Source organism: Methylovirgula sp. 4M-Z18, from assembly GCF_037890675.1.
Taxonomy (GTDB): domain Bacteria; phylum Pseudomonadota; class Alphaproteobacteria; order Rhizobiales; family Beijerinckiaceae; genus 4M-Z18.
The window spans coordinates 344,293-805,665 of record NZ_CP149574.1 but is presented as its reverse complement, the minus strand read 5'-3'; the positions used below and the strand labels follow the sequence as shown (position 1 = coordinate 805,665).

Below are 461,373 nucleotides of genomic sequence, written 5' to 3'. Positions count from 1 at the left end.
GCGCCCTCGAGCGAAGCGCCAAGCTGCGCCGTTGCCTGCAAATCGGTGAGTGCCGCCTCGGCTTCGGCCCTCTTGTGAGCAGCTTCTTCAAGGCTCACCGATAGGCGTGCATGCGCCTCCTCGAGCGCCGCGACCCGCTGGGCGACCTGCGCCCGCTGCCGCTCCGCCGCTCCGACCTTTTCGCGCGCCTCTTCAGTGACGCGCGTGCTGGTGCGGGCGGCGTTGCGCGCGTCGCTTTCGAGCTGCGCGGCGTTGCGCAAGGCGACTTGCGCCCGTTCAGCCTGCGCCCGCTGGGTTTCAGCGGCTTCGCGCGCCAGTTCCAGTTCGATCTGCAAATCGCCGAGCCGGTTCTTCTCCGCCAAACGGCGGGCGGCGGGCGTCGGCGCCTCGGCGGCGGCGATGAAGCCGTCCCAGCGCCACAGGTCGCCTTCCTTGGAGACGAGCCGCTGGCCGGGCTTGAGCAGCTTTTGCAACTGCGCACCCTCGGCACGCAGCACGACGCCGATTTGCGCGAGGCGACGCGCCAGAGCGGGCGGCGCTGTCACCAGAGTCGCGAGTGACGAAACGCCTTGCGGCAGAGCCGGATCTTCGCCCGCATGATCGAGCAAGGACCAATGGGCCGGCGCCGAGGGATTGCTGGAGGCATCGAGATCGTCGCCCAAGGCGGCGCCGAGCGCTGCCTCATAGCCTTTGGCGACGCTGATTTCTTCGACCACCGGCGGCCAGAGATCGCTCGCCGCCGTATTGAGCAGCTTTTCGAGGGTGCGGACCTCGGTTTCGAGCCGCTGGGCGGCGCGCTCCGCCTCACCAAGCGGGCCACGCGTCGCGGCTTCCTCGTCGCGGGCCGCCGCATGGCGCTCTTCCGCGATCAATGCCTGTTCTTCGGCTTGGCCTTGCGCCTCGCGCGCCATTTCGAGCGCTTCGAGCAGATGAGCGACTTCATCGTCGCTCGCAGCTTGCGCCTTGAGAGCACTCAGCTCCTGCGCGACCTTGGCAACTTCGCTCTCGAAACGCGCCAGGCGGACCGCTTCATCGTTCAGCGAGCGTTCGAGCGCCGTGCGGCGGGCATTGATGTCCGAATATTGCGCCTGTGCCTCGGCGAGTGCCGCTTCCGTCTCGACGAGCGCGGCCTCGGCCTCTTCGAGGCGCTCCTTGGCCATCAGCTCGGATTCGGCGTTTTCCTGCTGCTCTTCCTGCAGGGCCTGATCTTCCTCGTCGAGTCGCGTCAACACGCCCGACGCATCCTCGATCAGCGAGCGCTCGCGCGCGAGATCCTGCTGCAATTGCACGATGCGGCGCTGTAACTCCGCCACCCGCTCCTTGGCCCGGCGCTCTTCCGCGTCGAGCGTTTCGCGGGCGAGAACGAGACGCTGCAGGGCGGCGCCGGCCTTCGCCTCGGTGTCGCGCAATCCGGGCAGCGCATGGGCGGCCAAGGCTTGCAGGCGCGCGGCTTCGGCCTGATGCTGCGTGCGTTCGGCGACTTCGCGCGTATCGGCCTCCAGCTTGCGCTCGGCTTCGAACAGGCCCGCCGCGGCGTCGCGGTGCGAGAGGTAATACAACAGTGCCTGGTTGCGGCGGATGTCGGCGGCGAGCGTCTTGTAGCGCGTCGCCTGACGGGCCTGGCGCTTCAGGCTGTCCACCTGCGAATCGATCTGCTTCAACACGTCATCGAGGCGAGTGAGGTTTTCTTCCGCCCCCTTGAGCCGCAGCTCGGCCTCGTGCCGGCGCGAATGCAGGCCGGCCACGCCCGCCGCCTCTTCCAGGATGCGGCGGCGCGCCTGCGGCTTGGCATTGATCAATTCGCCGATCTGCCCCTGGCGCACCATGGCCGGCGAGCGCGCGCCGGTGGAGGCGTCCGCAAACAGCAATTGCACGTCGCGAGCGCGCACTTCCTTGCCGTTCACCCGGTAGACCGAGCCCGCTTCGCGCTCGATGCGGCGGGTGACTTCGAGGATTTCGGAATCGTTGAAGGCGGCGGGCGCCGTGCGGTCCGCATTGTCGAGGACGAGGCCCACTTCCGCCGTGTTGCGCATCGGCCGGTTGCCCGAACCGGAGAAGATCACGTCGTCCATGCCGGAGGCGCGCATGTTCTTGTAGGAATTTTCGCCCATGACCCAGCGCATGGCTTCGACGAGATTCGACTTGCCGCACCCATTCGGGCCGACCACGCCCGTCAGGCCCGGCTCGATATGAAAATCGGTGGCATCGCAAAAGGATTTGAAGCCAACGAGACGCAGCTTGTTGAACTTCATGCTTTCACTCCTGTCCTCGATGGCCGGGTGGCTTGCGCCCGCAAGACCGGATTCGCTTCTGCCACGGCACATGGCTGGGCACTGCACGTCGCCTCATTTCGTGCGACCTTGCCCAAACGCGAACTCAAATCGGTCAACCGGGAACGCCCCGCAATCGTCATCTGCTGCAATCAACCCTCGTCGGCCGAAACGCCGGCCGTATGATCCGTCATAAAAGTGACAGCGCCGTCACGCACCCTGTCGCAACGTTAAGAAATAGATGATTCTTGCTGCAAAACCCAACGATTTAGCGCCACAGGGGCGTTTCCCCTGTGGATCATTGGCTTTGCGCGGAGCGCAGATGCGGCTTATTTCGGCAAGAGCGGGTCGATGACTTTCGAGAATTCGTCGATCGACGTCTCGCCGCTGACGCGCTTGCCGTTGACGAAGAAGGTCGGCGTCGAATCCACCTGGAACTTGTTCGAGGCCATGTCCTGGCCGGCCTTCAGCTTGGCATAAAGATCCTTGTTCTTGAGGCAGCTATCGAAGGAATCCTGGGTGAAGCCGGCGACCTTGACGACATCGAGCAGCCCGACGAGCGGTTTCGGATTGGCGGTCCATTCGTCGAGGCGGGACCAGATGACGCCGGCAAGCGCCTCGCGCTTGTCGGCGCCGGCGCAACGGATCAGCAATGCGGCGGCCGCGGCATAGGGGTCGAGCGGAAATTCGCGCAGGATGAACTTCGCCTTGCCGGTATCGATATATTTGGCCTTCAGCGCGGGAAACACGCCGGCATAGAAGCGCGCGCAATGCGGGCAGGTCATCGACGCGTACTCGACGATCGTGACCGGCGCATTGCCGTCCCCGAGAACGACATCCGGCAACGGCTGATCGACCATCAATTGTTCGATCGGAACATCAGACTTGTCGTCGGCGTGGGCCATGGAAGGGACGACGGCGGCGAGCGCGGTGGCGCCGACCGTTTCCAAGAACAACCTGCGGGTGGGGGTCAAAAAACGCAGCATAGAGCGAATCCCAATAGAAGCGAAAGGCACTCGGGCCCGTCAACACAACGGGCCCTGGGTGGCGCTCGTGATGCTCAATGCTTCAAGACACCGCGCGCAATCCCCCATGCCGACGCTTTTAATCCGCCAGAGGATTGTGGCAAGACAAGGATGGCGCTTCACCAAGAAGTGATCGCGCTTTTGCGGCGCCGGTGTGGATCGGCCATAAAAAAAAGCGCCGGAAAAACCGGCGCTCTTTTTGTCGATCACGAAGAGCCGTTCAGCTTGCGAGGCGAAGCTTCAGCTCGCGGATGCCATTGTTGATCAAATCGTCGCCAGTCGCGCCGGCGACATTGGCTTTCAGCACCGATTCGGCGGCCTTGGTGGCAGCGTCTGCCGCCGCGGCGCGCACTTCGGCGGCGGCTTGCGCCTCGGCCTGGGCGATCTTGGCTTCCGCCTGCTTGGTGCGGCGCGCCACATATTCCGTGAGCCGATCGTGGCTTTCCTGGGCCAGGGCTTCCGCCTCGGCTTTGGCCTGGGCCACGATCGCGGCGGCCTCGGACTCGGCCGATTTCGCCTTGGCCTGGAAGCTCTTCAGCAAGGCCTCGGCTTCGTCGCGCAGGCGCTTGGCCTCGGCCAGCTCCGTGGTCACCTGGACGGCGCGATTATCGAGAGCCCCGGCAATCATCTTGTGGAATCCCACGTAGGCGAGAATGCATACGAAGATGATGAAGCCGAAGGCGACATAAAATTCTGCGTCGAACAAAGTCGCATCCCTCCTTTAGCCGTGTGCCGCAGCGACCGCCTGGGCGATCTGCGACTGATCCACGGGTTTGCCAGTCAAGTGCTGCACAATGGCTGCGGCCGCGTCGTGGGCGATCTCGCCGACATGGCTCATCGCATTCGCCTTCGTCGCCGCGATCTGCGCTTCGGCGGCAGCCAGCTTGCCGTTCAAATCGTCTTCCAGTTCGTGACGCTTCGCATTGGTCTCGTCAGCGAGCTTGGCGTGGGTGTCCTGCGCCAAAGCCTGGGCATTGCCCTTGGCCACAGCCAGTGCCTTGTCATAGGCTTCGCCTGCGGCCTTGGCCTGCGCATCCATCTGCACGGCGTCGTCGATATCCTTCGAAATACGCGCCTTGCGGTCGGCCAGAATGCCGCCCACGCGCGGCAGCGCGATTTTCGACATGAGCCAATAGAGGATGCCGAAAACGATAATCAGCCAGATAATCTGGTGCGACCATTGCGTCGTGTCGAACGGCGGAAAATCCGCATCTGCCGTCACATGGCCCGGAGCCTCGGTCGCAGCCTGTGTGGGGGCGGGAGTATCGGCTTGCGCCAGTAGAATTTTCGTCGCCATCTGGGCTTTTCCGGTTTCTAAACGTAAAGGCGCGCCGGAGACCAAGCGCCGGCGCGCCGCATAGTAAGTTTATTTCAACCCTTGAGGTAGAGCAGGATCGCGATCAAGAACGCGAAAATGCCGAGACCTTCGGCGAGCGCCGCACCGATGATCGCATTGGTGAACTGCGAAGCTGCGGCAGACGGATTGCGCAGCGCGCCAGACACGAAATTACCGAAAATCAGGCCGACACCGATCGCGGCCGCGCCCGAACCGATAGCTGCGAGACCTGCGCCGATGTAGTTAAAATGATCCATTATAAGCTCCTAGAGATATGTGGCCGCTTTTGTTGTTCGGATATTTATCAGTGGCCGGGGTGAATCGCGTCGTTCAGATAGACGCAAGTGAGAACCGCGAAGACGAACGCCTGCAGCACCGCCACAAGCAGTTCCAACGCGAACATCGCAATCGTTGCCGCCATCGGCAGCGGTGACAAAATCGCCCAGGCGCCGCCGCTAAACAGCAGCACGATGAAGCCGCCGAACACCTGCAGGGTAATGTGGCCTGCGAGCATGTTGGCGAAGAGACGCACGGAGAGCGAAATGGGGCGCGACAGGAACGAGATGATTTCGATCGGCACCAATATGACGAGGATCAACGCCGGCACGCCGGAGGGCACGAACAGCTTCAGCCAATGCAGACCGTGTTTAAAAAGACCGTAGGCGATCACCAGGCAGATGATGAAAATCGCTAGTGAGAAGGTGACGATGATCTGGCTCGTCACGGTGAACGTATAAGGGATGAGGCCGATCAGGTTCGAGAACAGCACGAACATGAAGACCGAAAAGACGAAGGGAAAGAATTTCATCCCATCCGTACCGGCGGTCTGCCGTACCATATTGGCGGTGAATTCATAGGCCATTTCCGCGGCCGCCTGGCCGCGTCCGGGCACGAGCGCCTTAGCCGACGTCGCGGCCACCATCAGCAGCGTTATGAGCGCCAGAACGATGATCATGAACAACGATGCTTTGCTGAAGGATGCGTCGACGCCCAGCGGATGCAGCTCCAAAAAATGCGGAATGCTAAACTGCTCGATGGGGTTCAGATGAGGAGCTTCGGTCGCCAAGATCAAACCTTCACAATTGCGGCGTGACGCCTATCAACTTCAAGCCTCTTCGAACGAAGAAGCGCCCGATCACGAATTGCCTTTTTGCTGTGCAACGGCAATCCGATAAATATTCCAGAACCCCGACAGCATGCCCAACATCGAGAAGACGATGAGCATGAATGGCCATGTTCCCAGCCAGCTGTCGAAGACCCAGCCTAGAAACACGCCCACCAGGATCCCTGCGACGAACTCGGCGAGCACCCGGAACGCCATGTTCAGCGCCCGCCCTGATTCCCCGCTTTTCAAGGGTCCGCCGGCCTCCGCCTCTTCCTGGCTTTGGCGCTGCTGTTCGAGCGCATTTGACAAATTTGCCAGCCGCGCACGTAAGGCCGCGTCCTCCCGCTCGGTATCCTCTGACTTTCCCATCCCTCACCTTCCGGCTCTCAACGCTAGCGGAGAATGCCAAAACGCGCGGCATATGAAGCTTTTGGACACCGATAGGCCGCGTCGATCATTCCCGCACCTGCGTGGGAGAACCCAGCCCGACCCCATTTGAACCGGGCGCACCATAGACAGCGGGTCCAATCAAGTCAAGAATATGGCAAAAAGTCTTATGTATTTGATTTACATGATATATTAGCGATTTTCCAGCTTCCCCGGCACGGGTCCTGACGAGATTCTGACTTTCTCGTCGGTTTTTCGGCGCCTTGCGGCAAAATTTCGCAGCGCCGGACCACGGCATTTGCCCGGATTTTCCGTTGGTTCCGTGCCATCCCCCGACCGCAAGAGGCTGCGGTCGGGACGATGCAAGCCCGCCTATTCCGCCGCGTCGGCGATGGGCCGGAGCGGTGTCCATTTCAGAATCGGCTGGCGCGCGGCGCGCGTCTCATCCAGCCGCCGGCGTGGGGCGAAATGCGGCGCGTTGGTGAAGCGCTCAACCTCGCCGTTGCGCGCGCCGAAGGCAAGATCACGCAGGGTCGCGATGAACAGGTCGAGCGACGCTTTCGATTCGGATTCGGTCGGCTCGATCAGCATCGCGCCATGCACCACAAGCGGGAAATACATGGTCATCGGGTGATAGCCTTCGTCGATCATCGCTTTCGCGAAATCGAGCGTCGTCACCCCCGTATCCTTCAGCCAGGAATCGTCGAACAGGGCCTCGTGCATGCACGGCCGATTGCCGAACGGCAGCGACATGAGATCGGCAAGGCTGGCGCGGATGTAATTGGCGTTCAGCACCGCGTCTTCGGAGGCCTGCTTCAACCCGTCCGACCCGTGCGAGAGCATATAAGCGAGCGCCCGAACGAACATACCCATCTGGCCGTGGAACGCCGTCATGCGGCCGAGGCTCGCTTCGCCCTCGGCATGCTCGACCAACCGCAGCCACGCACCCTCGCGCAGGACGAAGGGCACGGGCGCATAGGGCGCAAGCCGGTTGGAGAGAACGACCGGCCCCGCGCCCGGACCGCCGCCGCCATGCGGCGTCGAGAAGGTCTTGTGCAGGTTGATATGCATCGCATCGATACCGAGATCGCCGGGCCGCACCTTGCCGACGATCGCGGTGAAATTCGCGCCGTCGCAGTAGAAATAGGCGCCGGCCTCGTGCACGAGGCGCGCGATCTCGACAATGTCCTTCTCGAACAGGCCACAGGTGTTCGGATTGGTGAGCATGATTGCCGCGACATCCGGTCCGAGTGCCGCCTGAACATCGCCCGGATGCACCGTCCCGTCCTCTTGCGCGGGAATGGCACGGACCTGGAAGCCGATGAGGGCGGCCGTCGCGGGATTGGTGCCATGGGCCGATTCCGGCACCAGCACCACGTTGCGCGTCTCGCCTTCGCCCTTGGCGGCGATCGCCGCCTTGATCGCCATCATGCCGCACAATTCGCCATGCGCGCCGGCCTTCGGCGACATAGCGACCGCCGGCATGTTGGTGAGCGTCATCAGCCAATGGGCAAGATCGGCGATGAGGCCGAGCGCGCCCTGCACGGTGGATTGCGGCTGCAGCGGGTGGACGTCGGCAAAACCCGGCAGGCGCGCGAGCCGCTCGTTGAGCCGCGGATTGTGCTTCATCGTGCAGGAGCCGAGCGGATAGATGCCTGAGTCGATCGCGTAATTCTTCTGACTGAGCCGCACGTAATGGCGCATCGTCTCCGGCTCGGAGAGGCCGGGCAGACCGATCTCGCTGGTGCGCTCCAAGCCGCCGAGCGCGGATTGAAAGGCCGGCGGCTCGTCGACATCGACGCCGGTCACATCAAGACGGCCGGTTTCGAAGATCAGCGCCTCTTCGAGCTGCAACGCATGGTTGCCGGTAAAGGTCTCGTGGCCTGCCGCGGAAGCGGCGCCGGCGCGGGTCGGACGTCCTTGCGTATTCAACATCAGAGCGATCCTTTCAGCGCCGAGACGAAGGCCATGCGGTCTTCATCCGAATTCACTTCCGTATTGGCGACGATGATGAGATCGTCATAGCCAGATTGCGGCGCCAGTCGGCTGAACGGCACGCCGCCGAGCACGTCGCGCGCCGCCATCTTCTCGATGACGGTCGCGGCATTACCCTTCACCCGCAAGGTGAATTCGTTGAAATAGGTTTTGTTGACGAGCTCGACGCCAGGAATGTCACGCACCATCTCGGCCAATGCGACGGCATGGGCGTGATTGAGTTTGGCGAGCCGCCGCAAGCCGGTTTGCCCGAGCAAGGTCATGTGAATCGTGAAGGCGAGACAGCACAGGCCCGAATTGGTGCAGATGTTCGATGTCGCCTTGTCGCGGCGGATATGCTGCTCGCGCGTCGACAGCGTCAGCACGAAACCGCGCCGGCCGTCCGCGTCCACGGTTTCGCCGCACAGACGTCCCGGCATTTGCCGCACGTATTTCGCGCGCGTCGCGAACAGGCCGACATAAGGCCCGCCGAAACTCAACGCATTGCCGATCGATTGCCCTTCGCCGACCGCAATATCCGCGCCCATTTCGCCCGGCGGCTTGATGAGACCGAGCGAAATAACTTCCGTGAAGACCGCGATGAGCAATGCGCCTTTGGCGTGCGCGGCATCGGCGATTTTCGACAGATCGCGCAAATTGCCGAAAACGTCCGGCGTCTGGACGACGACGCAGCTCGTCGCATCGTCGATCTTGGCGATGATGTCCTCATCGGCATGAACGTCGGCCGGCATCGAGACCACCGCATCGCCGGCCATGTGCGACACGGTGCGCACCACATCGCCATATTGCGGATGCAAGCCGCCCGACAGAATCGCCTTGCGGCGCTTGGTGATGCGATGCGCCATCAGCACGGCTTCCGCCGTGCCGGTGGACCCGTCATACATCGAGGCATTGGCCACATCCATCGCCGTCAAGGCGGCGACCTGGGTTTGAAATTCGAACAGGCTTTGCAGCGTGCCTTGCGAAATTTCCGGTTGATACGGCGTATAGGCGGTCAGAAATTCCGAGCGTTGAATCAAATGATCGACGGTCGCCGGAATGTGATGCTTGTAGGCGCCGCATCCGACGAAGAAGGAAGACGTCGAGGCGGGAATATTGCGGTTGCTCAATTTCGTGAGCGCGCGCTCCACCTCGAGTTCGGTTTTCCGGCGCGGCAGGTCGAGCGGCGCCTTGAGCAGAAGGTCGTTGGGAATATCGGCAAAAAGCGCGTCGATATGCACGGCGCCGACTTTCGTCAGCATGTCGCCACGTTCGACGTCGGTCAAAGGAAGATAGCGCATCGCTTGAACTGTGCTCCGGAATTTTAATCGCCGCGGTCGCCGCGCGGCTTACAAGGTTTTCAGAAAGTCCTGATACGCCGCCTCATCCAGCAAATCGTCGAGTTCCGCGGGAGTGCTCAATTTGACCTTCATGAACCAGCCCTTGCCGGCGGGATCTTCGTTCACCGTCGCGGGCGTTGCTTCCAACTCGCTGTTGACTTCGACCACCGTGCCGGAGACAGGCGAAAACACTTCGCTTGCCGCCTTCACGCTTTCGACGACGGCGGCTTCACCGCCTTTCGCCAGCGTCTTGCCGACGCTCGGCAATTCGACGAACACCACGTCGCCCAGTGCATTCTGCGCATAGTCGGTGATGCCGATCGTGCCGACGTCGCCGTCGACACGGATATATTCATGATCTTTGCTGTAGCGGATGGTCATGTGATGTCCCCTTTTCCTTAGCCCCGATAATAATTCTGCGGCACGAACGGCATTTTGACGATGGACGCTTTCAACGGTTTGCCGCGCACTATGACATGCACCGGCGTTCCGACCGGCGCATATTTCGCTTCGACATAGCCCATCGCGACCGGCGCATTGAGGCTCGGACCGAAGCCGCCGGACGTGATCTTGCCGATCAGCACGCCGTCGAGCGTCGTAATATCGCAGCCCTCGCGCGCCGGCGCTTTGCCGTCGGGCAGAATGCCGACGCGCAGGCGCGACGGGCCGTGGGCCAATTGCAGGCGCACGCGCTCGTCGCCTGGAAAACCGCCCTCGGCGCGGCGGCGCTTGGAAATCGACCACATCAAGGCCGCTTCGACCGGCGTCGTGGTCGTGTCGATGTCGTGGCCATAAAGGCAAAGACCGGATTCGAGCCGCAGCGAATCGCGCGCGCCGAGCCCGATCGGCTTGACCTCGGCTTCGCGCAAAAGCGTTTGGGTAAAATCAGCCGCATGCGCGTCTGGCACCGAAATCTCATAACCGTCTTCGCCGGTATAGCCGGAGCGTGACACATGGAAGCTCACGCCGTCCCGCTCGACGATGTATAGCGACATGAACGGCATGGTCTCGACACCCGGCAGATGCCGCTCCAGCACCGCGGCAGCTTTGGGCCCTTGCAGCGCAATCAGCGCGTGATGTTCGAGCACTCTGAGCGTGAGATGCGGCAGGCGCGAGCGAATATGGGCAAAATCCGCGTCCTTACAGGCTGCGTTGACGACGAGATAAAGCTGCTCGGCGCCGTCCGCCGCATCGGCCAGCCGGGTGACCATCAGATCGTCGAGAATCCCGCCGTCCTCGTTCAAGAATTGCGTGTAGCGGATGCGCCCCGGCGCCAGCGCGGCAAGATCGCCCGGCACCAGCGATTCGAGCCCTCTGACCGCATCGGGCCCTGACAGAATCGCCTGACCCATATGCGATACGTCGAACAGCCCGGCCTGCGCCCGCGTATGCAGATGCTCCTGCAAAATGCCGGACGGGTATTGGATCGGCATATCATAGCCGGCGAAAGCGGCCATGCGCGCACCGAGCTTCACATGCAAATCATGCAAAGGCGTTTGCTTGAGCGGGGTGTCGGATGAGGAATGCGGGTCAGTCATGACGGGCCTGGCCAAAGAGATAGCGTAACCTCCAGACGTGAGCCTGGCGCGACGCCCCCTCTGTCACGGGACCTGAGAGATTTCCCGCCCGGCGTTACGCCGGATCGGTTACCCCCGTCGGTGGATGCAGAACTCTCGAATCCTCAAGAATTCCGCCTCGCTTTCCAGAGTGTCATCCCTCTTGCGGTCCTGATGCCTGAGCGTTTCCGGGGCGGTTGCGCCTTCGGCGCCGGTGATGAACCGGACTCTCCCGCAGAGGGTGGATCTGACAATCGGAGCATTACTCCGCGTCATAGATATGGTCAATGGCGGCATCGAAAAAAGTAATGATCTTCCACCGATACCGCCGGGACTGCCCTATTGTGCCGCTGCAGCCGCGTGGCGGCGGCGGCGCGGTTTCGCCGGCGCGCCGCTGTCCGTGCCCTTGCTGTCAAAGCCGACGACGATCGTGTAATCCTGATCCGCATCAGTGCGGGTGAAAGGCACTTCCATCACATCGGAGACCAGCGAGAACGTGCCGACCGTGTCACCGGCGGGCACGGTCGCCGAGACGCGGAACAGTTTGCTCGCCGCGGCCGTATTATCCGCGTCCTTGCGCACCGCAATGCGAATCGGCGCCGAGAATGTTCCGGGCGAACCGGCCGGTCCCAAGAGGACCTTGCCTTCGACGCCGACCGTGATCTGGATCTTGCCGTTGACCACCTTGCATTCGCGCGCCAAGTCGCCCAGCGAATATTGATAGCGGACCGATTCGCCCGACCCGCCGACGCGCAAGGCGCTCGCGCCGTCGAGAACCTGCACGAACGGGCAATAGACTTCCGGCTCGTCCTCCTTGGCTTTCGGCGGCGGCGGCACGGGCGGGGCCGAGGGGCGGTTGAAGGCAACAAGGCTGGCAGGGTCGAACTTGCTGCTGCCGCTGCCGCAGCCGGCGAGCGACAAAGTCAGGAATGCAACACCAAGTACACGCATCCCCGGCATAAACGCCTCCATCGGAAAGTCCCTAAAAATGCCCTGCGTCATGAAAATCCTCCACACGGCTCACAGCCATTTTGATCCCGTCAGACTGAAACAAAGCCGTCCGGCCTATTGCGGCGGCAGCGTCGGTGCCGGAGTTGGCGCCGGTGCCGGCGGTTTTGCGCCTGCCGCGTTCGGGTCGGCGCCCTGTGGCGCGCTGGAAACGTCGGGCAGGCTGTCGTAACCGTCCTTGAAACCGGACAGCGCGACCGGAATGCCGATCCCCTCCTCCGGCGTGTCGAAAATCGAGAAGACGGCGCTTTGGCCGTTTCTCAGCTGCTGCAGCAATTTGTCGTCGATGCCGACTTCCGCATAGCAGCCGTTCGGCAGGCAGCGGCCGAAGCCGGTCTTGCCGATATTGGCGCCGTCGATATTCAGGTTGAGGCCGCGCGGCAGGAACACGCCCAGCGGCGCGACGACCCGCAGGATCGAGCCCTTGCCGTCCGCCACCTTGACGATGATGATCTGCAAATTGACGTTCGGCTTGTCTTCCGCCGCAATGCTCTGCACCAGGCCGCATTGCTCCTGAACCGCGCCCGGCGGCGTGTCGCAACGCATTTCCCAATCGCCGAACTTGTTCTTCAGGACGCCTTGAGACTGCGCCAAGGCTTGGCCGGTGCCCAAAATCGCCAAAGCGAGCACCGCTCCGGCCAGCAGCCGCCAGAACCCCGCCGGCCATGTGCCGGTTTGTGGCTGAATCCTGCTAACGCGCATCCGAATCATTCCCGTTCCTCATCCACATCCGCGTCATATCATGCGCGCGACATGTCATTATAATATCCACGAATCAAACCCAAGGGCCGATGCGGTGTAAAAGCCGTCCGTTCCGTAGCAAATGACCTTTGCCTGTCAAGCGCCGGCGTGAAATGGTGCCTGCGCAGCTCGCAACGTTTGCAGCGCCGAACAAAGGAGGATAGTTTCGCGCCCATTTGCCGCATCGGGCAAAAAGTTCGACGGCATTGCGCTTGCAGCGGGACTGTGGTTTGAAACGGGGTTGAGATGGCGTTTTTCCGCCTTTGGATTGGCTTGGGCTGGGGCCTCGTCCCGTGGGGCCGATCCGAGGCGGAATGCAATATTCTCACGAAAGCGGCCAGAATGAGGCCCTTTTGCGAGGAAAATTCAAGTGTCCGCCAGATTGATAAAGCGGATCTGGCCGAGAGGAGCGACGACGTTCATGAGGTTTAATATGCGGGGAATCGGGCCGGCGGCGGCCGCTCTATTAACGTTCTTCACCTCCACTTGGGCCCGTGCGGAGGACGCCGTGCTCGGCGCCCCGGTTCCGGGCCAGATCGGCATGCCCGAGCCGGCGAGCACCGTGGCTCAGGACATCGATAGTTTCCACACCTTGCTGTTGTGGATCATCATTCCGATTTCGCTGTTTGTTCTCGCCCTCCTCCTCATCATCGTTTTTCGCTTTAACGAGAAGGCCAATCCCGTTCCCTCCAGGACGACACACAATACCCTGCTCGAAGTGGCCTGGACGATCATTCCGGTTCTCATCCTGGTGATCATCGCGATCCCCTCGTTCCGGCTCCTGACCAAGGAATTGGTTGCCCCCAAGGCCGACATCACCCTCAAGGCGACCGGCAAGCAATGGTACTGGACCTACGAATATCCCAAGGACCAGGCGGGCGGCTTCAGCTACGATTCGAACTATAAGAAGCAAGCGGACCTCAACGACTTCGAGAAGGAGCACCAGCTCTACCTGCTCGCCGTCGACAACGAACTCGTCGTGCCGGTGCATAAAAACATCGTGATGACGATCACGTCCGACCCGACCGGCGTCATCCATTCCTTCGCGGTGCGCGAACTCGGGGTGCGCGTCGACGCCGTTCCCGGCCGCGCAAACCAGACTTGGTTCAATGCCGACAAGGAAGGCGTCTACTACGGGCAATGCTCGAAACTATGCGGCAAGGACCATGCCTTCATGCCGATCGCCATCCGCGTCCTGAGCCAAGAGAAATATGACGCCTGGTTGCAGGATGCGAAGAAGAAATTTGCGAGCAACGGCGGCGCCTCCGCCCTTGCAAGCGCGCAATAAGCCGGTCCGTCTGGATCGTTTCAAGTTCGAGGATTTACACGTATGGCAACCTCAACCACCCACGATGCTGCGGACCACGGCCACCCGACCGGCTGGAAACGCTATCTTTATTCCACCAATCACAAAGACATCGGCACGCTCTACCTGATCTTCGCGATTTGCGCCGGCGTCATCGGCGGTGCGATGTCGATCGCGATCCGCGCCGAATTGCAGGATCCCGGCATCCAGGTCTTCCCGATCATCGCCAAATATCTCGAAGGCGCCGGCGACAACAATCTCGACGCCGCCAAGCATCTTTATAACGTCTTCATCACCGGCCATGGCCTGATCATGATCTTCTTCATGGTGATGCCGGCGATGATCGGCGGGTTCGGCAATTGGTTCGTTCCGATCATGATCGGCGCGCCGGACATGGCCTTCCCGCGCATGAACAACATTTCCTTCTGGCTGTTGCCCGCATCCTTCGGCCTGCTGGTGATCTCGATGTTCGTGCCGGGCGGCGAGGGCTTCAACGGCGCCGGCACCGGCTGGGTCATCTATCCGCCTTTGTCGAGCTCGACGGGCCATGACGGGCCGGCGATGGATTTCGCCATTCTGTCGCTGCACATCGCGGGCGCGTCCTCGATCCTCGGCGCGATCAATTTCATCACCACCATCTTCAACATGCGCGCGCCGGGCATGACCCTGCATAAGATGCCGCTGTTCGCGTGGTCGGTGCTGATCACCGCCTTCCTGCTCGTGCTCTCGCTCCCGGTTCTTGCCGGCGCGATCACCATGCTGCTGACGGACCGCAACTTCGACACCTGCTTCTTCCGTCCCGATTGCGGCGGCGACCCGATCCTGTTCCAGCACCTGTTCTGGTTCTTCGGCCATCCGGAAGTGTACATTCTGATCCTGCCCGGCTTCGGCATCATCAGCCACATCATATCGACCTTCTCGAAGAAGCCGGTGTTCGGCTATCTCGGCATGGCTTATGCGATGGTCGCTATCGGTTTCGTCGGCTTCGTCGTGTGGGCGCACCACATGTATACGGTCGGCCTGTCGCTCAACACGCAGCGCTATTTCGTCTTCGCGACGATGGTGATTGCGGTGCCGACCGGCGTGAAGATCTTCTCATGGATCGCCACCATGTGGGGCGGCTCGATCTCGTTCCGCGCGCCGATGGTCTGGGCCGTCGGCTTCATCTTCCTGTTCACCGTCGGCGGCGTGACCGGCGTCGTGCTCGCCAATGCCGGCGTCGACCGCAGCTTGCACGAAACCTATTATGTGGTCGCGCACTTCCACTACGTGCTGTCGCTCGGTGCGGTCTTCGCGATTTTCGCGGCCTGGTACTATTGGTTCCCGAAGATGACGGGTTACATGTACAATGAGACCCTGGCCAAACTGCATTTCTGGATCATGTTCGTCGGCGTGAACCTGACGTTCTTCCCGCAGCATTTCCTCGGCCTCGCCGGCATGCCGCGCCGCTACATCGACTATCCGGAAGCTTTCGCGTTCTGGAACAAATGGTCGTCGTTCGGCTCCTACATCGCCGGTATCGGCGTGCTCGTGTTCCTCTACACGGTGCTCGAAGCCTTCTCGAAGAAGCGTGTTGCTGGCGACAATCCGTGGGGCGTCGGCGCGACGACCCTGGAGTGGACGCTGTCCTCGCCTCCGCCCTTCCATCAGTTCTCGACCCTGCCGCGCATCACCGGCTCGGACGGGCACTAAAGACCACGGCGGCCGGTTTCCGACCGGCCGCCGGACTCATCCGTTGGACGACCTTCAAGAGGCCGTCTTGCCGATGAGCCCGGCGCTTGAAGCCACGATGTTGAACGTCCCGATGTGGATTGGAATGTAGTAATGAGTTTGACCGCAGGTCATGACGGCGCGACTGACATGAATGCAGTCTCCAACGCCACCCCATCCGATTATTTCGCGCTGCTGAAACCTCGGGTGATGTCGCTCGTCGTCTTCACGGCGCTGACCGGCCTGATCATCGCGCCCGGCGGCATCAATCCCGTGCTCGGCTTCACCGCCCTGCTTGCCATCGCCATCGGCGCCGGCGCGTCCGGCGCGCTCAACATGTGGTATGACGCCGACATCGACGCGGTGATGCGGCGGACCCAGAAGCGACCGATTCCGTCCGGCAAAGTCACCAGCGGCGAGGCTTTGGCGTTCGGCCTGGTGCTCGCCGCCTTCTCGGTCGCGACCCTCGGGCTTGCTACCAATTGGCTCGCCGCCGGGCTGCTCGCCTTCACCATCTTCTTCTACGCCGTGATCTACACGATGTGGCTCAAGCGCTCGACGCCGCAAAACATCGTCATCGGCGGTGCGGCGGGCGCCTTCCCGCCGATGATCGCCTATAGCGCCGTGACCGGCACGATCACCCTCGACAGCCTCATTCTGTTCCTCATCATCTTCGTCTGGACGCCGCCACATTTCTGGGCTCTCGCCCTGGTCAAGCAGGGTGATTACGCCAATGCCGGCGTGCCGATGATGCCGAATGTGAAGGGCCCCGACCACACCCGGCTCGAAATCTTGGTTTATACGATCGTCCTCGCGCCGATCGGCTGCCTGCCGTTCTTGTTGAGCTTTGGCGGCATCACCTATCTTGCCGTCTCCGCGCTCGGCGGACTGACGATGCTTTGGCTCGCGGCAAAAGTCTTTCGCATCCGCGAGGGCGCGATGGCCAATAAACAGGCCATGCGGCTGTTCGGCTTCTCGATCCTTTATCTGTTCGCGCTTTTCGCCACTTTGCTCGGCGAACATCTCGTCGTGCGCATGCAAGTGCTTTGGAGTTAGCGCATGCTCGGCTTTCTGATCCCGCTCGTTCTGCTGGTCTGGGCCTTTGCCGTCGCGAAGGGCCTGAACGTTCTTTTCGCGCTCATCGGCTTTGCCTTGAGCGTCGCGCTGCTCGCCTATTTCGCGAAGACCAAGACGCCCGCGATCCAAGGGCTGACGCCGGCGCAGATGCGCGGCCGCGTTCAGCGCAATTGGGCCTTGGGCCTGTGCGTTTTAGCGTTTTTCGTGTTGTTCTATTGCGTGACGATCGTGCGCGTCGCGCATGCCCCGCATTTCGACCCCGCACAGCAGACCGATTCCTATGGCGAATAACAAAACCAATGCGCGCACCGCCTGGACCATCGCCGCGGTGGTCGCCGCGATGATCGGCCTCTCCTATGCCGCCGTGCCGCTCTATGCCGCCTTCTGCAAGGCGACAGGCTATGGCGGCGTCTTGCGCACGGCGGACACCGAATCCGCGACCCTGGGGCAGCGCATCATCAATGTCCACTTCGATACCAATGTCAGCGGCGACCTACCCTGGTCCTTCGAGCCGGAAGTCGATTCGATCAATGTGCGCACCGGCCAGACGGCCACCGTTTTCTTCAAGGTGAAGAACCTTTCGAACCAGCAGACCGCGGCAGTCGCTTCCTACAATGTCTCGGAACAGGTGAGCCCATGGTTCTACAAGATCTCCTGCTTTTGCACGTCGGAACAGCACCTGGGGCCGGGCGAATCGGCGGATCTACCGGTGGTCTTCTACCTCGATCCGGCGCTTGAAAAGGACGAGGCGATGAAGGGCGTCGAGACGGTCACATTGTCCTACACTTTCTATTCGTCGAAGCAGGATCCGCAACCCGTTGCGGATGCGGCGAAAAACAAACCGAAGCTATGATGTCGCAGTTGACCCCCGTCATGAGACATGTGAAATGGCTTCAATGGGCTGGAATTTGTTGAGGGAAACGACCGATGGCTGACAGTCACGCCAAACCGAACCACGACTATCATCTCGTTGATCCAAGTCCCTGGCCGCTGGTCGGTTCGGTCAGTGCGTTCATGCTGGCGATCGGCGCCGTCATGTGGATGAAGAGCCTGACCCTGGGCGGCCTGAAAATGGGCCCCTTTATTTTCGGCTTTGCCCTCATCGCCGTGCTCTACACGATGTTCGCCTGGTGGAGCGACGTGATCAGGGAGGCCGAGCGTGAAGGCCACCATACCCGCGTCGTGCAGATCAGCCATCGCTACGGCATGATCATGTTCATCGCGTCGGAAGTGATGTTCTTCGTGGCGTGGTTCTGGGCCTATTTCAACTCGAGCCTCTTCCCCAACGAAGTGATCGAATATGCCCGCACGGAATTTACCGGCGGCATCTGGCCGCCGAAGGGCATCGAGGCGCTCGACCCGATGCATCTGCCGCTCTTCAATACGCTGCTGCTGCTCACCTCCGGCACGACCGTCACCTGGGCCCATCACGCGCTGCTGCACAATGACCGGTCGAGCCTGAAGACCGGCCTGTTGCTCACCGTCCTGCTCGGCGCCATGTTCACCAGCGTGCAGGCGTGGGAATATTATCATGCGCCTTTCGCGTTCAAGGGCTCGATCTACGGTGCGAATTTCTTCATGCCGACCGGCTTCCACGGCGCGCATGTGATCATCGGCACGCTCTTCCTGATCGTCTGCCTGATTCGCGCCTATGCCGGCCATTTCAAGCCGGACCAGCATCTCGGCTTTGAATTTGCCGCCTGGTACTGGCATTTCGTCGACGTCGTCTGGCTGTTCCTGTTCTCCTGCATCTATGTGTGGGGCTCCTGGGGCGGCGTGATCCATCACGAATGACGCGTCCCGCACGGGCATTTCTGGAATCCCGGCCTTGTCGATAAGGCCGGGATTTTTATTTTCCCGTCCCCCGAGCGACTGCCTATAATACCAACGGTCACGAAGAGTGACCGTTGGTTCCTTTCTTCATTTTTCGCCTTTCCAAGGCGAGAGCGAAAAATGAAGAGCTGTCCAAAGGTCGCTGCTCGCGACCTTTGGTATAATGCCTTGAAATCTCAGCCCGAGACACGCCCATGTATGACGACGAATATCCGCCCCAGTCCCCCTATTCCACCGGCCTCGCCGGCCGTTGTCCGCGGTGCGGCCAGGGCAAGATGTTCAAGGGCTTTCTGGATGTAGCGCCGTCCTGCCAATCCTGCGGGCTCGATTATTCCTTTGCCGACGCGGGCGACGGGCCGGCCGTTTTCGTGACCCTTTTCGCGGGCTTCATCGTGCTTGGCCTCGCGCTCTGGACCGAGCTGACTTTTGCGCCGCCGATCTGGGTCCATCTGATGATCTTCCTGCCGCTGACCCTCGTCGTCTGCCTCGGCATTCTGCGGCCGCTCAAAGGCCTACTCATCGCCCTGCAATACAAGAACAAGGCTGAACAGGGCCGGCTGGAAAAGCATTGACTGCCACCACGCCGTCGCGCCGGCTGCTCGGGCCGGCCATTGCCACCCTTCTCGCCTTCATCCTGCTATGCGGCCTCGGCGTGTGGCAGTTGCAGCGGCTGGCCTGGAAGGAAGGCCTCCTGGCACAAATCCACGAACGGATCGCGGCGCCGCCCGTGCCGCTGCCGGATGAAGCTCAATGGCCGGGGCTTACGCCCAACGAATACGCCTATCGGCATGTCACGCTCACCGGCACGTTCGACTACGCGCAGGAAGCCCTGGTCTTCCGGCCTTTCCATGATGAGACCGGCTATCTGGTCCTGACGCCCCTGACGCTCGCCTCGGGCGCGCAGATCATCGTCAACCGCGGTTTCGTGCGCGAGGACCTGCGCGACCCGGCCAAGCGCTCGGCTGGGCAAATCCCCGGCGAGGTCACGCTCAGCGGCCTGATGCGCGAGCCGGAAAGCCGCAATCCTTTCACCCCTGCCGACGATCCGGCCAAAGGCCTCTGGTACACGCGCGATTCGATCGCGATCGCCCAGCATTTCGGCTTACAGCGCGCAGCCCCGTTCAGCATCGACGCCGATGCGACGCCGGTGCCGGGCGGCTGGCCGAAGGGCGGCACGACAGTGATCGACATTCCGAACAACCACCTGTCCTACGCCTTCACTTGGTTCGGCCTCGCCGCGGCGCTGCTCGGCGTCTTTGCGGTCTTCGCCTGGCGACGTCCCAAAGCGTGAGATGAGGCCATGCCGATTCAAGCGGTCCCAGTGACGAAATTTTATGCTACAGCCTGCCGCCATCGGTTTGCAGGACTTTGAGGATTTGCACGATGCGCTATGTTTCGACCCGCGGTTACGCGCCTGAGCTGAATTTCACCGAGGCTTTGCTGACCGGCCTGGCGCGCGACGGCGGCCTCTATCTGCCGCAGACCTATCCGCAGATTTCGGCCGACGAAATCGCCGGCTTTGCCGGCAAGCCCTACGCCCAAGTGGCGGAGGCCGTCATCAGCCGGTTCACCGGCGACACGATTGCCCCTGCCGACCTCTCGGCCATGATCGTATCTGCCTATGCGACCTTCCGGCACGATGCGGTGACGCCGCTGACCCAGATCGGCGACAATCTCTTCGTGGTCGAACTGTTCCATGGCCCGACCCTTGCCTTCAAGGATGTCGCGATGCAATTGCTCGGCCGGCTGATGGACCGCGCGCTGAAGGCGGCCGGCAAGCGGGCGACCATCGTCGGCGCCACCTCGGGCGACACCGGCGCGGCCGCCATCGAAGCCTTCCGCGGCCTCGATATGGTCGACGTGTTCATACTCTATCCGCATGGCCGCGTCTCCGACGTGCAGCGCCGCCAGATGACCACGGTCAGCGATGCCAATGTCCATACGATCGCCCTCGAAGGCACGTTCGACGACGCGCAGGCGATCGTGAAGGGCCTGTTCAACAACCATCGCTTCCGCGACGAATTCGGTCTGTCCGGCGTTAATTCGATCAATTGGGCCCGTATTGTCGCGCAAATCGTCTATTACTTCACCAGCGCTGTCGCGCTGGGCGCCCCGCATCGCAAGGTGTCCTTCACCGTCCCGACCGGCAATTTCGGCGATATTCTCGCGGGCTATGTCGCCAAGCGCATGGGCCTGCCGATCGAACGTCTCGGCATCGCCACCAATACCAACGACATTCTGGCGCGCACGCTTGCGACCGGCACCTATGACGTGCGCGGCGTCAAGCCGACGCAATCGCCCTCCATGGACATTCAAGTGTCATCGAATTTCGAGCGGGTGCTGTTCGAAGCCTATGGCCGCAACGCTTCCGCCATCAGCGGTGCGATGGGCAGCCTTGCACAATCGGGCAGCTTTACCATCGCTCCGGATGCGCTCGCGGCCATTCGCAGCGACTTCGACGCGGGCGCCACGCACGAAGCCGAAACGGCGGCCGAAATCGCCGCAACCTACCGCAATTCGGGCTATCTGCTCGATCCGCACACGGCCGTCGGCGTGCAAGTGGCACGGCAGCGGGTCAAGGATCACCCCGCGATTCCGATGTTGGTGCTCGGCACCGCCCACCCGGCGAAATTCCCCGATGCGGTCGGGCGCGCCAGCGGGGTCCGCCCCGCCCTGCCGGCGCATCTTGCAGATTTGTTACAAAGAAGCGAAAGTATGACCGTGCTGCCCAATGACCAGCGCGAAATCGAAGCCTTCATCCGTAGCCGCTCGCGCGCCGCGGCGATGAGCGCCGGAGCAAAAGTATGAGCCTGTATGAGTGTTGAAATAACGACGCTTCCCTCCGGTCTTCGCGTCGTCACAGATAAGATGTCCCATGTGGAAACCACCTCTCTCGGGGTGTGGATCGGAGCGGGATCAAGGCACGAACGGCCACAGGAACATGGGCTCTCGCATCTGCTGGAGCACATGGCTTTCAAAGGGACCAAGAAACGTTCGGCCCGGGACATTGCGGAGGAAATCGAGACGGCGGGTGGCGATATCAACGCCGCAACGTCGGTCGAGCAGACGTCCTATTACGCGCGCGTACTCGCGGAGGACACCGACCTTGCCATCGACATCCTGAGCGACATCCTCACCAATTCGGTCTTCGATCCGACCGAACTGGCGCGGGAGAAAAGCGTGATCTTGCAGGAGATCGGTGCGGCGGCCGATACGCCGGACGATCTCGTGTTCGACATGTTCACCGCGACCGCCTATCCCGACCAGTCGATCGGCCGGCCCATTCTCGGCACGCCCGAGCGGGTGTCGTCCTTCGACCCGACAGCAATCCGGGACTATCTCGGCTCACATTACCACTCCGAATCCATGACCGTCGCCGCGGCCGGTGCGGTCGATCACAAGGCGCTTGTCGCCGAGATCGGTGAGCGCTTCGGCCATCTGCCTGAGCCGATGCGGCTGCAAAAGGAGCCCGCCAAATATGTCGGGGGCGAGAACAAGCTGAAGAAGCGGCTTGAGCAGGCGCATATCATCATCGGCTTCGAAGGCGTTTCCTTCAATGATCCGCGCAATTACGCCGCGCATATTTTCGCCAATGTCGCTGGCGGTGGCATGTCATCGCGCCTATTTCAAGATGTGCGGGAAAAGCGCGGCCTCGCCTATTCGATCTATGCGTTCCACTGGGCCTTTTCCGACACCGGCCTGTTCGGCCTTTACGCCGGAACCAGCGCCGGCGATGTCACCGAATTGATGCCGGTTGCGCTCGATTGCCTGGCCGATGCGGCCGCGGATTTGTCGGAGGTGGAAGTGCAACGGGCCAAGGCGCAGATGAAGGTCTCGCTGCTCACCGCGCTCGAATCCTCGACGGCGCGGGCCGAGCAGATCGCCCGGCAGATGTTGTCCTACGGCCGCGTCCTGACGCGGCAGGAGGTGATCGACCGGATCGACGCGATCACGGTCGACGACATTCGCGCCGCGGGGCAAGAAATACTCAAGACGGCACCGACCGTTTGCGCCATTGGGCCAGTTGCCAAGGTTTGGACTCCAGATAAAGTTGCAGCACGGCTCTCTGGCGTATGAGGGATGGCTCGTGGCGCTCTTCCGACTCAATTTCGCGGCTGACCCAAAGGCCTGGATTCGCGGCAAATCGGTCTATTTGCGCCATGCGGAAATGGAAGATTTCCTGCCGTGGGCCCGGCTGCGCGCCGAAAGCCGCGAATTTCTAACCCCCTGGGAACCGATCTGGCCGGCCGATGACCTGACCCGCGCGGCCTTTCGCCGCCGTCTCAAACGGCATCGGGAAGAGATCGCGCGCGATGAATCCTACCCTTTCCTGATTTTCCGGCAGAGCGACCGGGTCCTGCTCGGCGGCCTGACCCTCGGCCAGGTCCGGCGCGGCGTCGCGCAAACGGCGACCCTCGGCTATTGGATGGGCGCGCCTTACGCCAACCGCGGCTATATGTCCGACGCGGTGCGCGCGATCCTTGCCCACGCTTTTGGTGTCATGGGGTTGCGGCGGGTCGAAGCGGCCTGCCTCATGCACAATGAGGCCTCAAGGCGGCTGCTGGAACGGATCGGCTTCCAGCGTGAGGGCGTGGCGCGCGCCTATCTGCAGATCAACGGCCGCTGGCAAGACCATGTCCTTTACGCCATTTTGGACAGCGATGTGCCTCTGGGCAGTGGACATCACCGCGGCTGATCGTCCACGGAAGCCTCTGGAATTTACGTTATCTGGGCAAAAAGCCGGGCAAAATCCTGTTGCGCCTTGCCCGCACAGCCGCAAATGACTACCAATCACACTTCCGACATGAATGAGGTTCACCGGATGGAAATGCGGGGCCGGCGGGTCGATGCCGCATATTTCCGTCCTCAGCATTTAGAGTATCGTGCGTCCGATTCGTCTCTTTCTCCTGCTTCTAGGTCTCTGGCTTGCCGGCTCTTTTTCCGCTTTGGCGGCCGAGGCCGTGCGCGTGACCCCGGATTCGACGGCTATCGACCTCAGCGCCGCGCTTGATCACTACTCGGGGCAAGGCGACAAGATTCAGATCGCGACCGCGCCCGGACCGGACGGCATTGTGCGCAGGATCGAAGTCTCCGCCCGAGAGCCGGGGACCCAACCCTCCTGGGTGGTCTTTGCGCTTGCCAATGAGACCGATAAGCCGATCAAGCGCCTGATCGTGGCCCTGCATTACCGGCTCGCCGGCTCCGGCGTCATCTGGCCGGATCTCGGCTCGACCCGCATCCAGGCGATCACCGCCAGCCAGGGGTCGGCGCTGGAGCGCCAGGACAGCCCCGATTCCGATGTTTTTGCGGTCACGATTGAGCCCGGCACGACCGTGACCTATGTCGCCGAGTTGCAAACCGCCTATCTGCCGCAAATCTACCTCTGGGACCCGGACGCCTATAAGGACAAGGTGACGAGCCTGACCCTTTACGAGGGGATCATCATCGGTATTGCCGGCCTGATGGCGCTTTTCCTCACCATCGTCTTCGTGGTGCGCGGCGCGGCGATCTTCCCGGCGGCGGCCGCTCTCGCCTGGGCCGTGCTGGTTTATGTCTGTATCGATTTCGGCTTCTGGCACAAGATTTTCGACATCGACGTGAACGGCACCCGCATCTGGCGCGCCGGTGCCGAAGCGGTACTGGGCGCCACGCTGATCGTGTTCCTGTTCGCCTATCTCAATCTCAACCGCTGGCACGTGCGCTATTCCTATGTCGCCGGCCTGTGGCTCACCATGATCGCCGCCCTGATCGGCCTCGCGGTATACGATCCGGAGGTCGCGTCCGGCATCGCGCGCATCTCGATCGCCTCGATCACCGGGGTCGGCTTCATCCTCATCGTCTACCTATCGACCCATGGCTACGACCGGGCCGTGATGCTGATCCCAACCTGGCTGCTCCTCGTCGTCTGGGTGATCGCGGCGGCGATCACCGTGACCGGCGGTTTCACGGTCGATTTCGTCGCGCCGGCGCTGATCGGCGGCCTCGTCCTGATCGTGATGCTGATCGGCTTCACCGTCATGCAGAACGCTTTTGCCGGCGGCGGGGTCGGCCACGGCACCGTTTCGGATGCCGAGCGCAAGGCCCTCGCGCTCACCGGCTCGGGCGACATCATTTTCGACTGGGACGTTCCGGCCGACCATATTTTCGTCAGCCCTGAGGTGGAAACGCAACTGGGCCTGAAGCGCGGCGGCTTGGAGGGCCCGGCCTCCGCCTGGTTCGATGTGCTGCACCCGTTCGATCGCGACCGGTATCGCGCCTCGCTCGACATGCTGCTGCAACAGGCGCGCGGCCGCATCGCCCATGATTTCCGCCTGCGCTCCACCGACGGCCATTATTTCTGGTATCAGCTCAAAGCGCGCCCGGTGATCGGAGCGGACGGCGATGTGCTGCGGGTGGTCGGCACACTGTCCGACGTCACCAATGCGAAAGCCGCCGAGGAGCGGCTGTTACGCGATGCGGTCTACGACAATCTGACCGGCCTGCCGAATCGCGAGCTGTTCCTCGACCGCATCGATGGCGCGCTGGCCCAGGCCCGCGCCGACAGCCAATACCGGCCGACGATGATCACGGTCGATGTGGACCGATTCAAGCAGATCAACGACGCGGTCGGCACGCCGGCGGGCGATTCGATTCTGCTCACTCTGGCGCGGCGTCTCTCGCGACTGCTCAAGCAGCAGGACACGCTGGCCCGGATCGACGGCGACCAATATGCGATCATCCTGGTCAGCGAAACCCAGACCGAGCAGATCATCGCGCTGGCCGATACGATTCGCCGCGCCATGAGCACGCCGGTGACCTTCGCCGAACAGGAAATTTCGCTCACCGCCTCGATCGGCCTGTCGCTGTATGACCCGCAATTGCATCCCAAGCGCGACGATATGCTGAAGGACGCAGAACTCGCCCTCGCCCATGCGAAGCGGCTCGGCGGCAATCGCATCGAAGTGTTCCGCCCGACCATGCGGGCGCAGCGCTCCGACCGGCTGTCGCTGGAAGTGGATTTGCGCCGGGCGCTCGAACATGGCGAGATGCAGGTCTATTTCCAGCCGGTGGTGCGGCTCGAAGATCGCACGGTCGCCGGATTCGAGGCTCTGCTGCGCTGGAACCATCCGCGCCTCGGCCTTATCGGCCCCGATGAATTCATCGCCATGGCAGAGGAAACCGACGTCATTTTCGATCTGAATGCCTTCGTGCTGGACCGGACGGCGAAGGAATTGCGCATCTGGCAGGAAGCGCTCGAAGTCAATCCGCCGATTTTCGCCAGCATTCATATTTCCTCGCAGCAATTGCTGCGACACGATCTCCTGAACGACATCAAGGCGGTGCTGTCGCGCACCTCCGTCCTGCCCGGGACTTTGAAGCTGGAGATGACCGAAGGCCTGGTGATGGAAAACCCGGAATTCGCCGCGCAAATCCTGGAGCGCATCCGCAATCTGGGCGCCGGCCTGTCGCTCGACGATTTCGGCACCGGCTATCTCTCACTGACTTATCTGCAGCGCCTGCCCTTCGATACGATCAAGATCGACCAATCCTTTGTCCATCAGACCGGCAAGGGCACGCGGCCGACGATCCTGCGCTCGATCATCGCCCTCGCCCATGATCTTGGCATGGACGTGGTGGCCGAAGGGGCGGAGACCGAAAGCGACGTGATCGAGCTTTACCAGCTCGGCTGCGAATATGCGCAAGGCTACGCCTTCGGCCAGCCCATGACGGTCAACGAAGCGCGGCGGCTCGTCGGCGCGGGCGTGGAGCAGGCGGCGTAGAGAGACTTAAGCGTGGCCGGCATCGCTCGACAGCATGGCCGGCTCGATGCCGAGTTGCTGCAGGACGCGGTCGTATTTGGAGCCGAGGTCGGCGTCGAAGACGAATTGCGGATCCGCCTCGCAATAGAGCCAGCCATTGTTTTGAATTTCGGCTTCCAGCTGGCCGGGCACCCACGACGCGTAGCCAAGGGCGAGCACGGCCTTGTCGGGGCCCTCGCCATGGGCGATGGCGCGCAAAATATCGAGCGTCGCCGTGAGCGATACGGCCTCGTCGATCGGCAATGTCGCCTCGCCGACCGAATATTCGGCCGAGTGCAGCACGAAGCCGCGATTGGGCTCGACCGGCCCCCCCTTCAGAACCGGCATCTGCTCGGCTTTTGCCGGCAGGCGGATGGCGTCCGGATCGGAGACGATATCGAGTTGCACCAGGAGTTGGGAAAAGGTCACCTTGCGTGCCGGTTGATTGATCACGATCCCCATCGCGCCCTCATCCGAATGGGCGCACATGTAGATCACGGAACGCGCGAAGCGAGCATCCTGCATGCCGGGCATGGCCAGCAGCATCTGTCCGTCGAGGAAACCTTGGGGCGCGCGTGAGTCGCGCTTCAGTCGTAAGGTCATGGGGGGATTTTAGGATAGTCGGCATGACTTTCGCAAGAAGCTCGCGGCAATGTTATTGGTGCGTGTGCAAGGCACGCGTTAAAGAAGTGATATGAAAAGACTTTTGATAGGCCTCACCGCGCTCGCCACATTTTCGTCACTCGTCCACGGCGCCGAACTGCCAAGCACCCCGTGGATCCGCACCGATAAATCGGCGATGCGGCTGCAAGCACAAGGCATGCAGAACAATTCCTATATTGTCGGCGTCGAGATCCAGCTTACCGGCAATGCGATCACCTATTGGGGCGATCCCGGCGAAGCCGGCGTGCCGCCGATCTTTGCCTTTGGCGGATCGGACAATGTCGGCAAGACCGAGGTGCTCTATCCTTTTCCGCAACGGATGGATGAGGGTGGCGCCCTCGCCTTCGGCTATCGCGACCATGTGACATTTCCCGTTCGCGTGACGCCATCCGATCCGGCCAAGCCCGTACAGCTCAAATTGCAGCTCGATTACGCCGTCTGCGACCAGATTTGCATGCCCGCCCATGGCGACGGCGCACTCACCCTCTCGCCGCAAGAAAAGATGGGCGAATGGAGCGCGCCGGCGGACGTGCCGAAGCTGCTGCCGGACGGCGCAGCGAGCGCTTATGTGGTCACGCCCACACACGGCAGCCCAAAGCCGGTATGGACCTTCACGCTCAAGGACAAATCCTGGCTTGCCGATCCGCATGCCGATCTTTTCGTCGAAGCGCCCGATGGCTGGTATTTCGACACAACGAAAAAACCCGAGGGGGACGGCTTTACCCTCACCCTGGCGGAAAAGCCGAAAGACGCCGCATGGCCGACGACGATCACCGCAACCTTCGGCACGCCGCAGCGATCCTGGGAAGCAAGGCTTCGTCTCGACGAACCGGCAAAAGCGCCTTAGGGTCCCTCCTTGATTATGGCGATTCAACCCTAGATCACTCAACATTGCCGGGCCGCAACGGTTCGACAACGTCTCTCTTTTACGGAGCACATGATGACCATCCAGATTGGCGACAAATTGCCCGACGCGACCTTTACCGTCATGACGGTCGACGGCCCCGCGCCGCGCACGACGGACGAAATTTTCCGCGGCAAGAAAGTGGTGCTCTTCGCCGTGCCGGGCGCTTTCACGCCGACCTGCAGCAACAACCACCTGCCGGGCTATCTCAACAATCTCGCCGCCATCGCCGGCAAGGGCGTCGATACGGTCGCGGTGACGGGCGTGAACGATGTCTTTGTCATGAATGCCTGGGCGAAATCTTCGGGGGGCGACGGCAAGATCGATTTTCTTGCCGACGGCAGCGCGCTGTTCGCCAAGGCGCTCGGTCTCACCGTCGATCTGACCGAACGCGGCCTTGGCCTGCGCTCTGCCCGCTATTCGATGCTGGTCGACGATGGCGTGGTGACGAAACTCTTCGTCGAAGACGTGCCGTCGAAAGCGGAATCCTCGGGCGCGGAAAATCTTTTGAAGAATTTGTAAGAGCTAAGCTCTTGATGTACGACCTGCAGCACGACTGAAAGCTCGGCTGCAGGTCACAACTTCCAAGAAGGCCTCGCTGTCATCCCCGGCTTGACCCGGGATCCGGCAGCCGCGCAGCAAACGATTCATCGTTGACGCTGCGCCGCAGGCCTTTCTCGCAAGCGCTCACGTGTGGCCCTGGATCCCGGGTCAAGCCCGGGATGACAGTCGTTGGCGTCACATGGCCCGAGATAAAGACCATCGGCGTCACTCGCGCTTGAACAGCTTGTCGAGATCGTATGTTTCGCCTTCAGTCACATCCTTCACATCGTCGATCAGCCACTTGCCGCTCTCGTTCACGAGCATGTAGGTCACTTCCTCCGGCTTATCGAAATTGAGGAAATTCGCGACGACGATGGCGTTCTTCTCGTCGCCGGAGACCTGCTTCACTGCGACGTTCTTGATTTCGTAGTCCTGCCCGTTGACGAAATAATCGAAATCCTGCACCGGTGCGCAAATCTCTTCGCAGCCTGCCAAGCTTTTGTGCAATTGCTTGCGTCGCCTTGCGGAGTAGATTTTCTCGTCGGTTCCCGAAATCGGCTTGGCGTTCTTGCCGATATGGCTCTTGTAGATCGCCTCGATCGTCGAGACCGGCGTCGATGCCGCATAGGCGGTGCTTGCCATGAACACCGCAAGCAAAGTGAAACTGATCCCCCTCATTTTTCCCCCTCCCTTCACAAATACGGCTCCCTGCCGATCCGTACCAATTCGTCGGCGCGCTCATTGAGCTCGGTGCCGGCGTGGCCCTTCACCCAATGCCATTTGACACTATGCCGCTGCGCCGCTTCGTCGAGGCGTTGCCACAGGTCGACATTCTTCACCGGTTTGTTGTCGGCGGTGCGCCAGCCCTTGCGCTTCCAGTTGAACATCCACGACGTGATCCCGTTCTTCACATATTGCGAATCGGTGTGCAGATCGACGTCGCACGAGCGCTTCAATGCTTCGAGCGCCGAAATCGCCGCCAGCAATTCCATCCGGTTGTTCGTCGTCTCCTTTTCGCCCCCGTGCATTTCGCGCTTGTGCCCATCCCAGAGCAGAATCGCACCCCAGCCGCCGGGGCCGGGATTGGGCGCACAGCCGCCATCCGTCCAAATCTCGACGCGTTTACGCTCGCCGCTCATCGCAGCAACCCGTATTCGCGCGCGCTTTTCACTTTCTGATGGAAACGCAATTTGCGCATATATTCGATCGGATCCTTCGGTTTTACAAGGGCACCGGGCGGCACGTTGAGCCAATCGACAAGGCGGGTCAGCGTGAAGCGCAACGCGCTGCCACGGGCCAGAATCGGCAAGGCGGCGACTTCGGCATCGTCGAGCTTGCGCACGGCCTCATAGCCGTCGAGCATCGCCAGGCCTTTGGTGATGTTGTAGCTGCCGTCCGCCTCGAAACACCAGGCGTTGAGGCAGATCGCGAGATCGTAGGCGAGCGCGTCGTTGCAGGCGAAATAGAAATCGATCAGGCCGGACAGCTTGTCGCGCAAGAAAAACACATTGTCGTTGAAGAGATCGGCATGAATGACCCCCGCCGGCAAATTTTGCGGCCACGCCTGCTGCAGGAAGGCAAGCTCCTCCGCCAGCGCCACGGCGAGGCCCGGCAGCACTTCGTCGGCGCGGGCCTCGGCGGCGTGGAACAGCGGCAGCCAGCCTTGCACCGACAGGGCATTCGCGCGGCGGATGGGAAAGTCCGCGCCCGCGAGATGCAATTGCGCGAGCGCGCCGCCGACCGCCCGGCAATGATGTACGCCCGGATTGCGAATCCACAGGCCTTCGAGAAAGGTGACGATCACCGCGGGGCGATCCATCAGACGCCCGAGCGCGACGCCCTGCTTGTTCTTCACCGGCTGCGGGCAATTGAGGCCACGCGCGGCGAGATGCTCCATCAGGCCCAGAAAGAACGGCAGATCCTGCTCATTCACGCGCTTTTCATAAAGCGTCAGAATGAATGAGCCGCGCTCGGTGTGCAGCAGATAGTTGGAGTTCTCGACCCCTTCGGCAATGCCTTTCAGCGACAAGACCGCGCCCAGATCGTAGAGATCGAGAAACGCAGCCAATTCCTTTTCGGGCACTTCGGTGTAAACGGCCATGACACGTCGCGGGTTGAGGAAAGATGCCCCGGTGTTAGCGATAGGCCGCTAAGGCGTCAAATCGATGAAATCGATGCGCCAACCACAATATGACGCACTACCGGCCTACGCGGCGCCGCTCACCCTGAGGTCGCGCGGCAGCGGGAAGAAGACGCTCTCGTCGGCGGTCGAAACCGTCTCGACCTCGATCGTGTAATGGGCGTCGAAGGCGTCGATGATTTCCTCGACCAGCACTTCGGGCGCCGAGGCGCCCGCCGTGATCCCGAGCGATTGCAAGCCCTGGAACAGCGACCAGTCGATGTCCTCGGCGCGCAGGATCAGCCGTGAAATGGCGCATCCGGCTCGCTCGGCGACCTCTTTGAGCCGCTGCGAATTGGAGGAATTGGGCGAGCCGACGACGATCATCGCATCGACCTCCGGCGCGACCCGCTTCACCGCCTCCTGACGGTTGGTGGTCGCGTAGCAGATGTCCTCCTTATGTGGCCCGACGATGGTCGGGAAGCGGGCGGCGAGCGCTGCGACCAAATCCTTCGTATCGTCAACCGACAGGGTCGTCTGCGTCACATAGGCAAGGTTGTCCGGCTCGCGGGGCGCCAGGCGTTCGACGTCGGCCAAAGTTTCGACCAGCAGGACGGCGCCGTCCGGCAATTGCCCCATCGTGCCGACGACTTCCGGATGCCGGGCATGGCCGACCAACACGACAGTCCGGCCGCGCCGATGGTGCAGCTCCGCCTCGCGATGCACTTTGGTGACGAGCGGGCAAGTCGCGTCGATAGCGAAGAAACGCCGCACCGCCGCGGCCGCGGGCACCGATTTCGGCACGCCATGCGCCGAGAAGATCACCGGCGCATCGGTCGGCGGAATCTCTTCCAGTTCGTCGACGAAGACTGCGCCTTTCTTGCGGAGCGACTCGACCACATATTTGTTGTGCACGATCTCGTGCCGCACATAGACCGGCGGACCGTACAGGCTCAGCGCTTTCTCCACCGCATCGATCGCACGTATCACGCCGGCGCAAAAGCCGCGCGGCGCGCACAACAGGATCCGCAAGGGAGGTTTGGCCATTTCGTCGTTCCGGATTAAAATCGACTGGGTTGTGGGGTTGCCGCAAGCGACTGTCAAGCGCCCCATTAGGACACCCAGGATCGGCTATGCGCATTCGGTTCGTACTTTTCGATCTCGACGACGTTTTGGGTCATTTCGATCAGCCGCGCTTTCGCCAGAGCCTAGGCGATTTAACCGGCCGCACCCTGAGCCAAGTCAATGCCGCGCTCTATGATTCTGGCTTCGACCACGAGGCCGATCTTGGCCAATTCGGTGCGGCCGACCAGCTTGCCGGTATCGCGGCCCGCTTGGGGCGGGACATTGCCGAGACCGACTGGGTCGAGGCAAGGCGCGCCGCGCTGACGCCCTGGCCGCCGATGCTGGAGCTTGCCTGGGCGACCAAAAAGGAGGTCGGGATCGGCATCTTCTCCAATAACAGCCTGCTGTTCCGCCGGAATCTCGCCGCCATCTATCCGGAACTGACGGTCCTGTTCGGCGACAACATTCTCGTTTCTGCGGATGTCCGCGCCTGCAAGCCGGCGGCTGAGGCTTTTCTGGCGGCGCTGCGGCGCGTCGATGCGGAGCCGTCCACCACGCTTTTCATCGACGATCACGCCGAAAACGTTACCGGCGCCGAAAAGGCAGGGCTGCACGGCCATGTTTTCATGGATGCCCCCCATTTATGGCAGCGACTTCATGCGGAAGGCGTGCTATAGACCGCCGCCTTATTCTTGGGTTCCGTGAAGGCCTGCAAAAGATCAGCTTGCTGCCTGCATGAGGGATTTCACCGATCATGACTGACGCCGCCGCGCCTGGCCGTCAACCGTATGCCGTTTTCACCGAAGGCAAGATCATCCGCCACGTCGCCGTCATGACGGCGACCGGCTCGATCGGCCTCATGGCGATTTTCGCGGTCGACCTTCTGTCCCTCTGGTATCTGTCGCATCTCGACCATCACGACACGATCATCGCCGGTGTGGGCTTTGCCTATCAGGTGTTGTTCTTCACGACCTCGATCGGCATCGGCCTGACCATTGCGGTGACCGCCACCTGCGCCAAAACCATCGGCGCAGGGCGGCGCGCGGATGCACGGCGCCTGGCGGCCTCTGGCCTCACCCATATGGTGCTGATCTCCACCCTCGTCGTCGTCGCCATCCTGCCCTTTCGCGAGCCCATCCTCACGTTGCTCGGCGCCCGCGATGAGACCTTGGCCATTGCCAAGAATTTCCTCGCGATCACGCTGCCGGCCAATGTCATCATGGCCGTCGGCATGGGCCTTTCGGGCGTGCTCCGGGCGGTGGGCGATGCGCGGCGTGCCATGTATGTGACGCTCGCGGGCGGCCTCGTGACCGTTTTCACCGATCCGCTTTTCATTTTCGTCTTCGGCTTCGGCGTTTACGGCGCGGCTATCGCCACCGTGATCTCGCGCTGCGTCTTCGTGTGCATCGGAACGTGGGGGGTGATCCGCATCCACAACATGTTGGCGCGCCCCAACCTCCGCGCGCTCATCGCCGACTGGCCAATCATCATGGCGATCGCCGTGCCAGCCGTCCTCACCAATCTGGCGACTCCGGTCGCCAATGCTTTCATCACCCGCACGATGGCGCATTTCGGCGAAGAGGCGATCGCGGCGACAGCAATCATCGACCGCCTGGTGCCGGTCGCTTTCGGCGTCGTCTTCGCTCTGTCCGGCGCGGTCGGCTCGATCCTGGGGCAAAATCTCGGCGCCAAGCTGATCAAGCGGGTCAAGCGGACCTTGACCGACAGCCTACTCCTCTGCGGCATCTATGTGATCTTGACCTGGGCCTTGCTCGCGCTTTTTGCCAAGCAGATCCCGGGTGTGTTCTATGCTAAGGGCCTCACTGCCCATTATGTCGAATTCTTTTGCACCTGGGGCGTCTCGGCCTGGTTTTTCGTCAGCGGCCTGTTCGTTGCCAATGCCTGTTTCAACAATCTCGGTTTTCCCGTCCTGTCGACTGTGTTTAACTGGACCCGCGCCACATTGGGCACCATTCCTTTCGTCTGGATCGGAACGGCCTATTATGGCGTGGAAGGCGGTCAGATTGGCATCGCGATAGGCGCCGCAATTTTTGGCACCCTCTCCATTCTGACCTCATATTTTGTGGTGGATCGGCTCGCGGCAAAACAGCAAGCCGTGTAAATTTGGCCAGTTGCGGCGCCGACCTGTCGCATTGCCGTGATCAAAGGCGCGTAGGCGGGTAGGTTGCGGGTTTGGGTCGGGATCCCGGCAAATTGGAGCGAACCTATGATTAATCTTAATGATATTGTGCAATCGGCGGCGGGCGGCAATGGCGCGGCGGCTCTGGGTCAGCAGTTTGGCCTCTCGTCCGACCAGACTCAATCGGTTCTCAACTCCCTGATGCCCAGCATCAGCGCGGGCCTGCAAAATCAGGCCTCGACGACGGGCGGCTTGGGCGACTTGCTCAACTCGATCACCCATCCGACCAGCCAGGCGAACTACAACGATCCCGGCGCGGCGCCCGGCGCCTCCGGCGACCTGCTCAATGGCATGTTCGGGCCGGCCTTGGGCAACGTGATCCAGCACGTCTCGCAAGAGACGGGGGTCAGCCCAGACGTGCTGCAGCAGATGCTGCCGGTTGTGGTATCGACCGTTGTCGGCGGCCTGTCCGCGCACATGACCAATCAAGGCTTTGGCGGCGTGCTCGGCCAGCTCGCCAATGCCGCCACCCAATCGGGCGGTCTGGGACAGATTCTGGCGAACGGCGCGGCAAGCCAGCAAAGCGGCGGCGGTTTGGGCGGCATTCTCGGCGGGCTGCTTGGCGGCCTATTCGGCGGCGGCCAGCAACAGGCGCCGGCCGGCGGCGCACAAGGTGCGACCGTCCAGGCCGGTCTCGATACGCTCAATCAGATCATCGCCAGCCACGGCGTCGAGATGTCCCCGTCCCAGCAACAGGCCCTCCAGGGAGCCTTGGGCAATATCGTGGGCAATTTCCTGCGCTAAAGCATTTTCCAGAAAAGTTGTTCGACTTTTCGACTAAGAACCAGCGGTCCGCGCAGCGAAAATACGACAAAACAAATACTTAGAGAATTTTCCGATTCTGAAAGAACGGAAAATGCTTTAAGAAAATTGATGATATGAAAAAGGCGGCCTCAGGGGGACTGAGGCCGCCAAGTGAGCCGGTGCCGCAAAGGGGATAGGGCCTCGGCTAAACTCGAGAGACGGCCAACCATTGCTGGCCGTCGATTAATCGACGTTGTTCAATTCTCCGCGGCGCAGCGCGGCAGCGGCTTGAAGCGCTTCGCGTGCTTGTGCCCGGTAGGCTGCCCGCGATTCGGACGCGCGCCGGGCAAGAACATCGGAGGCGTCGCGGAACAGGGGCTCGGAGAGAGCCGACGCCACATCGCCGCGATTCAATCCGATATCGCGCAACATCGTATCGTCGAACGTATAAAGATTGGCGATCGTGCGGCGGTGGCGCCACGCGCGCGCTGCGGCGACGATTTTCTGCCAGACGCTGCGCTTCGTGGCCGGGCGCGCTACCGGCGTCATGCCGGAAAGGCTGGCGGTGTCGGTCTTGAGCGTAGAAGTCATCATGGCAATCGTCCTTTTCTTCCTCCAAATTCGGCAGGGGCAAGTCTGTCGGCACCGCAACCGTGCGCTGCTAGCATGTTTTCTCGCATCTCCGATCATAATTCCAACGAATGTTTTTCATGCGATCTATTCAAATGAATGATGATATGCGATCCTCTCGCAATCTGGGTCGCAGGAGAGTGAAAATGGCGGTTCTGTTGGATGTGGATCAGTTGAAGGCGTTGATCGCCATCGCCGACACCGGCTCGTTCACCCGCGCCGCCGAAATCGTGCACAAGACCCAGTCGGCGATTTCCATGCAGATGAAGCGGCTCGAAGAGCGGATCGGCCGGCCGATTTTCGAACGGGACGGGCGCTCCTCGAAGCTCACCGACGACGGCGAGAGATTGCTGGACTACGCGCGGCGGATCGTCCGGCTGAATTTGGAGGCGCTCGCGAGCTTCACCGAAGCCGACCTTGCCGGACGGGTGCGCCTCGGTCTCCCGGACGATTATGCCGACCGCTACCTGCCGGAAATCCTCGCCCGCTTTTCCGCCTCGAATCCACGTGTCGAAGTCGCGGTCATCTGCGAGCCGACGCCGATGCTGGCGGAGCGGATCGCGACCGGCGATCTCGACCTTGCCATCATCACCCATGTGGAAGCGCTCGGCGGTGCCGCGATCATCCGGCGCGAGCGGCTCCTATGGGTGACGTCAGCCCGCCACGCCGTGCACGAGTCAACGCCGCTGCCGCTGGCGGTCGGCCGCCCGACCTGCAATTGGCGCCAGGCGGCGGCCCTCGGCCTCGAAGGCCTTGGCCGGCCGTTCCGCGTGCTCTATTCGAGCTGGAACTCGAACGCAGTCGGCGCGGCGGTGCTTGCCGGTCTTGCCGTGTCGGTGCTGCCGGAAAGCGCCGTGCGCCCGGGCATGCGGATTCTCGGCCCTTCCGACGGTTTTCCGGCCCTGCCTTCGGTCAAGATCGGCCTGATGCGCAATCGCCACGACCCGTCGGTCCTAGCGGACGCGCTCGCCACCCACATCATAGCCAGCCTCGACAATCTCTCCGGCTCCGAGATCGAGCGGATCGACGGAATCGCCGCCGAATGATTCGCCCGGCCGTGCGATCGCCGTTCGGCGCTTTGCATCCCGTGCAAGGGACGATTGACCATCCGTAAATCCGCCGAGATCAGCGGATATGTTGGGGCACGCGTCGAAGCCGTGCGAAATTCGCGCCGCTTCTCTTACCTTGGACGAAAGAGCCGACCCAATCGACGGAGAACGATGCAAACTTTTTTGAAACGTCTTTGAATTCAATAGCTTCAGTACAATTCATCGAATTGCCATATTGCGGCCAGAATTGGGGCCAACATTCGCCGCCCCGATTGCAATTAAGAAATAAAAATAATAGCTGCGGTCTCACGTAAACTAAAAGGAGGCGCCATATGAGCAACTCTGGACTCCCTCCGATCCTCACGTCGGTAGAAACATCTTCACTATATTCATTTGGGATTGAGGAGGAATATTTTGTTACGCGCCTAGACACACGCGATACTTGCCAACAATTACCACGCTCGTTCGTGGAATCGTGCCGCAAAGAGCTTGGAGAAGTCTTCGAACGCGAAATGCTGCAGGCGCAGGTCGAAATCGCGACGCCGCCCAGCATCGATATGGCCGAAGCGCGTCAGGCGCTCGCCTCCTATCGCGGCACGCTTGGCCGGATCGCCGCCGATCATGATCTCGGCGTCTTGGCAGCCGGAACCCATCCGCTCGCCGCCTGGTCGCGGCAAAGGGCGACCGAGGCGCGCCGCTACGGACAGATCATGCATGATTTGCAGATGCTCGGCTCGCGCAACATGGTCTGCGGCATGCATGTCCATGTCTCGTTGCCGGATCCCGACCGGCGCGTGAACATCATGACGCGGCTCACGCCGTTCCTGCCCCTGTTGCTGGCGCTCTCGACATCCTCGCCGTTCTGGCAGGGCCGGCGCACGGGCCTCATGGGCTATCGCCTCGCCTCCTACGATGAATTGCCGCGCACGGGCCTGCCGGAATTGTTCCTGTCGGCCAAGGACTATCAGCACTACATCGACGTGATGACGGCCGCGCATGCGATTAACGATGCGACCTATGTCTGGTGGGCGGTCCGCCCCTCGGCCAAATATCCGACGCTGGAGTTGCGCATCGCCGATTCGTGCACCCGCGTCGACGACGCCATCGCCATCGCCGCCCTGTACCGCGCTCTCATCCGCAAACTCGACCGCGAACCGCAGATCAATGCCGACCTGACCGCCGCCTCGCGGGCGATCGCGCTCGAAAACAAGTGGCGCGCGCAGCGCTACGGCATTCACGGCTCCTTTGTCGACGAGAAGCAGCGCAAGGCGGTCACGATCAAACAGGCGCTCGACGACCTGCTGGAATTGGTCGGGGAAGACGCCGAGGCCCTGGGCTGCCTGAACGAGGCCCAGTCCGCCCGCGATATCCTGCATCGCGGCACGTCGGCGTGCCAGCAATTGGCGATCTACAGCGAGGCGCGCGGGCGCGGCAAGGAAGCGCGGACGGCGCTCGAACCCGTGGTCGATTGGCTGATGGCCACAACCATGGGCCGGCCGCTCACACCGACCGTGCCGGCGCTGGCCGAGGCTTTTCTGTAGGCGCGCGCAGGCGCTCCGGCCAAAAGGAGCGCCTGCGCAGGAATGACGGGCGGCGGAAATCCTGAGCCGATTTCCGCCTGCCGACGTGTTTTGTCCATTCCCACGCGCCCAAATCGATCATTATAAAATTGCCGTTGGCTGCCCGGAATTTGAGCCGTTCCATGGCCATTGCCTTTCTGTAAAATTCTTCTAAATCATGCGCCTGTCGCTTTGGTCTGCCAAAGCTGAACGGGTCCGGATTAGATTCTCCTCTTGAAGGCATCCAATGGCGCGCGATATTTCCGACTCCACCCCGATCACGTCGCGCGACGAACTGGTCGCCTGGTTCGAAAAGGGAAACAAAGGCAACGGGTCGTTGCGGGTCGGCACCGAACACGAGAAATTCGTGTTCCATAAGAACACCCTCGCGCCCGTCTGCTACGAGGGCGATGCCGGCATCCGCGCCTTGCTTGAAGGCATGCAGAAGCGCACCGGATGGGAGCCGATCGAGGACCAGGGCCATTTGATCGGTCTGTTCGATTCTGTTGGCGGCGGAGCGATTTCGCTGGAGCCGGGCGGACAATTCGAACTCTCCGGCGCGCCGCTCGAAACCGTGCACCAGACCCATGCGGAAACCGAACGCCATTTGAATGACGTTCGGGCCATCGGCGATGCGCTCGGATTGGGCTTCCTCGGTCTTGGCCATTCGCCGCTCTGGAGCCTGAAAGACACGCCGGTCATGCCGAAAAGCCGCTATCGGATCATGGCGAATTACATGCCGAAAGTCGGCACGCGCGGTCTCGATATGATGTTCCGCACGTGTACGGTGCAGGCCAATCTCGACTTCACCGACGAAGCCGACATGGTGCAGAAATTGCGCGTCTCCTTGGCGCTGCAGCCGGTGATTACCGCCCTATTCGCCAATTCGCCCTTCACCGAAAACAAGCTGAACGGCTATTTGTCGATGCGCTCCGAGATCTGGCGCGATACGGACAATGCGCGCGCGGGGATGATGCCGTTTGCTTTCGAGTCGGGCATGGGTTTTGAGCGCTATGTCGATTATGCCCTCGACGTGCCGATGTATTTCGTCAAACGGGGCGATATTTATCACGATGTGGCGGGCGCGAGTTTCCGCGACCTGCTCGCCGGGAAATTGACGGCTCTGCCGGGCGAGTGCGCGACGCTCTCCGATTGGGCCAATCATCTCTCGACAATTTTTCCCGAGGTGCGCCTGAAGCGCTATCTCGAAATGCGCGGCGCCGATTGCGGCATGCCGCCATTCATCGATGCTCTGCCGGCACTCTGCGTCGGCCTACTCTACGATCATCAGGCGCTCGATGCGGCTTGGGATCTGGTAAAGGCCTGGAGCGCGGAGGAACGCCAGCGCTTGCGCGATGACGTCCCGCGCCTGGCGCTGAACGCAAAAATCCAAGGCCGCGCGGTGCGGGAGATCGCCGGCCAAGTGCTCGAACTTGCGGAACACGGCCTCAAACGGCGCGGCCATCTCGACGCAAGCGGCCGTAATGAGGCGATCTATCTCGCGCCGCTCCACCGCATCGTCGAGCGCGGCCGGACCTCGGCGGAAGACCTAATCGACGCGTATCAGGGCCCGTGGCGCGGCTCGGTCGCGCCCGTCTTCACGAGCAACTATCTTTAGGACCTGTGAGTAGAAATCGACGGGCGCTTAGCGGTTGTCGGACGACATTGCGCCGCTGAACTGATCGGCCCGCAGGCGCAAATAGCTGCGCGCCGTCCCGAGGCCCGTCGGCGTCCGCACATCCATGGTGATGGATCCTTGGGTCAAGGTGCCCGTATGCCCGCCGCGCGCGCCACCGGTCGATAGAATGGCGCCGGTCGTCGCGGGTGCCGGCGGCGCGACGTCGGCTGGACGAGAGAAATGCCCCTTGAAACCGGTCGAATTCCAGCTGTATTCGGCCCGGACATAGCCGCTGACCTTCACGCAGGTCGTCGTGCCCTCGACGGGGACGAAGCCGGGACCGTAGCCCGCGCACTGACTCGTCCTCACCGCCGCAGCACCGCCGCGATTGGGCAGCGGCTCGCCGGCGAAAGCGCCGGCGGCGGGCAAAATGAGCAAGAGACAAGCGAGACGCTTCACGTAAGCCCCTGGAAGACTCGGCGCACCCGATTCGATGTGCCCTTCGAACGTTAATTAATTGTAATGATGGCGAAACCGTGATGGTTTCAACTTAGTCCAACTTTATGCAGACATATTTCCTGTGTGCGACATTTTGGAGTCACCCTGCCCCCTTAGCGCCAATCCCCCAAGCAGGCCTGAACAAGCGCCAGCGCTGCGACCGCCGCCGTGTCCGCACGCAGGATGCGGGGCCCCAAAGACAGGCGCAACACATTGGAAAGGAGCAGGAATTGCGCGCGCTCCTCCGGATCGAACCCACCTTCGGGACCGATCACGAGGGAGAGCGGCGGCACGGATCCCCCGCGGCGTAACGTCTCGAGCGCGGCGAGCGGACCGCCGGGCGCCGCGTCCTCGTCGCAAAAGATCAACGTGCGATTCTTCTGCGGCCATTCGTCCAAAACCTGCCGCAGCGGCACCTCGGCATGGACTTTCGGGAGAGACAGCACGCCGCATTGTTCCGCTGCCTCGATCACATTGGCCCGCATTCGCTCCAGATTGACCCGGGAGGCTTGCGTGCGCCGGGTGATGACCGGACGAATCGCGCAAACTCCCATTTCGACCGCCTTCTGCACCATGTAATCGAGCCGCGCGTGTTTGAGCGGCGCGAACAGCAGTTCGATATCGGCGGGCCGGTCCTGGCCGCGCGTTTTCTCCGTCGCGATGAGCCGCGCCGCCTTTTTCGAGGCGATGCTGAGCTGGGCGCGCCATTCGCCGTCTCGGCCGTTGAAAACCAGCACGCCAGCGGCCTCCGGCAACCGCAGGACATTGAGAAGATAATTCGCCTGGTCCTTATTCAGGGCAATTTCGGCCCCGGCATGCAGAGGCGCATCGAGAAATAGCCGGTGCGAGGTGAAATCGTAGCGGGACAAGCGGCCTCCAATGGACCTAAGGTCAAAACTCTACGGTGTAGTGACCATTTAACCTAGATAGTTAAAGGCTTATGCACGATGGCACGGCTTTGAGAAGGGACTGCGCGGGAACAATTGCAGGCTTTCCGGGCCTCTCCCGCCATGAAGCCGCCGTTTTCCGGCCATATGAAGCCGGCGTAATGATCTGCTTGCAGGCGGCTATGCGTCCTTGCTAATGAGGGACCGGGAAAATCAGGAAGGGTTGTTTGAGATGCGCACTGGTCTGAAATTTGGCGCGAAAACGTCGTCGCGTTGCATCCGGATCGGCGCATTGGGCGTTCTGGCGGTTTTGCCGTTCCTCGCCTCGCCCGTCTCCGCGCAAAGCTGCGGCGAAGATTGGCAGAAGCTGGTGCAGCGCCGCACGGCGGCCATGGCGTCTCTGAATTCCATGAAGAAAGATGAGCATGGCAAGCTCGACGCCGAAGTTGCCTGCCCGAGAATCCGCAATTTGGCGGCGGTCGATGGTGAAATCGTCGCCTATGTCGACAAGAACAAGGATTGGTGCAACATCCCAGACGCAATCGTCGCGCAGACGAAGCAAGCTGCGGCCGGCGATGCCGGCATGGCCTCCAAGGCCTGCAGCGTAGCGGCGCAGGAGCGCAAGGCCAAGCAGCAGCAGGCCCAGGGCGGCGGTGGCGGCGAGGCGGCGCCTGCGGCACCTAAGCTTCCGTCCGGCCCGCTCTAATCGCGATGTCCGCCTCGGCCCAATTGCCGGACGCCGCCCGCGGCAATCTTTTCACACGGCTCGCACCGCCCGCATTTTTGCCCTTCGTGCAATTGGCCCGGCTTGACCGGCCGATCGGATGGTGGCTGGTGCTGCTGCCGTGCTGGTGGTCATCGAGCCTCGCAGCCGTCGCCTCGCATGCGAGCCCCAATCTTCTGCACATTTTGTTGTTCCTGATCGGTGCCATGTCGATGCGGGGTGCCGGATCGACCTACAATGATCTTGTCGACCGCGATCTCGATGCGAAGGTCGAGCGCACCAAGGGCCGCCCGCTGCCATCGGGCCGCGCCAGCGTCAAAGCCGCCATCTTGTTCCTGGGCGCGCAAGCATTCATTGGCTTTCTAGTGGTGATCAGTTTCAATACGTTCACCATCCTGCTCAGTTTTGCCTCGCTGCTGATCGTCGCGATCTACCCGTTCATGAAGCGGGTCACCTCGTGGCCGCAGGCGGTGCTCGGCCTTGCTTTCGCCTGGGGCGGCCTCGTCGGCTGGTCGGCGTTTACCGGCAGCCTCGCCTGGCCCGCCGTGCTGATCTATGCCGCCGCGAATTTCTGGACCATGGGCTATGACACGATCTATGCCCTGCAGGACGCGCGCGACGACGCTATAGCCGGCATCAAATCGACCGCGCGATTTTTCGGCAGCAATGTCCGCAGCGGCGTCGCGCTGCTTTACACTGCTGCGGTGATCCTGACGGCGCTCGCAGCAGTTTTGGCCCATGCCGGGCTCCTCGCATGGCTGGGCGTCGCCGGCTTTGCCGCCCATCTTGCCTGGCAGGTCCGGTCGATCGAGATTGGCAATGTGACCTTGTCGCTGCGGCTCTTCCGGTCCAACCGCGATGCGGGGCTTATCCTTTTCGCCGGATTTTTTCTGCAAGCGCTTATTGGCGCCTGACGTCCCAGACGGCTCCTTGCAGGGCTGGCGCAATGCTTCTAAAGCGGAGGGGATAGAGGCGCCCATCCGTTGACGATCATGACATCCTCCATTCCCGATCCGGCCGCAGCGCGCGATATATTGGTGCGGGCGGTGGAAGCGGCCGGTCCGCTGGCTTTGCGCTATTTCCGCGAAGGGGAATCCACCTCGGCGAAGGTCGCCCATAAGCACGGCAATTCGCCGGTGACGGAAGCCGACCATCTCGTCGATGAGGCCCTTGCGAAGGCGCTGCGGCCAGCCTTTCCGGAAGCCGGATGGCTGTCGGAGGAAAGCGCCGACGACGAAACCCGCCTCGACAAGGACCTGACGCTGATCGTCGATCCGATCGACGGCACCAGGGGCTTCATGACGGGCGATTCCTGCTGGACCATCTGTGCCGCCCTGGTGCATCGAGGCCGCCCCATCGCCGGTGTCGTCTACGCCCCGGCGCGGGACGAGACCTTTGCCGCGGCTCTCGGTCACGGCGCGGTGCTCAATGGCCGGACGCTCCGCCTTGACGCCTGGCAACCCGAAGCTGGCCTGCGGATTGCCGGCCCGCGCAGCGCGATTTTCGATTTCGAGCGGCTCGGATACACGATCGAGCGCCGCTCCTATGTTCCGTCCCTGGCCTATCGGATCGCGCTGGTGGCGGCAGACCGCGCAGACGCGGCCGTCGCCACCAAAAATTCGCACGATTGGGATATTGCGGCGATCGATCTGATCGTCGCGGAAGCGGGCGGCAGGCTCACGGATCTCGCCGGGGAACCGCCGCGCTACAATTGTCCCGTACCGCGCCATCCGCCCCTGATCGCCAGCAAGGCGAACCTGCATGGGATTTTGCTCGAAGCCCTGCCGCCCGTCGCCTGAAACGCTTGCGCTGCACCATGACCTCCCCTTACAAGAGGCCACTTTGGCAATGAGAGAGATTGACCGATGAGCGAATCGAAGCAGTTGTTGCATCTCGTCCTTGGCGGCGAATTGGAAGATTTGAACAGCACCACCTTCAAAGACCTGTCCAAGGTCGACCTCGTGGGCGTCTATCCCAATTTCGCGCAGGCCCAGGCGGCGTGGAAAGCCAAAGCGCAGGGCTCGGTCGACAATGCACAGATGCGCTATTTCGTGGTCCATCTGCACCGCCTGCTCGATCCTGAGGCAACGGCCGACTGACCGGAAAATATGCTGAAAAAACTGTCGCGCGCGCGCCCCGTGCAAGAACTCGCCGGCTATATGGCGGCCGGCTACCTGCGGTTCGTGAAAAATACGACCGATTTTGTTCGCGTGCCGGAAGGTCTCGAGACCATTCTGCTCGACCATTGGCCGCCGATCATCGCCATGTGGCATGGCCAGCACATCATGATGTCCTTCGGCCGCCCGCCCGGCCGGCCGGCGAGCGCCTTGATCTCGCGGCATGACGATGCGGAGATCAACGCCATTGCGCTGCGCCATCTCGATGTCGAAGCCATTCGCGGATCGGGATCGGAGGGCGTTGCCGGCAAGATGCAGCGGCGCGGCGGCGTGCAGGCGTTGCGCGCCATGATCCAGGCACTACAAAGCGGCCGGATGGTCGTGCTGACCGCCGATGTTCCGAAAATCGCCCGCATCGCCGGCGACGGCATCGTCACGCTCGCCAAATTGTCGGGCCGTCCGATCTTTCCCGCAGCGGTCGTGAAGAACCGCCGTTTCGACTTCCAGTCGTGGGACCGTGCCAGCTTTCCCAAACCCTTCGGCAAAGGCGCCATCGTTCTCGGCGCGCCGATTTTCGTGGCGGCGGACGCCGACAGATCCACGCTCGAATCGGCGCGGCTGGCGGTGCAGGCGGGTCTCGATGACGTTCACAAACGCGCCTATGATCTGGTCGGCGATCGCGACCCGGGCGCCGATTTGCGCAAGAGCTCATGATCAAGAAACACCCGCTCCTCACCCTCTACCGCGGCGCGACGCGCGCGCTGAGCCCCTTTGCCGGCGCGTTTCTGACCTGGCGCCTGGCCAAGGGCAAAGAAGACCGTGCGCGGCTGAAGGAGCGGCGCGGCTTTGCCTCGGCTCCGCGCCCCGCCGGGAACCTCGCCTGGTTGCACGGCGCGAGCGTGGGCGAAAGCATTTCGCTGCTGCCGCTGGTCGATCAATTGCTGGCGCGCAACTTTTTCGTGCTGGTCACAACGGGCACCGTCACATCCGCCGAAATCCTCACGCAGCGCCTGCCGGCGCGATGCCTGCACCAGTTCCTGCCTTTGGACGCACCGGCGTTCGTCCGGCGTTTTCTTGACCATTGGCGGCCCGATCTCGCGCTTGTCGCAGAATCCGAACTCTGGCCGAACCTGGTCTACGAGACGAACGAGCGGCATATCCCGCTCGTGCTCGTCAATGCACGCATGTCCGAGCGGTCGCTGAAACGTTGGCAAAGATTGCCGAAACTGATCGGCGCGCTGCTGAGCCGGATCGACCTGATTTTAACGCAGACCCAGGACGAGGCTGCGCGTTACATGCGGCTCGGTGCGCCGCGGGTTCTCGTCTCCGGCAATATGAAATACGATGTGCCGCCGCCAACCGCCGATCCGGCGAAACTCGCGGAGCTCACGGCGGCCATCGGCGACCGGCCGGTCTGGACCGCCGCGGTGACGCGGGAAGGCGAAGAGGAGATTTGCGGCGATGCGCATCTGCGCCTGCGCGAGCGCTTTCCGGAACTTCTCACCATCATCGTGCCGCGCCATTCCAATCGCGGCGGCGAGATCAATGCGCAATTGACGAAACTCGGCCTTAATGTCGCGGCGCGCTCGAAGAATGAGACCATTACGCCGCGAACCCACGTGTATCTCGCCGATACGATGGGCGAATTGGGGCTGTTCTACCGCTGCAGCAATCTCGTCCTGATGGGCCGCACCTTCACCGGTTTCGGCTCCAATCCGATCGAACCGGCCAAGCTCGGCTGCGCCATTCTGCACGGTCCGGAATACAGCAATTTCAAAGAAGTTTATGAAACCCTCGACGCCGAACATGGCGGCCTGATGGTCGAAGATGCGGAGGAACTCGCCATTGCGCTGGCGGCCTTCCTGACCGACGCGTCGAAATTGCGCGGCACGGCGCGCATCGCCAAAGAGGTGGTGCAGCATCAAGGCGGCGCGACGAGCCGTATCATGCACGCGATCGAGCCCTATCTGATGCAGATGTCGATGGAGTTGCATCAGTGAAACAAGCGCCGGATTTCTGGTGGCAAAGCGAAACGGGGCCCCTCGCCCGCACGCTGACGCCGCTGGGAAAAGTCTACGGCGCGATCACGGCACGACGCATGGCGAAACCGGGTTGGCGCGCGCGCGTGCCGGTGATCTGCATCGGCAATTTCGTCGCCGGTGGTGCCGGCAAGACCCCAACGGCCATCGCCTTGGCGCACCTGCTGCAGCAGATGGGCGAGCGCGTCGTATTTCTCTCGCGCGGCCATGGCGGCGCGCGGCGATCAAACCCGCTCATCGTCGACCCATCGAAACATAGCGCGCGCGACGTCGGCGACGAACCGCTGCTGCTGGCACGTGTCGCGCCGGTCGTCGTCACGCCCGACCGGGTCGCTGGAGCGCACTTAGCGGAGGCGCAGGGCGCAAGTGTCATCGTCATGGACGACGGGATGCAAAACCCGTCCTTGACCAAGACGCTGACGTTCGCCGTGGTCGATGGCGCTTCGGGCGTTGGCAATGGCCTATGCATTCCGGCCGGGCCGCTGCGCGCGCCGCTCGATGCGCAAATGCGCTATGCCGATGCGCTGATCATGATCGGCGAGTTGCGCGGCGCAAGGCCCTTGGCGCAAGCCGCGCAGACGCAAGACAAACCGGTGCTGCGCGGCCGTCTCATGCCCAATGCGGGAGTTGCAGAGCGACTCGATGGCGCGCGGGTGATCGCCTTTGCCGGCATCGGCCGGCCGGAGAAATTCTTCGACACGGTCAGCGCGTGCGGCGCAACCGTGCTCGCCACCCGCGCATTCGCCGATCATCACGCTTTTTCCGCCATCGATCGCGTGCGGCTCGAGCGGCAGGCGGAACAGCAAAAGGCCCTGCTCGTTACGACCGAAAAGGATGCGGTGCGGCTGCCAAAGGATTTTCCCGCGCTCGCGCTGCCGGTCGAATTGGAGTTCTTGGATAAAGGCGCGGTTAAGGCGCTTTTGAATAAGGTCAAAGGACGTTAGCCGAGGCCTTCACCGTCATTGCGAGCGAAGCGAAGCAATCCATCCACGCACCACAATAATTTGTCGCAGTCGCGGCCGTTGCGCTTGCGATTTCGCGAGGGAATCGATCACTGTCGTCGGTTGGGAGATGGATCGCTTCGCTTACGCTCGCAATGACGGCGAAAGACTCTCATGCCTGCTCCAATCGCGCGCCAAGACCGCGTTTGATCTCGTCCTTAATTGGCTCGGAAGCTTTCAGGATCTCTTTCGTCTTGAAGAAATCCAGCGCGCGAATGCCATTGAGTTGCGGGCAAACCAGCAGGTCGGGCTGATGCACTTTCAGCTTCTGCGCCAGGATCGCCGTCTGCATGATGTTGACCGCGCCGATGGTCGCTTCGAGCGCGCCGGGGATGCCACGCCCGCCCTCGAGCAAGCCGCCGCTGACGTCGCAGGCGATCGAAAACATACTGCGCGGCAAGTGGTCATACGGTAGCGGATTGACGCAGCCGCCATCGACCAACGTCAGACCCATCGCGTGCACCGGCTTCAAGAGACCCGGAATCGCCATGGACGCGGCAACGGCCGGTGCCAGCAATCCGTCCTTAAACACCGCTTCCTTGCGGCCGAAAAAATCCGTCGCCACGGCGACGAACGGAATGCGCAGATCCTCGAAACGATCCGGCACGATTTCGGGCCAGAACAGATCGAGCAGCACTTCGGCATCGACCAGCATCGGATTGTTCAGCCCCTGCCGGAACATGTCGCGCATCGTGCCAACGCGCGCGCGCAGCACCCGCGCCATGACATCCGCACGGTCGCGCATGGTTGTCGCGACATGATGACGAATGTCGTGGCCCGACATGCCTGCCGCATAAGCCGCCCCCACAATCGCGCCCATCGACGTGCCGGCGATGATGTCCGGCCTCAAGCCCAACTCGTCGAGCGCCTCGATCACGAGAATATGTGCCAAACCTCTCGCCCCGCCGCCCCCCAGCGCCAGAGCGATGCGAGTGGGGCCCTTGCGTTCCGGTTTTGCGTGCCGCACAGGAACTTTGCTCATGCGCGCTCCTTCGAGTTAGGACCTGAACCTAAAGCTTCAATTTAAACCCCGCATGCGATTTCTCGAAGCCGAGCTTCTCGTAAAAGCGATGCGCGTCGGCGCGGCTGCCGTGCGACGTCAATTGCAGGATGGCGGCGCCGGCATGCCGAGCGCGCTGCATGGCATCCTGCATCATTTTCGAGCCAAGGCCGGCGCCGCGCAGAGGCGCGGCAATGCGCACCGCTTCCACCGTCGCACGCACCATGCCCTGAATGGCAAGGCCTTGCATGATATTGAGCTGATAGGTTCCGACGATCTCGCCATCTTGCTCCGCCACGATGAGCTGCGCGTCCGGATTGCGCGCGATATTGGCGAAGGCCGCATAATAGGTTTGCGGCAAGGGCTGCCGATTGTCCTCGCGCTGGCGGCCAAGCGCGTCGTCCGCATAAAGCGCCACAATGGCAGGCACATCCTCGCGCTGCGCGGCGCGATAGTTGATCGTCATAGCAGAAAGTCCTTCATGGCGGCGAGCGTCGCCGCGGCGTTTTCTTCGGCGAGGAAATGGCCGGAATCGAGCGTGACGCCCGTCGCCTCTGGCGCGAAGGTTCTGCGCCATGTCGCGAGCGGCGCGCCGGCAAGATACGAATTGCCGCAGATCACATGAACCGGACACGAAATCGTTTTGCCCTGCTTCATGTCTTCTTCGTCCTGGGCGCGATCCTGGTTCGCACCGGCGCGGTAATCCTCGCAATAGGCATGGATGCGCAAGGGATCGGTGAAGCTTTGGCGATAGGCGGCAAGGGCGCGCGAATCGTAGATCCCCAAGTCGTGCGCCTTGCTCCACTTTATCAGCTTGTCGTCGCCATAGGCACGCGGATCGCGGGCGATGTCCTGTTCCGGCTGCGGTTCGGGCCGCGCCAGCCACGGCCAATGCGGCGCATCGTCGCCGCCGTCTTCACGCTGTTCCCACACGATGAAGGTCGGTTCAATATCGAGCAGCGCCAGCTTTTCGACGCAGCCCGGATGATCGAGCGCCAGCCGATAGGCGACGCGGGCACCGCGGTCATGGCCGGCGACACGAAAGCGCACGTGGCCGAGCGCGGCCATCACCGCCACGACGTCTTCGCCCATCGCGCGCTTCGTATAGGCTTCGCCCCCGTGTGAGCGCGGCACCGCCGACCAGCCGTAACCGCGCAGATCCATCGCCACAACGGTGAAATGCTCGGCAAGCTGCGCCGCAACGCGATGCCACATCACATGGGTTTGCGGAAACCCGTGCAAGAGGACGAGCGGCGGACCCGAGCCGCCGGACCGGGCAAAGATCTTGCCGGCTTCCGTATCGATCCAATGGGAGGCAAAGCCTGGAAACAGATCGTGCGTGTCCGACATGAAACCTCCTAAAGAAGAGCTAGGATATGGCGCGCCAGCCGATGTCCCTACGACAGAAACCGCCGGGCCAGTCGATGCGATCGACAGCGCGATAGGCTTTGGCCTGCGCCTCGGCGGCATTCTGGCCGAGCGCCGTGACATTGAGAACGCGGCCGCCATTGGCGATCAGCTTACCATCCTCGAGTTTGGTGCCGGCATGAAAGATCACCACATCGGGCTCGGCAGCGGCCTGCTCCACGCCCTTGATCTGCGTCCCCTTTTTCGGCGTGCCGGGATAATTCTCCGCCGCCATCACGACGGTCAGCGCCGTCTGCGGCTTAAGATGCACCGGCGCTTCCGGCAAATCGCCCTTGGCGCTCGCCAGCAGCAGCGCCAACAGGTCGTCCTGCAGCCTGAGCGTCATCACCTGGCATTCGGGGTCGCCGAAGCGCACGTTATATTCGATGAGTTTCGGCCCATCGCGGCCGATCATCAGGCCGGCAAATAAAATGCCGCGGAACGGCGTGCCGCGCGCCTTCATGCCGGCAACGGTCGGCTCGATGATCTCGCGCATGACGCGCGCGCTCATCGCTTCGGACATGATGGGGGCGGGCGAATAGGCGCCCATGCCGCCGGTGTTGGGGCCCGTGTCGCCGTCGCCCACGCGCTTGTGGTCCTGCGCCGAGGCGAGCGCGAGCGCCCGAGTTCCGTCGCACAGGGCGAAGAAGGACACTTCCTCGCCGTCGAGAAAATCTTCGATCACCACTTCCGCTCCAGCGGCCCCGAAGGCGCCGGCGAAGATCATCTCGATCGCCTCGACGGCCTCAGAGACAGTGGCGGCGACCACGACGCCCTTGCCGGCCGCAAGCCCGTCCGCCTTTACCACGATCGGCGCGCCTTTCCGCCGCACGAAACCGAGCGCACCCGCCTTATCGGAAAAGCGCTGATAATCGGCGGTCGGGATGTGAAAGTCGCGGCACAGATCCTTGGTAAAGCCCTTCGACCCTTCGAGCTGCGCGGCCGCCTTGTCGGGGCCAAAGGCCAGGATGTTGTTTTGCCGCAAGCTGTCGACGATGCCATCGACCAGCGGCGCCTCGGGCCCGACCACGACGAAATCGATCTTCATCACATGGCAGAAGGCAACGACGGCGGCATGGTCCGCGACATCGAGCACGACATTTTCGCCAAGCGGTGCGGTGCCGGGATTGCCGGGCGCGATAAACAGCCGGGTCAGCAGAGGGCTTTTCGACAGGGCCAGTGCCAAAGCATGTTCGCGGCCGCCGGACCCAAGAAGCAGAATGTGCATACGATCAAAATCCAATTCACCTGCGCGTGTTTAACCCCGCAATCATAGTTCGTTCAAGTCTCGTCATTGGCAGCAGCCGCAGTTCGGAGATGCCGGCGCAATCGCCGGTCACATCGAATTTATCCTCCAGCAGCAGCCGGTCGCCCTGCCAGACCTGGAACGTCCAGGTTCCGCGCAGCACTTCCCAATCGTAATCGAATTTATAGACATCCACCCGCGCCGTGCCGATGGTGCCGGCAAAGGTCGTGATCGCCTTGGCGATGGGCTGATCCACGGCGGGGTCGTTGAGCGGGCGCGGCGGAATCACGACCGTCTGCATCGGAACCAGCGCTCCGGTGGGCGCGCCGATCAACTGGAATTCATGACCGAACGTCGAGCCGAGGCACGCCGGGACCTGTACGGCGTCGGTGACGAATTTCATGTCTTTGACGGTCACCGAAAACCCCAGCCTGGTATGCACTTCGGGCTTGGTTTCGTCGCGCACCGTCAGAAAGATCCCGTGCCGGAGGAGCTTGACGCCATCGAGATGGGCGGCCTCGGCATGAGCGGCCGTCGCTATCATCGATGCGATCACGGTCGCCAGCGCGAGCCCCCGCATGCGCAGCCCCCTCAAACAATAACTCACGTCAATTATCTGAGCGCCGCGCTGCGCAGCCAAGTCGGCAATTCGGGTGACCAGGAAACATTGTTGCAGTTCAGCGTCACGTTGAACTTTTCTTCCAGGATCTCCTGCTCGCCGTACCAAAGCTGAAACGTCCAGATGCCGGGCACCAGTTCCCACGCATAATCGAACGTATAGGCGCTGAACCCCTGGCCGCCGATCAGGCCGGTGGAGTCGCTCGTGACGGTGTGAATCGGCTTTGCCACTTGCGGATCGTGCATGTCCTGTGGCGGAATCGTCACGCTATGCAATGGCAGCGAGGTGCCGATCGGCTTGCCGATCACCGCATATTGAAAGCCGAAGGTCATGCCGAGACAGGCCGGAACATTTGTCGTGCTTTCGGTAAGGTGAAAATCGGCGACAGGCTCGGTAAAACCATGTTCGCTATGGGTTTCGACGATGCCTGGCGCACGGCTGATCTTGTAAATGCCGCGGGCGATGGTCAGCGTGCTGATTTGCGGCCAATCCTCCGCGCGCGCCGCTCCCGATGCCAGACACAGGCCGAGTAGAACAGGCAAAATATACTTCATATCTGATCCCGTTCGGACAATGGTTCTGTGACGAAATTATCGTGACCAGCGGCGCGCGGCCGAATCATCCGCCTCCGTCGCGGCGACCCAGCCCGGTGACGATCCGTCGGGCCGATGTTCCTTCTTCCAGAACGGCGCCTTGGTCTTCAAATAATCCATCAGGAAATCGGCCGCCGCGAAGGCCGCCGCGCGATGCGCCGACGCCGTCACCACGAGCACGATCTGTTCACCAGGGGCGATCTTGCCGAACCGATGAACGATGGTCACGCCTTGCAGCGGCCAGCGCGCCTCGGCTTCCCCCGCAAGCCGCGTGAGTTCCACCTCGGCCATGCCCGGATAGTGCTCGAGTTCAAGGGCCTGCAAGGTGCCGCCCTCGTCGCGGCACAGGCCCGTGAACGTGACCACGGCGCCAATATCCTTGCGTCCCCGGGTCAGCGCCGCGGTTTCCGCTCCCGCATCGAAATCCTCACGCTGAATGCGGACATTCGCCATGCCGCGCTCACCCTCCCGTCATCGGCGGAAACAGGGCGATCTCGCGAGCGCCGGCGATGGGCGCATCGTGCTTGACATGCGCCTGGTCCATGGCGACCCGGATGATCTTCGGATTTTCGAAGGCATAGGCATATTCGTCGCCCCGGCCCGCCAGCCAATGGATGAAATCGCCGGCGGTCTTGACCTCGTCCGGCGGCACGATGATCTCGTCGGCCTTGCCGACCCGCTCGCGCACCCAGGCGAAATACAAAACCTTCATCCTATTCATCCACCACGTGTTTGAACCCGGCCTTCATATAGTCCCAACCCGTATAGAGCGTCAGCAGTGCCGCGACCCAGAGCAGCGTCAGGCCGATGGCGATCGTGCCCGGCAAAATCGTCTCGCCCGCCCGGCCGGCGATCAGGAAGCCGAGCGCGATCAATTGCATCGTCGTCTTCCATTTGGCCACTTTTGTGACCGGAACGGAGACGCGCAATTCGGCGAGGTATTCGCGCAAGCCCGAGACCAGGATCTCGCGGCACAAAATGACGATCGCCGCCCAAACCGAAAAGCCGGTGATGGTCTGGTTGTAGACCAGAACGAGCAGGCAGGCGGCGACAAGCAGCTTGTCGGCGATCGGATCGAGCATACGGCCGAGCGACGATTGCTGCGCCCAGGCGCGGGCGAGATATCCGTCGAAGAAATCTGTGATGCCCGCCAGGGTAAAGAGCGCCAACGCAACCCATCGCATCCAGAGCGTCTCCGGCCAGAACAGGCAGGCGGCGACGATCGGCACGGCAACGACCCGGCCGTAGGTGAGGATGTTCGGCAGGTTCCAATACCCGCTCTTGGTCGGCGACGAGGATGAGGACATAGGATGAGGGAACATGTTCCTGTTACAACGTCAATGACCGGAAAGCCGCAGCGGCGAAAATTTCGCATTTTCGCCGCTGCGAATTGTGCCAGAAAAACAATTACCTAAAGCGTTACGGCAAATTCGCGACCGCAAGGCGACAAATTTGCGCTGGGAGCGCGACACCGCGACCCGATATGCACGGCTTTGCCTGTCAAATCTGGGGCTGACTCAATGCCGCAGCAGACTCGGCTCGCCCGTCATGAAGCCGTCGCAGATGCTGGCCTATTTGGGCCGAATGACCGTGATCGCTTCCGTCTCACCCACTTCGGCGCCGGCCGCCGCCGTGCGCGCCGGCAAGAACCCTCTCGTGCTGGCGCTGCTGCTCGGGCCGTCGCTGATCTTTCTGGCTGCATTTGCCTATTGGCCGGTGCTGCTGGTGCTGGTGCAATCCTTCAGTCTCAGCCAATTGGGCGAACATGGCTTTGGCCTTGGCAATTATGCCCGCCTCCTGAGCGATCAGCACTTCGGCATCGCGATCCTGAACAACATCATCTATGCCGTCGGAACGATCGTTCCCAGCCTGGTGCTGGCCCTCGCCTTTGCCCTCGCCCTGCAAAACAACAAGAAGGTGACGGCGGTGCTGCGCACGCTGATCGTCATGCCGCTGTTCATTCCGCTCGTCGCCGCCGCTGCGCTGTTCAGCTTCATATATCTGCCGGGCGGCGGCCTCATCGACTTCTATCTTGCGAAACTCGGGATCGGCCAAACCAATTGGCTCGGCAGCCCGAGCACCGCCCTGCCGGCGGTCATCGTCGTCACCATCTGGAAGAACACCGGCTATTACATGCTGTTCTTCCTCGCCGGCCTCGCCGCCATTCCGACCGATCTCCTCGATGCAGCCAAGATGGACGGCGCCACCGCGCTTGGGCGCCTGCGGCATATCATTCTGCCGCTTCTCGGCCCGACCTTCGCCTTCGTGCTGCCGATCGCACTCCTCAACGCGCTGACCCAGATCGATCACGTCGTCACCATGTGGCCGGGCGGCCCCAGCGACGATGCCAACCTGCTGCTCTACTACATCTACCAGCAGGCGGTGCAGAACAACGACAGCGGTCTTGGTGCCGCCGCAACCGTCGTCGGTGTTGGGGGCCTGCTTGCGCTGACAACCCTGGCGCGCCAGGCCCTCGACCGGAGCATCCATTATGAAAGCTGACGGACGGTTTCTCGGCCTGCTCCTGGCCGGAGCCGGCGCGCTTTTGTGGGCCATTCCGTTCCTGTGGATGCTGATCGCGGCCTTCCGCCCCGGCGTGCCCATAGACATCGCCTCGCTGACGCCGACAGGCCCCTTCAGCTTCGAGAATTTCACCGATGCCTGGGCCAGTGGGCCCTTCATCACCTGGTATCTCAACACGCTCATCATGTGCGGCGGCATTCTCGTCGTCCAGATCATCACGGTGTCGGCAGCGGGCTATGCGTTCGCGCGGCTCGAATTTCGCGGCAAGGAACTTTTGTTCGCGGCCTTTCTTGCGCAATTGTTGCTCATTCCGTCGCTGCTGCTCGTCCCCAATCTCACGACGCTGAGCAAGCTCGGCCTCTACGACACGATGCCCGGCGTGATGGCGCCCTATTTCGCCTCGGCCTTTGGCGTCTTTCTGATGCGCCAGACGTTCCGCACCATCCCACGCGACTATGAGGAGGCGGCGATGATGGACGGCGCCGGCCTCTTCACGGTGATCTTCCGGATTTTGCTGCCGCTCGCGCAGCCCGCCATGACCGCCTTCGCCATCGTCTCGGTGACGTCCCACTGGAACGAATTCCTGTGGCCGCTCGTGGTCCTCACCTCGCCGCGCCAGCAGGTCCTGACCGTTGGGCTCGCGTCCTTCGCCTCCGGCACGGAGGCCGGTTCGTCCTGGGGCACTCTGGCGGCCGGCACCCTGCTCGTCGCCGGCCCGCTTTTGCTCTTGTTCCTGATTTTCCAACGCCGCTTCGTCGCCAGCTTCGTGTTCAGCGGCATCAAATAGGAGATATTCATGCAGGTTACGCGCCGCGAACTCATGGCCTTTGCCGCGACGGCCGCTTTGGTCACGCAGGCCAAGGCCGACAGCGCCACGGAGATCGACTTTTTCTTTCCGGTGCCGGTGCAAGGCGCCCTCGCCACGCAAATGCAGAAGCTGATCGCGCGTTTCAACAGCGAGCATCCCAACATCAATGTCACCGCCGCCTATACCGGCAGCTATGACGACACCAATTTGAAGACGCGCACCGCGATCAAATCGGGCAAGCCGCCGGCACTGGCGCTGATGTCTGCCAATTTCGTGCGCGAATATGCGATCAATGGCGAAGCGGAACCGTTCGACGACCTGATCGCCGCGCAGAACACTACGACGGATGCCTATTTCGACCGGTTCTGGTCGCCGCTGAAGCCAAATGCGGTGATCGACGCCCATGTCTACGGCCTGCCGTTCCAGAATTCGACGCCGCTGCTCTACTACAACACCGACGCGTTCAAGGACGCCGGCCTCGACCCCGATCATCCGCCGGCCGATTGGAGCGAATGGCTCGACGCGGCGAAAAAGCTGACGAAGCCGGACGGTTCGCGCGTAGGCCTGATGTTCCCTGGCACGTATGATTATTGCGGCTGGCTGACGTCGGGCCTGACCATGGCCAATGGCGGCGAATATTATAATCACTCCTACGGCGGCGAGGTCTTCTACAATTGCCCGTCGACCATCGGTGCGTTGAGCTTCCTCGACGCGTTGGTGAACGGCGCGAAAGCCATGCCCGCGGGTGTCTCGGACACCAACGCTTGCACCACGGCGTTTTTCGCCGGCAAGGTCGGCATGATCGTGCTCTCGACCGGCTCGCTCAGCTTCATCCGCAACAACATGAAACTGCCTTACAAAGTGGCGTTTCTGCCCAAAGGCCTACGGCATGCCGCTCCGATCGGCGGCGGCAGCCTGATCATGCCCAAGGGCAACAGCCCGGAGCGCCGGCAAGCCGCCTGGACCTTGGCGCAATGGCTGACCTCGCCGGAAGTCAGCGGCGAATGGAGCCGCTTCACCGGCTATTTCGCCCCCAACAAGCAGGCCTACGATCTGCCCGACATGCAGAGCTTCCTGAAAGACCATCCGGACGCCAAAGTCGCGCTCGATCAGCTCGCTTATGCCGTGCCGTGGTTCGACACGTTCAATGTCGTCGCCGTGCGCAAGGCCATGGAAGATCAGATCCAGGCGATTTTGAACGGCAAGGTGAAACCGGCGGACGCTGCCGCCAAGGCCCAGGCCGCCGCGGACGAATTGCTGCGCCCCTATGTCACGCAAACCGCTCTGCGCCCGTGGAGCTGATCGCACATGATCATCGTACAGCTTTCGGACTTGCATGTGCGCCCCTATGGCAAGCCCTGCAACCGCGTGAACGAATCGAACATGCTGACGGAGCGGGCTTTCCGCGCCGTCGCTCGGATGCAGCCTAAGCCGGATGCGATTCTCATCACTGGCGATCTCACTGATTGCGGTTTGGTTGAGGAATATGCAGAGCTGCAAAAACTGCTCGCGCATTATTTCGACGGTAAAGTCTTTGTCATTCCGGGCAATCATGACCGGCGCGAGAATTTCATCGCGGCGCTGAAGCCGCCGGTCGCGCCCACGGGCTTCGTCGATTATGCAGTCGATCTTGGCCCGGTGCGGCTTGTGATGCTCGACACGCTCCTGCCGGGCAAAAGCGCCGGGGAATTGCGGCCGGAACAATTGCAATGGCTCGACGAGACGCTGGCGCAAGCGCCGGCGACGCCGACCATGATCGCGATGCACCATCCGCCGTTCCTCGCCTCGATCCTGCACATGGACAAGATCACGCTGCAGAATGCGGATGCGTTTCGCGATGTGATCGCGCGCCATGCGCAAGTGGATCGCATCATCTGCGGCCACTATCATCGCCAGATCACGGCGCGGGTCGGCAATGCGCTCGCCACCATCGCGCCGTCGACCGGCGTGCAGGTCGCGTTCGATCTGCATCCGCAGGCAGCCTCGGCCTTCGTGAAGGAGCCCGGGCAATATGTCGTGCATGTGTGGACGCCGGAAAGTGGGTTCGTGTCGCACACGGTCTATGTCGAAGACTTCGAGGGGCCCTATCCGTTCGTGCTCGACGCCGAATATCCCGGCGAGAGCTGACACGCGGGACAGGGCTGGACACGGGCGACATTTTGTCCGTGAATGATTCATGGCCAGCGCGCCGGGCTACAGGCTTGGCACACATCAATGGCCGTGAAAGGCGAGGCGCGACATGCAGAACCGGAGACGATTGCTCACCCAAGGCGCGTTGGCTGCAGGCGCTCTCATCGCGCCAACACTTGTATCGGCGCAAGAGAAAGCCGATGGCAAAGCGGTCGCCGAACGCTTTGCCGCAAGCCTCAACGCGCATGACATAAATGCCTTCGGCGCGCTCTTCGCCGACACTTACGTCAATCACCAGACCAGTGCCGCCGCGCCGGTTCCGAAAGAGAAGACTGCGAAAGAAGCGACGGTCGCGTATTTTGCGGCGCGCCTCGCCGGGATCCCGAACCTTGCCGTAACGATCGAGGTGCTGGTCGCCAATGGCGATTCGGTCGCAGCCAGTTTCGTCTACACGGGCAAGCACGAGGGACCCTATTTCGGCGTCGCACCGACGGGTCGCGAGCTTAAGTTCACCTCCTGCGATATTTTCCGCGTCGCCAACGGCCAGATCGTGGAACATTGGGGCATGGGCGACATCGCCGGGATCCTTGCGCAATTGAAGGCGTGAGTAACAGATAAGCGCGCGCGGCGTCATTGCGAGGAGAGCGAAAACGACGCGCAAACCCTTCTCCCATAGGGAGAAGGTGGCGCGAAGCGACGGATGAGGGGACACGGAATCATCGCAGGCTACGTTCTTGCCGAGGCCAATCTCGCAAGAGTATCCCCTCATCCGTCATGCTTCGCATGCCACCTTCTCCCTATGGGAGAAGGGTTTCGCGCGGCATTGCCCTACAAACCTGTATCACCCGCTCGTCTCATGGAAGAAATCGTAGACGAGCTTGGCGGTCGCTTTGTTCACGCCGCTCGTGCGCTCCAAATCCTCCAGCGACGCGCGCGCCACCGCCTTCGCCGTGCCGAAAGCAAGCAGCAAAGCGCGCTTACGCGCCGGACCTATCCCTGCGATCTCGTCGAGCGGGCTCTTGGTGAATTCGCGCTTGCGCTTGGCGCGGTGCGTGCCGATGGCGAAGCGGTGCGCCTCGTCGCGCAGACGCTGGACGAAATAGAGCGCCGGATCGCGCGGCGGCAATTTGAACGGCTCGCGTCCGGGCACAAAAAAGGTCTCGCGGCCCGCATCGCGATCGGGCCCCTTGGCGATGCCGACCATGGGAACATCGGTCACGCCGAGCTCCTCGAGCACCGCGCGCGCCGCCTCGAGCTGGCCCTTGCCGCCGTCGATCAGAACGAGATCGGGGCGTGCTGGAAACGCATCGGGATCGGCGCCCGGCTTCTCGACCGGAACATACGAGTCGGTTGCAATGTCATAGTCCGGCCGCTCGCCATTGACCTCCTGCACCTCTTCGCTTTTTTCCTTGAGCAGGCGCGCAAACCGCCGTTTCAACACCTCGCGCATCATTCCGAAATCGTCGCCGGGCGTCAGGTCCGGCGTCTTGATATTGAACGTGCGGTAATGCTGCTTCATGAAGCCCGAGGCGCCGGCCACGACCATGGCCCCGACCGCATTGGTGCCCATGATATGCGAGTTGTCGTAGATCTCGACGCGCCGGATCGGTTCCGGCAAGCCGAAGGCCGCCGCCAGCGCGGCCAGCAATTTCTCCTGGCTCGCCGTATCGGCCAATTTGCGCGACAGAGCCTCGCGCGCATTCTGATTGGCGTGGTCGAGCAGGTCCTTCTTCTCGCCCCGCTGCGGTACGGCGATCTCGATCCGATAGCCGGCGCGCGCGGACAAGGCTTCTTCCAAAAGTTCCTGGCTCTCGATCTTGTGGCTGAGCAGCACGAGGCGCGCCGCGGGCTTGTCGGCATAAAACTGCGCGACGAAGGAATCGAGCACTTCGGCCGGCGTCAGATTCTTGTCGGCGCGCGGAAAGTAAGCGCGGTTGCCCCAATTCTGGAAGGCGCGGAAAAACACGATCTCGATGCAGAATTGGCCCGCCTGTTCGGACAGACCGAACACGTCCGCCTCTTCCACGCTGCGCGGATTGATGCCCTGCGTGCCCTGGATGGTCGACAGCGCGGAAATACGGTCACGCAATTGCGCGGCCTTTTCGAATTCGAGATTCTCCGCCGCCTGCAGCATGTCGTTCGCGAGGCGCTCGCGCACGGCGATGCTTTTGCCGGAGAGAAAATCGCGCGTCTCCTTCACGAGTTCGGCATAGTTTTCTGAGCTGATTTCGCCGGTGCAAGGCCCGGCACAACGCTTGATTTGATAGAGCAGGCACGGCCGCGTGCGATTGTCGAAATAGGAATCGGTGCACGTGCGCAGCAGGAAGGCGCGCTCCAGCACATGCAAGGTGCGGTTGACCGCGCCGGCGTTGGCGAAGGGGCCGAAATAATCGCCCTTGCGGCCGCGCGCGCCGCGATGCTTGGTGAGCTGCGGGCTCGCATGATCGCCGGTCAAGAGAATATAGGGAAAGCTCTTGTCGTCGCGCAGGAGCACGTTGAAGCGCGGCTTCAATTGCTTGATGTAATTGGCTTCGAGCAGCAGCGCCTCGGTCTCGGTTTCCGTCACCGCAAACACCATGGAGCAGGTCGCCGCGATCATCCTTGCGATGCGGTCGACATGGCCGGTGAGCCGCGTGTAGCTCGCCACCCGGTTTTTCAGCGATTTCGCCTTGCCGACATAAAGCACCTCGCCGTCCGCGCCGATCATGCGATAGACGCCGGGCGCATTGGGCAAAGTCTTCCAATGTTTGCGGATGACCGCCACCCCGCGCCGCACCGATTCCGGCGCGGCGGCGGCTTCGTCATGCAGTTCGAGATCGATGCCCGAGGCGGATTCGGAGAGGTCGTCCTCATCCTCCAGGAGCTGCAGCGGGGGCGAATCTTTGGGGTCGGTCATAGTGCTTTATATAGGCGATGGATGGTCGAGGTCCCAAGAGCGTGGGATGTCAGAATCTGACAGCTGCCGTTGCGGCGACAGCGGGCGTCCCGATGGACTGGTCCGGCGATTCTTACCCCTCATCCTATTGATATAAATGAATTATTCTCTCTATTAGTTTGTTCCCAAAAAATTTTCATTTTGCAGTTGTTGCTCCCCTTTCTTTGACGCGCGGCAACACCCTCCCGTTTCGGACCTGAACCAAGTCCGAGCGGGCCTATTACGATAATCAAAAACGACTTCAGAATTTAGAACATAAAGAGAACATTGTCAACGATACGCTGAGGGCGAGCTGCCGCTGGCGCGACAAGCACTTGAACGGACCGCGGCCATCCTGGCCGCAAAGCAGCGCTCACTGAGCAGCCGGAATGGCCACGGTCCACTCACTATCCTCCTATCGGCACCTATGCCTTCCGCCTTTTTCCGACCGCAGCCGTCTTGCTAACTGCCAGCGCCTTCGGGTCGTCGCCCACCAGCAACTGCAGCGAGACGCCGCCGGTCGGAATTTTGCCGTCCTTGCGCTGGGCGATGCGCACGATCGTACTCTTTTTCAGGTGCGCCGGCGCAACGAACGACAGGGTGAGTTTGCGCAACTCCTGCGCGTCGACGCTGAAACTGACGGTCGTGCGCTGAGTCTTGAGTTCCCAGCTCCGCGACACGGATGCGGCCGCGGCCCGCTCCATCGTGGCGTGAGCCGCCACCATTTCCTTTTTATTTTTGCCATGGCAGGTGCACTTGCCATCCTGGTTTTTCTCGCGACATTGGCACGGGCAATAGGATCGCCACACCGTTCCTTTCGTCGTAACGATCTCTCCGGCCACGCAATTGCCGACCCGAACCATGACACGGCATTCACCGGTGAACACCAATTCGCCCGGCGCGCAGCAATCGTCGTGATCGCCGTCGCCGCCACCCAATCCGTGTCCGGGCAGCGAGATCGGGTCCATGCGCAAGGTCATCGGCACTTCGGCGAGCTCGTGCCCCTTGTCGACCGTGATGTCGATGGTGCGATGTTTTGCATCCCATACGCTGCCGGCAATGAACGGCAAATGCACATGCATCGACTCGCCCGCAGGCATATGGACATAGGTCAGATTGCGCTGGCAGACATTGTTGTTGCCGTAGACGAAGGAGCCGTGCGGACACATATCGGCGGGATCGGCCGGAATGTCGCCGCCGTTGGTGCCACCGGCCGAATCGTCGTTACCGCTGCGGATCTCGCCGAGCAGACACGGGTGCCAGGTTCCTTCAATCGGGATTTGTCCGGCTGGCCAAGTGATGGGTCCGAAGATCACCGTCTCGCCATTCGCGACCGCGAGCGGCGCGCTCTCGCCAAGATAAAGATGATTGCTTGCGAGCGCAGCAGTCGACCAATCGTCCGGATACCAATCTTGCGGATACCAGAACTCCGAGCCCGGCAATCCGAGCAAGGAGGGGAAATTGCCGACCGTGACGGCAAAGGTCGCGGCAGACGTGTCGTTCGGCCCATTGTTGGTGGCGCGGCCATAGACATAGTGGGTTGTCACGCCGTTGCGCAGCAAGCCTTGATCGACGAAATTCACATCGCCGTCCGGTTGATGGCGCACGACCATATCGGGCGATTCCCAAAATACCGCGCCCGGCGATGGCACGCTGCCGGTATCTCCCGGCCCATCGCGGGTGTAAAGATCGGCCGGATAGATCGAGACGCGCGCGATGAACATCTCCTGGATGCCGCTTCGCGTATCCGTCCAGAAGGGGAAGAACCCCAGCGTGCTGGCCGCGAATCCGTAATAGTCGCCAATGAACGTGACACCCGGAATCGCATCTGCATTGGGCGCGTCGAATGCCGGATTCCAACTGCGGTCCGACACGGTGACACGACTGGCGAATGTCACGCCGCCGTCGGTGGAAGCCGCCATCTCGACCACGATCTGATCACTCTGAAACTCGCCATCGGGCATCGGGCCGAATTCATAGAATGTGATCCCGACTTCGCCCGTCGGCGTCGTGGCAAGCTGCGGATGAAAATCCTGCATGTTTGCGGGCGAAGCCTGGGCACCGGTAAACATGGGCTGGCCGGACGATGGGCCATCCCAGGTCGTGCCGCCGTCAGGAGAAAATCGGTAATAGATGCGCGATATCTGCTCTCGCATATCCGCCCAGGCAACCGTGACACCCGTACCGCTCGTCGTGACGCAGGCGTAGGTGATCACGCGGAACGTGCCGCCAGGAAAGACCGGCCACCCGCCGATGGTCGACAGGGCGCCCATCAGGTTGGTGATGCCGCTGGCCACGGTGATCGGCGCCGAGAATGTCGCGCCACCGTCGGAAGACGTGACGAGCTTGATCGAACTGCCGCCTTCGGGCGCCCAGACAATCAGCAATGTGCCATCCGCCATCACGGTCAGTTCCGGCGAGAAAGAATCGGATGTGCCGGGAATCGCCGAACCTGCCGGTTGATCGACGCCGCCTATGCGCGTGCCCTTCCAGGTTGTTCCGTGGTCTGTCGTCCGGGCAAACAACATCCCGCCGGCGCCATCCCATGCCGCATAGACATTGCCGGAATTCGGCCCGCCGGTCGTGTCGGCCCAACAGGCCTGCTTATCGTCGACCGTGCTCTGATGGATGAGTTGGGGTGCGCCCCAGGTGCGGCCGCCATCTGTCGACTTGTAGATGCTGATGCCGATCGTTTGTCCGTGATTGGGGCCGCTTTCTCCCTGCCAGGGCAATGCAACGATGTAGACGTTGCCGACGTCATCGAAAATCACCGCAGGATCGGTGGTGCTGGGATAAGTTCTGCCGTCGGTGTCCACCAACGGCAACACGGTCTCGGTCCACGTTTGGCCGCCATCGAATGTCGCATAGGCAGCGAGCGAAAAGGCGTAATTCACGATATCGGTGAACCGCTTCGACGAGCCGACCATGTTGTACGGATCAAGCGGATTCACAGCGAGGTCGGATTCGCTGCGGGCGTTTTGCGGATTGCTGTCGCAGCTCACGCGTCGGTTGAACCGCGGACCATGGATGACAATTGTCATGGGAGCCTCCCTGTTGCAAAGAGTGTCAACTTCAGGCTCATAGGATCGGCTGACCTGCTTCTTCAGCAGCCCGCATCAGTCAACGGGAACGACCCACGTGGCGCAAACACATCGACCGAGCATGAAGTACGGTACCGCCTGCAACGCACGCGTCGCCGCGGCACATCATTGAGTCATGATGCGGAATCGGATTTTCCTGGTGGCGTTTATTTAGATCTGCGTCGAAGAGATCAGTTTCCTCATCTGGACGCAGGTACGGACGCACGCAGACTCAATCGTCCCGTGCGAAGATAGTTGACGGCGAAGGCGCCTATCAGGGCGCAAAAGGCCACCTCCAAAATATCGGCGCAGACAAAGAGCCAGCTTTGTTGATATTCGCCGCTCACGAATGTCGCGGTGCCCCCCGCAAGGGCAATCATCAACAAACGCAACCAGAGTGGGCGAAACCAGCGCAAATCAAAAGTGGACAGCGCGCCGATTGCGGCGCCGACGCCAATGGGGAAGAGCTCGTCCATGTGCAAGATCTCCTTCGGTTGCGCGTCGGGTACGAGAACCCGACGCGACGCAAGCATCCCCGAGCCAATCTTTTATCATTCGGTCAGTGTGGCATAGTGCTACACCGAAGGGCCTCTTTTTAAAGCCGCCAATTGTGCCTAGTTCCTTTGGCCAGGACGCTTCGCCCACAGGCGCGCCCCATCGCGACCGCGGGTGAGATCGCGGACGAATGGCTTTTTGCCAATCGTCCATCATTGTTCTTCACTCCGCCTTGCCCACACCACCGCCTGTGGGCGTCACGATGATGATCGCGTCGCCCGGCGCCATCGTGGTCTGGTCGCAGCCTTGCAGTTCCTCGATCTTGCCACCCTTACGCCGCGCGTAATTGTGGCCGAGTTCGCCGGACTCACCGCCATCCAGCCCGAAGGTCGGCACACGGCGGTGGCCGGAGAGGATCGCCAGGTCCATCGCTTCCAGGAAGCGCACCGTGCGCTTCGTGCCATCGCCCGCCTGGAACTCGCCCTTGCCCCCCGAGCCGCGCCGGATGTGGAAATCCTCCAGCACCACGGGGAAGCGGAATTCGAGAATTTCCGGATCGGTCAGGCGCGAATTGGTCATGTGGGTGTGCACGCCCGAGGCTCCGCTGAAACCATGGCCCGCCGGCGCGCCGGAACAGAGCGTCTCGTAATATTGGTGCTTCTTGTTGCCCCAGGTGAGATTGTTCATCGTGCCCTGGGCCGAGCCGAGGCCGCGCAGCGCGCCGAACAACGTGTCGGTCACCGCTTGGCTCGTTTCCACATTGCCCGCGACTACCGCCGCCGGATATTCGGGCGAGAGCATCGAGCCTTTCGGAATGACGATGTCGAGATTGCGCAGACAGCCCGCATTCATCGGAATGTCGTCGTCCACCATCACGCGGAACACATACAACACCGCCGCGCGCGCGACCGGTTCGGGCGCGTTGAAATTGGTCGGCTGCTGTGGGCTCGTGCCAGTGAAATCGATTGTCGCGCGCCGCGCCTTGCGATCGACCGTGATCTTCACGCGGATGAAGGTGCCCTGATCCATCTCATATTCGAAGGAGGAATCGCTCAGGCGGTCGATGACACGCGCAACGCTCTCGGCCGCATTATCCTGCACATGCGCCATATAGGCTTTCACCACCGGCAGCGTGAAGTGCACCACCATTTTGGCGAGTTCCTGCACGCCCTTCTCATTGGCTGCGATCTGTGCTTTGAGATCATTGACATTCTGCAGCGGATTGCGCGCGGGATAAGGCGCGCCTTCGAGCAGCGCATAGAGTTCCTTCTCGCGGAACTTGCCGCCATCGACGAGTTTGAAATTGTCGATATAGACGCCTTCCTCGATGATATTGGTGGCGCGCGGACTCATCGAGCCCGGCGAGACGCCGCCGACATCGGCGTGGTGGCCGCGCGAGGCGACCCAGAACAGGATCTTCTTGCCGTTGTCATCAAACACCGGCGTGCAGACGGTGATGTCGGGCAGATGCGTGCCGCCGTTGTACGGCGCGTTCAGCGCATAGACGTCGCCTGGTTTCAGCTTGCCCTTGTTGAGGCGTGCAATCGTCTCGACCGAGCGGTCCATCGAACCCAAATGCACCGGCATATGCGGTGCATTGGCGACAAGCCGGCCGTCGGCGTCGAACACGGCGCAGGAGAAATCGAGCCGCTCCTTGATGTTCACCGAATAGGCGGTGTTCTGCAAAGTCACGCCCATCTGCTCGGCAATCGACATGAAGAGATTGTTGAAGATCTCGAGCAACACCGGATCGGCCTTGGTGCCGATCGCCGTGCGCTTTGGCAAGGCAACGACGCGCTGCAGCACAATGTGATTCTTCACCGTCAATTCAGCCTGCCAGCCCGGCTCGATCACAATCGTCTGGTGCGGTTCGATCAGGAGCGCCGGGCCCTTCACCTTGTGGCCGAGGTTCAACTGATCGCGCGTATAGACATTGGCCTCATGCCATGCGCCGCCGGAGAAAAACTGCGTGCTGCGCGCGGGCTTGGGCAGGCGCGTTCTGCCTTTCGTCTTGGCGCGCTCGACGAAGCGAGCGCCGCCGCCGACTGCTTCGACCGAGACTGCCTCGATCACGAGATGCTTGGAACGGTCCATGAAACCGAAGCGTGCCTTATGCGCTTTCTCGAAGGCCTTTTTCATCGCCTCGAGCGAACCGGCCTTCACGACGATCGGCGTGTCCGTGCCGGCATAGCGGATATGAGCGCTCACATGCAGCGTCACGTCGGATTTCGCGACGCCCTGGCTTGCGACTTCCTTGAGCGTCTCGGCGCTGAGCCTTTTACCCACGCGCGCAATGCTTTTCAGCGCCTTGTCGCCGAATGCCTCTTCGAGCCCTTGGCTGCGCGTCGCACGAATATCGGCAAGGCCCATGCCGTAGGCCGACAGCAGCGACGAGAACGGATGAACCAGCACGGTCTTCATGCTGAGCGCGTCGGCGACGAGACAGGCATGCTGGCCGCCCGCGCCGCCGAAGCAATTGAGCGCATAGCGCGTGACGTCATAGCCGCGCGCGACCGAGATTTTCTTGATCGCTTCGGCCATATTGGCGACGGCGATCTGAATGAACCCGTCAGCCGCAGCCTCCGGCTTGCGGCCGTCGCCGACTTCGCGCGCCATGGCCATGAAGGCCTCGCGCACATGATCGACATCGAGCGGTTCGTTCTGCTCCGGGCCGAAGATTTTCGGGAAGAAATCGGGCAGCAGTTTGCCGGTCATCACATTGGCGTCGGTCACCGCCAGCGGCCCGCCGCGACGATAGCATTTCGGGCCCGGATTGGCGCCGGCCGAATCCGGGCCGACGCGGAAACGCGAGCCGTCGTAGTGCAGGATCGAGCCCCCGCCCGCCGCCACCGTATGAATCAGCATCATCGGCGCGCGCATACGCACGCCCGCAACCTCGGTTTCAAAGGCGCGCTCGAATTCGCCGTCGTAATGCGCGACATCGGTCGAGGTGCCACCCATGTCGAAGCCGATGATGCGCTTGAAGCCCGCGCTCTCGCCGGTCGCGCTCATCGCGACGACGCCGCCGGCCGGACCGGAGAGAATGGCGTCCTTGCCCGCGAACAGATTGGCCGCGGTGAGGCCGCCCGACGACATCATGAACATCAGCCGCGCGCCCGTGCGTTCGACATCGAGTTCGCGCGCCACCTGGTTGACATAGCGCGACAGGATCGGCGTGAGATAGGCGTCCACAACGGTCGTGTCGCCGCGCCCGACGAGCTTGATCAGCGGCGACACCTCGTGGCTGACGGAGACTTGGGCGAAACCCATCTCGCGCGCCAGCGCCGCAACACGCTTTTCGTGCTCGGGGAAGCGGTAGGCGTGCATGAAGACGATGGCGACGGCATCGAAGCCAGCCTTGCGGGCCGCTTTGAGGTCGCGCGTCACCTTCTTCAAATCCGGCTCTTTTTCCACTTTGCCATCGGCCAGGACGCGCTCATCCACCTCGACCACGTCAGCATAGAGTTGCTCCGGCTTGATGATATTCTTGGCGAAGATCTTCGGCCGCGCCTGATAGCCGATCTCCAGAGCGTCGCGGAACCCCTTGGTGGTGACGAGCAAGGTCTTCTCGCCCTTGCGCTCCAGCAGTGCATTGGTCGCGACCGTCGTGCCCATCTTGACGGCGCCGATCCACCCCGCCGGGATGGCCTCGCCCTTGGCAAGACTGAGCAGATCGCGAATGCCCTGCACCGCCGCGTCGCTATAGGCGCCGGGGTTTTCGGAGAGCAATTTATGGGCATGCAGGCCGCCGTGCGGATCGCGGCCGACGATATCCGTGAACGTGCCGCCGCGGTCGATCCAGAAATCCCAGGTCCCGGCTTTTTTCGGCTTTTTGGCGGTGGCTGCTTTGCTCACGAATGCGATCTCCCCGATTGATCTAAGGTATGCACACCTCTTCCGTCATTGCGAGGAGCGAAGCGACGAAGCAATCCATCCACCCCCTGGAGAATTGTGTCGCAGTTTAAGCAGTTGCGACCAAGAACATAAGTTGGGGGATGGATTGCTTCGCTTCGCTCGCAATGACGGAGATGTAGATACCGTAACCTGACTGATGAGGCGAATATCGACATTTTATCGATAATTTGTCAATGTATCGGCGACAATATTGCGATAAAATTCTTTCTGCGCTAGCGTGAACGGACCGTGGCCCTCCAGGCCGCAGGCGGGCTGCGAGCCCGCGGTCCACTCATCCCCGCTAGGCCGATGGAAGCGCCCCATGACGACCCCTGGCAAGCCCCGCCCCAAACCCTCCGTCCTGCCCGGATTCGGCGGCGATGATGCGCCGCCGCAGCCGCGCGGCTTCGGCCCGATCGTCGCCTCCGCCCATCTTGCCTCGGGCGCGAGCCCCGCTCTCTCCGAGCTCGAATTCGGCCTGATGCTCGCGAGCCATGCGTTCCACCGCTGGATGGTGCGCGGCATGGCGGCGGCGGGGCTCCCCGACCTCTCGCCGCTCGACGTCATGGTGCTGCATACGGTCAATCATCGCGGCCGGGCCAAGAAGCTCGCCGACATCTGCCTCGTGCTCAACATCGAGGACACCCATCTCGTCAATTATGCGCTGAAAAAGCTCGAGCGCCTCGGTTTGGTGAAGAGTCAGAAGGCGGGTAAGGAAAAGGCGGTCACGATCAGCCCGAAAGGCGAGCAAGCCTGCCTGAAATACCGCGAGATCCGCGAGGCTTTGCTCGTCAAGGCGGTGCAATCGGTCGGGCTCAACGAGGCCGCGATCAGCCAAGTCGCCGCGATGTTACGCGGCCTCTCCGGCCATTATGACCAGGCGGCCCGCGCGGCGGCGAGCTTGTAGCGGTCTGGCCCGAATGTAACTTGACCGGCGCGGCATGGCGCGGCATCGTCGCGCCTGATCGATTTGCCTCTCAAGGTTTGCACCATGATCCGCCGCCTCTTGCTGCTCGCACTCGTCCTTCCCGGGCTGGTTGCCGCCTCTACGAGTGGGGTATCGGCGCGGCCGATCCTGCCGGCCGAGAAACGCTTCCTGCCCTATACCGGCGATGTGCCGGCCTGCGACGAAGGCGGCATCCTAAGCACGATCCAATCGCGCTTCAGCCAGAAGGAAAGCTACTACTGGAATTCGTCGCTGACCTTGCAGAGCTTCGACCGGATCAAGCAGCTCGGCTTTCGTTCCGACGGCGCCGATTACATCCCGCGCCGCTATTGCGCCGCTCGTGTGCTGGCGAGCGACAACAAATACCGGCAGGTCGTGTATCAGATCGGCGAGGATCTCGGCATGATTGGCTGGGGTCCCGGCGTCACCTGGTGTGTCGAAGGGCTCGACCGCGATCTTTCCTACGGCCTGCATTGCCGCACTTTGCGGCCCCATTCGGACGTGCATTAGGGTCGAAACTCAATCATGGAAGGTGTCTGGATGAGGTCAAAAATGGTCAAATGCGAGGAGCATTGCGCGGCCGGTACGTCCGTACCGGCAAGCATTGCGACGTGGCAGATGACCATTTTTCACCTCACCGGAGGCGCGGCGAAATTGACCGACTGCGGCGTCGATGGTCCTAGCGGGACGGACGTCCCGCGTCAGCCCATCTCCTGGCATTCGGTCAATTTGGCCGCGTCCAGACACCATCCATGATTAAGTTTCGACCCTAAGGCGGGCAAGGGGCGCATGAACTACCGTCACGCGTTCCACGCCGGCAATTTTGCCGACGTGTTCAAACATGCGCTGCTCGCGCGCATCGTGAGCTATCTCATCAAGAAGGACGCGCCGATCTTCTATCTCGATACCCACGCGGGGATCGGCCTCTATGATCTTTCCGGAGAGGAGGCGACGCGCACCGGCGAATGGCGCGACGGCATTGCCCGGCTCGCGACGCCTGGGCCGGAGGCGATCAACGCGCTGCTGCAGCCCTATCTCGATGCGGTCGGCCCGCTCGATACGGACGGCATGCCCGCGCTCTACCCCGGTTCGCCGGCGCTGGTCCAGGCGTTGCTGCGGCCCCAGGACCGCGCCACGCTGTGCGACCTGCATCCCGTCGACGCGAAGCTGCTGGCGGAGAGCATCGGGCGCGACAAGCGCATGAAAGTGATCGAGATCGACGGCTACACGGCGCTCAACGCCTATGTACCGCCCAAAGAACGGCGCGGCCTCGTGCTGATCGATCCGCCTTTCGAAGAGCCGAACGAATTCACGCGGCTGGTCGAGGCCGTGACCCACGCCCATCGCAAATGGGCCACCGGAGTTTATGCGCTGTGGTATCCGCTCAAGGATATGGAGCAGACCGGCAAATTCGCGCGTAAGCTCGCCGCGACAGGCGTGCGCAAGATCCTGCAGCTCGAAATCGAGATCGCGCCGCCGCAGCGGGATGCGTCGGCGCTGTACGGCACCGGCATGATGGTGATCAATCCGCCCTATCAACTCGAAGCCGAAGCGAACGTGCTTTTGCCCTGGCTCGCCAAGCGCCTCGCCCGCGACAACCACCATCAGGCACGCGTCGATTGGCTCGTGCCCGAATGATAAAAACATGGAGACTATGATGTTACTCTTACGCTCGTCGCCCGCCTCCCCCTTCGGCCGCAAGGTGAAGATCGCCGCGGCCCTGCTCGGTCTCCTCGACCGGATCGAGGTCGTCGCGACGGACACGCTCGATCCCAGCGATTCCATCCGCCTGCAAAATCCACTCGGCAAGATTCCCTGCCTGCTGACGGACGACGGCACGGCGCTCTACGACAGCCGGGTGATCGTCGAATATCTCGATTCTCTCAGCAGTGGCCGCAAGCTCATTCCGGCCGAGCCAAAAGCGCGCTTTGCCACGCTCACCTGCCAGGCGCTCGCCGACGGCATCGCCGATGCGGCGCTGCTGCTCGTCTATGAAAAGCGCTTCCGTCCGCCGGAAAAGCACGAAACCACCTGGACGGAGCATCAGCACGGCAAGATCGAGCGGGGCCTGGCGGCCCTCGAGGCCGCGCCTCCGACCGGCGAGATCGATATCGGCCATGTCGCCGTCGCGTGCGTGCTGGGCTATCTCGACCTGCGCTTTGCCGGCGCATGGCGGGCGACCCACCCCAAACTGGAGCAATGGCTCGCCGAATTCGCGCAAGCCGTGCCGATGTTCGAAAAAACGCGGTTCGTGCCGACCTGACCGACACAGCCTCGGTCCGGCGTCCTCACAGATTTGTAATTGGCCTTTGGCCCGGCACATGGCTATCGGTGGTCTATGTTGGACATGACCGCCGAATATGCCGCCGCTCAAAAACCCGCAAAACGCCCGCGCGATTTGCGGCTCGACCTGTTCCGCGGCCTGGCGATGCTCATCATCTTCATCGCGCATGTGCCGGACAATGCGTGGGACCGCTGGATTCCGGCGCGTTTCGGCTTTTCCTCCGCGGCGGAACTATTCGTCTTCTGCTCGGGCCTCGCCTCGTCTCTGGCCTTCGGTTCGGTGTTCGTGCGGCGCGGCTGGTTCATGGGCGCAGCACGCATCGCTTATCGCATGTGGCAAGTCTACTGGGCGCATATCGGCCTGTTCTTCGCCTTGGCGGTGATCTCGATCATGGCGAGCAAGCTGCCGGGTGCGCGCGATTACGTGACCGCGCTCGAAATCGGGCCGCTGATTCAAAGGCCGGCCGGCGCCTTGCCACAGGTCATGACCCTCACCTTCCTGCCGGACCTTTTGAACATCCTGCCGATGTATCTGGTGCTGCTCGCGCTCGTGCCTGTGGTGATGGCGCTGGCGCGCCTCGCGCGCTGGCTACCGCTGGCCCTGTCCTTCTGTCTATGGCTGATCGTGCAGGTCACCCATATCGATCTTCCCAACCATGTGGAGCAGGGGTGGGTCTGGTTCTTCAATCCCTTCGCCTGGCAGATGCTGTTCTTCACCGGCTTTGCCTTCGGCATGGGTTTTCTGCCGCGACCGACATGGAACGTGCCCGTGCTGTTCTGGTCCTGCGTCATCTTTCTGCTGCTCGCCGTGCCGGTCAATTTCTGGGCCTTCACCGAGAATGTCCCTGCTCTCCAAACCCTGCGCGATTGGATCGTTCCCGACGCCGGCGTTGCGACGAGCGAATTGAGCCCGCTGCGCTACCTGCATTTTCTCGCCTCCGCCTATGTCGCACTCAGCCTCGCCGATCGCTATCCGCGGATCCTGCACAATCGCGTCGTGCCGTGGATCGCGATGGTCGGCCAGCAATCGCTCGCCACCTTCATGGCCTCGCTCTCCCTCGCCTGGATCATGGGCATGATGCTCGACGTCTTCGGCCGCAACCTGCTCACCGATGCCATCGCCAATATCACCGGGCTCGCGGCGGTGTTCGCCATCGCCTATCTGGTGCGGTGGTTCAAGCGCAAGCCGTGGGAAGGCGGGCGACGGCACGGGCACGCCTGATAGTCCGATCTGTGCTCGCGCTGCGAGCGGCGCCCATTGCAGGATTTCGTCCCTCACCACAAGCGTTGGCTATCCGACGCGTCCAGCGATTTCGGCGTCGCCGGAACGCGCCGCTTGGCCGGTGCGGCGTCGGGCAACGGTCTGGGCGATGTCCCGCCATCGCGCGACACGACGTTCGCATGCGTCGGTGTCTGTGCCTGCGAGGGCGTTTGCCCATCCGGTCCGTGCGCCATCGGCAGCGCGGCGTGTGCAGGGGGGATGGTGCTGTCGTGGGGCGGCGCATGATAGACGGCGGGCGGCGCATGATAGACGTCATGCGGCGCATAACGGACGACAATTGGATCATGGCCGAAATTTGCGACCCATTCCGAGGCATCGGTCGAATCGGTCGCCAGCAACGTATCGAACAATTCCGCGCGGCTCATCCAGTGCATCGATGCATTGGGCGTCTTCAACATCAGCGGCACCACCCCGTCGTCGACCCCCATTTGCCTGAAATAGGTGGCAAGCTCCTGGTATTGGGCCACTGAAGTCTGTGCCTCCGGCCCGTCGGTCCACTGGGTCTGGCCGGTGGCATCGCGCGACACCTCCACGCTGTGCCCGTCAGGACCTTGCCGGTAGTGTATCAGGTAACGGATTATCTGATGCACGCCGACGAAGGCGGACCGACCGGCATCGCGCTTCACGCCGCCGGCGAAGACTAAAGGACACGCGGAAGCACAATATGCCGTGCCCGACGAAACGGCACCGCGATAGCCGGCAAAACCCGGTCGCTTTGCACAGGTTGCATCACTTGGTCCGCAGTCGGAAAAGCGCGTCAGGCCGACGGCAATATCAAGCCCGCGCCGCCGAATCATGCGACCGATCTCAAGCGCTGCATGCACCTCCCCGCCCGGCGATTGAATGACAATCGGCAACCTGGCGTTGCCCATCGCCTGGAAGACGCGGGCGAACTCGCCCGGCGTGTCCGTCGTGATCATGCCCTGAGCAGAAATCCAATGGGCGCACCCGGCACAGCCCGGATCGTCACCGGTCACGATCACGACGCGCATCGGGTCCTTCGCGCTCTGCTGCTGCGCGCTCGCGCCGCCGCAACAAAGCATGAAAACCAAGGAAACAAGGAAATTTACGACAACAGCCCGAGCCATCATGCTCGAACTATCGTCAAGCAACACACAAAATTCAAGCGCCTTTGTGTGCGGCAGGGACCTAGCGAAATCGTCTTTTTGGCTTACGCCTGCACGCGGTTGCCGGCCGGGTCGAAGGCTGGTGCGCCAGGCCTCGCAACGGCGGTATTCGGCATCGCTTACCTGGTGCGGTGGTTCAAGCGCAAGCCAGGGGAAGGCGGCGGACTACGCGGGCATGCTTGATCGCCCGATCCGCGCTTGAACCGCGAGCGGCGTCAATCGCAGGATTTCATCCCTCACCACAAGCGTTGGCTATCCGACCCGTCCAGCGATTTCGACGTCGCCGGAACGAGGCGACTCTTGGCCGACGCGGCGGGCGACGGTTTGGGCGATGTCCCACCATCGCGCAACGCGACATTTGCATGCGTCGGCGTGGGCGCCTGCGTGGGTGCCGGCTCGCCGCACGCCTCTTTGAGCAGCCCCGGCATGGAGGAGAAAATCTGCGCATTGGTCACGAGACTGAGCCTCGTCTCATTCGGGGCGCGACCGCTTTCAAACTCGATGCGAACCATCCCGTCCTGCGCCAGATCGCAAAATTCACTCTTGGGAATCGACACCGTGAGCGGATCCGAGGGCATCTGCCGTGTCGCTACGGACGCAACCTCTACTTGCCCTTTCGGCATCGTAACGGACACATCGAGCGGCGGCCGTTCGAACGGACGGCCATTGCTTGTCGGCATGGCCGCCAGACGAATGGCACCGTCGTTCCGGCGATAGGTAAAATCCAGACTCAGCAGAACCGGCCCATCCGATCCCTGCCCCATCGGCAGCGTGGCATGTGCAAGGGTGACGGTGCGGTAATCGGGCGACGCATGATAGGCGGCAAGTTGGTCGCGGCCGAGACGGGCAATCAATTGCGCGGCATCGGTTCGATCGGTTGCCATCGACGTGTCGAACAATTCCGCACTGGTCATCCAGTGAATCGATGTATTGGGGGTCGCCAAGACCAGCGGCAACACCCCATCGCCGATCCCCATTTGCTTGAGATAGGCGGCAACGTCCCGGTATTGGGCCGCCGATGTCTCTGCCTCCGGCTCGTCGGTCCACCGGGTCTGGCCGATGGTCTGACGCGACACTTCCACGCGGTGCCCGTCAGGATATTTCAGGAAATGCACCATGTAACGCGTTAAAACGTGGGTCTGTCGCCGGATCGTCTGATGCACGCCAATGCGGGCCAACACACCGACATAGCGCTTCACACCGCCGGCGAAGAGAAAACTGCACGCGGAAGCACAATACGCGGGGCCTGACGAAACGATACCGTGATAGCCGGCAAAGCCCGATCGTTTTGCACAGCTTGCGTCACTTGGTTCGCAGCCGAAAAAGCGTGTCTGGCCGACGGCAATCTCGAGCCCGCGCTGCCGAATCATTCGGCCGATCTCGAGCCCTGCTTGCTCCGCCCCGCCCCGCGATTGAATGACAATCGGCAGCTTGTCCTTGCCCATCGCCTTGAAGGCGCGGGCAAACTCTCCCGGCGTCTCCAAGGTGATCGTGCCCTGGGCAGAAATCCAACGCGCGCAATGGCCGGCACAGTCAGGATCATCGTCGGTCACGATCACGACGCGCATCGGGTCATCGGCGCTCTGCTCCTGCGCCCACGCGCCGCCGAGACAGAGTGTGAAAGCCAACAAAACAAGGAATTTGAGCGCAACAGCCCGAGCCACCATGCCCAAACTATCGTCAAGCGAAACACAAATTTCAAGCGCCTTTGTGTGCGGCAGGGGCCCTGGCGAAATCGTCTTTTAGGCTTACTCCTGCGGCTGCCGGCTTGGTCTAAGGCCGATGCACCAAACCCGAGGGCGGCGCGGCGACGCTCAGTACAAAGCCCCGTCGTTGCGCGACGCGACATTCGCCTGCGCGGGCGTAAAATCTCCACACGCCTCCTCGAGCAGCCCCGGCATGGACGAGAAGGTCCGCACATCCGCCGCGAGACTGAGCCGCGTGTCGTTCGGGGTGTGACCGCTTTCGAAGGCGACACGGATCCTGCCGTCGCGTGCCAGATCGCAAAATTCGCGTTTGCGGATCGAAACCGTGAGCGGCTCCGACACGCTATTCCGGCTCGCTTCGGAAGCAACCTCCAATTGGCCTTTCGGCATGGCGACGAACACATTCGCCGGCGAACTTTCGACAAGCTTACCGTTGCTCGTCGGCGTCGCGGTCAGGCTGACGACGCCATCATTGTGACGATAAGCGAAATCCAGGCTCAACAGGATCGGCCCATCCGCCCCCTGCCCCATCCGCAGCAGCGCATGCGCATAGGTGAGCGTGCGGTAATCGGGCGAAGCGTGGTAGGTGGCCAGCGCGTCGTTGCCGATGCTGGCAATCCATTGACGGGCATCGGTCGAGTCGGTCGCCATCGATGCGTCGAACAATTCGGCGCGAGTCATCCAGTGGATCGACGTATTGGGCGTCGCCAGCATCATCGGCACAAGGCCGTTGCCGATCCCCATTTGGGTGAGATAGACGGAAACGTTACTGTATTGCGCCGGCGAGGTTTCCGCTTTCGGCCCCTCGGTCCAACTGGTCTGATCGACGATGTCGCGTGACGCCACCACGCGGTGCCCGTTGGCATATTTCAACACGTGCAGCATGTAATGGGTCGTCACATGCGTAAGCTCTTGCGACATCTGATGCACGCCAATGAAGTCGTGCATACCGACATGACGCTGAACGCCGCCGGCGAAGAGAAAGCCGCAAGCCGAAGCGCACACCGCGCTGGCCGACGAAATTGTTCCGCGGAAGCCGGCAAAGCCCGGCTCCTTCACACAATCCTTGTCGCGCGGTTCGCAACCGAAAAAGCTCGTCTGGCCGACCGCGATCTCAAGCCCGTGCGCGCGGATCATCCGGCCGATCTCGAGCGCCGCCGGCACGACGCCGCCCGACGAATGAATCACGATCGGCAGCTTGTCCTTGCCCATCGCCTGGAGCACGCGGGCGAAATCGGCCGGCGTCGTCTCGGTGATGTTGCCCTGCGCCGAAATCCAGCGCGGACAGTGGCCGGTACAATTCGGATCGTCGCCGCTCACGATGACGACGCGCATCGGGTCCTTATCGCCCAGCAACGGCTGCGCGCTCGCGCTGCCGAGACAGAGCGTGAGAGCCAAGAAAACAAGGAGTTTTAGTATGATCGTCCGGGCAGCCATGCCCAAATAATCGTGCCGGAATTAACCATGTTCAAGGGCCTTCGTACCACACAAGGCACCCCTTTTAGGATTAGGGGTCAAAACGCCATCACGGACGGTGTTTTGACCCCAGAGTATTTTGTGTTTTTTCTCAGGATCGCAAAATGGTTCTACATCTTTGTTTTATCGCATTTTCGCTGCGCGGGCCGTTGGTTCTTGACCGAAAAGTCGCGCAACTTTGCTGGAAAGTACGCTAAGCGCGCATGCGGCTGCCTGTCGGATCGAAGGCTGGCGCGTCGAGCTTCACAGCAGCCCGGCGCTCGCCCAGAATCTCGATTTCGAAGCCGGACGAAACGCTTGCGAGCTCCTTCGGAATATAGCCGAGCGCCAAGGATTTTCCGACCGAATGGCCATAGCCGCCAGACGTGACCCAGCCGACCACTTTGCCGTCGTGCCAGACGGGCTCGTCGCCGATCGCATCGGCATCGAGCGCGGCGACATCGAAGGTGACGAGCCGCAAGGCGCCGCCCGCCTCCTTCTCCTTCACCGCGGCGGAGCGGCCGACGAAATCATTCTTCTTCAGATCGACGAACCGGCCGAGACCGGCTTCATACGGCCCATAGATCGGGCGGTATTCGCGCGCCCAGGTGCCGAAGCTCTTTTCCAGCCGCAGCGCATTGAGCGCCCGCCCGCCGATAGGACGGATGTTGAATTCGGCCCCGGCGTCGGTGAGCGCGTTGTACAACGCGCGGGTGTAATCGGAGGTCACCCAGATCTCGTAGCCGAGATCGCCGGTGAAGCTGACGCGGCCGACGAAGGCCGGCATCAGGCCGACGTTCATTTTGCGGAATGTCATGAACGGGAAGGCTTTGGTGGAAAGATCCTCGCCCACCAGCTTCTGCAGCACGGCACGGGAGTTCGGCCCCGCGACCGAGAAGCCGTTGTATTCCATCGCGCAGGGTCGGATCGTCACGCCGCTCTCCGGCAGGTGCTTCTCGAACCAGCGCATATAATAGACTTCCGCCGCATAGGTGCAGACGAGGAAGAACTTGTCGGCGGCGTGACGGCCGACCGTGAAGTCGCCGATCAGCTTGCCTTGCTCGTTCAGCATGGGGGTGAGCACCATGCGGCCGACATCGGGAATCTTGTTGGCCATGACATGGCTTAAGAAATCCGCAGCGCGCGGGCCGGTGACTTCCATCTTGCCGTAATTGGCGATTTCCAAGAGGCCGACACTCTCGCGCACGGCGCGGCATTCGGCGCCGACATGCTCATGCGCCTCGGAGCGCTTGAAGGTGAACTCTTCTTCTGCCGGCGTGCCCTTCGGCGCGAACCACAAAGCGTGTTCGAGCCCGCAATAATCGCCGAACACGGCATTCTCGGCTTTGAGCTCGCCATAGACCGGCGTCGTGCGCAGCGGGCGCGCGGCCGGCAGTTCCTCGTTGGGGAAGCGGATGCGGAAGCGGCGGGAATAATTCTCGCGCACCTTGACGTTGGTATAGGCCAGCGTCGCCCAATCGCCGTAGCGCGCGACATCCATGCCCCAGACGTCGAAACCCGGATCGCCCTGCACCATCCAGTTGGAGAGCGCGAGGCCGACGCCGCCGCCCTGGCTGAAGCCGGCCATGACGCCGCAGGCCACCCAGAAATTCTTGAGGCCCTTGACCGGACCGATCAGCGGGTTGCCGTCGGGGGCGAAGGTGAAGGGGCCGTTGATGATCTTCTTGATGCCCGCCGTCTCGATGGCGGGGAAGTGCTTGAAGCCGACTTCCAGTTCCGGCGCGATGCGCTCCAGATCGTCGGGCAACAGGTTCTGGCCGAAGTCCCACGGCGTCTCTTTCGGCGACCACGGCACGCCGTTCTTCTCATAGGTGCCCATCAGCATGCCGCCGCGTTCCTGGCGCATGTAGATCTCGCCCTCGAAATCGATGAGGTGCAATTGCTCTTTCTGGCCGACAAGCTGGGGCATATCGTCGGTGATCAGATATTGGTGTTCCATCGCCAGGATCGGCAATTCGATGCCGACCATGCGGCCGATCTCGCGCGCCCACAGGCCGCCGCAATTCACCACATGCTCGGCGCGCACCGTGCCCTTTTCGGTGACGACATCCCAGGAGCCGTCGAGGTGCTGCAGCAAATCGGTGACGCGGCATTGGCGCACGATCTCGGCGCCGCCGATCTGCGCCGACTTGGCATAAGCGTGGGTGACGCCGTAAGGGTCGACATGGCCCTCGATCGGGTCATACATCGCGCCGATGAAATGTTTTTCGTCCATCAGCGGCGCGAGCTTCTTGGCCTCGGCCATGGAGATGATTTCAAGGTCCATGCCGAGATAGCGGCCGCGCGCCTTGGCCATTTTCAGCCAATCCATGCGCTCCTGCGTCCCGGCGAGCATGATGCCGCCGGTGATGTGCACGCCGCAGGACTGGCCGGAGATTTGCTCGATCTCCTTGTAGAGCTGGATCGTATATTGCTGCAATTTTGCGACATTCGGGTCGCCGTTCACGGTGTGCATGCCGCCCGCCGCATGCCAGGTGGACCCGGCGGTGAGTTCGGCCCGCTCGATCAGCATCACATCCTTCCACCCCGCCTTGGTGAGATGGTAAAGCACGGAAGCACCGACAACACCGCCACCAATCACAACAACCTGGGCGTGGCTTTTCATGGAATTTCATCTCCGGAATGGGGCGCGGGTGGGCGCCTGAAAGGTGGCGATGATTTTTAGCGGGTTCGCAGCGGCATGCCTTAATTATTTTCGTATGGAGGTATCTAAAGGAGGAAGGGGCGCTGGTGTTGGCTGAGAAAATCGGATTGCAGAAATTCTGCATCGGCTCGAGCGGATGAAACCCTTCGACCGTGGCGGTTCGGACGAATTTTGTGGGGACAACGCGATTGAATAGACTTGTCTCTGCTTGACCAAGCCAATCAGATGTTGCTATCTTGTTCTTGTTGGCTCTAGTAGGATTCGCGGCAGGCGGTCATACCGTCGGGACCGTGGGCACCTTCTACGGCGGGGCGGAGGCGAAAGTCGAAACCTCGATTGCGCGGCAAGGACCGAAAGGAACCACTGCGGAGTTCAGCACTCACCTGTCCGCGAAAGTATCGATAGCCGTAACCTTTACCAATCGGGGTATCTGTCAGGCGGCTACTAGCATTATTTTCACGGGGAGGCGGGCGCGACGCGTGCGAAGATTTGGCTTTACGAGGCACCCAAAAAGGCTACCGTTCGGAAGGATAAATCTACCATGCTGAACATATGCAAAAACGTGCCAACTTGGCATTGACTGATCTGGCGGGGCGGCAAGCAATTCCGCTTCTCTTGATTGGGCTAACTCTAGTAGGTTTCGCGGCAGGCGGTCATACCGTCGGGACCGTGGGCACCTTCTACGGCGGGGCGGAGGCGAAAGTCGAAACCTCGATTGCGCGGCAAGGACCGAAAGGAACCACTGCGGAGTTCAGCACTCAGCGTCGGGCGGGTTGGGCTCACTGACAGAACCCCAAAGACGTGAAGCAAGATTTATTAAAGAAAGTTCGATCAACAAAAAACTTGGAAAGTGCATGGCGCACAATCCAGGAAAATGGACGTTCTTCTAAGTCTCACGAAGTTCGCGCGGAGATTTCAAGATTTCAGGAAGACTCCTCATCTAAATTGAGGTCACTGAGTTATCGACTCGCGCGCGGAAAGTTCTCCTTTCCTGCCGCTAAAGGTGTCCCCATACCTAAGCTTGATGGTAAGGGGCACAAAACTGGCAAAGTGCGTCCTATCGTCTTGGCGCCAGTGGAAAGTCGTATTGTCCAGCGGGCAATTCTAAATGTTCTTATTGATGTTCCCGCTTTGAAGCCGTTCGTTAAAACTAAATATAGCTTCGGCGGTATCCGATCAGAAAAGCAGAAGAGGACAACTGAGGGTCAGAAGATAGTGCGAGGCGAGCGTATATCTGCGGTCCCCGCCGCTATCAAGGCTGTGCTCGACGCTATAGAAGGCGGCACTCGCTTTGTCGTATGTGGCGATATCCAGTCGTTCTTTACGAGAATTTCGAAACCAATGGTCACGGAGATCATTGCGAAAGCAACTAATGATTCTGAATTTACTAATTTCTTTTCCGAGGCCATTCGCGTTGAACTGGAGAATCTTGAGGAGCTTCGAAAGCACCAAGCAGACTGGCCGATCGAAGATATTGGAGTTGCGCAGGGAAATTCGCTATCTCCGCTTCTCGGGAACATCGTGCTCGCAGAATTCGATCAAAAAATGAACGAAGGTGATTGTCGCTGCATCCGATACATCGACGATATCGTTATCCTGGCTCCAACGATGAAAGCAGCGAATGCGCGGCTAGCAAGAGCCGAAAAACTTCTCGCCGAACTTGGTATGACCTTGTCGCCAGAAAAAACTTTGAAAGGCGGCATATCAGTTCGTGACGGGTTTGATTTCTTAGGCATCAATTTCTGCCCCGGTGCTATTCGACCGAGTCAGAAAGCACAAAAGAAATTTCTCACATCCATCGATACGTTGCTTAAGAACGGCAAAAAATCCTTCAACTTGATGAAAGGGGGCAAGCATTCAGTACGTCCTGAGACGTTGCTCGGTACACTGAAAAAACTTGACGCCATGATCGACGGTTGGGGCAAACATTATTGGTTCTGCAACGACGATCAAATTTGGAGAAATATCGACGCAAAAATAAGCGAAATGATCGGTCAATTCCTAGGACTATATCGAGACGTAAGGGAGAGAAGTGCCCCAGAGCTGCAAATGGGACTGCTCGGCATCTCGGAACTCATCAGGATAGAACGCGAACCCTTTTCATATCCTAGCGTTTGATTCTGGTCTCAAAGCAATCGATAGCACGCCGCTCGCCTAGTCACTCCTACCCTTCCGCCAGTAATTCGTACGACCGCACCCGCCTATCCTAGTCAAAAATCACGCCAGAGATCCCGCACGCCCCTCCCCAAAAGCCCCTACGGCGGGCTGTCGTAGAGCGGCTTGCCTTTGTCCACGATATGCACCGACAGATATTTGAGCGTCTTGTCGCCCACGACCTTGAAGGCGCCGTGCGGCATGTCGCGGTGGTTGATGTCCGTCGTGCCGGTCGGGAAAGGTACTTGCTTGCCGTCGGGCAGCTCGATCATCGCGCCTTCGAGGACATAGAACGATTCTTCGCCGTGATGGATGTGGCGCATCGACGATTGGCCCGGCTGGATTTCGTTGATGCTGGTGATGGCCTCCATGTTCGTGCCGGTGAGGTCGGTGCGGGTCAATTCTTTTCGGTATGGCGAATCCTGCGCGAAGGCCGCAACGGCGACGATCGAGGCCAACAGGACGCCCAAAAACCATCTCATGGAAAGCCCCTTATTGCATTATACCATGTGCCTGAGCCGAGACCTACGATTCTTCATCATCGCCAGTGAAACGAAGAAACCCTTCGGGACGTCGGTAGATTGAATATGGTAATGAGAAGAAGTAATAAATTACCGCTGAACGGTTTCGGAGTTTCTGGAGCGTGAAAAACATTCAAATCATAGATGGCGCACTCAATTGCACCTTCAGTATTTTTCAAGCTACCGATGAGGAATTCTACCTCGTATTTCCTGAGCCCCGTCAAGAGATTCAATACGTCGAGGATTTAACCGCGCTTGCGGTTCACGATGCATTGCGGCGGATTTGGCAACGTCCAATTCGAAAGCGGGACGCCATGGGGATTCATGGAACCTTATTTTACAAGCTTGAGCGCTACAAAAAATATTACCATGAAAAGAGAGAAGATGGGATAGAGCCCAGCGCTATAACAGTAACGCAGAGAAAGCTATTTGGTATCGATTGGTAAAGTGGCCGGGAGAGAGAAGCGTGATCTGCTTAGCTTCTGCTCGCCTAGTTGTGAGTTGAATTGCTTTGCTCGCGATGATCGTTGATTATATCTCAAAAACCATACCCTTCTATATTTAAGCGCCCCACATTTCCGCCAGTAGCTCATACGACCTGACCCGCGCGTCCTGATCGAAAATCGCGCCCGCGATGATCAGTTCGTCCGCCTTCGTCTCCTCCACAAACCGCGTCAGCCCCGCGCGCACCGTCTCGCGTGAACCCACGAAAGCGCAGGCCAGCATGCGCGAGGCCTGCGCCTTCTCGGCCGGCGTCCAATAGGTTTCGATATCGTCGATCGGCGGCGAGAGCAGGCCGCGCGTGCCGCGCACCATATTGGTGAAGGCCTGTTGCTGCGAGGTGAAGAGCCGGCGCGCCTCGGCGTCGGTGTCCGCGACGATGACATTGGCGGCCACCATGGCATAGGGCTTTGCAAGCTGCTCGGACGGCTGGAAACGCTCGCGATAGACCTGCAGTGCCGGCATCAGCGCATCCGGCGCGAAATGCGAGGCGAAGGCGTAGGGCAGGCCGAAATGGGCGGCGAGCTGCGAGCCGAACAGGCTCGAGCCCAGGATCCACAACGGCACCTTGAGGCCGCGGCCCGGCACCGCGCGGATCTTCTGGCCCGGCTCGTCGGGCGCGAGCAGCGCCTGCAACTCGAGCACGTCCTGGGGAAATTGGTCGGCGGCGGCGGGATCGCGCCGCAGCGCGCGCAAGGTGAGCTGGTCGGTGCCGGGCGCGCGGCCAAGGCCAAGGTCGATGCGGCCGGGATAAAGCTCCTCGAGCGTGCCGAACTGCTCGGCGATGATCAGCGGCGCGTGATTGGGCAGCATGATGCCGCCCGCCCCGACGCGGATCGTCTTGGTTTGCCCCGCCACATGGCCGATGACCACCGAGGTCGCGGCGCTGGCGATGCCGGTCATGTTGTGATGCTCGGCGAGCCAGAAGCGGTTGTAGCCGAGCCGCTCGGCGGCCTGGGCGAGGCGCACGGAATTGCGGAAAGCATCGGCCGGCGTGGCGCCGAGCACGACGGGCGCGAGATCGAGAACGGAAAGGGGTGGCATTAAGAAGTCCCGGAATGACGAAATCGACCATCATTTAGGGACATGAGCAAGAAAGGCGAGGGATCGGACCGCGGGCGCAAGACCCGCAGTCCTGGTTTCGTCATTTCGGCCACGGGCCGGTCAAATCCTCGGACACGGCCCACAGGCGCGTGGCCAAGTCCTTGTCCTGCGCCCGTGCGCCGATTTTTGCCGTGCCGACCGGCCCTTTCAGCTCGAACATCTGCTGCGGGCCGTAATAGCCGCCGGGTTTGGCCTGCAGCGCGGTCGCGGCGAACAAAGTCGGCAAAGCGCCCGCGGCCGCCGATTGCGACAGGAGCGGCCCAAGCCACAGCATGGCGCGCTCCTGCAGCGATGCGCTGCTGCGCCCCAGGCGCGGACCGCTGGTCTGCAGGCCGGTGCGCGCATAGCCCGGATGGGCGGCATTGCTCATCAGGCCCCAGCCATGGGCATCGCTGCGGCGCTGCAGTCCGAAGGCGAAGAGGATCATCGCGAGTTTCGATTGGGCATAGGCGCGCCACGGATCATAGCGCTTTTGCCATTGCAGATCGTCGAAATGAATATCGGCGAGGAGGCGGTGCGCGGCGCTGCTGACATTGACGACGCGCGTACGGTTCCCTTTGCGCAGCAGGGGCAAGAGGCGTTTCGTCAGCACGAAATGGCCGAGATAATTGGTGCCGAATTGCAGTTCGAAACCATTCTTCGTTTCGAAGCGCGTCGGCGGCGCCATCACCCCCGCATTGTTGACGAGAAGATCGACCGCGCCCTGCTCCCCCGCAAGCCGGTCGGCAAAGGATTCGACGGAGGCCAGATCGGCAAGATCGAGATCCGCGTAACGAATCTTGGCGCTGGGGCTCACCGCGCGGATATTCGCCAGCGCTGCCGCGCCCTTGGCCGCATCGCGGCCGGTCAGCAGCACATCGGCGCCCTTTTTCGCGAGGGCGAGCGCGGTCTCGTAACCGATCCCGCCCGTCGCGCCGGTGATGACGGCCTTGCGGCCGTCTTGCGGCGAAATGTCCGCCAACGTCCAGCCGCTCATGCCTGCCGCGCCTCGAGCAGGCTGCGCAGATGCGACAGGTCGGAACCGTCGAAATCGGTCGAGACGCTCACAGCCTCCCATTCCGCCGCCGCTTTCTCGCGCGCGGCGTCGGCGGCTGCGTAGACATGGACCGCATCGCTGCCGAGCAGCAGGTGTGCAGGCAGCGTGTCGCGGTTGGAAAGATCGACGATCACTTTGCCGATCTTGGCCGGATCGCCGAGTTCCTGGCCGACATAGCCTTGCAGCAGAGCGGAAATCGCACCCACGCTCGGCTCGTATTCGGGCATAAGCGGCTTGGTCGCGCCGCGCGCGGTGAAGCCCCAATCGGTGCGCATGCCGCCGGGCTCGACCGCGATCACCTTCACGCCGAAGGGCGCGACCTCCTGCGCCAGCACCTCGGTGAGGCCGCCGACCGCCCATTTGGCCGATTGATAGGCGCTCAGACCCGCCGTCCCGACGCGGCCGCCAACCGACGAAATGTTGATGATATGGCCGGCACGCTGAGCGCGCATGACGGGCAGCGCGGCGCGGATGAGATGGACGACGCCGTAGAAATTGGTGTCGATCTGCGCTTTGAAATCGGCCGCGTCAGTCTGTTCGAACGGCGCGACATGGCCGAAGCCGGCATTGTTGACGAGCACGTCCAGACGGCCGAAGGTTTTCACTGTGAAGTCGACAGCGCCCTGCGCCGCAGCGGCATCCGTGACGTCGAGCGCGAAGGGGTGCAAGCGGCCGGGATGGCTCTTTGCAAGATCGGCGAGGCGCTCGGGATCGCGTGCTGTCGCAACAACATTGTTGCCGGCGGCGAGCGCCGCTTCGACGATGGAACGGCCGAGGCCGCGGGCGCTGCCGGTTACCAACCAGATTTTCGACATGATCAACTCCTTGATTTCTTGCTTCAGATTATGAGCGTGTAATCACTCATTATTATGACACTAAGATAGGGCCAAAGGCCCCTGCTCTACCCCGCAACTCCATTCCACAGCGCCTTGAAGCCGGCGCTTTTGTAATGCTCTTTCTTCTTCGGCTCGCGCGCGATGAATTCGAGCGTGGTCTCGGCCAGCGCATCGAAGATCGCGCCCGCGAAAGCTCCGGCCGCATCGATCGCGACCAACCCTTCGGAGGCACATTGATCGAGCATGGCGCTCACCTCGTGGAAGGCGGCGGCGCCGATCTTGCGAGTTTCCGCCGTGACGCGATCCGACACGGTGAGCTGGCGCATTGCCCTGCGCTTCAGCGGATATTTGGCGCCCCAGTCGATCACGCAGCCCCACACATGCCGCGCCCGCTCAACGACGCTCGCCTCGGCCGGATAGGCTTTCAGCATCGCATCGGCAAGATCCGCCTTGATGGCGAGATAAAGCTGGTTGAGCAACTCGTCCTTGGTGGCGAAATATTTGAACAACGTGCCTTCCGCCAGCCCCGCGCTTTGCGCGATCTTCGCCGTCGGCGCGCCGACGCCCTGCGTGGCGACGAGTTCTGTCGCGGCGGCAAGGATCGCTTCGCGCTTTTGTTCGCTTAAGGGGCGGGCCAAAGGTTTGCTCTATTTGAGTGAGTGCATACTCATTTATAGGGGCGAGAGAAGAAAGTCAAGGGGCGCGATTCTCTGCGCGGAGCGTTGCATGGCGCGCCATCGTACACTTGCATTGATGCCGGCATTTGATGGTATCGTTCCGGGACCCTCGGCATAAAACCGGATCTCGCGTGGAACCCTGGATCAGCTTCTTTCAGACGACGGCCAGCGTGGTCGCGACGCTCACTGGTTTCATCGTCGTCGCCATTTCGATCAACCATCAGCGGATCATCAACACGCCGCGCTTGCCTGGCCGCGCGGCCGAGACATTGATTCCGCTCGCCGGCGCCCTTGTGATTGCGATCGCAGCACTCATTCCCAACCAGTCACGTGCCGCCTACGGCTGCGAGGTGACGGTGATGGGCCTTGTGATCGGACTCCTGTGCGGATTTTCCCAGGTAAGATCCACAAAGCGAGCGCACAATGCGAAGATTGGCCGACTCTCCGGTCCTTCGCTCGTTTGGATTCATCTGATAATGAATCACCTGCAAAGTTTGCCATTCATTGTCGCGGGCCTGCTGCTGCTACTCGGGCTCACAAGCGGATTTTACTGGATAGCCGCCGCCATGCTGCTCACGCTGGTGATCGCGGTGATCAACACCTGGGTTTTGCTGATCGAAATCTTGCGCTGACAAACGGGCGCGCGAAAACGCGCCCGTGTGCAAAACGCCTAGCGGAAGCCGCCGCTCGCGATGATCTTTTCGCCGGTTAGCCAGCGCGAATCATCGGACGCCAGGAAGACGGCAACGGCGGCAATGTCGTCCGGCTGGCCGATACGGCCGAGCGGCGTTTGCGCGATGGCCCCATTGGCAAAATCCGAACCGACAACGCCGGCCGCGTGCGTCCCTTCGGTTTCGACGAAACCGGGATTGATGCTGTTGACGCGAATCTGCTTCGGTCCAAGCTCACGCGCGAGCACGCCCGTAATCGAATCCACAGCGCCTTTGGTGCCGCTGTAAACCGCGCTTGCCGGCGGCGTGAGGCGGCTGGCAACTGAACTGATGTTAATGATGCTGCCGCCGTCGGAGCCGATATGATTGGCCGCGGCCTGGCTCACCAAGAGCAGGCCAAGAACATTGGTATTGAATTGCCGGTGGAATTGCTCTTCCGTGATCGCCTCAAGCGGCGCAAATTCATAAACGCCCGAATTGTTGACGAGAATGTCGAGACGGCCATAATTTTTGACGGCAGTGTCGATAAGCCCCTGCGCTTCAGCAGCTTTCGATACGTCTCCCTGCACCGCGACGGCCTTGCCGCCCGCCTTGACGATCTCGCCAACCACCTTGTCGGCACCCGCCTTGCTGGTCGCGTAATTGACGACGACCGACGCGCCTTCAGCAGCAAGCGCGCGGGCGATGGCCGCACCGATGCCTTTGGATGCGCCCGTGACGACAGCCACCTTATTTTTCAACTTGGACATTCTGTTCTCCATGACGAACGGCGCCGGGAGTGCGGCCACCTAACTTCAATAGTTCAGGAAATATGAACCATTGAAGCAAAAGCAAGCCGTGCTATATCGATTTCATGAGGTCGCTGTTTCACCCGGCCGCAGAGGACATCACGGTCGAAGGCATTCTGCATGCCCTCGCCGATCCTGTGCGCGCGCAGATTTACGCCGGGATCGCGTCGTCCGATTCCTCGCTGAGCTGTTCCAATTTCTTGCGCGTCAACGAGCGGAACATTCCGAAATCGACGCTCTCCCAGCATTTCCGTATTTTGCGCGAAGCGGGTTTGATCCGCTCGGAACGGGTGGGCGTGGAGATGCAGAACGCGTCGCGATGTGCGGATATCAACGAGCGTTTTCCGGGGCTGCTCGGCGCGATTTTGGCGGCACACAAGGTGCAGATGACGGGCATGCCGGGAAAGAAGAAGTAAAGGATGAGGCGCGATTCCTTCTCTTTATGGGAGCGCGCCGCATCATTCCAGCAAACCCTACACGTCCGCCGAGGTCGGCTCCCCTTCGCGCAGCTCGGCAAAACGGTTGATCAGCCAGGAGCGGAAGAACACCACGGCTTCGTTGTTCAGCAGTTCCGGATGGACGGTAAGATAGTAGCCGTAGCCATCCGCTACCGACGCCTCGAACGGCCGCACCAATTTGCCGGAGGCGATCTCGTCGGGGAACAGCATCGGATCGACGAGCGCGATACCTTCGCCCGAGAGCGCATATTGCACCGCGAGCCGCGCCGTGTCGAACACGACGCCGCGGTCAGCCGCGAGGTCGGTGCGGCCGATGGTGCGCATGAAGAGCTCCCACACGTAATGGCGCGGCCGCTGTTCGATGATCACATGCAAAAGGTCGTGCTTGGCGACGAAAGCGCCGATGTCGGAGAGATCGGCGCCCTCCACGAGTTTGGGGCTGCACAGGATCGTCGGCCGCTCCATCCACAGAAGGTCGTGAATGGAATCGCTCACGCTCGGCTCGGAAAAGATGATGCCGATGTCCCATTCGTTGTCGGTGTTGGCGCGCGAGGGTTTGGAGCCGATCTCCAGATCGATCTCCGGATGCTCCAGGCGGAAGTCCTTCAGGATCGGGATCGCGAGCTGGTGGGCGAAAGTCGGCGACAGATGCACTTTCAGCACGCTTTTCGGCTGGCCGCGCTCCTTGATGATCTCCGACAAAGCCGTGTCGATACGGTCGAAGCTCTTGGTGACGACGGGCAGCAGATGCCGGCCCGCCTCGGTCAGCACCAATTGCTGCGGCCGGCGCTCGAATAAGGTGACGCCGAGGAATTTTTCCAGCACGATCACATGCCGGCTGACCGCACTTTGCGCGACGGTCAGGCTGTTGGCGGCGGCGGTGAAGGAAAGATGCTGGCCGGCGGCCTCAAAAGCCCGAAGCGCATTCAACGGCAGCCATTTGCGATGCATCCCTTTACCTCATAAGCGTTTTCTTGAGCATATCCTCGTCCAACTCATAGCCCATCCCGGGCTTCGAGCCTAGATCAATCACGCCCTTTGCATTCACCCGCAGCGGTTCCGCCATCATGTAATCGCGGCGGTCGAGGTTCCATTCCGGCGGATCGTAGGGGAATTCGAGCCAGGGCGCGTCGGCGATGCCGGCGGTCAGGTGGGCGTTGGCGACGACGCCGATGCCGTTGGTCCAGGTGTGCGGCGTGAAGACGAGATTATGCTCCTGCGCCATATAGCCGACCTTGCGCAGGCCGGTGACGCCGCCGACCAGCGCCGCATCCGGCTGTAGCACGTCGAGACAGCCCTCGGTGATGAGGTCGCGGAATTCGTAAAGTTCGCGGGTCATCTCGCCGCCGGCGATGCGGATGTCGACCATCTCGCGCAACTTGCGCATGCCGGCGCGGTCGCCGCGATGCAGCGGCTCTTCCATCCAGTAGACGCCAAGCCGCTCCAATTCGCGCGCGACCTTCACCGCATCCTTCAGCGACCAGGGCGAATAGGCGTCCCACGACATGCGCCAACCCTGATTGCAATCGACCATCAATTCGAGCTTGTGGCCGACGCGGTGGCGCACCGTCTCCAGCGCTTTGATGTCATGCCGCCAATCGCCGCGATGGAAGCGGATCTTCAGGGCAGGAAAACCTTCCGCGAGATAGCGCTCGGCCGCATCGGCCAATTGCTCCGGCTGGCGCAAAGTGCCGGACGACGCATAGGCCTGGACCGTGCCGCTCAAGCCGCCAAGCAGCTTCCAGCACGGCTGGCCGGTGATCTTGCCCGCAAGATCCCACAGCGCGATATCGAGCGGCCAGCAGCGGCCCCAATGAAAATTGATGTTGTTGAGGATGCGCCAATGCCGCTCGATCGCGAGCGCGTCCTGCCCGACGAACAGATGCTCATGGCCCTCGAAGCCCAGCATCATGTCGCCCGAGCCGATTCCGGTAATGCCGGCATCGGTATGCACGCGCACGATCGCCGCATCCCAGAATTTGCGCGGCTGGGTGTCCCAGCTCGCGTTGAACGGCGGATCGAAATGGAAGCGGTGCCGCGTGATTTCGATGTTGGTGATCGTCACCTTGGCGGCGTGTGCGACGAGCGCCGGCTTTTCCTGCATCGCGTCCATGTCTCCTCCCTTTAATTATAGGCTGTCCAGATGACCTTGCTGTCCATGTATTTCTCGACCGCATGCACCGAGCGGTCGCGGCCGAAGCCCGATTGCTTGAAGCCGCCGAAGGGCGTCGCCAGATTCGAGCGGTCGAACGTGTTCACCCAGACCGTGCCGGCCTTGATGCCGGACGACAGGCGATGCGCCGCATTCATGTTGCTGGTCCACACGGCCGCGCCGAGGCCGTAGATCGTATCGTTGGCAAGCCTGATCGCTTCTTCTTCCGTGTCGAACGGCACGACCACAACGACCGGCCCGAAGATCTCCTCTTGCGCGACGCGCATCGAATTCTTGCACTCGTCGAGAATGGTCGGCTCGACATAGAAGCCGCCCGTCTCCTGCAGCACGCGATGGCCACCACTCGCAACGACCGCGCCTTCCGACTCGCCGATGTCGATATATCCCAGCACGCGCTCCATATGCTGCTGCTCGATCAGCGCACCCATCTGCGAGGCTGGATTGAGCGAATAGCCGATCGGGATCTGCACCTTCGCGACGTCGGCGATTTTCGCCACCAATTCCTTCTGCACGGAACGATGGACGAGCACGCGCGACCCGGCATGGCAGGTCTCGCCCTGATTGTAGAAAATGCCCCAGGCAATGCCCTCCGCCGCGCTCTGCAGATTGGCGTCGGCCATCACCACCTGCGGGCTCTTGCCGCCGCACTCGAGCGAGACGCGCTTCATGTTGCTTTCGCCCGAATAGCGCAGCATCAACTTGCCAACTTCGGTCGAGCCGGTGAAAGTCACCATGTCGACATCCATATGCAGCCCGAGCGGCTTGCCGGCGCTGGTGCCAAGGCCGGTGACGACATTGAACACGCCGTCGGGAATGCCCGCTTCCTTGGCGAGCCGCGCAAGCACGAGCGAGGCGAGCGAGGATTGCTCGGCCGGCTTCAGGATCACCGAATTGCCGGCAACGAGCGCCGGCCCGATCTTCCAGGCGGCGATGATGAGCGGATAGTTCCACGGTACGATGGCGGCGACAACGCCGAGCGGCTCGTGGCGGATTACCGCCTGATCCATCGGGCCGGTGGGCGCGACTTCGTCATAGAGCTTATCGGCAAGTTCCGCGTAATATTGAATGCAGTCGGCGCAATTGGGCACGTCGACGGCAAGCGCATTGCCGATCACCTTGCCGACATCGAGCGATTCCAGCAGCGCGATTTCGTCGATGTTCTCGCGGATGAGCGCCGCGAATTTCAGCAGGATCTTCTTCTTCTCGACCGGAGCAAGATGGCGCCACCGGCCATCCTCGAAAGCCTTGCGCGCCGCAGCGACCGCGCGGTCGATATCGGCGGGGCCGCAATTGGCGATTTTGGCGAGCAGCGTGCCATCGATCGGCGAAATGCGGTCAAAGGTCTCGCCGGAAAGCGCCGGCACATAGGCGCCATCGATGAAGGCGCGCGATTCGATCGTAAGCGCCTTGGCACGCTCTTGCCAGGCTTGCTGGGTGGTGGGGCGGTCGAGCATGGAAGTGACCTTTGGTTGGTTGTCGTTAAAGTTAGATCTTGCCGCGCGCTTCCTTCTCCCGCACAGCGGGAGAAGGGTTCGCGCGGCACTATTCCTATTACACCTGCGTCAGCACGGCCTCCGCCAGCATCTGCAGATCAGCCTCACTCGCGGCGCGCTTGTTCGAGCTCAGCATCGCCGCATTCTCGGGCCGCGCCATTTGTCCGGCCAGGGTCCGTGGCGAAACGTCGGCGAATTGTTGCGAGATGTCGATCTTGATGCCGCTGGCGCGCAGCAGCTTTTCATAAGCGCCAGCGAAATCCTGCGCCGTCGAGGGCACACCCATGGCAGCGGCGCAGGCGGCATAGGCGCCATCATCATCGGCGATGTTCCAGGGCATGGAGGCGAGCATCGCGACACCCACCGCATGGCCGTGATGGATGGCTTTCAGCGACCCCAAGGCATGGCCGATATTATGAGCGATCGCCGTGCCGCAATTGTCGATGGCGATACCGCCGTAGGCGGCGGCGCGCTGCAGCGCCTCGCGCGCAGCAATGTCCTTGGGGTTCTCCAACGCCTTGAGCAAATTATGCGCCACGAGCCGGATCGCCTCGTGCGCATAGAGATTGTTGCCGGCATTGGCATATTTGTTGGTCGCGGCCTCGACCGCATGCACCAGAGCATCGATGCCGGTCGCCGCCGTCACATGCGGCGGCAGGGAGACGGTGAGCTCAGGATCGAGAATGACCGCATCCGCCTTGATCTCATCGCCCCACAGCCACACTTTCGCATGGTCGGCGCGGGTCAGGATCGAGGTGCGCGTGGTCTCCGACCCGGTGCCGGACGTGGTCGGTATACAAATTTTCTTCAAGGTCCCCGCCGGGAAGGGGTTTTCGCAGAGCTGATAATGCTGTGCGCCGTGAGGGCCGACCGCAATCGCCGCGACCGCCTTGCCCAAATCGAGCGCCGACCCGCCGCCGAGACACACGACCAGATTGGCCTTGGCCTTGCGCGCGAGTTCCGCCGCCTTGTCGGCCTCCGCGATCTTGGGATCGGGGGTGAATTCGGTGAAAACGCTCAAGGCAATGCCGGCCTTGGCGATAATCCCGGCCACATCGTCGATCATGCCGGTGGATTTCAGGCCCGAATCGGCGACGAGCAGCACATGACCGGCCTTGCCGGCATAAAGTTCGGCGAGGCCGCCAAGCCCCTGCCGAGCACCCGGCCCCGCGGAAATGGCGGGGATGCGGGCGAGAGAATAGGTGGACATCGGTTCTTTTTAACTTTCACGAAGACCAAACGTGCCACCATGCTCCATCGCAATGCGCCGCGTGGAAACTATGTTTTGCCGGTGGCGGTATCGAAAAATTGGGTGGCCTTGGGGCCGCGGGCGTCTCGCCCGCACCTCGAAATGCGGCGTCGGGCCGTGGCGAATTCCGCCGTTATTGCTGACAGCGCAAAGGACCGCGACCGTCCCGGTCGCATAACGATCTTTCGTGGTGTGGCCTCATGCGACCGGGACGGTCGCGGTCCTTTAGGCCGCCGCCTTCTGATAGTCCTTCACATCGGCAAAGACGATCTTCGGCCAGCGCTCCTGCTCGTAGCGCAAATTGAACGCCGAGGTCGCCATGAAGACCGGGGCGCCGTCGAGGTCGCTGGCGAGCGCGGTCGGATAGGCGCGCAGGAATTTTTCAAGCTCCGTCTTGTCGTCGCAGGTCACCCAGCGGCACACTTCGAAGCGCGGCGTCTCGAAGCTCACCGGCAATTGATATTCGGCCTGCAGCCGCTCGGCCAGCACGTCCAATTGCAGCGCGCCGACGACGCCGACGATGGCGCTGGAGCCGTCGTTGGGTAGAAACACCTGCACCACGCCCTCTTCCGCCATCTGCTGCAGGCTCTCGCGCAGCTTCTTCGCCTTCATCGCGTCGCTGACGCGCACGCGGCGCAGGATTTCCGGCGCGAAGCTCGGCACGCCGCGGAACACCAGCTCTTCGCCCTCGGTGAGCGTGTCGCCGATCCGCAACGTGCCGTGGTTCGGGATGCCGACCACGTCGCCGGCGAAGGCCTCCTCGGCGAGCGAGCGGTCCTGCGCGAAGAAGAATTGCGGCGCGTTCAGCCCGATCGTCTTGCCGGTGCGCGAGAGCCTCACCCGCATGCCACGCGTGAGCTTGCCCGAGCACACGCGCATGAAGGCGATGCGGTCGCGGTGGTTCGGGTCCATATTGGCCTGGATCTTGAAGACGAAGCCCGACATTTTCGGATCGTCGGGCTTCACCAGCCGTTGCGCCGCTTCCTGCCCGCGCGGGCTCGGTGCAAAGGCCGCCAAAGCGTCGATGAGATCGCGCACGCCAAAAGTTTTCAGCGCCGAGCCGAAATAGACCGGCGTCAGGTGGCCCTCGAGAAAGGCGGCCTTGTCAAAGGGTTTGCAAGCCTCCGCCGCGAGGAACAATTCTTCCGCGAAAGCCTCGCGCTCATGTTCCGGCAGCAGGCCGGCGATCGCCGGATCGTCCGAACCCGAAACCGGCACCAATTCGTCGCTATCGATCTTGCGCACCACTTTGGAATTGATGTCATAGGTGCCGGCAAAGCTTTTGCCGCTGCCGATCGGCCAGGTCATGGGCGTCGTGTCGAGCGCCAGGGTCTTTTCGATTTCGTCGAGCAGGTCGAACGGATCGCGCGACTCGCGGTCGAGCTTGTTGATGAAGGTGACGATCGGGATGTCGCGCAGGCGGCAGACCTCGAACAATTTCCGCGTGCGCGCCTCGATGCCCTTGGCGGCATCGATCACCATGACGGCGGAGTCGACCGCCGTCAGCGTGCGATAGGTGTCCTCGGAAAAGTCCTCGTGGCCCGGCGTGTCCAGGAGGTTGAAGACGCAGTCGCCATATTCGAAGGTCATGACCGAGGTGACGACCGAAATGCCGCGCTCGCGCTCGATGCCCATCCAGTCGGAGCGGGTATTGCGCCGGTTCGCCTTGGCCTTCACCTCACCGGCAAGCTGAATCGCGCCGCCGAACAGCAGCAGCTTTTCGGTGAGCGTGGTTTTACCGGCGTCCGGGTGCGAAATGATCGCGAAGGTGCGGCGGCGGCTGACGGGGCTTTCGGCTTTCTGGGACATGGGGCGGTTTAGTGGGGAGGGTGCGGCGGTTTGTCAAGCCGTTCCTCAAGCCCCCGCCGGCCGGCGGAACCGCTCTCGTGGGATCTCCGCCACCGCCGTGATCTCTGTCATCAGATCGGGATGAGAGGCGACGCACATCAACTTTGGCATTGGTGGCGGCGCTACGCGTTTTGCATTACGCGTCGAGTTCCCGCCTGCAACGACCTTAGCGGCACAACTGTAGCCACCTGTTGCAACAGTGCCGTGTCGTCAGCGGCGAGTTCCCGCTCATATACCGCGAATTTTTGAGATTGTTCGTTCTCTGTGTCGGAAAATGAGACAAACTTCGCGCTAATGGAGGCGTGATGCGCTGAAACGCCATTAATTAGCAAGTCGTAACCATCTACTCCGCGAACAGCAAAATCAAAGTGTCGATCACCTCCGCTTTTGCCTCTAATGGCAAAATTACGGGCAATTCGCTCCGATGCGACGGTCGAAGATAGTATTCTGTCAATCTTCTCGACTAGCGCTTCCTCTACGACAGCTGAAGCTTTTGCGGCGGCGGCGATCGCGACACGTGATGAAGCGTTGGCAACGCTCAAAATCGCAGGCGCCAACCACTCGATAGACACATCTCGAGAAATCAAAGAATCATCGGTGTGATGTAGTTGAAACCGTTTGGCTTCGACATCAATAAGTCTCGACACCAACAAGTGATCGCGTCCGTGTGCCCAGGCCGACCTATAAGCTCCTCCGCCATCATGAACGCGGTAATCATCCCCCATTTTTACAACGTAAACGTAGACGGTTTCGAATGAAGGATAGAGGCAATGCGTCGCTATGCGAGCTCCATCCAGAGTGTTCTCGCACTTCACGTATAGTTCCAAGGTCGCCCGTATCGAATCGCAAGACATAGCTACACCAGCTCTCTTGGAGGGCCAAACGCTCGTTGATCCGGAGTTAATATCAAATTAACTTCGTCCGCTAGCCATGGAAATGCCTGATCAAAGCGATGAATTCGTGGTGGCAAGGGAACTCGACAAGGCAACTCCCATTCTTGATCTAGCAAAACGTAGTCCCTATTATGAGACCAGGAATGAAAATGAGAACCACAAACACTCGGCGGCAGTCCAAAACTACTGGCAAATGTAGGATTCCAATGACAAATCGTGTCGGCCACAAAATCAAGTCGCCCCAGGCAATTGCCGCGGAAAATAAGTGATATTGTAAATGGCTTATCAGACGCAGGCGAAACCCTAATTCTTAATTGCCCTGTCTCCACGATCCCAAGGCTATTGGCTATGGGCCAAACAGCCTCCCAAAAATTCCCTTTCTTACGCGCTTGCTTCGGCCCAAATTCGGGCGGCGCCCCGGAAAGCGATTTAGCGTCGGCAAGAAACTCATCTGCCAACCCAACCTCAGCCTTCCGAATCGACCCAGCCATTTCGAAACGGTAATATCGCCACCCGTATTCGGCAAACCCTCTCCTTCAGTCCATTCGAGCAAAGCACAAATTTCACCTGCCCGACTAAGAACATAACAAGAACAATATACTCTTTCTCCGTCCAATCGCAAGTGACATTTCAGCAATAAAATAGGGCCGCAGAAAAAAGCTCATCCACCTCAACACTCAATAAAACTCACCGCCAACCCACCCAGCGACGTTTCCTTATACTTGTCGTGCATATCCGCCCCGGTCTGCCGCATCGTGGCAATCACTTTGTCCAAGCTCACGAAATGCTTGCCGTCGCCGTGCATGGCGAGGGAGGCGGCGTTGATTGCCTTGATCGCGCCGAAGGCGTTGCGCTCGATGCAGGGGATTTGCACCAGGCCGCCGATCGGGTCGCAGGTCATGCCGAGGTGGTGTTCCATGCCGATTTCGGCGGCGTTTTCGATCACCTCGTTGCTGCCGCCAAGCGCCGCGGCGAGGCCCGCCGCCGCCATCGAGGACGCGACACCCACCTCGCCCTGGCAGCCGACTTCGGCGCCCGAAATCGAGGCATTCATCTTGAACAGCGCGCCGACGGCCGTGGCGGTGAGCAGAAAGACCTCCATGCCCTGCGGGGTCGCGCCGGGGCAGAAGTCGCGGTAATAGCGCAGCACCGCCGGCACGACGCCGGCTGCGCCATTGGTCGGGGCGGTGACGACGCGGCCGCCGGCCGCATTCTCCTCGTTCACCGCGATGGCGAAGATGCTGACGCGGTCGTTCATCTCGTTCGGCATGCGCATGTTCTTGCGGCTGTGATCGGCCACCCGGTGCGACAAAGATTTCGCCCGGCGCTTCACATGGAGCCCGCCCGGCAATTCGCCTTCGGTCGCAAGGCCGCGGTCGATGCAGGCCATCATCGTGGCGGAAACGCGGGCGAGATGCTGCTCCACTTCGGCCTTGGGGCGCAGGGCCTCCTCATTGGCGCGCACCATTTCGGCGATGGTCAGCCCGTGCGTGCGGCCCATGTCGAGCAATTGCGCGGAATTTTTGTAAGGATAGGGAACGCTCTCACCGCTTCCCGCTATTTGATCTTCCGCGCCCTCGCGCACGACGAAGCCACCGCCGACCGAACACCAACGCTCTTCCACAAGCACGCGGCCCTCCGCGTCCTTCGCCACGAAGGATAGAGTGTTGGGGTGGCGCGGCGGAATGTCGATCGTGTTGAAGACGATATCGGTCGCCGGATCGAAATGAATGTCACGTAAGGACGCGAGGCGCAGCGTCTTGTTCTCGATCGCCTGCGCGACCATCGCATCGGCGGCATCGGGGTCGACAGTCGCGGGATCCTCGCCCGCAAGGCCGAGCACCACCGCTTTGTCGGTGCCATGGCCCTTGCCGGTCCAGGCCAGCGAGCCATAGAGCGTCGCCACCACCTGCGCGACATGCGACAGATGGCCGGCCGGCACGAGCGCATCGGCAAAGGCCTTGGCCGCCTTCATCGGCCCGACCGTATGCGAGGAGGACGGGCCGATGCCGACTTTGAAGAGTTCGAAGACGCTGATCATGCGAGCACCTGCACTGCACTCCCTTCTCCCCGTCTACGGGGAGAAGGGACTTGCATTCTACACCGCCGTCAACCCGAACGCAGCCTCTTGCAGCAGGCCGCTGACATAGGGGGCGAAGGAACGCCAGACTTCCATGTGGAACGTCTTGGCCTCCTTACGCCACAGCACGACCTCGGCCTTGGCGAAAATGGTGCGCGTGCACATGCCGACAGGAAACGCTTCGTCGTCGAGATTGAGCGGGCAAGCGGCATTGATCAATTGCGCGGCGCGGTTGCCGGAAATCTCCAGCGCCGTCTGGCGATGCGAGACATCGACGAGACTGTGCGGGATCGTGGCCAAGGCGGATGCGATGCCTTGCTTGATCTCTTCGCCTTCGCCTGCCGGCGCCAGCAGCAGCCATTCGTCCGGGCCGAGCCACAGCGTCGCGCGGTTCCCGGTGGTGGCGGTGCGGCACACGTCGTGCAGCACATAGACGCCGAAGACGGTGCCGCACGCGGCGGCGGCTTCGGCCGAGCCACGGAAGACGAAGCGGCTTAGCGGCGGCACGGTGGTCACGGTCGGGCCGCCGCGCACGGCGACGAGCGGATCAGCCCCGAGGGGCGGAATGCGTTGCAGCGCAGTCTCAACCATCGAGGCGCTTTCCTTCCTTATCAAAGAAAATCGGATCGGTGAGCGTCACGGCAATCGCACCGCCCGGCATCGGCACATGCAAGGTCTCGCCCATGCGCGCGCGACCGTTGGCGACGACAGCGAGCGCGATCGAGCGCTGCAACGTCTCGCTCCAATAGGACGAGGTCACATGGCCGAGCGCGGACGTGCCCGTCGGCGGATTGGCCTCGGCCGTGATCTGCGCGCCCTCTTCCAACACGACATTCGGATTGCTGGTGAAGAGGCCGACCATCTGCTTGCGGTTCTTGGCGACCAGATCGGAACGCATCATGCCGCGCTTGCCGACGAAATCGGGCTTGGTCTTGCCGACCGCCCAGGCGAGACCGACATCGTCGCAGACCATCGTGCCGTCGGTTTCCTGGCCAACGATGATATAGCCTTTTTCCGCGCGCAGCACGTGCATGGTTTCGGTGCCATAGGCGACAGCGTCGTATTTCTGCGCCTCGGCCCAGATCAGCTCCCAAACCTTGCGGCCATAATCGGCCGGGACGTTCACCTCAAAGCCAAGTTCGCCGGTGAAGCTGACCCGGAACAAGCGCGTCGGCACGCCCTTGATATGGCCTTCGCGCACCGACATATGCGGCATCGCGGCAACATCGATATCGTCGATCAAAGGTTCGACAATCTTCCGCGCGCTTGGCCCCTGCACCGCGATCACCGCCCATTGTTCGGTCGTCGAGGTAAGCCAGACCTTCAGCTCGGGAAATTCGGTCTGCAGGTAGTCTTCCATATGGTGCAACACGCGCGGCGCACCGCCCGTCGTGGTCGTGACATGGAAACGGTCGGGCGCGATGCGGCCGATCACGCCGTCGTCCATCACAAAACCCGCTTCATTCAGCATCACGCCATAGCGGCAGCGGCCGGGCTCGAGCTTGCTCCAGGCGTTGGTATAGAGGCGGTTCATGAATTCGGCGGCGTCGGGACCGACGACCTCGATCTTGCCAAGCGTCGACGCATCGAACACGCCCGCCGACTGGCGCACGATGCGGCACTCGCGCTTGACCGCCGCATGCATGTCCTCGCCATTCTTCGGGAAATAATAGGCGCGCTTCCAAATGCCGACATCTTCGAACGCGGCACCCTGTTCCGCCGCCCAATCGTGGATCGGCGTGCGCCGCACGGGATCGAACAGATCGCCGCGCGACAGGCCCGCGAACGTGCCGAAGGTGGTCGGCGTATAGGGTTGGCGGAAGGTGGTGAGGCCGACTTTCGGCACCGGCGTCTGCAACGCGTCGGCGGCGATCGCGAGCGCGTTCAAATTCGACGTCTTGCCCTGATCGGTCGCCATGCCGGTCGTGGTGAAGCGCTTGATGTGCTCGATCGAGCGCATGCCTTCGCGCGTCGCCAGGCGAATGTCCTTCGCCGTCACGTCGTTCTGGAAATCGACGAACGCCTTTGCCTTATAGGGGTTCTGATCATGCGGCGTCGCGCCGCTGAAACCGGCGCTGAGCGCGACATCGCCCTCCGCATGGAAGCTCTTGTCGCCGCGCGACGCATAACCGGCTGCAACCGCCGCCTCGACGCCGGCGGCGTAGCCTTCGTTTAGCGTGCCCGCCAGGGTGAACGTGCCTTTGCACGCACCTGCGGAACGCTCGGCTTGCGCCGACTTGCCGGGCACGAAGCTCTTCGTTTGCTCGTCATAGGCGAGCTTGCCGCGCGACTGCGAGAAGAGATGCACGGACGGCGTCCAACCGGCCGACATCAGGAGGCAGTCACAGGCGACCGTCTCGGTGGTTGCGGCAACACCCGTCACATCCGGGCGACCCAGCTTGACCGCGCTGATGCGCAAACGCCCTTCGGTGCCGGTGACGCAGGCGCCAAGTTCCACGCGAATGCCCGCATCGCGCGCGGGTTGCGTCATCGCACCGCCCTCGGGGCGCAGATCGGCGATCAGCGGCACGCCGGCACCGGCGGCCTTCAGTTCGATCGCGGCGCGATAGGCGTCGTCGGTCGCGGTGAACAGCACAATCTGCTTGCCGGGCAGCACGCCATAACGGTTGAGATAGGTGCGCGCCGCATCGGCCAGCATGATGCCGGGGCGGTCATTGTCCGGGAAGACCAGCGGCCGCTCGATCGCGCCGGTGGCGAGCACGACCTGTTTCGCCCGCACCTGCCACATGCGCTCGCGCGGGCTGGCTTCGCTTGGGCTTTGCAAGTGATCGGTGATGCGCTCGACGAGGCCGACGAAATTCTGCGCGTAATAGCCAAACGCCGTGGTGCGCGGCAGCAGCCGGATCCGGTCGTGCATGGCGATCGAGAGCAGCACGTCGAGCGCCCACTCGCGAGCAACACGGCCCTCGATCGTCGCTGTCGTCTCCGTGAGAAGCGAGCCGCCGATTTCCGCCTGCTCGTCGCAGAGGATGACTTTCGCGCCATTCTCCGCTGCCGCCAGCGCCGCCATCAACCCGGCCGGGCCACCGCCGATGACCAGAACGTCGCAATGTTCGTAGCGGTTAGCATAGCGGTCGGGATCCGCGTCGCTCGGCGCCTTGCCGAGACCGGCGGAGTGCCGGATGACCGGCTCGAAAATCTTGTTCCAGGCCCAGGCTTTCGGCAAGAAGCGCGGTCCCATGAAGGTCTTGTAGTAGAAGCCGGCCGCGAACAGCGGCGAGAGGAAATTGTTGATCTCGCTCACATCGAAGGCAAGCGACGGCCAGCGGTTCTGGCTCGCAGCGCTGAGGCCTTCGTAGAGTTCGACCTGCGTCATGCGCAAGTTCGGCGCAGACCGGCCGCCGCCGCGGCTCACATCGGCGAGCGCATTCGGCTCATCCGAGCCGGCGCCGACGATCCCGCGCGGACGATGGTATTTGAAGGAGCGGCCAGTCAGATGCACGCCATTGGCGAGCAGGGCCGAGGCGAGCGTGTCGCCTTTGAACCCCTGATAGGATTGGCCGTCGAAGGTGAAGCTAATGGGCTTCGCGCGGTCGATACGGCCGCCGGAGGCGGTGCGCAGATTCTGGCTCATGCGGCACCCCGCTGAAGCGCATCCAAATCAGGCGCTTGTTCACCGCTCTTGTAGGTGGCGAGGATCTTGTCGCTTACCGTGTCGCGCACGCAATTGAAGAACCGGCCGCAGCCCGAAATGTGCCGCCAGCGCTCGGTGTAAATCCCCTTCGGATTGTCGCGGAAGTAAAGAAATTCCGAGAATTGCTGGTCGGTGAGGTCCGCCGCATTCGCGCCCGGGCGCACGACATGCGCCTGGCCGCCGTAGCGGAATTCGAGTTCGGGCCGGGGGCCACAGATGGGACAGGGAATGAGCAGCATCACAATCTCTTTAGTGTGCGACAGCGGCGGCCGCGGCCTCGTCGATGAGGCGGCCGGTGGAAAAGCGCTCCAAGGTAAAGGGCGCGTTGATCGGATGCGGTTCGCCGGTGGCGACCTGATGGGCGAACACGTGGGCAGACCCCGGTGTCGCCTTGAAGCCGCCCGTACCCCAGCCGCAATTGACGTAGAGGCCCGGCACCGGTGTCTTGCCGATGATCGGCGAGCGGTCCGGCGTGACGTCGACGATGCCGCCCCAATTGCGCAGCATGCGCATGCGCCGCACGTTGGGGAACAATTCGCAAATCGCGTCGAGCGTGTGGGTGGCGATGTGCAACCCGCCGGTCTGCGAATAGGACGTATAGGCATCCGTGCCGGCGCCGATAACCAATTCGCCCTTGTCCGATTGCGACATATAGGCGTGGATCGTGTTCGACATCACGACGCAAGGCATGATCGGCTTGATCGGCTCGGACACGAGCGCCTGCAGCGGATAGGATTCGAGCGGCATGCGCACGCCCGCCATATTCATCAGCACCGACGTATGGCCGGCCGCGACCACGCCGATCTTCTTGGTCTTGATCGGGCCGCGCGTCGTCTGCACGCCGGTCACGGCGCCGTCGGGTGAGCGATCGATACCAGTCACTTCGCAGTTCTGGATGATGTCGACGCCCAAATTCGAAGCGCCGCGCGCATAGCCCCATGCCACAGCATCGTGCCGCGCCGTGCCGCCGCGGCGCTGCAGCGCGGCGCCGAGAATCGGATAGCGCATATTGTCCGAAATATTCAGGATCGGGCAATAATCCTTGGCCTGCTGCGGGGTCAGCCATTCGTTGTCGATGCCCGCCAGCCGGTTGGCGTGAACATGGCGCTTGAACACCTGCACGTCGTGCACGTTATGCGCCAGCATCATCACGCCGCGCGACGAATACATGACGTTGTAATTGAGCTCCTGCGACAGATTTTCCCAAAGCTTCACAGCGTGCTCGTACATCGCCTCCGATTCTTCCCAAAGATAATTGGAGCGGATGATCGTCGTGTTGCGCCCGGTATTGCCGCCGCCGAGCCAGCCCTTTTCCAGCACCGCAATGTTGCGCATGCCGTGTTCCTTGGCCATGTAATAGGCGGTCCCAAGGCCGTGGCCGCCGGCGCCAATGATGATCGCATCATAAGCGGCCTTCGGCTCGGGGAAGCGCCATTGCTCCGGCCAGCCCTGGTGGCCGCCAAAGCTCTGCTGCAGGAGGTTCAGGAAGGAGAAACGCAAATCAAGCTCCGAAATCGCGGCATTTTGAACACCTATCCGCCAGGACGATCTCTGGTTCAAGGCTAAAACGCTATGCAAGATGCGACATTTGCATGTCTCGCGGGGCCTCTGTCGGATCAGGAACATTTTCCGCTTGGGAGGATCGTATAGAATAGCTTATCCAAGCAGCGTGTTCGCCTTCAATTCACGATCCTAGGTCCGGCCCCTATGATTCCACGCCTGAAAGTCTGCTGCATATCTTCGCCAGAGGAACTCCGGCTTGCCGTTGCGGCGGGGGCGGATGCACTCGGCTTTGTCGGCGATATGCCGTCCGGCTCTGGCGTGATCGGGGACGAGCTGTCGCGCGCGTTGGTGCGCCTCGTGCCGCCGCCCGTCGCTAGCGTGCTGCTGACCGCCTATGAGCGAGCCGAGGATATCGCCCGGCATGTGCAGGATGTCGGCGCCAATACGGTGCAGATCGTCAACCATATCGACAAAAACGAATATCGCGCCTTGCGCGAGGCGATCCCGACCGCCCGCCTCATCCAGGTCATCCATGTCGAAGACGACCATGCGCTGGACCTCGCCCGCGAATATGCCGAAGTGGCCCATGCCCTGCTGCTCGATTCGGGACGCCCGAGCGCGGCCGTCCCCGAACTTGGCGGAACCGGGCGCACGCATGATTGGTGCATCAGCGCCAGGATCGTGCAACAGATTGATATTCCTATATTCCTGGCCGGCGGTATCACGCCGGCGAATGTCCGCGAAGCCATTGCGCAAGTGCGGCCCTATGGGATCGATCTGTGCTCGGGCGTCCGCACCTGCTGGCACCTCGATCCGGAAAAACTCGCCGCCCTCACCCACGCCATGTGGACGTGATCGCCGGAGTTAACCGCTCGGACGTGACCCGCCTTTGCCGATGACGGCGCGCCTGTTACAAATTGCGCCCGATCAACAGGAATCACGGTGTGGCGGACCCGCTGACCCCCGATCTTTGCATTATCGGCGCCGGCGCCGCCGGCACGACCCTGGCGATGGGCGCCGCGGCAGCGGGCCAATCGGTGGTGCTGATCGAAAAGGCGACGCCAGGCGGCGCCCATCTGCATGGCAGCCGCATCGCCGCCCAGGCCTTCCGGGCCGCCGCCATGGCGGCGCAGAGCCAGCGCGCCAGCGCCAGCCTTGGCCTCAAATCGCGTGAGCCGCCGATCGATTTTGCCGCGATTCGCGCCAATGCGGCGCGGGCGGCCGATAATGTCGCACGCAATGTCGCAGAACAGCGGCTGCGGGCGTTGGGCATTACCTTGATCAATGCCACCGCGCGCTTCACCCGGAAAAACCAGGTTGTGGCCGGCAATGTCACCGTCGCGGCGCGCCGGTTCGTGATCGCGACCGGCTCCAAGCCGGAGGCGCGTCCGATTCCCGGGCTCGAACTCATCCACGCCCTCAACGCCGACACGATCTTCGACCTGCCGGCCCTGCCCCCACGCCTCGTGATCATCGGCGCGACGGCACGCGGGGTCGAACTCGCGCAGATTTTCCGCCGGCTCGGCTCGGATGTCACCGTGCTCGACTCGGGTGCGGCCCTTGCCGATGTGGACGAGGAGCTGCGCGAGCCGATTCTGGCGGCGCTGCGTCGAGAGGGCGTGCGGCTGACCGAGAACGCGCCGCAGATGCAGATCGAGCCGCGCCAGGGCACCAGTTTCACCGTCGCGCTCGGCGAGGACGGGACGGTCAAGACCTATGTCAACGGCTCGCATCTGTGCGTGACCGGTCACCAGGCGCAGATGGACAGCCTTTGCCTTGACGACGGGCGCGTGGCTTGGACGAGATCCGGCGTCGTCGTCAATCGCCATTTGCGCAGCGTGAGCAATTCTCACGTCTATGCCATCGGCTCGGTCGCGGCCATTGACGGACAGGCCGCCGAACCCTCCACCCACCTTGCCGAGCACCAGGCCGATCTCCTGCTGCTCAGCTTGCTTTTGCGCCGGCCGGCGCGCGCCAAGGCGCACCACATTCCCCGCGTGATCGCCACCGAGCCGGAATTGTGCACGGTCGGATGGCGCGAGCACGAGATCAAGACGCGGCACCGGCATTGCCAAGTCTGGCGCTGGCCCTTCGGCCAGAACGAAGCGGCGTCCATCGGCCGGCATTCCGCCGGCCATATCCGGGTGATCACAGCGCTGGACGGCAAGATCCTGAGCGCCAGCGTCGTCGGGCCAGAGGCGCGCGAATTGATCGCGCCTTGGGTTCTGGCGATGAATCAAGGTATCATCATCGACGATCTCGCGCGGCTCACCACGCCGGCGCCGAGCCTGTTCGATGTTTCGCGTCAGGTCGCGCGGATCGCATTCGCCACGCGGCTGCGGTCGCCCTGGCGCAGCCTTCTGCACCGCTTGCGCGGCGCTTTTAAATAGATTTCGTGCCCGTATGAACGGCCAAGATAATCCGCCTCTGCAGCCCACCCCGAGACGCTGGCGTTTCGGCCTGACCAGCCGCGTCGTCGTGCTGATCGTGCTGTTCGTCATAGCGATCGACGTCGCGATCTATCTGCCGATTCTCGCCAATTTCCGCACCAATTACCTGAAGGACCGCCTCGCTGCCGGACTGACCGCCGCGCTCGTGTTTGAAGCGGCGCCGCGCAACATGATCCCGGAATCACTGGCGCAGGAAATCCTCGCCAGCGTCGGCGCGCGCACGATCGTGATGAAAATGCACGGCACCCACCGCCTGCTTGCTGTGTCCGACATGCCCGAGTCGATCGACGAAACCTACGACACCCGCAACGCCATGCCCTGGGAATCGATGATGGCGGCGTGCCGCGCCCTGCTCGCGCCGAAGGGCCGGCTGCTCAATGTGATCGGCGATGCGCCAATGGGCGGCGATTCGATCGAGATCGTCCTGCCGGAGACGCCTCTCAAGGCCGCGATGCGACGCTATTCGATCGACCTTCTCTTGATCTCGCTCGTGATGTCGGCCTTTCTCGTCTGTCTGGCCGTCTTCGCGCTCAATTGGATGGTGCTGCGCCCGGTGCGGCACTTAACCTCCAATCTCATGGATTTCGGCGAGAATCCCGAGGATGTGACCCGCATCATCAGCCCTTCGGGCTCGACACACGAGATCGGCCGCGCGGAACAGGCGCTGGCGACCATGCAGGGGCAACTGGTCCGCGAATTGGCGCAAAAGAAGCACCTCGCCGCGCTCGGCCTCGCGGTGGCCAAAATCAACCACGACCTGCGCAACATGCTGGCCTCGGCGCAATTGCTCTCGGACCGGCTCGCCAGCCTGCAGGATCCCGCCGTCAAGCGCCTGGCGCCGAAACTGATCAGCACGCTCGACCGCGCCATCGCCTTTTGCACCTCGACGCTCGCCTACGGCCGCGCAGTGGAACGGCCGCCGCAATTGCGCCGCCTCGTGCTCCAACCCGTGGTCCATGATGCGATCGAGACGATGAATGCCGGCCACGCGGGGGCGGGCCCGGTGCAATTTGCCAACGAGGTGCCGGCGGATTTTGAGATCACGGCCGATTCGGAGCACATGTTCCGGGTCCTGCTCAATCTGATGCGCAACGGCAGCGAAGCGATTCTGAATGCCGGAATTGCCGATGGGCGGATGACCGTGCGCGCCGCGCACACCAACAGCCACGCCATCATCGAGGTCGCCGACAATGGCCCGGGCGTGCCGAAAGAGAAGAAAGATCAATTGTTTGAAGCCTTTCGCGGCTCCTCCCGACCCGGCGGCACCGGCCTTGGCCTCGCCATCGCCGCCGATCTCATCCGCGCCCAAGGCGGAACGATCGCACTCCTGGACGACAGCCCCGGCGCCACCTTCCGCATCACCCTGCCGAACGGCGCCAAAAAGGCCCGCGGACACGCGAATAATTCCGCCACGTCAAAAACTTAGCATATGGCCCAAGATTTTTTTCGTTTCGCACTTGCCAAAAAACCTTCAACCGATTACACGAACGTCCTCGCTCGGCACCACCGAGCGGCACGCGCCCGTAGCTCAGCTGGATAGAGCATCAGACTACGAATCTGAGGGTCAGAGGTTCGAATCCTTTCGGGCGCGCCATTTTTCTCAATAAAATCAATGTATTTTTTGCCTGCTCTCGCAGGCCTTTCGGCTGATGAGCGGCTTTTTGTTGATTTCCACCGAGAAGTGACCTGGCATTAGGGGATATTTCCATCGAGAAGTGACCCATGTTTGAACCTTGCCCCGCGTGTCTTCAGCGGGGGCTATGGAGTGATCGACATGGCGACGTTGAGCGAATTATGCTCGAAGTGATTGCGGGGGCACACAACCACCGATACCAACATGCGCTGGAAGCGGCGATTTAAAAGCCCCGACCGAGGTCAGGCAACATGGGATCAGTCCCTGACGGGCTGATACTGCGGCGCGTCCGGCCCAGGCGCGGCTCGAAGCTGAGATCGTCATCGTGGGTCATGGGCAATGTAGGGCGCTTTTGTCCTGTCCTTCCGTTCTGGCTCCAGAGGCGCGTCACACCGATTGCGGAGCCAGACACCTCCGACAATTTCCCCGTCAGGCAACTGCAGGCATGCGCAACAAGCGCGACCAACGAATCAATGACCTGAATTGTCACCAAAGCTTAGAACGATGAGGAGATCCTTCGCGTCAATTTGATCTCCTGCCCTGACGAGTATTTCCGACAGAGTGGCGTCTCTATCCGCGTGCAGTGCCATTTCCATCTTCATCGCCTCGATTGACAGGAGAACGTCCCCGGCTTTAATCGCCTGACCTGGCGATACTGCGATCGTTGAAACGACGCCCGGCATTGGCGCGCCGACATGTGCGCTGTTATTTGGTTCCGCCTTGCGGCGAACGCTACTTCCGGCGCTCCGACTGCGGTCTGGTACCCTAATGGAACGCGGTTGGCCGTTCAGTTCGAAGAATACCTTCACCATGCCCTTCTCGTCGGTTTCTCCTCGCGCCTGATGGATGATGACGAGCGTTTTGCCCTTCTCGATATCGGCATGGAGTTCCTCGCCCTGCGCCATGCCGAAGAAATAAGCGGGTGTCGGCAGCACGCTGACTGGCCCGTAGGTCTCGGCTGCAAGCGCATAGTCCGTGAAGACTTTTGGGTACATCAAGTAGGACGCAAACTCGAAATCGTCGATCTTTCGTTCGAGCTTGTCTTCGATGCTCTTGCGTTCGGCATCGAAGTCGGCGGATTCGAGCAGCGAACCGGGACGGACAGTATAGGGCTTGTCGCCTTTGAGCGCTTTCTTCTGTAATTCTTGAGGCCATCCGCCTGGCGGCTGGCCAAGATCTCCTCTGAGCATTGAGACAACCGATTCCGGGAAGGCGATGTCCTTTTCCGGGTTCTCGACATCGGCCACCGTCAAATCCTGCGAGACCATCATCAGCGCCATATCGCCGACCACCTTGGACGATGGCGTGACCTTGATGATATCACCAAACATCTGGTTCGCATCGGCATAAGCCTGCGCCACTTCGTGCCAACGAGGTTCGAGGCCGAGAGAACGTGCCTGCTCTTTGAGATTGGTGAACTGGCCGCCTGGCATCTCGTGCAGATAGACCTCAGAGGTAGGCCCTTTGAGATCGCTTTCGAACGCCGCGTATTGGTGGCGCACTGACTCCCAATAATATGAGATGCGGCGAATCCACTCCGGATCGAGACGAGGATCGCGATCCGAACCGTTTAAGGCCTCGACGATCGAGCCGAGGCAGGGCTGCGAGGTATTGCCGGAAAATGAATCCATGGCGGCGTCGACGACGTCAACACCGGCTTCGACGGCCGCCAGAACCGTCGCTGCGGCAACCCCGGACGTGTCGTGCGTATGGAAATGAATGGGTAAATCGGTGGCCTCGCGCAGCACCTTGAAGAGCACTCGGGCTGCCCCCGGCTTCAACAAACCTGCCATATCTTTCACGGCAATCATGTGAGCGCCGGCCTTTTGCAGCTCGCCCGCCAGAGCCGCATAATACTTCAGGTCATATTTCGGACGGGCAGCATTCAAGATGTCGCCCGTATAGCAGATGGCCGCCTCGCAAATCTTGTTCTCCTCGGCGATCGCGTCCATTGCAACGCGCATGTTGTCGATCCAGTTCAAACAATCGAATACGCGGAACACGTCTATCCCGCCCCTGGCCGCCTGCCGCACGAAATATTTGACGACATTATCGGGATAGTTCTTGTAGCCCACGCCATTGGCACCGCGCAGCAGCATCTGCAAAAGCACGTTTGGTACCGCCTCGCGGATACGTGCCAAGCGGTCCCACGGATCTTCGGTCAGAAAGCGCATCGAGACATCGAAGGTTGCGCCACCCCAGCATTCCAGCGAGAAGAGGTTTGGCATCGCACGCGCATAAGCACCTGCGATACGGATGATGTCATACGTGCGCATGCGCGTCGCGAGCAACGACTGGTGGCCGTCGCGCATGGTCGTATCGGTGATGAGCACTTCTGGTTGCGCGCGCACCCATTCGGCAAATTTTATCGGTCCGAACTCGTCGAGCCGTTGCTTGGTCCCAGGCCTGATGTCGCGATCGATAAACGGCACGACCGGACTTGCAATCATCTGCGAAGGGCGTGCGCGTCCTTTGACCTCAGGATGGCCATTCACCGTCACATCGGCAAGATAGGTCAGAAGCTTCGTCGCACGGTCCCGTCGCTTCACCTGCAGAAACAGCTCGGGCGTCGAGTCTATGAAGCGCGTCGTATAGCTATTGGTGCGAAAGCTTGGGTGGCCAATGATCGCTTCAAGGAAGGTCAGGTTGGTCGCAACCCCGCGGATACGGAATTCGCGGAGCGCGCGGAGCATGCGATGAATCGCTTCATCTCGATCCGGCGCCCAGGCCGTCACTTTTTCCAGAAGCGGGTCATAGTAGCGCGTGATGACCGCTCCGGAATAGGCCGTACCGCCGTCGAGGCGAATGCCGAAGCCCGTGGCGCCGCGATAGGCTGTGATACGGCCGTAATCGGGAATGAAGTTCTGTTCCGGATCTTCGGTGGTGATGCGACACTGTAATGCATGGCCATTGAGACGAATATTCTCCTGCGCCGGAACACCGGATTCCGGCATGCCGATAGCAAGACCGTCCAGAATCTTGATTTGCGCCTTGACAATATCGATGCCAGTGATGACCTCGGTGACAGTGTGCTCGACCTGGATGCGCGGATTGACCTCGATGAAGTAGAACTTGCCCGTATCCGCATCCATCAGATACTCGACGGTGCCGGCGCCAATGTAGTTTGTCGCTTTTGCAATTTTTATCGAGTAAGCAGCGATCTCCGCGCGTTCCGCGGCACTCAGATATGGGGCGGGCGCCCGCTCAATGACCTTCTGATTGCGTCTTTGAATCGAGCAGTCGCGTTCGAACAGGTGAACGACATTGCCATACGCATCGCCCAAGATCTGGCTTTCCACATGGCGGGCGCGCTCGACCAGCTTTTCGAGATAGACCTCGTCCTTACCAAACGCAGCCATGGCTTCGCGCCTGGCTTCCGTCACCTCACGCGCCAGGTCTTTCGGATCGCGAATGGCACGCATGCCGCGTCCGCCGCCGCCCCAAGATGCCTTGAGCATCACGGGATATCCGACTTCCCCGGCCATTCTCTCGACTTCCGCAATGTCGTCAGGCAGCGGATCGGTCGCCGGCACGACTGGCACGCCAAGCGCTATGGCAAGGTTGCGCGCCGTAACCTTATTGCCAAGTTGGCGCATGGTTTTCGACGCTGGGCCGATAAAAGTAATGCCGGCCGCATCGCAGGCATCGACGAATTCCGGGCTCTCCGAAAGCAGGCCGTAACCGGGGTGAATGGCATCTGCCCCGGAGAGCCTGGCCACACGGATGATTTCGTCGATCGACAGATAACTTTCTATGGGACCCAGGTTGCGCGCCAGATGCGGGCCGCGGCCGACTTGATAGCTCTCGTCTGCCTTAAAGCGATGCAGCGCGAGCTTGTCCTCCTCAGCCCAGATCGCAACCGTTTTCAGACCCAATTCATTAGCTGCGCGGAAGACGCGAATGGCGATTTCAGAGCGATTGGCGACAAGGATCTTGGAGATAGGCACGTCGGTTCTCTCTTGTCAGCATGACACAGGGGCCATCTCTACTCTCGGCCATATCCACGGCAACGGCAATCCTGACACCCTCGGGCTTCACGCGGCTTTGCCCATGACGGACAAGACTTCGGCCACTGTCTCGCCAAAGGAAGATGGCGTCGGTACAATGGTCACCCCGGCACCTTTCAAAATCTCGACCTTTTCCTGAGCCGATTCCCCGAAAGCAGAGATGATCGCTCCGGCATGGCCCATTCTGCGGCCTTTCGGCGCGGAGAGGCCGGCGATATAGGCGATCAGAGGCTTCTTCATGTTGTCGCGTGCCCAAAGCGCGGCTTCCGCCTCCTGCGGGCCGCCGATCTCGCCGATCATCAGCACCGCGTCAGTGTTCGGATCCTTTTCGAAGAGTTCCAGCATGTCCTTGAACGATGAGCCGTTGACCGGGTCGCCGCCGATGCCGACCGAGGTCGAAACGCCAATGCCTCGCGCCTTCATCTGGCTCGCTGCCTCGTACCCGAGCGTGCCTGAGCGACCGACGATACCGATACGGCCCGGCAGGTAGATCGAACCCGGCATAATACCCATCAATGCCTCGCCCGGGGTAATCACGCCTGCGCAGTTCGGCCCGATCAGGGTCATGCGGTCGTCAAAGCGGTAGCGCCGCATATATCGCTTGACCCTGATCATGTCCTGGGACGGAATGCCGTCAGTGATGCAGACGCAGAGCCGAATGCCGGCGTCCGCAGCTTCCATGATCGAATCGGCGGCGAAGGGGGGCGGCACGAAGACGATCGAAGCATCGGCTCCGGTCTCTCGCACCGCGCCCTTGACCGTATTGAAGATCGGCACGCCGAGGTGGGTGTGGCCGCCCTTGCCGGGCGTGACGCCACCCACGACATATGTTCCGTAGCGTTTCATGTCCTCGGCGTGGAAGCTACCGATCTTGCCGGTGAAACCCTGCACAATGACGCTGGTGTACCTGTCGAGTAGAATGGACATATCGTAAGCCTCCCTCAATCCGCCTTGTTGGCAGTATGGGCGCGCCACGCGCCAACGGCCTTTTCGGCAGCTTCAGCCAACGTTTCCGCAATGATGATGTTCTCGCCGCACTCGGCGAGGATGCGTCGCCCCTCTTCCATGTTGGTGCCGGAAAGGCGCACGACGAGCGGAACAGGTACGCCGACTTCGCGCAGCGCTTTGACGACGCCCTCGGCCACCCAGTCGCAACGGTTGATGCCGGCGAAGATGTTGACGAGGATCGTCTCGACATTCTTGTCGCGCAATACGGCACGGAAGCTCTTCGCCACGCGCTCCGGCGATGCGCCGCCACCGATATCGAGGAAGTTGGCGGGCTCGCCGCCGGCGATCTTGATCATGTCCATGGTCGCCATCGCGAGGCCGGCGCCATTGATGATGCAGCCAATATTGCCCTCGAGGCCGACATAGGAGAGGCCGCGGTCCGACGCGAATGTCTCGCGCGGATCTTCCTGGCTCTTGTCGCGCATTTCGGAAATATGCGGACGCCGAAAAAGGGCGTTCTCGTCGAAGCTCATCTTTGCGTCGAGCGCCACAAGGTCGCCCTGTCGGGTGACGACCAGCGGATTGATCTCCAGCATCGAAGCGTCATAGTCGACAAAGGCATTGTAGCAGCCAAGGATCGCTTTGGTGGCGCGGCCGATCAAGGCGTTGTCGATACCGAGGCCAAAGGCAATCTCGCGCGCCTGGAAGTCCTGCATGCCGACCCCAGGATCCACGGTCGCACGGATGATTGAGTCCGGCTCGGCCTCAGCGATCTCTTCAATCTCCATGCCCCCCGAGGACGATGCGACGATCATGATGCGTTCGGACTTCCGGTCGAGCACGAAACCAAGATAGATCTCGCGCTCGATATCCATCGCTTCTTCGACGTAAAGGCGGCTGACCAATTTGCCCTGCTGCCCGGTCTGATGCGTCACGAGCCTTTGGCCGAGCATACCGTCTGCAGCCGCGACGATCTCATGGTCGGAACGGCAGAGCTTGACCCCACCGGCCTTGCCGCGCGCGCCGGAATGGATTTGAGCCTTGACCACCCACCGTTCGCCGCCGATCTCGCTCGCGCGATAGGCTGCCTGCTCGGGGCTATAGGCGAGACCGCCGCGCGGAATTTGAATGTGGTAGCGAGAGAGGAGTTCTTTGGCTTGATATTCGTGAATGTCCATCGGCATTGTCCCTTCAACGCTGATCAGCCGTCATGGCCTCGTAGGTCGCGAGCACGTTGCGCGCCATGCGCTCGGACGCGGCATCGATCATTTTGCCGTCCAGCGAGGCGGCGCCCTTCCCCTGGCTCTCTGCGACCTTCAGCGCGTCGATGATGCGGCGCGCGCGATCGACTTCCTTGTCCGTTGGCGAAAAGATCTCGTTGGCAAGCGCGATCTGGCTCGGATGGATGGCCCATTTGCCCTCGATACCGAGTGCGGCGGCCCGACGGGCTGCAGCTTTGTAACCCTCCGGATCGGAGAAGTCGCCGAAAGGCCCGTCAATAGCGCGCAGGCCGTATGCCCGGCAGGCCACCGTCATACGCGATAGGCCAAAGTGCCATTGGTCCCCGGGATAATCCGGATTGAGCCCGCCGATGTTGACCGTACGGGCCTTGAGACTTGCGGCATAATCGGCGACACCGAAATGCAACGCTTCCAGCCGGCCGCCGAATGAAGCTATGGCCTCGACATTGGCCATGCCGAGCGCGGTCTCGATGAGCGCCTCGAGGCCGACGCGCGTTTGGTACCCCTTTGCAATCTCAATTTGGTTGACCATCGCTTCAACCATATAGAGATCTGCCGGCACACCGACCTTCGGAACCAGCAGCGTGTCGATGCGATCGCCCGCCTGTTCCATCAAGTCGACGACGTCGCGATACATGTAATGGGTGTCGAGGCCATTGATGCGAACAGAGATCGTCTTGCCCCGATTGCGCCAGTCGATTTGATTGAGCGCCACGATAATGTTGGCTCTTGCCCGTTCTTTGTCCGGCGGCGCGACGGCATCCTCGATGTCGAGGAAGATATAGTCGGCATCCGAATTGGCGGCCTTCTCAATCATATCGGGATTGGAGCCCGGCACAGCGAGTTCGCTGCGCTGCAAGCGGAGTTTACGGAGATGGTTGATCGTGTGGCTCATATGGTGCCTCGGAATCCCGTCCGCTCAAGCGGCCTTGGTGGTTGCGATGGTGGCGGCTGAACGGAACTGCTCGATGGCGGCGCCGACACCGGAGCCAGGCTCGATCGCCACGCCGCAATCAAGCAGCGTGAGCTCAACCGCTGAGAGGGCCCCCAACACCATGACCTCATTCAGGGCGCCAAGATGACCTATGCGGAAGACCTTACCGGCGACTTTGCTGAGTCCGGTGCCAAGCGAAGTATTGTAAGCGCGATAGGCATGTTGGATCACCTTGGCCGCGTCGGTGCCTTCGGGAACGCGGATCGCCGAAACCGTGTCCGACTGCCATTTCGGCTCGGTCGCGCAGAGTTTGAGTCGCCAGGCGCGGATTGCGGCGCGCACGCCGTTCGCGAGGCGATGGTGGCGCGCAAATATGTTTTCCAAACCTTCCTCGAACATCAGGTCGAGCGAAGCGCGCAACCCGCGCAGGAGCTGCGTCGGCGGCGTATAGGGAAAGTAGCCGGTGTCGTTGGCCTTGATCATGTCCTCGAATGCGAAATAACAGCGCATATGGCGGGCGGACTTGGATGCGGCCAATGCCTTCTGACTGACGGAGAGGAATCCGAGGCCGGCCGGCAGCATGAAGCCTTTTTGGGAGCCAGATACCGCGCAATCGACACCCCATTCGTCCTGGCGGAAATCAATCGAACCGATCGAAGACACGCCGTCGACGAAGAGCAGCGCCGGATGTCTGCAGGCATCCAACGCCGCGCGCACGGCCGCAACATCCGACGTGACCCCGGTCGCCGTCTCGTTGTGCGTTACGAAGACCGCTTTGATCTTGTGCGCCGTGTCGGCGGCGAGTTGTTCAGCATAGAGTTCGACCGGAACACCGGTGCCCCAGTCCACGTCGATGCAATGCACGTCGAAGCCGAGGCGCTCGGCCATGTCGACCCATAGGTGCGAGAACTGGCCAAACCGGCTCATGAGCACGCGATCACCAGGCGAAAGAACATTGGTCATGGCCGCCTCCCACGCCCCGGTACCGGACGAGGGGTAGATGAAGACGCGGCCGGCCTCGTTTTTGAACACTTTCTTGACGTCTGCGAATAAAGGAAGAATCAGGTCCGGATATCGTGGTGAACGCATGTCTTCCATCGGCAGATTCATCGCCTGGCGAACCTGTTCGGGAATATTGGTGGGACCGGGAATGAAGAGATGGGTATGGCCTGGCACGGTTCCTCCAAGGGCAGTCAGCGTTATGGACGGCATGTTATTGCGTGCTCACAGTGTCCTGCGCGCAATATCCGCACAACACTCGCTCAGGTAGAAAAGGATGCTGATCGGATAGTGAGATGGCAGCCGAGGGATCGGCGGCTGGAGAAAGACGGGTAGGTTCAAAGCTACCCGTTCGGGCGGGCTCAGTCCGCCTTTCGTCGGCATTCTCTTACGTAAAGTGCCACAGCCATTGCACGGTTGCGCACTTCGAGCTTATCGTAAAGATTCTTAAGGTGATATTTTACGGTGTTCGCCGATATGCCGGTGCGGCTGGCAATCTGCGCGTTCGACCAACCGTTGGCGAGCATTCCAAGCAACTCCCTTTCGCGCGCGGTGAGCCGCTGAAAAGGCGTGTCGGAGATTTTAGAGAGGACAGTATAAGGAATGCATATTCGGCCTTGTACAACCGCCGTCAGGGTTGCGAAGAGAATTTCCGGATCCTCGAACTGATAGCAGAGCCCATTAACGCCAAGCCGGATTGTTTCGTTAACTATGGTAGGATTGGTGGTATCGGCAAACAGAACGATCTTTGGATCGAGGCCGAGCCGACCGATTTCTGCCAATACATCTGGAGCCTCCGCGTCTAGCAATTGCCAGCCGAGCAGAACGCAGTCAGCCTCTATGACCCTAAGCTTCTCACATAGCTCCGCTGACGACCGTGCTGTGTCCACAATCGAAAATCTGGTCGTTTCAGAAAACAGGTTGCGAAGGGCCGCAATAACGAGGGGATTGCGCTCGGCTACGAGAACGCGCACCCTACCCTCCCCCGACACGGATAAACCCATGCGCCGCTCCTCCCAGACGTCGACATAGAAAGCGAGACTAACGCTGACCCGACGCTTATGCGTTACGGCAGAACGACGAATCCTGTCTTGGATGGGGAAAAATTCGAATATGCTGGCTTAGGCTCCGGACCTATTAAATTAGGATGAGATATGATTCACAGTGCCCGGATAGGGAGACTGTGATGGGTGATTTGTTTCTGCTGAGTGAGCGCCAGATGGCGCGCATATCGCCGTGTTTTCCGTTGGAGCCGACTTGGCGTGTTCGATCGGATTTTCGCCAGCCTTGCGGCGGAAGGGCCGAAGCCAGAGCGCATCATGATCGGTTCCACCCATCCGAAGGCGCACCGAACGGCCGTGAGCCTGCTAAAAAAGGGGTTCTTTCCCGCTGCATCGGCCGCACGAAAGGCGGATTGAACTCCAAGCTCCACGTCGTCTGCAACGACATTGGCAAACCGCTCGTCATGTTGCTCACAGACGGTCAGATGAGCGACCATAAGGGCGCTCGTATGATGCTCGACGCCCTGCCGCTCGCCTCCGCACTGATTGCAGACCCAGGCTACGACTCCAACTGGTTCCGCGCCGCGCTGAAAGCCAAAGGCGTGGAAGTCTGCATTCCGCCGACCAGAAGCCGCAAGCAGCCGCTTGCCTACGACAAAGGCCTGTATCGCTCCCGTCACAAGATCGAAAATCTGTTCGCCAAGCTCAAGGATTGGCGACGCATCGCGACTCGCTACAACCGATGCCCTCACACTTTCTTTTCGGCGATCTGCATCGCGGCAGCCGCAGCCTTCTATCTCAATCAATGAGTCCTGACCTTAGCGGTGCAGAAATCGAAGGAGAACTATGGCGTAAACGAATTGCCCGCTTTCATCGTTTGATGTGAGCGGCCTGAGAGATAGGTGACAGAACCTACCTAGCTGTTTAGTCTCGGCATTTGATGGATCGGATCGAGGGAGAATCGTTCGGGCTGTGGGGCCCAAATCTTGCCAATGAACTCGTAACGCGTGAGGCCTTTGCGAGTCTTCAGGCGTCGGCCGAAGTTGTAGACCGATACGAAGTCGGCGAGATGCTGGCGGACTATGATGCGCTCTTCGATCCGATCCGGCAGGCGCGGCAGGCCAAAAGCGGCAAGCAACTTGGCGATCCCGACAGGCTCGCGGCAGCCGTTCTGGGCTTAGTCGAGTCCGACAACCGTCCACCGTAGCTCCTGCTCGGCAGCGACGCCCTCGGACTTGTGTCGGACAGGGTCGAGCGCCTTAAGCATGAGATCGAAGCATGGAAGTCCGTTACGATCTCGACCGATGGTTGACAGCGTTGGCGTGGCAAACAATTCAAGCTTGGGTCACGCCCGGCCCCAATAATATCATGGTGATGGCTTCGTCGGCGCTCCCCATCGACGGTCGATCATCGGTGTTGAACGCCGTTGCCGCATTATCCGCCCACCCACATCATTCGTCGGACATCTTCGCCGGCGAGGCGAATGCCGCGAGCCTGCCTTGCCTGCGCAAATGGATGGTTTGGGCTGTCAAGCCGACAATGAGAATGACGAGGAGACTTGCTTGAGAGCCGAGGAGAAGCGGCGAGTTCAGATCGGTAACTAAGGGATGGCCGTCTGGAACACGGCGCAGGATTTCGGTAACGGTCGGCAACATCAGCAGAAACGCCGTCAGGCTAAGGAAGATTGTTTCGAGGTACTTGCCTGCCCGCCCAAAGCTCGAAATACGATCGATGCCGTACCCGGCGAGCAGCAGCAAGATCGTTACCGCGCCAATCCCGTAGCTCACCGACTGATGCGCGACAAGGAACACCGTGGCCGCACCAATCAGCATCGAGACGAAGTAGACGGCGCCGGGCCTTGACCGAGGCACTATCCGCCCGTGGCGGACAAACATATAGATGGCTAGTGGAATGGCGGGGAGGCTGCCGAGCGTATGCACCCAGCCGAGCGGTGAAATTCCAAACATATCAGTCTTTTCCTTTCGACTAGTAGGTAGATACTCTGGACGAATATCGCGGGGCGATCATGACCTCGGTTAGTTGAGATTTGGCACCGTACCTGGAGCGAGCCGCTTGAAGAGCGGGCCTGTTACGACGCCGAATATTTTCGGATCGCCATAGGCCCGCGCCGAAAGCATCGCACCGTGAACCGTCGCCATGAACGCTTCGGCCTCGGCATGAGGGGTACCCGTCAGTTGAAGTTGGCTGCGCCGCGCGCCGCGCTCCAGCACGGATGTCAGCCACGCCGAAAGGGAGCGGAAATGCGCCCGGACCTCCATGCCAACCTCTTCGGGCAAGACGGGGAGCTGGGTTGCCAACAAAGCGCAGACACAAAACGGAGCGCTGGCATCCGCGATGCAGGCCTCCCAATACCCAGCATAGAACCGAAGTTGCTCGAGCGGATCGAATACCTGAAGTTCGAGATTCGCCATCCCCGTTTCAGCTTCTTCCCGATATCGCGCAACCAGCGTTCGGACCAGATCGACCTTGCTGGGGAAATGGTGATGGATGCTCGCCTTGCGAATCCCGACCACATCCGCGATGTCGGCATAGCTGAAGCCATTGTAGCCCCCCGCGACGATCAGAGAACGCGCGCAAGCCAGGATGTCATCAGAGGTAGTAGACAAATTGCTCATGCCTATGCCTACCTTCTGATAGGAAGGCCGTCAAGCCCCTTTGCAACGCGAGCGACAAACAGGAAGAGCAGCAGTGTGGAATTAGATAGCTATGGCGCAGACGGAGTTCCCATCTCCACTGTTCTTAGCCCGCCCCGACGATCAACGGGGCAGTGGATCGCAAAACGCCGCTACGGTCTCGCCATAGGTGCGCAGGCGGCCAGACCAGCTTAGCCTGCACTTCGGGGGCTTTCGGTTCGTGAGCGGCATTTGGTTCGCGCGAAATTGCGCTGGTATGTTGTGGCATGAACCACAATGATCGGGTGAAGTTGTAACCGCGCCACCGTCAGCGCCGCTATGAAGCGCCCGGATATCGTCGCTGCCCGACGATCGCGTTCGAGGTGGCAGATGACACCGTGAATATCCTCGGTATCTTTTATGGCGGTCAGGACTGCGAGCCTGCCTTGCGGGACGACAAGGAATAGCGCGCCTGCATCCCGTCTCCGGCCGGCCCTGCGACCGCTGTAAAGCCGCCTCCGTGCGATCGTCAATGGTGTATTGTCATGCCGAGTTCCTTCGCCTGTTGGATGAGCTTGGGGATGTCGGGTGGCGTGTCGGAGGGCGGGGGAAAGTCGCGGGCACCTCTGGGCATGGGTTGGCCCATGCTCGCAAAGAACGCTGCATGGATCTTGCCGGGCACATTGAAGACGAACATCCGCCCTGAACCTTCGCCGATATTCTTCACTGCATGGATAGCCCCGTTTGGAATAGGCACCACATCACCGGGCCGCGCGATGCGCTCCTCCCCCTCGATCATGAAGGCATACGTGCCCTCCAAAATGCAGAAGACTTCATTGTCGCCTGGGTGGCTGTTGGGCGGTATGGCGGCGCCCGCAGCGCTGGTCACCTCTACGAGGCAATAACCCATCTCGCCACGTGCATGAAACCGGATGAGGTTGCCGAACAGGTGATAGGTGTCAGTCTCGCTCATAGTCGCCCCCTTGCAGGACAAGATGCTTTATGAGATATTTATCTCATGAAGAGACAAAATAATCAAGATGAATCTGCAATGACCTCCCACCGCGAACGCCTGGGACAGAAACTGCGCACCCACCGAGACCTGCTGGCGGCCGCACGCGTCCTGATCGACAGAGGAGCCGACGTCACTCTGGGCGCGGTGGCGGACGAAGCCGGCATCTCACGCGCCACCGCCTATCGCTATTTTTCCGATCCAGCCGCTCTCGCTCTTCTAGCCGTCTTGGACGGCATGGTGGCTGTGCCGGAAAACGTCATCCCAGAAGGTGCATCGGCGCGTGAGCGCGTGCATGCAGTGCGCCGTTATTGGCTTTCCTTCTACCGTAATTATGAGAACCGCCTGCGTGTCTTCGCCGCACGGTCCATGGAGCCGGGACCGGAAGCTGCTCCTCGCTACCCGCGTGTGGCGCGCCGCCTGCCCATGTACATTGAGGCGCTGGCACCTGCCCGCGCGGAACTCGGCGAGAAGGGATTGGAGGAACTCACGCTGGCGCTCGCCGCCGCCTTTGGCTTCGAGACCTATGTCACGATGAAAGATATTCTCCGGCTTGACGAGAGACGGATCGAGACGCTGTCGGAGACGATCGTGGACGCGATTTTGGAGAAGTACCGGATCGCGTGACTGGCTCCGTACGTGAAGCGTTGGTGCACGGATCGTTTCCGGTTTTGTGTTGGGGATAAGCGGTTCCGGCGTCGAGTAGCGCTCTCATGCCTTAGAATGATCGCGCGACGCGCCGAGATCCATTAACGCGGCGGTTGGCCTACCCCATTTCGGCGCCTTTTCTCTTTGACACACGCTTCAAGACCCATATCGACACGCGCAATCATTCCCGGCGGATCAAAGCCCGTCTCACGGTCGCGGCCGCTGAATCTGCCTTGGGAAAGCCGGCGGCTGCCAGCGCCTCGAAGGTCTGTTCGGCTTCGTCGAAGCGGTTCAGATGATAATAGGACCAGCCGCGCAGCATCCGCAGATCGGGCTGTTCGGGGACGAGGTGGGCGCGCTTGTCGAGGTCGCTCAGAGCCTGCGCGTAATGCCCCGCCTCGTATTCGGCATTGGCCCTTTGCGTCAGGACGGCGACGTTCAGTTCCTTGGCACGGGGGGCCGTTTGCGGCGCCTCGGTCGTGGCTGACGCCGCTTGCGACGTCAATCCCATCCGCAGATCGGCGAGCGAGAGGCCGTAGGCAGCCTCGGGGCGATCCTTGGCGGATCCGGCGGTGGCAACGTGCCGGAAAACCTCCGCGGCCTGCGCATCGCGATGCAGGTTCATGAGGCACCACCCGCCGGCGAGATCGCTCCCGCACGAATCGCCCGGCCTCGCCGCCAGGCGCTCGCGTGCCGGCGCAGCGCTGGCGGGCGCTGGCCGGTGGCCGGACTTCGTGACCAGAGACGTTGGCGCGGGTGAAGCGGCTTTCGAGGCGGCGTCCGCGACGACAAGCGCGCGAATCCGTGCTGAGCGCTCACCCCATTCCTTCTCCAAGGCCGCGAACGTATCGCGCCGTTGCAAGATCTGGCTGACGATGGCGAGGCCGAAGGCTGAAGGCTCGTCGTCAGGCTTCCACTTCAGCGCCGCCATGAACCAGCGCGCCGCCGTATCCTCCTGATGGAAGGCGTGCGAATACCAACCGAATTGCTGTGCGGCCGCGGCATCCCGCTCCGCCGCGACCATTCGCACCATGCGCGCCAGGACATCCGGCGCCAGCACGGGTCTCGGCTCGAGGGCCAATACGTTGGCGACCGCCGCCGCATAGGACTTGCGGGTGTTCTCGCTCGCGTCGCGCCATGGTGCCAGGATTGCTTCGGCTTCGGTGGGTTTTTTCTGCGCCAGCAGTGCCAGGGCGATGCCTTCGGCGGGTTCAGCGGCATTCTTGCGTTCAAACGAGACGCGATACCAATGTTCCGCGGGCACCGGATCGCCATGCCGCAGGAGATAGCCGCCCAAGGTCAAAGCGTCGCTGGCGGATTGGTTCGCCGCGGCAACGTTTTCGAACAGCTCAAGATCGGCGGCCGAAGCCGTCTTGCTCGGATCACTGTCGCCGGCAGCCACGGCATTGCGCGCAAGCCTCTCGTGTATCGCGCGGAACTCATCGCCGCTCTCGCCGGTATGGCCAAGGGCGAGAAGCGGTTCAACGTCGTTTCGCGACAGGAGAGAGGAGGCTTTCTCCATCGTCGAGAAACGATCATGCGCATCGGTACATGTCGTCAGGATATAGCGGTAGACATCGGCCGCACGCCCCGTGCGGTCGGTCGCGGCGAAGCTTTCGGCAAGACGCCAAAGCACGTCCGCATCCCCGCAGGTGAGCAGGCTCGGCGTGGCGACCGCCAAACTGATCACCGTCTCATATTGCTTCGTGTCGGAGGCGTTCAACAGCCGCTCGCGTGACTCGGCGACCAAGAGCCGTTGCAGCAGGTCCTGGGGCGGCGTCCATCCGGGTTCGGCGGCCTGACGGGCGGCGATCTCCGCACGCGTCGCGGCGAATTCGCCCTGCGAATAGAGCAGCCACATATGATCGAGCTTGGCGTCGCCTGCCGGCGGAGCCTTGGCCGGATCCGCGGGCGGCACCCAGTCGGGATAAAGCGAGCGGAGGCGGCTGATCTCTGTCGCAAGGCGGCGCGTATCGCCCTGACGGGCGAAATAGCGCAGGGCAGTCTCATCGACCACGGGCTTGCCAGACGTCTGCGGCGCCGGCTGTGCCGTCGACGGACCTAAGGGCGACGGAGCGGCCGCCGGAGGCTCGGTCCCGGACGGCGCGGCACTTTCGCCAGCGGCGGGCGATCCGGCCTGGGTGACATGTAGCTCATCTGCGACGTGAGCCGGCTGATCGGCCGAGCTGCCGGTGATTTGCGCCTCTACCCGCGCGGGAACGGCTTTGCCGAAACTGTCGCCAGGGCGAACCATCGATCCGCTCGCCCCGCCGAGCGCGATGATGCAGACCATTCGGGCTATGGTGACGGCCGATCTCTTCATAAGCACCCCGGATAGTGCTGGGCGAGCGCGGAGGCTGCGAGCAGATAGAGAGTGGCGGGGTAATATTGCCGCGGCTCTGGATCGCGCAACTCCGGCGGAATCGGACTGTGGTCAAGCGCGCATTTGACGCTCGCCGCGATCATCCGATAGCCCGGTTCGATCAGCGGCTCCAATGCGTTGGCATCCGCAAAGCGGACAATGGCGGGAATCCCGCCCGCCTTGGCCCAGGATTGCGCGAAAGGTTCGAGCAATGTCCTGTCCGTGATATTCGCGCGTAGCAGATAGAGCGGAATGCGGATCGCGTCATAGCTGAAGCGCGGCTCAAAGCCAGCAGCGGGAGCCGGCTCGGCGGTTTTCAGGGAAATCCAGTCCGCCGGCAGTTGATCGGGACTGAACCGCGCGCGCCGGATGAGGTCTTGCCCTTGGCGCGAGAGCCCCTCCCAATCTGTCTTCGGATCCAGTTGCGCCAGGACCGGCATGGCCTCGAACACCCAGTAGGACAGATTGACGACCGGGCCGTCGATTCGGTCCTTCGCGCCGAACCCCTGGCTGCCCGGCATGAGAACCGGATAGCCATCGTCACGCCGGACCAAATTCTGGCCAATGCTGACGGCAATCGTTCGCGCGGCATCGTGCCAAACCGGAACCCGCCACAGCTCGGATGCCAGCGCGAGCGAATAGGCGATCAAGATGTCGCCGTCAGCCGCGTCGTTGATGTCGGTGACATGGGGTTTGCGGTCGGGCTCCCAGCGCCACGCAGCCAGACCGTCATCGCGGATCAAGAGCTCGTTCTGCGTGAAGGTCCAGATGCGCACGAAGGTCTCGCGATCCTCGGCCAGCACCGCAAGCAACATGCCATAGCCCTGGCCTTCGCTGTGGCTGATACTGTTATTGACGTTGTCTACGACTCGGCCGTTGATCGCGACGAAGCGATCGCGCCAAGGCCCCCATTGCTGCATACTCAGCGTGCCGGGCCGCGCAGGCTCGCCAAATGGCGCGGCGCAAACGGGCGCGGCGGCCATGACGGTTGCCAGGGCGGCCGCCAAGACTTTCGGGCTGCGCAGGGTACGGCGCTTTTTCATCCCGTCCCCCTGCGGCCAATGCGCGCCAGCAACAAAGCCGTCGCCAGACCAAGCAGCATGCAAGCGGTCAGGAGCAGCAGCGAGAAGGCAAGGATGTTCTCCGACAGCCAGTTCGCGGCGATCAAACGCAGATTGCCGAGCGTCAGCGGCTGGGTTGGCAGGAAGAAGAAGGTCGTGATCGGCACCGTCTGGATATCCGATGTCCTGGGGTTGAAGGCCGCCGCCTGGCCGTTCAGGCGAAACCACTGCCCTTCGGATGTTATGGCCTCGGCTCCAAGCCGCACGAGTTCATTGGTCGGCGCCGAAAGTAGCGTCCACGCCCTGTCGCCGCTGACACTCGGTCCCTGGGCAAGGACGACGAGACTGTCTCGCGGCAGTTGATAGGGCTCCGGGCGCGCAGGCAGGAGGCGCAGGCTTATGCCTGAAAATTCGAAGGTGCGCTGAAGCCAATCCTCGAACGAACTGATGTCGCCGCGCCAGCCTCCAACCTGGTTCGACGCCGTCTCACGCCCTTGGCCGGAACTCTCCTGCGTATCGGCGGCATTGCCGGTGTTTGCGACCGCGTTCGCCGGCGCGGCCATCTTGCCCGGTGCCGGCTGTCTCAACGAGGATTGCTCCGGCGCAAGCCAGTTGCTCCCCATCCGTGCATCGAGATCGAGTTGATTGGACACCGTTTCCGAGATCTGCGACGCCGGCGCAATGAAGATGGCATTGCGCGCCGGCAAGGCAGAGGACGGCACGTCGATGTCGATGGGGATCAGCCGTCCGGCGGCCACCGCCATCCGCCCCAACAGAGTCGCTGCGGCGGACACGAGGTCAGAATTGAAGTCTGGAAGGACGAGGGCGACCGGTTCGCTCGAAACATTATAGGGAAAGGCGGTACCCTGCAGAGCCGCGAGATTCGGCAGCCGCGCGATATGCGCAAAATCGGGGATGACGAATTCACTGGTGTCGAACAGCGCAAAATGATTCCCGCTTTTGACGGGGCCGGCGGCGCACTCTACGTCGGCGGCGGTATGGAGTTCGGCCACGAACGTGATGCGGTTCGGCCCCGGTTGGAAATGCGTCATTGGGAGGCGCACCGGCAAATGCTGCAAAGCCCCGCCGCCCGCAGCGCTCAGCGGTGTCGTTGCCGCCAGATTGCCATTCACGAAAATATCGATGTGACTGTTCGGCAGCACGTCGGCTTTGTACGCTGCATCCAGGAGCAGCTTGGCTTCGCCCGACGCGCTCGAATAAAAATCCGAGGGCAAGGCGATTTGAAACTCCGTCTTGAACCGGCGGCCGGAAAATTCCTGAGTGGGGACGCCGAGAGTTGCCAATGTCACACGGCTGGCGCCCAGCAACAGCAGAGGATTGGGCGCGAACCAACGGCTCGTGTCGAGGGCTTCGCGCCACTGACCTTGCGGCCGGTCCACCATCGCACCGATCGCATCGACGGCCTGGCCGACCTCCTGGTCGGTGGGGCCTGAAATGATCAGCGTCGAAGGGCCGAGAACCGGATCGTCGACAAAAGTCGCGACAGGTTGCGAGAACGCCTGCGCCGGCAGCCGGGCCAGCAGCGGTTTGAGGTCGTCCGCCGAACCGATGACCGCGATCACGCTGTCCCGATCGGCAGGCGTGTCGGCCTTCTCCGCTACGGTGATGGCCTGGCTCGGCATGCCGATCAGGATGGCCGCGGCCTGGGCGAAACGCAGGGTCGGGACGATCAAGGTGTGTTTGGCCAGGGCGGGAACGACGATCCGCAGATGGGTGGTTCCCTTGTCATCCGGGCTGATCGCCGAAAGGTCTTCAATCCCAAGGAGGCGCCCGGCATTTGGCGCGCGGAACTGGAGCCGCGTCGCCGCCCCTTCAATTTCCGTGCGCATCTCATAGGTTGAGCCGATCGTACAGTCGGTGCGGTGGCGCTGCTCCGCTTCCAGACGGAAGCGATTCGGCCCCGGATTGAGAACGCCCTGCGGCACAGGGATCGCGACTTGGGTGAGCGTACCGGGCGCGGTGATCGGCGTGTCGAATATCCGGCGGTCGTTGACGACGACGCGCAGACGTGACGCCTCCGGTGCCACGGCGAGCGTCGCGCGGTAGCCGAGATTGAAGGTCGTCGCGGTTTCGGCCTGTGCCTTGGTCAGCACCACGTCCCACGCCCGGGCGTCGATCTCACCTTCGAGCGCGAGTTGGCCTTGCGGCAAGATCGGTCTGCCGCTGCCCGCGTCTGCAGCAGTCTGCGAGTTGTCGGATTGGGCGGCAGGCTCGCTCGGCTCCGGTGTGATGGCGGGCGCCGACGAAACCGGCTTGGAACTGCGCTCCGGCGACATGTCGAATGGCGTCGTCTCTGCGGCATACGGTGCCTGCGACAATGTCAGCAGACAGGCCGCGACGAGGCCGGCGGAGCTGGTCAGGCGCCTCATGAGCGCTCTCTCGGGGTTGGCCGTGAGAATCGAGACGCCAAAGTGCGGCGGAGCCGGAACGAGCGCATCAGATAGATGAGCCCACGCACCGTCTGTCTGAACGCAAGCGCGTAGAACCAGATCGTTCCGCGCAGGATGCCCGGATTACGGCGCCGGCCCTGTTGAAACGCCGTCCAGCGACGCGCATCCGCAAAGAGCAGATCGGCCACCAGCCGGTAGTGCTTCGTTTCCGAAACAAGGTAGCGCACGCCGACGCTCGTCTTCCCGTTTTGCGTTGCGATATGCCGCACGACCGCGGGCAAAATCGGCTCGACGCCGAGATCCGACGACGGCGTGAAGCGCACCGCAACTTTGCTGTCGCGCGCAAGGCCGTCGATCGCACCGGCAAATTGCACCATGGCGCCGCCGGCGGACATGTTCGCGAGCACCCCCGGCTTGAGGGCGCCGCCGGCGATAAATTCGCAACGCTGCTCGGTGGCGATGCGCTGGTTTACCTGCTTATTGCCGCGTTCCGCCACCACGCCCAGCGCGCAACCGGCAAGCAGCATGTTGAGGACGTTCCAGAGCCCGACGACCAATGTCACATCAGCTTTGTAGGGCTCCGCGACCAGTCGATACGCGGTCATCACCACACCGGCGAGCAGCAGCACGAAAAAGGCGAAGATCGGTATGGCGATTTCGGAGAGACGGCTGCGAGTGAGGGTTTCGTCTTTTGCGGTGACGCGGAAGGTCGGTTTGTTCGGATGCAGAATCACGGACACCAGCGCCGGCAAAAGATAGAGCGTCTGGGCATATTCATAGAGTTCCGATACCCAGGGCCAGCGATAGGAACCATAGAGATAGTTCTGCATCATCAGGTTCACGATCATGTAGGACAAAGTATAGGATAGAAACTCTGCGCCCGACGCCGTGAAGATCTCCAGATTGAAGAAGAGGTAGAACAGCGGCGCGATCAGGAACACGAATCGCGCGAACGGAAAGAACCAGAACAGGATACTCGACATATAGCAGAGGCGCTGCGGGATCGAGAGGCCGCGCTTCATGAAGGGACGTTGGAACAGCAGGATCTGGATCATGCCCTGCGCCCAACGCGACCGCTGGGCGATGAAGCTGGCGAAGCTCGCCGGCTGCAGCCCGGCGATCAGCGGCTTGTCGACATAGACCGAATGCCAATTGCGCGCGTGCAGTTCGAGGGCCGTTTCGCAATCCTCGGTAATGCTGCGCCCCCTGAAGCCGCCCGTTTGTGCAAGCGCGGCGCGACGCAGAGCCGCCGCCGACCCGCAGAAGAACGAAGCGTTCCATTTGTCGAGACCGCGCTGGACGATACCGTAGAACATCTCGTTCTCGGACGGCATGTACAAGTATGTCCGCAGGTTGCGCTCGATCGGATCCGGGTTGATGAAGAAGTGCGGCGTCTGGACCAGGAAGACACACGGATCAGTGGGGAAGAAACCGACCGTTTCTTGCAGGAAATCGCGTGCCGGCGCATGGTCGGCATCGAAGACGACGACGATTTCCCCATTGGAATGGGCAAGTCCGTTATTGAGGTTGCCGGCCTTGGCGTGTTCGTTGCGGGCGCGCGTGAGATAGCGCACTCCAAGATCGTCGCACAATTCGCGCAATTCCTCGTGGCGCCGCCGCGCTTCGGCCGCAATGTCAATGCGGTCGCTGTTGCGCTTTTCGTCGGTACCGCCGTCATCGAGCAAAAATACGGTAAGCTTGTCCGGCGGATAGTGCATGGACTTGGCCGCGGCGAGCGTGCGGGCAATCAGGTCCTTGGGCTCGTTGTAGCTCGGCACGAAAACGTCGACCGTCGGCAGATCCTCATCCTTGAGCCGCGGGGCCCTGCGCGAGCGCATAGGTGTCGCCACCACGAAGAGCGACAGCGCGAGCGTCACCACGCAGTACATTTCGGCGACATAGAGCAGCAGCCCTGCGATGAAATTCTCGGGCTGGTTGATCGGCGGTATCGTGCTCGTGGTGCGCCAATAAACATAGCGCAGCACGATCGACGTGCCGAGTGCCAGGGCGATCAGGCGCCACGTGCCTCGCAGTTTGAACCCCTTGAGCACCGCCATGACGATCACGATGCTGGTGCCGGCGATCAGATGCGTCTGCTGGCTGATCGGCAGCGAGACGAGCAACAGGACAATCAGCGAGGCGCACGCCCAAACAGCTATGGTGACGACCTTACTCAAGGCTGCGCTCCTGGTTGCGACGGTGCGACGGGGATGCCTGCGGGCGCACCCACATCAGGCGGCGGCGGCACGATAGGCCCGCTGGCGGGCGGCGGCGGCGCAACGGGTGCGGCCGCCGGCCGGGCGGGCGCGGCCACATGGCGAGGCGCGCGGCGCGGTTTCGATGGAGCAGGCTTGGCTTCGATCTTTGTTTGAATCAATGACGGCCTGAACGACGCCCCCGGCGTGCCGAGGCCAGGGGAAAGATATGGCGGCTCGGCGGCCCAATTGCCTCCCGAAGGGGACACTTTGATTTGCAGACGCATCATCGGCGCCACGAGCGCTGCCTCGCTGGCGTCCGTTTGGCAATAGCGCAAGCGGATCGACATGGCGACCCGGCGATTGAACAGAGAAATGTCCCGGTCCGGCGTCGCGATACGTTGCCACGCGTAAATGCAGGCATCGCCTTCCGCGGATTTGCCCGTCACATAGCCAAACGGCCCATACGTGTTCTGCACGTCCGCCTGGGACCGCTGCAGGGGCACGCCGGGCAAGGCGTCGGCGAACTCGGCAATGACATCGGTGTCGCTCAAGGGGCGATCGGTGAGGATCGTTTCCGGGCTGACGCTGTCGCTGCTGGTGCCATAGACGTCGACGCGCAGCGTATTCTCTCCCGGCGTCTTGCCCGCTGTCGAAAGAATGATGTCCTGTCGGGTCGCGTTCGCGTAGCTCTTTTGCAACACCAGGAGAACGGGCGGCGAGCCGGGACCGAGCGACGCAAGAGCGAGGTTGGGCGGTACGGTGCCGACGGTACTGGCTGGCACGACCAAGGGTGCCGGCGCACAGCCGCAAAGGCCCGTGAAAGCAACGAATACAAGCGCTAGAATGGGTTGCCGCCTGTGTGACTGGGCAGGCTGGCCGAATTCCGTCAAAAGATCGTCATATCCGGAGGCTGGCGCATTGCCAGCACATCCGAACCGCACAGTCGAACACTCCCCAGCCAAGTGAGCTCCTGATAAGAAATATGAGCGGCGACCAAAATCCTTTGGTCGAGACAATTCTGAGTCGTCATCGGATGATCTTATTAAACGGAAACTATGGCTGTAAAGTTAAAGATCATGCGTCGAAAATAATTGGCGATGCCGGCGATTTAAACTTGTGCCAAGCTCAAGACCTATTCACTTTGATTGAGGCGTGATTGAAGGTCTCAGGCTCGGGAAACGTCAATGAGCGATTGCTTCTGTCAAGCGAGCGCCGAATGGCGCGCATGTCGCCATATTTTCCGGCGCAATCGGGTGCATTCTAGACAATCGCCACCGCATGACAGCGTTTTGACAGGTAGATCGGTTATTTTTACTGCAGCTAGGTGGAGGGAGCCGTTCAGCGTCAGCCGACGCGCAGGCACGAAGCGACCTCTCGCCACCGAACGATAAAGGCAAATGCGGGGACCCGAATGGGCGCCGCTCGGCGCCGACATGACCGCTTCGTCCCTGAGATGAGAGGGATCGCAGACGGGGGCTCGGGCAACAGAGGGAGGAGAAGCCGATGGCAGAGGGAGCGCCTGCGCTTGGTGGGGTAACGTTTGAGGGGGTGAGCAAAAGGTTCGTGTCGCCGGTGGGCGAGACCATGACCGCCTTGCGCGATGTGACCCTCGAGATCCGGCCGGGCCAATTCTGCGCCATCGTCGGGCCGACGGGTTGCGGCAAGTCGACCACCTTGACCATGGCGGCGGGGCTCGAGCGTCCGAGCGAGGGGCGCGTCAGCGTCTCCGGCCAGCCGGTCAACGGCATCACCAAGGGCACGAGCTTCATGTTCCAGCAGGACGCGCTGCTGCCCTGGCGCTCGGTTGTCGCCAATGTCGCCCTCGGGCCGATCTTCAACAAAGTGCCGCTCAAGGACGCGCTCGCCATGGCGCGCGATTGGATGCGCACCGTCGGCCTCGCCGGCTTCGAGAACCATTATCCGCACCAGCTCTCGGGCGGCATGCGCAAGCGCGCGAGCCTCGCCGCGGCGCTCATCAACAAGCCCACGATGCTGCTGATGGACGAGCCCTTCTCGGCGCTCGACGTGCAGACCCGCGCCATCATGTCGAACGAATTATTGTCGCTGTGGGAAAAGACCCGGCCGTCCGTGCTGTTCGTCACCCACGACCTCGAGGAAGCGATCGGCCTTGCCGACAAGGTGGTGGTGATCACCGCCGGTCCCGGCACGGTCAAGGCGGTGTTCGACATCGATCTGCCGCGCCCGCGCGGCCCGCTGCAGGAAATCCGGTTCACGCCGCGCTTTCTCGAATTGCACCATCAGATCTGGGAGGCCTTGCGCGACGAGGTGCAGCGCACCTATGCCCGCCAATCGGCTCCCGCCGCCGCAGGGAAGGCAAAGCCATGAGCGAGATCACCTCATCCGCACCCGCCGCGAAAAGCCCGGCGCAAAGCCGGCGCCAGAAGGTGCTGATCGGCCAGGTGGCCGTGTTCGTGCTCTGGATGGCGACCTGGCAGATCCTCTCCTATTTCGAAGTGATCGATCCGTTCATTTCCGCCTCGCCGAGCAGCGTCGTGGTGCGCCTCGTCGATTGGCTTATCAACGGCACGGCGCTCGGCTCGTTCTGGTACCAGGTGCTGGTGACCCTGTGGGAGGCGGCGGTCGGCTTCGTGCTCGGGGTCGTCGGCGGCGTGTTCTTCGGCATTCTGCTCGGCCAGATCGACTATCTCGCCGACGTGTTCAACCCCTACATCAAGTTCTTCAACGCGGTGCCGCGCATCGTGCTCGGCTCGATCTTCGTCATGTGGCTCGGTCTCGGCCTGCCGGCCAAGGCGCTGCTGGCGGCGGTGCTGGTGTTCTTCGTGGTGTTCTTCAACGCCTTCCAGGGGGCGCGCAGCGTCGATCCGAACCTCGTCAACAACATCCGCATCCTGGGCGGCTCGCGGCTCGATGTGGTGCGCAATGTCGTGCTGCCGTCGGCGCTGACCTGGATCATCGCCAGCCTGCATGTGGCGCTCGGCCTTGCCATCGTCGGCGCCATCGTCGGCGAGATCCTGGGGGCGCAGCATGGCCTCGGACTGCTGATCAAGTTCTCGCAGAACAATTTCGACTCGCCGGGCGTCTATGGCTGCATGTTCGTGATCGGCGCCATCGTGCTGAGCGTCGAGGCGATCATGGCGCGGGTCGAGAAGCGGCTGCTGGCCTGGCAGAAGCCGAAATCCTCGAACGCCGCGCAGGACGCTTGAGAGGCAGAAGAGTTTTTATCCCGCCGCGGCATCCAAGAAGCCGCCGCGGCTCAGGTTCAATGTGGAGGAACGAGAAAGATGAAACAGGATTTTCGCAATTGGCTGTTCGGCGCCGCGGCCGTGGCCGCGCTTGGCACCGGCCTGATGGGCGCGGCGCAGGCCGCGGACCTCAAAGTGTCGATGATGGTCGGCGGCATCGATAAGCAGATCTATCTGCCCTATCAGCTGGCGCAGAACCTCGGCTTCTTCAAGAAGCACGGCATCGAGATGGAACTGTCGACGGAGAACGACGCGGTCGGCGCGGAAGACGCGATGATCTCGGGCCAGGTCGACATGGCCGGCGCCTGGTACAATCACACGATCGACTTCCAGCTGAAGGGCAAGAAGGTCGTCGACATCATCCAATTGTCGGGCGCGCCGGGCGAGCGGGAAATGTGCGCCAAGGATTCGAACGTCAAGACGCCGGCGGATTGGAAGGGCAAGACGGTGGGCGTGACCGACATCGGCTCGGGCACCGACGCGCTGACCCTCTATCTCGCCGCGCGCAGCGACGTGACCTCGGACCAGTTCAGCCGGCTCGGGGTCGGCGCCGGGGCGACGCTGATCGCCGGCCTGCAGCACGGCCAGATCGTCTGCGGCATGACCACGCAGCCGACCGTGACGGCGATCGAGAAGAAGGGCATCGGCTATTCGGCCTTCGACCTTGCCACCACCGAGGGCACGAAGAAATGGCTCGGCGGCACCTGGCCGACCGCCTCGATCATCGTGCGCGCCGATTGGGTGGAAAAGCATCCCGAAGAGACCCAGCGGGTGGTGACCGCCATGGTCGAGACGATGCACTGGATCGCGACCCACAGCGCCGCCGACATTGCCGACAACATGCCGAAGGACTTCGTCAGCAACCAGCTCATCACCAAGCAGGATTACATCGACGCGCTGACCAAGGACAAGGACCAGTTCCTGCCCGACGGCATGATGCCGGAGGACGGCCCCAAGACCGTGCTCGACGTGCTCACCAAGGCCGGCAAGATCAAGGGCGAGGTCGATCTTTCCAAGACCTATACAAACGACTACGTCATCAAGGCCAATAAGGAATTGGGCTTTACCAAGTAAGTCGCTTTAAGCCCTTCTCCCGCAGCTTCGCCGCGGGAGAAGGGGGCATGCAATCAGAACGGCCTGCAGAGCGAGCGCTTAAGCTTTCGCTTTGAGCAAAAAATACTCGGATCAACGTGCGCGAGCGCGCAGTCGCCAATGACACCGCCGCCTGACTCATCGTCTCGTGGCCGAGCGGTTGCTCACTTTAACTTTCGTCGGGCAATCGACAAGTCCCCTGTTTTCGCTGTCTCGCACGGACGAGCCTGTTGTGGTCGATAAGGGAGGATGAGATGCAGATCACCGGCATGTATTACGGCTCGCAACTTTTGCGGCATGTTGATTTTCCGACCTCCGAGGTGCTGGGGCCCGATGCCTCCGAAGAGGATATTCAGCGCCTGATCGACCGCCACAAATTGATCTTCATCAAGCCTCTGTTCAAGGGCGGCGTCGGCAAGAAGGGCAAATCGGGCCTGATCGGCAAGGCCACCGATCTCAAGACGGCGCTGCGGGAAAAGGAGCGTCTATATTTCGCCGAGCACCGCCACGGCCATGCGTTCGCGAAAGCGAACGGCGTGACATTCGAGGGCGGCGTACCGGCCGAACACGAGATCTATTTCTCGATTTCGGATTCGACGGTCTATCGCGCGCCCACGATGACGCTGACGCATCGAGGTGGCGTGGACATCGAGGAGCTCGACAAAAAGGACGTCGCGCATATTCCCTTCGACGCGATGAGCGGTCTGAAAGCCTTCGTCGTCGCCAATGCCTTGAGCGACATCGGGGCGCCAAAGGAAGTGATCTCGCCGCTCGTTCAGCATTTGCCGAAATTATGGGAACTCGTTCACCATTACGGCATGACGACGCTTGAGCTCAACCCGATCCGCATGCGCCCCGGCAAGGACGGGCGCCTCACGCCGGTTGCCTGCGATTTCAAATGCGGCTTCGATCGCGACGACCCGCGCTCGCAGCGCCTCAATCTGCCCGATCATTTATTCACCGCCGATACATCCGAATTCGAACGCGAGGTCAATCAGCTTCGCACCCATCAAGGCCAATCCGACGTTTTCGTCATCAACGAAAAGGGCACGATTCTCGCGCCCACCTTCGGCGGCGGCGCAAATTCGCTGGTGACAGAAGTTCTTGGCGAAGCGGCCATCATCTCGTCCGACTTCGGCGGCAACCCGCCCTACGAGAAAATGAAATCCGTTGCCCGCATTTGCCTCAAGCACTGGCTCAAGCAGGCCAACGTCTTTTTCATCATCGGCGGCAAGTCGAACAATACGGATATCTACGAGACGTTCCGCGCCATGGGCGATGCGTTGCGCGAACATTTCAGCCAGTACGGGCCGACACCGGTTTATGTCGTCGTCGGCCGCGGTGGCCCCAATCTCGTCCGGGGCATGGGCGCTCTGGCCGAGACCTGCGACAGCCTCGGCCTGCCCTATCGCTTCTTCGGCTTCGACAGCGCCATTTCCGAAGTCGTCAACTATGCCAAAAAAATCGACGAATGGATGAAGGCGGGTGGCCGCGCCGAAATCGCCGCGCGCCTTGGCCTGAAAGCGGATGCTTGAACGAGGGGGGGAAGCAACATGGCAAAGAATGGCATTGAAGGGCTACCGTACTATCTCGGCGTCCGGTCGCTCGACACCATCGCTTCACGCGACGACAGAGTCTGCGTCCTCAATATTTTAGGCGGCGAGTCGCGGCAGGTCACGCCGACGAGCCACGCCTTTTCCGGTGGCAATGTCGTGTTCGGCACCTCGCCAGGGCGACGCGGGCAAGTCCTCGAAACGGCGGCGGGCGACATCCCCGTCTTCAACAACGTGCGCGAAGGCCTCGACGCGGGTCTGACATTCGATACCGGCGTCGTCTATCTGCCGCCCTCGGGCGTACGCGACGGCGTTGCCGAACTCGCGCGCGTCAATCCCGACCTCAAAAAGATCGTGATCATCACGGAGAAAATTGCCGTGCATGACGCACGCGAAATCCGCGCGATCGGCCAGGCCTATGGCATCGACATCTTTGGCGGCAATTGTCTTGGCATGGCGGACAGTTGGAACCAGGCCCGCATTGGCGGCGCCCTTGGCGGCGATCATCCGGCAGAAGTCTTGCTCAAGGGTTCGGTGGCGATCTTTTCGAATTCCGGCGGCTTCAGCACGACCATCGCCCAATATCTTGCCACCGAAGGCTGGGGAACGACGACCATCGTGTCGTCCGGCAAGGATGTCTACATTCACTATGCCGCGCGCGATTTTTCTTACGCTTTGAAAAACGATCCGCGCAGCAAGGCGACGGTCCTCTACGTCGAGCCGGGCGGCTATTACGAGCAGAATATCGAGTTCGACAAGCCGGCCGTCGTCTGCGTGGTCGGGCGGTGGAAGTCGAAGCTCACGCGCGCGGTCGGCCACGCGGGCGCGATGGCAGGCGCGGGCGATTCCGCCGAGGACAAGGAACGCTGGTTCATCGATTCCTTCGGCGTGAAGGGTCTCTTCACGCCGGATGCGCCGCACGTCTCTGCCAAAGGCGCGGTCGTCACCAATATCGCCCATATTCCGAGCGCATTGACCGCAGTCATGCGGCTCAATGGCATTGCACCGGATTTCGCCGCACGCGGCAATCTTGGGCTCAAACCCTGGATCGCCAATGATCAAGGGATCAAGCTGCCGGACGCGATTGCATTGCCGGTGGTCACCGCCTTGGCGCCCTATGACGAGCAGATCAAGGCGGTCGGGTTACAAATCGGCGCCGTTATCCCGCGGCAGAATATGAAGGACAAATCCGGCGCCTCGATCATGGATGCGAAGACGCAGGTGACGAGCGTCCATGGTCATTCCGTCCTCGATCTTGCGATGCAGCCGCTAGAAGCGAATTTCGCCTTGCCGTTGGTGCACGAGATCGCCAGCGAAAACGATCGCGCCATGCTGGACATTGCCGTTGCCGCCGAGATCAATCTCGTCGGCGACGCGGCCCTTAACGCCGCTGAAGCGGCGCGCGAAGCAGGAAACTCGCCCAACACGGTCATGACCGCGGCCGTCTCGATCATCGGCCCCAAGCGCGTGGAGCGGACGCTGGCCTGCACCAAGGCGCTGATCGATCTATTTGCGCATTCGGGCCTGAAGGACGGGCGCGACGAGGCCTTCGATTGGTCCGGCATCGAACTCAGCGACGCGCAGCGCGCTCTTTTTGTGGCGAGCGCCGCGGAGGCGGACGATCCCAGGCCCGCGGCGATGCTGCGTGCCGTGCACGCACGTGGCGGCAAATCCTTGTTCCTGAAATTTTTGGAGGGGCTCGGAGCGCGATTGTCCCGTGATGCCATCCTGGCGGCGATCGCAACTACCATTGCCTGGGGGCCGCTGACGCGCAAACGCATTTCGCGGCTGACCGCCGAGACGCTGCCGTGGTATTTGCGCCTGTACGGTGTGATGATCGGCGCTTCGATCCCGGCCAAGCATCACCAGCGCGGCAGTCTGTGCGGCATTTCACGCGACGAACGGTTCGGGGAATGGTCGATGGCGCAATTCCTCTATCTTGCGCTCACCGGGCAGAAGCCCACACCCGAACAGGTGCAACCTTTGCAGGTGCTGGTTGGCCTTCTCATCTCCAACGGCCCGGGCTCCATCACCTCGCAAGGCGCGAAGGGCGCCGTGTCGGCCGATGGACCGCAGACTCCCGCACGCGTTCAGATCAACAAAGCCATGATCGGATGCCTGAGCCACAGCGGTTACAGTCATGGCGGCAACGGCTTCGAGGGCATGGCGTTCCTGCTCGAACAATTCGGCGGCAGCGATCTGAAAGATCCGACCGACCCCAATCACGGTCTCAATCTTAAAGCTATGGCGCTCGCCTTTGCGGAAGGCTACAAGCTCGACAAGGTTGCGAGCAAGGAATCGGGAGCGGGCGAGCCGCGCGCCTTGCCGGGCGTTCACCATCCGATTTTCAGGGGCAAGCCGGTCAACTACGACCCGCGCGAGCGCTTCATCGCGGATTTCATGGAAAAGCGCGGCGTCTACAATATCTTCCACGCCTATTACCGCGAACTCGTACAGGCCCTCTACGACGTTGGCGCCACGCGCTATGTCTTCTGCGTTAACGTGGATGCGATTATCGCCGCGCTGCTTCTGGCGCTTCTGTGGAAAGACTACAAGGCCGGCCGGTTGCAGGAGAAGGATCTCGAGACGGCGGCCTTCAATGTCTTCATCTATGGCCGGATGATCGGCGCGGCGGCCGAAATCGACGACCATCTCAACCGAGGTCGCAACATGGACACGCGCACGCCGCAAGAGCGCTGCGAGTTTGTCGTCTAAACGGCGGGCCAAGTCGCGATCGCTCGATGTCGGATTAGAGGCGCGCCGAGCGGTCGCCACATCGGTCATGCGTAGTGACGCGCTGCAGGCCTCTCTCGCAATCGCTCGCGTGTGGCCCTGGATCCCGGGTCAAGCCGGGATGACGTCGCTGCGGCCGATCTGCATCTACCACATGAGTTGCGTCGCGCCCGGAGACCTCGTTTGCGCTTGAGCCGCCATGCGCACCGACGCATTGCCGGCCCCATAGAAATCATAAGCCCCCTTACGCTGCACGATCTCAAAGAAGAATCGCTCGTCGAATGGCGTCGTGAAGAGTTGCAAGAACTCCCCTTCGCCGTCGCGGTCGTACAGAATGCCAAACTCGTGCAGCGCGTCGACAAAATCTTCCGCCAAACCGTAACGCGCGATCAAATCGTCGTAATAGTTCCGTGGGATCGCAAGAAGCGGCACCGCATTGGCACGCAGCTCCTTCGCCGTCGCAAAAATATCGTCCGTCGCGAATGCGATGTGATGGACGCCAGCACCGGAATAACTCTGCACCGAGCGCGCCGTGCCCGTGCTTTTCTTTTGCGAGATATTGAGCGGAATGCGTACGGTACGCTCCGCGTTGGAGACGGCCTTGCTGCGCACGAGCCCGTGCGGATCGGCCAAGATGACCGCACTCTCCGGCTCCAATCCGAGCGCCGCACGAAAGAACAAAACCCGCGAATCGAGCTGACCTTCCGGCAAGGCTTCGGCAATATGATCGACGCGACGAAGCATGTTCGACACATGGGCCGTCGCGTTCAACTCGAAATCCGATTGCAGGGCCGCAAGGTGGCTCTCGCCCTCGGGAACGAAATAAATGAGATCGCCGTCATCCGTGATCAGGGCGGGGAACACGTGTTCGTGCGGACCGATGCGACCGTCGAAGCGCCGGCACATGAAGGCTTCTGCACGGCCGAGCGCCGCCAAAGTGTCATCGGCCGTAAATGCCAATGCGCATACCGAGACGCCGTGCATCAGATAATAGGCATGGGCGAAGGAATTCTGCGTGGCGTTGAGAATGAGGCAGATGTCACCCTGTAGATAGAGGCTGACGGCCTTGCTGCGATGTTTGCCGGCACAGACGAAGCCGAGTTTCTCGAGTAAGCTCGCGAGCCGGCCGCTGCTCTCGGCGTCGACTGCGAATTCGACAAAGGCAATGCCCGTCAGGTTCGGCGGCGCCGGCGGATCGAAAAGCTCGACGCGGCGGCGATGTGGTCGCCCCGGCGGTAGATGCGGCGCCGAACCGGGCTCGTAACTATATCGGACCCGCTCTTCGAGCCAGCGAAGCGACCGCATCGCGTCCTCGGCCGTCTGGCGCGGCGGCGCGGCGCGCAAATCGTCGTTGAAAATCTCCAACGAGATCGTGCCGACATATCCCGCATCCAACGTCGCCCGCAGGAATCCGGCCACATCCAGATCCCCCTGCCCAGGTAGATTGCGGTAATGGCGCGACAGCGTCAGCGCGCTCATCCCGAGACGCGGCGCATCGGCGAGTTGCACGAAGAAGATCTTGTCGCCGCGCAGATCGCGGATACCCGACCAATCGTCGGGCAAGGCGAGCGTATGAAAGCTGTCGAGGATAATGCCGAGATGCGGATGATCGGCCATTTGCACGATTCGATAGGCGCGATCGTAGGTTCGAATATGCGCACCCCATGAAAGCGCCTCGAAGCCGATCCGCAAATTGCGCTTCGCCGCCCGTTCGGCGAGTTCGTACAATTGCGCCGCGGCGCGCTCGTCATCGTCCGCCGTGTTCGGCCCAACATGCGAGCACACCAGCATCAGGGGTGCCCCGAGAATTCCCATGAGGTCGAACTTGCGCTCTGCGCGGTCGAGATTGCGCTTGTGATCCGCATCCGAGACGCCTTCGAAATCGCGAAAGGGCTGGAACAGATCGATCGTCAGGCCCATGTCCGCCGCCTGCCGAGCAACCGCGCGCGGCGCGCCGTTGTAGAACAATAAGTCGTTCTCGAAGATTTCCACCCCGTCGAAATGCGCAGCGGCAATCGCCTCCAGCTTATCCGGGAGAGTGCCGCTGAGAGAGACCGTGGCGATGGAGCGGCGCATAATCTTCTTCCCCTTTTTGTGACGGCAGCAGTTTCAACTGTTTTTATAGCAGCCCGCATGGAGCGCGGCGAAGATTTGATCGTTTATATACCGGAGCCTCAAACGCGCTCAATAATGGATGTGCGCGAGGTCACGCAGGACTTCCGCCGTCGTCGTCGGGAAGCCGAAAAATTCGAGATAGGCCGGAATTTGTTCGAACAGCATGTCGATACCGACCTGCACTTTGCAGCCGCGCGCGACAGCTTGGGCGAGGAACGGCGTCATTTCCTGCTTCATCACCACCTCGCCGACAAACGTGTGGGGTGACAGCCGCACCATATCGACGGGCATCGGATCGCCTGGCTTCATGCCGAGCGGCGTCGCATTGACCAAAACGTCATAGCCCGCCGGATCGTTCGTCTGCACGTCGAGTTCGAGTTGCGGGTAGTGCCGATGCAACCGCTCGCCGAGCCCCTGTGCGGAAGCGGCATTGACGTCATAAAGACCGAGCCGCGCGACGCGTGCCGCCGCCAAGGAGGCGGCAATCGCCGAACCGACACCGCCGGAGCCGATCACGAGCGCGCTGGCGCCCGCCAATGTGACGCCTTTCCGCGACAGGCCGCGGGTGAAGCCTTCGCCGTCGAACATATCGCCGACGAGGCGCCCGCTCGGATCTTTACGCACCGCGTTGCAAGCCCCCGCCACCTTTGCCGTGGTCGAGATTTCATCGAGGAATGACAGGACGTGAACCTTGTGCGGCATCGTGATCAATGCGCCGTGAATATTCGAGAAGCGAAAAATCGCCGGGAACGAGACCTCGAAATCTTCCGGCTTCACGCCCATCGGCACGACCACGGCGTTCTGCTTGATGTGCTCGAAATAAGGATTGTAGATCATCGGCGCTTTAAACGATCCGGTCGGATAACCGATATGCGCGATTAAGCTCGTGTTGCCATCGATGTCTTGAGTCATACGTTTCCCCAATCCTTCACTAGGCCGGCCGGTAAAAGGCAGCCTATCTACTCCGTCATGCCAACCCGAGAATTTCGCGCGCTTCGCTTGGCGTCGCAGGGCGCCGGCCATGGGTGGCGCAGCGTGCGACCGCAATCTGGACCAATTCCGCATTGCTGGCCGCCAGGCGCGTTTTATCGACCCGGATATTGTCTTCGAGACCCGTGCGGATAGATTGCGCCCCGCGCGCCAACGCCCAATCCATCACGACATTCTGGTAGACGCCGATGCCTGCCGCCGTCCACGTGGCATGCGGGATCACCCGCTGCAATTCGTTATACATGATGTCGAGCAATGGCTCTTCCGCCGGCATGGCGTTTTTCACGCCGAGCACGAATTGCACATGCGGACGCTCATCCAGGAAGCCTTGTTCGATCAGCCGCCGCGCGCCGTGAATATGCGACAGATCGAAAATCTCGATTTCGGGGCGGATGGACCGCTCATGCATCTGCTTGGCGAGATCGGCCACGAAAGCGGTGGAATTCTCATACACGATGGTCGGGAAATTCACCGATCCCGTGGAGAGCGACGCCATGTCCGGCTTCAAGTAAAGGGCGCTTCCGCGCTGCGACGGATCGCGGCCCCGCCCGCCCGTCGAAAATTGAACGATCATGCCGGGGCAATGTTTGCGCACGCCCTCTTGGACCTGCGCAAAACGCTCTGGATCGGAGGACGAACTCTCATCGTCGTTGCGCACGTGAATATGCACGAGCGTTGCCCCGGCTTCGAAGGCCTGATGCGTGGATTCGATTTGCTCCGGCGGGGTGATCGGAACGGCCGGATTGTCTTTTTTGCGCGGCACGGAACCGGTGATTGCAACGGCAATAACAATGGGTTTCATCAGATCCTCCCTTGGCCATTTTCGTTTGCTTGGCTTCTTCGATTATCCATCATCTAAATGATATTAAAAATGGTAATTTGTTATTTGTGCATGCCCATTCAGATATAAAACTGATATATTGTTACGCGAGCCTCTTGCTTTCATTCACCACGGCCCGCAAGGCTTGACGGATCGACTCGACCCCAAGATTTGGCGCCATGTCCGCGCGCAAAGTCAGGCCAACCGGCCCTGCCCCCACGTCCAGATCGATATCCAGCGCCCCCACGCCGCCGGAATCCAGATCATCGGCCACAACCCCCTGTGAGATGATCCATACGGCGTCGGAAATCTTCACATAGGCGCGCCCGAATGTCGGCGAGGTGGTCTCGATCACGTCCGGCAAATCGGCGACGCCCCGGCTCATCAACAGCGTATCAACCATCGGGCGAATGATCGACCCCCGCTCTGGCAACAAGACGGTGTAATGGCAAATGGCCTCCAGCTCGATCCGGCCCGCGCCCAGCAACGGATGTCCGTCACGCACGACGACGACAATCTGCTCGGAATAGAGATGCTCGAACGCAAGATCGCGCATCAACGTGACATCCGAAAAGCGGCCGACCACCAGATCGAGCTGCCGCTGTTTGAGCATTTGCAGCAAGATGTCGTTCGATGCCGTCGCAAGATAGACGGTCGCCGCGAGGCCCGCTTCTTTCGCGCGTTTGATCGCGCGCGGCATCAGGCTCGCCGCAACCGTCGGCAAAATGCCAACCGCGATCCGCAAACCGTCCCCCGCCTTGGCTTTCGCAAGGCTCTCGACGCCTTGACGCAGCGCAACCAGGCTCGCCGTGCCGTGCCGCCGAAACAATTCGCCCGCCGCCGTCAGAACGACGCCACGCCGGCTCCGCTCCAACAGCGTGACGCCTAAGGCCTCCTCGAGTTCGGATATGGTTTTGGATACGGCTGGCTGGGTCGTATTCAGCGCTTCCGCCGCACGGACAAAGCTGCGAAGCTCTGCGACTTTCAGGAAGCACATCACCTGACGGTATTTGATACGATCGGCATTCATCAGCATATCCATAACTAATACCATATGTTTTTATAATAAAATACGATTATCAATCAATAAAAAAGCATATAAGCTGGATATCAATTGGCAACAATATGCCAGCGTCGGGAGGAAACATGAACGCGCCCAGCGAATTTTATACCCGCGACCGAACCCGCCATCCGCCGGCCTATACGCCCGGCTACAAGACCAGCATTTTGCGCTCTCCACGCCAAGCGCTGCTGTCCTTGCAAAACAGCCTATCCGAAGTGACCGGACCTGCGTTCGGCCATAGTGATCTCGGTCCGCTCGACAACGACCTTCTCAAAAACTACCTGCACGGCGGCGAACCGATCGGCGAACGCATCGTCGTGCACGGGCGGGTCCTCGATGAAAATGCCCGCCCGGTTCCCAATGTTCTGATCGAATTCTGGCAGGCCAATGCGGGCGGCCGGTATCGCCACAAGAACGACCATTACCTCGCGCCGATCGACCCGAACTTCGGCGGCTGCGGCCGCACGCTGAGCGGCGCAGACGGATCCTATCACCTGCGGACAATCCGGCCTGGCCCCTACCCCTGGCGCAACGGCGGCAACTCCTGGCGCCCAGCCCATATTCATTTCTCGGTCTTCGGCAGCGGCTTTGCCCAGCGGCTCATCACACAGATGTATTTCGAGGGCGATCCGCTTATTCCGATTTGTCCTATCGTCCGCACGATCCCGGACCCGGACGCCGTGCAGCAATTGATTGCGCCACTCGATCTCAACGCGTCGATCCCGCTCGACTCGCTGGCCTACCGCTTCGATATCGTCTTGCGCGGCCGGCGCTCGACCCTCTTCGAAAACCGTTTGGAAGGGAACTGACCGATGATGACGCTGCTTCCCTATCTCAAAGAAACCGTCTCGCAGACCGCAGGTCCCTATGTCCATATCGGCCTGGTGCCGCACCAGGCGGGCTTCGACATTTTCGAGAAGAACTTCTCCAACATCCTGGCAACTCCGGACGCCAAAGGCGAAAAAATCGTCCTCGAAGGCCGAGTCATCGATGGCCAGGGCGCCCCGGTCTATGACGCCCTGCTGGAAATCTGGCAGGCCGATGCCGAGGGCAACTATGTTCAACCGCCGCAGGATGGATTCGCGGCCGGCGCCTTCCGCGGCTGGGGACGCGTGGGAACCGATTTCGCCACCGGCCTTTATCGCTTCGAAACGGTCAAGCCGGGATCCGTCATGGGCCGCAGCAGCCGATTGATGGCACCGCATATCAACATCTGGATCGTCGCCCGCGGCATCAACATCGGCCTTCACACCCGCGCCTATTTTTCCGACGAGTCCGAGCGCAACGCTGCCGATCCTGTTCTCAAACTCATCGAACACGCTGAGCGTCGCAAGACATTGATCGCAGCGCGCGAAGAGCGCGACGCACAAGTGGTTTACCGCTTCGATATCCGCCTTCAGGGCGAGGACGAAACGGTATTCTTCGACATGTAGGCAGGGAAAAACTTTCGAGGGAACGCAATGGCTTTAGCGCCGCGAGCGGGAGCCAACATGTCGGGGGCGGTCATGCGCACACAAGTCGCCATTATCGGGGCCGGACCTGCAGGCCTTTTGCTCGGCCAATTGCTGCATCGCGCCAATATCGATGCAGTTATTGTCGAGCGAAAATCGGCCAATTATGTCCTCAGCCGTATCCGCGCCGGTGTCTTGGAACAAGGCACGGTCAATCTGCTGCACGAGGCCGGCGTTGCGGATCGTTTGCGCAGCGAAGGCATCGTCCATGAGGGCGCGGAGATCGAGAGCGTGGGCGCGCGTCATCGAATCGATTTCAAGGGCCTGACAGGCAAGACGGTGACGATCTATGGTCAAACGGAAGTCACCGCCGACCTCATGACGGCGCGTGAAGCGTCCGATGCGCCAACGATCTATGAAGCCGACGAGGTGCGGCTGCATGACATCGACTCGCGCTTCCCCCGCGTCTCGTATGTCAAGGATGGTGTTCGGGCAGAAATCGCCTGCGACTTCATTGCCGGCTGCGACGGCTTTCACGGCGTTTGCCGTCAAAGCATTCCGGCGGACGCGTGGCAGGCGCATGAACGGATTTATCCGTTCGGTTGGCTCGGCCTTCTCGTCGAGAAGCCGCCGATCGATAAGGAGCTGGTCTATATCAATCATCTGCGCGGCTTCGCCCTGTGTTCGATGCGCTCATCGCACCGCAGCCGTTATTATCTGCAATGCACGCTTGCCGAACGGGTCGAGGAATGGCCTGATGAGCGGTTCTGGCGCGAATTGTCTGCCCGGCTCGACCCAGCGCTCGCCACGCGATTGCAAATCGGATCTTCGATCGAGAAGAGTATCGCACCGCTGCGCAGCTTCGTTGCCGAACCCTTGCGCTATGGCAATCTGTTCCTCGCGGGAGACGCGGCCCACATCGTGCCGCCGACCGGCGCCAAGGGGCTGAATCTGGCTGCAAGCGATGTGTTCTACCTCTGGCAGGCGCTGCGCGAGCATTATCGGACCGGGTCCAACACGGCACTCGATCAATATTCTTCACGTGCCCTCGCGCGCGTCTGGAAAGCCGAGCGGTTCTCCTGGTGGATGACCCATCTGCTGCATCGCTTTCCAGGTGCGACGAGTTTCGAGCAGAAAATCCAGGAAGCCGAACTCAGCTATCTGTTTCAATCCGAAGCTGCCCAAAAGGTGCTTGCCGAAAACTATGTTGGTTTGCCGTACTGAGAACCTGCGTCGTCAGAATGCAGCCCGGGGAGGAGTATTTATGACCGCAGATGCCATAAACATCCGCACCATACTCAATGAAAGCCGGTTCACGGCATTTCACTGGCTGGTCTTCGGGATGTGCTTTTTTATTGTTCTGCTGGACGGATTTGACACGTCGGCCATCGGCTATGTGGCGCCAGCGCTTGTCAGCGAATGGGGGATTGCCCGGCCTGACCTTGCGCCCGTCCTGAGCGCTGCCTTGTTCGGCCTCGCCTTCGGTGCGCTCGCAGCGGGGCCTTTGGCCGACAGCTTCGGACGCAAACGCATCATGATTGGCGCGGTGTTGATCTTCGCCCTCGCCTCCTTCGCCTCGGCCCGCGCGGGCGACGTGAATGCGCTGACCATCTGGCGCTTCGTCACCGGTGTCGGGCTCGGCGCCGCCATGCCCAATGCCGTGACAATGATGAGCGAATATTGCCCCGATCGGCTCCGCGCCCTCATTACCAATGCGATGTTCTGCGGCTTTCCGCTCGGAGCGTCGCTCGGCGGCTTTGTGGCAGCTTGGATGATTCCGCAATGGGGCTGGCGCTCGGTCTTGCTGCTCGGCGGCACGGCACCTTTCCTGCTGTGTCTCATCCTGATTTGGAAAATGCCGGAATCGATCCGCTATCTTGTCGCCCGCGAGGGTGACCCAGACAAGATCACGGCCATTTTACGGCGCTTCGCGCCGGCCGGCGCTCGGGCAAAGGCATTCTTTTTGGACGAGCCGGGCCGTGTCGCCAAGGCCGGTCCCGCGCTGATCGTTTCCAAGCCGTATCTGGTCGGCTCGCTGATGCTGTGGATCGCCTATTTCATGGGTCTGGTGATCTTCTACGCGCTCATCAACTGGATGCCCGTTTTGCTCAAGGACGCAGGGCTCGACCCGCGGACGGCAACCCTCATCGCAGCGCTTTTCCCGCTCGGCGGCATTGGGGCGATCGCCTCCGGCTGGTTGATGGATCATTACAACGCCAACAAGGTCCTCGCGGTGTTTTACCTGCTCACCGCAGCAGCAGTCTATGCCATCGGACAAGCCGCCGGCAGTTCGGGACTGCTCGCCTTCATCGTGTTCCTTGGCGGCGCCCTGATGAATACGGCGCAATCGTCGCTGCCGGCGCTCGCCGCGCAATTCTATCCCACCGCGGGCCGAGCGACCGGTGTCGCCTTCATGCTGGGCGTCGGTCGTTTCGGCGGGATCGCGGGCTCTTTTCTGGTCGCCGAACTGACCCGCCGTCAGGTCGATTTCAGCGGCATTTTCGCGATCGTCGCCATTGCGGGGGTCATCGCGACAATCGCTCTGATCGTCAAATATTTTGCCCACCCCGAGGCGCCGGCCGGCGCCGGATCCGATGTGCTGATGTCCCATTGATGCGCGGCGCTTCCCGGGCGAACGGTTGAGGAGGAGAACGAGTGACTTTCGCATCTGTCGATACCGCATTGACCGGGCCGCTGTTCGCGACCGCACGGATGCGCGCGATCTTTTCCGACGAAGCGCAAATCGCGACGATGCTCGAGGCGGAGACGGCGCTCGCAACCGCTCAAGCCGCAATCGGATTGGCTCCGCCAGCGCTGGCCGATCGCCTGCGGCAACTCAAGTCAAACGATTTCGATCTTGTCGAACTCGGCGCGCAGACGGCGCTGGCCGGTGTGCCGGTCATCCCTTTTGTGAAAGCCGTACAGGCCCGCCTGCCGACCGAACTCGAACCTTTTTTCCATCAAGGATCGACCACGCAAGATATCGTCGACACCGCCCTGGTCCTGCGCGCGACGAAGGGCCTCGATGAATTGCGAAGCGATCTGCAGGGATGTTTGCGCGGATTGCTTCATCTGACCGAAGCCCATCGCGCAACACCCTGCGTCGGGCGCACGTACGGACAGCACGCCAGCCCCATCACATTCGGCGCGAAGGTCGGTGTTTGGGCGTCGGGGATCACCGATGTCGCTGCGAGACTGAATGAAACCCGCCGCCGGATTGCCATCGCGTCTCTCGACGGGCCTGTGGGCACCTTCGCAGCTATGGGTGACAAAGCCGAAGAGGTTCGGCGGCATTTCGCCGAAGCGCTCGGATTAGACGTCTTTCCCACCGCCTGGCATGCGGTGCGCACGCGCATTGCCGAAACGGGTTTCTGGCTTGCCGAACTGATCGGCAGTCTGGCCAAGATGGCGCGCGACATCGGCCTGCTCTGTTCGACGGAAGTCGGGGAAGTGGCGGAACCCTTCGTCAAAGGGCGCGGCGGCTCATCCTCCATGCCGCACAAACGCAATCCGGTGTCCTGCACCATCATTCTCGCCGCGCATGCCGCGGCACCGGGGCACGTTTCGACCCTGCTCAACGCCATGGCCGTGGACCACGAGCGGCCGATCGGCCTGTGGCACGGCGAATGGCATGCGCTGCCGCAACTGTTCGCCCTCGCCTCCGGCGCATTGCACGAGGCGCGCAATTTGAGCGAGGGGCTTGTGGTGAATGCCGAGCGGATGCGCGCCAATATCGACGCGACGGCCGGCATGCTCTTCTCCGACAGTCTTGCCGAACATTTGGCCCAAGCCCTTGGACGCGGCGCGGCGCATGCCATCGTCGAGCGGGCCGCGCAGATCACGCGCACGAGCGGACGCCACCTGAAGGACGTCGGGATCGATATTGCGGAGGTTTCGAGCGCGGAGCTGCAACAGGTATGGCGCGCGGCTTTCGATCTGACGCCGGCCATCACGGCGGGTGTCGCGGTCGCCGACCGTGCCGTCGCCCTTATCGCCGCCGCTTTGTCGCATATTTCTGAATCGGAGTTATGAGATGCCCTTCCTCGAAATCAAAGGCAACCGGTTTCGCTACGAATTGACCGGCCCGGAAGGCGCCCCGGTGATCGCCTTTTCCAACTCGATGGGTACGACCCTTGAAATGTGGTCGGAGCAGGTTCCCGCGCTGAGCAAGACATTTCGCGTCTTGTGCTACGACACCCGCGGTCACGGCCAGTCGCAAACGATCCCAGGACCAGCCACGATCGACGATCTTGCCGAGGATCTGGCGCAGATCCTCACCGCACTTGAAATCGACCAAGCCCATATCGCCGGCCTTTCTCTCGGCGGCATGACGGCACAGGTCTTCGCCGTCAATTATCCGCAGCGCACGCTCAGCCTGACGTTGATGGCGACCTCCGCCTATCTGCAAGCGAACTACGACGAGCGCGCTCGCCTCGTCTTGGAAAAGGGCATGGAGCCCATTGCCAAACCGGTCATCGAACGTTGGTTCACACCCGGCTTCCACCGTAATCATGTGGACGTTGTGACCGACGTGCTCGCGCACTTACGCCAGATCGACCCGGCCGGATATGCCAGCGCGTGCCAAGTCATCGCCCAGATGGATCTGCGACCTCGCATATCGGCCATTACGGCGCCCACGCTCATCGTCGCTGGCGCCGACGATCAGGCCACACCCGTTGAGATGATGGTCGACATTCAACGACGCATTGCGGGCGCCGAATTGATCGTCCTTTCGCCGGCGGCGCATCTTCTCGCCCTCGAGCAGCCCGCGGCGCTCAACCGGCACCTTTTAAGCTTTCTCGAGCGACACCAACAAATTCAGGAGCCGGACGACCAGCGCTTTGCGGTAGGGCTCGCCACGCGCAAGTCTGTTCTCGGCGACGAGCACGTCGAGCGCTCGTTTCGCGAGGCCAGCGCGTTCACCAAGCCGTGGCAGGAATTCATTACGCGAACGGCATGGAACGATATCTGGAGCGATCCGACATTGCCTCGGAAAACTCGTTCGCTCGTGACGCTCGCCATGATGGTCGCACTCGGGCGAGAAGAAGAATTCGCCCTGCACATCAAGCCGGCGCTCAAAAACGGCGTCAGCATGGAAGAATTGCGCGCGCTGCTGTTGCAGGCGGCGATTTATGCCGGCGTTCCCGCAGCAAACGGCGCCTTTAAAATCGCCAATAAAATACTCAGCGATACCGCTTCAGACATCTGAGGCGGCAAACAACCTCATAACATGACATAGAGGGGAGGAAGATGAAATGACGAGCATCACAACTGATCAAGCACACGCTCGAGAACAATCAAAAAAAGCAGCTGCCAGCGGTTGGATAGGCTCGGCACTCGAATATTATGATTTCTTCATCTACGCGACAGCCGCCTCCCTCATCTTTCCGCAGATCTTTTTCCCGTCGAGCGATCCGTCTGTGGCCATCGTCGCATCGCTCGCGACCTATGGCGTGGGTTATGTTGCGCGGCCCATCGGCGCCTTCGTGCTCGGGCATTTCGGCGACACGCACGGCCGTAAGCAAGTTCTGCTTTTATGCATGTTTATGATGGGGTTTTCGACCATGGCGGTCGGGATCTTGCCGACCTATCAGCAGGTCGGCATTCTGGCCCCGGCGCTGCTCGTGATCCTGCGTCTCATTCAGGGCTTTGCCGTTGCCGGCGAGATTTCCGGCGCAAGCTCAATGATTCTTGAACACGCGCCGTTCGGCCGCCGTGGTCTTTACGGCAGCTTCACACTGCAAGGCGTGCAAGCGGGGCAAATCCTCGCCGCCGCCGTCTTCCTGCCGCTGGCGCATTTCATGTCGGACGAGAGCTTTAACGCCTGGGGCTGGCGTATCCCGTTTCTGTTGAGCGCACTCGTCGTCCTCGCCGGCTACATCATCCGGCGCGACGTCGAGGAAACGCCGACCTTCGTGAAAGAAGCCGCGGAAGGCCAGGCGCCCAAAGCTCCGGTCATGGAAGCTTTCAAATATTGCTGGGACGACATGCTGCGCGTCGTCTGCATGGCGCTCATGAACGTGATCGCAGTCGTGGCGACGATCTTCGGCGCGGCCTATGCGGTCCAGCCGGCCTACGGCATCGGATTCCACAAGGATATCTATCTTTGGATCCCGGTGCTCGGCAACATTCTGGCAGTGCTGGTCATTCCTTTCGTCGGTAACCTGTCGGACAAAATCGGCCGGCGCCCGCCCATTATCGTTGGCGCGCTTCTGTCCGGGCTCCTGTCGTTCGTCTATCTGTATGCGATCAGCATCCATAGCGCACCACTTGCCATTGTAATGTCCCTCCTCATGTGGGGACTGATCTATCAAGGGTACAACGCTGTCTATCCGAGCTACTATCCCGAGTTGTTTCCGACAACGGCGCGCGTTTCCGCGATGGCGATCGGCCAGAATGTCGGCACGACGATCACGGCCCTCCTTCCGGCTTTGTTTGCAACCGTTGCCGCCCCCGGCACGGCGAATATTCCACTGATTGTGGGAACGCTCACGCTTGCGATTACCGCGATCTCGGCCGGCGCCGCAGTGACGGCACGAGAAACCTACCGCCAGCGCCTCAAGGACCTCGGCGATCGTAACGCGCAACCGATCGAGAAGGCGGAATATGACCGGTTGCGGTACGAGTCCATCCTCGGACGTTATGCGGAGCGGTGAATGCGGAAGCGCCGCATAGATCCGGTTCGCGCTCATATGGTCGTTGACCATTACATCCTGGCGGCCTCGTCGCACATCCATGCGACGACTGTCTCACGTGCGGAAGATTTCCGATGACGGGGCCAGACGAGATAAAAGTCGGACGGTCCGCGCAACGATCCGTCGAGGATTTGGATCAGTCGTCCTTCCGCCATATCGCGCGCGACAAAGCCGCGGTTGGCGAGAACAACACCTTGCCCCGCGATCGCAGCCTCGATCGCGTGGGAGGTGTGGCTGAAGCTTATACTTTTGAAGGCGGCTCCATCGCTTTGGCCCAGGTGCCGTTCGATGAACTCGTGCCAGAAATTATGCGCGTCGTGCAGAAGCGTGTAGTTCGCGAATTCCCTCGATGTCTTCGGAAGCGTCCGGTCGACGAGCAGCGACGGACTGCACACGGCAATGATCTCCTGCTCGAATAAAATCTCTGCCGCCAGCCCTGGTCCGAACGGCGGCCGGCCGTACCGAACGGCGAGGTCAACGCCATCAACCTGAAAATTGGAAACACGATCCGTCGCGAGGATGTGGAGGTCGAGGCCAGGATGGCGGGTCGTAAAATCCGGCAGGCGCGGAATCAGCCACTTCGACGCGAAGGTTGGCGTGGTGCTGATCGTGAGCTTGACCGGCTGCGGCTTGAGATCGCGAGTCGCCTGCGCGATAAGTTCGAAGGCGCGCCGGATGTCGGCAATATAGCTGCGGCCTTCGCCAGTGAGCGCGAGGGTTCGCGGACGCCTCTCGAAAAGCGTCACGCCAAGCTCGGCCTCCAACCCACGGACCTGCTGCGCCACGGCACCCTGCGTCACGCCGAGTTCCTCGGCAGCAAGTCTGAAATTCAGGTGACGTGCCGAGACCTCGAAGGCTTTCAAGCCATTCAAGGAGGGAAGTTTTCCGATCACATGATTCATGCGATAGTTTTCCTACTGGAAAATGAAAGGGAAACTGTTTCGCAATCACGCCGCAATGATGCTATTTCATTAGCACAATCCGACAATCGACGCCACCGAATGCGAGAAGGAATCGAAGCATGACAGTAGAAAAAGTCGCCATCATTACTGCGGGCGGCAGCGGTATGGGGGCGGAAAGCGCCCGGCGGCTGGCTGCGGATGGTTTCAAGGTAGCCATTCTGTCGTCGTCGGGTAAGGGTGAGGCCCTTGCTCAGGAATTGGGTGGCATTGGCGTGACCGGCTCCAACCAGTCCAACGACGATCTCAAGCGTCTTGTGAACGCGACGATGGCGAAGTGGGGACGGGTCGACGTCCTGGTCAACAGCGCCGGTCATGGTCCTCGCGCGCCGGTCCTCGACATCACGGATGAGCAATGGCACGCCGGGCTCGATGTCTACCTGATGAACGTCATCCGCCCGGTGCGGCTCGTTACTCCGATCATGCAGAAGCAGAAGTCCGGTGCGATCATCAATATCTCAACGGCCTGGGCCTTCGAACCGTCCCCGATGTTTCCGACCTCCGCCGTGTTTCGCGCCGGGCTTGCCGCCTATACGAAGATTTTCGCGGACACCTACGCCGCCGACAATATTCGCATGAACAATGTGCTGCCCGGATGGATCGACAGCCTGCCAGCGACCGAGGAGCGCCGCGATAGCGTGCCCATGAAGCGCTACGGCACCAGCGCAGAGATCGCGGCCACCATCGCCTTCCTCGCTTCGGAAGGCGCGGGCTACATCACGGGCCAGAACCTCAAGGTCGATGGCGGACTGACCCGTTCGGTATGAGTCCCTAAACACACCTTCGCGACCAATAGCACAGGATCGAAGTCGGCAGCGCGGGGTGAGTTGAGGCCGCGAATGTCCAACCGCCATTTGCCCCAATGAAAAGCTTCGGCCCCGATTTCGATCGGGGCCGAAGCTTTTCATTGGGCGAGCGCGGCCGCCAAATGCGGCGGAGCGCTCAGAAGATGTGACGGAACAGCGCGTACAGAACGCCCGACAGCAGCATCGCCGCAGGCAGGGTCAGCACCCAGGCCAACCCGATATTGCGCAAGGTCGACCATTGCATGCCCGAACCATTGGCGGCCATCGTGCCGGCGATGCCGGAGGAGAGCACGTGCGTGGTCGAAACCGGCAGGCCAAGTCCGTCGGCGGCGCCAATCGTTGCGGCAGCGACGAGCTCGGCGGCCGCGCCCTGGCCATAGGTCAGGTGAGTCTTGCCGATCTTCTCGCCGACCGTCACCACAATGCGCTTCCAGCCGATCATGGTCCCGAGGCCGAGGGCGATTGCGACGCAGATCTTGACCCACGCGGGGATGAACTTGGTCGAAGCGTCAAGCTGGCTCTTGAACTTCGCCAGACCGGCTTGCTCCTCGGGCTTCAACTGGGCGCCTTGGTCCTTCGAGAGCACGCGGATCGCCTCCGAGACGAGATACATATCGTTGCGGACGTTCTGGACCTTGTCGAGCGGCGTCTTGGTGAGCGCGCCGTAAGTCTGCACGTCCCCGGCGATGCCACTCACCAGCTTGGCGAGCGCAGGATAGGTATTGTCCGAGACTTGATGCGCGTGGATGTAGGCCGTGACGAGCGGACGCGGATCGCCATCGACGGGCTGTCCGCCGCTGTGCGCCTGGATGATTTTCGAAGCGGAGTCGGCCGCTGCGACGAAAGCCGGCGTGTTCGATTGCGGCACGGCGCGGTTCAGCGCGTAAGCGGTGGGAACGACGCCGATCAAGATCAGCATGATCAGGCCCATGCCCTTCTGGCCGTCGTTGGAACCGTGGAAGAACGAAACCAACGTGCAAGTCAGGGTGAGCAGACCACGGATCCACAGCGGAGGCGGAGCGTCCGAAGTCGGCGACTTATAGAGCTCAGGCTTGCGGACGAGGAACTTCATGACCACGAGCAACGCCGCCGAAAGGGCGAAGCCGAACAGCGGGGAGAGCAGCAAGGCTTGGCCGATCTTGTAGACCTGGTCCCAGTCGACGCCGGAGGTCCCGTCCTGACCGCGCATCAAAGCGTTGGCAACGCCGACGCCGACGATCGAGCCGATCAGCGTGTGCGAACTGGAGGCCGGCAGACCGTACCACCAGGTGCCGAGATTCCAGATGATTGCGGAAATCAGCAGCGCGAACACCATGGCGAAGCCGGCGCTCGACCCAACCTGCAGAATGAGTTCGACGGGCAGCAGCGAGAGAACGCCGAACGCGACGGCGCCGGTCGACCACAGGACGCCGGCGAGATTCCAGCAGCCCGACCAGATCACGGCGACCTGCGGCGGCAGCGAATGGGTGTAAATGACCGTTGCGACCGCGTTGGCGGTGTCATGGAAGCCGTTGACGAATTCGAACCCGAGCGCGATCAGCAGGGCCAGGCCCAGCAACATGAACGGCACGATAGTCGTCGGGCCGCCGCCGGCATCGGACAGGTCGTTGTAGATTGAATAGGCCATGAAGAAGAGGCCACCTGCCACGACGGCGAGGAAGCCAAGCAAAAACCGAATATCCATAGGCTTGTCGAGCGCTGCCCGCGCGGCAGGCACCTCGGGACTGGCGGCTACATTTGCTGCGGTCGTCATGTCATGATCTCCAGGCCGTGAAGCTCCCGTTCCGCTACCAATCCGCCATCACAGAATTGTGACCTTTTGCACGTTTCCGGCGTCGCACTGGTCTCCTGCCTGTCGGTCCCAGACCATGACGGCCCAGACAAGCGCAGGCACGGATGTCATAGCTCCGTCATGGGCTGCCGGAATGATGCCGGCAGATAAATTGTCGATAAGGCATAGAGGAGCAGCAAATGGATGAGTCCGAGACCGTCGAACAGGAAACCCTGCGCATGCGGATCGACGCCGACCTGCAGGATGCTGTCGACGAGGAATTGGAGCTTGAGCTCGATGACAGTCGGTTAGACTCGATTATTGGCTCCGAGCTCAATCTTGAGCCGCAAAAGACCATGGACCGCCAGCTGTATTTCAAGGAATTGCTTAGGCTGCAGGGCGAGTTGGTCAAACTCCAGGATTGGGTCCAGCACGACAAGCTTAAAGTGGTCGTGCTCTTCGAGGGTCGTGACTCGGCCGGCAAAGGCGGGGTCATCAAAAGGATCACGCAACGCCTCAACCCCCGGGTCTGCCGCATCGCGGCGCTCCCGGCCCCGAGCGAGCGGGAGCGCTCGCAATGGTATTTCCAACGCTATGTCTCCCATTTGCCGGCCGGCGGCGAGATCGTGCTTTTCGACCGTTCCTGGTACAATCGCGCCGGCGTCGAGCGGGTCATGGGATTCTGCACCGAAGAGGAGTGCGAGGAATTTTACCGCTCCGTGCCCGATTTCGAGCGGATGCTCGTGCGCTCGGGCATCATTCTGATCAAATACTGGTTCTCAATCACGGACGAGGAACAGCAGTTCCGCTTCATGATGCGGATTCACGACCCGCTCAAACAGTGGAAGCTGAGTCCGATGGATGTGCAGTCGCGCAGCCGCTGGGAAGACTATACCAGGGCCAAGGAAGCGATGCTGTCGCGCACCCATATTCCCGAAGCGCCATGGTGGGTCGTCGAGGCCGTCGACAAGAAGAAAGCGCGGCTCAACTGCATTTCGCACCTGCTCACCCAGATTCCGTATCAGGCCGTCCATCACGAGCCTGTCGCGCTGCCCGATCGCGTGTATCACCCCGACTATCATCGCAACCCAATTCCGCCGGAGATGTTCGTCCCGGCGCGGTACGGCTGACCACCGAGGCAGGACGGTTGGCTGCAATATGACATGGCGCCACGACGGCGAGCGCGGCCGATAGCCGGCCGCGCGGGCGCAAGCAATTTTGGGCTGTGCGCGCAAACGCCAGCCGCAGCTTAGGCATCTGCTCGCCAATCGCGTCTATGAACTGCAATAGACCTGCACGCTGCTACTTTCGCATTGCGCGCGTCACGCGTTCCTCGCAATTGCCGAAACTAGGTAGATGCGGACGGAATGTGTGTACTGTACCTTTTGGGTCATACGCGTTTTCAATGATGGGCAGTGTCCGAGAGGCGCGGTAGAGTGAGCGCCGATACGGACTGACCGGTGCGCCAAGGCGGCTTGGCCTTGGCTGGAAAAAGCAATGAGGGGCGGACGATGCGATGGAAGGGGATCGGACTTCTGGTGGCAATGGTTTTTGCCACGCCCGTGGCGCGGGCGGATGACGCCAGCCATCTTGCTTTGGCGCGCGACCTCGTCGCCGCCATGCACAGCGCCGACCAGATGCGCCAAGCGCTGCCGGCGATGACCAAGCAGGTGCGCCCCGTACTGTTCGCGCAGGCGGGTGGCGACGATAAGAGCATCGACGATTTTCTCGCGCGCTACAACAGTGGCGCCGAGGTGCAGATCAGTGAGATCACGGACAAGATCGCCCAAGTCTATGCCCAGAATTTCTCCGATGCCGACCTGAAGGCGATCGCGACTTTCTACAAGAGTCCGGCCGGCATCGATTTCATCGCCAAACAAAGCACGATCACCCAGGCCGCCCAAGCGATAGGCCTGCAATGGGGTCAGGGTTACGTGCGCGACGCAGTGGCGCAATACAAGAAAGAGCGCGGCGTGAATTGACACGCCGCGACCACCCGCCAGCCCATCTTCCACCGCAGCGATGAGGTGACCGAAGGCCAAACGCAGTCTCCTGCCGCTGCCAGAGGATGGAGGCGCGGGCGATCCCTCTCCTGTCCCAGTCGGCTCCGAAGGCCTATCAAAGATGCGGAGCGATCTGCCCGTCTCGACACAAATCTCCATCTCATCGCAAACATAATACCCAGCTGAGACCCCCCACGCGCCTCGCCGACTGGCCATAAACAGCCTTTCTAAGGGGCTCGATTGGTTTTATTTTGCAGCCATTACAGTTTTTTAATTTTGCCTGTCACTTAATGGCAACGCCGACACGAAAATTACACAAACACAACACGCGTTGCTTGTGCCTCGAAAACGTTTGGGCCTTTATGGACGGAATAGACAGAGGATGCCGCAATGCCCCCTGTCTGGGGAGGGGACAATGAAAAGATTTTGTTTACCTATTTTTTGCGGAACGATTTTGTCGTTGTCGGCCCAGGCGGCATTCGCCGCCAGTGATCCCGCGACGGCGAGCTTCACCGTCACGATCACAATACTGAAACAATGCACCGTCACGACCCCCGCCAACATCGTTTTGCCGTCGTCTGGCGCGATCGACGCGATAGGCGCCACAATTTCCGGCACCACCACCTTCAATGTCACCTGCTCCAACGGTACAGGCTACACCATCAGCTTCGCGGGGCAGGACGACCTTGCAGGCACGCCATCGACCCATCAGATGAAGGGCGCCGCGACGGGCAATACCGACGTGGTGCAATACAATTTATTCGATACCACCACTGGCGCCACCAACACGACAGCGCTGAGCACGACGAGCGTCATCACCGGCACAGGCACCGGTGCCGCCCAGTCGAAAACCCTGCAGGCCAAGGTGATCAATTATACGACACCAGTCACACCTGACACTTATACCGACACCGTCACCATGTCGGTCACGTATTGATGGCAGGAACGGCCTCAACCCTTCGCGGCGTCCTAGCAGCTACCCTCGCGATCGCTTTGGTCCTCTCGTCGGCGGCGCGTGCCGGCGCACTGAGCGTTTTGCCGATCCTGATCGAGGGCGATAGCCGCACGACGCTCACGCTCAAGAACCAGGATAGCCGCCCGCTCAACATCCAGATCCGCGTCTTCAAATGGACCCAGGTCGATGGCGAGGACAGACTGGAACCCACCGACGAAGTCGTGGTTTCGCCCCCGATCGTCGCGGTAGCACCCAATCAGGATTATGTCGTGCGCCTGCAGCGCATGTCGTCCGAGCCTCCGGCTCAGGAAGAAGCTTACCGCGTCGTCGTCGATCAACTTCCCAATCCGAACCGGCAGCGCAACGGCACGGTCGAGGTGGTGCTGCGGTTTCTGGTGCCGGCATTCTTCGGCTCGCCCGACGAATCGCAACCACGCCTGCGCTGGGCGCTGGAGACGCGCGGTGGCCGTCGCGTCCTGGTTGCGGAAAATTCCGGCGACAGACGCGTCCAGCTCACCAATCTCGCACTCAAGAAAGGCAATCGCGTCGTCAGCGTCCAAAAGGGACTGGCGGGCTACGTCCTCGGGCATTCCGAGAAGGTCTGGCCAGTGCCCGCGAACGTCGCTGGAGGAGCAGGCACATCGGTCATCTCGATGAGCGATCGAGGCGCGATCAATGCGGCATTACCACCATAGGCGCACGCACGAAATCGTATTGTGCCTCTTGGTGACTTTTTCCGTCACGGCAAATCCTGCGCGAGCCCAGCTTTTGCCACCGATATCCGCCGATCAGGCTGCCGCGCCAGCGGATATGACCTTGCATCTCGAAGTTTCGATCAACGGCGCCTCGACGCAACTCGTAGAGCCCTTCGTGCTCACGCCGGACAAGCATCTGCAGATCGCCCAAGGGGATCTTGAAGATATCGGCCTCAAACCGCCAGCGGGCGGCGACGCCCATTCGCTCGTCGATTTGGCGAGCCTCCACAATGTGACCTATCGCTATGACGAACCGCACCAGATAATAGACTTCAGCGTGACGGATGCCGACCGCCTGCCGCGCCAATATGATGCCCGCGGTAATATCGAGCGCTCACCTCCCGCGCAGTCGGGCTGGGGCACCGTCCTCAACTACCGCCTCTTCGCCACGAGCACGAATCAGATCGGACAATTTCCCAGCTTTCAGGGCGTGAACGCCACGCTCGACGCGCGCGCGTTCAGCCCTTACGGGACTCTGTCGCAGACCGCCATCGTCGGCAGCTCGGTCACGTCGCGGACGTCCAATCTGCGTCTTGATTCGACTTACGAATATGCCAGCCAGGATCTGATGATGACCGGGCGAGCTGGTGATTTCATCTCCGGCGGTCTCAACTGGACACGCCCGATACGGCTCGGCGGCCTACAGTTGCAACGCGACTTCAGCCTGCGCTCCGACCTGGTGACCCAGCCTTTGCCGTCGATCGGCGGCAGCGCCGCAGTCCCCTCCACGGTCGACGTCTTCGTCAACAACGTCAAGACTTACTCGCAACAGGTCTCCGCTGGTCCGTACAATATCTCCAACCTACCGATCATCGCCAGCAACGGCATGGCGAGCGTCGTCGTAACTGATGCGTCCGGCTATCAGACGACGACGAGCGTTCCCATGTTCAACGCGCCCAACATGCTCAAGCCGGGCTTTATCGACTTCGCTCTCGACAGCGGTTTTGCCCGCCGCAACTATGGAATATTGTCCGACGATTATGACCGGCATCCGGTTGGAATGGCGACCGGGCGATACGGTGTCACGGACTGGCTGACGGCGGAGGCCCACACCGAAGGCGGAGCCGGTCTCGCCAATGGCGGCCTCGGCGCGGTGACGCGGCTCGGCCGTTTTGGCACATTGTCCCTCGGCGCGGCCGCCAGCCATTACAGCGCTCAGACCGGCGGCCAGGTTTACGCCGAATACAACCTCCAATTCAGCCACTTCACGTTCGATCTCGCGAGCCAGCGCGTCTTCGGGCGCTACAACGATTTGGCCGCGGTTACCGCCCCGCTGGAGTTGCCTGGGTTTAACGGCCTGCCTTTCGTCACTGCGACCGACCCGCGGCCACCGCGCGAGCTCGACCGCATTTCCGTCAGCACCGACCTTGGATTCGATCCTACCACGGTCGGCGTCAGCTTCATCAATCTTGTCCAGGCGGACAAGACCCGCTCACGCATCGTTACCGCTTCTTTGACACGCCAGCTTCCCAAGAATGTCTCGTTCTTCGCGACCGGATACGCCAATCTGTCGAAGAGCCACGACATGGGGCTTTACGCCGGCCTGTCTTTCCAGCTTGGGGACACGGTTCATGCCAATATCGGCGGCTCACTCACCAATGGCGGCAACCAGACATCGGTCGACATCGGCAATGCGCTTGGTCATGAGGACGATAGCTGGTCGTGGCGGCTGCGCGACAACGAGGGTGCGAACCCGGTTCGCATCGCGGATGCCGGCTACCGCTCGAGTTATGGCACGGTTTCGCTCGAGGCCAGCCAGCAGGGCAAATCGTTCAACGGCCAGGGGACGATCGAGGGATCGGCCGGCTATGTCGTCAACGGCGGCCCATTCGTCAGCAACACGATTCAGGACGGCTTCGCCGTGGTGAACACGGGCGTGCCTGGAGTGCCGGTCTATCAGGACAACCGGTACGTCGGCAAAACCAACGTCCTGGGCCAATATGTCTTGCCGGACCTTCCCTCCTATCAGAACAATCACGTCGGCATCGACCCGCTTGCCCTGCCGATGAACGCGGATGCCAGCACAACACGACAGGCTGTCTCGACGGCACGGCGGAGCGGCGTCGCACTCACCTTCGGCATCGACCACAAAGTCGACGGCGCCATCGTCATCTTCCGCGATGCAGCGGGAGTCAACTTGCTCGCCGGCAGCAAAGGGCAGCTCCAAGGGACTGACGAAAGCTTCGTGGTCGGCTACGACGGCCAAGCCTATGTCAAGCATCTCAAGGCCGAGAATACCGTCTCCATCGACCTCGGCGACCACGATTGCACCGCCACTTTCGGCTATCAGCCGCGATCCGACCGTCAACCCCTGATTGGACCCGTCACATGTCAATGATGCGGACACTCCGGCTCTGCCTGCTCTCCCTTCTTGCCTTCGCCGGAATGTTCCTGGCGCCGAGACCCACGCACGCACTGACCCTCGCCTGTAATGTCACGGTGACGCAGGAGAATTTCGGCACGGTCGACGTGCTGCCGGGCGCCGCCATCAACACCAACGCGTCGCTTACCGTCGACTGCGGCATCACCGCCTTGCAGGCCAATATCTACATGTGCATCACCTTTCCGGCCTATTCGATGCAGGGCTCGGGCGGCTCGGTGGCCTGGCAACTCGACGATCCGACCACGCCCTCGAACGTCTGGTCCAGCACCACGCCGATCGTGGTTCCCGCCGTGGCATTGAGCTTGGACCAGAAGGTGACCATCAATCTCCCAGCCACCATGTTCGGGGGGCAAAGCAGCGTTCCTTCCGGCACTTATACCCAATCACTGACAGGCTCGGCCACCTGGTCGACCACCAGTTGCACGTCCCATGATATCCTCAGCAGCGGCACGACAACCGCCAACGTATCCGCCCAGGTGATCGTGCAGAAGTCCTGCAACATCAGTGCGACCAATTTGAATTTCGGTTCCGTCGGCGATTTGACCACCGTCCACACCGGACAGTCCAGCCTCAGCGTCCAATGTACGAAAAGCACAGGCTATACGATCGGGCTGAACGGCGGCAATTCCGGCGCGACCGACCCGACGGCCCGCTCCATGACCGCCGGTTCGAACAGTATACGCTATGGGCTCTATCAGCAGTCCGGCGGCAGCACGCCATGGGGCAACACGTCGAGCAACTGGCTTTCCGGCACCGGGACGGCCGCGACCCAGACCATCCCGGTCTACGGCGTCGTGCCGATCCAAACGACGCCGCCACCCAACACCTACCAGGACACGATCATCGCGACCGTCACCTATTGAACCGATTGCCCAAGACGGTTCCAAGCGCATTGACACGAAGAATGCCCGATCACCATCGCACAAAACTCGCATCAATCGTCATCGTCTTTGGCTACCGGCCCGCCGCCGTTGCGGTTGTTGGAAATGATCTCCCGCTTGCCGACATGGTTCGCTGGGCCGACGAGGCCTTCCTTCTCCATGCGCTCGACAAGCGACGCTGCGCGATTGTATCCGATGCCCAGGCGGCGTTGGATATAGGATGTCGAACACTTCTTATCACGCAGGATGACCTTCACGGCCCGCTCGTAGAGGTCGTCCCCCTCATCAGCGGCAATCGCGCCTTTGTCGAAGACCGCCGCATCCTCTTCCTCGGCTTCCTCTTCGTCGCCTGATGTGACCGTATCGAGATATTCCGGGCGACCCTGCTGCTTCAGATGCGCGACGACCTTTTCGACTTCCGCATCCGAGACGAACGGGCCGTGGACGCGAGAAATGCGGCCACCGCCGGCCATGTGCAGCATATCGCCCTGGCCGAGCAATTGTTCGGCGCCCTGCTCGCCAAGAATGGTGCGGCTGTCGATCTTCGACGTCACCTGGAACGAAATGCGCGTCGGGAAATTCGCTTTGATCGTGCCGGTGATGACATCGACGGAGGGACGCTGGGTCGCCATGATGAGATGGATGCCGGCAGCGCGCGCCATTTGCGCCAGACGCTGGATTGCGCCTTCGATCTCCTTGCCGGCGACCATCATCAGGTCTGCCATCTCGTCGACGATCACGACGATATAAGGCATCGCCGCCAGGTCCATTTCCTGGCTTTGCTCGATCGGCGCGCCCGTGCTCTTGTCGAACCCAGTCTGGACCATCACGTGGATCGTCTCGCCCTTTTCGCGCGCGACCGCGACACGGCTGTTGTATCCGTCGATATTGCGCACCCCGAGGCGCGACATCTTCCGGTAGCGATCCTCCATCTCGCGCACCGCCCATTTCAGCGCCATCACGGCCTTCTTCGGGTCGGTCACGACGGGCGTCAGCAAGTGCGGGATGCCGTCATAAACGGACAGTTCCAGCATCTTCGGGTCCACCATGATCAAACGGCATTGCTCCGGCGTCATGCGGTAGAGCAGCGACAGGATCATCGTGTTGATGGCAACGGACTTGCCCGAGCCGGTGGTGCCGGCGACTAGCAGATGAGGCATCTTGGCGAGCTCCGCGATGACCGGCTCGCCGCCAATGGTTTTGCCGAGGCCGAGTGCCAGCTTGTAACCGCTTCGTTCGAAATCGGGCGATTCGATCATCTCGCGGAAATAGACCGTCTCGCGGACGTTGTTCGGCAGTTCGATGCCGATGACATTGCGGCCTGGAACAACGGCGACGCGGGCCGAGAGCGCGGACATCGAACGGGCGATATCGTCCGCGAGATTGATGACGCGCGAAGATTTCACCCCGGGGGCCGGTTCGAATTCGTAGAGCGTCACCACCGGGCCGGGCCGGACGTGGATGATCTCGCCCTTGACGCCGAAATCCTCCAGCACGCTTTCCAGCAGACCGGCGTTCTGCTCCAACGTTTCCTGCGTCATGATCACGGCGGACCGGACGACGGGCTCTTGCAGCAGGTCGCGTGGCGGAAACTCGTATTCCGCAGAGCCAGCAGCGGCAGCGGGCCACCCCTCGACCGGCGGCAAGGCAGGGTGCCTGCGCGGCACGATGGTGATCGGCTCGGCGCTCACATAGCGGGGCGCCGCTTCAACGGCAGGAGCAGCCGTTTCCGTTTCTGTGACTGGTTCGAATACCGGCTGCGTCGGAATATTCGCAAACATCGGCTCCGCTTCCGGAATGGCAGCGGAAGGAATTTCAGCCGCCGCCTCGGCGTCCGCGGCAAAGACATCTGCCGGGCCGGTTTGCGGAACCGTTGGCTCGAATTCGGCAGCAGCACCCGGCTCCATTTCCATCGGCGCGTCTGGGGCGACGGGCTCCGCTGTCACGGGCATCTCGATCGGCGCCGTCTCGGCGACATGATCGTCCTGAACCAAGGCGGTTGTAACGGCAGCGGGCGGCACCTCGGCCACTTGCGGCGCATTCATCGCCGGTGCGGGCCGGCGGCATTCGACAACCCGATATTTCGCGACGATCGCTTCAGCCTCGACGTCGATCTCGGGAATGACCAGCGACTGAACCGGCGCGCCCTTGATCGCGGACACGAACTCGCCCTCGAAAGGCATCGCATCCCAGAAGGCGAAGTCGGACAGATGGGTAAAGCGCGATTCAGATGCGCGTGCGGCAACGGAGCCCGGCACATGTGAAGAAGCCTCCAAAATAGTCGAGGGAGGTGCTGCATTTTCGACGGCCAATTCCGCTCCGGGCGCGGCGGCCGAAACAGGCGGTTCCGTCGCCGGAGTTTCGCTGCCTTGCACGTCGGACTCCGTCCCGGTCGATGGCCGCTCCACGGGCAACGATTCGGCAGACGGTCGGCGGCCAACGATGTCTACTTCCCGCGTACGGGTAAAACGGACATTCGGGCCCATCAAAAAAGCCTTCTGCCAGCCCGGCGAAGTCACATTCTCCGCCGATGGCGGCGCAACCGGCTTGGGCTGCAAATTGGTTATCGGCCGCACGGCAGGAGCGGTCCGCATTTCCTCGGCGCGGCAGTCCTCATTGGCGAGTTGATTCGCGTCAGAATTTCCATCGGACTGGAAGTCTGTTGCCGCATTCAAATATGTCGTTTGGGAAAGACGCATAATATCCGCAACCCGGTTATTGATTTTGCCAAGGGCTTCACAATCCGAATAGGGCAAGGACGGTTAAAAAGTTCCTTCGCGCTATCACAGGCACCCGTTTGCGCCGACTTTTCCCCAAGGCGGCGGACAATTTCCCGATATGCGGTGCAAATGAAGTCAGGCTTTGCCGGCGTCAGAACCGAATCGGGCCTGGCGGTTGCGCAGAATCAGGATCGACACGAGCGCACAGCCGATCACGAGGAACGACACCGTCGTCGTCACCGTGCCAAGCGCGTAAATCTCCGGCGTCGTGACGGTCGTGGTAAGCGCCTGCAGTTCCATCGGCAATGTATTGTGTTCGCCGATCGCCTGGCTGGAGCGCGCGATCTCGTCCCAGGACAAAGTGAAGCCAAAGAGCCCGATGCCGATGACGGATGGGAGAATGATCGGCAAAATCACGTGCGCGAAGGTTTGCCACGGCGTCGCGCCCAAATCCCGCGCCGCCTCTTCGAGTCGGGAATCGAAACGGTTGAAAATCGCGAACATGACCAGCAGTCCGAAGGGTAGCGTCCACGTGAGATGCGCGCCAAGCCCCGAAGTAAATAGGCCCATCGTGGTCGAGAGGCCATCGCTGACCCAGGCGGGGGCGTAGTTCTTGACCGCGTCGTCGATCAGCCGGAACTGCAGCGCGATCCCCAGCGAGGTGACGATCGAGGGCACGATCAAGCTCGCGACCGTGACGTAAAACAGCAATCCGTCCCCAAAAAACCGCTTGCGATAGGCGAGGCCCGCAAGAACCGACAAGATCACTGTAAGAATCATGACGACGACGCCGAGCTCCAGCGAGCGCTGGAAGGCAGAATTGATGTCGACGATGCCGCCGCCGGCCCAAAGCTTTTCGAACCAGTGCAACGAGACGCCGTTCATGGGAAACGTCATGCCACCGTTCGGACCTTGGAACGACAGAATGAAGATCGTGATCGTCGGCCCGTACAGGAACAACACGAACAATCCGAAGAACAGCGCCAGCCAATAGAAGGATGCGGGGCGTCCGTCACGCATGATCAAAGCTCCTTGCGCATGTCGACGATGCGCGTCAACGCCGCAATGATCAGAAGCGTGCAGCCGAGCAAGATGACGGCATTGGCCGCGGCCGGCGGGAATTGCAGCGCATTGAGACGCGTTTCGATGATCTTGCCCGCCGAGGCGATCTGCTCGCCGCCCATGACGCCAACAGTGATGAAATCGCCCATGACGATTGTGATGACAAAGATCGAGCCGATCACGATGCCGGGTTTGGCGAGCGGAACGACCACATTCCACAATGTCTGCCAGCCGGTGGCGCCGGCGTCATATGCCGCCTCCAGCAAATTGCGATCGATCCGCATCATGGAATTGAAGATCGGCACGACCATGAAAAACGTGAACAGATGCACGAAGGCCAGAATGACGGAGAATTCGGAATAGAGAAACCATTCGACCGGCGCATGTGTGATGCCCATCGATTGTAGCGTCGTATTCAACAGCCCGTTGCGGCCCAGCAATGGAATCCACGAGATCATTCGAATGACGTTCGATGTCCAGAACGGAATGGTGCAGATGAGAAAGAGGGTCATCTGCATGGTTGTCGAACGGATGTGAAAGGCGACGAAATAGGCGACGGTAAAGCCGATGACGAGCGTCAAAAGCCAGACAATGAAGCAGAATTTAACCGTGGACACATAGGTTTTCAGAATGGTGCACAAGTTCGGGAGCTGATCGTAACAGCCTTCGAATGTTTCCGTATAAGAACGGAACGTGAAGTGCGGCAGGATCGCGTAATCGTTATAGTCCCAGAAACTGACGAGAACGACCAAGGCCAGCGGCACAATGAAAAAAAGAAGAAAGACCAGCGCGAAAGGCAGCGCCTGAAGTCGCGCGGGGACGCCGGAGGTGCGAAAGGTTGAAAACATACTGGCTGCTTCTGCATCCTTAAGAAATGGCTTCCGGTTTGAACCGGAAGCCGAGACGAATGCCACGCGCGACGCGCGCAGCCCTCCGCTTACGCGGCGATGAATTCATTCCATTTGCGGACCATGTAATCGTTCTCGTCCATGATCGAGTTCCAGCACGCCACACTACCCATGCGATCGTCGTATGATCCACCGTCGCGCACGGCCCCAGCCTTTTCGAGCAACGAACCATCCGGCGCATGAATGTCCTTTTCCGCCGGCTTGCCTTCCATCCAATAGGCCCATTCATAGGGCTCCATATTGGCTTTGGCGGTGGAAAGGACGGCGGAATAATAGCCCTGACGATTCAGATAGGCGCCGGCCCAGCCGGACAAGAACCAATTGACGAATTCGTAGGCCCATTCCTGCTTCTTGCCGGTCACACCTTTCGACATGCAGAAGCCCGACGCCCAGGAGCGATAACCTTCCTTGAGCGGCTGGAAGACGCACGGAATGCCCTTCGTGCGCACCGCCGTCACGGCCGGCGACCACATCGACTGAATAACGGTCTCGCCCGAAGCCATGAGATTCACGCTCTCGTTGAAATCCTTCCAGAAGGCGCGGAATTGGCCGGACTTTTTCGCCTCGGTCATCACACCCATGGTGAGGTCGATTTCCTGGCGCGTCATATTGCCCTTGTCCGGATATTTGTATTTGCCCATGGCTTCGATCACCATCGCGGCATCCATGATACCGATCGACGGGATGTTGAGAATCGCTGCCTTGCCCTTGAACTCGGGGTTCAACAATTCGGCCCAAGAATCGATCGGACGCTTGATCAAATCCGGGCGGATGCCCAGCGTGTCGGCATTGTAGACGGTCGGAATCAGCGTCACCCATTCGGTGACCTCTTTGGCGAAGGTCGTGGAGTTGGCGCCTTCCAGGAACATCACCTTTTTCGGCGCCGTTCCTTGATCGCCGATCTTTTTGCCGTTCGGCAATTCGCCCTTGGTGAACACGGGCGTGATGTTGTCGAATTCCTTGATCTTCTTGGCATCGAGGCCAAGAATATTTCCCGACGGCACCAGTTTCTTGAGGCTGAAATATTCGGTGTCGAGCACGTCGAAGGAATTCGGCTGGGTGATGACACGCTTCGTCACGTCATCCGTCGTCGCCGAAATATATTCGATCGTGATGCCCGTATCTTCTTTGACCTTCTTCGTAATGTCGTCCGATTGATTGACCGCGGTGCCCAGATAGCGCAGCACTTTGGGCTCTTGCGACCACACCGCCGGAAAGCCGGTAATAGCGCCGGAGCCCGCGGCAACACCGGCGAGCGCCGTCGCACTCTTCAGCAGTTTGCGGCGGGAAATTCCCCTCTTCTCATTTTTGGTCATCATACTCTCCTATCAAGCGGCTCTAAACGATGAACGTCCGCCGGATTCCAGCTGACGGCGACATGGTCGCCAGGTTGAAACGGTGTGGCGTAAAAGGCTTGCTCGCCGACAAGGGCGGTCAGCTCGGGCAGATTCGGTGCGGCGAGCACGACATGAAAATGCGTGCCCTGATATTCCATGCTCCGAATCGTCGCCGTCAGCTCGGAATTTGAGCCAAGCGTGATAGGCCGCAGCGTCGTAAGATCGGTCCGCACGGCGATCGGCCCGGAATCGCTCGGCAAGATATTGTGCCCACCCATGAATTTGGCGACGAATTCCGTCTTGGGCGCGTTGAAGACCTCACGCGGTGGCCCAAACTGCTCGATCTTGCCGCCGTTCATGACGACGATCAGATCGGCAAGAGCCATCGCCTCATCTTGACCATGCGTCACATGCACGAAACTGATGCCGAGCTCCTTTTGCAGCCGGCGCAATTCCGCGCGCATCTTGACACGCAGGAAAGGATCGAGCGCGGATAGCGGCTCATCGAGCAGCAGGATCTGCGGCTCGGTGATGAGCGCGCGCGCAAGGGCGACGCGCTGCTGCTGTCCCCCCGAGAGCTGGGCCGGGCGGCGCTCCGCATATTGCGCCATGTTGACGAGCGTCAAGAGCTCAAGCGCCTTGGCCCGCCGAACTTTCTTGTCGACACCACGCATTTTCAATGAGAAGGCCACATTGTCGAGGCAAGAAAGATGCGGGAACAAAGCGTAGCTTTGAAACATCATAGCGGTGCCGCGCTTGGCCGGCGGCAGATCCGTGACATTGACATTGTCGATGATGATATCGCCCGAGGTGACGGCCTCGTGGCCGGCCAACATCCGCAGCGTGGTCGTCTTGCCGCAACCGGAGGGGCCGAGCAGACAGCAATAGGTTGCCGCCGGAATCTTCAAATCGATGCAGTCGACCGCAACAGTGCCCCCGTAAGATTTGCTGACTGCCGCATATTCGACTTGGCCCCGTGCCTTGACGCTCGACTCTTTTAATGCCGTCACTCCGCCACTCCCACCATACTCCGGACTACCCAATGCAGGGTACGTGCCAAGTGGCGAATGGCGGCATAGCCACGTGTATTGGCGATACAACTTTGGCGGGAGCAACCGGCATTGATTTAAAAACTTAAATACGTTGCCGCGTTGGGACCGTGCGGTGGAACGACGAGGCAACGAACTGTTGGTGCAAAGACAGCACCTGTGGTCAATGTCGCGTCATATGCCCCTTAATTGGGCGAAAGCCAGCCCGATAGCGGGCTCAGAGTGAGGCCGCCGCTTCCCGACAAGCCAGGGAGGCATGCGGCGATCGACGGCGTTGCGAAATCAGGCGAGCGGGGCGCATAGTAACAAAAAAGATTTGCTGTCCGAGAATGAAAGGGAGGCTTCATGGCAAAGGGCACCGACGCCGCACCGGTCCAACGGCCGCTCGAGCTCGATCCCAAGCGCGCGGGCCGCCTTGATCGGCCGCCCTATGGCGTCATCGACATCGGCTCCAATTCGATCCGTCTCGTCGTGTACGATCAACTCGGCCGCGCGCCTTTGCCGCGTTTTAACGAGAAATCCCTTTGCCGCCTTGGCGAGGGGCTGGCACAGACGGGCATGATCGCCGCCGACGGCTTCCGCCGCACCGTCGAAGCCGTACGGCGATTCCGGGCGATCGCCGACGCAATGGGCGTTGCACGGCTCGATGCGACGGCGACGGAGGCCATTCGCCGGGCCGGCAATGGCAAGGACCTGGTCAAGGCCATCAGCCAGGATGCCGGCGTCGACGTTCGTATCCTTTCGGGCGCCGAAGAGGCCCGATTTGCCACTCTCGGGGTCATCTCGGGCTTTTTTCGCCCCGTCGGCGTCGTCGGCGACATGGGCGGCGGCAGCCTTGAAGTCGCGGAGGCGCATGACGATCAGGTCGGAGATGAATGGGTCAGCCTGCCGCTCGGTGCTTTGCCGGTCGAGGCCATCATGAAAAAAGGGGAGGACTCCAAGCGCCAGATCGATGCTCTTTTGACGAAAGGCCTGCCGTTGTCCTTCGTCAGGCCGACCTTTTTTGCCGTTGGCGGCGGCTGGCGTGCCTTTGCCAAGGCCCATATGATCGCGATGGGCGCTCCGGTCCAGGTCGTGCATGGGTATCGCATCACGACGGCGGAAGCCCGCAGCTTCGCGAAAACGATTTTGCGGCTCGCCCCTGGCAAGATGGGCGAACTGGCCGGCGTCTCGCGCCGGCGCTCTCGGACCTTGCCTGCCGCGGCCTTGATGCTCGACCGCGTGCTCAAGCACCTTGCCCCGCAGCATGTGGTCTTTTCCGCGCTCGGTCTGCGCGAAGGCTGGCTTTATTCGCAGCTCGCCCCTCAGGAGCGCTATCTCGATCCGCTGGTCGAAGGCGCCCAACTGATCGGCTTACCGGTGGCGCGCGTGCCGGATTTCGCTCCGGCTCTGGTCGACTGGACGGCGGATCTGGTCAAAGAGGAGAGGCCCGCCTATACGCGCCTGCGGATTGCCGTATGTGCGCTTTCGGATATTGGTTGGCGCGATCATCCCGATCTCAGGGCCGAGGAAAGTTTTCGTCGTACCTTGCAATTCCCTCTCATCGGGCTCGAACATTGGGAGCGCGCCTTCCTCGCCATTGCCCTTCATGCGCGCTATGCGGGACGGCTCGATGCGCCTTATCTTTCGGCGGGGCTGAAACTTCTCTCCGAAACGGACCGCCGCCGCGCCGAAATACTCGGCCGTGCCATTCTCCTGGCCTACCGTCTTTCTGGCGGCATACCCTCGGTGCTGGCCAACTCGCGTTTGAAAATCGGCTCCACGCGCTTGCGTCTGGAAGTTGCCAAATCTGCACGCGTTCCCGACAGCGAGGCGGTCAGCGAGCGCCTGACCCTGCTCGCCGCCGCCGCCGGCACCAAGTTTTTCGAGATCACCGAACTTGCGGAAACATGATGAATGGGGTCGGCACCGCTACGTCCTGATGAAGCCCGATCGGGGGGCGTAATCTGAATCTCAACGTGAACGTCGTCGTCAAAAATATTCGCACCGAGATCCCGCACATGATCGAACGCGGCACGGGCGACATCATTGTCACGAGTTCCGTGCTGGGCCATACGGCGGTTCCGTGGGAAACCGTCTAGAACAGACGTTTCCGCCCTTGCTCCGCCGCTTGCAAGCTCGCGTCGGACAGCGCCCAATCTTTGCCGGACCAGCATTAACCTTAATCAGCAATATGTCGGATGACGCGCGGAATGAAGCGCCCGACGCACACAAGCGCGCCGAATACTCACCCTCGGCGACCGGCACTTGGTGGGATCTTGTGTCCCCCGGAGCGATCCAATCGACAATCAGCCGCGAACGGCACGGCGCTTGCGAGGACTGGAGCCGAACGACCCTCACGCGAGCGTTGATCGGCGGCTTTCAATGCCCCCCCAAACGCCTATCATCGAGCAGCTATGAGTTGATCAGTAAAGCGCAGATCGAAAGCTTATGAAACGCCTGACACTTTAAACAAAACTGAATAATTCATATTTCTGCAATAAAGGAAAAGTAATAGTCGTTTCAGACTTCAATCAATGCTTCACGTTAAAACCTGCCCCTTTATTCATTGCCGTGTCTTCATCATCGTCCAGAGACAGATAATTGGCCTCGACCCAATCTTTTAAAATATTACGGATCAGTTGTTCTTTGGAAAGCCCAAATTCCATCGCCATTTCCGCAAGCGGAAAGTCGACGTCGGCGTCCAAGACGATCGTGCTAGCGTTACGGATCCGCGTCGCGGCGGTCCGCAGCAATGCGGCAACTTCCTGATCTAAAGTGGAACCAACCTGCTGCGAAGCGGTCTCTAAAGCGTCAATAAACGAAATACGGGTCATGCTGCAGTCTTCCTAATTGACTATCAATGAACCAAAACGCCCAAACTTGTCGATAGCAAACTTGGACGCCGCTTCACCAATGCAGGGCCACCGCCTGTCGTGAGTCGCTATCTAGCCAAATATTGTCGCCCCTGCACAGTCCCCCATTAGCACTAATCCCGAGGGATAAGTGCACCTTCGTCTCGCAATGTGCTAATTCACACCAGATACGCAGCTTTCAAAGCCGTGACAGTTTGCCAAATATATATGACAGCGATCATCATAACGCAGCAAAGGCTACGTGGAAACCAGCTCATCGGCTCTGTGCCGGCCAAAGAATCGGGGCCCCGCCATTCTCTGCGCTCAAAATATCGTCCCAAATGCTGCCGAATTGCATAAACATTTGCGCACCATACTGGCGCGTTGATCAACCTTGTTCTAACATTTGTAGTGAGCCGATTAGTATCCACAAAGATTTCTGCGATACTCATCAGAGCGCCCCATTGATTGGCTTGCACGGAGAAATAGAATGAGACAGGCACTTTTGGACGGTCAAAGCCTGATAACGCCGGCATTGTTCACGGAATCGCTTTATCAAACGAAGACCGCCTTTGACGGCGACCAATTGGAAAGTGCCGTATTTTCAATGTCTAAGACGTTGGACCAGGCAAATCTGGAATTTTCACGAGGCGGTAACCCGAGCGCGATTATCGATACGACGGCGCGCGAGCTTCATCTTCTCCGTAATCGCGTCGACACAAGTGTGTGGCAAGCGCTCCTCCCGATCGCGCAGGAACATCCGGTCGCCGAATATTTCTTGCAAGACCCCTTCACGCGGTGGTCTTTCACAAAGCCGCGGGGTTATTCGGGCGATGCAGGCCTGCTAGATTTCATTTACGGCCATTCCGATGTTGCCAACGAGATCAACAACGCCTCCCCGATCGGTCGCGCCCTCTATGATTACACGAAGGACGCGTCGTCGTCGGTCGCGGTTCGGGAACGGCGCGATCTGCTGACGAAGCATGTCGACGCTGTCGCCGCCGCCCGCGGAAAAGAGACGGAGATCCTGACCATTGCAGCCGGGCATTTGCGTGAAGCCAATCGCTCGCAGGCCCTGCAAGAAGACGGAATTTCCCGTTGGGTGGCGCTCGATCAAGATCCGGACAGCGTCGAATCGATCCGGCGGGATTTCGCGGGCACCCGCATCCAGGCCGTCGAGGGCTCGGTCCGCGGCCTGTTGACCAAAGCCAATACGCTCGGCACCTTCGACTTCATCTATGCAGCGGGCCTCTATGACTATCTGTCCCGCAAGGTGGCGATCAAGCTCACGCAGTGCTGCCTGAACATGCTGAAACCAAATGGCGTTTTCCTCTTTGCCAATTTCGCGCAAGAGATCGGCGTCGACGGATACATGGAAACGTTCATGAACTGGCCGCTCCTGTTGCGCTCTGAAGAGGACATGAGCGACATCGTCAGCGCCAGCATCGGTTCGAATACCATGAACTCGACAATATTTTTCGGAGAGAACCGGAATGTTGTCTACGCAACGATACAAAAGATCGGCTAACGCAACGATCTGGAACCACTTTTGTGACGGCGTCCCCGAAAGGGACGTCCAGAACATCGGCAACTGTGTGGCTCGTACTGTGTCGGGCCGCGAGCGGCTCGTGGCCGCGGCGGTAGCCTGCGGTCAGAACGGCGCCAGCTCAACATTCGGCCAACCACGGCAATAGCACGCAACCGGTCAGACCGGGCGTAAAGGATTGGACTATTATACAAACTTTGATAACTGGTGACGCAGCGAAGCTTGCATCGTTGCAAGCAAGAATTCAGGTGTGGACGCACCTGTTTCACTCATGTGCGCGTCATGGCCGGTCTCTTAGGGCAACATCAAGATGAGTCGCGGGGACGCCCGAAACAACGTTGCTCAAGACGACGCCGGCATTTCCGACCAGCAGTTTTCTTCGTCCGACCTTCGCGGGCTTTATCGAAACGAACGCGAGAATTTTCAAATCAACGCCGTCAGAAGCGGTCTATGGCTCGCCGTTTTCGCATATATACTATTTTCGATTACAGATATCATTCTGATCCCGGATGTTTCCGCGCATACGATCGCCGTGCGGTTCGCGATTGGAATATTCGTATTGATTCTATTCGAATTCGCCGTCTTGCGGAGCAAGAATAGGGATGTACTGGATTCGATATGCGCCATTGCCGTTGTTGCCGGATACGCTCTCTGGCTCATTTTTGCGGCTCAAACCGCGTATACCGAGAATTTCTCTTACTATATGGTCTTCGGCTCTATATTCATGATGGGAGCAAATCTGTTCTTCGCTTTTCGATTTGAAATATCAATCGTCTCATCAGCATTAATACTTAATTGCTTTTTTGTTTCTCTCTTCACCCTGCACTACTCTTGGTCATATATTATATGCCTCGGCACGTTCTATATATCTTGCTTTGTATTCACGTCGTATTTGAACTGGAATTTGAATCTTGAGCGCTATAACGTTTTCCTGAATGCTTTGGAGGCTAAAAAGCAACAGGCGGAGGCCACCGAGCGCGGCCAAGCATTACTGCGTCTGTCGCGAACGGATCCGCTAACAAATTTGAATAATCGTCGAGCGATGGACGATATATTGCATAAATACTGGTCCGATTGGGTCGAGCACGGTAAGAGCTTTTCCCTCGTCCTGATCGATATCGATCATTTTAAAAAGTTCAACGATCACTACGGCCATTTACGCGGGGATTATTGCCTGACCCTCGTTGCCGCAGCGCTTGGAAATGTCGTGCACCAATATGGCGGATCGATCGGACGCCATGGCGGCGAAGAATTCATCGCTTTGGCCCCTGTGCAGCATAGCGAGCAGATCGCTGCTTTCGGGGAAGCCATTCGCCGGACGGTGGAAGATCTCGCCCTTCCCCACCAAGGCCGCCGCGATCGCACATCGGTCGTCACGGCGAGCGTCGGCGTCTCGACCCCCCGCCCCGGCACGGACGTGAAACTGGAAAAAATCCTCACCGAAGCTGACCGTGCCCTGTATCTTGCCAAGGCGAGCGGCAGAAATAGCGTAAAATATTTCAACATCAGCGATATCGAAGAGAGCGACCTGAACGATCGGGTCGCCAAACTGCTCAAAGAGGCCATCGAGCGCAACCTCGTGTCGATTGCCTTCCAACCCATTCTGAACGTTCGATCGGGCACGGTCGATACAGCAGAGGCGCTCATGCGGCTCCGCATGCCGGACGGCACGGAAGTACCGCCCCGCTTTTTCGTCCCGATTGCCGAAGAGACAGGCATCATTCTCGAACTGCAATATTGGATGATAAGGACCGTCTGCAGGAAGGTCCTATCGCAGTACGAGTTCCTCAGCGTGAGTATCAACATATCACACATGGAACTCAAGACGCCTGGATTCGTGGATTCTGTCGCCACCATTCTCGATGAAGCCGCAATCCGGCCGGACCGGTTGATCTTCGAAATTACGGAGCGGCTGGATTTGGAGCGCGATTCGGAGATTCTTGCCCACGTCCAGGACCTGAAACGATTGGGCATCCGCATCTGGCTCGACGATTTTGGCACGGGATATGCCGGCCTTTCTTGGCTGCGTCTGGTCGACTTCGATACGGTGAAAATCGACCAAACCTTCCTTCGCGACTGTAAAACGCCGAAGGGACGAACGATGCTTGGCGATATTAGTCGGCTCGTGCGCAATTGCGGTCCCAAAATCCTCGTCGAGGGCGTGGAAACGGCCGGGCAGATGGCCGTCCTGCACGAACTCGGGATCGACCAAGCTCAAGGCTTTTATATCGGCATTCCGAGACCGGTGGATCAGCTATTTTCGACAGATTCGGCATTGCAGATCCTGCAGGACGAGGCTTAGACGCCCTAGCGACGCGAGTCGTCGTTCTGGTCGCTTGTTCCAAGCGGAAAAGCGGCTTTCCCGAGACTCAGATCCCCATCCCGCGGCGCCTCACCGGCGGCCTCTCGGCTCTCGCCTGCAGTTTTGGACGGGCCGCTACAACTTGGGACAGTGGGCTAATGACCGGGACAGCGCCAAGCCTTACCACATTGCTATCAGCAAAGTTTGCAATCGACGGGCGCGGTCAAGGCTATGTCTTTTCAAACACCTACCCCCATCCCCCAATTTCCTGCGGCCTCACCCCTTTCCGCTCAAGGCGGCGTGTGGGAGCCTGGCAGGCTCCGGGCTCCTATCCGCTCCCAGTGGACCGAAACCAGCAAGACCCCGCTGGTGGTCATTTCGGACAGCCGGATATTCGCAACGTGCTTCACGCGTTGCCTGCAATTGGCCGCTCCAGAATTTGATGTGCTGTCTTACCGCGACATCGGGGAGTGGCTGGCGAGCGAAGAGGCTTGCGACGGCATCGCGCTGCTTTGTGCGGTCGGCGACAAGGCGACCGAGGCCGCCATTCGCCAGATCCCGCAATGTTCGGAGGGCGCACGTGTCATCATCGTCTCGGATCTGGATAGCTCCGCACTGATGATGTCGGCGCTGACGTTCGGGGCCAAAGGTTTTGTCACGATGAATACCAACCTCGATCTCGCCTTGGGGGCGATCAAGTTGGTTAACCTCGGAGGCAGCTTCATTCCGACCTGCAGCTTCGTTCAACAGCGCCACGAAACGAAGGCCCCTTCACCCGCAACCAAAGCATCGACTGACGAGTCCGAGTACTTCACCGAGCGGCAACTCGACGTGCTGAAGCTGACGCGCCAAGGCGATCCCAATAAGATTATCGCGCATAAGTTGAACCTAAGCCAGGCGACCGTGAAGGTTCATCTGCGCAACATGATGCGCAAAGTGAAAGCGCGCAACAGAATCGAGCTCATTCTCAAGAGCGACGAACTTCGCGGGCTAACCGCGAACGGAGCAAGCTCGGGTGCCGCGACGAAAAGCAAGGCCGCCGTTGGCGCGCGTCGTGGTGGGGCCGATCGCGCTCCTACCGGCCCAACTCTTTCAGCCACGCATCAAAGGAGGGAGCCTCTGCGATCTTCGGCTTTTCGGGCAAAAGAGCGCTGGTCATAAGTTGCCTCGCCTGAGTCGGGCTGTATCCGAACTCGCGGCTGAAGGCACGGCTGAAGTCGGCGGATGAATTGAACCCGAACGCATCAGCAATGGTTGAGACATGCCTGCGGTCACGCGGGTCGCTGAGCGCGGCGTGCGTGGCCAAAAGACGCTGCTTCTGAATATAGCGAACCACACCGCCGCTGGGCGCAAACAGCTTGTACAGATGCGTCCGCGAAAGGCCCAATTCCTTGCACAGCATTTCCGGCGTGATCTGTGTGGACAAGAGCTTCTCGCTGACGAATTTGCGGGCGCGTTCCATGACGGCGAGCGAGCCGGCCCGAATCCCGTCCGTACCCTTGCCTTCCGGGGACGACAGGCAGGCGATGATCATATCCCTGGTCGCTCCTATGACGCGCGGCAGTTCCTCCTCGGTAAAATCGTTCAATCGCGCTTCGATCGCCCCGATATAGACGGCCAGAACGTTGGCGAGGTTACTGGACAAGACGCGATTGTTGTTGATGTCGAGCAGCCAGACACTGTCGCCAAACAGGCTTCGGGGCATGTAGATCGTGAGAAATTCGGAATCGAGCATGCGGCCGCGATAGGGGCGCCCCAAGGATCGTATCTCGATCGTTCCGGGCTTGCATTCGGCGACCTTGCCGCCGACCTCCGTCCATGAGCGTCCGCTCCGCCGCAGCGTGATCGCCCAATGGTCAAGCGGGCTGGCGCGGAGTCTGGCTTCGGTTCGTTGATAGCGGTAGGCCGACGCGCGCTGTTGCACGAGCAGCATGTGACGGAAGTTCCAGGCCGTGTGTCTCGCGACGAAGCCCCCATCCTCGGAAACATCGTCGGGCAATTGCACGTCCATTAAGGAAGAGACATAGTTTTTCCAGCCACCAAACTGACTCTCCGACGGCAAATCCTGCGTCGTAAAAGACAAAGGTTTCAGTGCCGGAGGCGCGCGCAGTTTCGCCGCGTCCTCGGTATCCTGCACCCGCGGCCAGCGACGACGCTCCTGCCGCGCCCGGGCGGCTGTTGCGTCGTCGGTATCCCCATTGCCTATTGCAGAGGATTCGTCACCCATATTGAGTCTCCAATACCACTATACGTTGCCTCAACACCGCTTTCTAGCCTGACGCATTCACAATACGGTCACCTGGACTCGTCGTATGTAATATATCGTGTTGACATCTACTGGCTTTGTATCAGCCATGCATTGCCGGAATGAAAATAATGCCTGGAACTCATGCCGTACGATGCCGAGTCAAAAGCGACAATTCTGGACAAAACTGGCTCTGTTAAGAAGCACACAAACCGAGTCCGCCGCTGTGACAAAACGCACAACCAGTTTGACCGGTCAGCGGCGGGATGCCGCAATTTGGAGGAGTGCCGTTGCCCGGCACGACGAAAACGCTTGATTACGCGCCGCGGTGAATCGGATCGACCCAGAGCACGGTCTCGGGTTTTTCGACGGGCTCGATATCGAGATTGATCGCAATCGCCTCGCCGTCCGAGCGGACAAGGACGCATTCCAGAACGTCATCGGGGCTGGCATTGATTTCCTGATGCGGCACGTAGGGTGGCACGAAAATAAAATCGCCGGGACCTGCTTCGGCCACGAACTGCAGTGTCTCGCCCCAGCGCATGCGCGCCCGCCCCTTGACGACATAGATCACACTCTCGAGATGGCCGTGGTGATGGGCGCCCGTCTTGGCGTTCGGGTGAATCGTCACCGTCCCGGCCCAAAGCTTCTGCGCACCCACACGGGCGAAATTGATGGCCGCCTTTCGGTCCATGCCGGTGGTTGAAGGAACGTTGGGATCGAGTTGGTTGCCGGGGATGACGCGAACGCCGTCGTGTTTCCAGCGATCCGTGTCAGCCGGATCGGAATCGTGATGATGCGTATGGCCGTGATCTGCACTCATCAAACGTCTTTCCCCCTATCGTCACCACGACCTAGCCATGCCCAGCGATATTGTGCAAGGCCACCTCGATTGCAACACCTGCACGCAACAATGCGTCGTCCCCGCCACGCGGCAGCGACAAAAGCACTGAGGTCGGCAATCCGGCCGCATTGACGCCGGACGGCAATGCGAGCCCAGGCATGTCGAGCAAACTACCCGGCATCGTCAACGCGAGCGTCGCCAGGTTGATGCGGGCGAACAGCGCATCATCGCCTTCGAGCGGCGCCAATTCCGGCGCGCCATGCGCGACGGTTGGCGTCACCAGGATCGCCCCTTGCAGATCGTCCGCGATGGCATGCGCAAGCTGCTCTCTCGCCTTGAGAATGGCCACGCGTGTCTCGTCGCCGATCGCAGCAGCGGACTGCAGGCGCGCGCGGATACGGCGATCGACCGAATCCGCCTCGGGACCGGCCACGATCCTTCCCAAATGCGAGGCCGCCTCGATGGCGCCGAGCCAACCCTGTTCTTTGATGACGCCAAGCGCCTGACGAAACGCGAAAATCTTCGTGACTCTGACCCGCGCGCCAACACGCTCGAGCCCGTGCATCATCTCGATCAGGTTGTCGCGAACCGCCGGCTCGACGTCCGCCCCATGCAAGGTTTCCTCGTCAACGGCCAAATCGATCTGCGACAGCGGCTGCGACGGTGGCAGCCTTATCGTGCGGCCGCGCATGGCGGCGTCGAGCAGGACGCAATCGACGACGGTCGGGGCAATGGGGCCAAGACTGTCGAGCGTCAGCGCCAATGGGAAGACGCCGCTGCGGTCGTAGCGCAGCGAAGAGCTTTTGAAGCCGACAAGGCCATTGAAGGCCGCAGGAATCCGGATCGATCCTGCCGTATCGGTGCCGAGCGCGACCGGGACAATCCCCCTTTGCACGGCAATCGCCGATCCGGCCGACGAGCCGCCGGGCGCGTATAATGTCTCCTTGCCGAAATCGGCAGTCGGCGTCCCGAAATGCGGATTGAGCCCCAGCCCGGAAAAGGCGAATTCGCTCAAATTGGTTTTGCCGATGACGATCATGCCCTCGCGGCGCAGCGCCGCGACCACGGGAGCATCGGTCTTCGCCGGCGGATTGCCGCTCCGGATCCGGGCGCCGGCGGTCGTGACCATGCCCGCAACGTCGATATTATCCTTGATCGCAATGGGAATCCCATCAAGTGGACCAAGCGGCCGCCCTTCGGCGCGGCGCGCCGCAGCGGCCGCGGCTTCCCGCAATGCACTTTCTTCACGCAGCGCAATGAAAATCGCCTGGCTGGCGGCAGCCTTCGCCAGCGCCCGGCGCACCGCCGATACCGGACCGTCCGCGCCGCTGGCAAATTCAGCAGCCATGGCGGACAAGCTTGGACCTGTGGGGGTTTTACTCATGCGACATCACCGAAATTTGCGTAGCCGCCACTCAAGATGGGTTGCCTATCTCATGCGTCCGTGTCGACAAGGATCTTGTCGATAATCGACGCGAGCGTTTCCGCAGGATGGGCGCCGGAAAGCGCGTAGCGCCCTGCGAAAATAAAGAATGGCACACCGGTCACGCCGATCCGTGCGGCCTCGGCGATCTCGGTGACGACGCTCGCGCGATCATCTTCGCCGGCAAGTCGTGCCGCCACGGCTGCCGCGTCGAGCCCGGCCGCCTCCGCCGCTGCGCACAACACGTTACGGTCGCCAACATCGCTTCCCTCGACGAAATAGAGATTGAACAGCCGCTCGACGATGGCCTCTTGCGCACCGGATTGGGCCGCCCAACGGATCAAACGATGCGCGTCGAGCGTATTGGGCGAGCGCGTGATCCCGTCGAAGTGAAAGTCGATCCCGAGCGCCCCGCCAAGCTCGATGAGGCGCGCGTGCACCTCTTGCAGGCGATCGAGATTGCCAAATTTGGCAAGCATATACTCGCGCCGGTCGAGGCCACCGGGCGGAATCGTCGGATCGAGTTGGTAAGGACGCCAGCGCACCGTCACAGCAACGTCAGGGCGCAGCGCAAGCGCCCGCGCGAGCTGCCTTTTGCCGACGAAGCACCAAGGGCAAACCACATCGGAAACAACATCGACGGTGAGGGAAGGTTGGGACATGGCGCCATCGTTACGAAACTTGCGAGCAACCGTAAAGCGCTTTGCGCGGGAGAGCGAGGGGCGCGGACGCTGACCAGCAATGCCAAAGTCCTGCTGATCGATGCAATCTACTCCGCCCTCGCCCCGCTCATTCGCATCGACATGCGAACCTCTCACCGCAATCGTGCAAAGCGGGTAAGCGACGGCGCATGTCGTCCCTTTGACATGCCGCAAACAGGTAGGCGGCAACGTCCCGATCGGCTATGGTTCGTCCATGACGACACATGATCACGACCACGGCTCCAGCCTGTCCGAAATGGACCTGCGGGTGCGCGCCCTCGAAACGATTCTGGTTGAAAAAGGATATGTGGAGGCGGCAGCCCTCGACCACATCGTCGAAACATTCGAAACCGTGGTCGGTCCGCACACCGGCGCGCAGGTAGTTGCGAAAGCATGGAGCGATCCGGCCTTCCGCCAAAACCTGCTGGACGATGCCACGGCGGCGATTGCGGGTCTCATGCCGGCGGAACGCGTCGGCCACCATCTCGTCGCAGTCGAAAATACGCCGGACCGCCACAACCTGGTGGTCTGTACTTTGTGCTCTTGTTATCCTTGGGACATGCTCGGCCTGCCGCCGGTCTGGTACAAATCGGCGGCCTATCGCTCGCGCGCGGTGAAGGAGCCGCGCGCCGTGCTCGCCGACTTCGGCGTCACTTTGCCCGCGAGCACCGAGATCCGCGTCTGGGATTCGACGGCCGAAACGCGCTTCCTCGTCCTGCCGATGCGCCCCGCCGGCACCGATGGCTGGACCGAGGATCGGCTTGCGGCACTGGTGACGCGCGACAGCATGATCGGCACCGGACTGGCGATGGCCCCGAGCGAGGTTCAAGGCTGATGGATGGCATCCACGACATGGGCGGCATGGACGGCTTCGGCAAAGTCGAGCCGGAGCCGGACGAACCCGTCTTCCACGCCGATTGGGAAGGCCGCGTGCTGGCCATGAACCGTGCGATGGGCGCCGTCGGCGTCTGGAACATCGATATAGCCCGCTATGGCATCGAGCGGCTGCCGCCGGATGTCTATCTCACGAGCTCCTATTACCGGAAATGGTTCCTTCGCCTGGAGATGCTGCTCGTCGAACATGGGCTCGTCGGCGACGACGAAATTGCCGCCGGTCGTGCGCTGCATGCAGGCAAGGCGCTGGCACGCAATTATACCTTGGCCGACGCCCGGCGTGGCCAGCAGCGCGGCGCCTTCGGGCGGCCGGCCCAAGCTGCGGCGCGCTTCAAACCCGGCGACCGCGTCCGCGCCCGCAACATCCATCCGAAGACCCACACACGCCTCCCGCGCTATGTCCGCGGCCATGTTGGCGTGGTTGAGCGCCTGCACGGCGCGCATGTCTTTCCGGATTCGGTCGTGCTCGGCCAAGGTGAAGACCCGCAATGGCTTTACACGGTCTGCTTCGATGCACGCGATCTCTGGGGCGCGGATGCGGACCCGACGGTGAAAGTTTCGGTCGAAGCCTTCGAGCCCTATCTGGAGCCTGCCTGAAATGACAAAGGTCGAGCCCCTGACCCCGTACCAAGCCACCGACGCGATTCCCAGCATTCCGCGCGCGGGCAACGAGCCGGTGTTTCACGCGCCCTGGGAAGCGCATGCTTTCGCGATGGCGCTTGCCCTCAACGCGCGCGGCGTTTTTGCCTGGAGCGAATGGGCGGAGACGCTCGGCGACGAGATCCGCAAGGCGCAGGCGGCCGGAGACCCGGACAGCGGCGACACTTATTATCGTCATTGGCTGGCGACCCTCGAGCGGATCGTCGCGGAAAAAGGCATCGCGACGCGCGAGGCGCTCGCCCAGCATCGCGCGGCCTGGGAGCGTGCGGCCGATCGCACACCGCACGGCACGCCTATCGAACTCAGCACGGAAGATTTTCACGGGTAGATCGGCGTGGCCATCGGCGCGCAGACGGCCGGAGCCTCAGGCAAAATCCAGGATCAGCGCGCAATGGTCCGATACTTCGGGCGTTTTGACGACCTCGAAGTGCTGAACGGTAACGTTGGGCGTCACCAGCATGTAATCGGCAAAGCGCGGCGTCTTGCGATAATGGGACGTGCGTGTATCCGTATAGCCGCGCGATGTGACGAGATCGGTGAGGCCGAGACCGCGCAACGCTTCGAATGTCTGGCTTGACGGCAAGACGTTGAAATCGCCGCAGACCACCAGCCTTTCGCCCGCACGGTGCAATCTACCGATGAGGCGAATCAAGGCTTCGGCTTGCACGCGGCGCGCCGGTGTATCGTCCTTGCCGGCCGGATCGCGCAATCCATGCAGATGCACAATTGTGACCGCAAAGCCGCCCGCATAATTGTAGAGACGTACCGCATGGCCATTGCGCGCTCGCGGATGCGTTCCCCAGCCGTCGGGGGAAAAATCGCCGTGCACGAAATCATGCGCCTGGCCGATGACCGGATAGGTCTTGCGGATGAGGGTCGCCAATCCCCATTCGGACGGAAAGCGCCGCTCACCATCGAACAAATCCCCACGCGCCGCAGGCAGGAAGAAGGCCTGGTGATCCGGCAGCACGGCCGCCACCTCGGCGAAGAGATTGGCGCGCTGCAAGAGCTCGGCGCTGTGGTCCTTGTAGATCAGCCACTCTGCGTCCGCCGACGGCGTCGAGATCATCTCCTGCAGGCACAACACATCAGCGTTCGCGGCGGCGAGATAGGGGATGAGCGGCGCATGCAGCCGTCCGCCCCACGTGTTCAACGATAAAACGCGCATATGACCTTCCCGGCAGGAGACCCTTTCCCTTGCGCCGCAGATAGCCTATGAGCCCCGTAAATTCCATCTCCTGGCTCGCAACCCACCCATGATCCGTCTCGAAAACATATCCAAGCAAAACGGCAACCAGATTCTCTTCATCGAGGCCTCCGCAGCGCTTTTGAAGGGTGAGAAATCCGGTCTCGTCGGCCCGAACGGCGCCGGCAAGACGACTTTGTTTCGCATGATCACCGGCCAGGACCTGCCGGACGAAGGCCAGGTCGCGGTCGATCGCGGGGTCAGCATCGGCTATTTCAGCCAGGATGTCGGCGAAATGGCCGGCCGCAGCGCCGTGGCGGAAGTCATGGACGGCGCGGGACCGGTCAGCGCCGTCGCCGCCGAATTGAAGGCGCTCGAAGCCGCGATGGCCGATCCCGAGCAGGCCGACGACATGGACGATATCATCGTCCGGTACGGCGAAGTGCAGGCGCGATTCGAGGAGCTCGACGGCTATGCGCTGGAAGGCCGGGCGCGGGAGGTGCTGGCGGGCCTGAGCTTCTCCGACGAGATGATGAACGGCGATGTCGGTGGATTGTCGGGCGGCTGGAAAATGCGCGTCGCGCTCGCCCGCATCCTGCTGCAGCGGCCCGACGTGATGCTGCTCGACGAGCCGAGCAACCATCTCGATCTTGAAAGCCTGATCTGGCTCGAGGGATTCCTGAAAGGTTACGATGGCGCCCTACTCATGACGTCGCACGACCGCGAATTCATGAACCGGATCGTCGGCAAGATCGTCGAGATCGATGGCGGCAGCTTGACCAGCTATTCCGGCAATTATGAGTTTTACGAACAGCAGCGCGCGCTCGCCGACAAGCAGCAGCAGGCGCAGTTCGAGCGCCAACAGGCGATGCTGGCGAAGGAAATCAAGTTCATCGAGCGCTTCAAGGCGCGCGCCTCCCATGCGGCGCAAGTGCAGAGCCGCGTGAAGAAACTGGAGAAAATCGACCGCGTCGAGCCGCCGAAGCGCCGTCAGACCATCATATTCGATTTCCCGCCCGCGCCGCGCTCGGGCGAAGATGTGTTGAGCCTCAAGAATGTTCACAAAGGATACGGCGCGCGCCGCATTTACGAGGGCTTCGATTTCCAGGTGCGGCGCAAGGAGCGCTGGTGCGTGATGGGCGTGAACGGCGCCGGCAAATCGACGCTGCTGAAACTTGCCGCCGGCGCGACCATGCCGGATGACGGCTCAGTCGCCCAAGGCGGCAGCATCAAGATGGGCTATTTCGCCCAGCACGCAATGGAGCTGCTCGATGGCGATCGCACAGTCTTCCAATCCTTGGAAGGTTCCTTCCCGCAAGCAGGACAAGGCTCGCTGCGTGCGCTTGCGGGGTGTTTCGGCTTTTCCGGCGACGATGTCGAAAAGAAATGCCGCGTGCTGTCGGGCGGCGAAAAGGCGCGGCTCGTGATGGCGAAAATGCTCTACGACCCGCCGAACTTCCTCGTGCTCGACGAGCCGACCAACCATCTCGACATGGCGACGAAGGAAATGCTGATTACCGCGCTGTCGCAATATGAAGGCGCGATGCTCTTCGTCTCGCACGACCGGCGTTTTCTCGCGGCGCTATCCAATCGTGTGCTCGAACTGACACCCGAGGGCATTCATCAATATGGTGGCGGCTATACGGAATATGTGGCGCGCACCGGGCAGGAAGCGCCCGGCCTGCACGGCTGACGCCAACGCTGTTGCGTCGTCACGCCACGGCGCGCTGATCTTCCAGGATCATTCCCGCCGCTCTCTCCGCCACCATCATCACGGTCGCGTTGGTGTTGCCAGAGATGATCGACGGAAAGACGGATGCATCGACGACCCGCAGCCCTTGCAGGCCATGCACGCGCAGGCGCGCGTCGACCACGGCGGTCTTGGTATCCGCGCCCATCCGGCAGGTGCCGCACGGATGATAGACGGTGCCCGAGCGTTTGCGGACATCGGCGATGAGATCGTCATCGCTCGCGACCTCCGGCCCGGGCGCAAGCTCCTTGTCGATCACGTCGCGCAAGGGCGCTTGCTGCGCCAAGACGCGGAGGAATTTCACGCCTTCCAGCATATCCTGCACGTCGTGATCGGTGGAAAACGCATTGGCATTGATCTGCGGCGGTTTGAACGGATCGCTCGATACGGCCAGGATCGATCCGCGGCTGGTCGGCTTGCAATTGGAAAGGCCGATGCTGAAGCCGGGAAACGCATCCGGCGTCAGCAGCGGCCGCGTCCCCTTCTTGGCTTCGAACGTGCTGATGGCCTGGAAATACAGCTGGATATTAGCGCGGTCGAGGTCCGGACGCGTCTTCAAAAAGCCGCCACCCTGGTTGAGACTGACGCTCAACGGACCCTTGCCGCGCAACATGAAATTCAATCCGGCGATCAGCTTGCCCGTGAGCGAACGCAATTGCTCGTTCACTGTCGGCACGCGCGAGCGGAAGGTGTAATTGATCCCCAAGTGATCCTGCAGATACTGGCCGACCGCTGCGAGTTCATGCTGAACGGCGATGCCGATCTGTTGCAGATGCGCACCCGCGCCGATGCCCGAGACTTGTAGCAATTGCGGCGCATTCACCGCGCCCGCCGCCACCAAAACCTCGCGCCGCGCCTGCAACGTCATCACCTTGCTGCCGCGTTGGACGACCACGCCGCTCGCCCGTTTGCCCTGCAGCACAAGCTTCACCGCTTGCGTGCGCGTAAACACTGCGACATTCTTGCGCCGCATCGCCGGGCGCAGAAAGGCGCGTGCGGCGGACATGCGCCAGCCGTTGCGCGCCATCGTCAATTGATAGATGCCCATACCTTCCTGGTGGGCGCCGTTGAAATCGTTGTTGAACGGCAGGCCGGCCAGCACTCCGGCCTCGATGAATTTTTTGGCGAGCGGATGCATGCGGTCCGCGACATCGACAATATGCATGGGTCCGCCGACGCCGCGCCAGGCATCTGCGCCGGCCGCATTGTCCTCGATCGATTTGAACGCCGGCAGGCAATCCGCATAGGACCACCCCGGATTGCCTTCCGCGGCCCAATCGTCGTAGTCGCGCGCATCGCCACGAATCCAGACCATCGCATTGATCGAACTCGAACCGCCGAGAATCTTGCCGCGCGGCCAATAATCCGTTTGTCCGGCAAGGCCCGGGTCGGGTTCGGCGCGATAGGCCCAATTGACGGAAGGATTGTAGAAGGTCTTGCCGTAGCCCAGCGGCATTTGCACGAAGAAGCGCTTGTCCGTACCGCCCGCTTCGACAATTGCGACGGTGTATCGGCCATCGGCGGAAAGCCGATCGGCCAAAACGCACCCAGCCGAACCTGCACCGACAATCACAAAGTCGAATATCAAATCGGACATTTTAGAGCTCTGAAGGAAAACCGGGCGCGCGCAGATCGGTCCGCAAGGCATCTTCGAGCAATTTGACCACTTGCGTCGAATTGGCATCGCCGCCGTAAGCGGCGCGCGCGCGAATGAAGGTTTGAAAGGTCTGCGCTGCAAGATCGAGCGGCACGCCATACTCGCGGCCGAACCCCATGGCAAAACCAAGGTCTTTGACTGCGAGGTCCATGGTGAAATGAACGTTGTAGCTGCCGTTCAGAATGAGCTGCCCTTCGGTCTCGTGCACGAAGCTCGTGCCGGAACTGGCCTTGATCACGTGGAATGCCTGCGCCAGATCGAGATCGGCCTTTTTGGCCAGCATCAGCGCTTCGCCGGCAGCCACCAGATGCACGAAGGCGAGCATGTTGGTGATGACCTTGATCACCGCCGCCTTGCCCAAAGGGCCGACGTGGAAAATCTCCCCGCCCATGGCTTGCAGCGCCGGGCGATGACGCTCATACAGCGCCGTGTCGCCCCCGACGATGATCGTGATGTCGCCCGCCGCCGCGCGATGCACCCCGCCGGTGACGGGCGCCTCCAGCATATGTACGCCTTTGGCCGCAGCGAGAGCAGCCATCTTCTCAACCTCGGCCTGGTTGTTGGTGCTCATTTCGATCCATGTGCCGCCCGGCGCCAGACCGGCAAGGATCCCACGCTCCCCCGTCAGAACCTTTAAAGATGCTGCAGGCGACGGCAGACAGGTGATCACGGCATCGACCGCCGCAGCCACGTCCTGCGGATCTGCGGCCCATCGCGCGCCATTCGCAAGCAATGGCTCGGCCACCTCGACACGCAAATCGGTGACGGTTACATCGAAACCGCCACGCACCAGGCTTGCCGCAAGATGCGCACCAAGGTGGCCTAGTCCGATGAAGCCGTATCTCACACCGATTCCCTCTATTGGTGTTCAAATGAGCACGAATACGCGCTGAATCAAACGCCGAAAATCGATGAGGCCAATGCATTTTTGAGAGATCTGCCGAGATCCACGCCCCGTGCGTCCGGCCGCGCCACCGCCTCCGGGTCACTCGGAGGGAACATGGATCGGATCGAGCGCGCCGGTGTCGTCGAGATCCACGTCTTCGCGCGAACGCCGGTGTGGCGAAAAGTATGTCCGCAGCCTATCGAGATAGATGTAAACGACGGGAGTCGTGAACAGCGTCAACGCCTGGCTGACGATCAGGCCACCGACCATGCAATAGCCGAGCGGCTGGCGAATTTCCGAACCCGTTCCCGTCCCCAGCATGAGCGGCAGGCCACCGAGCAGGGCTGCCATGGTAGTCATCATGATCGGCCGGAAGCGCAGCAGCGCCGCACGGCGGATCGCGGCCTCCGGAGTCAAACCATCGTCGCGCTCGGCAACAATCGCAAAGTCCACCATCATGATGCCGTTCTTCTTGACGATGCCGATCAGCAACACGATGCCGATGAGCGCAATCAGGCTGAAATCGAAGCCAAACATCATCAGCATCGCCAACGCGCCGACGCCGGCGGAAGGCAACGTCGAGAGAATGGTGAGCGGATGAATGAAACTCTCGTAGAGAATGCCGAGAATGAGATAGACAACGAACAGCGCCGCCAGGATCAGCATCGGCACGGTGCTCAGCGATTGCTGAAAGGCCTGTGCGGTGCCCTGGAACGTCCCGATCAAAGTCGTCGGCGCTTGCATCTGGTTCATCGCATTTTGGATCGCGGTCGTTGCCTGTCCAAGCGCCGCGTTGGCCGCGAGATTGAAGCTGATGGTCACCGCCGGAAACTGGCCTTGATGGCTGATCGACAGCGGCTTGACCGGTACGGTCGTCCAGTTACAGAACGCGGAAAGTGGCACCATTTGGCCGTTTGGCGCACGCACATAGAGCTTTTGCAGCGTCGCCACGTCGCCCTGAATCGCCGTCGGCGTTTCGAGAATGACGTGATAGCTGTTCAGCTGGGTGAAATATTGCGCCACCTGTCTTTGCCCGAACGCGTCATAAAGCGTGTCGTCGATCATTTGCGGCGTCAGACCGAAGCGTGAGGCTTGATCGCGATCAATCGTCAGAGTGAGGGTTGTGCCGGCCGTCTGCTGATCGGTGGCGACATCGCGAAGTTCCGGCAGACCTTTGAGTTTGGCGAGCACTTTGGGCGCCCAGGCGTTCAGCTCATCGAGATCGGCATCCTGCATGGTAAATTCAAATTGCGTGCGGGTCGGACGGCCACCCAGCCGCACGTCCTGCGCCGCTTGCAAGAACGCGCGCGCGCCTCGGATTTTGTCCAGTTCTGGTCGCAACCGCGCAATAATTTGCTGGGCGCTGGCACTGCGATCGTCACGCGGTTTCAGCGTAATAAAAAGGTTGCCCGCGTTCGACGCGCGACCGTTGCCGCCAATGACCGACGCGACAGTCGCCACATCGGGGTCTTTCAGCACGACATCGCTCAACTGTTGCTGCAGTCGGCTCATCTCCTGGAAAGAAACGTCTTGGCCCGCTTCCGTAACGCCGACCATGAACCCCGTGTCCTGCTGCGGAAAAAAGCCCTTGGGGATCAGAACGAATAAATAGCCCGATAAAGCAACCGTTCCGAGAAATACGCATAATGTGATGAAACGATGCCTCAAGCAGACATCGAGCATGTGCTCATAGCCACGCAGCAGGGCGTCGAAGCCGCGCTCGCTGACCTGATACAATTTGCCGTGATGGACCTGGGCATGCTCCTTCAGGAAGCGCGACGACATCATTGGGACCAGCGTGATCGACACAACCAGCGAGACAAGAATGGTCATCGCCAGCGTGACCGAAAATTCACGGAACAAGCGTCCGATGATGCCGCCCATCAGCAGCAAGGGGATGAGCACCGCAACGAGCGACAGCGAAATCGAGAAAATGGTAAAGCCGATTTCGCTGGCGCCTTTGATAGCGGCCTGCATGGGCTTCATGCCTTCTTCAATATGGCGCGAAATGTTCTCCAGCATCACAATAGCGTCGTCGACCACAAAACCGACGGCGATGGTGAGCGACATCAGCGAAAGATTGTCGAGACTATAACCAGCGCCCCACATGAGCGCGCAGGCCCCGAGCAGGGCGAGTGGCACGGTCACGCTCGGAATGATCGTTGCCCAGAGCGAGCGCAGAAAGACAAAGATCACCAGAACGACGAGAAAGATCGACAGCGCGAGCGTAAATTGCACGTCTTTCACCGAAGCGCGAATGGTCTGCGTGCGGTCCGATAAGGTCGAAATATGGATGGCGGGAGGCAATGCAGCGACAAGGTGCGGCAATGTTTCCTTGATTCGATCCACCGTATTGATGACGTTGGCGCCAGGTTGCTTGAAGATAATGAGGAAAACGCCCCGTTTACCGCTCGCCCATGCCGCCTGGCGCGCATCCTCAGGGCCGCTTACCGCCTGCCCGATATCGCTCACCCGCAGCGGCGCACCATTGCGATAAGCGATAATAGCGTCGTTCCAGTCCTTGGCGGCCATGATTTGATCGTTGGCGTAGATCGTATAACCGCGATTTGGCCCGTCGAGCGACCCTTTCGGACTGTTGGTCGTGAGTGTAACGATCTGCTGGCGGACATCCTCAAGCGCGAGATTCTTGGTCACGAGCTTGGCGGGATCGACCTGAATACGCACCGCCGGCTTTTGCTGGCCGGCGATGAAAACTTGTCCGACACCCGACAATTGGCTGATTTGCTGCGCTAGCTTGACATCGACCTGATCGTTCACCTCCGTGAGCGGCAACGTGTCGGATGTGGCAGACAGCAGGAAGATCGGCGAATCGGCGGGATTGACTTTCCGATAGGTCGGCGGACTTGGCAAATTCTGTGGCAACTGTCCGCTCGCCGCATTAATCGCTGCCTGAATATCGTTGGCCGCACCGTCAATATTGCGATCGAGATCGAACTGCACCGTCACCTGGCTCGATCCGTAGATACTGGCGGAGGTGATCTGCGATACGCCGGGCACCTGGGCGAACTGGCGCTCCAGCGGCTGTGCCACGGTCGCAGCCATGGTCTCAGGGCTTGCACCGGGCAACGAGGTGGACACCTGAATTGTTGGAAAGTCGACCTGCGGCAATGGCGCCACGGGCAATTGCGGATAGGCCACGAGGCCAACGGTAAACAACCCGACCATCAAAAGCGTCGTCGCGACGGGTTGTTTAATGAAAGGAGCCGAAAGGTTCATATCCGCGGATACCCGATTTATCCAAATCTAGTTCAAGGGGCGAAACTGCCCCGCCCAGAAGACCTGCGTCCCGCAATCACTGCGAAGAACTATCCGCGACTTCCTGGTTCGAAACCAAAGTGCCCCGCTGCAGGCGGTATTGCCCGGCCGTCACGACACTTTGCCCTTCGGCAATGCCTTTCGTGACGACGGTCGCACCGCCTTCGCTCTGGCCGATTTCGATCGGCTGCACCTGCGCCTTGCTCTGGTCATCGACGACGAAGGCGAAGAGCCCATTGGGGCCGTGTTGAATCGTACCGTCCGGCACGGTCACGACGCCTTGCAAGGTTTTCGCCAACAGGCGCGTCGTCACCGACAGGCCCGGCCATAAAGCGTCGTCCTTGTTGTCGAACGTCGCGCGGACATGGATGCTGCCGGTCGCCACATCGACCTGATTGTCGACGAGGGTCAGGACACCTTCCGCAAGCTTCTTCTTGCCGTCGGCGGTATAGGCTTCCACCAGCGGCTCGCCTTCGCGCATGGCCGCATTGATATCGCCCAAATAGCGCTCCGGCTCGGTGAACACGACGGTGATCGGCTGCATTTGCTGAATCACGACGATGCCGGACTGCCCCGCCGCGCTGACCATGTTGCCTTCATCCACCAGCGTGAAGCCCGTCTTGCCGGTCAGCGGCGCGCGGATCGTCGTGTAATCGAGCTGGGTTTGCGCCGCATCGATCGCTGCCTGGTCGGCCGCAATCTGCGCGGTCAGCTGATTGACCGTCGACTTTTGCGTATCGAGCTGCTGGCCCGAGGCAAACTGACCTAATTTTTGATAGCGGACGAGATCGAGCTGGGCATTGGCCAGATTGGCTTGGTCCTGCGACTTCTTAGCCGTCGCCTGTTCTAACGCGGCCTGGAACGGACGCGGATCGATCTGCGCCAAAAGATCGCCCTTGTTGACGAATTGCCCTTCCTTATAGGCGATCTTGTGAATTTCCCCGTCGACGCGGCTGCGCACGGTCACGGTGGTCAGTGCCTGAACGGTGCCGAGACCCGGCAAAAACACGCGGACATCGGATTTCGCGGCTTTGGCAATCGTCACCGGAACGGCCGGCGGCGGCGCGGCGGCGGCGCGCGCGGCGGCTTCCTGCGCCTGCCGCTGCGTTTCCATGTGCTGCCAATAGGCGTAGCCGCCGACTCCCGCAGCGAGGATCACAGTGGCGAGGAAAAGCTTCGAACCTGATTTCTTCGGCTTCACCCTGGAAGTCGTACTATCCATTCTCACGTCGCCTTAGATTTATTTATTGCCGTCGCCGCGGGCCCGCTGAATGCCGGCTTTGCGAAATGCAAGGTCCCGCTTCTCCGCCGGCGGCCGCCGTGCAGAACCTCTACTCGCCGCCATTATAGCAATCCCGCAGGATCATTACACTTGAATCGCCTCTCCGAAACGTGAACCGGAGATGAAATTTTGTTAAGTTTGACACACAAAAAAACCGTGTGCGACGGCGAGGCGATATCGTTATTGCCTTGAATTCAAGGCGGAATCGGCACGCAATCAGGTACGCGCAGGCCGTGCGTCGGCGGCAAGGCGGCGCATCTGGTCGAGAAGACGTGATGGCGAGCGCGCATCCCGCTCGGCCACGATCTGCGCGCTCATGCGGCGGAACAAAGCGTCGTCGCCGATCAGCATGGCGATCGCCTCGGCGAGACTTTCGGCACTCACATTTTTGGCGACAAGGCCGTTGCGGCCCGCCTCGATCTGCTCAGGCAGTCCGCCGACCGGCGTCACGATGGCGGGGATGCCGGCGCCATGGGCAAGCATCACCGATCCGGATTGGCTCGCCTCGGTATGCGAGAGGATCATCACGTCCTGCCGCGCCAGAATGCCGGCAATGTCCTGCTCCTGCACCCAGCCGCGGTGCCACACGACGCCGAGGCCAGCGAGGCGCTCCGCATCCGCACCCATGTCGCCCTCGCCAAAGATCGACATGTCGAAAGCGATGCCGCGCGCCTGCAAGATCTGCAAGGCATCCAGCATCATCGTCAGCCCTTTATACGCGCGCACCCGCCCCAGAAAGACGAGGCGCGGCGGATGGTGCAGCGAGGTCCGCGGCGCGACCGGTTGCGACACATCGTCGATCAACGGCAAGAAGGATTGCACGATGCGGTCCGGCGCGATGCGATGTTCCTGCGTCAACAGCGCCGTCACCGCGCGCGAGAGCGAAATGATGGCGTCGGCCCGGCGCAGATCGCGCCGCAACCAAGCGTCGATGAAGCCGGTCAGGTCCCCCGGATGGCGCTGCGCATCATGGCAGACAAGATAAAGCCGAGCGCCGGTCGCTTTGATCGCCTTGGCTACAAAGGGCGACCAGACATGCGGGATGAGCACGATGACATGATCGATGCGATGCCGGCGGATGAAATCGACCAGCTCGCGGCGGATCTTGCCAAGTCGTGCGAGGCCGAGAACCGCCTCGCGGGCGGAGGAAAACAGCTTCTGCCAAAGGATCGGAAGCGGTAATTGCGCGAAGGTCGCGCGCAATTCGTTGTCCTGCGCGAGGGCAAAGAACACGTTCGGGACCTTGTCGTGGACGGCGGCACGGGCGATGTCGAGCGCCATGCGGTTCACGCCGCCGCGGCGCCCCCAATAGAGGAACAGAATGCGCGGTCCGTCCGTTGAGACCGCCATGGGCCGCGCGCCATCGTGCAAAATCGCCTCGTTCATGCGCGGTTTGTACCGGATAAACCCGGCGCCACCAAGACCGCCGCTTACGTCAATTCGCTTGCGCCCGCCGTCCCGATCGGGCAAGTCGGCACGTGATGATTTTCGCTGTCGCCTGGATGTTCCGCTCCGATGAGCCGTAAATTGCTGCACCGTGCCTGGCAGATGCTTCCGCATGGGTTCCGGCGGCGGCTGTTCGAGGAAATCTCCCTGGCAACTGCTCCGAAACTGGGCGCTGCACCGCTGCGGCCGCAACCACCGTTCATCGTCGCGGGATATCTCACCGCCCCGACTGGTCTCGGCCAATCGGCGCGTCTCGCGATCCAGGCCCTCGAAGCGGCGCAAATCCCGGTTTTCGGTATCGACCTGTCGGCCACCTTTCGGCAATCGCAGGCGGTCACCGACTTTCGCTATGTGCCCGACCGAGGCGAAGCCGGCACGCTTGTGCTGTTCGTCAACCCGCCGGTCTCGAGCGCGGCTTTGCGCGCGATCGGGGCGGCCCGTCTGCACAATCTCTACCGGATCGGCGATTGGATCTGGGAACTGGAGCAAACGCCGGAGAGCTGGCGCCGGCACGCGCCGTTCTTTCACGAACTCGCCTCGTCGAGCCGCTTTTCGGTCGATGCGATCGCCCGTTCGACCGGGTGCCCCACACGTTTCCTGCCCCTGCCCGTCGCCATCGAGCCGCTGCCCCTCGCCCAGCCGATCAACGGGGCAAGGCCGCGGATCTGCTTCATCGGCGACATGGTCGCAGCCAGCCACCGCAAGAATTTATCGGGCCTCCTCGCCGCGCTGAACGATGTCGCGCAGGCGGGCCGAGCCTTCGACCTGCGCCTGATCATCCGCGGCGGATCGCGCGATGATGCGCGTCTCGCACCACTGCTCAAAACGCTTGAGGGGCGCGGCTGTGGCGTGGCGCTGCACGGCCAATCACTCGCGCGCACCGAGCAATTGGCGCTGCTGGCGCAAAGCGACCTCTATGTCTCGCTTCACCATTCGGAAGGCTTCGGCCTCACCGTTGCCGAAGCTATGCTGATGGGCCTGCCCTGTGTGTCGACCGATTGGTCCGCGACGGCGGAATTCCTCGATGACAGCAATGGCTATCCGGTGCGCTGCGAATTGGTGCCGTCGCCCAAAACCATCGACGACGACCGCCAATTGCTCTGGGCCGAACCGGATCGGGCGCACGCGGCCCAGCAGATCACGGCCGCCCTCGCCGATCCGGCGGAGGCCCGTCGTCGCGGTGCCAAGGCCCGGGTGGATTTGACCCGCATGTTTTCGGCGAAGGCCTTCGCAGACGCTTTAACAAATTGATTTTACTTTAAAATTCGCTCTATTAGTTTGTTTTCAAAAAAATTTGCAACGACCCCTCTTTCCGGCGACGTGAAAGCCATATTTATGATTTGTTCTATCATGAAAATTGCGAAAAATGAAGCCCGAAAGATCATGAAAGATAATGAACTTGGGCAAGCTCAAGTTCATTTGGCCGGACGACGGGCGGGCCATGGATTTAAGCTGATATCTCCGTAATTCCAAGACAAGGCCCGACAAAGCGTATAGGACACAGCCTTCGCGTGCCCCGCGCCCCTTCCCACTCAGGCTTTTCCTTTGACCTTCACCACCATTCCCTCCCTCGCCCGCGCCCTCGATGAGCGCAATTATGCCGAGCCCACGCCGGTGCAGAGCGCCGTGTTGGCGCCCGAGGCTTTGGAGCGGGACTTGTTGGTGTCCGCTCAGACCGGCTCAGGCAAGACCGTGGCCTATGGCTTGAGCATGGCCCCGACCCTGCTCGGCGCGGCCGAAACCTTCGGCCCGGCGACCAAGCCGCAGGCCCTCGTGATTGCGCCGACGCGCGAACTGGCGCTGCAGGTCGCGCGGGAATTGGGCTGGCTCTACCAATATGCCCGCACCCGCATCGCCACCTGCGTTGGCGGCATGGATGCGCGGCGCGAGCGGCGCAATCTGGAAGACGGCGCGCATATCGTGGTCGGCACGCCGGGGCGGTTGCGCGATCATATGGAGCGCGGCGCGCTGGACCTCTCGGAATTGAAAGCCGTGGTGCTCGACGAAGCCGACGAGATGCTCGATCTCGGTTTTCGCGAGGATCTCGAATTCATCCTCAAGGCCGCGCCCGCAACCAAGCGCAGCCTCTTGTTTTCCGCGACGATGCCGAAAGCCATTGCAACGCTGGCGAAAGACTATCAACGCAACGCCCAGCGCATCGAGGTGACGGGCGGCAAAAGCGGTCATGCCGACATCGAATACCGCGCCATTCGCGTCGCACCGCACGAGCATGAACATGTGGTGGTCAACTTGCTGCGCATGTTGGAAGCCCCTACCGCCATGGTGTTTTGCAACACGCGCGAGGCGGTGCGCCATCTGCACGCGATTTTGCAGGAGCGCGGTTTTTCCGCCGTCGTGCTGTCGGGCGAACTCAGCCAGCATGAGCGCAATCAGGCCATGCTCGCGCTGCGCTCAAACCGCGCCCGTGTCTGCGTCGCCACCGATGTGGCGGCACGCGGCATCGATCTACCCAATGTCGGCATCGTTATCCATGCCGAACTGCCGCATGATGTCGAGACCATGCAGCACCGCTCGGGCCGCACCGGACGCGCGGGCCGCAAAGGCGTGAGCGCCGTGCTGGTGCCGATGTCGCGGCGGCGCCGCGCCGAACGGCTGTTCGTCGATGCAAAATTACAACCGCTGTGGGGCGCGCCGCCGAGCGCCGAAGAGATTCGCGCCAAGGATCAGGAACGGCTGCTCGACGATCCCGTCTTGAACGAGGCCAATAGCGAGGAGGATCTCGCCCTCGCCCGCCTGCTGCTGGCGCAAAAGTCGCCCGAGGAAGTCGCGGCGGCGCTGGCGCGGCTCTACCGCGCGCAACTCCCGGCCTATGAGGACGTCACCGACCCTGGCTATGCCCAATCGACGCGCGAACGTCCCGCACGGGACCGCGACGCCGGACCGGCGGGCGTCGGCAAGAAAGGCTTTGGCGGCGACAGCACGTGGTTCCGCCTCGATATCGGCCGCACCCGTAATGCAGACCCAAAATGGCTGCTGCCGATGCTGTGCAAGCGCGGCCAGATCACCCGCCAGGACATCGGCTCGATCAAGATTTTCGATCACGAGACATTGTTCGAAATCGCGACGCCCGCAGCCGAACGCTTCCTCGCCAATTCCCGCCGCCCCTCGCCCGACAATATCCGCATCCATCCGGCCGACGCAGCCCGCACGCATGATAAGCCGCCGAAGCGGGAGAAGTATAAGGGTGGGAAGAAGGACCTCCCAGAAGGGAAGGTTAAAAAGAAGAAGGGAAAATATCCGAAGGGCGTGTGAGAATTACATCGTCACGAGCAGCGCGGCCAAACTGCAAGGGGGAAATCAAGATATTTGCACCCGACCGGCAGATATAACTTCAGAATGTTGATTTCGAGGGCCGGACGAAGATGTTCGTCTTGCTATTCCAGATACGGCGTCAGCACATCTTCGATCCATTTCATGAATGCGCGGACCCGGCGCGACAAATTGCTCCGATGTGCTACGACGAGGGACACGGCGAGCGCCCGGCGACGAAAATCGGGTATGATCTCCACAAGCGCTCCACTCTCTAAGTATCGGCCAATCCCCAAGAGCGGCGCCTGAATCAGGCCAAGGCCGGCGAGGGCAGCGGCTTCGTAGGTCTGTGCGCTGTTGACGTGTAGCGCACCTGGCAACTGAAGCGTCGCGTAGCCGTCGCCGTCCGGATATTCCCATCCATAGGGTCTTGCGCCCAGTATCGTCGAAAAATGAATTGCCCGATGTTCCTGACGCTGGAGATCTTCTAGCGATCGAGGGACGCCGTAGCGCGCCAGATAGGCGGGGCTGGCAGCGTTGACCATGCGCAACAGGCCCAATGGGCGGGCGATCAGCGTCTCGTCCCTTATGGGTCCAAGCCGCAAGACACAATCGAACCCCTCTTGAACCAGATCGACTTGCCGATCCGTACTCGACAGCTCCAGCTCCAACTCGGGGTGAACCGCCATGAAATCCGGTAAGGCCGGCACGATCGTTGTCCGTGCCACCTCGGTCGGAAGATCGACGCGTAGACGCCCGCGAAGTGCCACGCGATCGCTTGCGAACATCGAGTGCAGATCGTCAACGTCCGCGAGGAGATCGCGGGCACGTGCGCGAAAGACCCGTCCGTCTTCCGTCAACTGCACGCTACGCGTCGTCCGGTGCAGAAGCCTGACGCCGACATCTTCTTCCAGCTTCCGGACCGCCGTTGAGGCCCTTCCCTTCTGAATGCCCAGGCTGTCGGCTGCGCGGGTGAAGCTCCCCATTTCCGCTACCGTTACGAAAATGAGGATGGGTTCGAGATTCTGCATTTTCGTGCCCCGATATTGTTCACCGCAGAGAGAACAGTGAGTTCATTTTCTCGGTGTTTATCACATCTGAGAGACACAGTAAGCTCCGGATATGGGATTCCCCCATCGGAGAATGACAAGTGTCCGAAACTATGAATCTGCATCAAGTGCCTGAAACTATGGCCTTGCATCGCAGCCTGTGGGCCGGCCGGATAATCAGCGCGTTTGTCTTTATCGCTCTGGTGGCAGACGGCATTATTCAGCTTTTCGCTCCGGCACAGATCGCGAGCATGTTGCAGGAAACCGGGTTCGCGATGGACCTGACCCGTGTCGTGGGTCCGATCATACTCGCCTGTGCCATCCTTTACGCCATCCCGGCCACCGCCGTCCTCGGCGCGATCCTCGTGACGGGCTTTTTGGGAGGTGCCATCTGCGCCCATGTCCGCATTGGTGAGTTGGGGTCGCCGCCGGAAATCGTTTCCCTGCTTCTAGGCGCGATGACATGGGGCGGCCTCTACGCGCGCGATCCCCGTATTCGGGCCATTCTGCCGCTCATCCGTTGAACCAACTCGGGCAGTCCCCTGTCCCTCAATATCAGGAGAAAACACATGTTTTTAGTAATGGGAATCACAGGAAAAGTCGGCGGCGCAACGGCAGAACATCTGTTGGCGCACGGCAAGGAAGTACGCGCGCTGGTCCGCAATCGCGAGAAGGCGTCAAGCTGGGCAAACCAGGGGGTGGAACTGGTTGACGGCGATTGGAATGATTCAGCAGCCATCGCGCAAGCGCTCAAAGGCGTCGAAGGCGCGTTTGTCATGTTGCCCGCTGTCTGGGCGCCCTCACCCGATTACAAAGAAGCAAAGGGCGTGATTGCGAACTATGTCGAGGCGCTCACCAAGGCAGCGCCGCCGCGAGTGGTTGCGCTTTCGTCGATGGGTGCGAACAGGACCAGCGGACTCGGGATGGTCACGGCCTTGTCGCTTCTGGAGCAAGGTTTTCGCGACCTGACATCCCCAATCGCATTTGTGCGCGCAGGCGGATTCTTCGAGAATTTCCTTTACGGCTTGCAGGTCGCCCAAGGTGGAACGCTACCGGTCTACTACAATCCGACAAACCGGAAATCGACCATGGTCGCGACGAATGACATCGGCGCGGAGGTCGCAACCCTTTTGCGCGGGCCAGCCTGGTCGGGGCAGCGCTTGGTCGAGCTTGGTTCGATGGTCAGCGCGGATGAAGTCGCCGAGCAATTGGGTGACGTCTTGACGCTTGACGTGAAGGCCTTTGCAGTCCCGCGTGCAGGGTGGGCGGAAGCGTTCGAGCGGTTCGGCATCCCGAAGGGCCACACCGGACCTGCCGAAGAAATGTTTGAGGCCGTGAACGCAGGATGGATGGACCTCGGAGCCGAGCATACGGAGCACGTCGCGGGTACGACGTCCGCACGCGATGTATTCGAGGCCGCACAGAACGCCGCCAAAGCGTAAGTCCGAGACGGATCAGGCATGAGCCGGAGACTGCCCGCTTGTGCGTCGGAGGCGTCGCAGGAAGCGTTCAACAGTTCAAAGCAACGCGAAGCACCTCCCCTCCCGCCTGACCTCCTGAAGCTCCGGGCGGATTTAGGAGTTTCTGTTTCATGATGCATGCATCCGGTGATGCGAAATTCAAAATTTGTGCAACGTCCTGAATGAGAATTGTGGTGACACGAACTTAGATCCCCAATCAGTCCCGAAAACGCCGTCTCGCGGCGATTACCGCGAGACGGCGTGGAATACCGGGAGCGATGATACGTCCAATGCGGGCCATTATGAATTGGCGGGTGGAATAAGGGGATTTAAGTTCGTGTCACCGTAATTCATGACCCTGACTGTCCTGCACAAGGCCAACCTTATGATCCAGACATTTGTTTCCCATCTGGAATGCTCGTTGACAGGAAAGCGCTATCCCGCAGGGGAGATCCATGGCCTGTCAGAGGCCGGACGTCCGCTGCTTGTGCGCTACGATCTCAAAACAATGGCAGCACAGGTCTCAAGAGAGTCCATCGCGGCCTCGCAAACCCCGGGGCTTTGGCGCTACGCGAGCCTTTTACCTGTTACCAAGGCCGAAAATCGCATTTCCCTTGGAGAAGTGGTCACGCCCCTGATCCCGCTCGAGCGGACCATTGCACAACTTGGCGCAAAACCAGGCAAGGTCCTTGTCAAGGATGAGGGCCGCCTGCCGACCGGGTCCTTCAAGGCGAGAGGCCTGTGCCTCGCCGTGTCCATGGCAAAAGAATTCGGGATCAAGCATCTGGCCATCCCCACCAATGGCAATGCCGGGGCGGCCATGGCGGCCTATGCCCGCCGCGCGGGGCAGCGGGCGACCGTTCTCTGTCCGGCGGATACACCGGACATCAACGTCCGTGAAATTCAGCAGCAGGGCGGCGCGACCTATCTGGTCAATGGCCTCATCAATGATTGCGGCGCGATTGTCGGACGGGGCAAGGAAAAAGTCGGCTGGTTCGATGTGTCGACTCTGAAAGAGCCCTATCGCATTGAAGGCAAAAAGACGATGGGTCTTGAGCTGGCCGAACAATTTGGCTGGCGCCTGCCGGATGTGATCTTTTATCCAACCGGAGGCGGTACGGGTTTGATCGGCATGTGGAAGGCATTTCACGAATTGCAGGAACTCGGCTGGATCAGCGGACCCTTGCCACGCATGGTGGCAGTGCAGGCCGATGGCTGCGCGCCGATTGTACGGGCGTGGGAACGAGGCGAGGAGCATGCACCGCTGTGGGAGAATGCCCATACCGTTGCATCGGGGATCCGGGTTCCGGTCGCCGTCGGTGATTTTCTGATCATCCGGGCGGTGCGGGAATCAAACGGGTTTTGCATGGCGATTGCGGATGACGACATCATGGCGATGCGCAATTTCATTGCCCGGGAAGAAGGGCTTCTGCTCTGCCCAGAGGGTGCCGCAACAGTCGCCGCCTATCAAAAGGCGCTTCAGGACGGATTGGTTAGGGCCGATGAAACCGCGGTTCTTTTCAATTGCGCCAGCGGATTGAAATATCCGATGGACAGTGTCAATGCGCGCATCGACAAAGACAAACCCATCGATTTTGCACAATTCTGATGCGGCTGCAAAATTACCCAGAATTACGGTGACGGTGCATCTAATTTAAAATTGCACTATTGCGCACCTCGACAATTCTCGACGGCTGTCCAGGCCTATAGAAAATTAAGTGCACTTTCACCGTAACTCTATCCGTCATTCAAAATGACGCTTAAAGCATGCCTGCAGCCTTGGCGACAAAGAGGCCGATCAGGCCGCCAACGATGGGCGCAAAGACCGGAATCCAGCCGTAGGCCCAATCAGAGCCTCCCTTGCCAGGGATCGGCAAAATTGCATGGGCCAAGCGCGGAGCGAGATCGCGGGCGGGGTTGATCGCATAGCCGGTTGGACCACCGAGCGAAAGGCCGATGCCCCAGACGAGCATCGCGACGATATACGGGCCGAAATAGCCCGGCGTGCCAACGCTTTTCGCGCCGATCGCCGCAACCACGAAGAGCAGGGCAAACGTGCCGATGATTTCGCAGATGATGTTGGCGCCGGTGTTGCGGATCGCCGGACCGGTGCAAAACACGGCGAGTTTCAAGCCCGGATCGCTGGTCTCCTCCCAGTGCGGCAGATAGGCGAGCCAGACGAGGACGGCGCCGATGAACGCGCCGATGAATTGCGCCGGAATGTACGTGGCAACGTGGCTCCAGTCGCCAGTCACGGCCGCAAAGGCAATCGTCACCGCCGGATTCAGATGGCCCGATCCACCGGCAGCGGCCGCGACCAATACGCCACAAAGCACCGCAAAGGCCCAGCCCGCGGTGATCACGATCCAACCAGAATTTTGCCCTTTAGACTTGCTCAGCAGAACCTGCGCAACCACGCCGTCGCCGAACAAGACGAGTGTCATCGTTCCCAGAAGTTCCCCAATGAATCCGCTTCCCATGGTCGTTTTCCTCTTATGCGGCGGCTGCACGCGTGCGAGCGCCTGCCTTGTTGATGATGTAAATCACACGGTCGAATGGCTGGTTGGCCGCGCCACTCCGGAACACGAGAGTTCGACAGCGAAGGCATCGGAATGCCGACGAGAGACGAACGCCGCGTCCCGGCGATATGCGGCCAACGGTTTGCGCTGGTTAAGCGGCGAGATGCTCGAAAATCCGCGCCACGGCTTCGGCGCCAGGATCGATATGGCCATCAAGTTGCTTCGCGCTAATGTAGGCGGCACGGCCCGCTTTCGCCCGAGACAATGTTGCCGTGAAATTCGCGCCGGCACGTGCGGCTGCTGCAGCCGATGTCACGCTTTCGTCGAGCGCGTCGAGTGCTGGCGCCAAAGCATCCACCATCGTTCGGTCGCCGATCCCGGCCCCGCCGATCTCCTGCATCCGGGCGAGCCCAGCTCTGAAGGCTTCACGCATCGGTAATCCGCTCGACGCGCCATCTCCGGCTGCCGCGAAGAAAATCGCGAGGAGCACACCAGATGATCCGCCCATCGTTTGGCTTAGCTCCTGACCGATGGCGCGCAGCAACTGCGTGTGATCCGACAAGGGCAGTCGATCGATCGCCTTCGTTAAGGCGCGGGCCGCCCCAGCCAGGGTCGAACCGGTATCGCCGTCGCCGCACTTCGCATCGAGGGCATTCAGTTCCCGCTCCGAAGTTGTCAGAACGTTACAGCAGCCGATGAGGAATTCTCGCGTCGGTGAGTGGTTGGACGGGATCGGCGTGATCGGCATCACGCCGTCCGGCAGGGAGCTCAGGATGACCGGTCGCACCTCCGAGACCCCGGGCCAGGTGGAAATCGGCACAGGGGCCTTCAAGAGTTCCAGTTCCATCCCATCCGCAGGATAGACGGAGATCGAAAAGCCCTGCATGTCGAGCGAGGTCATCAAAGGCGCCGGGCCAATCACATGCATGATGTTGCGGCCAACAGGCGAATGAATCAGATCATGAACGAGGATGGACATTTCCAACTCGGACGTCCCCCCGAGATTGTTTACCAAGGCGACATGCGGTCCTTCGCCCATGACAGCGGCAAGTCGCGCGACCATGGACGCGACGGAGGAACGAGCGCCCGCAAAGTCGACTTGCTCCGCGCCGGCCTCGCCGTGAATGCCAAGACCGAGTTCAGCCTTGCCTTCCGGTATGCGGTGTTCTTTTGGAGCCCCCGGAACCCTGCAAGTGTCCAGCGACATGCCGATGGAGCGGGTAGCTGCAATGACGCGCTTGGCGGCAGCGGTGACGGTCTCAAGGTCGGCGCCTTTTTCGGCAAGAGCACCGGCGATCTTATGGACAAACAAAGTGCCGGCAATGCCCCGTGCTTGCAGTTGATCGGGAAGCGCGATGTCGTCGTCGACGATGACCATACTGACGTTGAGCCCATAGGCACGCGCGCGCTCGGCAGCAAGGCCGAAGTTGAGACGGTCTCCCGTGTAGTTCTTGACGACCAACAAACATCCGGCCGGGCCAGTCACCGCCAAAATGCCCGCCAGAACGGCATCGACACTCGGCGAGGCAAAAACGTCGCCACAAACGGCGGCGGTCAGCATTCCTTTGCCGACGAAACCGACGTGGGCTGGCTCATGGCCGGATCCGCCGCCCGACACAATCGCCACTTTTGATTTATCCCAGTCGTTCCGGACCACGACACGGATATGCGGATAGCCATCGAGACGCGCAAGATTGCCGCCGGATGTCATTAGTACGCCGTCGATCGCCTCGGTTACGGCGTCTTCTCTCTTGTTGATGAACTGTGCCATATCCCCCTCCTCAAGCTAGTTGCAGGCGCGCCAGGCGGATATCGACACTGAGGAAACGCCCTCCATCGGATTTCCGATCACGCCGGAGCGGGGCAATTCCTTTTCGGCGATCTTATTCGCGCTGGCCAATAGAGCGCGGACGTCGCCCAACCACTTGAAGTGGCGATCTTTCATAGCTGAATCTCCTCCCGTTACTTCCGATTTCGATCAGAAGGTTCAAAACGCCCATTGAGGGCTATTGACGCGGCGTAACATCTCCCGAGCGGAACTGTTCCTTCCGCACCATTTTTGTGGCTTTGCACCCAAAACTCGGGCCGCCACTTCGCAAAGAGTACTGAGGTGCGCACATCAAATCAAGCTATTTTTGTTATATTCTCTCCGAAACGGCAAATTTTGATGTTCGAGCCTCAATCTAGGCGATTTTTGACGTGCGCGCTTCAATTGTTGCCTTTCGATGGTTTTTGTCAGAGGGTCCGCGCGAGAAACCGAAGGAAGAGATTCGACTAAATGCGGCCAACCACAAAAGACCTGGCAGAAGTCGCGGGTGTGAGCCTGGCAACCGTCGATCGCGTGCTGAACGGACGACCGAATGTGAGCGAGAAGGCTGCTCGCCGAGTTTTCGAGGCCATCGATCGCATAGGGTTCGTCCGGAATCCGGCGGCGGTCGCGCTTGCGCGCAATAAGACCTATCGCTTCAATTTCGTTCTGCCCGAACACGGCGATCTTTATCTGCAACAACTCGTTAAGCAGATCGGCGACAGCAGGGAGGAAGTCCGTACGGATTCGACGACGGTGAATATTGTCCAAATCTCCATGGCCGATCCGCATGTCGTCGCAAAATATCTGGCCGCCCTCGATGCGGATTCGGTCGATGGCATTGCCGTCATGGCGCCGGAATCGCCGCAGGTGCGTGACGCGCTCGTGCGTCTTGTCGGACGCGGCGTAAAGGTCGTGCAGTTCCTATCCGGTCAGGAAAAGCTGGAGAACGCCGATTATGTCGGCGTCGATAATTTTGCGGCCGGCGCGACTGCTGGAAAGATTATCGGCCGGTTTGTCGGCGAGAAGCGAGGCAAGATCATGGTCATCGCAGAGACCATGATGGCGCTCGATAGCATTCAGAGGCGTCATGGTTTTGACAGCATCATCAATACTCAGTTTCCGAATTTGCAAAGTCTGCCATCGATAGAAACTTACGCGGATGAAGAGCATGCCGATCTCATCATTCACCGGAGCTTGCAACACAACCCCGATATCGTATCGGTCTATCTGCTGAGTTCGGAAGCCAGGGTTCCCCTCGCAGCGCTGTCGAAATGGCCCGAGGCCCACCGCCTGACTGTGGTCGCCCACGAGCGTACGCCCTTCACCGAGCAGGCACTGATGGATGATCGTCTCGATGCGGTCATCGCTCAGGACCCGCGCGATGCTGTCCGAAGTGCTTTGCGCATCATGCGCGCACGCGTCGACCAGAGAGAACTTTTCGCGTTGCAGGAAAGGATGCGCATTGAGGTGCTGCTCAAAGAGAATCTAGGGGGCGTATAAGTCTGTGGCTCAGCTGCCGGGAAAGTCCCGCATCCATTCCGCAAATTACGCGAATTACGGTGACAGTGCATTTAATCTAAATTGCATTGCCACGCATCCCTACAATTCTTGGCTTCGGTCGGGGCCTATAGCGAATTAAGTGCGCTTCATCGCAATTTTAATTCGGAGCTGCGCCGTTTGCGAGCTGAAAGCGCGCGGTCCCAGCCGTTCGCCCGGTCGAATCATCTCACCCGCTATTCCGCAACCCCGCCGAAATGCCGTTGATCGTGAGCTGAATACCGGTCAGCACCTTCTCGTCATGCTCGTGCTGGCGATAAAGCTGCATCAGTTCGACCTGGATGTGATTGAGCGGGTCGAGATAGGGGAAGCGGTTGCGGATGGAGCGGGCGAGCAGCGGGTTCGATTCCAGAAGCTTGCTCTGCCCCATGATCGCATTCAGCGCCTCGACCGAGCGATGCCATTCGGCGCTGATGCGGCCGAAGATTTCGTTGCGCAGTTCTACGTCCGTCACCAGCGCCGCATAGCGCGAGGCAATCGCCAGGCTGCTCTTTGCCATCACCATGTCCATGTTGGACAATTGGGTGCGGAAGAACGGCCATTCGCGATACATCGCCTGCAGCAGGCTCAAACCGTAGTCCGGCCGCTCCTCGAGCCAGGCCTTGATCGCCGAACCGAAGCCATACCAGCCCGGCAGCATCAGGCGGCATTGGGCCCAGGAGAAGACCCAGGGGATAGCGCGCAGAGCCTCGATCTGTGTCGTCTTCTTGCGCGACGCCGGACGGCTGCCGATGTTGAGCGTCGCAATTTCGGTGATCACCGTCGACGACCAGAAATAGGATTCAAAACCTTCCGTCTCGTAGACCAGGCCGCGATAGGCCTTGAACGCCTTCTCCGACAGGAACTCCATCGCGCCGAGGAATTCCTCGCGCGGGGCGGGACGCTCCGGCTGCAGCAAAGAGGCTTCCAAGGTCGCCGCCGCGAGGATTTCCAGATTGCGGCGGCCGACGTCGGCGTTCGAATATTTACTGGAAATGATCTCGCCCTGTTCGGTGATGCGGATCTGTCCCTGCACCGCTCCGCCCGGCTGGGCGAGAATGGCGTTGTAGCTGGGGCCGCCGCCGCGGCCGACCGAGCCACCGCGGCCATGGAACAGGCGCATCCGCACGCCATGCTTGCGGAATACGTCGATCAGGCCGATCTCGGCCTTGTACAGCTCCCAGCCTGACGTGACGAAGCCGCCGTCCTTGTTGCTGTCCGAATAGCCGAGCATCACCTCCTGCACGCCGCCAAGACTGGTGACGTAGCTCTTGTATTCGGGAATGGAAAAGAGGCTGTCCATCACGCCGGTGCAATTGCGCAAATCCTCGATCGTCTCGAAGAGCGGCACCATGTTGATGGCGGACGTGCCCTCGGCCGTCACGAGCCCCGCTTCCTTCAACAGCAAGGCGAGTTCGAGCAGATCGGAGACGCTCTCGGCTTTCGAAATGATCGCAGTGGCGATGACCTTTTCGCCATGCAGCGCCCGCACTTCCGCTGCCGCGCGGAACACGTCGAGTTCGGATTGCGTTTCCTCGGAATAGGTGATGAAAGGCGAAATGAGCGGCCGGGCCGAGCGCAATTCCTGCAAGAGGCGTTTGACGCGGCCGGCTTCGTCCAGCTTCAGATATTGCGTGCCAGGCGCGACTTCCTCGAGAAGTTCGGCCACGACGCGTTCATGGACATCCGAATTCTGTCGCAGATCCAAGGTCGCAAGATGGAAGCCGAAACACTTGGCGGCCCGGCGCAACACGCGCAGACGGCCGAGCGAGATGATTTTCGAACCATGCGTCTGCAGCGACTGTTGAATGACATCGAGATCGGCCAGAAACTCGCTGACATCCGCGTAAGGCGGCGCGACGCCGACGGGATCACGCGGGGTCTCATATTTGTCGCGCTGCGCGGCCGTCGCCGCAAGGCGCGCGTAAATGCCGGAAATCGCGAGACGGTAAGGCTCTTCGCGCCGATGAATCGAGCGATCGGGCGAGCGCCCGGCCAGCGCCATCAGTTCGGGCGAAGCCTCGACGATGCGGCTCGAAATCGACAATTCGCCGCCCAGCTTGTGCAATTGTTCGAGATAGAATTTCAATGCGTGGACGCTTTGCATCCGCGCCGCCTCGCGCAAAACATCCGCCGTCACGAACGGGTTGCCGTCGCGGTCACCGCCGATCCAGGAACCCAATCGGAAGAACGAAGCGATCTCCTGCTCGCTCTGCTGCGGGTCGCGCGCGCTCAGCATGTCTTCGAGCACGCCGTAAAGCGCCGGCAATTGCCGCAGGAATGTGTAATCGTAATAGGACAGACCATTCGCCACTTCGTCGAGCACCGTCAGCTTGGTGCGGCGCAGGAGATTGGTCTGCCACAGGATGAGAATAGCGCGGCGCAGCTTGTCCTGCGTCTCGGTCGCCTCGTCCGGCGTCATGCGAATGCGCTCGCGGTGGTCGAGGAGATCGGCAACCGCCTGCTCGCGGGTGAGCGTGCTTTTGCGCCGCACCTCGGTCGGATGGGCGGTAAGCACGGGGCTCACTAGCGCATTGTTGAAGAAATCGCGCAAGGTCGCGGCCGAAATGCCGGCCTCATCGGCGCGGTGCAAGCCTTTGGCCAGGGTACCGTCGCGCGGCGCCGACCCTTGCAGATCATGGGCGCGGGTGCGGCGGATGTGGTGCTGATCTTCGGCGATATTGGCGAGATGCGAGAAATAGCTGAAGGCCCGGGTGATCTGCACCGTCTGGGCCGAGGTGAGGCGATCGAGGATCGCCTCAAGTTCTTCCTTCGCCTGGGTATCGTTGGCGCGATGGAAGCGGACCGACAGGGTGCGGATCTGTTCGACGAGGTTGAAAATATCCTCGCCCTCCTGTTCCCGCACCGTATCGCCGAGCATCCGGCCCAGGAGCCGGATGTCTTCCTTCAAGGGCGAATCCTTATCGGTTTCAGACTGAATCGCAGCACCGTTCGTTTCGTCAGCCTGAACGCGATTGGACATTACAACACCTTTACTCTCGGGATTTTCGTCTTAACCACTTTGAGCTTGTTAGCAAGCGGCAGGCCAAAGGGCTCAGCCTCGATCTCGAAAACGTCGCCCGGCTGGGTCGAAATGCCGTCGGAGAAGGATAGGGTCGCCGTGCCGAAATAATGGACATGCACGTCGCCCGGGCGGCGGAACAGCTCATATTTGAAGTGATGCGCCTCCAGATTGGCGATTGTATGGGACATGTTCTGCTCGCCGGAAATGAAAGGCTTTTCCCAGATCACCTCGCGGCCGCGGCGGATGCGCGACGTTCCCTTGATGTCGAGCGGCAGGTCGCCGACCAGCGCCTCGGGACCGATAGAAGACACGCGCAATTTGGAATGGGCGAGAAAGAGATAGTTCTGCCGCTCGGTCACGTGGTCGGAGAATTCGTTGCCGAGCGCGAAGCCGACGCGGGCCGGCGTGCCATCCTTGCCGACCACATAGAGACCAGCGATTTCAGGCTCTTCGCCGCCGTCGAGGGCGAAGCTGGGAGAGAGCAGCGGATGGCCGGGCGGCGTGATGGTCGAGCCGTCGCCCTTATAAAACCATTCGGGCTGCACCCCGACTTGACCCTTGGCCGGCTTGCCGCCTTCGAGGCCCATTTTGAACATTTTCATCGAATCGGTCAGTTTGGAGGCATCTGACAAATCTTTGTGCATTTTGTCGCGCCCTTCGGCAGAGCCGAGGTGGGTGAGCCCGGTGCCGGTGACGAGAAGATGCGCCGGATCGGCATGGTCGATCGGCGGCAGCACCCGGCCTTCCTTCAAGGCGGCCTTCAAATCGACCGGCGCGCCGATGCCGCGCGCGGCAATGCGCTTGCGGATCGGTTCGCCGAGTTCGAGCGCCTCCATCGCCAAGGCGTAAGTCGTGCGGATGCCTTTGACGAGCCGCGTCTCGCCTCGCGCGGTCACCACCAGCGCCCGTTTTCCTTTGTCGTCGATGATCTGCGCCAGACGCATGGTCGTTCCTTTTCTACTCCCGAGAGTTTCCGTACTTGCAAGCGGGCAAGCCTGCTTGCGGCAAATTCAATGCGCGACTCAGGCTCATCCAAGTTGCGCATCTTGAGATGTAGCGCCCCGCGCAAACGCGAGGCGCCATGCAATTAAATTGAAACCGGATTAGCTATCACATCGTCGCGCCGATTTGCCAAGGCACGAATTCCGCGTCGCCGTAGCCAAGCGCCTCGGATTTCGAATGTTCGCCGGACGCGACGCGGAGCACTTTGTCGAAAATCTCCTGGCCCTTTTCGGCAATGCTGATGCCATCGAGCACGTCGCCGCAATTGATGTCCATGTCATCGGTCATGCGGCGATAGGTGTCGTTGTTCGTCGCAAGCTTGATCGACGGCGTCGGCTTGCAGCCATAGGCCGAACCGCGTCCTGTCGTGAAGGCGAGGACATTGGCGCCGCCCGCCACTTGGCCGGTTGCCGAAACCGGATCGTAACCGGGCGTATCCATGAAGACGAAGCCCTTGGCGGTCACCGGCTCGGCATAATGATAGACGCCCTGCAACGTGGTCGTCCCGCCCTTGGCCGCCGCGCCCAGCGATTTTTCCAAAATCGTCGTCAAACCACCGGCCTTGTTGCCCGGCGAGGGATTATTGTTCATCTCCATTTTGTTGCGGCTGGTGTAATCTTCCCACCAGTGAATCATGTCGACGAGTTTCTCGCCGATTTCCCGCGTCGCCGCGCGCCGAGTCAGAAGGTGCTCCGCCCCATAGATTTCCGGCGTCTCCGACAGGATCGCGGTGCCGCCGTGGCGCACGAGAATGTCGACGGCGGCGCCGAGCGACGGATTGGCCGTGATGCCGGAATAGCCATCGGAGCCGCCGCATTGCAATGCCAGCATCAATTCGGATGCTGGGACCGTTTCGCGCTTCGCCTGATTGGCGATCGGCAGCATGGCCTTCAGCGCCTCGACGCCGGCGAGAACCGTCTTCTTCGTGCCGCCCGTCTCCTGGATCGTCATACTGCGGAAAGTGTCGGATTCCTGAATGCCATAGGCATCTTTCCAGCGTGCGATCTGAAAACCTTCGCACCCCAAACCAACCATCACGACCCCGGCGACATTCGGATTGCCGGCATAGCCCCATTGCGTGCGCTTCAGCGTTTCGTAGCCCTCGCCCTTCACGTCGAGCGCGCAGCCGCCGCCATGGACGAGCGGAATGACGCCATCAATATTGGGATAATCGCGTAGGATGCCGGAGCGCTCGATCTCCTGCGCCATGAAGCGCGCAACCGAGGCCGAGCAATTCACGCTGGTGAGAATCGCCACATAATTGCGCGTGCCGACCTTGCCGTTGGCGCGGCGAAAACCTTCGAAGGTCGCCTGCTGCTCCACGGGCAGAACGACCTCGTTATGCGCATCCTCGGCAAACCGGTAATCGCGCGCGAATGCATGCATTTCGACATTCTGCTCATGCACCCACTGGCCCGGCGCGATGTCGCTGCTGGCAAAGCCGATGATCTGGCCGAACTTGAGCACCGGCTCGCCTTTGGCGATCGGCGTAGTCGCCATTTTGTGGCCTTTAGGTACGCGCGCCGCGGCTTTCACTCCCGCCACATCGGCACCGGTGTCGATGACATCGACCGCAATGACGACGTTGTCGGCAGGACTGAGACGGATTATGCGGGGGGACATATTAACTCCAACACTCTTCAGGTCGAGAACAGGCTCGGCCTTTGTTTGACATAGGATTCGAACATCACGGCCGTCTGGCTGAGGTGGTCGCGCATGGCCGCCATAGCTTTGTCGGCGTCGCCCGCGTTGAGTGCATCGACGATGGCGCGATGCTCGGCATAGGTGACGGGCATCCGGCCGGGCAGAGGCAGCAGCAGACGGCGCACGCGTTCGAGATGCGATCGCAACCCTTCCAGGATCTCGCTCGAATGCAGCAGATTGAGACCGCCGATGATGATGCGGTGAAACTCGACATCGAGGGCGTAAAAGCCGGAATAATCCTGCGCCTCGACGGCGGCGACCTGATAACGCAGGTTGCGCTCGAGCTTCTCGAGCGCTTCATGCGTCAGACGCCGCGCCGCCTCGCCAGCGATTTCCGCCTCGAGCGCGCGACGGATCAGCAGCAATTCACGCACATCGTCTGCGGAAATTTTGGCGACGAAGGAACCGTGCTGCGGTTCGATCACCACCAGGCGCTCGTAAGCGAGGCGATTGATCGCCGTGGTGACGGGAAAACGCGACATGCCCAGCCGACTGCATAATTCCACTTTGTCAATCGCCATGCCCGGCTCGAAAGTGCCGGATAGAATCGCCTCCTTGATCTCGTCGTAAACCTGATCGGCTTTGGACGCTCGGCGGCTCTCCTCGCCGGATGGGGGGCGATTGGCACGCGCGCGTGAGGGTATGGCCATGGGTCGCTCTTCGATTTGACGCGCTGATCACTGAGCGGCTTGCCATGGGAGCCGAACAGCGACTAGCATGCTAGAGGCTAGACAGCGCACCCCTGTCCGTCAATACTTCTGTCCGAAATCACGCCCTCTTCCGAGGCGAATGCCCCGGTTTTTTTGCATGGAATCCGTCAATATGCCGCAAATCACCCTCGATCTTGGCCAAACCCTGCCGAAAGACGGCTTGGCCGGAGCCCTTGCCGGACGTGTCTGGCGCCCCGACCGGGAGGGACCGAGCGTCGCCGCCATCCGGGAGGATGGCGTTTTCGACATTTCGGCCGCCTTCCCGACGATGCGCGACCTGTGCGAGGCGCCCGCCCCGGCGGAGGCGTTGCGGCGGGCGGACGGCGAGCGCATCGGTGCTTTGGCCGACATTCTCGCCAATACGCCACCCGACGCACGCGATTCCAGCCGCCCCTGGCTGCTTGCGCCGATCGACCTGCAGGCGATCAAGGCGGCCGGCGTCACCTTCGCTGTCTCGATGCTGGAGCGGGTGATCGAGGAGCGGGCGCGCGGCGATTATCACGCCGCCGCGGCGCTGCGGCAGGAGATCAATGCGCTCATCGGCGACGACCTCTCGCAACTCAAACCCGGCTCGCCGCAGGCGCAGCATCTCAAGGATCTGCTGATCGCCAAGGGCGCCTGGTCGCAATATCTCGAAGTCGGCATCGGGCCGGATGCCGAGATCTTCACCAAGAGCCAGCCGATGTCGGCGGTCGGCACGGGCATGGATGCGGGCATCCATCCGATTTCGACCTGGAACAATCCGGAACCGGAGATCGTGCTGGTCGTCACCTCAACAGGCCGGATCGTCGGCGCCAGCCTCGGCAATGACGTGAATTTGCGCGATGTCGAGGGCCGCTCGGCGCTGCTGCTCGGCAAGGCGAAGGACAATAACGCCTCCTGCGCCGTTGGGCCGTTCCTGCGGTTCTTCGACGCCAGTTTCTCGCTCGACGACGTGCGCAGCGCTTACGTGCACCTGAGCGTCGACGGGCCCGAAGGCTTCCATCTCGAAGGCGGCAGTTCGATCGCCAAGATCAGCCGCGACCCCGCCGATCTCGCCAGGCAGATGATCGGCCCGCACCACCAATATCCCGATGGCGCCGTGCTGTTCCTCGGCACGATGTTCGCGCCGATCCAGGACCGCGACACGCCCGGCAAAGGTTTCACACATAAGACGGGCGACATTGTCACCGTTTCGACGGACAAGCTTGGCATGTTGGTCAATCGCATGAACCATTCGACCGAATGTCCGCCCTGGACCTTCGGCGTCTCCCACCTCTTCCGCAACCTCGCACAACGTAAGCTTATCTAGGAAATGTCCATGTCCGATCTCAAACAGAATTTCATCGCCGGCGAATGGGTCGCGGGCGCCGGCGTCACCCGCAACGTCAATCCTTCCAACACCGATGACGTGATCGCGGAATATACGCAGGCCGACGCCACCCAGGCCCAGCAGGCCATCGCCGCCGCCAAGGCCGCCGCACCGAAATGGGCACGCTCGACGCCGCAAGAGCGTTACGACGCGCTGAAGAAAATCTCGGACGAAATTCTCGCACGCAAGGAAGAACTCGGCCGCCTCTTGTCGCGCGAAGAAGGCAAGACCTTGCCGGAGGGCATCGGCGAAGTGACCCGGGCGGGGCAGATCTTCGCCTTCTTCGCCGGCGAGGCCTTGCGCCTGAGGGGCGACAAACTGCCGAGCGTGCGGCCGAACATCGATGTCGAAATCACCCGCGAGCCGGTGGGCGTCGTCGGCATCATCACGCCGTGGAATTTCCCCATCGCCATTCCCGCCTGGAAGATCGCGCCGGCCCTGTGCTATGGCAATGCCGTCGTGTTCAAGCCCGCCGATCTCGTGCCCGGCTCGGCGCATGCGCTGTCCGACATCATCGCGCGCTCCGGCCTGCCGAAGGGCGTGTTCAACCTGGTGATGGGGCGCGGCTCGGTCGTGGGCGAGACGTTTCTCACCCATCGCGATGTCAATGCCATCACCTTCACCGGCTCGGTCGCGACGGGGCGCAAAGTGGCGGCGGCCTGCGTCGGCCGCATGGCGAAATTCCAGCTCGAAATGGGCGGCAAGAATCCGCTCGTCGTGCTCGACGATGCGGATCTGAAAGTCGCAGTCGAATGCGCGGCGAACGGCGGCTTCTTTTCGACCGGCCAGCGCTGCACGGCCTCGTCCCGCCTGATCGTCACGAGCGGCATTCACGACGCGTTCGTGGCCGCTCTGACCGAACGGCTCAAAGGTCTCGTGGTGGACGATGCCTGCAAGGCCGGAACGCAGATGGGCCCCGTGGTCGATCAGAGCCAGCTCGATCAAGACCTGTCCTATATCAAGATCGGCCAGGACGAAGGCGCGACCTTGGCCACCGGCGGCGAGCTCGTGAAACGCGACACGCCCGGCTTCTACCTGACCCCTGCCCTCTTCGTGAACAGCACGAATGACATGCGCATCGCCCGCGAGGAAATCTTCGGCCCGGTGGCCAATGTCATCCGCGCCAAGGATTATGACGAGGCGCTGGCGCTGGCCAACGACACGGAGTTCGGTCTCGCCACCGGCATCTGCACCACGAGCCTCAAATATGCCTCGCATTTCAAGCGCAATGCGGAGGCCGGCATGGTGATGGTCAACCTGCCGACCGCGGGCGTGGATTATCACGTGCCGTTTGGCGGCACGAAGGGGTCGAGCTACGGTTCGCGCGAACAGGGCACCTATGCGGCCGAGTTCTACACGACCGTGAAGACCGCCTACACGCTCCCGTGAGATCGTAGGATTCTAACGATGCGGCGCGGACCCTTCTCCCCGCTCACAAACCGGGTTTACCCGGTTTGTGCATTCCTGATGCTGAACTCGGCAACAGCCGAGTTCAGTTCGGGGAGAAGGGTCCGCGCTTTAATCCTGCCCCAAGCTTCGGCTGAAAATGCCGCTGAGCGAGCCGGAAAAACTGGCGTTCAGCGGCAGATTATGATTGGGGGCGCTGTAAAGCGCGACGACGAGGTCGCGGCGTTCCTGCTCGGCCAGAATGAGCGCGACGCGGGCGACCCGCTTCTTGATCGCGGTCAACGTGCCGCTGATGATTTGCCCGCCGGGTAGCGCCAGATCGATCGAAGCGTCTTTAGCCACCTTCACATCGCGGGGCAAACGGATCCGCGCCTCGACGGTCGAGAGATGCTCCAGCACGCCGGTCGCCGTGCGCCCGTCTGCACGGATGCGGATCGGCTGATTGGTCTCGAACAATTCCTCGCGATGGGCGCGCGGCCGCTCGAAGCAAACGAGACAGGCGACCGCGGAGAGAATGGCCGAGCAACCGGCCCAGACAAGATTGAGCAGATCGACCGGCGAGAGTTCGGACGGCGCGGCGGGCCCGAAGAGGCTCCAGAAGATCGCCCCCAGCGAGATCGCCAGGAAACCACCGAAAGTCCACAGCAGGTCCCATCGCACGATGATGCGCGACCGGTCACCGCCCTTGTCGGTCACTTTGAACGGCCGCCCGAAAGGACGGTAACAACAAGTGATGAGCGTCCAGGTCACGGCCACCGCCGACATCATATGGGTCACTTCCATCATCAGCGGCAATGTGCGCCGCCGCGTGATCCACATGCCATGCGCATAAAAGACGATGAGCGCCGGAATCGCATAACGTAGGAACGCTTCGTAATCGACGTCGAACGCCGGAATATCGAAGAACCAATAAACGGCAGGCGCGAGCAGCATGAACAGCATGAAGGGTTTGCACAACCAACTCAGCACGCCGTGAAAGAACTGCACGCGCTGCATGAAGGTGTAACCGGAGACGATCATCGGCGATGTCTTGAGCAGCGCCACCTGAATCGTACCAAGGCACCAGCGCGCGCGCTGGGTGATATATTCCGGCAACCCCTCCGCCGCGAGACCGACGCTCAACGACTCGTTCAGCCAGCGCGTTACATAACCGTGCCGCAGCAGCGTATAGGAGAGGTTGAGATCTTCCGAGACGGCCTCATACGGAAAGCCGCCGATTTCATTCACGCGGTCGCGCCGCACAACGAAACTCGTGCCGACACAGAAGGCCGAATCCCACGCGTCTTTCGCCGGCTGGAAAATATCGAAGAACACGCGCTGATCGTCGATCCAGCTTTTGCTCGCGCCCAGATTGTGCTGCACCGGATCGGCATTGAAATAAAGCTGCGGCGTCTGCACGAGACCAACGCGCGGATCGCGAAACAGGCCGACGGTGCGACGCAGGAAATTCGCATGCGGCGCGAAATCGGCATCGAGCACCAGGATCAACGGTGAGGCATCCGGCCCTTCCGTCACGCGCAGGCCATTGTTAAGATTGCCGGCCTTCGCCCATTCGTTCTTCGGACGGGTGATATAGAAGACGCCAACGTCAGCACAATAATCCTTGAGCCAGCCGCGGCGCGTATCGTCGAGCACGAAGATGCGTTTGGCCGGATAGTCCATCGCGCGCGCCAGCAGGATCGATTTTTCGAGCACGTCGATCGGCTCGTTATAGGTGCAGATGAAGATGTCGACGGCCGGCCATGCGCCCGACGCGGTCAATTTCGCTTCTTCCCGGTCGGCCAGTGCGGAATGATCGGACGTGCGCAGCAGAACGACGATCGAGAGAAGCGTATAGACGATCGATATGAGCTCAAAACCGAAATAGCTATATTGCCACAGGGTCGTCGCCGACCAATCCGGCGGCAGCAGCGTCTGCGTCCAGCGCCAGCACACATAGGCAACGATCAACGCGGCCGTGAAGCCGCCGAACAGCGCGCGATCCAGAAACCGGCGGGGGTCGAGCAGCAACATCATGAAGGCGGCAAGACCAAGCATGCCGAGATCGAAAAGCAGGATGGAGAGCGTATCGCCCGACGCCTCGAACATCAGTGCACCCTTTCTCCGATAAAAGGATTCCAGCCCAGCGCCGCTAATGCGCCCCAGGCCGTTGCGCCCAAATGCGGGCGATGGAAATAAAAGAAATCCGCGCCGTTCTGCGCCTCGACTTTCAGGCCTGTCGGCACTTCGCCGTCGCTCGTCGCGTAAAGAAACCCGTCGGGCGCAATGCTGTTTGCGATATCGTGTAGGAGTTCGTTGGCATGATCCATCTCGCCGATTGCCTGCAGCGCCAGGGCGGTTTGCGCCGAACCTTCGGTCCAGGCGTGTTCCCCCAAGCCTGCGAAGGTCATGCCGCTCGGCCGGCGCAGATGATCGAAAGCGAAGAGGACCGCGCGCTTGTATGAATCCGCCGCATCGGGAATCGCGAGCACCGACCAGACTTGCACATCGAGCGCGTAACGATCATGCGGCGGATCGGTCCCGTCAGGATTGGTGCCGATCAGAAAATAACCCGGCCCCGCGAGAAAACGCGACGCCACGAACTGCGACGCCTTGGCCTGCATCTCTAGCACGTTCGGTGCGTTGCCGCGTTTGACGAGCCAATGGGCCGCCGCCGCCACATCGAGATTGTGCTCGGTCGATTTCCACGTCTGTGCAATTTGCGCGCCGTCAAAGCCTGATTGGCCGCCCGTGAAGCCCGCAGGCCCCAGCCCGACCGCGGCATGCGCGTCAATCCAGCTCAACAATTGCTGTGCGCCATCGCCGTAGCGGCGATCGCCGCTGGCCTTTTCGACATTGAGCAGCGCCAGCGCCGCCCAGGCGAGATTGCCGGTGGCAGAACCGTCCTGATACGCATCTTCCGCCCAATGATTGCCGTTCGGATCCCACCAACCAGGCGGATCGGCCGTGGCACCACCCAAGGCACCGGCGCGATAGGCATTGCGCACGCGATGATCGGGGAACGTCCGATCGCGCGCCATCGCGATCAACAGCGCATCGGCGATCCGCTTGGCGCGCGCCACATCGCCGCAGCCCACAAGGGCGATGGCCGCAACGGCGTTGTCATAGACGAAGGCCGATGTCGCGAGCCACGGTGGCAATTGCGTTTCCTGCGGGCCGAGATGATAGCTCAACACGAAGACCGGCGCGTCGCGCGGCGCGCCCGGTGCCGCCGCATCGACGGCGCTGGCCAAGGCATGGCACAGCCGCCCCGCCAAATCCGGCTGAACCGGTGCGGCACGAGCCGCACCGGTCAACAGAAATGAAGACAGAAGCGCCAGGCGCAACATGCGAAGTTTCCGACGCGCCATCGGGCCGATCAAAGCTTTTGCCATCAATGGGCCGATGCCGCGGCGGTGCGGTTGCCCCACGGATCGACGAGCGCATTGGCCACGTCAGCTGCGGCCGCGTGCAAGCCGTTCGAAAGCCCCGCGACCCAATTGTTCGCGCGCGACACGCTGACCCAGCGGCCGATGTCGCATTGGCCGCCGGTATTGGCGGTGGACGCGCGCACGATCGGCGCGTCTGGACGCACGATCACATAAAGCTCACGTCGCTCGGTTTGCGGAAACGGCAAGGCGAAATTCTGGTCGGTCTTCTCGCTCGTCTTGGGCAGAATTTCCGTCACCGTTCCTGGCACGTTGCCGTCGGGGCCGGCATCGATGCTCACACGCGAGCCGACCGCCAGATTCGAGCCCTGGCGATAGGAGAAGATCGCCACGACGAACGCTGCGTTGCAATCGGTGAGGCGCGCCAGCTCATCGCCCACCATCAAATGCCGGCCGACCGACGCATCGAGCGACAACACTTCGCCATGAGCCGGCGCGGCAATGGTTGCCTCCTTCAGCTGTGTGAGGCGATTCGATTCGGTGTCATATTGCTGGCGCAGCGAATCGACCGTGGCGCTCGCTTGCACCCGCTCGATTTCGAGCCGCTGGCGGTCGATCTCGACGTCGTGGCGCTTTTGAATGAGCGCGGTGAGATCATGCGCGTCGTCGCCGACAAAAACGCCCTTTTTCGCGCTTTCGAGCTCCGACTGCTTCTGCTGCAACTTGGTGGCGATGCTCTGCTTTTGATATTCGGCGGCATGCATCTGCTGCACGACGGGGCCTAGCGTCGTCGGCGCGAAGATCTTCTTCGCCACCAACCCCTCTTGGCGTGTGACGAGCCCCTGGCGTTCATTCAACCCCGCCTGCGCGGCGCCAACCTGGTCCTGCAGATCGGCCACCGCATTGGCGTCGCGCGTGACCAAGATTTGCGTCGCGCGGTCGATGTCGCTCTTGAGCTGCGCCAGATAACCGTCGTCGGTCGCCTGGCGTGCGAGGATGGCACGAAGATCATGTTCGGCATCGTTCAAATGCCCCTCCAGCATGATCAATGTGGAGCGGTCGATGGTGGCATTGCCGATTTCGGCAATCGGCGCGTCCGGCTTCACCGGCGTGCCGGCGGCCATATGCAGGGCGGTGACCTCGCCCGCGATCGGTGCCGTGACCAATGTGACCGGTGCGTCGATGATCGCCCGATCCGACTGATCCGTCAGAATCTGGGGAAAGAGCGAGGTGAAGCCAAGAAGGCACAGCGCCGTTGCAACGGTCAGCATCATGCCGCGCTTGAGAGCGACCAACGAGCCTTGGGTCGACTTTTTCGAGCCGATCTTCTGGCCGAGCGGCACGCCGCCCGCACCAATCGCCTCACGCGGAAAATTCACTTGAGTCATTCAGAATCCCTAACTCCACACGGTGGTTTCGGGCGTTTCCTCATCATTTTGTGATACCGCGCAGGCATTCTTGATCGTGCGGGATCGTATTTAGACGGCTATGCCCGCAAAGCAAAAATCAATAAAAGCATAAAGATTTTGCATATTGCGCCGTCACGGTAAGTATATTTGATCCGTGTGTGCACAAACTTATCGAAGAATGCGCCGAAAATTTGACGCACGTCTGGCAGCCCTGCGGGAGCTGTAAAGGAAATATTATCCGATTTACCGATATTATGTGTGTATATATTTATTCTTCTGGCAAAACAGGCAATTAAGTTACACACAAAATCATTTATTACATAGTGACAAAATGGTCTTCTGCGACACATTCAGGCCGCCTATGCGGCACTGCACAATTCGTCTGCATCGTGTTGGCGGGAGCTTGCTGTTGGGGGCCTACGTCGGACTGTGCGCTTTTCTCTCGCAAGCGCGGGTACGGCGCGTCTACAAGCCCAGCTTGCCGAGTTTGCGGTCAAAAAAATGCGCAACTCATGCAGGCGCGAGTTGCCGATTGCTTATCGGCCGATTCGTTTATAGGGGAAGCAAATCTGTCGCCTCGGCTGAAGCGGGGCCGGCCATTCGCGGAGTGGATGAACTATGCAACGTCTCAAAAATAAAGTCGCAATCGTGACCGGCGCCGCGGGCGGCATTGGCCTCGCCTGCGCGCAGCGATTCGCCGCCGACGGTGCGAAAGTCGTGATTTCGGACATCAATACCGCGCAGGGCAAGGCTGCGGCCGAGGCGCTCACCCAAACCGGAGCGGAAGCGATTTTCGTCGAAACCGACGTGACGCAGCGCGAATCGATCGACGATTTGATCGCGCAGAGCGTGAAGGCGTTCGGGCAGGTCGACATCATGCTCAACAATGCCGGCATCGCCGTGTCCGTGCCCTTCCTGGAGACGAGTGATGAGCTGTTCGACAAGGTGATGGCGACCAATCTGAAATCGGCCTTCATGGGCGGTCAGGCGGCGGCCAAGCAGATGGTGAAACAGGGCCATGGCGGCGTGATCATCAACATGTCGTCGGTCAATGCGCTGCTGGCAATCCAGGGCATGGTCGGCTACGCCTGCTCGAAAGGCGCGATGAATCAGCTGACCCGCGTCATGGCGATCGAGCTTGCGCCGCGTAACATCCGCGTCTGCGCCATCGGCCCCGGCACGATCATGACAGAACTGGCGAAAAACGCGGTCATGGGCAATGACGAGGCCCGGCGCAAGATTCTGTCGCGCACGCCGATCGGCCGCGCCGGCGAACCGTCGGAAATCGCCTCGGTCGCCTCGTTCCTGGCCTCGGACGACGCATCCTACATGACCGGCCAGATCGTCTATCCGGACGGCGGCCGCATGGCGCTCAACTATACGGTGCCGGTTGCGGATTGACCGCAACCTGCGTAAAGGGGGCGAACTTTGATTGATCCCAGTTTCCTAAGGAGCCCCCGATGCGTCCCTCCAACCGCGCCCCTGACGAATTGCGCAAGGTTTCGATCGAGCGCAATGTCGCGCGCTATGCGGAAGGCTCGTGCCTGATCAAATTCGGCGAGACCCATGTGCTGTGCACGGCCTCGCTCGAGGACAAGCCGCCGCAATGGCTGCGCGGCCAAGGCAAGGGCTGGGTGACGGCGGAATATGCCATGCTGCCACGCGCCACGGCGACGCGGACACGACGCGAATCGACGACCGGCAAGCAATCGGGCCGGACCCAGGAGATCCAGCGCCTGATCGGCCGCTCGCTGCGCTCGGTGGTCGATCTGGCCATGCTCGGCGAACGGCAGATCACGGTCGATTGCGACGTGTTGCAGGCGGATGGCGGCACGCGCACGGCCTCGATCACCGGCGGCTTCATCGCACTACATGATTGTCTGAAGTGGATGGTGGGCCGCAGCATTCTGAAGCACAATCCGGTCAAGGATCATGTCGCCGCCATCTCGTGCGGCGTCTTCAAGAAAACGCCCGTGCTCGATCTCGATTATGCGGAAGATTCGGTTGCCGAGACGGATGCCAATTTCGTCATGACCGGCGCCGGCGGCATTGTCGAAGTGCAGGGCACAGCGGAAGGCGCGCCGTTCAGCCAGGACGAGTTGCTCGCCATGATGGACCTCGCGCGCAAGGGGATCGCGGATTTGATCGCGATGCAAAAGGCGGCGATTGCGGGCTAACCCCATTCACTTCTGACACACCGGACAATAAAACGTGCTGCGGCCCGATTGCGTGACACGCTTGATCGTGCCCTTGCACCGCGGCGTCGGGCAAGGCTCGCCCTCGCGGTCGTAGACGCGGAAATGGTGCTGGAAATAGCCGAGCGATCCGTCCGCCTGGCGATGATCGCGCAGCGACGAGCCGCCCGCTTCGATCGCCTCGTTCAGCACGTCGCGGATGACTTCGGCCAAAAGATCGGCGCTTTTTGTCGGGCCGCCCTTTGCTTTCGCCAAGCTGCCCGCCGCGCGCGTCGGCGACAGATGCGCGCGATGCAGCGCCTCGCACACATAGATATTGCCGAGGCCAGCGATCAGTTTCTGGTCGAGCAGCGCCGCTTTCAACGGCGTCGTCTTGCCCGCGAAGAGGTCGGCCAAGGCAGCGCCGTCGAAGGAATTGCCGAGCGGCTCGAGCCCCATCTCCTCGAACGCCTTGTACTGGGTCAAGCCGGCCCGCGGCGCTAGGTCCATGAAGCCGAACCGGCGCGGATCGTTGTAAGTGATGGTCGCGCCATTCGAGAGATGGAACACGACATGGTCATGCGCGGCGAGCTTCGAGCGGTCGTGGTGAAACACGCCGGGCATGGTTTCGTCGTCATAAGCGATCCGGAACGAACCGGACATGCCAAGATGCATGATCAACACGTCGCCGGAGCTCAGATCGGCTAGCAGATATTTCGCGCGGCGCGCCAGCGACTGCACCGTCTGCCCCGCAAGTCGCCCAACAAAATCTTGCGGGAACGGGAAGCGCAGATCGGCGCGCCGCTGCTCGACATTCGTGATGCGCGCGCCCTCCATATGCGGCGCAAGGCCGCGGCGAACCGTTTCGACTTCGGGCAATTCAGGCACGCGCCATTCCTTTTCCAATCCTGATCGGGCCTAACATAATCAGGGACCGGCACGACAGGTAGGGGCAGGAATGGAACGCTCCATTCCTTCATTTCACTTTTAAACGAAATGCTCTATGGTCCGGCCCGATTTTGGAGAACCCTATGGTCCGGCCCCAGTCCCCTGACGAAGAGACGCATTTCGGCTTTGCCAATGTGCCCCTCGCTGACAAGCAGGGCCTCGTCAACGACGTCTTCCACAAGGTCGCGGACCGGTACGACCTGATGAACGACCTGATGTCCGGCGGCCTGCACCGCGCCTGGAAGGATGTGCTCGTCGGCATGCTGAAACCGTCGCGCAACCGGCCGTTTCAGCATTTGGACGTGGCGGGCGGCACTGGCGATGTCGCGTTCCGGGTCGCCGAGGCGGGCGGCGCGCATACCCATGTGACGGTGCTCGACATCAACGGCAACATGCTGAATGTCGGCAGGTCGCGGGCGGAAAAGCGCGGCCTGGACAGCCAGCTCGATTTTGTCGAGGCGAATGCGGAAGAGCTGCCGTTCCCGGACCGGCATTTCGACGGCTATACGATCGCCTTCGGCATCCGCAACGTGCCGCGCGTCGACAGGGCTTTGGCGGAAGCGCATCGCGTGCTCAAACGCGGCGGGCGCTTTCTGTGCCTGGAATTTTCCGAAGTGACCGTGCCGGTGCTCGACAAGCTCTACGACGCCTGGTCCTTTTCGGCCATTCCACCCATCGGCAAAGTGGTGACCGGCGATGGTGCGCCCTATCGCTATCTGGTCGAATCGATCCGCAAATTCCCCCGTGCCGAAGCGTTCAAGGACATGATCGCCACCGCGGGTTTCGAGCGCGCGAGCTACACCCGCCTCACCGGCGGCATTGTCGCGATCCACTCGGGGTGGAAGCTTTGAGGATGGAATGTAAGGCTGCGTTTGACGCCTTTTTCCCGCGCATGTCGGTGCGCGCTAGGAGGGAAAGGCGCGCCGCATGCTAGGCGCCCTTGGTCACTGCTTCCGCCTGGCGCGAGCCGGCTTCGTGCTGGCGCGCGAGGGCGTGTTCACCTCGGTCGATCCGCAGCTGCTGCCGCCCGAAGCGCGCGTGCCGCTCTATTTGGCCAAGCTGATTTCGAAGCGGGGTAGCCGTGCGCAAGGCATTGCCGCGGCCATCACGCGGTTGGGGCCGTCCTACGTCAAGCTCGGCCAGTTCCTGGCGACGAGAGCCGACATCGTCGGGCCTGCCGTCGTGCTGCAGCTCGAGGCGCTGCAGGACCGTGTCGCGCCTTTCCCGCGCGAGGCAGCGATCGCGCAGATCGAAACCTCGTTCGGCCAGAAGCTCGACGAACTCTTCGTCTCCTTCAGCGAACCGATTGCCGCCGCCTCCATTGCCCAGGTGCATCGGGCGGTCGTGCGCGACGATTCGGGGGTGGAGCAGCCGGTCGCGGTCAAAGTGCTGCGCCCCGGCATCGAGCGCCGGCTCCGCCGCGATCTATCCGACATGTATTTCGCCGCCCGATTCGCCGAGCGGCATTCTCGCGATGCCGAGCGGTTGAAACCCGTCGAAGTCGTCGACACGTTGGCGCGCTCGGTGAAGATGGAAATGGATTTCCGGCTGGAAGCTGCCGCCGCATCCGAATTTGCCGAGAATACGATAAGTGATCCGGGCTTTCGCGTGCCGAAAGTCGATTGGATCCGCACCGCCAAGGACGTGCTGACCCTGGAATGGGCCGACGGCATCTCGCTGTCCGATCTCGATGCGCTGAGCAAGGCCGGGTTCGACCTGCCCGCGATCGGCCGCAATGTCATTCAAAGTTTCTTGCGGCACGCGGTGCGCGACGGCTTTTTCCACGCCGACATGCACCAGGGCAATCTGATGATCGATTCTTCCGGCCATCTGATCGCGGTCGATTTCGGCATCATGGGCCGCCTCGGGCTGAAAGAACGGCGCTTCCTGGCTGAAATCCTCTACGGCTTCATCACCCGCGATTATCGCCGCGTCGCGGAGGTGCATTTCGAGGCGGGCTATGTGCCGCACGTTCACCGGGTCGAAGATTTCGCGCAGGCCATCCGCGCGATCGGCGAGCCGATCCACTCGCGCACCGCCGATCAGATTTCCATGGCCAAGCTGCTGACACTGCTGTTCGAAATCACCGGCCTGTTCGACATGAGGACGCGCACCGAACTGGTGTTGCTGCAAAAGACCATGGTGGTCGTGGAGGGCGTCGCGCGCACCCTCGATCCGAAACTCGACATGTGGCGCACCGCCGATCCCGTCGTGCGCGGCTGGATTGAGCAAAATCTCGGACCGCTGGGCAAGCTCGCCGACGCGGGCCAAGGCCTGGCCACCATGGCACGGGTCGCGGCCGGCCTGCCGGATTTGCTGATCCGCGGCGAGCGGATTTTGTCGCAGCTCGAAGACAATGCGGCGGAAGGCTTCACTTTGGCCGAAGACTCCGTCGAAGCGATCCGCAGCGCCGAAGCGAAAGGCGCGCGGCTCGGCCACTGGGCGCTATGGGCGATCTTCGCTGCGCTGGTGTGGATGATCTGGCGGTGGCATTAGCGGGGCCGCCGCTTGCGACACCTAGCAACCTCCTGCTTGATCTTGACGAACCAACGCACTATTAATTCCGATTATAGATCGTAAATAGGATTGATCTACGGTTAAGGCGCTGTTTTATGGCCAGTCTCACGTCGCGGCGCATTTTGTTAATCATTGGCGGAGGCATTGCGGCCTATAAGGCGCTCGATCTCATTCGGCGGCTGCGCGAGCGCGGCGCGAGTGTGCGTGTCGTGATGACCGCCGGCGCCAAACAATTCGTCACGCCGCTCGCCGCCGCAAGCCTTTCCGGCAACAAGGTGCAGGACGACCTGTTTTCGCTGACCGACGAGGCGGAAATGGGCCATATCGAGCTCTCGCGCGATGCCGATCTCATCGTGATCGCCCCCGCGACCGCCGATTTGTTGGCGAAAATGGCGAATGGCCTGGCCAATGAATTGGCCTCCACCCTGCTGATCGCCACCGACACACGCGTTTTGGCCGCGCCGGCGATGAATGTGCGCATGTGGCTGCATCCCGCCACTCAGCGCAATCTCGAGACCCTGCGCGGCGACGGCATCGTCTTCGTCGGCCCGAACGACGGCGATATGGCCTGCGGCGAATTTGGGCCGGGCCGCATGGCCGAGCCGCTCGAAATCGTGGCGGCGGCGGAAGCGGCCTTGCAAAGCTCCACAAAAATTCCGCTCGGACATCCGGGTTCCGGCCCCCTGCACGGCAAAAAGGTGCTGATCACCGCCGGACCGACCCACGAACCCATCGATCCGGTGCGCTACATTGCCAATCGTTCGTCGGGCAAACAGGGCTATGCGCTGGCAGTTGCGGCGCGCGATGCGGGCGCTGACGTAACCCTGGTCTCGGGTCCGGTCGACCTGCCGGCGCCGCCCGGCGTGCGCCGGGTGCCGGTCGAGACGGCGCGCGACATGCTTGCCGCGGTCGAGCAGGCGCTGCCGGCCGATATTTTCATTGCCGCGGCGGCGGTGGCCGATTGGCGGGTCGCCGCGCCGGCCGAGCAAAAGCTCAAAAAGCAGGGCGACGCGGCGCCGTCTCTGAACATGGTGCAAAATCCCGATATCCTCGCCGCGATCGCCCGCCGCGCGAGTGGCCGGCCGAAATTGGTCGTCGGCTTTGCCGCCGAGACTGAGCATGTGCTCGACCACGCCAAGGCGAAACTCGCGAAAAAGGGCTGCGATATCATCATCGCCAATGACGTCAGCCCCAGCACCGGCGTGATGGGGGGCGATGGCAACAGCGTGCATATCGTCACGCAGACGGGCGTCGTTTCCTGGCCGCTCTTGGACAAGGCGGAAGTCGCCCGGCGCCTGATCGCCTATTTTGTGGAGAAACAGGCATGAGTTTGGAAGTGCAGGTCCATTACCTGCCGCATGGTCTCAATCTGCCTTTGCCAAGCTATCAGACACCGGATTCCGCCGGTGTCGATCTGATGGCTGCCGTCCCCGCCGACGACACGCTGGTGCTGCTGCCCGGCCGTCGCCGGCTGGTGCCGACCGGTCTTTGTATCGCCTTGCCCAAGGGCTATGAGGGCCAGGTGCGCCCGCGCTCGGGCCTCGCCCTCAAAAACGGCGTCACCGTGCTCAACGCGCCCGGCACGATCGACGCGGATTACCGCGGCGAAATCGGCGTCGTGCTGATCAACCACGGCGAAGAGCCGTTCGAAATCACCCGCGGCATGCGCATCGCCCAACTCGTGATCGCCCCGGTCAGCCAAGCGACGTTGATCCGGGTCGACAATCTGAACGAAACCGGCCGCGGGGCGGGCGGCTATGGGTCTACCGGTTCGAAATAGGAGGCAGTCGCGATGATCTTACTTTCCCGCCGCAGCTTGCTCGCCGTAGCCGCCGTCGTCGACGTTGCGCTGCACGCGCGACCGATGCCGGTCGCCGCCAAAGCGCTCGCCGCCCGCCACGACCTGCCGCCACGCCATCTCGAAACCCTGCTGCAGAACTTGGTGCGCGCCAATGTGCTCAAGGGGGTGCGCGGTCCGCGCGGCGGATATGAATTGGCGCGCGAGCGCCGCCGCATCAGTGCCGGCGAAATCGTCCGGGCGGCGATGAACGAGCATAATGAAGATTCAGCGACCCCGACGCCGCGCTCGCGACTCGTGAACGAGGTGATCGCGCCGGCGGTGCAACGGGCGAGCAACGCGTTCCTGGCGGAACTCGACGCCATTTCGGTCGATGACCTGTGCCGCAATGCCGAACAGCTCGCCGTCTTTAACGAAGGGGTCGGACACGGAGATTTCACAATTTAAAATTGGATTAAATTAATTTATCGACAAAATTTGTAGAATTAGTTAGTTTTCATTCTCGAGAACTCTATCTGCAGGAGACGCACATGACTGAGAGGAAGCCTGGACGCGGTCGGATCTTCGACTCGATTACCGACACGATCGGCGACACGCCGCTGGTGCGTCTGCGCCGGATCGAGAAAGAGAAGGGCGTGAAGGCTCAGCTTCTTGCCAAGCTGGAATTTTTCAATCCGATCTCCAGCGTGAAGGACCGCATCGGCGTCAGCATGATCGACGCCTTGGAAAAGGCTGGCAAGATCACCCCGGGCAACGGCGTTCTGGTCGAGCCGACCTCCGGCAATACCGGCATTGCCCTCGCCTTCGTCGCCGCGGCGCGCGGTTACAAGCTGATTCTGGTGATGCCGGAATCGATGTCGGTGGAGCGTCGCAAGATGCTCGCTTTGCTCGGCGCCGAACTGGTGCTGACGCCGGCGGCACAAGGCATGAAAGGCGCGATCGCCAAGGCCAATGAGATCGTGGCGGCGACGCCGGGCGCGATGATTCCGCAGCAATTCGAAAATCCCGCCAATCCGGCGATCCACCGCGCCACGACGGCGGAGGAAATCTGGAACGACACCAACGGCGAAGTCGACATTTTCGTCTCCGGCGTCGGCACCGGTGGCACGATCACCGGCGTTGGCCAGGTGCTGAAGCCGCGCCGCCCCACCCTGAAGGTCGTGGCCGTGGAGCCGGAAGATTCGCCCGTGCTGTCGGGCGGCCAACCGGGACCTCACAAGATTCAGGGCATCGGCGCCGGTTTCATCCCCGCCATTCTCGACCGCTCGGTGATCGACGAAGTGATCACGGTCGGTAATCAGACCGCTTTCGACACGGCCCGCCTGCTCGCCAAGATGGAAGGGATTCCGACTGGAATTTCCTCCGGCGCAGCGGTCGCCGCGGCGCTGGAAATCGCGGCCCGGCCGGAATCGGAAGGCAAGAAGATCGTGATCATCATCCCCTCCTTTGCCGAGCGTTATTTGTCGACGGCTCTGTTCGAAGGGTTGTGATATTCGGCGCCTGGAATGGACCGCGGTCCGTTCCAGGCGCGCACAACGCGGGCGGCTACGACTTCGCCCGCTGCTTCTTTTGAATGATCGCCCAAGCGTCTTCGGCCGTGTCGACAAAATCGATCAGATCCAAATCCTTCGCCGCAATAACGCCTTCCTCGACCAGCGCATCGAAATTGATGATTTTGCGCCAATAGGCTTCCTCGAAAAAAATGATCGGCACGGGCGGCATCTTGCCCGTCTGCACCAGGGTCAGGATCTCGAAACTTTCGTCGAACGTGCCGAAGCCGCCGGGAAAGACGACAAGCGCATTGGCGCGCATGGCGAGATGCATCTTGCGCATCGAGAAATAATGGAACTGGAACGTCAGTTCCGGCGTCGTGTAAGCATTGGGCTGCTGCTCGTGCGGCAGCGTGATGTTGAAGCCGATGGTCGGCGCGCCGGCGTCGTGCGCGCCGCGATTGGCCGCCTCCATGATGCCGGGGCCGCCGCCAGTGGCGATCACATTGTCGCGAATGCCGCTCTTCGGGCTGAGTGCGCCATCTTGTTCCGAAATGATACGGGCGAGCCGGCGCGCCTCGGCATAGCGGCGCTGGTCTTTCGGCGGCCCGTCCTCGCGTACGCGGGCCGAGCCGAACACCACGACGGTCGACCGCACGCCCCAATTGCGCAACGTCTGTTCGGCCTTCTCATATTCCATTTGGAAACGCAGCCCGCGCTGCGCGTCGCCTAAGATGAAATCCTGATCGAGAGCGGGCACGCGATAGGTGGCCGAGGCCATCTGAGCAGTAGGAAGCGGCTTGGTATCGGTCATGGTCTTGCAATCTCGAAACGCGAATGAATAAACCCACGGGCTTTGGCGCCAATCGGCGTAGAATTCCCAATGTCACATAAGTGTACAGCTAGCCACTGGCTTCGTTCAATCGCCCCTATTCGCCCTTGAAATCCGGCTCGCGCTTCTCCTTGAACGCCGCCTGGCCTTCGCGATAATCCGCACTGCGAAAACACGCTTCGACCAAGCGATCGGCATTGGCAAAATTGCGGTTCGCCTCCAGCGTCACGCATTCGTTGAGGGCGGCTTTCATGGCCCGCAGCGTCAGCGGCGCGTTTTGTGCGATCGCCTGCAGCGCTTTGGCGGCTTCCGCGTCGAAAGAGCCGGCCGGCCACAGGCGTTGCACCGCGCCGAGCCGCAAGGCTTCGGCGCTGTCGATGGCACGCGCGGTCAGCAGCAATTCGCTCGCGGCCCCAAGTCCAAGCTTGCGCACCATCACGTCCACATTGGCCGACGCGTAACCGAGGCCGAGCCGCGCCGCCGGGATGCGAAAGCGCGCATCCTCCCGCGCATAGCGCAAATCGCAGCAGAGGCTCAAGGCAAAGCCGCCGCCGAAGCACACACCGCGGATCAGCGCGATCGTCGGTTTGCCCGCATGGAGCACGGCGTGAAAGGCGGCGGAAACGGCTTCCTCATAGACGAGCACAGCGGCCTCGCCGGAGCGTTGATCGGCGAACTGGCCGATATCCGCGCCGGCGCTGAAGGCCTTTTCGCCCTCGCCGGTCATAACGATGGCGCGCACAAGCGGGTCCGCTTCCGCCCGCGCGATCGCGTCCGGCACTTGCTGCCACATCGCGAGGCTCAAAGCATTGAGTTTCGCAGGCTGGAACAGGGTGGCCCAGGCGAGGCCATTGACGTGGTTCGACCGGATCTGTCCGTGCGGCACGGATCAGGCCACCGGCGCGATATGCTTCCGCCGTTCCAGAACCTCGTCAAGCCATTCGGGCCGCATTTCCGGCACGGACGACAGCAGCAGTTCGGTATAGGGATGGTAGGGCGGCGCGAAGACTTTTTCGGTGTCGCCATAAGCGACCAGTTCGCCCTTGCGCATCACCGCCACCTTATTGGCAATGCGCCTCACCGTGCCGAGATCGTGCGTGATGAACAGATAGGCGAGGCCAAGCTTCTCCTGCAGCGATTTGAGGAGCTTCAGGATTTCTTCGCCAACCAACTGGTCGAGCGCCGAGGTCACCTCGTCACAGATGATCAGATCCGGTTCGGCGGCAAGGGCGCGGGCGATCGACACGCGCTGCTTCTGGCCACCGGAGAGCTGCGGCGGATAGCGATCGATGAAATGTTCCGGCAGATCGATCTGCCGCAGCAATTCGAGCACCCGCTTGCGCACGTCCGCATCCGACCGATTGAAATAGAACTTGACCGGTCGGCCGATGATCTCGAGCAGAGTCTGACGCGGATTGAGCGCCACATCCGCCATTTGATAGATCATCTGCACGCGGCGCAGCAGGTCCTTGTTGCGGTCGGCAAGGCGGCGCGGGATCGACTTGCCGGCGAAACGGATATCGCCGGATTCGCGCGGCAGCAAGCCGACGATGACACGTGCCATGGTGGATTTGCCCGAACCCGACTCGCCGACGATGGCGACGGTGTCGCCGCGCCGCGCGCTGAGGCTGACATTCTGCACCACTTTCACGAAGCCGGAATAGCTTGCCGTCACATTGTCGACGACTAGAATCGGCTCTCCCTCATCGCTGATCTTGGTGACAAACTCATTGCTGTGCACGCGCTCGGAGACGAGACGCTGGGTGTACTCCTGCTGCGGATTTTGCAGGATCTGCCGCGCGTCGCCGCATTCCACCATCTTGCCGTGCCGCAACACCATGATGCGATCGGCGATCTGCGCGACCACCGCCAGATCGTGGGTGATATACAGCGCCGCCGTGCCATGCTCGTGGATCAGCTTCTTGAAGGACGCAAGAACTTCAACCTGGGTCGTCACGTCGAGCGCCGTGGTCGGCTCGTCGAACACGATGAGCTTCGGCTTCGAAATCATCGCCATGGCCGCCATGGCGCGCTGCAACTGGCCGCCCGAGACTTGGTGCGGATAGCGATCGCCGATCTTATCCGGGTTCGGCAATTCGAGCGCGCGGAACAGCGCAATCGCCTCCTGCCTCGCCTGATCCATGCTCATCAGACCCTCTAGCACAGGCACTTCGCAGACCTGATCGTAGAGTGTCATGGCCGGATTGAACGAGGCCGCGGCGCTTTGCGCAATATAGGCGACGCCATGGCCGCGCATGTCGCGCCTCTCTTCGAGCGACATCTTGCGGATGTCCTTGCCGTCGAAGTTGAGCACACCGCCCGTGATCGTCCCACCGCGCGTATAGCCGAGCGAGGACAGGCCGATCGTCGACTTGCCCGCGCCCGACTCGCCGATGAGGCCGAGCACCTCACCCCGTTTGAGCGTCAGGCTGACGTCATCCACCAAAACCGGACCGGGTGCACCGTCGTTGAAGACCTGGATTCGGAGCTTGTCGAAATTGAGCAATTCGCTGCCGAAACGATTGTCGCTCATGCGCCCTCTCCATGACCCTTCGAGTGGATCGCCAGCATCCAGTCGACAACGAAATTGACGCCGATCGACAGAATTGCGATGGCCGCGGCCGGATAGAGCGGCGCCGTGCCGCCAAGCGTGATCACATCTTTAAGATCCTTCACGAGACCGCCCCAGTCGGCCTGCGGCGGCTGAATGCCAAGGCCGAGGAAGCTCAAGGCGGCGACCGTCAAGAAGGTGAAACAAAACCGCAAGCCGAATTCCGCGACCAACGGCGGCACCGCATTGGGCAGGATTTCGCGCCGGATGATCCACCAGAGGCCCTCGCCGCGCAGACGCGCCGATTCCACGAATTCCATCACCGTGATGTTCATGGCGACCGCGCGGGCCAACCGGAACACTTTCGTCGAATCGAGAATGGCGATGGTAAGGATCAGCACCGGCATGCCGGTGCCGAGCGCCGAAATCACGATGAAGGCGGCGATCAGAGTCGGGATCGAGAGCAGAAGATCGACGAAACGCGACATGGCCATGTCGACCCAGCGGTTCGAGACCGCGGCTGTGAAGCCCGCGGTGATCCCGATGAAAAACGACAGGAGGGTCGCGGCGATCGAAATGCCGATCGAGAGGCGTGCGCCGTAGATGATGCGACTTAAGAGATCACGGCCGATCTGATCGGTGCCGAGCCAATGGGCCCAGCTCGGGTCGGCATAGGCGCCCGCCGCATCGTCGGGATCGAGCGGGCTATAGGGCGCGATCAAGGGCGCGAACACCGCCATAATGACGTTGAGTGCGATGATGACGAGGCCGATTTGCGCCGTTAAGGTCAGTCTGTAACCGAAGAGCTTCACGCTTTTTCTCCCCCAACAACCTTTTAGCGTGGATGACGCAATCTCGGATTGGTCATGATGGCGAGAACGTCGGCGATCATATTCAGCATAATATAAGCTGCCGCAAAGATCAGGCCGCACCCTTGCACCATCGGCATGTCGCGCTTCGACACCGAGTCGACCATGAATTGGCCGAGGCCGGGGTAGACGAACACAACTTCCGCGAGCACCACGCCGGTGATGAGATAGGCGAGATTGATCGCAATGACGCTGATGATCGGCGCAAGCGCGTTCGGCAGCGCGTGCTGCACGACGATTCGCCACTTCGGAATGCCCTTCAGGATCGCCATTTCGATATAGGGACTGGCCATGATGGCGAGCACCGAAGCGCGTGTCATGCGCATCATATGCGCAACGACGACGAGCACGAGCGTCGACATCGGCAGGATCGTGTAGAGAATGCGCTCGAAGAACGGCATTTCCGGCGTCACGTTCGAAATCGGCGAGAACCAGCCAAGCTGCATCGCGAAGATCGTGATGAGAATATAGCCCATGAAATATTCGGGCACCGAAATCGTCATCAGGGTGACGACGTTGACGAGGCGGTCATAAACGCTGCCTTGCTTGATGGCCGCCGTCAGGCCGAGAACGACCGACAGCGGCACCGACACGATGGCTGCCGCGAGCGCCAGAAACATCGTGTTCTTCAGGCGCGGAATGATTTCGTCCAGCACCGGCTGGCCGCTGGCAAGCGACGTCCCGAAATCGGCGTGAAAGGCGACACCGCTGGCCCAATTCCAGAACCGCACGTAGGCCGGCAGGTCCAGATGGAGCTGATGACGCAACGCCGCGAGATTCTCGGGCGTTGCGTTGTTTGCCAAGATCGCCGACGCCAAGTCGCCGGGCAGAATTTCCGTGCCGGCGAAAATCAGCACGGAAAAAGCCGCAAGGGTTACCACCGCCAACCCAAGGCGTTGCGCGATCAGTTTTCCCATGATCTTACGCCTTCACCCAAGCCTGCTCGCAGACATAGCCGTTGTTCATATCGAAGCCGCTGGTCGGTGCGAGACCGCCAATCTTCTTCGACCCGGCTTGCAGCCAGTCCTTGAATACGGGGATGAGGGCACCGCCTTCGTCGGAGAGCATCGCCTGCATCTCCCAGATGTAGCTCTTGCGCTTGGCTTCGTCGGTTTCGGCCTTGGCGTCGCGGAGAAGCTTTTCGAACTTCTCGTTGTTCCAATGGGTTTCGTTCCAGGCCGCCTTGGCCTGATAGGCCGTGTCGAGCATCTGCGTTGCTGCCGCGCGGCCGCCCCAATAACTTGCGACGAATGCGCCTTTCAACCACACATTGCTCCAGAAGCCGTCAGCCGACTCCTTCTTCACGTCCATCGGAATGCCGCTCTTCTGGCAGCTCGACTGCAGCAGCGTCGCCATGTCGACGGCACCGTTGAAGGCGGCGTCCGAAACCTGCAGCACGATCTTCGGATCGGTGAGGCCGGCTTTCTTGAAGTAGAAAGTGGCCTTGTCCGGATCGTGCTTGCGGACCGCGAGTTCGGTGTTGAAATACGGGTCGGTCTTCGGGATCGGGTGATCGTTGCCGATCTGGCCGTAGCCCTGGAACAACGCCTTCATGATCTGCTCGCGATCCATCGCATATTTCATGGCGAGGCGAAGATCGGCATTGGTATAGGGTGCCTGATCGACCGTCATCGCCATCACGGTGTGCCAGCCACCCGGCGCGCGCACGAGATCGAGCTTGCTGCTCTTTTGCAGCAGCCCGACAGCCTTCGGATCGACCCGGTTGATGGCGTCGACCTGACCCGAAATCACCGCGTTCAGACGGGCGGCGCCGTCATTGATCACCGTGATCTCGATCGAATCGGCATGTCCGCGATCTTTCTTCCAATAGTCGCCATTGGCCTTTTTCAAGAGCACACGGACGCCGGGTTCGAACTTCTCGATCGTATAAGCGCCGGTGCCGATCGGATTGGCCCAATCCGTGAAGCCGTTCGGCACGACTTTCATGTGATAGTCGGTCAGGTTGTAGGTGAAGTCCGCGTCGGCGCTTTCGAGCAGAATCGAAATCTGATTGTCGGTGAGCTTCTTGATGTCCTTCACATTCTTGATGGCTGCCGCGCCGCCGGATTTGGATTCGCCACGATGGAGGTTGAGTGAATAGATGACGTCGTCCGCCGTCATCGCCTTGCCGTTGTGGAACTTCACGTCCTTGCGCAGGTTGAAAATCCACTCTTGCGCGCCGGGCTTGGCTTCCCAGCTTTCGGCGAGTTCGGGCTTCGTCTTCCCGTCGTGACCCCACTCGACGATCGAATTGAAAATCGCCGGCGATGTATCGATCATGACCGAGTCATTGTAGCTCGTTACGTCCACGCTGTCGGTCGTACTGCCGCCACCGAGGCCGAGCTTCAGCGTGCCGCCGCTTTTCGGTGTCTCTTCCGCATGGGCGTCGACCTCGGCAACCATGGTCGCAATGGTCGCTGCCGACGCGCCCAAGGCGGCCGAACGGCCCATAAATTCGCGCCGCGAAAGACGCCCCAATTTGTGTTGATTTTTCAGATATTCGAGCTCGCTCATACTTCCCCTCCAACGTACGCGCATTCCCTAAAAACCTGGGATCAGTTCAGCATACGACACATATCGAACCCGCAAAGCGGAAAATTCGCACTTTCCGTAAAGCGGCCGTTTTAAGGCGATATCCTCGCCCGGATCGTGGCGCCCTCTCCCCAAAGCGCGACGGTCCATCAGAGTGACGTAAGATTTTCATAATACGATGCACAATTTCGCGATATGAGCATCTAAAAAATCGCGGATTGGTTGCGCTGAGGCAAAATAAATTGGCGAGGAACGAAAATTTGCGTCGCATCCTCGAAAGAGGCGGAAAATCGCCCCAACCCATGCCTTATTTGGATAAAATAGCGCAAATTTCAGCGGCGCTAGTCGCGCGCGCCGACCGGCCCGAAATGCGGCATGAGGTGGAGTTCCTTGCCCTCATAAGGGTGGCTCGCCGCCACGTCTTCGTCCAGTTCCACGCCGAGCCCCGGCTCGTTCGAAGGGATGACATAGCCGTCCTGCCAGAGAATCGGCTTTTTGAGAATTTTCGCGTGAAATCCGCTCCAGGTCTCGATGCTCTCCAAGATCAGAAAATTCGGGCTGCAGGCCCCGAGCTGAATATTGGCCGCGCCTTCGACCGGGCCGCAATAGAGGTGTGGCGCAACTTGCGCGTAATGCGCCTCCGCCATGGACGCGATCTTTTTGGCCTCCAACAGCCCGCCGACGCGGCCGATCGCCATTTGCAGGATCGATGCGGCTTTGAGCTCGAGCACCCGGGCGAACTCGTATTTGGTGGTCAGGCGTTCGCCAGTTGCGATCGGGATTGTCGTCTGCGCCGCGACGCGCGCCATCTGCTCGGGCATTTCCGGCGGCACCGGCTCTTCGAACCACAAGGGATCGTAAGGCTCGATCCGCCGCGCGAGACGGATCGCACCCGATGTCGTGAACTGGCCGTGCGTCCCGAACAAAAGGTCGCATTTATCGCCGACCGCAGCGCGGATCGCCTTGCAAAAGGCTTCGCTCAGGTCGAGCCGGGCGAGCGAAGGCTGGCGCGGATCGAGCGTCGAATAAGGTCCGGCCGGATCGAACTTGAGGGCCGTGAAGCCCATGGCGACATATTCCAGCGCGCGTTCGGCCGCCGCATCCGGATCGCGATAAACGGCCGGATCGGCATAGGCGTCGCCCTCGTCGGAACGCGGATAAAGATAGGTATAGGAGCGCAAACGCTCATGCACCTTGCCGCCGAGCAGCGCATAGACCGGCTTGCCGACCGCCTTGCCGACAATGTCCCACAAGGCGAGTTCGATGCCGGAGAGAACGCCCATCAGCGAAATGTCGGGCCGCATCGAATAGCCACGCCCATAGACGTTGCGCCACAAAAGCTCGATCTGGAACGGATCGGCGCCAAGCACATGATGCTCGAAAACATCCTTGATCATGGCGACCATCGCCTGCGGACCGAAGCTTGCGGCATAGACTTCGCCGACGCCCTCGATGCCATTGTCGGTGATCAGTTTGACGAAGATGAAATACCGCCCGCCGGCCCGCGGCGGCGGATTGCCGACGACGAATGTTTTGAGATCCTGAATCTTCATTTGCCGTCCGCCCTCGCCCTGCCCCGACCGCCGCGCAATGCTGCGCAGAAAAAACGAAACTTGACCCCAGTGCCGCAAGCGTTTGTCATGCGCCTCCAGCGTCGCCCTTTCGAGTCTCCCGTGATCATCTGCAAAGCTATCGCCGCGCGCCGTGCGCGGTCAAACCGTTTGTCTGCATTGTCTGCCGCATGAGTGCCACCCGAGCCATGGATTGGCGCACGCCGCTGGCAGTGACGATGTTCATCCAGACCATCCTGTCGCTGCTCAGCCGCGTAATCCCCACGATCGCCCCGACTTTGCTGCCGCAGGCCGGGCTCGACCCGTCGCTGGTTGGCCTGTTCGACGCGATGAACACGATCGGCGCCATGATCTTCCTGGTCGCCGGAACGCCGCTCATCCGCCATTCCGGCAATATCCGCACCCTGCAGATCGGGTTGCTGCTCGGCGTCGCCGGCCTCGGTCTGCTGGTCTTTCCGTTCTGGCTGCCGATCGCCCTGATGAACCTGTTGTGCGGCTGCGGCTACGGTACGTCGGCGCCGGCGGGCAGCGACCTCCTCTTGCGCTATTCGCCCGCCCATCGCCGCACCCTGATCTTCTCGATCAAGCAGGCGGCGGTGCCGCTCGCCGGGATCGTCGCCGGCGTCGCCCTGCCCTTTTTCGTCGCGCACACGGGATTGCCGGGGACGATCGCGATTTTGATGCTGGTGACCTTGGCGAGCGCCCTGCTCGTCCAGCCGGTGCGCGACAAGCTCGACCGGGACCGTGACCCGCGCCAGCCGCTCGGGTTCAATATCTTCTTGTCGGCCGGCAACCTCTCAGCGCCCTTCCGCTGCGTCGCGCGCAGCCCGCGCCTTGTGCAGATGAGCTTCGTCGCCTTCTGCAATTCGGTCGGACAGGGCGTCATATACGCCTATCTGATCACCTATCTGGTCGCCTCGCTGCATTTCGATCTACAGGTCGCGGGCACGATCTTCGCCGTCCTGCAGGTCAGCGGCGTCGTGGGCCGCGTTCTGCTCGGATGGCTCGCCGACCGGTTCAACGCCAGCATGGCGATTTTGCGTGCCTCCAGCCTGACCTCGGCGCTGGCGGTGGCGGCTTTCGCCTTCTCGTCCGCCGCCTGGCCGCCGGCAGCCTTCATCCTGCTCGCGAGCATCAGCGGGCTCGCCTGCGCCTCCTGGGCCGGCATCTGCCTGGCCGAGGCGGCGCGAGCGGCCCTGCCCGGCGAAGTGAGCGAGGCGACATCCGGCGTCACGCTTGTCTATTACATCGGCTTCGTCATCGGCCCCGTTCTGTTCGCCGGCCTCTTGGGCCTGAGCGACTCATATCGCCTCGGCCTGCTGATCACCGCCGCCCTGACCGCCTGCGGCGCCCTTCGCCTGGCCGTTCGGCCGAGGCAAGGAGGCTGAATCTGTAAGACTTTTTGCCTAAAAGTTGCGAATTGCCACCCAACTCCCTATTATTTATCCTATGGAAGTGCGCCGATCAGAAAACCCTAAGGCTATGTCGAGACCTGAAATCGTGACGAGACCCGCAATGCGCCCCACCGGGCATGACAATATGCACGGTTGCCCGGTGCATGAATTGCGCGCCAAGCTGCGCCAGTCAGGCCTGCGCCCGACTCGGCAGCGGGTCGCGCTCGGCTGGCTGCTGTTCGGGAAGGGCGACCGGCACATTACCGCCGAGCGCCTGTTCGAGGAAGCAAGCGGCGCCCGTGTACCGATCTCGCTGGCAACGGTCTACAACACCCTGCATCAATTCACCGAAGCGGGGCTGCTGCGCGAAATCGCCGTGGATGGGTCGAAGACCTACTTCGACACCAATGTCTCCGATCACCATCACTTCCTGATGGAAGAGTCGAATGCGCTGGTCGACATTCCGGGCGCCGGCATCGCCGTCGCGCAATTGCCGGATGTCCCCGAGGGGATGGAAATCGCCCGCGTCGACGTGATCGTCAGGCTGCGCAAGAAGAGCTGATTCGGCTCAAGGCGAGCGATCTAGTCGACCACTTCGTTCGGGTAGACACCCCAGAGATTCTGCTGCCGGATATAGCCATCGTAGCTTTCGCCGCCGGCCCCCTGGCCGAAAACGCGGCACCAGGTCCCGTCGCATTTCTTGATATTGCCGATCACGCCGCTTTGCAGTTGCGCCGCCAGCGAGGCATTGTCGGACGCCTTGCTGTAGAGGGGAATGTTTTCGCCCTTTTTCCACGGGGCGACGAGCGCCGTGCGGCGGCCGGACAGAAGCGAATTGAGGACCCAGCCCTCCGAGCCTTCCGAATCGCGGATCTTGCGCCACGTCTCGAATTCGGCGGTGATTTCGACCGGCAGACCGGCCCGCTGGAAGATCCAGGTCGCGCGATGATCTTTCGACGGACCCTCGCGCAGATTGACCTGGCTGGAGCGCAGGCTGGCGTAACGCGGCAGCGGCAGGCCTGTGACGGTGCCGACCTGTTCGGCACGGGCCCCGATCGCTCCGTAGGGCAGGACCGACATGGCAACAAGGCCAGAGACCAACAGGCGCAGGACCGGCCGACGTCCCATCCCACGCGCTTTGTCCGCCGCGCACCCCCGCAAAGAATCCATATTTACCGCCTCGTCCTGTCTCGATCGACCGTATTTTGCCTTTGCCGGACCATCTGCTACAGAGGCCAGACTGGCCGGCGCCAAGGTCGACTTGTTCTGGCCCCAATGTCCCGAGGGACAGTTAACGCTAGATGAAAAGACTTTCGAACTTGTATCATTTGCCGCATCAGGCACAATTAATAGTTAGTTAGAATGGATGATGAGTTCGAACGGGATGTGAGGGGTGGAACCGCGATGACCAAGAAGAGACCTCTTGTCGTTGTGACGCGTAAATTGCCGGATCTGATCGAGACCCGCATGCGCGAATTGTTTGATACGCGGCTGAATGATGACGACCGGCCCATGTCCCAATCCGATCTCGCCGAAGCGATGCGGGTGGCCGACGTGCTGGTACCGACCGTCACCGACCGAATCGATTCGGGCCTCATCGCGCAGGCCGGCGAGCAGATGAAGCTGATCGCCAATTTCGGCAACGGCGTCGACAATGTGGACGTCACGTCTGCGCTGCGGCGCGGCATCACTGTGACGAACACGCCTGGCGTTCTGACCGAAGACACCGCCGATATGACCATGGCCCTGATCATGGCGGTGGCCCGCCGCATCACGGAGGGCGCGCGCGTCGTGACGGACGGCGATTGGGCCGGCTGGTCGCCGACCTGGATGCTCGGCCGTCGCATCACCGGCAAGCGGCTCGGCATCGTCGGCATGGGTCGCATCGGCACGGCCCTCGCGCGCCGCGCCAAGGCTTTCGGTCTATCGATCCATTACCACAACCGCCGCCGCGTCGACCCCGCGACCGAGGAGCAACTCGAGGCGACCTATTGGGATTCGCTCGATCAGATGCTGGCGCGCATGGACATCGTCTCGGTCAATTGCCCGCACACGCCGGCAACCTATCACCTGCTCTCCGCCCGGCGGCTCAAATATCTGCGCCCCACCGCGATCATCGTGAATACGGCGCGCGGCGAAATCATCGACGAAAACGCCCTGACGCGCATGCTGGAAGCCGGCGAAATCGCCGGCGCCGGCCTCGACGTTTTCGAGCATGAGCCGGCTGTCTCGCCGAAACTGCTGAAACTGGCGAAAGCCGGCCGCGTGACCTTGCTGCCGCATATGGGCTCGGCCACGGTCGAAGGCCGTATCGACATGGGCGAGAAGGTCATCGTGAACATCAAGACCTTCATGGACGGCCACCGTCCGCCGGACCGCGTGCTGCCGAGCATGCTGTAAGACCAAAGGACCGTGACCCTCCCGGTCGCGGTCCGGTCAGCCCTCTTATCACCAGCGTGAACTGCCGCCGACCGGATCGACAATCCCCCACGGGCAGCCGGGATCGGTCGGATCGGCATTGGCGAGAAGGCTTGAGAGCGATGGATTGTCGCCGACGAGACCTTGCAGGTTCATGTCCACCTCAGTGATCACGCGGCGATTGCCGAACCGGCGGCAGGACACATGCACCCGGTCGCCCGCGCCCGGACCGAAGGCCTGATCGAAGGCGGCGCGGATATCGCTCGTCTGAACCTGCTTACCGATATTGTCGGCGAACAGCTTTTGCACCGGCGAAGTGTTGAGCTGGCCGATGAGCGCCACTTCCCGGGCGAAATAGGCATCCGCCGATTTTTCGAAGAAGCACGACCCGTGTTCTGCCCATTCGTGCCGCTCCAGATAAGATTGGGTGCCTGGCATCGCCTGCTGCAACGCCTGGCGTGTGGCGGGCGACAGGTCCGGTTCGCGTAATTGATCCCATTGGTGGTTCTTGTCAGCCTGGACATCCTGCTGCGGCACGCCGCAATAGGCGTTGCCGCGCGGCTGCGGCCATAGGCCATGCAAGGTGAAATGGGTCGCGTCATAGCGGGAAGGCGATTGCGTCTGGCATTCGGCCTTGCCCGGCAGGCCTTCACAGAAAGCGGCCTGCCAGGATACTGCGAAGACGTAAGCGGCATTGGCGCCGGCATTGCGGGCGGCTGGAGGCGTTGCGGGCGCGGCAGGGGCGCCCGGCGCCGATGTGTCGCTCGCCTCATTGACCGTACCGCAATCCACCGCCACCCAGCGCTGCACGGGCTGTGCGCCATCGATATCGATGCGGTAATAGGTGGGGTTGGGCTTATTGCCCGCATGCAGGACATAGTGCTGCCCGGACGCGACGGCGACATTGCCGGGGTTGGTCTGATTGCGGATCGATTGAAAGGCCGGGCAGGAACGGTTCGCCGTGAATGCGCCGCTCATCGGCTCTTCGGCGCGGGCGGCCAACGGGGACGCAACACACAGAAGCGCCAGAACAGAAACCAAATGCCGCATTATCGCCCCCCTCAAAATTCATTGCCCGGCACGGAGTTCGCCGCCAAATAAAGCGGATCTATCCATGGTTTGACGAATACTGGCAAGCACTCCGGATCGATCGTTTTCTGCCCGACAGGCGCACAAGTTGCCCCGCACGTCCGTCAAATATGCACATAAGGTATTGAATAATATGATATATTCTCGCTATCAGTTCGTTCCCAAAAACCGTTCACATGCCTACCAATCGGCCCCCGCAGGTCGCGCCGCCATGCACGTATAAGCACGCGAATTTCGACAACCGACTGCGAATACGTCAGGTGCTTGGCCGCGTTTTGCGCCGCGAGCGCGAGCTTGTTCGTCATGCTCCCGACCTCGGCGCTGTCACTGTCGAGGCCGCCGAAGCTCAGCGACCAGCAAAGCGCGTCGCGCGCGTTGATCTGCGACGCCAACCCATATTCGATGGCTTTGAAATTGAAGTGGACGGCTGGCTTTTCCGGCCTTGGAAAAGACCGATGCGCTGCTCACATCTGCTCCATCGCGCGATCCATCTCGTCCTTGAACGTATCCCACCCGGCATGCGCGCCCTCCGCCTGGCAACTGTCTTTCGTGCGTCGGTTTTCCAGATGGTGCATTTGTAATTCCTTGCCAAAACAAATGTTCACTATATGTTCTTATTGCAAATTTGTCAATTTTTTTTGCCACTTCGGGAGTGGATCAGTTTGAATTTCCGCTTGGGGGCGGGTTGCTACCCATCGGCTTATCGGCACCAGGCGGTCAGAAGAGAGCCTCCATCCCATCGCAAAAATCCCCGCAAAATATCACTTTTGCACCTGACTTTTGCGACGATGAAGATTCGGCGATTTCAACGCTCGGTTCACCTGCGCCGAAAGTCAGGGGATCTGCGACAGCTAGGCAGCTTCGCGCCTGGTTTGCACTGACTCATTCCAATGGATATTGGATATGGATTATGAAGGGGGAAGTATGAGCACATATAATCTCGGTAAGCTCGAAAGGATCGAGCTTCGTGATATCTGGATGAGTGAATCATCTCATTTCACGCCGTGGCTAGCGCGCGAAGAAAACCTTTCCACACTTGGCGAAGCGCTCGGGCTTGAGCTCGAATTAGAAGCGCTAGAAAGAGCGGTAGGGCCGTTTCGTGCCGACATACTATGTAAGGACATCGGCACCAATGCTTGGGTGCTAATTGAGAATCAGCTTGAGCGCACTGACCATTCTCATCTTGGGCAATTGTTGACTTATGCCTCTGGCCTAGAGGCCGTAACGATCGTTTGGATTGCCGCCCGATTTACCGAAGAACACCGCTCCACACTCATTGGTTGAACCGCATCACCGACGAAACCTTCCGGTTCTTTGGAGTGGAGGTAGAGCTTTGGAGAATAGGCCAATCGCCGGCCGCACCCCGCTTCAACATTGTGTCCAAGCCTAACAACTGGAACAAACTCGTCACGCAGGCCGCACGAGCAATCGACGAGGCTGAGCCTACCAGCACCAAGGCGCTACAATTGGATTACTGGAGTGCATTGGGCAGCGTCCTGATGGCGAAGGGTGGTCCACTGGCGAGAGAACGCAAGCCGCAACCACAATCCTGGATGTCCTATCCAATCGGGCGCAGCCGATTTATGGTCAGCGCTGTGATGGTGCGAGCGAAACGACAGGTGCGTGCGGAGCTTTATATCTCCAATGCTGACGCCAAAGCATTTTTCCATCTGCTCCATAAACAGAAATCGGAAATCGAGGCGGAACTCGGCTATGCTCTTGATTGGGACGAACTGCCCGAGGGGAGGGACACGCGGATATCGACGCCGCTCAACGAGACTAATCCGGAGGATCGAGCGGATTGGCCTCGCCAGCACGATTGGCTGGCCGCGCGACTGAACGAGTTGTACCGTGTGTTCGTGAACCGGGTTAAGGGACTTGATGCGAACGCCTGGCAACCTGAAGACGCGCCTGAAGCTCGAGGGCCGGTTGTTTAGGCTGCTTGATAGCGGACTTGCGCTCTTGTTGCAAATCTCCCGATTAAAATTACATTTTTGCGCCTGTTTTTTGCAACGACCATTTTAGGCCTGTCCTTCACTAGACGTATCGTGACGACGGTTGGCCGACATTATGGCCTTCGCCTGACAGCGGGAGCACGAGCCTCACGCGGACATCGCCCGTGCGATCTGCACTGCCTCGCGTCCGATCTCGCGCAGCTGGCCACTTGATGCCGGCACGTAACCGCAAAAGAACAGGCCCTCGTATTGTGTCGCCCTGCCCGACAGGAGTGGCGCGCCGGCGGCATCGAGCACATCGCCATGATCGGGGAGCAGAGCGCTGAGATCGGCCCGGTAGCCAGTTGCAAAAATGATCGCATCGAACGTTTCGTGCGTGCCGTCCTCGAAAACGACCTCCGCACCGTCAATCCGTGACAGGCCGAGCCTCACGGCGATCCTGCCCTGTTTGATCCGGTTGATCGTCCCTACGTCGATCAGCGGGATCTTACGGTCTTGGGCGATCTGCGTCATTGGCCCCTTCGACGATCGACGTAGGCCGTATTTCGTCAGATCGCCGTTTTTCATGCGCTGGATCGGCGCATTGATCGCATCGACAAGGGCAAGTGGAAACGGTCGTTGCAGGATTGCCCAGATTTGTATCGGCAAGCCGAAAAGGTCGCGCGGCACGACATTGACCGGGCTGCGCACCGACACCGCGACGTCGACCCCGGCATCGGCCAGATCAAGCGCGATCTCACCGCCGGAATTCCCGAAGCCGACGACAAGAACTTTTTGCCCGCGAAAGCCATTTGCATTCGCATAATCCCGTGAATGCAGCATGCGCCCAGCGAAATGTTTGACGCCCTGAATATCAGGATGGACGGGCGTCTTCGCGAAGCCTGTCGCAAAGACCACGTTGGTTGCCGCGAACGCGCCTTGATCCGTCTCAACGGTCCAGTTCGCGACGCGCAGAACGCGTGTCACATTCGTTCCGAAACGCGGCGCGATCCGATGATGCGCTGCATAGGCTTCGAAATAGGCGACGACCTCGTCGCGAGATGGATAGGCCGGATAATGTGAGGGCATTGGCAGGCCGGGCAGGCCCGAATGCCGCCGGTGCGTATGAAGGTGGAGGCGATCATAGTGGCGGCGCCAAGACGATGCGACCACGTCGGCCTTCTCCAGTACGATCGCGGAGAAGCCGGCTGATTGCAGCGCAGCGGCGCAGGCGAGCCCCGCCGGCCCCGCCCCGATGACAATCGCCCTGCCCTCCTGCATCGGCCGTCCCTCGCCCTCGATACTGCTTGATTGCTTCGCCGCACTCGCGCTCAACTCGGGCCTGCCCGAGCCGAGTATTCAAAAATATTGCGAACCCGCGCAAGTGCGGTTCGCAATGACGGCAAAAGTCACGATAAAATAGCTCGACCGATTGCTCCGCGCGCTAGTCATGGTCTGATTCATACGCGCAAGTTTCAAGGAAAAAGATGTTTCGCATTGGCTTCACCTCTCCTTCTGGCCCGCCGGATGTTTCCGGCCTCGCCGCTCAAATGGACAAGCTCGACAAGCTCGGTCTCGACAGCGTGGAATTGCCCTTCTACTGGCTCGATCTGCTGGCGGGCGCCAAACGCCGGCCGCTGGCCTGCCGCCGGCTGCTGGAAGCGTGCCGCAACCGTCCGTATGGCTTTTCCACCCATCTGCCCCTGTCGATCAATTTCGGCGACGCGTCGGAGCGCTTGCCGCTCCATTTCGATGTCTTTCGCGCCAGCCTCGATCTGGCAGCGGAAGCCGGCGCCGTGCATGCGGTGATTCACACAGCGATTTTCCGTCCCGCAACCGGCGTCAGCGTTGCGGACGGCCACGCCCGCCAACGGGACTATCTTGCGCGATGCGGGGACGAGGCCAGGGCGCGTCAGATGGTCGTCTGCGTCGAAAATCTGTTTCTTTGGAGCGATTTGACCGCAACGGCCTCGATGGGCGAACTCGCCGGCGAGCTTGCGGCGGTGAACCACCCGCAGGTGCGCGCCACATTCGATGTCAGCCACGGCTATATTCACGCGACCCAGCTTGGCGCAAATTTCCTCGAGGAAGCCGCGGCTCTCGCCCCCTTTGCCGACCACGTGCATATGCACGATTCCTTCGGCAGGCCGGACCGCGACGAGTATTATTATTCCGAGTCCGAACGGCTCGCATTTGGCGCGGGCGACCTCCATCTGACCGTTGGTCGTGGCTCGATTCCCTGGGCGGATCTGGCGAAAAAATGCCGGTTTCCGCGCCAGGCCCTGTTCAATATCGAGCTCAACGACCGCTATTTTGCCGACGAGGCACCGGAATGTGTCGACGCCGTCCGGAGCGTTATGACCAAGGCGCAGAGCACCCCTTGAATCCACCCTCGCGCCTCGCCATATTCGGCCTGCGGGGTTCCGCCGGAATGCCATTCTGGGTTCCGAACTATCCGAGGCGCCTGAGAGGGCTTCGTCATGTCGCGCATGCCAGTGTTCAATTCGCCGTTTCTGATCGGCTTTGATGATATCGAGCGGGCCTTGGACCAAGTTGCCAAGGCGACCAGCGACGGATATCCGCCCTACAATATCGAGCGCCTCACCCGAACCGAAGATCAGCCCGAGCGCCTGCGCATCACGCTGGCGGTGGCCGGTTTCACGCAGGATCAATTGGAGATCACGGTCGAGGAGCGCCAGCTCGTCATCCGCGGACGCCAGCAGGACGACAAGACCCGGCAGTTCCTGCATCGCGGCATTGCGGCACGGCAGTTTCAGCGCGCGTTCCTGCTGGCCGAAGGCATGCAGGTTTTGGGTGCCGATCTCGTCAACGGCCTTCTTTCGGTGGACCTCGTGCGGCCGGAGCCGCAGCGGATCATCAAGAAGATCGACATCGCGGTGCGTGACTAAGTCAGCACCGTCACAGCGGGCTCATGAGGAGCCGCGAAGGAGTATACAATGATCAACAAAGTTTCCCCCATGACGCAAGAGCAGCTGGCTCAGCTTGGCGGCGGCGCTGTTGCCTATGTGAAGGCGATGAAATCCGAAGATCTCACCCGCCTCTTCCCGCAAGCTCCCGCGATTCGGCCCGGCGTGCAATTGTTCGCCCTGCTCTCGGCCGACGGCACGCCGATCCTGGTGACGGATTCCAAGGATGCCGCCATCGCCAATGCCTGGGAACATGAACTGCAGACGGTGAGCGTGCATTGATGCCGCTGTGTGCCCCTCTCCCGCTCCGCGGGAGAGGGAATCAATTTTTTTTCCAAAAATCGAGCAGTCCCTTCGGCTCAATGCGGAACTCCTCGGCATCGATCGGCGTGAGCTGATCCACGTTGAACAGCGAGACTACCGTTTCATAGCCCTGCGGATCCGTGATGATCCATTGTTTCAAGGCGAAGGTCGACGGATCGAACAGCAATTTGATCCGGTAGGTTCCGGTGCCGGTAATCGTGTCTTCGACCGTGACGGCCGCATTTTTCGCCGTGCTCTCTACCTTCACCACTTTGAAATCGCGACCCAGATCGACGTGATCGGCGAGGATGAATTTGAGCGGCGTCTGACTGATGAACAATTTGTCCGGCTGCTGCTTCACCTTGAGGTCGTACATCGCCAAGGTCGTGCCGTCGGCGACGATCGATTGTTTCGACGGCGGCTGGTATTCAAAGCGCAGACGGCCCGGCCGCTGCAGGAGAAGCCTGCCCTCGAGCCGGTCGCCGCCAGCCCCGAGTTGGGTGAAATCCGCCGTCAGCGTCGTGATCGAATTGAGGCTTTCATTGGCCTTGTCGATGATGTCGTTCGCCGACACGGGCGCGGCCGGCGCGGGCTTCGCCGCTGGCGGCTTCGCCTGCTGCGCCGGCTTTTGTGGGATGAGCTTGAGGGGCGCGTTTTGCTGCGCCAAGGCTGCACCGCTCAATGCGCAGAGGCTCAACAGGGATAAGATAACGAGGGCGCGTCGGAACATCGGCCAGATCAGTCTTGAAACATCCAAAGTCATTTAGAGCGTTAGCCACTCGATGTGGCAAGACTGGGACGAAATCTCACTCGTCGGCGCCCAAATCGAACGCGCCGCGGTCAATGCCGCCTCCGACGAGGATCTCGCGCTTGCCGGCATGATTGGCCGGGCCGACGACGCCTTCCTGCTCCATGCGCTCGACGAGCGAGGCGGCCTTGTTGTAGCCGATCGAGAGACGGCGCTGGACGTAGCTGGTCGAGCACTTCTTGTCGCGCAGCACGATGGCGACGGCGCGGTCGTAAAGATCGCCGGATTCCTCCGCATCCATCGACCCGGGCGCCGGCGCGGCGCCGTCCTCGCCCAGCTCGTCGTCGGCGGTGATCGCGTCGAGATAATCGGGCTGGCCTTGGGTTTTGAGATGCGCGACGATCTTTTCGACTTCCTGATCCGAGACGAACGGCCCGTGCACGCGCGAGATGCGCCCGCCGCCGGCCATGTAGAGCATGTCGCCCTGCCCCAGGAGCTGCTCTGCCCCCTGCTCGCCCAGAATCGTGCGGCTATCGATCTTCGACGTGACCTGGAAGGAAATGCGGGTCGGGAAATTCGCCTTGATCGTTCCCGTCACCACGTCCACCGACGGACGCTGGGTCGCCATGATGAGATGGATGCCGGCGGCGCGCGCCATTTGCGCGAGACGCTGGATCGTCCCTTCGACCTCCTTGCCGACCTGGATCATCATGTCGGCCATTTCGTCGACGATCACGACGATATAGGGCAGGACGGAGAGATCCATCTCCTCGTGTTCGTAGATCGCCTCGCCCGTTTCGCGATCGAATCCGGTCTGCACCGTGCGGGTGATGACCTCGCCCTTGGCTTTGGCCTCCGCGACGCGCTGATTGAAATTGTCGATGTTGCGCACACCGACCTTGGCCATCTTCTTGTAGCGATCCTCCATCTCGCGCACGGCCCATTTCAGGGCCACGACGGCTTTCTTCACGTCGGTCACGACCGGGGTGAGAAGATGCGGAATGCCCTCGTAGACAGAGAGTTCCAGCATTTTCGGATCGACCATGATCAGCCGGCATTCTTCCGGCTTCAGACGGTAGAGCAGCGACAGGATCATCGTGTTGATGGCGACCGATTTGCCCGAACCCGTCGTACCGGCGACCAGGAGATGCGGCATTTTGGCGAGATCGACGATCACCGGTTCGCCGCCGATCGTCTTGCCAAGCGCGATCGCCAGTTTGTGCTTGCTCTTCTCGAAATCCTCAGATGCCAGAAGTTCGCGCAAATAGACGGTCTCGCGCTTGGCGTTCGGCAATTCGATGCCGATGGCATTGCGCCCCGACACGACCGCGACACGCGCCGAGATCGCGCTCATCGAGCGGGCGATGTCGTCGGCAAGACCGATCACGCGCGAGGATTTGATGCCCGGCGCCGGCTCGAGTTCATAGAGCGTCACGACGGGGCCGGGGCGAACCTGGATAATCTCGCCCCGGACGCTGAAATCGTCGAGCACACCTTCCAGCAGCCGCGCATTCTGCTCCAGCGCATCTTCCGAAATCGTCGTGACATTCAACTTCTTCGGCTCGCTCAGCATGTGCAGCGGCGGCAGTTGATATTCGCCGCGATCGAGGAACGATGGCTGCGCCTCGCGGACCACGCGTTTGCCGGCCTTGAGGCTCGGCTGCGCCGGCGTCACGCGCTGCGAGGGCGGCGGATCGAAATCGCCCTGCAGCATCGGCGTCGCTGCCGGCGCGTAGGCTTGCGCCGGCTGGCGCTGGGCAGGCTGCGCCATAGAGGGAACCGGCTGGGGCGCGAAAGCCTGATCGCCGGCATAGGCGTTCGGGTCGAAATAAGCGGGCGCCAGCGGATCCGGCACCGATGCGACGGGCGCGAGCGGCTGAGGCGCGGTTGCGCGCGACGCAAACCCAGGTTCGCGGCGGCCGGCAAAATCGACCGGACCGGCAAAGCCCTGATTCTCATCCTCCGGCGCGTCGAGCCCGCGTGTATAGAGCCAGGGCGCGCGATCCGGCCGCGCCTCGGACTTCGGACGGTTTTTCCAGGCGCGGATCTGGCGGGCCAAAGCAGCCTTGGTCATCAAGGCGGCATGAATGAGCGCACCGGCGGAAATCAACCCAAGGCCCGGCTCGCCTTCCGCATCATCCTCCTCATGCGTCACCTGCCGCGCCGATTTTTTCGGCGCCGGCATCGGCATGTCGTCGAAATCGTCATCCGGGCTCGGCGCCATCTGGCCGACCCGCGCGGCGGCCGAGAGGGCCAGAATCGCGATGGCCGCCAACGCGATGGCTGTCAGGGCCATCATCAGGCCGGACCCGCCGGCAATCTTGCGCGGCAGCGCGAGAATCGCATCGCCCACGACGCCGCCAAGGCCGGTCGGCAACGGCCAACGGTCCGTGACCGGCAGGAGCGAGGCAAAACCGGCGGCAGCGGCGCAGCCGATGAGCCAGCATACGAGCCGCACGCGCAGGTTGGGCAAGCGGCGATAGCTCATCAAAATCCAGCCCCAGAACGCCATCGGGGTGATCAGGGCCACCGAGGACAGGCCGACAAGCTGAGTGACAATATCGGCGACGATCGCGCCCGGATGGCCGAGCAGGTTACGGACCGGCCGGTCGACGGCGTGATTGAAGCTTGGATCATGCGCCGACCAGGTCACGAGCGCGACCGCCAGGGCACCGGTGAGGACGAGCAGGCCGACGCCAAAAAATTCCGAGAAACGGCGGCGCAGGAAATCGCGCAGGGCCTCCGGCAGATAATCAAGGGTCGAAAAATGTTGAACGCGCATGCCCCACCTGTCGCGCCCAACGGCGCCGATCGCTCGCAACCCCCCGAAGCCGGCGGTACGGAATGTCTCAGGGTCAAGCTAGGGAGTCAGAGTTAATAGCGGTTTAAGACCGGCCCAAATTGGCGCCGGCCGGACCCGCGAGATCCGCGGCGCGGCGCTTCAACAGATCGGAGATCGCCGCCGCTGCCCGCCGCACGCGTGGATTTTGTGCCAAATCATTGTGAAAAATCAGATAAATATCCTCGCGGAAGGGCGCATCCCGCCCGCCGACGCACGTCAGATCCGGGTCGCTCTCGCCGATCCAGCAGGGCAACAGGGCGGCGGCACCGCCCTGCCGCACCGCTTCGAGGCGTAGGTGCAATTCGTCGATCTGGGCAAGCGGCCTTTTGGTCCCCATCACCGCGCGTAGCCAGGCCGCGCGCTGCGAGCGCTCCGGTTCCTGGCCGACGGCAAAAAAGGCGAGGCGACGGACGTCGTCTTCGCCTCCGCGCCAACGTTCCTGCGCGAGATAGGATTTCGCGGCATAGAGCGCGCTGGTCATCTGGCTAACCCGCTTGACCCGCAGGTCGCCTTCCGCCGGCGGGCGGCGCAAGCGCAAGGCGATATCCGCCTCCCGCCGCGCCAGATTGAGAATCTGGCGGCTGGCGGAAAGTTCGATTCCGACCGGCGCGCAGGCCGCGTGGAGTTCGAGGAGATGTCGCGCGAGGAAGAGCGCGACGGACGCCGTCGTCGTAACCACCACCGGCCCCTGATCGAACGCATCCCGCACCCCGATCAGCCGGTTGAGCGCATCCGCCCGTTCGCGCATCGCCGCGGCCTCGGGCAGGAGCGCCTCGCCGAGCGGGAGCAGCCGCAACGTCCCCGGCAGGCGCTCGAACAAGGGCGCGCCGATCTGCTGTTCGAGCGCTTCCAGTCGGCGGCTGACCGTGGCGGCGCTGATTTTGAGCTTGACGGCGGCCTCGCGCAGGCTGCGTGCCTCCGCGATCGTCAAAAACAGCTGAAACCCGTCCCATGGAATGTGCCGCATCATCTGCCGCCGAAAAATCGCTCACTTCAATTGAAAGCGCGGCGCTGCCGGGGTCAAGCTCTTCAGCCTGTTGCCATTGACCGTGACGCCGGCAGTGCCGAAAGCGACATGCCACACGAGCGTGCCGTCGCCTTGCGTCTGCGCATAGCCTTTCACGAAAATCAGGCCGAGCATGATTTGCTGCGCGAGATGATCCTGCGGCCCCGCGCTCATCGCCTTGAGCAGGTCTGCGACGCCTTTTGCCTTCACGACGAGCGCGCCATCCGGCGGACCGGCGGTGACATTCAATGTCCCTTCGATTTCCACATCGAGCAAGGATGATTTGAGATGGCTCGGACCGAGGACCAATTGCAAATGGCCTCCCGGTACGAGCGCTTTCCAGACCTGCGTCTGTGCATCGGGAGAAAGGACCGGCTGCGCCGCAAAATTCGCCGCATTCAAAGCCACGTCCATCGCTTTCGGCGCATCATAACCGGATAGAGTCGCGTCGAGGCTCACCTCTTTCGGCACAAGATTGCCGACCCAGGCCGGCAACGAAGCTTTCGACAAAGAGGCGTCGTGCAGCGCGAGCTGCGCATGCACCGTACCGTCGCGGATGATGCCGTCGGCAGCAATATCGAGATCGGCTTTTGCCGCAACGAGCGTGCCGTAAGGCGTCGCGATTTTCACATCCTGCCACGCGCTCGCACGATCGGCATGCGCGAAGACCGGCGAAGCCTTACGAATCAATTCTTTCAGTTCGTCCTGATGCGCCGCGATCGTCTCGCGGCTAGGGTGCGCGACGAGCCACGTCCAGATATCGAGCAGCTTTTGCGCCTGCAGCCCAGTCGTTTTCCTCGTCCCGCCGCACTTTGCCGCATCGATCGTGATTCCGATCGGTGACGGCTCGCCGGCAGCAAGTGCAATCATCCCGTGCTGATGCACGGGACCGCTCTGGTACTGCTCGATACTGGTGACAACGCCGGGCGCTTCTGCCGTTGCCGTCTGCCGGAACTCCACTTGGGCAGCCTCGGTGTGCGTCTGCTGTGTCGCGCCGGCGGAAGCATCCTCGATCACCTTGCCCGCGGTGCCCTGCGACTCGCGAAGCCATGGCAAAGCAGCGTCCAGAATATACGTCGCGTGCAGGGATTCGACATGTAGGTCGGCGCTCTCCAGCGGCGTGCGCCAATGCAGGTCGGGCATCTGGTCGATCGTTTCGAGAAGCGAGCCATCGGCCTGGCGCTTGACCGTCCAGGTCATCGGCGCGGCGTCGAGCGAGAATCCATAAACGTTGAACGGTGCAAACAGCTTTTTGAGATCGAGCTGCGCCCGGTATGCGTCACCATCCGGCGTGAGAGCAATGACGTCGGGCTTACCGAGATAGGTTTCGTAAGCCGCTTGCAGCTTCTGTGCGTCTTCGGCAGAGGTCTGAGCCCGCAGCGGTGCGGCGCCGCAGGCCAGGATCATTGTCGCGGCCAGGATTTTGGATTTGCGCTTCACGATCGACTCTCTCCGCCACGGCCCGTGCATCTTATGGAGGAGAAGCCATTCGAAGGCGACAGAAAAAAGGCGCTCCCCGATAAGAGAGCGCCTTGAGTTAAGTCGGGAGGGAAGGAAGCGGGCAAGCCCGCCTCCCATAAGATCAATAGTTGTAAGCGCGTTCGCCGTGATCCGAGACGTCGAGGCCTTCGCGCTCCGCATCCGGAGCCGGACGCAGGCCGATGGTGAAGTCGACGATGTAGTACAGGATCGCCGAACCGACGCCGGACCAGATGAGGGTCGAGCCGACCGCCTTAAATTGTGCGATCAACTGCGTCACCATGTCGTACGGAGCCGTCATGTCTTTCAGGTTGGTGTAGTCGGTGAGGCCGACGCCGCCGAGCGCGGTGTTGACCAGGATACCGGTCATGATCGCGCCGGTGATGCCGCCGATGCAGTGCACGCCGAACACGTCGAGCGCGTCGTCATAGCCGATCCAATTCTTCACGAAAGCGACGAAGAAGAAGCAGATCGGGCTGACCATCAGACCGAGCACGATCGAACCCATCGGACCGGCAAAGCCCGAAGCCGGCGTCACCGCGACGAGACCCGCAACTGCGCCCGACACCATGCCGAGCAGCGAGGGCTTGCCCTTGACGATCCATTCGACGAACAGCCAGGAGAGCGCCGCCGCAGCGGTTGCGACCATCGTGTTGACGAAAGCGAGTGCCGTCGTGCCATTGGCCTCGAGGTTCGAGCCGGCATTGAAGCCGAACCAACCAACCCAGAGGAGCGAAGCGCCGATCATCGTCATGGTGAGCGAATGGGGCGGCATAGCCTCTTTCGGATAGCCGACACGCTTGCCGATGATCAAGCAACCGACCATACCAGCGATACCAGCGTTGATATGCACGACGGTGCCGCCGGCAAAATCCAGCGCTCCGGCAGCCGCCAGCCAACCGGCGCTGTTGTTGAGCGCGTCGATCTTGTCCTGAGCGACCTTCTTGGCGGCGTCGGTGGTCGCAGCAGCAAGTTCCTTAGCTGCAGCCGTGAGCAGATTCGCATCGGCCGAAGCCCAGACCCAATGGGCGATCGGGAAGTAGATGAACGTCACCCACAGGAACATGAACAGCAGCATCGCCGAGAATTTGATGCGCTCGGCGAAGGAGCCGATGATCAGCGCCGGAGTAATCATGGCGAAGGTCATCTGGAACACCATATAGGCGAGTTCCGGAATGACGTGGCCCGGCGTGAAGGTCGAGAAGGTCGCGTTTGCGTCGACGCCCTTCAGGAAGACCTTGCCGAAGCCGCCGAGATAGGCTGCCGGGATTCCGAACAAACCGGTGCCAGGACCGGTATCGCCAAGCGACATCGAATAGCCATAGACGGCCCACAGCACGCCGACGAGCGACACGATGGCGAAGACTTGGGTCAGAATCGACAGCATGTTCTTGGTGCGCACCAGGCCGCCGTAGAAGAGGGCGAGGCCGGGGATCGACATCATCAGCACGAGCGCGCTGGAGGTGAGCATCCAAGCGGTATCGCCCGGATTCGGCACGAGTGCGGGCGCGGCAGGCGCTGCAGCGGCGGCTGCCGGCGCGGCGTCCTGGGCATAGGCCACAGCCGTCATGGCGGTCAGCGCCAAGGCCGTTAGCAACCCGCCTTTCAGTGAAAGCAACTTCATGAGTGAACTCCTTGTGAAATCCTTGATGGCGCTTACAGGGCGTCGGCGTCTTTTTCGCCGGTGCGGATGCGGATCGCCTGTTCGAGCGGGGTGACGAAAATTTTGCCGTCGCCGATCTGGCCGGTGCGGGCGGTGGCGCTAATCGCCTCGACCACCTGATCGACCAGGGACGCCGCCACCGCGACTTCGATTTTCAATTTCGGCAAGAAGCTCACGGCATATTCGGCGCCGCGATAGATTTCGGTATGCCCCTTTTGCCGTCCGTACCCCTTTACCTCGGTCACGGTCAGGCCGTGAACGCCGATGGCGGTCAGCGCGTCGCGGACCTCCTCGAGTTTGAACGGCTTAATGATCGCCATCACGATTTTCATGTCGTTTGGTCCCTTAAAGCTCTGGCTCTCGCACCGCTGGATTGCGGCCGGACGAGCCGGTTTGGAACTGCTGAACCCATCACCGCGAACGGCACGCGCCAGCCCCCTCGGAACTTCCTAACAAGTGCCGTGCCAAACGCCGTCGAAATGGGAAAATCTGGGATTCCGCGGCGACTCGGCCGGGATTTTGCTGCGTCGCAGCGAGTATGATTAAAATTTAGGCAAATGCTGAAATCGTTTTCAAAAATAAATGCCTAATATTTGAGCAGAGCAGAGTCCTGTCTACCCCTTTCACGTTAGGCCTGCCCCGATTTGAGGCGGCACGCAACCGCCATCAGGCTTTGGCGTCGCGCGGCCGGATCAAGCCTTCTTGTGCCACCGATGCCACCAAGGCCCCGTCACGCGCGTAAATCAGGCCGCGGGTCAGGCCGCGCGCGCCGCCGGTCCAGGGACTGTCCTGGCTGTACAGGAGCCATTCGTCGGCCCGGAAGGGGCGATGAAACCAGAGCGCATGGTCAAGACTCGCCACCTGCAGGGTCGGATCGAAGACCGTTCGGCCATGGGTGACCATGGCGGCATCGAGCAAGGTCATGTCCGACAGGTAAGCGAGCACCGCCCGATGCACGGCCGGATCGTCCGGCAAAGGGCCGGAGGCTTTCATCCAGATATTCTGAGCCGGTTCCGTCGGCTTGCGGTTGAGGTAGCGCATCCAATCGACGGGGCGCAGCTCGATCGGCCGTTCACGCTTGAAATAAGAGCGCACCGCCGGCGGCATTTGCGCCCCGAATTTCTCGAAAACGTCCCGATCGCTCAGCAAAGTCTCGGGATCGGGCACGTCCGGCATGGCAAATTGATGCGACAGACCCTCTTCCTCGATCTGGAAGGAGGCCGACAGCGAAAAAATCGCCCGTCCGCGCTGAATCGCGACGCAGCGGCGGGTGGCGAAGCTCGTGCCGTCGCGAATCCGGTCGACCTCGTAGACAATCGGAATGCTCGGATCGCCCGGCAGGATGAAATAGCCGTGCAGCGAATGCGGCGCGCGGCCCTCGACCGTCCGCGCCGCCGCGACCAGGGCCTGGGAAATCACGAGGCCGCCGAAAACGCGCTGCCAGCCGACCTGCGGGCTGGAGCCGCGGAAAATATTTTGCTCGATCCGTTCGAGATCGAGGATGGCAAGAAGGTCGGCGACGGCCTGGCTCATGCGGGCGGAATCCTGTTCATATGTAAACATACCTGCCGCCCGCAGACCCCGCCGTCAAGTCTCGCCTCAACCAATCAGCACGAACACGCGCAGGCGGTGGCCGTCCGGATCGGCCGCCGTGAACGTATAGCCGAAATCCATCAGTTCGGGCTCCTGCAGAATCGGCAGGCCGCGCTTTTTCCACTCGGCATATGTCGCATCGACCGCGGCCCGGTCCTCGACCGTCAGGGCAAGCTCGACAGCGCCGCCCCGCGCGCCGGCGGCGGCCGGCTCGACCGTGTGGCGCGACCACAGACCGAGCTTCAAGCCCGGCTTGATGACGAACAGCGCAAATGTCGGAGAGAGCTCAACAGGTTGCTGGCCGAGCAGGTCGCCATAAAAGGCGGCGCTCGCCGCTGGATTGTCGACATAGAGCAAAACATAGCTAAGGTCTGGCATGGTGATCTCCGTTCGTCGGAACCAGACCCGGTATAATCCCGGCAAATGTCATGAGATGTCAGGAGCCTCGCTGGCGCAGCGGCCGATGTTGGCTCGGAGCATTTTCCAGAAAAGTTGCACGAGTTTTCGATTAAGAAAATGCGACAAAACAAAGAAGTAGAGCATTTTGCGATTCTGAAAGAACGCAAAATGCTCTAGAAGCGAACCTGACAACGAGATGAGGCGAACCATGCCTGAGATGCACGATATTCTGATTTCCGGCGGCGGCATGGCGGGCTTGAGCCTCGCCGCGGTGCTGAAACGGAATTTCGGCGCTGCGCTCTCGGTGCTGGTCTGCGATCCGGGCGTCAATGCGCCGCGCAAATATAGCGGGCGCGCCTCCGCCATCGCGGCCGGCCCGCGGCGGATGCTGCAGGACCTTGGCGTCTGGCAGACGATCGAACATCGCGCGCAGCCGATCATGGACATGATCGTCACCGACTCGCGCACCGAGGATCCGGTACGGCCGGTCTATCTCAATTTCGGCGGCGAACTGACGCCCGGCGAGCCCTTCGCGCACATGATCTACAATGACGACCTCGTTGCTGCCCTGAGCGAGGCCTGCGCCGCGCTTGGCGTCGAGACGAATGCCCGGGCCTGTGTCGCCTATGAAGCGCGTGGTGCTTTCGCCTGTGTCCGCGACGCGGCCGGAACGGAGGCCAAAGCGCGTCTCGTCGTGGCAGCCGATGGCGCCCGCTCGAAATTGCGCGACGCCGCCGCCATCACGACGATCGGCTGGGACCACCACCAATCCGGTATCGTCGCGACGATCCGCCATGAGCGCGACCATGAGGGCCGGGCGGAAGAACATTTTCTCCCCGCCGGTCCCTTCGCGATCCTGCCCTTGAAGGACGAAGCGGGCCGCGGCCTCTTATCTTCCATCGTGTGGACGGAAAGCAGCGCCGATGCCGACGCTCTGGTCCGCCTCGACAAAGCGGGCTTTCATGGCGAACTCGAACAGCGGTTCGGCCTGCGGCTCGGTGAGATTGAAGTGATCGACCAACCCCGCGCGTGGCCGCTGGAATCGAAAATGGCGCGCAAGTTCATCGCCAAGCGTCTCGCCCTGATCGGCGATGCGGCACATGTCGTCCATCCGCTCGCCGGGCAAGGCATCAATCTCGGGTTGCGCGATGTCGCGATTCTGGCGGAAGCGATTGCGGCACAGGTGCATCTCGGCCTCGACCCGGGCGACGAAGCGGTGCTGCAAACCTATCAGCAGGCCCGCCGCTTCGACACGCTGGTCAACGGCATGACCATGGATGCGTTGAATCGCCTGTTCTCTAACGACATCGCGCCGCTGCGGCTCGTGCGCGATCTCGGCCTCGGCCTCGTCGACCGCATGCCGCCGCTGAAAGATTTTTTCATCAAGGAAGCGGCGGGCCTCACGGGGGCCGCGCCGAAGCTCTTTCAAGGCGAGATGATTTAAAGAGACGTCATTCCGTCATTGCGAGGAGCAAAGCGACGACGCAATCCATCTCCCTCCCGTGAAGGTGTTTCAGCTATCAGGCCGCTGCGAGGAGCGAAAAGCAATTCAGGTTGGGAGATGGATTGCTTCGCTTCGCTCGCAATGACGGGGTACTACCCCGCAAATACCACCGTCTTGCGGCCGTTCATCAGCACGCGATCTTCCAGGTGGTGGGCAATGGCGCGCGAGAGCACGCGCCGCTCGATGTCGCGGCCCTTGCGCACGAGATCGTCGGGCGTGTCGCGGTGGCTGATGCGCTCGACGTCTTGTTCGATGATCGGACCTTCATCGAGATCGCCGGTCACATAATGCGCCGTCGCGCCGATCAGCTTCACGCCGCGCGTATGCGCCTGGGTATAGGGACTTGCGCCCTTGAAACCCGGCAGGAACGAGTGGTGGATGTTGATGCACCGGCCATTGAGCTTGGCCGAAAAACCGTCGGACAGAATTTGCATGTAGCGGGCCAGCACGATCAGATCGCTTTTGGTCGACTGGATGAGATCCCAGATCTGCGCTTCCTGCTCCATCTTGGTCTGCTTGGTGATGGGCAGGTGATGGTAGGGCAGCCCCATCGTGTCGAGCTGCGGGTGCTGCTCGCGCGGATAGTTCGAAACGATGGCGGTGATATCCATCGGCAGCTCGCCGAGGCGCCAGCGGTACAGAATATCGACGAGGCAATGGTCGAATTTCGAAACGAGGATCATCACCCGTTTCTTCTGCGCGCGCGGACGCATCGTCCATTTCATTTTCAGCTCATCGGCGATGGCGCCGAAATCGCCCTTCACCTGCTTCAGGTTGTCGTCGCCCACCGCGTTGAAGACGACCCGCATGAAGAAGGAATCCGTCTCCGGGTCGTCGAATTGCTGGGCGTCCTGAATGTTGCAGCCATGCTGGAACAAATGGGTCGAAACCGCGGAGACGATGCCGGGGCGGTTCGGGCAGGAGAGCGTCAAAATATTCTGTTCAGTTGACATGAACCTTCTCGCGGTTGCGACGTGTGGAACTTGAGGCCTGTGTGAAATTAACCCCGGGCCGGATCGACGCGATATCCAAATTCCGACGCAGATTCGGCTAACCAGTGCACAATAGAGCCGGCAAAGGACCGGGCGAAGGAGATTTCGTAGGTTGGCGCGTCGTCGATCTGGGCGATTTGCACGCCAATGCCGCCGATCGGGGTCTGGGCCACATCGCCGGTTTGAAAGGCGCGCGGATGCAGGTCGAGCATCACGCCCTTGGCCAGCACGTCCCGCACCCGGGGGCCGGAAAGCTGGACCATACCCCGCGCGTCACTCTGCTCGCTCAGCGCCGCGACGCCGCTCAGGAATCCAAGATGCCCCTCGATCCGGCCGGCGGGCATATCAGCGATGGCGACGAGCCATTGGCCCGGCCCAGTCCAACTGATGCTGACCGCGCCATCGGTGACGAACTTGCCCGCCTGCGGCAGATCCAGTCCCAGTTTCTCGCGCACCAGCGCGGCCACGTCCGGCTCCCTGCCCTTGAAGGCAAGGACGCTCGCGAGCGAGACGCCGGTAATTTCCACCGCAATGAGGCCCGGTTCGGCGGCCGCTTTACCGAACGTTCCAGGGCGCAGTTCCAGGGCCAGCGCCGAGCGCTCCTTGACCATCTCAGACACGCAGCAAAGTTCCTTCTGGATCGAGGAAGTGGGGTGAGCAGATCTCGACCAGCACGTCGCGGCCGCGGATCGGGTCATGCGCCAACACGATTTCGCCGTAACGCTCGGTGCCGCGCGCGATGAGGCCGAGCGCGATCCACTGGCCGAGCGACGGCGAATAGCCGGCCGATGTCACATGGCCCTGGTCGTTCTCCGGCGCCGTGGCGGCGGTGCGTGGAAAGAGATGCGCCCCGGCGCTGGCCGTCTGCAGCTTATCGACCGGCTTCAGGCCCACGAACACCTGGCGATTTTGCGTGAGGCCGGTCCGCCCCGCGAGTGCGCGGCCGATGAAATCCTTCTTCTTCGACATCATCTTGCCGAGGCCGAGGTCCGCCGCCGTCGTGCGGCCATCGAGTTCGCCGCCGCCGAGATGCCCCTTCTCGATCCGCATCGCGACCAGCGCTTCGATGCCATAGGGCGTGATGCCATAGGCTTTGCCCGCCGCCATGATTGCGCGGATCAGTGCATCGCCATAACGCGCAGGCATGCCGATCTCATAGGCCATTTCGCCTGAGAACGAGATGCGATAGACGCGCGCCGGCAGGCCGCCGAGCGCCGTCATTTCCCCGCAGGCCATATAGGGGAAAGCTTCGTTGGACAGGTCGTGCTCAGCATCGACGACGCCGCGCAGCACATCGCGCGCATGCGGACCGGCGATCGAGAATTGCGCCCATTGCTCAGTGGCCGAAACGAAGTGCACATCGAGCTCCGGCCACAAAGCTTGATGGCAGAAATCCATGTGCTGGAAGACCTTCACCGCATTGTTGGTGGTGGTCGTCATGAAATAGCGGTTCTGGCCAAAGCGCGCGGTCGTGCCGTCGTCCATGACGAACCCGTCTTCACGCAGCATTAAGCCATAACGCACCTTGCCGATCCCGAGCGTCGAGAATTGGTTGGTGTAGAGCCGGTCGAGAAACACGCCGGCATCAGGCCCCTGAATATCGATCTTGCCGAGCGTCGACACGTCGCACACGCCGACACGCTCGCGCACGCCCTTGGTCTCGCGGATACAGGCGTCGAGCCAGCTCTTGTCGCCGGCTTGCGGAAAATATTGCGCGCGCATCCATAAGCCCGCCTCGACGAAGACCGCGCCGAGTTCCGTCGCCCATCGATGCGAAGGCGTCAAACGCGTGGGCTTGTAGTGCATGCCATGATGGCCGCCGGCCAGCGCCCCCGCCGCGACCGGCGTATAGGGAGAGCGAAAACGGGTCGTGCCAGTCTCCGGAATCGATTTTTGCGTCAGTTCGGCCATGATCGCGAGGCCGTTGACATTGGCGGTCTTGCCCTGATCGGTCGCCATGCCGAGCGTCGTATAACGCTTCAAATGCTCGACGGCGCGAAAGCCCTCGCGCTTGGCGATTTCGACGTCCTTGTCGGTCACGTCGTTCTGATAGTCGATGAAGCTTTTGCCCTTCGATCCTTTCACCCGCCACACCGGCGTGATCGCCGTCGATTCCGCGTCGACCGCCGGAATGACCACCGTCTTGGCCGCAAATCCGGCGGCGCTGGCGGCGTCCTGGCCGAGGCGCAGGCCATCGGCGAAACAAGCGGCAAGCGCGAAATCGCCCATGGCGGCACCGGCGACGCTCAAACCGGTCGGCAAGCTCCCCGGCACGAAGGCCGCGAGCGCATCGTTCCAAGTCGGCTTGCCGCCGAGATGGGAGGTGAGATGCACGCTCGGGCTCCAACCGCCGGACATGGCGAGGAAGTCACAAGCGATGCTGGTTGTCTGGCCATCGGCGCCGAGCACCTCGACGCCTTGCACGCGCTGGCCGCCTGTCGCCCGGGTCACGGCGCCCTGCACGAAACGCGCACCGGCCTTTTCCGCCGCGAGACGGCCCTGCACCATATCGACACGCGGGTCGATGACGGCGGCAACGTCGACGCCGGCTGCGTGCAAATCGCCAACGGTGCGCAGGGCATCGTCGTTGTTCGCGAAGACAGCGGCGACGCGACCCGGCTTGACGGCATAGCGGTTCAGATAGGTTCGTGCCGCACCCGCCAGCATGACGCCGGGGCGGTCATTGTCGCCGAATACCAGTGGCCGCTCGATCGCGCCCGCCGCCAGGACGGCTCGTTTGGCAACGATGCGCCAGGAGCGCTGCCGCACCTCATGCTCCGGCGGCGCGAGGACATGATCGTTGACCCGCTCGATCGCGCCATAGGTGCCGTGATCGTACACGCCGAAGACGCAGGTGCGTTTGAAAATCCGCACATCCGGCATCGCGGCGAGTTCCGCTTCCACTGTACGCACCCAGTCGAACGCCGGCTTGCCGTCGATGGTCCGGGTCTCGGACAGGAGACGGCCGCCAAGCGCGAAATCCTCTTCGCACAGAATGACGCGGGCGCCGGTGCGCGCGGCGGCAAGCGCCGCCATGAGGCCGGCGGGTCCCGCGCCGATCACCAGCACGTCGCAAAAGGCATGGGCCTTTTCATATTGGTCGGGATCTGGCGCTTCCGGCGGCTTGCCGAGACCGGCGGCGCGACGGATCAGCGGCTCGTAAACCTTCTCCCAGAAGGAGGCCGGCCACATGAAGGTCTTATAGTAGAAGCCCGCGCCGAGGAACGGCGAGAGTAGCGAATTGACCGACAGAAGATCATAGCGCAGCGACGGCCAGCGGTTCTGGCTCTGTGCCACAAGGCCGTCGAACAATTCGGCGACGGTCGCACGCGTATTGGGTTCGCGCCGCGCGCCTTCGCGCAATTCGACGAGCGCATTGGGCTCTTCCGGCCCCGCCGACAGAATGCCACGCGGACGGTGGTATTTGAACGAGCGGCCGACGAGCGACACGCCATTGGCAAGGAGGGCGGAGGCCAGCGTATCGCCGGCAAAACCCTGATAGGACTGGCCGTCGAAGGTGAAATTCAGCGTTTGATTGCGGTCGATCAAACCGCCCTGCGGGAGACGGAAAACCTGAGACATGCGTCTGTCCCTTACGAAAACGAGAGCGCCATCCCTTCTCCCACAGGGAGAAGGTGGCACGCGAAGCGTGACGGATGAGGGGACACCCTCGCGAGATTGGCCTCGGCAAGAATGCAGCTAAAGATGAAGCTGGGTCCCCTCATCCGTCGCTTCGCGCCACCTTCTCCCTCTGGGAGAAGGATTCGCGCGGCGTGGTTTGTCGCTTTTCTCATGCCGCTTCCACCTTCAAAATCTCATGCGTCGTCACGTTGCGGGTGACGACGAGAAGGGCGCGGCATGCTGCCGAATGCAGCCAATATTCGCGATGTTCGCCGGGGCTGTTCTTGCGCAGGTACACATAATTCATCCAGTCTTCGAGCACGTCGCCGTCGAGCGGCGCATCGAGTGCTGTATTCGGACGCGCCACATCGGCATCACCGAAATAGGTGAATTCCTGATGGCTGCGCGCGCCGCAATGAGGACAAGTGATCCGCATGGATTTGGGCCTAACCTATTGAGCGTAAGCGAAGGCGCCGACGCCGCGTTCGTCTATGAGGTCGCCGGTGGCGAAGCGGTCGAGGCGATATTTCGCAACGAGCGGATGCGGCTCGTCATTGGCGATCGTATGGGCGAAACACCAACCCGAACCCGGCGTCGCCTTGAAGCCGCCGATGCACCAGCCACCGTTGAGATAGAGGCCACCGATCGGTGTCTTGCCGATGATGGGAGAACCGTCCATCGACATATCCATCACGCCGCCCCAGGAGCGCAGGACCCGCACCCGCGACATGGCCGGAATCATCGACACGCCTTCTTCGAGCACATCCTCGACGATCGGCAGATTGCCGCGCTGGGCATAGGAATTGTAGCCCTCGATATCGGCACCGAACACGAGGCCGCCTTTGTCCGACTGGCTGATGTAGAAATGGCCGGCGCCGAAGGTCACGACATTGGGAATGAACGGCTTCAGCCCCTCGGAAACAAATGCCTGCAGCGCATGGCTTTCGATCGGCAATTTAAGCCCGGCGAGCGCGGCGACACGACCCGAATTGCCGGCCGTGGCCAGCGCGACCTTTTTCGCCTTGATGAAGCCCCTGACCGTATCGACGCCGACGACCTTGCCCTCCTCGACGCGAATGCCGGTGACTTCGCAATTCTGAATGATATCGACGCCGCGCTGGTCCGCGGCGCGGGCAAAGCCCCAGGCGACCGCATCGTGCCGCGCGGTGCCGCCCCGGCGCTGCAGCAAACCGCCCTGAATGGGGAAGCGCAAATGGTTGAAATTGAGGAACGGCAGCATCGGCTTGATCTGATCAACGGTCAGATATTCGCCGTCGACGCCGTTGATGCGCATCGTGTTGCCGCGCCGGATCGCCGCATCTCGCTGCGAGTCCGAATGCACGAGATTCAGGACACCGCGCTGGCTCATCATTGCGTTGTAGTTGAGATCCTGCTCCAGCCCTTCCCAGAGTTTGAGCGACCATTCGTAGAACGGCGTATTGCCCTGCAAACCGTAGTTGGAGCGCACGATCGTGGTGTTGCGGCCGATATTGCCGGAGCCGAGCCAGCCCTTTTCCAGCACCGCAATATTGGTCAGCCCGTGATTCTTGGCGAGATAATAGGCGGTCGCCAGACCATGGCCGCCGCCGCCGACGATCACACAGTCATATTCCGCCTTGGGAGCTGGGTCGCGCCACGCGGGAGTCCAGCCGGTCTGACCCTTAAAGGCCTGACTGAGCACGGAAAATATCGAATAATGCAAAATAGCCCTCGCCGCTCACGCTCTATTCGCGTGATGATAGGGCCCAAAGGGTGTCAGGCTCAAGCGGCCCCGCTATCTAATATTTTGTCCCATCGGTCGAGGTTTTCGCATGGCTGCGGCGCCATGGACGCCGCGCCGCAGCGATGCGATGATGCCTCAACGCAGCAACGAACGAGCCATTGCATGAAAATCTCCCTCATCCAGATGAACTCCGGCAACGACAAGACCGCCAATCTGGCCCAGGCCAAGACCCTCATCGAAAAGGCGGTACAGGAAGAGCGGCCCGATTGGATCTGCCTGCCTGAAGTGTTCGATTTTCTCGGCGGCTCGCGCGAGGAGAAATTCGCCGCCGCCGAAGTGCTGCCCGGCGGTCCCGCCTACAGCCTGATGCAGAAACTTGCGAAAACGCACGGCGTATTCATTCACGCCGGCTCGATCCTGGAAAAGATTCCGGGCGAGAGCCGGATCAGCAACACGACCGTCGTGTTCAACCGGAACGGAGAGGACATCGCGCGTTATCGCAAGATCCACATGTTCGATGTCACGACGCCGGACGGCCAGGAATATAAGGAAAGTACCACGATCAAACCCGGCGACGCGGTCGTGACCTATGAGTGCGAAGGCGTCACCGTAGGCTGCTCCATTTGCTACGACATCCGCTTTCCGGCCCTGTTCCAGGCCCTCGCGCGCAAAGGCGCCGACATGATCGCCCTGCCCGCCGCATTCACCATGCAGACGGGCAAGGACCATTGGGAAGTGTTGGCCCGCGCCCGTGCGATCGAAACCGAAACCTATTTCTGCGCCGCGGCGCAAACGGGCCAATTCATGCAGGGCAATGAAGTGCGCCAAACCTATGGTCATTCCTTGATCGCCGATCCGTGGGGCCTGGTGGTGGCGCGTGCATCAGACGGCACGGGTGTCGTTTCCGGCCGCATCGATCTCGATCGCGTGCGCAAGGTGCGCGCAATGATCCCGGTGGCGCAGCATCAAGTGGAATTTGCTTGAATCTCGGGCCGCGGGCTCCTGGCGCTTTGCAGCGCCGCGCGCTCGATGGCGACATAATCCTTGAGTTCGGTAAAGAAAGCGGGAAACGCATCGCTGATGTCCGCCGGCAAATCGTGCAGGTTCGGTGCCGCTGCCAGCAATTTCGAACCGTAACGCCAGCGGCGCGCGAGACGCTCAACGGACCGCGCGACGCCCTCCATATCCCGACAGGAATGCAGGAAACGGCCGTTGACCATTGCGCCGATGCTGTCGCGTAATCCGTGCGGCAAAAGCGCCCGATGCCGCAACAGCAAGTCATAGGTTTCGTCCACGAATTCCTCGAACGGCGTATGCGCAAGCAACGGCCAATGCCGGATCAAAAGGTGATCCCAATAGATGTCGAGCAGGATCGGCGCGAAGCGGCGCTGCGGTTCGGGAAACAGGCGTTTTGTCGCGCGCGGAAAGGTATGACCGTCGGTCCAACTGTCGATGCGCCGGTGCAGGATGATTTCGATCTCGATGTCGCGGGCATAAAGCCCCGTTACGTCGCCTTTAAGAAAATCGCCGATCAATGCGCCGAGGCGCGCGGGGCCTTGCGGATTGGCGAGCACGAAATGCGCGAGATAATTCATTTTCGAAAGGCTTCAACCGTCATCAACGAAACATGACGTTATTTATCATGATGCGCTGACACCTCATACATGGCCGGCAAGACCATTCAAGACCGTATCGGCAAGACGCCGGCCAAATGTCAGGTCAAGCGGTTCGTCCAGCAAGAGGCGGTACCAAACTGCTCCATAAAGCGCGATGACCGCCGCTTCGAGATCGGCATCGGGTGGGATTTCACCTCTTTCCAAGCCGCTTAGCAGCACAAGCGTGAGCGCGCTGCGTCGCGGTTCGATGAAACGTGTCTTGAATGCCTGCCGAAACTCGCCGTGGCGCTGCGCCGAGGCCATGAGGCTGCGCACGGCCGGCCCAGACTCTTCGAGCGCCGCAAAGGTCCGGTCGAGGAATTCGGCCAATTGAACGCGGACGGAGGCGTCCCGCTGCGCCGGCTGATCGACTGACGCGCGCGCATGATCGAGGAACGCGTCCAGCACGAGATCGGCCTTGCTCGGCCAGCGGCGATAGATCGTTTGTTTGCTGACGCCGGCTTGGGCCGCGATCATGGCCGTGGTGACGCCTTCATACCCATGCTCCCGCACCAGGGCGCGGGCGGCCTGCAAGATTGTACCGCCCACCGCCTCGTCGCGCGGCCGGCCGACCGCCTTCGCATCGTGATTCTCCTGATTCATGCCCTACGCCTATTGCGGAACTCAGAGTTCCCTATTATATAGGAACCGATAGTTCCCTAATCGGCAAACTCGTCGATTTGGCTGTTCGTTTCAAGGAGAATTTCCATGGTGAGCGTCGCTTCGAGTTCCGCTGTTCCTGCCGAATCGAAAGCCTGGAGACTGGCAAAGCCCGGCGGAGCACTCGAATTCCTCTCCGTGCCGACACCGCAGGTACGCGCAGGCACCGTTTTGGTGCGCATGCTGGCGAGCCCACTGCTGAGCTATCTTGGCGATTATGCCGCCGGCAAGCTGCCCTATTGGTATCCCGGTCATCCGTTCACGCCAGGGACGAACGGCATCGGCATCGTCGTCGCGACCGGCGAGGATGTCTATCAATTGACGGTCGGCCAGCGCGTCGCGGTCCATCCGCATCTCGTTGCCAATGAGATGGTCGACGAGCCGACCCAGGCCTTGATCGGCCTGACCGGCATCAGCGCTGATTCCGGCGCCATGATCGACACATGGGCGGACGGAACCTTACGCGAATATGTGCTGATGCCGGCTTCGACCGTCGCTCCACTCGATGGGCTGGAGGCCTTTTCCGCCGAACGGTTGGCGACGCTCGGAAAGTTTGCAGTGCCGCTCGGCGGCCTCTTGCGCGGCCGGCTCGCCCAGGGCGAAACGCTGGTGGTGAATGGCGCGACCGGCTATTTCGGCTCAGCCGCCGTGCTGCTCGGCTTGGCGCTCGGGGCCGAACGGGTGATCGCCGCCGGTCGCTCCAAAGCCGGCCTCGATGCGCTCGCCAGGATCGGCGGTACCCGCGTGCAGGGTGTGGTACTCAGCGGCGACATCGAGGCGGATCGCGCCGCGATCCGCAGCGCCGCGGGACCCCGTGGCCCGCATATGGCCTTCGACCAGGTCGGCCGGGCGACCGACGCGAGTTCGACGCTCGCCGCGTTGCGCGCGGTGCGGCGCGGCGGGCGCATGGTCCTGATGGGCAGCATGTCGGCGCCGCTGCCGATTTCCTATGGCGAATTCATGCAGAACGATTGGGAACTGATCGGCAACTTCATGTATCGGCCCGCGGCCTTCAACGTGCTGAAGTCGTTGATCCGCTCAAACCTGCTCGATCTCGACGCTGTCACCATCCGCAGCTTTGCCCTGCCGGACTTGCGGCAAGCCATCGATGCAGCAGCCAGGATGAGCGGATTGGACTGCACGGTCGTCATGATGGAGCAGTAACCACACTCCTTAAGCGACCCGATAAGCGATTACGGCCGGCCCGTGCCGGTCGCCAGCCCCATCGCCACTGCCGTCGGCCCCGAAACGCGATACACAACATTCGGCGGGGCCTTGGTGACCAGATCCGCTGCCGCCGGAGAGCCGAATTCATAATAATAGTCAATCAGATAGGATGTTCCGGCTCCACTGTAGCGGTTGCTGTCGAGGCTCGTCGTCGACGATCCCGAATGGTAGCCGAGGCCGGTGAAACCGCGTATCGGCATCGGCCCTTCCGTCAATCGGTCGGCATTGAGATAGAGGCGGGTCGTGCCGCTCGCGAAAAGGACGGTGCAGGCGCTGAGGCATCGCGCGCGCGCCGCATCGACGACCGTCGTCAGGTGTTGCTCACGGATGAGCCGTCCCATTTCGCCCGCGGTCGCGATGAAACCACCGGGGCTGTTGAGGTAGATGACGCGCGTCGGAGCGCTCGCCAGGGCATCGCGCAAGGCGATGTCATCCCCGCTGAAAATCGGGCCGCTCAACATGAGCGTCGTGCCGCTGCGCGAAATGTCGAGCGCCTGTCCCGACTTGCCAAGAAACAATGCTCCAACCGCAATGATGGCGGCACCCAGAACGGTTCTCGTCCGCATGAAGATCCCCCACCGCAATATACATTCGCCTGAAAAGAAACTCGGTTCCCACAAACTTCAACAGCAGCATTGGAAACAGTTCGCGCAAAGCCCGTCAAGCAGGCGCCGACGCACGCCGGTGTTTGCGAAATCAGACATGCTCTGCGGTGGAACACTCGAGGTTCACTTCGCCTCGCCCTGCGGCTTCAGAAACTGATTGAGCAAGTCCATCGGCAGCGGAAACACCACAGTCGAGGAGCGCTCGCCGGCGATATCGTGCAAGGCCTCGAAATAACGCAGCTGCATGGCTTGCGGCTCCGCCGCCAGCATCCGGCCGGCCTCCACGAGCTTCGCTGCCGCCTGCTGTTCGCCATCCGCGTTGATCACCTTCGCGCGCCGCAGCCGTTCGGCCTCGGCCTGCTTGGCGATGGCCCGAACCATGCTCTCGTTGAGGTCGACATGCTTGATCTCGACATTGGAAACTTTGATGCCCCAGGCATCGGTGCGCTGATCAAGGATCTCCTGGATGTCATTGTTGAGCTTGTCGCGCTCGGCCAGCATCTCGTCGAGCTCATGTTTGCCGAGCACCGAGCGCAGCGTCGTCTGCGCCAGTTGGTTGGTGGCGGCCATGTAGTCCTCGACCTGGATGATGGCCCGCTCGGCATCGACGATGCGGAAATAGAGCACCGCATTCACCTTCACCGAGACGTTGTCGCGCGAGATCACATCCTGCGGCGGCACATCCTGAACGACCACGCGCAGGTCGACCCGCACCATCTGCTGGACGTAGGGGACGAGAATGATGAGCCCGGGACCTTTGACCCCCGTGAAGCGGCCAAGCGTGAAGATGACGCCGCGTTGATATTCCCGGAGGATGCGAACGGCCGCGGACAGGAACATGACCACGACGAGCGCTAGGACGAGATAGACCACGTAAGCGACGACCATTATCTTGCTCCATCATCGGAGCATGTCGCCCAAAGCCTCCCCTCGGACTTGACCCAAGGTGTGCAGCGGTTCCGGGACAACAACATGCTCAAAACAAAGACTCAACTTCGGCGGCGCAACATCAGCACGAGATCCCTGACATCCGTCACCTCGACGCTGTCCCCCGGTGCAAAAGTTTCGTCGGCCCTCGCCCGCCAGCGCTCGCCCAAAGCCAGCACATGGCCCTCACCGCCCTGCCAGTCGAGGACCTCGGCCGGCAGGCCGTACATGGCCTCTCTGCCGACACGCGGTAGGTTCCGGCGCGCCGCCCAGAGATAGCTGCCCGAGAACAGCGCGAGCCCGAACGTCAGCGCCGCAACGGTGCCGACGACGGCCCACGACACGGTGAAGCCGGGGCTCGCGCCCTTGAGGAGCATGGTCGCGCCCAGAAGAAAGGCGGCGACACCTCCCAATCCGAGCACCAGGGTCGGATTGAAGGCCTCGTAGACGAGGAAGCCGACACCGAGCAGCATCAGGGCAAGTCCGGTATAGTTGATCGGCAGGAGATTGAGGGCGTAGAGCCCGAGCACGAGGCAGATGGTGCCGACGACACCTGGCGCCACGGCACCGGGGCTCATGAATTCGAAGAAGATGCCATAGACGCCGGCCAGCATCAGGATGACGGCGATGTTCGGATCGGTGATGATGCCGAGAAGCCGGATGAACCAGTTGGGCTTCAGCGTCTCGACCGGCAGTCCTTTCGTTGCCAGCACCTCTGTCTTGCCGGCCACCTCGACCGTGCGGCCATCGGCCAGTTGCAAGAGCTCGGTCGTGTCGCGCGCGACGAAGTCGATGACGTGCTGCTGCAGTGCCGCATTGGCCGACAGGCTTGAGGCCTCACGAACGGCCTTTTCGGCCCAGTCGCCGTTGCGCCCGCGCAGTTCCGCCAGCGAGCGGATCAGCGCAACCGCGTCATTGGTGACCTTGTGCATCATCGTGTCACCGGTCGCCGGCGCGTTTACATCCTTCTGGCCGCTCTTGTCCTGATCGCCGCCCGGAGGCGACGGCAGCCCGCCGATCTCCACCGGCGTCGCCGCGCCCAGATTCGTGCCCGGCGCCATCGCCGCCACATGGGTGGCATAAAGGATGTAGGTTCCGGCGCTGGCGGCATGGCCGCCCGCCGGCGCGACATAGCCGATGACGGGGACCGGAGAGGTCAGGATGTCGCCGATCATCTCGCGCGTCGATGTGACCAGTCCGCCGGGCGTGTTGAGCTGAAGGATGACGACCTCGACATCTCGCTTGGCCGCGACGGCCAACGCGTCCTTGAGCTGCCTGGCGCTGGCTGGGCCGATGGCGCCGTCGATCTCGACGCGCAACGCCACGCTTTCCTTCGCCGCCGGGCTTGCGGAAGAGAAGGAGACAAACGCGGCGGCAACGAATGCTGCGGCGAGAACGGCCATCCGCGCGAGCTTCATGCGCGAAACTCCATAGAGAAGATATGGGTTGGATTTCGGCGAAGTCCATACGGGCCGGTGGCACCAGCAGCGGCAGCTTCGACCAGCCAGGGATGGCGGCTGACTGGGTTTGGTCCGGGCAACGGGCATCAACCAATCGTATGAGCCGACTTACGACGCGATCCGTGCGATTAATAACAGATTATTAAGCTGGGAAATGTAACCTCAACTCTTGAACGTCAGCGCTGGAAGATGTGCGAGGCCGATTGGCTCTCCGCTCGGAAGCGGCGCAAGAACGGCCTGTTGTGCAATGGGGCCGCATTGGCGAGCGTGTTTGGGCGGGTGTGAGTTGGCCGCTGTCGGATTCTCGCTGGGGAACTGTGCGCATGAAAAAACTCTGTCACGATACCGCCGTCGTTTTTGCGGCATTGGTGCTCCAACTCGGCTTGGCCGGTTTGATCTTCGGCGCGCCCATGACGCTGTTCATTTTGCACGGCGGCCCGCCCCAAGAAATTGTTGCCGCTCGGTAATTTCGCCCTTCTCGCGGGTGTTATCGGCGCCATCGTGCTTGCGTGCACACTCAAGCGCCGACCAGGCTGATCAAGCCGATGGCCTCGTGATGCCGTCCCCACCTAATTTGCCACCACGACCAGAGCGCGGATGCGGCCGCTCACGGCGCCGGCCCCGAACCGTTTCGCGATGGCCTCCGCGACATGCCGTGTCGCGTCCTCCGGCAAGCCGCCGCGCGCCTCGATCTCGCCGCGCAGCGGCGTGCCCTGGCAATAGGCCTCGGCCGGCGCATAGGGGGATGGCGCGGCACTGATCGCATCCAGCGGCGTGATCGCGACCCGGTGGAAACCTGCCGCCCGCAGGTCGGCGCGGATGGCGTCCGGATCGTGATAACCGTGCGGCGTCCGCGCCAAAAAGCGCGGCGGGTCGTCCGGGAAAAGCATGGCGAGCGCCTTTGTCACCTCCTGCGCGAATGCGTTGTCCTCGATACGGTCCCACACATTGAACAGGAAGCGCCCACCGGGTTTCATTACACGTTTGGCCTGCCGATAGGCCGCAACCCTGTCGGGGAAGAACATGGCGCCGAACTGGCACAGCACGGCGTCGAACCGCGCATCCTCGAAGGGCAAGGCGCCGGCATCGGCCTGCTGCCAGACGATCCGCGGATCGCCCGCCAATCGCTTGGCTGCATGGTCGAGCATGGGCTGATTGAGATCGGTGGCCACCACGCGCGTTTCCGCCGGCAATTGCGCGGCAAGGGCCCGGGTCACGACCCCCGTGCCCGCCGCGACTTCGAGCACGGACCGAGGTGCGAGCGCTGCCGTCCGTGCCGCCAGATCCTGCGCATAGGGCTCGAAGATCAGCGGCACCATCAGCCGGTCATAGATTTCGGGAATGGAGCCGGTGAACGATTGATCGTTGCTCGACATGGCATGTCTCCGCCAGCCTTGGCATCCGGCCGGCGCGATCGGCGTTGAATGCCAAGCCCCGCCGATCTTTGGCCGCGGGCTGACGCGGGTCAAGGTCAATTTCCGAACGGGCGAGCAGCGGGAAACGTGGTTCAGTCGGGCCCTGGGTGAGGGTTTCGGCAAGCGAGTGCCGGTCAGCCAGATGCCTGGCTTGCGGGCTTTTTCATGCGGGCGCGTCCATCATTGAAACTTGCGTTTTTTGAAAGCCGCCACGTCCTGCGGCGTCAGCCTGAACCATTCGCCGTTGGCCCGGCGATCATCGAAGCGACGATGCCAGTAAGCTTCGATGCCGGGTGGATCGTCGGTTCGGATCGTATGGAACAGTTCGGCCTTATCGGGCAAGGCGATGCTGATTTGCTTGAAGCGTCGTTCGGCGTCGTCGCTACGACCGATCTTATAGAAGTCGCCGGACTTAATTAGATACACGAAGCCCTTGACCGGCTTCGATGAAGGTTGCCGCTCCAATACGTCGTCGCTTTGTTCCGGCAGCATAGCGGCAACGTCGGCATAGACCGGATTGTTGACTACGTGCTTGGCAAGCGCCGCGATCAAATCGGCCTTCTTACCGAAGTGAGACTTGAGCACGTTCGGGTGAGGGATCTCTGGGTTGGTCCGCCGCAAAACCTGCATATCCGCCTCGGTCGGCAGACGGCCAAAGTGGCGCAACGCGGCAATCACTCCCGATATAAGCTCATCGGCTTCCACGCGCTCGTTCAGCTTGTTCGGCTCAAACCCCGCATCCCGCAATACGTCGCTCCAACGCGACCAATACAGCCCTCGCCACTGGCGTTCGCCAATTCCTGTTTCTCGCCCAAAGAGCTTTTGCCCCGGAGCCTGCCCGCCATTCGCCGAAGCAAGCCGTCGAATCTCTTGAAGAATGAAATCCCGCATTCTCACAACATAGACGGCCTTCCTATCGGACGGAACAGCAATCCGGCCGTTCATGTCCGCGTGACCGCTGCCGCCGCGGGAGCCGCTGAGCGGTTTCAAGCAAACGCTTAGTCCCTACCGCGCGCCGGATCACAATTGAGGTTCATGGAACCGATTTTCGACAGTCACCCCGATGACATCAATCCACAATCGGAGCTTATGGAGCGCTTGGCAAAAGCCTCTGTCACTCCACCTCTGTTTCGCCGTCGGTTATTTTTTTGGCTGGGCCAAGCACCACAACGCGCCCGTCAACCGGCACACGCTGATACAGGTCAATCACATCCTGGACAATCATGCGGATACATCCGGAGGAGGCGTTGTGGCCGATGCTGTAAGGCTCATTGGTGCCGTGAATACGATAGAGCGTATCCTTGCCATTCTGCCAAAGGTACATGGCTCGCCCAGTGATAGGGTTATCGGGACCCCCTTTCATGCCCATGCCGCTTTGCAACTCAGCGAGCTCTGGCTTCAGGTCGGGCCTCCGCTCAATCATTTCCTCAGGAGGGTACCAATCCGGCCATTCCCGTTTGAAATGTACCTCGGCCGTTCCAGACCAGCCGAAACCTTCTTTGCCAACGCTCACGCCGTATCGAATGGCGCGCCCCTTGCCGAGAACATAGTAAAGATAATGCGCTTTCGGATCGACAATAACGGTGCCAGACGGTTCATCGGTCGGATAGTCAACCTCACGGCGCAGATAGGCGGCACCGATGCGCTTGATATTCACGGCCGGCACAATGAAGTTGCCGCTCGTCATCTGCCCATACATCGCCGCGTAATCGTAGCCGCCATCGGCGCTCAGAGGTTGGGCAGGCTGTTTGATCGGATCGGTCGGGCGTCCCTCGACTGGCGGCGCCGCAGGGGATTGGGCTGGGGCTGGGGTTTCCGTTTCGAGTTGCCTCGATGCTGTCAAAGCCGGTTCTGGGTCAACCTTCTCCGCGGCACAACTCGCGAGGCCCGACCCGAGCCCGATCAATAACATACCTGTGAGCAGGGGACGAATCGAGCGACAAGACATTTCGCACCCAGCCGAGGATGACGACGATTCGCTACCTATATCGCGGATTTACATGTGCGGCTGTGCCGTAGCTGCAACATCCTGAAACTCTTTATAATCTCCAGAGCGTGTAGGGGGAGCTTGAGAGCGCGGTATCGTGTGGAGTGAAGCGCTGCGGTCGAAATAGAAAGAAATCAGAACGCGATTTGTGAACGAAATTGTAGGCCGCTCGGCAACGCAAAGCGAAAACGCGAACAATCCCAATATATTAGAATGGCTCAACGGCGAGCCGGGAGCGATGAAGATGGGAACTAGGTCTACGCCATGGCCACTTAAGATACTCCATGGCTCTCTCTCGTGAGTGAGCGGCTCTGTCGGGTCGGAATCGACGGAATTGGATCAGGATTCGGCCAGCCTCCAGAAGGTGGCAAAGGTCGGCCGAGAGACGAAACAGGACGCCGCGATGCGCGGCACGGGCGGGTTTGACCAGAGCGCATGGAGCTGTTTTCCACTACCTGGGAAGTAGTTGGCGAGCCTCCACACCTCGCCTCTAATCCTTGCAGCTCGGACGAGGTTCGTTCGTGCAGGCATCAGCGAGGAACGAAGATGACGTCCTATCCAATCCGTACTATTGCCTCGGCTCCAGAAGAATCGAAACCCGTGCTCGAACAGTTGCAGCAGACATTCGGCCTGATCCCGAACATCGCCGGCGCCATAGCCAACTCGCCGGAACTGATCAAGGCTTTCATTGGATTGTTCCAGCAGGTCCACGCCGGGACCTTCACCGAGGCGGAGATCCAGACCCTGCTGCTGACCAACGCGGTCACCAACTCCAGCACTTGGCCGGTCGCCTTCCATACTATGCTGGCGCTCAAAGAAGGTCTGGCGCCGGCCGACATCGAGGCGATCCGCGCGGGCCGTCTGCCGGTCGACAAGCGCCACGCTGCGCTGTCGACCCTGGCGCGCAAGCTGATCGAGACGCGCGGCCACGTGAGCGAGCGGGATCTGACAGCCTTCTTGGAGGCTGGCTTCAAGCGAGAGCAGACGTTGGAGATCTTGGCGGTTATCGCAGCCTCCACCATCACCAACTACGTAGGCACTGTGGCCGAGCCGCCGCTCGAGGACTTTTTGCACCAGCACGCCTGGCAGGCGTGACCATTCGCGACCGTCCGCACCGCCGATCCATAGTGCGGTGCGGACGGCGCCCGATAGGATAGCCTTGTTCTGCATTTGAGAGGGAGCCGTGATGCCGTCGCGAAATTCTGCTATTGCGCCGCAAGGCGGCGAACTGGGCGCCCTGCTGCGCCATTGGCGCGACGTGCGCGGGAAGAGCCAGTTCAACCTGTCCCTCGACACTGGCGTCTCGCAGCGGCATCTCAGCTTCATTGAAATCGGACGCAGCGTGCCAAGCCGCCAGATGCTGATCGACATAGCGACCGCGCTCGATATGCCCCTGCGCGACCGCAACACGCTGCTGCTCGCCGGCGGCTATGCGCCAATCTATCCGGACGGCGCCTGGGACGGGCCGGAGATGCGTAGCATCACCAAAGCCCTGGAGCGCATCCTGCGCCAGCACGAGCCGTTCCCGGCCCTCGTCATGGACCGTTATTGGAACGTGCTTATGACCAACGGGGCGGCGCCGCGCTTCTTCGGCCGCTTCATTGATCTGTCGGCACGCGAGCGCCCGCGCAACATGCTGCACCTGATGTTCGACCCGGATGGCATGCGCCCGTTCGTCGCTGATTGGCCAGCTGTGGCCGAAAGCCTGATCCAGCGCGTCTATCGGGAGACGGTCGGGCGCGTGGTTGACGACAAGATCAAAGAACTGCTGGCGGCTTTGCTCGCCTATCCTGACGTCGAGGCGCGCTGGACCCGACCCAAGGCGATGAGCGTCCAGTCCGTGACGCCGGTCATCCCGATGGGTTTCGTCAAGGACGGCAAGCTGCTCAACTACTTCTCGATGGTCACAACCGTCGGCACGCCGCAGACTGTCGCGGCCCAGGAACTGCGCATCGAATGCATGTTCCCCGCGGACGAGGCAACCGAGCAATTCCATGTCGCGCTGGTCGGCGACGATTTAAAGGGAGCGGCCCACCACTGACGCGCTTTCGATATCGCTGCGGACGCGACGCTGCCGAAGGTGCCGGTCGGCATGAGGCACAGCAAACGCCGCAGCCACCAGTGCTATGGGGAGACTTTATGGCGGAGGGAGCGTCCGCCGTATTATTGTATCCGATGATCTCAAGCTGGCTCAAGGTATCCCATTAATATGCGCATTTTCAGTTATTTATGAATAAACCTGTCCCAACGCATCTCTCGACGCATCAATAAATCACAGATAGAGACTAGGGCCGCAACTAGGGCCGACGATTTGGCGAAACGGTCGGCGCACAAATCGGGGCTATTTCGGATTTCGGTTTCGAGCTGGAGGGCGCGGACAGCGCGGATGACCCGGCCGCTACCCGCTTCACGGGCAAGGTCGGAGTTTTTCTCATAGGCCGCCTCGGCATCGCGCCAGCCATAGGGCCGCACCGCTTCGAAGGCTTTGCGGGACTCGCTGACCTCGCGCAGCTGCTCCCGGCTCGGCTTGTTGCCCGTATCATCGGCGCTGAAGACGGCATCCACCGCGCGGAAGGTGATGCCGCGCCGCTCGGCATAGGTCTGGGCCGGATCGGCTTGGCCCAATTCGACCAGATCGGGCGCATTGCGCATCGCGCCCATCACTCCGTTGAACTGGTCGAGACCATCGCTGTGCCGATGCGCGAACCTCGCCATATCGCGGCGCGTGAAGGTCGATTGCTGCTGCGTGACCGCGTCGAGTGCGAGGGAAGGATCAACGATGATCCGTTCGCCATTGCCGCGCGCGATCTCGCGATGCATCTCGGCACGGTCGGCTTCGATCCCTTCAGCCTCGATGTGCTGCGCGGGCGCGCCGATCTGGCTTTGTGGCTCGAGCACAATGCCCTGCGCTTCGAAGCTGCGATGGTCGATGCGCGCATCGATGTCGAGTTCGGCCATGCGCTCCTTGGCGAGTTCCGCCCAGCGTTCGCGCCAGCGCTCGACCATTTCCGTGCGGTTCCAGTCCCGTACCTTTGGGCCGAAGCCGTTTGCGTCGACCGCGCGCATGGTCAGCATGACATGGGCATGGGGTTTGGGCATGCCGTCTTCGCCAACATCCCAATGCCCATTGAGATCGGCAATCATGCCCAGACCTACGAACTCCGACTGTGCGAAGTCGCAGGCAAGCTGCGCATCCTTCCTGACCTCGAACGCCTCGACGTCATTCCACAGCCGCTCGCGGTCGCTCCATCGCTCCCGCGCGTGTTCCGGCAACAAGACTTCGGAATGGACGACGCCGCGCTTGGCGGGAAAGTCCTGCGCGCGTTCGAGCCGTTCGTCCCGCAGGCGCGAGGCCGAGCGATACGCGGCGGACGCGACCGCGCTCTGGCCGGTCTTGCGGCTAATGACCTTGACGTGCAGACGATAGATCGCCATTGCGATGAGAGCATTTGCACAGCGAAGCGCACGTCGGAACGACGTATAAGCGCGCCCTCCCTCGAAAAATTCTCGGGCGGGACCGTGCCGTCCCAATCGGTCCTGGCAACCTTACAGCGTTGTACAGGGTGCTCGGCTATCATCGCGCCGTCAACACGTGACGGAGATGACGATGCGGAAGCCACGGGACTTTGATGCGGAACTGAAAGCGCTTCAGGACAAGGCGCGCGACCTCAGGAGCCGCAAGGTGCAGCAGCTCGGCGAACTGGCCATCGCCGCCGCGGCCGATACGCTCAGCACCGACGAACGGGCGGGTGCGCTGATCGTGCTGGCCGAGACAAAAGACACCGCAAAGAAGGAGGCATGGGCGAAACGCGGGGCCGCATTCTTTCAAAACCGTGCGCGGCGAACTGCACCGACGCCTGACCGCGACACGGGCGGCGCTGCGCCGCAACCAGGCCACGTGCAATCGGCATCAGGCGGCGCGGGCGCGGCGTGACATGCGCGCGTGGCAGGTCGAGCGCCGCGAGCGCACACGGCACCTGATCGAACTGGGCGGCCTCGTCGTCAAGGCCGGGATCGTGGACCTGACGGGCGATGATCGCGCCATGATCTACGGCGCGCCGCTTTGGATGGCTGGCAAGCTCCAGAGCGACCGAACAGGCCCGCGTGCTCTGGGCCGAAAAGGGAAAGCAGGCGTTCGGAAATCACTGAAAGCCCGTCACGCAGCATGATTTGCACGCCAGCTCGACCAGGCAAATGCGATGGCATCGCATAGCTACATATCTGATGACTGGATTCCCTGGCCGGCCAAAACAATGGGTACTTCACGGTGTAGGTTCAGGGCGGTTGTTTGGCCTTCCGTCATTGCTCAAGCTCTCCGGAGCTTTGCATTGAAAGCCTTTTCTCACGTCTTCCAGCGCAATGCCTGCTTGCCAGCCGCGAAACCGCCGACGCGCGCTCTATGTCACACCTGATGCAATTGGGACGAATAGTTACGTATTGAGATTTCCACGCAACGACAATGCGGCGGAAGGGTGTCAAGGTACGTCCGCTCCTGTCGTTCGGCGCTTTGTCGATTGGGTCATTTGTTTAACTGATATTCTGGGGATCAAATCAAGAATGAATGCAATGTTGTCGAATATAGCCTGCGACGCCGGCGACCGCGGTCTTCGCGGCAGGCGGGTGGAGATTCGAATCGGATTCGCCACGGAGCCCGTTGTTAATCTGCTCAGCCAAGCACCTGGCGAGTTCTATGGCGAATGTCTCGCGCGGGTAATGGTGGGGGACGGCGCCTGTCTCACGGGCGGAGATTTCGTCAGTCGCCTCGAAGCTAGCGCCAGTATTGCGTCCTTGGACCTCGCTATCCTCGACTTGGTGCTCGATGCTCTCCAGGATGATCGCGGCGCGGTCCTCGGCTGCAACATATCGCCAAATACTCTGGCGGACAGGGCGGCATGGGACAAGTTTGTGCGGTCCATTGCCCATAGGCCCGAGCTGGCGAAGCGGCTGATACTTGAGATCACCGAAAGTAGCCCCCTGAATGAAATCCTCTTTGCCGACAAACGGCTTGCCGAGGTCCAATCGCTTGGCTGCAGGATCGCGATTGACGACTTCGGGGCGCGTTACGCTATGAGCCATAGTCTTTACGGCCTGAATGTCGAATGGGACATTATCAAGATCGACCGGAGTTGCTTTGGCGATCTGCGCGAAAGACCCTCTGGTTGCCAAGGGCTGCGCTCTGTCATTTCACTCGCGAGCTGCCTGGCCCCGACCGTTGTGGTCGAGGGTATCGAGACCAAGCAACATCTTGCCGCGGCGCGCGATTGCGGAGCTCGATATGGACAAGGCTGGTTGTTTGAGGCGCCGGTGCGCGAGTGCTGGAAGCCGGCAGGGGATGATGTCGGAGGTCGACTCGCCGCTGCTCTGATCGGCGACGGTGCGATCCTGTACCAGCCAGCGCGTTCCGTTGCATCTCGATCGATGTCAGGTGCAAAGAGTGATGAGATCTTCTTTCCACGTGTCGGCGACATTCGGAAGCGGATCGGTGCTCTGATCTCGCGGGGATTGGCGGGGGGCCGATCTTGAAGAGTCTTTCCTCCCTTCCATCCAGGGCTATTCGCTTGCGCTAAGAGGGTGTTTGGAAATTAAGGATTGCGGTGTTCCTTGCCTTTCGCTGAGAGGTCCGCAAGAAGCACTGGCGCGCGGCCATTTTCAGCGCCGCTTGCGTTTTCCACGTATCCCTCCCGCGAGGACCGTCTGGCGTTGAGCGCGAGGCGCGGGGTAGATCTCGCAAGAGTGGCTCGATGATCGTGTCCACTTAACCGAGAAGCGGACACTAACGTTGATGTCGGTTGACGAAGAGCCGGATCCGACGCCAGTGAGACGCAAGCGGCGGTCTTGGGCGCCTGAAGATATCCGCCACCGCGACACCATCATTGCCTTGCTTCAGGATAAACGCCCTCTGGGCGTCCGAAAACTTCGAGGCCTTCATCGTCTTCCGCTCCTTTCCCAGCCAGGAAAAACAGGCAGAAAACTCTAGCGAAAAACGATCCAATTTGAAGGGCTCAGATCAACGCCTTAGGTGGTTATAGCGCAGATCGAGGGCGTTCTAGGAGGCAAGGTCAGTTGCAGTCTTGCCACACATTGCCGAAAAGGTTTTCGCCGAATTTACGCGTGGGCTTTCTTCCCAACGCTTCCAGGGTGCTTCCACGGAGGGGTTTGGGGCGGGATGTTCTGAGAATCAAAAAGCCCTTGAAACTTGTTAAGTTTCAAGGGCTTGATCTTTGGTTGCGGGGGCAGGATTTGAACCTGCGGCCTTCAGGTTATGAGCCTCATTTCGACGTGTCCTTTCGCGCAACCGCAATCGAGCACGGCGGCCAATATGTCGGCGCTGATTTGGCAAATGGTGCCGAAGCTGAATTGGGCCGTATTTTATTTCCAGCGTGGAACCTAAGAACTAGTCGTCGGTCCGTTCTGGGGCAAGCGTACTTGCGCGCGTATCCCCCCGGGGGGCGACGTCTGCGGCTCCGCCGTCGCGGGGCACTCGGTCCTGGCGGAAGATGTCCACGCCTTTCCGGGCCGCATCCTCGGCATCATCGATCGCGATAGCCCAGTCGTGCGGCGTTTCGACCGCGACGATCAGGCCGGCACCGCGAGCTTGGGGGAAAGCTATGTGGCCGCGCCACATATGGCAGTGCGATTGAGCGTCGCCGGCGGCGTTTGGGCGTATTCTGTTGCCGTTAGGACAACCGTAGGCCATCCATCGTAAAAGCATGGCACCGGCCGGGATCGATCTCGAGTGGGACGCTTCCTGTCGGTGGCGTCTGACCAGCATAGCGTACGGTCAAGCGCCCAGTGGCTTGGCTTGGCGCGTGTAGGTAAGTGGCGCCGCCGATATATTCGCTGAATGCCACCGGCATCGTGAGATGTGCAACGCCGCTGGAGCCAACGCGCAAATCGTCGGGCCTAATGCCGATCTCGATATCGTCGCCAGCCTTGAGCGAGCCGCTGTCCCGCACAGGCAAGGCGATCTCCGCAGGCTCCAGCCCCGGGATCGCGACAACGATCGCTCCGGGGCGCAGCGCCGTCACGCGGCCGGTCAGAAAATTCATACGCGGCGAGCCGATGAAATTGGCCACAAAGCGGTTCGCCGGCCGCTCATAAAGTTCGGAAGGCATGCCGACTTGTTCGATCCGGCCATCGTGCAGCACGACGATTTGGTCGGCGAGCGTCATCGCCTCGATCTGATCATGCGTGACATAAATCATGCTGGTGCGCAGACGCCGGTGCAATTCTGCCAGTTCGAACCGCATTTCGACGCGCAATTCCGCGTCGAGATTGGAGAGCGGCTCGTCGAACAAAAACAGCGACGGCTCGCGGACGATCGCGCGCCCGATCGCGACGCGTTGCCGCTGACCGCCCGACAGCTCTTTCGGGCGGCGCTCGAGGAGCCGGGTAATCTGCAGGATCTCCGCCGCTTTGGCGACACGTACCACGCGCTCATCTTTCGACACGCCGGACATGCGCAGCGCGAAACCCATATTGTCGGCCACCGACATATGCGGATAGAGCGCATAGGATTGAAACACCATCGCCAGTTTGCGTCCTGCCGGCGGAACACCGCGCATGTCGCGCCCATCAAACCGGATCGTGCCTTCGCTCGGCATTTCCAGCCCGCAAATCAAACGCAGCAAGGTCGATTTGCCGCAACCCGACGGTCCGACAAAAACCGTGAAGGCGCCGTCGGGGATGTCGAGGTCGATGCCGCGGATGGCCTCGAACGCGCCGAAGCGCTTGAAGACGCCGGAGAGTTCAACGTGCGACATGCCGGCTCCCGAAAAAAGAACGCGCGGGTTGATGGTTCATGATAGTCGCACCGTCAGGCTATGGATACCGGTGACACCCTCGGCATCGCGCGCATAGTAAACCACGAAGAGCTCGCCATTCGCACGGCGGGCCAGGGTCGGATAGCCAAGATCCTTCGTTGGCAGATCGTCGATCAGCGTGAGCGGCGGACCCCAGCTATGGCCGTCGTCGTCCGAGAGATGCAGGACGATGCCGAAGGGCGCGGCGCGCCGTCCAGCAGCGCAGGCGATGACGCCGCTGGGCAGCGCCAGGAGATGGGCGGGGTAAGCCTCGATGCCAGTTGGCACCGGCGCCGACCAGTTCGCGCCATGATCATCGGACGCGATACTGTGCAGAACACGGCTGACATTGTCGCGCAGGATGACAAGAACACGGCCCGACGGGAGGAGAAGGCCCGCCGGTTCCTCGAACGCATGACCAGCGCCTTTGGCGATAAGCTGCGGCTTGCTCCAACGCGCGCCGCGGTCTGATGAGCGCACGGTGAACACGGTGCGGTAATGCGGCACATCCGAGAGGGGAAGCAAAATATCCCCGTCCGGCAATTCAATCGCGCCCCGCATGCCATAGCCGCCACTGAATGGCGCGATGTCGATGCGGGCGGTGTGGCAAAAGCTGCGCCCGCCGTCATCCGAACAATGGACCGCGCACACGCCGCCGCCGCGCGCCGAAGAGCAGGCCTGGTGCGCTGCTTCGCCGCCGGCGGCGAAGACATCGAGTTCCGGCGACACAACAAGATCGCGCATCAGAGCGTCCGGCATGACGAGATCGTGCCGCTCGATGGCGCGCGCAAGCGGCAGCGGCAGCCATTCGAACCGCCATTGGTTCAGCAGGATCCGGCCATCGCGCAGCGCCGTCAGGCCCGCGCATTCGACACCGCTCCAATCGTAATCCGGCACCACGGCCGGCGCGCTCCAGCTCCTGCCCTCGTCGCTGGAGCGCATCAGCACGTTGCGGTATTCGGGGTCTTGCGGCGGATGCAGCGTGATTGACCGGCGCGGCGCACGGTTGAAGACGAGCAAGAATGTTCCGTCCGCCGCGACGGCCAGATGCGGATGCGCGCAATAGGCAAAGGTCTCGCAATGGAGCGCGCGGCGCTCGCTCACATGAACCTTCGTCGTGGCGCGGCGCGTCAGCATTGCGCGGTCCCTAAACCTTGAAGCGCGTGCACAGCACATATTGCAGCGGTTTCGCGTCGTCGCTCCACTCGTGATAGGCGCACACGATGGAGCCGTCCGCGACCTGAGCGACGCTGGGATAGCCGATGTGCTGATAGATGCCCGGATGATGCCAGTCCACGCCGCCACCCTCGATCTTCCCTGACTGCGGTGACATGCGGCTCGATCCGGGCGTGTCGGTGGCGGTCGCGCCGGGCACGCCGCCTTCGCGGATGACGAATTCGTTCTTCACGTCCCAGGTGACGCCGTCCTCCGAAATCATGCCGCGCACGCCATAGGGCGGGCGTCTATAGCCGTAGACCATCAGGTAACGACCATCCTGCAGGGCGATCATTTCGGCTGGATAACCCCAGATATTGGTCCATTTCGGCGGCGTCCAGGAAAAGCCATCGTCGTCCGAAATTGTCATTACCATGTTCTTGGCATCGCTGCTCGGCTGCGTATGCGTGCGCATGAAACACACGAGACGGCCGTCCTTGAGGCGCAGCAATGCAGGCTCTTCATAGTCAATGATGCTGGCCGGGTCATAGGCGAGCGTCGAGAAATATTCCCAATTGTCGCCGCCATCATCCGAGCGCATCAGCGCCGAGCGTGTGGTCTCGCCCTCGCCTTCTTCCTCATAACCGCGGATGCGGCCGTAAAGGCCCATGAGCAGCGACCCATTGGGTAGCAGCCACGAACCAAGGCGGCAGCCGCCATGTTTGAGCGGACGGACATTGACCGGGATCGGCTTCGTCCAAGTGGCGCCGCCGTCGGACGATTTGATCACATAGGTGCCGAGCCAGCCTTGCAGCTTGTAGGTCCATGTCCAGTCGCCCCACTCCGGCGTGACCGGATGCGACGACCATGACGGCTGCTCGGGCCGCACGCCGCGTTTGAAAAATCCGGTGATCGTGAGATTGACGAGCAAGGTGCCGTCGTCGAGCTCGCAAATGCCGCAATCCCAATTGCCTTCAGTGGCGCTCCAGGGCAGCACGACATGCGGCGTGCTCCAGCTTTTGCCGCCATCGGTTGAGCGGGTCATCAGCGTCTGCCCGCTATCGTGATGGAAGGGAAAGCGCTCTTCGTTGAATACGGCGAGGAGATCACCATTGCGCAGCGTGCGCATGGCGATCTGATTCACGCAATGCGCGGGATGGCGAAAGATGTCGTGATGTTCGATAATCTTGATGCTGCTCATGTTGTTTTGCTCACAAATCCTGTTGAAAGGTTGAGTTAGAGGCGAATGCCGATGTTCTTGATGCGCAGATAATTCATGAGGCCGGGCAAACCGCGCTCGCGGCCAACACCGCTGTTCTTGACGCCACCGGTGGGCGCCTGCTGGCCGCCGAGGAACCAGCCGTTGATCCACACCGATCCAGCCTCAATGTCTTGCGCGAGACGCAAAGCGCGGCCGATGTCACGGGTGTAGACGCCTGCGACAAGGCCATAGCCGAGGCCATTGGCGAGCGCTGTCGCTTCGACCTCGGTTGTGAAGGACAGCGCGATTGCGACGGGGCCGAAAATTTCTTCGCGCGCCACGATATGCGCCGGTTCCACTTTGTCGAGAATGGTGGGGGCGACGAAATAGCCCTGCGGCAAATCTGGCGGCCGGCCGCCGCCGAGCCGCACACGCGCACCCTCGCGGCGCCCATGATCGAGATAGCCGGTCACGCGCTGATATTGTTCCGCCGACACCAGCGGCCCAAGATCGCGATCGTCCAACCCCGGGCCGATCGTCAGCCGGCCGGCGGCTTGCGTCAGCCGGTCGAGAAATTCGTCATGAATGTCTCGATGCAGCAGAAGCCGCGACGACGACGAACAGACTTGTCCCGAATTGCCGAAAGCGCCATCGACGATGTCGGCTACCGCGCGTTCGAGATCGGCATCGGGAAACACGATCAACGGATTCTTGCCGCCGAGTTCGAGCACCGCCGGCTTCAGTCCGCGCGCCGCGTTCTGATAGACCAGCCTGCCGGTTTCGACCGAGCCGGTGAAGGTGACGCCCGCGACGTCGCTGTGGCTGACGAGTGCGGCGCCCGCCTCCTCGCCGTAACCCGTGACCACATTGACGACACCGGGCGGAATGCCGGCCTCATCGCAGCATTGCGCGAAGAGAAGCGCGCTCAGGGGCGATTGTTCGGCTGGCTTGATCACGGCGGTGCAACCTGCGGCCAGCGCCGGCGCCACGGAGCGCGCGAGCATGCCGAGCGGGTAATTCCAGGGCACGATATGGGCCGTCACGCCGATGGGTTCGAGGAGGGTAAAATCGATCACCTCGCGCCCCAGCGGAATGGTCGAGCCCTCGAGCTTGTCGGCGGCACCGGCATTGTAGCGCAGCGTCGCCACGACCCCATCGACATCTCCAAGCGATTCTTTCAACGGTTTGCCGACGTCGAGCGTTTCGATGCGCGCGAGTTCCTGCTTGCGCGCGACAAGGACGTCGGCGAGCATATAGAGCAGGCGCCCGCGCTGAGCCGGCGTGATCCGCAGCCAGTCTCCACGCACGGCGCGTTTGGCGGCGGTGACCGCGCGGTCGATGTCGGCGGTGTCGCCGCGTGCTACCCGGCCGAGGACACGCTCCGTACTGGGGTCGATGGTCGCGAACGTCGCTGACGAAGCGCTTGGCTCGAATGTTCCATTGATGAACAGCGAGCGCGACGGATCGAGGCCAAGTGCCGTGTCGGGAGAGAGTACGTTCACTGTTTGAGACTTCCTTGCGAAATGCCCTGGATGAAATAGCGCTGCAGAAAGAAGAACAGCAGCAGGCTCGGAACGCTCAAGATCGTCACGGCCGCCATGGCGACGGAAAATCCCTCGAGCTGCGTGTGCGTGCCGACCACCGGCGTGAAGGCGGCAATGCCGACGGGCAGCGTCTTCATCGATTCATCGAATGTGACCAGTAGCGGCCAAAGGAAATTGTTCCAGTTGAGCGTGAACAGGATGACCGTTGCCGCGATGGCCGGAGCGCGGGCGAGCGGCAATGCGATGAGGAAAAACAGGCGCAGCGGCCCAGCGCCGTCGACGCGGGCCGCCTCTTCGATCTCTTTTGGAAAGGAGAGGAAAAATTGCCGGAAAATATATACGCTGAAAACATTGCCGATGGTCGGCAGGATGAGCGCCTGATAGCTCGAGGCCCAACCGAGTTTGATCACGCCAAGCAGCATCGGGATGATCGACACTTCGGTCGGGATCATCAGCGATGCGAGGAAGATTGCGAAGAGCGCATCGCGGCCCGGAAATCTTAAGCGCGCCAAAGCATAACCGGCCATCGCGCCGAACAGCACGGACAATGCCGTAGAGGTCACGGCCTGGATGATGCTGTTCAGGCCCCAGCGCACGATCGGATAATCGAAAACCTTGATGTAATTGTTCAGTGTGACGCGGTGCGGCAACCATTCGATGTCCTGCGTCATGACGTCGGACGGATATTTCAACGATGTCGAAACCATCCAGACGAACGGCGCAAACCACGCAAAAGCGACCGCCATGCCGATGAGCCATATCGGCAAGTCGATCGCCGTCATGCGCCGTTCGTCGAGCCAGTTGCGCAAGCGATTTGGCAAGAAGTTCATCACGCGCGCTCCGAGAGAATGAAGCGCTGCAGCAACGTCAGCATCAGAATGCCGATGAACAGCAGCATGGCGATCGCGGAGGCATAGCCAAAGAGATTGCGAACGATGGCGACCTGATAGACATAGTAGATGGGCGATTGCGACGACACGCCGGGACCGCCGTTGGTCATGACATAGACTTGGCTGAAGATGCGCAATGTCGAAATCAGCTGCAGCGTCACCACCATAGATAAAACCGGCCGCAGATGCGGGAGAATGATGAAGCGCAAGCGCGCCCAAGGCCCCGCGCCATCCACCAGCGCAGCCTCGGTCAGGTCGGACGGAATATCCTGCAAGGCAGCGAGAAACAGTACGAAGGCGAGGCCAAGGTCCCACCACACCGAAGCGATGCTGACCCCGACAAGCGACCATTGCGTCGAGGTGAGCCAGGGAATCGCGCCGACGCCGAAAAAACTAAAATAATGATTGACCAGGCCATATTGCGTATCGAGCAGCCACACCCATACCAGCCCGATCACCGTTGCCGAGACCACATTCGGCGCGAAGAAAAGCGCGCGCGCCAAGCCGGACAGCGGATAGCCACGATTGACGAATAGCGCGAAGACAAGCCCGAGCACCGTCACGCTCGGCACGATCAGCAGCCCATACAGCAGCACATTCTCGAAACCCACCCAGACCCACCTATCGTTGAAGGCCTGGGTGAAATTGTCGAGACCGACCCAGCGCGGGCTTCCGATGATGCTCCAGCGCGTGAAGCCGACATAGATGCCAAAAAAGACCGGCAGGATGTTGAACAGAAAGAAGGGAACCGAGAAGAAGGCGACGAAGAGATAGCCGACAAAGTCGACGCGCCTGTCGTCGTCGATCCTGTGCCCCCAGCGCGGCGGCATTTTAGCGGGGAGTGTTGCGGAACTCATCGGCGGATTCCAAACGGTTCTGTGACGCGCCCGGCACGGATGCGCCGGGCGGTTTGTCCGCATATGGATGAAGCTTCGCGTTCCGACGCCAGATTCCAAGCGCTGAAAGCATCGCCGGCATTGGGACGCTCGGTTTCAACCTTCGTCGAGACCACGTTGCCATTGCTGTTGGATCTGCTCCATTGCCTGATCAATCGTGGTCTGTCCGGCCCACACGCCGTCGAGCGTCTTGGCCAGGAAATTGCCGCCCGAATAGATCGTGAAATCAGGACCGGCCACGACCGGGATCTCGCCTTCGGTCGCAAAAGCCATGCCATCGACAAAGGCACCGCGCACCGCCCACGGCGCGCCGGCGGTCTTATAGTCGGGACGGCCAAGGATCGATTTACGCGGCGAGGCGCCGCGCCCGACCGTCGTCCACAGGAAGCTGTTGTCCGACAGCCATTTAACGGCCTGCATCGTGGCGTCAAGACGGCCCTTGTCCGCTTGAGCGTAAAGTTCGAGCCCGCCCATTTCGCTGTAGGTGCGCAGCGTGCTGCCAACCTTCGGGAAGAGCGACGTCTGGAAATTGAGCTTCTGGCCGATATAGCCGTTCAGAGTCCACGGCCCGGTCCAGAAAATACCGCCTTGGCCGGTCCCGAATGCCTTGTAGCGATCGGTGACGTCGCGGGTCGAGACCTTGTGCTTGTCGAACAGGTCGAGCACCCATTGCATCGCCTGTTTGCCGGCCTCTGGGTTAACGCAGGCGGTTTTCAAATCGTCGCTGGCGCGGCGGAAACCCATTTGCGCGGCGATGATGCCCCAGGTCACTGTCGTTTGCACGCCGGCGCCGGTCATCATGATGCCCGAACGCGTCACCTTGCCACCTTCGCGCTTGGTCATTGCCATCGCCCAGTCGAGCAGCATTCGCCCATCCTGCGGCGGATTCGTCGGATCAAGGCCGGCCTCCTTGGCGATGTCAAGATTGATTTCGGGCTGCAGGCTCATCAGATCCATGGGGATCATGAACAGCTTGTTATCGTATTTGGGATAGCGCGATGCCTTGAGCGAGGCGTCGGAAAAATCGCTCAGGTCGAGGTCGGCCTTTTTGGCAAGATCGTCCAGCGGCACAGTCACTTCGTCGCGCGCCATGCCAGCGCCCTTGCCGGCCGTCCCCCAGCCGAAATCCGGCGCCTTGCCCGTTGCCGCGGCCGCGAGAACCTTCGTGATATATTGCTCTTCCGGCACAAGTTCCATGCGTATCTTGACGCCCTTGTCCTTATGCGCATCGTTGAACGCATCGATCATTTTCGCCCACACTTCGCCATCCGAGGCGGCGAGCCAGCTCCAATGCACGATTTCCACCGGGCCAGCCGCGAGCGCCGGCCGCGCGGCGATAAACGGGGTGCTGGCCGCGAAAGCGGCGGCGCTGGTACCGGCGAGGAATTCGCGGCGATTGACGCCGCGCAAGAGCTGTTTCGACAAATCCGATGTGATTTTCATTTGGTCCCCTCCCGGCTTTGCACTGATGCTCGGCCCGCTCTATTGAACCCTTGCGCAGTCGTGCCGTGCCCAGCTACGCAAGAGCGGCTTGGACCGCGATCGGCCTGCGACAAAACCATCCCTCCCACGGAAATCGCTTTCCGTGCCACTGCTGATTTTCTTTCGTTTTAATCGCCGCTGACATGAGAGAACGCGATGACCGTATCGCCGCTCACGACCGCACTCTGGACGCTATAGTGAACCTGTTTACCCGCGCGAGTTGACTGAAATAGCCTTGCTGTTTGCATAAATAGACAGCGCGCGCGGTCCCCGGGAAACGCCGGTTTTAAAGATCCCGGCCCACCCGTTCCGCTCTCATTTTAAACCGGTGGCTCGTCTTGTGGGTGCTTCTTTGCAGGGGGCGCGCTGATCGAGAGGCGCCGGACCTCGGGCCGGTACGTCTGACTCTGTCCGCGCCGCAGGGTTTCGCGAAATTGCCGCGGCGACATGCCGAACTGCGCCTGAAAGGCGCGCGAAAACACCGACGGATAGGAAAAGCCGCAGGCCGTCGCGACATCCTTGATGCTGAACTCCTCGTAAAACAACATGTTGCGCGAGGCCTGCAACCGGATGCGCAGATAAAGGCGCATCGGCGTCTCCTCAAAACTACGGAGGCATTCGCGCAGCACGGTCTTGTGCGACACTTTGAGCCGCTCAGCGATCTCCTGCAAAGATAGCGGAAAGTCGAGATGCCGGTCCATCACGGCGAGAATGCGATCCGCCAGATTGAGCTTCGCGAGCTTGGGTCTGTCGTCCGTGCGCTGCGGCGCCGTCGCGGGGCGCGGCACATGCACGAGTGCGTTCGCCACTTCATTGGCCAGGGCGGGGGATTTCAGTCGGCCGATCAGATCGAGCATCATATCAAGGGTGGCCACACCGCCGGCGCAGGTCACGCGCTGATCTTCGGCGAGGTAAATTTGACCGCTCACAGCGACCTGCGGAAAGTGTTCCTTGAACGAGGGCACCGCCTCCCAATGCAACACGACCTGGTGATCGTCAACGAGCCCGGATTGCGCCAGCGCGAACGAGCCGGTATCCACTGCCCCAACTGTCGCCCCGAAGCGTGTGGCGGCGCGCAATTGATTGAGCAGCTTGGGCGAATTGCGCTGAACCGGCAGATTGCCCTCGAACACAAGGTAATAGTCGGCTGGCGGCATGGTTTGCAGGCTGTCATCGGCTGACATCCACATGCCGTTGCTGGCGCGCACAGGTTGGCCGTCCTCGGAAACGAAGCACCAACGAAACAATTCCCGTCCGCTGTTTTGATTGGCGATTCGCAGCGCCTCGCTCGCCAGGATAAGCGCGTTGAGCGGAAATTCCGGCTGCATGATGAGATTGAAGGTGGGGGCGCGCGCATCGGCTGCGGCGGTTCTGCGCCCCGTCGGATCATTGCCGCTGGCCATGGGACTGATCCTCGCTCCGCCATGCTGCGATGCGTTTGTCCAGAAAAGTCTATTAACAGTCTATAAAAGTCAACTCTTTCACGCCAATCGGTGAACTATAACAACACGCCATCGCTGAGATGATGGCCAGGCCACCGAATTGGTGGTCGTGATGCGACCAGCCAACGGAACAGTGTGGCAGATGGGGCACGGACGCAACCACGTCCGCGGGCGCTGTTGCTTTGCCCGGTGGCGCATGCCGAAGAGAAAGACCATCGCCGTGCAGACCGACGTTTTGAAGAAAAAGCTCGAAGGTTGCTACGTGACGATCCCGACGCCGTTTCGCGATTCGGACGGCTGGCCGATCAATGAAGACGCCCTGCGGCGCTACGCGCGTTTTCTCATCGAGGGGGGCCTCAACGCCGAGAGCGCGGTGTTTCTGACCGGCGGCGCGGCCGGCGATTTCTCCACGATGAGTTTTGACGAACGCGTGCGCGTCGCGGAAATCGTCATCAACGAGGTTGCCGGACGGGTGCCGGTGGCGATGGGCGCGCAGACGACGAGTACGCTGGAACTCGTGCGCCTCGCCAAGGCGGCGGAGCGGCTCGGCGCGACTTTCATCCAAGTGTCCTGCCCGTTCTATTTCAGCCATACCGAGGGCGATTTCGAGGAATTCGTTCGCGCCGCCGCAACCGCAGCGCCCAATATCGGCATCATCGTCTACAACACGTTCTGGACCACGACGAATATCTCTTTCGCAATGGTCGAGCGCCTCGCCGAGATCCCCAATGTTGTCGGCCTCAAATGGGCGACCCCGCGGACCGACGCGATGGAATTCGAAAGCGTCACCGCACGCTTTTCCAAGCGCTTCACCATCATCGACAATAACCTCTTCTTCGCCTTCAGCCCGATGCCGGCCCTGGGCGCACGCGCGTTCGAAGTGCATCTGTGCAATTTTTGGCCGCAATGGGGGCTTAAATTGGTGAGCGCAATCGGCGCCGGAGATTATCCGGAAGTGGCGCGCATGTTGGTCGACGAGGCAATGCCGTTTTACAAATTGTGGGTCGAAATCGAACGCGACTTCACCAGCGGCGACGGCTATCTCGACAAGTTGTGCATGGAGTTGGTTGGCCTTCCGTCCAGCCGCTGCCGACCGCCGACGCGCGACATCCGACAGCGCTACCGGGCGCCAACCTTGGCGATGCTCCGCGCCATCGGCACGCCGAATTTGAACGAGGCATGAGCGCGAGATGAAGGACGATGCGGCGAACATGGTGATCCTCGCACCAAACGACAATGTCGGCATCGCATTGCGCGACATTGCGTGCGGGAGCCTTGCCCGCACCGTGAGCGGCGTGGCGATGGTCGCGCAGGAAGCCATCGCGCAGGGGCATAAGATGGCGCTCGGCGATATTGCCCAAGGCGCGCTCATCCTGCGGTTCGACGTGCCCGTCGCGATTGCGACAATGCCTATCGCGCAAGGACATCTGGTGCATGTCCACAATGTCGCGAGCCGATATCTCACCAACAGCGAGGACCATTATGAATAGCCTCGTGCATACTTTCGAAGGCGCAAGCGCCATGCGCGGCTTCCCTCGCGCCGACGGCCGCAAGGGGATTCGCAACTATCTTGCGGTCGCCTATCTCGTAGAATGCGCCCATCATGTCGCCCGCAAGATCGCGACGCCCTACGACGAGGACGGCGTGCAGCTTATCGGCTTTCCGGGCTGCTATCCGAGCGCCTATGCCGACCGTGTTTTGACAGATCTGTGCACCCATCCCAATGTCGGCGCGGTGCTGTTGCTATCGCTCGGCTGCGAAGAGTTCCAACGCAAGAAGCTCAAAGCGGCGATCGAAGCCTCCGGCAGACCGGTCGAGTTGCTCACAATCCAGCAATGCGGCGGCACGGCCGCGACGATCCAGCGCGGCCGCGCGTGGATCGAGGCGCAGCTCGAAGAGCTCAAGGTGGCACCTTCCGAGCCGATCACCTTTGCCGATCTCGTCATTGGCACGAAATGCGGAGGCTCCGATGGTCTCAGCGGCGTCACGATCAACCCCGCGGTCGGCCGCGCCGTCGATCTCCTGATCGATGGCGGAGCGACCGTCATGTTCGAAGAAACGTGCGAGCTCATCGGCTGCGAGGCGCATATGGCGAGCCGGGCCGTGACACCGGAACTCGGCGCCGCACTGCGCGCCGCCGTCCATAAGGCTGACCGTTATTACAGCGAGCTTGGCCATGGCAGTTTTGGCGGCGGCAACATCAAATACGGCCTCTCGACTTTGGAAGAAAAATCCCTCGGCGCCTACGCCAAAAGCGGCTCGCGGCCGATCAGCGGCTTGATCAAGCCCGGCGTGCAACCGCCCCATCCGGGGCTCTATCTGATGGATACGGTGAACGACGGGCCGGTCCGCTACGGCATCCCCAACATCAACGACACGCAAACCATCACCGAAATGGTGGCGAGCGGCTGCCATCTCATCCTCTTTACCACCGGCGCCGGATCGGTCGTGGGGCAGGCCTTGTCACCGGTCATCAAGGGTGTTTCGAACAGCCGCGTCTTTGAGCGCCTTGAAGGCGACATGGACATCAATGGCGGCACGATCGCCGACGGGATCGAGACCATCGAGGACGTTGGCCGCCATCTCGTCGAGGCGGTGATCGCGGCCGCGAGCGGCACGCCCACCAAATCCGAAGCCCTCGGGCACCAGGAGTTCGTGCTGTCCTACAAAACCTACGAACCGCTTGGCCCGGGCTGCTTACCGGGCTGAAACGTCTTAAGCGTCATGGGCTCCGCGCGCGGATAAGCCGGACTGCGCGACATCCGCAAAGAGAATTGTCATGGACATGCGCTACGATTCCACAGCTCTCATCGATTTTGCCGCCGCCGCGCTGGCGGCGGCCGGGCTCGAGGTTGAACCGGCGGGCGCGGTCGCGCGGGGCTTGGTCGAGGCCGATCTGCTCGGCCATTCCACCCACGGTTTGGCGCTTCTTGCAGACTATATCGAGGAACTCGACAACGGCACGATGGAGAAGACCGGCCGGCCGGCGGTCATCGCCGATCATGCCGCCGCTGCCTTGTGGGACGGGCACCGTCTGCCAGGCGTGTGGACGACCGCGCTTGCGGTCGATGATGCGGTCAAGCGTGCCGGCACATTCGGCATCGGCGCCATCACCGTGCGCCGCAGCCATCATATCGCCTGTCTTGCGGCATTTCTCGAGGCGCCGGCGCGGCGCGGCCATATGGTTTTGATCTTCTCGTCCGATCCGAGCGACGCCCATGTCGCACCCTTCGGCGGCCTGAACTCGGTGATGACGCCCAATCCGATCGCGGCGGGTATTCCGACAGAGGGCGATCCGATCCTCATCGATGTCTCGACGTCGATCACGACCGCCGCGATGTGCGGCCGCACCGCGGCCGCCGGAGGCCGCTTGCCAGGACGCTGGGTCATGGACCGCGACGGCGCCGCGACGGACGATCCGGCAGTGGTCAAACAAGGCGGTTCGATCCTGCCGATCGGGGGCCTCGACCATGGTCATAAGGGCTATGGCTTGTCCCTTCTGGTCGAGGCCTTGACGCAAGGGCTCGGCGCATATGGTCGCGCCGATGGGCCAACCCAATGGGGCGCCGGCGTGCTGGTTCTCGCCCTGAGCCCCGCGCTGTTTGGCGGGCTCGACGCCTTTACCCGTCAGACCGGCTGGCTGGGTTCGGCATGCCGCGCCGCGCGCGTCCGCCCCGGCGATGCACCGGTGCGGCTGCCGGGCGAGGCGGCGCTCGCACGCAAACGTGAGGCCATTGCTCGGGGCGTGCGGCTGCATGCCGGCATCGCAGGCGACCTTGAACGCCTTGCCGGCCGTTTCGGACTTCCTATGCCCGCCAGCCCTTCCCATCCGGCATCTTCACGTGCCTCGGAGTCCGCATCATGAGCGCATCCGCATCCGACTATCACACCATTGCCGGCCGCTTGGCCTTTCCCTCCCTGGCTTTCATTGATGGTGGATGGCAGGCGGCGGCATCGCGCCGCGTTTATGAAAATATCAACCCTGCCACCGGCGCTGTCATCGGCACGGTCGCGCATTGTGACGCCGCAGATGTCGACCGCGCGGTCGCCGCGGCACGCGCTTCTTTTGAGGCGGGGGCTTGGTCGCGCGCTGCGCCGGAGGTGCGCAAGGCGGTGCTCTTGCGCCTTGCCGATCTCGTCCGGGCTCACGCCGAGGAGCTTGCCGTCATGGAAAGCCTCGACAGCGGCAAGACCGTCAAGGATTGCCTGAATGAGATCGGCCATGAAGTGCCGACTTTTTTCCAATGGTATGCGGAACTCGCGGACAAGAGCTTCGGCAAAGTGGCACCGACGGGCGAAAAGACCGTGGCCATGATCGTGAAAGAGCCGGTCGGCGTCGTCGGGCTGGTGCTGCCGTGGAACTTTCCGATGCTGATGGCGGCGTGGAAACTCGCGCCGGCGCTCGCAGTAGGCTGCTCGGCGGTGCTGAAGCCGGCCGAGCAGACGCCGCTCACCGCGCTTCGCCTTGCCGAACTCGCCATGGAGGCCGGCCTGCCGGCGGGCGTGCTCAATGTGGTTCCTGGCTTTGGCGAGACGGCGGGCCAGGCGATCGGCCGGCATGACGACATCGATGTCGTGTCCTTCACCGGCTCGACCGAAGTCGGCGCCTATTTCCTGAAATATGCCAGCGAAAGCAATCTCAAACCGGTTGGGCTGGAGATGGGCGGCAAGAGCCCGATGATCGTGCTTGACGATGCAGACATCGACGATGCGCTCATTGCCAGCGCAATCAATGCCGCATTCTGGAATGGCGGCCAGAACTGCTCGGCCAATATGCGGCAAATCGTTGACCGCAAGGTGAAGGACAATTTCCTGCAGCAGGTTCTCGACAAAACCCGCGCACTGAAGGTGGGCGATCCGCTCGACCCGGCAACCGATATTGGCTCGATGGTCAGTGCCGAGCACCGGACGCGAGTCCTCTCGTATATCGAGGCCGGCCGGCAAGAAGGGGCGCGCCTGCTGGCTGGCGGAGGTATCAGCGCGGGCCTGCCGGGATTCTTTGTCGATCCGACGGTATTCGATGAGGTTGCGCCGGCCATGCGGATAGCGCGCGAGGAAATCTTCGGCCCGGTCCTCGGCGTCATCGGCGTCAACGGGCTGGAGGAAGCGCTGCAAATCGCCCGGGACACCGATTACGGCCTCCATGCAACGGTCTTCACCAGCAATATCGACAAAGCTCTCCATCTTGCAAAACGCCTGCCGTGCGGCACAGTGGCGATCAATGGCTTCACGGAAGGCAATGTGACGACGCCGTTCGGCGGCTTTAAGCGCTCGGGCTCCCTGGCGCGCGACAACGGAACCGAAGCTGTCGACCAATATCTGCAGACCAAAACCATATGGATGTCGCTGCGTTGATAGAGCGTCTTCCAGCCGCTGCCACCGATATCGGGCAGCTGCCGCGCACTATGGGCGACGGCGATCGGTTGCGTCGCAGATTTTATAAATGATCGTTGGTTGCGGGGGCAGGATTTGAACCTGCGGCCTTCGGGTTATGAGCCTGAGAGGCGATACCCGGAAATTTATAACCTCATCCTGAACAAGGATGACAGGCTCGAAGAGATGCGCGAAATGCAGCGTTTCTTGGCCGAAGAGAATGCCGATCGACTGTCGGACTTACAGGCGCGCCGGCGCGTGTCAAAGGAAGAACGCTTCTTCGATTATTGCGCAGCGATGCGCCCGCGGCTGAAACAATCGCGCGTTGGTGCGGTTCGAATTGCAGAGATTAAGATTTGAGCCAATCATTGGCAGCGGATGACAGCGGCGGCCGGCCGCGGTGTGAAGTACCTGAAAGCTCGGTGGAGGGAACTGACGCGCCGCGTTGTGGCTCATACCCAAATAGGGCGGCCGAATTTTGCCGGCCTAGCTGTTACCCTGCAGCCCTTGGCCCCGTCATCGCGCGTCGCGATCGATCGATAAGTAAGACGCGGCGCGCTCCAGGAAATCTTCTCGACGGCAAATCAGCCGCAGGCCGCAACTAAGTCAAAGCGCAAGCTTGTGAAAATGCTCCCGCATGGTTGGCGGACAACTTCCTATGATCATCGGGACTTCTGGTTTGGCACCATGGATGCACTGGTCCCTGTCCTCAGGAAGTTCGAGAAAAGGCTGGACCCCCTTCAGCCTTTTCTTATTTTTTGGCGCCCACTCGAAATGAATCGGCGGAACAGCGAAAAGCTGGGAAAGCGCAGCAAGTTAACCGCATTAACCAACAATTCCATCCTATGTCGGCCGATGTGATCGCGTAGACCCTCGATATGGAAGCGGCGATAATCTTGGGCCTCAAATTTCTCGCCGTCTATCTTTCACCGTCGTTTGATCGTGTTTCAAAACGGGTTGGCAAAGTAAGTGCTACGTGTTTGCTGCGTCACTGATCGTTGACTTTGTCTCACTAGCTGTGACGGCGGGTATTACTGAGTTTGTGGTTATGTTACCTGCCATTTTTTGTGACGGTGTGGCAGGAAATTGCGGAGCGGGTCTTATGGCACCCTTGCCGCTTGGCCTTTTCGTCGCGCAGCTGACCTGGATGTAAGCACGTTTCCTTGTTTGAAAATGGCGCGAAAGATTGCAGATGACTAGGGCCAAGTCTAGGGTCGAAAATTCGGCCATTATGATTTTTTCAGCAATATCAATCAATTATCCAGAAAAAATGGCGGAGGGAGCGGGATTCGAACCCGCGATACAGTTTCCCGTATACACACTTTCCAGGCGTGCGCCTTCAACCACTCGGCCACCCCTCCGTCGCGCACCGCACCGGCACGCCGGGGCGCCATCGCGACGCCCACCCCGGGCGCAATATAGGATGATGCCGCCAAGAGCAAGGATTGCGACGTATTTTCTGTGCGCAATCCTTTAAAGTTCCGCGAATGCGGGCCGGCGCCCGCTACGACTGGCTCTGGAAACCGGCCTGCAGCAGGCGAATGACTACGTCCATGGCCTCGCCGTCGCCGCCGAGGCGCGCGCCGCGGACCGGCTGGGCGCCGAGCTGGTCGAGACCGACGGCGAGGCGGATGTAGCGATCATCGGGGCAGGTGTCGTGCAGCGGGTCGAATCCGACCCAGCCGAGCCCGTCGACGTAGGATTCCGCCCAGGCATAGGCCCGTGGCTGGGCCGGTTGATCCGGATCGAAGCGGTAGCCGCTGACATAGCGGGCGGGAATGCCGAGGTGCCGCGCGGCGGCAATGAAGACATGCGCCGCGTCGGGAACGACCGCCTTGCGCGCGGCAAAAGCAGCCGTGGCACCCTGTGCCTGGGCGCGGAAATCGGCATCGGGCGCCAAGAGGCCATGCAGCCCGTGCAGCAGCGCGTGCAATTTGTCGAGCGTGTTGGTTTCCTGCGCCGTCGCCTCGACCGCGTATTGCCGCAGCGCCTCGTCGGAGGCGGTCAGGCCCGCCTCGCGCAGGAAGAGATCGGGCGGGAAACGCTCGAGCGAGCCACGGACCACGCCGGCAGTGTCGAAGGTCTCGACCTCGCCGCCGACATGGATAATCAGTTCCTCGAAAGGCCCCAGCGCCGTGAACGTGTGGGTGATGTTGCCGAAGGCGTCTTCGGCCTGCTGCAACCGGCAATCGACGCTGACGTCGATGCGCCAATTGACCACGTGCTGGCCGTCGTGATTGCGCGGCGTCATGCGCAGCATCTGCACCACGGATTTCGCAGGCACCGCATAGCGGTAGATGGTCGCGTGCTTGATCTGAATCCGCATCGACCAGCCCTAACCCAGGAATTGTTCGGCGACCAATACGCCGAGCTTGCTGTTGTCGTCGACGAAGTTGGTGATGAATTCGTGCAGGCCCTCGGTGAAAATCCCATCGATATTGGTATTTTCCAGCCGCGCGAACATGCTGCGCGCGTGGCGTTGCGAGGGGCCCTGGCGGCCATAGGATTTGCCGATCGCGTCGAGGTAGCGCACGATGTTCTCGTAGCATGAGATCAGCGAGCGCGGCATTTCGGGGCGCAGGATCAGGAGATCGGCGATCAGCCAGGGCTTGATGCTCTCGCGGTAAATCCAATGATAGGCGGTCAGCGCCGAAACGGTGCGCAGAATCGCCGTCCACTGGAAATAATCGAGCGAGCCGCCGATCGATTCCGTCGCCGGCAACAGGACGTGATATTTCACGTCGAGGATGCGCGCCGTATTGTCCGCCCGCTCGACATAGAGGCCGAGGCGCGAGAACCAATAGGCGTCATTCCGGAGCAGGGTGCGATAGGCGGAGCCGTCGAATTGCAGCGACGTCTGTTTCATGAAATCGAGGAAGCGGCTCAGTTCCTCGCGGTCGGCGTGCCCTTTGCTGTTGCGGGTGAAATCGAAATTCTTCAATTCCAACCAGGCGCCGTTGATCGCCTCCCACATTTCCGAGCTGAGCGCCGTGCGCACCGCGCGCGCATTCGTCCGCGCCATTTCGATGCAATTGCGGATCGATGACGGGTTGTCGGCCGAAAACGCCAGAAACTCGACGACATTGGCCTCGTTGATCTCGCCGTAGTGCTCATGGAACGCTTCCGCCGCGCCCGAGGAGATCAGCGTGCTCTCCCATTCGGAATCGGCGCCGCCATAGGCTTTCGGCAATGTCGCGAGGCGCTGCGCTGCCTGCACGATGCGCGCAAGATAGTCCGCCCGCTCCATGTAGCGGGCGAGCCAGAAGAGATTGTCTGCGGTGCGCGCCAGCATCGTGTTCTTCGGCAACGGGCGGCGTTGGGGGATTTTTACACTGTCCATGTTCATCTTCAAGCGCCGCCCTGCATGTCGTCAATAACCCATGTGTCCTTGGTGCCGCCGCCCTGGCTCGAATTGACCACCAGCGACCCCTCCTTCATCGCGACGCGCGTCAGGCCTCCCGGCACCACGCGCACGCCGTCCGAACCCGACAGGACGAAGGGCCGCAGATCGACATGCCGCGGGCTGATGCCGGTCTCGAACGAGGACGGGCAGGTGGAGAGCGACAAAGTCGGCTGGGCGATGAAATTCGCCGGATCGTGCTTGAGTTTCTGCGTGAAGATCTCGATCTGCGCCTTGGTGGCGTGCGGCCCGACCAGCATGCCGTAGCCGCCCGACCCGTTCACTTCCTTGACGACGAGTTCGTCGAGGTGCTCGAGCACATATTTGAGCGCGTCGGGTTCGCGGCAGCGCCAGGTCGGCACGTTCTTCAAAATCGGCTCTTCGTTGAGATAGAATTTGATGACGTCCGGCATGTACGTGTAAATCGCCTTGTCATCCGCGACGCCCGTGCCGATTGCGTTCGCGAGCGTCACATTGCCTGCTTGATAGGCAGAAAGAATGCCGGGCACGCCGAGCGCCGAATCCGGCCTGAAGGCCAACGGATCGAGAAAATCGTCGTCGATGCGGCGGTAGATGACATCCACCCGTTTCGGGCCTTCGGTCGTGCGCATGTAGACCACATCGTCGCGCACGAAAAGGTCGCGGCCCTCGACCAGTTCGATGCCGAGCTTGTCGGCGAGGAAGGAATGTTCGTAATAGGCCGAATTATATTGGCCCGGCGTGAGGAGCACCGCGACCGGATCGGCGCTGGCGGAACGCGGCGCCACCGAGCGCAAGGTGGCGAGCAATTGGTCGGGATAATCCTCGACCGGCGCGACGCGATGGCCGGAAAACAGGTCCGGAAACAGCCGCATCATCACTTCGCGGTTTTCCAACATGTAGGAGACGCCGGACGGCGTGCGCGCATTGTCCTCCAGCACGTAGAAATCGTGATCGTCGACACGCACGATGTCGATGCCGGCAATGTGGCAATAGATGTTGTGCGGCACGTTGCGCCCCGCCATTTCCGGGCGGAAATGCGGGTTTCGATACACGAGATCGTCCGGAATGATACCGGCGCGCAGAATGTCGCGGTTGTGGTAGAGATCGGTGAGGAACATGTTCAGCGCTTTGACGCGCTGCACCAGGCCCTTTTCGAGCCGCGACCATTCGGCACGGGTCATGATGCGCGGCAGAATGTCGAAGGGGATCAGGCGCTCGGTCGCGTCCTTCTCGCCATAGACCGCGAAGGTGATGCCGATACGGCGGAACAGCAGTTCCGCCTGCGAGCGGCGGGACGACAGGATCTCGGGAGATTCGGTAGCGAGCCAACTGGCTAGTTTTTTATAAGCGTCTCGGAGATTGCCGTCTAATCCATTCATTTCATCGAAATACTGAACGTTCGCTGCCACGCTGAACCATCCCCTTTGTCAGAAAGCCCACACACGGTGAGCTTTCGCCTCCTGCTCCAGCCTAATAGCAACTTTCGCGCCATGACAAGGTTGGGGCAAGAGGGAATGAAGGGAACGTGCGCTCTTGGGTAAACGAATAGACTCCGGTCAGCCTATTCGTACCCCTGCAGCGGTAGAGATCGATCCGCTCCTAGCTGCGCAACGCCCGCATGTGGCCGATCAGCCCGGCGGTGGACGAATCCAGTGCCGCCGTCGAAGCCGCGCCATCGGCGACGATCGGTGCGAGGCGAGACGCGAGTTCCTTGCCGAGTTCGACGCCCCATTGGTCGAACGGGTTGATGTCCCAGATCGCCGCCTGGACGAAAATCTTGTGCTCGTAAAAGGCGATCAGGCGGCCAAGCATGCGCGGATCGAGCTTTTTGTAGAGGAAGGTGCTCGTCGGGCGATTGCCGGGGAAGACTTTGTGCGGCGCAAGCGCCGCAATGGCATCGGCCGCCATGCCTTGCTTGGTCAGAATGGCCTCGACCTCGGCCTTGGTGCGGCCGCGCATCAGGGCTTCACCTTGGGCGAACACATTGGCGATCAGCAGATCATGATGATGCTGGTCGGCATCGGTCGGTTCGGCGGCGGCAAGAAAATCGATCGGCACCACTTCCGTGCCCTGGTGCAAGAGCTGGAAGAACGCATGCTGGCCATTGGTGCCCGGCTCGCCCCAGATAACCGGGCCGGTGCTCTCATGCACCGGCGAGCCGTCGCGATGCACAGATTTGCCGTTCGATTCCATGTCGAGCTGCTGCAGGTAGGCGGAGAACCGGGACATGCGCTGGTCGTAAGGGATCACGGCCTGAGTCGCGAAGCCCCAGACGTTGCGATACCAGGCGCCGATCAGGCCCATCAGCATGGGGATGTTCTGCGCCACCGGCGCCTCGCGGAAATGGGTGTCGACCTCATAGGCGCCGCGCAGGAAATGTTCGAAATTCTCCGGCCCGATGGCGATGACGATCGGCAGGCCGATCGACGACCACAGGGAATAGCGTCCGCCAACCCAATCCCAGAAGCCGAAGACGCGCGATGCATCGATGCCGAATTTCGCGACGAGAGCCAGATTGGTAGAGACCGCGGCGAAATGATCCCCCGCCGCCGCTTCGCCGAGCGCATTGACGATCCAGGCGCGCGCCGTATGGGCGTTCGTCATCGTCTCCAAGGTGGTGAAGGTTTTGGAGGCGACGATGAACAAGGTGCTTGCGGGATCGAGCCCTTTCAGCGTGTCGGCAATGTCGGCGCCGTCGACGTTCGATACGAAATGCGAGCGGATGCGCGGATGGGCGTAGGGCGAGAGAGCTTTCGTCGCCATGGCGGGGCCAAGATCGGAGCCGCCGATGCCGATATTGACCACATCGGTGAAGAGCTTGCCGGTGGCGCCTTTCAGCACACCGTCGCGAATCTTTGTTGCGAAATCCGCAACACGCGCCCGCACTTCGAGCACGTCGGGCATCACATCCTGGCCGTCGACGAGAACCGGCTTGCCGGAAAAGTTGCGCAACGCCGTGTGCAGGGCGGCGCGGTCCTCGGTCGTGTTGAAATGTTGGCCTGCGAACATGGCATCGCGCTTCGCCTCGATCTGGGCGGCTTTCGCGAGGTCTTGCAGGAGCGCCAATGTCTGCGCTGTCACCCGCTGCTTGGAATAATCGAAGCAAAGGTCGTCGAGACGTGCATGGAATTGCGCGAAGCGCTGCGGATTTTCGGCAAAGAGCTGAACCAGGGGCGTCTTTTCAACCTCGGCCTTATGGGCTCGGAGCGCCGCGAGGGCTTGGGCAACGGCTGACTGGGACATGAAGGACACCTGCGTTGAGAAAAAGAGCAACAGGGTTAGAGCATAGAGCGTGTCCGATGAAAAGGCGGCCAGAAACCGCAGCCCGCCCGGACTTAGCGATCACATGACGGTCCTGCGCTTGCATTGCGGCGCAAATCGCGGCAAGCGTGGGCCGCATTCGAACAGGATCATCATGGCCCCGCCCCTTCTCGCGCTTCAGGACGTCACTCTTACCCTCGGCGGCAAGCCGTTGCTGGAAGGCGTGGAATTTTCCGTCGCGCCGGGCGAGAAGATTTGCCTCGTGGGCCGCAACGGGTCGGGCAAGTCGACCCTGCTGAAAATCGCCGCCGGCGAAATCGAGAGCGACGGCGGCACCCGCTTCTTGCAGCCTGGCGCCACCGTGCGCTATTTGCCGCAGGAACCCGACCTTTCCGGCTTCGCAACCACCCTCGCCTATGCGCAAGCCGGCCTGACCGACGGGCACGATCACTATCGCGTTCCCTATCTCCTCGAACAATTGGGATTGAGCGGCCACGAAGATCCGGCCCGCCTGTCGGGTGGCGAAGCACGCCGCGCCGCGCTCGTGCGCGTGCTGGCGCCGGAGCCCGACATTCTGCTGCTCGACGAGCCGACCAACCATCTCGACCTCCCGGCGATCGAATGGCTCGAAGCCGAACTCGCATCGCTGCGCTCGGCCCTGGTGCTGATCAGCCATGACCGGCGTTTCTTGAGCGACCTGACCCGCGCCACGATCTGGCTCGACCGCGGCGCGACCCGGCGCCTGGACAAAGGCTTTGGCGCCTTCGAGGCCTGGCGCGACGACGTGCTCGAACAGGAAGAGATCGCGCGGCACAAGCTCGACCGCAAGATCGTCAACGAAGAGCATTGGGTGCGCTACGGCGTCACTGCGCGGCGCAAGCGCAATGTCGGCCGCCTCGAGCGTCTCGCCAAACTGCGCCAGGATGTGCGCGACCAGCGCCGAGTCACCGGCGACGTCAAGATGACCGTGACGGAAGGCAAAACGTCCGGCGCTCTGGTGGTCGATGCGGAAAAAATCGCCAAAGCCTATGGCGCGCGTCCGATCGTCAAGGATTTCTCGACCCGCGTCATGCGCGGCGACCGTGTCGGCGTGATCGGCCCGAACGGCGCTGGCAAGACCACATTGATCCGCCTGCTCACCGGCGACTTGGCGCCCGACAGCGGCCAAATTCGCCTCGGCGCCAATTTGCAGCTTGCGACCCTCGACCAGCGCCGCGCCAGCCTCGCACCCGACACAACCTTAAAGGACGCGCTCACCGGCGGGGGCAGCGACAATGTGATTTTGAACGGCCAGCCGAAACATGTCATCGGCTATATGCGCGATTTTCTGTTTACGCCGGAACAGGCGCGCACGCCGGTCGGGAAACTCTCGGGCGGCGAGCGCGGTCGCCTGACCCTCGCCCGCGCCCTCAGCCTGCCGTCGAATTTCCTCGTGCTCGACGAACCGACCAACGATCTCGATCTCGAAACCCTCGATCTGTTGCAGGAAATGATCGGCGATTATTCCGGCACGGTGCTGGTCGTCAGCCACGATCGCGATTTTCTCGATCGGGTTGCGACCTCGGTGATCGTGTCTGAAGGCGATGGCCGCTGGACCGAATATGCCGGCGGCTATTCCGACATGGTGGCGCAGCGGGGCTATGGCGTTCAGCCGGTGCAGGCCTTGACGCCGCAGCGCGAGACCGCGTCCGCGGCGCAGCTTGAGAAGCCGCAGCCGCAGAGTTCAGTAAAACGCAAGCTGTCCTTCAAGGAAAAGCACGCACTCGAAACTTTGCCCGCGAAAATGGACAAGCTGCGCGCCTTGAAAGCGGCCTTGCAAACCAAGCTCGACGACCCGGCGCTTTACAGCCGCGATCCCGCCGCCTTCGACAAGGCGACCCAAGCTTTCGTTGCGGCGGAAGCCGAGCTTGCAAAATGCGAAGACGAATGGCTCGAGCTCGAATTGCTGCGCGAGGAGATTGAAGGGTAGGAATGGACCGCCGCCTTCCAGGCTGCGGCCCGTTCAGCTCAATATTCCCACTCGGTTCCAACACCGACCGAGGTGCTGCCATCGGCGCCGGCCCCGCCCTGCAGTTTGATGTGTTTCGTCACATCCATCTTCACGCTCACGCCGCTGTCGGATGGCTTGACGCCGGTCGTCACGCCCACGCTAATGTTGCGGCTGATATAGCGCGATGCGCCGACCGCCGGCGCGCCGCTGTTACCCGTCTGCACATCGAGTGAATCGACGCCAAGCGCCTTGCGGGTTCGTTCGAACACGCCGGGCCCGCCATTGCCGGTGAATTCGGCGAGCGCGCTGGCGAGCTGCAGCGCCTGAACCGGCGAAAGACCGCCCGATGCCTTTTCGAACAGAATGCGCGACAGGATTTCGTCCTGCGGCAGTTCGGGGCTCGACGAGAAACTGAAGGACGGCTGATCGGCCTCGCCGGTGACATTGATCTGGGCGGTGATGTCGGAGGTCTTGGTCTCCGCGACAAAATCAAGCTCCGGAATGAGCCCGCCCGCGAAGGTCAGTTTGCCGCGCGTGAAATCGAGCCGCTGGCCCAGAACATTCAGAACGCCGCGCCGCATTTCGAAGCCGCCCACCGCCGAAAGATTGGCGAGACGCCCGGTCAATTTGAGATCACCGCCGAGTTCCGCATCGATGCCGCGACCGCGCACGAAAATATGGCTCGGCGCATTCACGTCGATCGAGATGTCCGCGTCGAACGGCGGCTGCGCCTTGCCGTGCTTGGCCTCTCGCCGCTTAATCGCCAAGCGCTGCGCCGCCGATCCGGTCGCGCCGATATGCTTCGTGTCCGGCAACGGGCCGAGACCGATCGGCAGACGCTCCGGCACGGTCACATCGAGCGAGAGAATATCGACGCGCCCCGAAATTTTCGGGCTTTGCGCCAACGCGCCGGAAAGCTGCAGATTCAGATTGGCAACGGCTGTCGCCAGATCGTTCGACACGAGTTGCGCATGCTGTCCGTGAATATTGATCTGTCCCGGGAAGCCGGCGTCCGGCGCGAGCTTGACCTGGCCGTCGATCGAGAGCGTGCCGTTGTTCTTCGTCGCGGCGCTGATCTTCTCGATGCGGATCGTGTCGCCGGTTGCACTGATCTTCGCATCGATATTGCTGAGCGCGATACCGTTGGTCGGATCGTTGAACGCGCCGCCGCTCATCACTGCAGAGCCTGACACTTTCGGCGCGGCAATGGTGCCCGTCACATTCGCATCGATCGTCAGCTTGCCGGAAACATTCTGACCATTCACCGAAAGTTTTCTATTGGCGACCGCCGCATCGAGCGTGCCCTTCACGCGCAGATCGAAGGAACCCGTCGCCGCGAGCGGCGCTCGGCCATTGATGGCGATCGTGCCTGCCGCACCGGCATTGATCTTCGCATCGACGCTCGTATTATCGCCACTCAAACGGCCGGAGCCCGCAATGTCGAGCGCCGGCAGACCATTTTGCTTGAGTTGCGGCGCCGAGAAATTCGCAAGATGAATGCGCCAGTCTCCGGCAAGTGCAGCCGGGGCGCCGCCAATGCGCGCATCGCCGTCGAGCGTGCCGGAGAGGCCAAGATTCGGCGCGGCAATATCGGCGACCGACATCGGCACGGCCTTGATCGCGACATTGAGGTTGAGCCTATTGCCCGCTTGCCCCTCGACCGTGATGCGCCCGCCATCCGCACCGATGGAGAGGCCCTTGATATCGACACCCTGATCGATCAGCGTGAACGTCGCCGGCCCGGTGAGCGCAATCTGTTTGCCGCCACGCTTGGCCGAAAAGGCTTGCAAATCAAGGCGTTTCTGCGCTCCGACCGACAACCGGCCACGTCCGTTCAAATCAAATCCGAGCGCCGCCGCGCTGAGCGAGAAATCGGACCCGCTGTTGGCGCTCTTCGACTCGAACCGGACTTTTGAAATCGTGTTGGTGCCGACGCTGGCGGCATCGACCTCCAATGTGCCATCGACCAGCGGATTGCGATAGGCATCCGAGACATGCAGATTGGCATTGAGCTTGTTCAGGCTCATCGTCGCGGCGCGAATGCTAGAGCCGGTCGCGACCAGCGCGACGGCTTGGCCATCGGCACCGCCCTGCAGCGTCACATCTGCATTGAAACTACCGCTCAGCTCTTGCAGCGCCAGCGCCGAGAGATCGTCAAGATCGCCGGCCGCGAGAACCAAATGGCCATTGGCCAAGTTCTGCGCGGACAGATCAATGCCGCCCTTGATCGACACCGAGCCAATGGCAATGTCGCTGTTGGCCAGTCGCCACCCACCGTCAGGCAGTCGCGACAGGTTGAAGCCGCCTTGCGCGGGACGCCTGTCGACCTGCCCCTCGACGGCGACTTGTGCCTGCAGCGCACCGGTCAAATCCTTCGCCGTGCCGTTCAGCGCGAGATGCGGGATCGTGCGGCCGGACGCGGCGACATTGTTGAGAATGATATGTCCATCGGCATCCGGCTTATCGAGCGTGCCGGTCAGATTTCCCTCGATCGCCGCCGCGCCAGTCAGGCGCGCATCGGCATATTTCAGATCGGGAATGTTGATTTGGCCTTTCAGATTGGCCGCTTTCCGGCTCGCAACGCCGTCGAGCACCACGCTGACATGGGTCCCGTTGATCTGAAGATTATCGAAGCCAAAACCGCCATCTGGAATTTGCTTCACCGCGCCACTGAGAGCGACATGGCCGGCTGTCAGACCGTCGAGTGGGACAATGCCGGTACCGAATTTGTTGAGATCGCCCGAAAGCGCCGCATTGATCTGCTGATCCTGCGGTGAGCCCGAGACATTGACATGCAGATTGGCATTGCCTTCGAGTTTCACGCCGCTGAGCGCGGCAAATCTTTTGAGATCCGCAAGCGTGAGATCGGCTTGCCCCGCAATGGTTTTGGGACCAAGTTGCCCCGCATAATTGAAAGCGAATGTCTGCCCTTCGGCATGAACGGTCGGATAATTGCCCTGCCCGTCGAGCCCGCTCGTGCCACGCACCGTGAGCGCGAAGCCGTCGCCGACGGCGCTCGCCAGCGCCGGATCGCTCAAGCGCACGTCTTGCGCCTGCGCATCGACGCTCAACGCGAGTTGCGTTTGCGTGTCGTTAAGCGCACCGTTTGGCGCAACCGCGACATTGCCCTCGAAATTGCCGATACGGCCGGCGGGGAGTTGCGCATCCACCAGCTTGACCGCAAGCGCGAGATTGGGCTGCGTCAACGTGCCCTTAGCCAGGAGATCGACATTGAACGTGCCGACGCTGACGTTCTGGACGCGCGCCGTGCCGTCGGCTTGCGGCACCGCACGGATCGAGACTTTCATATCCAGGGATTTGTCCGCACCGACATGGCCGCCGATGTCGAGCCGCGCCAGCTTGGCGACGAGCGCGACATTGTCGAGCGAAACGGAATTGTCGTCGCCGATGCCAACCGTCCCTGTCATTTGCGTCGTGCCGGAAAAGATCGGCGCGACGGGACCCGGCACCAGGCCCTCGATCCGCGCATTCAAATTCAGCCCGAGCTGCCGCCCCGCCCCTTGCCGCTGCATTTGCAACGCGCCGTCGGCGCCGATGTCCGGACCGGCATTGAATTGCAATTTGGAATTGAAATTGTCGAGCGGCCCGTTGCCTTCGACGTCGAGGTCGACCGGCGGCAGACCGGGCAGATTGGCGACGCGCGCGATCAGCCCGCTGGCAGGTTCGTCGGCCTTGAGCTGCAGGTTGAGGTTTTTCGTCTTCGGCACATAGGCCAGTGACAAATCGATCGCCCCCGGCGCGTCGAGACGGCGGGTGTGAAAATCGAGATTGAGCCCTTCGGATGGATCTCCCAAGCTTGCTTTGCCATCGGCGCTAAGTTTCGCTGCAGTGCCCAGGATCGGTTCGCCAAGACTCAATTCGTGCAGAGCGAATTTCTGGATTTCGACCTTCACCGGCAACTCGGGCAGCAACGGCCCGCTATTGTCGGCACTCGGGGGCGGCGCCTCGCCGGACGGGACCGGTTTGCGGCTGATCTCGAGCTTGCCGATTTCGAGCGTGTTGACCTCGAGGCGGCGGCTGAACAAAGCGGTACGCGTCCAGATGAGGCGCGCCTGATCGAGCCGCAGCCAGACCCCGTCCTTATCGGCGATCGTAATGTCGTGAATGGTCGCATCGGACGATAACGCGCCATCCACCGAGCCGACGCTGACCTGCATGCCGGGCGACGACAAAGCCTTGGAAATGAGATCGGCCAGAATCCCCTTGTCTTCCGCATGGCCGACATGGGCATAGATGATCAACGCCAGAGCGCTCAAGCCGCAGGCAATGAATGACAATATGCGAAGCCAGGCGCGCATCAGAAGGACTGTCCTATCCCGATATAGACGGCGACCGGCTTGCTCCCGGGCGCGGATTTCAAAGGCGTGGCAACATCCAGACGGATCGGGCCGATGGACGTATAGTAGCGCAAGCCGAGACCAACCGCATAATAGACCGGCTCCTTGAAATCGGGATAGGACGACGAGAAGGCCCCGCCCGCGTCGAAAAACGGTACGATGCCGATCGTGTCGGTGATCTTGATGCGGGCCTCGACGGAAGACTCGAACAGCGAGCGGCCGCCGATCGGCGTGTCGGCGAATTCGGGGCTGAGCGAGCGGTATTTATAGCCCCGCACCGATCCGGCGCCACCGGCGAAGAAGCGCCGGTCATCCGGTATCTGGCCAATATCCGCGCCAACGAGCGATCCGGCCGCGACACGTCCCGCCAGGATGTACCGCGCCTCATCGTCGAACGCATAATAGGTCGAGGCCTGCGCCTTGCTTTGTAAAAGGTTGATGCTCGACCCCAAGGCTTGAAGATAGGGTGCGGTCGAGACCGACACTTTGACGCCTCTCGTGGGATCGAGCAGATTGTCGGTCGTATCGTAATTGGCCGACACGGGCACGCCGACGAGCTTGTAATCGAGCTTGCCTAAAATATCGTGCGATTGCCCCTGTTCGTACTCGCCCGCCGCCTGCACCCAAAACTTATCGCTGAAGCGATGGCGGATACCGGCGGTCACGTCGCCGTAGTGCGTGTCGTAATAATCGGTCACTTCCTTGGCGAGCGTCAGACTGGAGACGAAATCGTTGCGCGTGCCCCAGAGCGCAGGCTTCATGAACGTGACGGCGAACTTGCCGGTCAGATTGTTAGGATCGTTCCACTTTTCGCCGCTTTTCACCGTATAGCCACCGCCCAGATCGAAGCGCAGCGTTTCGCCGCCACCGAACAGATTGCGATGTTCCCAATAGGTTGCGACCGCCGGGCCATCGATGGTCGAATATTGCGCCGAGGCGCCGACCGCATGCTGCTTGCGCTCGGTCACATCGACGAAGATTGGCAGATTGCCGTCCTTGTCGAGCGCGTCGCCGTCGCGCACTTTCACCGAGCCCACGGCTTTGATTTGCGCGATCGACTTGCGCGTATCCGCGAGCCGCGTCGGCGAATAATCCTCGCCGCGGGTGAGGTAGATGAAGGACTTCACGACGCCCGGATCGAGATCCTTGGTGCCCGTGACGGTGACCTCGCCGATGCCCGCATGCGGCCCGGGATCGACGACAAGCGCGATGTCCATGGTTTGCGTGGTGTGATTGACCACGGGCCGTAAGGTCACGACCTTGGCGAGCGGATGGGATTGGCCGCGCATGTAGTCGATGATCTGCGCCTGCGCGCTGCGGATCTCATTAGCGCTTGCGGGGGCGCCGCGCGACAGATTGTCGATGCGCTTCGGCAGCAGATCCGGGGCGACCGGCGCATTGGTGTGCGAATCGTAAATTTTCACATCGCCCAGTTTGAACAGCGGGCCGGGATCGACGACGAACGTCACCGGCACGAGGGCGGCGTTACGCATGGTTTCGGCGACTTTGGCCGCCCGGTCGCTGCCTTTGTCGTCGAGGGCCACCGCCACATTGGCGATCTCGACATGCACATTTGCATTGTAATAGCCGGCGCCCCACATGGCGTCGAGCAGGCGCGGCAGGTCCTGCGTCGCCCGGCGGATCAGCGAATCGCCGTCGAGCGGGGGCTCCTGCCGCAATTTGTAGGTGTTGGAGGCGTCCTGCAGTGCCTGGTTGGTCGTGCCCGAACAATCCTGGCAGGTGAAGGTGACTTGATACGGCAAGGATTGGGCGTTGATGGCGGGAGGCTTCTCGCTCGGCCAGAGGCCAAAAAAGTCAAAAGCATCGGCCCGCCCGACCCCACTGAACAAGGCCGAGCCTGACAATAGGATGCGCAAGGTCAAAGGGACAAAACGCTTTTTGTACAACGCAAACTTCACGAGACCACTTTGCCGAATTTTTCATCCTTTGGGAAGGATCCCAGCCAAATGCGACTTTCCAGTAAATACAGCGATGAATAAATTCCAATGTATCGGCCCGCCCCGCATCGAACAAATATAATCTATTCGATCTATGCACTTCGGCCGTCTGCGCTTGGAGGTGCATAGCTCGCGAGCCCGCAATCCAACCTTGGAATGCTTCGACCTATACTCACCCTATTCAAAATCAGGCAAAGATTTCATGGATTTGGCTTGCGCGTGCCATAGGGCGGACGCGGAATTGCCATATGCGCGGCTTTCAGCGCGACGGACCAGCGGTCGCGCAATTCGTGAAAATAGCCGTCGGTATTGTCGATCCGCGTATCGACTTCGAGTTCTTCAGTATCGCGCCGCAATACCGCGATATCGATCGGCAACCCGACGCCAAGATTCGACCGCATGGTCGAATCCATTGAAATCAATCCGATTTTCAGCGCGTCGTACAAGTCGGATTTATAGTTAACGGCGCGGTCGAGAATCGGCTTGCCGTATTTGTGCTCGCCGATTTGCAGGAACGGCGCGTCCGGCGCGCATTCGATGAAATTGCCGGCGGCATAGATGTTGAACAGTCGCAACCGCCGGCCCTTGTGTTGGCCACCGAACAGAAACGACACTTCGAAACGCAGATTGGCCTGCTCCAGCGCCTCGCCATCTTGATCCCGCACTTTGCGCACCGCGCGGCCGATCAATTGCGCCGCCTTGAACATGCTGTCGACGCCGATCAATGTCTCGAGTTCATGGGTGTCCGGATTCTCGATGCCCTCGGTCACCGCATTGATCACTGCTTGCGTGATCGAGAGATTGCCCGCGGTCGCGATCATCATCACATATTCGCCAGGCTGCTGGAAAATATGCAATTTGCGGAAGGTCGAGACGTTATCGAGGCCCGCATTGGTGCGGGTATCCGCGATCATCACCAAGCCATCCTCGACTAAGAGACCACAGCAATACGTCATCGCACCCCGCCCCCCGGGTAAATTAAGCGCGCGATATAAAGCAATCCGCGCCCGGCGCGCAACGCCCGTCGCACGAAGATTTGGGAGCGATGCACACCTGCTTTGCACTGGCCATGGGTTTCGTGGCAAATGAGCACCATGTGTGCTGATTCCGCCACGTTCGCGCCGGTCTCGAAGTCAGTCGCCGCGCCAGCCGTGCGGCGGCTGATCTTGGCCGACTTCCGCTCCTATCAGTCGCTCGATCTCAAGATCTCGGGCCATGTGGTGGTGCTGACCGGCGAGAATGGTGCCGGAAAAACCAATCTTCTCGAGGCCATTTCGTTGTTTTCGCCGGGCCGCGGCCTCCGGCGCGCCGATTTTGCCGATTGCTGCCGCGAATCCGGCCCCGGCGGCTTTTCGATCTCGCTGGAGCTTGCCGATGCGCTCGGCAGCCTGCAGCTCGGCACCGGCGTCGATCCGCCCGAGGAGGGCGCACCGCGCAGCCGCAAATGCCGCATCGACCGGGCGCCGGTCTCCTCCGCCACCGCCTTTGCCGAGCGGCTGCGGATCGTCTGGCTGACCCCCGCCATGGACAGCCTGTTCACGGGCCCGGCCGGCGACCGGCGACGGTTTCTCGACCGCCTAGTGCTCGCCGTCGACGCCGCCCATGGCGCGCGGGTCAACGGACTCGAACGGGCGCTGCGCAATCGCAACCGGCTCTTGGAAGACGGCATCTCCAACACCTATTGGCTCGACGCGACCGAGCGCGAGGCGGCGGAACTCGCCGTTGCGGTCGCCGCCGCGCGATACGAGACGATCGACCGCCTCACAGGCCTGATCGCCGCAAGCCGCGACGACGCGTCCCCCTTCCCATGGGCGCAAATCGCCCTGTCCGGTGAGGTCGAGACATTGACGGCGCAATATCCGGCCGTCGCCGCCGAGGAACATTACCGGGCGATCCTGCGCCAGAACCGCGCGCGCGATGCGGCGGCTGGCCGGACCCTGATCGGCCCGCATGTGAGCGACCTTCTCGTGCGGCACGGCCCCAAAAACACGGATGCGGCGCGCTCGTCGACCGGCGAGCAAAAGGCGCTGCTCGTCGGCCTGGTGCTCGCCCATGCCCGGCTGGTCGCGGCGATGAGCGACATTGCGCCGCTGATCCTGCTCGACGAGATCGCCGCCCATTTCGATCCCCTGCGCCGCGCGGCGCTCTATGCCGCGCTCGGTGACATCGGCGGCCAAGTCTGGCTCACCGGCGCTGATCCCGCCGCCTTCGCCGATTTGGCCGGCCGCGCCGAAATGCTGCAGGTGGCGGGCGGCACGGTGCGGCCGTTGGGCTGAACGACGGCCACACACACAAATATTGACGAAAATCGAAAGCGCAGCGACAATCAGGCCGCGATTGTCTGGGGGGCGGCGAGAGCGGGAATTTTCAGACCTCTTGGTCAATTGATTTTGGAATCGGCAAGCTTGGCTTCCATAATATTCTCCACATTTGTTGGTGTTGGCGCGTCCGGCTTTTGGGCGCGACAGATCCGGCTTTGCCTCTCACGGCGCTTGCAGGGAGTAGATGCATAATTTGGACTCTCTCAACTCATCCTCGTCATCGCGCAGCTTTGGAAGCGACGACGCCAATATGTTCGAACTTGCACCGGTTTCGCTCTGGCTCGAAGATTATACTGAGCTGAAAGCACTGTTCGACGGGTGGCGACGCGCCGGCATTGCTGATTTGCGCGCTTATCTGGGCGAAGATTTCGATCGTGTCAGGCTGTGCGCCAGCAAGTTGAAGGTCGTCAAGGTCAACGCCAAGACCTTGGCGCTTTACGAGGTCGCCAATCTGGACGAACTCGTCGCCAATCTCGGCCGTATCTTTCGCGACGACATGCTGCTGACCCATCTCGAAGAGCTCGTCCAACTCTGGGACGGCAAGACGCTGTTCGCCAGCGATACGGTCAATTACACCATGTCGGGCCGCCGTCTCGACATTCAGCTCAAGGGCTCGATCCTGCCCGGACACGAAGAGAGCTGGAGCCGCGTCCTCGTCGCCATTGACGATGTGACCGACCGCGAGACGGCACGGCGCAAACTCAGTGTCAGCGAAGATTACGCCCACGGTCTGCTGCAGCATTCTCCGGTCTCGCTTTGGGTCGAGGATTTCAGCCGGGTCAAGCAATTGATCGACGAGGTACGCGAGCGCGGCATCATCGATTTTCGCGTCTTCACCGATGTTCATCCCGAATTCGTGCAGCGCTGCATGAGCGAAATCCGGGTGATCGACGTCAACCGTCGCACGCTCGAACTGTTCGGCGCACCGAGCAAGCAAGTGCTGCTGCAACGGCTCGGCGACATCTTTCGCGACGGCATGGCACAACCCTTTCGCGAGCAATTGATCGATTTATGGGACGGCAAGCTGTTCCAGCAGCGCGAGGTGGTCAATTACGCGCTCGACGGCACGGAGCTGTATTTCCTGATGCAATTTTCCGTACTGCCCGGCCGCGAACACAATTGGTCGCTGGTGCAGGTCGCGTTGACCGACATCACCGCGCGGAAAAAGGCGGAGGCCTATCTCGAATTCCTCGGCAAGCACGATGTTTTGACCAAGCTTTATAATCGCTCCTTCTATGTCGACGAGATCAATCGCCTTGAGCGCAAAGGCCCCTGGCCGGTGACAATCATCATCGCCGATCTCAACGGTTTGAAGAGCTCCAACGATCACCATGGCCATGGCGTCGGCGACGAATTGCTGCGCCGCGCCGGCGAGGTTCTCGCGCAAGTCGTCGAGAAGTCCGGCTGCGCCGCGCGCATCGGCGGCGACGAATTCGCCATTATCATGCCCGGCGCGGACGAGCACGCCGGCGAAGCGATGATGAACGACGTGCATCGCCTGGCCGAACTGAACAACCAGTTCCACGGCGCAACGCCGCTCTCCTTCTCGATGGGCGCTGCGACGAGTCGCCGCGGCGAGCGACTCGACGCGGTCGCCCGCCGCGCCGATGCCGAAATGTATGACGCCAAGCGCCGATACTATGAGGAGAGATATCGCGGTTGATGCGCCGGCGCGGAGGCCGAGCGAGAGACAGCTAATCGCCGGACGGCTTGCTGCGCCGCAATTGTTTCACGCCCGAGCGTTTCGCCTTGCCGTCCAATCGGCGCAGCTTCGAGGCGTAAGTCGGCTTGGTCGGCCGCCGCGGCTTTGGCGCGACGGAAGCTTCCTCGATCATCGCGGCAAGGCGCTGCATCACATCGACCTTATTGCGCTCCTGACTGCGATGCGCGTCGGCGGTCAGGACGATGACGCCGTCCAAGGTCAAGCGCCGCCCGGCGATACGGGTGAGACGCGCCTTGACCGCGTCGCTCAACGAGGGACTCCGCGCCAAATCGAAACGCAATTGCACCGCCGTCGCGAGCTTGTTCACATTCTGCCCGCCGGGACCGGAGGCGCGAATGAAGCTCAAGGCCACCTCGTCATCTTCGAGACTGATATGGTCGGTGATGCGGATCATAACCTTTCATACAGGTAACCGCCCGATCCTGTCTAAAGCATTTTGCGATTCTTTCAGAAGCGCAAAATTGCTCTACTTGTTTGTTATGTCGCATTTTCTTAACCGAAAAGTCGCGCAACTTTTCTGGAAAATGCTCTAATCGCGATATTTGTCGTGGCAGGAAGAACAATTGTCCATCACCGGCGCATAGGCTGCCTTGAACTTAGCAGCGCTGTCGAGTTGGCCGAGGGCGGCCTTCGCATCGCTCTGGAAAGCGGTGAACCGCCTTTTGAGATCCTCGGATTCGGCACTCGTCGAGAGATGCGATTTGATGTCGTCAGAATCGGCAATATAGGCCTGCAACAATTTGCGCACTGTTGCCGCGTCATAAGGTTCGCTACCGCTCACCATGGCCTTAGCAGCATTGGTCGGACTGCGCCACGCCTTCATGATCCCCTTGAAACCGGCGGCATAGGCGACCGATATCGTCAGCAGCAACACCAAACCAACACTCATTCCGCGCTTCATCGACTCATGTCTCCCAAAGTGGGCTGCAGTTTTTCCGCCTCTCATGGTCAAAAATATGGCGGACATCGGGCAAAATGCAGGGCAATCGAGATGGAAGACACGAGCCAGGCGCACCGCTCTTGACGAGCGTATTCCGGCTCGCACGGAGCGTCGCGGAGGTCAAAACCATGTGGAAAACGCCGGCGCCGCAACCCGCGCGCCAGCAACGGGCGAGACTACGGCCCGCGCCGGCCTGTCGTAGCTAGGTGCGTTGGCCCGTCAATTCTTGCCGAAGGTCTCGTCGAAAGAATAACCGGCGCCGCGTACGGTACGGATCGGATCCCGCTCCTTGCCGCGCGACAAGACCTTGCGCAGCCGGCCGACATGGACGTCCACGGTGCGCTCGTCGATATCGATCGCCATCCCCCAGACGCCGTCGAGCAATTGCGCGCGCGAGAACACCCGGCCCGGCTTCTCCATCAGATATTCCAGGAGGCGAAATTCGGTCGGGCCCAGATGCACGTCCCGCGAGCCGCGGCGCACGCGGCGCATATCGCGGTCGAGCTGCAAATCCCCCGCGGCTAGCAGGCTCGCCACCCGCTCGGGCCGCGAGCGGCGCAAGAGCGAGCGCACCCGCGCCATAAGTTCGGGCACCGAGAACGGCTTGACCACGTAATCATCGGCGCCGATGGAGAGGCCGCGGACCCGTTCACCCTCTTCGCCGCGCGCCGTCAGCATGATCACCGGCAGCGTCTTCGTGACATCGCGCGCACGCAGGCGACGGCAGATTTCCAAGCCCGAAATACCCGGCAACATCCAGTCGAGAATGACCAGGTCCGGCGGCGCCTCGATGAGGCGCAACTCGGCCTCGTCGCCGCGCTCGACATGTTCGACCGCAAAGCCTTCCGCTTCGAGATTGTAGCTGAGCAGCAGCGCGAGCGGCGCTTCGTCCTCGACCACGAGCACCCGCGGCGCGGCGCTGGCGGGTCCCGATTTCGCGTTTTCGATGCGAATGTCGTTCATATTGTCTCAGTCCTATCCAGCCTGAAGCGGTGCGTTCGGGGTGCCCTTCGGGCGGTCCATCGGCAAAGTATCGCCGGTCACCAGATAAAAGACGGTCTCGGCAATATTGGTGCAATGGTCGCCGATGCGCTCGATGTTCTTCGAGCAGAACAGAAGATGCGTGCACAAGGTGATGTTGCGCGGATCTTCCATCATGAAGGTGAGAAGATCGCGGAAGATCGAGTTTTCCAGAGCGTCGATTTCGGCATCGCGCTCCCACACGGCGCGGGCTGCGACCGTGTCACGTGCGGCATAGGCGTCGAGCACGTCCTTGAGCAATATCGCGGCAAGTTCGGCCATGTGACGCAGACCGACCAGCGCGCCCGGCATGCGGATGCCATTGTCGTTGGCGATCTTCATCGTGCGCTTGGCAATGTTCTTGGCGAGATCGCCAATGCGCTCCAGATCGCCGGAGACGCGAATCGCGGCGACGATGGCCCGCAAATCGACGGCCATCGGCTGGCGGCGCGCGATGATGGAGACAGCGCTCTCCTCAATCTGTCGTTGCAGCAGATCGAGCCGCGGATCGGTTTCGACCACCCGCTGCGCCAAGGTCACATTCAACTCGGTCAGCGCGTCAACCGCGTCCGACAGCATTTTTTCGGCAATGCCGCCCATCTCGGCGATCTGGCGGCCGAGCGTCTCCAGTTCGGAATCGAAAGACTTGACGATATGTTCGTTCATGGAAGGCTCCAACTCAGCCGAAGCGGCCGGTGATGTAGTCTTGCGTGCGCTTCTGGCGCGGCGCCGTAAAGATCTGGTCGGTGTCGCCGAACTCGACGAGTTCGCCCAAATACATGAAGGCGGTCTTCGTCGAGACGCGCGCCGCCTGCTGCATCGAATGGGTGACGATGGCGATCGTATAGGTCTCGCGCAATTCGTCGATCAGCTCCTCGACCTTCGAGGTCGAGATCGGATCGAGCGCCGAGCACGGTTCGTCGAAGAGAATGACATCCGGCTTGATCGCGACCGTGCGCGCAATGCACAGACGCTGTTGCTGACCGCCTGACAACGACAGACCGCTGGCGTGCAGCTTGTTCTTCACCTCTTCCCACAGGGCTGCGCCGCGCAACGCGTTCTCGACGCGCCCGTCCATCTCGCTCTTGGGCAGCTTCTCGTAGAGGCGGATGCCGAAGGCGATATTGTCGTAGATCGACATCGGGAAAGGTGTCGGCTTCTGGAACACCATGCCGACGCGGGCGCGCAGCAGGTTGAGATCCATGCCGGGGCTCAGGATATTCTCGCCATCCAGCAGCAGCTCGCCGTCGGCGCGCTGATTGGGATAAAGATCGTACATCCGGTTGAAGATGCGCAATAGAGTCGACTTGCCGCAGCCGGACGGACCGATCAGCGCCGTCACCTTGTTGGTGCCGAGTTCCAGGTTGACGTCCTTGAGCGCCTTGTTCGCCCCGTAATAGAAGCTCAGATTGCGGGCGATGACCTTGGCATTGGAGGCCTGTGTCGCAGCATTCGGCATTTGGCTGAGATCGTTCATGAGATTACCTCTTAGCGCCAACAGTGCGCGCAATAATGTTGAGCGCGAGCACGGTCAAAGTGATGAGAAGGGCGCCGGCCCAGGCGAGATGCTGCCAATTGGTCGACGGCGAACCGACGAAAGCGGTGATCGTCGTCGGCAGGTTCGGCATGGCGCCGTTGAACACGTTGATGTTCCAGAAATTGTTGTTCTGGGCGGTGAACAGCAGCGGCGCGGTTTCGCCGGCAATGCGCGCCAGCGCCAGAAGCAGGCCGGTGATGATGCCGGAACGGGCCGCGCGGTAGGTGATCGCGCGCGTCACATGTGCGCGCGGCATGCCCATGGCGGACGCGGCCTCGCGCAACTGATTGGGCACCAGCAGCAACATGTTTTCAGTCGTCCGGATAACGACGGGAATGACGATGATGGCCAGCGCTATCGCACCGGCGAGGCCGGACGCTCCGCCCATCGGCACGACCACGAAGCTGTAGACGAACAGGCCGATGATGATCGACGGCGCGCTGAGCAGAATATCGTTGATGAAGCGCACCACCGAGGTCAGCCGCGTGTAGCGGCCGTATTCCACCATATAGGTCCCGGCAAGCAACCCGATCGGCGCGCCGACCACGATGCCGACAACCGTCATGATGATCGAACCGACGATCGGATTGAGCAGACCGCCTTGGGTGTCGGCAGCAGGGGTCATCTGCGTGAAGGTCGCAATGCCGAGGCTCGAGAAGCCGTTCCAAAACAGCATCAGCAAAATCGCCGCAAGGAACGTCAGACCGAACACCATGGCAGCGAGGCACAGACCGAGGATGATGCGATTCTTGCGCTTGCGCGCAGCATAACCGGCGGGCTCCATGTCAAGCTCCCAATTTGCGCTCGCCGCGGGCCAGCATGTAGCGCGCCGCGGTCAAGACGAAGAATACGAGGACGAACAGGATGAGGCCGGAATAGAGCAGCGCCGACTGGTGCAGGCCGTCGCTCTCGGCAAATTCGTTGGCAATCAACGAGGAGATCGTCACGCCGGCGCTGAAGATCGAGCCGGTGACTTTGGATTCGTTGCCGACGATGAAGGTGACGGCCATGGTTTCGCCAAGCGCGCGGCCAAGCGCCAGCATCACGCCACCGATCAAGCCGACACGCGTATAGGGAATGACCACGTTGCGCATCACCTCCCACGTCGTGCAGCCGATGCCGTAGGCGGCTTCCTTGAGCACCGGAGGCACGGTCGCGAAGACGTCGCACGAGACGGCAGTGATGAAGGGCAGGATCATGATGGCGAGCACAAAACCGGCATTGAAAAGGTTCTGGTTGGAGATCGGCTCGGCAAAAACGACGTTCAGCAACGGGATATGTGAAAAGACCGCGACGATCGAGGGCTCAACAGAGGTCGCCAGGAATGGCGCCAGATAGAACATGCCCCACATGCCGTAGATGATCGAAGGGATGCCGGCGAGCAACTCGATGGCCGTGCTGATCGGGCGGCGAAGCCATAAGGGGCACAATTCGGTCAGGAACACGGCGATGCCCAGCCCCACCGGCACGGCGATCAGCATGGCAATCACCGACGTGACCATCGTCCCATAGAGCGGCGCCAGAACCCCCATCACCGGATGCGGCTTGGCATGCACCGCCCAGCGCGTCGTCTCGAAGAAGCCGACGCCGAAGGCCACCATAGCCGGCCAAGCGGCAATGATCAGCGATAGGATGATGCCGCCCATCACGAGCAACACGAGCACCGACGCACCGAACGTCAGGCTGTGAAAGAGCGCATCGGCCGACTTGAAATCGTTCAACGTCCGTGTTCGGTCTTCGGTTTGCGCTGCACGCGCGACGCTCGAGTTCACAACCATGTCAGACACGTATCGCTCCTGAAGCAGATCTCTGTAGGAGAGCTATGGCCCTCATTCGTGCTTCGTCAAAGTTCCGAGCTGCGACGCTCCGCGGCAAGCCGCGGAGCGTCGCGCAAAGATTATTTATTCTTGATGTCGCTCGCCCAGGTCTTGCGGACCATGTCGGTCACACCCGCCGGCATCGGAATGTAATTCAGATCGGAGGCCGCGGCGTTGCCGTTCTTATAGGCCCAGTCGAAGAACTTCACGACTTCGCCCGAAGCCGCCTTGTCGGACGGATCGGCATAGACGACCACGAAAGTCGCCGCGGTGATCGGCCAGGAAGCATCGCCCGGCTGGTCGGTCAGGATCTGATAATAGCCCGGCGCATGCGCCCAGTCGGCATTGGCGGCAGCAGCCTGCAGCGCATCGACCGTCGGCGAGACATGCTTGCCGGCCTTGTTGATCATGTCGACATAGGTCATGTTGTTCTGCTTGATGTAAGCGGTCTCGACATAACCGATGGAATTCTTGGTCTGGCCAACGGTGCCGGCGACGCCGTCATTGCCCTTGGCGCCAACGCCGACCGGCCATTCGACCGACGCGTCCGAGCCGACCTTATCGGCCCAATCCTGGCTGACCTTGGAGAGATAATCAGTGAAGTTGAACGTCGTGCCCGAACCGTCGGCGCGGCGGACGACCTGAATGTCGGCGCTCGGCAGGGTGAGGCTGGGGTTCAGCTTCTTGATCGCCGCATCGTCCCACTTCTTCACGTTGCCCATATAGATATTGGCGAGGGTCGGACCGTCGAGCACGAGCTGGCCGGGCTTCACACCGTCGATGTTCACCACAGCGGCGATGCCGCCCATCACCATCGGCCATTGCACGAAACCGTTCTTCTTCAGGTCTTCGACCTTCATCGGAATGTCCGTGCCGGCGAATACGATGGTCTTGGACTGGAGCTGCTTGATGCCGGCCCCGGAGCCAATGCCTTGATAGTTCACCGCGTCGCCCGTCTCCTTCTTAAAGGAATCCGCCCATTTGGTGTAGATCGGGAAGGCGAAGGTGGAGCCTGCGCCGGCGATGTCAGCGGCAAAAGACGGGAGCGGAGAAAAAGCGATCGCAGCAGCAACGAGAGCTGCGCGGCTAATGGTCTTCAGCATTGAATGCCTCATATACGTACCGGCCAGGATCGGCCTTGCCAACAGCCTTGGCACCATCGTGCCAAGCGGGCCGCCGCACTCTTTAAAGCGGCGATACATCGTCATTACAACATTTAAATTGACGAATTATGACATATCAAAATACTGATATTTATATCTATTTTCTAAGAGGCAACTTAATTGTGAAAGTAGCGCCCCGCCCCAGTTCGGACTCGATAAAAAGCCGCCCGCGGTGGCGTGCGGCGATGTGCTTGACGAGGGCCAATCCAAGGCCGGTGCCGCCTTTGGAGCGGCTCGCGTTGGTGTCGACACGGTAAAAACGCTCGGTCAGGCGCGGCAAATGTTCAGGCGCGATGCCGGGTCCGTCATCGTGGACTTTCAGCACGGCATCGGTCGCGGTCGTGGTGACGGTGATGTCGACATTGACCTCCGTCTCGCCATTGCTGCTGTATTTGATCGCGTTCTCGATCAAATTTTCCGCAACCCGGGACAATTCGTCGCGGTCCCCCGCGACCAGCACCGGCTCGGACGACGGCAGATTGAGCTTCACCAGATTTTCCGCCGCGAGCGGCGACAGCGCCTCGGCGATATGGCGCACGACCAGGTTCAGATCGACGACATCCGTGGGGCGCTGATGCAGATTCTGTTCGACCCGCGACAGCGACAATAAATCGTCGATCAACCGCGCCATGCGGCGTGCCTGCTGGTACATGATCCCGAGGAATTTGTCGCGCACCCTGGCGTCATCACGCGCTGCGCCCCGCAGGGTTTCGACAAAGCCGAGCAGCGAGGCAAGGGGCGTGCGCAATTCGTGGCTGGCATTGGCGATGAAATCGACCCGCATGCGCTCCAAGCTGCGCGCCTCGGTGAGATCGCGAATGCTCAGGACAATGGCTTCGTCGCTGACTTTGGCGACCCGCACGTGAAACAGCCGCTCGATCGGCACGCGCTCATGCCAGGAAACCGTCTCGGCCACGCCGCTAGCGCGCACCCGGCGGAAGGCATCGAGAATATCGGGCGAGCGCAGGGCGAGCTCCAATGCCTCCCCGCGCCGCAAGGCCGGCAGCAGGCGCAGTGCCGGCTGATTGAGGGTGAGGACACGCATGTCCGGCGAAAGCACCAGAACCGGTTCCGGCAAAGCCTCGATCAGCGCGCTCCAGCCCCGCAAATCCATCAGCCTCGACGCTCCCTCAATGACCGCTCGATGCAGCCAAGTTGGCCGAATGCGAGACGATGGAACTTAGCGTAATGGTTGTCGGGACGAACTTCCCAGCGGCGCAATGCGCGTTGCATATGACCATTCTCGACCTCGTCCAGACGCCATCCACCATTGACGTTCGATCCTAATCTTCTTCCTTCGATCGCAAAATCGCCTCGCGCAACGACCGCCAGCGTCGCCCGATCTCGTTGGCGCCGAGCAGCGCGAGGGCGAGAATGAAGGGCGCCACGAAATAGAACATCCGGAACAGGATGAGCGAGGCAAGCAGCCGCTCATTGCCGACATTCGGAACGGCTTGCAGCATCGTCGCCTCGAACACGCCGATCCCGCCCGGCGCGTGGCTGGCGATGCCAAGGAGGCAGGCAAAAGCGTAGATGGCGACGAAGGTGAGGAAATCGAGCCCATGTCCTTGCGGCAAAAGCACGTAAAGCACCGAGGCGCTGGCGCAGATATCGACAACGCCCAGGGCCATTTGCGCAAGCGTGACGCCAGGGCCAGGCAATTCCAATGAAAAGCCCTGCACGCGGATGCGCCGCCGCCCGAGCGACACCCAAACCAAATAACCCACGATGAAGGCCACGATCGCAAGGCCGATCGCCGCGTTGATGAAAACCTTCAGATCGTTGATTTCCGAGAGCGCCTGCGCGCGGAACACCAGGCCGCAGCCGATCGCGAGCCCCAAGCCGAGCCAGAATGTGACACCGGCAATCACCGTCAGGCTCGCGACTTTGGCCGCCGATACGCCCTCGCGCGAATAGATCCAATATCGCACCGTTCCGCCGGTGACGACCTGAAAGCCGAGCATGAAAGAAATGGCATAGCTCGTGAACGAGGCGAAAGCGGCGATATAATAGGGCACGCGGATGCGCAGCTGGCGCAGCGCCAGCACGTCATAGCCCGTCAGTGCGATATAGGAGAATATGGTCGCGGCGCAGGCCAATGCCAATTGGTCGGCGCTTGTTGCCGCGATGTCGCCGCGCAATTCGGCAAGCTTGCTGGCGGTGAGGATATGGGCCAGGATCCAGATCGAGACCGCAAACAACAGCGCGCTCGCCGCGCCGCCCACGAGCCGCCAGCGGCGGCGTGCGCCTGGCGCCAATTGTCCGGAGATAGCACGGCGTACGCGCCCGTTCGTCTCCCCCACTGTTTCGTCCGTCAAGCTCGAATCCTGTTACACAATTTCTGCCCTTATGCGTACGGATTGTGACCCCGGCAAGACGGCCCGGCGCCGTTCTGTCCCGCGTGGGCGGCATGGTTGCGCCGGTCACCGCTCAACTGCGGGCCCTAAAGAGCGGCGCGCCAATCAGCGATCAGGCCTTCAAGCGGGTGAAAAGTGAAATGCACCTGATGGCTGCCGCCCGGCACGTGGACCGCGCGGAACATCACATTCGCGCGGAGAATCTCGGCCGCCGTCCCGTCCACATCGGCCTGCCACCAAGGGTGCCAGATGTCGTTCAAAACGACCCAACCGCCCTCGGGCGAGGTGACATTCACCACGATATCGGTGTTGGCATAGGATGCGAGCGTCACAGTTCCAGGCGCCGTCGGCTTGTCGCCTGGCGGCGGATTGCCGGACTTTTCCAGCAGGACCGTGTGCCTGTAATCGACATCGGGCCATTTGCCGCTGTGCAGCATTTCGTCGAAATTCGCCGGCTCGACCTGGTTGGCGAACAGCACGCGCGGCAATGCACTCGGATTCTCGTAAATATAAGCGTCCCTGGTGCGCGCGACGGGCGCCCACTCGCCAGGCTGCAGGGTTTTGTCGATCTGCTCGATCGGCACGCCCGTGACGATATAACGTAGCCCTAAAAGATCGGACAGCGTGCCGCGGTACGAGGGCCAGAGCGGCGAGAATTGGCGCTGATCGGGCAGCGCAATGTGATCGCCGGCATTGGTGACATCGGTGAAGAGTTTCAGCCGCACCGGGTTGTAGCCAAGATCCTCGTCGAGGTCGTGGACGAGGGACGCATTAGGCCAATGGAAATCGACGGCCGCAAGTTCCATCCGGTCGCGCCGGTCCGGCCCGGCATTTTCCGTAAGATGCTGCTTCAGCCAGGCGATGGTGTCGTTCCGGCTGTCCGGCCTGAGGACATCATATTGCACCGACGGCAGCGCGGTCGACTCGTTCGGCCCATTGTTGATGCGAAGATCGAAGGTCATCAGCACGCCGATCAGCGCGAGCGCCAGCCAGGAATGCTCCAACCCCAATTGCAGCAGCAGGACGAGCACGATACAGGCGATGAACACGCAAATCAGCGCCTGCATCATCGACCATTGCGCGTTAAGCGCCATGCGCATCGCATCCGCGCTTTGCGAAGATCCGTGCAGAAGATGCACGTCGACGAAATGTTCCGCCTTCCAGAACAGCAGCGCGATCACGACGAGGCCCGGAACGATGCCGAACCAATGCAGGCCGCTGCGCTCGGCCGTCAAAATCCGATGCAGGCAAAAGCCCGCGAGAATCGCCGCCAGCGCCCCGAGCGGAAACGTCGCATCGGCCGTGCGCCGATAGAGGTCGACGCCCGGCAAATGATACATGAACGCAAAAACCGGCGTATAGCGACCAAGCGCATAGAGCAGGATCAGCACGAAGCCGACGGTGAAGAAGCGAATGCCGCGCCAGGCCAAGGCGCCGCCGAACAGGCCGACGCAAAACAACAGCACAGCCGGCAGCGCACCGATGTACACGTCGCTCATGTTGCGGGCGAGATAGAGATCCTTCTGCCATATGGGGCTCGGCGGCCCCCAGAAATATTTCAGCGGGCCATCGGTGCCGTAAAGATTGGCGATCAGCCCGGTGAGCAGAGAGGCCGGATGCAGCGAGCCCTTTTCGGCGCTCGCCAAATCTATGATCGGCCGGTTGGAATCCTGCGCCAGCGACAAGGTCCAGAGCAGTGGCAAGGTGATGACGCCAACGCCGCCGATCAGCCCGGCGACGAGCGGTCTGAGGCTCAGCAGAAAATGACGCCAAAAGCCCTGCGCCGCAACGAGAAACCAGACAGCGTAACCCGTCAGCAGATAGACGCAGAGCAGCGCAATCTGATCGCGGCCCAGCACCATGAATCCGGCGGTGATCCCGGCGAGGAGGCCATAGACGAAGGATCGCCGCTCCAGCGCCCGCGCCAGCAGCCATAGAGTGATCGGGAACCAGGACAGGCTGACCACTTCGCCGACATGCTGAATGCGCCAAGCGGCGGAGGCACCGAAGGCGAAACTGAAGGCGGCGACAAGCGCACCGGCCGGGTGCCACTGGCGATCGCGGAAAAACAAGATCAGCGCCACGCCGCCAAGCGCGAGCATGCCAAATGTAGTCAGGTCGATGGCGCGAAAGGAGGGCGCCGCGTCGAAAAAGGCCAGCAGAAAGAACGGCGGCGAGAAAATCCCCGATTGCGGATCGGCGATTTGCGGATGGCCGGCGAAGACATTCGGCGTCCAGAACGGACTTTGGCCGGTGTGCAGTGCGCGTGCCAGGAACACCAGTTGCGGCTCGAACTGCGCTTTGGCGTCCCACGGAATGGTGACGGCGCCCGACGCCCAGGGCCACACAAGCACCGCGCCGCCGAGCAGAAACAGGACAATCGCCCCAAGCCACATCAGCGGCGGCCAGTGAGGACCCTGCGCCGCGTCGTCACCACCATCAAATTGCGTCATTCCGTCGCCTTGGCCCGGACGACGAGTTCGTCGAGGTCGATGAAATGCCCGGCTTTGTCCCGTTTGGTCGCCAGATAATGGATATTTTGGTCGGTCTGGCGGCCAAGGATGCGCTCGGCCGACACGACATCCAATCCGGCCGATGCGAGCGCGGCGATCTTGATCGGGTTGTTCGTCATCACCTTGACGCGGGTGATGCCGAGCAGTTGCAGCATGCGCGCGGCGAAATCGAAGCCGCGCTGATCATGATCGAAGCCGAGCACCTCATCCGCGTCATAGGTGTCGAACCCTTGCGCCTGCAATTTGTAGGCGCGGATCTTGTTGGCGATGCCGTTGCCGCGGCCTTCCTGGTCGAGATAGAGGAGCACGCCGCCCTCGTGTTCGGCCATGTATTGCACGGTGCCGCGCAACTGGTCGCCGCAATCGCATTTGAGCGAGCCGAAGAGATCGCCGGTCAAGCAGGCCGAATGCAGCCGCACGGTGACGGGCTGCGCAAAATTCGGTTTGCCAACGATGATCGCGACCTGATCGCGCATGCCTTCGCCACCGCGGAAGATGACGAATTCCGTCTCGGTCGCACCGTCGAGCGGGACCGGCGCACGGCTGACGATGGCAAGATGCGCAGCCGATTCGCGGCGATAATGCCGGACCGCATCGGCCTCGACCTGCAACCAATCCGCGTTCCGGACCGCGTCGTGCGACACCTCCATCGTCACGATGGTCGGCAGGATCAGGGCAAGCCGGGCGAGTTCGAGCCCGGCCGCCTCCAGCGGCGTGATGGCGCTCACCGGCGCATCGATCTTGGCTTCGAGCTGGAGCGCGAGACGCTCGACCCGTTTGACGTCGAGAACCGGCAAGGCCACGGCGCCCGCCGCGTCGCGCTCGGTCAAGCCGAGCCGGCGCAGGCGAGGCGCAGGCAGAATGAGGCGCACGGCGACGCTTTCCGGTAGCGTGGCTGCCATCTCGGCATCGAGCGCTTCGACACCAGCGACCAACAGATGCTCGCCCTGATCGACGAGAACGACCGGGCGGCCCGCGCGGATTTCCGCCAAAGCCCGCTCGACAGCCGCACTCGTCTGCAGCGAGAGCTGTTCATTCAAGCCATTCTCAACCAGCACTTAAGCCTCGCTCACTCTGCCCCTGTCGGGGGTCTTTCGTTTTCTCACCGCGACAGCCCCGCCCCTCCCGTAACCGGCAGACGGTGTACGGAAATGTAAAGTATCATTCAGGCGGATGCCACACCCATCCTGCAGTTCCCGCACTAGATAGGATAAAATAACGATCATCGCCACTTGGCTTGTAAGTTTAGGCGAAAACTTCTTTATGAATGCCATGAACAAGCCATAAACAATACGCGAGCGCCGGACGAAATGCGGTTTCGTGTGCGTGAAGAAGGCTTTAGCCCTCCGATCACAATCTCGTCAGGAGAAATATAACATATTGATAGCAATCATATTTTTACTATAGTCGGGAAACGTTCGGCGCATTTCCGAAGGATCTCCCATGTCCCCGCGCGATGCTTCACGCCCCGCGACCTATTCGAAAGCGCAAAAACTGCTGCATTGGCTGATCGGCGTCCTCGTGATTTGCATGATCATTGCCGGGCTCGTGATGAACCATATCGGTGAAGGGCCGTTGCAGAACACGCTTTACGACCTGCACCGCTCGACCGGCATGGTCTTGTTACTGCTCATTGTGTTGCGCATCGTGGTCCGGCAGCAATTGGGAACGCCTGCCCCGCCGCCAGATCTGCCGGCATGGGACCGGATCACGTCGGTGGCCACCCATCATCTCCTCTATGTGTTCATGTTTGCCATGCCACTACTCGGCTGGGCGGCCATGTCGGCCTATGGCGACGGCTGGACGGTCTTCGGCCTATTTCAGCCGCCGCCGATCGCCCCGAAGGACGAGGCCCTGTCCGATATCCTGTTCCGTATTCACGAAATCGCCGGCATCACCTTCGCCTGCCTGATCGGCGTTCACGTGCTGGGCGTCCTCTACCATGCGATCTTCAAGCGCGACGGGCTCTTGGGGCGGATGCTGCCGGATCACGAATAGGCGAAGAGATCCTTGTGGCCGACGACGCTCGCCCGAGTATGGGCGCGAGCGGCCTGCCAAGCGTCGATATCGGACACCGGCAGCAGACCGGTTTCGCGGACGGCCTGCGCGGTCCCGGCCGCGAGCGCGGCGATCAGGGTGGCATCCTCGGCCCCTGCCAGCCTCCAGGGACTATCGCCTTCGATCAGCCTATACCCGGCATCGCGGAGCGCGGCGGCCAGAATTTCGTGCGCCTTCGGCCCCGCGGCGGGACCAAATCCTTTGTTGCCGGCCTGATGCGCGTGAAAAGCCGACAGAACCGCCGCATCGGCGGGGTGCGGTGGCCGCCATTGTTCCGTCCCGTCATAGGTCAGCACCGCATAGAGGGGTAGATTCCACGCTTTCAGCGCCGCGACGAAGTCCCGAATCCATGATGCCGAAACGAGATCGAAAAACGCCGCGGCCGTAACGATGTCGGGCTTCAGATCGAGAAGGCGTGCCGCATCGGTCGCGAGATCGATGCAATGGGTTTGCACCGACATCGCCGTCCCGGCGCCACAAATGGCATCACGCGCCCCCCGCAAGAGAGAAGCGTCGTGATCGGCGAGGCTCCAGGATTGGGCCGCCGGCAGGTGCGGCGAGAGCGCGCGAAAATTCGAGCCGAGGCCGCAGCCGATGTCCAGAATGCGCACCGTATCGTGATCGGCAAAATGGGCGGTAACGGCGTTCAGCACGTTGGCGTTGCGGGCGCGGCGATCGGCAGGTTCGCGCAAGCGCAGCCAATCGGGATCAAAGCCGCTCACCGGGCGGCCTGCCGCACCACATCGGCGATGAGGCTGGCCGTATCGTCCCAGCGCGGCAGCTTTTGCGCTTCGGCCCAGGCTGCGTCCGCCAGCGACAGGCGCAACATGGAATCGCTCAAGATTTTGCTGAGGGCCCGCGCCAAAGCCGGCGCGTCGCCGGGCGGAACTTTCAAGGCGGCGCTGTCCGGCGCGGTCTCACTGAGTGCACCGCCGGTGGTCGTGACGATCGGCAGACCGCGCGCCAGCGCCTCGGTCAATGCCATGCCATAGCCTTCGTAAAGCGAGGGCACGACGAAGACGTGGGCGGCCTCGTAGCGCTGCGCGAGTTCCTGCGCACTGAGCGAGCCGAAAAACGAAATGCGGTCTTGCAAGCCTGCTTGCGCGATCTGCGCGCGCAGATCGACCAGAGTCTGCGGCGAGAAATCCGCACTGCCGACGATGGTCAAATGCCAATTCGCCTGCGGCACGGCTTGTAGCGCGCGCACGAGAACGTCATAGCCCTTGCGCGGAATGAGCGATCCGACCGCAAGAAGTTGCACACAAGCGGGCGAGGCTTCAACACTCAACGGCGCACGCTGCGCCGGTTCGACGCCGGGGACCGCGACGCTGATTTTCTGCTGCGGCACCGCATAGTCTTTGACTAGGATCGAAGCGGTGATCGGGCTCGTCACGACGACCGCATGCGCAAGCGATAGAGCGGCACGTTCGCTGGCGCGCAGGGCACTCTGCTGCGCCTCGGTCAATCCGGTCTCGAGCGCGAGCGGATGGTGGACGAGCGCAACGATCGGCCGCGCAACCGCATGGATCAACGTCTCCGGCAAGGCGCTATAGGCCAAGGCGTCGATCAGCAACACCTCGTCCGCCGCAGCATCGGCAAGGCATGCCGCCGTCGCCGCCAGATCCGCATTGGTCGGGTGCGGAAAGCTTGCGGGCAATTGCATGTGGCGCACTCGCACGCCGTGGCTGGGAAGCCGCTGCAGCACATGCCGATCGTAGCCATAACCGCCGGTCGGCGTTGCAAGATCGCCGGGGATAGCGAAGACGCACGCGCTCATAGGGCACCCTCGTACCAGGCACGTGCCACATGCGATTCATGCAGCGAGACTTTGATCCGCGAAATGCCCTCGCCGCCCGGCCCGAGCGCGCCGTTGCGCGCGGCTGCCGCCATCGTATCGAAGATATGTTTGCACAGGAATTCGGTCGTCGTCAGCTGCCCGGCGAATTGTGGCAATGTATCGAGATTCTGATAATTCAACGGCGCCAGCGTTTTCTTCAACGCCTCATGCGCGCGGCCGATATCCACCACCACATTGTCCACCGTTAGTGTCTCGCGGAAAAAAGCCACATCGACGACGAAAGTCGCGCCATGCAGATTCTGCGCCGGGCCGAAGAGATCACCTTTGAAGGAATGGGCGATCATGATGTGGTCGCGCACTTCGACGGCAAACATATGTGTCCTTTCAGAGTATTATTGGCCGCGTCAATAGCGCACAAGCGACGTCAGGCCTACCGCCTGCGGCGATAAAATCTGTGTGATCTGCTCGGGCACATCGTCGAAGGCCACCTCGTCGGGCAGCAGGATGTCGAGCCGCGCATCGCGGAGCAAATCGATGGCCTTGGCGAGCCTGCGGCTATGGCTCCATCGGGCGCGGTGGCCGGCCGCGACGTGGCCAACCTGCGACGAGATCAGCCGCAGCCGTTTGGAATGGAAGGCTTGGCCGAAGGGCGCGCTCACTTCGGCATCGCCATACCAGCTCATTTCCACGATATTGGCCTCCTGCCCGGCCAGATGCAGCGCCGTGTGCAGCCCTTGCGCCGTCGCGCTGGTGTGAAACACCACATCGCTGTTTTCGCATGAGGCCGGAATGTGGGACGGCGAAATATAGGCCGCACCGAAAGCCTCCGCTTCGCGCCGCCGGTCGAGCACGTCGAACAAGGTGACTTCGGCGCCCGGCAGTTGCGCGGCAAGGAACGTGAGCAGCAAGCCGACCACCCCGCCCCCGATGACGGCGATCCGATCGCCCGGCCCCGCGCCCGAATCCCACAGGGCGTTGAGTGCCGTTTCCATATTGGCGGCAAGGGCCGCGCGGCGCGGCGGAATGTCATCGGGGATCGGGATGAGGGCGCTGACCGGCGCCACGAAGCGATCCTGATGCGGGTGCAGCGCGAAGACATTTAGGCCGAGCCATTCGCGTGGCCCTTCGGCAACGCGGCCGACCACGCTGTAGCCGTATTTGACCGGGAAGGGAAAATCGCCTTCCTGCATCGGCGCGCGCATGCGCTCGTGTTCGGACGCCGGCACGCGGCCCTCGAACACGAGCCGTTCGGTGCCGCGGCTGAGCGAAGACCAGAGGGTCTCGACCAAAGCCTCGCCGGGGCCAATGGTGGGCAGGCTGGCGGCGCGCAACTCCACCTTGCGGCGCCCCACGTACCACAAGGCCCGGGCCGGTCGGCCGGATATGTCCTGATCGAGGCTCAAGCGTCTCTCCCTTCGCTTGACCTGACCTATACATCATTGGGCCGTGGCGTAAATCCGCGCCGCGTTAGCCGCTCGTCCCGTCGAGGACGGCTTTGGCCTGCGCCTGGTCCAGATCGCCCTCCCAGGCGGCGATCACCACGGTCGCCACGCAATTGCCAATGAGATTGCCAACCGCCCGGGCCATGCCGATGAACCAATCGACCGACAAGACGAGCACAAGGCCGATCGCCGGAATCGACGGGACCGCGGCCAAGGTCGCCATCAGGATGACGATGGCTGAGCCCGGCACGCCATGTGCGCCCTTCGACGTCAGCAGCGACACGAAGAGGACGTAAAGCAGATCCCCCGTGGACAGGGACGTGTTGGTCGCCTGGGCGATGAACACGACGGCCAGCGTCAGATAGATCGAGAACGCATCGAGATTGAACGAATAGCCGGTCGGCACGACGAGGCCGACGACCGATTTCTTGCAGCCCATCGCTTCGAGCTTGCGCATCACCTGCGGCAGAACCGCATCGGAGGATGCCGTGGCGAGCACGATCATCAGCTCTTCGCGCAGATAGGCGAGAAACTTCAGAATATTGACCTTGGCGAAGGCCATGACCGCGCCGAGCACGATCAGCACGAACAGCACGACGGTGGCATAGAACAGCAAGACCAGCGACAGCAATTGCTTGAGCGGCCCGATACCGTATTGCCCGACCGTATAAGCGACCGCGCCGAAGACGCCCAGGGGCGCGACCCAGACGATCAGGCTCATGCACTTGAACAGAATGCCCGCGCCCGCATCGACGAAGGAGGTCACGAGCGCGCCCTTCTCGCCGCCGCACAGGGCGACGCTAATGCCAAAAAGAACGGCAAAGAACAGTACCTGCAGCACATCGTTGCGCGCAAAAGCATCAAACGCCGTGGTCGGAATGATGTTCATCAGAAAAGCGCCGACGCCCGCACCCTGCAACTTATGGGCATTGTCGGCATAGGTCGCGATCGCCTTGGGATCGAGCGTCGCCGTGTCGATATTCATGCCTTTGCCGGGGCCGAACATGAAGGCGAGTGCCAGGCCAAGCGCCAGCGCGATCGTTGTCATCACTTCGAAATAGATGAGCGCCTTACAGCCCACCCGGCCGACCTTGCGCAAATCCCCCGCTCCGGCGATGCCATGGACAACGACGCAGAACACGATCGGCGCGACCAGCATGGAAATGAGACGCAGGAAGACGTCGCTGAGGATTTTCGACTGCACCGCAAAAGCCGGAGCCGTCACCCCCGCCACAATGCCGAGCGCCGTAGCGACCAGCACCCACAAGAAGAGCGATTTGTAAAACGGCTTGCGTGTGGCTGTGGGCTGAACGGCGATATCGGTCATATATTAAGTCTCCCGTTTCCGACCCTCGCGCCGGACGACCGAATCGTCAAGCAAGCGGCGTTCCATCTGGTGGAAAAGGCGCGGCGGGCCTAACTTTCGCGTTTGCGCGCAGACAGGCTATAACGCGCCGTCGTCATTTGCCGTTCCGCATGAGCCCGCTGACTTATTCCGCCCCCTATCTCACCCCCGCCGGTCTGCAGGACCGGACCATGCTGACGCGCCGGCGCTTGCTGGTGACAGGCTTGATCCTCGCGACATATTTTACCCTCGCGTGGATGCTGGCCGATGTGCTGGGGCAGCATGGTTGGAGCATCATCGATCTCGTGATGTTTGCCTCCTTCCTCGTTGCCGCGCCCTGGAGTGTGATCGGCCTGTGGAACGCGGTGATCGGCTTTTGCCTGCTGCATCTGTGCCGCGACGGCATGGCGCAGGTCGCACCCTTCGCTAAAGCGGCGCAAAGCGCGGGCGAAATCCACGACCGCACCGCCATTCTGCTCACCTTGCGCCACGAAGATCCGGCGCGCGCTTTTCAGCGCATCCACATCGTCAAGGAGAGTTTGGACGCGACCGGCTTTGGCGCCTTCTTCAGCTACTTCATCCTGTCCGACAGCGACGATCCCGAGATTGCGCAAGCGGAGGAGCGCGCCTTCGCGGACTGGAGCCGCGCACACCCAGAAGACGCTGACCGCCTGATCTATCGCCGCCGCACCAATAATGAGGGGTTTAAAGCGGGAAACCTACAGGATTTCTGCACGCGCTGGGGTCAGGATTTCACCTTCATGCTGCCGCTCGACGCCGACAGCCTGATGGACGGAAAAACGATCATGGCGCTGGTGCGCATGGGCGCCGCCCACCCCAAAATCGGCATTCTACAAAGCCTGGTGGTCGGCACGCCGACAGATTCCGCCTTCGCGCGCATCTTCCAATTCGGCATGCGGCACGGCATGCGCACCTATACGATGGGCAACGCCTGGTGGGCCGGCGATTGCGGGCCGTTCTGGGGGCACAATGCGCTGGTGCGCATCGCCCCCTTCCTGGCGCATTGCACCCTGCCGCAGGTGCGTGGGCGCGCGATCCTCAGCCACGATCAGATCGAAGCCGTGCTGATGCGCCGCGCCGGCTTCGAAGTGCGTGTCTGGCCGCAGGAAAGCGGCTCCTACGAGGACAATCCGCCCACCCTGCTCGAATTCACCCGGCGCGACCTGCGCTGGTGCCAGGGCAATCTGCAATATCTGCACCTGCTCGGCTTGCCCGGCCTGCAGCCGATGAGCCGGTTTCAGCTGGTCTGGGCGATCATGATGTTCCTTGGATTGCCGGGCTGGACCTTGCTGATCGCGCTCGCCAGCATCAAACCGCTGGACGGCAAGGATTATGCGGACTTTCATGGGGGCGAGGCGCTCGCGCTCTACCTCGCCTTCCTCTTCATGTATCTCGCACCGAAGCTCGCCGGCTTTCTTGATGTCGCGATGAGCAGGCGCAGCCTGCGCCGCTATGGCGGCCTGCCGCGTTTCGTGCTCGGTGCCTGCCTTGAAGTGGCCTTTTCCTTTCTCATCGGTGCCGCGACCACCTTGCGCACCAGCCTCTTCATGATCGGGCTGCTGTTCGGCCGCACGGTCACGTGGAACGGCCAGGCGCGAGACGCCTATCACCTGTCCTGGAGCGACGCATGGCGCGGCTTATGGCCGCAACAAGCCTTTGGCGTGCTCATCTTTGCAGCGCTCTTCACCCTGACGCCGTCCCTGCTGTGGTGGAGCCTGCCACTGACCTTGGGCTATTTGGTCGCGGTGCCGTTCGCCGTCCTGACCGGATCGGCGCGATTCGGTGCGTGGTTGCAGGATCGTCAACTCTGTGCAATTCCGGAGGAATTCGACCCGCCGCCGGAGATCGCGGCCCTCACCATACCGATCACACAGAAGGAAGAGATATGAAGCCGATTGTCGCCTTGCTTGCCCTTGCCTGTCTCGCTTTGCCCGCAAAGGCCGAAACGGTCGAGGACCGGCATGCCAGCGAACTCGCGGTGAAAGTCGAGAATCATTCGACGCCTGAACTCTGCGCCGAACGCGACAATGTCGATCTCGAATTCTCGTCTCCCGTGGTGCGCAAATTGGAGATCCAGGCGGTGCATCCGGCCTATATCGGCACGATCATCAGCGACCGCGCCGCCGCCGATTTCACCTCGTGCCACATGGAGAGCGACCCGAAATTCGCTGCCGACGCGAAGGCCGTGACACTGTGGCAGACTCCGGATTTCTGGCTCACCGGCTATACCTATCCCTCGTTCTGGCGCCCGGCCAAAGTGCCGTTCAAGGTTGGCGATAGGACAGAAAACGGCCTGCATCTGATCCAGCTTTGGATGCGCTACCGCGACCGGGCTGAGGAAGTGCTGGTCGTCTACCCGCCGGATGGCTATTGGCGCGCGCGTCCCCTGCCCTTCGGCGACCTGCGCTGGACTGCTTATGGCTCGTCCTTCCTGGTCGGCCCGGTCGAAACCCAGGAGCGGCCGCTGGTCGACCTGAAGGACATTTCGTTTGATCCTGCGACCAAGACGTTCACGCTGAATTTCGTGCGCGGCGGTTCGGCCAAGCTGCAAGTGTCGAAAATCGACGACGAGCGCATCGTCCTCGACGTCTCCTACGACGGTAATCTGCCAAAGGATCTGCCCTTCGCCACTATGCGCTCGATGTATACGACCGAGACCAATGCGGATGTCGCGAAAGTCGCCTGGCGCGTGAAGGACGGCAAGGGCTGGGGCGAATCGCCGATCATGACCTACTCCGGCGGCGACAATGTCACCGAGCTTTGGGCCGGGCGCACGGCGCCGTCGCGGCACAATACCAGCGCGCCCGATATGGTGTTCGGCCGGTTCGAGAAGTGAATCGGTTTACTGCCATCGATGTGATCCGCGGCCTGTGCCTGTTGGCGATGGCCGCGTATCATTTCACCTGGGATGCCGGCTATCTCGGGCTGTTTTATAGCGATCCCGCCAACACGCATTTGGGCAAATGGATCGCCCATTCCATCGCCTGGAGCTTTCTGACCCTTGTCGGCATCTCGCTGGTTTTGGCGCATCGCAACGGCATCCGATGGCCGGCCTTCGGCCGCCGTCTCCTGATCTTGCTGGTAGCGGCAGCGGCCGTCTCGGCCGGCACCTATGCCGTCTTCGGCAACGAATTCGTCTTCTTCGGCATCCTTCATTGCATCGCGCTCGCCAGCGTTCTGGGGCTCGCATTTCTGCCGCTGCCGGCCCTGGCCTCGCTTGCCGCTGCGCTCGCCGTCTTTCTCGCCGCCAGATACGGCATGCTGCCCGCTTTCGACCATCCAGCCTGGTATTGGCTCGGTCTGAATGTCACCCAGCCCTATACCGCCGACTATCAGCCGCTCATCCCCAATTTCGGCTTCGTGCTCATCGGCATCGTGCTCGGTAAGGGGTTGCTGCACGCGGCGCCCGCCTGGGCCACGATGCCGGCGCGCGTCGCTCCGGCCCGCGCCTTGAGCTTTCTTGGGCGGCATTCGCTCATCTTTTATTTGGCTCACCAGCCGGTTATTTTCGGCCTGTCGTATTTGGCCGCGATGATCTTTTACCCTTATTGAGGTGCCGCCGATGTCCGCATTTTCCCTCCGCATGCTGCTTGCCGCGATCTGCGTCACGGTTCCCTTGGCGGCGCAGGCGCAAAGCTCGAAGCTCGATGCGATCCTGGCGCGCGGCACCCTGAAGGTCGGCACCACGGGCGATTACAAGCCCTTTTCCTCGTTCGACAAAGCCTCCGGCCAATTCACCGGTTTCGATATCGATCTTGCTGAAAATCTGGGCAAGGCGCTCGGCGTCAAGGTCGAATATGTCCAGACCTCCTGGCCCAATATGATGAAGGATTTCGAGGCCGGTGATTTCGACGTCGCCATGGGCGGCGTTTCGGTCACGCTGGAGCGCGCCAAGAAGGGCTACTTCTCCGTCCCCTATATGCGAGAGGGCAAAACGCCGATCGCCCGCTGCGCCGACAAGGACAAATTCCAGACCTTGAGCGATATCGACAAGCCGGATGTGCATGTCGTCGTCAATCCGGGCGGCACCAATGAGAAATTCGCCCGCGCCAATCTGAAAGCGGCTCAGATTGAGGTCCATAGCGACAATACGACGATCTTCGACGAAATCGTGCAGGGCCACGCGGACCTGATGATCACGGACGCATCCGAAACCCGTTATCAGCAGAAATTGCACCCCGAATTGTGCAGCATCCACCCCGATCATCCGTTCGACTTCGCGGAAAAGGCGATCTGGCTGCAACGGGACGAGGATTTGAAGCAATTCGTCGATCAGTGGCTGCATCTGATCGAAGAGAACGGCACTTATCGGTCGATTTCGGACAAATGGCTGTGATGCGATAGGCCAAAACCAAGCGCGCGGTCCGATCGGGTCGTACCGCTGTCTTAACCCTCTCATGCAACGCAAAAAGCCCGGCGTGAGGCCGGGCTTCACAAATCACTGGACTTGCCGGATCTTACTTCGCGATCGTCTTGACTTGGGCTGCGAGGCGCGAAACCTTGCGCGAAGCCGTGTTCTTGTGAACGATGCCGTTCTGCGCAGCGCGCATGATCACAGGCTCAGCGGTGTTGAGAGCGGTCTTGGCAGCCTCGGCGTCGCCGGAAGCGATCGCTTCTTCGACCTTGCGGATGAAGGTGCGCATGTTGCTGCGGCGCGAACGGTTGACCGCGGTACGAGCTTCAATCTTACGGACGGCCTTCTTGGCCGAAGTGGTATTCGCCATAAATCCAAATCCCTCAAGGGAAGGGCCTTAACCCCTCGCAAGATCGCGGACGGTACGGCCAAAAAAACACGTGACCGGCGGGTCGGCCAGTCGAGGTGCGTCTTATAGACATGAGTCCCGGCATGCGTCAACGCTCCAGTGCCGGGAATCTTGAAAAGAATCCGACATTTCCCAAGGTTCCCCAGCCAATGCCACCTGCGCCTTACCCACCTGCCGCACCCATTCGCAGTGCGCATGACTGCTGCGCCAATTTGCCGGCGAGTTACAGTGATCCAATCGGCGTCCTCATACGTAAATGAACCATAACAGGAGGCATTTATGGCTCAGGTTCATGGTTTAAGACGGCAATTCGTTCGCGCTGCAATGGCAGCGCCGTTCCTGGAAAGGGACGAAGAACAGATTTTAGCGCAAAAATGGCGGGAAAATAAGGATGAAGCGGCGCTGCATCGGCTGGCCCATGCGCATATGCGCCTGGTGATCGCGATGGCCGCCAAATTCCGGCACTACGGACTGCCCATGTCCGATCTCATTCAAGAGGGTCATATCGGTCTCCTGGAAGCGGCCGCAAGGTTCGAAACCGACCGGGAGGTGCGCTTCTCTACTTATGCGACCTGGTGGATTCGGGCGGCAATTCAGGATTACGTGCTGCGCAATTGGTCGATCGTTCGCGGTGGCACGAGCTCGAATCAAAAGGCGCTGTTCTTCAACCTGCGCCGCCTGCGCGCCAAACTGGCGCAAAGCAACGGCGAGGAAACCAATAGCCAATCCTTCGCCTCCATCGCCGAAGCGCTCGGCGTGTCGCAAAGCGATGTGGAATTGATGGATATGCGCCTGTCGGGCGGCGATATGTCGTTGAACGCGCCGGCAATCGACAGCGACTCGAATTCGGCCGAACGCGGCGATTTCCTCGTCGACGACCACGCGTTGCCCGATCAGGTGGTCGAGGAGCAGATCGATGGCGAGCGGCGAACCGATTGGTTGCGGCAGGCCCTGTCCGTCCTGACCGATCGCGAACTCAAGATCATGAAGGCGCGGCGCCTGTCGGATGAGGCGGCAACCCTAGAATCCCTCGGCGAACGGCTCGGCATTTCGAAGGAGCGCGTGCGCCAGCTCGAAAACCGCGCCCTGGAAAAATTGCGTCGGGTTCTGACCGAGCGCTTCCCGAATGCGGCAGGCCTAGCATAAGCGCCGGCCCATCGGACGAATCAATAAAAGCCCGGCCTCGCAGCCGGGTTTTTCTTTTGCACTCAACGAAAAAACCCAGCCTGGCGGACCAAGCTGGGTTTCTTTCTAACCGGCGAAACCGGGTAGGATCTTAGAACTTGTACTCGAGAGCCGCACGAACGGTGTGCTCTTTGTAGGTCGACTTGATGCGGCGGGTGGCGCCGAAATCATAGGTTTCCTTGCCGTAATCGTCGTAGATATATTCGACGCGGCCGAGGATGTTGCGGGTGATCGCATATTCAGCACCGGCGCCAGCGTTCCAGCCAACCAGGTCCTTGGACTTGTTGCCGTGGAATGCAGGGGTCGTCAGCGTGACCTTGTTGTCGGCGAACGACACACCGCCTGCACCGTAGAGCAGGATGTCGGGGGTGATAGCGTAGCCGATGCGACCGCGCACACGACCGACCCAGCTCTGCTCGTGCTTCACGGTACGGTTGTTGAACTTGCTGCTCTTGTTGTTGCCGTCGTAACCGAAATCAGCTTCGGGGCCGACCACGATCTGGCCGAACTGGAAGTTGTAGCCAGCGAGGCCGCCGCCGGTGAAGCCGGTCGAGTTCGTCTTGTGGGAGCCGATCGCAGCGGTGTTACCGGTGAGCTTGTCCTGGCCGAAACCCGCGCCCGCGTAAATGCCGACATAAGGACCAGCCCAGGTGAAGACCGGTGCCGGCGGAACGTAAACGACCGGGGGCTTCTTGCTGGGAAGATCGGCTGCCAGGGCCGACGCAGCGCACAGGGCCGAAGCCGTAACGCCGAGAATGAGGATCTTTTTCATAAATGTACTCCTGTACGATAAAAAAACCAGAGCGACGTGTGCGCCGCGATGACCCCCATATAGAACGAGCGATGCAGAAAGTCTGTTGCAGCGTAATCACAGTGCAATGCCAGAATGTGGCAACAAATTGTCAAGCATGGAATTTGTATTCAACCACAAATATAACTCACCTCATTTGTGGTCTACGCAAATCTAAAGCCGTTATAGTTGCAATTAAATGTGATACTGGTGTTACAATTCAAATTTAGGTTAGTTTATTTTCAGTTAAACGCTACGCTTCACCAAATTCGGTCTGCTCGCTGCCGCAAAGACGCCGCAAAGCTTCACACAAACACTCGCAGCTGTCGTCTTTCTGACAGGAGAATACGGCAACCACACAGTCCTATCCGCCGTCCTGTGGCCCAAGATCACCCCGTGAGAAGGTTTCCAAATTGACCGCTTCACAGAAGTATGATTAATTTTTCGTAATGAAAAAAAGAAGAAAGAAAAATTCCTAGGGGAATCAATGGTCAACAAATATCTTTACCTCTATACGGGCGGCGAAAAGCTGCATCAGGACCAGTCCTGCAAGGAGGCCGTCAAGGAGTGGTGCGCCTATTTTGGCAAAATCCACAGCGCGATCGTGGATCATGGAGCGCCGTTCGGCGCCGAAGAGCGTCGCGTCGGCCAAGCCAATACGAGCCGGGCGACCGGCTATTCGATCGTTCACGCCAATAGCTTGAACGAAGCGATTGCCCTGACCGAAGGCCACCCGCATATCGCGCGCGGCGGCGGCATCGAAGTGTTCGAACTCGTTGACCTTTCGGGCATGTAGGGCGTTTCGGGCTCCAAAGCCGCGAAATTTTTTCGAAGATGCCGATCAGATTGGCCCCGGTCATGGAACGGGCCAGACTGCGGCATCTATTGCCGCCTTGCCGCTTTTGCCGCAAACCGGTCTTTGCGATCCGGCACGATTTCTTAAGTCTCGACAATCCCCGTCGTATCGCCCGAACCGACCGAATCGGCACGGCCATGCGGCAAAGCGAGATATTCCTCCGAGCGCATTTCGATCAGGCGCGAGGCTGTGCGCTCGAATTCGAACACTTCAAACCCCTGTTCCGCTTCGTACAGCGCAATTGGCTCCGCCGCGGCGGAGGCGATCAATTTGACGTGCTGGTCGTAGAGCGCGTCAATGAAGGTGATGAAGCGCTTGGCCGCATTGCGATTCTCGAACCGTATCAACGGAATGTCGTCGACGATGATCGTATGATAGCGCTGCGCTAGAGCAAGATAGTCTTGCGGTCCCAGCGGCTTTTCGCACAGATCGTGAAACGGCCAGCGCGCGACCCCATCCTGCGCCTGCGGCACGTTCAGAATGCGCCCCAGCAATTCGATTGGCTCCGGCACGCCCTGCGCCACACCGGTGAGCAGCAGAAAGCTCTTGTCGAGCGCCGCCTTGGCGGCGGCATCGGCTGGCACCAGCCACACCCGCGCGCGCTTCAGTTTTTCGAGACGGAAATCGGTGCGCGCCTCGAGTTTGATCACGTCCATCCGCTCCTGCAGCAACTGCAGAAACGGCAGGAACAGCGCCCGGTTGAGCCCATCCTTGTAGAGATCGCCCGGCTCGACGTTCGAGGTCGCGACCACCACCACCCCGCGCTCGAAGAGGGCGGTGAACAGTCGGCCCAGAATCATGGCGTCCGCAATGTCGCGGACCGCGAATTCGTCGAAGCAGAGGAGCCATGCCTGCTCCGCCAATGCGTCGGCCACATGCGGGACCGGATCGCCGCCTTTGACCTCGCCACGCTTCTCCTTTTGCCGCCAATCATGCACGCGCGCATGCACGTCGGCCATGAACGCATGGAAATGCACCCGCCGTTTGCGCACCACGGACACGTGCCGGAAGAACAGATCCATCAGCATGGTCTTGCCGCGGCCAACCGAACCCCAGATATAGAGTCCGCGCGGCGCTCCGGCGCCATTTGGCTTTTTTGCCCCGAACAACCAGCCGAGTGCGCTGGACTTCTTGGCCAGACGATAGCCGTCGAGCGCGTTGCTCAGAGCGTCGAGCTGCTTGAGCGCCGCCTGTTGCGCCGGATCGGCTTCCAGCCGGCTCCGGCCGATAAGATCTTGATAATGTTGTAGAAGTGAGATGGGCAAAGGGGACAGAACGCAAAAAATGAGCAGGTTTTCCGGACCATAGGGGAGCCGGTCACAAAAGCCAAGATCCTACGCGCGGCCATTCAGGTCTTGACATTTTGCTGCACTGCACAATATCTACCGGGTCGATCGCCATGGGAGGGAAACCAAGGGACAAACCTTGAGAGGCCCATAACATGCAAATGAATACGACCCCGATCATCCTGTTTCGCCGCCTCTGGCGCAGCGATCTGACCGCCTTTCGCGAACATCTGCTGCGCCTGGACCCGCGCTCGCGCCATGACCGCTTTGCGATGGGCGTCGGCAAGGACTTCCTCGACCATTATGCGCAGGACTGTTTTGCCGGCGACAACATCATTTATGGCTGTTTTGTCGACGGTGTCCTGCGCGGCGCCGGCGAATTGCACCGAATCCAGGAAGCTGCGGGCGAAGCCGAGGCGGCTTTCAGCGTGGAAGACGAATGGCGCCACAACGAGATTGGCACCAAGCTGTTCAGCCACGTCATCCGCGCGGCCCGCAACCGGCGCATCCAGAAGATCCGCTTCTCCTGCCTTGCCCACAATATGGCGATGCGGAAACTGGCGCACAAATTCTCGGCTGAAATCGAATTCGGCGCCGGAGATTGCGTCGGCCAGTTGGTGCCGCGCCCCGCAACCGCGCTGTCGCTGTGTAAAGAAGCGATGATCGATACGGTCAGCCTGGGCGTCGCGATGCTCGACACCCATCCTCAGGCCCTCGAAACATCGGATGCGACCAACTAGATTCGCTTAACCGTGTGTTTGGGCAGCGCGGGCGGCCGATTGGCCGTTCGCTCGCTCCCCGAGCTTCGAAACTTCTCCGCGAGGAATTTAACGAAAGTGTCCGTTGCCGGCTGGCGAGCTTGCACCGCTTTTGCCAAAACGACATCAAATGCCGGAAGATCAGGCAAACCCTCGTCAGACGACACGGGCCGGAGGCCGGCGGGTAGCACCGGCAAAGTTGAAACCGTGACGGCACTACCCGAGAGGACGGCGATGTCTTGGCCGGCAACGGTCGTGACCGTCGGCGCCAAGCGATATGCTCTTCCAGCGGCCTCGAGCGCACGTATCGCATATGCACGCCAGACGCATTGGGGCAACCAAGAGGGACGCCACGGACACTCTTGGGGTCCCAGCGAGACGGTCAACGGGCTGCGCTGATGTGGTCTCCTTCTGTCGGCAGTGATCCACCTCAGTTTCACCCGCCAGAGCTTCGTCACTGGCCAACCGGGAGGCACCATACCGCCATCGCAAACCATGATGTCGAGCTTATTTTCAAGGAGCAATGGCAACAACTGGCATGAGAGTCCGCTGACAACCTCAACACGGATGTGGCGATGCAACTTGGCGAATTCCGCCAGGGCCGAGGTCAAATAGATCTTGGAATAATCCTCCCATGCCCCCATGCGGACTTCGGCACATCGTGGGCGGGGCGTCAGGCCTTCCATAATCTCATCATCAAGGGCCAACAACTTGCGGCCCTTATCTACCAGGATTCTCCCGGCCTCAGTCAGTTGAACAGCTCCGCCGTTGCGGCGATGGACAAGTTCGCAGCCGCACGACATCTCAAGACGCTTGAGCTGAAGAGAAACGGCTCCCTGGGTTCGCCCAATGCATGCGGCCGCACGCGTGAAACTTCCCTGATCCGCGATCAGGACCAGTGTGCGCAGCAGCTTGAGATCTAAGGTCGGCTGAGAGGGCATGCATTATTATCGCTTATGCCTTCATTAAATGAAATCGTTTTCCTAAACGGATCTTTTCCCAGCATAGTAGGGAAACAGCATTTTAATGCGCCAAGAATGCGAGGGAGGGCTGCATGACCACGACCGAACCCGCCACACCTGGACGGACAGGCGGCTGCCAGTGCGGTGCCATTCGCTACCGCCTTGACGCAGCTCCGAATGGCGCTGTCATCTGCCATTGTCGCATGTGCCAGAAAGCGAGCGGTGGGCCGTTTACGGCCTTTTGCGGCGTCCCAACGCCTGACTTCGTCGTTACGCGCGGTGCACTGTCAATATTCCGGAGTTCGGAGATCGCCGAGCGCGGCTTCTGTGCAACTTGTGGAACGCCACTAACCTATCGCCTGCTCGCTGGAAAGCGCGTCGGCGTCTCGATCGGGAGCCTCGACGATCCGAATACCGTCGTCCCTGAAGAACAGCTCGGCGCCGAGTCCCGCGTCGTCTGGCTCGCCGCCGCCCTAGCTGCACCGGAGGCGTCATTATCCGAATGGCTAAAGAGCAGGCAGATCACTTCGGTCGGCAGTCGCCAGCATCCTGATCACCAGACCCACGCCTGATATCTAACCGAAGCCGACAGAGCATCGGAATGTGATTTAGAGCGCGTTGGAATGCGGTTGCTTGGCGCGGCCTAAACCTGCCGCGCCAGCATCATATTCTTGATCTCGGCAATCGCCTTCGCCGGGTTCAGCCCCTTGGGGCAGGCCTTGGCGCAATTCATGATCGTGTGGCAGCGGTAGAGGCGGAAAGGATCCTCGAGATCGTCGAGGCGCTCGCCGGTTGCCTCATCGCGCGAATCGATCAGCCAACGATAGGCCTGCAGCAGGGCGGAAGGCCCAAGGTAACGGTCGCCGTTCCACCAATAGCTCGGGCACGAGGTCGAGCAGCAGGCGCAGAGGATGCACTCGTACAATCCGTCGAGCTTTTCGCGATCCTGCGGCGACTGGCGCCATTCCTTTTCCGGGGCCGGCGTCGTGGTGTGCAGCCAAGGCTCGATCGAGGCGTGCTGCGCATAAAACTGCGTGAGATCAGGCACCAGGTCCTTCACCACCGGCAGATGCGGCAGCGGATAGATTTTGATCACGCCCTTCACCTCGTCCATGCCGGTCGTGCAGGCGAGCGTGTTGGTGCCGTCAATGTTCATCGCGCATGAGCCGCAAATGCCCTCGCGGCAGGACCGGCGGAAGGTGAGCGTGGGATCGATCTTCGATTTGATCCAGATGATGCCGTCGAGAATCATCGGCCCGCAATCGTGCCGGTCGACGAAATAGGTGTCGATGCGCGGGTTCTGCCCGTCATCCGGATTCCAGCGGTAGATGCGGAATTCCTTCAGTTCCGTCGCGCCCTCGGGCTTCGGCCAAACCTTGCCCGGCATCACGCGGGAGTTTTTCGGGAGTGCAAGTTCAACCATATAAACGCGCCTTCAATTGCATCGCCTGATCGTCAAGGACGGAGACCGTTAAGTTCTGCGAACCGCGGCAAGTGCACTCAGTACACCCGCTCCTTCGGCTCGATATAGCTCACCTCGTTGGTCATCGTATAAGAATGCACCGGCCGGTAATCGATGCTCACGGTCTGTGCGTCATTGTCGATGCTGGCCAGCGTGTGCTTCATCCAGTTCTGGTCGTCGCGCTTCGAAAAATCCTCGCGGGCATGGGCCCCGCGCGATTCGGTGCGGTTGGCCGCGCCCTCCATCGTCACCACCGCCTGGATGATGAGATTGTCGAATTCCAGCGTCTCCACGAGATCGGAGTTCCAGATTAAGGAACGATCCGTCACTTTCACATCCGATTTCGCGCGCCACACGTCGTGGATGAGCTTCTTGCCCTCTTCCAGAGTCTCGCCGGTGCGGTAGACCGCGCAATTGTTCTGCATCACCTTTTGCATGCGCAGGCGCAGCTCGGCGGTGGGCGTGCCACCCTTGGCGTTGCGGAAGTGATCGAGGCGCGAGAGCGCGAGATCGGCCGAATCCGCCGGCAAATCCACCTGCTTTTCGCCTGGGCTGACGATTTCGGCGGCGCGGTGGCCCGCGGCGCGGCCGAACACCACGAGATCGATCAGCGAATTGGAGCCGAGCCGGTTGGCGCCGTGCACCGACACGCAGGCCGCCTCGCCGATCGCCATCAGGCCCGGCACCACCACGTCCGGATTGCCGTCGTGTTTCTTCACGACCTCGCCATAGAAATTCGTCTGGATGCCGCCCATGTTGTAATGCACCGTGGGGAGCACCGGGATCGGCTCCTTGGTCACATCCACCCCGGCAAAAATCTTCGCGCTTTCCGAAATGCCGGGCAGACGCTGATGCAGGATCTTGGGGTCAAGATGGTCGAGATGCAGGAAGATGTGATCCTTGCTCTTGCCGACCCCGCGGCCTTCGCGGATTTCCATCGTCATCGCGCGCGACACCATGTCGCGCGGGGCAAGGTCTTTCACGGACGGTGCATAACGCTCCATGAAGCGCTCGCCCTCCGAATTGGTCAAATATCCGCCCTCGCCGCGCGCGCCTTCGGTGATCAGGCAGCCCGCGCCGTAAATGCCGGTCGGGTGGAATTGCACGAATTCCATGTCCTGCAGCGGCAAGCCGGCGCGCAGCACCATCGCATTGCCGTCACCCGTGCAGGTATGGGCCGAAGTGGCCGAGAAAAAGGCCCGGCCGTAACCGCCGGTCGCCAGAATGGTCAGGTTGGCGCGGAAACGATGGATCGTGCCGTCATCCAACTTCAGGCAAACCACGCCGCAGCAGCGGCCTTCCGCGTCCATGATGAGATCGATGGCGAAATATTCGATGAAGAACTCGGTCGAATGTTTCAGCGCCTGGCCATAGAGCGTGTGCAACATCGCGTGGCCGGTACGGTCTGCCGCAGCGCAGGTGCGCTGTGCCGGCGGGCCGTGGCCGAAATCGGTCGTCATGCCGCCGAAGGGACGCTGGTAGATCTTGCCGTCCTCGGTACGCGAAAACGGCACGCCCCAATGTTCGAGTTCATAGACCGCCGCGGGCGCGTTGCGACACAGATACTCGATCGAATCCTGATCACCGAGCCAGTCCGATCCCTTCACGGTATCGTACATGTGCCATTTCCAATTGTCCGGCCCCATATTGGCGAGCGAGGCGGCAACACCGCCCTGGGCCGCGACCGTGTGCGAGCGGGTCGGAAACACTTTGGAAATGCAGGCCGTGCGCAAACCCGCCTGCGAGCAGCCGACGGTGGCGCGCAGGCCCGCCCCGCCCGCGCCGACAACCACGACGTCGAACGTGTGATCGGTAATCGGATAGGCCTTGCCATTCTGCGCAGGGGCAGCGGATGATTGCGTCATTGTCATGCCCTAAATCTTTAAAAGTTGATCTTCAGAACGGCATAAACGCAGGACAGACCCACGAACGCCGAAAAGCAAATGTTCGCGATCAGCGCCCATTCGCGCAAATGCGTGCCGTGCACATAATCTTCGATGATCACCTGCATTCCGATCATCATGTGATAGACACCCGTCAGGATGAACAGTAACAGCAGGATCGCCGGCAGCGGGCTGGAGAGTTCCGTGCGCACTGCATTGTAGTCCTTACCCACCAGTGACAGCATGATGATGACAAAGGCGATGGCCAGCACCAGGAGCGCCACCGAGGTCACCCGCATCGCCCACAGATGTTTCGTGCCCGATTTGGCGGAACCAAGATAATTCACGCGCGAGCGTTCGGTCCGCATGGAAGATTTGAGCGCCATGATTACCCCCTCGCCCAAGCGATGATCCAGACGAGCACGGTCAACACCACGCCGCCGACCAATGTCGCCATCGCCAGAAATTCGCGTTCTTTCGGTTCGAAACCGCGGCCCGCATCCCAGATGATGTGGCGCACGCCGCCAAGAAGGTGGTGGAACAGAGCCCAGGTGAAACCGAACAGAATAAGTTCGCCGACGATGGAGGACAAAAACCACGTGGCGGAGGCGAAAGCGGCCGAGTCGATCGACAGAGCGATCAGCCACCAGGCGAGCAGCAATGTGCCGACATAGAGCGCAGCGCCGGTGATGCGATGCACGATCGACATGATCATCGTCAGCATCGGCTTGTAAATTTGAAGATGGGGGGATAGGGGGCGCCGGTCCGCCAATTTGGCCGGATTGAGGTCTACCTCAGCCATGAATTGCCTCACGGGAATCTAGAAACTGTCTAAGGTTCCCTAAAGTAAACTTTGCGCCTACGCAACGCCAGCATAGCGGGTAGGCCTTACTTTCCGGGCGCCCTCACGCCATGTAGAGCTATCGCGCGCCAAATCCATGTAACGTATCGGGAGCCTAACCCGCGCGTGTGGCATTGCGCCGCGCCCGCATGATCGCCGTGATCAGCGCCGCTTGCCCCGCGGTCGCGGTATCGACGATTTCGGCATATTCCTTGTGGAGATGGGCGAGCGAGAGGGCGTGCACGTCCTCCGCCGGCCAGATCCGGCCGCTCAAATCCGTGACATCGCAGGCCCAGCAAGCATCCGCCACCAGATAGACCTGAAAGCCCAGGTTGCCGGCGTGACGGACCGTCGCCTCGACTGAATTTTGCGTCAGAACGCCGGCAATCACCAGATGGGTCACCCCATCATCCTCCAGGAGCGCCTCGAGGTCCGTGCCCACGAAGGCGCTGTTTGCCTCTTTGCCGATCACCCGTTCGCCCGGATGCGGCGCAACCTCGGGCTTGAACGCGTGGCCCGGCTGGCCGGGGCGGTACGGCGAGGCATTTTCCGTCGAATCGTGCCGGATGTGGATGACCGGCAGGGCGGCGCGTCGCCAGGCCTCTATCAGCCAAGCCAAATGGCCTTCGGCCTGCGGGTTGTTGCGAGGCCCCCATTTGGGATCGTCGATGGCGTTTTGCACATCAACGATCAGGAGAGGCGTGGTCGAGGGTAAGCGCATGGAGGCTACTTCGGCAGCAGGACCCAATAATCAAGATCGAGCACAGCGGCGGGGTGATATTCCTCGGTCGCCGCTTTGAGCGGAAATTGCGTGCAGGGCTTGTCCTTGGCAGCGATCGTGCGCAGGCGCAGGGCGCCGACGTCGTCGCGGTCCGGCAATTCGGCGGTCTCGAGCACTTCGCTCCAGGCGAAGATTGTCGCGTCGGCGAAGACCGGCGCCACATGGCGGCCGCCATTGATCGCCGCCACGTGAAAGGCATTGGCGAGACCGTTGAACGACAAGGCCCGCGCCAGCGAAATGATGTGCCCGCCGTAAACCAAGCGGCGGCCGAAGCGGGCCTGGCCCTCGGTGAGCTGGTTGAAATGCACGCGCGCCGTATTCTGATAGAGGCGCGTCGCGATCATATGCTCGGCTTCCTCGATGGTCATGCCGTCGACATGGTCGATTTTTTCGCCTTTTTCATAATCCCCCCAGCGATAGGGCGAACCGGCGCGCGCAAAATCGTAGGCGCGTGTGTCGATGATCGGACACGCCGTGCCAAGCTGAGTCACCGGCACGACCTTCGGCAGATTTGGGATGTGCTCGGCGCTCGCCTCGGCGTCCATGTCGCGTTTGCGCACCATGACGTAGCGGAAATAATCGAGCACTTGCTCGTTGTTCTGGTTGAACCCCTTGCTGTGCACGTAGACGACGCCGGTCTGGTGGTTGGAATTTTCCTTCAGCCCCACCACTTCCGAGACGGCATGCAACGTGTCGCCCGGATAGACCGGTTTGAGGAAGCGGCAGCCGGCATAGCCAAGATTGGCGACGGCATTGAGCGAAATGTCCGGAACGGTTTTGCCGAACACGATATGAAAGACGAGGAAATCGTCGATGGGGCTACGGGGATAGCCGATCTTTTGCGCGAATGTGTCCGCCGATTGCACCGCGAAACGGGTGCCGTAGAGGGAGGAATAGAGCGCGACATCGCCGACCGTCACCGTGCGCGGCGTGGCGTGATAGATCTGGACGCCGAGACGGAAGTCTTCGAAATAATTCCCAGGATTGGCCTTGAGTGTCATGAATCGCCCCCATGTCGGCGCCATTCTGACCAGGAGAACCTGAAAATCCACTCAAACTTTCGCCGCGAGCTCCGTAATACGGGAGACGAGGCTGGACGGATCGCCCTTCAACTCGAGAATCTTCACGCGCCCCGTCGCGCCGCTGCGCAGATCGATGCGCGATTCAGGGATTTGCAGCGCCTTGGCCATCAGCCGAATCAGCGCCGCATTGGCCTTGCCGGCTTCGGGAATTGCCCGCACGCGCACCTTCAACACGACCGTGCCGTCGGCAAGCGTGACAATATCCTCGATCTCATCGCGGGCCGCTTTGGGCGTGAGCCGCACACTCAAAAGTACCGCGTCATCGCGCTGCGACCAAGGCACCCCGGCCATGGAAGTCAGTAGGCGAGATGAATGATGATCCGCTCGATCAGCCAGACGACGAAAAGCAGGACGACGGGCGAAAAATCGACATTTCCGGTCGCCGGCATGCGCTTGCGGATGTGTTGCAGCAGCGGCTCGGTCAATGCGCCAAGCGCGGCCATGACGCTCCGCACGATGTCGTTCTGCCCATCCACGATGCGGAAACTGACGAGCCACAACAGCACGACATAAATGAGCACGACGAGCGAATAAACGTGGAGAAGATCCAAAATCAGACCGATCACGACACACCCCCGGTAAATTGGTCAAAGACGGAGCCGCTCTTATGGCGCTCACATACCGATGTAATGACAGGTGCGCCGGGCCGCAAGGCTTAGTGTCAAATCACCCCAGCGGGGCGGTCAGGCCCTTGCGCGCCGCAGCCAAAATCTCGTCAGACAAAGCGCGATCCGATACGGTCCGGGCGAGAATCACGGCGCCGACCAGTCCCGCCATGCGTGTCAGCGCCTGCTGGCGCCGCGCCTCGTCGGTGTCTTCCGGCCCGACTTTGGCCAGCGCGTCGGCAAATCCTTTCAACGCCCTGGTGAAGCTCTCGGTCAGCGCCGGATTGTTCTGGCGTGGCACTTCCGCCGCAAGGCTGGTGAGCGCGCAGGCCTGGCTCGGATCGTCGCGGCTTGCGGGCGCTAGATAGCGGGTCACGATGTCGCGCAGCGCCTGCTCGGGCTTCGCCTCCACCTCCTCGTGCCAGCGTACGACGCATTCCTGCAGCGTGCGGTCGCAGGCCTGGGCGGCAAGGTCGTCCTTGGACTCGAATTGGCGGTAGAAACCGCCATGGGTAAGGCCGGCCGAGGCCATCACATCCGCCACGCCGACACCGTCGAACCCGTGCTCGCGGAACAATTGTCCAGCAAGATCGATCACCCGGCTCTTGTTCTGAGCCGCCTGTTCCCGGCTGACCCGCATCGCCCGTCTCCAAAAAATTTCACGCGAGCTTTTTATATGATACTTGACATCTATAATCAATGATGATGATAATGATGACCATCATCTAAATGTTTTCAACGCCTCAATCTGCCGGGGTTGTCGTTTTGGGCGAGATGGTTTTTGGCCGTCACGCCGCTCCGTCTTCTGAAGTTTCAACCGACGAAAGACTCTTGTTCATGCTCTCCACTCCGCTCGCGGCCGCGCTGCGGCGCCGCGATGTTCATTACGGCTGGGTCGTTGCCGCCGTGACCTTCCTCACCATGCTGGCGACTGCAGGGGCCGTCGGCGCACCGGGCGTGTTCATCGGCCCGCTGCAAAAGGAATTCGGCTGGGAAAATTCGCAAATTTCCTCGGCCTTGGCGATCCGCCTGGTACTGTTCGGCCTGATGGGGCCATTCGCCGCCGCCTTCATGAACCGATTCGGCCTGCGCCGCGTCGCTCTGACGGCGCTCACTATCATCTGCACGGGCATGCTCGTGTCGCTCTATATGACGCAGATCTGGCAGCTCATCCTGCTGTGGGGCGTTGTTGTGGGCATCGGCACCGGCCTCACGGCCATCGTGCTCGGCGCGACGGTCGCGACGCGCTGGTTCACGGCCCGGCGCGGTCTGGTGATGGGCATGCTGTCGGCGAGCACGGCGACCGGACAGCTCGTGTTCCTACCCATGCTGGCGAGCGTCACCGAGCATTATGGCTGGCGCGCGGCCCTTAGCATCATCTGTGCCATGATGATCGCAGTGATCGGCGCGGTTGCGTTGCTCATGCGCGATCGTCCGTCCGACCTCGGCTTGCCTGCCTATGGCGAGACGAACGTCACGGACACGCCGCACGCCGCGGGCGGTTTCGGCGCCCTGCTGCTGACCCCGTTGACGACATTGCGCGATGCCGCGAAGACCTGGACCTTCTGGGTGCTGTTCCTGACGTTTTTTGTGTGCGGCGCCAGTACCAACGGCCTCGTGCAGATGCATTTCGTCTCGCTGTGCGGCGACTTCGGCCTCGCTGCGACCGCGGCCGCCGGCATGCTGGCCATGATGGGCATTTTCGACTTCATGGGCACGATCGGCTCGGGCTGGCTTTCCGACCGCTACGACAGCCGCTGGCTCCTGTTCATGTATTACGGCCTGCGCGGCCTGTCGCTGATCTTCCTGCCCTACACGCATTTCTCGTTCTATGGCCTGTCGATCTTCGCGGTGTTCTACGGCCTCGACTGGGTCGCAACCGTGCCGCCGACGGTGAAGCTCACATCGCAATATTTCGGCCGCGAGCGCACCAATCTCGTGTTCGGCTGGATCTTCACCGGCCATCAATTGGGCGCGGCCTGCGCGGCTTATGGCGCAGGCCTCACGCGCACGGTGTATGAGACCTACCTGCCGGCGTTTTTCGCCTCGGGCCTCCTGTGCATCTTCGCGGCCGCAATCGTCCTCACCATCGGCCGGCTGCGCCGCGCGCCGGTCCAAGCGCCGCAAACACAAACGGCCCCTGCGCCAGCGTAATGTTGCGTCAGGGCCTGCGCTACAGACGAATTCGCTGTGCAGGAACCTTGACCCTTTCGCGCTTCGCTCGTAGCCTCCCTTCAGTTGCAACCCCGCGTGGGCCAAACTGAAGGGAGAGTCAGATGCTTCGTTTTTGTGCGATTTTAGTTATTTCTTGTTTTGCCACTGCCGCTTTGGCGGACGACAGCTGCTCGGTGCAGGCGATGAACAAAAAGCTCGCCGGTGCGGCGAAAACCAGCTTCGTGACCAAATGCACCAAGGACGCCACCGCCGCCTGCGACGCGCAAGCCGCAGCCAAGAAACTCGCCGGCGCGGCCAAGACCAGTTTCACGAAAAAATGCGTGTCCGACGCAGTTGGCCAATAAACTCAACGCAGCCAGAACCAGTGTCCCCCGCTCCAGGCCCCCTGGGGCGGTTTTTTTTATATATGCCGATCCCAAGCCGCTTTATACGCGACAAGCCCAGGAAGCTCGGCCGGAATGATACGATGCACATCAGGTGCCGCATGGGCGGCGGACCAATCTCTTAGCAGCGCCGCGCCATGGCTTGTCCCGGTCGCGTCGTTTGAGACGAAGACGGATTGGCCCGGCCGCAGCGCCGCAAGGATCGCCGCATAGACGTGATTGGCGGCGAGGGCTCCCTCGACGATGAGGTCGCCCTTGGCACCGATCATCCGCAAACACGCATCGCTCATCAGGGCGAGATAAAGCGCCGCAAGCGCCGCCGGCGCGCCCGGCATGGAGGGCAATGCGCCGATCACCTGGCCTTGCGCTTTGGGAAACGGGCCGCAGGGGCCGGAGAAACTCGGCAACGCGAAAACCTCGGCGGCCATGATCGCTTCGACGTCACGCATCGTTGCGGGGGCCGACGCCGCAGGAACCAGCATCTCATGATCGCGCCCGCCCATGAACCGCGCACAGATCGTCGCCTTGCCGTTCACATCCACATTGGCGAGAACATCGCGCGACTCATCGAGCACCTCCGGCTCGGCGCCGACGCCGAAGATGATCACCCATGTCCCGGTCGAGATCACCGTAAACGGCGCGGCGCGGCTGACGAGATGCGGCACGAGCGAGGCGTTCGAATCGTGAATGCCGCAGATGATCTGACATTGCGGGGAAAGGCCTGTGGCCTGGGCGATCTCGGGTTTCACCGGACCGAGCACCGCATAGGCCGGTCGCAGCGGCGGGAACAAGGCACGCCAACTCTCGCGATCGACGAGGCTCGAATAATCGCGCGCGAGCGGGCGCCACAGATCGGTGTGCGCGCCGAGCGACGTGACCTCGGCCGCCGCGATCCCGCTGAGCCGCCAAGACCAATATTGCGGATAGGTGAGGATCCATTTGGTACGGGCAAAGTCGCCCGGGAACTTGCGGCTTTGCCAATAGATTTGCCGGCCCAAATTCAGTCCGCCTGGCGAGACCGGCGACAGGGTTTCGGCAAACGGCGCGCGAACGGCCGCGTAACCGAAATTCTCCTCGAACGGCGCCGGATATTCATAATCGAGCACGGGCAGAACCAAGCCGGCCTCGTTCACCAAGGCGCCCGAAGCGCCATGGGTCGTGGTGACGATCGTATCGATCGGCGCCGTTCGCGCGGCATCGCGCAGCGCCGCGACGACGAAGCTCCAGATCGCCTCGATGTCGAAATGCGGATAGGGCGGGCCCGGCAGAACGCTATTCGGCCGGCGCCGCTCGAACAGCGTTGCGCCAGCGGCGTCGAGCACCACGAGCTTGACATTGGTCTTGCCGATATCGAGCACTGCCGTCGTCATTTTAGGCTCGACGCTCACGGCAGATGGAACATGTCTTGCAGCGGCTCAGCCACGGGCGAACCGTCTGGGTTGGCGCGCATGATGTCCTTCATATGATCCCACCAGCGCCGCATCACCGGGTGCTGCGCCATCGCGTCCATCGTATGGTCGCCCCTGCGCTCCAGATAGCCGAAAAGATGCAGAGTCTTCGGATCGAGGAAGATCGAATAGTTGGAAATACCGGAGTCGCGCAGCAAAGATGCAAGCTCGGGCCAGAGCGCGTCATGCCGACGCCGATATTCCGCCTCACAGCCCGGGTTGAGATACATCACGAAGGCAAAGCGTTCCATCCCATCCATCTTTTTCATTGGCACTCCAGGATGATGGCCGTCTGCGCCAGCGTCTTGTCGAGCGTCGATTTCAGACGCTCGGCCCTCTTGCCTATGCCGCGGATGACGACTGGGCCGAAACCGGAACGATGTTGACCTGCACCCCGGCCGCGCGTAGCGCCTCGACGGTGCGTTGATCGATGTCATCGTCGGTGATCAATGTATGGATGCGCTGCAGCGGACATAGAATGAGGCCGCCCCGGCTGTTGAACTTCGAACTGTCAGCGAGGACGACGAGACGCTCGGCACGCTCGAGCATGCGCTGCTCGGCGCGGATCAGAAGCGGATCGTTCTCCATCACCCCGATCGGCGAGACGCCATGCGCGCTCATGAACATGAGCGACGCGTAATGGTGGCGCAAAAGGTCGTCCTCGTAGGGGCTCAAGATGATGTTCTGCTCGCGGTAAATCTGGCCGCCCGGAATCAGAATGCGGTTGCGGCTGGTGCGCATCAGCATATCGGCGAGCGAGAAGGAATTGGTGATGATCTGCATCCGCTTCTCGGCCAGAAACTCCACCATTTCGTAGGTCGTCGTGCCGCCGTTGATGATGATGGAATCGCCGTCGGAACACATGGCGGCGGCGGCGGCGGCAATGGCGCGCTTCTTGTCGAGATTCATCGCGTAGCTGACATCGAACGCCCGCGCCGCAAGCGCCGGTGGCTCGTCATTGGCGATCGCCTCGGCGCCGCCATGCACCCGGCGCAGCAGGCCTTGCTCGGCCAGTTTGGCAACGTCGCGCCGGGCGGTCGCGGGCGAACTCTGTGTCACTTCCGCAATTTCGGCGACCGTCGCCACCGTCTGTTGCGCCAATGTCTTCAGGATGACTTGCCAACGCTGCCGTTCGTGCATGTGCTTTCTCCTCACGCCGGAGCGCAGCCGTTTGCAAAATAGCTACGCAAGTAAAGCATTGTGCGAAGTTGAGCGATCTTGATCATGGGGTCAATGCAAAATCGCTTGCTGCGCTGCAGCAAAGTTGCTGCGCTGCAATATTTTGACTACTTTTGATTGACCTTGAGCGATTAGCGATTTAGCGTGCCGGCCAATCCGCAACCCCGACCCGCCCAACGGATTTGCCATGACCCCTCCCCTCGCCGCCCAATTGCCCAACCTGTGGGACGATCGACACGCCCAAAAGCTCGATGAGCCGGGCCTGCTGCTGTATCGCTCCAACCTGCTCGGAGCCGACAAACGGATCACCAATTTCGGCGGCGGCAACACGTCGGCAAAGGTGATCATGCAAGATCCCCTGACCGGGGAAGACGTGCAGGTGCTGTGGGTGAAAGGCTCAGGCGGCGACATCGGCTCGATGAAGCTCGACGGCTTTGCGACCCTCTACCTGCAGAAGCTCGAACACCTGAAAACCCTCTATCGCGGCATTGCCCATGAGGACGCGATGGTGGACCTGCTGCCCCATTGCACCTTCAATCTCAACAGCCGCGCCGCATCGATCGATACGCCCCTGCATGGGTTCGTGCCCTATAAGCATGTCGATCACGTCCATGCCGACGCCGTCATCGCCATCGCCGCCTCCGCCAATGCCGAAACGCTCGTCAAGGAAATCTACGGCGAGGAAATAGGCTTCCTGCCCTGGCAGCGGCCCGGTTTCGATCTCGGCCTGAAGCTTGGCGAAATGGCGACCAGAAATCCCCATTACGTCGGCGTCGTGCTCGGCGGTCACGGCCTCTTCACCTGGGGCGATACGGCGAAGGCCTGTTATGAGGAGACGCTGCGCATCATTCAAAAGGCCGCCGATTGGCTCGCCAAGACGAACACGGCACCGGCCTTCGGCGGCGCAGCCGTAACGACACTCGATCAGGCCGACCGGCAGAACGTCGCCCGGCAATTGATGCCGCTCATTCGTGGCCGCATTTCGAAGGACGAGCGTAAGATCGGCCATTTCACCGACACACCCGAAGTGCTCGAATTCGTCAATTCGAAGCGCCTGCGCGAACTTGCGGCGCTCGGCACGTCGTGCCCCGACCACTTCCTGCGCACCAAGATCCGCCCCCTGGTGCTTGATTTCGATCCGGCCAAGGGCGTCGAGCCGACGATCGCCGGATTGGACGCGGCGATTGCAACCTATGCCGCCGATTACGCCGCTTATTACGAGCGCTGCAGGCACCCGAACAGCCCGGCGATGCGCGACCCCAATGCGGTGATCTATCTCATCCCCGGCGTTGGCATGCTGTCCTTCGCCAAGGACAAGGCGACAGCGCGCATTGCCGGCGAATTCTATGTGAATGCGATCAATGTGATGCGCGGCGCGGCCGGCGTCGACACCTATGTCGGCCTCTCCGAACAGGAAGCCTTCAACATCGAATATTGGCTGTTGGAAGAAGCCAAATTGCAGCGCATGCCCAAGCCCAAGAGCCTCGCCGGGCGCGTCGCTTTCGTGACCGGCGGCGCGGGCGGCATCGGATCGGCGATCATCGAGCGTTACTTGCGCGAAGGCGCCTGCGCGGTTCTGGCCGACATCGACGTGAAGGCGCTGGATGAGACGGTGGCGGCATTGGCCAAGACATACGGCAATGATGTCGTGCGCGGCGTTGTCGTGGACGTGACCAACGAGGCCGCCGTGACCGCGAGCATGGATGCGGCAGCAATCGCTTTCGGCGGTATCGACATCCTCGTCTCCAACGCCGGCATCGCCTCGGCCTCGCCGGTTGAGGATACGAGCTTGGCCTTGTGGCAGAAGAACATCGACATTCTCGCCACCGGCTATTTCCTCATCGCGCGCGAAGGTTTTCGCCTGATGAAGGCACAGAAGGTCGGCGGCGCCATCGTGTTCATCGCCTCGAAAAACGGCCTTGCCGCATCGGCTGGGGCCGCCGCCTATTGCACGGCGAAAGCGGCGGAAATTCACCTTGCCCGCTGCCTCGCGCTGGAAGGAGCGCCACTCGGCATCCGCGTCAATGTGGTCAATCCCGACGCGGTGCTGCGCGGCTCGAAAATCTGGCAAGGCGAGTGGCGGCAGCAGCGCGCCGCCTCGAACAAGGTCAGCGAGGACGACCTCGAAGACGTGTATCGCCAACGCAGCCTGCTGAAACTCAGCGTCTATCCGGAAGACATTGCCGAAGCTGCCTATTTCCTTGCGAGCGACATGTCGGCGAAGTCGACCGGCAATATTATCAATGTCGATGCGGGCAACGTTCAGTCCTTCACGCGATAAGACTATGAGACTAAGGGAAACGCCATGGCGCAATCGTTCAGGATCGGCGACGATTTTGTCGCGGAACAAAATCGCAAAGGCGCTGCGGCGCTGGAGGAAGATTATGCCGCGCTCGGCCGGCAATTCGCGCGGCGCGGCATCGACATCGAGGCACTGACCCGTGAGGTCGGCGCGTTCGCCGTCGCCGTACCGACCTGGGGCGTCGGCACCGGAGGCACGCGTTTCGCCCGTTTTCCCGGCACCGGCGAGCCGCGCGGCATCGCCGACAAGCTCGAGGATTGCGCGACCATCCAGCAACTCACCCGCGCAACGCCGAGCGTCTCGCCGCATTTTCCCTGGGATAGGGTCGAAGACATGAGCGCATTGCGCGAGCAGGCGGCGCAATTGGGCCTCTCCTTCGACGCGGTCAATTCCAACACGTTTCAGGATCAGAAGGACCAGAAACTTTCCTACAAATTCGGTTCGCTCAGTCACACCGACAAAGCGGTGCGCGAGCAGGCCGTCGCGCATAATGTCGAGTGTATCCGCATCGGCGAGGCGCTGGGCTCCAAGGCCCTGACGGTCTGGATCGCGGACGGCGCCAATTTCGCGGGGCAGTCGAATTTGACTCGCGCCTTCGACAATTATCTTGCCTCCATGCAGGAGATTTATGCCGCGCTGCCGGGCGACTGGCAGGTGTTCATCGAGCACAAATTCTACGAGCCGGCCTTCTATGCGACGGTGATCGCCGATTGGGGTTCAAGCCTGATGGCGGCGCAGATCTTGGGCGACAAGGCCAAATGCCTTGTCGATCTTGGCCATCACGCACCCAACGTGAATATCGAAATGATCGTCGCGCGCCTGGTACGCGCCGGCAAGCTCGCGGGCTTTCATTTCAACGACTCGAAATATGGCGACGACGATCTGGATTCGGGTTCGGTCGATCCGTTTCGGTTGTTCCTTGTCTTCAATGAATTGGTGGATGCGAAACAGCGCGGCGCAGCTGGCTTCGCGCCGGCCTATATGATCGACCAATCGCACAATGTCACCGATCCGATCGAAAGCCTGATGGGCAGCGCCATCGAATTGCAGCGCGCCTATGCGCAAACACTGATCGTCGACCGGGCGATGTTAGGCGAGTTGCAAGAGGCGAATGATGCGCTTGGCGCGCATCGGGTATTGAAACAGGCCTACAATACCGACGTCTCGCCTGTTCTCGCCATGGCACGCCTGCGGGCGGGCGGCGCCATCGATCCGATCGGCGTGTATCGCGCCGCCGACTATCGCGCGCATAAAGCGAAAGAGCGGCCAGTGAGCGGTATCGCGGCGGCGGGGATCGTTTGATCCATGGCATGTTCCCTTCTCCCAAGGCTCCGCCGCGGGAGAAGGGTTCGCTCGGCACTCACCCCTTCTTCGGCTCGACATGCCCGCCGAAGCCTTTGCGCATCGCCGACAGCATCTTCTCGGTAAACGTGTGCTCCTGGCGTGAGCGGAAGCGGGCATAAAGCGACGCGGTCAGCACTTCTGCCGCAACCGATTCGTCGATCGCCGCCTGCACCGTCCAGCGCCCTTCGCCGGAATCTTCCACATAACCGGAATAGCTCGACAGATCGTTGTCGTCCGCAAGACCCTGCGCCGCAAGATCGAGCAGCCAGGATGAAATCACGCTGCCGCGCCGCCACACTTCGGCGATGTCGGTCATGTTCAAATCGAACCGGTGATCTTCGGGAATAGCGGCGCTGTTGGCGTTCTTCATGATGTCGAAGCCCTCGGCGAGGGACTGCATCATGCCGTATTCGATGCCATTGTGAATCATCTTGACGAAATGGCCCGAGCCGCTCGGCCCGCAATGCAGGTAGCCCTGCTCGGGGCGCGGATCGCGACCGTCGCGATGGGCCGTCGGCAGGGCATTGCCCTTGCCGGGAGCCAGCGAAACGAAAATCGGATCGAGGCGGTCGACCACATCCTTGTCGCCGCCGATCATCAGGCAATAGCCGCGCTCCAGGCCCCACACACCGCCGCTGGTGCCAATATCGACATATTGCAAATTCTTCGTCCGCAATTCTTTGGCGCGGCGTACGTCGTCTTTCCACATCGTATTGCCGCCATCGAGGATGGCGTCACCCGGAGACAGGACGGTGCTGAGCTGATCAATGGTCTTTTCGGTGATCTCGCCCGCCGGCAGCATCACCCACACATGGCGCGGCGCCGCGAGCTTGGCAGCAAGATCGGCAAGATCGCTCGCCGGTGTCGCCCCTTCCGCCGCCAAGGCTTTGACGGCACCGGGATTGGCGTCATAGACGACACAAGTATGACCGTGCTTCATCAGGCGGCGCACCAAATTGCCGCCCATACGGCCCAGACCAATCATACCAATCTGCATGGGAAATCTCCGATCGCAGGTAAAGCTGGCACGGAAGGTCGAGGACCCGCGCGGTAAAGTCAATGCCAGAAACGGAGGATGCCCCACAGATCAGTGGGCCCCCCCGCGCGTCGTCGCGACGGCTTGCTGGAGAAGCGCGTGCAAAGTCGCCGGATCTTCGGGAAAATCCGCGTCCACCCACATGCCTTGCGCCTTCTGCAGCGCCTCGCCGACGGCACGGCCGCTCAACCCCTGCGCCATGACATCGGCCCCGCCGAAGGGCACGGTCCGGCTCGTCAGATGCGCCAGATAATCGCGGGCCCGAGCCCAGTCCTCCACCGGCCCTGTACTTTCGGCAAACGCAAGATCGAAGCCGTCCAGCACAGCCTGCCGGCCATGCGCGAAATGCAAACGGCGTAGTGCGGTTGGCGAAGGCGGTCGCTCCGCGCCATGCAGCTTGGCCAAAACGTCCGCGGCAAAAGCCAGTCGTTGCGTCTCTGCATTGGAGAGGCGCAAGACATGACGCAAGCGCTCGGCATCTTCACGCACCTGCACAGCCAAAGCGCCGAGACGCAGCAGCGCGTCGGCGTCGCCACGCGCGATCAGCCAGGCGACCCGCAGGGGCTGCGCGATGCCCGCTAAAATCAGATTGAGGAATCCCGCCTTATTGCATTCGCGCAGCACCGGCAAGCATCTGTCAGTGGCAAGAAGCTTCAAGAGCTCGACGCGAATGCGCTCTTTCGATAATTGCGCGAGGCCATGACGCGCGGCGATGGCTGCATCAAAGCCGGCGCGGTCGAGCGGGCCCTCGCCATAGGTCGCGTGAAAGCGAAAGAAGCGGAGGATACGCAGATAATCTTCGCGAATACGAGTCAGCGCATCGCCGATGAAACGCACGCGCCGCGCCTGCAAATCGTCAAGGCCGCCGGTATAATCGAAGATTTCGCCATCGGCATTGCAGGACAGAGCGTTGATCGTGAAATCGCGCCGCAAGGCGTCCCGCACGAAATCGCGTCCGAAGGCCACGACCGCATGCCGGCCGTCAGTGGCGACATCTTCGCGCAAGGTCGTCACTTCGAAGGAGTGCCCCTCGACCATCACGGTCACGGTGCCATGCTCGATGCCGGTCGGAATGGGCCGCAGGCCGGCCGCCGCAACGCGCTGCATGACGCGCTCGGGCCGTTCCGTCGTGGCTAAGTCCACATCCCCCGGAGGCAGGTCCAAAAGGGCATTGCGCACCGCGCCGCCGACGACGCGCGCCTCTTCGCCATTCTGGTTCAAAACGGCGAGCAGCCGCCGCAACGGCTCGTCATTCAAAAAAGATGCGGTGATGCGCATCAATGTTCGTCCATATGGCCCGGCACGAGGCGGCCGTTTTCGACATGAGCGGGATGATAAAGTCCCTGGCGATGGCTCGCCAGGAAGCCGATGGCGACCATGCCGGCGATCACCAAAGCGAGCCCGCAGCAGGTGAGCCAAGCAAGCCGGCCGACCGTCCAATGCTCCATCGCCAGGGGATAGATCTCGCGCAAATTCAGCCAGGCGAAATAGGCGGCGAACGGCGCGAGAAACAGCACGGAGACTTCGAGAAACGCGCGTCCCATCAGAGATAAAGCCTCTCATAGAGATTGCGAATGATACCAGCCGTCACGCCCCAGATGTAATGATGCTCATAGGGAATAGCGTAGAAATGCCGCAGCATACCCTTCCATTCGCGCGACAGGCGCTGGTGGCGCTGCGGATTCATCAGAAAATCGAGCGGTGCTTCGAAGACCGAATCCACCTCCTGCGTGTTGAGGCGCAAATCCGCCTGCGGTGCGACCAAGGCGACGAGCGGCACGATCCGGAAGCCCGTGGTCGTCAGATAGGTCTCGAGATAGCCGAGCGGCGTGATTGCACCGCCCGCGAGGCCGATTTCCTCGAACGCTTCGCGCAGAGCCGCAATCCGTGGCGTTTCACCGGGATCGATCTTGCCGCCCGGGAAGGCGACTTGGCCGGAATGATCGCGCAACTGGCTGGAGCGGTGCGTCAAGAGCACGCCCGGCCCGGTTGCGCGCGCCACGATGGGAATGAGCACCGCCGCCGGCTTGGCGTCGGCAGCATGGCTCTCCAGCGGCGAAATGATGCCAGGGCTAACCGTGTGATCTCCGCGTTCGGGCATGAAACCCGGATCGAGCGCGCGCTCCTGCGGTTCAGTCAGCAGCCGCATTTTGACGCGGGCGAGGAAATCCGGCCAAAAGCCGAGCTCAAGCTCCGTGGTGGCGCTCATGCCGATACTCCGATCTCGTCGGCCGGGACCATGGGGAAGAAGGAGCCGGCGGATGCCACGCCGAACATCCGCGTCCCGTCGATCTCGCGCACCTCGCCTAAGTCTACGAGATCGTAAAACAGCGCCCGCTTCACCAAGGCCCAAAGATCGGCGCGCACCCGAAAATAGGGCTTCAGCCCCGCCGACGCGCCTAGCTCGAATCGCAGCGGATGGGCGGCGTCGATCATGGTCCAATCGTCGACATTGGTGCGAAAATGCAAAGTTTGCCCCTTCTCACCCTGTTCGACCCGCATTTCGACCCCCAGGAACGGGGCGTCGTCCACAACAATTCCGACCCGCTCGACCGGCGTCACGAGCACGTAACGTTCCGGATCTTTGCGCAAAATCGTCGAAAACAGGCGTACCAGCGCCGGCCGGCCAATCGGCGTCTTCTGGTAGAACCAGGTGCCGTCGGCGGCGATCCGCATGTCGATATTGCCGCAATCTGGCGGATTCCACAGATGCACTGGCGGCAAACCATGCTTTCCTGTCACAGTCGCGGCCCGAAGCAACGTGTCAAAATGCTGCATCGATCCGGGCGGGTTTAATCCGTTTGCCGGCATGTCCGCCATAATCTCGCACCTTTCGTCCCTGACTCTGCTGCTCGACATTCAAGCTGGTGACTCTAATCTAGTCGCATGAATTTGAAACAAAAGCCTTAGGCGGTAATAGGAGAACTTATGAACGCCGATCCCAAAACCGCCATGAATCTGGAAACCGCCGCCGCCAAACAGGCCGAACTCACCCTGGAGCGGGTCGGGCAGGCGAAAAAAGCCATCGCGAGCGTGATTTTCGGCCAGGACAAAGTGGTCGAAGAGGCGCTCGTAACCCTGCTGGCCGGTGGCCATGGCATTCTGGTCGGCCTGCCGGGCCTCGCGAAAACCAAGCTCGTCGAGACGCTCGGACTGGTGCTCGGCCTCGACACGCGGCGCGTCCAATTCACGCCCGACCTGATGCCCGCCGATATCCTGGGCTCCGAAATCCTCGATGAAGTGCCGGGTGGCCGCCGCTCGTTCCGCTTCCAGAAAGGCCCGATCTTCGCGCAATTGCTGATGGCGGACGAAATCAACCGCGCCAGCCCGCGCACCCAGTCGGCCTTGCTGCAGGCGATGCAGGAATATCACGTGACGGTCGCCGGCGAGAGCCATGACTTGCCTAAGCCGTTCCATGTGCTCGCCACGCAAAACCCGCTCGAGCAGGAAGGCACCTATCCCCTCCCCGAGGCCCAGCTCGACCGCTTCTTGATGCAGATCGACGTCGGCTATCCCGATCGGGCGGCCGAGCGCCGCATCCTCATCGAGACCACCGGCGAAGCCAATGTGAAGCCGGAAGCGGTGATGAGCGCCGAAGACCTGATGAGCGCGCAGCGCCTGGTGCGCCGCCTGCCGGTCGGCGAGAAAGTGGTGGACGCGATTCTCGACCTCGTGCGCAATGCCCGCCCCGGCGAGGGCGACCCCAATATCACCAAGCATATTGCCTGGGGCCCCGGCCCGCGTGCCGCGCAGGCTTTGATGTTGGCCTCGCGCGCCCGCGCGCTGATCGGCGGCCGCCTGTCGCCGTCGCTCGACGACATTGCGGCGCTGGCCGAGCCCGTCCTGAAACACCGCATGGCGCTGACCTTCACCGCGCGCGCGGCCGACGGGCAAACGATTGTAGGACTCTTGGGCAAGCTCGTCGAAAGACTGGGTTAACATATGACTGGTGCCCGCCTTCTGGCACGCTCCGACGCCGCGCTGCAGCAGCGGCATCAACACGACGCGCTTGATCTGGCGGGGCGCCTGCCTGGCTTGTTGCTCGAAGCCAAGCAGATCGCCGCCAGCGTCGTGCATGGCGTGCACGGCCGCCGCCGCGCCGGCATGGGCGAGAATTTCTGGCAGTTCCGGCCTTTTGTCTCCGGCGAACCGGCGCAAAATATCGATTGGCGGCGCTCGGCCAAGGACGACCGTGTCTACATTCGCGAGCGCGAGTGGGAGGCGGCCCAGAGCGTCTGGATCTGGATGGACATGTCGCCGTCCATGGCCTTCGTCTCGAAAACGGCATTGGCCCCGAAAATCGACCGCGCGCTGGTCCTCGGGCTTGCTCTTGCCGACCTCCTGGTGCGCGGCGGCGAGCGCGTGGGCATTCCCGGCCTGATCCGGCCGATCGCGCATCAGCAGATTGTCGAGCGCCTGGCGCAGGCTTTGATCATCGACGCGAAATCCAAAACCGCCCCCGACGAGTTGCCGCCGGGTGAAGCGCTGGCGTCACTCTCCCAAGCGGTTCTGTTCAGCGATTTTCTCTCCCTGCCGCAAGAGATCGCCCGCCGCATCGAGGCCATGGCGATCCGCGGCGCGCAAGGCCATCTCGTCGCCATTACCGATCCGGTGGAGGAAACCTTTCCCTTCAGCGGCCACACCGAGTTCAGCGACGTCGATTCCCCCGCCCGCCTGCGTGCCGGTCGGGCCGAGGATTTTCGCGAGGATTACAGAATGCGCCTTGCCACCCATCGCGACGCGCTGCGCGAGGCCGCCCAGAAACACGGCTGGAGCTTCACCGTGCATCACACCGATCGGCCCGCTTCGGAGGCCTTGCTGCGCATCGCGATGCGGCTTGGCGCCAAACCTGTCGTGGGGACTTAAAAGCGATGCTCGGGCTCCCCCTCGCTTTCACCGTGCCGGCCGTTCTGCTGTGCCTCCTTGGCCTGCCGGTCCTCTACTATCTCCTGCGCATCACGCCGCCGCGGCCGGAACAAGTGCCCTTTCCGCCGCTGAAGCTCATTCTCGACCTCAAGCCTAAGGACGAGACGCCGGTCCGCACGACGTGGTGGCTCCTCTTGCTCCGCCTCGCGCTGGCGGCCCTGCTCATCCTGGCGATGGCCGGACCGATCTGGAACCCGCGCCACATCCTCACGCCCGGCAGGGGTCCGTTGCTGGTGCTGCTGGACGACGGCTGGCCGGCCGCGCCCGATTGGGCGACACGGATGACGACCGCGAGCGACCAGATCGGCGCGGCGGGCGCCGAGAACCGCTTGACCGCTCTGGCATTGACCTCGGACGGCGCCCGCGACATTGCTCCCGACGACAGCGCGAAACTGGTCGAACAATTGCGCGCCCGCAAACCGCAGCCCTTCGTGCCCGACCGCATGGCGACGCTCGGCGCCGTGCAGAAGTTCTTAAGCGCGCATTCGGACGCCAATATCGTCTGGATTTGCGACGATCTCGACGTCGGCGGCGGCCGCGCTTTTGCAGCCGCTCTTGCCGCAGCGTCGCCGCATGTCACGGTGCTGACCGGCAGGCACGCCGATCTTGCCATCGCGTCGACCGAAAATGCCGCAGCGGGCCTGACCGCGCATCTCCTGCGCCGCGACACCGGCGGCGTGCAGAGCGGCAAACTCGTAGCGCTCGATTTGAAGGGCCTGTCGCTGGGCGAAGCGCCGTTCGATTTCGGCACGGCAACGGAGACGCAAGCGCATTTCGACCTGCCGATCGAATTGCGCAACGAGGTGAGCCGCGTCGCGATTCGTGACGAGCATTCCGCCGGCGCAGTCTCCTTGCTGGACTCGCGCTCCAAGCGCCGCCGGGTCGGCATCGTCACCGGCACGTCGGCCGACGAGGCGCAGCCGCTCTTGAACCCGGCCTATTATCTCACCAAGGCCCTCTCGCCCTTTGCCGAAGTGCGCCAGGCGCATGGCGACGAAGACCCGATCATTTCATTGCTCGACGAAAATGTCTCGGTGCTCGTGCTCGCCGACGTCGGCGTGACCTCGCAGGCGGCGCATGACCGGCTCGTGAAATTCATCGAGGACGGCGGCATTCTGTTGCGCTTCGCCGGGTCAAGGCTCGCCGCCGCCGATGACGATCTCATTCCCGTCACTTTGCGGCGCGGCGGTCGCATCCTCGGCGGCTCGCTCTCGTGGGACAAGCCCAAGCAATTGCAGACCTTCGACAAGGACAGCCCGTTCTTCGGCCTGCCCGTGCCCGCCGATGTCACCGTGTCGCGGCAGGTTCTCGCCGAGCCGGAGCCCGGCCTTGTCGGCAAGACCTGGGCGGCGCTGAGCGACGGCACGCCGCTGGTGACGGAAGTCAGCCGCGGCAAGGGCGTCATCGCCCTTGTCCATGTCACCGCCGACACGGGCTGGTCCAACCTGCCGCTCTCCGGCCTGTTCGTCGACATGCTGCGGCGGATCGTCGATCTTGCCGGCACGACTGCCGTCGCGCCGGATGATCCGGCCAAAGCCACCGCCGCGGGCGTCCAGAAGGACACGGGCGCCTTGGCGCCGCATCTCATCCTCGACGGGTTCGGCGTGTTGGGCGCGCCGCCGGTCACGGCACAATCGATTCATGCCAATGACACGAACGTCGCCTCGCTCGATCATCCCCCGGGCTTTTACGGCCCGACCGCGGCGCTGATCGCCGTCAACCCGCTGCAACCGAACGACACGTTGAAACCGCTCGATCTGTCCAATCTGTCCCTGACGCGCAATTCCTTCGAGGAGGATCATCCGATCGATGCGAAGCCCTGGCTCCTGTTGGTCGCCGCGCTTCTCGCCTTGGCCGACGCCTTGGCCTCGTTCTGGTTGTCGGGCGCCTTCCGTGGTCGTCTGCGGACGGCCGCCTCCGCCCTGGCACTGATCGCGATTCTCGCGCTGCCGCAGGCCTTTCCGCACCCGGCCCAAGCGCAGACACAGGCGCAGACGGCGCCGGGACAACAGAATCTGCCCGCCGTTCCGCCGCGCGACATGGACGCTGCATTGCAGACCCGCCTCGCCTATGTGGTGACGGGTGATCCGCAGGTCGACGAAATCAGCCGCCAGGGGCTCACCACTCTGTCCTGGGTGTTGCAACAACGCACGTCGATCACGCCCGGCGATCCGATGAGCGTCGATCCGGCGCACGACGATCTCGCCTTCTATCCAATCATCTATTGGCCCATCGTCGCCGGCCGGCCGCAGCCGTCGCAGGAGGCCATCACCCATATCGCCGACTATATGAAGCGCGGCGGCACGGTGATTTTCGACACGCGCGACGCGCTGACCGCGCGGCGTGACGGGCCGCCGACGCCGGAAGCCCTGTGGCTACGGCAATTGCTGAGCGGCGTGGACGTGCCGGAATTGGAGCCCGTGCCAAAGAACCATGTGGCGACGCGCACCTTCTATCTCATCGACAGTTTCGTCGGCCGCTACTCCAACGGCGAAACCTGGCTCGAAGCCTTGCCGCCCGAGACGCCGGATGAAGCCAACAGGCCCGCCCGCGCGGGCGATTCCGTCTCGCCGATCCTCATCACCCAGAATGATTTGGCCAGCGCCTGGGCCATCGACCGCATGGGCCAGCCGCTCGTGCCGTTGACCCCTGGCGCCCCTGCGATGCAACGGGAAATGGCGCTGCGCGGCGGTGTCAATCTGGTAATGTATGCGCTCACCGGCAATTACAAGGCCGATCAGGTGCATGCGAAGGCGTTGATTGAGAGGCTTGCCCGCTAATGACAAGCTTCCACCTCTCTTTCGCGCCCCTCCTTCCGTGGGCCTTCGTCATCGCGCTTGGCGTTGCGGCCGTCGTCATCATCGCGCTCGGCATCTGGACGCGGCGGCGCGGCACGTGGTGGCGGGCGCTTGGCCTGATCGCCATCCTTTTTTCGCTCGCCGAGCCGCGCCTCGTCCGCGAGGATCGCAAACCGCTCAAGGACATCGTGCCCGTGGTGCTGGATGTCAGCGGCAGCCAGACGATCGGCGAGCGCACCGCGCAGACCAACGCGGCCCGCGCCGCGCTGGAACGCGCCTTCGCTAATCTGCCGAATGTCGAGCCGCGCTTCATCACCGGCGGCGAGGATTCGGGCGGCAACGAAGGCACCAAGCTCTTCGCCGCCTTGAAAGATGGCATCGCCGACGTGCCGCCGGACCGGATCGGCGCCGCCATTCTCGTGACCGACGGCATCGTGCACGACATTCCGAAAAATGCCGATGCGCTCGGCTTCAAGGCGCCGATCCATGCGCTGATCACCGGACACGAGGGCGAGCGCGACCGGCGCATCGAACTGATCGAAGGTCCGCGCTTCGGCATTGTGGGACAGGATCAAACGATCGTCGTGCGCGTGATCGAAGCCGGCACCAACAGCCAATCCCCCGTCGACGTGGACGTGCGGCGCGATGGCGAAAAGCTCTTTACCCGCTCCGCGATGCCGGGAGAGGTTTTGCGCATTCCCGTGCACATCGACCATGCGGGACAGAACGTCTTCGAACTCGAAGTCGCGAGCCTGCCTGACGAGCTCACCACGCTCAACAACAAGGTGGTCGTGACGATCGACGGCATTCGCGACAAGTTGCGCGTGCTGCTCGTATCGGGTGAACCGCATGAGGGCGAACGCGCGTGGCGCAATCTGCTGCGCGCCGACGCCAATATCGATCTCGTCCATTTCACGATTCTGCGCTCACCCGAGAGCGCCAACAACGTGCCGCAAAATCAGCTCGCGCTGATCGCCTTCCCGACGCAGGAATTGTTCGAGCGGGATATCGAGCATTTCGATCTCATTATCTTCGACCGCTATTCTAATCAAAGCCTGATCCTGCCGCCGCAATATCTGCAGAACATCGCCGATTACGTGCAGAACGGCGGGGCTTTGCTGATGTCAGTCGGTCCGGAATTTGCGAGCCCGCAAGGACTTGCCAACTCGCCGATGAGCGTCATTCTGCCGGGCCACCCGGACGGCCAAGTGCTCACGCAGGAATTCCGCCCAGCGGTGAGCGATGACGGCCCCAAACATCCGGTCACGCGCGATCTGCCCGGCTCTGAGTCCTCGCCGCCGCAATGGGGCGAGTGGTTTCGGCAGATCGGCGTCGGCGACGTGCGCGGCAATGTGTTGATGTCGGGGGTCGACGGCAAACCCTTGCTCGTGCTCTCGCACGAAGGCAAAGGCCGCGTCGCCTTGATGCTGTCGGACCAGATGTGGCTGTGGGCGCGCGAATATCAGGGCGGCGGCCCGCATCTCGAACTGATGCGGCGCATCTCGCATTGGCTGATGAAGGAACCGGAGCTCGAGGAGGAAGCCTTGCGCGCCGCCGTACAGGGCCGCAACATTTTCATCGAGCGCCAGAGCCTGAAGGATGGCGTGGGCACAGTGAAAATCACGGCGCCTTCAGGCAAGGAGGACAGCCTTGCATTGAGCGCTGCTAGCCCCGGCCTTTGGAAAGCGCAATATGCCGCGGCCGAACTCGGCCTCTATAAAATCAGCGACGGCGAGCACAATGTGCTCGCCAATGTCGGAGCCGACAATCCGCTCGAATTCCAGGACGTGATTTCCAACACGCAGATGCTAAAATCCCTGGTCGAGGAGACGCGCGGCACGATCCGCCGCATCGACGACGGCCACGGCGGCATCGCCATGCCGCGCCTGATCATACAGGATGAGGCCTCGACCTTCGGTGGCAGCGATTATATCGGCGTGCACCACACCGGTGCGAGCGTGATCGCCGGCGTCGCCGTGACGCCGCTGGCGCTCGGCTGGAACGGCATTCTCGTGCTGCTGGGCCTGATTCTGGCCGCTTGGCTCTTCGAGAGCGGCCGCGCCGCGCGCGACCCGTAACGTCGATCGGTCTCGAAAATGTGATGAGCCAGGCGCAGACATGACTGGCTGCGCCGGTGCGCTGGATTAAGCTCGCATCCAGGGCTCGCGCCATCATCAATACCGCGCGCCAGTAAGGGGCGAATATCTCTCCTTTGAGGGAGGCAGCCATGAAACGGCATCGCAATCCGATCAGAGCCATAGGGGTTGGGATAGGACTTGCCAGCGTCCTCATCCTTGCCGGGTGCAATAGCCCCATGTCGTTCGCCGGCGGGCAAGGTGCCGGCGCCTCCGCCGCATCAGCGAGCGGTAACGGCGGATCCGTCTCCGCAAGTGGCGGTGGAGGCATGGGCGGTGGCGGCGGCTCCAGCGGCAGCAGCCATTATTAGCTGACGCCGCGGAAGGCCCGGCGACGCCCGGTTCAAGCGGGAACGGTGGCGCCGCTCGCGACCATGCCGCGGACATCGGCAAAGGCGCCGTCCACGAGCTCGCAATAGAGCAAGCGAGCGGGATCGACCGGCCCGGGCAGCGTGATCTGTCCGAACGGCACGGGCGTGAAGCCCATGCGCGCATAATAGGGCGCGTCGCCGACAAGAATGACCAGTCTGTGTCCCGCGGCCCGCGCCGCATCGAGCGAGCGGTTGACGAGCGCAAGGCCGATGCCTTGGGATTGAAATGCCGGATCGACGGTGAGCGGTCCGAGCAACAGCGCCGGCGTGCCACCGCAGGTGATCGGCGTCATCCGGTTTGCTCCGACGAGCAACGAACTCACGAGCGCGACAAAAGACAAATCCAGATCGGGCGGCACGCCCTCGCGCAGCCGATAGGCGGTGCGCGCGAAGCGGCCGGGGCCGAAAGCCCGTTCGTTCAATTTCTCGATGGCGGCAGCATCGCCCGGCTTTTCGGGCATGATCACAAGCGGCAGACTGGTCATGAAAGACTCTGATAAGGAAAACCAAAGGACGCGTGCAAAACCCGAGAGCGCGGAAAGCGGCCCGGCAGGGTTTAGGAAATTCGTCGTCGCAGGTTCAGAGTCATGGCGCGGGGCTTTAGCGGAAATTTTGGGGAAGTGCAAATTTTAATCGTTGCGGCTTATTCACCACAACCGCTCCGCCTTCGCCCCATCCAGCACTTCCGCCAAGCGTCGCAAGGTCGCCTTCGTCGTGCCTTGCGGCAGCGCGTTGCGCGCGAAGAAGCCCGCTTCCACGATCTCGGCGTCGGCGCGGCGCGGCGCGGTTTGGCGGAAATGATGCACTACATAGAGCGCGACATGATCGCGCTTCGACGTTTGCCGGTTGTAATAGACGTTGTGCAACTTGGCCGGCCCGGTGAGCTCGATATTGCCTTCCTCCCGCAGCTCTTTGGCGAGCGCGTCGGTCAAGGACTCACCGATCTCGACGCCGCCGCCGGGGAAGTGCCAACCGGGCACATAGGAATGGCGCACCAGGAAGACGCGGCCCTCGGCGTCGAGCACCACGGCGCGCACGCCCAGCGTCATGCCGCGGCTGAACCGGAAAACGAGATGCATGGCCCACGTCAAAAGCCGAACGCGCAACAGTTTCGGCTCATTCATGCGCTCGTCTCCGCCGCGTGCGCCATCTCTTGCAATTGCAAGACGGTGCGCCAATTGCGCGCTGTGCCCTGGCCCAAGAGCTTGCCCATCTTGGCGCCGAGTTTCGAGCGGCCGATGCCGTCCGGCGCGAAGAAATAAAACACGTTGCCGTGCAGCGCATAGGCTTCGCGCCCGACTTTCAAGGCGTCGAACCCGGCACGGTCGAGTTTGGCGGGCGCCGCAGCGAGGAAGACGAGATGCAGCGCCTTCGGGTCTTCGTTGTCCATCGGAAACGGATTGGCTTTGATCGCGGCATCGAGATCGGCCGTGCGCAGCATCAACACCGCCGGGCGGAAACCATGCGCCTTCTCGACCGCCGCACCGATCCGCTTCGACCAGGCGGCTGCATCGCCTGTGCCCCGAAACACCACATTGCCGCTCTGAATATAGGTTGTCACGTCGCGGCCACCGAGGTCCGTGACGAGCACCGCAAGCGCCTTCATCGGCAGCAGATTGTTGCCGCCGACATTGATGCCGCGAAAGAGGGCGATCCATGTGTCCATGGGACCGGCCTATCATATCCGGCCGCAGTGCAGCAATGCGGGGTGGAAAGCCACATCTCCCATGCAGGCAATACCCTTGCCAAGTCCGCCCCGGGCCTTTAGCACTTTCCGGCTGAATTTGCCCGATTAAAGGAACCATTTGATGACCACCTACAAGCTGCTCTTGCTCCCCGGCGACGGCATTGGCCCCGAAGTGATGAACGAAGTGCAGAAGGTGGCCGACCTACTCGGGCAGGCCGGGGTAGCGAAATTCGAGACCGAGACAGGGCTCGTCGGCGGCAGCGCCTATGACGCCCATGGCAAGGCGATTTCGGAGGCCGATATGGGCCTCGCCATGGCGGCCGACGCGGTGCTGTTCGGCGCGGTCGGCGGCCCGAAATGGGCGGACGTGCCTTACGATGTGCGCCCCGAAGCCGGCCTGCTGCGCCTGCGCAAGGACATGCAGCTTTTCGCCAATCTGCGCCCCGCCATCTGCTATCCGGCCCTCGCGGATGCGTCGTCGCTGAAGCGCGAGGTGATCGAAGGGCTCGACATCATGATCGTGCGCGAGCTCACCGGCGGCGTCTATTTCGGCGAGCCGAAGGAGATCATCGATCTCGGCAACGGCCAGAAGCGCGGCATCGACACCCAGATTTACGACACCTATGAGATCGAGCGCATCGGTCGCGTCGCCTTCGAACTCGCGCGCAAGCGCAACAACAAGGTCACCTCGTCCGAAAAGCACAATGTGATGAAATCCGGCGTGTTGTGGCGCGAGGTCATCACCGCCCTGCACAAGCGCGATTACGCCGACGTGACGCTCGAACATCAGCTTGCCGACGCGCTCGGCATGCAGCTCGTGCGTTGGCCCAAGCAGTTCGACGTGATCGTTACCGACAATCTGTTCGGCGACATGCTGTCGGACGTCGCCGCCATGCTCACTGGCTCGCTCGGCATGCTGCCCTCCGCCTCGCTTGGCGAGGCCGATGCCAAGACCGGCGCGCGCAAGGCGCTGTATGAGCCGGTGCACGGCTCGGCACCCGACATTGCCGGCAAGGGCATCGCCAATCCGATCGCCATGATCGGAAGCTTAGCCATGTGCCTGCGCTATTCGTTCGGATTGGGCGACGCCGCCGACAAGATCGAAAAGGCCATCGCCAACGTGCTTGCCCACGGCCTGCGCACGGCGGACATCCGCGGCGATGCGCGCAGCATCATCTCGACGGAGCAAATGGGCGAGGCGATCCGCGAGGAATTACAGAAACTGGTGGCGTAAGAACGGAGCGCGGCCTTCGAGGCCGCATTCGCATCGCCCTATAAAAAACAAACCGGGCAGGCCCGGTTTGTTGGCGACCTGGAAGGCCACGATCCGTTCAAGGTCCGATTAGAACGTGAACAGCGGCCGCGGCTCGCCCGGATTGTTCAGCGGTGTCGGCAGGTTGTGATCGGACCGCCCATTGTTGTCGAAGGACTTGATGCCGTCGTTGACGCCATCTTTCGAATTGATTGTGTAGGACGGCAGGCTATCGGGCGAGACCACATTGCTCGGCCGCAGGATCGTGCCGTCCTCTTCAATCTTAGTGGCCGGCGCGGCCTGGCGATGGTGATGCACCACGTGCTTCTTCAGCGTGGCGGCGTTTGCGTGAAGCGTCAACGCGAGACCGGTGGCCAGCGCGAGGGTCACGATCGTCGAATGGCGCATTGCTCTGGCTCCTTTGCCGGTACTGTTACTGGCATTCATTCTAGTGCGAATCGGGAAGCAAACTAGCGCTAAAAAGCCACATAGCTAAATGTTAATTTACCGGACGACCCGATGCCGCCACCTTCCCGCGCGGCGTTCGGGCGGCAACGGAGCCGGCTCGGTCTGGGCCGACGGCGCCTCCGCGACGGCGGGCGGATCGGTCGGGCAAAGCGTCGGCTGCTGGGTGGAGGGTGCAAAAAACGCCTGCAAAGTGGGGTCTTCGTCGGCGGATGCGAGCCGGAGCCCGTCGATCAAACACGCGGTCCGCGCCGCGTCCGGAGTCTGGTCGCCGCAGGTGAAACCGTCGATCAGCACCGGCTCGCCGACTGCGGCGCGACGGAAACCGAGACAGGAAGTGTTAACCTTACCATCCGAAACCATGATCTCGGCCGCTTCGAAGGCGCCGAAACGGGTCTGAAACGCGAAGGGGACCGCATCGCGCAGCACCGCGAACCCGGCATCCGAGGCGCGGCGGGCCATGTCGACAAACAGGCTGGAGGTTGGCAGCGCCTCGTCCCCGGGCCGATAGACGGTCAGGCGCGAATAGCCGTCCGCCGCCCCGAACCGCCCCAGCGACAATGTGTCCATCCGGCCGCCGCTCGCGGTGTTGAGCCGCACGTCATAGGCCGCGGCCGGGTCCGCCTCGAACCCGAATTGACGAACCGGCTCGTCGGCCGGAACCCAATTATCCTCGGCGTCGGCAGCGGACGTCGCCGCAGGCAGAACCGCCGGGGGCGCGCTCAACCGGTCAATACACCCCGCGGCAAACACCGCAAAAACCAGCGTCCCGGCGCTCCAAACCGTCAATTTACGGAACGCGCGGCGTTTGGCGGGCGCATTTTGCCCAGCCTCAGCGACCCCGTTCCGCCTCAGCGCCACGAAACTCATGCCAACTCCCCGCCCCATTCGGGGCTTTCGGCGCAGACCTTCCGCCACAGGAGTTAGCCGCTGGTTACCTGCCATGGTTAAGAGCGATTCAGCTTTAATGCCCGGTTAAGCCGCAGCCTTCGCCAAATTTCCTGATGCGCGGTTGCAAAAACCGTCCTAATCTGACCATGTTGCGTTGCACACAAGACGGCAAAAGCCATTTGCCAGCGCCAGCCGCCATCGGCGCAAAGGGAGAGACGAATGTCGGATGTAACTGCCGGGCAGACCGCCTCAGAGCTCAAGGATCTGTATGAAATCGGCGAGATTCCACCGCTCGGCCATGTGCCGAAACAGATGTATGCCTGGGCCATCCGCAAAGAGCGGCACGGGCCGCCGGAAGAATCCATGCAGATCGAAGTGGTGCCGACCTGGGAGCTCGACAGCCACGACGTTCTGGTTCTCGTGATGGCGGCGGGTGTCAATTACAATGGCGTTTGGGCGGCGCTCGGCCAGCCGATTTCGGTGCTGGATGTGCATAGGCAGCCCTATCATATCGCCGGCTCGGATGCCGCCGGTGTCGTCTGGGCGGTCGGCTCCAAGGTAAAGCGCTGGAAGGTTGGCGACGAGGTCGTCGTCCATTGCAACCAGGACGACGGCGACGACGAGGAATGCAACGGCGGCGACCCGATGTTCTCGGCCAGCCAGCGCATCTGGGGCTATGAAACGCCGGACGGATCCTTTGCCCAATTCTGCCGGGTGCAGGACCGCCAGTTGATGGAGCGCCCGAAACATCTCTCCTGGGAGGAAAGCGCGAGCTACACGCTCACCCTTGCCACCGCCTATCGCATGCTGTTCGGCCACGAGCCGCACCGCCTGAAGCCGGGCGACAATGTGCTGGTCTGGGGCGCCTCGGGCGGGCTGGGCGTGTTCGGCGTGCAGCTTTGCGCGGCGGCGGGCGCCAATGCGATCGGCATCATCTCGGACGAGTCGAAGCGCGACTATGTGCTCTCGCTCGGCGCCAAGGGCGTGATCAACCGCAAGGATTTCAAATGCTGGGGCCAGATGCCCAAGGTCAACAGCGCCGAATATAACGAATGGACCAAGGAAGCGCGCAAATTCGGCAAGGCGATCTGGGACATTACCGGCAAGAAGGATGTCGACACCGTGTTCGAACACCCGGGCGAGCAGACCTTTCCGGTCTCGTGCCTGGTGGTGAAGCGCGGCGGCATGGTGGTATTCTGCGCCGGCACGACCGGCTTCAACCTCACCTTCGACGCGCGCTATGTATGGATGCGGCAAAAGCGCATTCAGGGCTCGCATTTCGCCCATCTGAAACAGGCGGCGGCGGCCAACAAATTCGTCCTCGACCGCCGCGTCGACCCCTGCATGTCGGAAGTCTTCACCTGGGCACAGATTCCGGCGGCCCATACCAAGATGTGGAAGAACCTGCACGCGCCGGGCAACATGGCGGTGCTGGTGAATGCGTCGCGGCCGGGGCTGAAGACGCTGGACGACGTGATCGAGGCAAGCCACGAGGCCACCGCCGTTACTGGCTAAGGCTGTTCGTCGATGTGCTTTTGTGCGCCGTCTTGTCGATCATCCGCAGCGCGGATGATCACAGCGTTCAACTCGCCGCCGTAAATGAAGATCGCTGCGATTAGGTATAGAAAGCCGATGGCAATCATCACCGAGGCGAGCCCCGCGTAGGTCGTCACGTAATTGCGTGAGAAGCGTGCCAGATAATTGCCGAACCCTACGGCGCATATCAGCATGCCCGTCAAGGTGACGGCAACGCCCGGCCAGATCTGGGCAAATGTCCGCCGTCCAGCCGGCAGCCACATATGAGAGATCGCAAGTGCCACCACGGTCACCCCGCCGGTCACGGCAAAGCGCAGCAGCGTAAAGAGATGCCAATACATCGACAGTTGCGGGAAATAATGCAGTAGCACACGCCAGATCAACGGCCCGAGCACGACAAGAAAGGCGAGTGCCAGCAGCGCCACGGCGCCGATCAGCACGAAGGCCATGGATTCGAGGCGCAGGAGCCACCAGGGCCGCATTTCCTTCACGTCGTAGGCGCGATTCATCGCAACGCGCATCGCCTCGATCCCGTTCGAGGAAAACCAGACCGACAGGACGACACCGAAAGTCAGAAGATCGCGCCGGTTGCCGGTGAGCACCGAATGGATTTCGGCGGCGATCGGCGCCGCAGCCTGTTTCGGCCAGGCCTGGAGCAGCAGAGTTGCGACCTCGTCGGCGAGTTCCTTCGAGCCGAAAAAGCCGGCCAGCGCCGTGATGAAAATCAGGAACGGAAACAGCGAAATCAGGGCCGACATCGCGACGTAGCTGGCGAAAGCCCAGCCGTCATCCGCTAGGAAACACCACCAAGAATCCAGGGTCAGGGTCAAAATGCGGCGCATCGGCATGGGGCGGAAATCGTCCTTGAAGCGTCGTCGGGATAAAATCATCGAGCGAAAAGTGCCGGATTTGAGCGGAACGGTCCAGCGGTTAAAGAGCCGCAGCATCGGCCCGTCCCTACGCCAGGATGTTGACATCGCTGCGGCGGCACGCTGAAAAAGGGGGCAGATTCCTCTTGCCGATGACATTCATGGCCGCCTCCTTCCCCTCCCCTGTCCTGCTCTGCGATATCGGCGGCACCAATGTGCGCCTCTCCATGGCGATCGAGCCCGGTAAGCCACTCACCAAGCCCATCCGGCTCCATACCGCCGATTATCCGGGCCTTGCGGAAGCCATCGAAGCGGGCCTGCCCCAGCTCCCGGCGCGGCCGCGCAGCGTTATCGCCTGCGGCGCGGGGCCGGTGGTCGAGCGCAGCCTGAAGCTCACCAATGCGCCCTGGCTGATGCAGGGGGCAGACATTGCCGCCGCGCTCAAGCTTGACCAGGGCCTGCTGCTCAACGATTTCGAGGCGCAGGCACTGGCCTTGCCGGCGATCCAGCCGGAATGGACCCTGCCGATCGGCGCGGTGCCGCCCGCCCATGGCGCGCGGCTCATTCTCGGCCCCGGCACCGGTCTTGGCATCGGCGCGCTGCTCGACGTGGACGGGCTCTTCGTCCCCGTCTCGAGCGAGGCGTGCCATATCGATTTTGGCCCCGCCAATGCGGATGAGGAAGTCTTCTGGCCGCATGTGGAGCCGGTCCTTGGCCGCGTCACCACCGAAAGCCTGATGTCGGGCTCGGGTCTTGCGCGCCTGCATCGCGCGCGGATCGCATCGAAAGGCGAGCCGCGCCCGGAGGTCGACGGCCCCGCCGTCGTGTCCCAGGCGCTGGCCGACCGCGGCTCGGAAGCCGCCAAGACCTGCGCGATCTTCTGGCGGCTGATCGCGCGCTTTGCCGGCGACATGGCGATCACCTTCATCGCCAAGGGCGGTGTGACGCTGGCGGGCGGCGTTTTGCCGCATATGGTGGAATTTCTCGACGTGGCGGCCTTCCGCACCGCATTCGAACGCAAGGCACCGGTCGACCGCTTGCCGAAAAGCATTGCCGTGCGCCTGCTGCTCGAGCCGGACGCGGTGCTCGCCGGCATGGCGGCCATCGCCGCAGCGCCGGAGAAATACGCGCTCGATTACGCCGCGCGGGGGTGGGTGTAGATTCCTTCTCCCCGTAAACGGGAGAAGGGCTAAATCGCCTCACCCCTGAAAATTCGTGCCGCGCCGTAGCACAAAGACCGCCTGCTCGCCGAAGAGATTCCACGCCCACCAGGGCGCATTCACCTGCATCTTCTTGCCGAACCGGTCGAGCGCCATCGCCCGCTCGACCTTCGCGCCGACCGCCGTCGCCAATTCACGAAAATCATTGATCGTGCAGAAGTGGATATTCGGCGTGTCGTACCAGGTGTAGGAGAGATTCTTCGTGACCGGCATGCGGCCCTTGAACAGCAATTGCGTACGGATGCGCCAATGGCCGAAATTCGGGAACGACACGATCACCCGCTGGCCGATGCGCAGCATGTTCTCGACCGCCTTCTTGGGATTGCGCGTGGCCTGAAGCGTCTGCGAGAGAATGACATAATCGAACGCGTCGTCGGGATAGGCGTCGAGATCGGTGTCCGCGTCGCCCTGAATGACCGAGAGGCCCTTGGCAACACAGGCGTTCACGCCCTTTTGCGACAATTCGATGCCGCGTCCGTCGACGCCGCGCGTGTCGCCGAGCAATTGCAACAGCGAGCCGTCGTCGCAGCCGACATCGAGCACGCGCGCGCCGCGCTCGACCATATCGGCCACGAGCAGGAAATCGACACGCGTGATGCCACGTGCCTGTTCATGAACCGCAATGCGCGAGGCGTCGAGAACCGTCATCGCACGTCTCCAATACCGCGGGCCCGTGCGGCCGCATTAAGAAAGCCGCCGACCGTCGCCATCATCTCGGGCACGTCGAGCAGGAAGGCGTCGTGACCCTTGTCGGTTTCGATCTCGACGAAGGACACGGACGCGCCACCCGCATTGAGCGCATGGACGATGGCACGCGAATCCGAGGTCGGAAACAGCCAGTCCGACGTGAAGGAGACGACGCAAAACCGCGTCTTCGAGCCGCGGAAGGCCTGCGCCAGCGAGCCGCCGTAATCCGCCGCCAAATCGAAATAATCCATCGCCCGTGTCACATAGAGATAGGAATTCGCGTCGAACCGTTCGACGAAACTCTGCCCCTGGTAGCGCAAATAGGATTCGATCTGGAAATCGGCATCGAAGGAAAAGGTCGGCGCCGACCGATCCTGCAATTTGCGGCCGAATTTGCGATGCAGCGCCTCGTCCGACATATAGGTGATATGCGCGGCCATGCGCGCCACCGACAGGCCTTTTTGCGGCTGGATGCCGTCATCGAGATAGCGCCCGCCACGCCAGTCGGGATCGGCCATCACCGCTTGGCGGCCAACCTCGTGAAAGGCGATGTTTTGCGAGGAATGGCGCGCCGCAGTGGCGATCGGCAGGGCAGAAAAGACGCGGTTCGGGTAGCTTGCCGCCCATTGCAGCACCTGCATGCCGCCCATAGAGCCGCCGGCGACGCAGAACAGCGTCTCGATGCCCAGGTGGTCGATCAGCATCGCCTGCGCCCGCACCATGTCGCGGATGGTGACGACCGGCAAATTGAGCCCATAGGCCTTGCCGGTCGCCGGATCGATCGAGGCCGGCCCCGTCGTACCCATGCAGCCGCCGAGCACATTGGAGCAGATGACGAAATAGCGGTTGGTGTCGATCGGCCGGCCGGCTCCGACCATATTCTCCCACCAGCCGTCGCGCCCGGTCACGGGATTCACGTTGGCGACATGCTGATCGCCGGTCAGCGCGTGACAGACCAGCACGGCATTGGATTTCGCCGCGTTCAGCGTGCCATAGGTCTGATAGGCGATGGTGAAGGGCCGGAGTGACGCGCCCGAATCCATCACCAAGGGCCGCTCCACCGGAAACGTGACCGTGGCGCTTTGCGGCGCCGCGGCCTCGCGGCGGGCAAGCGTGATGGAGGACTCTGGCAGCGACGACATGCTGTTCTATTTTCCGAACGGGTTGTCCGTTATGTAGAAGGTCGCATAGGCGCAAGTCAAGCGGGAGTTACGCCCGGCCCCGGAGACACTTCGGCCCCTCCCGAACGGCGCGTACGGCCCAAAATCATGTTATAATCATTTGAATTTAAAAGCATATTCGCCCTATTAGTTTGATTTCAAAAAAATTTTTAAGCGCTCAGACCCGTGCATCCGCGAAACCCCTACCCGCCTAGCGCAGCAAGAATGACTGCTTGCGACACCAGATGCATATGAAACGACCTCTTCGATATTCATGTTTTGTTCTAACATAAAAACTGCAAACAATCCACTGCAGAATCGAGCCCATAGAAACCTTCGCCCCTTCAAGAAGTCGCGCACTGCTCTCCTTATGCTATTGCGCATTAAATTTGCGCGTCATAATTTTGAACTGATCTTTTAGACTCTGCAGGCCGGAAGAGAAGACTCGAATCTGGCAAGGGGCGAGCGATTGTAAAATGATTTGAAGGGTACAACATGTTGCGGATGCGTTGGCTCGCGCGTGATATAGGGACCATATCGAATCTCCTGAACTCCGAAGAGTGCGACGATTATATTCGCTCGAGCGAAGCTCAGCATTTTGAGGAAGCACCGGTTACCACTTTGGCCGGCATGGTCATGATGAAGGACGTGCGCAATAACAACCGCGTCATGATCGATGACAACGCCATGGCGGCAACGCTTTACGCACGCATTGCACCGCTCGTACCGCCGCGCGTTAAAAAGAAATGGCGCCCCATCGGCTTGAACGAGCGGTTCCGCTTCTATCGTTACGACCCGGGTCAGAAGTTCGATTGGCATCTTGACGGCTATTATGAACGCGACAACGGCGAACGCAGCTTCTTCACCTTCATGATCTATCTGAATGACGATTTCGAGGGTGGTGGCACATCGTTCCATGACGCACGCGATTTCGGTGCCTTCACCGTCACACCGAGCAAGGGCATGGGGCTAATCTTTCATCACCCGATCGAACATCGCGGCGACGAGGTCACACAGGGACGCAAATATGTTCTGCGCTCCGACGTGATGTACACGCGTATATGAAGCAGGCGAGCCTGTACCTTTGTCTGGTTCCTTCAGCCGACCCCACGTTTGGTCATTGCCAGACAAGATTCAACAATAAGTCATTGACCAGAACTAAATCGAAACGCGCACCGAAGGATTATCCGGCATCGCTCGAACTGCGCCGCATGCAAACGCTGACTGAAATGGGTGCCGAGTGGAAGACGATGACGAATATTCAGCATTTTCAGGGCTCCGTTCGCTTACGCCGAAAGTTGGGAATTCCACACCCATAGGGATCCTTTCTATCTCGACGCGAAACGTTGCTTTGCCTCATCGGTGATCGGCATATAGAGCGAAATGGCGTTGCCGTCGGGGTCGCGAAACTGGAAGGTCTTGTTGCCCCAAGGCATTGTCTTGAGATCATGGACCAGGGTCACTTTATCTTTCAGTCGGACATATTCGGTCTCGATATCGTCAACCTGGAACTCCAAGACAAGACTGCGATTGGCGCACGGTTCGGCGCTGCCTTCTTTCCACAGCGCAACCGTGTCCGCCGAACCAATCGCGAGCACGGCGCCGGGCATGACGATTTCGGCAAAAACGGGCGCAAGCCACTCAGCTCCTACGCCTGTGACCATCTCATAGAAGCCAACCAGTTGCTTCATATCTGCGGTGATAATCCGGGTCGATGCGAATTTCATTGAAGTCTCCGTTGTAGCGGCGATATTCCGCTGTATGTCGGAGCTTGTCACACAGTCCTGTTGCCACCATTATGGCAGCATGAATCGTCATGCATGCGTCGAGCAGACCGCCTTTTCCAAATCATTCAAATCCTGCGCCGAAAGACCCGGCCAACGACCGCTGCCGCCATTGCCGAGGAGCTTGAGGTCTCGAAGCGCACCGTTTACCGCGACATCAACGATTTGATCGGCCAGAGGGTACCAATCTCCGGCGAGGCAGGCTTTGGCTACCTGCTCGATCCAACCTTCGACATGCCGCCTCTCATGCTCACTCCGGACGAGATCGAGGCGATCGTTCTGGGGGCACAATGGGTTGCTGGCCACTCGGACACTCTGATCGCCAATGCCGCGCGCGACGCCATAGCCAAGATCGCATCAACCGTCCCTGAGAATTTGCTATCGTTCATTACCGAGCCAAGCGTGGGAATCAGGCCGAATTTGCGCGCGCCTGCCGAAATCATTGACGTCGCCGACATTCGTCAGGCGATACGTCAAGGACGCAAACTTGATCTGCGCTATCAAACGGAAGCAGGTGAGGTCACACACCGCATCGTGTGGCCAGTCTTCCTGGGCTATGCGGAGACCAGCCGGGTGCTCATTGCCTGGTGCGAACTGAGGCAAGATTTTCGGCACTTCCGCTGTGACAGGATCGCCGCGGCAAAGCTGTGCGATGAACCCATCGGTCTGCGGACTGGCGAGCTTCGTCGCCGGTGGCGGCAATGGCGTGGCGAGCAGATCAAATTGTTCGAGAGCCGCTCACAGCCAATAAAAGAAGGCAGAAAGGAGTAAGCAGAGCGATTGCCGCCGGCTCATCGACAGTCATGTAGGTCTGCCGCGATACTTCCAATTCAAGCAGCATTTCCGCATCGGACTCTTGCGACGGCCAATTGGGGTTGCATTGCTCACAATTCACGTTTTTCATTTGCAAAATCAACGTCACGTTCCGGCAATTGCCTTTGAATTCCTCAACATCCCGTTTGGGTCAAAATCCAATATTTGCATGGGGACGGTGCCCTTCTGCCTTGTTGTTCCATGAAATTGTTGCATCATTGAAGCAAGATAGCGTTTGCTCCCCCGCGCTGCGGCAACCGATAGGATCGCCCCATGGACTGGCTGAATGACATCATCTTGTGGGCGGGCTTTCACCCGATCACCGCGCTCATCATCGGCTTCGTCGTCCTCATCTTCCTGCGGTCCATCCGCATCGCACAGCAATACCAGCGCGCCGTCATCTTCTTTCTCGGCCGCTATGCCCGCACCTCGGGCCCCGGCCTCTACCTGCTGCTGCCCTTCGTCGAATGGCAGCGCAAGCTGGACATGCGGACCGTGACGGCGGCGGTCGAGCAGCAGGAGGCGATCACGCGCGACAACGTGCCGATCAAGGTGAACGCCGTGATCTGGTACCGGATCGTCGATCCGTCGAAATCCGTGGTGGAAGTGGTCGATGTGAGCAATGCGGTGGTTCAGGTCTCGCTCACCACGCTGCGCACGCAGCTCGGCCAGCACACGCTCGACGAGCTTCTGAAGGCGCAGGATACGGTCGCCGAGGCGATGCAGGAATCCATCGACGAAGTGACCGAGCCCTGGGGCGTGAAGGTCGAGCTGGTGCAGATGAAGAATGTCGAAATCCCGCCCTCGATGCAGCGCGCGATGGCGCAGGAAGCCGAAGCCTTGCGCGAGAAGCGGGCGCGCCTCATCAAGGCCGAAGCGGAGATGGAGGCCGCGGCGCAATTGCGCCAGGCGGCCGAAATCATCATGCAGAACCCCGCCTCGCTCGAACTGCGCCGCATGCAGATGCTTACCGAAGTCGGTGCCGAACAGAACTCGATGACGATCGTGATGATGCCGAGCGAATTCGTCGCGGCGGCAAGGGCGCTTGGAGATTTGGCGAAGAAGTAAGGGACGCGCCTGCCTTCTCCCCGCGTGCGGGGCGAAGGGATAACCATCACTGCTTCGGCAGCACCACGACCGTCGCGGTACGTCCCGCAATGAGCGTTGCGTTGCCTGGATCGGGATCGAGCGCGACCCGCACCGGAACGCGCTGCGCGAGGCGAACCCAGCTGAAGGTTGGGTTCACCGCGGGCAGCAGGCTCGCGCCCGAGGAGCGGTCGCGATCCTCGATGCCGCCGGCAATGCTTTCCACATGCCCGGTCAATTGGCGCTTCTCGCCCAGAAGCTGCACGCTCACCGGATCGCCGACATGGATGCGTGCGAGCTTCGTCTCCTCGAAATAGCCCTCGACATAGATCGAACCGCTATCGATCAGCGCCATCACGCCCTTGCCGGCCGGCACATAGGCGCCGGGCTGCAATTGCATGTTGGAGATCGTGCCGCTGAACGGCGCGCGCACTTCGCTGCGGTCATAATTGATCTGCGCCAGCGCCGCGTCAGCGATGGCCTGATCGTAGGCCGCGCGCGCCTGCTGCATCGCCGTGTTCAATTGCTCGAGCTTCTCGATCCCCGGCCCCGCGGCGCCGGCCTCGCGCGCGCGATTGAGATCGCTCGTCGCTTGGTCGAGCACGGCGCGGCGGCCTTCGACGAGCGCATTGCCCTGCTGCTGGATGAGCGCGAAGCGCGCGCGGTCGAGACGGAAGAGCACGTCGCCGCGCTGCACCTTTTGATTGTCGCGCACCAGCACGTCGGTGACGAAGCCCGATTCATCCGGCGCGATCGCCACCACCTCGGCGCGCACCCGCCCGTCCCGCGTCCACGGCTGGTCCATATAATGGTCCCACAGATAGAAGGCCGCGATGAGCGCCGCCGCGACCATCGCCGTGGTGAGCGAGAAGCGGCGTAAGAAGGAGGGGGAAGCACTCATGCGACAAACCTAGCGGAAACGGCGACGAGAAGGGTGAGAAGAACGACGAAACTGGCAAAATCGAACAACGGCCGATGCCAGACATGGCGGTAGAATCCAAAGCCTTCGAGCGCCCGGCGCAGCAGCGCGCACAGGACATAGGCGACGATCGCCCACACCAGCAGGGCCGGCACGACGATGCCGAACAGGTCGATCTCGTAGGTCATGACGCGGCCTTCCCGGTCTCGGGCGCGTAACCCGGCGCCTGCGGAAAGAGGCCGCGCCGCATGCCGACCAGGCCGATCAGCGCATCGTGCCGCACGCGGCCCTCGGGCAGGCGCAGAGTCTTGCCGAGCGCGTGGTCGATCCGCTCCAGCAGATCCGGCGCCAGCGCCACGCCGCGGCGGCGGCGGAATTCGCGCGCGAACGTGTCGAGCATCTCGTCGAGCGCCTGCCGCGTCTCGCGGTCCATGCCCCAGCGCGCCCGGCGGAGATCGACGATGTTGAGGCCGACGCGCAATTCGGCCAGGCTGTCGACCGAATGCAGATCGTTCTGCGGAATTGCGGCCAGGCGCGGCGCCAAGAGGCCGATGCGGTTGAGCATCAAGCCGGCGAATTGCGCCCGGTCGCGCATGCCGCGCCGCTCGGCCGCGGTCGCGAGCGCCGCCCAGCCGATGCGCATCAGACGCCGCGCGCTCCATTCGGCGCCGACCGAGCGGGTGAGAAGCGTGACCAGAACCGCCACGATCATGCCGACATTGAAGGACAAAGCCACATTGAGGAAGGCGACAAAATCGGGATCGTAGGTGGACTGCAAGGCAAGCAATGTCGCGACATTGGAGCCGAGCGACACGCCGATCCCGGTCGTCGCGGGCTGCGCGATCAGCCAGCCGAACACGAGGAAGGGTGGCGCGAGCGCGACGACCAGTAGCGGAAAGCTCGGCACCACCGGCATGATCGCAAACTTGTAGACCGCCACGACCAGCATCCCGACCAGCGCCCAGAGCGCGAAGCTGCGCATGCGCGGCACGGGATCGTCCTGCGCCGCAAAGATCGAACAGCCGACCGCCGCCATCATCGCCGCCGTCGCACCATCGGCCCAGGCCGTGGCGATCCAGGCCGCGCAGCAGGTGAGAACGGCAAGCGCGGCGCCCGCCGCCGACCACAGCGCCATGCCGTGATCGCGATAGCGCACATGCGCGACGCCCAGATCCGGCAGAAAGCGCAGCGCGACCGGGGTCGGGTCGTTCGTCGCGATATGCTCGGTGAGCGTCCGGCAATCCTGGCTGACATCGACAAGATCGCGCAGACGCATGAGCAGGCTCGTGCGGATGATCTCGCGCCACGCCGTGCTGCTGTCGAGGTGCGGCAATTGCGCCGCGATCTCCGCGCGGATGACATCGGCCGGCTCGCGCTCCAGCGTCTCTTGTGTGATCCAGATTGCGGTCTGATCGACGAGGCGCGCCATGTCCGGATAATCGTCGCGCCAATGCGGCCCCAGCGCCGCCATCCGGTCGGTGATCGAGGAGGTGAGCGGCAGCAGCATCAGCATATGGGCGCGAATGGTGCGCAGGGCCTCGACCGCCGCCTTACTGGCGGTGAAATCATAGGCGAGGTGATCGGCCAATGTGTCGATTTCGATCGCGTCGCCGGCCAGGCGCAGGCGCTTGTCCTTCATGTCCTGGTCGAGCTCCTGCCCCGAAAGCACGTCGCGGGCCAATTGCCGCGCGTCCTTGAGCCAGTTCTCCACCGCCAGCGCGACCGCCGGACCAACCGGGCGCGGTAGGATGATGATGGACACGAGACAGGCGCAGATGATGCCGAGGGAAATCTCTTCGACCCGCGCGAGCGCCGTGTCGAAGATCAGTTCGGGTACGGAGACGACTGGAAAGCCGATGATCGCCGCCGTATAGCCGGCCAGCATGAAGAGATAGGCGCGCGGCGTGCGGTCGAGCAGCGACAGATAGAGGCACAGGCCCACCCAAAGCGCGATGGCGAGGCACAGCAGCTCCGGCGCGCCGACGAAGACGGGCACAAGCAGCAGCGCCGCCAGGGCGCCAAGCACCGTGCCGCCGACCCGGTAGGCGGATTTGGACAGGGTGGCCGCGGACAGCGGCTGGGAGGTGATATAGACCGTCGCCATGGCCCAATAGGGCCGCGGCAGATCGAGCCAAAGCCCGATCAGCAGCGCGAGCGTGGCGGCGATGAAGGTCTTGACCGAAAAAACCGCGCCGGCATGCCGCAAGAGGAACGCGTAAGCCTGCTCGGCCCGCCCCGCCGGGCGCAGCGCGTGCGCGGAATCCTGGGCCAGGAACGTCAAAGGATCGCCTCGTTTTCCTCCATAGACACTTCGGCTTTAGCCCAAAACCGGAAGGGCGTGCAATGCGACGGAGCGCCCGGGATGCGCGCGCGGCCAATGCGCGCCCCGCATTTGCCAATCGCCCATCCCGCCATTAAAGAGGGCGCACATCCCCTGGATCCCATGATGAGCGCCGCCCCGGACACCAAACTCGATACCCTGGCCGACCTCCGCGTCGAAATCGACCGGATCGACCGGGATATGCACGAGTTGCTGATGGAACGCGGCGAAATCATTGACCGGCTGATCGCCGTCAAGGCGCGGCAAGGCGGCGGTTCGGCCTTCCGGCCCGGGCGCGAGGCCTCGATGATGCAGATGATCGCGGAGCGCCACCATGGCGCCCTGCCGCTCGACACGGTCGAGGGCATCTGGCGCATCATCATCTCGACCTTCACCTATGTGCAGGCGAATTATTCGGTCCATGCCGATTTTTCCGGCGGCGATGCGGCGATGCGCGATTCCGTGCGCTTCCATTTCGGCTTCACCGTGCCCTGCGTCGTGCATCACGGCGCCGGCGGCGTCATCGACGCCGTGGCGCGAGCCAGCGGCGACCTTGGCATGTTCCGCGTCGACGGCGGCGCAGCGGCCGGGGCCTGGTGGAAACGGCTCGTGCCGGAAGGCGCACCGAAAATCATCGCGCGCCTGCCGTTCGTGGAACGGCCGGACCACCCGGCTGGCATGCCGATTTTCGTGATTTCCGTGCCGCTCAACGAGGCCGCCGCGCACGACGTCATGCTCTATGCGGTGGCAATCGATCATTGGTCCGGCGCGATCCCGGAATTGCTCGGGCAGCTTGGCGGCGAGGTTTTGGGCAATGTGGCGGACGGCAAGGCCGTGTCCTTGCTGGTGTCCCTGCCCGGCACGGTGGACCTTGAGACGATGTTGGGCGCTTTGCACAAAAGCGGCGTCACCGGGCTCCAGGCCTATCCGATCGGCTCGCATGCCGCCCGATACGAATTTACGGGGCGACATAGCGAGGCGACGTGAGGTCGCTTCCGCTCGCCCGATTTTCCTTTTCCTTCTTCCAAGGTCTGTTCTGATGTCCGCCACCCGTCCGATTCCCCGCGCCTCCGTCCTCGCGATCGAGGCCTATGTGCCCGGCAAGAGCGCCGCGCCCGGGGTCGCCAAAATCTACAAACTGTCGTCGAACGAATCGCCGCTCGGCGCTTCGCCCGCCGCAATCGAAGCCTTTCGCGCGCTGGCGCAAAAACTCGAACTCTACCCCGACGGCTCCGCGACGCGCCTGCGCGAGGCGATTGCCGCGCGCTACGGGCTCGACGCGAGCCGTATCGTCTGCGGCAACGGCTCGGATGATCTGCTGCATCTTTTGACCTCGGCCTATGTCGGGCCGGGCGACGAAGGCATTTTCACCGCGCACGGCTTTCTCGTTTACCGCATCGCCATTCTCGCGGCGGGCGGCGTGCCGGTCGTTGCCGACGAGACGAATTTGACCGCCGATGTCGACGCCATTCTGGCGCGCGTCACCCCGCGCACCAAAATCGTCTTCCTCGCCAATCCGAACAATCCGACCGGCACCTACATTCCCTACGAAGAAGTGAAGCGCCTGCACGCGGCTCTGCCCAAGAACGTGTTGCTGGTGCTCGACGCCGCTTACGCCGAATATGTGCGGCGCAACGATTATTCGGCCGGCATCGAACTCGTCTCCGAATCCGAGAATGTGGTGATGACCCGCACCTTCTCGAAGATCTATGGCCTCGCGAATTTGCGGATCGGCTGGTGCTATGCGCCCGCCCATGTGTGCGACGCGATCAACCGCATCCGCGGCCCGTTCAATCTCAACGGCGCGGCGATCGAAGCTGGTATCGCGGCCATGCAAGACAGCGCGCATATCGAAAAGTCCATCGCGCACAACGAGCAGTGGCTCGCGTGGCTCACCGCGGAAATCGTGGGCCTTGGCCTCGAGGTCACGCCGAGCGTCGGCAATTTCCTGCTCGTGCATATCCCGCTGCGCAATGGCAAGAATGCGAAGGATGCGGATGCGTTCCTCGCGTCGCGCGGCCTGATCTTGCGCAATGTCGCGTCCTACGGTTTGCCCGATTACTTGCGCCTCACGGTGGGCACGGAAGAAGCCAATCGCCTTGTCGTTGCGGCCTTGCGCGATTTTGTGAAGGAGTGGGCGCGTGCCTGACGGTCTTGGCGAGAAACTTGGGACTCCGCTCGTCGAGCGCGTCGCGCTGATCGGTCTCGGGCTGATCGGCTCGTCGCTGGCGCGGGTGATACGGCGCAAAGGCATCGCAAACACCATTGTCGCTGCGGACGGTTCGGACGCGGTTTGCGCCCGCGTGCGCGACCTTGCGATTGCCGACGAGGTCACGACGTCGCTGAAGGATGCGGTGCGGGATGCCGACCTCGTCATTCTCTGCGTACCGGTCGGCGCGAGCGGCCCGGTGGCCGAAGCGATCGGCCCGCATCTGAAGAAGAACGCGATTCTCTCCGACGTCGGCTCGGTGAAAGGCGCGGTTGTGGCTGCAGTGCAGCCGCATCTGCGACCCGATGTGCATTTCCTGCCGGCGCATCCGGTCGCCGGCACCGAATATTCCGGCCCCGACGCGGGCTTTGCCACTTTGTTCCTCAACCGCTGGTGCATCATCACGCCGCCGAACGGCGAGCCCGACGCCGGCGCGCTCGCGACGCTCACGAACGTCTGGCGCGCGGCGGGTTCGAATGTCGAAGTGATGGCGCCTGCGCATCACGACCTCGTGCTCGCGATCACCAGCCACGTGCCGCATCTCATCGCCTACAATATCGTCGGCACGGCGGACGATCTGGAGCAGGTGACGGAATCGGAAGTGATCAAATTCTCGGCCGGCGGCTTTCGCGACTTCACCCGCATCGCCGCCTCCGACCCGACCATGTGGCGCGACGTGTTCCTGCACAACAAGGACGCGGTGCTGGAAGTGCTCGGCCGCTTCAACGAGGATCTTGCGATCTTACAGCGGATGATCCGCTGGGGCGACGGGCAAAGCCTGTTCGACTTCTTCACCCGCACCCGCGCCATCCGCCGCGGCATCATCGCGGCGGGTCAGGAAACGGCTGCTCCGGATTTCGGACGAAGGGGAAGCGGGGAGTGAGAGGCTCTTCGCCCGTGCCAAATCAAGCACCGTCAATGCGCTAACATTGCAATTGGACGCTGGCTGGGAATCTGATCGGACCCCTGTTGCAAAAGTCGGGAGCAAAAGTGTCGCTTTAATCGGGAATTTCGCGACAAGCTGGAGGATGAACGCTGATGACCCCCAAAGAGGAATGGCTTCGATTTAGCGGATGGGACTCCAGCGAACACGGCAGATGGCTACGCGACAATATCGCATCGCTCTTCGATCTTGAAAATCCTACGCCTGCTCAACGACACATCCTGCACATGGCGAGTTTGCGATTAACACTCGAGGATCTCCCGGCCGCCGCCTACCCAAATCAGGAGGCCGAGCTACGCACATTGGCGGAAGCCGAGTTCAACTGGAAACACTCTTAAGTTCAGCACAGATTATGTCGCGAAACTCCTGACTTTCGAATGTCGCAAAATTCGGTGTATCATTTCGTACAGAAAGCGGGAGTTTTGCGACGCATGCGATTTCAACAGTTAATGCTGTCAATTTGTGCGATTTCGCTTTGCTCATGCTCAGCTTTGGCGCGCGAATATAGCTACGATACGCCGCTCAAGCGAGCCTGCCACGCCAAAACTTTGAAGCGTCTACCGGTCCACTACGTGCCTATCCCAGAAAGTGTTTACGGTGCGTATCACGACATGAACTCAAAGCCTCGTCGGGAGCTTTATTACCAATGCTTGGACGAGAGATCGCATAAATGACGAGAGATCGCATAAATCCTGACTTCTGCGACACTCCTATCCCGCACTGAAATCCCTCGCCTTTTCCTGTTGCAAAAGTCAGTGACAAAACACCACTTTTGCAACCGATTTTTTTCTACCACGTCTCATATTTGATTTTGCTCGTCAGTTGACGTGCGCATTTGCCGCGCTGCCTGGCCCTTCGGCGAGGACTGTTCGGAAGCAATCATTTCCGGCCTTCCAACGGCGTAGTGCGCTCAGCCGCGTCTTGCCCCTTGGCTACAATGCGGAATTTGTCGCGCGCAGCCGATCGACGACTTCACCGAGCACATACCAGACAAAATTCGGCATTGCTTCGACCATGTAACGGAACTGTCGCGAATCCAGCAGTGCGATTTCAGAATTCTCAACCGCAGTCGCCGTCGCCGAACGCAATTTTTTGTCGATGACGGAGATGATGCCGAAGGCCCGCCCTTCATTGACCTGCTCGATGATTTTTCCGCGGGCGGAGACTTCGACTTTGCCGCTGAGAACAATGTAGGCATAGGTTGGGCCGTCGCCTTCCCGGAAGATCACGTCTCCCGCCCTATAGGTGTTGACCGTTCCGATGCCTCGCGCGATCTGCCTGAAATCTATGGCGGCGGCTCCTGGGCCGGGGACCGATGAAACGTCGTTCATTTTCTGTCTCCAACGGGGTCAGGCTATTGCACGGTCACGGAATAGGTTAGATCCGATGGCCCCCAGTCGAATTGTCCACTAACAATTTCCCAATTAAGCAATTTCTTGTGTGATAAAATTCACACAAGACGCCTGTGTAACAAAAATATTGCAGAATTCCTGATTTTTTGCGACACGCCGCCGCTCTGAAATCCCTCGCCTTTTCCTATGGCAAAAGTCACTGGCAAAACTCCGCGGTTACAACCGATTTCTGCACCCACGTCGCGGACTTGATTTTGCGCGTCAACCCGCCTTGAACACGTGCGGTCCGGCCCGGTCCGTCGGGCAGAGTTGCAGGATGCAGATCGCCGCGGACATTTCCGTTCGTTCAATATAGCGGCCGCAGCCTGCTCACTTTCAGTGGCCCCACGGCGACCTCCCCATCAGCCAGTTTGAGCGTCACGTTCAGCGACTTGCCCTCGCCGGTGAGATGGCCCACCGGTTTCCCGCCAAGCAAGGCGGTTACACTCAAGATTTGGGCTGGGACATGAAACGCGGTCATGAGCGGTTCCATGCCAATCATGCTCAGGTCAATCTTGCCCGACGGGCGGTGCTCCGGGTCGAGCGCGAGGCGACCTTGCGCCGCGAGCTTCATCGTCCCCTTGCTGAAGACCAGATCATCGATCTGTACGGCGCCATCATTGCTGCGCCAGGCCTCCAGGCGCTCGGGCGGCGTGCCCTTGCCGCCCAGATCGAGCGCGTTGATCGTCGCCTGCGCCTCGAAATTGACGGGCGCGTCATTGCCGGTGAACGGGTCGATCAGCGGCAAAGCGGCATTGTCGAGTTTGAGATGCAGATCGAAGATGCGGTCCTCGGCATCGGAGGTTTCCGACGGCTGCAGATCGAAGAGCGCGTGCTCCGCCTTGACGCTTGTTTCCACATTGGACGCGGTCAGGCCGATATCCGGCTGATCGAGTTCGATCTGCGCGCTCTGCAGCGCGCTGGGGCTGCCGGAAAGAACGATCGACGCCGCGGCCCAATTGGCTTGCACATGCCGCGTGCCGTCGGCCGATTGCAGCACGAGCGGGCCATCGGCCTCGGCGGTGATCCGTGCGGGCGACCACACTTCCGCATGGGCGCGGAAGGCTACGACCGATCCTTCGCCGTCGCGCCCGGCATAATGCGGCCCGGTGCAGGTCAGTTGCATCGTGAACGGATAGCCGGAAATCTGCCGGTCGGGGCAGGTCCAGCGCCGCCCCAATGAGGCTTCGCGCGCGAGCCAGGCGTCGGCCTCCGCTTGCGCCTGGCTGGCGGCATAGAACCACAGCGCCGTCCAGGCTCCGGCCAGAACGATCAGCACCGCAACGAGGATCATCCCCCACCGATTGAGAGATCCACGGCGCAACGCGCCAACCGCCACAGACATGCCCATCTCCTCCAATAAATGCCCGTTCGGGCTGCAACCGGCCCGTCTCTTGCTCTAATCGACCAACGGACATGCCCAAACCGGCCTGTCCGGCGCCCATTATTGCGCTAGAACTCTGGTACTGTGATTTGCGGACATTTTCAAAAACATTGCGACGGAATGAGGAACTGGTGGGAGGAGCATTTTGCATTCTTTCAGAATTGCAAAATGCTCTATATCTTTGTTTTATCGCATTTTCTTAACCGAAAGGTCGCGCAACTTTTCTGGAAAATACTCTAAAGGAAGGCTTCATGCGGGTGAATATCGAGGATGAACCAGGCGATTTGTGGGTTTTTGGCTATGGTTCGCTGATGTGGAAGCCGGGCTTTGCCTATATCGAGTGCAAGATTGCCACGATTCACGGCTTTCACCGCGCGCCCTGCATTTACTCGCATGTGCATCGTGGCACGCCGGACAAGCCCGGCCTCGTCTTCGGCCTCGATTCGGGCGGTTCGTGCCGCGGCATCGCCTTTCGCGTCGCCGCGGAACACCGCGCGGCCACCATCGCCTATTTGCGCGAACGCGAGCAGGTCACGTCGGTCTATCTGGAGCGGCTGGTCAAGGCGATTCTGGCCGATGCGCGCCACGCCACTGCGCTGACCTATGTGGCCGACCGCAGGCACCCTCAATATGCCGGCAAACTGACACCTGCCGAGACCTTGCGGTTGGTACGCCAAGGACACGGCGTCTCAGGCGCCAATCCCGATTATATCCGCAACACGCGCGATCACTTGACCGAACTCGGCCTGGTCGATCACCGGCTCGATTGGCTGGTGGCCAAGCTCAAGACGCCCGCTTTGCAGCCATCTGACGCGTGAGATCGCCCATCACCGCGCGGCGCTCTTCCGCGCGCTCAGTCAGCAAATGCAGATGAAACTCATTGACGCCCGCGGCGCGCGCCCGCCGCGCGAATTCGCCTTGCCAGAACACTTCGGGCAAAGACCCCGATTCGCCGATGAGGACGACACGTAAATCGCCCTCGCCAGCGGCGACGACGCCGATCACGACCGCATCGGCATAGCTTGCCAATTCATCCAGCGCAGTTGCCGCAAAGACCGAGCAAATATAGCGCGCGCCGGAGGCGCCGCGCCAGGAATGGAACCGTCGAGCCAGCGCGCCGCCCGCGAGGGACGCGAGCGGTGCGCCGGCTGGACTTTCTGTCAAAGCCGGGGGACCGTCGGCCGCGACAGAAAATGGATTTAGGGCAGAAAGATCAAAGGACAAGCCCGTACCGGCAATCGCGTGCATCAGCCTGTTCCTTCCTTCGCCCGTTAACCATGATACGAACAAAGATGGAACATTATCGCCAGTCGGTCAAGCCTATTTCGGAACAAAAAGCGAATATCTTTGCCCTGCCTAAGCGCGGCTGCCCTCGACCAGTACCGTCCGCAATTCCGGTCGTGCCTGCACCGCCTCCTGATTCAGCCGGTTGCAGGCGGCCTCGATCCTGGCCTGCAATTCGGCCAGGAATACCTGTTTGTCGAGCCCCGGCTCGATCGGGTCGAGAAATTCGACGAGAACCTTGCCCGGACGGCGGACGAAACTGCGGCGTGGCCAGAACAGGCCGGAATTCAGCGCCACCGGCAGGCAGCGGGCGCCGGTCTCGCCGTAGACTTGGGCAACGCCGAATTTGTATTTCGGCGGCGCGCCCGGCGGGCGGCGGGTGCCTTCGGGGAAGATGAAGATCGCCCGGCCGGCCGCAAGAACCTCGCGGGCCCGCTCCGTCACCTGTTCCAGCGCCTTGCCGCCCTTGGCGCGGTCGATGGCGATCTGCCGGGCCTTGGGCAGATACCAGCCGAAAAACGGGATGTAGGTCAGCTCGCGTTTGAGCACGAAGGTGAAATCGTCGAAATGGGTGAGCAGCGCGAAAGTCTCCCAAATTGATTGGTGCTTCGGCGCGATCAGGAAACCGCCCTTCGGGATTTTCTCCACACCGCGAAATTCGACCTTCAGCCCGCAGATCTTGTCGAGCAGCCACAAAGACGTGCGGCCCCAGACATGGGCGAGCTTGAAGATATAGCGATAATCCATCAACAGCAGCGGCGTGCCGGCGATGATCAGAAAAACCAGCACGATATAAAAGGCAAGATTGAATAGTGCCGACCGGAGATACACCATCTTAGACGTTCCGCCCCCATTGAGACCTGCTGGCCGGCTGGAGCCGATCCGCATATGTCTCTAGCATTTTATCTTGTCAGATTTTCCAATCGGAAAAGCCGTAAAATTCTGCCCGGATGCGGGCGCCAAGATATTTGAGATATTCGAAGAAGAGAAGCCGGGCCATGCCGGAATCGGCCCACCACTCGTCATAGGCCGCACGCGAACTGACGACCGGATAGGGAATGAGATCGAGATCGGGCAGCGCGCGGTGCATTTCGACGAGCGCGCGCGGCATGTGGTAGGACGACGTCACGATGATCAGCGATTGCATGTGATGCGCCCGGGCCCATTTCTGCGCCGCGTCCGCATTGCCCACCGTGTTGGCCGCCTCATAATCGAGATCAATGCAGCAGCCGAATTCGTCGTGGAACTTGGGCGTGAGCTTGGCGATCTCGTGACTGGTCGTGCCCTGGTTCACGCCCGTCACCAGCAGCCTTTTGCCATGGCCTTTGGAGAGCAGATCGACCGCCTCGATGATCCGCTCCGGCCCACCCGTCAGCGCGACGATGCCGTCGGCGCGGTCGGTCAGCTCCGGCTCGTCATGGGCGAGCTGCGCGACGAACATGAAAAAGCCGACGACAAGCACGAAACAGATTAAGCCGAGCACCGTCAGGATGGTGACGCGCGCGCGATGCAAAAAGCCTCTCAGCCCGAATAGCATCAATCGAGCCCACGCAAATGGCGAAAGACGATGGTCCGCGACATGTAACCGGTCAGGAGGGCGATTCCGATGGAGATCACAACAATAGCCGCATAGCCATGCCAATCCAAGCCGAAGGACCCAAACAACGCCTCCATTTCATCGCCGCCCGGGGTGGCGAGCCACCATGCCGAAACCCGGCCGGCGAGGAAGAAACAGAAGATCGCCGCGCCGCCGCCGATAAGGCCGCCGCGCAGGCCGAGGCGCAGGAAGTGGCGCTGAAATTGCCGGGCGATGAAACGATCCTCGGCGCCGACGAAATGCAGAACCTCGACGATGCCGCGATTGCCGGCCATGGCGCCGCGCGTCGCAAAGGCGACGGCCAGTGTCATGGCGACCAGCACCAGGATGAAAATCACGATGGCCACGCCCACAATCGTCTGCGCCATGGTGCCGAGGCGCTCGATCCAGACATGGTTGTCGTCGAGATTGGCGCCGGGCACCTTGTCGGCCAAGGTCTTGCGCAAGGCATTCAGGTCCGGCCTTTGGCCGGCGGCGACATCCACCACGATCATGCGCGGCACCGGCAATTCGCCAAGATCAAGCCCGGTGCCGAGCCAAGGCTCGAGCAGGCGCTCGGATTCGGACTTGCTATAGACCTGCACGCCAGCGACGCCGGGTGCCGCGCGAGCAATGTCGGCGGCTTTTTTCGATTCCGTATCGAGATCGCGCCCGGACGCGGGCAGGATCTGGATGGTCATTTCGCGCGACACCGACGAGCGCCAATCCTGCGACGCGCCAGAGATGAGAAAGGCCCCGCCCGCCGTGAGCGAGGCGAGAAAGGTCATGATGACGATGACGGTGACGAGCGACCGGCCAGCGATCGATGCGGCCGGCACCAGCGGCATGTCGCGCCGCAGGGCGCGCGAGGCCTGCCGCTGCGCCTGCTCCTCGCCGGGACTGGTCTGATTGATGGTGCTCATCGCGGCGGCGCCTTAATCGTAGATATGCAAGCGGCGGTCGCCGAGCACGAGCCGGCGCGCCCCGTCGAACTGGTCCATCAGACCAAGGTCGTGGGTGGCGATCACCACGGAGGTGCCCGACTTGTGCAATTCGATGAACAGCCGCAGCAGCCGGCGGGCGAGGCTCGGGTCGACATTGCCGGTCGGCTCGTCGGCCAGCAGCAATTCGGGCCGCACGATCAGGGCGCGCGCAATCGCCGCACGCTGCTTTTCCCCGCCCGAGAGGACCGGCGGCAGCACGTGCATGCGCTCGCCAAGGCCGACCCAACGCAGCAATTCGATGACTTCTGAGCGGTAAGAGGCTTCGTCACGCCCTTTCACCCGCAGCGGCAGCGCCACATTCTCGTAGGTCGTGAGATGGTCGAGCAGGCGGAAATCCTGGAACACCACCCCGATCCGGCGGCGCAAGCCGGTCACTTCGTCCTTGCTCATGGTGGTGACGTCACGGTTGAACAAGGTGATGAGGCCGCGGGTGGGCCGCAGCGACAGGAGCATGAGCCGCAAGAGCGTCGTCTTGCCCGCGCCGGAGGGGCCGGTGAGGAACTGGAAGGAATGCGGCTCGATGGAGAAGGTCAAATCCTTCAGGATTTCCTCACCCATGCCATAGCGCAAGCCAACATTCTCGAACCGAACCAACCCCGTCTCCTTTGAAAACCCCAGCCACCGTTGCGCGGCGCAAGGGCAGCCATCTATACATACACGCAAAACTTCTTTACGCGGCGTTAACCATAACAAATCAGCCGTATTATTTTGCCGCACAGGCCAGGACCTGTTGACACTTATAGATAGGCGCTGGACGCGGCCAAATTGACCGAATGCCAGGACATGGGCCGACGCGGGACGTCCGTCCCGCTAGGACCATCGACGCCGCAGTCGGTCAATTTCGCCGCGCCTTCGGTGAGGTGAAAAATGGTCATCTGCCACGTCGCAATGCTTGCCGGTACGGACGTACCGGCCGCGCAATGCTCCTTGCAGATGGCTATTTTTGACCTCATCCAGCGTCTATCTATAAGTGTCAACAGGTCCTAAAGCGTGGCGGAATTTTGGCGTGGACGGCGGCGCCGGCTTTCGCCAAACTGCACCCCGAGCGAGGGGTCAACCAGAAGGAAAGAGAATGAGTCGAGAACGCCGCGTCCGTGTCCTGTATGACGAACAATCGATCGCCAAGCGGACGCAAGAATTGGCCAAGGACATTGCGGTGCAAGAGCCCACCGACCTCTTGGTCGTGGCGGTGCTGCGCGGCTCCTTCATGTTCGCCGCCGACCTCATCCGGGCCCTGCACCGCGAGAAGCTCGAACCGCAGGTCGAATTCATGCACCTGTCGAGCTACCTGAAGGGCACGACCTCGACCGGCACGGTGACGATTCTGAAGGATGTCGATTCAAACGTCGAGGGGCGCGACGTGCTGCTCGTCGACGACATCCTGGAATCCGGCCGCACCCTCGCCTTCGCCAAGGACCTGCTGACGGCGCGCGGCGCCAAATCGGTGAAACTCTGTGTGATGCTGGAAAAGCCCGGCAAGCGCCAGGTGCAAATCCAGGCCGATTTCGTCGGCTTCGAATGCCCGGATTATTTCGTCGTCGGCTACGGCATGGACGTCGCCCATTCCTACCGCGAATTGCCCTTCATCGGGGTGGTGGAGACGAATTAAAACAAGGCACATCGGTGAGGCACGCACTTCCTCTCCCAGAGGGAGAAGGAGGGCGTGCTCTTTCGAAAAGGCACAATTCATGGCCGAGCAAAAGCCCTGGACCCGCCGCACCCTCGCCGCGCAGGCGCTTGGCAAAGTGGATGCGCAGACGCAAGCCGTCGTGCCGCCGATCCATATCGCCACCACTTTCATCCGCGATCCCGACAACCAATATCGCACCGGCAATATTTACGGTCGCCCCGACAATGAAACCGTGCGCGAGGCGGAGGCCATTCTCTCCGCGCTGGAAAATGCCGCCCATGCTTTGGTGCTCGGCTCCGGCATGTCGGCGGCAACGGCCGTGTTTCTGGCGCTCAAGCCCGGCGATCATGTGGTGGCGCCGAAAGTCATGTATTGGGCCTTGCGCAATTGGCTGATGAATGACCTCAAGCAATGGGGCGTTGCGGTTGATTTTGTCGACACCAGCGATGTGAACGCCGTGCGCGCCGCCATCAAGCCGGGCGCGACAAAGCTCGTGTGGCTGGAAACCCCTGCCAATCCGCTGTGGACGATCACCGACATCAAAGCGGTGAGCGAGATCGCCCATCAGGCCGGCGCGCGCGTTGCGGTCGATTCCACCTGCGCGACCCCGGTGCTGACGCGGCCTTTGGAACTCGGCGCGGATATCGTCATGCATGCCGCGACCAAATATCTCAACGGCCATTCCGATGTGCTGGCAGGTGTGCTCGCCACCAACAGCGATGACGATTATTGGGCGCGCATCAGACGCGTGCGCGCCATTCAAGGCATGATTCTCGGGCCGTTTGAAACCTACCTGCTCATTCGCGGCATGCGCACGTTGCATTTGCGCGTGTTCGAGGCGAGCCGCAATGCGATGGAACTGGCGACGCGTCTTGCCAATCATGCCGCGGTGGCGGAAGTGCTCTATCCCGGCCTGTCATCGCACGCGGGCCATGCGATTGCCGCCAAGCAGATGCAGGGCGGTTTTGGCGGCATGCTCTCGATCCGCTTGCGCGGCGGCGAGAAGGCAGCGATTGCTACAGCTGCAAATGTGAAGCTGTGGAAACGCGCAACATCCCTAGGCGGCGTCGAAAGCCTGATCGAACACCGCGCCTCAATCGAAGGCGCCGGCTCGCCCTGCCCGCCGGATTTGTTGCGCCTGTCGGCGGGGATCGAGGACGTGGAGGATTTGTATCAGGATTTGCATGCGGCGATGGGATGATGCGCGAACCCCTCTCAGGCGCAGCGCAGACCTGTCCAGGGAAATTTATAGAGGGCTGCGTCGCGAAACCCTTCTCCCATCGGGAGAAGGGAGCGACGCAGCATCATGTGGCGGAGACCATCTGCATCAATTTCGCGGTATCCGTGAATTGGCGTAGTTCGCGGATTTTGTTGTCCCGGAAGCTGAAGAAATCGAAAACATCGAAAGTGTTTGATTTCCCGTTCGTCGAACAAGTCACTTTGGCGCGCCAATGGAGCGCGGCATGGTCTCCCTCTGCGATAAGCGATATTTCCTGCCAATCGGAAAAATGGAAACCTCTGATCAATTCGGCGATCAGTGGTTCCACCGCAGCTTTGCCGCTGACCGGTCCGCTCATGCCAGGCAAACCGGTGCCGGCACCATGGATTTCAAACGCCACATCGTCGCAGAGGTGGTCGGCCACCCCTGCAATATCGTCTGCCACCCGCGCCGCGTAAACTGAGCGAATGATCTGCTTGTGATCCTCACGCGACATTTGCTCCTCCATCGTTGACGATCGAGCACAACGATCAAGTATTCACACCGTCGCGGGTCGCTATCAAGTGGTCCATAAGGACAGGCCCTCATTCCCGCCCTCCAGAAACCGCCGGCCGATCGCGCTGTGGTGGCTGCGTCCGTAGATAGACGGCTATGAGCCGCTCGTCTCCTGTTGGGCAGAGCCGCAAGAAATCGCCGCCTGAACAAATTGTTGTTGCCGTTCGGCAACCTCATCTTCCGCCTCGCCTGGGTAGGCGCCAGAATCTGCCATCCTAAGCAAATCAGCATGACCGGGGGGACGATATCCCTGTTTGCTACAGTGATTATGCAGCCAAGCCTGAGTGTGATGAAAGAAAGTGTGTAGCCGCGGCTCATCATGAGGCGGCTTCACGCCCTCCCACCATAAAACGACAAGCGCAGCAATCCTCCTATTCATGTCTTCGATATACGCAGGAGTCGTCAGCGCTATAGTTGCGTATATGTGCTCAACGACACAGTGAAGATAAGCAAGCAAATACGGCAATCGGCTATACAGATATGCCCACTGCGTGAGTTTCTCATTATATTCTGAGAAAATGAAATTGACGTTCAGAGGCGCGGTTTGAATTGCTTTGTGGCCCGTAAACAAATGCATTGCTTTGTTGCAAACTCCATCGAAACCATCAGGTGCGCTCTTATCGTATCGAAGCTGAGCGAGAAAATTTGCGTCGAATCTCTCACTCTCTCCTAATATCTCCAGTACTTTGGTTATCCGTTTCGTATGAGCGTCCAAATCGTGACCGCGCTGGCTCCATAGTTGCAATGGGTTTGTGGCTAATTTTCCAGCATAATCGTGTCTATCAATGACCATAGACTCCAAAAGAAAAAGGCACTCCTGGAGTGGCTTGCGAAGCAACATAAAGCTAACTGTGAGCTTACCCTTTCTGGATGTTTCCAAAGCTTCGTAAAGGCAATCAAACATGTCACCGAGCAAATTTGGAAATACCAAATTGACCAGAAGATCGGCCCTATCGTCCTCACGGTTTGAATTTTCAAGCCAATCAAAGATATCCGTTGCGCCCTCAAAGGACGCGCGATCTTCTTCGTCTCGGAATTTGATGTGTCCGCTGAATATTGAAGCCTGTCTCCCGCTTATCAGCGACTGAAGCATCACGTCATGTATAACAAAGCAAAGCTGATGTGCCGCCCAATGGTCGGCAGGTAGACGGGTATTGGTTCGATTTGACAGCGAGGAATACTCGTCCATTTTCTTCAACTTTCGCCATGGCGGCATGTTGATAGAAATCGAAACTCTACCCTGAATCGATTAAATGTGAATATTTCTCTTTTGGCTAAATTCAAGCCTTCCAGCAACCGCCAACCGATCGCGCTCGGGTGGCTGCGCCCCGCCAATCTCCGTCCCGGTTTTACGCCTTGTACGAAGGCTCCTCAGCATCCAGCGTGCGCTTGATCGAGTCGAGATGCAGCCGCGCCGATTCCGCATCCCCCTCGCGCATTTGCCGATAGGCCGCTTCCGCGATCGATGGATCGACCGGCAACACCTGCCGCCCCGTCGACAACGCCAAAGTCTGCACCTGACAGGCGCGTTCGAGATAATAAAGATCGTCCCATGCTTCGGCGATGGTTTGGCCGATGACCATCACGCCGTGATGCTTCATGAAGACGATGTCGGCATCGCCGATCGCGGCCGCGATCCGATCGCCTTCGCGGTCATCGAGCGCGAGGCCGTTGTAGTTTTTGTCGACCGCCGTGCGCCCGTAGAATTTCAACGCGGTCTGCCCGGCGAAAATCAAAGGATCGCCCTCCGTCATGGACAAAGCGGTGGCATAGGGCATGTGGGTGTGGAACGCGGCTTTCGCGCGCGGGATGTGCTTGTGGATGCGCGCATGGATGTAAAAGGCTGTCGCTTCCGGCTGACCGCTTCCCGACACGACATGACCGTGAAAGTCGCAGATCAGCAGCATCGACGCAGTGAGTTCGCGAAAGGCATAGCCATAGGGATTGACGATGAACAGGTCGTCATAGCCCGGCACCATCGCCGAGAAATGGTTGCAGATGCCTTCTTCGAGGCCGTAGCGCGCCGCCATGCGGAAACAAGCCGCAAGATCGACGCGCGCCTGCCAGACCGCCTCGCTGTCGAGCTTCGGCTGGTTGGGGCCGTCCGCCTCGATCGCAGTTTGGGTATTCATTGCATGAGCCATCGGCGCCTCTCCTGAAGACGGATCGTGTGCAACGCCAGGACGCGTCGCGCCCGGCGGAGGGAGAAGGAAAACCTCAATTGCCGCCTTCGAGCAACCGCCGCCCGATCACCTGCGCCTGAATTTCCGCCGCGCCCTCGAAAATGTTGAGGATGCGCGCGTCGCACAGCACGCGCGAAATCGGATATTCCTGTGCGAAACCATTGCCGCCGTGGATCTGCAGCGCATTGTCGGCGGCGGCCCAGGCGACGCGGGCGCCGAGCAACTTGGCCATGCCGGCCTCCAGATCGCAGCGGCGGCCCTGGTCCTTGGCATTGCCGGCAAAGTAAGTGATTTGCCGTGCGATATGCACTTCCACCGCCATCATCACGATCTTGTCGGCGACGCGCGGGAAATGGATCAGCGCCTTGCCGAATTGAATGCGCTCTTTCGCATAGCGCAAGCCGAGATCGAGCGCCGATTGCGCCACGCCGACCGCGCGCGCCGCCGTCTGGATGCGGGCCGATTCGAACGTCTGCATCAATTGCTTGAAGCCCTGGCCTTCCTCGAGGCCCAGCAAATTGGCAGCCGGCACTTCGAAGCCATCGAAGGCGATTTCATATTCCTTCATGCCGCGATAGCCGAGCACTTCGATCTCGCCGCCGGACATGCCCTTGGCCGGGAACGGTTCGGCATCGGTGCCGCGTGGCTTTTCGGCGATGAACATCGACAGGCCCTTGTAGCCGGGCTCGTCGGGATTGGTGCGGGTGAGCAGCGTCATGATATCGGCACGCACCGGATGGGTGATCCAGGTCTTGTTGCCCGTCACCTTGTAAACGTCGCCCTCGCGCACGGCGCGGGTGCGTAAGGACGCAAGATCGGAGCCGGTGTTGGGCTCGGTGAAGACGGCGGTGGGGAGGATTTCGCCTGAGGCGATTTTCGGCAGATATTTTTCCTGCTGTTCCTTGGTACCGCCGCCCATGATCAATTCGGCGGCGATTTCGGACCGCGTGCCGAGCGAGCCGACGCCGATATAGGCGCGCGACAATTCCTCCGACACAACGCACATGGCGACCTTGCCGAGCCCCATGCCGCCGAATTCCTCCGGAATGGTCAGCCCGAAAACGCCCAGGTCCGAGAGGCCCTTGATCACGTCGAGCGGGATATATTCGTTGCGCAAGTGCCAGCCGTGCGCGTGCGGCGTCACCTGATCCTCGGCAAATTTGCGCATTTCGGCGCGGATCGCTTCCATCGTGTCGTCGAGGCCGGTCGCGCCGATGGTGGCGGAAGCCTCGGCATGATCGATCAGGGTGGCGAGCCGGGCCCGGTTGGCGGCCGTATTGCCGCCGGCGATGAGCGCATTGACCGCCCAGTCGCGATAGATGTCGGCCTCGGCTGAGGAGAGACCGAGATCGCTCAGGCGCAGGATCTCGCCCTGGCTCATCGGAATGCCGCCGAAGACCTGGGCAAGATATTCGCCGAGGCCGATCTGGGTCAGCAGACCTTCGGTCTCATCGAAAGCCCCCGCTTGGTCAAGCCGCTCGGCGGCGGCCAGCATTTCGCGGATGGCCTGGACATAGGTCGCGAGCCAGGCGAGCCCATGCACCGCCCGCTGCTCCTGCTCGACAAGATCGTTGGCCGGCTTGCCATTGATCGAGACCCGCGCCCGTACCGCCTGCGTGGCGGCGAGCAACAGCGCTTCCATGCGCGTCACAGCCCCATGGCCGGCGGAAAAGAGCGCTTGCTTCTCGATCATGGCGGTCCCCCGATTTGATTGTGCACCGCACAATGCCGGAAGAAACGCCGCTCCGCAATCAGCTTTTTCGGCTGGCGAGAGCAACCCCAAGGGCCGTGACCGCCATGCCGCCGAGCTGCAGCAGGCTGAGGCTTTCGCCGAACAGGACCCAGGCCTGCACGGCGGCCGTCGGCGGCACGAGGAAAATGAGCTGCGCCGGACGCGAGACGGCGCCGTGCCGGATCAGCATGAAATAAAGGACGATCGCGCCGATCGAGAGACCGAACACCGACCAGACCATGGTGGCGATCACCGGCGCGTTCCAGGTGACATGCATGTCCTCGAGCAGGAACGCCGCTGGCAATGTGACGGAAAAGGCGCCGATATATTGCAGCACCGTCACGGTGCGCAGATCGCCGGTGGGAATGAACCGCTTCTGATAGAAGGCGCCCAGCGTCACCGACACCATGCATAAGGCGTTCACGACGAGCGGCCAGGCCACTTGAGCGAGCGTTCCAGGCGCGACGCCGGCGAGTTTTGGCGACAGCACGATCAGGAGGCCGCAGAAGCCGAGCGCGACGCCAAGTCCTTGCAGGGGGCGGATGCGCTCCTTGGCGATATAGGGGGCAAGAATAGTCGTGAGAATCGGCTGGATCGCCGCGAGCAGCGCCGAAATGGTCGCCGGGACGCCATGCCGTACCGCCCACCACACGCCGCCGAGATAGATCGCGTGAATCATGATGCCCGAGACGAACCCATGCCCCCAATCAGCCGCACGGCGCGGCCAAATCGCGCCCGAAAACACCGCAAAAATCACCAGCGCCGCCGCGGCGAGGACATAACGCCAGGCGAGAAACGTCAGCGGATCGGCATAGGGCGTGATGGCCCGCGCGGCGATCCAGCCCGTGGACCAGAGCACGAGAAACAGGAAGGGAGCGAAGCGGTCAAAAAGCAGCGAAGAAGACATGGGCGATGCCGTAGCGGAGACCGTTTCGGCCAGCAATGGCAGCGGAAGCGGGGCAGCAATGCCGGGATCTGCCTTCCCCACCGTCCGGGTATTGCCAAACGCCGCAAAATATCCTTCGGTTCCGCCACATCTTTCGCCATGTCAACGAGGCTCCGCATGACCTATCAGCACGCCCCCCTGTTCCCGCATATGGAGGACACGACGCCCTATCGGAAATTGTCGTCGGATGGCGTCAGCGTGGAAAAAGTCGGGGATCGCGAGTTCATCCATGTGTCGCAGGACGCCATCCGGCTGCTGGCCGAACAGGCGATGATCGACATCAACCATCTGCTGCGCCCCGCGCATCTGGCCCAGCTTGCGAAAATTCTCGACGATCCGGAAGCGACCGAGAACGACCGTTTCGTCGCCTTCGACCTCCTCAAGAACGCCAATATCGCCGCCGGCGGCGTGCTACCGATGTGCCAGGACACCGGCACCGCCATCGTGATGGGCAAGAAGGGCCGCCGGATCTGGACCGAAGGCGAGGATGAAAGCGCGATCGGCGAAGGCATCTGGAGCGCGTACAACAAGAAGAACCTGCGTTATTCCCAGGTCGCGCCGCTCTCGATGTTCGAGGAAAAGAACACCCGAACCAACCTGCCGGCGCAGATCGAACTCTATGCCGAGGGTGAGGATGCTTACAAATTCCTCTTCGTCGCCAAAGGCGGCGGCTCGGCCAACAAGACCTTCCTGTTCCAGGCAACCCCGGCGGTGCTCACCCACGACCGGATGATCGCCTTCCTGAAAGAGAAGATCCTGACGCTCGGCACCGCCGCCTGCCCGCCCTATCACCTCGCCATCGTGATCGGCGGCACGTCGGCGGAGCTGAATTTGAAGACGGTGAAGCTCGCCTCGACCAAATATCTCGACAATCTGCCGACCTCGGGCGGCGAGGACGGCCACGCCTTCCGCGACCTCGCCATGGAAGAGGAAATCCACAAGCTCACGCAGCAGCTCGGCGTCGGCGCGCAATTCGGCGGCAAATATTTCTGCCATGACGTGCGCGTCATCCGCCTGCCGCGGCACGGCGCCTCCTTGCCGATCGGTCTTGGCGTTTCCTGCTCGGCCGACCGGCAGGCGAAAGGCAAGATCACCCGCGACGGCGTGTTTCTGGAAGAGCTCGAACACGACCCCGCGAAATATCTGCCCGAGCTTGATGAAGGCGTCTTCGATCAGGGCGTGGTGAAAATCGACCTCAATCTGCCGATGGAGGCGATTCGCGCCGAGCTGTCGAAACATCCGATCAAGACGCGCGTGTCGCTGACCGGCCCGATGATCGTCGCGCGCGACTCGGCGCATGCGAAAATCCGCGAGCGGCTGGAGCGCGGCGAGCCGATGCCGGACTATTTCAAGAATCATCCCGTCTATTATGCGGGCCCCGCCAAGACGCCGGCCGGCTACGCCTCAGGCTCGTTCGGCCCGACCACCGCCGGCCGCATGGATTCCTTCGTCGATCAGTTCCAGGCCGCCGGCGGCTCCATGGTGATGCTGGCGAAAGGCAACCGCTCGGCGCAAGTGCGCGAAGCGTGCAAGACGCACGGCGGCTTCTATCTCGGCTCCATCGGCGGCCCGGCGGCCCGGCTCGCGCAGGACTGCATCAAGAAGGTCGAAGTGCTCGAATATCCCGAGCTTGGCATGGAAGCGATCTGGAAGATCGAGGTCGAGAATTTCCCCGCGTTCATCGTGGTCGACGACAAGGGGAACGACTTCTTCAAGGAGCTGAATTTGGGGTGAGCCGCGGGCGGCGCTGAGCCGCCCCTTCGCACTGCCGGAGTTTCAAAGCTAGCGACAAATTGCGTGATCACGCCGTCGCTATGGCGATATGCTCCTCGGGGAGGCTATAAAATGCTTAGCGATTGTGATTGCCCCCGACGGAGCCAGCCATGAATATATATTTTTTGGTAGAAACTATCGTCGTTAGTCTTAAAGAAAATATACCTGAAATGGAGAACGATATTTTGCTTCATTTCAATATATTGCGTAACTCAAATGGGCAGTTCACATTTCATGTTTTTCGGCACGAAATGTATAATCTTGAAGTTTTTGGCGATGCTCTGCCGATAAAGCAAGCTACAGAAGAAATCCTCGTGCGGGACAGTTTTATAGAGCCCAAAGAAGGAGGGTTTTCCTCTCAGGCGGAGGCGAGAGAATATATTATGAGCAAATTGAATGAGCTCAAAGCCTGACCAAATTATAAGATAGTGTATGCGGCATCGGCTTGCGCCTCGACTAAGACATCGTGGACGCTTTCCGTACAAAAGGCGCGGGCTGGCAAAGCAAGATCAACGCGGTCTTGCGCAAATCCGTCGGCCGGTCACCGATCACAAATATTTCGCCAAATCCTTCGCCGCTTCCTCCGGCGTGCGCTCGAGATTGAACGGATTCACGAAGCGGCCTTGCTTGTCCATGAGATAGATGAGCGACGTGTGGTCCATCGTATAGCCGCCGTCGTTCGCGGGCACTTTCTTCGCATAGACGCGGTAATTGCGCATCGCCGCCTCGACCGCCGTGCGGTCGCCCGAAAGGCCGACGATGCGCGGATCGAAGCTCGACAAATAATCTTTCAACACCTCCGGCGTATCGCGCTCCGGATCGACCGTGATGAACAGAGCCGCCACCTTCTTATCCGGGCCGAGCTTGCGCAACACTTCCGACATGTCGAACAATGTCGTCGGGCAGACGTCGGGGCAATGGGTATAGCCGAAGAAAATCAACGTCGGCTTGCCGAGCATATCCTTGTCGGTAAAGCTCTTGCCGTCTTGCGCCACCAGCGCGAACGGCCCGCCGATGCCGGACGGCAAGGGCGCGCCGACTTGCGGCACGAGGATCAGCCACAAAGCGGCAATCAGCGCACAGGTGCCGAGCACAAAGGCCGCGGCGGGCAGGAGGAGATTTTTTGACATAGCAGATGAGCATCACGTTTCGAGGCGCCTATGGCAGGCCATTGTGGCAATTTTTATTGCCTGCCGCAGGTGCGGTCACAAGCGGCAATTCGCCACGAGGGACAGGAAAGCAACGCCTGTCGGTCGTCCCGCCAAAGCAAGTTGCAATGTGGCTGAAATAACAAATCAGCCGGCGAATCTTGCGGATACTGGTCCCTGTCCGGGTTTCCCACCGGTGGAGGATACCATGCCCGATATTGCCCATGTCGTCGTCCTGATGCTCGAAAATCGCTCGTTCGATTGCATGCTGGGGCGGCTTTACCCCAGCCGGGTCGATTTTAACGGCCTTAAAGGCATCGAAAAAAATTGTTCGAACGGAGTGGATTACCCCGTCTGGACCAGCGGCCCAGCGCTCGACCCGCAAAATGCCTCCATTCCGCATGTCGATCCGGGCGAGCGTTTCACCGACATGAACGATCAGATTTTTGGCGCCGGCAATGTTCCACCAGCGCCTGCGACCATGGCAGGCTTTGTCGAAAATTACCTGGCGCAGAATGCAACCAACGATCCCGAGGCGGTGATGCACGGCTTTTCACCGGAGCAGGTTCCGGTCTTGAGCACTTTGGCGAAATCCTTCGGCGTCAGCGATAGCTGGCACGCCTCCGCGCCCAACCAGACCTGGCCCAACCGCTTCTTCATGCATACCGGCACGGCCGCGGGCTACGTCAACAATTCGCCGACCCATTTTCCCTATGTGATGCCGACCATTTTCAACCGACTCAGCGAGAATCAACGCAGTTGGAAGATCTATCATCACGACATTCCCCAAGCCGCCACCTTGAGCGCGATCTGGGCAGAACTGCCGGACAAGCTGGCGTCCTTCGAATCCGATTTCATGACTGATGCCATGGCTGGCCGGCTGCCGAATTATAGTTTCATCGAGCCGCGCTATTTCGCCGATCCAGCGCTCAACCGAATGCCGAATGACCAGCATCCACCGCACAATGTTTCATACGGCGAGCGGCTGATCGCCCGCTGTTATGACGCGCTCCGCCACGGCGCTGGCTGGAAGCAGACCTTGTTCATCATCACCTACGACGAACATGGCGGCATCTATGATCACGTGCCGCCGCCCATCGCGATGTCGCCGGACAATCTGCGTTCCGATGGCTTTGCGTTCGACCGCTATGGCGTGCGGGTGCCCGCGGTATTGATTTCCCCATGGATACCGGCAGGCAGCATTGTCCGGCCGCCGGCATCGTCGCCCTATCCTTTCGATCACACGTCCGTTCTCGCCACGCTACGCAAGCTGTTCCAACTGGGCGCGCCCTTGTCGCAGCGCGACGCCGTCGCGCCCGATCTGCTCGACGCATTATCCTTGCCGGCGCCCACCAACGACGGACCCGACAGCATCCCCGTGCCAATGGTCAGTTCATCGGCGGATGAGATCGCCGCGGCCCTCAACGCGCCCGCCAACGATTTTCAAAAAGCGTTGGCCAAACTCGCCGATAATCTGCCCGACGGCCTGGCTTTCGTGAAAACACAGATCGACGCGCTTGCGACCTCCCCCGGAACTGGCGCAGCGCCGGACACCGTCGCGGAAGCGCTCAAAGTCGTGATGAATGGGCTGGAGCGTTTCCTCGGCTGAGGCGCGATCCTGCAAGCGCCGCAATCTTGACGCCAACGACGGCGGCAGCTTCACGCCGCCCGCGTCAGCCGGTCGGAATTGGCGCGGTAGGACAGCGCTTCGGCGAGATGCAGCCGCCCGACCTTTTCCGCATCGTCGAGATCGGCCAGGGTGCGCGCCAGCTTCAGCACGCGATGATAGCCGCGCGCCGACAGCCGCATGCGCTCGGCCGCATCGCGCACCAGGCTGAGCCCGGAGGAATCGAGCGCCGCGACCTCGTCGAGGACCGAGGACGGCACGGTGGCGTTGGTCGTCCCCGGCCGCAAACCCAAGGCGTCGTAACGCGCGGCCTGCTTGCGGCGAGCGCTTGCCACCCGCGCCGCCACATCCACAGAGCGCTCGGCGGAAGGCGGCAAGGTCAGATCGGCGGCGGACACGGCCGGCACGTCGATATGCAGATCGATCCGGTCGAGCAGCGGCCCGGACAGGCGCGTCTGATATTGCGCCATGCAGCGCTCGTTCGGCTGGCGCTTGCAGGCAAAGCCTGGGTCGAGCGCATGGCCGCAGCGGCAGGGGTTCATTGCCGCAACGAGCTGAAAGCGCGCCGGATATGTGATGCGATGGTTGGCGCGCGAAATCAGCACCTCCCCGGCCTCCATCGGCTGGCGCAGGGAATCGAGCACGTTGGGCTGAAATTCGGGCAATTCGTCGAGAAACAAGACGCCGTTGTGCGCCAGCGAGACCTCGCCGGGCCGCGCATGAATGCCGCCGCCGACCAAGGCCGCCATGGAGGCCGAATGGTGCGGCGACCTATAAGGCCGACGATCAGAAAGCTCGCCGCCGGCGAGAAGTCCCGCGACCGAATGGATCATCGAGACTTCCAGCAGTTCGCGCGGGCTCAAGGGCGGCAAAATCGAGGGCAGCCGCGCCGCCAGCATGCTTTTACCGGCGCCCGGCGGGCCGTTGAGGAGGAGATTATGGCCACCCGCCGCGGCGATCTCCAGCGCCCGTCTCGCGCTTTCCTGGCCGCGGATGTCGCATAGATCGAGCTCCGCGCCGGCGCTTTGCCGCACCAAGGGCACGGGACGGGCCATCACCTGGGTGCCCTTGAAATGATTGGCGAGCTGGATGAGCGAACGCGGCGCGAGAATGTCGAGATCCTGCGCCGCCCAGGCGGCCTCCGCCCCGCAAACGGCCGGGCAGATCAGCCCTTGCCCGCGCGCATTGGCGGCGATCGCCGCGGGCAGCACGCCGGCGACCTGGCTGATCGTGCCGTCGAGCGCGAGTTCGCCCAGGACCGTGTAGGTCTGCAGCGCATCGGCGGGAAGCGCGCCGATCGCCGCCATGATGCCGAGCGCGATCGGGAGATCGTAATGGCTGCCCTCCTTCGGCATGTCGGCCGGCGCGAGATTGACGGTGATCCGCTGCGCCGGCAGGGCAAGCGCCGAGGCGATCAGGGCGGAGCGCACCCGCTCGCGCGACTCCGCAACCGCCTTGTCGCCAAGGCCGACGATGGTGAAGGCGGCGCCACCGCGCGAGACCTGCACTTGCACGTCGACGGGCCGCGCCTCGATGCCCTCGAACGCCACAGTCGCGACCCGAACCACCATTTGCATGAGCCCCCAATATCCAGCGCCTTGAGCCTAACGTGATCCGGCGGCAAAGGCAAGAACATTAAGGGAACGCACTTGATCCAGATCAGATCAGGCGCGCGTTCGGCGGCAGTCGTGGTAAATAGTACTTACGCGAAAAATGGCATTATCGAGGATCAGATGGCCGTAACGGTGACCCGCAAAGGGCAAATCACCCTTCCCAAGTCCGTCCGGGATTCGCTGAACATCGGTCCGGGCAGCATGGTCGATTTCGAGCGCGCGCCGGATGGCCGCATAGTCCTCGTCAAAGTCGACAAACGGCCGACACCGAGCCATTTCGCAAGGTTCCGCGGACATGCCGGAAAGGGTTTGAGCACGAACGAGATCATGGCGCTCACGCGTGGCGAAATTTAATCGGCCCCTTCGAAAATCAATGAAAACATTCGAATAAGAGTTGGAATCTGCGCGCAAGCGAGATTTTAAGAGCCTCCGCCCTTCTGCGCCTGCTTCAGCCGATACAGCGCCTCCAGCGCCTCGCGCGGCGTCATTTCATCGGGATTGAGCCCTTCCAGCATTTCCTGCACCGGATCGTCCGGCGGCGGCGCGGGCGGGGGTGGCGGCGGCTGGATCTGCGCGGCGAAGAGCGGCAGGTCATCGAGCAGCTTTTGCGTCGGCGCCTGCCGGTCGCCCGCTTCCAGCGTCGCGAGAATGGCACGGGCGCGCTCCACCACGGTCAGCGGCAGGCCTGCGAGCTTGGCGACCTGAATGCCGTAGGAACGGTCCGCGGCGCCAGGCATCACCTCGTGCAGGAACACCACATCGCCGTGCCATTCGGTGACGCGCATGGTGAGGTTGATGAGGCGGGTAAGATTGCGCGTGAGCTGGGTGAGCTCATGGAAATGCGTCGCGAAGAGCGTGCGCGCGCGGGTTGCATTGTGCAGGTGCTCGACCGTCGCCCAGGCGATCGACAGGCCGTCGAAGGTCGCGGTGCCGCGGCCGATTTCGTCCAGAATGACGAGCGAGCGCTTCGTCGCCTGATTGAGGATCGCCGCCGTCTCCACCATCTCGACCATGAAGGTCGATTGGCCGCGCGCGAGATCGTCCGCCGCGCCGACGCGTGAAAACAAGCGGTCGACGATTCCGATCCGTGCCTGGCGCGCCGGCACGTAAGAGCCCATCTGCGCAAGAATAACGATGAGCGCGTTCTGGCGCAGATAGGTCGATTTACCGGCCATGTTCGGACCGGTGATCAGCGCGATCTGGCCGGCCCTGTCGTCTTTGCCCGAAAGATCGCAATCATTGGCGACGAAACTTGCTCCGCGCGCCTTGAGCGCCGCCTCGACGACCGGATGGCGCGCACCCTCGACATGAAAGGCGAGTGACGATTCCACCTGCGGGCGGACCCAATCGGCCTGTTCGGCAAGTTCCGCCAGGGCCGCAGCGACATCGACGATCGCCAGCGCCTGCGCGGCCTTTTGAATGTCGGCGCCCGCATCCAAAACCATCGCGCTCAGACGGTCGAAATGTGCGAGCTCACGTTCGAGCGATTTTTCGCCGGCAGTCGCGATCTTCGCTTCGAGATCGTTGAGCTCGACGGTCGAAAAGCGCATCGCATCGGCCATGGTCTGGCGATGGATGAACAATTCGTTGAACGGCGGACGCAGCAATTTCTCGCCCATCGCCTGCGGCACTTCGACGAAATAGCCGAGGAAATTGTTGTGCTTCACCTTGAGCTGCTTCGTCTCCGCTTTCTCGGCGTAGGACATTTGCAACGCGGCGATGACGCGGCGGCTTTCGTCGCGCAAAGCGCGCAATTCGTCGAGGCCCGCATCGAAGTTCGCGCGAATGAAGCCGCCGTCGCGACGGTTGAGCGGCAGTTCCTCGGCCAGAGCCTCGTCCAACGCGCGATGTAGCCCAGGATCGATCTGCGCCGCATCCTGCACGGCGGCTTGCAACTCGGCCGGCAATTCACCGCGCGCGGTCAAGAGCTGCGCGATCCTTTGCGCCGCGGCGATCCCGTCGCGCAACGCGGCAAGATCGCGCGGCCCGCCGCGCTGCAAGGCGAGGCGCGACAAGGAACGCAGCGTGTCGGGCGCGGATTTCAGCAAGGCGCGCACGTCGCTACGCAACAGCGGATCGCTCAGGAAGAAATCCACCGAATCCTGGCGCGCCAGAATCGCCTGAGGATCGGTGAGCGGTCCCGCAAGGCGCTCGGCGAGCAAACGGCCGCCCGCCGGCGTCACGGTGCGGTTGATGGTCGCGAGCAGCGACCCGTTGCGCTCGCCCGACAAAGTGCGCGTGAGTTCGAGATTGGCGCGCGTCGCCGCATCGACTTCGAGAACGCCGCCGCGCAGGAAGCGCTGCGGCACGGACAGATTCGGACGCGCGCCGATTTGCGTGCGCTCGACATAATTCAGCGCAATGGCGGCCGCTGCAATTTCGCTGCGGGTCAGCGCGCCGAACCCGTCGAGCGTCGCGACGCCGAAAAAGGCGCACAGGCGCTGCGCAGCCGAAACGGAATCGGATACGTCGCGGCCGACCGGCGTCACCGGCGCGCGAATCTGTTCGAAGATTTTCTGCACGGAAGGATCGGACGCAACCGCTTCGGGCGCGACGATCTCGCTCGGCTCGAGCCGCGCGACTTCGGCGCCCAATCCGGCCTCGTCGGTTTCGAGCAGCGAGAAATCGCCGGTCGAAATATCGACCGCCGCGATGCCATAGGTCCAAGCCCCCTCGCCCGCGCGCAACCGCGCCAGCGTCACGAAGAGATTGGCGCGCGCCGGGTCAAGCAGCCGCTCCTCGGTGATCGTGCCCGGGGTCACGAGCCGCACCACGCCGCGCTGCACCACCGATTTCGGCCCGCGCTTCTTGGCTTCCGCTGGATCCTCGATCTGCTCGCACACGGCGACCCGATGGCCGAGTGCGATCAGCCGCTGCAGGTAGTCGTCGGCGCGCTCGACCGGCACGCCGCACATCGGAATATCGTCGCCCTGGTGCTTGCCGCGCTTGGTGAGCACGATGCCAAGCGCGCGCGAGGCGATCTCCGCATCCTCGAAAAACAATTCGTAGAAATCGCCCATCCGGTAGAACAGCAGCGAGCCGGGATTGGCCGCCTTGATCTCCAGATATTGCGCCATCATCGGCGTCGCCTTCGCGGCGGCCTCAGCCAGGCGGGGATCGGGACGGGCGGGAGCGTTCATGGGACCGTTCGTATTCAAGATGACACGATGTAGCAGATGGGGGCCTCTGCCGCACGGCTGGCTGCGAATTCATCAACAGGTCTCTCGCGCGCGTTTGCCGGGCGGACCCGAGCAGCGGCCAATCCACGCGGCTTGTTCCCCGTTTGCCCTCCGGCCGCCATCTTGTGCATCCCCCGCCGCCCCCTTATGGTCGCTGCCCAAGCACCGCCGTCCGAAGCGGCACACACCTCTTATTCTGGGTATAAAAATGGCAGCCGAGCGCTCTGTTCCCCCGAAACGCCCCACTTTCACCGATCAAGAAGCGCTGCAATTCCATTCCAAGGGCCGGCCCGGCAAATTGGAGATCACGGCGACCAAGCCGATGGCGACCCAGCGCGACCTTTCGCTCGCCTATTCGCCGGGCGTCGCCGTGCCGGTCAAGGCGATCGCTGCCGATCCCAGCACCGCCTACGATTACACGACCAAGGGCAACATGGTCGCCGTGATTTCGAACGGCACGGCCATTCTCGGCCTCGGCAATCTGGGGGCGCTCGCCTCCAAGCCCGTGATGGAGGGCAAGGCCGTGCTGTTCAAGCGCTTCGCCGACATCGATTCCGTCGATCTCGAGGTCGCGACCGAAGACCCGGAGGAATTCATCAATTCGGTGAAGTACCTCGGCCCGTCCTTCGGCGGCATCAATCTCGAAGACATCAAGGCGCCGGAATGCTTCATCATCGAAGAAAAACTGCGCGAATTGATGGACATTCCGGTCTTTCATGACGACCAGCACGGCACCGCCATCATCGCCACCGCCGGCATGATCAACGCCATAGAGCTCACCGGGCGCGACATCAAGAAAACGCGCCTGGTGTGCAATGGCGCCGGAGCGGCCGGCATCGCCTGCCTCGATCTCATCAAGGCGATCGGCTTCGCGCCGGAGAATGTGGTGCTGTGCGACACCAAGGGCGTCGTCTACCGCGGCCGCAAGGAGGGCATGAACCAGTGGAAATCGGCCCATGCGGTCGACACCGAACTGCGCACGCTCGAAGAGGCCATGGTGGGCGCCGATATCTTCTTCGGTCTTTCCGCCAAAGGAGCCCTCACACCCGACATGGTGAAGAGCATGGCGCCGAATCCGGTCATCTTCGCCATGGCCAACCCCGATCCCGAAATCACGCCCGAGGATGCGCATTCGGTGCGCGACGACGTCATCATCGCCACAGGCCGTTCGGACTATCCGAACCAGGTGAACAACGTCCTCGGCTTCCCTTACATTTTCCGGGGCGCGCTCGACGTGCGCGCAACCACCATCAACATGGACATGAAAATCGCCGCGGTGCATGCGCTCGCCGACCTTGCGCGCGAGGACGTGCCCGACGAGGTCGCGGTCGCCTATCAAGGCGCGCGCCCGCGCTTCGGCCGCGATTACATCATCCCCGTGCCGTTCGACCCGCGCCTCATTCACACGATTCCAGTTGCCGTGGCCAAGGCCGCGATGGCGACCCTGGTGGCGCGGCGGCCGATCGTCGATATGGAGGCCTATCGCAACCAACTCTCCGCCCGCCGCGATCCGATCGCCAGCGCCCTGCAGCGCACGATCGAGCGGGTGCGCCGCTACCCCAAACGCGTGGTCTTCGCCGAAGGTGAGGAAGAGCAGGTGATCCGCGCCGCGGTCTCCTTTGCCAACCAGGGCCTCGGCACGGCAATTCTCGTCGGCCGCGAAGACCGCATCACCGAGACGGCCGCCTTCGCCGGCGTCGATCTGGAGCGCGAAGGCATCGAGATCCACAATGCCCGCCTGTCGAAGCGCAACAATGTCTATGCGCAATTTCTCTACGAGCGCCTGCAGCGGCGCGGCTACCTGATGCGCGACTGCCAGCGCCTGATCAATCAGGACCGCAACCATTTCGCCGCGGCCATGGTGGCGCTCGGCGACGCCGACGCCATGGTGACGGGTGTGACCCGCAACTTCTCCATCGCGCTCGAGGAAGTGCGCCGCGTGATCGACCAGAAACCGGGCCATCGCGTCATCGGTGTGTCGCTAGTGCTGGCGCGCGGCCGCCCGGTCGTCGTGGCCGATACAGCCATTTGCGAAATGCCGGATGCCGAAGATCTCGCGCAAATCGCTATCGAAGCGGCCGGCGTTGCGAAGCGGTTCGGCTATGAGCCGCGCGTCGCCATGCTCGCCTTCTCCAGCTTCGGCCACCCGCCGGGCGAGCGCTCGCAGAAGGTGATGGACGCCGTGCGCCTGCTCGACCACCAGCGCGTCGATTTCGAATATGACGGCGAAATGGCGGCCGATGTCGCGCTGAACAAGCAGGCGATGTCCTCCTATCCGTTCTGCCGCCTCAGCGATACGGCGAACGTGCTGATCATGCCGGCGTTCCACTCGGCGAGCATCTCGACGAAAATGCTGCAGGAACTCGGCGGCGCGACGGTGATCGGCCCGCTGATCGTCGGCCTCGACAAGCCGGTGCAGATCGTGCCGCTCGGCGCGAAGGACAGCGACATCGTGAACATGGCGGCGCTGGCCGCGTTCAACGTGGGCGGATGAGAAGCGTCTGGGACCGCGGGCGTCTCGCCCGCAGGATCAGGCGTCGGCTCACCACTCCACCACCTCATCCGGTCCGCCAAATTGCGGCGAACGTGATTTGTAGTGCGGCAGATCGTCGACCACCGGGCGGACGGCGAATTGGCATTGCATGTGGTAGGTGGGGCGGAACCCGCCGTCGGGCAGCAAATAGCCGTTCACGCCGCGCAGCCGTGCGGCGAGCACGTCGATGAACAGCTTCGTGCCGCAGCGCGCGCACATGTAGCGCGGGTTGCGCTTCAAGATCCATTGCAGCGTCTCGCCGCGCACGATCTCGACCGCGCCCGCCGGATAGACCGATTCCGGCGCATAGGCGGCGCCATGCACTGCCTGGCAATCGTCGCAATGACAGAACATTTGGGCGATCGGCTCCACTGAGATCGCGATTTCCACTGCACCGCAGCGGCATTGAATGCGGGTCATCAGAATGATCTCAAAGTTGTCGTGAGTTACACGCGCACCATGAAGAAATATCCGCGCCGGCGGGCAAAGCGCGAATGGCCCCATGTGCCATGCACGATATGGTCGTTGCCGACCGCGCCGCGGAAGGTGAACGCTCCGGTCAAGTTCGGCTGATCGGTGGTCAGCGTGCGGCACGTCCAACGGATATCATTGCCCTTGACCACCCCGGTCAAGGCGCAGGAACTCTTCTGCCCCTCGCAGGTGCCGCTCACCTGACTGCCGATCTGGTCGAGGCCGCAGGTCGACATGAAAACGATCGTGCCTCGCCGCGAAGACAGATCGCCGACGACGCTCCAATTGCCGGAAAAATCCACCTGTTGCGCCTGCGCCGCAGCGCTCGCGAAGATCAGAGCCGCCGCCAGATAAAAGAAACGCATGTTCTGCCCCCGAATACGCTGCCAGAGCATTTTCCGTTCTCTCAGAAGCGGAAAACTGCTCTAGGTATTTATTTGGTCGCATTTTCTTAATCGAAAAGTCGAACAACTTTTCTGGAAAATGCTCTCTTATCGCCGCTTGTACCGCGTCGCCGTCAGATTGTCGGACACCGAAGCGACTTTGTTGTCCATATAGCCCGCCGTGCGCATGGCCCGGCGCACCGGCATCTCGCCAAAGGCCGCGCGCGGCCCTTTCTCATGCACGATCCAGATCGCCGTTGCGGACGATGCCGCCGCGTGCGTGTGCAGCACCTTTTGCAGCGTCTCGGCATCGTGCACAACCGCAAGGTTCAAGGCCGCATCGCTGCCATTGACCGCAAGACAACCGGCCAGCGCATCGCGCAACACCGCGTCTTCGAGCAGACCGATGACTTTCACCTTGGATGCGGCGCTGACGCCCAGCTTCGCGGCAAGTGAGGGCGGGGGCGTGGTCAATTTCTTGCTCCACACCAGAGCTTCGGGCGCGCCAAGGCGCAGCGCATAATCTTCGCCGCCAGCGGAGAAGCATAATTCTCCAGACCTCGCACGTATATCGCGCAAATCGGCAGTGGCAAATCGGCGGCGCAATTCGCCACGCAGGATCAGCTCGCGCGTTTCCAAAAGCGCACGAATCTTGGCTACACCGCCAGCCCAGCGGCAGGAGCAATCCGCTTCACGGCCCATCGGTAAAATACCCTCCGCGAACATCTGCATGGCCTACATTAAGCCGCGGAGGCATATCGTCAATAGTTTAGCGCAGGCCTAAAACGGATAGATGGGCGATGCCGACCTGCACCAGGCGCAGACCGAGGGTGACACCGACGAGCACCGTCATCACCACGCCCGCCGAGCGGAAGGGATTGACCGTGCGGCGCATCGACAGGCCGATCACATGCAATGCGCGGCCGATGAGCAGGCCGAGGCACAAAGCGCCGAGAAACGCGCCGCGGCCGTCAATGAGTTCCAACAATGTGAAGCACGCGATGAAGATCGCCGCATTCTCGGCAAGGTTGCCATGCCGCCGGATCGCAGTGGCAAGCTCTTTCTTGCCGCCATCACCAAGCGATTGCCGCACACTCCACCGCATCCGCACCACATCGAGCAGCAGCAACATTTGCAGGAGGATGAGCAGACCGGCGGTGATGGTGGAATAGATGGGCGGCGATGACATGGCGCGACTCCCCCGTTTCGGCGCAGCAGTGAAACAGCATAGCGTGCAACGGCGTGTTCGGCGATCCGAGATCCGCTCACCCCCGCCGCCGACGCCGCCCGCCGCCCGCGCCTTCCCCTTCGCCACTAGCCACCTCGCGCACGAACACGTGGCCGAGTTTCGCTTCGAGATTCGGGAACGGATCGACCTTGTGCGGAATGGCCATCGCATTGACGAAATGCTGCTGGAACGACGGCTCGATCGCGGTTTCGATCTTCTCGATCCGGCGCACCACATCGCCGATCTCGCGCCGCGCGCCGGCATTGAGCAATGCCATGCGCGCGCCGGTGCCGGCAGCATTGCCGGCCGAGGTGACTTTGGTGAGATCGCAATCGGGAATGAGGCCGAGCGCCATCGCATAGGTGACGTCGATATGGCTGCCGAACGCGCCGGCGAGCGTGATGCGATCGACGTTTGTCACTCCGTAGCGATCCATCAGCAGGCGAATGCCGGCATAAAGCGCCGCCTTCGCGAGTTGAATGGCGCGGATATCGGCTTGCGTGACGGCGATGCGCGGATTGCCGTCGCCGCCATCCTGAATGACATAGGAAAACGTGCGGCCGTCCGCGACAATGCGCGGCGTCAACGCCGCTTTCGTGCCATCGACGATGCCGTCCGGCCGCACGAGGCCGGCGAGCACCAACTCGGCGACAACCTCGATAATGCCCGAACCGCAAATGCCGGTGACACCCAAGCTTGCGCTCGCCTCGGCGAAGCCCGGCTCGTCCGACCATAACTCACTGCCGATGATGCGGAAGCGCGGCTCAAGCGTCGCGCGATCGATGCGCACGCGCTCGATCGCACCCGGCGCGGCGCGCTGGCCGGCGGAGATCTGCGCGCCCTCGAAGGCAGGGCCGGTCGGCGACGAACACGCGAGCAAATGATCGCGGTTGCCGAGCACGATCTCGGCATTGGTGCCGACATCGACCAGCAAGCGCACTTCATGCGTCAGATACGGCCCTTCGGAAAGCACGACACCCGCCGTATCCGCGCCGACATGGCCGGCGATGCAGGGCAGCGTATAGACATAGGCGCCCGGCGCGATCGAGAGACCAAGATCCCGTGCCGGCACGTTGTACGCGGCATCGATGGTGAGCGCGAAGGGTGCGTAGCCAAGTTCGGTCGGATCGAGGCCGAGCAACAGATGGTGCATGATCGGATTGCCAGCGACCGTCATTTCGACGATCTCATCTGTTGCGACTTTTGCCTCGCGCGCAACCTCCGTAATCAGCGTCTGCAATGCTTGCCGTACGCTTTGCGTCAAGTCCTGCTCGCCGCCCGGATTCATCATCACATAGGAGACGCGGCTCATCAGATCTTCGCCGAAGCGGATTTGCGGATTCATCAAGCCGCTTGAGGCAAGCACGTCACCCGTCACGAGATCGCACAAATGCGCCGCGATGGTCGTCGAGCCAACGTCCACCGCCAGGCCATAGGACTTCTCCTTGAAATCCGGATAGACAGCCACAATTTCGCGCTTTTCGCGTACGGCCGCGGTCACCTTCCATTCGCCGGCGCGCAAGGTCTTTTGCAAACCGCGCAGAACGCTCAACGATGCAGTCAGATCCTTCAATCCGAAATGGGTTTCGAGCGCTGCGGCAAGGCGGCGGAAATCGCTTGCCGGATCGTGCATGTCGGGTTCCTGCACCTCGACATAATGCAGCGCGACCACCGGATCGATGGAGATCGGATGCGCCTCGGCGCGCTTGCGCACGACCTGGCGATGGACCTGGCTGTCCGGCGGCACGTCGATCATGAGATCGCCGCAGATCTTCGCCTGGCAGCCCAAGCGCCGGCCCTCTGCGAGCGCGCCGCGCTTCGAGGTATAACGCTCCTCGACCGCGTTCCACGGTGTCACATGTGAGCTGGCCGACGTGATGCCGAGTTTGGGATTGGTGCCCTCGCCGACCGAAACCTGGCAGCGCCCGCAAATGCCGCGCCCGCCGCACACCGAATCGAGATCGACGCCAAGCTTGCGCGCAGCCTCGAGCACCGACCCGCCTTCAGGGAAGTGGCCCCGGCGGCCGGAGGGAGAGAAGAATACGGTGTAGTCTTTGGTCATGCGGTAAACTTCGAAAGTGTCTGCCTTCTCCCGCTTAGCGGGAGAAGGTGCCGACAGGCGGATGAGGGCGTCTACCGGCGGTAGAATCTAAAAAACTTCGATTTGCAACAGGAACTCGCCCAGTCGTTTGTCCCTCATCCGACCTCGCTTCGCGAGGCCACCTTCTCCCGCGCTGCGGGAGAAGGAAGGCACTCCATTACCCCCGACGCCGCCCTTCCCGCCCGCGGCGGCCGCCGCCTTCGCCGGCTGCTGCTTCGCCTTCCGGCGCCGGCTCGCGGAATTTCTTGATCCAGCTCATGCAATGCGGGTCGTGGCCCATCACCACGTCGGCGCCCAGGATCGCCTGGATGTCTTCGAGATGCAGCGGATTCATGATCGCGCTCGTCATGCCGGCGCCGATCATCATCGGCAGGAAGGCGGCATTCAGGCCACGGCGGTTCGGCAGGCCGAAGGAGAAGTTGGAGGCGCCGCAGGTGGTGTTCACCTTCAGCTCGCCCTGCAGGCGCCGCAGCAAATGCATCAATTGGCGGCCGGCATCATTGAGCGCTCCGACCGGCATCACCAGCGGATCGACCACCACATCTTCATGCGGAATGCCATAATCGGCAGCGCGCTGCACGATCTTCTTGGCGACTTCGAAACGCACGTTCGGATCTTCCGAAATGCCGGTCTCGTCGTTGGAAATCGCGACCACCGCCGCCCCGTATTTCTTCACCAGCGGCAGCACGCGCTCCAGGCGCTCCTCCTCGCCGGTCACGGAATTCACGAGCGGCTTGCCCTTATAGACCGCAAGGCCGGCCTCCAAAGCTTCGACGATCGAGGAATCGATCGAGAGCGGCACATCCACCGTATCCTGCACGAGCTTGATGCATTCGGCCAAGATCCGCGGCTCGTCGGCGAGCGGAATACCGGCATTCACGTCGAGCATCTGCGCGCCCGCCGCGACCTGCGCCAAAGCATCGGCGACGACGCGCGTATAATTGCCTTCCGCCATTTCAGCGGCGAGCAATTTGCGGCCCGTCGGATTGATGCGCTCGCCGATCATGACGAAGCGATGGTCGAAGCCAAGCGTGACTTTCCGCTTGTCCGAAGTGATGACGGTTTCGGTCATTAGGTTCTAAAGCTCCCAGGATAAATTAGTCCAAACTCTCGACGGATTGCGTGGTCGGCACGAGGTCGCGCCGCCATGGCGTGCGGCCCTTCAGCACACCGGAATGGTGCACGATCTCGGCGACCGTTTCTTCCTGCTTGTAGGCCATCATATGGACGCCGGAGACGCCCTTGATTTCGCGGATCTGCTGGATCTGTTCGATGCAGATCTTCTTGCCTTCTTCCTTCTGATTTTCGGCGCCTTCGAGCCGCGCGATCATCGCGTCCGGAATATGCACGCCCGCCACATTGGTGCGCATCCAGCGCGCCGTGCGCGCCGAGGCGATCGGACCGACGCCGACCAGGATGAACACTTTTTCGTGCAGGCCCATGTCGCGCACGCGCGCCATGAAACGCTCCAGGATCGGCACGTCGAAGCAATATTGCGTCTGGATGAATTGCGCGCCCGCTGCCACCTTTTTGGCAAGGCGCTGCGGACGGAAATCGTATGGCGGCGCGAAGGGGTTCTCGGCCGCGCCGATGAACATGCGCGGCGGCGTCGTGATCTTGCGGCCGGAGAGAAAGCGCTTCTCTTCGCGCATCATGCGCACGGTCGAAAGCAGCGAGGTCGAATCCATGTCGAACACGGGCTTCGCCTCGGGATGGTCGCCGCATTGCACGCCGTCGCCCGACAGGCACAGAACATTGGCGACGCCGAGCGCCGCAGCGCCAAGCACATTGCCCTGAATCGCGATGCGGTTGTAATCGCGGCAGGAGATCTGCAACACGCAGGAAAAGCCGACCCGCGTGAGCAGCGCGGAAATCGCGACGCTCGACATATGGCAATGCGCGCCCGAACCGTCGGTGGCATTCACCGCGTCGACCCAGCCCTCGAACACTTTGATGCGCTCGTACACATCTTCCGGATCGGCGCTGTCGGGCGGGTTGAGTTCGGCGGTCACAGCGAATTCGCCGCGCCGAAGCACGCGCTCCAGGCGGCCGCGCGAGGAATGGCCGGGCAAATCTTTCAGCGGCGCGCTGGGATCGGCGCCAAAATCGTCGGGATGATGCAGCGACATCGCTTATGCCTCAGCCTTCTTCTTGGGCGCAGGTGCGGGCTTGGCCGGCGGCAGACCGAGACCCGATTTCTCGCGCGCGACCGCGAGCCAACTGGAGCGGCCTTTCAATCGATGGTCGATTGCCGGCTGCGGCACAGCGATCTTCTGGCCTTCGGCCATCTGTTGCGCGCCGGCGAAGGCCTCGACCCAGACGCAGGGCATTTCCGGATAGACCTCGCAATTGCCGTTGGCGCGCACCCCGCCACAGGGCCCGTTGCGCAGATTCTTCGGGCAATTCATCGGGCAGGACATGCCGGTGGAGGAGAGCACGCATTGGCCGCACATGCGGCAATCGAACATCGCGCCCTTCACCTTGCGCTCGACGAAAGCGACCGGCTTTTCCGCCCGGTCCCAGCCGATGCGATCGAAGACCGGCGCAAGCCGCACGACGAGGGATTCGAAGGCCGAATAGAAGGCCTCCAGCGCGCGCGCATGGCGCACCGACCAGAAGCGCAAGGCAAAGGAATCACGCTTGCGCGGACCTTTGCCGGCGGGTTCGAAGGCTGACGGAATACGCGGGCTCACGATTCTCTTCCCCCCGCATTGGCGAGCTTGACGAGGCGCTCGCGCGGATAATCCTGTTCCAGTTCTTCGGCCTTCACCGCCGCCGCGCTCTCGAGATCGTCGCCGCAAGGGATGGGATCGGCGCGGCGCCAATCGGCCAGATAATCGTCGGTGCCGGCCGCGCCGCTCTTCATCGCCGCCATATCGATGGCCTCGGTGAAGCGGAGCGACAATTCGCGCTTGGCGGATGTGCGGCCCTGTTTCGCGATCACTTGCGCGGGAATATCGCGCCAATAGAGGATGGTGAGCTGCCCCATGACAATCCGTTAGTGCAGGTTTTGCTTTTTGAGAAACGTTTCCATGCCGGCAAGACCGGTCGTGCTGATGACCAGCGGCAACCCGAGTTTTGCGGCGGCGGCGTGCGCCTTTTGCTCAAGCTCGGCATCGGGCGCTTGCGCCAGCCAGACAACGCGGCGGTAATGGCCAAAATAATCGTTGAAAAGCTGCGGGTAACGATCGAGCCCCAGCCCCTTGATGATCAGCGCATCGAACTGCCGAACGATATAGTCGGTCAGAAAGAACGTGCCGACCTCTTCATCCATCATCGCGTCAAACTCCTCGAGACCGGCATAGAAGGCGTAGCAATGGGTGCCCTCGATCCGCTCAACGCCCTCTTCGTGCAGCATCGCATCGAGCGTGCCGCCGGTGCCGCAATCGCCATAAAGGCACAGGATCCGGTCGTATTTGTCCCGGTTAGCACGAATCTTCGCACGCACCGCTTCGGTGATCTTTTCCGGCCGATTGTGCAATTTGGCCGGCAGGCAGGTGACGGCGAGATGCGACCAGCCGTTGAGGCGGATCACATCGAACAATTCGCGCGCCAGCGCACCGCAAGCGATGATCAATGTCGAAGCGCCCGCGATCCCGATCGAGCGATCGAGATCCGCGTCAACGCTTAAGACGTCGATCCGCTCAAGTGGCTGCGGCATGCACGGAACCTTGACGTTTGGCGAGCAGCGACTTTGCGGTCTCCACCGTGACGGCGGCGTCGCGGCAATAGGCGTCGGCGCCGATCGCGTCGGCGAAGGCCTCGTTCAACGGCGCACCGCCGACCAGCACGACATGATCGTTGCGGATGCCCTTTTCCTTCATCGTGTCGATCACGACCTTCATATAGGGCATGGTCGTGGTCAGAAGCGCCGACATGCCGAGAATTTCCGGCTTATGCACGTCGATCGCCTCGAGATATTTCTCGACGGCATTGTTGATGCCAAGGTCGACCACTTCGAAGCCGGCGCCTTCCATCATCATGCAGACGAGATTCTTGCCGATGTCGTGAATGTCGCCTTTCACGGTGCCGATCACCATCTTGCCGATCTTCGGCGCACCGGTTTCGGCGAGCAGCGGCCGCAGGATGGACATGCCGGCCTTCATGGAATTGGCTGACATCAGCACTTCCGGCACGAACAGGATGCCGTCGCGAAAGTCGATGCCGACGATGCGCATGCCCTCGACCAGCGCCTTGGTGAGCACGTCATAGGGGGTCCAGCCGCGTTTCAGGAGAATGTGCACGCCATCCTCGATCTCGGCGGCCAAGCCGTCGTAGAGGTCATCGTGCATCTGCTCGACGAGTTCGTCGTCGTTGAGGCTGTTCAGATCGAGGTCATCACCCGACATACGGTCTATCTCCCTAAAATCGGCATTAAGCTCGCCAGCCTATCCTGACCGGCAAATCCATGTGCGTCCAGCTTAGCCGGATCACGGCTTGGTTCGCGCATGAAATTGTTGTCGTTTCAAGCTAAATTTGTGCGGCCAAAGCGGAAAAGTCGCTGTCGCCCGGGGGACATAGCCTATCCGGCACACGACATGCGCACAGAAAGCCTTTATGGGGAGACGTCGCAGGATCGTCTCCTTACCCATTCCTTAACAAAACTTTGGATAGTGCCATGCAAAAACCCACGTTACTCCTGGCAGCAACCATCCTTGCCATCGCTGTCTGCGGCACGCCTGCGTCCGCCGACGATGCGGCGCAAGGCCATGCCTTCTGGGGCAAGCCGTCGGTCGATGGCGGCAAGTGCTGCGAGAATTTGCAAGAGGTCCGCGACAACATCGACCGCATCGACCGCGACATCGTGAAGCTGATGGCCGAGCGGCAGAAATATGTGGCCGAGGCCGGGCGATTCAAGCCGAGCCTGGACGAGGTCAACGCGCCGGCCCGCATCGAGCAGGTCGTGGCGAAAGCACGCCGCCTCGCCCAGGAACAGGGATTGTCCGAGGACGTGGTAGAAAAGACCTACCGGGCGATGGTGGCTGCGTTCACTGAGTACGAGCGCAGCGTGTGGCACAAGGAATAGGACGGCGGCATCTGCCTCACGTCCACCTTGTGCCGGCCAACACATCGTGCATGCGCGCTTCCGCCTAACGTGTGGATCTGAGGGGTGATCGGCACCCCGAACGCCATTCTCGGGGGAAAGCCATGTCAGTCCTGTCCACACGCAAAATCATGCTTTGCGCCATGTCCGCCGCCGCAATCCTTTGCGGCGCGGGCGCAACCCTTCTGGCCGTCGCGTCACCCGCCTCGGCCGCGTCCAATTATTCCTACGGCGGTGTCCAGTTCTATGGGCCGGCCTACCAATACCGGGGCCACAACGGCCAGATGGGCAATGTGACGTTCTTCGGCGCGCCGCCGACGACCTATCCGAGCCACAATGGCCAGATGGGCAACGTGACCTACCTTGGCGGCGTGCAGCCCTATTCGTACCGCGGCCATAATGGCCAGGTCGGCAACGTGACCTATTTCGGCACGCAACCGCGGGGCACCGTGCCGCTGCACACGGTTCCGGTGCACAATCTCTTCCGGGTCCATTAGCGCAACCGGCGCCGCTATGTCGGCGGCGCCAGATCCTTCAACTCCGCGGCCACTTCGCGCAGGCATTTCGGGCAGAGGCAATCGCCGAAGGAAGCGAATTTTCCGGGCAAGGGGCTCGGGAGTTTGAAATCCTCATCCGAGCACCAGCATTTGCCGACCGGATTGCAGCCGAACCCGCCGCCGCAACGCGAACAGGTGAGCGTGCGGCGGTCGTTTTCATCGACCGACGCCAGCGCTTGCTTGCGCACTTCGGCGAAAAAGGGGTGAATGCGCGGATCGTCGGTCATGGGTGCAATCCTATGTGGTGAGCGCCCTTCTCCCGCCACAGCGGGAGAAGGTGCCGACAGGCGGATGAGGGCAGTGCGACTGGGTGAGCACCCATTTTTCTAAATCCCACTCTGCTCCAGGCATTTTGGAGCTCACCCAGTCGCTTCTCCCTCATCCGTCACGCTTCGCGTGCCACCTTCTCGCACGGCTTTGCCGTGGGAGAAGGGAGGAACCGACCTCGCCAATCACGTCCGCGGCTTCAGGTTTTCCGGGTCGTACAGCGGCTTGTAGCCTACCGCGGCCACTTCGACGGGATAGATCTCGCCGAAATATTCCACGTTGAACTTGCGCCCTTCCTGGGCATGAGACCACGGCAGATAGGCGAGCGCAATATTCTTGCCCAGGCTCGGCCCGTAAGCGATGGAGGTGGTGAACGAGCGGCGTCCCAGTTCGTCCACCAGGGTTTCGCCCGTCGCCGGGTCCATCACCGGCAGCGTGCCGACCGGATAGCGCGCCACGCCCGTGGCATCGACGTTGTCGGTCATGACCAGCGTGCACAGCATCGCGGGCTGATGGGCGCGGGCGCGGTATTCGACATGCTTTGCCTTGCCGCAGAAATCGGCGTCCTTCACCTTGGGGCGCGAGAGGTCGGCCTCGAAGAGATTGTATTCGGTCAAGAGATCGGCGTTCTGCAGGCGCAGGCTTTTCTCCATGCGGCGGCTGTTGGCATAGGTCTCGACGCCGACCGCCATCACGCCGGTCGCGCGCAAAGCGTCCCACACCGCGAGGCCGTCCTCATAACGCATATGCAATTCCCAGCCCTGCTCGCCGACATAGGAAATGCGGAACGCCATGACGTCCTTGTCGGCGATCTTGATCGGCTTGATCGCGGCGAAGGGGAAGTTTTCGAGCGCGAGGCCGGCCGGGTCGGCCACAACCTTTTGCAAGGTGGTGCGGGCATTCGGCCCCCAAATGCCGATGGTCACGAACTTCTCCGTCACGTCGGTGACGGTGACATTGAAGCCCTTATCCTGCGCGACGCGGCGCAGATAATGATAGTCGCGCGGGCCGGCATCGGCGCCGTCCACGATGCGGCAGCGGTCGGCCATGCGGAACACCGTGAGGTCGGCGCGCACCATGCCGTTTTCATCGAGGAAATGGGTGTAGATGCCCTTGCCGATATTGGCGTCGCCGCCGATCCTCGCGGCGCAGACCCATTCGAGCAGCGCGACATGGTCCGGCCCTTCCACATCGATCATCGCGAAGTGGGAGAGATTGATGATGCCGCAATCCTCGCTCAGATGCAGTTGCTCGGCATTGGATACACGCCAGAAATGGCGGTTGTCCCATTCGTTGGCGCGTTTGGGCACGCGGTTGCCGTATTTCTCAAGCAAGTGCTCGTTGGCGGCATAGCCATGGGCGCGCTCCCAACCGCCAAGCTCCATGAAATAGCCGCCGAGTTCCTTTTCGCGCTCGTAGAACGGCGAGCGGCGCACGTTGCGGCCCGTGGCATAGGGCTCGCGCGGATGCACCGCCGGGTTGTAGACTTTCTGCGCCGCCTCGCCGCAGCGGCCTTCGATGAATTTCTCGTCGAACTGATGCGGATAGAAGCGCGAATAATCGATGCGGTTGTGATCGATCGGCGTGCGCCCATCGGTCATCCAGTCGGCGACCAGCTTGGCCATGCCCGGCGCATCCTTCACCCAGATCGCCACCGCATACCACAGGCCGCGCACCTTTTGGCTTTCGCCGATCGACGGCCCGCCGTCGGTCGTCACCTGCAACAGCCCGTTGAACGAATGGCTTTCGTTATAACCAAGCTCACCCAGGATCGGCGTCAGCTCCATCGCCCGCTCCAGCGGCGCGAGGATCTGCTCCATGTCGAGATCGCGCTGGGACGGCGACAGGCGCGCCTCATGCTTTTCCAGGATCTCGCGCGGATGGCAGAGGCGCGGATTATGCTCCTCGTAATAACCCCATTCGATCTGCCCGCCCTCGGCGGTGGTCGGGTCACCGGTGTCGCGCATATAGGCCGAATTGCCCTGGTCGCGCAGGAGCGGCCAGCCGATTTCCTTGCCGGTGCCGGCAAATTCGTTGTAGGGCCCGAAGAAGGTGAGCGGATGGTCGACCGGCATCACGGGCAGGTCCTCACCCGCCATTTCGGCGATCAAGCGGCCCCACAGGCCGGTGCAGACCACGACATAATCGGCGTGGATCGTGCCGCGCGGGGTGACGACGCCCTTGATGCGGCCGTCCTCGATGATGAGCGACGTCGCCGGCGTATTGGCGAAGGACTGCAACTTGCCGCTGGCGACGCCCTGGTCGACGAGCTTGCCGGCGACCGTCTGCGAGCGCGGAATGACGAGGCCGGCATCCGGGTCCCACAGGCCGCCCTGCACCATCTGTTCTTCGATCAGCGGAAACTTTTCCTTGATTTCGGCCGGCTCGATCAGGCGGGCACGGGTGCCAAAAGCCTTGCCGGACGCCACCTTCCGCTTGATTTCGTCCATGCGGCCATCGTCGCCGACGCGGGCGACTTCGAGGCCGCCGACCCGGGCGTAATGGCCCATTTTCTCGTAGAAATCGATGGAATAGAGCGTGGTCCAGCAGGAGAGGAAATCGTGGCTGGTGGCGTAGCAGAAGTCCGACGCATGGGCGGTCGAGCCGATATCGGTCGGAATGCCCGACTTGTCGATGCCGACGATATCGCTCCAGCCGCGCTCGATGAGGTGATGCGCAATCGACGCCCCGACGATCCCCCCCAAACCGACGATGACGACTTTGGCGTTCTTAGGAAATTCTGCCATGTGCCCACTGCTCCGAAGATTGTGGCAGGCAGATTAGGGGGTCGGCGGCGGCGGGAAAAGTCTGGGTGCGACATTCTTGGGGGAGAGCGCGACAGGGGCCTGGGAAATTCACCAGAGGCAAGTGAGGCCGACTTTAAACTCTGTGCGCGCTTGACACGACCTCAAATACCAAGATCAATCGGAAACAAATATTTTATGGCGACTGGTTTCAAATGTCGTGGTTCTCGAAACTCTTCAAAAAAACACCGCCGATCACAGGGCCTTCACAATCGCCACGGAGCCTTGATGGCACGCAACAGGTTAAGAACCCGCCAAAAATGCCCTTGAGCTTTGAGCGGACAGATACCGACATGCGGCACATCCTCCCGCCCGAACTCTGGGATGATCCCAAGCTCGGGGCTTTTTTGAGAAGCCTGGGGAAACATCCGGAAGACGCCAGCAATCTGGTCAAGACAAAATCGCAAATTAAAAAAGAAATTGATGCCCGCATCGCTGCGGACAAAGACGCGTTGGAGAAGACCCTGCGCCAAAAGAATGAGGAACTTCAGGCATCGTACGGACGACAACATCAGCTCAAGCCTTTTTTCCTTATTGGCGACAAATGCTGGAATGGCGAGTTTGCCGATTTTCTTATGGACCGCCTCGAATTGACGCCTTACGGCCAATGGAATGTCGCTTACTTAGCCACAACGATGGAGACTGCGGAACTTTGCAATATTCCCCCACATCCTCACGATCGAATACTGCACTGGGAGGACGAATGTGCGAAATTTATTAAAGATCAATACACTCAACTTAAAGCATTGCATGACAGTAAGCCGTATCCGAACATGGAGCAAATACATGAGTTTAGAGCTGCTCAGGAGCTAACAAAGAAAAAAATAATGGCAGTTCCGAATATAGTGCGCGAAGGACTGATTAGACATTTTGAAAAATTTAGGCAGAAAAGCCGAGGAGAGGCGCAGTAGCTTGAATCCGGGTTCTTTTTCAGCTCATCGATCGGGTATCTTGCACGGGCTGCCTTCGCGATCAATTTCACTGCAGCAGGGGAATAGTTTCCTATTTCAATATATTAATACTGAATAAATTATCTGCATAGAAATGGAATATTTGAGCCAGGCCTCAATAGGTCTCCTACAACCCGGGCGTCTCCAGTTCCACCACGTAGCAGTCGGGGGCGTTGAAATAGAGGCTCGTGCCGCCGCGCGGCCAACCCTGACGTCACAAAAAGATCGACATGGCCCTGGCCTTATGATATAAACATATAGTGAACATATTGGTTACTCTGTTTGATCGACGCCGCCTCGCCAAGCGCCTCTTAACCCTCCTACAGCGTCGATAGATTACACCAGAACAAAAATTGGGAACGAACTGATAGAGAAATATTCCGTTATATTTCAATGTGTTAAATTCAGGCATAAATGACCTATCCTCCCGATGAGGCCACGCGCCCTCAATACACCTCCCACAATCCCGGCGTCGCCAGCTCCACCACGTGCCCGTCGGGATCGCTGAAATAGAGGCTCGTGCCGCCGCGCGGCCAGTGGAATTCGCCGGTGATGGTCACCTCATGCGCCGCGAGTTGTGCCCGCCACGCCTCCAGGCTCTCCGGCGGGATCGCCAGCGCCAAATGCAGGCGGCCGGTGCCGTCGTGGCCGGGGATCGTGCCGCGGTCGGTCACGCCGTCCTCCTCCGTCGCGCCCTTTTGGAACACCAGCAGCACCGTGCCGCGTCCGGCATCGAAAGCAGTGAGGCGCGGCGAGGTCAGCAGCAGCCGTAGCCCAAGCACCTCGGCATAGAAGCGCGCGGTGACCGCCATGTCGGCGGCGTAAAGCGATGTCTCCAATAGTGCCGTAACCGGCGGCGCCATTCTGCACTCCGTGCACGATCAATCACCGGACAAGGTCGTCGCCCTGGCCCAAAACATCACCAAAGAAGAAGATCGTATAGGCGGCGATCAAAGGCAACACGACCAACGCGCGTGCGGGAATGATCGACTGCGACCCCGTTGCAACGCGAGGAATGCCCTAAGGCGCCAATTGCTCTTTGAGAAAGTCGACCAATTCCCGCTCCGATGCCGCGCTCGCCGCCGCATCATATTTGAGCCAGTGACCATAGGCCATGACGCCGTCGCCAAGCGCGGGGACATCGAAAGCGTGATACGCGCCCGGATAGACAATGAGCTGAACCGGCGCGCCCCTGCCGGCGCGGCGCGCCATGAAATATTGGCAGTGCTTCACCGACGCCCAATCGTCGGCATCGCCGATCATGATGAGACCTGGCTCGTTGAACTGATCATCGAGCACATGGCAATCCGGGTAAAACGCGATTGCGGCCTTGAAGTGCAAACCGCCGGGGAGCGCGAAAAGATCGCCCAGTTGCGCCGACGCCGCCGATAGGGTGACGCTGCCGCCCTGCGCGAAGCCAAGCAGTGCAATGCGTTTGGGGTCAATATCGGAACTCTGGGCGAGATAGGCCAGAGCGCCGGCAGCGTCCGCCAAGCGATCAGGCGGCATTCGATCGCAGGCTTCACGAATACCACGCGTCGTGAAGCTATCGACCGCCAAGGCGGCATAACCGAGGCTTGCGATCCCCTGCGCCGCCGCGCTGAGCGATGCGTCCGTCCCGCCGCCGCAGCCATGCAAGACCACCACGGCGGCAAAAGGCCCCGTTCCGTCGGGCTTGGCAAAATAGCCACGGATTGCTGGTCCGGGTGTCGGCAACGCAGTCTCTCCGAGTGCTTGCGCCGCACGCTGCTGCAGCAGGCCGACTCGATATGCGGCACTGTTGAAGGTCACGAATTCGCCGGCGAGGGCTTGCGTACACGACACCGCCGCCGCCAACACCAGACAGAACAGCAAAGTTACGAAACGGCTTCGTGTCATCTTTCGGTCCTCGAGGTCTGGGCGAACACGATACCTCACGGTTGCGTCGCGACGGCCCCCAAAATCGCGCTCGAGCCACCCGGATTCAAACGGTCGGCCATGGCGGAGGGCACGACGATGGTCATGCCGCGCGCCGTCGTCGCCTCAAAGACGAGGTTCATGGCGCGCAATTGCATCGCCCCGGAACGCTTAGCATAAATTTCGGCGGCGTAGACCGAAACGTGGGTGATCGGCGGGGCCATGGGTGCAGCTCTTCGCCGCTAAGACGCTCTCAGCCAAACCCAAATGGCGTTTGCAGACAAGTCGGCGGCGCGCCTGAAGCTAGACCTTCGGCGCGTATCCCCTAAAGATAGGGGTAGGGTCAGGACCTGAATAGGATGGGGTCTGGACGCGGCCAAAATGGCCGAGTGCTAGGCGATGCGACGACGCGGAACGTATGTCCCGCTAGGAGCATCAACGACGCAATCGGTCATTTTGGCCGCGCCTGCGGTGAGATGAAAAAGGTCAACTGCAGCGTCGCGCCGCTTGGCAATATCGACATATTGCCCTGCGCAACGCTCCTTGCATTTGACCTTTTTGATCTCATCCAGACCCTATCCTATTCAGGTCCTGACCCTAAGTGACTGATAAGCCCGGAAGCGGGAGGAGAGTTTCATGAGCGAAGCCGCAGAGAGCCCCAGAGAAGCCCGGCGCGGCCGGGAAGCCCGCCGCACCGCCCGTGCCCAGCGCGGCGCCGCCTCGGTGCCCTTTATCACCCGCAACATCCCGGTCTACGAGCTCTTCAATGAAGAAGGCCTCGCATTGATCGAGCACAATGCCGAGACCCTGCTGCAGGAAGTCGGCATCGAGTTTCGCGATTATCCGCGCGCGATCGAGCTCCTGAAAGGCGTTGGCTGCGACGTCAAGGGCGAACGGGTGCGCTTCCCGCGCGGCCTCGCCAAACAGCTCATCTCGACCGTGCCGAGCCAATATACCCAGCACGCCCGCAACCCGGCCCGCTCGGTGCAGATCGGCGGCAACGCCACCGTGTTCGCGCCCAACTACGGCTCGCCCTTCGTGCACGACCTCGACAAGGGCCGCCGCTACGGCACGATCGAGGACTTCCGCAATTTCGTGAAGCTCGCGTACATGTCGCCCTATATCCACCATTCGGGCGGCACCGTGTGCGAGCCGGTCGACCTGCCGGTCAACAAGCGCCATCTGGAGATGGTCTATGCGCATATGCGCCTCTCCGACAAGCCGTTCATGGGCTCGGTGACGGCGCCGGAGCGTGCGCAAGACACGGTCGACATGTGCAAGATTCTGTTCGGCGCGGAATTCCTCGAGACCAATACGGTCTGCACCTCGCTGATCAACGCCAATTCACCGATGGTGTGGGACAACACGATGCTCGGCGCGGCGGAAGTCTATGCCCGCAACAATCAGGCCTGCATCATCACGCCGTTCATTCTCTCGGGCGCGATGAGCCCGGTGACGGTGGCCGGCACGCTGACGCAGGTGCTGGCCGAAGTGTGGGCCGGCGCGAGCTTCACCCAATTGGTGCGCCCCGGCGCGCCGGTGATTTTCGGCACCTTCGTCTCGACCCTGTCGATGCAATCGGGCGCGCCGACTTTCGGTACGCCGGAAGCCTCGATGGCGATCTATGGCGCGGCCCAGCTCGCCCGCCGGCAGAAGATGCCGTTTCGTACCGGCGGCTCGCTCTGCGCCTCGAAGATCCCCGACGCGCAGGCAGCTTACGAGAGCGCGAACACGCTGGTGCCGACCGTGCTTGCCGGCACCAATTTCGTGCTGCATTCGGCCGGCTGGATCGAAGGCGGCCTCTCGGCGTCTTATGAAAAATTCGTGATGGATTTCGACCAGCTCGGCGGCATGCACGTGCTCGCCAAGGGCATCGATCTGTCGGAGAACGGCCAGGCGATGGATGCGTTCCATCAGGTCCAGCCGGGCGGCCACTTCCTCGGCTGCGCGCATACCCAGGCGAATTTCGAAACCGCCTTCTACCGCTCGAACATCGCCGACAACAATTCGGTCGAGCAATGGGAATCCGAAGGCAAGCTCGACGCGTCGCAGCGCGCCAACAAGCTGTGGAAGAAGATGCTGGCCGAATATGAAATGCCGGAGATCGACGCTGGCGTCGACGAGGCGTTGCGCGAGTTCATCGAGAAGAAGAAAGCCTCGATGCCGGACGCCACGCATTGAGGAAACGCGTCGCTCTTCGCAAGCGCGTCATTGCGAACCGCGCTTGCGCGGGTTCGCAACATTTTTGATTGCTCAACTCGGGCAAGCCCGAGTTGAGTGCGAGGAGCGTAAGCGACGAAGCAATCCTGTATGTTTGTAGAGCGTCACGCGTTGGTGTGACGTGAGGCGGGTGTGGCGCGGAAGCAATCCAGGCAACACCGTGATGATGGCGAGCGCATGCCCGCCATCCACTTCCCTTGAAGTCTTTGCCGCAGCGGGGCCGTTGCGGCTCGGGGATCATAGACTGGGAGATGGATTGCTTCGCTTCGCTCGCAATGACGGCACGGCAAACCGCAACATGACTGTAGCGCAAGTTGCCGGGAGGAGCGCGGCCTTACCTCTGCCGCATCTCCCACCCTTCCGCCACATAGACCGGCGCGTTGCTTGCCGGCAGCGGGTCGCGGCCGAGGATATGGTCGGAGGCTTTTTCGCCGATCATGATGCTGGGCGCGTTCAAATTGCCCGTCGTCACCGAAGGCATGATCGAGGAATCCACGACGCGTAAGTTCTGCAGCCCGCGCACCCGGGTCAGCGGGTCGACGACCGCCATCGGATCGTCCGCAGCGCCCATGCGGCAGGTGCCGCAGGGATGATAGGCGCTTTCGAGCTTCTCGCGCAGGAATTCGTCGATCTGCTCGTCGCTCTGCACCGCTTCGCCCGGCTGCATCTCGTGGGCGCGCCAGGGCGAGAAAGCCTTCTGGCCCAGGATCTCGCGCGTCAAGCGTACGGCGGCGCGCATTTCCGTCCAATCGTCCGGATGACTCATGTAGTTGAACAGGATTGTCGGATGCACGCGCGGATCGCTCGACTTGAGCCGCACATAGCCACGTGACTTCGAGCGCATCGTGCCGGCATGGGCCTGGAAGCCCGCATCCTTCGAAAGCGACTGGCCGTCATAGGACACGGCCGCCGGCAGGAAGTGATATTGAATGTCGGGGAATTGCACGCCCGCAGCGCTGCGGATGAAGCCGCAAGATTCGAAATGGTTGGTGCCGCCTAAGCCTTTGCCGCTCGCCAACCAGCGCGCGCCGATCATGCCCTTCGAGACGATGTTCATCGCGCCATGCAGGGTGACGGAAGGATCGCAGGCGACCTGGAAATAGAATTCCATATGGTCCTGCAGATTCTCGCCGACCCCTGGCAGATCGTGCACGACCGGCACGCCGAGCGCCCGCAATTGCGCCGCGGGTCCGACGCCCGACAGCATCAGCAGATGCGGCGAGGAGATCGGGCCGCTGGCGACGATCACCTCGCGCCGCGCCTTGACGCTGATCTCCTGCTTGCCGCGCAGATAGGTGACGCCGACGGCCTTTTTGCCCTTGAACAGGATGCGTGTCACGAGGACGCGCGAGCGCAATTCGACATTGGGCCGCTTCAGCGCCGGCTTGAGATAGGCATTGGCCGCGCTCCAGCGCACCCCCTTGTGGATGGTGCGGTCCATGCGGCCGAAGCCTTCCTGCTGGAAGCCGTTGATGTCGTCGGTCAGCGGATAGCCGGCCTGGACGCCGGCTTCGATGAAGGCACGGGCGAGCGGATTGGCGAGCGAGCCGTAGCTCGTATGCAGCGGGCCATTGCCGCCGCGATATTCGTCGCCGCCCTCCTCGCGCGATTCGGCGCGGCGGAAATAGGGCAGCACGCGCGCGTAGGACCAGCCCTTGGCGCCCTCCTCCTCCCAATGGTCGAAGTCGAGCGCATTGCCGCGCACGTAGACCATGCCGTTGATCGACGACGAGCCGCCGATCACCCGGCCGCGCGGCACGTGCAGCCGGCGGTTGTTGAGATGGGGCTCGGGCTCGCTCTCGTAGCCCCAGACGAATTTCGGCATGTTCATCGGGATCGACAGGGCCGAGGGCATCTGCACATAGATCGAGCGGTCGCTGCCGCCCGCTTCGAGCACCAGCACGCTATTCTTGCCGTCTTCGCTCAGGCGGTTGGCAAGCACGCAGCCGGCGGAGCCCGCGCCGACGATGATGTAATCGAATTGTTCTGCAGTCTCGGTCATGTCACGTCCATGCGGCGAAGTGCGAATCTTGAGCCCAGCGAATAGAGATTCGCGATGCGCCGCTGTTCCCTACTCGCTGCTCTCTATTCGCGTTTCGCCGTCCTAACCTCTGCGGCGGCTCCGGCGCGCCGCAGGCTCAGCACTTTCCTGTGACGGCGGTGAGACAAGCGGGCCGATCCGGCCGACGATCTCATCCATATCCGGACGCCCACCTGCCGCGTACGAATCGAGCGCCTGGCGCATCGCGGCGAGATGCTTGGGCGAGGTGCCGCAGCAGCCGCCGACGATCCGCGCGCCTGCATCGAGCGCGAGGCGCGCGTAATCGGCCATCAATTCCGGCGTGCCGGTGTAGTGGATATGATCGCCGTGCCATTGCGGAATGCCGCAATTGGCCTTGGCGATGACCACCGCGCCCGGATGTTTCTCGGTGATGCCGAGGACCGACACCAGGAGGTCGCTGGCACCCACGCCGCAATTCGCGCCGACCGCGACCGGCGACGGCGCGAGCGCCTCGGCGAAATCGGCCAAGGCCTGCGGCGCAATGCCCATCATGGTCTTGCCCGCCGTGTCGAAGCTCGCCGTCACCGTATAGGGCATGCCGCAGGCGATCGCAGCCGCCGACGCGGCGCGGATCTCTTCCGCCGCCGACATGGTTTCGATCCAGATCACATCGGCGCCGCCCGCCTTCAGCCCCTCGATCTGCTCCTTGAAGACCTCGACCGCTTCCTCTTCGGTCAGCGGCCCGAGCGGGGCGAAGAGATCGCCGGTCGGCCCGATAGAGCCCGCGACGACGACGGGGCGTCCAGCCTTCTCGGCGACGCGGCGGGCGATCTGCGCCGCCTTGGCATTCAGCTCATGCGCGCGATCCTGCAATTGGTGCAGCATCAGGCGGCGGCGGTTGCCGCCGAAGGAATTGGTGAGAATGATGTCGGCGCCGGCGTCGACGAAGCTCTGGTGCAGCTTCTCGATTCTTTCCGGATGCGTGTCGTTCCACAATTCGGGCGTCTCGCCGGCCACCAGACCCATCTCGAACAGGTTTGTCCCTGTCGCGCCATCGGCGAGCAGATACGGCTTTGTTTTGAGAAGTTCTTGCAGCACAGCTAGGGCCTTTCACGGTGACGAAATGCGGACATGGGGCGCCGCGCTCGCAGGATCAAGCGCCGCACCTTTTACGCCCTGCCACCCTTTAACGAAATAAAAGGCGCGAGGGCAGTAAAAATTCCTGGATTACGACTATTATTGTCGTAAATTGGATAAAATCAAATGGCGTCAAGTGGTGAAGGATTTCGGACATGAGCAAAACCTTAGCATCCGCAAACCCTTACCGCGTGATTTTCGTTCTCGTGCCGGATTTCTCGATGATCGCTTTCACATCGGCGATCGAGGCCTTGCGCCTCGCCAACCGGGTTTCGGGGACGGAAGCCTTCACCTGGGCCTGCTATTCGCCCGACGGCAAACCCGTCGCCGCATCGAACGGCGTGCCGGTCACCCCGCAGGGCGCTTTCACCGATCTCAAGGACGCGTCGCTCGTCGTTGTATGCGGTGGCGTCGATATCCAGAAGGCCGACCTCGGGCCACTGATCGCCCGGCTGCGCAAACTCTCGACGCAAGGCGTGGCGCTCGGGGCGCTGTGCACCGGCCCCTATGTGCTGGCGCGCGCCGGTCTGCTCAACGGCTATCGCTGCACGATCCATTGGGAGAATTTCGATTCCTTCCGCGAGGAATTCCCGGCGCTCGACGTGACGCAGGAATTGTTCGAGATCGACCGCAACCGCTACACCTGTGCCGGTGGCACGGCCGCCATCGACATGATGCTGCGCCTGATCGCCACCCGCTGCGACACACGGGTCGCGGCGCTCGTCACCGACGAACTCATCCACCACCGCATGCGCGAGCCCAACGAGCGGCAGCGCATGGAATTGCGCTCGCGGCTCGGCGTCGCGCATCCCAAGCTTCTCGCGGTCGTCGCGGAAATGGAGAAGCGGCTGGAACATCCGGCAAGCTGCTCGCAGCTCGCGAAAATCGTGTCGCTGTCGCCGCGGCAGTTGGAGCGCTTGTTCCAGAAATATCTCGACACGACGCCCACCCGGCACTACCTCACCATCCGCTTGCAGCGGGCGCGACAATTGCTGCTGCAGACCAGCATCCCGATCCTCTCGGTCGGCATCGCCTGCGGCTTCGTCTCGGCCTCGCATTTCTCCAAATGCTATTCGGAGCACTTCAAGCGCACGCCCTCGGAAGAGCGCAAGGGCAAGCGCCTTGCGCCGATGAAGGATATCTTGGAAGTGGCGTAATCCTTCTCCCAGAGGGAGAAGGGTCTTTTGCCCTACCCTACCAAACTCGCGATCACCGCATTGAGTACCGGAAACCCCTCCGGTGTCACGCGCAGGCGCCGCGCATCCGCTGCATCCAGCATGCCTTGCGCCTGCAGCAAATCGATGCGGTTTTGCTTGAGCGGGTGGCCGGTCAGATCAGCATAGCGGCGTGTGTCGATCCCTTCGCGTAAGCGCAGGCCCATCAGCAGGAACTCATCGCCTTCCTGTTCGGGTGTCAGAAGATCGTTCTCGATCAGCCCGTGACCTTGGCGCTCGACAAGCTGCAGCCACGTTTCAGGATGTTTCTCCGTCGCCATGGCGAAGCGGCCCTCATTGGTGCGCAGGCGGCCATGCGCGCCGGGACCGATTCCGGCATATTCGCCGTAGTGCCAATAGACGAGATTGTGGCGACTCTCCTCGCCCGGCCGCGCATGATTGGAAATCTCGTAGGCCGGAAAGCCCGCCGCCGCCGTCATTTCCTGCGTCACGTCCCAAAAAGCGCGGCCGAGATCGGGATCCGGCACGGCGAGTTTGCCGGCGCGATGCAGCCGCTCGAACATCGTGCCGGGCTCGATCGTCAATTGATAGAGCGAGAGATGGCCGCTGGCCCGGGTCAATGCTTGCTTGAGTTCGGCGCGCCAGCTCTCCGGCGTCTGATGCGGCCGCGCATAGATGAGATCGAAAGAGGAGCGGTCGAAAATGCCCTCCGCGACAGCAACCGCGCGCATCGCTTCCTCGACGCTGTGCATGCGGCCGAGCGCCTTGAGATCGGCGTCGTTCAAGGCTTGCACGCCCAATGAGACGCGATTGACTCCCGCGCTGCGATAGCCGCGAAAGCGATCCGCCTCGACACTGGTGGGATTGGCTTCGAGCGTGATCTCGGCATCTTCGGCCATCGTCCAGCTCTGGCCGATCGCCTCGATAATCGCCGCGACCGTTTGCGGTTGCATCAGCGACGGCGTGCCGCCACCGAAAAACACCGATGTGACCGTGCGGCCGGGCGCAACGCTGGCTCGGTGCGCGATCTCGCGACGAAAGGCTTCAACGAAACGCGGCTGATCGACCGGCGCATGGCGAACATGGCTGTTGAAATCGCAATAGGGGCATTTCGACAGGCAGAACGGCCAATGCACATAGACGCCGAAGCCGGGAGTTACAGACATGCCTTCTCCAACATTTGAAAGGCTCGCGCCCGATGCGACAAAGCTTGCGATCCGTCCTTCGGCAGGCCGTGCTTTTCTTCGGACGTCATTTCACCAAAGGTGCGCTCGTACCCATCGGGCAGGAAGCACGGATCATAGCCGAAACCGGCCGTGCCGCGAATGGGCCAGACCAACGTGCCGTCGACCCGGCCCTCGAACAATTCCTGATGCCCGTCAGGCCAAACAACGGACAACGCGGAAATGAAATACGCCTTGCGCTGTTCGGGCTCGGTCGCGCCGCGCGCGGTCAGCTCTTCGTGAATGCGCGTCATCGCGCCGGTGAAATCCTTCGAACCGTTGGCCCAGCGCGCCGAATAGATACCGGGCGCGCCATCGAGCGCATCGACACAGAGACCGGAGTCGTCGGAGATCGCCGGCAGCTGCGCCGCGCGTGCGGCGGCGCGCGCCTTGATGTGCGCATTCTCGGCGAAGGTGCTGCCGGTCTCGTCCGGTTCCGGCAGGCCAAGCTCGCCCGCCGAAACGAGATCGATGCCATGCGGCCCGAGCAATTCGCGCATCTCGCGCAATTTGCCGGCATTATGCGTTGCCAGGACCACTTTGCCGGACAGTTTGCGTGCCATGTTTACTCCTTACGTGCCGCGCGGTTTCGCGCGAGTCGTTGCGGTTGCGGCCGCCGGATCGTCGGGCCATACGTGGCGCGGATAGCGGCCTTTCATTTCGGTTTTCACTGCGGCCCAAGAGCCTTTCCAAAAGCCCGGCAGATCCTTGGTGATCTGAATCGGCCGATGCGCCGGCGACAAGAGATGCAAGGTCAGGCCAATGCGGCCGCCCGCCAGGCTCGGATGCTGTTGCAGGCCAAAGAGCTCTTGCACGCGCACGGCCATCGCCGGTCCACCTTCCGCTTCATAATCGATCGCGATGCGCGATCCGGTCGGCGCTTCGAAATGGGTCGGCGCTTCGATGTCGAGACGGCGTGCCAGGTCCCACGGCACAAGGCTTTTCAGCGCCTCGTCCAGATCCTGCGATGAGATCGCGGCGAGCGACGTTTTGCCGTTGAGATAGGGCACGAGCCATGCCGCCCCGTTCGCACTCAAAGCCTCGTCAGACAAATCCGGCCAATCATCGCCCTCGGCGCGGCGCAGGAACATCACGCGGTCGCGCCATTGTGCCAGCGCTCTCGTCCAAGGCAGGCGCGCGATTCCGAGCGCGGCAATGCCCGCGGCCAGAACCTCCGCCGCGCCCGGCATGTCGCTCGCGGACAGGGGCTTCTCGCTGAAGACAATTGCGTCGAGCCGCCGGACGCGGCGCGCGCGCAGGGATGCGGACGCCCTGTCGAACGTAATCTCGTCCTTCTCTTGAATGCGCGCGCCGGCGATTTGCTCGACCTCATCCACGCTGAGCGGCGCCGCCGCAAGAATGCGCGCGGCGGACGCACGACCCGCCACTTCGGCAACCGCCAGAAACGGCTCGCGCGCAAGGCGATCATGCGCCTCGACCGCCGCGGCGCGGCCATTGGCCATCAGGAACTCGCCCGGCTTACCACGTGCTTTCGCGATGCGATCGGGAAAGGCGATGGCGAGCATTTCGCCCAAGCTTTCCGGTTCGGCGATGGACGAATTGCCTCGCGCCGCGAGCCGCACGGCCTGCGTCGCCCAATTTTGCGCGAGGCGTTTGGTGTCGCCCGCGCGGGCCGAGCGCTCGCGCTGCAACCGCTCCAGCCGCTCGCCCACATCGACTGCATCTCCCCCAAGGCCGCGCTCCACCAGCACCGCGGCGACGAGCGCCGCCTGCCCGGCCGGCTCCTCGCCATGCCGCGCCGCTTCGAGCACCATGCGCGCGAGACGCGGCGGCAGCGGCAAGGCGCGAATGGCTTTGCCCTCGGACGTGATGCGACTATGCGCATCGAGCGCGCCGATGGATTGCAAGAGTGCGCGTGCCTCATTCACCGCAGGCGCGGGCGGCGGGTCGAGAAAGGCGAGCTGGCTCGGGTCGTGCGTCCCCCATTCGGCGAGATCGAGCATCAGGCCGGAGAGATCGGCGGAGAGAATTTCCGGCTTGGCGAAGGGTTCCAGCGACAGCGTCGCCGCCTCTTCCCACAACCGGTAGCACACGCCCGGTTGCGTGCGGCCCGCACGGCCGCGCCGCTGATCCGCGCTGGCGCGCGAGACACGCACCGTCTCGAGCCGCGTCACGCCGATATCCGGCTCGTAGCGCGGCACACGGGCAAGGCCGGAATCGATCACCATGCGCACGCCGTCGATGGTGAGCGAGGTTTCGGCGATCGAGGTCGCGAGTACGATCTTGCGGCGGCCATCTTTGGCGGGGCGTACGGCCAGGTCCTGCGCCGCGCGGTCCATCGCGCCATAGAGCGGCGCGATGTCGACATTCGGCGCCCTCACGCGCTCCTGCAGCAACGCCGCAAGCCGCGTGATTTCGCCCTGCCCCGGCAGAAACGCGAGGATCGAGCCCGCCTCCTCGTGCAGCGCCCGCAGAACGACTTTCGCCATTTCGTCTTCGATCCGGGCTTGCGGCTCGCGCGGCGCATGCAGCGTCGTCACCGGATAGGCGCGGCCTTCGCTTTCGATCAGCGGCACATGCGCACCCAGGAGGGACGCGACCCGCGCGCCGTCGAGCGTCGCCGACATCACCAGCAGCCGCAGATCCTCGCGCAGCGCGCCTTGCGTGTCGAGCGCCAGCGCGAGGCCGAGATCGGCATCGAGCGAGCGTTCGTGAAATTCGTCGAACAGCACGGCTCCGATGCCGGCGAGCGACGGATCGTCGAGAATCATCCGAGCGAACACGCCCTCGGTCACCACTTCGACGCGCGTCCGGTTCGAGACCTTCGATTGCAGCCGCACACGCAGACCGATCGTTTCGCCAACCGCCTCGTTCAAGGTCGCGGCCATACGCTCCGCCGCCGCGCGGGCCGCGAGACGCCGCGGTTCGAGCACGATGATCTTGCCGCCCTTCAGCCATGGCGCATCGAGCAGGGCGAGCGGCACCCGCGTCGTCTTGCCGGCACCGGGTGGCGCAACGAGCACGGCGCTCGCATGCGCGTCGAGCGCGGCGGCGAGATCGCTCAGGACCGCATCAATCGGCAGTGAATCGGAGAACGAAAAACCCATGGGGCGGGATTTAGAGCAAAGCACTGGTGGAAAGGTAGTCTTTTCGCTGAATACCGGGCCTCAATGGCCGGGCAATTGGGCGAAAGCCGGCAATGCCCAGCCGCGCACGATCGCCAGCCCACGCAGGCCAAAGCCGACCATCAGCCCGCTCGCCGTGGTGATCGCCACCGGCAAATCGAACAATTCCAGCAACATATAGGTGGCCGCTCCACCAAAAGCGGCCGTGGCATAGAGTTCGCGATGAAACAGAAGCGAGCGCTCGCCCGCCAAAACGTCGCGGATGATGCCGCCGAAACAGGCCGTCATCATGCCGAGCACAATGGTGGTCAACGGATGCGCGCCGCTGATTTCCGCCTTGGCCGCGCCACTGATCGCGAAAATCGCGAGACCGGCTGCGTCGAGCCACAGCAACGCCCGGAAATGTTCGAGCATCGGCATCAGCGGCCGGTAGAAGGAGCCGACGAAAAAGACGCCCAGCGCGGTCGCGAGGCAGATGATCATGTCCGCCGGGTCATGCACCCAGAACACCGGCAGGGCGAGCAGCATGTCGCGCAGCGTGCCGCCGCCGATGCCGGTAGCCGTCGCCAGCATGGCGAAACCCAGCGGATCCATACCCTTGCGGGCCGCGACCAGGCAGCCCGACAGCGCGAAAACCGCGATGCCTATCCAATCAGCGAGACTGAACCACAGCCCGTTCAAGCGTCGCCGGAGGCCTTGGCCTCCTCGGCGGGCGCCGCTTTCGGGCCGCCGCGGGCCACGCCGACCTTGGCGGGGCGCAGAACCCGGTCGCCGATGGCGTAGCCGGCTTCCACGACCTGCGCCACCGTCCCGGACGGCACGCTGGGATTTGGGATCTCGAACAGCGCCTCGTGCATATTGGGGTCGAATTTCTGGCCCTGCGGTTCCAGGCGCTTGATGCCGTGGCGGCCAAGGGTGGTGACGAAATTACGCTCGATCACCTCGATGCCGTCGACAAGCGTCTTCAGCGGCCCCTCGCTCGCTCGCGCGTCAGCCGGCACATTGGCGAGCGCACGGTGAATATTGTCGGCGAATTCCAGCATGTCGCGGGCGAATTTGGTGACGCCATAGGTACGCGCGTCGCTCACCTCGCGCTCGGTGCGGCGGCGTAGATTTTCCATTTCCGCGAGCGTGCGCAGCACCTTGTCCTTGAGCTCGGTGGTTTCCTGATTGAGCTTTTCGACGACGGCGAACGGATCCGGCGTGGCATTTTCCGCCGGCGCCGGTGCGGCGTCCTCGGCTTGCGGCTTGTTTTCCGGCTTTTCGTGGTCGGTCATGAGGCGCTTTCCAAAGAGAGAAACTTTGCCCCGCATATCAGGTTTAGCGGCCAAAAAATCAAGCCCGAGAATGGACCACGGCCTTCCAGGTCGCTGGGCAAGAGGCGGCGTGGAAGGCCGCGGTCCGTTCGGCGCCATTGCACGCCTGCCGCATTCCGCTACATTGAGGGCACTGATTTTTCACGGTTTCGGCCCTCTTGCTGTTTGCGCCCCTTTCCCCCGACGATTGGACGGCCGTCTTGCTGTCTTTGAAAATCGCGCTGGTTGCGGTTTGCGCGAGCCTGATTCCGGGCATTGCGCTCGCCTATGTTTTGGCCAAGAAGGAGTTTTGGGGCAAGACCTTGCTCGACGGATTCGTGCATCTGCCGCTCGTCCTGCCGCCGGTCGTGACTGGCTATTTCCTGCTGCTTGAGTTCGGACGGCGTGGCCCGCTCGGCATGCTTCTGCTGCAAGCTTTTGATTTTACGTTTGCTTTTCGTTGGACCGGCGCGGCGCTGGCCTCCGCCATCATGGGCTTTCCGCTCATGGTGCGCGCCATGCGCCTGTCGTTCGAGGCGGTCGATCCCAAACTCGAAGCGGCAGCGAGCAGCCTGGGGGCAAATCCGTTCCTTCGCTTTCTCCTCGTCAGCCTGCCGCTGGCTCTGCCGGGGGTCATCTCTGGTGCAATCTTAAGCTTTGCCAAGGCGTTAGGAGAATTTGGCGCGACCATCACCTTCGTCTCGAACATTCCCGGCGAGACCCGCACCATCGCCTCGGCGATCTATACCAACCTGCAGACGCCGGATGGGGACGCGTCGGCCATGCGCCTCACCCTGGTCGCTATCGTGATCTCCATGGCGGCGCTCATTGCCTCCGAATTCCTGCAGCGCCGCAGCCTGGCGAAACGGGCGCGCGCATGATCTCGTGCGCCATTCACCATGAGACGGGCAATTTCGTGCTCGACGCCGAATTCGAGAATACCGACGGCGTGCTCGCGTTCTTCGGCCCCTCGGGCTCGGGCAAATCCACCTTGATCAACCTGATCGCCGGCCTGACCCGGCTGCAACAGGGCCGCGTGACGCTGGGCGGCGAGACGCTCGACGACACGGCGGCCGGCCTGTCCATGCCGGTGCACCGCCGCCGAATCGGCCTCGTCTTTCAGGATTCGCGGCTGTTTCCGCACCTCACCGTGCGGCAGAATTTGCTGTTCGGCCAGTTTCTCGCACCGAAATCGGCGCGCCGCGTGGCCTTCGGACCGTTGATCGATACCCTCGGCCTCGGCGCCCTGCTGCAGCGCCGGCCCGAAAGCCTCTCGGGCGGCGAGCGCCAGCGGGTCGCGATTGGCCGCGCCCTGTTGATGGGGCCGCGCCTGCTTGCCATGGACGAGCCGCTCGCGGCACTCGACGACGCACGGCGACAGGAAATCCTGCCGATGATCGAGCAGGTGCGCGATGTCGCCGGCGTGCCGATCATCTATGTCTCGCACGCGATCCCCGAAGTGGCGCGGCTCGCCGCCCAGGTGATCGTGCTCGCCAAGGGCAAAATCGTGCGGCGCGGCGCGCCGCAGGACGTGTTCGGACGCTCTTGGCAAAGCGACGAAAGCCGCTTCGACCTCGCCTCCGTGCTCACCGCGGAGATCGGCGCTTATGATGCCGCCCATGGGCTGACCACGATCGAGCATCCGGCGGGAGCGATTCAGATGATCGGCCGCATCGGCGCCGCCGGCACGCCGACCCGGATCGTCATCCGCTCGACCGATGTTGCCCTGAGCCGCACTCTACTGTCGGGCCTCACTATGCGCACCGCGCTGCAGGGCCAGATCGATCAAATCGAGATGGACGATGGCCCGCTGGCGCTGGTGCATATCGCCCTGCCAGGCGGCAATCAGCTCGCCGCCGCCGTCACCCGCAAGGCGGTGAACGAACTCGGGCTCAGGGAAGGCGACGCCATCGTCGCCTTGGTGAAGAGCGTTGCGTTGGACGAGCGGCAGATCGGGCCGTCGCGATGGTGAGATTTACAGCGTGCCCATGCCACCATCGATCATGATTTCGCTGCCGACGGTGTAGGTGGCCTCGTCCGAAGCCAGGAACACCACGGCCTTCGCGATCTCGGAGGGCTCACCGAACCGGCCGGCCGGCACCAGGCCCTTGATGTTTTCGGCAACGTTTTTGAGGTCGGCCTCATTGAAACCGAGCTTGCCGTAAAGAGGGGTCGTGATGGGGCCGGGGCTGACCGCATTGAGACGGATGCCGCGCCCGATGAGTTCGCCCGACAAAGTGCGGATGAATGACTGCAGCGCGGCCTTCGTGGCAGCATAGACGCTCGAATTCGGCATGCCGATATGGGCATTGACCGACGTATTCAGCACGATCGATGCCGGATTGGCCAGGATCGGCAGCAGCGCCTGCAGCAAGAAATACGGACCCTTGACGTTGATATCGAAGACGCGGTCGAAATTGGCCTCGTCCCAAGCCTCGAGGGGCTTGAGCAGAGCGATGCCGGCGTTGACGAAGACGATGTCGAGACCGCCGAACGCCTGTTTGACGGCTTCCGCCACGATCCTCTGGCCCGCGACGTCGGCGGCGTCGGCCTTGATGACCAGCACATCCGGGCCGAGTTCCTTCTGCGCGGCCTCCAGCGTGGCGGGATTGGTGCCGGTGACGGCGACGCGCGCGCCCTCACTGAGAAATTGACGCGCCGTCTCCAGCCCGATGCCGCTGGTGCCGCCGGTGATGAGGGCGCGCTTGCCTTTGAGCCTGTCCATGATTTCGGTTCCTTCTCGTTGGTATGGATCTTCCATGCGGCGGAATATGGCCCAAGCTGCCTGTTCGGACTATTATGCAAATCATGTATCTACTTTCCGGAAAGATAGAACAATGAAATTCGATGGCATTGCCAGTTTCGTGGCGGTTGCCGAAGAGGGCTCGATCAGCGAGGCGGCACGGGCGCTCCGGCTGTCGAAATCGGTCGTCAGCGAACGGCTCGCTGAGTTGGAACGGAGCCTTGGGGCTTCACTTCTCCATCGTACGACGCGCAGGGTCTCGGTGACGGAGGACGGTGCCGCCTTCCTTGAGCGCGCCAAACGGATCCTGCAGGAAGTGTCGGAAGCAAAGACCGATTTGGCCGAACGGCGTGGGACTCTCAGCGGCCCAATGCGGATCTCGGCGCCCGTCACCTTCGGCCGGATGCATCTGGGGCCGGCGCTCTACCCCTTTCTCGCCGCCAATCCCGAAATCGAGATGTCGCTCGACCTCGACGACCGCCGTGTCGATATCGCTTCGGGGGTCTATGACGGCGTCGTGCGGCACGGGACCATCGACGATTCCCGACTCATGGTCTGGCGCCTGGCGCCGAGCCGCCGCGTGCTGGTGGCCTCCGACGATTATCTCGCCCGCCACGGCGTGCCCGCGACGATTGCCGAGCTCAATGCGCACAAGGGCATTTTCTACACGAACCGCGGCGTTGCGGACTGGCGCTTCGCAACCCCGAAGGGCGTTGAGATCGTTCGCGCCCGCATCGGATTCAGGGTCAACAATGGCGATATGATGCGGGACGCCACGGTCGCCGGTCTCGGCATCGCCCTGCTGCCCCTCTTCATCGCCGGGCCGGATATTCGCGATGGCAAGGTTAAGGTCGTCGATGTCGGCGTTCGTCCGGCCTCGGAATTCATCTACCTGGCCCATCCGGAAGGCCGGCGGCCGCCCGCGAAACTTCGCGCGTTAGCGGATCACTTGAAGGCCGCATTCGGCGATCCACCCTATTGGGAGAACGGCGTAGATTGAGCTCCGCCCAGTGCGCGCCTTTCTCCGTGCTTTTCGCCCCGCCGGGGAGTAAAGCGGTCTCAAGATTTGAGTTATGATAGCGATTCCATGACGCCTTTGGACACGATCGATCCGCCCTACCGCCACCCCGCCGCGCGGGTGCGCGACATCGTGCTCGACCGGGCCGCGCTCGACGCCGATATCGCGGTGCTGCGGAAGGCCCATCCGCACGACAATACGGCTTTCCGCAAAGCGGCGACCGAGCGCTTCAAACAGGCGCTCGAAGAGGAGCGTGCGCGCATCCGCGCCGATTTCGAGGCCTATCCCCGTGGCCTCCTGTGCGCCGCGCGGCTCGCCACGCTCGAGGACGATCTGATCCGCGCTATCCACGATTACGTCGTGCGCTACATTTATCCCAACCAGAACCCGTCGAGCGGCGAACGGCTGTCGATCGTCGCGGTCGGCGGGTATGGCCGCGGCACGCTGGCGCCCGGCTCCGACATCGACCTCCTGTTCCTGCTGCCCTACAAGCAGACGCCCTGGTGCGAAAGCGTGGTGGAAACCATCCTCTACGTACTGTGGGACCTGCGCCAGAAGGTCGGCCACGCCACCCGTTCGGTCAGCGAATGCATTCGCCAAGCCAAGGGCGACATGACGGTCCGCACAGCAATGCTGGAAGCGCGCTTCATCGACGGCGATCGCGTGTTGTTCGACGACTTGCGCGAGGCCTTCGACCGCGACGTGGTGCGCGGCAGCGCCCGCGAATTCGTCGCGGCAAAACTCGCCGAACGCGAGTCGCGCGTCAATCGGGCCGGCGCGTCGCGCTATCTCGTCGAACCCAATGTGAAAGAGGGCAAGGGGGGATTGCGCGATCTCAACACCTTGTTCTGGATTGCCAAATATGTGTACCGCGTGCGCGACGTCTCGGAACTCGTTGCCGCCGGCCTATTCACGCCGCAGGAATTGCGGCTGTTCAAACGCTGCGACGAATTTTTGTGGTGCGTGCGCTGCCTGCTGCATTTCATCACCGGCCGCGCCGAAGAGCGCTTGACCTTTGACCGCCAGCGGCAAGTGGCGAACGAACTCGGTTATGCCTCGCGCACCGGCCTCTCCGCGGTCGAGCGGTTCATGAAGCACTATTTCCTCATCGCCAAGGATGTTGGCGATCTCACCGCCATCGTGTGCTCGGCGATGGAGGAGCGCGAGGCGAAACCGCGTGCCATGCTCGACCGCTTCATGGGGCGGTTGCGGCGGCGCAAACATGTCGAAGGCATGACCGCCTTTGCGATCGAGACCAACCGCATCACCGTCGCACGGCCGGACGTGTTCGACACGGATCCGGTCAATCTTATCCGCCTGTTCTGGGCCGCCGACCAAACCGGCCTCGCCATTCACCCGGATGCGACGCGCCTCGTCACCCTGTCGTTGAAGAACATCAACGCGCGCATCCGCGAGGACCACGAGGCCAACCGGCTCTTCCTCGACATTCTCACCTCGCGCCATACGCCGGAAATCGTGCTGCGCCGCATGAACGAGGCGGGCGTGCTTGGCCGCTTCATTCCCGATTTCGGCCGCGTCGTCGCGATGATGCAGTTCAACATGTATCATCACTACACCGTCGACGAACATTTGATCCGCACCGTCGGCGTTCTGGCAGCAATCGGCGCGGGACGGTTCAAGGAAGAATTGCCGGTCTCGGCCGAGATCATGCCGAACATTCCCAATCGGCGCGTGCTCTATGTCGCGGCCTTCCTGCACGATATCGCCAAAGGCCGCAAAGAGGATCACTCGCTCGCCGGCGCGGAGGTCGCGCGCAAATTGTGCCCGCGCTTCGGCATGAGTACGGCGGAGACCGAGACGGTCGCCTGGCTCGTCGAATACCACCTCGTGATGTCGACGACAGCGCAGAGCCGCGATCTGTCCGACCCGCGTACCATCGAGACATTCGCCCATATCGTCCAGAGCTTGGAGCGCCTGCGCCTGCTGCTGCTGTTGACGGTCTGCGATATTCGCGCCGTCGGCCCCGGCGTGTGGAACGGCTGGAAGGGGCAATTGCTGCGCACGCTCTATTGGGAAACCGAAATCGTGCTGACCGGCGGCTATTCGGCGGTCGACCGCAAGGGCCGTGTCGCCTATGCGCAAGACCAATTGCGCAAGAGCCTGCCGGGCTGGTCGGACTACGAATTCGACCAATATGCGCAGCGCCATTATCCGGCCTATTGGCTGAAGGTCGATCTGCCGCGCAAGATTCAGCACGCGAATTTGCTGCGGCTTGCCGCGGTCGAAATGAAATCCCTGGTGACGGAAGTCGCGACCGACGAATTCCGCAGCGTCACCGAGCTGACCGTCATCGCGCCGGATCACCCGCGGCTCCTGTCGGTGATTTTCGGCGCCTGCGCGGCAGCGGGCGCCAATATCGTCGACGCGCAGATTTTCACCACCAACGACGGCCTCGCGCTCGATACGATCTTCATCAGCCGCGGCTTTGAGCGCGACGACGACGAGCGCCGCCGCGCCGACCGCATCGCCACACATATCGAAAAGGCCTTGCGCGGCGAAATCCAGCTCGGCTCGGTGGTGGCAGCCAAGGGCGGCGTGCCGAAGGGACGCGCCAAGACCTTCCCGCTCGCGCCGGAAGTGATGATCGACAATGGGCTGTCGAATCGCTACACGCTGCTCGAAGTCTCCGGCCTCGACCGCCCCGGCCTGCTCTACGATCTCACCAATGTGATGTGGCGGCTTAACCTCAACATCGGCTCCGCCCATGTCGCGACCTTCGGTGAAAAGGCGGTAGACGTCTTTTACGTGACCGATCTCACCGGCGCGAAGGTCACCAATGCGACGCGGCAAGCGGCGATCAAGCGCCATCTGCTCGAAGTCTTTGCGGTCGACGAGGACGGGAAGAAGAAGGGCGATGAGGCAAATGCTGCAGCCTCACGCGCGTCGCGCCGGTCACACAGCAGGCGCGAGGGTGAACATGGCGCCTCAAAATGACGAAGTGAGGCAAAGGATCATTTTGAAATCGTTGTTGCGCAGCGCTCAAGTGTATCGCCGTTTCGTCGGCGCCCGCGCCGCCTTGTTCGGCTTGCGTGCCATGGCCCAGTCGCGCGCTTTCTCGACCATCGCCAAAATGCGATCCGGGTCTTTGCTGTCGTAGCGGACGAGAACCGCTGGCCAGCCGTCATAATGCGCGGTTTGCCAATAGGTGCCGGGATCGGTTTCGAGCAGCATCTCCTTCGTGCCTTTGTCGATATGCAGCACGAAACTGCCGGGCTGATGGCCGGGGCTGACGATCGCATGGCCATTCGCCTTCGCGGTAGGCAGACCGTAATGGGTTCCGGACTCGGTGCCCGGCAGCGCAAGCGCATGGGCGACGATTTTGTCCCAGTCCAGCATGTGCCTATGCTCCTCCCGAGATTTCGCCATGCCGCACGTGGCGCGCTCAGAGCAGCGTCAGCTCTGCCTCCCGCTTGCGCAAGGCGGTCTCGCGCTCGGCGATATAATCGCGCGTGAGCGGCACGGCGGTCTGCTTGCGGGCGAGCTGAATCTGAAACACTGCGACATTCTCATAGTGAAACGCGACTTCGCACATGGCGAGATAATATTCCCACATCAGGCAGAAGCGTTCGTCGTAGAGCGCCTTGGCTTCCTCGCGCCGCGCCATGAAGCGGTTGCGCCAATGGCGCAGGGTTTGCGCGTAATGCAGGCGCAGGATTTCGACATCGGTCACGGTGAAGCCGATGCGCTCCACGATCGGCGTGATTTCGGACAGCGCCGGCAGATAGCCGCCGGGGAAGATGTACTTGGTCAGCCAGGCATTCGGCGCGTTGGGGCCATCGATCTGGCCGATCGTGTGCAACAGCATCACGCCGTCATCGTCGAGCAGGTCGTAGCATTTCTGGAAGAAGGCGGAATAGGTCTGGTAGCCCACGTGCTCGAACATGCCGACCGAAACGATGCGCTTGAACGGGCCGGTGACGTCGCGGTAATCGCGCAACTCGAACTGCACCTTGTCTTCGATCTTCTTGGCCTTTGCCCGCTCGTTGGCCAGCGCCAATTGCTCTTCCGACAACGTGACGCCGAGCACGTAATCGGCCTTCGCGATCTCCGAGAGATAGAGCGCCATGCCGCCCCAACCGGAGCCGATATCCAGCACCTTGTCGCCCGGTTCGACACCGAGTTTCGCAACGATGTGGCGCTTCTTAGCGAGCTGCGCGTCCTCGAGCGAGGCATCCCAACGCTCGAAATAGGCGCAGGAATATTGCCGGTCGCTGTCGAGGAACAAATCGTAGAGCTTGCGGTCGAGGTCGTAATGATGCGCGACGTTGGCCTTGGCGGAATCGCGGCCGATTCTCGACAGAAGCCTACGGCCATGGAAGCGCGCGCGGTCGATGAGCTTGACGACGAACGGATCCTTTTCGCGATGGGTCTCGCGCAGCAGCATGTCGAGAAAATCGTAGATTGTGCCTTGCTCGACCTTGAGCCGCCCTTCCATGAACAATTCGCCGACCCGCAGATCGGGATCGGTGAGAAAGGCCAGAATGGCCTTGCGGTCGGTAAAACGCACGGCGACGGCCTGTCCGGAGCCATCGCCGAAACTGCGCTTTTTGCCGCCGGGCGTATAGACGATCAAAGTCCCGCGGGTGACGAGACCGGCAATGATTCTGGCCAACAAACGATCAATCACGCAGCGCCACTCCACTTATCCCTCTCGATCCTGAGAGACCTAGACAGGCGATGCAGCCGGGTCAAGCCGGGGATTGTGTTCTCGTCACTCGTGCGATGGCGCGGGTGCGGCGGAGCTGCGCAGCGGGCGCTCTTCCATGATGGCCATAAAAAACAGCGCGCAGGCGAGCAGCAGCGCCGCCGACGCAAAGACGGTGCGGAAGATTCGCACCAGGCCCGTCACGTCGGCACCGCTCGCCAGCAGCGATTCGAGCGACACGCCATGGCCGGAGGAACTCGCCACCGCCGAACCGCCCAGAACGATCGCACCGAACAGGGCCACAGCCAAGGCGCCGCCGAGCGAGCGGAAGAAATTGGCGGCGCCCGTCGCCGTGCCGAGTTCGTGCATCGCCACGGCATTTTGGATGGCGATGGTGCAGACGGGCAAAATCGTGCCCAGGCCCATGCTCATGCCGACAAAGGCAAGCTCCAGCGCCCACAGCGGCAATTGCACCGGACTGAGCGCGACAAGGGCGGCTGAGACGACCGACAGAACGAGGCCCGCAGTCGGCATGCGCTTGTAATGTTTCACGAAGGTGAGAATGCGGCCGGAAATCGTCGCGCCCGTCACCGTGCCGATCATAAAAGGGACAAGCGCCAACCCGGAATGGCTCGGGTCGAGGCCGTAGACCGCTTCCATATAAATCGGAATGTAGATCGACAGGCCGATAAAGGCGCCCATGCCGAAACAGGCCGACAAAGTGCCGGCACGCACCACCGGATTGGCGAGCACGCTCATGGGAATGAGCGGCTCTTGCGCGCGGCTCACGCGCCAGCCGAAGCCCGCCCACAGCAGCACGGAGAGGCCGATGAGCCCCAACACTTGCGGCGAACCCCAAGGGTAGCGCAAGCCGCCCCAGCTGAGCGCCAGCAGCAGCGTGCAACTGGCAAAGACCATGAGCACGGCACCCGGAATGTCAAGCTGGTGCGGTCGCTCATGGCGCGGCAAGCGTTTCAGGCGCGCACTCGTCATTGCCCAAGCGCCAATCCCAAGCGGCACGTTGATCCAAAAGATCAGCGACCAGTGCAGATGCTCGGCGAAAAAGCCGCCGAGCAACGGCCCGACCAGACTGGAGGTGATGAAAACGGACGCGATATAGACCTGATAGCGCGCGCGTTCGCGCGGAGCGACGATGTCGGCGATGATCGTCTGCGCCAGGGAGATGAGCCCGCCGCCGCCAAGCCCCTGCAGCGCCCGCGCAACCGACAGGATCACGATGCTACGTGACAACCCGCAGGCGATCGACCCGATCACGAAGGTCGCGATGCCGATCTGCAGCATGACGCGCCGGCCGTAGATGTCCGACAATTTGCCGTAGAGCGGCGTGACCGCGGTCCCGGCCAGAAGATAGGCTGTCACCACCCAAGGCAGGTTTTCCACATCGCCCATCTCGCGTCCCATGGTCGGCATCGCGGTCGCGACGATCGTCTGATCGATCGCGGCGAGCAGCATGGCGAGAATCAGGCCGACGATGATGCCCTTGATCTCTTCGAGCGAGAGAGGCTTTTCGGTTTGGGGGGCCGGCGCATGCATGTGAATTAACGACTCTTCAGGCAACAAGGCCGGGACAATGCCCATGATTGGGCCGGAATAAAGGCCGAATCGCACATGGCAGACATGTGGCCTGAAGGAAGCGCGCTCTCCACGAAGAGAGGATGGGACTCGCGCCGCATCATTCCCGCCCGAGCCATCGCCACAAACGGTCGCGGTCCGCGCATCTGTCGCAATGGCCGCACCGCGTGCTCGCTTCGCCGAAAGCGGCGAGCAAGTTCACCCGGCGGCAACGGTACGAGCGGCACAAATGCACCAGCGCATTCAGCCTTTGCAGATCGATCGCTTTCTCCTCCTCCGGCGCGGCACTTTGCGCGATATAGCGGCGGCGCTGGCGCACCTCCGCCGGATCGAACAAAGCGAGTGTCGTGGCCGGCGCGCCGTCCCGCCCGGCCCGGCCGATTTCCTGATAATAGCTTTCGATCGAGCCTGGCAGGTCGGCGTGGCAGACGAAGCGCACGTCCGGCTTGTCGATCCCGAGCCCGAACGCGACGGTCGCGACCATGACGACCCCAAGCCCATGCAGGAACTCGTCCTGATGCCGCGCCCGCGCCTCCACCTCCATGCCGGCATGATAGGGCACCGCCCAGTGGCCCTCCGACGTCAGATAAGCGCTCAAGGCTTCGGTGCGGCGGCGCGAGCCGCAATAGACGATGCCGCTTTCGCCGCGATGCTGACGGAGTTCCACCTCGATCTGCCGCGCCGCATCCTGCTTTGCCGCGACTTTGAGAAAGATATTGGGCCGGTCGAAGGACTGCAGGAAAATGCGCGGCTGCAGCCGGAACAATTTTCGCACGATGTCGCGCCGCGTCTCGACGTCCGCCGTCGCTGTCAGGCCGATCGTCTGCGGCTCGCCGAGCGCCTTGCGCACGCTCGCAAGACCCAAGTAATCGGGGCGGAACGCATGCCCCCAGCGCGAGATGCAATGGGCCTCGTCGATCGCGAGCATGGTCACGCCGACCTCGCGCAACAGGCGCAGAAAATCGGGATCGGCAAGGCGCTCGGGGGCGACATAGAGGAGGCGCAATTTGCGCCGCCGCAGCGCGTCCTCGGTGGCAAAATAATCGGGCGCCTCAGTGCCGGAATTTAGCGTGCCCGCGGCCACGCCACGCTGTTTGAGCGTTGCCACCTGATCGCGCATGAGGGCGATCAGCGGCGAGACCACGAGCGTCAGCCCGGGCCGCATCAGCGCCGGAAGCTGGTACAGGAGGGATTTGCCACTGCCCGTGGGAAAGACGGCAAGGACGTCATCGCCCGCCAGAATGGCTTCCAGCGCATCGGCTTGACCGGGACGAAAGGACGCGAAGCCAAAATGCTCCTTCAGGGCACCCACCACGCGATCCTGGCCGTCCCGTAAGTCCATCTCCTCCCCCTATGGGGTAAGTCTAGAACCTATGTCGGGTTACAGCCAACCCCATTCTGCGGCGGGCGTCTGCGGATTTTGCGAGGCGACCGCGGTATTGGCCCCGCGTCGCGTCATGTCGGCATACATGGCCTTGACCATGTTCGACGCGGTACGCTCGAACAGGAAGGGAAAGACCGCATGGGTGAAGGCGCAGAAGCTCATGAACAGGAAACGAGAGCCATAGCGCGAAGCGACGCCGAAATGTTCGAAATAAGTCTCGTTGACGGCCTCGGGATGAGCCATGAACAGGCGGTGCAGGTTTTTCAGCATGGAACGCTCCCCGTCGGATGATAACGGTAAGACTAGCTACAAAGGGGCGGTGCATTCATCCCAAATAATCGACATTTTCGGCTATGTGTGTTAAATTTATCTCATGGATTGACCAGAATTCGGGAAAATTTCCCATATGCTCGATACGACCGACAAGCGCATCCTCCGGGCCCTGCAAGCCGACGCAACACTCTCGCTCGAGGCGCTCGCGGAGCTCACGCATATTTCGCGCAATGCCTGTTGGCGGCGGGTGCAAGCACTCGAGGCGGCCGGCACGATTCGCCGTCGGGTGGCACTGCTCGACCCGAAAGCGCTGAATCTCGGCCTTGTCGTCCTGATCCATATTCGCGCCAACCAGCACAATGCAGCCTGGACCGAGCAGTTCCGCAAGGCGGTGTTGGGTCTGCCCGAAATTCTGGCCGCTTACCGCACGGCCGGCGACATCGATTACATTCTGCGCGCCCGCGTACCGGACGTTGCGGGCTACGATGCTTTATACAAAAAGCTGATTGCAACCGTCGAACTGTCGGACGTCTCGGCGCATTTCGTGATGGAAGAAATGAAGGATACCTGGGAATTGCCCTTGGGTTAGCCCGTCGCCAGATCGGGATATGCATCAACCGTGCCTGGAAAGATCTGGTGGCGCCGGATGGGATCTGTATGGCAACCTGCCGATCCAAGGGTAGTTTGTCGTCACCAAGTCCTGAGTCTCTGTCATAACGGGTCGACCTGGACGCACTTATGCCTTGCGGCCCTCAAGCAGCTTGCCGACGATTTTCGCCGTATAATCGACCATCGGCACGATCCGCGCATAATTCAACCGCGTCGGGCCGATCACGCCCAAAACGCCGACGATCTTCTGGCCACCATCGCTGAAGGGCGCCGCGATCATCGAGGAGCCGGAGAGCGAAAACAGCTTGTTTTCCGAACCGATGAAGATGCGCACGCCCTCGCCGCTTTCCGCGCGGCTCAGGAGGTCAATCACATCCTTCTTGGTCTCGAGATCGGCGAACAGCAGGCGGATGCGCTCGAGATCGTCGAGTGCGGTGAGGTCCTCGAGCAGATTGGCCTGGCCGCGCACGATCAATTGCTGCGCATCGCCCTGCATGCCGGCCCACGAGGCAAGGCCGGCATCGACGAGGCGCGAGGTGAGCTGATCCAATTCATCCTTGGCGGCCTGGCGCGCCGCCTCGATCTCCCCGCGCACATGTGCGAGCGTGCGGCCGCGGATGCGCGCGTTGAGATAATTGGCGGCCTCCAGCAGGGCGGACGCCGGCAGACCGGGCGGGGTCAGGATGACACGATTTTCCACCTGGCCGTCTTCGGCGACGAGGACCGCGAGCGCCCGTTCCGGGTCGAGCCGCACGAATTCGATATGTTTGAGCCGCGCATCACCCTTCGACGTGACGACGAGGCCAGCGCCGCGCGTCAGGCCGGAGAGCAGGCTGGAGGCTTCCGCCAACACGCCGTCGAGCGTTTTGCCCTGGCTCGCAGCCTTCACATCGGCCTCGATCCGGCCGCGCTCCTCGCGCGACAGATCGCCGATCTCCATCATCGCATCGACGAAGAAGCGCAGGCCGAGATCGGTGGGCAGACGCCCTGCACTGGTGTGCGGAGCGTAAATCAGGCCAAGATCCTCCAAATCCTGCATCACGTTGCGAATCGAGGCCGGCGACAGGGTCATCGGCAGGATGCGGGCCAGATTGCGCGATCCGACCGGCTCGCCGCTGGCCAGGTAGCTTTCGACGAGGTTCTTGAAAATCTCGCGCGAACGGGCATTCAGGCCTGCGGCGACACCCGGATCGAACACGGAGGGAGTGGGAGACTGCGCCATAAGCCAAAAATGGCGGCACCGGCGCAAAGATGCAAGATCATGCAAAAATTCATAGCAAAAATACGAGCTGCGCATCACACAAATGCCTAGCTCGCCCTATCTACTAGGTCAGTCTTGCTGCTCTAGGGTGCGAGCTATGTCGATCACCGGTTCAAATTTTCTACACCATACCGGCGACATTCTGGCCTACGCGATGTGGATCGCCATTGGCCTCGTCATTGTCGCCGCGTTTTTCATTGCATAAGGCCGCCGGCATTTCCGGCGGCCCGACCTTGCTCACCTTTGTCGCGCCTCCAGCTTTTCGAACACCAGGGCTGCGAGAAAGCCGAACAGCATGTGGCCGACCCAGCTCATGAACGACAGGTCGCCGCCCCAATCCATCAGCAGGAACGGCAGTCCGGCGACGGGCGCGAAAATGCCGAGCGCGTTGAACCAGGTGTAGGATCCCCAGCTCAGGCAATTGGCGATCAGCGGATTGGGATTAATGAAGCGCGTTGCCGTCGTGAGCGTCACCAGCAGCCAGAAGATGCCCATCCACTGGGTGAAGGAATGCCACCAGACCAGGGACAAAACGACAAAGCCCGTGAACAGCAGCCAGACGCCGGCATCCAGAATGATCGCCCAATGTTTGATCCCGCGCGAGACGATGTAATAGAGGACCGGATAGCCGACGATGCCGAGGAAATAATGCACCGCCGTCGCATTGGCATTGGCCGGCTGCATGCTGAGATCGTAATTGGTGCCCGCGAATCGATTGACGAGCGACAGAACGAGACCGGGTGGTTCGAGCGGATTGCCCACTACCCACACAGTGATGATGCGCGACCAGATCTCCCAGGCCATCAGCGAAATATAGCCGCCGATAAACAAATTCAGCAGCGTGGGCGCCGACGGAATCGCCGGGATGGAAAGTTCGAACTGCGATGACTGTGTCATAGGCGTCCCCAATAGCGATGTACTTTTATAGTCCAAGACAAAGTCCGTGGCGTTTCAGTTTGTCGTGACTGAGCGCGCGTTGCGCTCACGATTTTGTGACACTTTCATCGGTAGGTTCCCTGCGGATCTCGTGAAGACAGAACCCTTCCAGTGGATCAACTTCCGCCTGCCACGGCGCTTGGGCCAGCAATTTTTGCGTATCGACATAGCCTGCGCGCCATCGCTTGGAGATGCCGCCTGGGGTAAAATCGATGTCCTTGGTATGGTCTTCGTTCTGCAAGGTGGGCGCCAGGAGCCGCACCACATGCATGCGCGTCAGACAGCCGAAGGCCGCCATGCGCTGGACATCGCTCAAGGCCCGCTGGTCTTCCGGCAGTTTTGCCGCCAGTTCGGCGATGATGTGACGCAGGCGATGAATTTGCCGCTGACGGAGAATGTGGCTGTCGGTGCGGCTTGAATATTGAATGTCCTTATGCCGGTTCATGACATCCCAGATCGAGTGCGGCTCCGATCCGCGCGGATTCCAAATGTGAATGGAAAAGATCAGGGAATCGCGGCGCGGCACGTCGTCGAACACGGCCTCCACCGGCGTATTGGAGAGAATGCCGCCATCCCAGTAAAGTTCATCGTCGATACGCACCGCAGGAAAGGCCGGCGGTAACGCGCCGGACGCCATGATGTGGCGTGCGTCCAGGGGCATGTCACGGCTATCGAAATAGCGCATCTGGCCGGATGTGACATGCGCCGCCCCAACCGTCAGGCGCGGCACGCCTTGATTGAGCACGGCAAAATCGACGAATTCCTGCAACGTTTGAGCAAGCGGGCCGGTCGAATAATATCCCGCTGCCTCAGGCCGCATCGGCATGTGCGGTCCAAGAAACGCCATGGGATTTGGTGCGAAAAAGCCAGGAATACCGGCCGTAACCGTTGACAGATTGGGCAGGCTGCGGGCCGCCCAAGGAAACCCGGTAAAGAAATCGGGCTGCTCGACGCGCCGCCAGAAATCACGCAGCCGCGCGAGCCGATTGGCAACGGCGTTGCCCGCGATCAGGCTGGCATTGATTGCGCCAATCGAGGTGCCGATCACCCAGTCCGGCTCGATTCCGGCCTCGTGCAAAGCCTCGTAAACGCCCGCCTGATAGGCGCCCAATGCGCCGCCGCCTTGCAAAACAAGAACGACCTGTCCCACGGCAGCGATAGATTGCGGTCTCTCTTTGGTGGGCGTTGATGCGGGCATGTGCTGCTCATGTTGAATTTGCGCCCACAATGCACAAAAGCACGATCAAGCAAAAAGCACATATTCGTGAAGGCTTACATCGCTGACGCGGCCGCTCCCGTCTCGAATTGCAATTTGGCGAGACGGGCATAAAGACCGCCCCTCGCCACCAGACTGATGTGGTTGCCTTCCTCGACGATGCGGCCGCCATCCATCACCAGAATGCGATCCGCCGACAGAACGGTGGCGAGCCGATGTGCGATGACCAGCGTCGTCCGGTTGTGCATCAGGCCTTCGAGCGCCTGCTGCACAATGGTTTCATTCTCTGCATCGAGCGCCGATGTCGCTTCGTCGAGCAGCAGGATCGGGGCGTCTTTCAGGATCGCGCGGGCAATGGCGATGCGCTGGCGCTGACCGCCGGACAGGGTGACGCCGCGCTCGCCGACACGCGTCGCATAGCCTTCCGGCATTTGCTGGATGAAATCGTCGGCATTGGCGCGTTCCGCCGCCGCGCGCACCTCGGCGTCGCTCGCTTCGGGGCGGCCATAACGGATATTGTCGGCGATGCTCGCGCCGAAGATCACCGGTTCCTGCGGCACGAGGGCGATGCGCGCACGCAAAGCATCGGGATCGAGCGTGCGGATATCGGTGTCCTCGACCCGGACCGCGCCGGCGCTCGGATCGTAAAAGCGCATCAGCAATTGGAACACCGTCGATTTGCCGGCTCCCGAAGGGCCGACGATCGCGACCGTCTCGCCGGGCCGCACGACAAAGCTGATGTCGTGCACCACGACGTCGCTGACGCGCGTCGGATAGGCGAAGCTGACGTCATCGAACGCGACTTTGCCGCGCGGCGGCGGCAGAACGGCCGGATGCGGCGGCGCCGTCACGCGCGGGACGACCGCCATGATTTCACCAATACGGCTTGCCGCCCCGGCCGCCGCCGAAACTTCGCTCCAGACTTCGGACAACGCGCCGAGCGAGGAGGCCGCAAAAATGGCGTAGAGAATGAACTGCGTCAGCGTACCGTCGGTCAGCTGCCCGGCAAGCACATCGCGCGCGCCCAGCCACAACACACCGACGACGGCGGCGGAGGCCAGGAAGAAGGCCCCGGCAGTGAGATAGGCGCGGGCCTGGATGGCCTGGCGCGCGGCATCATAGGCGTTTTCCGCGGCGTCCAGGAACCGCCGCGTCGCGACCTTCTGCGCGTTGAACGCCTGCATCGTGCGCATGGCACCGAGATTCTCGGCGGCATAGGCGCTCGCATCGGCGAGAGCGTCCTGGGCCCTGCGCGAGCGGCCGCGCACCGACCGGCCGGCCATCACCAGAGGCAGCACGATCATCGGAATCGCGATCAGCATGAGCCCTGAGAGCTTCGGGCTGGTGATCACCATGGCGACGATCGCACCGACCAGCAGGATGAGATTGCGCAGGGCGATCGAGGCGGAAGCGCCGAAAGCCGACCGGATCTGCGTCGTGTCGGAGGTCAGGCGCGACAGCAATTCGCCGGTTTTGGCCGTATCGAAGAATTGCGCATCGAGCCGGGTGAGATGACGGAACAAAGCATCGCGCAGATCCGCCACCACCCGTTCGCCCAAGGTCATGACGCAATAATAACGCGCACCGCTCGCGAGGCCGATGATCGCCGCGGTGACGAACATGGCGCCGAAATAGAGATGGATGGAGCCGGAATCCAGCTTGGAAAAGCCGTCGTCGATCATTTTCTGGCCGATTTTCGGCAAGGCCAAGGTCGCGACCGAGGCGACGACCAGCGCGGCGAGAGTCGCCCAGATTCGGCCCTTGTAGCGCAGGGCGATCGGCACCAGGGGGCGCAGGGCGGAGAGAGGAACGCGGCTTTTCGGGCTTTCGGACGTATCGGACATGGAGGGCCTTTAGGACATTGGCGCGGCTTATATATCAATTGCCACGGCAATTTCATCCCGTGCGCCCTTTGGCCGCGCTGTGTCCGAGGTTTGCGCGAAATCCCACCTTGTTTTCTCAGCCTCTTTGCTTTATAGGCGCGGGCTCACACGAATTTTGTTCGAGTTCGGACCGGCCTTTGCAGCGCCATCGTGCTCGCGCGTAGAGTTTTAAGGAACTGACCCATGAAGGCCGATACCCATCCGTCGTACCACATGATCAAGGTCGTCATGACCAATGGCACCGAGTTCATGACCCGCTCCACCTATGGCAAGGACGGCGATACGCTGAACCTCGACATCGATCCGA

412 protein-coding genes, 2 tRNA genes, 5 pseudogenes and 1 riboswitch (2 of these 420 cut by a window edge) are annotated in these 461,373 nt (G+C 61.6%); of the genes and pseudogenes, 167 read left to right on the top strand and 252 right to left on the bottom strand.

Annotated elements, in window-relative coordinates:
- The 14 genes from smc to V9T28_RS03555 all read right to left on the bottom strand — a co-directional run.
- Positions 1-2,252 carry the 5' portion of a chromosome segregation protein SMC gene (smc, locus tag V9T28_RS03620; RefSeq protein ID WP_116400883.1) on the bottom strand. 1,207 nt of this gene lie to the left of the window's left edge, so the window shows 2,252 of its 3,459 coding nt (coding positions 1-2,252); it begins with the start codon at positions 2,250-2,252; its stop codon lies off the left edge, out of view.
- Between the two features lie 347 nt (positions 2,253-2,599).
- On the bottom strand, positions 2,600-3,256 hold the full coding sequence (locus V9T28_RS03615; RefSeq protein ID WP_116400882.1) for a DsbA family protein: 657 nt from the start codon (positions 3,254-3,256) through the stop codon (positions 2,600-2,602).
- A 39-nt stretch (positions 3,257-3,295) separates the two neighbouring features.
- A complete protein-coding gene (locus tag V9T28_RS03610) occupies positions 3,296-3,505 on the bottom strand; it encodes a hypothetical protein (RefSeq protein WP_116400881.1) in 210 nt (69 codons plus the stop codon).
- A 10-nt stretch (positions 3,506-3,515) separates the two neighbouring features.
- Positions 3,516-4,001 (bottom strand): F0F1 ATP synthase subunit B family protein, encoded by a 486-nt coding sequence (locus tag V9T28_RS03605; protein WP_116400880.1) that lies wholly within the window; start codon positions 3,999-4,001, stop codon positions 3,516-3,518.
- A 15-nt stretch (positions 4,002-4,016) separates the two neighbouring features.
- On the bottom strand, positions 4,017-4,592 hold the full coding sequence (locus V9T28_RS03600) for a F0F1 ATP synthase subunit B family protein (protein WP_116400879.1): 576 nt from the start codon (positions 4,590-4,592) through the stop codon (positions 4,017-4,019).
- Positions 4,593-4,666: 74 nt separating this feature from the next.
- A complete protein-coding gene (locus V9T28_RS03595) occupies positions 4,667-4,888 on the bottom strand; it encodes a F0F1 ATP synthase subunit C (RefSeq protein WP_116400878.1) in 222 nt (73 codons plus the stop codon).
- 47 nt (positions 4,889-4,935) lie between these two features.
- On the bottom strand, positions 4,936-5,697 hold the full coding sequence (locus tag V9T28_RS03590; RefSeq protein WP_445242150.1) for a F0F1 ATP synthase subunit A: 762 nt from the start codon (positions 5,695-5,697) through the stop codon (positions 4,936-4,938).
- 69 nt (positions 5,698-5,766) lie between these two features.
- Positions 5,767-6,105 (bottom strand): AtpZ/AtpI family protein, encoded by a 339-nt coding sequence (locus tag V9T28_RS03585; RefSeq protein ID WP_116400877.1) that lies wholly within the window; start codon positions 6,103-6,105, stop codon positions 5,767-5,769.
- Between the two features lie 390 nt (positions 6,106-6,495).
- Complete coding sequence (gene gcvPB, locus V9T28_RS03580) at positions 6,496-8,058, bottom strand: aminomethyl-transferring glycine dehydrogenase subunit GcvPB (RefSeq protein ID WP_199500132.1); 1,563 nt, start codon at positions 8,056-8,058, stop codon at positions 6,496-6,498.
- Positions 8,058-9,398, bottom strand: a complete 1,341-nt coding sequence (gene gcvPA / locus V9T28_RS03575; protein ID WP_116400875.1) for an aminomethyl-transferring glycine dehydrogenase subunit GcvPA — start codon at positions 9,396-9,398, stop codon at positions 8,058-8,060. The genes gcvPB and gcvPA overlap by 1 nt, the downstream gene beginning before the upstream one ends.
- 48 nt (positions 9,399-9,446) lie before the next feature.
- On the bottom strand, positions 9,447-9,818 hold the full coding sequence (gene gcvH / locus V9T28_RS03570; protein WP_116400874.1) for a glycine cleavage system protein GcvH: 372 nt from the start codon (positions 9,816-9,818) through the stop codon (positions 9,447-9,449).
- A gap of 17 nt (positions 9,819-9,835) precedes the next feature.
- Positions 9,836-10,975 (bottom strand): glycine cleavage system aminomethyltransferase GcvT, encoded by a 1,140-nt coding sequence (gene gcvT / locus V9T28_RS03565; protein ID WP_116400873.1) that lies wholly within the window; start codon positions 10,973-10,975, stop codon positions 9,836-9,838.
- A gap of 173 nt (positions 10,976-11,148) precedes the next feature.
- A riboswitch (glycine riboswitch) is annotated at positions 11,149-11,238 on the bottom strand.
- A gap of 94 nt (positions 11,239-11,332) precedes the next feature.
- The gene (locus V9T28_RS03560; protein WP_147306438.1) at positions 11,333-11,953 is read right to left on the bottom strand and encodes a hypothetical protein; all 621 of its coding nucleotides are present in this window, start codon (positions 11,951-11,953) and stop codon (positions 11,333-11,335) included.
- A 105-nt stretch (positions 11,954-12,058) separates the two neighbouring features.
- A complete protein-coding gene (locus V9T28_RS03555; protein ID WP_116401082.1) occupies positions 12,059-12,703 on the bottom strand; it encodes an invasion associated locus B family protein in 645 nt (214 codons plus the stop codon).
- A gap of 472 nt (positions 12,704-13,175) precedes the next feature.
- On the opposite strand from V9T28_RS03555, the gene coxB reads away from it, so the two are divergent.
- The 12 genes from coxB (at position 13,176) to V9T28_RS03495 (ending at position 26,428) form a co-directional block, all read left to right on the top strand.
- Positions 13,176-14,030: a cytochrome c oxidase subunit II gene (gene coxB, locus V9T28_RS03550; RefSeq protein ID WP_116400870.1), complete on the top strand. Its 855-nt coding sequence runs from the start codon at positions 13,176-13,178 to the stop codon at positions 14,028-14,030.
- A gap of 42 nt (positions 14,031-14,072) precedes the next feature.
- Positions 14,073-15,740, top strand: a complete 1,668-nt coding sequence (gene ctaD / locus V9T28_RS03545) for a cytochrome c oxidase subunit I (RefSeq protein ID WP_116400869.1) — start codon at positions 14,073-14,075, stop codon at positions 15,738-15,740.
- A gap of 132 nt (positions 15,741-15,872) precedes the next feature.
- Positions 15,873-16,814 (top strand): heme o synthase, encoded by a 942-nt coding sequence (locus V9T28_RS03540; protein WP_116400868.1) that lies wholly within the window; start codon positions 15,873-15,875, stop codon positions 16,812-16,814.
- A 3-nt stretch (positions 16,815-16,817) separates the two neighbouring features.
- Positions 16,818-17,126, top strand: coding sequence for a hypothetical protein (locus V9T28_RS03535; RefSeq protein ID WP_116400867.1), 309 nt, complete (start codon positions 16,818-16,820; stop codon positions 17,124-17,126).
- Positions 17,116-17,688, top strand: a complete 573-nt coding sequence (locus V9T28_RS03530; protein WP_158554799.1) for a cytochrome c oxidase assembly protein — start codon at positions 17,116-17,118, stop codon at positions 17,686-17,688. The genes V9T28_RS03535 and V9T28_RS03530 overlap by 11 nt, the downstream gene beginning before the upstream one ends.
- A gap of 74 nt (positions 17,689-17,762) precedes the next feature.
- Complete coding sequence (locus V9T28_RS03525; RefSeq protein WP_116400865.1) at positions 17,763-18,629, top strand: cytochrome c oxidase subunit 3; 867 nt, start codon at positions 17,763-17,765, stop codon at positions 18,627-18,629.
- Positions 18,630-18,862: 233 nt separating this feature from the next.
- On the top strand, positions 18,863-19,240 hold the full coding sequence (locus V9T28_RS03520; protein WP_116400864.1) for a DUF983 domain-containing protein: 378 nt from the start codon (positions 18,863-18,865) through the stop codon (positions 19,238-19,240).
- Positions 19,237-19,959, top strand: a complete 723-nt coding sequence (locus V9T28_RS03515; protein WP_116400863.1) for an SURF1 family protein — start codon at positions 19,237-19,239, stop codon at positions 19,957-19,959. Before V9T28_RS03520 ends, V9T28_RS03515 begins: the two co-directional genes overlap by 4 nt.
- 92 nt (positions 19,960-20,051) lie before the next feature.
- Positions 20,052-21,476, top strand: a complete 1,425-nt coding sequence (gene thrC, locus V9T28_RS03510; RefSeq protein WP_116400862.1) for a threonine synthase — start codon at positions 20,052-20,054, stop codon at positions 21,474-21,476.
- 6 nt (positions 21,477-21,482) lie between these two features.
- Positions 21,483-22,745: a M16 family metallopeptidase gene (locus V9T28_RS03505; protein ID WP_116400861.1), complete on the top strand. Its 1,263-nt coding sequence runs from the start codon at positions 21,483-21,485 to the stop codon at positions 22,743-22,745.
- A 10-nt stretch (positions 22,746-22,755) separates the two neighbouring features.
- Entirely contained in the window at positions 22,756-23,364 is a 609-nt protein-coding gene (locus V9T28_RS03500) for a GNAT family N-acetyltransferase (protein ID WP_116400860.1), read from the top strand.
- 187 nt (positions 23,365-23,551) lie between these two features.
- Positions 23,552-26,428 (top strand): EAL domain-containing protein, encoded by a 2,877-nt coding sequence (locus tag V9T28_RS03495; RefSeq protein WP_116400859.1) that lies wholly within the window; start codon positions 23,552-23,554, stop codon positions 26,426-26,428.
- A gap of 6 nt (positions 26,429-26,434) precedes the next feature.
- On the opposite strand, the gene V9T28_RS03490 is transcribed toward V9T28_RS03495, so the two are convergent.
- Positions 26,435-27,049 (bottom strand): YqgE/AlgH family protein, encoded by a 615-nt coding sequence (locus tag V9T28_RS03490; protein ID WP_116400858.1) that lies wholly within the window; start codon positions 27,047-27,049, stop codon positions 26,435-26,437.
- A gap of 91 nt (positions 27,050-27,140) precedes the next feature.
- On the opposite strand from V9T28_RS03490, the gene V9T28_RS03485 reads away from it, so the two are divergent.
- Both V9T28_RS03485 and V9T28_RS03480 read left to right on the top strand, forming a co-directional pair.
- Complete coding sequence (locus V9T28_RS03485) at positions 27,141-27,956, top strand: protein-disulfide reductase DsbD domain-containing protein (protein ID WP_116400857.1); 816 nt, start codon at positions 27,141-27,143, stop codon at positions 27,954-27,956.
- A gap of 93 nt (positions 27,957-28,049) precedes the next feature.
- A complete protein-coding gene (locus tag V9T28_RS03480; RefSeq protein ID WP_116400856.1) occupies positions 28,050-28,535 on the top strand; it encodes a peroxiredoxin in 486 nt (161 codons plus the stop codon).
- 246 nt (positions 28,536-28,781) lie between these two features.
- Here V9T28_RS03480 and V9T28_RS03475 read toward each other — a convergent pair whose 3' ends face one another.
- The 4 genes from V9T28_RS03475 to ispH form a co-directional block, all read right to left on the bottom strand.
- On the bottom strand, positions 28,782-29,234 hold the full coding sequence (locus V9T28_RS03475) for a DUF3828 domain-containing protein (RefSeq protein WP_116400855.1): 453 nt from the start codon (positions 29,232-29,234) through the stop codon (positions 28,782-28,784).
- Positions 29,235-29,248: 14 nt separating this feature from the next.
- Positions 29,249-29,695: a ribonuclease HI gene (gene rnhA, locus V9T28_RS03470; protein ID WP_116400854.1), complete on the bottom strand. Its 447-nt coding sequence runs from the start codon at positions 29,693-29,695 to the stop codon at positions 29,249-29,251.
- On the bottom strand, positions 29,692-30,657 hold the full coding sequence (locus V9T28_RS03465; protein ID WP_116400853.1) for a homoserine kinase: 966 nt from the start codon (positions 30,655-30,657) through the stop codon (positions 29,692-29,694). The genes rnhA and V9T28_RS03465 overlap by 4 nt, the downstream gene beginning before the upstream one ends.
- A gap of 105 nt (positions 30,658-30,762) precedes the next feature.
- On the bottom strand, positions 30,763-31,722 hold the full coding sequence (ispH, locus tag V9T28_RS03460; RefSeq protein ID WP_116400852.1) for a 4-hydroxy-3-methylbut-2-enyl diphosphate reductase: 960 nt from the start codon (positions 31,720-31,722) through the stop codon (positions 30,763-30,765).
- 86 nt (positions 31,723-31,808) lie between these two features.
- On the opposite strand from ispH, the gene V9T28_RS03455 reads away from it, so the two are divergent.
- From V9T28_RS03455 to V9T28_RS03445, 3 genes are all read left to right on the top strand, one after another.
- Complete coding sequence (locus V9T28_RS03455) at positions 31,809-32,417, top strand: HAD family hydrolase (protein ID WP_116400851.1); 609 nt, start codon at positions 31,809-31,811, stop codon at positions 32,415-32,417.
- Between the two features lie 77 nt (positions 32,418-32,494).
- On the top strand, positions 32,495-33,862 hold the full coding sequence (locus tag V9T28_RS03450; protein WP_116400850.1) for an MATE family efflux transporter: 1,368 nt from the start codon (positions 32,495-32,497) through the stop codon (positions 33,860-33,862).
- A 105-nt stretch (positions 33,863-33,967) separates the two neighbouring features.
- A complete protein-coding gene (locus tag V9T28_RS03445) occupies positions 33,968-34,684 on the top strand; it encodes a DUF937 domain-containing protein (RefSeq protein ID WP_116400849.1) in 717 nt (238 codons plus the stop codon).
- Positions 34,685-34,927: 243 nt separating this feature from the next.
- On the opposite strand, the gene V9T28_RS03440 is transcribed toward V9T28_RS03445, so the two are convergent.
- A complete protein-coding gene (locus V9T28_RS03440) occupies positions 34,928-35,278 on the bottom strand; it encodes a DUF1127 domain-containing protein (protein WP_116400848.1) in 351 nt (116 codons plus the stop codon).
- 182 nt (positions 35,279-35,460) lie between these two features.
- On the opposite strand from V9T28_RS03440, the gene V9T28_RS03435 reads away from it, so the two are divergent.
- From V9T28_RS03435 to V9T28_RS03425, 3 genes are all read left to right on the top strand, one after another.
- The gene (locus V9T28_RS03435; protein ID WP_116400847.1) at positions 35,461-36,360 is read left to right on the top strand and encodes a LysR substrate-binding domain-containing protein; all 900 of its coding nucleotides are present in this window, start codon (positions 35,461-35,463) and stop codon (positions 36,358-36,360) included.
- A gap of 335 nt (positions 36,361-36,695) precedes the next feature.
- Positions 36,696-37,904, top strand: a complete 1,209-nt coding sequence (locus V9T28_RS03430; RefSeq protein ID WP_116400846.1) for a carboxylate-amine ligase — start codon at positions 36,696-36,698, stop codon at positions 37,902-37,904.
- Positions 37,905-38,169: 265 nt separating this feature from the next.
- A complete protein-coding gene (locus tag V9T28_RS03425) occupies positions 38,170-39,540 on the top strand; it encodes a glutamate--cysteine ligase (RefSeq protein WP_116400845.1) in 1,371 nt (456 codons plus the stop codon).
- Between the two features lie 27 nt (positions 39,541-39,567).
- Here the strand turns inward: V9T28_RS03425 and V9T28_RS03420 are convergent, their stop codons facing one another.
- Both V9T28_RS03420 and V9T28_RS03415 read right to left on the bottom strand, forming a co-directional pair.
- Positions 39,568-39,999, bottom strand: a complete 432-nt coding sequence (locus V9T28_RS03420; protein WP_158554798.1) for a porin — start codon at positions 39,997-39,999, stop codon at positions 39,568-39,570.
- Positions 40,000-40,151: 152 nt separating this feature from the next.
- Positions 40,152-40,907: a 16S rRNA (uracil(1498)-N(3))-methyltransferase gene (locus V9T28_RS03415; RefSeq protein ID WP_116400843.1), complete on the bottom strand. Its 756-nt coding sequence runs from the start codon at positions 40,905-40,907 to the stop codon at positions 40,152-40,154.
- A gap of 250 nt (positions 40,908-41,157) precedes the next feature.
- Here V9T28_RS03415 and V9T28_RS03410 point away from each other — a divergent pair, with 250 nt between their 5' ends.
- From V9T28_RS03410 to lpxK, 7 genes are all read left to right on the top strand, one after another.
- Positions 41,158-41,631, top strand: a complete 474-nt coding sequence (locus V9T28_RS03410; RefSeq protein WP_116400842.1) for a hypothetical protein — start codon at positions 41,158-41,160, stop codon at positions 41,629-41,631.
- A gap of 5 nt (positions 41,632-41,636) precedes the next feature.
- Entirely contained in the window at positions 41,637-42,563 is a 927-nt protein-coding gene (ubiA, locus tag V9T28_RS03405) for a 4-hydroxybenzoate octaprenyltransferase (RefSeq protein WP_116400841.1), read from the top strand.
- Between the two features lie 78 nt (positions 42,564-42,641).
- Positions 42,642-43,448, top strand: coding sequence for a 3'(2'),5'-bisphosphate nucleotidase CysQ (locus V9T28_RS03400; protein WP_116400840.1), 807 nt, complete (start codon positions 42,642-42,644; stop codon positions 43,446-43,448).
- A 66-nt stretch (positions 43,449-43,514) separates the two neighbouring features.
- Positions 43,515-43,748 carry a DUF4170 domain-containing protein gene (locus V9T28_RS03395; protein WP_116400839.1) on the top strand — a complete coding sequence of 78 codons (234 nt, stop codon included), beginning with the start codon at positions 43,515-43,517 and terminating at the stop codon, positions 43,746-43,748.
- A 9-nt stretch (positions 43,749-43,757) separates the two neighbouring features.
- A complete protein-coding gene (locus V9T28_RS03390; RefSeq protein ID WP_245424093.1) occupies positions 43,758-44,480 on the top strand; it encodes a lysophospholipid acyltransferase family protein in 723 nt (240 codons plus the stop codon).
- Positions 44,477-45,766 carry a 3-deoxy-D-manno-octulosonic acid transferase gene (locus V9T28_RS03385; RefSeq protein ID WP_116400838.1) on the top strand — a complete coding sequence of 430 codons (1,290 nt, stop codon included), beginning with the start codon at positions 44,477-44,479 and terminating at the stop codon, positions 45,764-45,766. The genes V9T28_RS03390 and V9T28_RS03385 overlap by 4 nt, the downstream gene beginning before the upstream one ends.
- Positions 45,763-46,749, top strand: coding sequence for a tetraacyldisaccharide 4'-kinase (gene lpxK, locus V9T28_RS03380; protein ID WP_116400837.1), 987 nt, complete (start codon positions 45,763-45,765; stop codon positions 46,747-46,749). The genes V9T28_RS03385 and lpxK overlap by 4 nt, the downstream gene beginning before the upstream one ends.
- A 169-nt stretch (positions 46,750-46,918) precedes the next feature.
- Here the strand turns inward: lpxK and V9T28_RS03375 are convergent, their stop codons facing one another.
- Genes V9T28_RS03375 through pgsA form a run of 9 tightly spaced genes read right to left on the bottom strand, consistent with a single transcriptional unit; the run spans position 46,919 to position 52,993 of the window.
- Positions 46,919-47,788, bottom strand: a complete 870-nt coding sequence (locus V9T28_RS03375) for a patatin-like phospholipase family protein (RefSeq protein ID WP_116400836.1) — start codon at positions 47,786-47,788, stop codon at positions 46,919-46,921.
- A gap of 28 nt (positions 47,789-47,816) precedes the next feature.
- Positions 47,817-48,272 carry a GNAT family N-acetyltransferase gene (locus tag V9T28_RS03370; RefSeq protein WP_116400835.1) on the bottom strand — a complete coding sequence of 152 codons (456 nt, stop codon included), beginning with the start codon at positions 48,270-48,272 and terminating at the stop codon, positions 47,817-47,819.
- On the bottom strand, positions 48,269-49,156 hold the full coding sequence (locus tag V9T28_RS03365) for an alpha/beta fold hydrolase (protein ID WP_116400834.1): 888 nt from the start codon (positions 49,154-49,156) through the stop codon (positions 48,269-48,271). Before V9T28_RS03365 ends, V9T28_RS03370 begins: the two co-directional genes overlap by 4 nt.
- 19 nt (positions 49,157-49,175) lie before the next feature.
- Positions 49,176-50,441, bottom strand: a complete 1,266-nt coding sequence (gene purD, locus V9T28_RS03360) for a phosphoribosylamine--glycine ligase (RefSeq protein WP_116401080.1) — start codon at positions 50,439-50,441, stop codon at positions 49,176-49,178.
- A 16-nt stretch (positions 50,442-50,457) separates the two neighbouring features.
- Positions 50,458-51,099 (bottom strand): DUF3859 domain-containing protein, encoded by a 642-nt coding sequence (locus V9T28_RS03355; protein WP_147306436.1) that lies wholly within the window; start codon positions 51,097-51,099, stop codon positions 50,458-50,460.
- Positions 51,072-51,632 carry a DUF3859 domain-containing protein gene (locus V9T28_RS03350; RefSeq protein WP_116400832.1) on the bottom strand — a complete coding sequence of 187 codons (561 nt, stop codon included), beginning with the start codon at positions 51,630-51,632 and terminating at the stop codon, positions 51,072-51,074. The genes V9T28_RS03355 and V9T28_RS03350 overlap by 28 nt, the downstream gene beginning before the upstream one ends.
- A gap of 36 nt (positions 51,633-51,668) precedes the next feature.
- Entirely contained in the window at positions 51,669-52,124 is a 456-nt protein-coding gene (locus tag V9T28_RS03345) for a molybdenum cofactor biosynthesis protein MoaE (RefSeq protein WP_116400831.1), read from the bottom strand.
- Between the two features lie 7 nt (positions 52,125-52,131).
- On the bottom strand, positions 52,132-52,383 hold the full coding sequence (gene moaD / locus V9T28_RS03340; RefSeq protein ID WP_116400830.1) for a molybdopterin converting factor subunit 1: 252 nt from the start codon (positions 52,381-52,383) through the stop codon (positions 52,132-52,134).
- A 1-nt stretch (position 52,384) separates the two neighbouring features.
- Positions 52,385-52,993, bottom strand: a complete 609-nt coding sequence (gene pgsA / locus V9T28_RS03335; protein WP_445242149.1) for a CDP-diacylglycerol--glycerol-3-phosphate 3-phosphatidyltransferase — start codon at positions 52,991-52,993, stop codon at positions 52,385-52,387.
- Positions 52,994-53,219: 226 nt separating this feature from the next.
- Between pgsA and V9T28_RS03330 the strand changes: the two genes are divergently transcribed.
- The 5 genes from V9T28_RS03330 (at position 53,220) to V9T28_RS03310 (ending at position 57,739) form a co-directional block, all read left to right on the top strand.
- Positions 53,220-54,173 (top strand): carbohydrate ABC transporter permease, encoded by a 954-nt coding sequence (locus V9T28_RS03330; RefSeq protein WP_245424092.1) that lies wholly within the window; start codon positions 53,220-53,222, stop codon positions 54,171-54,173.
- Positions 54,163-54,981, top strand: coding sequence for a carbohydrate ABC transporter permease (locus V9T28_RS03325; RefSeq protein ID WP_116400828.1), 819 nt, complete (start codon positions 54,163-54,165; stop codon positions 54,979-54,981). The genes V9T28_RS03330 and V9T28_RS03325 overlap by 11 nt, the downstream gene beginning before the upstream one ends.
- Before the next feature lie 9 nt (positions 54,982-54,990).
- Entirely contained in the window at positions 54,991-56,304 is a 1,314-nt protein-coding gene (locus tag V9T28_RS03320; RefSeq protein ID WP_116400827.1) for an ABC transporter substrate-binding protein, read from the top strand.
- Between the two features lie 6 nt (positions 56,305-56,310).
- A complete protein-coding gene (locus V9T28_RS03315; RefSeq protein ID WP_116400826.1) occupies positions 56,311-57,129 on the top strand; it encodes a phosphodiesterase in 819 nt (272 codons plus the stop codon).
- 112 nt (positions 57,130-57,241) lie between these two features.
- Entirely contained in the window at positions 57,242-57,739 is a 498-nt protein-coding gene (locus V9T28_RS03310) for an ester cyclase (RefSeq protein WP_116400825.1), read from the top strand.
- Positions 57,740-57,973: 234 nt separating this feature from the next.
- Here V9T28_RS03310 and uvrC read toward each other — a convergent pair whose 3' ends face one another.
- The 4 genes from uvrC to V9T28_RS03290 all read right to left on the bottom strand — a co-directional run bounded on the left by uvrC (position 57,974) and on the right by V9T28_RS03290 (position 67,476).
- On the bottom strand, positions 57,974-60,028 hold the full coding sequence (gene uvrC / locus V9T28_RS03305) for an excinuclease ABC subunit UvrC (RefSeq protein WP_116400824.1): 2,055 nt from the start codon (positions 60,026-60,028) through the stop codon (positions 57,974-57,976).
- 443 nt (positions 60,029-60,471) lie between these two features.
- Complete coding sequence (locus V9T28_RS03300) at positions 60,472-63,087, bottom strand: sialidase family protein (RefSeq protein WP_116400823.1); 2,616 nt, start codon at positions 63,085-63,087, stop codon at positions 60,472-60,474.
- A 239-nt stretch (positions 63,088-63,326) separates the two neighbouring features.
- Positions 63,327-63,602, bottom strand: a complete 276-nt coding sequence (locus tag V9T28_RS03295; protein WP_116400822.1) for a hypothetical protein — start codon at positions 63,600-63,602, stop codon at positions 63,327-63,329.
- 241 nt (positions 63,603-63,843) lie between these two features.
- The gene (locus tag V9T28_RS03290) at positions 63,844-67,476 is read right to left on the bottom strand and encodes a hydantoinase B/oxoprolinase family protein (protein ID WP_116400821.1); all 3,633 of its coding nucleotides are present in this window, start codon (positions 67,474-67,476) and stop codon (positions 63,844-63,846) included.
- Positions 67,477-67,837: 361 nt separating this feature from the next.
- On the opposite strand from V9T28_RS03290, the gene V9T28_RS03285 reads away from it, so the two are divergent.
- From V9T28_RS03285 to V9T28_RS03265, 5 genes are all read left to right on the top strand, one after another.
- Positions 67,838-68,422 (top strand): winged helix DNA-binding protein, encoded by a 585-nt coding sequence (locus tag V9T28_RS03285; protein ID WP_116400820.1) that lies wholly within the window; start codon positions 67,838-67,840, stop codon positions 68,420-68,422.
- Positions 68,423-68,506: 84 nt separating this feature from the next.
- The gene (locus V9T28_RS03280; RefSeq protein ID WP_116400819.1) at positions 68,507-68,971 is read left to right on the top strand and encodes a hypothetical protein; all 465 of its coding nucleotides are present in this window, start codon (positions 68,507-68,509) and stop codon (positions 68,969-68,971) included.
- A 279-nt stretch (positions 68,972-69,250) separates the two neighbouring features.
- Positions 69,251-70,099 (top strand): 23S rRNA (adenine(2030)-N(6))-methyltransferase RlmJ, encoded by an 849-nt coding sequence (locus tag V9T28_RS03275; protein WP_116400818.1) that lies wholly within the window; start codon positions 69,251-69,253, stop codon positions 70,097-70,099.
- Between the two features lie 19 nt (positions 70,100-70,118).
- Complete coding sequence (locus V9T28_RS03270; protein WP_116400817.1) at positions 70,119-70,724, top strand: glutathione S-transferase; 606 nt, start codon at positions 70,119-70,121, stop codon at positions 70,722-70,724.
- 75 nt (positions 70,725-70,799) lie between these two features.
- Positions 70,800-71,966 (top strand): OpgC family protein, encoded by a 1,167-nt coding sequence (locus tag V9T28_RS03265; protein WP_116400816.1) that lies wholly within the window; start codon positions 70,800-70,802, stop codon positions 71,964-71,966.
- A gap of 53 nt (positions 71,967-72,019) precedes the next feature.
- On the opposite strand, the gene V9T28_RS03260 is transcribed toward V9T28_RS03265, so the two are convergent.
- On the bottom strand, positions 72,020-72,946 hold the full coding sequence (locus tag V9T28_RS03260) for a COG3904 family protein (RefSeq protein ID WP_147306435.1): 927 nt from the start codon (positions 72,944-72,946) through the stop codon (positions 72,020-72,022).
- 18 nt (positions 72,947-72,964) lie between these two features.
- On the opposite strand from V9T28_RS03260, the gene V9T28_RS03255 reads away from it, so the two are divergent.
- Positions 72,965-73,336 (top strand): hypothetical protein, encoded by a 372-nt coding sequence (locus V9T28_RS03255; RefSeq protein ID WP_147306434.1) that lies wholly within the window; start codon positions 72,965-72,967, stop codon positions 73,334-73,336.
- Between the two features lie 53 nt (positions 73,337-73,389).
- On the opposite strand, the gene V9T28_RS03250 is transcribed toward V9T28_RS03255, so the two are convergent.
- From V9T28_RS03250 to V9T28_RS03240, 3 genes are all read right to left on the bottom strand, one after another.
- The gene (locus V9T28_RS03250; RefSeq protein WP_158554797.1) at positions 73,390-74,820 is read right to left on the bottom strand and encodes a COG3904 family protein; all 1,431 of its coding nucleotides are present in this window, start codon (positions 74,818-74,820) and stop codon (positions 73,390-73,392) included.
- Positions 74,821-74,967: 147 nt separating this feature from the next.
- Positions 74,968-76,296, bottom strand: a complete 1,329-nt coding sequence (locus tag V9T28_RS03245) for a COG3904 family protein (RefSeq protein ID WP_116400813.1) — start codon at positions 76,294-76,296, stop codon at positions 74,968-74,970.
- A gap of 232 nt (positions 76,297-76,528) precedes the next feature.
- The gene (locus tag V9T28_RS03240; RefSeq protein ID WP_116400812.1) at positions 76,529-78,940 is read right to left on the bottom strand and encodes a GcvT family protein; all 2,412 of its coding nucleotides are present in this window, start codon (positions 78,938-78,940) and stop codon (positions 76,529-76,531) included.
- 840 nt (positions 78,941-79,780) lie between these two features.
- Here V9T28_RS03240 and V9T28_RS03235 point away from each other — a divergent pair.
- Complete coding sequence (locus tag V9T28_RS03235) at positions 79,781-81,097, top strand: reverse transcriptase domain-containing protein (RefSeq protein WP_116400810.1); 1,317 nt, start codon at positions 79,781-79,783, stop codon at positions 81,095-81,097.
- 137 nt (positions 81,098-81,234) lie between these two features.
- On the opposite strand, the gene V9T28_RS03230 is transcribed toward V9T28_RS03235, so the two are convergent.
- Positions 81,235-81,615 (bottom strand): cupin domain-containing protein, encoded by a 381-nt coding sequence (locus tag V9T28_RS03230; protein ID WP_116400809.1) that lies wholly within the window; start codon positions 81,613-81,615, stop codon positions 81,235-81,237.
- 161 nt (positions 81,616-81,776) lie between these two features.
- Between V9T28_RS03230 and V9T28_RS03225 the strand changes: the two genes are divergently transcribed.
- Positions 81,777-82,100, top strand: a complete 324-nt coding sequence (locus V9T28_RS03225) for a hypothetical protein (protein ID WP_116400808.1) — start codon at positions 81,777-81,779, stop codon at positions 82,098-82,100.
- A 115-nt stretch (positions 82,101-82,215) separates the two neighbouring features.
- On the opposite strand, the gene V9T28_RS03220 is transcribed toward V9T28_RS03225, so the two are convergent.
- The 4 genes from V9T28_RS03220 to V9T28_RS03205 all read right to left on the bottom strand — a co-directional run bounded on the left by V9T28_RS03220 (position 82,216) and on the right by V9T28_RS03205 (position 85,769).
- On the bottom strand, positions 82,216-83,199 hold the full coding sequence (locus V9T28_RS03220; RefSeq protein WP_116400807.1) for an LLM class flavin-dependent oxidoreductase: 984 nt from the start codon (positions 83,197-83,199) through the stop codon (positions 82,216-82,218).
- 100 nt (positions 83,200-83,299) lie between these two features.
- Entirely contained in the window at positions 83,300-84,235 is a 936-nt protein-coding gene (locus tag V9T28_RS03215) for an SDR family oxidoreductase (protein WP_116400806.1), read from the bottom strand.
- Complete coding sequence (locus V9T28_RS03210) at positions 84,232-85,110, bottom strand: SDR family NAD(P)-dependent oxidoreductase (protein ID WP_116400805.1); 879 nt, start codon at positions 85,108-85,110, stop codon at positions 84,232-84,234. The genes V9T28_RS03215 and V9T28_RS03210 overlap by 4 nt, the downstream gene beginning before the upstream one ends.
- 86 nt (positions 85,111-85,196) lie before the next feature.
- Positions 85,197-85,769, bottom strand: coding sequence for a TetR/AcrR family transcriptional regulator (locus V9T28_RS03205; protein ID WP_116400804.1), 573 nt, complete (start codon positions 85,767-85,769; stop codon positions 85,197-85,199).
- Positions 85,770-85,939: 170 nt separating this feature from the next.
- Here V9T28_RS03205 and V9T28_RS03200 point away from each other — a divergent pair, with 170 nt between their 5' ends.
- On the top strand, positions 85,940-86,440 hold the full coding sequence (locus tag V9T28_RS03200) for a hypothetical protein (protein ID WP_116400803.1): 501 nt from the start codon (positions 85,940-85,942) through the stop codon (positions 86,438-86,440).
- A gap of 38 nt (positions 86,441-86,478) precedes the next feature.
- Here V9T28_RS03200 and V9T28_RS03195 read toward each other — a convergent pair whose 3' ends face one another.
- On the bottom strand, positions 86,479-87,228 hold the full coding sequence (locus tag V9T28_RS03195) for a glucose 1-dehydrogenase (RefSeq protein WP_116400802.1): 750 nt from the start codon (positions 87,226-87,228) through the stop codon (positions 86,479-86,481).
- A 104-nt stretch (positions 87,229-87,332) separates the two neighbouring features.
- Between V9T28_RS03195 and V9T28_RS03190 the strand changes: the two genes are divergently transcribed.
- A complete protein-coding gene (locus V9T28_RS03190) occupies positions 87,333-87,683 on the top strand; it encodes an ArsR/SmtB family transcription factor (RefSeq protein WP_116400801.1) in 351 nt (116 codons plus the stop codon).
- Positions 87,684-87,740: 57 nt separating this feature from the next.
- Here the strand turns inward: V9T28_RS03190 and V9T28_RS03185 are convergent, their stop codons facing one another.
- The 11 genes from V9T28_RS03185 to V9T28_RS03135 form a co-directional block, all read right to left on the bottom strand.
- The gene (locus V9T28_RS03185) at positions 87,741-88,676 is read right to left on the bottom strand and encodes a LysR substrate-binding domain-containing protein (RefSeq protein WP_116400800.1); all 936 of its coding nucleotides are present in this window, start codon (positions 88,674-88,676) and stop codon (positions 87,741-87,743) included.
- A gap of 4 nt (positions 88,677-88,680) precedes the next feature.
- Positions 88,681-89,838 carry a mandelate racemase/muconate lactonizing enzyme family protein gene (locus V9T28_RS03180; RefSeq protein WP_245424091.1) on the bottom strand — a complete coding sequence of 386 codons (1,158 nt, stop codon included), beginning with the start codon at positions 89,836-89,838 and terminating at the stop codon, positions 88,681-88,683.
- Positions 89,839-89,849: 11 nt separating this feature from the next.
- Entirely contained in the window at positions 89,850-91,352 is a 1,503-nt protein-coding gene (locus tag V9T28_RS03175; protein ID WP_116400799.1) for an aldehyde dehydrogenase, read from the bottom strand.
- Between the two features lie 97 nt (positions 91,353-91,449).
- Positions 91,450-92,601, bottom strand: a complete 1,152-nt coding sequence (locus V9T28_RS03170) for an iron-containing alcohol dehydrogenase (protein ID WP_116400798.1) — start codon at positions 92,599-92,601, stop codon at positions 91,450-91,452.
- A 264-nt stretch (positions 92,602-92,865) separates the two neighbouring features.
- Positions 92,866-94,449: a peptide chain release factor 3 gene (locus tag V9T28_RS03165; RefSeq protein ID WP_116400797.1), complete on the bottom strand. Its 1,584-nt coding sequence runs from the start codon at positions 94,447-94,449 to the stop codon at positions 92,866-92,868.
- 161 nt (positions 94,450-94,610) lie between these two features.
- Positions 94,611-95,303: a hypothetical protein gene (locus V9T28_RS03160; RefSeq protein WP_147306433.1), complete on the bottom strand. Its 693-nt coding sequence runs from the start codon at positions 95,301-95,303 to the stop codon at positions 94,611-94,613.
- 748 nt (positions 95,304-96,051) lie between these two features.
- Positions 96,052-97,422: an L-serine ammonia-lyase gene (locus tag V9T28_RS03155; protein WP_116400795.1), complete on the bottom strand. Its 1,371-nt coding sequence runs from the start codon at positions 97,420-97,422 to the stop codon at positions 96,052-96,054.
- Between the two features lie 57 nt (positions 97,423-97,479).
- Positions 97,480-98,052 carry a sarcosine oxidase subunit gamma gene (locus V9T28_RS03150; protein ID WP_116400794.1) on the bottom strand — a complete coding sequence of 191 codons (573 nt, stop codon included), beginning with the start codon at positions 98,050-98,052 and terminating at the stop codon, positions 97,480-97,482.
- Positions 98,045-101,056, bottom strand: coding sequence for a sarcosine oxidase subunit alpha family protein (locus tag V9T28_RS03145; protein ID WP_116400793.1), 3,012 nt, complete (start codon positions 101,054-101,056; stop codon positions 98,045-98,047). Before V9T28_RS03145 ends, V9T28_RS03150 begins: the two co-directional genes overlap by 8 nt.
- Complete coding sequence (locus V9T28_RS03140) at positions 101,053-101,355, bottom strand: sarcosine oxidase subunit delta (protein WP_116400792.1); 303 nt, start codon at positions 101,353-101,355, stop codon at positions 101,053-101,055. The genes V9T28_RS03145 and V9T28_RS03140 overlap by 4 nt, the downstream gene beginning before the upstream one ends.
- A gap of 10 nt (positions 101,356-101,365) precedes the next feature.
- Positions 101,366-102,616, bottom strand: coding sequence for a sarcosine oxidase subunit beta family protein (locus tag V9T28_RS03135; RefSeq protein WP_245424090.1), 1,251 nt, complete (start codon positions 102,614-102,616; stop codon positions 101,366-101,368).
- A 207-nt stretch (positions 102,617-102,823) separates the two neighbouring features.
- Here V9T28_RS03135 and V9T28_RS03130 point away from each other — a divergent pair, with 207 nt between their 5' ends.
- The 4 genes from V9T28_RS03130 (at position 102,824) to V9T28_RS03115 (ending at position 106,663) form a co-directional block, all read left to right on the top strand.
- Complete coding sequence (locus tag V9T28_RS03130) at positions 102,824-103,474, top strand: phosphoribosylanthranilate isomerase (protein ID WP_116400790.1); 651 nt, start codon at positions 102,824-102,826, stop codon at positions 103,472-103,474.
- Between the two features lie 89 nt (positions 103,475-103,563).
- A complete protein-coding gene (locus tag V9T28_RS03125) occupies positions 103,564-105,009 on the top strand; it encodes an FAD-dependent oxidoreductase (RefSeq protein ID WP_116400789.1) in 1,446 nt (481 codons plus the stop codon).
- 13 nt (positions 105,010-105,022) lie between these two features.
- On the top strand, positions 105,023-106,495 hold the full coding sequence (locus V9T28_RS03120; RefSeq protein WP_158554796.1) for a sensor histidine kinase: 1,473 nt from the start codon (positions 105,023-105,025) through the stop codon (positions 106,493-106,495).
- 91 nt (positions 106,496-106,586) lie between these two features.
- Positions 106,587-106,663, top strand: a tRNA-Arg gene (locus V9T28_RS03115).
- A gap of 509 nt (positions 106,664-107,172) precedes the next feature.
- On the opposite strand, the gene pyc is transcribed toward V9T28_RS03115, so the two are convergent.
- The 6 genes from pyc to V9T28_RS03085 form a co-directional block, all read right to left on the bottom strand.
- Entirely contained in the window at positions 107,173-110,649 is a 3,477-nt protein-coding gene (gene pyc, locus V9T28_RS03110) for a pyruvate carboxylase (RefSeq protein ID WP_116400787.1), read from the bottom strand.
- Between the two features lie 87 nt (positions 110,650-110,736).
- Entirely contained in the window at positions 110,737-111,636 is a 900-nt protein-coding gene (sucD, locus tag V9T28_RS03105; RefSeq protein ID WP_116400786.1) for a succinate--CoA ligase subunit alpha, read from the bottom strand.
- A 14-nt stretch (positions 111,637-111,650) separates the two neighbouring features.
- Complete coding sequence (locus tag V9T28_RS03100; RefSeq protein ID WP_116401077.1) at positions 111,651-112,835, bottom strand: malate--CoA ligase subunit beta; 1,185 nt, start codon at positions 112,833-112,835, stop codon at positions 111,651-111,653.
- A 13-nt stretch (positions 112,836-112,848) separates the two neighbouring features.
- Positions 112,849-113,793 carry an HpcH/HpaI aldolase/citrate lyase family protein gene (locus V9T28_RS03095; RefSeq protein ID WP_116400785.1) on the bottom strand — a complete coding sequence of 315 codons (945 nt, stop codon included), beginning with the start codon at positions 113,791-113,793 and terminating at the stop codon, positions 112,849-112,851.
- A 24-nt stretch (positions 113,794-113,817) separates the two neighbouring features.
- The gene (locus V9T28_RS03090; protein ID WP_116400784.1) at positions 113,818-115,008 is read right to left on the bottom strand and encodes an aminotransferase class V-fold PLP-dependent enzyme; all 1,191 of its coding nucleotides are present in this window, start codon (positions 115,006-115,008) and stop codon (positions 113,818-113,820) included.
- 185 nt (positions 115,009-115,193) lie between these two features.
- Positions 115,194-115,835, bottom strand: coding sequence for a response regulator transcription factor (locus V9T28_RS03085; protein WP_116400783.1), 642 nt, complete (start codon positions 115,833-115,835; stop codon positions 115,194-115,196).
- A 143-nt stretch (positions 115,836-115,978) separates the two neighbouring features.
- Between V9T28_RS03085 and V9T28_RS03080 the strand changes: the two genes are divergently transcribed.
- Positions 115,979-116,641: an IS5 family transposase gene (locus V9T28_RS03080; protein ID WP_116400782.1), complete on the top strand. Its 663-nt coding sequence runs from the start codon at positions 115,979-115,981 to the stop codon at positions 116,639-116,641.
- A 107-nt stretch (positions 116,642-116,748) separates the two neighbouring features.
- Here the strand turns inward: V9T28_RS03080 and V9T28_RS03075 are convergent.
- Positions 116,749-116,913, bottom strand: a pseudogene (locus tag V9T28_RS03075) (IS481 family transposase); the annotation flags it as partial.
- Here V9T28_RS03075 and V9T28_RS03070 point away from each other — a divergent pair.
- Positions 116,905-117,144, top strand: a pseudogene (locus tag V9T28_RS03070) (short-chain dehydrogenase/reductase); the annotation flags it as partial. The pseudogenes V9T28_RS03075 and V9T28_RS03070 overlap by 9 nt on opposite strands.
- A 139-nt stretch (positions 117,145-117,283) precedes the next feature.
- Here V9T28_RS03070 and V9T28_RS03065 read toward each other — a convergent pair.
- The 3 genes from V9T28_RS03065 to V9T28_RS03050 all read right to left on the bottom strand — a co-directional run bounded on the left by V9T28_RS03065 (position 117,284) and on the right by V9T28_RS03050 (position 119,438).
- Positions 117,284-117,799, bottom strand: a complete 516-nt coding sequence (locus V9T28_RS03065) for a hypothetical protein (protein ID WP_116400781.1) — start codon at positions 117,797-117,799, stop codon at positions 117,284-117,286.
- 69 nt (positions 117,800-117,868) lie between these two features.
- Positions 117,869-118,468: a TetR/AcrR family transcriptional regulator gene (locus tag V9T28_RS03060; protein ID WP_116400780.1), complete on the bottom strand. Its 600-nt coding sequence runs from the start codon at positions 118,466-118,468 to the stop codon at positions 117,869-117,871.
- Between the two features lie 526 nt (positions 118,469-118,994).
- Complete coding sequence (locus tag V9T28_RS03050; RefSeq protein WP_116400779.1) at positions 118,995-119,438, bottom strand: cupin domain-containing protein; 444 nt, start codon at positions 119,436-119,438, stop codon at positions 118,995-118,997.
- Positions 119,439-119,516: 78 nt separating this feature from the next.
- Between V9T28_RS03050 and V9T28_RS03045 the strand changes: the two genes are divergently transcribed.
- Positions 119,517-120,104, top strand: coding sequence for a TetR/AcrR family transcriptional regulator (locus tag V9T28_RS03045; RefSeq protein WP_158554794.1), 588 nt, complete (start codon positions 119,517-119,519; stop codon positions 120,102-120,104).
- Positions 120,105-120,306: 202 nt separating this feature from the next.
- Here the strand turns inward: V9T28_RS03045 and V9T28_RS03040 are convergent, their stop codons facing one another.
- Genes V9T28_RS03040 through bcsN form a run of 5 tightly spaced genes read right to left on the bottom strand, consistent with a single transcriptional unit; the run spans position 120,307 to position 128,939 of the window.
- A complete protein-coding gene (locus V9T28_RS03040; RefSeq protein ID WP_147306432.1) occupies positions 120,307-122,448 on the bottom strand; it encodes a tetratricopeptide repeat protein in 2,142 nt (713 codons plus the stop codon).
- Positions 122,445-123,530, bottom strand: coding sequence for a glycosyl hydrolase family 8 (locus V9T28_RS03035; protein WP_245424089.1), 1,086 nt, complete (start codon positions 123,528-123,530; stop codon positions 122,445-122,447). Before V9T28_RS03035 ends, V9T28_RS03040 begins: the two co-directional genes overlap by 4 nt.
- The gene (locus tag V9T28_RS03030; protein WP_116400776.1) at positions 123,527-125,938 is read right to left on the bottom strand and encodes a cellulose biosynthesis cyclic di-GMP-binding regulatory protein BcsB; all 2,412 of its coding nucleotides are present in this window, start codon (positions 125,936-125,938) and stop codon (positions 123,527-123,529) included. The genes V9T28_RS03035 and V9T28_RS03030 overlap by 4 nt, the downstream gene beginning before the upstream one ends.
- A complete protein-coding gene (bcsA, locus tag V9T28_RS03025) occupies positions 125,935-128,136 on the bottom strand; it encodes a UDP-forming cellulose synthase catalytic subunit (protein ID WP_116400775.1) in 2,202 nt (733 codons plus the stop codon). Before bcsA ends, V9T28_RS03030 begins: the two co-directional genes overlap by 4 nt.
- Positions 128,133-128,939 carry a cellulose biosynthesis protein BcsN gene (bcsN, locus tag V9T28_RS03020; RefSeq protein WP_158554793.1) on the bottom strand — a complete coding sequence of 269 codons (807 nt, stop codon included), beginning with the start codon at positions 128,937-128,939 and terminating at the stop codon, positions 128,133-128,135. The genes bcsA and bcsN overlap by 4 nt, the downstream gene beginning before the upstream one ends.
- 721 nt (positions 128,940-129,660) lie before the next feature.
- Here bcsN and V9T28_RS03015 point away from each other — a divergent pair.
- The 5 genes from V9T28_RS03015 (at position 129,661) to V9T28_RS02995 (ending at position 136,741) form a co-directional block, all read left to right on the top strand.
- Positions 129,661-130,503, top strand: coding sequence for an ABC transporter ATP-binding protein (locus tag V9T28_RS03015; protein ID WP_339071802.1), 843 nt, complete (start codon positions 129,661-129,663; stop codon positions 130,501-130,503).
- Positions 130,500-131,342: an ABC transporter permease gene (locus V9T28_RS03010; protein WP_339071801.1), complete on the top strand. Its 843-nt coding sequence runs from the start codon at positions 130,500-130,502 to the stop codon at positions 131,340-131,342. The genes V9T28_RS03015 and V9T28_RS03010 overlap by 4 nt, the downstream gene beginning before the upstream one ends.
- A 78-nt stretch (positions 131,343-131,420) precedes the next feature.
- On the top strand, positions 131,421-132,455 hold the full coding sequence (locus tag V9T28_RS03005) for an ABC transporter substrate-binding protein (protein WP_339071800.1): 1,035 nt from the start codon (positions 131,421-131,423) through the stop codon (positions 132,453-132,455).
- 272 nt (positions 132,456-132,727) lie between these two features.
- Positions 132,728-134,008, top strand: a complete 1,281-nt coding sequence (locus V9T28_RS03000; protein ID WP_116400715.1) for an ATP citrate lyase citrate-binding domain-containing protein — start codon at positions 132,728-132,730, stop codon at positions 134,006-134,008.
- A gap of 18 nt (positions 134,009-134,026) precedes the next feature.
- On the top strand, positions 134,027-136,741 hold the full coding sequence (locus tag V9T28_RS02995) for a CoA-binding protein (RefSeq protein WP_116400714.1): 2,715 nt from the start codon (positions 134,027-134,029) through the stop codon (positions 136,739-136,741).
- Between the two features lie 165 nt (positions 136,742-136,906).
- Here V9T28_RS02995 and V9T28_RS02990 read toward each other — a convergent pair whose 3' ends face one another.
- From V9T28_RS02990 to pcaQ, 4 genes are all read right to left on the bottom strand, one after another.
- Positions 136,907-138,835 carry a bifunctional sugar phosphate isomerase/epimerase/4-hydroxyphenylpyruvate dioxygenase family protein gene (locus tag V9T28_RS02990; RefSeq protein ID WP_116400713.1) on the bottom strand — a complete coding sequence of 643 codons (1,929 nt, stop codon included), beginning with the start codon at positions 138,833-138,835 and terminating at the stop codon, positions 136,907-136,909.
- Between the two features lie 108 nt (positions 138,836-138,943).
- The gene (locus V9T28_RS02985; protein WP_116400712.1) at positions 138,944-139,786 is read right to left on the bottom strand and encodes a shikimate dehydrogenase family protein; all 843 of its coding nucleotides are present in this window, start codon (positions 139,784-139,786) and stop codon (positions 138,944-138,946) included.
- A 55-nt stretch (positions 139,787-139,841) separates the two neighbouring features.
- Entirely contained in the window at positions 139,842-140,666 is an 825-nt protein-coding gene (locus V9T28_RS02980) for a 3-keto-5-aminohexanoate cleavage protein (protein ID WP_116400711.1), read from the bottom strand.
- A gap of 121 nt (positions 140,667-140,787) precedes the next feature.
- Positions 140,788-141,714 carry a pca operon transcription factor PcaQ gene (gene pcaQ / locus V9T28_RS02975; protein WP_158554791.1) on the bottom strand — a complete coding sequence of 309 codons (927 nt, stop codon included), beginning with the start codon at positions 141,712-141,714 and terminating at the stop codon, positions 140,788-140,790.
- Between the two features lie 116 nt (positions 141,715-141,830).
- On the opposite strand from pcaQ, the gene pcaH reads away from it, so the two are divergent.
- The 7 genes from pcaH to V9T28_RS02940 all read left to right on the top strand — a co-directional run bounded on the left by pcaH (position 141,831) and on the right by V9T28_RS02940 (position 149,854).
- Positions 141,831-142,556, top strand: coding sequence for a protocatechuate 3,4-dioxygenase subunit beta (pcaH, locus tag V9T28_RS02970; RefSeq protein WP_116400709.1), 726 nt, complete (start codon positions 141,831-141,833; stop codon positions 142,554-142,556).
- A 3-nt stretch (positions 142,557-142,559) separates the two neighbouring features.
- On the top strand, positions 142,560-143,180 hold the full coding sequence (gene pcaG / locus V9T28_RS02965; RefSeq protein ID WP_116400708.1) for a protocatechuate 3,4-dioxygenase subunit alpha: 621 nt from the start codon (positions 142,560-142,562) through the stop codon (positions 143,178-143,180).
- 72 nt (positions 143,181-143,252) lie between these two features.
- Positions 143,253-144,422 (top strand): 4-hydroxybenzoate 3-monooxygenase, encoded by a 1,170-nt coding sequence (gene pobA / locus V9T28_RS02960; RefSeq protein ID WP_116400773.1) that lies wholly within the window; start codon positions 143,253-143,255, stop codon positions 144,420-144,422.
- A 40-nt stretch (positions 144,423-144,462) separates the two neighbouring features.
- A complete protein-coding gene (locus tag V9T28_RS02955; protein WP_116400707.1) occupies positions 144,463-145,812 on the top strand; it encodes an MFS transporter in 1,350 nt (449 codons plus the stop codon).
- Between the two features lie 41 nt (positions 145,813-145,853).
- Complete coding sequence (locus V9T28_RS02950) at positions 145,854-147,230, top strand: class-II fumarase/aspartase family protein (protein ID WP_116400706.1); 1,377 nt, start codon at positions 145,854-145,856, stop codon at positions 147,228-147,230.
- Position 147,231: 1 nt separating this feature from the next.
- Positions 147,232-148,407: a bifunctional 3-oxoadipate enol-lactonase/4-carboxymuconolactone decarboxylase PcaDC gene (gene pcaDC, locus V9T28_RS02945; protein WP_116400705.1), complete on the top strand. Its 1,176-nt coding sequence runs from the start codon at positions 147,232-147,234 to the stop codon at positions 148,405-148,407.
- Positions 148,408-148,453: 46 nt separating this feature from the next.
- Positions 148,454-149,854, top strand: a complete 1,401-nt coding sequence (locus V9T28_RS02940) for an MFS transporter (protein WP_116400704.1) — start codon at positions 148,454-148,456, stop codon at positions 149,852-149,854.
- A 50-nt stretch (positions 149,855-149,904) separates the two neighbouring features.
- On the opposite strand, the gene gcvA is transcribed toward V9T28_RS02940, so the two are convergent.
- On the bottom strand, positions 149,905-150,795 hold the full coding sequence (gcvA, locus tag V9T28_RS02935) for a transcriptional regulator GcvA (RefSeq protein ID WP_116400703.1): 891 nt from the start codon (positions 150,793-150,795) through the stop codon (positions 149,905-149,907).
- Positions 150,796-150,914: 119 nt separating this feature from the next.
- Between gcvA and V9T28_RS02930 the strand changes: the two genes are divergently transcribed.
- Positions 150,915-151,619, top strand: a complete 705-nt coding sequence (locus V9T28_RS02930) for an SDR family oxidoreductase (protein WP_116400702.1) — start codon at positions 150,915-150,917, stop codon at positions 151,617-151,619.
- 175 nt (positions 151,620-151,794) lie between these two features.
- Here V9T28_RS02930 and V9T28_RS02925 read toward each other — a convergent pair whose 3' ends face one another.
- A complete protein-coding gene (locus V9T28_RS02925; protein WP_116400701.1) occupies positions 151,795-153,411 on the bottom strand; it encodes an inorganic phosphate transporter in 1,617 nt (538 codons plus the stop codon).
- 257 nt (positions 153,412-153,668) lie between these two features.
- Here V9T28_RS02925 and ppk2 point away from each other — a divergent pair, with 257 nt between their 5' ends.
- The 6 genes from ppk2 (at position 153,669) to V9T28_RS02895 (ending at position 160,388) form a co-directional block, all read left to right on the top strand.
- Positions 153,669-154,559 carry a polyphosphate kinase 2 gene (gene ppk2, locus V9T28_RS02920; RefSeq protein WP_445242178.1) on the top strand — a complete coding sequence of 297 codons (891 nt, stop codon included), beginning with the start codon at positions 153,669-153,671 and terminating at the stop codon, positions 154,557-154,559.
- A gap of 381 nt (positions 154,560-154,940) precedes the next feature.
- The gene (locus V9T28_RS02915) at positions 154,941-155,411 is read left to right on the top strand and encodes a DUF2059 domain-containing protein (RefSeq protein ID WP_116400699.1); all 471 of its coding nucleotides are present in this window, start codon (positions 154,941-154,943) and stop codon (positions 155,409-155,411) included.
- Positions 155,412-155,847: 436 nt separating this feature from the next.
- On the top strand, positions 155,848-156,369 hold the full coding sequence (locus V9T28_RS02910) for a Csu type fimbrial protein (protein WP_210210413.1): 522 nt from the start codon (positions 155,848-155,850) through the stop codon (positions 156,367-156,369).
- Positions 156,369-157,082 carry a fimbrial biogenesis chaperone gene (locus tag V9T28_RS02905; RefSeq protein ID WP_116400697.1) on the top strand — a complete coding sequence of 238 codons (714 nt, stop codon included), beginning with the start codon at positions 156,369-156,371 and terminating at the stop codon, positions 157,080-157,082. Before V9T28_RS02910 ends, V9T28_RS02905 begins: the two co-directional genes overlap by 1 nt.
- A 73-nt stretch (positions 157,083-157,155) precedes the next feature.
- Complete coding sequence (locus V9T28_RS02900) at positions 157,156-159,480, top strand: fimbria/pilus outer membrane usher protein (RefSeq protein WP_158554789.1); 2,325 nt, start codon at positions 157,156-157,158, stop codon at positions 159,478-159,480.
- Positions 159,471-160,388 carry a Csu type fimbrial protein gene (locus V9T28_RS02895; RefSeq protein ID WP_116400695.1) on the top strand — a complete coding sequence of 306 codons (918 nt, stop codon included), beginning with the start codon at positions 159,471-159,473 and terminating at the stop codon, positions 160,386-160,388. Before V9T28_RS02900 ends, V9T28_RS02895 begins: the two co-directional genes overlap by 10 nt.
- A 71-nt stretch (positions 160,389-160,459) precedes the next feature.
- Here V9T28_RS02895 and V9T28_RS02890 read toward each other — a convergent pair whose 3' ends face one another.
- The 5 genes from V9T28_RS02890 to V9T28_RS02870 all read right to left on the bottom strand — a co-directional run bounded on the left by V9T28_RS02890 (position 160,460) and on the right by V9T28_RS02870 (position 167,443).
- A complete protein-coding gene (locus tag V9T28_RS02890) occupies positions 160,460-163,105 on the bottom strand; it encodes a DNA translocase FtsK (protein ID WP_445242148.1) in 2,646 nt (881 codons plus the stop codon).
- A 156-nt stretch (positions 163,106-163,261) separates the two neighbouring features.
- On the bottom strand, positions 163,262-164,146 hold the full coding sequence (locus V9T28_RS02885; protein ID WP_116400693.1) for an ABC transporter permease: 885 nt from the start codon (positions 164,144-164,146) through the stop codon (positions 163,262-163,264).
- Positions 164,147-164,148: 2 nt separating this feature from the next.
- Entirely contained in the window at positions 164,149-165,036 is an 888-nt protein-coding gene (locus V9T28_RS02880; protein WP_116400692.1) for an ABC transporter permease, read from the bottom strand.
- A gap of 89 nt (positions 165,037-165,125) precedes the next feature.
- Positions 165,126-166,412 (bottom strand): ABC transporter substrate-binding protein, encoded by a 1,287-nt coding sequence (locus tag V9T28_RS02875; protein ID WP_445242147.1) that lies wholly within the window; start codon positions 166,410-166,412, stop codon positions 165,126-165,128.
- Positions 166,412-167,443, bottom strand: coding sequence for an ABC transporter ATP-binding protein (locus tag V9T28_RS02870; RefSeq protein ID WP_116400690.1), 1,032 nt, complete (start codon positions 167,441-167,443; stop codon positions 166,412-166,414). Before V9T28_RS02870 ends, V9T28_RS02875 begins: the two co-directional genes overlap by 1 nt.
- A 384-nt stretch (positions 167,444-167,827) precedes the next feature.
- Between V9T28_RS02870 and V9T28_RS02865 the strand changes: the two genes are divergently transcribed.
- Together V9T28_RS02865 and V9T28_RS02860 are read left to right on the top strand one after the other, a co-directional pair.
- The gene (locus V9T28_RS02865; protein WP_116400689.1) at positions 167,828-169,375 is read left to right on the top strand and encodes a Ppx/GppA phosphatase family protein; all 1,548 of its coding nucleotides are present in this window, start codon (positions 167,828-167,830) and stop codon (positions 169,373-169,375) included.
- A gap of 47 nt (positions 169,376-169,422) precedes the next feature.
- A pseudogene (locus V9T28_RS02860) lies at positions 169,423-169,560 on the top strand (glucose dehydrogenase); the annotation flags it as partial.
- Positions 169,561-169,995: 435 nt separating this feature from the next.
- On the opposite strand, the gene V9T28_RS02855 reads toward V9T28_RS02860, so the two are convergent.
- A complete protein-coding gene (locus V9T28_RS02855) occupies positions 169,996-170,298 on the bottom strand; it encodes a hypothetical protein (RefSeq protein WP_116400688.1) in 303 nt (100 codons plus the stop codon).
- Between the two features lie 508 nt (positions 170,299-170,806).
- On the opposite strand from V9T28_RS02855, the gene V9T28_RS02850 reads away from it, so the two are divergent.
- From V9T28_RS02850 to V9T28_RS02840, 3 genes are all read left to right on the top strand, one after another.
- On the top strand, positions 170,807-171,844 hold the full coding sequence (locus V9T28_RS02850) for a class I SAM-dependent methyltransferase (RefSeq protein ID WP_116400687.1): 1,038 nt from the start codon (positions 170,807-170,809) through the stop codon (positions 171,842-171,844).
- Positions 171,845-172,172: 328 nt separating this feature from the next.
- Positions 172,173-174,164 (top strand): putative bifunctional diguanylate cyclase/phosphodiesterase, encoded by a 1,992-nt coding sequence (locus V9T28_RS02845; RefSeq protein WP_116400686.1) that lies wholly within the window; start codon positions 172,173-172,175, stop codon positions 174,162-174,164.
- A 231-nt stretch (positions 174,165-174,395) separates the two neighbouring features.
- Positions 174,396-175,325, top strand: a complete 930-nt coding sequence (locus V9T28_RS02840; protein WP_116400685.1) for a LuxR C-terminal-related transcriptional regulator — start codon at positions 174,396-174,398, stop codon at positions 175,323-175,325.
- Here V9T28_RS02840 and V9T28_RS02835 read toward each other — a convergent pair.
- The 4 genes from V9T28_RS02835 to V9T28_RS02820 form a co-directional block, all read right to left on the bottom strand.
- On the bottom strand, positions 175,240-176,391 hold the full coding sequence (locus V9T28_RS02835; protein WP_116400684.1) for a helix-turn-helix domain-containing protein: 1,152 nt from the start codon (positions 176,389-176,391) through the stop codon (positions 175,240-175,242). The genes V9T28_RS02840 and V9T28_RS02835 overlap by 86 nt on opposite strands.
- Positions 176,392-176,725: 334 nt before the next feature.
- Positions 176,726-177,232, bottom strand: coding sequence for a cupin domain-containing protein (locus V9T28_RS02830; RefSeq protein WP_116400683.1), 507 nt, complete (start codon positions 177,230-177,232; stop codon positions 176,726-176,728).
- Positions 177,233-177,263: 31 nt separating this feature from the next.
- A complete protein-coding gene (locus tag V9T28_RS02825) occupies positions 177,264-178,637 on the bottom strand; it encodes an amidase family protein (protein WP_245424075.1) in 1,374 nt (457 codons plus the stop codon).
- A gap of 50 nt (positions 178,638-178,687) precedes the next feature.
- Positions 178,688-179,338 (bottom strand): DsbA family oxidoreductase, encoded by a 651-nt coding sequence (locus tag V9T28_RS02820; protein WP_116400681.1) that lies wholly within the window; start codon positions 179,336-179,338, stop codon positions 178,688-178,690.
- 253 nt (positions 179,339-179,591) lie between these two features.
- Here V9T28_RS02820 and nthA point away from each other — a divergent pair, with 253 nt between their 5' ends.
- The 3 genes from nthA to V9T28_RS02805 are packed head-to-tail and all read left to right on the top strand — an operon-like array spanning position 179,592 to position 181,259.
- Positions 179,592-180,212 carry a nitrile hydratase subunit alpha gene (gene nthA / locus V9T28_RS02815; RefSeq protein ID WP_116400772.1) on the top strand — a complete coding sequence of 207 codons (621 nt, stop codon included), beginning with the start codon at positions 179,592-179,594 and terminating at the stop codon, positions 180,210-180,212.
- Positions 180,212-180,868, top strand: a complete 657-nt coding sequence (gene nthB / locus V9T28_RS02810; protein WP_116400680.1) for a nitrile hydratase subunit beta — start codon at positions 180,212-180,214, stop codon at positions 180,866-180,868. Before nthA ends, nthB begins: the two co-directional genes overlap by 1 nt.
- Before the next feature lies 1 nt (position 180,869).
- Positions 180,870-181,259: a nitrile hydratase accessory protein gene (locus V9T28_RS02805; protein WP_116400679.1), complete on the top strand. Its 390-nt coding sequence runs from the start codon at positions 180,870-180,872 to the stop codon at positions 181,257-181,259.
- Between the two features lie 36 nt (positions 181,260-181,295).
- Here V9T28_RS02805 and V9T28_RS02800 read toward each other — a convergent pair whose 3' ends face one another.
- Positions 181,296-182,099, bottom strand: a complete 804-nt coding sequence (locus V9T28_RS02800) for an endonuclease/exonuclease/phosphatase family protein (RefSeq protein ID WP_116400678.1) — start codon at positions 182,097-182,099, stop codon at positions 181,296-181,298.
- Positions 182,100-182,187: 88 nt separating this feature from the next.
- Between V9T28_RS02800 and V9T28_RS02795 the strand changes: the two genes are divergently transcribed.
- Positions 182,188-183,810: an ABC-F family ATP-binding cassette domain-containing protein gene (locus V9T28_RS02795; RefSeq protein WP_116400677.1), complete on the top strand. Its 1,623-nt coding sequence runs from the start codon at positions 182,188-182,190 to the stop codon at positions 183,808-183,810.
- Positions 183,811-183,829: 19 nt separating this feature from the next.
- Here V9T28_RS02795 and V9T28_RS02790 read toward each other — a convergent pair whose 3' ends face one another.
- The 5 genes from V9T28_RS02790 to V9T28_RS02770 form a co-directional block, all read right to left on the bottom strand.
- Positions 183,830-185,464 (bottom strand): GMC family oxidoreductase, encoded by a 1,635-nt coding sequence (locus V9T28_RS02790; protein WP_116400676.1) that lies wholly within the window; start codon positions 185,462-185,464, stop codon positions 183,830-183,832.
- Position 185,465: 1 nt separating this feature from the next.
- The gene (locus V9T28_RS02785) at positions 185,466-186,377 is read right to left on the bottom strand and encodes an NAD(P)-dependent oxidoreductase (protein ID WP_116400675.1); all 912 of its coding nucleotides are present in this window, start codon (positions 186,375-186,377) and stop codon (positions 185,466-185,468) included.
- A 132-nt stretch (positions 186,378-186,509) separates the two neighbouring features.
- Positions 186,510-189,647 carry an efflux RND transporter permease subunit gene (locus V9T28_RS02780; RefSeq protein WP_116400674.1) on the bottom strand — a complete coding sequence of 1,046 codons (3,138 nt, stop codon included), beginning with the start codon at positions 189,645-189,647 and terminating at the stop codon, positions 186,510-186,512.
- 76 nt (positions 189,648-189,723) lie between these two features.
- Positions 189,724-190,908 carry an efflux RND transporter periplasmic adaptor subunit gene (locus V9T28_RS02775; protein ID WP_116400673.1) on the bottom strand — a complete coding sequence of 395 codons (1,185 nt, stop codon included), beginning with the start codon at positions 190,906-190,908 and terminating at the stop codon, positions 189,724-189,726.
- A 276-nt stretch (positions 190,909-191,184) separates the two neighbouring features.
- On the bottom strand, positions 191,185-192,354 hold the full coding sequence (locus V9T28_RS02770; RefSeq protein ID WP_158554788.1) for a glycosyltransferase family 4 protein: 1,170 nt from the start codon (positions 192,352-192,354) through the stop codon (positions 191,185-191,187).
- 129 nt (positions 192,355-192,483) lie between these two features.
- Here V9T28_RS02770 and V9T28_RS02765 point away from each other — a divergent pair, with 129 nt between their 5' ends.
- Together V9T28_RS02765 and V9T28_RS02760 are read left to right on the top strand one after the other, a co-directional pair.
- Positions 192,484-193,665: a glycosyltransferase family 4 protein gene (locus tag V9T28_RS02765; RefSeq protein WP_116400771.1), complete on the top strand. Its 1,182-nt coding sequence runs from the start codon at positions 192,484-192,486 to the stop codon at positions 193,663-193,665.
- Positions 193,666-193,959: 294 nt separating this feature from the next.
- Complete coding sequence (locus V9T28_RS02760) at positions 193,960-195,687, top strand: DEAD/DEAH box helicase (RefSeq protein WP_116400671.1); 1,728 nt, start codon at positions 193,960-193,962, stop codon at positions 195,685-195,687.
- A gap of 122 nt (positions 195,688-195,809) precedes the next feature.
- Here the strand turns inward: V9T28_RS02760 and V9T28_RS02755 are convergent, their stop codons facing one another.
- Positions 195,810-196,715 carry a LysR substrate-binding domain-containing protein gene (locus V9T28_RS02755; protein WP_116400670.1) on the bottom strand — a complete coding sequence of 302 codons (906 nt, stop codon included), beginning with the start codon at positions 196,713-196,715 and terminating at the stop codon, positions 195,810-195,812.
- A gap of 119 nt (positions 196,716-196,834) precedes the next feature.
- On the opposite strand from V9T28_RS02755, the gene V9T28_RS02750 reads away from it, so the two are divergent.
- The 3 genes from V9T28_RS02750 to V9T28_RS02740 all read left to right on the top strand — a co-directional run bounded on the left by V9T28_RS02750 (position 196,835) and on the right by V9T28_RS02740 (position 199,802).
- Positions 196,835-197,257 carry a DoxX family protein gene (locus V9T28_RS02750; protein ID WP_116400669.1) on the top strand — a complete coding sequence of 141 codons (423 nt, stop codon included), beginning with the start codon at positions 196,835-196,837 and terminating at the stop codon, positions 197,255-197,257.
- A gap of 45 nt (positions 197,258-197,302) precedes the next feature.
- Positions 197,303-198,175 (top strand): NmrA family NAD(P)-binding protein, encoded by an 873-nt coding sequence (locus V9T28_RS02745; RefSeq protein WP_116400668.1) that lies wholly within the window; start codon positions 197,303-197,305, stop codon positions 198,173-198,175.
- Positions 198,176-198,545: 370 nt separating this feature from the next.
- On the top strand, positions 198,546-199,802 hold the full coding sequence (locus tag V9T28_RS02740; protein WP_199500107.1) for a threonine synthase: 1,257 nt from the start codon (positions 198,546-198,548) through the stop codon (positions 199,800-199,802).
- Between the two features lie 151 nt (positions 199,803-199,953).
- Here V9T28_RS02740 and V9T28_RS02735 read toward each other — a convergent pair whose 3' ends face one another.
- Both V9T28_RS02735 and V9T28_RS02730 read right to left on the bottom strand, forming a co-directional pair.
- Positions 199,954-200,673, bottom strand: coding sequence for an MIP/aquaporin family protein (locus V9T28_RS02735; RefSeq protein WP_116400667.1), 720 nt, complete (start codon positions 200,671-200,673; stop codon positions 199,954-199,956).
- Positions 200,674-200,863: 190 nt separating this feature from the next.
- Positions 200,864-202,483, bottom strand: a complete 1,620-nt coding sequence (locus tag V9T28_RS02730) for a dihydroxyacetone kinase subunit DhaK (protein WP_116400666.1) — start codon at positions 202,481-202,483, stop codon at positions 200,864-200,866.
- A gap of 507 nt (positions 202,484-202,990) precedes the next feature.
- Between V9T28_RS02730 and V9T28_RS02725 the strand changes: the two genes are divergently transcribed.
- Entirely contained in the window at positions 202,991-204,022 is a 1,032-nt protein-coding gene (locus tag V9T28_RS02725) for a LacI family DNA-binding transcriptional regulator (protein WP_116400665.1), read from the top strand.
- A 226-nt stretch (positions 204,023-204,248) separates the two neighbouring features.
- Here V9T28_RS02725 and ppc read toward each other — a convergent pair whose 3' ends face one another.
- The 4 genes from ppc to V9T28_RS02705 all read right to left on the bottom strand — a co-directional run bounded on the left by ppc (position 204,249) and on the right by V9T28_RS02705 (position 210,439).
- Positions 204,249-207,041 carry a phosphoenolpyruvate carboxylase gene (ppc, locus tag V9T28_RS02720; protein ID WP_116400664.1) on the bottom strand — a complete coding sequence of 931 codons (2,793 nt, stop codon included), beginning with the start codon at positions 207,039-207,041 and terminating at the stop codon, positions 204,249-204,251.
- A complete protein-coding gene (gene araD1 / locus V9T28_RS02715; RefSeq protein ID WP_116400663.1) occupies positions 207,041-208,027 on the bottom strand; it encodes an AraD1 family protein in 987 nt (328 codons plus the stop codon). The genes ppc and araD1 overlap by 1 nt, the downstream gene beginning before the upstream one ends.
- A 166-nt stretch (positions 208,028-208,193) precedes the next feature.
- Positions 208,194-209,708: a UxaA family hydrolase gene (locus V9T28_RS02710; RefSeq protein WP_116400662.1), complete on the bottom strand. Its 1,515-nt coding sequence runs from the start codon at positions 209,706-209,708 to the stop codon at positions 208,194-208,196.
- Positions 209,709-209,725: 17 nt separating this feature from the next.
- Positions 209,726-210,439 carry a GntR family transcriptional regulator gene (locus V9T28_RS02705; RefSeq protein ID WP_116400661.1) on the bottom strand — a complete coding sequence of 238 codons (714 nt, stop codon included), beginning with the start codon at positions 210,437-210,439 and terminating at the stop codon, positions 209,726-209,728.
- Positions 210,440-210,611: 172 nt separating this feature from the next.
- On the opposite strand from V9T28_RS02705, the gene V9T28_RS02700 reads away from it, so the two are divergent.
- Both V9T28_RS02700 and V9T28_RS02695 read left to right on the top strand, forming a co-directional pair.
- On the top strand, positions 210,612-211,790 hold the full coding sequence (locus V9T28_RS02700) for a fumarylacetoacetate hydrolase family protein (RefSeq protein WP_116400769.1): 1,179 nt from the start codon (positions 210,612-210,614) through the stop codon (positions 211,788-211,790).
- 9 nt (positions 211,791-211,799) lie between these two features.
- Positions 211,800-213,239, top strand: coding sequence for an aldehyde dehydrogenase family protein (locus tag V9T28_RS02695; RefSeq protein WP_116400660.1), 1,440 nt, complete (start codon positions 211,800-211,802; stop codon positions 213,237-213,239).
- Positions 213,240-213,368: 129 nt separating this feature from the next.
- Here the strand turns inward: V9T28_RS02695 and V9T28_RS02690 are convergent, their stop codons facing one another.
- From V9T28_RS02690 to V9T28_RS02680, 3 genes are read right to left on the bottom strand one after another with little or no spacing between them, the layout of a single operon-like run.
- On the bottom strand, positions 213,369-215,345 hold the full coding sequence (locus tag V9T28_RS02690; RefSeq protein WP_199500106.1) for a glycosyltransferase family 2 protein: 1,977 nt from the start codon (positions 215,343-215,345) through the stop codon (positions 213,369-213,371).
- Positions 215,345-216,586, bottom strand: coding sequence for a hypothetical protein (locus tag V9T28_RS02685; protein WP_210210412.1), 1,242 nt, complete (start codon positions 216,584-216,586; stop codon positions 215,345-215,347). Before V9T28_RS02685 ends, V9T28_RS02690 begins: the two co-directional genes overlap by 1 nt.
- A gap of 44 nt (positions 216,587-216,630) precedes the next feature.
- Entirely contained in the window at positions 216,631-218,013 is a 1,383-nt protein-coding gene (locus V9T28_RS02680; protein ID WP_116400657.1) for an HlyD family secretion protein, read from the bottom strand.
- A 639-nt stretch (positions 218,014-218,652) separates the two neighbouring features.
- Between V9T28_RS02680 and V9T28_RS02675 the strand changes: the two genes are divergently transcribed.
- Both V9T28_RS02675 and rph read left to right on the top strand, forming a co-directional pair.
- On the top strand, positions 218,653-219,435 hold the full coding sequence (locus tag V9T28_RS02675; RefSeq protein WP_116400656.1) for an SDR family NAD(P)-dependent oxidoreductase: 783 nt from the start codon (positions 218,653-218,655) through the stop codon (positions 219,433-219,435).
- A gap of 59 nt (positions 219,436-219,494) precedes the next feature.
- Positions 219,495-220,211 carry a ribonuclease PH gene (rph, locus tag V9T28_RS02670; protein WP_116400655.1) on the top strand — a complete coding sequence of 239 codons (717 nt, stop codon included), beginning with the start codon at positions 219,495-219,497 and terminating at the stop codon, positions 220,209-220,211.
- Positions 220,212-220,217: 6 nt separating this feature from the next.
- Here the strand turns inward: rph and mutM are convergent, their stop codons facing one another.
- A complete protein-coding gene (gene mutM, locus V9T28_RS02665; RefSeq protein ID WP_116400654.1) occupies positions 220,218-221,096 on the bottom strand; it encodes a bifunctional DNA-formamidopyrimidine glycosylase/DNA-(apurinic or apyrimidinic site) lyase in 879 nt (292 codons plus the stop codon).
- Positions 221,097-221,239: 143 nt separating this feature from the next.
- On the opposite strand from mutM, the gene ubiE reads away from it, so the two are divergent.
- The 6 genes from ubiE (at position 221,240) to cysK (ending at position 226,961) form a co-directional block, all read left to right on the top strand.
- Complete coding sequence (gene ubiE, locus V9T28_RS02660) at positions 221,240-222,007, top strand: bifunctional demethylmenaquinone methyltransferase/2-methoxy-6-polyprenyl-1,4-benzoquinol methylase UbiE (RefSeq protein WP_116400653.1); 768 nt, start codon at positions 221,240-221,242, stop codon at positions 222,005-222,007.
- Positions 222,008-222,083: 76 nt separating this feature from the next.
- Positions 222,084-223,652: a 2-polyprenylphenol 6-hydroxylase gene (ubiB, locus tag V9T28_RS02655; RefSeq protein ID WP_116400652.1), complete on the top strand. Its 1,569-nt coding sequence runs from the start codon at positions 222,084-222,086 to the stop codon at positions 223,650-223,652.
- Between the two features lie 116 nt (positions 223,653-223,768).
- Positions 223,769-225,001 (top strand): bifunctional phosphopantothenoylcysteine decarboxylase/phosphopantothenate--cysteine ligase CoaBC, encoded by a 1,233-nt coding sequence (gene coaBC, locus V9T28_RS02650; protein WP_116400651.1) that lies wholly within the window; start codon positions 223,769-223,771, stop codon positions 224,999-225,001.
- Positions 224,998-225,453 carry a dUTP diphosphatase gene (gene dut / locus V9T28_RS02645; RefSeq protein WP_116400650.1) on the top strand — a complete coding sequence of 152 codons (456 nt, stop codon included), beginning with the start codon at positions 224,998-225,000 and terminating at the stop codon, positions 225,451-225,453. The genes coaBC and dut overlap by 4 nt, the downstream gene beginning before the upstream one ends.
- 12 nt (positions 225,454-225,465) lie before the next feature.
- Positions 225,466-225,918: an RrF2 family transcriptional regulator gene (locus tag V9T28_RS02640; protein ID WP_116400649.1), complete on the top strand. Its 453-nt coding sequence runs from the start codon at positions 225,466-225,468 to the stop codon at positions 225,916-225,918.
- A gap of 83 nt (positions 225,919-226,001) precedes the next feature.
- The gene (gene cysK, locus V9T28_RS02635; protein ID WP_116400648.1) at positions 226,002-226,961 is read left to right on the top strand and encodes a cysteine synthase A; all 960 of its coding nucleotides are present in this window, start codon (positions 226,002-226,004) and stop codon (positions 226,959-226,961) included.
- A 55-nt stretch (positions 226,962-227,016) separates the two neighbouring features.
- Here cysK and V9T28_RS02630 read toward each other — a convergent pair whose 3' ends face one another.
- The 7 genes from V9T28_RS02630 to V9T28_RS02600 all read right to left on the bottom strand — a co-directional run bounded on the left by V9T28_RS02630 (position 227,017) and on the right by V9T28_RS02600 (position 235,298).
- A complete protein-coding gene (locus V9T28_RS02630; protein WP_116400647.1) occupies positions 227,017-227,775 on the bottom strand; it encodes an LOG family protein in 759 nt (252 codons plus the stop codon).
- A 115-nt stretch (positions 227,776-227,890) separates the two neighbouring features.
- Positions 227,891-228,679, bottom strand: a complete 789-nt coding sequence (locus V9T28_RS02625; RefSeq protein ID WP_116400646.1) for an enoyl-CoA hydratase — start codon at positions 228,677-228,679, stop codon at positions 227,891-227,893.
- A gap of 3 nt (positions 228,680-228,682) precedes the next feature.
- Complete coding sequence (locus V9T28_RS02620) at positions 228,683-230,326, bottom strand: ABC transporter ATP-binding protein (protein WP_116400645.1); 1,644 nt, start codon at positions 230,324-230,326, stop codon at positions 228,683-228,685.
- Positions 230,323-231,156 (bottom strand): ABC transporter permease, encoded by an 834-nt coding sequence (locus V9T28_RS02615; RefSeq protein WP_245424074.1) that lies wholly within the window; start codon positions 231,154-231,156, stop codon positions 230,323-230,325. The genes V9T28_RS02620 and V9T28_RS02615 overlap by 4 nt, the downstream gene beginning before the upstream one ends.
- A gap of 23 nt (positions 231,157-231,179) precedes the next feature.
- Positions 231,180-232,130 (bottom strand): ABC transporter permease, encoded by a 951-nt coding sequence (locus tag V9T28_RS02610; protein WP_116400644.1) that lies wholly within the window; start codon positions 232,128-232,130, stop codon positions 231,180-231,182.
- Between the two features lie 4 nt (positions 232,131-232,134).
- The gene (locus V9T28_RS02605; protein ID WP_158554792.1) at positions 232,135-233,727 is read right to left on the bottom strand and encodes an ABC transporter substrate-binding protein; all 1,593 of its coding nucleotides are present in this window, start codon (positions 233,725-233,727) and stop codon (positions 232,135-232,137) included.
- 359 nt (positions 233,728-234,086) lie between these two features.
- The gene (locus V9T28_RS02600) at positions 234,087-235,298 is read right to left on the bottom strand and encodes a mandelate racemase/muconate lactonizing enzyme family protein (protein ID WP_116400642.1); all 1,212 of its coding nucleotides are present in this window, start codon (positions 235,296-235,298) and stop codon (positions 234,087-234,089) included.
- Positions 235,299-235,486: 188 nt separating this feature from the next.
- Between V9T28_RS02600 and V9T28_RS02595 the strand changes: the two genes are divergently transcribed.
- Together V9T28_RS02595 and irrA are read left to right on the top strand one after the other, a co-directional pair.
- On the top strand, positions 235,487-236,704 hold the full coding sequence (locus V9T28_RS02595; protein WP_116400641.1) for an MFS transporter: 1,218 nt from the start codon (positions 235,487-235,489) through the stop codon (positions 236,702-236,704).
- A gap of 127 nt (positions 236,705-236,831) precedes the next feature.
- Positions 236,832-237,272, top strand: a complete 441-nt coding sequence (irrA, locus tag V9T28_RS02590; RefSeq protein ID WP_281024255.1) for an iron response transcriptional regulator IrrA — start codon at positions 236,832-236,834, stop codon at positions 237,270-237,272.
- Positions 237,273-237,292: 20 nt separating this feature from the next.
- Here the strand turns inward: irrA and V9T28_RS02585 are convergent, their stop codons facing one another.
- Entirely contained in the window at positions 237,293-237,790 is a 498-nt protein-coding gene (locus tag V9T28_RS02585; protein ID WP_245424087.1) for an SH3 domain-containing protein, read from the bottom strand.
- 324 nt (positions 237,791-238,114) lie between these two features.
- Between V9T28_RS02585 and V9T28_RS02580 the strand changes: the two genes are divergently transcribed.
- Entirely contained in the window at positions 238,115-239,110 is a 996-nt protein-coding gene (locus V9T28_RS02580) for a 2-hydroxyacid dehydrogenase (protein WP_116400638.1), read from the top strand.
- 48 nt (positions 239,111-239,158) lie between these two features.
- On the opposite strand, the gene V9T28_RS02575 is transcribed toward V9T28_RS02580, so the two are convergent.
- Both V9T28_RS02575 and V9T28_RS02570 read right to left on the bottom strand, forming a co-directional pair.
- Positions 239,159-240,178, bottom strand: a complete 1,020-nt coding sequence (locus tag V9T28_RS02575) for a ribonuclease T2 family protein (RefSeq protein WP_116400637.1) — start codon at positions 240,176-240,178, stop codon at positions 239,159-239,161.
- Positions 240,179-240,321: 143 nt separating this feature from the next.
- Positions 240,322-240,609 (bottom strand): hypothetical protein, encoded by a 288-nt coding sequence (locus V9T28_RS02570; protein ID WP_116400636.1) that lies wholly within the window; start codon positions 240,607-240,609, stop codon positions 240,322-240,324.
- A 511-nt stretch (positions 240,610-241,120) separates the two neighbouring features.
- Between V9T28_RS02570 and V9T28_RS02565 the strand changes: the two genes are divergently transcribed.
- Together V9T28_RS02565 and V9T28_RS02560 are read left to right on the top strand one after the other, a co-directional pair.
- Positions 241,121-241,501, top strand: a complete 381-nt coding sequence (locus tag V9T28_RS02565) for a hypothetical protein (protein ID WP_199500104.1) — start codon at positions 241,121-241,123, stop codon at positions 241,499-241,501.
- Positions 241,498-242,154 carry a DUF4268 domain-containing protein gene (locus tag V9T28_RS02560; RefSeq protein ID WP_199500102.1) on the top strand — a complete coding sequence of 219 codons (657 nt, stop codon included), beginning with the start codon at positions 241,498-241,500 and terminating at the stop codon, positions 242,152-242,154. Before V9T28_RS02565 ends, V9T28_RS02560 begins: the two co-directional genes overlap by 4 nt.
- Before the next feature lie 165 nt (positions 242,155-242,319).
- On the opposite strand, the gene V9T28_RS02555 is transcribed toward V9T28_RS02560, so the two are convergent.
- Positions 242,320-243,432 carry a flavin-containing monooxygenase gene (locus V9T28_RS02555; RefSeq protein WP_116400635.1) on the bottom strand — a complete coding sequence of 371 codons (1,113 nt, stop codon included), beginning with the start codon at positions 243,430-243,432 and terminating at the stop codon, positions 242,320-242,322.
- A 206-nt stretch (positions 243,433-243,638) separates the two neighbouring features.
- On the opposite strand from V9T28_RS02555, the gene V9T28_RS02550 reads away from it, so the two are divergent.
- The 3 genes from V9T28_RS02550 (at position 243,639) to V9T28_RS02540 (ending at position 245,360) form a co-directional block, all read left to right on the top strand.
- A complete protein-coding gene (locus V9T28_RS02550; protein ID WP_116400634.1) occupies positions 243,639-244,535 on the top strand; it encodes a sugar phosphate isomerase/epimerase family protein in 897 nt (298 codons plus the stop codon).
- A 96-nt stretch (positions 244,536-244,631) separates the two neighbouring features.
- Complete coding sequence (locus V9T28_RS02545; protein WP_116400633.1) at positions 244,632-245,060, top strand: Hsp20 family protein; 429 nt, start codon at positions 244,632-244,634, stop codon at positions 245,058-245,060.
- Between the two features lie 48 nt (positions 245,061-245,108).
- Positions 245,109-245,360, top strand: a complete 252-nt coding sequence (locus V9T28_RS02540) for a BQ00720 family protein (RefSeq protein WP_116400632.1) — start codon at positions 245,109-245,111, stop codon at positions 245,358-245,360.
- Between the two features lie 40 nt (positions 245,361-245,400).
- Here the strand turns inward: V9T28_RS02540 and V9T28_RS02535 are convergent, their stop codons facing one another.
- The 8 genes from V9T28_RS02535 to V9T28_RS02500 form a co-directional block, all read right to left on the bottom strand.
- Positions 245,401-246,063 carry a LolA family protein gene (locus V9T28_RS02535; protein WP_210210411.1) on the bottom strand — a complete coding sequence of 221 codons (663 nt, stop codon included), beginning with the start codon at positions 246,061-246,063 and terminating at the stop codon, positions 245,401-245,403.
- A 124-nt stretch (positions 246,064-246,187) separates the two neighbouring features.
- Positions 246,188-248,911 (bottom strand): DNA translocase FtsK, encoded by a 2,724-nt coding sequence (locus tag V9T28_RS02530; protein ID WP_116400630.1) that lies wholly within the window; start codon positions 248,909-248,911, stop codon positions 246,188-246,190.
- Between the two features lie 103 nt (positions 248,912-249,014).
- The gene (locus V9T28_RS02525) at positions 249,015-249,938 is read right to left on the bottom strand and encodes a LysR family transcriptional regulator (RefSeq protein WP_158554786.1); all 924 of its coding nucleotides are present in this window, start codon (positions 249,936-249,938) and stop codon (positions 249,015-249,017) included.
- Positions 249,939-249,959: 21 nt separating this feature from the next.
- A complete protein-coding gene (locus V9T28_RS02520) occupies positions 249,960-251,417 on the bottom strand; it encodes a hypothetical protein (RefSeq protein ID WP_116400628.1) in 1,458 nt (485 codons plus the stop codon).
- A 142-nt stretch (positions 251,418-251,559) separates the two neighbouring features.
- A complete protein-coding gene (locus tag V9T28_RS02515; RefSeq protein WP_245424086.1) occupies positions 251,560-253,026 on the bottom strand; it encodes an ammonium transporter in 1,467 nt (488 codons plus the stop codon).
- Between the two features lie 86 nt (positions 253,027-253,112).
- Entirely contained in the window at positions 253,113-253,451 is a 339-nt protein-coding gene (locus V9T28_RS02510) for a P-II family nitrogen regulator (RefSeq protein WP_116400626.1), read from the bottom strand.
- Between the two features lie 334 nt (positions 253,452-253,785).
- A complete protein-coding gene (gene tesB / locus V9T28_RS02505) occupies positions 253,786-254,652 on the bottom strand; it encodes an acyl-CoA thioesterase II (protein WP_116400767.1) in 867 nt (288 codons plus the stop codon).
- Between the two features lie 66 nt (positions 254,653-254,718).
- Positions 254,719-255,090 (bottom strand): VOC family protein, encoded by a 372-nt coding sequence (locus tag V9T28_RS02500; protein WP_116400625.1) that lies wholly within the window; start codon positions 255,088-255,090, stop codon positions 254,719-254,721.
- A 229-nt stretch (positions 255,091-255,319) separates the two neighbouring features.
- Here V9T28_RS02500 and V9T28_RS02495 point away from each other — a divergent pair, with 229 nt between their 5' ends.
- Positions 255,320-256,555, top strand: a complete 1,236-nt coding sequence (locus tag V9T28_RS02495; protein ID WP_116400623.1) for a ubiquinone biosynthesis hydroxylase — start codon at positions 255,320-255,322, stop codon at positions 256,553-256,555.
- Positions 256,556-256,707: 152 nt separating this feature from the next.
- On the opposite strand, the gene purU is transcribed toward V9T28_RS02495, so the two are convergent.
- The 5 genes from purU to V9T28_RS02470 form a co-directional block, all read right to left on the bottom strand.
- A complete protein-coding gene (purU, locus tag V9T28_RS02490; protein ID WP_116400622.1) occupies positions 256,708-257,568 on the bottom strand; it encodes a formyltetrahydrofolate deformylase in 861 nt (286 codons plus the stop codon).
- 47 nt (positions 257,569-257,615) lie between these two features.
- The gene (locus tag V9T28_RS02485) at positions 257,616-258,218 is read right to left on the bottom strand and encodes a sarcosine oxidase subunit gamma (RefSeq protein ID WP_245424085.1); all 603 of its coding nucleotides are present in this window, start codon (positions 258,216-258,218) and stop codon (positions 257,616-257,618) included.
- Position 258,219: 1 nt separating this feature from the next.
- Positions 258,220-261,189: a sarcosine oxidase subunit alpha family protein gene (locus tag V9T28_RS02480; RefSeq protein ID WP_116400620.1), complete on the bottom strand. Its 2,970-nt coding sequence runs from the start codon at positions 261,187-261,189 to the stop codon at positions 258,220-258,222.
- A gap of 208 nt (positions 261,190-261,397) precedes the next feature.
- Entirely contained in the window at positions 261,398-261,664 is a 267-nt protein-coding gene (locus tag V9T28_RS02475) for a sarcosine oxidase subunit delta (RefSeq protein WP_116400619.1), read from the bottom strand.
- Positions 261,665-261,679: 15 nt separating this feature from the next.
- Positions 261,680-262,930, bottom strand: coding sequence for a sarcosine oxidase subunit beta family protein (locus V9T28_RS02470; protein ID WP_116400618.1), 1,251 nt, complete (start codon positions 262,928-262,930; stop codon positions 261,680-261,682).
- A gap of 183 nt (positions 262,931-263,113) precedes the next feature.
- On the opposite strand from V9T28_RS02470, the gene V9T28_RS02465 reads away from it, so the two are divergent.
- On the top strand, positions 263,114-263,935 hold the full coding sequence (locus tag V9T28_RS02465) for a carbon-nitrogen hydrolase family protein (protein ID WP_116400617.1): 822 nt from the start codon (positions 263,114-263,116) through the stop codon (positions 263,933-263,935).
- Here V9T28_RS02465 and V9T28_RS02460 read toward each other — a convergent pair.
- Both V9T28_RS02460 and V9T28_RS02455 read right to left on the bottom strand, forming a co-directional pair.
- The gene (locus V9T28_RS02460; protein ID WP_116400616.1) at positions 263,917-264,546 is read right to left on the bottom strand and encodes an acyl carrier protein phosphodiesterase; all 630 of its coding nucleotides are present in this window, start codon (positions 264,544-264,546) and stop codon (positions 263,917-263,919) included. The genes V9T28_RS02465 and V9T28_RS02460 overlap by 19 nt on opposite strands.
- 63 nt (positions 264,547-264,609) lie before the next feature.
- Positions 264,610-265,209, bottom strand: coding sequence for a TetR/AcrR family transcriptional regulator (locus V9T28_RS02455; protein WP_116400615.1), 600 nt, complete (start codon positions 265,207-265,209; stop codon positions 264,610-264,612).
- 105 nt (positions 265,210-265,314) lie between these two features.
- Here V9T28_RS02455 and V9T28_RS02450 point away from each other — a divergent pair, with 105 nt between their 5' ends.
- Positions 265,315-266,430, top strand: a complete 1,116-nt coding sequence (locus tag V9T28_RS02450; RefSeq protein ID WP_116400614.1) for a quinone oxidoreductase family protein — start codon at positions 265,315-265,317, stop codon at positions 266,428-266,430.
- A gap of 29 nt (positions 266,431-266,459) precedes the next feature.
- On the opposite strand, the gene V9T28_RS02445 is transcribed toward V9T28_RS02450, so the two are convergent.
- The 3 genes from V9T28_RS02445 to V9T28_RS02435 form a co-directional block, all read right to left on the bottom strand.
- Positions 266,460-267,059 (bottom strand): hypothetical protein, encoded by a 600-nt coding sequence (locus V9T28_RS02445; RefSeq protein ID WP_116400613.1) that lies wholly within the window; start codon positions 267,057-267,059, stop codon positions 266,460-266,462.
- Positions 267,060-267,221: 162 nt separating this feature from the next.
- Positions 267,222-267,986, bottom strand: coding sequence for a slipin family protein (locus V9T28_RS02440; RefSeq protein WP_116400612.1), 765 nt, complete (start codon positions 267,984-267,986; stop codon positions 267,222-267,224).
- Positions 267,987-268,087: 101 nt separating this feature from the next.
- Complete coding sequence (locus tag V9T28_RS02435) at positions 268,088-269,443, bottom strand: NfeD family protein (RefSeq protein ID WP_116400611.1); 1,356 nt, start codon at positions 269,441-269,443, stop codon at positions 268,088-268,090.
- A 365-nt stretch (positions 269,444-269,808) separates the two neighbouring features.
- Here V9T28_RS02435 and V9T28_RS02430 point away from each other — a divergent pair, with 365 nt between their 5' ends.
- Positions 269,809-269,952, top strand: coding sequence for a hypothetical protein (locus tag V9T28_RS02430; RefSeq protein WP_158554784.1), 144 nt, complete (start codon positions 269,809-269,811; stop codon positions 269,950-269,952).
- Between the two features lie 102 nt (positions 269,953-270,054).
- Here V9T28_RS02430 and V9T28_RS02425 read toward each other — a convergent pair whose 3' ends face one another.
- The 3 genes from V9T28_RS02425 to V9T28_RS02415 form a co-directional block, all read right to left on the bottom strand.
- Entirely contained in the window at positions 270,055-270,861 is an 807-nt protein-coding gene (locus V9T28_RS02425; protein ID WP_116400610.1) for a class I SAM-dependent methyltransferase, read from the bottom strand.
- Between the two features lie 219 nt (positions 270,862-271,080).
- Positions 271,081-271,890, bottom strand: a complete 810-nt coding sequence (locus V9T28_RS02420; protein WP_245424073.1) for a GIY-YIG nuclease family protein — start codon at positions 271,888-271,890, stop codon at positions 271,081-271,083.
- A 124-nt stretch (positions 271,891-272,014) separates the two neighbouring features.
- Positions 272,015-272,812 carry a L,D-transpeptidase gene (locus V9T28_RS02415; protein ID WP_339071811.1) on the bottom strand — a complete coding sequence of 266 codons (798 nt, stop codon included), beginning with the start codon at positions 272,810-272,812 and terminating at the stop codon, positions 272,015-272,017.
- A gap of 621 nt (positions 272,813-273,433) precedes the next feature.
- Here V9T28_RS02415 and V9T28_RS02410 point away from each other — a divergent pair.
- Positions 273,434-273,982: a carboxymuconolactone decarboxylase family protein gene (locus V9T28_RS02410; protein ID WP_116400607.1), complete on the top strand. Its 549-nt coding sequence runs from the start codon at positions 273,434-273,436 to the stop codon at positions 273,980-273,982.
- 91 nt (positions 273,983-274,073) lie between these two features.
- Complete coding sequence (locus tag V9T28_RS02405; RefSeq protein ID WP_116400606.1) at positions 274,074-274,928, top strand: helix-turn-helix domain-containing protein; 855 nt, start codon at positions 274,074-274,076, stop codon at positions 274,926-274,928.
- A 575-nt stretch (positions 274,929-275,503) separates the two neighbouring features.
- Here V9T28_RS02405 and V9T28_RS02400 read toward each other — a convergent pair.
- Positions 275,504-276,322, bottom strand: a pseudogene (locus tag V9T28_RS02400) (MobA/MobL family protein); the annotation flags it as partial.
- A 172-nt stretch (positions 276,323-276,494) separates the two neighbouring features.
- Here V9T28_RS02400 and V9T28_RS02395 point away from each other — a divergent pair.
- The 3 genes and pseudogenes from V9T28_RS02395 to V9T28_RS02385 all read left to right on the top strand — a co-directional run bounded on the left by V9T28_RS02395 (position 276,495) and on the right by V9T28_RS02385 (position 278,410).
- Complete coding sequence (locus V9T28_RS02395) at positions 276,495-276,821, top strand: conjugal transfer protein TraD (protein ID WP_116400605.1); 327 nt, start codon at positions 276,495-276,497, stop codon at positions 276,819-276,821.
- Between the two features lies 1 nt (position 276,822).
- Positions 276,823-277,036 (top strand): annotated as a pseudogene (locus V9T28_RS02390) (conjugal transfer protein TraD).
- A 288-nt stretch (positions 277,037-277,324) separates the two neighbouring features.
- The gene (locus tag V9T28_RS02385; RefSeq protein WP_158554783.1) at positions 277,325-278,410 is read left to right on the top strand and encodes an EAL domain-containing protein; all 1,086 of its coding nucleotides are present in this window, start codon (positions 277,325-277,327) and stop codon (positions 278,408-278,410) included.
- A 1,154-nt stretch (positions 278,411-279,564) separates the two neighbouring features.
- Here V9T28_RS02385 and V9T28_RS02380 read toward each other — a convergent pair.
- The 8 genes from V9T28_RS02380 to V9T28_RS02345 form a co-directional block, all read right to left on the bottom strand.
- A complete protein-coding gene (locus tag V9T28_RS02380) occupies positions 279,565-280,650 on the bottom strand; it encodes an ABC transporter ATP-binding protein (RefSeq protein ID WP_116400601.1) in 1,086 nt (361 codons plus the stop codon).
- A 36-nt stretch (positions 280,651-280,686) separates the two neighbouring features.
- Positions 280,687-281,826, bottom strand: a complete 1,140-nt coding sequence (locus V9T28_RS02375; RefSeq protein WP_158554781.1) for a sialidase family protein — start codon at positions 281,824-281,826, stop codon at positions 280,687-280,689.
- A 10-nt stretch (positions 281,827-281,836) separates the two neighbouring features.
- Positions 281,837-283,045 (bottom strand): sialidase family protein, encoded by a 1,209-nt coding sequence (locus V9T28_RS02370; RefSeq protein ID WP_116400599.1) that lies wholly within the window; start codon positions 283,043-283,045, stop codon positions 281,837-281,839.
- A gap of 35 nt (positions 283,046-283,080) precedes the next feature.
- Positions 283,081-284,547: an aldehyde dehydrogenase family protein gene (locus tag V9T28_RS02365; protein ID WP_199500098.1), complete on the bottom strand. Its 1,467-nt coding sequence runs from the start codon at positions 284,545-284,547 to the stop codon at positions 283,081-283,083.
- Positions 284,544-285,419: a carbohydrate ABC transporter permease gene (locus V9T28_RS02360; RefSeq protein WP_116400598.1), complete on the bottom strand. Its 876-nt coding sequence runs from the start codon at positions 285,417-285,419 to the stop codon at positions 284,544-284,546. Before V9T28_RS02360 ends, V9T28_RS02365 begins: the two co-directional genes overlap by 4 nt.
- A complete protein-coding gene (locus tag V9T28_RS02355) occupies positions 285,419-286,336 on the bottom strand; it encodes a carbohydrate ABC transporter permease (protein ID WP_158554780.1) in 918 nt (305 codons plus the stop codon). Before V9T28_RS02355 ends, V9T28_RS02360 begins: the two co-directional genes overlap by 1 nt.
- Before the next feature lie 135 nt (positions 286,337-286,471).
- Positions 286,472-287,818, bottom strand: coding sequence for an extracellular solute-binding protein (locus tag V9T28_RS02350; RefSeq protein ID WP_116400596.1), 1,347 nt, complete (start codon positions 287,816-287,818; stop codon positions 286,472-286,474).
- 359 nt (positions 287,819-288,177) lie between these two features.
- Positions 288,178-289,260, bottom strand: a complete 1,083-nt coding sequence (locus V9T28_RS02345; RefSeq protein ID WP_116400595.1) for a GlxA family transcriptional regulator — start codon at positions 289,258-289,260, stop codon at positions 288,178-288,180.
- A gap of 235 nt (positions 289,261-289,495) precedes the next feature.
- On the opposite strand from V9T28_RS02345, the gene V9T28_RS02340 reads away from it, so the two are divergent.
- From V9T28_RS02340 to V9T28_RS02315, 6 genes are all read left to right on the top strand, one after another.
- A complete protein-coding gene (locus V9T28_RS02340; protein WP_245424071.1) occupies positions 289,496-290,482 on the top strand; it encodes a dihydrodipicolinate synthase family protein in 987 nt (328 codons plus the stop codon).
- A gap of 7 nt (positions 290,483-290,489) precedes the next feature.
- Positions 290,490-290,789 (top strand): UxaA family hydrolase, encoded by a 300-nt coding sequence (locus tag V9T28_RS02335; protein WP_116400594.1) that lies wholly within the window; start codon positions 290,490-290,492, stop codon positions 290,787-290,789.
- Positions 290,782-292,008, top strand: coding sequence for a UxaA family hydrolase (locus V9T28_RS02330; RefSeq protein WP_245424070.1), 1,227 nt, complete (start codon positions 290,782-290,784; stop codon positions 292,006-292,008). Before V9T28_RS02335 ends, V9T28_RS02330 begins: the two co-directional genes overlap by 8 nt.
- Before the next feature lie 70 nt (positions 292,009-292,078).
- Positions 292,079-293,164 carry an Ldh family oxidoreductase gene (locus V9T28_RS02325; protein ID WP_116400593.1) on the top strand — a complete coding sequence of 362 codons (1,086 nt, stop codon included), beginning with the start codon at positions 292,079-292,081 and terminating at the stop codon, positions 293,162-293,164.
- Positions 293,161-294,654 (top strand): aldehyde dehydrogenase, encoded by a 1,494-nt coding sequence (locus tag V9T28_RS02320; RefSeq protein ID WP_116400592.1) that lies wholly within the window; start codon positions 293,161-293,163, stop codon positions 294,652-294,654. Before V9T28_RS02325 ends, V9T28_RS02320 begins: the two co-directional genes overlap by 4 nt.
- A 114-nt stretch (positions 294,655-294,768) precedes the next feature.
- Positions 294,769-295,032 (top strand): hypothetical protein, encoded by a 264-nt coding sequence (locus tag V9T28_RS02315; RefSeq protein WP_210210410.1) that lies wholly within the window; start codon positions 294,769-294,771, stop codon positions 295,030-295,032.
- Between the two features lie 911 nt (positions 295,033-295,943).
- On the opposite strand, the gene V9T28_RS02310 is transcribed toward V9T28_RS02315, so the two are convergent.
- The 5 genes from V9T28_RS02310 to pgi all read right to left on the bottom strand — a co-directional run bounded on the left by V9T28_RS02310 (position 295,944) and on the right by pgi (position 301,297).
- Positions 295,944-296,033: transfer RNA gene (locus tag V9T28_RS02310), tRNA-Ser, on the bottom strand.
- A 143-nt stretch (positions 296,034-296,176) separates the two neighbouring features.
- Complete coding sequence (locus V9T28_RS02305; RefSeq protein WP_116400591.1) at positions 296,177-296,998, bottom strand: transglutaminase family protein; 822 nt, start codon at positions 296,996-296,998, stop codon at positions 296,177-296,179.
- Between the two features lie 9 nt (positions 296,999-297,007).
- Entirely contained in the window at positions 297,008-297,964 is a 957-nt protein-coding gene (locus V9T28_RS02300; RefSeq protein ID WP_116400762.1) for an alpha-E domain-containing protein, read from the bottom strand.
- 56 nt (positions 297,965-298,020) lie between these two features.
- Positions 298,021-299,433: a circularly permuted type 2 ATP-grasp protein gene (locus tag V9T28_RS02295; RefSeq protein WP_116400590.1), complete on the bottom strand. Its 1,413-nt coding sequence runs from the start codon at positions 299,431-299,433 to the stop codon at positions 298,021-298,023.
- 220 nt (positions 299,434-299,653) lie between these two features.
- Positions 299,654-301,297: a glucose-6-phosphate isomerase gene (gene pgi / locus V9T28_RS02290; RefSeq protein WP_116400761.1), complete on the bottom strand. Its 1,644-nt coding sequence runs from the start codon at positions 301,295-301,297 to the stop codon at positions 299,654-299,656.
- Between the two features lie 172 nt (positions 301,298-301,469).
- Here pgi and V9T28_RS02285 point away from each other — a divergent pair, with 172 nt between their 5' ends.
- Positions 301,470-303,284, top strand: coding sequence for an ABC-F family ATP-binding cassette domain-containing protein (locus tag V9T28_RS02285; RefSeq protein ID WP_116400760.1), 1,815 nt, complete (start codon positions 301,470-301,472; stop codon positions 303,282-303,284).
- A gap of 38 nt (positions 303,285-303,322) precedes the next feature.
- Here V9T28_RS02285 and V9T28_RS02280 read toward each other — a convergent pair whose 3' ends face one another.
- The 3 genes from V9T28_RS02280 to V9T28_RS02270 form a co-directional block, all read right to left on the bottom strand.
- Positions 303,323-307,624 (bottom strand): translocation/assembly module TamB domain-containing protein, encoded by a 4,302-nt coding sequence (locus V9T28_RS02280; protein ID WP_116400589.1) that lies wholly within the window; start codon positions 307,622-307,624, stop codon positions 303,323-303,325.
- The gene (locus tag V9T28_RS02275; protein WP_245424069.1) at positions 307,624-309,582 is read right to left on the bottom strand and encodes an autotransporter assembly complex protein TamA; all 1,959 of its coding nucleotides are present in this window, start codon (positions 309,580-309,582) and stop codon (positions 307,624-307,626) included. Before V9T28_RS02275 ends, V9T28_RS02280 begins: the two co-directional genes overlap by 1 nt.
- 239 nt (positions 309,583-309,821) lie before the next feature.
- Positions 309,822-310,577 (bottom strand): peptidase, encoded by a 756-nt coding sequence (locus V9T28_RS02270; protein WP_116400588.1) that lies wholly within the window; start codon positions 310,575-310,577, stop codon positions 309,822-309,824.
- Between the two features lie 138 nt (positions 310,578-310,715).
- Between V9T28_RS02270 and recF the strand changes: the two genes are divergently transcribed.
- Both recF and V9T28_RS02260 read left to right on the top strand, forming a co-directional pair.
- Positions 310,716-311,897: a DNA replication/repair protein RecF gene (recF, locus tag V9T28_RS02265; RefSeq protein ID WP_116400587.1), complete on the top strand. Its 1,182-nt coding sequence runs from the start codon at positions 310,716-310,718 to the stop codon at positions 311,895-311,897.
- Positions 311,898-312,192: 295 nt separating this feature from the next.
- A complete protein-coding gene (locus tag V9T28_RS02260; RefSeq protein ID WP_245424068.1) occupies positions 312,193-313,605 on the top strand; it encodes a sensor domain-containing diguanylate cyclase in 1,413 nt (470 codons plus the stop codon).
- A gap of 31 nt (positions 313,606-313,636) precedes the next feature.
- Here the strand turns inward: V9T28_RS02260 and arfB are convergent, their stop codons facing one another.
- The 12 genes from arfB to ribA form a co-directional block, all read right to left on the bottom strand.
- Positions 313,637-314,059, bottom strand: a complete 423-nt coding sequence (gene arfB, locus V9T28_RS02255) for an alternative ribosome rescue aminoacyl-tRNA hydrolase ArfB (protein WP_116400585.1) — start codon at positions 314,057-314,059, stop codon at positions 313,637-313,639.
- Positions 314,060-314,194: 135 nt separating this feature from the next.
- On the bottom strand, positions 314,195-314,554 hold the full coding sequence (locus V9T28_RS02250; protein WP_158554779.1) for a cytochrome c: 360 nt from the start codon (positions 314,552-314,554) through the stop codon (positions 314,195-314,197).
- A gap of 270 nt (positions 314,555-314,824) precedes the next feature.
- Complete coding sequence (phoB, locus tag V9T28_RS02245) at positions 314,825-315,568, bottom strand: phosphate regulon transcriptional regulator PhoB (protein WP_116400583.1); 744 nt, start codon at positions 315,566-315,568, stop codon at positions 314,825-314,827.
- Between the two features lie 12 nt (positions 315,569-315,580).
- Positions 315,581-316,291: a phosphate signaling complex protein PhoU gene (gene phoU / locus V9T28_RS02240; RefSeq protein WP_116400582.1), complete on the bottom strand. Its 711-nt coding sequence runs from the start codon at positions 316,289-316,291 to the stop codon at positions 315,581-315,583.
- 13 nt (positions 316,292-316,304) lie between these two features.
- On the bottom strand, positions 316,305-317,102 hold the full coding sequence (gene pstB / locus V9T28_RS02235; protein ID WP_116400581.1) for a phosphate ABC transporter ATP-binding protein PstB: 798 nt from the start codon (positions 317,100-317,102) through the stop codon (positions 316,305-316,307).
- Positions 317,103-317,106: 4 nt separating this feature from the next.
- Complete coding sequence (gene pstA, locus V9T28_RS02230) at positions 317,107-317,946, bottom strand: phosphate ABC transporter permease PstA (protein WP_116400580.1); 840 nt, start codon at positions 317,944-317,946, stop codon at positions 317,107-317,109.
- Between the two features lies 1 nt (position 317,947).
- Positions 317,948-318,940, bottom strand: coding sequence for a phosphate ABC transporter permease subunit PstC (gene pstC, locus V9T28_RS02225; RefSeq protein ID WP_116400579.1), 993 nt, complete (start codon positions 318,938-318,940; stop codon positions 317,948-317,950).
- 119 nt (positions 318,941-319,059) lie between these two features.
- The gene (pstS, locus tag V9T28_RS02220; RefSeq protein ID WP_445242146.1) at positions 319,060-320,082 is read right to left on the bottom strand and encodes a phosphate ABC transporter substrate-binding protein PstS; all 1,023 of its coding nucleotides are present in this window, start codon (positions 320,080-320,082) and stop codon (positions 319,060-319,062) included.
- Between the two features lie 157 nt (positions 320,083-320,239).
- Positions 320,240-321,256 (bottom strand): ATP-binding protein, encoded by a 1,017-nt coding sequence (locus tag V9T28_RS02215; RefSeq protein ID WP_116400577.1) that lies wholly within the window; start codon positions 321,254-321,256, stop codon positions 320,240-320,242.
- 169 nt (positions 321,257-321,425) lie between these two features.
- On the bottom strand, positions 321,426-322,460 hold the full coding sequence (locus tag V9T28_RS02210) for a lysylphosphatidylglycerol synthase domain-containing protein (protein ID WP_116400576.1): 1,035 nt from the start codon (positions 322,458-322,460) through the stop codon (positions 321,426-321,428).
- Between the two features lie 125 nt (positions 322,461-322,585).
- Positions 322,586-324,952: a YfhO family protein gene (locus tag V9T28_RS02205; protein ID WP_245424067.1), complete on the bottom strand. Its 2,367-nt coding sequence runs from the start codon at positions 324,950-324,952 to the stop codon at positions 322,586-322,588.
- The gene (gene ribA, locus V9T28_RS02200; RefSeq protein WP_116400575.1) at positions 324,949-326,052 is read right to left on the bottom strand and encodes a GTP cyclohydrolase II RibA; all 1,104 of its coding nucleotides are present in this window, start codon (positions 326,050-326,052) and stop codon (positions 324,949-324,951) included. The genes V9T28_RS02205 and ribA overlap by 4 nt, the downstream gene beginning before the upstream one ends.
- A gap of 403 nt (positions 326,053-326,455) precedes the next feature.
- Here ribA and V9T28_RS02195 point away from each other — a divergent pair, with 403 nt between their 5' ends.
- Entirely contained in the window at positions 326,456-327,010 is a 555-nt protein-coding gene (locus tag V9T28_RS02195; protein WP_116400574.1) for a cytochrome b, read from the top strand.
- On the opposite strand, the gene V9T28_RS02190 is transcribed toward V9T28_RS02195, so the two are convergent.
- The 5 genes from V9T28_RS02190 to dctA form a co-directional block, all read right to left on the bottom strand.
- Positions 327,001-327,792, bottom strand: a complete 792-nt coding sequence (locus V9T28_RS02190) for an SAM-dependent methyltransferase (protein ID WP_116400573.1) — start codon at positions 327,790-327,792, stop codon at positions 327,001-327,003. The genes V9T28_RS02195 and V9T28_RS02190 overlap by 10 nt on opposite strands.
- Entirely contained in the window at positions 327,789-328,847 is a 1,059-nt protein-coding gene (locus tag V9T28_RS02185) for a glycosyltransferase family 4 protein (RefSeq protein WP_116400572.1), read from the bottom strand. The genes V9T28_RS02190 and V9T28_RS02185 overlap by 4 nt, the downstream gene beginning before the upstream one ends.
- Entirely contained in the window at positions 328,844-329,242 is a 399-nt protein-coding gene (locus V9T28_RS02180; RefSeq protein ID WP_116400571.1) for a 6-pyruvoyl trahydropterin synthase family protein, read from the bottom strand. Before V9T28_RS02180 ends, V9T28_RS02185 begins: the two co-directional genes overlap by 4 nt.
- A 30-nt stretch (positions 329,243-329,272) precedes the next feature.
- The gene (locus V9T28_RS02175) at positions 329,273-330,271 is read right to left on the bottom strand and encodes a zinc-dependent alcohol dehydrogenase (RefSeq protein ID WP_445242145.1); all 999 of its coding nucleotides are present in this window, start codon (positions 330,269-330,271) and stop codon (positions 329,273-329,275) included.
- A 64-nt stretch (positions 330,272-330,335) separates the two neighbouring features.
- Positions 330,336-331,637 (bottom strand): C4-dicarboxylate transporter DctA, encoded by a 1,302-nt coding sequence (dctA, locus tag V9T28_RS02170; RefSeq protein WP_116400570.1) that lies wholly within the window; start codon positions 331,635-331,637, stop codon positions 330,336-330,338.
- Between the two features lie 149 nt (positions 331,638-331,786).
- Between dctA and mdoH the strand changes: the two genes are divergently transcribed.
- Genes mdoH through V9T28_RS02150 form a run of 4 tightly spaced genes read left to right on the top strand, consistent with a single transcriptional unit; the run spans position 331,787 to position 336,012 of the window.
- The gene (gene mdoH / locus V9T28_RS02165; protein ID WP_245424066.1) at positions 331,787-333,565 is read left to right on the top strand and encodes a glucans biosynthesis glucosyltransferase MdoH; all 1,779 of its coding nucleotides are present in this window, start codon (positions 331,787-331,789) and stop codon (positions 333,563-333,565) included.
- Complete coding sequence (locus V9T28_RS02160) at positions 333,562-334,512, top strand: hypothetical protein (protein ID WP_116400569.1); 951 nt, start codon at positions 333,562-333,564, stop codon at positions 334,510-334,512. Before mdoH ends, V9T28_RS02160 begins: the two co-directional genes overlap by 4 nt.
- On the top strand, positions 334,509-335,228 hold the full coding sequence (locus V9T28_RS02155; protein ID WP_116400568.1) for a heparan-alpha-glucosaminide N-acetyltransferase: 720 nt from the start codon (positions 334,509-334,511) through the stop codon (positions 335,226-335,228). Before V9T28_RS02160 ends, V9T28_RS02155 begins: the two co-directional genes overlap by 4 nt.
- Positions 335,229-335,238: 10 nt before the next feature.
- Entirely contained in the window at positions 335,239-336,012 is a 774-nt protein-coding gene (locus V9T28_RS02150; RefSeq protein WP_116400567.1) for a transporter substrate-binding domain-containing protein, read from the top strand.
- A gap of 121 nt (positions 336,013-336,133) precedes the next feature.
- On the opposite strand, the gene rpsT is transcribed toward V9T28_RS02150, so the two are convergent.
- Entirely contained in the window at positions 336,134-336,400 is a 267-nt protein-coding gene (gene rpsT / locus V9T28_RS02145; RefSeq protein WP_116400566.1) for a 30S ribosomal protein S20, read from the bottom strand.
- A 318-nt stretch (positions 336,401-336,718) separates the two neighbouring features.
- Between rpsT and V9T28_RS02140 the strand changes: the two genes are divergently transcribed.
- Positions 336,719-337,585 (top strand): RNA polymerase factor sigma-32, encoded by an 867-nt coding sequence (locus V9T28_RS02140; protein ID WP_116400565.1) that lies wholly within the window; start codon positions 336,719-336,721, stop codon positions 337,583-337,585.
- 130 nt (positions 337,586-337,715) lie between these two features.
- On the opposite strand, the gene V9T28_RS02135 is transcribed toward V9T28_RS02140, so the two are convergent.
- A complete protein-coding gene (locus V9T28_RS02135; RefSeq protein WP_116400564.1) occupies positions 337,716-338,396 on the bottom strand; it encodes an outer membrane protein in 681 nt (226 codons plus the stop codon).
- Positions 338,397-338,901: 505 nt separating this feature from the next.
- Here V9T28_RS02135 and V9T28_RS02130 point away from each other — a divergent pair.
- Positions 338,902-339,210 (top strand): hypothetical protein, encoded by a 309-nt coding sequence (locus V9T28_RS02130; RefSeq protein WP_116400563.1) that lies wholly within the window; start codon positions 338,902-338,904, stop codon positions 339,208-339,210.
- A gap of 143 nt (positions 339,211-339,353) precedes the next feature.
- Here the strand turns inward: V9T28_RS02130 and zapE are convergent, their stop codons facing one another.
- Positions 339,354-340,535: a cell division protein ZapE gene (gene zapE / locus V9T28_RS02125; RefSeq protein WP_116400562.1), complete on the bottom strand. Its 1,182-nt coding sequence runs from the start codon at positions 340,533-340,535 to the stop codon at positions 339,354-339,356.
- 176 nt (positions 340,536-340,711) lie between these two features.
- Between zapE and V9T28_RS02120 the strand changes: the two genes are divergently transcribed.
- On the top strand, positions 340,712-341,296 hold the full coding sequence (locus V9T28_RS02120) for a GNAT family N-acetyltransferase (protein ID WP_116400561.1): 585 nt from the start codon (positions 340,712-340,714) through the stop codon (positions 341,294-341,296).
- On the opposite strand, the gene V9T28_RS23335 is transcribed toward V9T28_RS02120, so the two are convergent.
- Complete coding sequence (locus V9T28_RS23335) at positions 341,293-342,255, bottom strand: LysR family transcriptional regulator (RefSeq protein ID WP_116400560.1); 963 nt, start codon at positions 342,253-342,255, stop codon at positions 341,293-341,295. The genes V9T28_RS02120 and V9T28_RS23335 overlap by 4 nt on opposite strands.
- Positions 342,256-342,368: 113 nt before the next feature.
- Between V9T28_RS23335 and V9T28_RS02110 the strand changes: the two genes are divergently transcribed.
- Positions 342,369-342,848 (top strand): GFA family protein, encoded by a 480-nt coding sequence (locus tag V9T28_RS02110; RefSeq protein ID WP_116400559.1) that lies wholly within the window; start codon positions 342,369-342,371, stop codon positions 342,846-342,848.
- 71 nt (positions 342,849-342,919) lie between these two features.
- On the opposite strand, the gene V9T28_RS02105 is transcribed toward V9T28_RS02110, so the two are convergent.
- The 9 genes from V9T28_RS02105 to V9T28_RS02065 all read right to left on the bottom strand — a co-directional run bounded on the left by V9T28_RS02105 (position 342,920) and on the right by V9T28_RS02065 (position 349,570).
- A complete protein-coding gene (locus tag V9T28_RS02105; protein ID WP_116400558.1) occupies positions 342,920-343,699 on the bottom strand; it encodes a succinate dehydrogenase iron-sulfur subunit in 780 nt (259 codons plus the stop codon).
- A gap of 77 nt (positions 343,700-343,776) precedes the next feature.
- Complete coding sequence (gene sdhA, locus V9T28_RS02100; RefSeq protein WP_445242144.1) at positions 343,777-345,603, bottom strand: succinate dehydrogenase flavoprotein subunit; 1,827 nt, start codon at positions 345,601-345,603, stop codon at positions 343,777-343,779.
- A 17-nt stretch (positions 345,604-345,620) separates the two neighbouring features.
- Positions 345,621-346,007, bottom strand: coding sequence for a succinate dehydrogenase, hydrophobic membrane anchor protein (gene sdhD, locus V9T28_RS02095; protein WP_116400556.1), 387 nt, complete (start codon positions 346,005-346,007; stop codon positions 345,621-345,623).
- A gap of 2 nt (positions 346,008-346,009) precedes the next feature.
- Positions 346,010-346,423, bottom strand: coding sequence for a succinate dehydrogenase, cytochrome b556 subunit (sdhC, locus tag V9T28_RS02090; protein ID WP_116400555.1), 414 nt, complete (start codon positions 346,421-346,423; stop codon positions 346,010-346,012).
- A gap of 154 nt (positions 346,424-346,577) precedes the next feature.
- Positions 346,578-347,183 (bottom strand): cysteine hydrolase family protein, encoded by a 606-nt coding sequence (locus V9T28_RS02085; protein ID WP_116400554.1) that lies wholly within the window; start codon positions 347,181-347,183, stop codon positions 346,578-346,580.
- A 5-nt stretch (positions 347,184-347,188) separates the two neighbouring features.
- Positions 347,189-348,244: a MaoC family dehydratase gene (locus V9T28_RS02080; RefSeq protein ID WP_116400755.1), complete on the bottom strand. Its 1,056-nt coding sequence runs from the start codon at positions 348,242-348,244 to the stop codon at positions 347,189-347,191.
- Between the two features lie 51 nt (positions 348,245-348,295).
- On the bottom strand, positions 348,296-348,616 hold the full coding sequence (locus V9T28_RS02075) for a DUF167 family protein (protein ID WP_116400553.1): 321 nt from the start codon (positions 348,614-348,616) through the stop codon (positions 348,296-348,298).
- A gap of 5 nt (positions 348,617-348,621) precedes the next feature.
- A complete protein-coding gene (locus V9T28_RS02070) occupies positions 348,622-348,891 on the bottom strand; it encodes a YggT family protein (RefSeq protein WP_158554778.1) in 270 nt (89 codons plus the stop codon).
- A gap of 100 nt (positions 348,892-348,991) precedes the next feature.
- Entirely contained in the window at positions 348,992-349,570 is a 579-nt protein-coding gene (locus tag V9T28_RS02065; RefSeq protein ID WP_116400551.1) for a TetR/AcrR family transcriptional regulator, read from the bottom strand.
- 197 nt (positions 349,571-349,767) lie between these two features.
- Between V9T28_RS02065 and V9T28_RS02060 the strand changes: the two genes are divergently transcribed.
- Both V9T28_RS02060 and V9T28_RS02055 read left to right on the top strand, forming a co-directional pair.
- Complete coding sequence (locus V9T28_RS02060) at positions 349,768-351,084, top strand: MFS transporter (protein WP_116400754.1); 1,317 nt, start codon at positions 349,768-349,770, stop codon at positions 351,082-351,084.
- 122 nt (positions 351,085-351,206) lie between these two features.
- Positions 351,207-351,449, top strand: coding sequence for a hypothetical protein (locus V9T28_RS02055; protein WP_116400550.1), 243 nt, complete (start codon positions 351,207-351,209; stop codon positions 351,447-351,449).
- Positions 351,450-351,505: 56 nt separating this feature from the next.
- Here the strand turns inward: V9T28_RS02055 and V9T28_RS02050 are convergent, their stop codons facing one another.
- The 4 genes from V9T28_RS02050 to V9T28_RS02035 all read right to left on the bottom strand — a co-directional run bounded on the left by V9T28_RS02050 (position 351,506) and on the right by V9T28_RS02035 (position 354,304).
- On the bottom strand, positions 351,506-352,858 hold the full coding sequence (locus tag V9T28_RS02050; RefSeq protein ID WP_116400549.1) for an FGGY-family carbohydrate kinase: 1,353 nt from the start codon (positions 352,856-352,858) through the stop codon (positions 351,506-351,508).
- A gap of 14 nt (positions 352,859-352,872) precedes the next feature.
- A complete protein-coding gene (gene rhaM / locus V9T28_RS02045; RefSeq protein WP_116400548.1) occupies positions 352,873-353,196 on the bottom strand; it encodes an L-rhamnose mutarotase in 324 nt (107 codons plus the stop codon).
- An 82-nt stretch (positions 353,197-353,278) separates the two neighbouring features.
- Complete coding sequence (locus V9T28_RS02040) at positions 353,279-354,076, bottom strand: DeoR/GlpR family DNA-binding transcription regulator (protein WP_339071809.1); 798 nt, start codon at positions 354,074-354,076, stop codon at positions 353,279-353,281.
- Positions 354,077-354,166: 90 nt separating this feature from the next.
- Positions 354,167-354,304, bottom strand: a complete 138-nt coding sequence (locus V9T28_RS02035; protein WP_158554777.1) for a hypothetical protein — start codon at positions 354,302-354,304, stop codon at positions 354,167-354,169.
- Between V9T28_RS02035 and V9T28_RS02030 the strand changes: the two genes are divergently transcribed.
- Both V9T28_RS02030 and rhaI read left to right on the top strand, forming a co-directional pair.
- A complete protein-coding gene (locus V9T28_RS02030; protein WP_116400546.1) occupies positions 354,303-356,396 on the top strand; it encodes a bifunctional rhamnulose-1-phosphate aldolase/short-chain dehydrogenase in 2,094 nt (697 codons plus the stop codon). The genes V9T28_RS02035 and V9T28_RS02030 overlap by 2 nt on opposite strands.
- 24 nt (positions 356,397-356,420) lie before the next feature.
- The gene (gene rhaI, locus V9T28_RS02025) at positions 356,421-357,719 is read left to right on the top strand and encodes an L-rhamnose catabolism isomerase (protein WP_116400545.1); all 1,299 of its coding nucleotides are present in this window, start codon (positions 356,421-356,423) and stop codon (positions 357,717-357,719) included.
- A 58-nt stretch (positions 357,720-357,777) separates the two neighbouring features.
- On the opposite strand, the gene gnd is transcribed toward rhaI, so the two are convergent.
- From gnd to V9T28_RS02000, 5 genes are all read right to left on the bottom strand, one after another.
- On the bottom strand, positions 357,778-358,758 hold the full coding sequence (gnd, locus tag V9T28_RS02020; RefSeq protein ID WP_116400544.1) for a phosphogluconate dehydrogenase (NAD(+)-dependent, decarboxylating): 981 nt from the start codon (positions 358,756-358,758) through the stop codon (positions 357,778-357,780).
- A 90-nt stretch (positions 358,759-358,848) separates the two neighbouring features.
- The gene (locus tag V9T28_RS02015; protein WP_116400543.1) at positions 358,849-360,075 is read right to left on the bottom strand and encodes a CCA tRNA nucleotidyltransferase; all 1,227 of its coding nucleotides are present in this window, start codon (positions 360,073-360,075) and stop codon (positions 358,849-358,851) included.
- Positions 360,075-360,341: a DUF6111 family protein gene (locus V9T28_RS02010; RefSeq protein ID WP_116400542.1), complete on the bottom strand. Its 267-nt coding sequence runs from the start codon at positions 360,339-360,341 to the stop codon at positions 360,075-360,077. The genes V9T28_RS02015 and V9T28_RS02010 overlap by 1 nt, the downstream gene beginning before the upstream one ends.
- The gene (locus V9T28_RS02005) at positions 360,341-361,006 is read right to left on the bottom strand and encodes a CoA pyrophosphatase (protein ID WP_116400541.1); all 666 of its coding nucleotides are present in this window, start codon (positions 361,004-361,006) and stop codon (positions 360,341-360,343) included. The genes V9T28_RS02010 and V9T28_RS02005 overlap by 1 nt, the downstream gene beginning before the upstream one ends.
- Positions 361,003-361,608 (bottom strand): DUF1285 domain-containing protein, encoded by a 606-nt coding sequence (locus tag V9T28_RS02000; protein WP_116400753.1) that lies wholly within the window; start codon positions 361,606-361,608, stop codon positions 361,003-361,005. The genes V9T28_RS02005 and V9T28_RS02000 overlap by 4 nt, the downstream gene beginning before the upstream one ends.
- A 117-nt stretch (positions 361,609-361,725) precedes the next feature.
- Here V9T28_RS02000 and V9T28_RS01995 point away from each other — a divergent pair, with 117 nt between their 5' ends.
- From V9T28_RS01995 to V9T28_RS01975, 5 genes are all read left to right on the top strand, one after another.
- A complete protein-coding gene (locus V9T28_RS01995; protein ID WP_445242143.1) occupies positions 361,726-362,736 on the top strand; it encodes an AAA family ATPase in 1,011 nt (336 codons plus the stop codon).
- A 3-nt stretch (positions 362,737-362,739) separates the two neighbouring features.
- A complete protein-coding gene (locus V9T28_RS01990; RefSeq protein ID WP_116400540.1) occupies positions 362,740-363,663 on the top strand; it encodes a DUF58 domain-containing protein in 924 nt (307 codons plus the stop codon).
- A gap of 5 nt (positions 363,664-363,668) precedes the next feature.
- The gene (locus V9T28_RS01985; RefSeq protein ID WP_116400539.1) at positions 363,669-366,503 is read left to right on the top strand and encodes a DUF4159 domain-containing protein; all 2,835 of its coding nucleotides are present in this window, start codon (positions 363,669-363,671) and stop codon (positions 366,501-366,503) included.
- Positions 366,503-368,599, top strand: a complete 2,097-nt coding sequence (locus V9T28_RS01980) for a hypothetical protein (protein WP_116400538.1) — start codon at positions 366,503-366,505, stop codon at positions 368,597-368,599. Before V9T28_RS01985 ends, V9T28_RS01980 begins: the two co-directional genes overlap by 1 nt.
- 149 nt (positions 368,600-368,748) lie before the next feature.
- Positions 368,749-368,967, top strand: a complete 219-nt coding sequence (locus V9T28_RS01975) for a hypothetical protein (RefSeq protein ID WP_147306428.1) — start codon at positions 368,749-368,751, stop codon at positions 368,965-368,967.
- 32 nt (positions 368,968-368,999) lie between these two features.
- On the opposite strand, the gene V9T28_RS01970 is transcribed toward V9T28_RS01975, so the two are convergent.
- The 3 genes from V9T28_RS01970 to V9T28_RS01960 form a co-directional block, all read right to left on the bottom strand.
- Positions 369,000-369,512, bottom strand: a complete 513-nt coding sequence (locus V9T28_RS01970; protein WP_116400537.1) for a GNAT family N-acetyltransferase — start codon at positions 369,510-369,512, stop codon at positions 369,000-369,002.
- A gap of 162 nt (positions 369,513-369,674) precedes the next feature.
- On the bottom strand, positions 369,675-370,151 hold the full coding sequence (locus V9T28_RS01965; protein WP_116400536.1) for an NUDIX domain-containing protein: 477 nt from the start codon (positions 370,149-370,151) through the stop codon (positions 369,675-369,677).
- Positions 370,148-370,693, bottom strand: a complete 546-nt coding sequence (locus tag V9T28_RS01960) for a DUF1697 domain-containing protein (protein WP_116400535.1) — start codon at positions 370,691-370,693, stop codon at positions 370,148-370,150. The genes V9T28_RS01965 and V9T28_RS01960 overlap by 4 nt, the downstream gene beginning before the upstream one ends.
- Positions 370,694-370,835: 142 nt before the next feature.
- Here V9T28_RS01960 and leuB point away from each other — a divergent pair, with 142 nt between their 5' ends.
- A complete protein-coding gene (leuB, locus tag V9T28_RS01955) occupies positions 370,836-371,948 on the top strand; it encodes a 3-isopropylmalate dehydrogenase (protein ID WP_116400534.1) in 1,113 nt (370 codons plus the stop codon).
- A 108-nt stretch (positions 371,949-372,056) separates the two neighbouring features.
- On the opposite strand, the gene V9T28_RS01950 is transcribed toward leuB, so the two are convergent.
- Together V9T28_RS01950 and V9T28_RS01945 are read right to left on the bottom strand one after the other, a co-directional pair.
- Complete coding sequence (locus V9T28_RS01950) at positions 372,057-372,374, bottom strand: hypothetical protein (protein ID WP_116400533.1); 318 nt, start codon at positions 372,372-372,374, stop codon at positions 372,057-372,059.
- A 96-nt stretch (positions 372,375-372,470) separates the two neighbouring features.
- Positions 372,471-373,301 (bottom strand): hypothetical protein, encoded by an 831-nt coding sequence (locus tag V9T28_RS01945; protein WP_116400532.1) that lies wholly within the window; start codon positions 373,299-373,301, stop codon positions 372,471-372,473.
- A gap of 240 nt (positions 373,302-373,541) precedes the next feature.
- On the opposite strand from V9T28_RS01945, the gene ccrA reads away from it, so the two are divergent.
- The gene (ccrA, locus tag V9T28_RS01940; protein ID WP_116400531.1) at positions 373,542-374,837 is read left to right on the top strand and encodes a crotonyl-CoA carboxylase/reductase; all 1,296 of its coding nucleotides are present in this window, start codon (positions 373,542-373,544) and stop codon (positions 374,835-374,837) included.
- On the opposite strand, the gene V9T28_RS01935 is transcribed toward ccrA, so the two are convergent.
- Positions 374,834-375,805 (bottom strand): YihY/virulence factor BrkB family protein, encoded by a 972-nt coding sequence (locus tag V9T28_RS01935; protein ID WP_245424065.1) that lies wholly within the window; start codon positions 375,803-375,805, stop codon positions 374,834-374,836. The genes ccrA and V9T28_RS01935 overlap by 4 nt on opposite strands.
- Positions 375,806-375,888: 83 nt before the next feature.
- Here V9T28_RS01935 and V9T28_RS01930 point away from each other — a divergent pair, with 83 nt between their 5' ends.
- Complete coding sequence (locus V9T28_RS01930) at positions 375,889-376,887, top strand: glucokinase (RefSeq protein WP_116400750.1); 999 nt, start codon at positions 375,889-375,891, stop codon at positions 376,885-376,887.
- A gap of 39 nt (positions 376,888-376,926) precedes the next feature.
- On the opposite strand, the gene metW is transcribed toward V9T28_RS01930, so the two are convergent.
- Together metW and metX are read right to left on the bottom strand one after the other, a co-directional pair.
- Positions 376,927-377,595 carry a methionine biosynthesis protein MetW gene (gene metW, locus V9T28_RS01925; RefSeq protein ID WP_116400530.1) on the bottom strand — a complete coding sequence of 223 codons (669 nt, stop codon included), beginning with the start codon at positions 377,593-377,595 and terminating at the stop codon, positions 376,927-376,929.
- The gene (metX, locus tag V9T28_RS01920) at positions 377,592-378,776 is read right to left on the bottom strand and encodes a homoserine O-acetyltransferase MetX (RefSeq protein WP_116400529.1); all 1,185 of its coding nucleotides are present in this window, start codon (positions 378,774-378,776) and stop codon (positions 377,592-377,594) included. The genes metW and metX overlap by 4 nt, the downstream gene beginning before the upstream one ends.
- A gap of 513 nt (positions 378,777-379,289) precedes the next feature.
- Between metX and V9T28_RS01915 the strand changes: the two genes are divergently transcribed.
- Positions 379,290-379,859 (top strand): 2OG-Fe(II) oxygenase, encoded by a 570-nt coding sequence (locus tag V9T28_RS01915; protein ID WP_116400528.1) that lies wholly within the window; start codon positions 379,290-379,292, stop codon positions 379,857-379,859.
- Between the two features lie 263 nt (positions 379,860-380,122).
- On the opposite strand, the gene V9T28_RS01910 is transcribed toward V9T28_RS01915, so the two are convergent.
- Positions 380,123-380,521 (bottom strand): VOC family protein, encoded by a 399-nt coding sequence (locus tag V9T28_RS01910; protein ID WP_116400527.1) that lies wholly within the window; start codon positions 380,519-380,521, stop codon positions 380,123-380,125.
- Positions 380,522-380,614: 93 nt separating this feature from the next.
- Between V9T28_RS01910 and V9T28_RS01905 the strand changes: the two genes are divergently transcribed.
- Entirely contained in the window at positions 380,615-381,349 is a 735-nt protein-coding gene (locus V9T28_RS01905; RefSeq protein WP_116400526.1) for a helix-turn-helix transcriptional regulator, read from the top strand.
- A gap of 315 nt (positions 381,350-381,664) precedes the next feature.
- Positions 381,665-382,459: an SPFH domain-containing protein gene (locus tag V9T28_RS01900; RefSeq protein ID WP_116400525.1), complete on the top strand. Its 795-nt coding sequence runs from the start codon at positions 381,665-381,667 to the stop codon at positions 382,457-382,459.
- Between the two features lie 46 nt (positions 382,460-382,505).
- Here V9T28_RS01900 and V9T28_RS01895 read toward each other — a convergent pair whose 3' ends face one another.
- The 3 genes from V9T28_RS01895 to V9T28_RS01885 are packed head-to-tail and all read right to left on the bottom strand — an operon-like array spanning position 382,506 to position 385,668.
- Positions 382,506-383,378 (bottom strand): efflux RND transporter periplasmic adaptor subunit, encoded by an 873-nt coding sequence (locus tag V9T28_RS01895; RefSeq protein WP_116400524.1) that lies wholly within the window; start codon positions 383,376-383,378, stop codon positions 382,506-382,508.
- Complete coding sequence (locus V9T28_RS01890; RefSeq protein WP_116400523.1) at positions 383,375-383,584, bottom strand: DUF1656 domain-containing protein; 210 nt, start codon at positions 383,582-383,584, stop codon at positions 383,375-383,377. The genes V9T28_RS01895 and V9T28_RS01890 overlap by 4 nt, the downstream gene beginning before the upstream one ends.
- On the bottom strand, positions 383,581-385,668 hold the full coding sequence (locus tag V9T28_RS01885) for an FUSC family protein (protein ID WP_245424080.1): 2,088 nt from the start codon (positions 385,666-385,668) through the stop codon (positions 383,581-383,583). Before V9T28_RS01885 ends, V9T28_RS01890 begins: the two co-directional genes overlap by 4 nt.
- A 171-nt stretch (positions 385,669-385,839) precedes the next feature.
- Between V9T28_RS01885 and V9T28_RS01880 the strand changes: the two genes are divergently transcribed.
- The 4 genes from V9T28_RS01880 (at position 385,840) to V9T28_RS01865 (ending at position 389,206) form a co-directional block, all read left to right on the top strand.
- The gene (locus tag V9T28_RS01880; protein ID WP_445242177.1) at positions 385,840-386,703 is read left to right on the top strand and encodes a chorismate mutase; all 864 of its coding nucleotides are present in this window, start codon (positions 385,840-385,842) and stop codon (positions 386,701-386,703) included.
- Between the two features lie 49 nt (positions 386,704-386,752).
- Positions 386,753-387,865 carry a histidinol-phosphate transaminase gene (hisC, locus tag V9T28_RS01875; protein WP_116400747.1) on the top strand — a complete coding sequence of 371 codons (1,113 nt, stop codon included), beginning with the start codon at positions 386,753-386,755 and terminating at the stop codon, positions 387,863-387,865.
- The gene (locus V9T28_RS01870) at positions 387,858-388,808 is read left to right on the top strand and encodes a prephenate/arogenate dehydrogenase family protein (RefSeq protein ID WP_116400522.1); all 951 of its coding nucleotides are present in this window, start codon (positions 387,858-387,860) and stop codon (positions 388,806-388,808) included. Before hisC ends, V9T28_RS01870 begins: the two co-directional genes overlap by 8 nt.
- Before the next feature lie 155 nt (positions 388,809-388,963).
- Positions 388,964-389,206, top strand: a complete 243-nt coding sequence (locus V9T28_RS01865) for a hypothetical protein (protein WP_116400521.1) — start codon at positions 388,964-388,966, stop codon at positions 389,204-389,206.
- Positions 389,207-389,800: 594 nt separating this feature from the next.
- Here V9T28_RS01865 and V9T28_RS01860 read toward each other — a convergent pair.
- Together V9T28_RS01860 and V9T28_RS01855 are read right to left on the bottom strand one after the other, a co-directional pair.
- The gene (locus tag V9T28_RS01860) at positions 389,801-390,199 is read right to left on the bottom strand and encodes a Crp/Fnr family transcriptional regulator (protein WP_116400520.1); all 399 of its coding nucleotides are present in this window, start codon (positions 390,197-390,199) and stop codon (positions 389,801-389,803) included.
- A 367-nt stretch (positions 390,200-390,566) separates the two neighbouring features.
- A complete protein-coding gene (locus tag V9T28_RS01855; protein ID WP_158554776.1) occupies positions 390,567-391,604 on the bottom strand; it encodes a DUF2125 domain-containing protein in 1,038 nt (345 codons plus the stop codon).
- Positions 391,605-391,894: 290 nt separating this feature from the next.
- On the opposite strand from V9T28_RS01855, the gene V9T28_RS01850 reads away from it, so the two are divergent.
- Positions 391,895-392,461, top strand: coding sequence for a gamma-glutamylcyclotransferase (locus V9T28_RS01850; protein WP_199500097.1), 567 nt, complete (start codon positions 391,895-391,897; stop codon positions 392,459-392,461).
- Here V9T28_RS01850 and V9T28_RS01845 read toward each other — a convergent pair.
- From V9T28_RS01845 to ftsE, 5 genes are all read right to left on the bottom strand, one after another.
- Positions 392,427-392,807 (bottom strand): hypothetical protein, encoded by a 381-nt coding sequence (locus V9T28_RS01845; protein WP_158554775.1) that lies wholly within the window; start codon positions 392,805-392,807, stop codon positions 392,427-392,429. The two genes, V9T28_RS01850 and V9T28_RS01845, sit on opposite strands and share 35 nt — an antisense overlap.
- 192 nt (positions 392,808-392,999) lie before the next feature.
- Positions 393,000-393,761 carry a lysophospholipid acyltransferase family protein gene (locus tag V9T28_RS01840; protein ID WP_116400517.1) on the bottom strand — a complete coding sequence of 254 codons (762 nt, stop codon included), beginning with the start codon at positions 393,759-393,761 and terminating at the stop codon, positions 393,000-393,002.
- Positions 393,762-393,837: 76 nt separating this feature from the next.
- Entirely contained in the window at positions 393,838-394,440 is a 603-nt protein-coding gene (locus V9T28_RS01835; RefSeq protein ID WP_158554774.1) for a YdcF family protein, read from the bottom strand.
- A 23-nt stretch (positions 394,441-394,463) separates the two neighbouring features.
- Positions 394,464-395,426, bottom strand: coding sequence for a cell division protein FtsX (locus tag V9T28_RS01830; protein ID WP_116400515.1), 963 nt, complete (start codon positions 395,424-395,426; stop codon positions 394,464-394,466).
- Between the two features lie 12 nt (positions 395,427-395,438).
- Entirely contained in the window at positions 395,439-396,101 is a 663-nt protein-coding gene (ftsE, locus tag V9T28_RS01825; protein WP_116400514.1) for a cell division ATP-binding protein FtsE, read from the bottom strand.
- 478 nt (positions 396,102-396,579) lie between these two features.
- On the opposite strand from ftsE, the gene hpt reads away from it, so the two are divergent.
- Both hpt and V9T28_RS01815 read left to right on the top strand, forming a co-directional pair.
- Entirely contained in the window at positions 396,580-397,116 is a 537-nt protein-coding gene (hpt, locus tag V9T28_RS01820; RefSeq protein ID WP_116400513.1) for a hypoxanthine phosphoribosyltransferase, read from the top strand.
- Positions 397,117-397,195: 79 nt separating this feature from the next.
- On the top strand, positions 397,196-398,338 hold the full coding sequence (locus V9T28_RS01815; RefSeq protein WP_116400512.1) for a trans-sulfuration enzyme family protein: 1,143 nt from the start codon (positions 397,196-397,198) through the stop codon (positions 398,336-398,338).
- A gap of 103 nt (positions 398,339-398,441) precedes the next feature.
- Here the strand turns inward: V9T28_RS01815 and V9T28_RS01810 are convergent, their stop codons facing one another.
- From V9T28_RS01810 to V9T28_RS01790, 5 genes are all read right to left on the bottom strand, one after another.
- Positions 398,442-398,852 carry a nuclear transport factor 2 family protein gene (locus V9T28_RS01810; RefSeq protein WP_158554773.1) on the bottom strand — a complete coding sequence of 137 codons (411 nt, stop codon included), beginning with the start codon at positions 398,850-398,852 and terminating at the stop codon, positions 398,442-398,444.
- Between the two features lie 153 nt (positions 398,853-399,005).
- Entirely contained in the window at positions 399,006-400,100 is a 1,095-nt protein-coding gene (locus V9T28_RS01805) for a hypothetical protein (protein WP_147306427.1), read from the bottom strand.
- 160 nt (positions 400,101-400,260) lie between these two features.
- Entirely contained in the window at positions 400,261-401,055 is a 795-nt protein-coding gene (locus tag V9T28_RS01800) for an aldolase (protein WP_116400509.1), read from the bottom strand.
- A gap of 73 nt (positions 401,056-401,128) precedes the next feature.
- Positions 401,129-402,787 carry an acyl-CoA dehydrogenase family protein gene (locus V9T28_RS01795; protein WP_116400508.1) on the bottom strand — a complete coding sequence of 553 codons (1,659 nt, stop codon included), beginning with the start codon at positions 402,785-402,787 and terminating at the stop codon, positions 401,129-401,131.
- A gap of 58 nt (positions 402,788-402,845) precedes the next feature.
- Positions 402,846-403,733 carry a DMT family transporter gene (locus V9T28_RS01790; protein ID WP_245424064.1) on the bottom strand — a complete coding sequence of 296 codons (888 nt, stop codon included), beginning with the start codon at positions 403,731-403,733 and terminating at the stop codon, positions 402,846-402,848.
- A 156-nt stretch (positions 403,734-403,889) separates the two neighbouring features.
- On the opposite strand from V9T28_RS01790, the gene V9T28_RS01785 reads away from it, so the two are divergent.
- The 3 genes from V9T28_RS01785 to V9T28_RS01775 all read left to right on the top strand — a co-directional run bounded on the left by V9T28_RS01785 (position 403,890) and on the right by V9T28_RS01775 (position 406,149).
- Positions 403,890-405,506, top strand: coding sequence for a fumarate hydratase (locus V9T28_RS01785; protein WP_116400507.1), 1,617 nt, complete (start codon positions 403,890-403,892; stop codon positions 405,504-405,506).
- Between the two features lie 149 nt (positions 405,507-405,655).
- Positions 405,656-405,958 carry a hypothetical protein gene (locus tag V9T28_RS01780; protein WP_116400506.1) on the top strand — a complete coding sequence of 101 codons (303 nt, stop codon included), beginning with the start codon at positions 405,656-405,658 and terminating at the stop codon, positions 405,956-405,958.
- A 53-nt stretch (positions 405,959-406,011) separates the two neighbouring features.
- Positions 406,012-406,149 (top strand): BrnA antitoxin family protein, encoded by a 138-nt coding sequence (locus V9T28_RS01775; RefSeq protein WP_339071808.1) that lies wholly within the window; start codon positions 406,012-406,014, stop codon positions 406,147-406,149.
- Here the strand turns inward: V9T28_RS01775 and V9T28_RS01770 are convergent.
- Positions 406,094-406,675 (bottom strand): SCO family protein, encoded by a 582-nt coding sequence (locus V9T28_RS01770; protein WP_116400505.1) that lies wholly within the window; start codon positions 406,673-406,675, stop codon positions 406,094-406,096. The genes V9T28_RS01775 and V9T28_RS01770 overlap by 56 nt on opposite strands.
- 226 nt (positions 406,676-406,901) lie before the next feature.
- Here V9T28_RS01770 and V9T28_RS01765 point away from each other — a divergent pair, with 226 nt between their 5' ends.
- Complete coding sequence (locus V9T28_RS01765; RefSeq protein WP_116400504.1) at positions 406,902-408,302, top strand: alkaline phosphatase family protein; 1,401 nt, start codon at positions 406,902-406,904, stop codon at positions 408,300-408,302.
- 50 nt (positions 408,303-408,352) lie between these two features.
- Here V9T28_RS01765 and V9T28_RS01760 read toward each other — a convergent pair whose 3' ends face one another.
- The gene (locus V9T28_RS01760) at positions 408,353-409,891 is read right to left on the bottom strand and encodes a YifB family Mg chelatase-like AAA ATPase (RefSeq protein ID WP_116400744.1); all 1,539 of its coding nucleotides are present in this window, start codon (positions 409,889-409,891) and stop codon (positions 408,353-408,355) included.
- Positions 409,892-410,008: 117 nt separating this feature from the next.
- Between V9T28_RS01760 and V9T28_RS01755 the strand changes: the two genes are divergently transcribed.
- Positions 410,009-410,287 carry an AbrB/MazE/SpoVT family DNA-binding domain-containing protein gene (locus V9T28_RS01755; RefSeq protein ID WP_445242142.1) on the top strand — a complete coding sequence of 93 codons (279 nt, stop codon included), beginning with the start codon at positions 410,009-410,011 and terminating at the stop codon, positions 410,285-410,287.
- 65 nt (positions 410,288-410,352) lie between these two features.
- Here V9T28_RS01755 and mutS read toward each other — a convergent pair whose 3' ends face one another.
- The gene (gene mutS, locus V9T28_RS01750; RefSeq protein WP_116400502.1) at positions 410,353-413,073 is read right to left on the bottom strand and encodes a DNA mismatch repair protein MutS; all 2,721 of its coding nucleotides are present in this window, start codon (positions 413,071-413,073) and stop codon (positions 410,353-410,355) included.
- A 247-nt stretch (positions 413,074-413,320) separates the two neighbouring features.
- Here mutS and V9T28_RS01745 point away from each other — a divergent pair, with 247 nt between their 5' ends.
- Positions 413,321-415,606 (top strand): NADP-dependent malic enzyme, encoded by a 2,286-nt coding sequence (locus V9T28_RS01745; RefSeq protein ID WP_116400501.1) that lies wholly within the window; start codon positions 413,321-413,323, stop codon positions 415,604-415,606.
- Positions 415,607-415,654: 48 nt separating this feature from the next.
- Here V9T28_RS01745 and V9T28_RS01740 read toward each other — a convergent pair whose 3' ends face one another.
- From V9T28_RS01740 to V9T28_RS01690, 11 genes are all read right to left on the bottom strand, one after another.
- The gene (locus V9T28_RS01740; protein WP_116400500.1) at positions 415,655-416,065 is read right to left on the bottom strand and encodes a GFA family protein; all 411 of its coding nucleotides are present in this window, start codon (positions 416,063-416,065) and stop codon (positions 415,655-415,657) included.
- Positions 416,066-416,091: 26 nt separating this feature from the next.
- Positions 416,092-416,481, bottom strand: a complete 390-nt coding sequence (locus V9T28_RS01735) for a hypothetical protein (RefSeq protein ID WP_116400499.1) — start codon at positions 416,479-416,481, stop codon at positions 416,092-416,094.
- Positions 416,482-416,607: 126 nt separating this feature from the next.
- The gene (locus V9T28_RS01730) at positions 416,608-417,201 is read right to left on the bottom strand and encodes a hypothetical protein (protein WP_116400498.1); all 594 of its coding nucleotides are present in this window, start codon (positions 417,199-417,201) and stop codon (positions 416,608-416,610) included.
- A 67-nt stretch (positions 417,202-417,268) separates the two neighbouring features.
- The gene (locus tag V9T28_RS01725; RefSeq protein WP_116400497.1) at positions 417,269-417,688 is read right to left on the bottom strand and encodes an MAPEG family protein; all 420 of its coding nucleotides are present in this window, start codon (positions 417,686-417,688) and stop codon (positions 417,269-417,271) included.
- 76 nt (positions 417,689-417,764) lie between these two features.
- Complete coding sequence (locus V9T28_RS01720) at positions 417,765-419,789, bottom strand: ASKHA domain-containing protein (protein ID WP_116400496.1); 2,025 nt, start codon at positions 419,787-419,789, stop codon at positions 417,765-417,767.
- A gap of 196 nt (positions 419,790-419,985) precedes the next feature.
- Positions 419,986-420,900: a methyltetrahydrofolate cobalamin methyltransferase gene (locus tag V9T28_RS01715; RefSeq protein WP_116400495.1), complete on the bottom strand. Its 915-nt coding sequence runs from the start codon at positions 420,898-420,900 to the stop codon at positions 419,986-419,988.
- A gap of 25 nt (positions 420,901-420,925) precedes the next feature.
- Positions 420,926-421,957, bottom strand: a complete 1,032-nt coding sequence (locus V9T28_RS01710) for a methylenetetrahydrofolate reductase (RefSeq protein WP_116400494.1) — start codon at positions 421,955-421,957, stop codon at positions 420,926-420,928.
- 3 nt (positions 421,958-421,960) lie between these two features.
- Positions 421,961-422,521 carry a methylenetetrahydrofolate reductase C-terminal domain-containing protein gene (locus V9T28_RS01705; protein WP_245424063.1) on the bottom strand — a complete coding sequence of 187 codons (561 nt, stop codon included), beginning with the start codon at positions 422,519-422,521 and terminating at the stop codon, positions 421,961-421,963.
- Positions 422,518-422,817, bottom strand: coding sequence for a virulence factor (locus V9T28_RS01700; protein WP_116400493.1), 300 nt, complete (start codon positions 422,815-422,817; stop codon positions 422,518-422,520). Before V9T28_RS01700 ends, V9T28_RS01705 begins: the two co-directional genes overlap by 4 nt.
- 9 nt (positions 422,818-422,826) lie before the next feature.
- Positions 422,827-423,489: a DUF1638 domain-containing protein gene (locus tag V9T28_RS01695; protein ID WP_116400492.1), complete on the bottom strand. Its 663-nt coding sequence runs from the start codon at positions 423,487-423,489 to the stop codon at positions 422,827-422,829.
- The gene (locus tag V9T28_RS01690; protein WP_116400491.1) at positions 423,473-424,177 is read right to left on the bottom strand and encodes a corrinoid protein; all 705 of its coding nucleotides are present in this window, start codon (positions 424,175-424,177) and stop codon (positions 423,473-423,475) included. The genes V9T28_RS01695 and V9T28_RS01690 overlap by 17 nt, the downstream gene beginning before the upstream one ends.
- A gap of 269 nt (positions 424,178-424,446) precedes the next feature.
- Here V9T28_RS01690 and V9T28_RS01685 point away from each other — a divergent pair, with 269 nt between their 5' ends.
- Together V9T28_RS01685 and V9T28_RS01680 are read left to right on the top strand one after the other, a co-directional pair.
- The gene (locus V9T28_RS01685; RefSeq protein WP_116400490.1) at positions 424,447-424,854 is read left to right on the top strand and encodes a chorismate mutase; all 408 of its coding nucleotides are present in this window, start codon (positions 424,447-424,449) and stop codon (positions 424,852-424,854) included.
- 122 nt (positions 424,855-424,976) lie between these two features.
- Positions 424,977-425,369 carry a hypothetical protein gene (locus V9T28_RS01680; RefSeq protein WP_116400489.1) on the top strand — a complete coding sequence of 131 codons (393 nt, stop codon included), beginning with the start codon at positions 424,977-424,979 and terminating at the stop codon, positions 425,367-425,369.
- A gap of 14 nt (positions 425,370-425,383) precedes the next feature.
- Here V9T28_RS01680 and V9T28_RS01675 read toward each other — a convergent pair whose 3' ends face one another.
- Positions 425,384-425,656 carry a cysteine-rich CWC family protein gene (locus tag V9T28_RS01675; protein WP_158554771.1) on the bottom strand — a complete coding sequence of 91 codons (273 nt, stop codon included), beginning with the start codon at positions 425,654-425,656 and terminating at the stop codon, positions 425,384-425,386.
- A gap of 225 nt (positions 425,657-425,881) precedes the next feature.
- Entirely contained in the window at positions 425,882-428,443 is a 2,562-nt protein-coding gene (locus V9T28_RS01670) for a GcvT family protein (protein ID WP_116400488.1), read from the bottom strand.
- Between the two features lie 212 nt (positions 428,444-428,655).
- Here V9T28_RS01670 and V9T28_RS01665 point away from each other — a divergent pair, with 212 nt between their 5' ends.
- A complete protein-coding gene (locus V9T28_RS01665; protein ID WP_147306425.1) occupies positions 428,656-429,411 on the top strand; it encodes a hypothetical protein in 756 nt (251 codons plus the stop codon).
- Positions 429,412-429,896: 485 nt separating this feature from the next.
- Here the strand turns inward: V9T28_RS01665 and V9T28_RS01660 are convergent, their stop codons facing one another.
- The 3 genes from V9T28_RS01660 to V9T28_RS01650 all read right to left on the bottom strand — a co-directional run bounded on the left by V9T28_RS01660 (position 429,897) and on the right by V9T28_RS01650 (position 431,570).
- Complete coding sequence (locus V9T28_RS01660) at positions 429,897-430,313, bottom strand: VOC family protein (RefSeq protein WP_116400486.1); 417 nt, start codon at positions 430,311-430,313, stop codon at positions 429,897-429,899.
- A gap of 157 nt (positions 430,314-430,470) precedes the next feature.
- Positions 430,471-431,328, bottom strand: a complete 858-nt coding sequence (locus V9T28_RS01655; RefSeq protein ID WP_116400485.1) for a dienelactone hydrolase family protein — start codon at positions 431,326-431,328, stop codon at positions 430,471-430,473.
- 35 nt (positions 431,329-431,363) lie between these two features.
- Positions 431,364-431,570: a hypothetical protein gene (locus V9T28_RS01650; protein ID WP_116400484.1), complete on the bottom strand. Its 207-nt coding sequence runs from the start codon at positions 431,568-431,570 to the stop codon at positions 431,364-431,366.
- A gap of 412 nt (positions 431,571-431,982) precedes the next feature.
- Here V9T28_RS01650 and V9T28_RS01645 point away from each other — a divergent pair, with 412 nt between their 5' ends.
- A complete protein-coding gene (locus V9T28_RS01645) occupies positions 431,983-433,527 on the top strand; it encodes a trimethylamine methyltransferase family protein (RefSeq protein WP_116400483.1) in 1,545 nt (514 codons plus the stop codon).
- Between the two features lie 373 nt (positions 433,528-433,900).
- Here V9T28_RS01645 and betA read toward each other — a convergent pair whose 3' ends face one another.
- Entirely contained in the window at positions 433,901-435,568 is a 1,668-nt protein-coding gene (gene betA / locus V9T28_RS01640) for a choline dehydrogenase (RefSeq protein ID WP_116400482.1), read from the bottom strand.
- Positions 435,569-435,670: 102 nt separating this feature from the next.
- A complete protein-coding gene (gene bmt / locus V9T28_RS01635) occupies positions 435,671-436,666 on the bottom strand; it encodes a betaine--homocysteine S-methyltransferase (protein ID WP_116400481.1) in 996 nt (331 codons plus the stop codon).
- Between the two features lie 194 nt (positions 436,667-436,860).
- On the opposite strand from bmt, the gene V9T28_RS01630 reads away from it, so the two are divergent.
- The gene (locus tag V9T28_RS01630) at positions 436,861-437,862 is read left to right on the top strand and encodes a GlxA family transcriptional regulator (protein ID WP_116400480.1); all 1,002 of its coding nucleotides are present in this window, start codon (positions 436,861-436,863) and stop codon (positions 437,860-437,862) included.
- A gap of 32 nt (positions 437,863-437,894) precedes the next feature.
- On the opposite strand, the gene hemW is transcribed toward V9T28_RS01630, so the two are convergent.
- The 5 genes from hemW to grpE are packed head-to-tail and all read right to left on the bottom strand — an operon-like array spanning position 437,895 to position 443,466.
- Positions 437,895-439,046: a radical SAM family heme chaperone HemW gene (gene hemW / locus V9T28_RS01625; protein WP_116400479.1), complete on the bottom strand. Its 1,152-nt coding sequence runs from the start codon at positions 439,044-439,046 to the stop codon at positions 437,895-437,897.
- Positions 439,037-439,666, bottom strand: a complete 630-nt coding sequence (gene rdgB / locus V9T28_RS01620) for an RdgB/HAM1 family non-canonical purine NTP pyrophosphatase (protein ID WP_116400478.1) — start codon at positions 439,664-439,666, stop codon at positions 439,037-439,039. The genes hemW and rdgB overlap by 10 nt, the downstream gene beginning before the upstream one ends.
- A gap of 9 nt (positions 439,667-439,675) precedes the next feature.
- Positions 439,676-442,171, bottom strand: a complete 2,496-nt coding sequence (hrpB, locus tag V9T28_RS01615) for an ATP-dependent helicase HrpB (RefSeq protein WP_116400477.1) — start codon at positions 442,169-442,171, stop codon at positions 439,676-439,678.
- 60 nt (positions 442,172-442,231) lie between these two features.
- On the bottom strand, positions 442,232-442,870 hold the full coding sequence (locus V9T28_RS01610; RefSeq protein WP_245424062.1) for a trimeric intracellular cation channel family protein: 639 nt from the start codon (positions 442,868-442,870) through the stop codon (positions 442,232-442,234).
- Positions 442,867-443,466 (bottom strand): nucleotide exchange factor GrpE, encoded by a 600-nt coding sequence (gene grpE / locus V9T28_RS01605; RefSeq protein ID WP_116400476.1) that lies wholly within the window; start codon positions 443,464-443,466, stop codon positions 442,867-442,869. Before grpE ends, V9T28_RS01610 begins: the two co-directional genes overlap by 4 nt.
- Before the next feature lie 239 nt (positions 443,467-443,705).
- Between grpE and modB the strand changes: the two genes are divergently transcribed.
- Entirely contained in the window at positions 443,706-444,365 is a 660-nt protein-coding gene (gene modB, locus V9T28_RS01600; RefSeq protein ID WP_445242141.1) for a molybdate ABC transporter permease subunit, read from the top strand.
- A complete protein-coding gene (gene modC, locus V9T28_RS01595) occupies positions 444,362-445,456 on the top strand; it encodes a molybdenum ABC transporter ATP-binding protein (RefSeq protein ID WP_116400475.1) in 1,095 nt (364 codons plus the stop codon). The genes modB and modC overlap by 4 nt, the downstream gene beginning before the upstream one ends.
- Positions 445,457-445,459: 3 nt before the next feature.
- Here the strand turns inward: modC and V9T28_RS01590 are convergent, their stop codons facing one another.
- Entirely contained in the window at positions 445,460-446,209 is a 750-nt protein-coding gene (locus V9T28_RS01590; RefSeq protein ID WP_116400474.1) for an SDR family oxidoreductase, read from the bottom strand.
- Between the two features lie 112 nt (positions 446,210-446,321).
- Here V9T28_RS01590 and V9T28_RS01585 point away from each other — a divergent pair, with 112 nt between their 5' ends.
- Positions 446,322-447,227, top strand: a complete 906-nt coding sequence (locus tag V9T28_RS01585; RefSeq protein WP_116400473.1) for a LysR family transcriptional regulator — start codon at positions 446,322-446,324, stop codon at positions 447,225-447,227.
- Positions 447,228-447,314: 87 nt separating this feature from the next.
- Positions 447,315-450,200 carry a [protein-PII] uridylyltransferase gene (locus tag V9T28_RS01580; RefSeq protein WP_116400472.1) on the top strand — a complete coding sequence of 962 codons (2,886 nt, stop codon included), beginning with the start codon at positions 447,315-447,317 and terminating at the stop codon, positions 450,198-450,200.
- A 45-nt stretch (positions 450,201-450,245) separates the two neighbouring features.
- Here V9T28_RS01580 and V9T28_RS01575 read toward each other — a convergent pair whose 3' ends face one another.
- The 5 genes from V9T28_RS01575 to V9T28_RS01555 all read right to left on the bottom strand — a co-directional run bounded on the left by V9T28_RS01575 (position 450,246) and on the right by V9T28_RS01555 (position 455,158).
- On the bottom strand, positions 450,246-450,602 hold the full coding sequence (locus V9T28_RS01575; protein ID WP_116400471.1) for a hypothetical protein: 357 nt from the start codon (positions 450,600-450,602) through the stop codon (positions 450,246-450,248).
- Between the two features lie 46 nt (positions 450,603-450,648).
- Positions 450,649-451,893: an SAM-dependent methyltransferase gene (locus tag V9T28_RS01570; RefSeq protein ID WP_116400740.1), complete on the bottom strand. Its 1,245-nt coding sequence runs from the start codon at positions 451,891-451,893 to the stop codon at positions 450,649-450,651.
- 84 nt (positions 451,894-451,977) lie between these two features.
- The gene (locus V9T28_RS01565; RefSeq protein ID WP_116400470.1) at positions 451,978-453,465 is read right to left on the bottom strand and encodes an MDR family MFS transporter; all 1,488 of its coding nucleotides are present in this window, start codon (positions 453,463-453,465) and stop codon (positions 451,978-451,980) included.
- A gap of 139 nt (positions 453,466-453,604) precedes the next feature.
- Positions 453,605-454,846: a RecQ family ATP-dependent DNA helicase gene (locus V9T28_RS01560; RefSeq protein ID WP_116400469.1), complete on the bottom strand. Its 1,242-nt coding sequence runs from the start codon at positions 454,844-454,846 to the stop codon at positions 453,605-453,607.
- Positions 454,847-454,885: 39 nt separating this feature from the next.
- On the bottom strand, positions 454,886-455,158 hold the full coding sequence (locus tag V9T28_RS01555) for a DUF6356 family protein (RefSeq protein ID WP_116400468.1): 273 nt from the start codon (positions 455,156-455,158) through the stop codon (positions 454,886-454,888).
- A gap of 127 nt (positions 455,159-455,285) precedes the next feature.
- On the opposite strand from V9T28_RS01555, the gene V9T28_RS01550 reads away from it, so the two are divergent.
- Entirely contained in the window at positions 455,286-455,750 is a 465-nt protein-coding gene (locus V9T28_RS01550; RefSeq protein WP_199500113.1) for an Lrp/AsnC family transcriptional regulator, read from the top strand.
- 147 nt (positions 455,751-455,897) lie between these two features.
- Here V9T28_RS01550 and hrcA read toward each other — a convergent pair whose 3' ends face one another.
- From hrcA to V9T28_RS01530, 4 genes are all read right to left on the bottom strand, one after another.
- Positions 455,898-456,992: a heat-inducible transcriptional repressor HrcA gene (gene hrcA / locus V9T28_RS01545; protein WP_116400739.1), complete on the bottom strand. Its 1,095-nt coding sequence runs from the start codon at positions 456,990-456,992 to the stop codon at positions 455,898-455,900.
- A 276-nt stretch (positions 456,993-457,268) separates the two neighbouring features.
- A complete protein-coding gene (locus tag V9T28_RS01540) occupies positions 457,269-457,928 on the bottom strand; it encodes a hypothetical protein (protein ID WP_116400466.1) in 660 nt (219 codons plus the stop codon).
- 85 nt (positions 457,929-458,013) lie between these two features.
- Entirely contained in the window at positions 458,014-459,165 is a 1,152-nt protein-coding gene (locus V9T28_RS01535; RefSeq protein WP_116400465.1) for a patatin-like phospholipase family protein, read from the bottom strand.
- Positions 459,166-459,239: 74 nt separating this feature from the next.
- Complete coding sequence (locus tag V9T28_RS01530) at positions 459,240-461,027, bottom strand: ABC transporter transmembrane domain-containing protein (protein ID WP_116400464.1); 1,788 nt, start codon at positions 461,025-461,027, stop codon at positions 459,240-459,242.
- A 222-nt stretch (positions 461,028-461,249) separates the two neighbouring features.
- On the opposite strand from V9T28_RS01530, the gene rpmE reads away from it, so the two are divergent.
- Positions 461,250-461,373, top strand: the 5' portion of a protein-coding gene (rpmE, locus tag V9T28_RS01525) for a 50S ribosomal protein L31 (protein ID WP_116400463.1). Its footprint extends 107 nt past the window's final position; only the first 124 of its 231 coding nucleotides appear in the window; its start codon is at positions 461,250-461,252; its stop codon lies beyond the right edge, outside the window.

Bases quoted from the DNA above. Each gene is read 5' to 3' on its own strand.
- V9T28_RS03615 (WP_116400882.1), bottom strand. From the start codon at position 3,256: ATGCTGCGTTTTTTGACCCCCACCCGCAGGTTGTTCTTGGAAACGGTC.
- V9T28_RS03600 (WP_116400879.1), bottom strand. From the start codon at position 4,592: ATGGCGACGAAAATTCTACTGGCGCAAGCCGATACTCCCGCCCCCACA.
- V9T28_RS03595 (WP_116400878.1), bottom strand. From the start codon at position 4,888: ATGGATCATTTTAACTACATCGGCGCAGGTCTCGCAGCTATCGGTTCG.
- V9T28_RS03585 (WP_116400877.1), bottom strand. From the start codon at position 6,105: ATGGGAAAGTCAGAGGATACCGAGCGGGAGGACGCGGCCTTACGTGCG.
- gcvPB (WP_199500132.1), bottom strand. From the start codon at position 8,058: ATGTTGAATACGCAAGGACGTCCGACCCGCGCCGGCGCCGCTTCCGCG.
- gcvPA (WP_116400875.1), bottom strand. From the start codon at position 9,398: ATGCGCTATCTTCCTTTGACCGACGTCGAACGTGGCGACATGCTGACG.
- gcvH (WP_116400874.1), bottom strand. From the start codon at position 9,818: ATGACCATCCGCTACAGCAAAGATCATGAATATATCCGTGTCGACGGC.
- gcvT (WP_116400873.1), bottom strand. From the start codon at position 10,975: ATGACTGACCCGCATTCCTCATCCGACACCCCGCTCAAGCAAACGCCT.
- V9T28_RS03560 (WP_147306438.1), bottom strand. From the start codon at position 11,953: ATGCCGGGGATGCGTGTACTTGGTGTTGCATTCCTGACTTTGTCGCTC.
- V9T28_RS03555 (WP_116401082.1), bottom strand. From the start codon at position 12,703: ATGCGCGTTAGCAGGATTCAGCCACAAACCGGCACATGGCCGGCGGGG.
- coxB (WP_116400870.1), top strand. From the start codon at position 13,176: ATGCGGGGAATCGGGCCGGCGGCGGCCGCTCTATTAACGTTCTTCACC.
- ctaD (WP_116400869.1), top strand. From the start codon at position 14,073: ATGGCAACCTCAACCACCCACGATGCTGCGGACCACGGCCACCCGACC.
- V9T28_RS03540 (WP_116400868.1), top strand. From the start codon at position 15,873: ATGAGTTTGACCGCAGGTCATGACGGCGCGACTGACATGAATGCAGTC.
- V9T28_RS03535 (WP_116400867.1), top strand. From the start codon at position 16,818: ATGCTCGGCTTTCTGATCCCGCTCGTTCTGCTGGTCTGGGCCTTTGCC.
- V9T28_RS03530 (WP_158554799.1), top strand. From the start codon at position 17,116: ATGGCGAATAACAAAACCAATGCGCGCACCGCCTGGACCATCGCCGCG.
- V9T28_RS03525 (WP_116400865.1), top strand. From the start codon at position 17,763: ATGGCTGACAGTCACGCCAAACCGAACCACGACTATCATCTCGTTGAT.
- V9T28_RS03520 (WP_116400864.1), top strand. From the start codon at position 18,863: ATGTATGACGACGAATATCCGCCCCAGTCCCCCTATTCCACCGGCCTC.
- thrC (WP_116400862.1), top strand. From the start codon at position 20,052: ATGCGCTATGTTTCGACCCGCGGTTACGCGCCTGAGCTGAATTTCACC.
- V9T28_RS03505 (WP_116400861.1), top strand. From the start codon at position 21,483: ATGAGTGTTGAAATAACGACGCTTCCCTCCGGTCTTCGCGTCGTCACA.
- V9T28_RS03490 (WP_116400858.1), bottom strand. From the start codon at position 27,049: ATGACCTTACGACTGAAGCGCGACTCACGCGCGCCCCAAGGTTTCCTC.
- V9T28_RS03485 (WP_116400857.1), top strand. From the start codon at position 27,141: ATGAAAAGACTTTTGATAGGCCTCACCGCGCTCGCCACATTTTCGTCA.
- V9T28_RS03480 (WP_116400856.1), top strand. From the start codon at position 28,050: ATGACCATCCAGATTGGCGACAAATTGCCCGACGCGACCTTTACCGTC.
- V9T28_RS03475 (WP_116400855.1), bottom strand. From the start codon at position 29,234: ATGAGGGGGATCAGTTTCACTTTGCTTGCGGTGTTCATGGCAAGCACC.
- rnhA (WP_116400854.1), bottom strand. From the start codon at position 29,695: ATGAGCGGCGAGCGTAAACGCGTCGAGATTTGGACGGATGGCGGCTGT.
- V9T28_RS03465 (WP_116400853.1), bottom strand. From the start codon at position 30,657: ATGGCCGTTTACACCGAAGTGCCCGAAAAGGAATTGGCTGCGTTTCTC.
- ispH (WP_116400852.1), bottom strand. From the start codon at position 31,722: ATGGCCAAACCTCCCTTGCGGATCCTGTTGTGCGCGCCGCGCGGCTTT.
- V9T28_RS03455 (WP_116400851.1), top strand. From the start codon at position 31,809: ATGCGCATTCGGTTCGTACTTTTCGATCTCGACGACGTTTTGGGTCAT.
- V9T28_RS03450 (WP_116400850.1), top strand. From the start codon at position 32,495: ATGACTGACGCCGCCGCGCCTGGCCGTCAACCGTATGCCGTTTTCACC.
- V9T28_RS03445 (WP_116400849.1), top strand. From the start codon at position 33,968: ATGATTAATCTTAATGATATTGTGCAATCGGCGGCGGGCGGCAATGGC.
- V9T28_RS03440 (WP_116400848.1), bottom strand. From the start codon at position 35,278: ATGATGACTTCTACGCTCAAGACCGACACCGCCAGCCTTTCCGGCATG.
- V9T28_RS03435 (WP_116400847.1), top strand. From the start codon at position 35,461: ATGGCGGTTCTGTTGGATGTGGATCAGTTGAAGGCGTTGATCGCCATC.
- V9T28_RS03430 (WP_116400846.1), top strand. From the start codon at position 36,696: ATGAGCAACTCTGGACTCCCTCCGATCCTCACGTCGGTAGAAACATCT.
- V9T28_RS03425 (WP_116400845.1), top strand. From the start codon at position 38,170: ATGGCGCGCGATATTTCCGACTCCACCCCGATCACGTCGCGCGACGAA.
- V9T28_RS03410 (WP_116400842.1), top strand. From the start codon at position 41,158: ATGCGCACTGGTCTGAAATTTGGCGCGAAAACGTCGTCGCGTTGCATC.
- ubiA (WP_116400841.1), top strand. From the start codon at position 41,637: ATGTCCGCCTCGGCCCAATTGCCGGACGCCGCCCGCGGCAATCTTTTC.
- V9T28_RS03400 (WP_116400840.1), top strand. From the start codon at position 42,642: ATGACATCCTCCATTCCCGATCCGGCCGCAGCGCGCGATATATTGGTG.
- V9T28_RS03395 (WP_116400839.1), top strand. From the start codon at position 43,515: ATGAGCGAATCGAAGCAGTTGTTGCATCTCGTCCTTGGCGGCGAATTG.
- V9T28_RS03390 (WP_245424093.1), top strand. From the start codon at position 43,758: ATGCTGAAAAAACTGTCGCGCGCGCGCCCCGTGCAAGAACTCGCCGGC.
- V9T28_RS03385 (WP_116400838.1), top strand. From the start codon at position 44,477: ATGATCAAGAAACACCCGCTCCTCACCCTCTACCGCGGCGCGACGCGC.
- V9T28_RS03375 (WP_116400836.1), bottom strand. From the start codon at position 47,788: ATGAGCAAAGTTCCTGTGCGGCACGCAAAACCGGAACGCAAGGGCCCC.
- V9T28_RS03370 (WP_116400835.1), bottom strand. From the start codon at position 48,272: ATGACGATCAACTATCGCGCCGCGCAGCGCGAGGATGTGCCTGCCATT.
- V9T28_RS03365 (WP_116400834.1), bottom strand. From the start codon at position 49,156: ATGTCGGACACGCACGATCTGTTTCCAGGCTTTGCCTCCCATTGGATC.
- purD (WP_116401080.1), bottom strand. From the start codon at position 50,441: ATGCACATTCTGCTTCTTGGGTCCGGCGGCCGCGAACATGCTTTGGCA.
- V9T28_RS03350 (WP_116400832.1), bottom strand. From the start codon at position 51,632: ATGAAGTATATTTTGCCTGTTCTACTCGGCCTGTGTCTGGCATCGGGA.
- V9T28_RS03345 (WP_116400831.1), bottom strand. From the start codon at position 52,124: ATGGCGAATGTCCGCATTCAGCGTGAGGATTTCGATGCGGGAGCGGAA.
- moaD (WP_116400830.1), bottom strand. From the start codon at position 52,383: ATGAAGGTTTTGTATTTCGCCTGGGTGCGCGAGCGGGTCGGCAAGGCC.
- pgsA (WP_445242149.1), bottom strand. From the start codon at position 52,993: ATGTTCCCTCATCCTATGTCCTCATCCTCGTCGCCGACCAAGAGCGGG.
- V9T28_RS03330 (WP_245424092.1), top strand. From the start codon at position 53,220: ATGAAGCCGTCGCAGATGCTGGCCTATTTGGGCCGAATGACCGTGATC.
- V9T28_RS03325 (WP_116400828.1), top strand. From the start codon at position 54,163: ATGAAAGCTGACGGACGGTTTCTCGGCCTGCTCCTGGCCGGAGCCGGC.
- V9T28_RS03320 (WP_116400827.1), top strand. From the start codon at position 54,991: ATGCAGGTTACGCGCCGCGAACTCATGGCCTTTGCCGCGACGGCCGCT.
- V9T28_RS03315 (WP_116400826.1), top strand. From the start codon at position 56,311: ATGATCATCGTACAGCTTTCGGACTTGCATGTGCGCCCCTATGGCAAG.
- V9T28_RS03310 (WP_116400825.1), top strand. From the start codon at position 57,242: ATGCAGAACCGGAGACGATTGCTCACCCAAGGCGCGTTGGCTGCAGGC.
- uvrC (WP_116400824.1), bottom strand. From the start codon at position 60,028: ATGACCGACCCCAAAGATTCGCCCCCGCTGCAGCTCCTGGAGGATGAG.
- V9T28_RS03300 (WP_116400823.1), bottom strand. From the start codon at position 63,087: ATGACAATTGTCATCCATGGTCCGCGGTTCAACCGACGCGTGAGCTGC.
- V9T28_RS03295 (WP_116400822.1), bottom strand. From the start codon at position 63,602: ATGGACGAGCTCTTCCCCATTGGCGTCGGCGCCGCAATCGGCGCGCTG.
- V9T28_RS03285 (WP_116400820.1), top strand. From the start codon at position 67,838: ATGACGACCCCTGGCAAGCCCCGCCCCAAACCCTCCGTCCTGCCCGGA.
- V9T28_RS03280 (WP_116400819.1), top strand. From the start codon at position 68,507: ATGATCCGCCGCCTCTTGCTGCTCGCACTCGTCCTTCCCGGGCTGGTT.
- V9T28_RS03275 (WP_116400818.1), top strand. From the start codon at position 69,251: ATGAACTACCGTCACGCGTTCCACGCCGGCAATTTTGCCGACGTGTTC.
- V9T28_RS03270 (WP_116400817.1), top strand. From the start codon at position 70,119: ATGTTACTCTTACGCTCGTCGCCCGCCTCCCCCTTCGGCCGCAAGGTG.
- V9T28_RS03265 (WP_116400816.1), top strand. From the start codon at position 70,800: ATGTTGGACATGACCGCCGAATATGCCGCCGCTCAAAAACCCGCAAAA.
- V9T28_RS03260 (WP_147306435.1), bottom strand. From the start codon at position 72,946: ATGATCACGACGGACACGCCGGGCGAGTTCGCCCGCGTCTTCCAGGCG.
- V9T28_RS03255 (WP_147306434.1), top strand. From the start codon at position 72,965: ATGGGCGCACCCGGCACAGCCCGGATCGTCACCGGTCACGATCACGAC.
- V9T28_RS03250 (WP_158554797.1), bottom strand. From the start codon at position 74,820: ATGGTGGCTCGGGCTGTTGCGCTCAAATTCCTTGTTTTGTTGGCTTTC.
- V9T28_RS03245 (WP_116400813.1), bottom strand. From the start codon at position 76,296: ATGGCTGCCCGGACGATCATACTAAAACTCCTTGTTTTCTTGGCTCTC.
- V9T28_RS03240 (WP_116400812.1), bottom strand. From the start codon at position 78,940: ATGAAAAGCCACGCCCAGGTTGTTGTGATTGGTGGCGGTGTTGTCGGT.
- V9T28_RS03230 (WP_116400809.1), bottom strand. From the start codon at position 81,615: ATGAGATGGTTTTTGGGCGTCCTGTTGGCCTCGATCGTCGCCGTTGCG.
- V9T28_RS03220 (WP_116400807.1), bottom strand. From the start codon at position 83,199: ATGCCACCCCTTTCCGTTCTCGATCTCGCGCCCGTCGTGCTCGGCGCC.
- V9T28_RS03215 (WP_116400806.1), bottom strand. From the start codon at position 84,235: ATGAGCGGCTGGACGTTGGCGGACATTTCGCCGCAAGACGGCCGCAAG.
- V9T28_RS03210 (WP_116400805.1), bottom strand. From the start codon at position 85,110: ATGTCGAAAATCTGGTTGGTAACCGGCAGCGCCCGCGGCCTCGGCCGT.
- V9T28_RS03195 (WP_116400802.1), bottom strand. From the start codon at position 87,228: ATGTCCAAGTTGAAAAATAAGGTGGCTGTCGTCACGGGCGCATCCAAA.
- V9T28_RS03190 (WP_116400801.1), top strand. From the start codon at position 87,333: ATGAGGTCGCTGTTTCACCCGGCCGCAGAGGACATCACGGTCGAAGGC.
- V9T28_RS03185 (WP_116400800.1), bottom strand. From the start codon at position 88,676: ATGCATCGCAAATGGCTGCCGTTGAATGCGCTTCGGGCTTTTGAGGCC.
- V9T28_RS03180 (WP_245424091.1), bottom strand. From the start codon at position 89,838: ATGGACGCGATGCAGGAAAAGCCGGCGCTCGTCGCACACGCCGCCAAG.
- V9T28_RS03175 (WP_116400799.1), bottom strand. From the start codon at position 91,352: ATGCTCGACCGCCCCACCACCCAGCAAGCCTGGCAAGAGCGTGCCAAG.
- V9T28_RS03170 (WP_116400798.1), bottom strand. From the start codon at position 92,601: ATGTCCACCTATTCTCTCGCCCGCATCCCCGCCATTTCCGCGGGGCCG.
- V9T28_RS03165 (WP_116400797.1), bottom strand. From the start codon at position 94,449: ATGTCCCAGAAAGCCGAAAGCCCCGTCAGCCGCCGCCGCACCTTCGCG.
- V9T28_RS03155 (WP_116400795.1), bottom strand. From the start codon at position 97,422: ATGATCAGCGTCTTCGAACTCTTCAAAGTCGGCATCGGCCCGTCCTCC.
- V9T28_RS03150 (WP_116400794.1), bottom strand. From the start codon at position 98,052: ATGGTTGAGACTGCGCTGCAACGCATTCCGCCCCTCGGGGCTGATCCG.
- V9T28_RS03145 (WP_116400793.1), bottom strand. From the start codon at position 101,056: ATGAGCCAGAATCTGCGCACCGCCTCCGGCGGCCGTATCGACCGCGCG.
- V9T28_RS03140 (WP_116400792.1), bottom strand. From the start codon at position 101,355: ATGCTGCTCATTCCCTGTCCCATCTGTGGCCCCCGGCCCGAACTCGAA.
- V9T28_RS03130 (WP_116400790.1), top strand. From the start codon at position 102,824: ATGATTCCACGCCTGAAAGTCTGCTGCATATCTTCGCCAGAGGAACTC.
- V9T28_RS03120 (WP_158554796.1), top strand. From the start codon at position 105,023: ATGAACGGCCAAGATAATCCGCCTCTGCAGCCCACCCCGAGACGCTGG.
- sucD (WP_116400786.1), bottom strand. From the start codon at position 111,636: ATGTCCATTCTACTCGACAGGTACACCAGCGTCATTGTGCAGGGTTTC.
- V9T28_RS03100 (WP_116401077.1), bottom strand. From the start codon at position 112,835: ATGGACATTCACGAATATCAAGCCAAAGAACTCCTCTCTCGCTACCAC.
- V9T28_RS03095 (WP_116400785.1), bottom strand. From the start codon at position 113,793: ATGAGCCACACGATCAACCATCTCCGTAAACTCCGCTTGCAGCGCAGC.
- V9T28_RS03085 (WP_116400783.1), bottom strand. From the start codon at position 115,835: ATGGGTTTATCCGTGTCGGGGGAGGGTAGGGTGCGCGTTCTCGTAGCC.
- V9T28_RS03080 (WP_116400782.1), top strand. From the start codon at position 115,979: ATGAGATATGATTCACAGTGCCCGGATAGGGAGACTGTGATGGGTGAT.
- V9T28_RS03065 (WP_116400781.1), bottom strand. From the start codon at position 117,799: ATGTTTGGAATTTCACCGCTCGGCTGGGTGCATACGCTCGGCAGCCTC.
- V9T28_RS03060 (WP_116400780.1), bottom strand. From the start codon at position 118,468: ATGAGCAATTTGTCTACTACCTCTGATGACATCCTGGCTTGCGCGCGT.
- V9T28_RS03050 (WP_116400779.1), bottom strand. From the start codon at position 119,438: ATGAGCGAGACTGACACCTATCACCTGTTCGGCAACCTCATCCGGTTT.
- V9T28_RS03045 (WP_158554794.1), top strand. From the start codon at position 119,517: ATGACCTCCCACCGCGAACGCCTGGGACAGAAACTGCGCACCCACCGA.
- V9T28_RS03040 (WP_147306432.1), bottom strand. From the start codon at position 122,448: ATGAAGAGATCGGCCGTCACCATAGCCCGAATGGTCTGCATCATCGCG.
- V9T28_RS03035 (WP_245424089.1), bottom strand. From the start codon at position 123,530: ATGAAAAAGCGCCGTACCCTGCGCAGCCCGAAAGTCTTGGCGGCCGCC.
- V9T28_RS03030 (WP_116400776.1), bottom strand. From the start codon at position 125,938: ATGAGGCGCCTGACCAGCTCCGCCGGCCTCGTCGCGGCCTGTCTGCTG.
- V9T28_RS03015 (WP_339071802.1), top strand. From the start codon at position 129,661: ATGGCAGAGGGAGCGCCTGCGCTTGGTGGGGTAACGTTTGAGGGGGTG.
- V9T28_RS03010 (WP_339071801.1), top strand. From the start codon at position 130,500: ATGAGCGAGATCACCTCATCCGCACCCGCCGCGAAAAGCCCGGCGCAA.
- V9T28_RS03005 (WP_339071800.1), top strand. From the start codon at position 131,421: ATGAAACAGGATTTTCGCAATTGGCTGTTCGGCGCCGCGGCCGTGGCC.
- V9T28_RS03000 (WP_116400715.1), top strand. From the start codon at position 132,728: ATGCAGATCACCGGCATGTATTACGGCTCGCAACTTTTGCGGCATGTT.
- V9T28_RS02995 (WP_116400714.1), top strand. From the start codon at position 134,027: ATGGCAAAGAATGGCATTGAAGGGCTACCGTACTATCTCGGCGTCCGG.
- V9T28_RS02990 (WP_116400713.1), bottom strand. From the start codon at position 138,835: ATGCGCCGCTCCATCGCCACGGTCTCTCTCAGCGGCACTCTCCCGGAT.
- V9T28_RS02985 (WP_116400712.1), bottom strand. From the start codon at position 139,786: ATGACTCAAGACATCGATGGCAACACGAGCTTAATCGCGCATATCGGT.
- V9T28_RS02980 (WP_116400711.1), bottom strand. From the start codon at position 140,666: ATGAAACCCATTGTTATTGCCGTTGCAATCACCGGTTCCGTGCCGCGC.
- pcaQ (WP_158554791.1), bottom strand. From the start codon at position 141,714: ATGAATGCCGATCGTATCAAATACCGTCAGGTGATGTGCTTCCTGAAA.
- pcaH (WP_116400709.1), top strand. From the start codon at position 141,831: ATGAACGCGCCCAGCGAATTTTATACCCGCGACCGAACCCGCCATCCG.
- pcaG (WP_116400708.1), top strand. From the start codon at position 142,560: ATGATGACGCTGCTTCCCTATCTCAAAGAAACCGTCTCGCAGACCGCA.
- pobA (WP_116400773.1), top strand. From the start codon at position 143,253: ATGCGCACACAAGTCGCCATTATCGGGGCCGGACCTGCAGGCCTTTTG.
- V9T28_RS02955 (WP_116400707.1), top strand. From the start codon at position 144,463: ATGACCGCAGATGCCATAAACATCCGCACCATACTCAATGAAAGCCGG.
- pcaDC (WP_116400705.1), top strand. From the start codon at position 147,232: ATGCCCTTCCTCGAAATCAAAGGCAACCGGTTTCGCTACGAATTGACC.
- V9T28_RS02940 (WP_116400704.1), top strand. From the start codon at position 148,454: ATGACGAGCATCACAACTGATCAAGCACACGCTCGAGAACAATCAAAA.
- gcvA (WP_116400703.1), bottom strand. From the start codon at position 150,795: ATGAATCATGTGATCGGAAAACTTCCCTCCTTGAATGGCTTGAAAGCC.
- V9T28_RS02930 (WP_116400702.1), top strand. From the start codon at position 150,915: ATGACAGTAGAAAAAGTCGCCATCATTACTGCGGGCGGCAGCGGTATG.
- V9T28_RS02925 (WP_116400701.1), bottom strand. From the start codon at position 153,411: ATGACGACCGCAGCAAATGTAGCCGCCAGTCCCGAGGTGCCTGCCGCG.
- ppk2 (WP_445242178.1), top strand. From the start codon at position 153,669: ATGCGGATCGACGCCGACCTGCAGGATGCTGTCGACGAGGAATTGGAG.
- V9T28_RS02915 (WP_116400699.1), top strand. From the start codon at position 154,941: ATGCGATGGAAGGGGATCGGACTTCTGGTGGCAATGGTTTTTGCCACG.
- V9T28_RS02910 (WP_210210413.1), top strand. From the start codon at position 155,848: ATGAAAAGATTTTGTTTACCTATTTTTTGCGGAACGATTTTGTCGTTG.
- V9T28_RS02905 (WP_116400697.1), top strand. From the start codon at position 156,369: ATGGCAGGAACGGCCTCAACCCTTCGCGGCGTCCTAGCAGCTACCCTC.
- V9T28_RS02895 (WP_116400695.1), top strand. From the start codon at position 159,471: ATGTCAATGATGCGGACACTCCGGCTCTGCCTGCTCTCCCTTCTTGCC.
- V9T28_RS02890 (WP_445242148.1), bottom strand. From the start codon at position 163,105: ATGCGTCTTTCCCAAACGACATATTTGAATGCGGCAACAGACTTCCAG.
- V9T28_RS02885 (WP_116400693.1), bottom strand. From the start codon at position 164,146: ATGCGTGACGGACGCCCCGCATCCTTCTATTGGCTGGCGCTGTTCTTC.
- V9T28_RS02880 (WP_116400692.1), bottom strand. From the start codon at position 165,036: ATGTTTTCAACCTTTCGCACCTCCGGCGTCCCCGCGCGACTTCAGGCG.
- V9T28_RS02875 (WP_445242147.1), bottom strand. From the start codon at position 166,412: ATGACCAAAAATGAGAAGAGGGGAATTTCCCGCCGCAAACTGCTGAAG.
- V9T28_RS02865 (WP_116400689.1), top strand. From the start codon at position 167,828: ATGGCAAAGGGCACCGACGCCGCACCGGTCCAACGGCCGCTCGAGCTC.
- V9T28_RS02855 (WP_116400688.1), bottom strand. From the start codon at position 170,298: ATGACCCGTATTTCGTTTATTGACGCTTTAGAGACCGCTTCGCAGCAG.
- V9T28_RS02850 (WP_116400687.1), top strand. From the start codon at position 170,807: ATGAGACAGGCACTTTTGGACGGTCAAAGCCTGATAACGCCGGCATTG.
- V9T28_RS02845 (WP_116400686.1), top strand. From the start codon at position 172,173: ATGAGTCGCGGGGACGCCCGAAACAACGTTGCTCAAGACGACGCCGGC.
- V9T28_RS02840 (WP_116400685.1), top strand. From the start codon at position 174,396: ATGTCTTTTCAAACACCTACCCCCATCCCCCAATTTCCTGCGGCCTCA.
- V9T28_RS02835 (WP_116400684.1), bottom strand. From the start codon at position 176,391: ATGGGTGACGAATCCTCTGCAATAGGCAATGGGGATACCGACGACGCA.
- V9T28_RS02830 (WP_116400683.1), bottom strand. From the start codon at position 177,232: ATGAGTGCAGATCACGGCCATACGCATCATCACGATTCCGATCCGGCT.
- V9T28_RS02825 (WP_245424075.1), bottom strand. From the start codon at position 178,637: ATGAGTAAAACCCCCACAGGTCCAAGCTTGTCCGCCATGGCTGCTGAA.
- V9T28_RS02820 (WP_116400681.1), bottom strand. From the start codon at position 179,338: ATGTCCCAACCTTCCCTCACCGTCGATGTTGTTTCCGATGTGGTTTGC.
- nthA (WP_116400772.1), top strand. From the start codon at position 179,592: ATGACGACACATGATCACGACCACGGCTCCAGCCTGTCCGAAATGGAC.
- nthB (WP_116400680.1), top strand. From the start codon at position 180,212: ATGGATGGCATCCACGACATGGGCGGCATGGACGGCTTCGGCAAAGTC.
- V9T28_RS02805 (WP_116400679.1), top strand. From the start codon at position 180,870: ATGACAAAGGTCGAGCCCCTGACCCCGTACCAAGCCACCGACGCGATT.
- V9T28_RS02800 (WP_116400678.1), bottom strand. From the start codon at position 182,099: ATGCGCGTTTTATCGTTGAACACGTGGGGCGGACGGCTGCATGCGCCG.
- V9T28_RS02795 (WP_116400677.1), top strand. From the start codon at position 182,188: ATGATCCGTCTCGAAAACATATCCAAGCAAAACGGCAACCAGATTCTC.
- V9T28_RS02790 (WP_116400676.1), bottom strand. From the start codon at position 185,464: ATGTCCGATTTGATATTCGACTTTGTGATTGTCGGTGCAGGTTCGGCT.
- V9T28_RS02780 (WP_116400674.1), bottom strand. From the start codon at position 189,647: ATGAACCTTTCGGCTCCTTTCATTAAACAACCCGTCGCGACGACGCTT.
- V9T28_RS02775 (WP_116400673.1), bottom strand. From the start codon at position 190,908: ATGGATAGTACGACTTCCAGGGTGAAGCCGAAGAAATCAGGTTCGAAG.
- V9T28_RS02770 (WP_158554788.1), bottom strand. From the start codon at position 192,354: ATGAACGAGGCGATTTTGCACGATGGCGCGCGGCCCATGGCGGTCTCA.
- V9T28_RS02765 (WP_116400771.1), top strand. From the start codon at position 192,484: ATGAGCCGTAAATTGCTGCACCGTGCCTGGCAGATGCTTCCGCATGGG.
- V9T28_RS02755 (WP_116400670.1), bottom strand. From the start codon at position 196,715: ATGCAGAATCTCGAACCCATCCTCATTTTCGTAACGGTAGCGGAAATG.
- V9T28_RS02745 (WP_116400668.1), top strand. From the start codon at position 197,303: ATGTTTTTAGTAATGGGAATCACAGGAAAAGTCGGCGGCGCAACGGCA.
- V9T28_RS02740 (WP_199500107.1), top strand. From the start codon at position 198,546: ATGACCCTGACTGTCCTGCACAAGGCCAACCTTATGATCCAGACATTT.
- V9T28_RS02735 (WP_116400667.1), bottom strand. From the start codon at position 200,673: ATGGGAAGCGGATTCATTGGGGAACTTCTGGGAACGATGACACTCGTC.
- V9T28_RS02730 (WP_116400666.1), bottom strand. From the start codon at position 202,483: ATGGCACAGTTCATCAACAAGAGAGAAGACGCCGTAACCGAGGCGATC.
- V9T28_RS02725 (WP_116400665.1), top strand. From the start codon at position 202,991: ATGCGGCCAACCACAAAAGACCTGGCAGAAGTCGCGGGTGTGAGCCTG.
- ppc (WP_116400664.1), bottom strand. From the start codon at position 207,041: ATGTCCAATCGCGTTCAGGCTGACGAAACGAACGGTGCTGCGATTCAG.
- araD1 (WP_116400663.1), bottom strand. From the start codon at position 208,027: ATGCGTCTGGCGCAGATCATCGACGACAAAGGAAAACGGGCGCTGGTG.
- V9T28_RS02710 (WP_116400662.1), bottom strand. From the start codon at position 209,708: ATGTCCCCCCGCATAATCCGTCTCAGTCCTGCCGACAACGTCGTCATT.
- V9T28_RS02705 (WP_116400661.1), bottom strand. From the start codon at position 210,439: ATGGCCATACCCTCACGCGCGCGTGCCAATCGCCCCCCATCCGGCGAG.
- V9T28_RS02700 (WP_116400769.1), top strand. From the start codon at position 210,612: ATGCCGCAAATCACCCTCGATCTTGGCCAAACCCTGCCGAAAGACGGC.
- V9T28_RS02695 (WP_116400660.1), top strand. From the start codon at position 211,800: ATGTCCGATCTCAAACAGAATTTCATCGCCGGCGAATGGGTCGCGGGC.
- V9T28_RS02690 (WP_199500106.1), bottom strand. From the start codon at position 215,345: ATGTTCGAGGCGTCGGGCGATACGCTCTCCATCCTGCTTTTCGATCTC.
- V9T28_RS02685 (WP_210210412.1), bottom strand. From the start codon at position 216,586: ATGTTGCGCCTGGCGCTTCTGTCTTCATTTCTGTTGACCGGTGCGGCT.
- V9T28_RS02680 (WP_116400657.1), bottom strand. From the start codon at position 218,013: ATGACTCAAGTGAATTTTCCGCGTGAGGCGATTGGTGCGGGCGGCGTG.
- V9T28_RS02675 (WP_116400656.1), top strand. From the start codon at position 218,653: ATGCAACGTCTCAAAAATAAAGTCGCAATCGTGACCGGCGCCGCGGGC.
- rph (WP_116400655.1), top strand. From the start codon at position 219,495: ATGCGTCCCTCCAACCGCGCCCCTGACGAATTGCGCAAGGTTTCGATC.
- ubiE (WP_116400653.1), top strand. From the start codon at position 221,240: ATGGTCCGGCCCCAGTCCCCTGACGAAGAGACGCATTTCGGCTTTGCC.
- ubiB (WP_116400652.1), top strand. From the start codon at position 222,084: ATGCTAGGCGCCCTTGGTCACTGCTTCCGCCTGGCGCGAGCCGGCTTC.
- coaBC (WP_116400651.1), top strand. From the start codon at position 223,769: ATGGCCAGTCTCACGTCGCGGCGCATTTTGTTAATCATTGGCGGAGGC.
- dut (WP_116400650.1), top strand. From the start codon at position 224,998: ATGAGTTTGGAAGTGCAGGTCCATTACCTGCCGCATGGTCTCAATCTG.
- V9T28_RS02640 (WP_116400649.1), top strand. From the start codon at position 225,466: ATGATCTTACTTTCCCGCCGCAGCTTGCTCGCCGTAGCCGCCGTCGTC.
- cysK (WP_116400648.1), top strand. From the start codon at position 226,002: ATGACTGAGAGGAAGCCTGGACGCGGTCGGATCTTCGACTCGATTACC.
- V9T28_RS02630 (WP_116400647.1), bottom strand. From the start codon at position 227,775: ATGACCGATACCAAGCCGCTTCCTACTGCTCAGATGGCCTCGGCCACC.
- V9T28_RS02620 (WP_116400645.1), bottom strand. From the start codon at position 230,326: ATGAGCGACAATCGTTTCGGCAGCGAATTGCTCAATTTCGACAAGCTC.
- V9T28_RS02610 (WP_116400644.1), bottom strand. From the start codon at position 232,130: ATGGGAAAACTGATCGCGCAACGCCTTGGGTTGGCGGTGGTAACCCTT.
- V9T28_RS02605 (WP_158554792.1), bottom strand. From the start codon at position 233,727: ATGAGCGAGCTCGAATATCTGAAAAATCAACACAAATTGGGGCGTCTT.
- V9T28_RS02600 (WP_116400642.1), bottom strand. From the start codon at position 235,298: ATGAAGATTCAGGATCTCAAAACATTCGTCGTCGGCAATCCGCCGCCG.
- V9T28_RS02595 (WP_116400641.1), top strand. From the start codon at position 235,487: ATGAGTGCCACCCGAGCCATGGATTGGCGCACGCCGCTGGCAGTGACG.
- irrA (WP_281024255.1), top strand. From the start codon at position 236,832: ATGCGCCCCACCGGGCATGACAATATGCACGGTTGCCCGGTGCATGAA.
- V9T28_RS02585 (WP_245424087.1), bottom strand. From the start codon at position 237,790: ATGTCGGTCCTGCCCTACGGAGCGATCGGGGCCCGTGCCGAACAGGTC.
- V9T28_RS02580 (WP_116400638.1), top strand. From the start codon at position 238,115: ATGACCAAGAAGAGACCTCTTGTCGTTGTGACGCGTAAATTGCCGGAT.
- V9T28_RS02575 (WP_116400637.1), bottom strand. From the start codon at position 240,178: ATGCGGCATTTGGTTTCTGTTCTGGCGCTTCTGTGTGTTGCGTCCCCG.
- V9T28_RS02565 (WP_199500104.1), top strand. From the start codon at position 241,121: ATGGATTATGAAGGGGGAAGTATGAGCACATATAATCTCGGTAAGCTC.
- V9T28_RS02555 (WP_116400635.1), bottom strand. From the start codon at position 243,432: ATGCAGGAGGGCAGGGCGATTGTCATCGGGGCGGGGCCGGCGGGGCTC.
- V9T28_RS02550 (WP_116400634.1), top strand. From the start codon at position 243,639: ATGTTTCGCATTGGCTTCACCTCTCCTTCTGGCCCGCCGGATGTTTCC.
- V9T28_RS02545 (WP_116400633.1), top strand. From the start codon at position 244,632: ATGTCGCGCATGCCAGTGTTCAATTCGCCGTTTCTGATCGGCTTTGAT.
- V9T28_RS02540 (WP_116400632.1), top strand. From the start codon at position 245,109: ATGATCAACAAAGTTTCCCCCATGACGCAAGAGCAGCTGGCTCAGCTT.
- V9T28_RS02530 (WP_116400630.1), bottom strand. From the start codon at position 248,911: ATGCGCGTTCAACATTTTTCGACCCTTGATTATCTGCCGGAGGCCCTG.
- V9T28_RS02525 (WP_158554786.1), bottom strand. From the start codon at position 249,938: ATGCGGCACATTCCATGGGACGGGTTTCAGCTGTTTTTGACGATCGCG.
- V9T28_RS02515 (WP_245424086.1), bottom strand. From the start codon at position 253,026: ATGACGGCTGTGGCCTATGCCCAGGACGCCGCGCCGGCAGCCGCCGCT.
- V9T28_RS02510 (WP_116400626.1), bottom strand. From the start codon at position 253,451: ATGAAAATCGTGATGGCGATCATTAAGCCGTTCAAACTCGAGGAGGTC.
- tesB (WP_116400767.1), bottom strand. From the start codon at position 254,652: ATGAGCCAGGCCGTCGCCGACCTTCTTGCCATCCTCGATCTCGAACGG.
- V9T28_RS02500 (WP_116400625.1), bottom strand. From the start codon at position 255,090: ATGCCAGACCTTAGCTATGTTTTGCTCTATGTCGACAATCCAGCGGCG.
- V9T28_RS02495 (WP_116400623.1), top strand. From the start codon at position 255,320: ATGCCTGAGATGCACGATATTCTGATTTCCGGCGGCGGCATGGCGGGC.
- purU (WP_116400622.1), bottom strand. From the start codon at position 257,568: ATGTCAACTGAACAGAATATTTTGACGCTCTCCTGCCCGAACCGCCCC.
- V9T28_RS02485 (WP_245424085.1), bottom strand. From the start codon at position 258,218: ATGGTCAAGGAGCGCTCGGCGCTGGCCCTGGAACTGCGCCCTGGAACG.
- V9T28_RS02480 (WP_116400620.1), bottom strand. From the start codon at position 261,189: ATGTCTCAGGTTTTCCGTCTCCCGCAGGGCGGTTTGATCGACCGCAAT.
- V9T28_RS02475 (WP_116400619.1), bottom strand. From the start codon at position 261,664: ATGCGGATCACTTGTCCTCATTGCGGCGCGCGCAGCCATCAGGAATTC.
- V9T28_RS02465 (WP_116400617.1), top strand. From the start codon at position 263,114: ATGAAAATCTCCCTCATCCAGATGAACTCCGGCAACGACAAGACCGCC.
- V9T28_RS02460 (WP_116400616.1), bottom strand. From the start codon at position 264,546: ATGAATTATCTCGCGCATTTCGTGCTCGCCAATCCGCAAGGCCCCGCG.
- V9T28_RS02455 (WP_116400615.1), bottom strand. From the start codon at position 265,209: ATGAATCAGGAGAATCACGATGCGAAGGCGGTCGGCCGGCCGCGCGAC.
- V9T28_RS02450 (WP_116400614.1), top strand. From the start codon at position 265,315: ATGGTGAGCGTCGCTTCGAGTTCCGCTGTTCCTGCCGAATCGAAAGCC.
- V9T28_RS02445 (WP_116400613.1), bottom strand. From the start codon at position 267,059: ATGCGGACGAGAACCGTTCTGGGTGCCGCCATCATTGCGGTTGGAGCA.
- V9T28_RS02440 (WP_116400612.1), bottom strand. From the start codon at position 267,986: ATGGTCGTCGCTTACGTGGTCTATCTCGTCCTAGCGCTCGTCGTGGTC.
- V9T28_RS02435 (WP_116400611.1), bottom strand. From the start codon at position 269,443: ATGAAGCTCGCGCGGATGGCCGTTCTCGCCGCAGCATTCGTTGCCGCC.
- V9T28_RS02430 (WP_158554784.1), top strand. From the start codon at position 269,809: ATGAAAAAACTCTGTCACGATACCGCCGTCGTTTTTGCGGCATTGGTG.
- V9T28_RS02425 (WP_116400610.1), bottom strand. From the start codon at position 270,861: ATGTCGAGCAACGATCAATCGTTCACCGGCTCCATTCCCGAAATCTAT.
- V9T28_RS02415 (WP_339071811.1), bottom strand. From the start codon at position 272,812: ATGTTATTGATCGGGCTCGGGTCGGGCCTCGCGAGTTGTGCCGCGGAG.
- V9T28_RS02410 (WP_116400607.1), top strand. From the start codon at position 273,434: ATGACGTCCTATCCAATCCGTACTATTGCCTCGGCTCCAGAAGAATCG.
- V9T28_RS02405 (WP_116400606.1), top strand. From the start codon at position 274,074: ATGCCGTCGCGAAATTCTGCTATTGCGCCGCAAGGCGGCGAACTGGGC.
- V9T28_RS02395 (WP_116400605.1), top strand. From the start codon at position 276,495: ATGCGGAAGCCACGGGACTTTGATGCGGAACTGAAAGCGCTTCAGGAC.
- V9T28_RS02380 (WP_116400601.1), bottom strand. From the start codon at position 280,650: ATGTCGCACGTTGAACTCTCCGGCGTCTTCAAGCGCTTCGGCGCGTTC.
- V9T28_RS02375 (WP_158554781.1), bottom strand. From the start codon at position 281,826: ATGCTGACGCGCCGCGCCACGACGAAGGTTCATGTGAGCGAGCGCCGC.
- V9T28_RS02370 (WP_116400599.1), bottom strand. From the start codon at position 283,045: ATGAGCAGCATCAAGATTATCGAACATCACGACATCTTTCGCCATCCC.
- V9T28_RS02360 (WP_116400598.1), bottom strand. From the start codon at position 285,419: ATGAACTTCTTGCCAAATCGCTTGCGCAACTGGCTCGACGAACGGCGC.
- V9T28_RS02355 (WP_158554780.1), bottom strand. From the start codon at position 286,336: ATGAGTTCCGCAACACTCCCCGCTAAAATGCCGCCGCGCTGGGGGCAC.
- V9T28_RS02350 (WP_116400596.1), bottom strand. From the start codon at position 287,818: ATGAAAATCACATCGGATTTGTCGAAACAGCTCTTGCGCGGCGTCAAT.
- V9T28_RS02345 (WP_116400595.1), bottom strand. From the start codon at position 289,260: ATGGCCAGCGGCAATGATCCGACGGGGCGCAGAACCGCCGCAGCCGAT.
- V9T28_RS02340 (WP_245424071.1), top strand. From the start codon at position 289,496: ATGCCGAAGAGAAAGACCATCGCCGTGCAGACCGACGTTTTGAAGAAA.
- V9T28_RS02335 (WP_116400594.1), top strand. From the start codon at position 290,490: ATGAAGGACGATGCGGCGAACATGGTGATCCTCGCACCAAACGACAAT.
- V9T28_RS02330 (WP_245424070.1), top strand. From the start codon at position 290,782: ATGAATAGCCTCGTGCATACTTTCGAAGGCGCAAGCGCCATGCGCGGC.
- V9T28_RS02325 (WP_116400593.1), top strand. From the start codon at position 292,079: ATGGACATGCGCTACGATTCCACAGCTCTCATCGATTTTGCCGCCGCC.
- V9T28_RS02320 (WP_116400592.1), top strand. From the start codon at position 293,161: ATGAGCGCATCCGCATCCGACTATCACACCATTGCCGGCCGCTTGGCC.
- V9T28_RS02305 (WP_116400591.1), bottom strand. From the start codon at position 296,998: ATGCGGATTCAGATCAAGCACGCGACCATCTACCGCTATGCGGTGCCT.
- V9T28_RS02300 (WP_116400762.1), bottom strand. From the start codon at position 297,964: ATGCTGGCGCGCACCGCAGACAATCTCTTCTGGCTCGCCCGCTACATG.
- V9T28_RS02295 (WP_116400590.1), bottom strand. From the start codon at position 299,433: ATGAATGGATTAGACGGCAATCTCCGAGACGCTTATAAAAAACTAGCC.
- pgi (WP_116400761.1), bottom strand. From the start codon at position 301,297: ATGTCCCAGTCAGCCGTTGCCCAAGCCCTCGCGGCGCTCCGAGCCCAT.
- V9T28_RS02285 (WP_116400760.1), top strand. From the start codon at position 301,470: ATGGCCCCGCCCCTTCTCGCGCTTCAGGACGTCACTCTTACCCTCGGC.
- V9T28_RS02280 (WP_116400589.1), bottom strand. From the start codon at position 307,624: ATGCGCGCCTGGCTTCGCATATTGTCATTCATTGCCTGCGGCTTGAGC.
- V9T28_RS02270 (WP_116400588.1), bottom strand. From the start codon at position 310,577: ATGACGTATTGCTGTGGTCTCTTAGTCGAGGATGGCTTGGTGATGATC.
- recF (WP_116400587.1), top strand. From the start codon at position 310,716: ATGTGTGCTGATTCCGCCACGTTCGCGCCGGTCTCGAAGTCAGTCGCC.
- V9T28_RS02260 (WP_245424068.1), top strand. From the start codon at position 312,193: ATGTTCGAACTTGCACCGGTTTCGCTCTGGCTCGAAGATTATACTGAG.
- arfB (WP_116400585.1), bottom strand. From the start codon at position 314,059: ATGATCCGCATCACCGACCATATCAGTCTCGAAGATGACGAGGTGGCC.
- V9T28_RS02250 (WP_158554779.1), bottom strand. From the start codon at position 314,554: ATGAGTGTTGGTTTGGTGTTGCTGCTGACGATATCGGTCGCCTATGCC.
- phoB (WP_116400583.1), bottom strand. From the start codon at position 315,568: ATGAACGACATTCGCATCGAAAACGCGAAATCGGGACCCGCCAGCGCC.
- phoU (WP_116400582.1), bottom strand. From the start codon at position 316,291: ATGAACGAACATATCGTCAAGTCTTTCGATTCCGAACTGGAGACGCTC.
- pstB (WP_116400581.1), bottom strand. From the start codon at position 317,102: ATGAACGATCTCAGCCAAATGCCGAATGCTGCGACACAGGCCTCCAAT.
- pstA (WP_116400580.1), bottom strand. From the start codon at position 317,946: ATGGAGCCCGCCGGTTATGCTGCGCGCAAGCGCAAGAATCGCATCATC.
- pstC (WP_116400579.1), bottom strand. From the start codon at position 318,940: ATGGTTGTGAACTCGAGCGTCGCGCGTGCAGCGCAAACCGAAGACCGA.
- pstS (WP_445242146.1), bottom strand. From the start codon at position 320,082: ATGCTGAAGACCATTAGCCGCGCAGCTCTCGTTGCTGCTGCGATCGCT.
- V9T28_RS02215 (WP_116400577.1), bottom strand. From the start codon at position 321,256: ATGGATTTGCGGGGCTGGAGCGCGCTGATCGAGGCTTTGCCGGAACCG.
- V9T28_RS02205 (WP_245424067.1), bottom strand. From the start codon at position 324,952: ATGACGCAATTTGATGGTGGTGACGACGCGGCGCAGGGTCCTCACTGG.
- V9T28_RS02195 (WP_116400574.1), top strand. From the start codon at position 326,456: ATGTCCCCGCGCGATGCTTCACGCCCCGCGACCTATTCGAAAGCGCAA.
- V9T28_RS02185 (WP_116400572.1), bottom strand. From the start codon at position 328,847: ATGAGCGCGTGCGTCTTCGCTATCCCCGGCGATCTTGCAACGCCGACC.
- V9T28_RS02180 (WP_116400571.1), bottom strand. From the start codon at position 329,242: ATGTTTGCCGTCGAAGTGCGCGACCACATCATGATCGCCCATTCCTTC.
- dctA (WP_116400570.1), bottom strand. From the start codon at position 331,637: ATGACCGATATCGCCGTTCAGCCCACAGCCACACGCAAGCCGTTTTAC.
- mdoH (WP_245424066.1), top strand. From the start codon at position 331,787: ATGAGCCCGCTGACTTATTCCGCCCCCTATCTCACCCCCGCCGGTCTG.
- V9T28_RS02160 (WP_116400569.1), top strand. From the start codon at position 333,562: ATGAAGCCGATTGTCGCCTTGCTTGCCCTTGCCTGTCTCGCTTTGCCC.
- V9T28_RS02150 (WP_116400567.1), top strand. From the start codon at position 335,239: ATGTCCGCATTTTCCCTCCGCATGCTGCTTGCCGCGATCTGCGTCACG.
- rpsT (WP_116400566.1), bottom strand. From the start codon at position 336,400: ATGGCGAATACCACTTCGGCCAAGAAGGCCGTCCGTAAGATTGAAGCT.
- V9T28_RS02140 (WP_116400565.1), top strand. From the start codon at position 336,719: ATGGCTCAGGTTCATGGTTTAAGACGGCAATTCGTTCGCGCTGCAATG.
- V9T28_RS02135 (WP_116400564.1), bottom strand. From the start codon at position 338,396: ATGAAAAAGATCCTCATTCTCGGCGTTACGGCTTCGGCCCTGTGCGCT.
- V9T28_RS02130 (WP_116400563.1), top strand. From the start codon at position 338,902: ATGGTCAACAAATATCTTTACCTCTATACGGGCGGCGAAAAGCTGCAT.
- V9T28_RS02120 (WP_116400561.1), top strand. From the start codon at position 340,712: ATGCAAATGAATACGACCCCGATCATCCTGTTTCGCCGCCTCTGGCGC.
- V9T28_RS23335 (WP_116400560.1), bottom strand. From the start codon at position 342,255: ATGCCCTCTCAGCCGACCTTAGATCTCAAGCTGCTGCGCACACTGGTC.
- V9T28_RS02110 (WP_116400559.1), top strand. From the start codon at position 342,369: ATGACCACGACCGAACCCGCCACACCTGGACGGACAGGCGGCTGCCAG.
- V9T28_RS02105 (WP_116400558.1), bottom strand. From the start codon at position 343,699: ATGGTTGAACTTGCACTCCCGAAAAACTCCCGCGTGATGCCGGGCAAG.
- sdhA (WP_445242144.1), bottom strand. From the start codon at position 345,603: ATGACGCAATCATCCGCTGCCCCTGCGCAGAATGGCAAGGCCTATCCG.
- sdhD (WP_116400556.1), bottom strand. From the start codon at position 346,007: ATGGCGCTCAAATCTTCCATGCGGACCGAACGCTCGCGCGTGAATTAT.
- sdhC (WP_116400555.1), bottom strand. From the start codon at position 346,423: ATGGCTGAGGTAGACCTCAATCCGGCCAAATTGGCGGACCGGCGCCCC.
- V9T28_RS02085 (WP_116400554.1), bottom strand. From the start codon at position 347,183: ATGCGCTTACCCTCGACCACGCCTCTCCTGATCGTTGATGTGCAAAAC.
- V9T28_RS02080 (WP_116400755.1), bottom strand. From the start codon at position 348,244: ATGACACTCAAGGCCAATCCTGGGAATTATTTCGAAGACTTCCGTCTC.
- V9T28_RS02075 (WP_116400553.1), bottom strand. From the start codon at position 348,616: ATGGCCGGGGTGCCTTGGTCGCAGCGCGATGACGCGGTACTTTTGAGT.
- V9T28_RS02065 (WP_116400551.1), bottom strand. From the start codon at position 349,570: ATGCGGGTCAGCCGGGAACAGGCGGCTCAGAACAAGAGCCGGGTGATC.
- V9T28_RS02060 (WP_116400754.1), top strand. From the start codon at position 349,768: ATGCTCTCCACTCCGCTCGCGGCCGCGCTGCGGCGCCGCGATGTTCAT.
- V9T28_RS02055 (WP_116400550.1), top strand. From the start codon at position 351,207: ATGCTTCGTTTTTGTGCGATTTTAGTTATTTCTTGTTTTGCCACTGCC.
- V9T28_RS02050 (WP_116400549.1), bottom strand. From the start codon at position 352,858: ATGACGACGGCAGTGCTCGATATCGGCAAGACCAATGTCAAGCTCGTG.
- rhaM (WP_116400548.1), bottom strand. From the start codon at position 353,196: ATGGATGGGATGGAACGCTTTGCCTTCGTGATGTATCTCAACCCGGGC.
- V9T28_RS02040 (WP_339071809.1), bottom strand. From the start codon at position 354,076: ATGCACGAACGGCAGCGTTGGCAAGTCATCCTGAAGACATTGGCGCAA.
- V9T28_RS02030 (WP_116400546.1), top strand. From the start codon at position 354,303: ATGACCCCTCCCCTCGCCGCCCAATTGCCCAACCTGTGGGACGATCGA.
- V9T28_RS02035 (WP_158554777.1), bottom strand. From the start codon at position 354,304: ATGGCAAATCCGTTGGGCGGGTCGGGGTTGCGGATTGGCCGGCACGCT.
- rhaI (WP_116400545.1), top strand. From the start codon at position 356,421: ATGGCGCAATCGTTCAGGATCGGCGACGATTTTGTCGCGGAACAAAAT.
- gnd (WP_116400544.1), bottom strand. From the start codon at position 358,758: ATGCAGATTGGTATGATTGGTCTGGGCCGTATGGGCGGCAATTTGGTG.
- V9T28_RS02015 (WP_116400543.1), bottom strand. From the start codon at position 360,075: ATGCGCATCACCGCATCTTTTTTGAATGACGAGCCGTTGCGGCGGCTG.
- V9T28_RS02010 (WP_116400542.1), bottom strand. From the start codon at position 360,341: ATGGGACGCGCGTTTCTCGAAGTCTCCGTGCTGTTTCTCGCGCCGTTC.
- V9T28_RS02005 (WP_116400541.1), bottom strand. From the start codon at position 361,006: ATGAGCGCCACCACGGAGCTTGAGCTCGGCTTTTGGCCGGATTTCCTC.
- V9T28_RS02000 (WP_116400753.1), bottom strand. From the start codon at position 361,608: ATGCCGGCAAACGGATTAAACCCGCCCGGATCGATGCAGCATTTTGAC.
- V9T28_RS01995 (WP_445242143.1), top strand. From the start codon at position 361,726: ATGAACGCCGATCCCAAAACCGCCATGAATCTGGAAACCGCCGCCGCC.
- V9T28_RS01990 (WP_116400540.1), top strand. From the start codon at position 362,740: ATGACTGGTGCCCGCCTTCTGGCACGCTCCGACGCCGCGCTGCAGCAG.
- V9T28_RS01985 (WP_116400539.1), top strand. From the start codon at position 363,669: ATGCTCGGGCTCCCCCTCGCTTTCACCGTGCCGGCCGTTCTGCTGTGC.
- V9T28_RS01980 (WP_116400538.1), top strand. From the start codon at position 366,503: ATGACAAGCTTCCACCTCTCTTTCGCGCCCCTCCTTCCGTGGGCCTTC.
- V9T28_RS01975 (WP_147306428.1), top strand. From the start codon at position 368,749: ATGAAACGGCATCGCAATCCGATCAGAGCCATAGGGGTTGGGATAGGA.
- V9T28_RS01970 (WP_116400537.1), bottom strand. From the start codon at position 369,512: ATGACCAGTCTGCCGCTTGTGATCATGCCCGAAAAGCCGGGCGATGCT.
- V9T28_RS01965 (WP_116400536.1), bottom strand. From the start codon at position 370,151: ATGAATGAGCCGAAACTGTTGCGCGTTCGGCTTTTGACGTGGGCCATG.
- V9T28_RS01960 (WP_116400535.1), bottom strand. From the start codon at position 370,693: ATGGACACATGGATCGCCCTCTTTCGCGGCATCAATGTCGGCGGCAAC.
- leuB (WP_116400534.1), top strand. From the start codon at position 370,836: ATGACCACCTACAAGCTGCTCTTGCTCCCCGGCGACGGCATTGGCCCC.
- V9T28_RS01950 (WP_116400533.1), bottom strand. From the start codon at position 372,374: ATGCGCCATTCGACGATCGTGACCCTCGCGCTGGCCACCGGTCTCGCG.
- V9T28_RS01945 (WP_116400532.1), bottom strand. From the start codon at position 373,301: ATGAGTTTCGTGGCGCTGAGGCGGAACGGGGTCGCTGAGGCTGGGCAA.
- ccrA (WP_116400531.1), top strand. From the start codon at position 373,542: ATGTCGGATGTAACTGCCGGGCAGACCGCCTCAGAGCTCAAGGATCTG.
- V9T28_RS01935 (WP_245424065.1), bottom strand. From the start codon at position 375,805: ATGCTGCGGCTCTTTAACCGCTGGACCGTTCCGCTCAAATCCGGCACT.
- V9T28_RS01930 (WP_116400750.1), top strand. From the start codon at position 375,889: ATGGCCGCCTCCTTCCCCTCCCCTGTCCTGCTCTGCGATATCGGCGGC.
- metW (WP_116400530.1), bottom strand. From the start codon at position 377,595: ATGACGGTTCTCGACGCCTCGCGCATTGCGGTTCATGAACAGGCACGT.
- metX (WP_116400529.1), bottom strand. From the start codon at position 378,776: ATGTCGTCGCTGCCAGAGTCCTCCATCACGCTTGCCCGCCGCGAGGCC.
- V9T28_RS01915 (WP_116400528.1), top strand. From the start codon at position 379,290: ATGTTGCGGATGCGTTGGCTCGCGCGTGATATAGGGACCATATCGAAT.
- V9T28_RS01910 (WP_116400527.1), bottom strand. From the start codon at position 380,521: ATGAAATTCGCATCGACCCGGATTATCACCGCAGATATGAAGCAACTG.
- V9T28_RS01905 (WP_116400526.1), top strand. From the start codon at position 380,615: ATGCGTCGAGCAGACCGCCTTTTCCAAATCATTCAAATCCTGCGCCGA.
- V9T28_RS01900 (WP_116400525.1), top strand. From the start codon at position 381,665: ATGGACTGGCTGAATGACATCATCTTGTGGGCGGGCTTTCACCCGATC.
- V9T28_RS01895 (WP_116400524.1), bottom strand. From the start codon at position 383,378: ATGAGTGCTTCCCCCTCCTTCTTACGCCGCTTCTCGCTCACCACGGCG.
- V9T28_RS01890 (WP_116400523.1), bottom strand. From the start codon at position 383,584: ATGACCTACGAGATCGACCTGTTCGGCATCGTCGTGCCGGCCCTGCTG.
- V9T28_RS01880 (WP_445242177.1), top strand. From the start codon at position 385,840: ATGATGAGCGCCGCCCCGGACACCAAACTCGATACCCTGGCCGACCTC.
- V9T28_RS01865 (WP_116400521.1), top strand. From the start codon at position 388,964: ATGACCCCCAAAGAGGAATGGCTTCGATTTAGCGGATGGGACTCCAGC.
- V9T28_RS01860 (WP_116400520.1), bottom strand. From the start codon at position 390,199: ATGAACGACGTTTCATCGGTCCCCGGCCCAGGAGCCGCCGCCATAGAT.
- V9T28_RS01855 (WP_158554776.1), bottom strand. From the start codon at position 391,604: ATGTCTGTGGCGGTTGGCGCGTTGCGCCGTGGATCTCTCAATCGGTGG.
- V9T28_RS01850 (WP_199500097.1), top strand. From the start codon at position 391,895: ATGCGGGTGAATATCGAGGATGAACCAGGCGATTTGTGGGTTTTTGGC.
- V9T28_RS01840 (WP_116400517.1), bottom strand. From the start codon at position 393,761: ATGGTGTATCTCCGGTCGGCACTATTCAATCTTGCCTTTTATATCGTG.
- V9T28_RS01830 (WP_116400515.1), bottom strand. From the start codon at position 395,426: ATGAGCACCATCAATCAGACCAGTCCCGGCGAGGAGCAGGCGCAGCGG.
- hpt (WP_116400513.1), top strand. From the start codon at position 396,580: ATGAGTCGAGAACGCCGCGTCCGTGTCCTGTATGACGAACAATCGATC.
- V9T28_RS01815 (WP_116400512.1), top strand. From the start codon at position 397,196: ATGGCCGAGCAAAAGCCCTGGACCCGCCGCACCCTCGCCGCGCAGGCG.
- V9T28_RS01810 (WP_158554773.1), bottom strand. From the start codon at position 398,852: ATGTCGCGTGAGGATCACAAGCAGATCATTCGCTCAGTTTACGCGGCG.
- V9T28_RS01805 (WP_147306427.1), bottom strand. From the start codon at position 400,100: ATGGACGAGTATTCCTCGCTGTCAAATCGAACCAATACCCGTCTACCT.
- V9T28_RS01800 (WP_116400509.1), bottom strand. From the start codon at position 401,055: ATGGCTCATGCAATGAATACCCAAACTGCGATCGAGGCGGACGGCCCC.
- V9T28_RS01795 (WP_116400508.1), bottom strand. From the start codon at position 402,787: ATGATCGAGAAGCAAGCGCTCTTTTCCGCCGGCCATGGGGCTGTGACG.
- V9T28_RS01790 (WP_245424064.1), bottom strand. From the start codon at position 403,733: ATGTCTTCTTCGCTGCTTTTTGACCGCTTCGCTCCCTTCCTGTTTCTC.
- V9T28_RS01785 (WP_116400507.1), top strand. From the start codon at position 403,890: ATGACCTATCAGCACGCCCCCCTGTTCCCGCATATGGAGGACACGACG.
- V9T28_RS01780 (WP_116400506.1), top strand. From the start codon at position 405,656: ATGAATATATATTTTTTGGTAGAAACTATCGTCGTTAGTCTTAAAGAA.
- V9T28_RS01770 (WP_116400505.1), bottom strand. From the start codon at position 406,675: ATGTCAAAAAATCTCCTCCTGCCCGCCGCGGCCTTTGTGCTCGGCACC.
- V9T28_RS01765 (WP_116400504.1), top strand. From the start codon at position 406,902: ATGCCCGATATTGCCCATGTCGTCGTCCTGATGCTCGAAAATCGCTCG.
- V9T28_RS01760 (WP_116400744.1), bottom strand. From the start codon at position 409,891: ATGGTGGTTCGGGTCGCGACTGTGGCGTTCGAGGGCATCGAGGCGCGG.
- mutS (WP_116400502.1), bottom strand. From the start codon at position 413,073: ATGAACGCTCCCGCCCGTCCCGATCCCCGCCTGGCTGAGGCCGCCGCG.
- V9T28_RS01745 (WP_116400501.1), top strand. From the start codon at position 413,321: ATGGCAGCCGAGCGCTCTGTTCCCCCGAAACGCCCCACTTTCACCGAT.
- V9T28_RS01740 (WP_116400500.1), bottom strand. From the start codon at position 416,065: ATGACCCGCATTCAATGCCGCTGCGGTGCAGTGGAAATCGCGATCTCA.
- V9T28_RS01735 (WP_116400499.1), bottom strand. From the start codon at position 416,481: ATGCGTTTCTTTTATCTGGCGGCGGCTCTGATCTTCGCGAGCGCTGCG.
- V9T28_RS01730 (WP_116400498.1), bottom strand. From the start codon at position 417,201: ATGGGCCGTGAAGCGGATTGCTCCTGCCGCTGGGCTGGCGGTGTAGCC.
- V9T28_RS01725 (WP_116400497.1), bottom strand. From the start codon at position 417,688: ATGTCATCGCCGCCCATCTATTCCACCATCACCGCCGGTCTGCTCATC.
- V9T28_RS01720 (WP_116400496.1), bottom strand. From the start codon at position 419,789: ATGACCAAAGACTACACCGTATTCTTCTCTCCCTCCGGCCGCCGGGGC.
- V9T28_RS01715 (WP_116400495.1), bottom strand. From the start codon at position 420,900: ATGACCGAAACCGTCATCACTTCGGACAAGCGGAAAGTCACGCTTGGC.
- V9T28_RS01710 (WP_116400494.1), bottom strand. From the start codon at position 421,957: ATGTCGCTGCATCATCCCGACGATTTTGGCGCCGATCCCAGCGCGCCG.
- V9T28_RS01700 (WP_116400493.1), bottom strand. From the start codon at position 422,817: ATGGGGCAGCTCACCATCCTCTATTGGCGCGATATTCCCGCGCAAGTG.
- V9T28_RS01695 (WP_116400492.1), bottom strand. From the start codon at position 423,489: ATGCCGCAGCCACTTGAGCGGATCGACGTCTTAAGCGTTGACGCGGAT.
- V9T28_RS01690 (WP_116400491.1), bottom strand. From the start codon at position 424,177: ATGTCGGGTGATGACCTCGATCTGAACAGCCTCAACGACGACGAACTC.
- V9T28_RS01685 (WP_116400490.1), top strand. From the start codon at position 424,447: ATGCAAAAACCCACGTTACTCCTGGCAGCAACCATCCTTGCCATCGCT.
- V9T28_RS01680 (WP_116400489.1), top strand. From the start codon at position 424,977: ATGTCAGTCCTGTCCACACGCAAAATCATGCTTTGCGCCATGTCCGCC.
- V9T28_RS01675 (WP_158554771.1), bottom strand. From the start codon at position 425,656: ATGACCGACGATCCGCGCATTCACCCCTTTTTCGCCGAAGTGCGCAAG.
- V9T28_RS01670 (WP_116400488.1), bottom strand. From the start codon at position 428,443: ATGGCAGAATTTCCTAAGAACGCCAAAGTCGTCATCGTCGGTTTGGGG.
- V9T28_RS01665 (WP_147306425.1), top strand. From the start codon at position 428,656: ATGTCGTGGTTCTCGAAACTCTTCAAAAAAACACCGCCGATCACAGGG.
- V9T28_RS01660 (WP_116400486.1), bottom strand. From the start codon at position 430,313: ATGGCGCCGCCGGTTACGGCACTATTGGAGACATCGCTTTACGCCGCC.
- V9T28_RS01655 (WP_116400485.1), bottom strand. From the start codon at position 431,328: ATGACACGAAGCCGTTTCGTAACTTTGCTGTTCTGTCTGGTGTTGGCG.
- V9T28_RS01650 (WP_116400484.1), bottom strand. From the start codon at position 431,570: ATGGCCCCGCCGATCACCCACGTTTCGGTCTACGCCGCCGAAATTTAT.
- V9T28_RS01645 (WP_116400483.1), top strand. From the start codon at position 431,983: ATGAGCGAAGCCGCAGAGAGCCCCAGAGAAGCCCGGCGCGGCCGGGAA.
- betA (WP_116400482.1), bottom strand. From the start codon at position 435,568: ATGACCGAGACTGCAGAACAATTCGATTACATCATCGTCGGCGCGGGC.
- V9T28_RS01630 (WP_116400480.1), top strand. From the start codon at position 436,861: ATGAGCAAAACCTTAGCATCCGCAAACCCTTACCGCGTGATTTTCGTT.
- hemW (WP_116400479.1), bottom strand. From the start codon at position 439,046: ATGTCTGTAACTCCCGGCTTCGGCGTCTATGTGCATTGGCCGTTCTGC.
- rdgB (WP_116400478.1), bottom strand. From the start codon at position 439,666: ATGGCACGCAAACTGTCCGGCAAAGTGGTCCTGGCAACGCATAATGCC.
- hrpB (WP_116400477.1), bottom strand. From the start codon at position 442,171: ATGGGTTTTTCGTTCTCCGATTCACTGCCGATTGATGCGGTCCTGAGC.
- grpE (WP_116400476.1), bottom strand. From the start codon at position 443,466: ATGACCGACCACGAAAAGCCGGAAAACAAGCCGCAAGCCGAGGACGCC.
- modC (WP_116400475.1), top strand. From the start codon at position 444,362: ATGATCTCGTGCGCCATTCACCATGAGACGGGCAATTTCGTGCTCGAC.
- V9T28_RS01590 (WP_116400474.1), bottom strand. From the start codon at position 446,209: ATGGACAGGCTCAAAGGCAAGCGCGCCCTCATCACCGGCGGCACCAGC.
- V9T28_RS01585 (WP_116400473.1), top strand. From the start codon at position 446,322: ATGAAATTCGATGGCATTGCCAGTTTCGTGGCGGTTGCCGAAGAGGGC.
- V9T28_RS01580 (WP_116400472.1), top strand. From the start codon at position 447,315: ATGACGCCTTTGGACACGATCGATCCGCCCTACCGCCACCCCGCCGCG.
- V9T28_RS01575 (WP_116400471.1), bottom strand. From the start codon at position 450,602: ATGCTGGACTGGGACAAAATCGTCGCCCATGCGCTTGCGCTGCCGGGC.
- V9T28_RS01565 (WP_116400470.1), bottom strand. From the start codon at position 453,465: ATGCATGCGCCGGCCCCCCAAACCGAAAAGCCTCTCTCGCTCGAAGAG.
- V9T28_RS01560 (WP_116400469.1), bottom strand. From the start codon at position 454,846: ATGGACTTACGGGACGGCCAGGATCGCGTGGTGGGTGCCCTGAAGGAG.
- V9T28_RS01555 (WP_116400468.1), bottom strand. From the start codon at position 455,158: ATGCTGAAAAACCTGCACCGCCTGTTCATGGCTCATCCCGAGGCCGTC.
- hrcA (WP_116400739.1), bottom strand. From the start codon at position 456,992: ATGGCGCAGTCTCCCACTCCCTCCGTGTTCGATCCGGGTGTCGCCGCA.
- V9T28_RS01540 (WP_116400466.1), bottom strand. From the start codon at position 457,928: ATGACACAGTCATCGCAGTTCGAACTTTCCATCCCGGCGATTCCGTCG.
- V9T28_RS01535 (WP_116400465.1), bottom strand. From the start codon at position 459,165: ATGCCCGCATCAACGCCCACCAAAGAGAGACCGCAATCTATCGCTGCC.
- V9T28_RS01530 (WP_116400464.1), bottom strand. From the start codon at position 461,027: ATGTCCGATACGTCCGAAAGCCCGAAAAGCCGCGTTCCTCTCTCCGCC.